Origin of the sequence: Pseudomonas syringae group sp. 247E2, assembly GCF_032587795.1 — a bacterium.
Lineage (GTDB): Bacteria > Pseudomonadota > Gammaproteobacteria > Pseudomonadales > Pseudomonadaceae > Aquipseudomonas > Aquipseudomonas amygdali.
Window position 1 is genome coordinate 226102 of sequence record NZ_JAWHPK010000001.1, and the last position, 458918, is coordinate 685019.

Sequence of the window (458918 nt, forward strand, 5' to 3'; positions counted from 1 at the left end):
CGGTTCAAAGACGCGTATTGAAGTGGGTACTGAGGGCGCTCTTACGCGTCGCTTGCAGGACGACCCAACCTTGGAGGGCGTAGGGCTGCTGATTTTTGATAAGTTTTATGTTACCAAGAGTGTGGCCAGTCCGGCGCTTCAATTGCCAGCATTGCTCTCAGCCATAATCTCAACGCAAACCTCGCTCAGACGATGGATTCGGTTATAAAAGCAGAAAAGCACAGCGCTGCAACCTGCATTCATTCCATTAACCATACGTTTGGCCGAAAAAAAATTGCACGCAGTATCATCAAATATATGCTTCGAAATTCGGCACTCGGGACGAATGACAGAAATCTTTCATTCGCCCGCTTTTTTTGTTTTTACTCCCCCGCTAGCGGGCTACTCACTCCCCCAGAATCCCCACTCGGTATACTCCCCGCATCTCTCAGGGAGCCCCCATGATCTCGTTACCCATCGATGCCGTCCTGCCAGCCCTGCGCCAGGCCCTGACCACGCGCCATGAAGCCGTACTCGAAGCCCCTCCCGGCGCGGGCAAGACCACGCGTGTGCCGCTCGCGCTGCTTGAGGAAACCTGGCTGGCCGGGCAGACCATTCTGATGCTGGAGCCTCGGCGACTGGCGGCAAGAGCGGCTGCCGAGCGGTTGGCCAGTGAGCTGGGTGAGAAGGTCGGCGAGACGGTGGGTTATCGGATTCGTCTGGAAAGCCGGGTCGGCCCGAAGACGCGTATTGAAGTGGTGACTGAGGGGATTCTCACGCGTCGCTTGCAGGACGACCCTGCGCTGGAAGGTGTGGGGCTGCTGATTTTCGATGAGTTTCATGAGCGCAGTCTGGATGCTGATCTGGCATTGGCCCTGAGCCTCAATGGTCGTGAGCTGTTTCGTGACGATCAGCCGCTGAAGATTCTGCTGATGTCGGCCACGCTGGAAGGCGAGCGGCTGGCGGCGTTGCTGGACGACGCGCCGGTAGTGCGCAGCGACGGGCGGATGTTTCCGGTGACGATGCAGTGGGGGCGTCCTTTTCAGCCCGGTGAATTCATCGAGCCGCGTGTCGTGCAGACGGTACTGGATGCGCTGGGCAGCGAGTCCGGCAGCCTGCTGGTATTTCTGCCGGGGCAGGCCGAGATTCGTCGGGTCAACCAGCAACTGGCAGAAGCGCTGGACGAACGCGCCGACATCCTGCTTTGCCCTTTGCATGGCGAGCTTGATCTGAATGCGCAGCGTGCGGCCATCGAGCCTGCCCCCAAAGGTACGCGCAAGGTCGTGCTGGCGACCAATATTGCGGAAACCAGCCTGACCATCGACGGCGTGCGTGTGGTGATCGATGCCGGGTTGGCGCGAGTGCCGCGTTTCGATCCGGGCAGCGGCATGACGCGTCTGGAAACACAGCGTATCTCCCGTGCCAGCGCCACCCAGCGCGCCGGGCGGGCAGGGCGGCTGGAGCCGGGTGTGTGTTATCGGCTGTGGTCAGAAGCGCAACACGATCAACTGGCCGCCTACGGCGCTGCAGAAATTCTTCAGGCGGATCTCGCCGGGCTTGCGCTGCAACTGGCGCGCTGGGGCGTCACGCCTGCGCAACTGGTCTGGCTTGATGTCCCGCCAGCGGCGGCTTATGCACAGGCGCAGGATTTGCTGGTGCGGCTTGAGGCGCTGAGCAATCAGCCGGGCCAACCGCCAGCGCTGACGCCACACGGTCAGGCGATGGCTGAGCTGCCTGCTCATCCGCGCATCGCGCATCTGCTGCTGTGCGGTCATGCATTGGGCTTGGGCGAACTGGCGTGTGACGTGGCCGCACTGTTGGGTGAGCGCGATATTCTGCGCGGCGGTGGGGCCGATCTGCACAGCCGTCTGACCTTGCTGGCGGGCACCGAGCGTGCTGCGCGTGGTGCACAGGGCGGTGTGCAGCGAGCTAAACAGCTGGCACGGCAATATCGCGGATACCTGCGCGGCACTGCGAAAAGCCCCGTCATCGATCCCGATCATTCACGCTGGCTGGGCGCTCTGCTGGCACTGGCCTACCCGGATCGCGTGGCACAACAACGTCGCCCCGGCGGTGCTGAATATCGATTGGCCAATGGTCGCGCGGCACTTTTTGCCGAGGCCGACGCACTGATGAAACAGCCTTGGCTGGTCATCGCAGATTTAGGCAGCCGTCAGGGGCAGCGTGAGGAACGCATCTACCTCGCTGCCGAATTCGATCCAGCGCTGTTCGACTCTGTGCTGGCCGAGCAAGTCATCACCGTGGACCAGATTGACTGGGATGAGCGCGAAGGCGTGTTCCGCGCAGAACGGCAGCGCAAGGCGGGCGAGCTTATTATCAGCCGCGGACCGCTGACCGGCCTCGATGACGCAGCCCGCAGCCAGGCATTGTTGGCGCTGGTGCGTCGCAAAGGCCTGGAACTGCTGCCGTGGACACCCGAACTGCGCCAGTGGCAGGCGCGTGTCGCGCTGCTACGCAACCTGGACATCGACAAAAGTGCAGCAAGCGAATGGCCCGACCTGAGTGACGCGCAACTGCTGGCGACACTCGAAAACTGGCTGATGCCCTACCTGGGCAAAGTCACCCGGCTCAGCCATTTCAGCCAACTCGACCTGTCCTCCATCCTGCGCAACCTCCTCCCGTGGCCAATGCCGCAACAACTGGAAGCGCAGGCTCCGCAGACCATCCAAGTGCCGTCTGGCTCGAATATCCGTATCGACTACAGTGAACAGCCGCCGATTCTGTCGGTGCGGCTGCAAGAGTTGTTTGGGTTATCTGATACCCCGCGCATTGCCAATGGGCGGCAGGTTTTGAAACTGCATTTGCTGTCTCCGGCGCGCCGTCCGGTGCAGGTGACGCAGGACTTGGCCAACTTTTGGCGGTCTACCTATATTGAGGTGAAGAAGGACCTGAAGGGGCGGTATCCGAAGCATTACTGGCCGGATGATCCGTTGGTGGCGGAGGCTACGGCGCGGGTCAAGCCGCGGGGGACTTGAGGTCGAGGAGCAACGGCTTGTAAATTAGTACTGCAAGAGGCTCAAGATATTATGGCCCCAGCCGTCAAACTCTGGTGAACGTTCACTTTGAACTGCTAGCTCTACTCCCTACAGTTTGGCGAACCGGCCTTGAAAGTAGAAGATTGGTAGGGTGAAGTGGTGATCTGATGTCTCGTAAAAACTGATCGAGATCTTGGTGCGGTGAGATAATTTGGCACGTGGTCAAGAACAGAAAAATCTAAAATTGAGTCGTCGGATAATTGACAGGAAGTTAACAATGCACGAAAGACTTTTCTTTTTATCATCAAAGTTGATGTCAGCTCAGATTGTTGATATTTTTGACTTTCTATGGCCCACATCCGTCGCTTTATGGAACCTTCGCTGGCAGGTTAAAGGCATAGTTTCTGAACGGCCTGAAATGACCGATGCTGAACTATTAGGTCGCTTTGTCGCAGGCAGCAACATCCATGGTGCTAATCTGCGGCGTTCTTGCATTGAAGTGAGCTGGGAAGCGCAGCAAGCACAGGTAGCTAAGTTTATGCTATCCGAAATTTGTGCGCTTTATGAAGCATGGTACTCTAGCTTTAATGATGAGCTAGGTGGGTTTGTAAAATCTGGCCAGCTTAAAGCATATGAAACACAAGATATAGTAGGTGAGATAGCTTCTATTGCGGAAGTGCCAGCTTTTGCAGGCAGCTACTATAAAATGCTCATAAAAGATAAGAAGTACAGTTTTGGTAAAATCAAGAACCTGATTATTTGTTATCGTTTCTTTAAAGAGCTGCGAAACGGTCAGATTCATAATGGCGGAATAGCAGGTCCGAAGCAAGTGAAGGCTTACAATCTCTATCATCCGCTCAGTGCTTCTGATTTGGGAGTGAAAGAGAAACCTGCTTATCCGGTAATTGTTCTTGGTGATAAATATTTAATAAGTCTTCGAGGGGTTGTTGGTTTTGGGGATATTGTTTTAAGGTTGATATGTTCTATAGATGCAGAGATCGCTAAAACTAATCTGGCTTTGCCCGCATTCATGGAAAAGTGGGCCTGCGCAATATCGCAGAAGCCTACTCTTCCATCATCTAAAGAATTGGCCAATTTTCGAGTTCAACAGTTTTTAAGGAAGATGAGGTTGAAGCCCCCAGCAGACTGTTCGGCCCTTCAGGGGTATCTTGTCAGTCAGAAATTAGTGAATTAGGTGAAGCGAGCAAGGAGGTCACGCGATATCTACCGTCCTGAAAGGCTGTTCAGCGGGCTCAAGGAGGCCACCGCTTTGCAAGCGCTATGACAAATCGGCCGGTAGCCGTAAGTCATGGTTCTACTGGCCTGCAACGAGAGATGCTGCGGGCAGACTTTCGGACAAACGCTAGGTCGTGTTGTTATACGTTGATTTGGACTCTGTAAACGACGCTAATGCTTTCAGCTCTCAAGTGATTGGCTGTCTTATATTCAGTTCATATATTTGAGTAGCCAAGGGTGCCTCCGAATCAGTTGATCAGTTGTCGGTTCGGCCCATTTTACGCGGGTAAGATGATGCGAATTTTGTTGACTTACAGGCTATTGCTGATGTTTTGTAATGGGGTTTCTATTGTGTTGCAGGCGTTTTGTTCTAGGTATTGATGGGTGTGCTTAAGGTATAAGGGGGTGTGAAGGTGAAGAACTCATTTTATAAGGAGCTGGCGGAGATGGCTCAGGAAGCCATTATTGCTCTTGATCAGTTCGAAAAGTTACGTGACAGTAAAGATGGTATTGTTTTTTCTATCATTAGAAAGGTAGGAGTACCTTGCCTGGATGGGACTGTCGTAAAAAAGGAAGTCTTAGAAGACATTCCTCTTCGTGCACAGATGGATTTCAGTAACTCGGTTTTTTCGATGGTGAACTTACAGTCATTGAGAGGTGGTGGGGGTAATGAAGCAATTAGGTCATCTATTTTATTTTTTAAACGTATAGTTACTGAGCTTTCTGTGCGAACAAAGCGCCACGGTACTCCTAGGATCTTCTATTCTTGGCAGTCGACCCTAGAGGGGAATGCAAATCGAAACTTTATTAGGAAATGTTTGAGTCAGGCTATTGATAGCTTGAATCAAGAACTGGAGGTTGAGGGGCGTGACGAGGCAATGCTGGACTCTGATACAGCAAACACTCCAGGTTCGCCAGATATAATAAGAACCATTTTGTCCAAGGTTGATGAGTCCACTATCTTTGTAGCAGATATTACCATGGTCAATGATAGTCAGCCCAATTCCAATGTGATGTTTGAGCTGGGCTATGCGCTGAAAGCACTTGGTGAGTCCAATATAGTGCTGTTGTTCAATGAGCACTATGGCAGCCCTAAAGACCTGCCTTTTGATTTGGGATTGAAACGCGCTATGCTCTATCGTTGCTCACCAGAAGAGGAAAACAAAGCTCCGATTCGTAAAGAATTGTCTGTCAGGTTGAAGGGAGCTATCGATATGATTTTAAAAGATCCTGGTGAATAATCTGCGGGTCTACTTAGGGTATCTTGCCAAACTAGGAAACCTTTTTCAAAGTTTCCCTCATGTCCTTGTTTTTAAAGGGTTAGAAGCTGTCAATTCATAGAGCGGTCAGTTGGTGCGAAGCATCACTGGCCGGATGACCGTTGGTGGCGGAGGCGACTACGCGGGTGAAGCCTACGGGGACGTAAGCAGGCTGTCGTTGGCTTGAGAGAAGGGACATTAATTCTATAGCTGCACAGCCTTGCGGTTAAACGCATCCGGTCTGGGCCACCTGATCAGATATTGGCCATCCAGAGCAACAGACCCAGAGAACACCAAGGCGCAACGCCCTGGCAGGCAGCAGGTGTCACTTTTTCTTTTTAGCCGGCTTTTCAGCCTTCTCTGACTTCTTGGCCTTTTCTGGCTTGCTATCAGCTTTCTTGGCAGATTTCTTTGGCTCGACGTCTTTTTTCTTGTCTTTCTTTTCGGAAGACTTGGAAAGCGTCGAGGCCGCTTCAGATTTCTTGGCCGGTGATGCTTTCTTGTCTTTCAGATCCTTGCTGGCTTTCGAGGCTTCGCCTTTACTTTTCTTGTCGTCTTTAGCCACGTTGATCACCCTTTGGGTATGCCGGTATTGGCACGTAGCCTGTGGGAGTATCCACAGGCTAATCATTAGGCGAGCGCGCTCAGAAACGGTTCAAACTCTTTTGACACTGTCGGCTGTGAGGACGCCATTCGAAAGTTTGGTGGCCAGCCAGAATATTGAAACCTGCATACCGTTTTCTACCTCAAGGCAAAACCGGCAACAAAAACCGCCCAATCACCGGCAGGTGATCAGATATCAACAACGTATCGTCCCGCCGCACCCGCGCACTGACCCGCTTCAAACTCGGGCTGTAAAACAGGTAATCCACCGTCCGGTCCGGCCCGTTGATGCGGCTGTCGTTGGGGAAGTGCGTGAGCCATTTGCCGCGGTCTATGCCGCTGGATTCGGCGTTGTCGGGGATCATCGGGTATTTTTCCCACAGCTCGTGCAGTTCGCTGTCGGCGGCGTAGCCAAGGCGCTGTTCTTCGGGGAGGCGCTGGTATTGGCCCAGCGGCAGCAGGTTGAAGTCGCCGCCGATCAGCCACGGTGTGCCGCCGCTTTCCAGTTTGTCCAACTGCTTTTCAGTGGCAGCGACCTGTTTTTGTGCGGTGTCGCCGGTGTGTCTGGCGGTGGTCAGGCTGGTGTTGATGACGGCCAGTTTGCCGCCGTCACGCAGGGGCAGGTAGCTGACCAGCAAGGCATCCTTGGGCTGGAACTGACGGCTGATGATATTGGCGTCTGGCACCGGCAGTTGCACGCGTTCGGCACTGTCGATGTGGAAGCGGCTGAGGGTCGCCAGTTTTCTGCCGACGCTGCCCCAGATATGCGGGTTGGGTACGAACTCTGCCTTCCAGTAGAACGCCTGCGTGCTGCACGGGTAGAGGTCCGCCACACGTTCTTTGATCAATGCCAGTTGGTCTTCGTAATCGGAGTTTTTGGCACCATCGTCGACCCCTTGCAGCAGTACGATATCCGGCTGTTCATCACGGATGACCCGCGCCGCCTCATCCAGGTTGTAGGCCAGGTCTTCATGCGTCGGGCGTTCGTCCGGGCCGCTGCCGTCGGCCATGTCGTACCAGAACACATAGCGCTTGCCCGCCAGGAACTGGATGTTCCAGGTCATGACTTTCAGGGCTTGCCCCGGCACCAGCTTCGGCGCCTGAACCGCAGGGTTGCAGATGGCCGGGAGTAACTCGCGAGCTGGAGGGCGCCACGTCAGTTGGTAAACCATTACCAGCAATACGGCGACCAGCAGCAGGCTGTACAGGGTCAGACGTAGCAGTAGACGTGGCATCGGCTCGACTTGGAGCGCCTGGCGCTCGGTGAGGGATTCGGTATTCAGCATACCGAATCGGTGCGTCTGGCGTCAGCTGTTGGTTCAGGCCCTGTGCGCGGGCTCGCTGATCAGCATGAACAGGCGGAAGGTCACAATGGTGGTGAACAGTTGCAGGAAGCTGCCGATGCTGTCGGTGATCACGGAAACCGCTGCGCTTTGCGGTTCTGGAAACAGGTACAGGCTGGCGCCCTCAAGCAGCCACAGCGGAATGTAGACGCTCAGTACGCATACCAGAATGCGGGTGAAGTGCCCGGTGGTCATCTGCATGCTTTCGCGCATGGCCATGAACGGCGTGAGTTTGCGCAGAACCAGCAGGTATTCGCTGAACGCCAGTTTGATCATCACCCAGATGCCGGGTACCACAAACAGTGAGAGGCCGAACATGATCAGCAGGGTGCTCATGGCCGACAGCACGGCGAAGGTCGGCCACAAGCGCACCGCCATGGCCAGTACATCGCGGGTGTGTACGTCCTCGCCACGGCTGCGTGCGTCGAGAAACAGGATCAGCGCGGCTGTATAAACAGGGTAGAAGAACAGCCCGATCACCAATGCATAGGCAGGCGAAGTGTCGGCGGACATGGCGCTGCCCAGCGCTTGTTTGGCCAGCACCTCGAGTATCACGACAGGCAGGCACAGCAGCGCGATGCTGCCCAGATTACGCCGAAAGAAATAAAGCGAATCCTGGATGACGGTCAACGGGTTCATGTAAATAGATCGCAGACTAAAAGCAGGCGCACACTTTAGCCCATGGCCCTTGCCGAACCAAGCGCAGTGGTGATGGGCTCAGCGCTTCTTATCTTTTTCTTCATGTCATTGAAGCGGGTGGATGAGGCCCCATTTTCTGAGCATGGTCCTGCCGGTGCGGCAGGAAAGAATTCCAGTGGCAACTCAGTGAGGTGGTCATGAACAGCGAAGAGCAAACCCTGATTGATGGTCTTTTCTCGAAACTGAAAGATGCCGAGACGGCATCCGCTCCGCGAGATGCTGCGGCCGAGGCGCGCATCAAGGAGCATCTGACTCGCCAGCCCGCTTCGCCGTATTACATGACGCAGGCGATTCTGGTGCAGGAAGCTGCGGTCAATCAGCTCAATCAGCAGGTGAAACAACGCGACGATCAGATTCAGCAGTTGCAGGCCGAGCTGCAGCAGGCCAGGGGGCAATCTTCGTCAGCACCGGCCAGCGGTGGGTTTCTGTCGAGTATTTTCGGCAGCAGCGCCTCGCGAGCGCCTCAGGCTCAGCCGGCCCAAGCTTCCGGTGGTGGCTGGCGCGACGGTGCCGGTTTCAATCCTGCCCCTGCACCTGCACCTGCAGCGCCGCAGGGTGGTTACGCCGCGCCTGCCCCGGCTGCGGGCAGTGGCTTTCTCGGCGGTGCGTTGAAGACCGCGGCCGGTGTGGCGGGCGGCGTGCTGTTGGCAGAAGGCATCAGCAGCATGTTCAGCCACCACAGCCAGCCGCAGGAGATCGTCGAGGTCATTCACGACGCGCCACAGGCTCAGGACACCGGCTCGTTCAATGATCAGGGCGGTTGGGGGCAGCCGGATCAGCAGTACACCGCCGATGACAACTTTGACGATGGCGGCGACATGTTTTCTGATGATGATTCGTTTGTTTGAGGACGCAGTGAGCGCCTCTCGCGCTCCAGAACAGACAATTATCGTTCCGCACGCTCCTGTGAGGGAATGCCCTGGGTGACGCTCCGCGTCACAGGTCTGCGCCGCGCCGCCCATTCAAGATCGGGCGTGGAGCATCCAGAAATGCGTGCGACGCGGAGCGTCGCACGATAGTTGAAGCTCAATTCCGTTCCCAAGCTGGCATACTGGGCACCGATTCACATTCCGGATCGCTGTAACCAGTGGGCGTGTTGCCCGCCATGAGGAATTGCGGTGAAGAAGATCGCGGTGTTCGCCGACGTGCAGAACCTGTATTACACCGTGCGCCAGGCGCATGGCTGTCATTTCAATTACGCCGCCTTGTGGGCGGATATCAGCAAGCGCGGCGAGATTGTTCACGCGTTTGCCTACGCCATCGATCGTGGCGACAGCAAACAACAGCAGTTCCAGCAGATCCTGCGCAATCTGGGGTTTACCGTCAGGCTCAAGCCGTACATCCAGCGCAGCGACGGTTCGGCGAAAGGGGACTGGGATGTCGGCATCACCATCGATATCATGGATTTCGCACCGCAAGTCGACGAAGTCGTGCTGGCGTCGGGTGATGGCGATTTCGACATGTTGCTCGAACGTGTGATCAGCAAACATGGTGTTGAGGCGGTGGCCTATGGCGTGCCGGGGCTGACCGCGAACTCGTTGATCCGCGCAGCCAGTCGTTATGTGCCTATCGAAGGCGCGTTGTTGCTGAAATGAATTTACAGGGTCAGGCCAGTGTTGGAACGTATTGCAGTCATCGACTTTGAAACCACCGGCATCTCCCCCGGCCATAGCTGCCGGGCAACCGAGATTGCCGTGGTGATCATGGAGCAGGGGCGTATCGTCGAGCGCTTTCAGAGCCTGATGAATGCCGGGGTGCGTATTCCTGCATTTATCGAAGGGTTGACGGGTATCAGCAACAACATGATTCGTACCGCCCCCAGCGCCGAGCGGGTGATGGGCGATGTGGCAGATTTCGTCGGCGCCACGCCGCTGGTCGCGCACAACGCCTCGTTCGACCAGAAGTTCTGGGACTACGAACTGTCGCGCATCCAGCGCAAGCGCGAACAGAGCTTTGCCTGTTCGATGCTGCTGGCCCGACGCCTGATGCCTGGCGCACCGAATCACAAGCTTGGCACGCTGACCAGCTACGCGCGCCTGCCCAATACCGGCAAGGCTCACCGGGCGATGGCGGATGCGGAAATGGCCGCTAACCTCACCGCGTATCTGACCAACGAACTGCGCAACACCCACGGTATCGCCGCAATCTCCCACCAGATGCTCTGCTCGCTGCAGAAAGTTCCCGCCGCCAAGATCGGCGAAACACTCAAGCGTCAGCGCGGCTTCTGATCTTCTAGTATTCCTGCTTGCCGTTGCTGGTCAGATAATCGGCCGGCAGGCTGCGTTCCACCGCTGTCGACAGCACGATTGACGTTTTGCTGAAGCCAAACCTGGCGATCCGATTGATCAGATCCTCCAGGTGCGGCATCGAATCGACCGCAGCTCTCATGATCACGCACGGGTCGCCCGTCACCCGGTAACACTGGATCAGTTCAGGGACCTGCCACAGCTCCTTGTACGCCTGTTGATTGCCGTGACTGCCCATGCGCAACTCGATCAGGCATTGAATCGGCAAACCGACCTTTGACAGATCGACCTTCGCCTCATAACCAGTGATCACGCCGCCGGCCTCAAGCTTGGCGACCCGCTCGGCCACGGCGGGCGCGGACAGGTTGACCAGTTTCGCCAGCTGCGCAAAAGACGCCCGGCCATTTTTCAGCAGCTCATCGAGCAGAATCCGATCGTATTTATCCAGCGTCATGACGTGCCTCGTGCTGTGCGATGGGTAATTTTAAAATAAAAGGAAAGCAGACCTTACAAGCATTGAATCGTAAGTTTCAGTGCGGTTTAAACAGGTTTGTCTGCTTAATATTCGCCTCTGGCCTTCATACAATAGGTCAACCATAACAATGATCCCAGGGCCTTGCCATGCCTCAGTCCGTTCGTGTTTCGCCGTTGCTCATTGGTGCCTTTCTGGCCTTGTACCTGATCTGGGGCTCTACCTATCTGGTCATCCGTATTGGCGTGGAGTCATGGCCGCCGCTGATGATGGCTGGCGTGCGTTTTCTGATTGCCGGGTGCCTGATGTACGGCTTCCTGCGTTATCGCGGCGTGCCAGCACCGACCTGGCGCGAGTGGAAGGCGGCGTTTGTGATTGGCTTCCTGCTATTGGCATGCGGTAACGGCGGTGTGACGCTGGCCGAGCACGCAGGCGTTGCATCAGGCGTCGCGGCGCTGGCGGTGGCGACCATGCCGCTGTTTACCTTGCTGTTCGGCCTGTTCTGGGGCAATCGCACGACTAATCTGGAGTGGGCGGGCATCGTGCTGGGCCTGATCGGTATCGGCCTGCTGAATCTCGGTTCCAATCTGCAAGCCAGCCCTTATGGCGCTGCGCTGGTGCTCTTTGCCGCTGCGTCGTGGGCGTTCGGCTCTGTATTAAGCAAGCATATGCCGTTGCCCAAAGGACCGATGGCCAGTGCGGCGGAAATGATCACTGCCGGAGCGACGCTGCTGATCGGCAGCGCTTTGAGCGGCGAGCGTCTTGCGCATATGCCGACTGCGGCGGGCTGGGGCGCGCTGCTGTATCTGGTGGTGTTTGGCTCTATCGTCGCGTTCAGCGCGTATATGTACCTGCTCAAGAACGTACGCCCGGCAGCCGCAACCAGCTATGCCTACGTCAACCCGGCAGTGGCGGTGATGCTTGGCGTGGTGTTTGCGGGAGAGACTATCGGTATTGAAGAGTGCCTGGCCATGGTGGTGATTATCAGCGCTGTCGTGCTGATTGGCCTGCCGCAATGGCGCAGGTCGGCGGTACGAAAGGTCGGATCGACACGCACAAGCTAACCGAGGCGGGCCGGACAGGTTAAACTGCGCGCCTTGCGTTGAATTTTTCCTACGGTATTTCCATGACATTCGCCTCTCTCGGCCTGATCGAACCCTTGCTGCGCGCTCTTGAAGCGCTCGGTTACCAGACTCCGACGCCTGTACAGACCCAGGCAATTCCTCCGGTACTGGCGGGCCGCGATCTGATGGCAGCTGCCCAGACCGGTACCGGCAAGACCGCAGGTTTTGCCTTGCCGCTGTTGCAGCGCCTGACCATGGAAGGGCCGAAAGTCGCGCCTAATTGCGTTCGCGCGCTGGTATTGGCCCCGACCCGCGAACTGGCCGATCAGGTTCACGAAAGCATTCGTCAGTATGCCGAGCACCTGCCGTTGAGCACTTACGCAGCCTACGGTGGCGTGAGCATCAACCCGCAAATGATGAAGCTGCGCAAGGGCGTGGACGTGCTGGTTGCGACACCGGGACGTCTGCTCGACCTGCATCGCCAGAATGCAGTCAAGTTCTCGCAGTTGCAGACTCTTATCCTTGATGAAGCCGACCGCATGCTTGATCTGGGCTTCGCCGAGGAATTGCGTGGCATCTACGCTGTATTGCCCAAGCAGCGCCAGACCTTGCTGTTCTCCGCGACCTTTTCCGACGAAATTCGTCTGCTGGCCGCGCAGATGCTGAATGACCCGCTGACCATCGAGGTCAGCCCGCGCAACGTGGCGGCGTCATCGGTCAAGCAATGGGTTGTGACCGTGGACAAGAAGCGCAAGGCTGATCTGTTCATCCACCTGATGAAAAAGCATCGCTGGGGCCAGGTGCTGGTGTTCGCCAAGACCCGGGTTGGCGTTGATCAACTGGTGGACCGTTTGCAGGGGCTGGGTCTGAACGCTGATGGCATTCACGGCGACAAGCCGCAGGCCACTCGCCAGCGTGCGCTGGATCGGTTCAAGAGCAATGAAGTGAAGATTCTGGTTGCCACCGACGTGGCGGCTCGTGGTCTGGATATCGATGATCTGCCGACGGTCGTCAATCTGGACCTGCCGATTGTGGCCGAGGATTACATCCACCGTATTGGCCGCACCGGCCGGGCGGGCCTGACGGGCGAGGCGATCTCACTGGTGTGTGCCGATGAAGTCGAACTGCTGTCGGCCATCGAAGTGCTGACCCGCCAGACGCTTGAGCGCAAGGAAGAACAGGACTTTGAGCCTGAGCACCGGGTGCCGACTACAGATGCCAGCGGCCAGATCCTGAAAAAACCCAAGAAACCGAAAAAGCCCAAGGTCTCGGGCAGCAAACGTAACCTGGGCAAATGGGTCGACAGCGGCGAATCAGAGCCTGCGCCAGCGGTCAAACCCGTACGTAAAGTGCCGGTCTTCAACACCGGCCCGCGCAAGAAGAAGCCTTGATATACGCATGTGGGCGCAAGCCGGGCGACGCTCCCACAGAAGGATTTATGTATAACGTGAGCAAGCTCCCACAGGTTATCCGTGGGCTTTGTGGGAGCGAACTTGTTCGCGAAGAGGACAGCGCAGTCGACGAATTTGCTGCGTTTGGAATATAGCCTTCGCGAACAAATTCCCACAGAAGGGTTTATGTATAACGCTGAGTGCAGAGCATACGCACAGGAATCACTGTGAGTTCAGCCACTCCACCATCCCCAGCCCCGCAGCGCGGCCGCTGGCGAAGCAGGCGGTCAGCAGGTAGCCGCCTGTAGGGGCTTCCCAGTCGAGCATTTCGCCTGCGCAGAACACGCCGGGCAATTGGCTGAGCATCAGACGCTCGTCCATGGCTTCGAAGGTCACGCCACCTGCGGTGCTGATGGCCTCATCGATGGGGCGTGGTTTGATCAGGGGCAGTGGCAACGCCTTGATGGCTTCACTCAACAACAGCGGATCGGCAAACGCTTCACGAGGCGCAAGCTCGCGTAAAAGCGCTGCCTTTGCGCCGTCCAGGCCCAATTGGCTGTGCAGGTGCTTGGACATCGAACGCGAGCCACGTGGTTTGCTCAGAGCTTTTTGAATGTCTGTCAGCGTTTTGCCGGGCAGCAGGTCAATGTCCACTGTCGCCGAGCCGCGAAGGTTGATCTGTTCACGAATTTGCGCCGACAGTGCATACACCAGACTGCCTTCCACGCCCGTCCCTGTCAGCACGCATTCGCCAAGGCGCAGGGCATGGTCATGCAGGCCCATGGCGATATTTTTCAATGGCGCACCGGCAAACTTGTCGCGCAGCAGGTCGCTCCAGGCGCTCACTTCGAAACCACAGTTGGCGGCCTGCAGAGGTGCAACCTCGACATGCCTTGCCTGCAGCCATGGCAGCCAGGCCCCGTCAGACCCCAGCCGGGCCCAACTGGCACCGCCCAGTGCCAACAACGTGGCCGCAGGGTTGAGCGCCTTTTCTCCATCAGAGCAGGCAATGCGCAGGCTGCCATCGGGATTCCATCCCAGCCAGCGGTGACGAGTATGGATCGTGACGCCCGCATCACGCAGCCGCTTGAGCCAGGCGCGTAGTAGCGGTGCGGCTTTCATGTCAGTGGGAAAAACACGGCCCGAGCTGCCGACAAACGTCTCGATACCCAGCGCATGAATCCACTGGCACAGCTGATCGGCACTAAAACTACGCAATAGCGGCGCGATCATCGGCGAACGTTCAGCGTGGCGTGACAAAAAAGCCGGGTAGGACTCAGAGTGCGTTATGTTCATGCCGCCAACCCCGGCCAGCAGAAACTTGCGCCCTACTGAAGGCATTGCGTCATACAGATCGACGTTCAGCCCTGCCTGGCTCAACACCTCTGCTGCCATCAACCCCGCAGGGCCGCCTCCGATGATGGCGACGGTTCGGGAAGCAGGAGAGGCGAGGTCGGTCATGGTCAGTGAAGTATCGATAGCAGAAGAGGCAGGCATTCTACCCGAGCGTTGTTTTCAGATGTGGTGCAACTCATTGGCTGCAATTGCGATGAGGCGCAACGCGCTGTCATAAGCCCATGTCGTCCCAGACCCGTTGCGCACTGTGATGCAGGATCCCGTGGCGTCTTGCCAGCGCCTGACGGTCCTTGCTGTAGCCGCCGCCGATCACGCCCATGACCGGAATGTCGCGGCTCAGGCAATGACGCAACACGGCTTCGTCGCGATTGGCCACGCCCTGATCGGTCAGTTGCAGATAGCCCAGCGCATCATCCTTGTGAACGTCCACTCCTGCGTCATACAGCACAAGATCCGGCTTGTAGAACGGCAACAGGTAGTTGAGCAGATCGTCGACCACGTTGAGGTAATCGGCGTCGCCCATCCCCATCGGCAGCGGGATATCCCAGTCGCTCTGCGCCTTGCGTGCCGGGAAATTCTTTTCGCAGTGCAGCGAGACGGTAATGGCGTCTTCGATATCGGCCAGAATACGTGCGGTACCGTCGCCTTGATGCACATCGCAGTCGAAGATCAGCACCTTGTCCACGCGGCCGCTTTGCAACAGGTACTGACTGATCACTGCCAGGTCGTTGAAAATGCAGAAACCGGCCGGGTAATCATAGTGCGCATGGTGTGTCCCGCCCGCCAAGTGGCAAGCCATACCGTGCTTCAAGGCCTGCTCGGCAGTCAGTAACGAACCACCCACGGCACGAACCGTGCGACGTGCCAGCGCCTCGCTCCAGGGCAGGCCCAGACGCCGCTGGTCTTCACGGGACAGGTCGCCATTAAGGTAGCGGCTGATGTAGGACGGGTCATGAGCCAGCGCCAGAATGTCCGCCGGGCATAACTCAGGACGCATTAATTGAACGTCACTGGTCAGGCCGCTGTCGACCAGGTAGTCACGTAACAGACGGAACTTGTCCATCGGGAAGCGGTGATCCGCCGGGAAGTCCGGGCTGTAGTCTTCATGGTAGATAAGCGGTAGGGACATTTTGCGTCCGTTGACAGGTCGAAGCCCGATAGTGCCAGCAAAGCGTGCGCACGCCCAGTTGTCTGGCGTAGTGGATAACTACACTGACGCCCACTCATGTCTCGTTACACGGGGGAATCGATGGAACCGATACTCAAGCTAGACAGCGCCCGGCTGCTGATGCGGCAGTGGCGCGACGATGACTTGCCAGCATTCGCCGAGATGTGCGCGGACTGCCGCGTCATGCGTTATTTCCCCGAACCCCTGAGCCGTCTTGAAAGCGCTGCCATGATCGGACGGTTACGTGGCCATTTTGCCGAACTGGGCTTCGGGTTTTGGGCGCTGGAGCGCAAGGATACCGGCGAATTCATCGGTTTTACCGGCCTGCATGTCGTAGGTTTCAAGGCACCTTTTACGCCGGCGGTGGAAATCGGCTGGCGGCTGGCTTACGACCACTGGGGTCTGGGTTTTGCCAGCGAGGCGGCATGGACCGCGCTGGGCTGTGGTTTCGAGCGCCTGAAGTTAAAGGAGATCGTGTCGTTTACCGCGGCCAATAATCAGCCGTCGCAAAAGGTGATGCAGGCAATTGGTATGCAGCAGGATGAGTCCGGCAACTTCGATCATCCCAATTTGCCTGACGGCCACCCGCTCAAGCCGCACGTGTTGTACCGGATCAGCCATGAGCAGTGGCGCAAGACGCTGAAGCCTTGATCAGGGTGTAGATTGAATTAAGCCAATCATCTTAAATCTGTATCATTCCATTCCAGTGGGATGGGCCAGAGGTCTGTCGGAAAATGCAGCGACTGCCGTTGCCGTACAAGTGCAGAGTCGATGTGCAAGAGGAGTGGGAATGAGCCAAGTGCTGGATGATCTGGTTGAGTTGCTGACGCTGGAAGCCATTGAAGAAAATCTTTTTCGCGGCCGCAGTCAGGACCTGGGTTTTCGCCAGCTGTTTGGCGGCCAGGTGCTGGGGCAGTCGTTGTCTGCCGCCAGTCAGACCGTCGAAGAGGACCGCCACGTTCACTCGCTGCACGGCTATTTCCTGCGCCCTGGCGACGCAGGCCTGCCGGTGGTCTACCAAGTGGACCGCGTGCGTGACGGCGGCAGTTTCAGCACGCGTCGCGTAACCGCCATTCAGAAGGGCAAGCCGATTTTCACGTGCAGCGCCTCTTTTCAGTACGACGAAGAGGGCTTTGAGCACCAGGCGTCGATGCCGCAGATTGTCGGTCCGGAAAACCTGCCGTCCGAGCTAGAGCTGCTGACGGGCCGAGCACACCTGACTCCCGAAGCGATGCACGACAAGTTTCTGCGTCCCAAACCGATTCAGTTCCGCCCGGTGACATCCGAAGACCCGTACGATCCCAAGCCAGGCGAGCCGGTGAAGTACGTGTGGTTTCGCGCCGATGGCAGCCTGTCGGACGTACAGGCGCTGCATCGTTACATGCTGGCTTATGCCTCCGACTTCAACCTGCTGACCACTTCGTTACGGCCGCATGGCAAGACGGTCTGGCAGCGCGATATGCAGGTCGCCAGCCTCGATCACTCGCTGTGGTTCCACAATGACCTGCGCACCGATGACTGGCTGCTCTATGCAATGGACAGTCCCTGGGCAGGCAACTCCCGCGGTTTCTCACGCGGCAGTATCTTCAACCGCGCCGGGCAACTGGTTGCATCGGTCAGCCAGGAAGGGCTGATCCGCCATCGCAAGGATTGGACATGACACTCGACGGCATACAGCACTGGGTGTTTGACATGGATGGCACCCTGACCATCCCGGTCCACGACTTTCCGGCAATCAAGCGTGAACTGGGCATCCCTCAGGACGACGACATTCTGGGTCATCTTGCCGCGTTGCCCGCTGAGGAATCGGCGGCCAAACACGCCTGGCTGCTTGAGCACGAGCGCGATTTGGCGCTGGCTTCGCAGCCTGCCGAGGGCGCGGTCGAGCTGGTTCGTGAGTTGTCGGCGCGCGGCTATCGGTTGGGAATACTGACCCGCAACGCTCAAGAGCTCGCGTACATCACCTTGAAAGCCATCGGCCTCGCTGACTGCTTTGCTGTCGAGGATGTACTGGGCCGAGACGAAGCGACCCCCAAGCCGGATCCGGCGGGTTTGCTGAAGCTGGCCGCTCGCTGGAGTGTCGAGCCGGAGAAGATGGTCATGATCGGCGACTATATGCATGACCTGAACTGCGGCCGTGCGGCGGGTGCCAAGACTGTTCTGGTCAATCTGAAAGACAACCCCTGGCCGGAGCTGACTGACTGGCATGCGGAGAATTGCACAGTGCTGCGCGGGATGCTGAGGTGATCTGAGCTGCCTACCGTGCCAATGCGGAGCGCTCACCGTTATCCACAAGTGTTTGTGGGAGCGACCGGGGCGGCGATCCGCATTGCTCGCGAAGACGGTATTTCAGTCGATGCATTTTCGACGATTATGTTGACCCTTTCGCGAACAAGTTCGCTCCCACGGCCTCCGGCCAGAATCAAAAGCGGACTTGTATGTGGCGCTGAACGCGGAGCGTGGGGACGATAGTTATATCCCTATCACTCAAAACGGCTTGAACAACACCGCCTGACCCTCAGGTGAGGTGAATATCCCGTCGCCGTTGTGGCCGACTTTCGGCACGATTACCAGGCGCTGGTTCAGCCCTTCAGGGTGGCGCTTCTTGAGGTAGTTGAAGTAGTTCTGGCCACGAATCAGGCGATATGCGCCTTGTGCTTCGGCCGCGCAGGTCTTGTCCAGAGCAGGGTGATTGCGATCGGTGTCCAGCTCGCCCATCAGGTAAGTGATGTCGCGCTTCACGTAATTCTTCTCGATGTCAGCCGGCTTTTCCTTTCCCGAATAGAACGGCATCTTGTTCAGACCGTATTTCCACTCGTCGAAATCAGGGCAGCTCTGCGCCGTTACCGGTTCAGGCCGCTCTGCGTCGAAATAGGCATAGGACGACGGGTTGGCAATCACATAACGCAGCTTCACGCCTTCCCGCTGCAGCAGCGCATCTTCCTTGCCGCCGATCATCGCGTAGCGCTGCACCACCTGGGCACCACCGGAATGCCCGGCAATAACCACTTCTTTGAGATTCGGGAACAGCTTGCTGTCGCTCAGACGCTTGAGGATATGGTCCAGGACCAGAAACGAACTGACGGGCTTGGGATTGGTGGCGGTTGCGCCTTCCATCCAGCTGTTCTGGCGCCAGCGCAGAATCGACTCCGGCAGGTGATGCGCGACAATGTCCTTCTCATCCAGAAATTGCGGGGCGATCAGCAAGGTCTTGCTGCGCTCTTTGGATTGATTGGCGGCACGTTCGATGCTGCGCAGGTAGGTTTGCGCATTGCGCAGGCGGCCGTGCAGCACGATCACCGCGCGCTCGATCTTCGGCTTGGGGTGTACCCATTCCTGGCTAAGCCCCAGTGTCGCCTCTGCACCATTGATGGCCAGGCGATCCGGACTGATAGACGTAACCGCTTGATCCTCGGCATGCGCCCCGAGGCTCGCGAAGGCAGTGCTCAACAACAGGACCAGAAGCGGTTTAATCATGTGTTCAGAGACTCTTGGCGGCGAATGTATCGCATTGATTGATTTGGCCTTGGGCAAAGCCTGCCTTGAACCAGCGTACACGCTGGGCAGACGTCCCATGAGTAAAGGAGTCCGGAGCGACTCGACCACTGCTTTGCTGTTGCAAGCGATCATCGCCGATAGCGTTGGCCGCATTCAATGCCTCTTCAATATCACCCGGCTCAAGCCAGTTCAAACGATTTTGTGCGTTGTACGCCCAAACACCTGCAAAGCAGTCCGCCTGAAGCTCCTGGCGGACCAGTAAACCGTTGGCACCTTCCATTTTTTGCCCGGCCTGACGAGCCTTGTCGACCTTGGCAGAAATGCCCAGCAGGGTCTGCACATGGTGCCCGATTTCGTGGGCAATCACGTAAGCCTGGGCGAAGTCTCCAGCGGCGGAAAAGCGTTGGGCCATTTCGCGGAAGAAGTCCATGTCCAGATAGACCTGCTGGTCAGCCGGGCAGTAGAACGGGCCGGTCGCCGAGGTGGCGCGACCGCAAGCCGAGTTGACCTGGCCGCTGAACAGCACCAGCGTCGGGTCCTTGTACTCGCGACCGTTCTGAGCAAACACAGCACGCCAGGTGTCTTCGGTATCGCCGAGGATGCTGCGCACGAATTCGGCTTGCTGGTCGTTGGCCGGTGGCGCCTGACGCGTTTGCGCGCTGGGTGGAGCGCTTTGCTCGGTGCCTTGCCCGGTCAGTTGCCCGAGAATCTGCATCGGGTCCTGACCGGTCAGCAGGCCGATGGCAACGATGATCACAATGCCGCCCAGGCCCAGCCCCTTGCCACCGATGCGCATGCCGCCGCCGCCACTGCTGCCGCCATCACGCGCATCGACTACGTTGTCGCTACGTCGGCCTTTTTTCCAGAGCATGTCGGATCCCTCTTCTTTTCGTGCAATGAGTGTCGCTGCTGATACAGGTCTGCGCCAGTCTGGCGGTCCGGCCAGCGTGTGCAGGATGCGAGGGTATAGAGGTGCGAGAGAGCCGATTGGTTCGGGAAGTCCGTGTCTAGCTTTTCACGGGCTGCGCCTGCAACACTTCAGGTGGCGACGCATCGGCAAAACGGTCGACCTGCCGCAGCGATTTGAAGCCCGTCATCCACGCGCCGACCACGCCCAGTGTGCAGACGCCGCCCATGATTGCCGCAGGTATCGCGCCGACCAGCGAGGCGCTGGTGCCTGCGCGAAATTCGCCCAGCTCGTTGGATGAGCCGATAAACAGCATATTCACGGCATTGACCCGGCCGCGCATGTTGTCCGGCGTCGAAAACTGCACCAGCGCCGAGCGAATGAACACGCTGACCATGTCCGCCGCGCCCGCGACCAGCAGAGCCAGGCACGAAAGCCAGAACAGTGTCGACAGTGCGAACACCAGATTCGCTACGCCGAACAGGCCGACGGCAATAAACATGGTCATGCCGACGTTGCGCTGCAGCGGGCGCATGCTCAGGTAAATACCGACGCCCAGCTCGCCCAGGCTCATCGACGCACGCAGCATGCCCAGCCCTTGGGGGCCCAGATGCAGCACTTCATGGGCGTAAATCGGCAGCAGCGCCACCACGCCGCCGAGCAGCACGGCGAACAGGTCCAGCGAAATGGTGCCGAGGATGATCGGTCGCGAGCGGATGAAGGCAATGCCCGCGGTGAACCGGCCCCAGGCGCTGGAGCCAAGTTCCACTGGCTTGCCGGCAAAGGGCGTCGCTACAGGGGCCAGAAACAGGATGCCAGCTATGAATGCTGCCACGCAGACTGAATACGTCAGTTCTGCGCCGCCCAGCCAATACAGATAGCCGCCGATCAGCGGGCCGCCAACGGTCGAACAGCGCATGATCACACTGTTGGTGGCAATGGCCGAAGGCAGTTGGTCACGCGGGACAATCTGTGGCAGCAGGCTTTGCAGGGCCGGGCCGGTGAAGGCGCGGGCGCAGCCGTAGAGCATCAGCGCGCCGTAGATCAGCCGCAGGTCTTGCAGTTTGAGGGCCGAAAACACAAACAGAATGGTGCCGCAGAACGCCTGCACGCCCCAACTGATCATCAGGATGACCTTGCGGTTGTAGCGGTCGATCAGGTCCCCGGCAGGCATCAACAGCAGCAACATGGGAATAAACTGAGCAAGGCCGACATACGCCAGTGCCATTGGCTCGCGGGTCATGTCATAGACCTGCCAGGCGACCACCACTGCCTGAATCTGCATGGCAAACACTGCCATCAGGCGCGAGAGGATAAAACTGACGAAACCGGGCTGGCTGGACAACTTGACCGGGGCAGGAGAGGCGGAAGACTCAGAGCTCAAGAAAGGGATCCCATCGAAGCGGCTAATTCACGTTTTCGGTTTATACCTTAGCGTATCGATAGGAAGCTAATAAATATTCTGACAGTTTCGCCGTGACGGGTATGAAAGAATCTGCTCCGCGCCGCATGTACAGGATAGGACGCGGAGCGTCCGGAACGGCATGCGACGCAGAGCGCCGCACGATAGTCGAGATTATCGTTCCTCACGCTCCAGCGTGGGAATGCCGTGGGTGACGCTCTGCGTCACAGATCTACGCCGCGCCGCCTGTTCAGGATAGGACGCGGAGCGTCCAGAAAGGCATGCGACGCAGAGCGCCGCACGATAGTCGAGATAATCGTTCCTCACGTTCCAGCGTGGGAATGCCTTGGGTGACGCTCTGCGTCACAGATCTACGCCGCGCCGCCTGTTCAGGATAGGACGCGGAGCGTCCGGAACGGCATGCGACGCAGAGCGCCGCACGATAGTCGAGATTATCGTTCCTCACGCTCCAGCGTGGGAATGCCGTGGGTGACGCTCTGCGTCACAGATCTACGCCGCGCCGCCTGTTCAGGATAGGACGCGGAGCGTCCGGAACGGCATGCGACGCAGAGCGCCGCACGATAGTCGAGATTATCGTTCCTCACGCTCCAGCGTGGGAATGCCGTGGGTGACGCTCTGCGTCACAGATCTACGCCGCGCCGCCTGTTCAGGATAGGACGCGGAGCGTCCAGAAAGGCATGCGACGCAGAGCGCCGCACGATAGTGATATGCCTCAACGGCGAACCAGCAGCACGCCCGATTCCATGTGGTGGGTGTACGGAAACTGGTCGAACAGGGCGCAGCGCTCGACCCGGTGGGTGTCGTGCAACTGGGCGATGTTGGCGGCCAGGGTTTCCGGGTTGCAGGAGATGTACAAAATGCGCTCGAAGCGCCGGGTCAGTTCGCAGGTGTCCGGGTCCATGCCGGCGCGTGGCGGGTCGACGAAGACGCTGCCGAAGTCGTAGCTCTTCAGGTCCACACCGTGCAGACGGCGGAACGGGCGAACCTCGTTCAGTGCTTCGGTCAGCTCTTCAGCCGACAAACGCACCAGCGTGACGTTGTCCACGCCGTTGTCATCCAGGTTGCTCAGCGCCGCGTTGACCGAGGTCTTGCTGATTTCGGTCGCCAGCACCTTGCGCACGCGGGTGGCCAGCGGCAGGGTGAAGTTGCCATTGCCGCAGTACAACTCCAGCAGATCGTCCTGCCGCTCGCCCAGCGCATCAAACGCCCAGTTGAGCATTTTGCCGTTCACCGTGCCGTTGGGCTGGGTGAACGCGCCTTCCGGTTGGCGGTAGCTGAAGGTGCGGCCAGCCACGTCGAGCTTCTCGGTCACGTAATCCTGGCCGATGATCAGCTTCTGGCCCTTGGAACGACCGATCAGGCTCACGTTCAGCTCAGCCGCCAATTGCTCGGCAGCGGCTTGCCATTCAGCGTCCAGCGGGCGGTGATAGCACATGGTGATCATCGCATCACCCGCCAGCGTGGTCAGGAAGTCCACCTGAAACAGCTTGTGATTCAACGTCGGGCTGGCTTCCCAGCGCTCGCGCAGCACCGGCATCAGCGCGTTGATGCGCTCGCTGGCGATCGGCAGGCCTTCCAGCAGGATCGGTGTCCTGTTGTCGCCCGGCGCGAACATCGCGTAATAACGCTTTTGGTCTTCGCGCCACAGGCGAAATTCGGCGCGCAGCCGATAGTGCTCGCGCGGTGAATCAAACACCTGCGGCTCAGGTGCATCGAACGGCGCGAGCAACTCGCGCAGGCGAACGGTTTTTTCTTCGAGCTGACGGTCGTAGCTCGCAGGGTCGAAAGGAACACTCATGCGTTGAACCAGCCCAGCTTGATCACGAACAGGATCGACAGGATCACCAGCGCGGAATTCAGCTCGCGCCAGCGTCCCGACAACAGCTTGATCGCTGTCCAGGAAATGAAACCAAAGGCGATGCCGTTGGCAATGGAGTAGGTGAACGGCATCGCCAGAGCGGTAATCACCACCGGCGCTGCGACGGTTATGTCGTCCCAGTCGATTTCAGCCATGCCGGACGCCATCAGCACGGCGACGAACAGCAGCGCCGGCGCGGTGGCAAAGGCGGGCACGCTGCCGGCCAGCGGGGCGAAGAACAGCGCCAGCAGGAACAGCACGGCGACCACTACGGCGGTAAGACCGGTGCGGCCACCCGCGCTGACGCCCGCAGCCGACTCGATGTAGCTGGTGGTGGTCGAGGTGCCCAGCAGGGAACCGGCCATCGCGGCAGTACTGTCGGCGATCAGCGCACGGCCCATTTTCGGCATGTGCCCGTCCTTGCCCATCAGCCCGGCGCGTTTGGCCACGCCGATCAGGGTGCCGGAGTTATCGAAGATATCGACGAACAGGAAGGCGAAGATGATGCTCACCAGACCAACGTCCAGCGCGCCCATGATGTCCAGCTGCATGAAGGTCGGTGCCAGCGAAGGCGGCATCGACACCACACCGCCAAACGGCGTGAAGCCCAGCACGATGGACACCAGGGTGACCGCGAGGATGCCGATCAGCACCGCGCCGCGCACTTTGAGGTGGTCCAGCGCCACGATCAGAAAGAAGCCCAGGGTAGCCAGCACCGGAGCAGGCTGCTTGAGGTCGCCCATGCCGATGATGGTGGCCGGGTTGCTGACCACGATTCCGGCGTTATGCAGGGCGATCAGTGCCAGAAACAGGCCGATACCAGCGGCAATGGCCGAACGCAGGGGCAGAGGGATGCTGTTGATGATCCATTCACGGATGCGAAAGATCGACAGAATGAAGAACATCACCGCCGAGATGAACACTGCACCCAGCGCGACCTGCCAGCTGTGACCCATGTGCAGGACCACGGTGTAGGTAAAGAAGGCGTTCAGGCCCATGCCCGGTGCGAGGGCGATCGGGTAGTTGGCGATCAGCCCCATCACCGTCGAGCCGATGGCGGCTGCCAGGCAGGTGGCGACGAATACCGCGCCCTTGTCCATGCCGGTTTCGCCGAGGATGCTCGGGTTGACGAACAGGATGTAGGCCATCGCCAGGAAAGTCGTGACGCCCGCGAGAATCTCGGTCCTCACGTTGGTGTTGTGTGCCTTGAGTTGAAACAGCCTTTCCAGCATGTCTGGCTCTCCGTGACGCGGCGCGCGTCGTGAATGATCGACTCCAACAGCAAAGCACAGACTGCGAGGCAGCCCGTTTGATTTCTGCGGGTCGGAAAAAGCCGCGCATCATACCAGCAGCGGGTCAGGATGGCTGCCTGTGGATAAGGGCCTTTCGATGACAAGTGCGCTCATCAAGAAAGCCTGAACGTTGCAAACCTCACGAAGTCCCACCCCTTAAGACGCATAAAAATGCGCTAAGCGAACGCCTACCGTGAGGTTTCCATGAGTGCAACGACCCCGAACCCGAAGGATTTCGCGACCCACGCGATTTCTCTTACCCTGAACGGGCAGCAGCGCCAGCTGGACGTGCTGCCCTGGACCACCCTGCTGGACCTGCTGCGTGATCAGCTTGATCTGGTCGGCACCAAGAAAGGCTGCGACCACGGCCAGTGTGGTGCATGTACCGTACTGCGTGACGGTACGCGCATCAATGCCTGCCTGACGTTGGCGATCATGTGCGACGGCGCCGAACTGACCACCATTGAAGGTCTTGCCGACGGCGATCAGTTGCATCCAATGCAGCAGGCGTTCATCAAGAACGATGCGTTTCAGTGCGGCTACTGCACGCCCGGGCAGATATGCTCGGCTGTCGGGCTGGCCAACGAGGGGCGCGCCAGCACGCGTGCCGAGATCCAGGAACTGATGAGCGGTAACCTGTGCCGCTGCGGTGCGTACAGCAATATTCTTGCGGCGGTCGAAGAGGCCTTGCCACAGTTTCACAATGCAGCGCCGAAGCCGGAGGTGAACGCATGAATCCGTTTACCTACAGCAAGCCGACCGACATCAGCGCAGCGGTCAACCTGAGCGGGCCTGCCACGCGTTTCATTGCTGGCGGCACCAACCTGCTCGATCTGATGAAAGAAAACGTCGCAACGCCTGAACACTTGATCGATATCACCGGCCTGCCATTAAGGGAGGTCAGCGAAACGGCTTCTGGCGGACTGATGATCGGCGCCCTGGTGAGTAATGCCGACCTGGCGTATCACCCGTTGATCGAGGCGCGGTACCCGTTGCTGAGCAAAGCCGTCCTGGCCGGTGCCTCGCCACAGTTGCGCAATATGGCCAGCACTGGCGGCAACCTGTTGCAACGGACCCGTTGCTATTACTTCTATGACACCGGTGTGCCGTGCAACAAGCGTGAACCGGGTAGCGGCTGCCCGGCGCGTGAAGGTCTGAACCGTATTCACGCAATCCTAGGTGCCAGTGACGAATGTGTCGCCACGCATCCATCCGACATGTGCGTGGCCCTCGCTGCGCTGGAGGCTGTGGTGCATGTCGAAGGGCGTGCCGGTCGCCGCACCATCGAGTTCGCGGATTTCCACCGCCTGCCGGGTGATGCGCCGCAACGCGACAACCAATTGGCCGATGATGAGTTGATCATCGCGGTCGAGCTGCCTGCACAGGGCTTTGCCAGTCACAACGCTTATCTGAAGATTCGTGATCGCGCATCCTATGCGTTTGCCCTGATATCGGTCGCTGCTGCCATCGATCTGGACGGTGACGTGGTACGCGACGTGCGTCTGGCGCTGGGTGGCGTCGCGCACAAGCCGTGGCGTGACAAAGCGGTCGAGGCATTGTTGATCGGTAAACCGGTCACTCGCGAGCACTTCGCCGCTGCGGCAGATGCCATGCTTGAAGATGCCAAGCCTCTGGAGCACAACGGTTTTAAAGTCAGGCTGGCCCGCCGCGCGATCATTCGCGCCTTGAGCGATGCCGCAACAGGAGGGAGCGCCCAATGAACCAGCCATTTTCGCCAATGGGCAAGCCGGTAGACCGCGTCGACGGCCGACTGAAAGTGACAGGCGGCGCGCGCTACGCCGGTGAATACCCTGAAGAAGGGCTGCTGTATGCCAGCGTGGTCTCCAGCACCATCGCCAACGGTCGCGTCGTCAGCATCGATACCAGCGAGGCGTTGAAAGTCGCGGGTGTCGTCGCCGTCATCGACCATACCAATCGTCCTTCAGTGGCCAGCTACGACGAAAACTACGAAGACGCTGACTCGGCCGACGGTTCGCCGTTTCGGCCTTTTTACAACGACAACGTTATGTACAGCGGCCAGCCGCTTGCGCTGGTCGTTGCCGATACGCTGGAGCTGGCACGGCACGCCGGTTCGCTGGTGCGTATCGAATATGAACAGCAGGCTCACGAGACCGATTTGCAGGTCATGCTCGACACTGCCCATGACGCGCCTGCCGAACTGCCGCCGCCGCGTGGCAACTTCGAGGGTGAGCTGGCCAGTTCTGCGCTCAGCGTTGATGTGACCTACAGCACGCCCAGCGAATACCACAACCCGATGGAACCGCATGCTTCCACCGTCCTGTACCAGGCTGACGGCAGCCTGCAGATTCACGACAAGACCCAGGGCACGCAGAACTGTCAGGACTACCTGCATAAGGTCTTCGGTCTGGAAAAGGACAAGATCCGCGTGCTGGCAGCCTTCGTCGGCGGTGCCTTCGGTTCAGGCCTGCGCCCGCAATATCAGCTGCCATTGGCGGTGATGGCGGCGTTGCATCTGAAGCGCTCGGTGCGCCTGACCCTGACCCGACAACAGATGTTCACCTTCGGCTATCGCCCGCGCACCGTGCAGCGCTTGCGTCTGGGGGCGGCTGCCAACGGTCGTCTGCTGGCCATTGGGCATGAAGCCATCGGCCAGACTTCGCGATTCGAGGACTTCAGCGAGCATGTTGTCGAGTGGAGCGGCATGCTCTATCACTGCGATAACGTGCAACTGACCTACAAACTGGTGCCGCTCGACGTGTTCACGCCGTTGGATATGCGTGCGCCGGGTGCTGCATTGGGCATGATCGGTCTGGAGTGCGCCATGGACGAGCTGGCCTGTGCGCTGGCCATCGACCCTGTGCGCCTGCGCTTGACCAATTACGCCGAACGCAACGGTAACGAAGACAAGCCTTACTCCAGCAAAGAGCTGCGCGAGTGCTATCGCCAGGGCGCCGAGCGTTTTGGTTGGGACAGCCGCAACCCCGAGCCGCGCAGTATGCGTCAAGGTCGCCAACTGGTCGGCTGGGGCATGGCGGGCGGTGTCTGGGAAGCCATGCAGATGAAAGCCAGCGCCAAGGCGCGTCTTGAGGCTGATGGCAGTTTAGTAGTCAGCAGTGCCACGACTGACATCGGTACGGGTACGTACACTGTGATGACGCAGATCGCTGCTGAAGCCTCGGGCATCGATGTGGAGAATGTCACCTTTCTACTGGGTGACTCTTCGTTGCCGACCGCGCCTTTGCAGGGCGGCTCGTTTACCGTGTCTTCAGTGGGTACAGCGGTGCAGCAGGCGTGTCAGGCCCTGCAGCGTCAGGTGCTGGAAGTTGCCAAAGGGCTTCATCCGCAGTTCGCATCTGCCACGCCGGATGAGGTGCGTTTCGAAGCGGGCAAGCTGTATGTGGGCGAGCAGGCGCTGTCGATGGCAGAGCTGGCTGCCTCTCAAGCCAGTGGTGCGATTGAAGTGCAAGTTGATGCCGAGCCGGACAAGAAGCGTGAAGCCTATGCGGCTGCAACGCACTCGGCGGTATTCGTCGAAGTGCTGGTCGACGAGGACCTGGGCACGATCAAGGTCAATCGCGTGGTCAGTGCCGTGGCAGCGGGCCGGGTAGTGAACCCGAAGATGGCGCGTAGCCAGATTCTGGGTGGTGTTGTCTGGGGCATGGGCATGGCGCTTCAGGAAGAGGCGATGCTTGATCACACTCTGGGCCGCCCGATGAACCACAGCCTGGCCGAGTACCACATCCCGGTTAATGCTGATATCGGCGATATTGACGTGCTGTTTGTCGAAGAACACGACGAGATCGTCAACGCGCTGGGTTCCAAAGGCGTCGGCGAGATCGGCATCGTGGGCGTACCGGCAGCGATTGCCAACGCGATCTACCACGCCACCGGCAAGCGGATCCGCGAGTTTCCGATCACGCTGGACAAGCTGTTGTAATCGCGCGCGCAAATCCAACTGCTTATCTTGCCAACGCTCTGCGTTGGCATGCGGTTCTGGACGCTCTGCGTCCTCTTGCGTAGGTGGTGCGGCGCAGGTGTGACGCGGAGCGCCACGAACGGCATTCTCACGCTAGGGCGTGAGGAACGGTGGGCGTCTGCAAGTGCTCTACCGGTGAGACAACTCGCCACGCGACAATAGACCACACGACTTTAGCGGCTGAACAGGACTACTCTTTCATGGTCGATTGATCTGCATCATTGCGTTCAGGCAGTGATCAGTGCTTCGGCCAGCGTTTTCGCCATTGGAAACGCCAGAATAAAGAAACATAAGCACTCATTACCGTGGGAGCAATCGTTGTTGGCTCACAGCCAGCAGCAGGTTTCATCTGAGAGAGGAACATATTATGTTCGGTTTAGAGGCTATAGATCTCGCCCGAATTCAGTTCGCATTCACCATTTCGTTTCACATCCTGTTTCCTGCCATCACTATTGGTCTGGCAAGTTACCTGGCTGTGCTCGAAGGTCTGTGGCTGAAGACCCGCGATAACGTCTACCGTGACCTGTACCACTTCTGGTCGAAGATCTTTGCCGTCAACTTCGGCATGGGCGTGGTCTCTGGGCTGGTCATGGCCTATCAATTCGGCACCAACTGGAGCCGCTTCTCCGATTTTGCAGGTGCTGTTACCGGCCCGCTGCTGACCTACGAAGTACTGACCGCCTTCTTCCTTGAAGCGGGTTTCCTCGGCGTCATGCTGTTCGGCTGGAACCGTGTCGGCCGTAAGCTGCATTTCTTTTCCACGGTGATGGTTGCCATTGGCACGCTGATCTCCACGTTCTGGATTCTGTCGTCCAACAGCTGGATGCAGACGCCGCAAGGTTTCGAGATCATCGACGGCCGTGTCATTCCGACCGACTGGTTCGCAGTGGTGTTCAACCCCTCGTTCCCGTACCGCCTGACGCACATGGCGATTGCCGCATTCGTGGCCACTGCGTTCTTCGTCGGCTCGTCGGCTGCCTGGCACCTGTTGCGCGGTCGCGACACACCCGCCGTACGAAAAATGCTTTCGATGGCCATGTGGATGGCCCTGCTGGTTGCGCCTATTCAGGCAGTGGTCGGTGACTTCCACGGTCTGAATACGCTCAAGCATCAGCCGGCGAAGATCGCCGCCATTGAAGGCCATTGGGAAAACGTCGGTGACGAACCGACCCCGCTGATTCTGTTCGGCATTCCCGACATGAAGGAAGAGCGTACCAAGTACGCGGTGGAAATTCCGTACCTGGGCAGCCTGATCCTGACCCACAGCCTCGACAAGCAGGTGCCGGCGCTCAAGGAGTTCAAGCCTGAGGATCGCCCTAATTCGACAATCGTATTCTGGTCGTTCCGGGTCATGGTTGCCCTCGGCATGCTGATGATTTTCACCGGCCTGTGGAGCCTGTGGCTGCGCAAGCGCGGCACGCTGTATAACTCGCGTCCGTTCCTGTACCTGGCGCTGTGGATGGGTCCGTCTGGCCTGATCGCGATTCTCGCCGGCTGGTTTACCACCGAGATCGGTCGTCAGCCGTGGGTCGTGTATGGCCTGATGCGCACCGCCGATGCATCGTCCGGCCACAGCGTGGCGCAGATGAGCATCACTCTGGTGCTGTTCGTGGTCGTGTATTTCGTGCTGTTCGGTGCAGGTCTTGGCTACATGATGCGCCTGGTTCGCAAGGGGCCAAAAGCCTATGTCGAACATGTGCCTCACGGTGGTCCCGGCCAACAACGCACTCCGGCCCGTCCGCTCTCCGCTGCTGTTGAAGGCGAAGAAGATGGCGACCATCCTGACCGTCTCGGCAAGGGGATTTAAGCCATGGGTATCGATCTTCCGCTGATCTGGGCCATCATCATCGTCTTCGGCATCATGATGTACGTGGTGATGGACGGCTTCGATCTGGGCATCGGGATTCTCTTCCCGTTCATGAAGGACAGTTCCGACCGTGACGTGATGATGAATACCGTCGCGCCGGTCTGGGACGGCAACGAGACCTGGCTGGTGCTGGGCGGTGCGGCACTGTTCGGTGCATTCCCGCTGGCCTACTCGGTGGTCTTGTCTGCGCTGTACCTGCCGCTGATGTTCATGCTCATGGGCCTGATCTTTCGCGGCGTGGCGTTCGAGTTTCGCTTCAAGGCGACCGAACAGAAACGCCACCTCTGGGACAAGGCGTTCATTGGCGGTTCGCTGGCTGCAACCTTCTTTCAGGGCGTGGCGCTGGGCACCTACATCGAAGGAATTCCGGTGGTCAATCGTCAGTTCGCTGGCGGTTCACTGGACTGGCTCGCGCCGTTTCCGATGTTCTGCGGCCTGGCCCTGATTGTCGCCTATGCGCTGCTGGGCTGTACCTGGCTGATCATGAAAACCGAAGGTTCGCTGCAGAAGGCGATGCATGATCTGGCCCGCCCTCTGGCACTGGCTGTGCTGGCGGTCATGGCGGTGGTCAGCCTGTGGACGCCGCTGGCTCACGCGGACATTGCCCATCGCTGGTTCAGCATGCCCAATCTACTGTGGTTCATGCCCGTGCCGGTTCTGGTGCTGGTGACCATGTACGGTTTGTTCAAGGCTGTCGCCCGCAATGCCCACTACACGCCGTTCCTGCTGACCCTGTTGCTGATATTTCTGGGTTACAGCGGGCTGGGCATCAGCCTGTGGCCAAACATCATTCCGCCTTCGGTATCGATCTGGGCAGCCGCCGCGCCGCCGCAGAGCCAGGGCTTTATGCTGGTCGGCACGCTGTTCATCATTCCGTTCATCCTGGGCTACACCTTCTGGAGCTACTACGTATTCCGCGGCAAGGTGACGGCTGCAGACGGTTATCACTAGTTCGAACCGAGGAGATTGACGATGTCTGGTAAGAATTCCATGCACGATCCTGATCCGGCACTGAGCAAACCGCTCTGGCAACGCTTGGCCTGGCTGGTCGGGATCTGGGCGGGCAGCGTATTTGCGCTGTTTATCGTAGCCAGCCTGATGCGCATGTTCATGAGCGCAGCGGGCCTGACGACACACTGATACTGAATTCCCGTTCGTGTCCACCGGACACGTTTTGCGACCCTCTTGCCACCCGCTGGCAAGAGGGTCTTTTTTTGCGCCGTGGATTACTTGCGTGCTTTCAGGATCACGAATTTCGGCGTGGCCGCCACTTGCTCGACACCGCGGAACAGGCGCGACAGCTTGGTGTGATAACCCAGGTGACGGTTGCCGACGATATACAGCGCGCCGCCGTTAACCAGTGCGGCACGCGCCTGGAGGAACATGCGCCAGGCAAGAAAATCTCCCACCACCTGTTGCTGATGGAAGGGCGGGTTGCACAGCACCACCTCCAGCGAGTCGGGCTCCTGAGTGTCCAGCCCGTCGGCTGCCCGAACTGCCACCGCACGTTCGCCCAGCGTTGCGCGCCAGTTCTCGGTGGCCGATTGCACGGCCATGAACGACTCGTCGACCAGCGTGTAGTGCGCCTGCGGGTTGTCCAGCGCGCTGGCAATAGCCAGCACGCCGTTGCCGCATCCCAAGTCGGCGACCCTTGCGGTGCCGAGGTTTTTCGGCAGATAAGGCAGGAATGCCCGGGTACCGATGTCCAGCCCGTCGCGGCAGAATACATTGGCGTGGTTGAGTAGTTCGATGGCCGGCTCGTCCAGACGGTAACGGGTCGGGTAGGGCGAAGTCCGCACTTCCATGGGCTGCGGCGTGGCGAACAGCAGCCGGGCTTTTTTCACCGCCAGTGAGGCCTGCACCGGCCCTACGTATTCCTCCAGCAGGTCGCCAGCCGAACGTGGCAAATGCTTGACCATGGCTGCCGCGACCACGCGAGCACCGGGTGCCAGTTGACCCTGCAGGCGTATCAGTTGTTCTTCCAGCAGCGCCAGAGTCTTCGGCACCCGGATCAGCACCCAGTCGAATGGCCCGTTCAACGGCTCGCTGGCGGGGACGTGCGGTACCGCGTCATAGCTCATGCCATTGCGTGCCAGGTTCTTTTCCAGACCTTGTGCAGCCAGGAAAGAGTCGGTGCTGCTGACCACCGTGGCATGAGACGCCAGACTGGCCGCCAGCGCGCCGAAACTGTCATTGAGCACCAGCACCCGGCTTTGCAGGCTCAGCCCGGTTTCTGCAACATGATTGAGCAGGTACTCGTCAGCAGCATCGAATGCCTGCAACGGCTCATCCTGTTGCTCGGGTTGGCGAATGAGATCAAGTTCAGCGAAAGGACTGATGAGCAGGGGCATTGGCGGGAGAACTCTGTGCAATCGAAAGTATGTCAGTGAGCCCGAAGACAGGTGGGCTCGCCGAGGCAGACGATTTTACGTATTTTTTCGTTTTCATACCTGTTTGATTGCGGTTCGGCTGCGGGCTTTATCAGAACATCCCGCTCAGTGCGGCCTGTACGGCAGCAGCCGTCTTGTTGCAAACGCCCATTTTCTGAATGGCGCTGGCAATGTGAAAGTGGATGGTGCGCTCCTTCAGGCAGAGAATCATTGCGATATCGCCAGCTGTCTTGCCTTCGGCGGACCACTTGAGGACTTCAATTTCTCTCTGAGTCAGGTTTTTTGCTGGCGAGGGCTGTGAAAATTTTATTTCCATTGTGTTCATGTAGCCTCCTTGCAGTACGTGTCCAGACCTTGCTGTTCGTTTATCCAGTCTAGGAACAAAAACACCGCAAACTGCGCCTGCGCGCATTACCCGGACGGATGGGCTGATGGCAATTGGCAGCGTGTTATCGGCCTTTTGGCTGGAACCCCTGTGCAAGAGAGGTCGCGGCAATTTGCCCTGTAAAGCTTCGGTCAGGCATTTGCGGACTCAAGAACCAAATACTCTAAGCCACAGCGCCGCTGACCGGGTAATTCACCACAAACAGCCGGTGTTTATCGGGCCCGCTTTGCGGGACACTGGGTTCTGCTTTTCATATTCAGGAGTTCAAAGCACACCATGACCGTCAGTGACGACAAATTCACCCGACAGACACTGCAGCGTGTCACGCCGCTGACCACCAACCTGTTCACCCTGCGCACCACGCGCGACCCTGGTTTTCGCTTTCGGGCAGGACAGTTTGCGCGCCTCGGTGTGACCAAGGCCGACGGCACCACCGTATGGCGTGCCTACTCGATGGTGTCGTCACCGCACGACGAGTTTCTGGAGTTTTTTTCCATCGTGGTGCCGGATGGCGAATTCACCAGCGAACTGAGCCGTCTGCGCGAAGGCGACGAATTGATGGTGGAAAAACTGGCGTTTGGTTATTTGACCCTGGACCGTTTTGTCGATGGCCGCGACCTCTGGCTGTTATCCACAGGTACAGGTGTCGCGCCGTTTCTATCGATCCTTCAGGATTTCGAGGTCTGGGAGAAGTTCGAGCGGGTGATTCTGGTGTACAGCGTTCGTGAGTCCCGCGAACTGGCCTATCAGCAGTTGATTGGCGAACTGATGCAGCGTGAATATCTGGCTGAATACGCAGACAAGTTCCTGTTCCTACCGACTGTGACCCGCGAACAGCATCCGGGCGCACTAAGTGGCCGCATTACGCAGTTGATTGAAAACGGCGAGCTTGAGCGCGCTGCAGGCATCGCACTGACACCTGAGCATTCCCGGGTAATGCTGTGCGGCAACCCGCAGATGATCGACGACACACGCGCACTGCTCAAACAGCGTGACATGCGCCTGAGCCTGTCACGCAAGCCGGGGCAGGTTGCGGTGGAGACGTATTGGTAAGTGGGGAAGGCAGAACGCTCTGCGTCATACCTCATTGATGCGGCACGATGTTATGTCTTGCACGTATTCAGTGCTTATAGACGCGCTTTTTTATCACGATGGCACTGACGATGCAGAGTGCGACGTTAGTGACGGCTGAGTCCTGGCGCTGATCCGGGGGTAGCCTGGCAGGACGCCAGGCTAGCCGCACCGGGCCATGGATGGCCCGTTGCGGCGACCCCCGGATCAGTGACAGGGCGAAGGAACCCGACGAAGTCGGGCCGGAAACAGGAGCGAGGGGCTTTGGTTACTTTGGCCCCATCAAAGTAACTCGCCGAGGGGCGAAAAGGTGACTCGAGTCGAGCCTGAATCTCACTGAATCGCAGATCGGTGTGACGCGGAGCGTCACGAAATGCATTACCACGCGGAGCGTGGGAACGAGAATCAAGGTCGCACTCTGCGTCGTCTGTGCCACCGCGGTTGAAAAGCACTGCGTGGGGACGATACATCTCCTTAAGCGCTCCGGGCGTCAAATCAAAGCGGACGCGTAGGGTCTACAGTGACTGGCGCGGCCGGTTTGTTCTGTTCCTTGAGCAGGTCACGAATCTCGCTCAGCAGCACTTCCTGCTTGGAAGGCGTTGGTGGCAGGGTCGGTGCCTTGGCTTCTTCGCGCTTGAGGCGGTTGATGGCCTTGACGCCCATGAAGATCGCGAACGCGACGATAATGAAGTCGATAACCGTCTGGATGAACTTGCCATAAGCCAGCAGCACTGCCGGTGCCGTACCTTGCGCAGGGCGCAGGGTGATGGCCAGGTCACTGAAGTCCACGCCGCCGATCAGCAAGCCTAACGGTGGCATGATCACATCGCCGACGAACGACGAAACGATCTTGCCGAATGCCGCGCCAATGATGATACCGACGGCCATATCGACCACGTTACCTTTGACCGCGAAGGCCTTGAATTCGCTAAGTACGCTCATGGGTAATTCCTTGTTACAGATAAAAGTGATCCGGGAGAGTGTAGTCCAGCCTTACAGTTGTCGTCCGTTCTACGTTCAATCGACCGGAGCGGCCTGTGTAAGTTTTATCCGGTTTTGAAAGTCATGGTTCGCTGCGCAGGTAACTGCTGGCGCAACCTGCGTTATCATGGGCGTTTTTTACGACTGGGGTTGTCATGGCCAAGGCCAAACGCTTGTACGGCTGCACTGAGTGCGGCGCGACATTTCCCAAGTGGGCGGGCCAGTGCAGCGAATGCGGCGCCTGGAACACACTGGTCGAAACGATGATTGAGAGTGGCGCTGCTGCGCCGCCCACCGGGCGCACCGGCTGGACCGGTTCACAGGCGCAAATCAGAACCCTGGCAGAAGTCAGTGTCGAAGAGATTCCGCGCTTCTCCACCAACTCCACCGAGCTCGACCGAGTGCTGGGCGGCGGGCTGGTTGACGGCTCGGTGGTGCTGATTGGCGGCGACCCCGGCATCGGCAAGTCGACAATTCTGTTGCAGACACTGTGCAATATCGCCCAGCGCATGCCCGCGCTGTATGTCACCGGCGAGGAATCCCAGCAGCAGGTGGCCATGCGTGCCCGACGCCTGGGGCTGCCGCAGGACAAGCTGCGCGTCATGACTGAAACCTGTATCGAAACCATCATTGCCACTGCCAAGGTCGAGAAGCCCAAGGTCATGGTGATCGATTCGATCCAGACGATTTTCACCGAACAGTTGCAGTCAGCACCGGGCGGCGTGTCGCAGGTTCGTGAAAGCGCGGCCTTGCTGGTGCGCTACGCCAAACAGAGCGGCACGGCGATCTTTCTGGTTGGTCACGTCACTAAAGAGGGCGCGCTTGCCGGCCCGCGTGTGCTTGAGCACATGGTCGACACCGTATTGTATTTCGAGGGCGAGTCGGATGGCCGTCTGCGTCTGCTGCGGGCGGTGAAGAATCGCTTCGGCGCGGTGAACGAACTGGGCGTGTTCGGCATGACCGACAAGGGCCTGAAAGAAGTCTCCAACCCGTCGGCGATTTTTCTCACCCGTGCTCAGGAAGAAGTGCCGGGCAGTGTGGTCATGGCCACCTGGGAAGGCACGCGGCCGATGCTGGTGGAGGTTCAGGCGCTGGTGGACGACAGCCACATGTCCAACCCGCGTCGTGTAACGCTGGGTCTGGACCAGAACCGTCTGGCCATGCTCCTGGCGGTCCTGCATCGACATGGCGGTATTCCGACTCACGATCAGGACGTGTTTCTCAACGTAGTGGGCGGTGTGAAAGTGCTGGAAACCGCATCCGACCTGGCCTTGATGGCTGCGGTGATGTCCAGCCTGCGCAATCGTCCGCTGCCGCATGACTTGCTGGTGTTTGGCGAAGTGGGACTGTCGGGTGAGGTCAGGCCGGTGCCCAGCGGCCAGGAGCGCCTCAAGGAAGCCGCCAAGCATGGCTTCAAGCGGGCCATCGTACCTAAAGGCAATGCGCCGAAGGAAGCGCCACCCGGTTTGCAGATCATTGCCGTCACGCGTCTGGAGCAGGCACTGGATGCGTTGTTCGAATAACCTCGCCCCGAGGATTATCCCTGCAGTTCGATCAAGGCTGCCAGTTCCCGATCCAGTTCCTCGGGGTCTCCTAGGTTCAATTCGACCAGCCGCTTCAGGTGGCTGATTGACTCCAGCCCTATGTGCCGGCAAACGAATCCCAATTGGCGGCTGTTGTCATGGGTGATCTTGACATCCATTTTCACGTGGGCGTCGTTGCTTAGAATGATGTCGACTTCAAAGGGCTGCGTCTGATCACCGTTCCACGGATCAGGCCGCTCGATGAGCAACCCTTTCAGGGAAAGATCGACCAGTTGAACCTTCCAGGTCTGATCGCCTTGCTTCAAATCGGTTTTGGCGTCGAAGGCAATGCGCTTGAAACGACGGCGATCTGCAGGTGAGTCGGTCATCGAATGAACTCTCTTGTTGACCGCCACTGGGGGGGCAGCGGGCAGGTCGTTATCTGATCAATTCTGTTGTTCCTGCACGATAGACCTGAAAGCCATTACAGAACAGTTCCGCATCACTGTTTTGTGATCCGGCAACCATCTGTCGAGGCCATTCCAGCCCTCTATGCCGGGTATCTGCCGCAATTGATCAAATTTCGCTCTAGACCATGGTTGGGGGTGGTCTTTCGCTGATCCGGCGCTAAACTCGGACTGCTTGCCTTCTAGTCAACTCTGCTGGAATAAAAAATGAAAAATAATAATAGTCTGATGCGCCATGTTCCCTGGCTCATCGTCGCAATTGTCGGGGCATGTGCCCTTGGGGTCGTGGCCTTGCGTCGCGGAGAAGCGATCAACGCTTTGTGGATAGTGGTCGCTGCGGTGGCTATCTATCTGGTTGCCTATCGTTACTACAGTCTGTTCATTGCCACCCATGTCATGCAGCTCGATCCGTTGCGCGCGACACCGGCGGTGGTCAACAACGATGGTCTGGACTACGTGCCGACCAACAAACACATCCTTTTCGGTCATCACTTTGCTGCCATCGCCGGTGCAGGCCCGCTGGTCGGCCCGGTACTGGCCGCGCAAATGGGTTATCTGCCCGGTACGCTCTGGCTGATCGCCGGTGTGGTGCTGGCCGGTGCGGTACAGGATTTCATGATCCTGTTTCTCTCTACGCGCCGTGACGGTCGCTCGCTGGGCGACATGGTTCGCGAGGAAATGGGCCGTATTCCCGGCACCATCGCCCTGTTCGGCTGTTTCCTGATCATGATCATCATCCTGGCGGTGCTGGCGCTGATCGTGGTCAAGGCCTTGGCCGAGAGTCCGTGGGGCATGTTCACGGTCATGGCGACGATCCCGATCGCGATGTTCATGGGCATCTATATGCGCTACATCCGCCCGGGTCGTATCGGTGAAATCTCCATTATCGGTGTCATTCTGCTACTCGGTTCGATCTGGGTCGGCGGCATGGTAGCGGCCGATCCGACCTGGGGGCCGATGTTCACCTTCACCGGCGTGCAGATCACCTGGATGTTGGTGGGCTATGGTTTTGTAGCAGCAATGCTGCCGGTCTGGCTGCTGCTTGCGCCACGTGACTACCTGTCGACCTTCCTGAAAATCGGCACCATTCTGGCACTGGCAATCGGCATCCTGATTCTGGCGCCCGAGCTGAAAATGCCGGCCCTGACCCAGTTCACCAACGGCACAGGCCCGGTCTGGAAGGGCGCACTGTTCCCGTTCCTGTTCATCACTATCGCTTGCGGTGCGGTATCGGGTTTCCACGCGCTGATCTCTTCGGGCACCACGCCCAAGCTGCTGGATAACGAAAAGAACGCTCGTTACATCGGTTACGGCGGCATGCTGATGGAGTCGTTCGTGGCCATCATGGCAATGGTTGCCGCCTCGGTGATCGAGCCAGGCGTGTACTTCGCCATGAACAGCCCGGCTGCGGTGGTTGGCAGTGACGTGGTGACTGTCGCGCAGACTGTCTCCAGCTGGGGCTTTGCCATCACGCCGGAGCAATTGACTGCTGTTGCGAAAGACATTGGTGAAAACACTGTACTGGCGCGTGCCGGTGGTGCGCCGACGCTGGCGGTTGGTATCGCGCAGATCCTCCATCAGGTGCTGCCGGGTGAAAACACCATGGCGTTCTGGTACCACTTCGCGATTCTGTTCGAGGCGCTGTTCATTCTGACCGCAGTCGACGCCGGTACACGAGCCGGACGCTTCATGCTGCAGGATCTGCTGGGCAGTTTCGTTCCAGCCCTGAAACGTACCGAGTCGTGGACGGCCAATGCCATCGGTACCGGTGGTTGCGTGGCGCTATGGGGCTATCTGCTGTACCAAGGCGTAATCGACCCGCTGGGCGGGATCAATACCCTGTGGCCGCTGTTCGGCATCTCCAACCAGATGCTCGCCGGTATTGCCCTGATGCTGGCCAGCGTCGTGCTGATCAAGATGAAGCGTCAGCGCTATGTGTGGGTGACCATGCTGCCTGCCACCTGGCTGCTGATCTGCACCGTGACCGCTGGCCTGATCAAGCTGTTCGACGCCAATCCTGCGGTGGGCTTTCTGGCCCTGGCCAAGAAATACAGCGCGGCGGCGGATGCCGGCCAGATCCTGGCCCCGGCCAAGACCATGGACCAGATGCAGCATGTGATCTTCAACGCTTACACCAATGCCGGGCTGACCGTGCTGTTCCTGTTCGTGGTGTTCAGCATTCTGTTCTACGCCCTTAAAGTAGGCCGTGCAGCCTGGACCACCAAGGCGCGTACCGACAAGGAAGCTCCTTATCAGGCCATGCCGCCAGCGTCGCAGGTGTGATGATGGTTACCCACAGAGGATTTGCCCATGTTCAATGACCTGAGTCGCCTCGGGAAATACCTCGGTCAGGCCGCGCGTCTGATGGTGGGCATGCCTGACTACGACACGTACGTAGAGCACATGCAGAACACCCACCCGGACAAGCCGATGATGACCTACGAGCAGTTCTTCCGGGAGCGGCAAGAGGCACGTTACGGCGGCAAGGGCGGTCCGAAGTGCTGCTGATCCTCTGAACTGCGTTATTGTTTGATCCGACGCGCCGCAGGCCATCACCTGTGGCGCGTTTTCATTTCAGCTGAATGCATCACGCCAGGAGCCTTATGACTGAGTTGCAACCCATCCCCGTGACCGTGCTGACCGGTTTTCTGGGGGCAGGCAAAACCACTTTGCTGCGCCACCTGCTCAAGGCCGAGCACGGCCTGAAAATCGCCGTGATTGAAAACGAATTCAGCGATGCAGGTATCGACAGCCAGTTGCTCGGCACTGATCCCGTACAGATCATGACCCTGTCCAATGGCTGCGTGTGCTGCACCATCCACACCGACCTGACCAAGGCGCTCTACCTGTTGCTGGAGCGCCTGGACAGTGGCGAAATCGCTTTCGACCGACTGGTGATCGAATGCACCGGCCTGGCCGATCCTGCGCCGGTCGCCCAGACCTTTTTCATCGATGAAGAGCTGCGCGAGCGCTATATCCTCGACGGCATCATCACTCTGGTCGATGCTGCCCACGCCGATACCCACCTGGCGCAAACCATCGCCCAGGCGCAAATCGGCTTTGCCGACCGATTGCTGGTGAGCAAGCGTGATCTGGTCGACGACGCAACCTTCGATGCCCTCAGCGCACGCCTGACCCGCATCAACCGCCGCGCCCCGATCCGCATCGTCGAACATGGCAACATCGACCTTGCCGAACTGCTCGATGTGCGCGGCTTCAACCTCAACGCCGATCTCGGCGGCGGCATGATCCTGCGCCCACTGGCCCCGGTCGGCAATTCAGGCGACCGCATCACCAGCCTCGTCCTGCGCAGCGAAAAACCGCTGAACCTGGACCGCCTCAGCGAGTTCATGAACGAACTGCTGGAAGACCACGGCAAGCAACTGCTGCGCTACAAGGGCGTGCTCAACATCGAAGACGAACCGCGCAAGATGGTGTTTCAGGGCGTGCTCAAGCTGTACGGCTTTGACTGGGACACCGAGTGGGCCGAAGGCGAAAAACGCGAGAGCGTGATCGTGTTCATTGCCGATGAATTGCCGGAGGAGAAGATCCGGGCGGGGTTCGAGAGGGTATGCGGCTGAGAGGTCAGGCAGCGGCTGAGCTTCTGCCCATAGAGTGATCTGCCCAACAAAAAGCCCCGGCTCTCACGAGCCGGGGCTTTTTGGTACTGCGTTTAAACCAGGCTTATCAAGCGCCGTAAACCGGCAGCTTCGCGCAGATGGCCTTGACCTTCTCGCGAACGGCGTCGATCACCGCTTCGTTGTTCAGGTCAGCCAGGATGTCGCAGATCCAGCCCGCCAGTTCCTTGCACTCAGCTTCCTTGAAGCCGCGAGTGGTCACTGCCGGGGTGCCGAAGCGCAGGCCGGAGGTGACGAACGGGGAGCGTGGGTCGTTCGGTACGGAGTTCTTGTTGACGGTGATGAAGGCGCGACCCAGGGCGGCGTCGGCGTCTTTACCGGAGATTTCCTGCTTGATCAGCGACAGCAGGAACAGGTGGTTTTCAGTACCACCGGAAACCACGTCGAAGCCGCGCTCGATGAACACACCGGCCATTGCCTTGGCGTTCTTGACCACTTGTTGCTGGTAGGTCTTGAACTCAGGCTGCAGCGCTTCCTTGAAGCACACGGCCTTGGCTGCGATGACGTGCTCCAGCGGACCGCCCTGGGAGCCAGGGAATACCGCGGAGTTCAGCTTCTTCTCGATTTCGGCGTTGGTGCGCGCCAGGATCAGGCCGCCACGTGGACCGCGCAGGGTCTTGTGTGTGGTGGTGGTCACGACGTCGGCGAATGGCACCGGGTTCGGGTAGACGCCTGCGGCGACCAGACCGGCTACGTGAGCCATGTCGACGAACAGGTAGGCACCGACCTTGTCAGCGATTGCACGGAAGCGCGGGAAGTCGAGGATCTGCGAGTAGGCAGAGAAACCGGCGACGATCATTTTTGGCTTGTGCTCGACAGCCAGGCGCTCGACTTCGTCGTAGTCGATCATGCCGTTGGCATCGATACCGTACTGAACGGCGTTGTACAGCTTGCCCGAGGACGAAACACTGGCGCCGTGGGTCAGGTGACCACCGTGAGCCAGGCTCATGCCCAGAATGGTGTCGCCGCCTTGCAGCAGGGCCAGGTAGACCGCCGAGTTGGCTTGCGAACCCGCATGTGGCTGGACGTTGGCGTAATCAGCGCCGAACAGCTCCTTGGCGCGGTCGATGGCCAGTTGTTCGATAACGTCGACGTACTCGCAACCACCGTAGTAGCGCTTGCCTGGATAGCCTTCGGCGTACTTGTTGGTCAGGGCCGAGCCCTGAGCTTCCATGACGGCCGGACTGGTGTAGTTTTCCGAGGCAATCAGCTCGATGTGTTCTTCCTGACGCAGAGCTTCTTGCTCCATGGCGGCAAACAGATCGGCGTCGTACTTGGCGATAGTCAAATCACGGCTGAACATGGCAGTCCTCAAGGGGGCATGGCGGAAAAGGCGGGTATTCTACCCCATCGGGTTTTATCTGGCATATGAAAGGCAGTCATCTTGACCAGTGACGCCGTTCACGCGGGTTTCGACAAGGCCTGAAATCATGGACGTGCCGCAGGCGCAAGGCTCGTTCTGTGGGGGGCTCACCCACATGAGAGGGTCGAGATTGGTTTAGTCATCGGCGGCGTGAACCGGGCACATCCACTCGAATTTTCAGCGATCACGCATCTATTTACCTTCAACTGCCGGAACCGTTCCGGGCCGGACGACACTCAGTCGGTCTGTTGCCCATATCCACCGACAGTAGGTAAAAACGCCATGATGCCCTCTCAGATCACGCGCTCCTCTCATTCCTCATTGCCGGAGGTTGCTCCTGCGTCCGGCGATGCAACCGGCGTTAGTGAGCCAACTCCGCAGCAGGCTCGTACCGTAGCGTTTTTTGCCTCCGGCGAGCTGGCCGTGGCATTTGGTCGCACCTCGGCTGCGCCAGCGCAGGACGCTGTGCGTCTGTTGTCTGCTCTTCAGCGTGAGCTGGATAAACAGCATCCGTCCTGGCACACCGTTGCTCAACTCTGTCAGAGCCTCGCCGAGGTCGGCACGACCGAGCAGGGCTGGCATCAACTGGCAAGCGAGGATCAGGTGCCGGCGCTGAGAGAACTGCTTGACCGTTGTACTCACCGGCTGGCCGATATGCCGGCTGCTCACGCATCTCACGACTCGCTGTCGCAGGCCTGTGAAGGGCTCAGGACGGCGCGGCTGCACCAATCCGTCGCTCGTTTGACTGCCCGACCGTCCGTCCTGGCCCGGGCGATTGCGGATCTGCTGACGTTGACTCATCTGGATCCCGAGACGCTGGGCGCAGAGCCCCCCGTTGTTTCGTCTTACACGCTCTTCAGTCATTTCGTTCGCACGGCCAAGCAGCGTACGGCGGATTTGAATGACAACCTTCAGCGTCAACCCGACGCGGTCGTCAGTCTGCTGCGCTCACATGCCGACACGCTCAATGATCTGGAGATGTTGCCGGGCGCATTGCAGGCATTGACCGAAAATTGCCAGGACGCGCCAGCCCGCAATGAATTGCGCGAGCTGGCGGAAGTAGCGGGGGCGCTGCTGCAGCTATTGCGCGAACACGATCTTTTGCCGAGGCTGGAGGAAATCTCCATCGAGCCAGGTGAAGCACCTGCACCTGGCCACGAGCCTGCGGAGCCCAGGCTGACCACACGCCAGGCATTGCTCAAGGTCGGCGGCAATCTGGTGCGCAAGTTTGATGCCTACGGGGCGCTCGCGCCGATGGATGACAAGGCGTTGCTGGCTTTGATGCGCACCCCGGCGCCACACCTGTCGCCCGATCAGATGCATGCCTTCCTGAACAAGCATGTGCTGCATCTCACGCAAGAACAACGCGATATCGTCAGCAATACCCCGCTGCCCTTCGCCCCTGAAGAAGACATTGAGGCCAGGTGCGGCATGGGTTTCGATGAAAAACTGCGGTTGGCGCTGGCCAACGGTTCGCTGGTGTTGAGCGAGGAGCAACTGGCCCGTCTTGGTGATTTGCCAAGTGCCGCTACCACGACGTCCGACGTTGTGCAGACGCTGCTTGAAAAGCCATCGTCTGCGCTGAGCGAAGCCGAGCGTGACATGTTGGGCGCAATCGTTCAGGCCAATGCTCAGGGGCAACTCGACGCCTGGCGCGCTCACAACGAACAGTTGCCAGCAGTGTTGAGCCGCTCGGGGCTGCCCTCTGATGTGAAAGACGAGTTGCTCAGCCTCAACAAAAGCATGAATGCCGAACTGGGCACGCTCAAAAACGGTGCCTCGCTCAAGAGTCGCGTCCTTGCAAGCCCGGCGATGCTGCTCGCGCTGGCACCCTTGCCACTGGCCGTGGCGTTCGTCAGCAAGGACAACTCCTACAGCTCATCGCTGGTTGCCCACTTCACCAAGAACGCGGTGTTCATGGCTGGCCTGATGATGAACGAGCTGACCAACGCGCGGACCAATGTCGATCACGGCCTGAACCGCTACTTCGTCACCGTGCTGGCCAACGCCATCGTGGCGCAGCCCACCTTTGCCAGGAACGAACACCTGCTGGAGCAGGTTGGCTTCGGTATCGCAACGGCCGTGGCATCGGGCGCAGCCACGCTGGGCGTATTCAACCGTGAATCGATCGTCGCTGCCTTCAAGCTCGCCAAGAGCAAGCTTTCCAGGCAAGACACCGGGAACGCCCGCATCCCGGAGGAAGACCATCTGGCCGTGGTCAACCATTTCGACGTCAGCGAGCATTTTGCCCAGCAGATGAAAGTGGCGACCGAATTGTACAAGCAAGACAAAAGCATCACCGACATCATGAACTCGAGCCTGACATACCTGGGCACCAAAAGCAGCGAGTTCCAGGCCAGGTTCGAAGTCGCCGATGCCCTGCGCGCAGGGCTGCAACTGGCCGAGGGGGAGCGCAAGGCGGACCCTGACTTCTACACCAAGCTGGGCCTGGTGGCCTTGACGGCGAGTATCGGTGCGGCGCTGGTGATGTTGATGAAAAGCATGGTCGGCAAAGCCGATTACGCGGCGGATGGCGTCTGGTGCGTATCGGAGATGCTCAAACTGGCCATGAACCCTGAAGTCGATATGCAAAAGGCGGTTCAGGTCTTCAAGGAAATCGTCGGTCTGAATCTGGTGATGACGGGGTTTCTGGGCGTCAACAAAGTCTGGAATTTTCTCGACAAGGGGATCAAAGGCTACGCCTCCGGTGCTGCGGTCCTGACCGCAGCCAACCTCACACTTCCCGGTATGGTTGGAGAAGTGGCTGGCGCAGCAGCCGGCAAGGGGTTGAGCTACCTGACTGACAAAGGCAAGGCGGCGCATCAGGCCGGCAGGGCGGCAGCGTCCTGGGCCGGAGATTACGTCAGCACCTCGCGTTTGGGGAGCGCGGTCGGCACCCTGCAAACGGCAATTCCGGGCAGGATTGCAGGCGGGCAGGTAGTGGCGGGTCTCTACGACCGCTTCCGGTACCTGACCTGGTCGCACCCGGCGCCTGCACCGCAAGCGGCTGGCGAGCCATAAGTCTGTAGCCGGTAGACCGCCGCCAGCAACGCAGGCGGTGGTCTTGCCTGGCTTACCACCATCAGCCAATAATCCCTTCCACCTTGTTCAAGGCTTCGACGACCTGACAGGAAACACTGTCCAGGGACGTTGTATCGCTGATCATGCTACCCCCTTGTGTTCTTTGTTATGGGAGAGCGCTCGCTGTCATAGACGCTGTGCGAGGCAGTGGCTCAAGTCTACTCATATTCAAGGGTTCGGCTATCGTTCAAATGGACGATGGCCGGGTCGCAAGGCTCGCCCTCAATCCAGCATGAACAGCGCATCATTGCTGAATTGCGCTTCGAACTGGCTTGCTGGCATCGGGCGGCCGAACAGGTAGCCCTGGACTTCGTCGCAGTCGTGTTCGCGAAGAAACTCCAGTTGCTCGTGGGTTTCTACGCCTTCGGCGATGACCGAGAGGTTCAGGCTGTGGGCCATGGCGATGATGGCGCGAGCGATCTGGGCGTCCTGTTCGCCCGACGGAAGGCCGTCGACGAAGGTGCGGTCGATCTTCAGTACGTCGATCGGGAACTGTTTGAGGTAATTCAGCGACGAGTAGCCTGTGCCGAAGTCATCGACAGCGATACTCAGGCCAAGGTTTTTGAGGCCGTCGAGGATCTGCATGGCTTCGTTGACCTCGCGCATCAGGATGCTTTCGGTCAGTTCCAGCTCCAGGCAGGCAGGTGACAGGCCGGTCTGCTCCAGGATGTTGGCGATGCGCTTGCCGAGCTGGCCGTCCGAGAACTGTCGCGCCGAGATGTTGACCGACACTTTCGGAACGCGAACCCGCGCCTGATGCCACTGTTTGAGCTGACGGCACGCTTCAGTGAGCACCCAGTCGCCGACTTCCACCACCAGCCCGAGCTCTTCGAGCACCGGGATGAAGTCGTTGGGCGGAACCAGCCCGCGGCGTGGATGGCGCCAGCGCAACAAGGCTTCCGCACCGGTCAGGCGCTTGCCGTCGCCGCTGAACTGCGGCTGGTAATAGAGGGTGAACTCCTGCTGTTCCAGGGCATGCCGCAAGTCGCTTTCCAGCTCCAGACGCTCCAGAGCGGTCGCGTTCATGTCCGCCTGATAGAACTGGAAGTTGTTCTTGCCACGTTCTTTGGCGTGGTACATCGCCGTGTCGGCGTTCTTCATCAACTGGCTCAGTTCCTTGCCGTCCTGCGGACTGAGTGCGATGCCGATGCTGGCAGTGACAAAGAACTCGCGGCCTTCAAGCACAAACGGCGTTACCAGACTGGTCAGAATCCGCTCGGCCACGTGAATGGCGCGAGTCAGTGCGGCTTCGCGCGAGGTGTCCGGCTGCAGCAACAGGGTGAACTCATCCCCGCCCATACGCGCCACGGTGTCATCGGAAGACACGCAGGCGAGTAGCCGCGTGGCCATTTCCTGAAGCATCCGGTCGCCAGCGGCATGGCCCAGAGAGTCATTGATCGGTTTGAAGCGGTCCAGGTCGAGAAACATCAGCACCACCCAGGCCTGTTGGCGCTCGGCGTGTTGCAGCGCCGAATGCAGGCGGTCCTGAAACAGGGTGCGATTGGGCAGGTGAGTCAGGGCGTCGTAGTAGGCCAGACGGTGGATACGGTCTTCACTGGCCTTGCGCTCGCTGATATCGCTGAAAAAGCACACATAACTCGCCAGATCGCCTTCATCGTCGAGCACTGCGGTAATGCCGACCCAGGCCGGGTAGTGTTCGCCGTTACGGCGCTTGAGCCTGATTTCACCTTCCCAGGTGCCTTGGCCGTTCAATTGTTTGAGGATGTAGCGCAAGTGGTTTTCCTGTTCCGATTCCACCGTGAGCATGCCCGGTAGCTGGTCGAGCACCTGGGCAACTTCATAGCCGCTGACGCGGGTGAACGCCTCGTTGGCCTGAACGATGTAGCCGGCAGGGTCGGTAATGAGGATCGCCGATGTCGAGTGTTCAAATACGGTGGCGGCCATGCGCAGGTCTTTTTCTGCCCGACGCTGCTGGCTGATGTCCCGGCCGACCCCGAAGATGCCCTCGAAATTGCCGTTTTCGTCCCACACCAGAACCACCCGCAATTCCACCGGGATTTTGCGACCGTCTGCACGCAGGCAGTCGAACAGAAACATTCTGGTCGTCACCTCTTCGCGCAATCTGGCGAGTTCCTGAGGTTTGTGCAGCACCTTGCCGATGCGGCTGATGAGCGCATCGAAACCGATCACTTGTTGAGGGTTGGCAATGACGGCGGACCAGCCGTTCTGGAGAATCCATTCGGCGCTGTACCCCAGCGCGCGTTCCACCGAGGGGCTGACGTAATTGACTGCCAACTGGCCATCCGTGGAAAAGATCACATCGCTGATGCTTTCAGCGAGCATCCGGTAACGCTGTTCGCTGTCACGCAGCGACTGGCTGGACGCGACCTGCTCGGTAATGTCCTTGGCGATGCCGATGATGCGGGTGACCAGGTTTTCTGCGTCCCAGGCCAGCGCCTGCTCGCGCACATCGAAGCAGCGCCAGTTGTTCTCGCGATCCCGAAAGCGCAGCACGCATTGCAATAACTCGTTATGGCCGTGATGGCGCTGGCGCAGGCGCATGTCCTGATAGCTTCTGGCGTCGTCGGGGTGCAGCAGGATTTCCCAGAAGAACTCGCCCATGGCGCGCAGCTCGGATTTGCTGTAGCCCAGCGTGTAGCCGAAATGGTGGTTGCTGTAGATCACTCGCTGGCTGAGTACGTCCTGAACGTACAGGTGGTCCGGCACGGTTCGCACCACGTCGGACCAAAAGCTCTCGCGGTCCAGCAAGGACAGCTCGATCTGTTTGCGGCTGGTGATATCGCCGATGCTGAGAATAACGGCATCGAAGTCGCTACGTGACTCGGGCAGGCGCATGACCAGCCATAGATGCTGGTCCTGGCCGCTCGCGCGTGTCAGGCATATTTCCAGTTCCAGCCTGGGCAGCCCGGCGAGAACAGCCTGAATAACCTGAACGCCGATGCCGGGGCGCGAGCGCGATTCGCCCTCGATCAACGGCTGCCACGCCTGTTCACTGTGTTCTATTTCCAGCAGGCCCAGAGCAACTTCGTTGAGTTCGTTGATTCGCAACTGCTGCAACAGTCTTTTCAGCGAGGCAGGCTGGCTTTTGAGCAGAAGTTCGAAGTCTTCGTCCGTTCTGACTTGGAGTGCTTCCAGTTGCTCTTGCAGACCCGACATGTCCATGACGCAGATCGCAACGCCCGCACCCTCGAAGATATCGCGATAGCGGCGGCGGCTTTGCAGCATCTGGCGCTGGCGTTTGCGCAGGCTCATCAGCGCGATCAGTGGCAGGATCGACAGCAGCAGGCCGATCAGACACTTGCCGATCAGAGGCGCAAGCAGCTCGCTGCGGGCCTTGTAGGCATCGAACAGGCCTCGCAGTTGCCAGTCGCTGTTACTCAGTGGCTGAAGCAGAACGGTATCGGAAAGACCGCTGTCCGCCTCGTTGGAGGGTGCCGGTTCACGGAGGAGAACCCGTTGGGTCTTGCGTTGCTCCAGGCGCCAGATATGTTGAAAGTCCTGAGCTGGCTGGCTTGCCAGGTCCTTCAAGGCGTCGGGTGCCATGCGTAGCGCCCAGTAATCGCCGCTAACGCCACCGCCTTGGCGAATCAGTATATAAATCTGTTTGACGTCTTCGGTGCCGGTGTAGAAATAGGGGTGGCCTTGGGCCTTTTTCATGGCCTGTCGGAGAAACTCTCCGTCGCGGGATGCCTCGGCGCTGTCACCGACAATGTCACCCGTCGGGTTTAGCCGCGCGGCGCTGCGCAGCGCGGGCAGGGCAGTACGCAGGCTTGCCAGTGCCGTCGGCTGCTCCAGCCGGTCTCCGGAGGATTGCGCCTCGTCCAGCAGGTTCATGGCGATTTGCGCCTTGAGTGCCATGTTCAGACTCATCCGGTCAGAAAGCTGGATGCTGTACTCCAGGCTGCGCTGACGCTGGCGTTCCTGAGTCTGATGAAACTGCTCGATCAATTGCCAGAACAGCAGTGCAAGCACCACCAACACCAGCGCGGCCAATATACCTTTCACTGAGCCGCGCAAAGGCCTGGTCGCACTGTCTGTAGCGACACTGGATGACGGCAGAGGCGTTGAAGTGGGCAAATCGTTGTTCCTGACTGCTGGACTGAAGCAGCGATGCTTTATGTAAAATGAGCAGGCCGCCCAAAGAGGGCGGCTAGCATGCCTTTACTTGTGGCAGAGTGCCAGCCCCATTGGGCCGGATCGTTTGCCCTGCACGCTGCATTCGGGTAGCTTTGCGCAACGCGTGGTATCCACCGACTCCTGCATGAGTGACTCCACTTTTTGCAATATCGACCAGGCTTTATATGTGTCAGCACGGCCCCGATCTGTTTCTGCCTGGGTTCATTCAAGGCTCGGAACGGTCTCGCGGCAAGTCTTGCGGACAAATAAAAGCTTTTTTCCGGCCGGAGCTTTAAGCTCGCGTTCTAAATCGGTCCTCATCACAGACGCTAGGTTTTCATTTCATGGCTCAATACGTCTACACCATGCATCGGCTGAGCAAAGTTGTGCCGCCGAAGCGTGAAATCCTGAAAAACATCTCTCTGTCTTTCTTCCCCGGCGCCAAGATCGGCGTGTTGGGTCTCAACGGTTCGGGCAAGTCCACGCTGTTGAAAATCATGGCTGGCGTCGACACCGAGTTTGACGGCGAAGCACGTCCGATGCCCGAGCTTAATGTGGGTTATCTGCCGCAAGAGCCACAACTTGACCCGAACAAGACGGTCCGTGAAGTGGTTGAAGAGGCGGTCAGCGTCATCAAGGACGCCCAGGCGCGTCTTGATCAGGTTTACGCCGAATATGCCGAGCCGGACGCTGATTTCGATAAGCTGGCAGCCGAGCAGGCCAAGCTTGAAGCGATCCTGCAGGCCAGCGACGGTCATAACCTGGAACGCCAGCTGGAAGTAGCCGCCGACGCACTGCGTCTGCCCGCCTGGGATGCGAAGGTTTCGGTCCTGTCAGGTGGTGAAAAACGCCGTGTTGCGCTGTGCCGCCTGTTGCTCTCTGCACCGGACATGCTGCTGCTCGACGAACCGACCAACCATCTGGATGCCGACTCTGTCGCCTGGCTGGAGCATTTCCTGCACGACTTCCCGGGCACCGTGGTTGCGATCACGCACGACCGTTACTTCCTGGATAACGTAGCCGGCTGGATTCTGGAACTCGACCGCGGTGCGGGTATTCCTTACGAGGGTAATTATTCCGGCTGGCTTGAAGCCAAGTCCGACCGTCTGGCTCAGGAGTCCAAGCAACAGACCGCCCACGAAAAGGCCATGAAAGACGAGCTGGAATGGGTCCGCAAGGGCGCCAAGGCGCGTCAGTCCAAATCCAAGGCGCGTCTGCAACGCTTCGAAGAAATGCAGTCGCAGGAATTCCAGAAGCGCAGTGAGACCAACGAGATCTATATCCCGGCCGGTCCGCGTCTGGGCGACAAGGTCATCGAGTTCAAGAACGTTACCAAGGGCTACGGCGACCGTGTGTTGATCGACAATCTGTCGTTCTCCATGCCTAAAGGCGCCATCGTTGGCGTGATCGGTGGTAACGGTGCCGGTAAATCGACCCTGTTCCGTATGCTGATGGGTAAGGAACAGCCGGATTCGGGCAGCATCGAAGTCGGTGAAACCGTACAGCTGGCCTGCGTGGACCAGAGCCGCGATGACCTGGACGGCAGCAAATCGGTGTTTCAGGCGGTGTCCGACGGTTCCGATGTGATCCGTATCGGCAACTATGAAATCCCGTCGCGCACCTACGTTGGCCGCTTCAACTTCAAGGGTGGCGATCAGCAGAAGTTCGTCAAGGACCTGTCTGGTGGTGAGCGTGGCCGTCTGCATCTGGCGCTGACCCTGAAAGAGGGCGGCAACGTGCTGCTGCTCGACGAACCGTCAAACGACCTTGACGTTGAAACCCTTCGTTCGCTGGAGGAAGCGCTGCTGGACTTCCCGGGCGCCGCCATTGTGATCTCCCACGATCGGTGGTTCCTTGACCGTGTGGCGACGCATATCCTGGCGTACGAAGACGATTCGCAAGCGATCTTCTTCGAGGGTAACTACACCGAGTATGAAGCGGATCGCAAGAAACGTCTGGGCGAAGCCGCTGCCCAGCCGCATCGTGTGCGTCACAAGAAGCTGGCCTGATCAGCGTTTAGGCACGCGCCGTTCCTGATCGGGAACGGCGCTGCCGTTATTGTTCATCAGCACGCTTTAAGCATCCGGCTCGATCAGCAGTATTTCAATCGACTGATTTCCCGCCGGCCGCTCCCACACCACTTCATCGCCTTTCTGCGCACCGATCAATGCACGTCCCAGCGGCGAGCCCCAGTTGATCAGCCCTTTGGCGGCATCCGCCTGATCCTCCCCGACCAGATGCACGCGCTGGCGGTTGTCTTCTTCATCCGCGAACGTGACCCAACTGCCAATTTGTACTTTTTCGGTCGACACGGCCGTCGTCACAACCTGCGCACTTTGCAGGCGCTGGGTGTAGTAACGCAGGTCGCGTTCAAGGTCAGCCTGGCGCTGTTTATCGGCGGCGTCTCCCAACGCAGTTTGCGCACTGTGCTGCGCCTGCAGGCTGCTGACGTGCTTCTTGAGCAACTTCAGGCCCTCGGCGGTGACGTAATTGGTCTGTGCGCTGACCAGCCGCTCTACCGGTTGCTCGGCATCGGCGGCAGCGTTGTCTTCGTTTACAAATGCGCGGCTCATGAGGTGTCCTCCCTAATGAGCTTTGGGCCACAAGAGGGCATCATTGGTTTCGTCGATCTTCCCGCGTGCGTCAGTTTGGGCGATAGGCCTTGGCTGCACTGCGGGTCTTTTCCCGCTCCCAGGCACGGTCACGATCGTTGAAGACCTGGCCGGGGTCGAGTCGGTCGCGGTTATCCTGCGAGGCCTGACACTGGCGAAAACCGTCAGTCCAGCCTTGGGCGTAGAGCTTGTCCTTCAGATAGCGGGGTACGTTTTTTCTGAATTGACCGGTGCTGGCACCTGCTGCGTCCCTGCCACTGCTGCAACCATCCTGATAACCGTCTGCAAAACCCGGCGGATAACCCTCGGCCAACATCTGGTCACGGGTGGACTGACAACCTGCCAGCACGATGGCCAGCGACAACAACACCCAATACCGCTTCATGGTGGTTCCCTCTACTTATGAGAGGAGTCTAGAAGGTAATTTGTGAGTTATTTGTAAAAGCGATGTAGGGAATAGGTGATGGCAGCGTGCCTTTTTTTTGAGGCAGCGCCGCCCGCAGTTTTTGCACTTATCCTGTCAGTAGTGATACCACTTCACCTCAAGCATCACTTCGTTCTGCGGCGAGCTCATCTGGCTGAACTCGCGTTGGGCACTCAGGCGCAAACCGAGATTGCGCGACAGCTCCCACTGCTGATTGAGGCTGACGCTGCGGCGTACTTCGCCGTTGGTGAAGTAGTCGCCCTTGGCTTCCAGGCTCAGGTTGCCCAGCGGGTTGCGCCACAGTAAGCCAGTGTTGAAACCAGCAGCGGGAGAGATGAATTCGGCGAAGTCGTTGTTGTGCTCGACCCTTACAGTGCCCAGCGCAAAGCCCAGCACTTCGTCGCCCAATTGCCAGGTACCGCCGCCACCACCGTTGACATGGCTGACAAGGTTTTCATCGCCATGTTTGCCAAGTACCCGTTCCAGCCCGCCGGTAACTTGCCATGACCAGGGTTTCAGCAGCTCGGTACGCGGGGTCAGGGAGCGAATGGTGGCCAGGTCCAACTGCTGAACTTGCCAGTCGTTACCTTCGTATTGGCGCACCTTGAGCTGAAGAATCTCGATCTGCGCACCCAGCGGAAAGCCGTAAGCGTTGTCGTTCAGGTCGTGATAGGCCATGCGCAGGCCATATTCGGCGAACGCTTTGTCACCGCGTGTGCCCGCACCCAGTTGCCAGGTACGTGATTCGTGGCCTTCTTCCGGCAGGCCGGGGCGCGGGATGTCCAGCTGTGGCGGCGGGTTCTGATTGATCGCCTGCAGCAACTCGAAACTGCGTTGCGAGCGCTGCGTGTCGCGTTCAAGCCCGTTGGCGCGGTAGCGCTCCAGACGGTAGGCCGCGTCCTGAATCAACGCGCGTCGTTCTTTCGGCTGGGCGAGGTACTCGCTGTTTTGCAGTTGTTTCTGATCGGCGCTGACTTTCAGCACCCACTGTTGTTCGTCGGCATCAAGGGGCTCGGCGCGGCTCAGCAATTCCCGCTCGCGAGAAGGGCGATAGTCGATCTTTTCCACAAGCCCTGCGGCCTTGATCGCCTTGACCGTATCGGTCGGGATCGCAGTCAGGCCGAATTGCTCGGTGAGATTCAGCCCGGGTCGTGCGACCTGCAGCAATTCCAGCAGACGGTACGAGCAGTTTTCGTCGAAGAAGAAATAGCTGAAGCGAATCTGTTTCAATTCCCAGACATGTTCAACCATGCGCCCGGTTTCTTCCGGGGTAAGGTTCAGACGGTATTCCCACAGGTCACGGTTTTCCAGGCTGCGGTATTCCGAGAGCTTTTCCTGATAGGGCACCAGTGCGAACAAGCCCGGATAGCCGCCAGCCAAGCCTTTCCAGGCATACAGAATGCTGTTGTCCATGCCTTCGATGTAGGCACCGAAGTTGATCGCATAGCTGAGTAACGTGGTGTTGTTGGTTTTCGCGCTGGCCGGATCGATGCGCAGTAACGTGTGGCCGAACATCGACGAGGGGCTGTTGAGGTACGCGGCCGGAAAAATCAGCACGGTGCTGTCTGGTGCCACATCCTTGTACCAGGCCTTGAACTCTTTGCAGTCCGGCGTGGGCAGGTCAGTCAGTTGCAACTGGTCGCGCAGCCAGCGGGTGCGTGCCGGGTACACGCACTGGGCGTGGGTCTGTTCGTTGGTTACGGGGGCGTATATGGCGTCAAGTGTCGCGCTCAATTCCGCCTTCGGGTCGTGTGCACCGTCCGCAGCGAGAAAGAATTTCGGGTCTGTCACATAGCTGCGCCAACCGCCGAGCTTGCCTGCCTCGTAGTGACCCAGTGAAATCCAGAACGGCTCATTGGCCAATTGCTGCAAACGGTCAGCGGTAGCATGAGGTGCCGCAGACAAGGGGGCACAGACAAACAGCGCCAGCGAGACAAGACGTTTGAGCATAGAGGGCAACTAGTCAAGAGAAGTCAGGAAAGGTGATCCCGCCTTTTGCGATGAAAAGGCGGGCGAACGACTTTAAGCCTGGGTAGCGTACTTGGCCAGAGTCGGATCGTTTTTCAGAACGTTGACGGTGTTGGTGTGAACGTCTTCAGCGGTGGCGTCGGCCTTGCTGAAAATTTGCGAGAAGTGCTCGTGAGTGACCGCAGCGAAGTGCTCACGATCTTCTGGTGCAACGCCCAATACCACAGCGTAGGTAGTCAGTGCTTCGCCCTGACCCATCGCCATGTCCTTGGAAAGTTCATCCATCATGCCGTTCATGGCAAGCCAGGATTTACCGCCGTAAGTCAGTGCGCTGTTGGTCGAGCAGCCGTTGGTACCGGAGGTCATGCCGAAGGTGGCGTTACCCGAGGTGCCGTTGGTGGTTGAGGCCAGGAAGTGAGCTGGAGTGCCGCGTTGACCTTCAAACAGCATGTTGCCCCAGCCGCAGTCCGGACCGCCTGGCGCTTGAGCCATAGCGTTGATGGATACAGCGGCGAAGAGCGTTCCAAGAAGAATCCGTTTCATAGCTTTTTCTCTTTTTAGTTCAGCCAAGGGTCGAGTTTCTTGAGTAGTCACATCAAGACAGACGGCCAACCAGCAACCACCTGTGCAGTTTGGAGCTTAGGCGGGTTCCAAGGGTTCCGTGAGCTATTACAGATTATTGCCGAAAATAGAAATTTTCCGGGCAGCGGGCTATGGCTTTAAGGCTGTAAGTGCCTTTCGGTTTTTCCTGCCTTGCAAGTCTTGTACGGCGAGCGCCAGAATGCCGACATCTGCCCCGCCTGATGTAAGGATTACTGATGCCCGATTCTGTCGCAGCCAACCTACGCCTGGCGCCACATGCGCTGACCCGTCCGTTTTCCGCTGAGCAGTTCAGCTTTGCGACCACTAACGAGCTTGAACCCTTTCGCGGTGTGCTAGGCCAGGAGCGTGCCGTAGAGGCCTTGCAGTTCGGCGTTGCCATGCCGCGCCCTGGTTACAACGTATTTGTCATGGGTGAACCCGGCACTGGCCGCTTTTCGTTCGTCAAACGCTACCTCAAGGCCGAAGGCAAGCGGATGAAGACGCCTTCGGACTGGGTTTACGTCAATAATTTCGATGAGCCCCGCGAGCCCAAGGCGCTGGAACTGCCACCGGGCACTGCGCATGAATTCACGGCCGACATCGGTGGCCTGATCGATAACCTGTTGGTGACCTTTCCGGCGGTATTCGAGCACCCGTCCTATCAGCAGAAGAAAAGCTCGATCGACCGTGCGTTCAATCAGCGCTACGACCGCGCACTGGATGTGATCGAGCGCCTGTCGCTGGAAAAGGACATCGCGCTGTATCGCGACAGCTCCAACATCGCCTTCACGCCGATGGCCGATGGCAAGGCGCTGGACGAGGCCGAGTTTTCGCAGTTGCCCGAGGCTGATCGCGAGCGTTTTCACGAAGATATCTCCGCCCTTGAGGAGCGCCTCAACGAAGAGCTGGCCAGCCTGCCGCAGTGGAAGCGTGAGTCGAACAACCAGCTTCGTCAGTTGAACGAAGAAACCATCACGCTGACCTTGCAGCCTTTGTTGGCGCCGCTCTCGGAAAAGTACGCCGAGAACGCTGCGGTCTGTGCGTACCTGCAAGCGATGCAGGTGTACCTGCTCAAGACCTTGGTCGAGCAACTGGTCGACGATGCCAAGACCGACGCTCAGGCACGCAAGTTACTGGAAGAGCAGTACAGCCCGAGCCTGGTGGTCGGCAATACCCGTGACGGCGGCGCACCGGTGGTTTTCGAGCAGCATCCTACGTATGACAACCTGTTCGGGCGTATCGAATACAGCACTGATCAGGGCGCGCTGTACACCACGTATCGCCAGTTGCGGCCCGGTGCGCTGCATCGCGCCAATGGAGGCTTTCTGATTCTGGAAGCCGAAAAAATGCTCGGCGAGCCGTTCGTCTGGGACGCGCTGAAGCGCACCCTGCAGTCGCGCAAGCTGAAGATGGAATCACCGCTGGGCGAGCTGGGGCGCGTGGCAACCGTGAGCCTGACGCCGCAGGTTATTCCGTGGAACGTCAAGATCATCATCATTGGTTCGCGCTCGCTGTATTACACCCTGCAAGACCTCGATCCTGACTTTCAGGAGATGTTTCGGGTACTGGTCGATTTCGACGAAGAAATTCCGATGGTCGATGAAACGCTCGAGCAATTCGCTCAGTTGCTGAAAACCCGAACGTCAGAAGAGGGCATGGCACCTTTGACCGCCGATGCGGTGGCGCGACTGGCAACCTACAGCGCTCGACTGGCTGAACACCAGGGGCGTTTGTCGGCGCGTATCGGCGATCTGTTCCAGTTGGTCAGCGAGGCAGACTTCATCCGCCAGCTGGCCAGTGACGACAAGACCGACGCCGGGCATATCGAGCGTGCGCTGAAGGCCAAGGCCACGCGCACCGGGCGGGTTTCCGCGCGGATTCTCGATGACATGATGGCGGGTGTGATCCTCATCGACACTGACGGTGCCGCGGTCGGCAAATGCAATGGCCTGACGGTTCTGGAGGTCGGTGATTCGGCGTTTGGCGTGCCGGCGCGTATTTCCGCCACGGTCTATCCGGGTGGCAGCGGGATTGTCGACATCGAGCGCGAGGTCAATCTTGGCCAGCCGATTCACTCCAAGGGCGTGATGATCCTTACCGGCTACCTGGGTAGTCGTTACGCTCAGGAATTCCCGCTGGCGATATCCGCGAGTATCGCGCTTGAGCAATCCTACGGTTACGTGGACGGCGACAGTGCGTCGCTGGGCGAGGCCTGTACGCTGATTTCAGCGTTGTCGCGCACACCGCTCAAGCAGTGCTTCGCAATCACCGGTTCCATCAACCAGTTCGGCGAAGTGCAGGCGGTGGGCGGGGTCAACGAAAAAATCGAAGGCTTCTTCCGTCTTTGTGAGGCTCGCGGGCTGACGGGCGAGCAGGGCGCTATCATTCCGCACGCCAACGTCACCACGCTGATGCTGGATGAGCGTGTGGTTCAGGCCGTGCGTGACGGGCAATTCCATATCTATGCGGTACGTCAGGCCGATGAGGCCTTGAGCCTGCTGGTCGGCGAGCCTGCCGGTGCGCCTGACGAGAATGGCGAGTTTCCGGAAGGCAGCGTGAATGCACGTGTGGTCGAGCGCTTGCGCGACATCGCGGAAATGCTCAGCGACGAAGACCTCAAGGAAGAGCTGGAGAAGGAGCCAGCCCAGTTACAACCTGAACTGAAGGTCTGACAACGGCGCTAGCCGGGCGGTGCTGAAACCGTCCGGTATTGCGTTCACCAGCGATCCGTTCATCAGGGATATTTTCTGCGGGACGGTTTTCTTCTAATCTTGATCATGACCGCAGTGGCCAATCGGATTGGCGCACATCCTGCTTTGCCAGACGGATGAATACTGTTGCTGATCAGGAGCGCATCATGCAGCGTAGCCTTTGCCTTACCCGAGAATGCATGGGGCTGATGACCCGCATCGAATGTGTCATTCGGCCTCTTCCCCACGATGGTGGACAATGGATGGTGCTCTTCGCAGCCGGCATGGCTGAAGAACAGCCCTCCGCGATCAAATCCCAAGGACCGTTCAACGGCCTGCCAGCGGCGCAGGCGGTATTGACGAGCATTATCGAGAGCCTGTCGCTGCATGGTTATCAATGCGCCGATGATGTACCGATATGGACCTTGCATATTCAAGCTGAACTGCGACGTATCAACAGTGGCATGGTGGTGTGTGAGCGCTCATCGCTTTTCTAGCCAGTCTGCGCTATGCATGCCGGTCTCCTGACAGTGCGTATATGCGCGCTGTGCGATATTTTGTCGCATCTCCAGAGCAGCGCGTTACCGCTGATATACTCGCCCGCTCCTTCAAAACACCTTGCGAGTATCAATGGAACGTTTTTTTGAAAATGCCATGTACGCATCGCGCTGGCTGCTGGCGCCGATCTATTTCGGTCTTTCCCTTGGGCTGCTGGCGTTGTGTCTGAAATTCTTCCAGGAAATCTTTCACGTCATCCCCAATATCTTCTCGCTGGCCGAAGCTGATCTGATTCTGGTGCTGCTGTCGCTGATCGACATGGCGCTGGTGGGTGGTTTGCTGGTGATGGTGATGATTTCCGGCTACGAGAACTTCGTATCGCAGCTGGACATCGATGAGGACAAGGAAAAGCTCAACTGGCTGGGCACCATGGATTCGTCTTCGCTGAAGATGAAAGTGGCGGCCTCCATTGTGGCAATTTCCTCCATCCACCTGCTGCGGGTGTTCATGGATGCCACCAACATCAAGCCTGAATACCTGATGTGGTACGTGATTATCCACATGACCTTCGTGATATCCGCGTTTGCGATGGGCTATCTGGACAAGGTCACCAAGCACTAAGGCGACACGCGATGAAAGGGGCGGGCGTTATCGTTTCTGGTATGTCGGCGCTGTGTGTTGTAAAACGTCCGTTCCGATGCATCAGGCATTTGCGCAGGAGGTTCGATCATGAATTATCAGGAATTTATCGAACACGCCCAGGCCGGGCGGGTCGATGAGCTGAACCTGATCTCCATCGAAGGCGGCATCTATCTGCTGGATGTGCGCATGAATGGCACTTCGATGATGCTCAAGGACCCGGCAGGCAAGACCTTGCATCTTCGCTCGGTGGAGCATGCGCGGGATTTGCTCAAGGACATACCGGTGGTGCCTTTTTACCTGGTCCATTGTGTGGTGCATGACGAGCTGTGCGGCATGCCGGTCAATGACCGTTCCGAGATGCGCATGCCGATCTCGTTTCATTCCTCCTGGTCCTGATCGCCAGCCGCGTATTGCTGCTGCGGTAGGGGCTGTAGCGGCAATTGTGCTAGGCTGCTCGCCCTTTTGGTTCGGGGCGCATCAGGGTATAGCGTGATTGCCGTTCAGGTATTGCGTGATTGCCGACTGCGTGCCCCTCTGCGGAGCAGTGTCATGTCCGAAGTCAATCTGTCCACCGATGAAACCCGCGTCAGCTACGGCATTGGCCGTCAGTTGGGCGACCAGTTGCGCGACAACCCGCCACCGGGTGTCGACCTGGAAGCCATCGTGGCAGGCCTGCGTGATGCATTTGGCGGTCAGCCAAGCCGTGTGGGTCAGGAAGAAATGTCCGCCAGCTTCAAGGTCATCCGTGAAATCATGCAGGCCGAAGCGGCCGCCAAGGCTGAACAGGCTGCGGGTGCCGGCAAGGCTTACCTGGCTGAAAATGCCAAACGCGAAGGCGTGACCACGCTGGCCTCGGGTCTGCAATTCGAAGTGCTGACCGCTGGCGCTGGCGCCAAGCCAACCCGTGAAGATCAGGTGCGCGTGCACTATCACGGTACGCTGATCGACGGTAACGTCTTTGACAGCTCCTACGATCGTGGCGAGCCTGCGGAATTTCCGGTCAGCGGCGTGATTGCTGGCTGGACCGAGGCGCTGCAACTGATGAACGCTGGCAGCAAATGGCGTCTGCACGTACCGAGCGAGCTGGCTTACGGCGCTCAGGGCGTGGGCAGCATCGCACCGCACAGCGTGCTGGTGTTCGACGTGGAACTGCTCGACGTTCTGTAATCGACCCGGTCGATCCAGAGGGTCGCTGAACGAATCGCGCTGATTCGTTCAGCGGCGGGGTTGTGCTGATGCTCCATGCTCAGTGCAACTCACCCATCGGGCGTAACGCCCGCGCATAGCAGAACAGAAACAGGTTTCTCACCAGCTCCTTGAGCACCAATGGTTCGCTGGAACTCAAGCTGCACACATCCAGATCGCCCTGATCACGTAACTCCTCCAGCGCTTCCTCTTCCAGCACCGCACACACTTCGCCCGTCTCGCGATGAAGAATTCTCAGGTAAGGGTGGGGCCGGTCCAGCCATGCATCGATCAAATAGGTCATGTCTCATCTCCTGTGCAAGTAAGATGAGAATAATTCTTATCGGGATAATAGCAAGGCACTATTGAGATTAATTCTCATTTTGCGCTGAATGGTTGATCCAGGTCAGTGGATGTTCAGGAAGGGTTGGACGCAGAGCGTCCAGAACGGCATGCGACGCAGAGCGTCGCACGATAGTCGCCATTGAGCTTATCGTTCCTCACGCTCCAGCGTGGGAATGCCGTTCACGACGCTCTGCGTCGCACGATAGTCTGGGTTATCAATGGTGCTCGCGGGTGGCGCGGAATTTCACGTCGGGCCAGCGTTCTTCCATCAGTGCCAGGTTCACGCGGGTAGGGGCGAGGTAGGTCAGGTGACCGCCGCCGTCCACTGCCAGGTTTTCCACAGCCTTGTTCTCAAACTCTTCAAGCTTCTTCTTGTCGGCGCAGTCGATCCAGCGGGCTGACCAGACGGTGATTGGCTCGTAGGCGCACTCGACCTTGTATTCTTCCTTCAGGCGGCTGGCGACCACATCGAACTGCAGCACACCGACGGCGCCGAGGATGATGTCGTTGCTGCGCTGCGGAAAGAACACCTGCGTGGCGCCTTCTTCGGCCAGTTGCTGCAAGCCCTGACGCAGTTGCTTGGACTTGAGCGGGTCCTTCAGGCGCACGCGGCGGAACAACTCCGGGGCAAAGTGCGGAATGCCGGTAAAGCCCAGCGCTTCGCCTTCGGTGAAGGTGTCGCCGATCTGGATGGTGCCGTGGTTGTGCAAACCGATGATGTCACCGGCGTAGGCTTCTTCCAGTTGTTCGCGCTCCGACGAGAAGAACGTCAGCGCGTCGCCGATCCGTACGTCCTTGCCCAGACGCACATGGCGCATTTTCATGCCCTTGTCGTAACGGCCCGAGCAGATCCGCATGAAGGCGATGCGGTCGCGGTGCTTGGGGTCCATGTTTGCCTGGATCTTGAACACGAAACCGCTGAATTTCTCTTCGGCCGGTTCGACGGTGCGCTCGTTGGCCACGCGTGCCAGTGGCTTGGGAGCCCAGTTCACCACGGCATCGAGTACATGGTCGACGCCGAAGTTGCCCAGCGCGGTGCCGAAAAACACCGGGGTCAATTGGCCGTCGATGAATTCCTGCTGGTTGAACTCGTGGCAGGCACCCTGCACCAGTTCCAGTTGCTCGACAAAGCGGTCGTACTCGTCACCCAGATGGGCGCGGGCTTCGTCCGAATCGAGCTTCTCGATGATTTTGGTTTCGGTACGCTCGTGGCCGTGACCTGCGGTGTAGACAATGATGTAGTCGTCGGCCAGGTGGTAGACACCCTTGAAGTCCCGGTAGCAACCAATCGGCCAGGTGATCGGCGCAGCCTTGATCTTGAGGACGGCTTCGATTTCATCAAGCAGCTCGATAGGGTCGCGGATGTCGCGGTCGAGCTTGTTGATGAAACTGACGATAGGCGTGTCGCGCAGGCGGCAGACATCCATCAGCGCAATGGTGCGTGGCTCGACGCCTTTACCGCCGTCGAGGACCATCAGCGCGGAGTCGACTGCCGTCAGGGTGCGGTAGGTGTCTTCGGAGAAGTCTTCGTGACCCGGTGTGTCGAGCAGGTTGATCATGTGCTCGCGATACGGAAACTGCATCACGGATGTGGTGATGGAAATACCGCGTTGTTTCTCCATTTCCATCCAGTCGGATGTGGCATGACGGTCGGATTTACGCGACTTGACCGTACCGGCGATAGAAATGGCCTTGCCCATCAGCAGGAGTTTTTCCGTGATGGTGGTTTTACCCGCATCCGGGTGGGAAATAATGGCGAAAGTGCGGCGTTTCGCGACTTCGGCGGCCTGTTGGGTCATGGGAAATCGCCTGAGACGGTATTGAAAAAGGGCGCAGATTATAGCTCAACTCGCGGCAATAACCGAACCGTTCAGACAATAAACGATGGCCAGATAATGTCTCGTGTGGGAACCTTTCAGGTCGTGGAGACGTCCACTCCCCCGTCAAGGCTCGCAACGAAGCCAACGCAAGGGGCTGATTCATCAGCATGTTGGCTTGACGAAGCTGCGCTTATGGCTTGTGTTTTCGCCGAGGTTAAACCCTTACCGGCGACCCACCCGCTGCTCTTCGCGAACGTTATTGCCGGTGTCCTTTGCGGACGCCCTAGTCAACGCGTTCGCCGACTGAAATAAGGAGTCCGCCTGTGGCTAATCGCTATGGCAAGGGGCTATTGGGAGGTGCGGTTGTGATCGCACTCCTGGCCCTGCTGATCCACTGGATCGGCATCAGTACTATCAAGCAATACCAGGATGACCTGTTGTTCTACCTTCAGGCTCACCTGATTCTGGTTCTGGTTTCAATGTTGGCGGCCCTGGTGGTCGGTATCCCGGCAGGCATCGCCCTCAGTCGACCGAGTATGGTTGGCCGCGCCGAACGCTTCATGCAGATATTCAACATTGGTAACACTGTTCCGCCTCTCGCCGTTCTGGCCATTGCCCTCGGGATACTCGGGATCGGCAGCGGGCCTGCGATCTTCGCGCTGTTCCTCGCCTCTTTGCTGCCCATCGTGCGTAACACCTATGAAGGCCTGAAAAACGTTCAGGGTTCACTCAAAGAAGCTGCGGTCGGCATCGGCATGACCCCGCGTCAGGTGCTGTGGCGTGTCGAGTTGCCTAACGCCGTGCCGATCATCATCGGTGGTGTGCGTGTCGCGCTGGCGATCAATGTCGGGACCGCGCCGCTGGCGTTTCTCATCGGTGCCAATAGCCTGGGCAGCCTGATTTTCCCCGGCATCGCCTTGAACAACCAGCCGCAATTGGTGCTGGGTGCGGCGTGTACCGCTCTGCTGGCGCTGCTGCTTGACGGGCTGGTGGTACTGGCCAGTCGTCTCTGGCTGGAACGCGGTCTGGCTCGCTGAGCGAAGGAATTATCATGAAAAGAATATGTTTGTTTTTAGGTTTGGCCTTGCTGTTTCCGGCATTTGCCCAAGCGGCGGATAAACCCCTTTTACGGGTCGGCGCACGGGTGTTCACTGAACAGACCATGCTTGCCGAGCTGACTGCGCAATACCTGCGAACCAAGAACTACGATGTGCAGATTACCGGCGGTCTTGGCAGCAACCTGGCGCGTAGCGCACAGGAAAGCGGTCAGTTGGATCTGCTCTGGGAATACACCGGTGTGTCGCTGGTTGCCTACAACCACATCGATGAAAAACTCGACAGCGCACAGACTTACGCGCGAGTGAAGGAAGTCGATGCCAAGAAAGGCCTGGTCTGGCTTTCGCCGTCGAAATTCAACAACACCTACGCGTTGGCACTGCCGCAAAAAGTGGCTGACAAGTACCCGCAGGTCAACACCATGACCGACCTGACCAAAGTGCTCAAGGACGAAGCCAAAGAGGGTCATGTCGTAGCGCTGGACACCGAGTTTGCCAACCGTTCCGACGGCCTGATCGGTATGGTCAAGCACTACGACATGAATCTCGGTCGTGAAAACACCCGGCAGATGGACGCCGGGCTGGTCTACACCGCGTTGCGCAACGGTCAGGTTTTCGCCGGTCTGGTGTACACCACCGACGGACGTCTCAATGCGTTCAAACTGAAAGTGCTGGAAGACGACAAGCACTACTTCCCTGACTACACCGCAGCGCCGGTGATCCGTCAGGAATATCTGGACAAGCATCCGGACATCGCCACGCTGCTCAAGCCGCTGGCTGACCTGCTGGACAACCAGACCATGATCGACCTCAACGCTCGCGTCGACGTCGGCCATGAAAGCCCCTCCACGGTTGCTGCAGACTTTCTGCGCCAGCACCCATTGAATTAAGGAAGGAGACGATATGAGTTTCTTGAGCGCCTTCTCCCATCTGGACTGGGCACAGGTTCTGCAACTGACCTGGCAGCACATTACGCTGGTGGGCATCGCTGTGACCCTGGCGATTCTCGTCGGCGTGCCGCTGGGCGTGCTGATGACGCGTTTTCCAGCATTGGCAGGCCCGCTGCAAGCCAGCGCCACGGTGCTGCTGACTGTACCGTCGATTGCCCTGTTCGGCCTGTTGCTGCCGTTCTACTCCAAATTCGGCCAGGGCCTTGGCCCGATGCCGGCGATTACCGCAGTGTTTCTCTATTCGCTGCTGCCGATCATGCGTAACACCTACCTGGCCCTGACTGGCGTAGAGCCGGGTATCCGCGAGGCCGCCAAAGGCATCGGCATGACCTTCGGCCAGCGCCTGCGCATGGTTGAACTGCCTATCGCCGTACCCGTAATCCTCGCCGGTGTGCGCACCGCCGTGGTGATGAATATTGGTGTCATGACCATCGCCGCGACCATCGGTGCCGGTGGTCTGGGTGTACTCATTCTCGCTTCAATCAGCCGCAGCGATATGTCGATGCTGATCGTCGGCGCGGTACTGGTCAGCATTCTGGCCATCATCGCCGACCTTCTCCTGCAATGGCTGCAACGCACGCTGACTCCAAAAGGATTACTGAAATGATCGAACTCCAGAACCTCTCCAAGACTTTCCAGAGCAACGGCAAAGAAGTGAAGGCTGTCGATTCGGTCAGCCTCACGGTCAACGAAGGCGAAATCTGCGTCTTCCTTGGCCCTTCGGGCTGCGGCAAGAGCACCACGCTGAAAATGATCAACCGCCTGATCATGCCGACCTCCGGCAAAGTGCTGATCAATGGTGAAGACACCACTGATCTGGACGAAGTGACCCTGCGTCGCAACATTGGCTATGTGATTCAGCAGATCGGTCTGTTCCCGAACATGACCATCGAAGAGAACATCGTGGTCGTGCCCAAGCTGCTCGGCTGGGACAAACAGCGTTGCCATGACCGTGCTCGCGAACTGATGAGCATGATCAAGCTGGAGCCCAAGCAGTACCTGCATCGCTACCCGCGTGAACTGTCAGGTGGTCAGCAACAACGTATCGGCGTGATCCGTGCCCTGGCAGCCGACGCGCCCTTGCTGTTGATGGACGAACCGTTCGGTGCGGTCGACCCGATCAACCGCGAGATGATCCAGAACGAGTTCTTCGAGATGCAGCGCGCGCTGAACAAGACCGTGATCATGGTCAGCCACGACATTGATGAAGCCATCAAGCTGGGCGACAAGATTGCCATCTTCCGTGGCGGCAAACTGCTGCAGATCGATCACCCTGACACCTTGCTCGCGCATCCGGCGGACGACTTCGTCAGCAGCTTCGTCGGCCAGGACAGCACCCTCAAGCGCCTGCTGCTGGTCAAGGCCGAAGATGCAGCCGACAACGCGCCATCGGTCAGCCCGGAAACCCCGGTGGCCGATGCGCTGGACGTGATGGACGAAAATGACCGTCGCTACATCGTTGTCACCGACAGCGAGAACAAGGCAATGGGCTACGTACGTCGCCGTGACCTGCATCGCCAGCAGGGCACGTGCGCGCAGTTCCTGCGTGAGTTCAACGCAACCGCCGCTTACGACGAGCACTTGCGCATCCTGCTGTCGCGCATGTACGAGTTCAACCGCGCCTGGCTACCGGTGCTGGATGCCGAGAACGTGTTCCTGGGTGAAGTGACGCAGGAGTCCATTGCGGCTTACCTGAGCTCGGGTCGTTCGCGTGGTATGAAGACCAGTATTGTTTCGCCTGCGGATCAGGTTGCTTCCTGATTTTTGGCATTACCGCCAGTCTTCGTGACTGGCGGTAGCCGTTGCCATCCGTTTCTCCACGTTGCAGTGGCCGTCTTCATCAAATTTCTTGCTACTGATCCTGCCTCCCCGTTTGTTCAAGCTGGAAGCGCACGCCTTACCGTCAGTGATCCCGGATGAATGGAGGTCGTTGACGTAAAGTTCGTGCTGCTCTCGCTGCGTTTCTGCCTGTGCAGGCTACTGGCATTTCTGTCAGTAGCACTTTGGGCAGCGGTTGATTTAGTTTCTTCTGACCGAAGCGCAGCGAGGTACTGATGATGAACGAGCTTTGTCGATACAGGTATGACCCTTTGGATCGCCTTGCGAGTCTGACTCCTCTGGCTCAGGCGATGAGGCAGCGGTTCTATGGCGGCCAGCAGTTGACAACCGAAGTGCTTGATGGCGAGCAGCGCACACTTTTTCGCGTGAGAGGAATGCCTCTGGCGCAGCAGACCCTTGCCAATGGAAAGCGCACTGTTGTTTTGGATGCTGCAGATCAGCAACAAAATGTATTGCATGCGGGCGGTGTCGAGCAGAGAACGGCTATTGCCTACACACCTTATGGTTACAGCGAAAAAGCTGCGAGGAACCCAGAGGTACCGGGCTTCAATGGAGAGCAGATTGACACAGTTACCGGTCACTACCTGCTTGGCAACGGTTACCGGGCCTACAATCCGGTCTTGATGCGCTTCAACAGCCCCGATAGCTTCAGCCCTTTTGGCGAAGGCGGGCTTAATGCCTATGGCTATTGTGCGGGTGATCCGGTGAACCGGAGCGACCCTGGCGGGCATATTTTTCGCGCTATTGGCACACTATTCCAAGGGGTATCAAGGAATGCGCGGCTGATGAGAGACGCTGCGGAACAATGGTTACGCGGTTCCAGAGGGCGCGGATTGCCTGCGATCAAAAATAAGCTGTCCGAGGGCATTTTTCGCAAACCAGAGGCCGTTCTTGCCGACATGGCGCCGCACATAAAAGAAATGATTGCGGGTAATTTGTCTGGTCTTGATGCCGCAAGTCTGGCACGCACTTCCAAGGACTTCGAAAGCGTGGTGATGGCTGCATCAGCGCGTCAGTTCAATGCACTGAATATCCCCGACCTTGCTTTTCAACCGTGGTTGAAAAAGCTCGACGAAATCCATCACGGTGAGGTGACGGGTATTGCGCCGATGTTCCCACGTCGCGAAGGTATTCCGTTTTCCTATGTGCAGGCCAAACTGATAAGAGAGCCTCGATTACGATTGCAGCTCGGTCGACTCTTGCGCCTGCAATCGCCCGTTCGGATAACCCACTATCAAACGTCCGCCATGGGTGCTGACGCTGAGGCTCTGGTTCATGAGCAGCGACTTTATATGATGCATAACAGACGTCCAGATTGGCTTTTTTGATTTCTCAACGGATCCTTGCCAACCGGACGCGTTTGTCGGTTTATCAGGCACTGAGGAACATCTGCCTGTCATGCAGGTCGGTTAAACAGGTCCTTGGGAAGGCAACTCAAGCGCTCTGTGCAAAAACGCGACATTTTTTGTTGATATCCGGCCCCTCAGGTCCTAAAGTTCGCGCCGAACGTCCATGCTGGAAACGATCCATCCGGCTCAAGTACTGACGACGAGACAGCAAGGCCAGGAAGGCAGCCCTTCAGGGCCTTTTTGCTTTCGGCGACATGCCTTGGGAAGTAGGCGAACCAAAGTGGGGATACGGAGGGCGTTCATTTGCACCCATTTACCAATACCGCTTGCCATCAGGAGTTCCAGCAGCATGTCGATCAATGTCGAAGACTACTATTCAGCCGAAACCTTCAAGAAAATGAAGACGTTCGCTGACAAGCAAGAAACTCCGTTCGTGGTCATTGATACCGCCATCATCAGCAAAGCCTACGACGACCTGCGTGCGGGCTTCGAGTTTGCCAAGGTCTATTACGCTGTCAAAGCCAACCCGGCCGTCGAAGTCATCAATCTGCTCAAGGACAAGGGTTCCAGTTTCGACATCGCGTCGATCTACGAGCTGGACAAGGTCATGAGCTGTGGCGTTGGTCCGGAGCGCATCAGCTACGGCAACACCATCAAGAAATCCAAGGACATTCGCTATTTCTACGAGAAGGGCGTGCGTCTGTTTGCCACCGACTCGGAAGCGGATCTGCGCAACATTGCCAAGGCTGCGCCGGGTGCGAAAGTCTACGTGCGTATTCTGACCGAAGGCTCGACCACCGCCGACTGGCCGCTGTCGCGCAAGTTCGGCTGCCAGACCGACATGGCCATGGACCTGCTGATTCTTGCCCGTGATCTGGGTCTGGTGCCTTACGGCATCTCGTTCCACGTCGGCTCGCAGCAGCGCGACATCAGCGTCTGGGATGCTGCCATCGCCAAGGTCAAAGTGATCTTCGAGCGTCTGAAAGAAGAAGACGGCATCGTTCTCAAGCTGATCAACATGGGCGGCGGCTTCCCGGCCAACTACATCACCCGCACCAACAGCCTGGAAACCTACGCTGAAGAGATCATCCGCTTCCTGAAGGAAGACTTCGGCGATGACCTGCCGGAAATCATTCTCGAGCCAGGCCGTTCGCTGATCTCCAACGCCGGTATTCTGGTCAGCGAAGTGGTACTGGTCGCCCGTAAGTCGCGTACTGCGGTCGAGCGTTGGGTATACACCGACGTGGGCAAGTTCTCCGGTCTGATCGAAACCATGGACGAAGCCATCAAGTTTCCGATCTGGACCGAGAAGAAAGGCGAAATGGAAGAAGTGGTCATTGCAGGCCCGACCTGCGACAGCGCCGACATCATGTACGAGAACTACAAGTACGGTCTGCCACTCAACCTGGCCATCGGTGACCGTATGTACTGGTTGTCGACCGGTGCCTACACCACCAGCTACAGCGCAGTGGAATTCAACGGCTTTCCGCCATTGAAGTCGTTCTATCTGTAAGCGTTGTCCTGATATGAAAACCCGCGAGTGATCGCGGGTTTTTTTTGCGTTTCATCCGGGGTTCAGACAGTCAGATCCTGTCCAGTGTCGAACGCTTCTGAAAGACGCTGAATTTCCCGCACGTTGAATTGATAGCTGTTTGGCTGCCGTTTAACGGCAGCTGCATAAACGCAGGTTGCAAGGGCGTACAGGCCGTTACCCTTGCAACGTGGGCTTCGGTGGCGTCAGCGAATGCGGTTCAAGTAGCCGATCAACTGTTGGCCCGAGTTGATCAGGCGCATGCTGCGTTGCTTGCTATCGGATGCGCTTGTGGTGTTGACGACCAGAAAGCTGTCCAGAGTGTTTTTGATTTTCTGGTATTGCTCGACATAAGCGGCGCGCTGTTCGTCAAAAGCGTTGAAGCATTCAATCAGCTCAATGCGCTGTGCGAGCGCCATTTTTTCCTTGTCCATGCCTGCCAGTTGCTGGGACAGGGCATTGATGCGCTCGCGAAAACCATCACGGCGTTTGATCATCGCGATGAGGTTGATTCCCGCCTCACCCTTTTCCAGGGTCGCCTTCATTTGCTCGAGCGCCAGCATGATCACTGCGAGTTCAGGGGGCTGCATTCCCAGGCTGAGCACCTTGTCTGCAGTGATCAACGTGTCCTTGGCAATACTCGTCGCGCCCTTGCTTTCCAGGGCGTCAATAGCGGTGCTCAGCACTTGACGCTCTTCGTTCAACTTCGCCAGGGTGGTGTGTAAAACGTCGAGTCTGGTGCCTGCGTTTGCCATGTCACCTTGCAGACTCTGCCCAAACTCAGCGGTCTGCTGTCGATCAATACCTTGTGTCATGCCACTCAGAGCACTGGCCAGTTGCTGGGCTATGGCAGTGGCGTTGTTCACGAGGCGCTGACACTGAACGTTGATATCTTCTAGCTCCTCGGCATCGATGGGAGTGGCGGAGGGTTGAGCGTACTGCCTCAGCAGGGCGGTCTTCGACTCGATATCGATGATCAGCCGTTCAGCGTGTTCTCCGAGGTACTGTTGTTCAGTGACAGCCAGGATGTTCAGGCGTGTGAGCTTTTCATAAAGGTTGGGCAGGTAGTGGGTCTTGGCAAACAGAAGGTCTGCCGTTACCAGACTGTTACGCATGAGGTGAAGACTGCGAGTCATGATGTCGCGGTCGGGTACTTGACCAGTGAGGGCTGTGTCATTGGGCGTGAACGTATTTTTCATTGTCGAGTTATCCATAAATCCGTTTATATTCTTCATCCGCTTCCTTAAACACATTAAGCAAGGCGTCCGAGTCGACTTCGATGGTCTTCCAGGGGTGAACGACTTGTCTGAAGTGATTCATAAACTGCCGTAAGGACAAGGCGTCGTTTATCTCAGGCGCCGATACCGCAGACGCTTCAATAAACAAAAACAGCTTGTTCCATACGGTAATCAGGTTTTTAGTCGCCACGTCGGCATCGACCACAATCGTTGCCAGATTCTGCAAGTTAAACTTTACCCTGCTCAATGAGCCCAGAATAGTGTTCTTGTCTTGCAAGGTGTCTATGTCGGCGGTTTGTTGCGCCATTAATTCATTGCGTGCGGCCCTGACATTTTCAGCTTCTACGCCGAAATAAATGCCCAATGCCAAGCCCACAATGTTCAAGCTACTGACCGAATTCAACGATTGTTGCACCACCGCCTTGTATTCCTTGTTCTTTTCATCAATGTCCTTTGCGCGCTGTTCGATATCCAGGCTCAGCTTCGCCACGTCGGCCGGCAGTGAACTGTTGTCGATGGCAACCATTTTGCGCTGTATCTCGGGCCCGACATGCAGCGACAGGTCCAGGCCAAACTGATCCAGTTCCTTCTTGATGGTTTGGGCATCGGCCAGATTGGCTGCAATCAAGTCCAGTATGTCGGTGAGGTGGGAGCCGATTTCCTGGGTGATCTCCTTATCGTTTTCATCCAGCTCGATGCCCGGGAAGTCCTTGCCCAGTTCAAGACTCAAGCGTGTTACATCCTCCAGTGTCTTGATCTGATGATGGTCAACGATTTTCCCGGCCCTGACGTCGCCGTTGATCTCCTCCATGCTCTGGCCGTACACCAGCATCTTGCCTGCGAAGACCTTCAGTTTGCTGCCGATGCCCAGAAGGTCGGTGCGCAGAGGACTCCAGCGACGCGCATGCCGGTGGATAAGGTTGAAACTTTTCAGGAAGTCTTCAGGTTCAAGCCCTGCACCGGCGCCTTTTGAATAGCCGAGATAAACAATGACGTCCTCCAGCTCAACGGGCAGGGCGAGGCCCGCCAATTCATATTTCTTGAGGTTGATAATCTGCTCTTTGGTCAGAATCAAACCGGGTGCACGGGTGACGTGCTTATCATTGGCAGACGACATCGTACTGAACAGTTCGGCCGTTTTTATCGCCTCATCTGCCTTGAGGTCTGCGGATAAAGGTAACGCCTGCATGACGTTGTAAAACATTGGGTTCATGGGTATGTCCTTATTTCCACTGGGAGAACAGATGTTGATCTCCTCAACACGTTAATGTTCTCGTGTTGAAAAAGGTTAGTGTTTTAAGGGTGAGGGCGTCAAAGCATAAACATGGATTAAAGATGTAAGATAACTGACTCTTTACAGTCAGTCTGCCGTGGGCGAACGCCATTTTTAACAGAGGTGGTACATGTATAAATTCAACGCTTTTAATAAATAGGTTTTGTTCCCGTCAGCAGCGCGAATGAACAGGAAAACCCGCGCTGCCTCAATTTAAAGATGAGAATGTGTCGCGGTTGGAGCATACTGCGCGCCGCAGCCTGTAGAGGGGAGAGCGTCGGCGTTGAAGAAAGTCTTGTTCCAACTGCACTGGTTCTTCGGGATCACGGCAGGTCTGGTACTGACCCTCATGGGGATTACCGGCGCGCTGTATTCGTTCGAAGACGAAATTCTTGATGTTCTGAACCCAGACGTTCTGCTCGTGCAGGAGCGTACGGCTACCTTGCCACCGATTGAGCTTGTTCACAGGCTGGAGGCAGCGACCGGGCTGACCGTCGCTATTCTGCGTGTCGATACGCTGGGCAATCGTGCCGCTCAGGTGTATTTCACCCCGGAGCCGGGCGAACGGCGCGGTCCCAAACGCAATTTCGATCCCTATACAGGCGAGCTGAAAGGCGACGCGATGGGTGAGGGCTTTTTCGACTTTGTCCTGCAACTGCATCGTTATCTGGCTGCCGGTGAGGTGGGTAAGCAGATCACTGCAGCCTGCACGCTGGTTCTGGTGTTCTTCTGCCTGTCCGGGCTCTACCTGCGTTGGCCTCGCAACGCGCTGAACTGGCGTGTCTGGCTGACGATGGACTGGGCTAAAAAGGGCCGCAGTTTCAACTGGGACCTGCATTCGGTGTTTGGTACCTGGTGCCTGTTGTTCTACCTGCTGTTCGCGATCACGGGCCTTAACTGGTCTTATGACTGGGTGAGCAATGGTCTGAACAGGCTGCTGGGAGATTCGCTGCCTGTACAGCGCAAAGCCCCTGTGACCCCTTCCAGCCAATCCGCGCCGTTGCTGGTTGATTATGCTGCCATCTGGGACAGTGTGCAGAAAACCGCCGGGCCTGAACTACGTGCTTATAACTTGCGTTTGCCTGCTTCTGGCGGCCAACCGGCCACGGTGTTCTACCTGCTCAAGGACTCACCTCATCCACGGGCCTTGAACAGCATCACGCTTGACCCGGCCAACGGTCAGGTCAGCTCGGTTTCACGCTATGCAGAGCGCAGTTTCGGCGCGCAATTGCTGGCCAGCAACTATGCGCTGCACGTTGGTAGCTATTTCGGCCTCTTCGGTCGGCTCATCATGACGGCTGCATCGTTGATGATGCCGCTGTTCTTTATCACGGGCTGGTTGTTGTACCTGGATCGACGTCGCAAGCAGCGCGCTGTCAGAAGTGCGCGCGGCGAGGTTCAGAGTGAAGGAGCAGATGATGCTTCCTGGCTGATAGGTTTCGCCAGCCAGAGCGGTTTTGCCGAGCAGTTGGCCTGGCAGGCTGCTGGCCAGTTGCAGGCTTCAGGAGTGTCTGTGCGCGTGAAGCGGCTGGGCGATTTGACCGAAGAGGATTTCAGTCAGAGTCGTAAGGCGCTGTTCGTCGTCAGCACCTTTGGTGAGGGCGAGGCGCCCGATAGCGCGCGAGGTTTCGAGCGTAAGTTGCTGGGCCGTCCGTTGGAACTGAAGCAGCTCGAATACGCCGTTCTGGCCCTGGGCGATCGTCAATACCCGCATTTCTGCGGTTTTGCCCATCGTTTGCATGGCTGGTTGGCTGAGCGTGGCGGGCGCACGCTGTTCCCGCCTGTTGAAGTGGACAGCGCTGATCCAGCAGCCCTGCAACACTGGCAGCAGCAGCTGGGACAATTGACTGGCTCCGTGCCTTCAACGCACTGGCAGGCACCGGTGTTCGAGAACTGGACGCTGGCGCGGCGCGAGCATTTGAACCCGGGCAGCAGTGGTTCGAAGGTTTACCTGCTGGACCTGACAGCGTCGACGTCAGCGAGCTGGCAGGCGGGGGATCTGGTCGAGGTGATGCCGCGCAATGCGGCGCAGGTCATTGAACCCTTTCTCGCCGGGCTGGGTGTCGATCCTGCCACGCCGGTAACCGTGGATGGCTTGCAGGAGCCGCTCAGTCAGGCGCTGGCAACCCGCCAACTGCCGCACAATCGTGCGCATCTGGTGGGCCTGCACGCGCAGGCGCTGATCGACGCGCTGGCGCCGGTATCTGCTCGTGAATATTCGATCGCTTCGATTCCGGAAGACGGACGTCTGCAACTCATCGTGCGTCAGGAAGTTCATCCTGACGGCAGTCTGGGGCTGGGCTCCGGCTGGCTGACCACCCATGCCGACCTCGACGGCGCGATCAGTCTGCGTTTGCGCCGCAACAGCAGTTTTCATTTGCCTGTCGATTCCGTCCCGCTGATCCTGCTGGGCAATGGTACGGGGCTGGCCGGTTTGCGCAGTCTGCTCAAGTCTCGCATCGCTCAAGGGCAGATGCGCAACTGGCTGCTATTCGGCGAACGTAACCGCGCCCACGATTTTCATTGTGGTAACGAACTGGAGGACTGGCTGGAGGCTGGTCATCTGAATCGACTGGATCTTGCCTTCTCACGTGACCAGGCTGAGAAAATCTACGTGCAGGATCGCTTGCGTGATGCGGCTGATGAACTGCGAAAATGGCTGGACGACGGTGCCGCGATCTATATTTGTGGCAGCCTGCTCGGTATGGCGGCGGGGGTGGATCAGGTGTTGAAGGATGTGCTGGGAGAGCAGAGAGTCAGTGAGCTGATCGAGCAAGGACGTTATCGGCGGGATGTGTATTGATCGGCGTGCCGATACGAAAGTCTTTGAGAAAGATTGGACGCGGAGCGTCCAGAACTGCGTGCCCACGCTGGAGCGTGGGCACGATAGTCTTCTAGCTTCTAGCTTCTAGCTTCTAGCTTCTAGCTTCTAGCTTCTAGCTTCTAGCTTCAGCCTATGCCGCTACAAATTGCTCGGCATAGTGGCAGGCCACCTGGCGGTTATCCACCAGGCGCAGTTCCGGTACGTCTGTTGCGCAACGTTCGGTCGCGTAAGGGCAGCGCTTGTGGAAAGCGCAGCCGCTTGGCGGGTTGAGCGGGTTGGGCAGCTCGCCGACGATCTTGATCTTCGGTTTGAGCGGGTCCGGGTGGATGGTCGGGGTCGCTGACAACAGTGCCTGAGTGTAAGGGTGCAGCGGACGGTTATAGATCTCTTCCTTGGGACCCATTTCCGCTGGCCGCCCCAGGTACATCACCAAGACCGTATCGGCGACATGACGCACCACCGAAAGGTTGTGGGAGATGAACACGTAGGCGGTATTGAATTCCTGCTGCAAATCCATGAACAGGTTCAGCACCTGTGCCTGAATCGACACGTCCAGCGCCGAAGTCGGTTCGTCCGCGACCAGCACTTTGGGCTGTAGCATCATCGCCCGGGCCAGCGCGATACGCTGACGCTGACCGCCGGAAAACATATGCGGGTAGCGCTGATAGTGCTCGGGGCGCAAACCGACCTGAGCCATCATCGCCTGCACTTTTTCCCGACGTTCTGCTGCCGACAGTTTGGTGTTGATCAACAGCGGCTCGCCGAGCTGGTCACCGACTTTCTGGCGTGGGTTGAGCGACGCGTAAGGGCTCTGGAATACCATCTGTACGTCTTTGCGCAACTGCTTGCGCTCGGACTTGCTGGCACCGGTCACTTCCTGGCCAGCGATTTTCAGCGAACCCGATGAAGGTTCTTCAATCAGTGTCAGCGCGCGGGCCAGCGTCGACTTGCCACAGCCGGACTCGCCGACCACAGCCAGGGTCTTGCCGGCTTCCAGTTCGAAGGACACACCGTTAAGCGCGCGCACCAGCGCTGTGCCTTTGAACAGGCCTCGGGAGACTTCGTAGTGACGGGTAAGGTCGCGGGCGGTAAGTACGACGCTCATTACGCCACCTCCTGATTCAAGGGATAGAAGCAGCGCGCCAGGCTATGGGCCTTGGGGTCCAGGCCAGGACGTTCGGTCCGGCAGTTGTCGCGCACATACGGGCAGCGCGGTGAAAGCAGGCAACCCTGTGGCCGGTCATAGCGACCCGGAACCATGCCCGGCAGCGTGGCGAGGCGTTCGGCGCCCATGCTGTGCTCGGGAATAGCAGCCAGCAAGGCTTCGCTGTACGGGTGGGCAGGGACCTCGAACAGACCGGGCACCTGACCGACTTCCACGGCCTGACCGGCATACATCACACAGACGCGCTGTGCGGTTTCAGCCACTACCGCCAGGTCGTGAGTGATCAGCACCAGCGCCATGTCCTGCTCTTTTTGCAGGCTCAGCAACAGCTCCATGATCTGCGCCTGAATGGTCACGTCCAGCGCGGTGGTCGGTTCGTCGGCGATCAGCAGCTTGGGTTCGCCGGCGATGGCCATGGCAATTGCTACACGCTGACTCATGCCGCCCGACAGTTGATGCGGGTAGGCATTCAGGCGCGCAGCCGCGCCAGGGATTTCGACCTTTTCCAGCAGTTCCAGCGCGCGCTGGCGTGCCGCCTTGCCCGACATGTTCAGGTGCTGGCGCAGCACTTCCTCGATCTGGAAGCCCACGGTGTAACTGGGGTTCAGCGCGGTCATCGGGTCCTGGAAAACCATCGCCAGGTCTTTGCCGATGATGCGACGACGCTGCCGTGCGTTCAGCTTGAGTAGGTCCTTGCCGTCGAAGTTGAGCGCGTCGGCGGTGATGATGCCGGGTGAATCGATCAGCCCCATCAGCGCCATCATGGTCACGGATTTACCGGACCCCGATTCGCCAACAATGGCCAATACTTCGCCTTTTTCGACGCTCAGGGACAGGCCGTCCACAACAGGTACGGCTTTGGCGTCGCCGAAGCGGACGTTGAGATTCTTGATTTCAAGAAGTGACATGCGAATCTCCTCAGGCGGCGTTCTTGAGTTTCGGGTCCAGCGCATCGCGCAGACCGTCGCCCATCAGGTTGATTGCCAGCACGCTGAGCAAAATGGTCAGACCGGGCAGGCTGACGACCCACCAGGCACGTTCGATGTAGTCGCGCGCCGAGGCGAGCATGGTGCCCCACTCAGGCGTCGGTGGCTGTACGCCAAGGCCCAGAAAGCCCAGCGCTGCGGCGTCGAGAATGGCCGAGGAAAAACTCAGCGTTGCCTGAACGATCAGCGGTGCCATGCAGTTGGGCAGCACGGTGATGAACATCAGGCGTGGCAGGGTGGCACCGGCCAGACGCGCAGCCGTCACGTAGTCACGGTTCAGCTCGCCCATTACCGCTGCGCGGGTCAGACGTACGTAGGACGGCAGCGACACGATGGCGATGGCGATCACGGTGTTGATCAGGCCAGGGCCGAGAATTGCCACGATGGCTACAGCCAGCAGCAGCGATGGCAGGGCCAGCATGATGTCCATCAGGCGCATGACCGAAGGGCCCAGCACGCGCGGGAAGAAGCCCGCCAGCAAGCCCAGCAGGATGCCCGGGATCAGCGACATGACCACCGATGCCAGACCGATCAGCAGCGACAGGCGCGAACCCTGGATCAGACGCGACAGCAGATCGCGGCCCAGTTCGTCGGTGCCGAGGATGAATTGCCATTGACCGCCTTCAAGCCACACCGGAGGTGTCAGCAGGAAGTCACGGTATTGCTCGCTCGGGTCATGTGGCGCAACCCACGGGGCGAACAGGGCGCAGAACACGATCAGAATCATGAACAGCAGGCCGGCAACCGCGCCTTTGTTTTTCGAGAACGCTTGCCAGAATTCTTTGTACGGGGATGGGTAAAGCAGGCTTTGATCGACTGCTACCGCAGGAGTAGGGGTGCTCATATCGATGATCTCAGCGCTGATGACGGATGCGTGGGTTGGCAAAGCCGTAGAGGATATCCACCACGAAGTTGACCAGGATCACCAGACAGGCGATCAGCAGAATGCCGTTTTGCACGACCGGATAATCCCGGGCACCGATGGCTTCGATCAGCCACTTGCCGATACCGGGCCACGAGAAGATCGTTTCGGTCAGTACCGCACCGGCCAGCAATGTGCCGATTTGCAGGCCGAATACGGTCAGCACTGGAATCAGCGCATTGCGCAGGCCGTGAACGAATACCACGCGCGCTGGCGACAGGCCTTTGGCCCGTGCAGTACGCACGTAGTCTTCACGCAGTACTTCGAGCATCGAAGAGCGGGTCATCCGGGCGATTACCGCCAGCGGGATGGTGCCCAGCACGATGGCCGGAAGAATCAGGTGATGCAAAGCATCGAGAAACGCGCCTTGTTCGTCACTGAGCAAGGTGTCGATCAGCATGAAGCCGGTGACCGGCGGAATGTCGTACAGCAGGTCGATCCGCCCGGATACCGGCGTCCAGCCCAGTGATACCGAGAAGAACATGATAAGGATCAGGCCCCACCAGAAGATCGGCATGGAGTAGCCCGCCAGGGAAATCCCCATGACCCCATGGTCGAACAGGGACCCTCGCTTGAGTGCGGCGATGACCCCGGCCAGCAAGCCGAGAATACCCGCAAAAATCAGTGCCGCCAGCGACAACTCCAGGGTTGCCGGGAACAGCGAGGTGAATTCGCTCCAGACACTGGTGCGCGTACGCAGCGATTCACCGAGGTCGCCGTGGGCGAGCTTGCCGATGTAATCGATGTACTGGGCATACAGTGGCTTATTCAGACCAAGACGTTCCATGGCCTGAGCGTGCATTTCCGGATCGACCCGGCGCTCACCCATCATGACTTCGACCGGGTCGCCCGGAATCAGGCGAATCAAGGCGAAGGTCAATAAGGTGATGCCGAAGAAAGTGGGTATCAGCAACCCCACTCGGCGGGCGATAAAACTAAACATCTTGGTGTGTACCTCATCAGCCGGTTAGGCGTGCTCCGGCGAGTCTCGGGTTATGAGCTCGCCGGATTATTTTTCTACTTCACCTGGGTAGTGGCGAAGTTGTTGGTTGTGAGCGGGCTGATTTGGTAGCCCTCCACATTTTTACGCATGGCCGTGAACATTCTGGTGTGAGCCATACTGATCCACGGCTGGTCCTTGTTGAATATTGCCTGAGCTTGCTCATAGAGCGTCGCACGCTCCTGCGGGTTCACTGTTTCGCGGGCCTTGTCGATCAGCGTCTGGAATTCGGCATTGCACCAGCGTGCATAGTTCTCGCCGTTTTTCGCCGCTTCACAACTAAGCATCGGGGTCAGGAAGTTGTCCGGGTCACCATTGTCGCCTGCCCAGCCGGCAGACACCATGTCATGCTCGCCATTCTTGGCGCGTTTGAGCATTTCGCCCCATTCCATGACGCGAATGTCGATCTTGATGCCGATCTTTGCCAGGTCGGACTGCATCATTTGCGCGCCGAGCATCGGGTTAGGGTTGGTCGGGCCACCGCCGTTGCGGGTGAACAGGGTAAACGTGGTGCCTTCCGGCACGCCTGCTTCCTTCAGCAAGGCGCGTGCCTTGTCGAGGTCGACCGGCGGATTCTTCAGGCTGTTGTTGTAACCCAGCAGGGTCGGCGGATACGGGTTGACTGCTACCAGCGCATTACCCTTGCCGAACACCGCGTTGACATAAGCGTTCTTGTCGAACGTCATGTCAATGGCTTTGCGTACCCGCACATCGCTCAAATATTTGTGCGTGGTATTGATCGCAATATAGCCGGTGGTCATGGCCTCCATTTCATCGATTTTCAGATTCGGGTCTTTCTTGATGCTCGGCACGTCGTCCGGCTTTGGGTACAGCGCGATCTGACATTCGTTGGCCTTGAGTTTCTGCAGGCGCACGTTGTTGTCGGTGGCGATGGCCAGAATCAGTGCTTCGGCAGGCGGCTTGCCGCGGAAGTAATCCGGGTTGGCCTTGAAGCGTACCTGCGCATCCTTGGCATAGCGCTGGAAGATGAACGGGCCGGTGCCGATTGGCTTGCTGTTTAGATCGTTGGTCTTGTCGGCTTTCAACAACTGGTCGGCATATTCCGCCGGGTAGATAGAGGCGAACGCCATGGCCAGGTCGGCCAGGAATGGCGCTTCGCGACGGGTCAGGGTGAACTTGACGGTGTAGTCGTCAGTTTTCTCGACGCTTTTCAGCAGCTCTTTGAAGCCCATGCTTTCAAAGTAGGGGAAGCCGACGCTCGACTTGTCATGCCACGGGTGTTTCGGGTCCAGCTGACGCTGAAAACTCCAGAGCACATCGTCGGCATTCATGTCGCGGGTCGGTTTGAAGTAGTCGGTGGTGTGGAACTTGACGCCTTTGCGCAGGTGGAAAGTGTAGGTCAGACCGTCTTCGCTGATGTCCCAGGATTCAGCCAGCGCTGGAATAACTTCCGTGGTGCCGGGTTTGAAATCTGCCAGGCGATTGAATACGGTTTCAGCCACGGCGTCGGCCGTCACGGCTGTTGTGTATTGCACCATGTCGAAGCCTTCGGGGCTGGCTTCGGTGCAGACCACCAGGGGTTTTGCCGAAACACTGACGGCGACGCTGAGCAGGGCCAGGGCGATCGAGTTGCGTAGCGATAACAGTTTCATTGTGAACCCTCCATAGAGTTGACGCCGATGGTGATGTTCTGGCGCAAGGCTGTTGCCTTGCACCAGAACGGTTTTCAGCGAATCAAAGAATGTTGAACGGAACGGTGGTCACCAGACGGAATTCGTTGATGTTGCCATCAGCCTGATTCTCGCTGGCGCGGTGAGTGGTGTACGTGGCGCGGATGGCAGTGGCCTTGAGCGGGCCGGACTGCACGGAGTACGACGTACCGATACCGTATTCGTAGTGAGTCTCGCCGTCCATTGCCAGTACGTCGGTGTAACCGGTACCTCTGTAGTGCGTACCGTCGATGTCCCAGCCACGTGCCTGGTAGATGTTGAATTTCAAACCCGGCACGCCATATTCGGCCATGTTCAGTACGTAAGCGACCTGCAGGGACTTCTCGTTCGGGCCGTTGAAGTCCGAGAGCAGGGAGTTGGCCAGGAAGATTGCGTTGGTGTCGTGGGCGTAGTCGAAATACTCGTTACCGTTAACTTCCTGGTACGCAACGCTGATGCTGTGCGCGTTATGCGTACCGGTGAAGGACAGGCTGTAGGTATCGTTGTCGATTGCGCCCAGCTTGCTCTGACCAGCATCCTTGGTTTTGTAGTAGTTCAGGTTGGTGCTCAACGCGAAGGTCTTGCTATCGCCCAGTTCGTGGGTGAAGGCGAAGTAGTACTGGTGCCAGAAGTCTTCCAGGTTGGACGCGTAGAAGCTGGCAGTCAGGCTGTCGGTCGGCTTGTAGTCAGCGCCGAACATGTCCAGGCGGTCGGCGGTCTTGCTGCGATCACCGTACTCGGAGCGGAACTTGTCCAGACTCTGCTCCATACGTGGCGATACGCGGTCGAAGCTACCGGCTTGAAACGACAGGTTGTTGAGCTCGTCGCTCTGTACGGCGAAACCCTGGAAGCTGGAAGGCAGTGCGCGGTTGCCAATGAAGGCGATGACCGGGGTGTTCACCGATTGGCGACCCATGGTCAGGACGGTGTTGGAAACCCGCGCCTTGACGTTGCCCAGGCCCATTTTGCTCCACTGACCGACTGCATCGCCGTCACGGTGGGCCAGGGTCCGGTTGGAACTGCCTGCAAAGTCATCGGTGTCACGGTCCAGCGCAATGGCGTTGTACAGTGCCAGCTCGGTGGCGAAACCTACAACGCCCTGCGTGTAGCCAGAGGTGTAGTTGACGATGGTGCCCTGCTGCCAGTTAATACGACGCGAGGTCTGCTCAGCGATGCCGTTGTCGTTGTAGCGGAAAACCTCGCCACGACGCTTTAGTTCGTTGGCGTACCAGTTGCGGGTCGTGCCGGTCAGGTGTTGATCTTCGATAAAGCCATTGGCGTCGGCCTGTGCATTCTTCGAACTCAGCTCGGTCGGTATGAACGTCTGGCTCGCTGGTTCTGCCTGAACCAATGCGCCGAACGACGAGAGAGATAAGGCCAATAACGCAGTACTTGTTGTTTTCACGATGTGCAGCTCCCTTTATCACTTTTTTATATGCCAGTTCTTAAGCCTGGCTTTTGGTGGTGCAGGGCTTTGGGCCCTGCGTTGTTATCGGTATAAACGCGCAAGTGCTGGCTCTCGCCGTGACACAAGACGGCGAGGGCATGCGTGGTTGCTGATCAGTCGGCGATGCTGACGCCTGAAAAGTTGTTGCGACCAAACGGGCTGACGTGGAAGTCCCTGACCTCGGCGCGCAACGGCTGATTGACAGTCGAGTGGGCAATCGGGGTGATCGGCACCTGTTCCTTGAGGTAGCGTTGCGCCTGTTTGTACAGGTCGGTGCGCTGCTCGCGGTCGGTGACAGCGACGGCGGCCTTGACCAGCTGGTCGTATTTTTCGTCGCACCACATCGAGTAGTTGTTACCGCCAATGGCGGCGCAGCTGTACAGCGTGCCCAGCCAGTTGTCCGGGTCACCGTTGTCGCCGGTCCAGCCGATCAGCGAGATATCGTGCTCGCCATTCTTGGTGCGCTTGAGGTATTCACCCCATTCGTAACTGACGATCCGGACTTTGATGCCGACCTTGGCCCAGTCGGCCTGCAGCATCTCGGCCATCAGCTTGGCGTTGGGGTTGTAAGGACGCTGGACCGGCATGGCCCAGAGGGTCAGTTCGGTGCCTTCCTTGACGCCAGCCGCGCGCAGCAGGGTTTTGGCTTTTTCCGGGTCATAAGGCGCGTCCTTGATGCTGTCATCGTAGGACCACTGGGTTGGCGGCATGGCATTGACTGCCAGCTGTCCTGCGCCCTGATAAACCGCGTTGATGATTGCCTTCTTGTTGACGGCCATGTCCAGCGCCTGGCGCACTTCCAGCTTGCCGAGCGGCTCGTGGCGCACGTTGTAGGAGATGTAGCCGAGGTTGAAGCCTGGCTTCTCGATGATCTGCAGGCTTTTGTCTTCCTTGAGGCTGGCGAGGTCTGCCGGACGCGGGTTCACCGAGACCTGGCACTCGTTGGCCTTGAGCTTCTGCATGCGGGCAGAGGCGTCGGTCACGATGGCGAAAATCAACTGGTCGATCTTCACCCGGCTCGGATCCCAGAACTCCTTGTTGCCCTTGTAACGAACCTGCGAGTCTTTCTGATAGCGCTGGAACACGAAAGGCCCCGTGCCAATCGGTTGCTGGTTGATGTCGCGTACATCACCCTTGGCCATCAGTTGTTCGGCGTATTCGGCGGACAGGATCCCGGCGAAGTTCATCGCGATGTTCTGGATGAACGCTGCATCGACCGTATTGAGGGTGAACACCACGGTCAGCGGGTCGGTCTTGTCGATGGATTTGATCTTTTTGTTCAGGCCCATACTGGTGAAGTAGGGGAACTCGGTCGGGTAGGCTTTGCGAAACGGATGGTCGGGGTTGAGCATGCGGTTGAAGGTGAACAGCACGTCGTCGGCATTGAAATCACGGCTGGGCTTGAAGTTCTTGTTGCTGTGAAACTTCACGCCTTCGCGCAGATGAAACGTGTAGGTCAGACCGTCTTGCGAAACATCCCATGAAGTAGCCAGCCCCGGAACCACGCTGGTATCGCCCTGCTTGAACTCGGTCAGACGGTTGTAGATCGGCTCTGATGCATCGTTATCCGTGGATGAGGTGTATTGAGCACCGTCGAAGCCAGCCGGACTTGCTTCGGAGCAGAACACCAGATTGCTTGCCGCCTGGGCAAACGGGGCAAGTGCAAACAGCCCCAGGCACGACGTCATCGCAAGAGTTTTACGCATGATGATCCCTATCCTTCAAAGGACGAGCCGAGGCTCGAATGTCTAACTGGCCCGAAGGCGCTGACCCGAAAAAGATTTCCGAACAACCTGTCCGCACACATTGGGTTACAACGGCCACGAAGCGGCTGGCTTCCTGCCAGTTGCCGCGACCTCAGGACGGTAATTCGCCAAAGACGCGCGGTATATAGGCTCGCAGGCAGCAAAGTGCGTAGGAAATATCTTAGTGATAGTCGAAGAGTGCCAGTATCGACACTTTTTCAACCAACTGCTCGGGGCTCATGTTCAGGTAGAACGGCAGGCTGCGCCGGTTGGGCGGCGCAGCCTGCCGCCGTTTTTATTTCCCGGTTACGCTCACGCCGTAGAAGGAATTCAAGCCAAACGGGCTGATCTTGAAGTCCTGTACGCTAGTGCGCATGGGCTGGTAGACAGTCGAGTGCGCAATAGGCGTCATCGGCACTGCGTCTTTCAGGAGGTGTTGCGCCTGTTTGTACAGCTCGGTGCGCTTGGCCTGATCGGACGTTTCCTTGGCCTGATGGATCAGCGTGTCGAACGGCTTGTCACACCATTTGGCAAAGTTGTTGCCGTTCAGGGCGTCACAGCCGAACAGGGTGCCGAGCCAGTTGTCCGGGTCACCGTTGTCGCCGCTCCAGCCAATCAGCATGGCGCCGTTCTCGCCATTCTTGGCGCGCTTGATGTACTCGCCCCATTCATAGCTGACGATCTTGGCGTTGATACCGATCTTCTTCCAGTCGTTCTGGAGCATTTCGGCCATCAGTTTGGCGTTGGGGTTGTAAGGACGCTGAACCGGCATCGCCCACAGGGTGATTTCGGTGCCTTCCTTGATGCCCGCTTCCTTGAGCAGCTCGCGAGCTTTCTCGGGATCGTACTTGGCATCCTTGATGGTGGTGTCATAGGACCACTGGGTCGGCGGCATGGCGTTGACCGCCAATTGACCTGCACCCTGGTAAACCGAGTCGATGATCTGCTGCTTGTTGACCGCCATGTCCAGCGCTTGGCGCACTTTCAACTGAGCCAGGGGATTTGGATGGTCCTCGCCCTTGATCTCAGGCATCACGTTGTAGGCGATGTAACCCAGGTTGAAGCCAGCCTGATCAGGCATCTTCAGGTTTTTGTCGGCCTTGAGTGGCTCAAGGTCGGCAGGACGTGGGTAAGCGGTGATCTGGCATTCGTTTTTCTTGAGCTTCTGCATGCGCACCGAGGCGTCGGTGGTGATGGCGAAGATCAGGTTGTCGACCTTGACGTCTTCAGGCTTCCAATAGTCCTTGTTGCCGGTGTAACGAATATTGGAGTCTTTCTGGTAGCTCTTGAACACAAACGGACCGGTGCCGATAGGCTGCTGGTTGATCAGCTCCGGCTTGCCTTCCTTGAGCAGCTTGGCGGCGTACTCTGCGGACTGGATGGACGCGAAGCTCATGGCCATGTTCTGGATGAACGCAGCGTCGACTTTGCCAAGAGTGAACTTGACGGTGTGGTCGTCGACTTTTTCGATCTTGGTGATGTTGGTGTCCATACCCATATCAGTGAAGTACGGGAATTCGGTCGGATACGCTTTGCGGTAAGGCATGTCCTTGTCGATCATGCGATTGAACGTGAACAGCACGTCATCGGCATTGAATTCACGGGTCGGCTTGAAGTAGGGCGTGGTATGGAACTTGACGCCTTCGCGAAGGTGGAAGGTGTACGTCAGGCCATCATCAGAGATGTCCCACTTGGTTGCCAGACCGGGCACCACGGCGGTGCCGCCGCGTTCAAACTGGCTCAGGCGGTTGAAAATGGTCTCTGCTGCGGCGTCGAAGTCAGTACCGGTGGTGTATTGACCCGGATCGAATCCGGCAGGGCTGCCCTCGGAGCAGAACACCAGATTCGAAGCTGCGTGAGCGAAAGGAGCACTGGCGAGCAGGCTGGCGCCGACCAGAAACGGAATGACCGCGTGTTTGAGCATGGTTGCCTCAGTTGTTGTCATTTTGATTAGAGGGAACGACCTCGTGAGCCGATCCATCCGATACTTATGCAGGGGCCATACCCAAAGCAAGACAGTGACGCCAAAGAAGCGACAAAGAGTGGCACGATCGTACAGGAATGTCGCGAAAGTGTAATTTTCGACCCTGTTGATCGTTTGCGTGTCGTTTTTTGAAACGTTTCACGCACCGTTAAGGCGCAACCGGGTGAGAAAAATGCACCCGGTTGGAGCCATGTTGTTACTTCACTGTTCCCAGGCTGACACCATAGAAGGGTGTCAGACCGAATGGGCTGATCTTGAAGTCCTGCACTTCCTGGCGCATCGGCTGAAACACCTTCGAGTTGGCAATAGGTGTGATCGGTACCTGCTGCTTGAGAATGTGCTGGGCCTGCTGATAGAGCTTGATGCGCTCGTCGCGGTTACTGGTCAGCTTGGCCTGCTGCACCAGCTTGTCGTAGGCCGGGTCGCACCACTTGGCGTAGTTGCTGCCTTTGACGGCTGCACAGCTGTACAGCACACCTAGCCAGTTGTCAGGGTCGCCGTTGTCACCCGTCCAGCCGTAGATCATCGCGTCATGCTCGCCTGCCTTGGCGCGCTTGATGTATTCGCCCCACTCGTAGCTGACGATGTTGGCCTTGATGCCGATCTTTTCCCAGTCGGACTGAATCATCTGTGCAGACATGCGCGCATTGGGGTTCGAGGCGCGCTGTACGGTCATGGCCCACAGGTCGATTTTCGTGCCCGGTGCCACGCCTGCTTCCTTGAGCAGTTGCTTTGCCTTGGTCAGATCGTGAGGGGCATCCTTGATCGTCGGGTCATAGCTCCACTGACCCGGCGGCAAGGCGTTTTCGGCCAGTTGACCGGCACTCTGGTAAACCGCTTTGATAATCGCCGGTTTATCGATAGCCATGTCCAGCGCCTGGCGCACCTTGAGCTGATCAAGCGGCGCATGGGTGACGTTGTAGGCGAGGAACCCCAGGTTGAAGCCCGGCTGGCTGAGGACCTTGAGTTTCGGGTCCTTTTTCATTTCTTCGATGTCCTGCGGACGCGGATAGCCGCTGACCTGACATTCGCCAGCCTTGAGCTTCTGCATGCGCACTGCGGCATCGCTGCTGATCGAGAAGATCAGATTGTCGATCTTCACGTCCTCGGGCTTCCAGTACTCGGTGTTGCCCGCGTAACGGATCTGCGAGTCTTTCTGGTAGCGTTTGAAGACGAACGGGCCAGTGCCGATCGGCTTCTGGTTCAAGTCCTCGGCCTTGCCTTCCTTGAGCAACTGGTCGGCGTATTCGGCAGACTGGATGGACGCGAAGCTCATGGCCAGGTTCTGCACGAACGCAGCGTCAATGTTGTTCAGGGTGAACTTGACGGTCAGCGGGTCGACTTTCTCGACGCTCTTGATCGTTGTGTTCAGGCCCATGTCAGTGAAGTAGGGAGACTCGGACGGGTAGGCCTTGCGGAACGGATGGTTGGCGTCGAGCAGGCGGTTGAACGTGAACAGCACGTCGTCCGCGTTGAATGCGCGAGTAGGAGTGAAATAGTCCGTGGTGTGGAACTTCACGCCGTCGCGCAGATGAAACGTGTAGGTCAGGCCATCCGGCGAGACGTCCCAGCGAGTAGCCAGGCCTGGCTCCACTTCCGTGCCGCCACGCTTGAATTGGGTCAGGCGGTTGAAGACGGTTTCGGCCGAGGCATCGAAGTCGGTGCCGCTGGTGTACTGACTGGGGTCGAAACCGGCTGGGCTGGCTTCCGAGCAATACACCAGTGTGCTGGCCGCCTGGGCCAGAGGTGCGCAGGCCAGCAGGGCGGAGGTCAGCAGCAGCGGTTTGAAGAGTTTGTGTCCCATGGATCCCTCGCGTAGTGCTGCGTTCTCAATATCGGACGCAGAGCGTCGGTAACTGCATTCCCACGCAGAGCATGGGAGCGATAGTTGTGCTGATTGAGCTCCGGTTTCCGGGCTCGGAATAAATGATGACCGTTTCTCAGGGGATCGCGACTTCAATCACGCCATCGGCTGCAACGCTGACCTGGCTGGTGCCCGCTTCGACATCGGGTGTTGGCGCTGAGTCTTCCCGCGAGGATTTTGCCATCATCATCACCGGTGCGCGCAGATACGGCTGCGGGTAGCCCGAGGTGTTCAGGTTCAGGTTAACCAGCTTGTAACCCGTGCCGCCCAAGGCTTCTGTGACCAGTTGCGCTCGGGCCTTGAACGCAGTCACGGCGTCCTTGAGCAGGGCGTCTTCGCTGGCCTTGCGGGTCGATGGCGAGATCGAGAAGTCCATGCCGCCCATTTTCAGATCCGTCAGCAGCTCGCCGGTCAGCTTCGAAAGTACCGCAAAGTCTGCACTTTCCAGACGCAGCTCGGCGCGTTCACGCCAGCCGGTGATCTTCTGCCCTTTGTCGTCGTAAACCGGATAGCTGTTGCGGCTGCCCTGACGGATCTTCACATCCTTGACCTGCCGCGCCTGGCCCAGAGCCTTGTTCAGGGTTTCAGTGATCTGAGCTGCCAGTTTGGCCGGGTCGCTGTCCTGTGCTTCGGTATAAAGGGTAACCAGCATCAGGTCGCGCTGGACTTCCTGGTTGACCTCGGCGCGCAAGGAAATCTGGTTGTAGCGGGCTTCTTCAGCCAGGGCCGGCAGGCTGGACAGGGCGGCGGCCAGCGCGACGAGCGTGGCAGCAGGGCGAAGATTGAACATGAGAGCTCCTTGTTATCAAACGGCCTGCGACACGTGTCGCTCGGCGCAAAGTGTTCTGACTGTAGCGCTTTGGCCCGGTTCCTGCGATGCCGGACTGCTCTGGTGTGCGGTGCGTTGACGCACTTTTCCAGTTTTACCTCTCGCTTGGTTATACTCGCTGTGATCCGCCTGGAGCACTCATCAGGAGAGCTCATGCTCGCCCCCGTTCAAATGCTTTCAGCCACACGTCAAAACCTGTGGCGCCTGACATTCATCCGTATTCTGGTGCTGGCCGCGCAAGCCGGCTCGGTAGGTATGGCCTGGCTGTTCGACTTTCTGCCACTGCCGTGGCTGCAACTGTCGATCACCCTGGGCTGCTCGCTGGTGCTGTGCGGGCTGACAGTCATTCGTCTGCGCACCTCGCTGCCGCTCACCGAGCTCGAATATGCGCTGCAACTGGCGCTGGACCTGCTGATTCACAGCGCGCTGCTGTATTACTCGGGCGGCTCGGCCAACCCGTTCGTGTCTTATTATCTGGTGCCGCTGACCATTGCCGCCGCCACGCTGCCATGGCGTTACTCGCTGATTCTGTCCGGCTTTGCGCTGAGCATGTACACCTTGCTGATGGTGCGTTCCTACCCGCTGGAAACCGACTCCATTGCCCGGGAAAACATGCAGGTCTACGGCATGTGGCTGAGTTTTGCGCTGGCGGCTTCCGTCATTACCTTTTTCGCGGCAAAGATGGCCGAAGAGCTGCGTCGCCAGGAGCAGTTGCGCGCAGAGCGCCGGGAGGAGGGCTTGCGCGATCAACAGCTGCTTGCCGTCGCGACCCAGGCCGCAGGCGCGGCCCATGAACTGGGCACTCCACTGGCGACCATGAGCGTGCTGCTCAAGGAAATGCGCCAGGACCACGGTGACCCTGCTTTGCAGGACGACCTGTCGGTGTTGCAGGAGCAGGTCAAGCAGTGCAAACAGACCCTTCAGCAACTGGTGCGTGCCGCCGAAGCCAACCGGCGCATGGCCGTTGAGCAGCAGCCTGCCACCCGCTGGCTGGACGAATCCCTCAACCGTTGGCATTTGATGCGCCCGGAAGTGAGCTACCGCTTTTACCAGCTGGGCAAGGGCGAGGTGCCGATGCTGGCCCCGCCACCGGACCTTACCCAGGCGCTGCTCAACCTGCTCAACAACGCGGCCGACGCCTGCCCCGATGGCCTTGAAGTCAACCTGGACTGGGACAGCACAGAAGTCTGTATCAGTATTCGCGACCACGGCGCAGGTGTGCCGCTGGCGATTGCCGAACAGATCGGCAAGCCGTTCTTTACTACCAAGGGCAAAGGTTTCGGCCTGGGTCTGTTTCTGAGCAAGGCCAGCGTCACCCGTGCGGGTGGCTCGGTAAAGCTCTACAGTCATGAAGAAGGCGGTACGCTCACCGAGCTGCGCCTGCCCCGAGATACGCGAGGAGAAGAAGCATGAGTGACGAAGACATCCAGGTCGAAGGCGAAGAGCTGCCGCACCTGTTGCTGGTCGATGACGACGCGACGTTCACCCGTGTAATGGCGAGGGCCATGAGCCGTCGTGGTTTTCGCGTGAGCACCGCAGGTTCAGCCGAGGAAGGCCTGGCGCTGGCGCAGCAGGACATTCCTGAATACGCCGCGCTGGACCTGAAAATGGATGGCGATTCAGGTTTGGTGCTGCTGCCCAAGCTGCTGGAAATGGACCCGGACATGCGTGTGGTGATCCTCACCGGTTATTCGAGCATTGCCACGGCGGTCGAAGCCATCAAGCGCGGCGCGTGCAATTACCTGTGCAAACCGGCTGATGCCGATGATGTGCTGGCGGCTCTGCTGTCCGAACACGCCAACCTCGACACGCTGGTCCCCGAGAATCCGATGTCGGTGGATCGCTTGCAGTGGGAGCACATCCAGCGCGTGCTGACCGAGCACGAGGGCAATATTTCCGCCACAGCCCGGGCGCTGGGCATGCACCGCCGGACCTTGCAACGCAAGTTGCAGAAGCGCCCCGTGCGGCGTTAATGAAGGTTTTTTCATAGTGGTCGTGTAGGCGTTTTTTTGCTTCATTGTGATCAGGCATCGTACTTTCAAAGAGAGCGAGCCTGACCTACATGAATCGCAATGCTGAATATTCTGCCGTCAACGACACTGTGAAAGGGGCGTTTCTACGCCGCGTCTGGAAGCTGATAACGCCGTATTGGCGCAGTGAGGAAAAGGTCACCGCCTGGCTGTTGCTGGTTTCGGTGATTGCGCTGTCGCTGTTCAGCGTACAAGTGTCGGTCTTCTTCAACAGCTGGTATCGGGATTTTTACAACGCGCTGCAGAATAAGGACCTGGCTGCCTTCACCCACCTGATCCTGTACTTCAGCGGTATCGCCGCGATCGCCATTCTGGCAGCGGTCTATCGTCTGTACCTGACCCAGTTGCTGACCATTCGCTGGCGTCGCTGGCTGACTGAACAGCACTTCGCCCGCTGGCTAGCAGACAAGAACTACTACCACCTGGAGCAGGGCGGATATACCGACAACCCCGACCAGCGTCTGTCCGAAGACCTCAACGAGTTCACCACCAGCACCCTCAGTCTGGGGCTTGGCTTGATGAGTGCGGTCGTCAGTCTTGTCTCGTTCTCGGTTATTCTCTGGGGCGTGTCGGGCAGCATCGAACTGTTCGGGGTCACCATACCCGGCTATATGTTCTGGGCGGCCCTGCTTTATGCGCTTATCGGCAGCCTGTTGACGCACTGGATCGGCAAGCGGCTGATCCCGTTGAACAACCAACAGGAGCGCTTTGAGGCGGACCTGCGTTTTGCTCTGGTGCGTGTACGGGAAAACGCCGAAAGTATTGCCTTGTCCGAGGGCGAGCGTAATGAAAACCAGCGCCTCAGCGGGCGCTTCATGATGATCTGGAATAACTTCCGGGCATCCATGAAAGTCCAGAAGCGACTGACGTTCTTCACATCGGGTTATTCGCAGATTGCCCTGATCTTTCCTTTCATCGTGGCTGCGCCGCGGTATTTTTCGGGCAAGATCGAGTTGGGTGATCTGATGCAGATCAATTCGGCATTCGGTAATGTGCAGGAGAACTTCAGTTGGTTCATCAGCGCCTACAGCACGCTGGCCTCATGGCGCGCCACCTGTGACCGCCTGCTGAGCTTCCGTCAGGCCATGACTGATCATGAAGCGCAGCAACCGGCCATTGAAAGGGTTCACGCTAACGACACACTGGACCTGCGTGGCCTGGAATTGAGCCTCGCAGGGGGGCGTCAACTGTTGAGCGATGCCAATCTGCATATCGGTCCGGGAGAGCGAGTGATGCTCAGTGGTCGCTCGGGCAGTGGCAAAAGCTCGTTGCTGAAGGCTTTCGGTGGTCTATGGCCGCACGGTTCGGGCCAGATTTGCGTGCCCACAGGGACGGCGCTGTTCCTGCCGCAGCGGCCTTATCTGCCCATCGGCACCTTGCGTGAGGCAATGAGTTATCCACAACCTGCGCAACGCTACCCGGCAGAACGCTTTGCAGAGGTGCTGAACCAGTGTCGTCTGGAGCACCTGATACCGCGACTGGACGAAAGCAATCACTGGCAACGCTTTCTGTCGCCCGGCGAGCAGCAGCGAGTGGCGTTTGCTCGCGCCTTGCTGGTCGCGCCAAGCTGGCTGTATATGGATGAGGCCACCTCGGCCATGGATGAGGATGACGAGGCTGCCATGCACCGCGCAATCATTGATGGCCTGCCCGGTCTGACGCTGGTCAGTATCGGACATCGCAGCAGCCTCAAACGCTTTCATGGTCGGCATGTGCGTATCGAGGGCGCAAAACTGCTCGAGCAACCGACACCAGCAGCGGTTTGAGGTTAGTGCTGTTGGGCGGGTGGCGCTTTTGAGGGTGTGATCATACAACCGCTGAGCTATGATTAGCCCATGTTTAGCAGTCCAGAGATCGATGTTGGATGGAAAATCAAAGCGCTCCGCCCCGCGCCCGTAGAAAACACCGCAGCCTCGCGCAGGAGTTGGTGACTGAGCTGTCCGAGCGAATTCGCAGCGGTCAGCTCAAGCGTGGCGACAAACTGCCTACCGAATCCGCAATCATGGAAGAGCAGGGCGTTAGCCGCACCGTGGTGCGCGAGGCGATTTCGCGCCTGCAAGCGTCCGGTCTGGTCGAGACCCGCCACGGCATCGGCACCTTCGTTCTCGATACGCCAAGCCCCAGTGGGTTCCGTATCGATCCGGCCACCATTGTCACTCTGCGTGATGTGCTGGCTATTCTCGAATTGCGTATCAGCCTGGAAGTCGAGTCGGCCGGGCTGGCAGCCCAGCGGCGCAGTGACGAGCAGTTGGCGGCGATGCGTTCGGCGCTGGACGCGCTCAATGAAAGTGCCGCACACGCCACGGATGCGGTGGCGTCTGACTTCCAGTTCCACCTGCAGATTGCGCTATCGACCGGCAATCGCTACTTCACGGACATCATGACCCACTTGGGCACCAGCATCATCCCGCGCACACGGTTGAACTCTGCGCGTCTGGCCCATGATGATCAGCAGCACTACATGGACCGCCTGAGCCGCGAGCACGAAGAAATTTTCGACGCCATCGCCCGTCAGGACTCCGATGCGGCCCGCGCCGCCATGCGCCTGCACCTGACCAACAGCCGTGAACGCCTGCGCCACGCCCACGAAGAAGCCGAGTCGCAGCGGGCCTGACGGTTAAAGAGGACGCAGAGCGTCCAGGACGGCATGCGACGCGGAGCGTCGCACGATAGGTTAGGTGGATTGAGGTTAAATAGTCAGGCCTATCGTTCCTCACGCTCCAGCGTGGGAATGCCTGTCGTGACGCTCTGCGTCACAAATCTAAGCGGCATCGCGTGAGCCAAAAACGGCCCCGGTCCTCTCCCTCTGAAAAAACCCGAAAATCCCTGTTGAGTGATTTTATTATCAGTTGTACGATGACTTACGACATCGGCACTGACCCGGTGATCTTCTAACAATTATGTCCTCCAGGGTGTTCGAATAATGAATCCACAAGAACTGAAGTCCATCCTCTCATCCGGTCTGCTGTCTTTCCCGGTTACCGATTTCAACGCTCAGGGCGACTTCCATCGCGCGGGCTATATCAAACGTCTCGAGTGGCTGGCTCCGTACGGCGCCAGTGCTCTGTTCGCCGCAGGTGGCACAGGTGAGTTCTTCTCCCTGGCCGCCAGCGAATACTCCGAAATCATCAAGACTGCCGTCGACACCTGCGCCACCAGCGTGCCAATCCTGGCCGGTGTAGGCGGTCCGACCCGTCAGGCCATCGAGTACGCTCAGGAAGCCGAGCGTCTGGGCGCCAAAGGTCTGTTGCTGCTGCCGCATTACCTGACCGAAGCCAGCCAGGACGGCGTTGCCGCCCACGTTGAAGCGGTGTGCAAGTCGGTCAAGATCGGTGTGGTTGTCTACAACCGTAACGTCTGCCGCCTGACGCCAACCCTGCTGGAACAACTGGCCGAGCGTTGCCCGAACCTGATCGGTTACAAGGATGGCCTGGGTGATATCGAGCTGATGGTTTCGATCCGCCGCCGTCTCGGCGACCGCTTCTCGTACCTGGGCGGCCTGCCGACCGCTGAAGTCTATGCCGCTGCCTACAAGGCGCTGGGCGTGCCGGTCTACTCGTCTGCTGTGTTCAACTTCGTACCGAAACTGGCGATGGACTTCTACCACGCCATTGCCCGTGACGATCACGAGGCGGTCGGTAAATACATCGACGATTTCTTCCTGCCTTACCTGGAAATCCGCAACCGCAAGGCCGGTTACGCCGTGAGTATCGTCAAGGCAGGCGCGAAGATCGCCGGCTACGACGCAGGCCCGGTGCGCGCGCCATTGACCGACCTGACCCCGGACGAGTGCGACATGCTCGCCGCGCTGATGGACAAGCAAGGCAAGCAGTAACACCCCCAGGACAAAACCGCTGAGCGATCAGCGGTTTTGTCGTTGGAATGCATGACCCTTACAGGTGGTAGCTGTCGTCGCCGCGACACTGCCAAGGGGCCTGTAATGCAACACCCAAAAACAGCTTTACCCGCGTAAAAAAATAATCAGTGGGAGCTCTACCATGCAAAAGTCCAAGCCGACGCACGTCCGCTATTTGATTCTGTTGATGCTGTTTCTGGTCACCACGATCAACTACGCCGACCGTGCCACCATCGCTATCGCTGGTTCCAGCATCCAGAAAGACCTTGGCATTACTCCGGTCACTCTGGGCTATATCTTCTCCGCATTTGGCTGGGCCTACGTGGCCGGTCAGATCCCCGGTGGCTGGCTGCTCGACCGTTTCGGGTCGAAGAAAGTCTACGCCATGAGCATTTTCACCTGGTCGCTATTCACCCTGCTGCAAGGCTATGTGGGTGAGTTCGGCATTTCCACCGCCATCGTCGCGCTGTTCATGCTGCGCTTTCTGGTCGGGCTGGCTGAAGCGCCTTCCTTCCCGGGCAACGCCCGCATCGTCGCCGCCTGGTTCCCGACCGCCGAGCGCGGCACGGCCTCGGCGATCTTCAACTCGGCGCAATACTTCGCCACCGTTCTGTTCGCCCCGCTGATGGGCTGGATTGTCTACACCTACGGCTGGCAGCACGTATTCGTGGTCATGGGCGCAGTCGGTATCCTGTTCTCGATGATCTGGATGAAGGTCATCTACGGCCCGCGCAACCACCCGATGATCAACGAGGCCGAACTGGAGCACATTTCCAGCAATGGCGCGCTGGTCGATCTGGATCAGGACAAGGGTAAAGGCGCGCAAAAAACAGCCAGCAGCGGCCCCAAGTGGGATTACATTCGCCAGTTGCTGACCAACCGCATGATGCTGGGTATCTACCTCAGCCAATACTGCATCAACGGCATCACCTACTTCTTCCTGACCTGGTTCCCGGTGTACCTGGTTCAGGAGCGCGGCATGACCATCCTCAAGGCGGGCATCATTGCCTCGTTGCCGGCTATCTGCGGCTTCATCGGCGGGGTATTGGGCGGAATCATCTCCGACTACCTGCTGCGCAAGGGCCACTCGCTGACCTTTGCCCGCAAGGCGCCGATCATTGGTGGCCTGCTGCTGTCCACCTCGATCGTGACCTGCAACTACGTTGACATCGAATGGGTGGTGGTGGGTTTCATGGCCCTGGCATTCTTCGGCAAAGGCGTCGGTGCACTGGGCTGGGCTGTCATGTCCGATGTTTCACCCAAGCAGATTGCCGGTTTGAGCGGTGGTCTGTTCAACACCTTCGGTAACATTGCATCGATCACCACTCCGATCGTGATTGGTTACATCATCAGCAGCACCGGCTCGTTCAAATGGGCACTGGTGTTCGTGGGCGCCAACGCGCTGCTGGCGGTGATCAGTTACATTTTCATCGTGGGTGAAATCAAGCGTGTGGAATTGAAAGAGCCGCCTGCCAAGGGGCCATTGCTGAACGACTCGGTCAGCGACCTTTCCGAAGCGAAATCCTGAGGAAACCGTGATGAACCTGATTCAACATGCCGATTCGCCGCGCTATATCCGGCTGCATCCGCTGGATAACGTCGTGGTCGTGGTCAACGACCAGGGCGTGCCGGCCGGAACCGAATTCGACAACGGCCTGGTGACTGTCGATAACGTCCCGCAGAGCCACAAGGTCAGTACTGTTGACCTCGCCGTGGGCGAGGCCGTGATTCGTTACGGCCACACCATTGGCTATGCGCTGCAACCGATACCGCGTGGCAGCTGGGTCAGGGAAGACCAACTGCGCATGCCCTCGGCACCTGCGCTCGACAGCCTGCCGATGTCCGACGCGGTGCCCGAGAAACAGGCCCCGCTGGAGGGTTATACCTTCGAAGGCTATCGCAACGCTGACGGCACCGTGGGTACCCGTAACATTCTGGGTATCACCACCACCGTGCAGTGCGTGACCGGTGTGCTGGACCACGCGGTCAAGCGCATCCGCGACGAGCTGTTGCCCAAGTACCCGAACGTCGATGACGTCGTGGCCCTGACTCACAGCTACGGCTGCGGCGTGGCAATCACTGCCACCGATGCCTATATTCCGATTCGTACTGTGCGCAATCTGGCACGCAACCCGAACCTGGGTGGCGAGGCGCTGGTGATCAGCCTGGGCTGCGAGAAGTTGCAGGCCGGGCAGGTCATGCATGAGGGCGACAGCTCGGTGGACCTCAGCGAGCCTTGGCTGTATCGCTTGCAGGATTCCAGTCATGGCTTCAATGAAATGATCGAACAGATCATGGAACTGGCCGAAACACGTTTGAAAAAGCTGGATCTGCGGCGTCGTGAAACGGTTCCGGCGTCGGAGTTGATCCTTGGCATGCAGTGCGGCGGCAGTGATGCGTTTTCCGGCATCACCGCCAACCCGGCGCTGGGCTACGCCTCGGATCTGTTACTGCGTGCCGGTGCGACGGTGATGTTTTCCGAAGTGACCGAAGTGCGCGACGCCATCTATCTGCTGACATCACGCGCGCAGGACCAGGAGGTCGCGCAGGCTCTGGTGCGGGAAATGGACTGGTACGACCGTTACCTGGCCAAAGGCGAGGCTGATCGCAGCGCCAACACCACGCCTGGCAACAAGAAGGGCGGGTTGTCGAACATTGTCGAGAAGTCTCTAGGGTCTATCGTCAAGTCAGGCAGCAGCGCCATCAATGGCGTGCTCGGCCCTGGTGAGCGGGTCAATGGCAAGGGGCTGATCTTCTGCGCTACGCCTGCCAGTGACTTCGTCTGCGGTACGTTGCAATTGGCGGCCGGTATGAACCTGCATGTGTTCACTACCGGACGCGGTACGCCGTATGGTCTGGCGATGGCACCGGTGGTGAAGGTCTCGACCCGCACCGAACTGGCTCAGCGCTGGCCTGACTTGATCGACATAGACGCCGGACGCATTGCCACAGGACGCGCAAGCATCGAGGACCTGGGCTGGGAGCTTTTCCACTTCTATCTGGATGTGGCCAGCGGCAAGAAAAAGACCTGGACCGAGCACTACCGGCTGCACAACGACATCACGCTGTTCAACCCGGCACCGATTACCTGACGGGAGTGTGACGCGGAGCGTCACGAACGGCATTCCCACGCTGGAACGTGAGGAACGATGTGCAGAGGAATACGCCTATCGTGCTCATGCTCTGCTTGTGTGTGCCGTTCTGAACGCTCTTGCCTCTGGGCTGAGCACCCGGTCACAATCCGAAAGATTCTCTGAACTTTAGGCCGCTTTCCAGCATCTTCTACAGTAGGGCAGCCGGTCTGGCTGCCTTCGTTGATGGTGCAGGAGATTTCAAATGGGTTGGATATCGGAAAATCATTTGTGGCTGTTTGCAGCGCTGACTGCTCTGATCGTGATTTCGGACATTTGGGCAGTCATGCGTATTCGCAAGAGCAAGACACAATCCAGCAACAAGCTGATGTGGATCATCGTTGTTGTTGCCGTGCCGATTGCTGGCGTATTGGCCCTGCTGGTCGCTGGTCCGCGCCATGTGGACACGCCTGCCAGGCCTGAGCAACAAAGCACCAAGTACTGACCCCGCCTTCCGGAAATACCCCGCTCATGAGTGTGGGTATTTCTCCTGCAGACCGCTCATTCCTGTTTCAAAAACCTTCTTTTCACAAAGATGCGCTTGTGGCTGGCAAAAATAAAAATCTCTGCAATTCTTCTGTCATGGTGAGGTGTTTACATGCTCGCCATCCAGACCCGAACAAGGAGAGAGCACATGTCGATCATTACCAAGTGGGCGTTGCAGGCGGTTGCATTGTTTGTGTTGGGCTGGGTGGCAACGACGACAGCGAATTGGAGCAACAACACGGCCAACGGTACAGGCAATGATCGCTTGGCGGAGCTGAGCGCTGGTGTCCTGAGCAGTCCGGTCCTGACTGCTTCTTCGTCGCAAACAGTGCGAAGCGAATAAACCGGCCTGATCCATGGAGGAGTGCTGGTACTTTTTTACAGGCAAAAAAATGGCCCACAACGGGGTGGGCCAAATGGGATTCATCAAAGGAGTAGGGTCAATTTACGCAGCCGGACGTGAAGAGGATGTGAAACGGATGTCATGGAAACGAGAAGTGGTTCGATAATTCAAGCGGCGTGGTGACGGGGTGAAACAGCGTCGCCGGTTGCGTGGCAACGCTGTGTCGAGTGATTCGCAGGGATGGAGTCGGTCTAGCGGGCGGCCGCCTGAACGCTTATTTCGGCGGCTGCGCGGCGTGTCATGTGCGGCAGCGAATGAGGCGCGTCGATTCTGGATTTCATGCGGTCGGCAAATTCTCTGGCTTCCTGCCAGCTCCGGCATTTGACCGGATAGTCGTCCAGTATTACAACCCAAGCGTCGCCATATACACCTTCTTCAATTCGGATGAGCATTGTTGGCATCTCCTTTCAGTGAGGGTAAGTCTGTGCCGGGTCATCGGCGCTGAAGCTGACGCACGAAATCCTGCGCCGAAAATCGGTGTCTCGCTACAAAAAATTACAATTCCCGATGAGTGCGCACGGCCTGCAGGCAAACCGGCTCTGCGGCTTTCGAGACTGTGTTCGTGGGCAAGCCTGACTCAGAAATGTGACAGGCTGATGGATAGGCGCCGATCAGAACACCAGCTTGAAGCCGATCATGCCCAGCATGATGGCCAGGAAAGGCCGCAGCAGGTCGTCGGAAACGCGGCCCGCCATGTGGCTGCCCAGGTAAATGCCCGGCAATGAACCCATCAGCAGCCAGCCCAGCAATTCCCAGTTCATGTTACCCATGCTCGCGTGGCCCAGACCTGCAACCAGCGTAAGAGGGACGGCGTGGGCGATTTCCGTGCCTACCAGACGCCGGGTCGGTAGCAGAGGGTAGAGGATGAACAACGCAACGGTACCCAGCGCGCCCGCACCAATGGACGTCAGTGCGACCATGGTGCCGAGGATCAAGCCGGTGATGACGGTCAATACTGTCAGGCTCGTACCGCTGAAAAACGAATGTCCATCCCCGCGACCATGAGCGAAGGCCAGCAGCTTTTTCTTGAACAGAACGGCCAGGGCAGTCAACAGCAGTACAAAGCCCAGCGCCTGCTTGATGATCGCGTTCAGGGCCTCAGGTGCGGTATGCAGTGTGCTCAGGAACCACAGCGTCAGCAGCACGGCAGGGACGCTGCCCAGGGTCAGCAGCCCGGTGACTTTCCAGTCGATGTTGTCATTCTTGCGATGTACCAGAACCCCGCCGGATTTGGTAATCGCTGCATATAGCAGGTCCGTGCCGACCGCCGTGGCCGGGTTGATGCCGAACCACAACAGAATAGGCGTCATCAGCGAGCCGCCGCCGACTCCGGTCATGCCAACGATAAAACCGACTACCAACCCTGCAACTACAAACCCCAGACCACCCGCTTCCATAACCAACCTATTCAAGCAAACGCATCAGGCAAAAAGTGGCGGGCAGCATAACGGCTTGTGTTGCAAACGGTTATGAAGAAGTGTTCTAAGGTTATAACCGTTTGTCGCGGATGACAGCGGCTTCGGCGGCTTCAGTGACCGTTTGCAGGCGGCGGTCCGGGCCTAGCCAGTTGAGTACGGCGTCGGCTTCCATAGGCTTGGAAATCAGATAGCCCTGCCCCTCATCACAGCCCCATTGCTTGACCAGGCGGCGAATTTCGTCTGTCTCGATGCCTTCGGCCACCACGCAATAACCCAGCTTCTTGGCAAGGCCGATCAGTGCCTTGACCAGACGCTGATCGGTCTTGTCAGACGCCAGATTGCGAATCAGCGACTGATCGAGCTTGACGGTGGTCGCGGGCAATTGCCGCAGGTAGTTCCAGTTGCTGTAGCCCGTACCAAAGTCATCGATCGCCACATCCATGCCCATCTGACGCATGCGTTCCAGTTGGTGACGCACTTCGGCCGGGTTGTGCATCAACGCGCCCTCGGTGAACTCCAGCTCAAAGCGTGTGGGGTCGATCTTGTGCTGGCCCAGCAGGCGAATCATCCGGTCAGTGAAAGCCGGGCCGGTAAGGTCTTCCGGGGTAACGTTGATCGCAATACGGAAATCGAAGCCTTGTTGCTGCCAGCGGGCGGCCTGCTCGATTGCGCTTGTCAGCACCCACAGACTCAGCGGACGCATGAGTGCGGTTTTCTCGGCCAGCGGTACGAATTCGGCAGGTCCGATGGGACCGAGCGTCGGGTGGTTCCAGCGCAGCAAGGCTTCTACCGAGGTGCACACACCAGAGGCGAGGTCGATGCGCGGCTGGTAGACCAGGCGCAGTTGATCATGCGAGTGGACTGCGCTGGTCAACGAACTGAGCAGTTTGAAAGCACGTTGCTGGGCGGCATCGAAGTGCGGCTCATACATCGCCCAGCCCAGATTCCGGTCGCGGGCATCATCGGCAGCGCTGATGACCATGCGCATCCAGTCCGGCTCTTCGGTCGGGTCGCGGTTCAGGGTGACAACCCCCAGACCCACCTGCATTTGCACCGGGATGCCCCGGCATTCTACCGGTGTCTCGAAGTCTTCGAGAATGGTACGAAACAGATGATCAGGCGCTCTTTCTCCGGGCAGCAGAAAGCCGAAGCGGGTAGGGCTGACCTTGTACAGCGAACAGGTTGGCGGCAGCAGATGCTCCAGGCGGCTCTTGATTTCTGTCACCAGATCCTGAGAGAAGCTGTAGCCCAGAGCCTTGACGATATCGTTCAGGAACGCAGAGGTGATCATGTCCACCACGACCAACTGATAATCAACGCTCGATAGCAGTGCCTGATGGATGTCTTCCTGCAGGCGTGACCGGTTGTACAGGCCGGTCGGCTGGTCAATGAAGCAACTGAGGCGCAAGCTGACTATGCGCTTCATGACCAGTGAGGCGAAACGCTTGAGCATCTGCATCTGATGCTCGCTCATCGGTTCACGCGGCTTGGTGTCGATCACGCACAGGCTGCCCAGAGCGATGCCGTCATCGGTAATCAGCGGGGCACCCGCGTAGTAGCGAATATCGGGGTGGCCGGTCACCAGGCTATTGTTCATGAACCGGTCGTCGAGGGTCGCATCCGGAATTTCAAACAGCGAGTCGGAAAGGATCGTGTAAGCACAGAAGGAGACGTTGCGTGGCGTTTCCTGGGCATTCAAACCCACTCTGGCGCGAAACCACTGACGGTGTTCATCGACAATCGAGATCAACGCAATCGGCGCCTGGAAGAAATCGGCGGTCATCGCCACGATTTCATCGAACACGTCGTCAGAGGTGTTTTCAAGTACGCACAGCTCCCTGATGCGCAACAGACGTTGCGTTTCATTCAGCGGAATGGGGGCACTGGCGTTCATAAAATTCTCGATGGGTGTTCGGTGATGACTATATGACATCACGGAGCCGACTTTAACAGATGAAAAAAATTCAATTACAGGCGAGGTACAGGTTGATCGGCCGCAGACGGCTACTTTTTAAGCGCTATCGGTCGCGCAGCCCCATAAGATAAAGGGCCTGCTCGTTTGTATGCAGAGTGTTACAAAAAATGCCATTCGTCGTTTGGTTACACATCAGCAAAACGGTCATGGCTCGGTATCAACGAAGCCGGCTTTCACTGTGCTCTTCATGTGCGGTTTATCTGCCCAGGTACGAAAAATGGACATCAAGGTTCGACCCGCACGGAGAGCAGACGCTGACGCCATCAGTCGAGTGGTGCTGGCTGCCTTGCGCACCAGCAATGCCAGGGATTACCCAGTCAGTGTGATCGAGCGCGTGCAATTGAGTTTCAGCCCGTCTGCCATTGAGCGGCTCATGCAGCAACGTCGGATGTTTGTGGCGGTGGCGGTGGCGGTGGCGGGGGAGGTGGTTGTCGGAACTGACAGCCTGGAGGGTCAGGTTGTGCGCTCGGTGTTTGTCGACCCTGACTGGCATCGTCGGGGCGTCGGGCGTTTGTTGATGGCAAAGCTGGAACGTGTCGCCCTGGAGACTGATATAGGGCTGCTGATTGTGCCGTCATCCTTGACTGCGCAGGAGTTTTACAAGGCGCTGGGTTTCAGGTTGGTACGAGAGCATCAGGAAGGGGAGGAGCGCACATTGATCATGGAACGGCAATTGCGCACCTGAGGCATTCCATGCCTTAAGCAGTGACTTCCTGCATTTCCTGCAGTTGGTAGTGCGCGTACAGCGTGCTGGCGATCAACGTGCAGAAGACTTTCAGGGTATCGAGCGTATCGGCATCGTCAAGTGGCGTCGGCAGGTTGTCCAGACCGCACAGCGTGCCGAAAAAGTCTCCGTTGGGGAAAATGATCGGCAACGAGAAATAGCTCTGAAAACCGTAGAGTTTCGGGATGGGGTGCTCTGCGTAGACCGCATCCGTGGCAACTTCGTTGATCACTATAGGACGCTTGTGCTGGCGTAACTCATTGCACAGCGTGGTTTCCAGTTTGAGCTCGTGACCGGCCTCCAGTCCGAACTTGATCTCGTCGTACACAGCACATGCCGTCCAGCTGGTTTCGGTTACTTTGGCAATTGCCGCGAATCTCAGGCCGGTTAGCCGGGTCACCAGCCTTAACAGGCTGGAAGTGGCCTCGATCTCACTGATGACTGCCAGCTCTGCTGAAGTCAATTTGTTGTTCAAAATGCGTCACCCTGGTCATAAAAGCACTGATGCAGCCTTGGCAGTACGCCTGACGCTGCCGATCTTGTGCAGGAAGTGATCGTGCCATACCTGATCGTGGCTTACATAAAATATTGTGTTCCTCGCCTCCAACTATTTAACGAGTTTAATGCCCTTGTCAACGTTAAGGACTTACCCAAGAGGTGTGTACTAGTACATGTGTACTATAGGGATCCTATTTTTGCGTTGATAAAATCGCAGGTTTGCCAGCGCATGGAATGCCTGAAAACACTTTGCAGGTGTATGCAGGCAGTTTCCCCTTCAAACGGGTTGACCGGACCCCCTTTACTGCGAGCATTGAACACCATGCACAAGACGACCCTGGGCTTCACGGTTGCCATGATTTCCACGCACTTGTATGCAGGCGGCTTTGCGCTTAACGAGCAAGGTATAAGTGGCATGGGCACAGCGTTTGCGGGCCGGGCCTCTGCCGCCGAAGATGCCGGCACGGTATACGGCAACCCTGCAGGCATGGCGCGTCTGGCCGGCCAGCAGGTCACCGGTGGCGCTACCTTTATCGATGCATCGACGGATATCAGCCAGGCGAGTGGACGTTCGAGCGGCAGCAACGATGGCGACATGGTGCCATTCAAGGCCATCCCGTTCGGTTTTTATACTCGCAGGCTGAATGAACACTGGGCCATCGGCCTTGGCGCGTACGTGCCGTTCGGTCTGGCGACGGATTACGAACGCGGTTTTCAAGGGCGCGCCTTTGCCAGCAAGAGCGATGCAAAAGTTCTGACCCTGCAACCGACATTGAGTTATGCCTTCAATGACAGGGTATCGGTGGGCTTCGGGCCGACCATCAATCAGTTTGCCGGCTCGCTGGAGTCGGACCTGACGCTTAACCCGGCCATCGCCGACAGTAATGTGAAGGTGAAGGGCAAGGATGTCGCGCTGGGCTTCAATATCGGCGTTCTGGCCAGCCTGACTGATACCACGCAGGCTGGTTTGACCTACCACTCCAAAGTGCGCTACGACCTGGATTGCCACACCGAGGTTGCCACAGGTGCCGGTACGCCAGCCCAGTTGCTGAGCAGCAATCGCTATGACTGCTCGCTACAGGTCGATACTCCTGAATCCTACGAATTGTCAGTCACCCAGAAGCTCACCGATGCCTGGACACTTTATGCGGGGACGACCTGGACGCGCTGGAGCCGCATGAAGGACCTGAGTTTCAGCACCGAGAACATCAGCCCTGCGCGTGGAGGGATACTTGCTGCGTCCTTGTCTGGCGCTATCGCTGGCGGGCTGGACTGGCACGATACCTGGGCCTATGCGCTCGGCACATCGTATCGACTGGATTCACACTGGTCGTTGCGTACCGGCATCCGTCTGGATCAGTCACCGACCAGCAATACCAATCGCTCGCCACGCACACCGACCGGCGACCGTACGATCTTCAGTGTGGGGGCGGGTTATGACGTCAGCAAAGAACTGACCCTTGATGTTGCCTACGCCTATCTTAAAGAAGAAAGCGTTGATGTCAGCCGTGCCAATGCGCTGGCCAGTTACAGCGCGCGCTATCAGAACCGCGCCAGCTTTTTGGGCGTGGGGGCGACTTACCGTTTCTGAGAAAGTTGTCAGTCTGCAGAAGCAGTACATCCTTACTGTTACTAGTACATCCGTACTATGGCTGGCCCTGGTTCGGCAACTTAAGCTAATGCGCTGAATAACACCCTGACTTGTTGATGGCAGACGACGTTTTTATAACGTCGCCGGCCGCGCGTGCGCGACCGTAACAGGTCTTGCAGTGGTGTAAACGGATCACTCACAACAGACTTTGTTTTCAGAGGGAACGCGCATGGGTATTTCTCGCCATTTGGCAAACATAAGGGGGTTGGCGGCGATTACGCTGGTCACAGTAACCATGACGGCCTGTTCGACCGGTGGCGGCAACCCGCTCGATACCCTGACCGGTGATTACAAATATGCGCCTGACTATATAAAAGCCAACATCATTGCCCGCAAGTCGACCAAGGAACAGATTCGCCAGGCGTTTGGTGCGCCTTATTCGGCACAGGACAATGTTTCCGATAACAGCTCTGAGTGGTACTACGACCGTAACGAATCAGGTCTTAACTCATTGACCAAAATGGCGGTCAAGTACTCCAACCGATACGGTTCCGGAGACGCGGCATCCACCTTGCTTCAAGGGCAATCGCGTATGGGCGATGCGCAGGAAATGATAGGCGACGCAAGCACACTGAGCGGCACGCAAGCTACCGGAAGAAAAGCGTCGATTACGCGCATTTTCATCAAGTTCAAGGGCAATGTGGTTGAGCGCTTCACAACTGATTGACCACAGCTCGCTGCCCAACGTCTGCAAGCAACACATTCCAACGACTGTCAGTACACCGCCGAACCGGCCTTGAAACTCAGCAACAGCGAGCGCAGTTCGACCGGCCTTACCGGTTTTGATAGAACGGGGATATCCGGATCGTTCAGCGTCTGCCGGACGTGCTGAAGCTCATGGCCGGTAATCACGATGGCGGGTATGCGCCTTCCCTGCAGCCCGCTCAGGTAGGCAATGCAGTCGGCGCCCGAGGCCGTACGATCCAGATCGAAGTCAGTGACTACCAGATCACAGTCGACACTGATCTCGGGGATGCTGCTGAAGGTCTGTACCTCGCAGCCCCATCTGCGCAGCAACATGGCGGTGGCTTCAAGCACGTTGCGATTGTCTTCGATCAGCATGACGCGCAGGCCGGAAAGCAGGCGGGTATTCCAGTTGATTTCGATGTTGTTCACCGGCTGGCTGGCGGCCACGGCTTTCAGGCCGCTGACGGTTACCGCAGTGCCGCGCTCGGGCACTGAACTGATATTGACCCGCAGATTCATGAGCCTGGCGATACGGCTGACGATACTCAGCCCCAGGCCAACACCTTCAATGTCGCGGTCACGCTTCTCGCGGACGCGATAGAACTCGTTGCACAAGTGCGGCAAGTGCTCGGCGGGTATGCCGCGGCCCCGATCATAAACACCAATGCTGACTGTGCCTTTTTGCCGGCGACAGCCAATCAGAATCGGTTTGCCCGGCGCGTATTTGAAAGCATTGGAGACAAGGTTCTGCAACAGCGTGCGCAACAATGCCGGGTCGGTCCAGACGTGATGGTTGCCGCTGTGTACGCGAATGTCCACGCCAGCCCAGGTGGCAGCCTCGCTGTTCTGAGCGGCCAGCCCGTTGAGCAGTGCATCCAGGTCGACTGATTCGGGGCGCGGTGCGACTTCGCCCTGATTGAGGGTGTAGATGTCCAGCAACGAACGAAACAGTTGTTCTACCGCACTCAATGCCCGGTCGATGTTATTTACCAGACGTTGTTCGTTATCGCCCAAAGCCGCATCGCGCAGGCAGGCAGTAAACAGGCTGATGGAGTGGATCGGCTGGCGCAGGTCATGACTGGCCTGTGCCAGAAACCTTGACTTGGCCTGATTGGCCGCCTGGGTTTCTTCAAGGGCCATGTGCAGTCGGCCAAGCAGAAAATAGACAAACAGTGGCAGGACCAGCATGGTCAGGATCATCATGACGGCCACAGCATGGTGTTCACGCAGAAACGGCGTGAGCACGATGATGATCATCAACGAAATCATGGAAAAGCCGGTTGCCAGCAGCAGGTAGTTGCGACCGTAGCGCATACCGTAGCCGACCGTCATGCTCAGCATTACCGAGTACACCGGCAACATGGCCTCGCCGCCAACCGAGATCGTTACGATTCCCGCCAGATTATCGGTCACCAGGGCAAACAGACGTCGTCTGCCGGAGGCACCCGGGCGCTGGGCAATGCGTATGATCAGCCCCACCGTGACGACGCCGAAGCCCATGCAATAAGCCAGGATCACAAACAGCTTGTTCTCTGACATTTCACCCATCCCATACGCGATCAGTGCGTAAAGGATCGATGTGGCAATGACCGCCATGCGCAGCAGCGCCTGAGTCATTTCCAGATCTATTCGTTGGGGCAGTAGTGACATGACGGCTACCGTCTCAGTGCTGTTTGCCGGCCAGGCTGGAAAACTGTGCAGCGGCGGCCGATCGGGTGGGCACACCAAGCGCCTTGAGCAGGCTGGAGACATGAATACGCACGGTAAAGGGTGAAATACCCAGATCCCTGGCGATTTCCTTGTTGGTTTTTCCCGACGCCACAAGCCCCAGTACTTCTCTTTGACGTACGGTCAGATGGCTGATTGCGCCAGAGTCCAGATCGCTCAGTAACGAACCTTCGGGCTTGTACTTGACCACCACTTCGCCATCGCGGATGGCGATGATGGATTCGGCAATTTCCAGGGGGTCTATATTTTTGCCGATGAAGCCATCCGCACCCTGAGACATGACCTGTGAAATGGTGTCCAGATCATCGACCATCGAGACGACAATGATTGAAGTGCGTTTGAACTCGCTGCGCAGGCTGCCGATGGTCTGCATCGAAGTGAGCCCCGGAAAGCGCAGGTCTAGCACCAGTGTGTCGACCTCATCACCCCGGCGTGCGAGGGTGAGTACTTCATCCAGATTGCCTGCTTCTTCAATAATCGCTTCGGGTATCAGCCGCTCGATAGTACGCAGCATGCCCTCACGAAACAGCGGGTGGTCGTCGGCCACAATGATTCTGCACGGCATACCTCATACTTCCCGTATTCAAGTAGCGCGCATCATACCTGATAGCAGGTATTTGTATCGTTAATGAAACACATGAAATGCAACTTTAATGACAGCCGAGTGCTGGCATTTTGTTATTTTTTTTTGCCAGAAATGGCACTAGCGCTATGAAAAGGTGCAGCAGACGAATCCGCTGCCCTGCCGCCATGCCTGATAGTTATGGATCCCGTTTCGCATTATGTCTTGAAGCGCAGTACAAGATCATTCAAGTTGACTGCCAACTGCGAAAGTTCGGTACTGGCAATCAGTGTTTGCCGGGTGCCTTCGCTGCTCTGTACGGCCAGATCACGGATGCTGATCAGACTTCTGTCAACATCACGTGCTACATGCGCCTGTTGTTCCGATGCCGCAGCGATCTGCAGGTTACGGTTATTGATTTCCAGTACCGAGTCGGTGATCTGGCGCAGCGATTGTCCGGCGTCTTCTGCCGTCTTGCGAGTGCTGTGGACTTCCTGAGTGCTCTTCTGCATGGACTCGACTGTGGCCGAAGAACCGGCCTGAATCGCCGAGATCATCTGTTCGACTTCCTGAGTGGACGTTTGTGTGCGATGTGCCAGCGCGCGTACTTCATCAGCCACCACGGCAAACCCCCGGCCTTGTTCACCGGCACGCGCGGCTTCGATGGCTGCGTTCAATGCCAGCAGGTTGGTCTGCTCGGCAATTCCGCGAATCACGCCCAACACTTTGCTGATGTCCTGTGCCTGGCCGGCCAGGGCCGTGACTTGTGCAGAGGAGCCCTCGACCAGGCCGGTCAGGTTGTGCATGGCGGTCAGGGTTTCGGTCACGCGCTGGTTGCCCAGGTCGGCAGAGAGGCTGGATTGTTGGGCGGCCTGGGAGGTAGACGTAGCATTACGAGCGACTTCTTCTACGGCAGCACTCATTTCGTTTACAGCAGTGGCGGCCTGTTCGATTTCGCTGTTCTGTTGTTGCAGTGTACGGTCGGCGCTTTCGGTGATTGACGTCATCTCGACGGCAGCGGTACTTAATTGGGCGGATGCGCCGGAAATCTCATGAATGGTGGTACGCAGGTTCCCCGACATGGTGTTGAGGGCCGTCATCAAGCGTGATGCTTCGTCGCTGCCGGTAATGCCCAGTTGCCGGGTCAGGTCGCCTGCGGCGATGTCTTCTGCCAGTTTGAGGGAAGCGTTGAGCGGATCGACAATACTGCGTGTCAGGGTAATCGCCAGAACCACAGTCAGAAGGGACGCTGCAATAACAACGGTCAGCAATACATTGACGCTGTGGTTGTACACGTCGGTGGCATCTTTTCCGGAGCTCACGGCTTCTTCAGCGTTGTGCCCACGCAGGGTGGTGAGTTTTTCCTGATAGGCATTGGCGCGCTGAACCTGTTCTGCGTTAGCAAAGGAAACAGCTTTTTCATGATCGGAACTGTCCAGGGCGATGATCTGTTTCACGCCGTCGATGTAGGCCCCCATCTTGCTGTTGGCGTCTTCGAATTGCGCACGGTCGGCTTCGCCCGAAATCAGATTTTTCCGATAAAACTCGCTGTTCGACCTGAGCGCCTCTATCGCTTCCCGGGCTTTGGCTTCTGCTGTGCTGTGCACGGCAGGGTCGGTACTGGCGAGCATCCTGATGCTTTCCAGACGAGCGTGAAGCAGGGCGATCTGAATGTCGTCGACGACCTGAATGCTGGGCAACGAGTTTTCTTCGATGTTCTGCTCGGCCGTGCGCAGATGGTCGATCTGCACGTAGGAGAATCCTCCGAGGCCAATCAGCAGCAAGGTAATAACGCCAAAAAACAGGGATGCCCTGCGTGAAATATTCAGCGATCTGATGTTCATGGTTGCCTCCAGCGGCAAAACAGGCGGAAGGGCAATGCGTTCCTTTCCGATATCTGTTTTTCTGCTGACGCCTGAGGAGCTTTAATTAATCGCGATGAAAGTTATTTCATGATGGACATAATGCCATGTGGGTTCTGTTAAGCATCAGGCGCTAAAAGTCCCCGTCACAAAGTAAATAATGTTAACGGTTTACGCAGCTCACTATTTCTAAAGTATTAACTCTAGTTGTAGGGGGTTCGAGGTCTGTGTTCAGTCGGGACTGCAGGACTAAGCCGCTGACACGGTAGCGGCCACAGATAACTTATCCAGAAAACCTGCTACGCAGCCCATGCAGGCCATTCTTTCTTCCACATGGGGCATGTGGCTGGACTCTCTGAACACCGACCAGCGAACGTCAGGGATGTTTTCCACGTAGGGTTTCACCACGAGTGGAGTGGCTTCGTCGTAAAACCCCGAAATCACCAATGTCGGGACCTTGATGTTTTCCAGCCTGTCGACAATGGTCCAGTTCTTCAGGGTGCCGATAACGTGAAACTCGGTAGGGCCATTCATGGCGTGATACACGGTCGGGTCCGCGTCGATCTGGTCGAAGGTGCGTTTCACCTCGTCCGGCCAGGGTGTGATGCGGCATACATGACGGTCATAAAATGCCCGCGATGCTTCAAGGTACTCAGGGTCAGTCAACGTTCCTGCCTGTTCGTGCTTGAGCAACGCAGCTTGCACAGCTTCAGGCAAGTCCTCGCGCAGTCGGTTGGCCTCGCTTACCCAGGTCTGCATATCTGCCGGGGAGTTGGCGACAATCAGCGCTTTCAGCCCTTTGGGCTGGAGCACCGAATGCTCCGAAGCCAGCATGCCGCCCCACGACTGGCCCAATAACGCGTAATTACCTTCGATGCCCAAGTGGGCAAGCAGGTTGTTCAGCTCTCTCAGGAACAGATCGACTGTCCAGAATTCGCGACTCTCATGGGGCAGGCGAGTCGACTTTCCGTTACCCAACTGGTCGTAATGGATCACCGCCTGACTGGTACTGGCGAGGTCCTTGAACGAGTCCACGTAATCATGGGTACAGCCGGGGCCGCCGTGCAGAATGACCAACGGTGTACGCGGGCCTTGCAAGTTGCCGGTGACGCGATACCACGTCTGATAGTCGCCGAACGGCGCAAAACCTTCCTTGATCGTCATGTCTGCCATGTCGCCGGTCCCTGCTGGATAGTTCGGGGCACCATAGCGCTGCGCGTGGCATCTTAAAACTATAGAAAATGATAGGTTTTGGCTGATGAACCGGTCATTGGTCGAGTAAACGGTAGTGAACGGCACGCACGACTGCCTGCACACGGTTTTTGGCTCCCAGTTTCTGCATGGCCGAATTCAGATGCAGCGTCACCGTGGCGACCGAACGGTTGAGCTGATCGGCGATTTCCCTGGCCGTCAGCCCTTCGGCAGACCAGCTCAGGCATTCACGCTCGCGGCGGGTGAGCTTGATCGCATTACAGGAGCGCATCTTCTGGTCAAACAGCGGGTAGGCGACTTCCTGAAAGGCATGAGCCAGCAGACCGAACTCGGCCAGGCTCTGCCGGGCATCTTCCAGTGCAGCGTCGCTGCTGTCGGAACACAGGCCTGTCAGGGTGGCGAAACCGCCCTTGGGCATGTGGATAGGCACCGTCACGCCACACGTCATGTGTGAGTCATGCAGGTAGCGCACCACCGGCTTGTGCATGTCGGTGATAAAGGTTTGCAGCACCGTTTCAGCCTTGGGCTGGTATGACCATACAAAAGGCGAAACGCTGGCCACCGCCAGGTGTTGCACCGGGTCGATCTGGTAGTACCCCTGGCTGCACCAGAGTGCGTGCCAATCGGCCGGGGTGTTGCGCAATGAAAGCAACGAAGGTGTGATCAGTGCTCCATCATGGGACACAGGCACCGGGCTGTAATCGTAAATCACTGCATCGAATCCAAGCTCCGATGCCAGTAACAGTGCGCAATCCATTTGCTGATCCACTGTAGATGCCGATTGCAGACGCGAATTGAAATCCGACAACCTGATATGCATGGCTTGACCTCCTTTGTCATAGAGCCGGTGTAGGGGGCTTAATATAGCAATTAGCAAGGACAGTGCCACGCCTGCGTCCAACCGGCTGTCAGTCGTGTAAAACCTATAAGAATTGCTAGCTGTTTGCCATGGCGCTGCGCGATAGGGTTGAGGCCATGAGCGACGTCCGCAAAGGTGAGGTGCGATGGGGTATGCGAGCAAGGCGGATGAGCGCAAAACAATCAAAGTCGACGGATGGTCAATGTTCGACTACAACTTCGCTCTGCCCTTTTGCGTGAAAGGGGTGGCGGCGTACTTTCCGGTCCTGCTGAATTCTCTGTCACAGCATCGGGGCGTCTGATGAATCTGGGTCGTTATCGTTTTATTCTCCAGCGTCCGTTGCAGTTGCTGCCGGTGCTGTTCGGCATCAGTCTGGTGACCTTCATTCTGGTGCGCTCGATCCCCGGTGACCCGGCGCGCATCCTGCTGGGCGCCCGTTCCACACCGCAGGCACTGGCCAACATCCGCGCCCAGTACGGGCTGGATGAACCCTTGTGGACGCAGTATGTGTACTTCATGAAAAACCTCTTGCAGGGCGATATGGGTAAATCGCTGCTGTACAAGATCGATGTGCTCAAACTGATCGTTACCCGGCTGGAGCCTACCGTATTTCTGGTGTGTGGCAGCGTGCTGCTGGCTCTGTTGATCGCCGTGTCTTTGGCCACGGTCGCTGCACGCAACAAGGGCAGTTGGGGCGATAACCTGATTCGTGTCTTCACCACCACGGGGTTGGGCATGCCGGCATTCTGGCTGGGCATCATGCTGATTCTGCTGTTCAGTGTGCAGCTTGGCTGGTTTCCGGTGTCAGGTTACGGCAGTGACTGGCTGGACAAGGCCCACCACATGGTGCTGCCATGCCTGACCATTGCCCTGGCTCTGTCCGCGGTGCTGATTCGCAACCTGCGCGCCAGCATGCTCATGGAGCTGCAGGCTGATCATGTCACTGCGGCGCGGGCACGTGGCGTCAGTGAAGGCGCAGTGTTTCGTCGTCACGTACTGCCCAACTCGCTGGTGCCGTCAATCAACCTGCTGGCAGTGAACATCGGCTGGCTGATCAGCGGCACTGTCGTTATCGAAAGCCTGTTTGCCATCCCCGGCATCGGCCAGCTGCTGGTGCGCGGCATCTTCAGTCGCGATTACATGGTGGTGCAGGGGGTAGCCATGGTGCTCGCCTGTGCCACGGTAATCGTCAACTTTCTCGCTGATGTGGCCACTGTCGCGATAGACCCGCGGGTGAACATCAAATGACCATCGCCCACGCCCCTCTGCGCCCACACTGGCGTTCGCGGCTTCGCCTGCGCTTGCGCAACGGCCGACTGGCGATGCTGCTGGGTGCCTCATTGCTTGGCGTGTGGCTGCTGCTGGCACTCTTCGCGCCGTGGCTGGCACCTTATGACCCGATTTACCAGAACACCGAACTGCGCATGCTTGCACCGCACCTCGCACATCCGTTCGGCACCGACAATTTTGGTCGCGACATTCTGTCCAGAGTCATCTGGGCGGCACGCATCGACCTGCAGATCTGTGTGCTCGGGGTGGTTTTCCCGTTCATCATCGGCACGTTTGTCGGCGCATTGTCGGGCTATATAGGCGGTCGCTTCGACAACCTGTGCATGCGCGTGATCGACATCGTTCTGGCCTTTCCGTTTCTGGTGCTGATGCTGGCGATCATTGCGATTCTCGGCCCTGGCCTGAGCAGTTTCTACATCGCCATGGCGCTGGTGGGCTGGGTGTCTTACGCGCGGCTGATCCGTTCACAGATTCTGGTCCTCAAGGAAAGCGATTTCGCCCTGGCGGCCAAGAGCCTGGGCTTTGGTCACCTGCGTATTCTGTTTCGCCATCTGCTGCCCAATGCGATGTTCGGCTCGATTGTGTTTTCCATGTCCGATGCGGTGCTGGTGTTGCTCAGTGGCGCGTCGGTCAGCTACCTGGGCCTGGGCGTGCAACCGCCGTTGGCCGAGTGGGGCACGATGGTCGCCGAGGGGCAGGCGTTTCTGACGTCTGCGTGGTGGATCTGCACCTTTCCGGGGCTGGCCATCGTGACGCTGGCCATGGGTTTCAGCCTGCTGGCGGACGGCGTTGCCGAAACCCTCGGAGAGCGGCAATGAGTACGCCAGTGCTGAAAGTCAGCGAGATGAGCGTGATTGCGAACAGTCGGGGGCGCGAGGTAACGCTGGTCGACCGGTTGTCGTTCGATCTGCAGCAGGGCGAGATTCTCGGGCTGGTCGGCGAAAGTGGATCTGGCAAGACCATGGCTTGCCGGGCATTGATGCAACTGATGCCATCGCCGGACCTGCACGTGCGCGGTGGTTCGGTGCTGCTCAATGATGTCGACCTGTTAACGCTGGATGCAGCCGGCATGCGTGCCATGCGCGGGCGGCGGATCGGCATGATCTTCCAGAACCCCAGCAGTCATCTGGACCCGCTGATGCGTATCGGCGAGCAGATTGCCGAAGGCTTTCGTCTGCACCAAGGCGCTTCGAAACGTGAGGCACGGGCGCAGGCGATTGATCTGCTGCGTCAGGTCGGCATTCCCGACCCGGCTTCGCGTGTGGATAACTTTCCCCATGAGTTTTCCGGCGGCATGCGCCAGCGCGCCATGATTGCCGTGGCGCTGGGCTGCGGGCCGCAGGTGCTGATCGCCGACGAACCGACCACCGCGCTGGACGTGACGGTGCAGGCGCAAATCCTGCGGCTGTTACTGGACCTGCGTGACCGTCACGGGCTGTCGTTGATCATGATTACCCACGACCTGGGCGTTGTAGCGCAAACCTGCGACTCCATCGCGGTGATGTACGCCGGTCGCTTGTGTGAACACGGCAGCAAGCGCGACGTGCTGGCCCGCGCCCGTCATCCTTACACCCGCGGCCTGATCGACTGCCAGCCCGCCAGCAGCACGGGCAGTGGCCTGCTGCGCACCATTCCCGGACAGCCGCCATTGCTCGATGCGCTGCCCGCTGGCTGCCGTTTTCATGCGCGCTGCGGTCATGCGGGCGCAGGCTGCGTCGAGACACTACCCCTGATGCGGTCGATGGGGGTTGCCCATGAAGCGGCCTGTCACTATCCGCTGGCAGATTCCCGAGGGGCCGTATCATGAGCGGCTACAGGCTGTTGAACGTCAACGATCTGGTGGTGCGCTTCCCGGCCCCCGGATCAGGTTTCATGGGTCTTAACAAGCGTTGGGTGCATGCCGTCAACGGTGTGTCGCTGAGCATTTGTGCGGGTGAAACGCTGGGCCTGGTGGGCGAGTCTGGCAGCGGCAAGAGCACGCTGGGGCGCGCCATTCTGCGTCTGAACGACATTACTTCCGGGCAGATCGTCTTCGATAATGTCGACATGGCCCAGGGCAGCGGTATCAGTCTGCAGCGTTTGCGCAGTGAAACAGCAATGATCTTTCAGGACCCGTCCTCCTCGCTCAACCCGCGCATGACTGTCGGTGCCACGCTGGCCGAGGTGCTGAAAGTGCAACGCAAGGTCAGCGCATCCGAGATTCCGGCGCGGGTCATCGAGTTGCTCGACATGGTCGGTCTGCGACCCGAATTTGCCGAACGCAAACCGGGTGCCTTGAGCGGCGGGCAATGTCAGCGTGTCGGCATTGCCCGCGCACTGGCCATCGAGCCGCGGCTGATCATCGCCGACGAGTGCGTGGCGGCGCTGGACGTGTCGATTCAGGGGCAGATCATCAACCTGCTGCTGGAACTACGCCAGCGCATGAACCTGGCAATTCTGTTCATTGCCCACGATCTCGCCATCGTGCGCCGCCTGTGTGACCGGGTGGCGGTGATGTACCTGGGCAAAATCGTTGAAGAGGGCCCGGTCGAAGAGGTCTTTCTCAAGCCGCGTCATCCCTATACCGCGGCGCTGATCCAGGCTATTCCGGAGATTGATCCGGATCGTCCGCTGCCCGGTGAACCCTTGCAGGGCGAGCCACCCAGCCCCCTGAGTTTGCCCGCTGGCTGCGCCTTTCATCCGCGTTGCCGGTTCGCCAGACCGACCTGTTCCAGCGTCGCGCCACCCACCCGGCATGTCGGCGAGCAGCGCTACGACTGTGTACTTGATGAACCCGTTTTTTGATCCAGACCTACAACAAACATCTGTCCCGACACCGGCAAGGAGTTCATTTGTATGAAAGCTCGACCAATGAAAATGCTGACCGTCGCCATGCTGGCGGCCTGTTCCCTGGCAGCGGGAGTGGCGGAAGCCGCGGGCGTGCTGACCATCGGCCGTCGTGAGGACGGCACCACCTTCGACCCGATCAAAAGCGCGCAAAACATCGACAACTGGGTATTTTCCAACGTCTACGATGTGCTGATCCGGGTTGACGACAAGGGCACAAAGCTGGTGCCAGGACTGGCCGAAAGCTGGTCGATTTCCCCCGACGGGCTGACCTATACACTCAAGATACGCCCGGCCAAATTCTCTGATGGCTCGGAGCTGACCGCCAGCGACGCTGTATTCAGCCTGCTGCGAATTCGCGACGACAAGGGCTCACTGTGGAGCGATTCCTACAAGATTATCGACAAAGCCGTCGCAACAGATCCGCGTACGCTGGTCATCACCCTGAAGAATCCATCGGCCTCGTTCCTCTCGCAACTGGCGCTGCCCAACGTGTCGATTCTCTCCGAGAAGGCCATGAAGACCCTGGGCGAAGAGGCTTACGCCGAAAAACCTGTCGGTTCGGGAGCCTTCACAGTGAAAGAATGGCGGCGCGGTGATCGGGTGATCCTGGCGAAAAACCCCGACTTCTGGGAAGCGCCGAGCGTCAGCCTGGATGGTGTCGAGTGGATCTCGGTGCCGGATGACAACACCCGTATGCTGATGGTCCAGAAGGGCGAACTGGATGCAGCGATCTATGTGCCGTTCTCCCGTGTCGAAAACCTGAAGAAGAACCCTGATCTGGTGGTTCACTTGGACCCGTCCACCCGTGAAGATCATTTGTTGCTCAACCATGAGCACGGCGCGTTGGTCAAGCCTGAGGTACGCCAGGCACTGGACATGGCTATCGACAAGAAATCGCTGGTCGAAGCCGCCACCTTCGGGCTGGGCACAGTAGCCAATTCCTACATTCCCAAGGGCGCGCTGTATCACTACGCCGATAACCTGCAACGCCCGTATGACCCGGTCAAGGCCAAACAGATGCTGGCGGATGCCGGTGCGTCAGACCTGAAGCTCAACTATGTGGTCAATGCTGGCAACGAAGTCGACGAGCAAATTGCGGTCATGCTGCAACAGCAGCTGGCCAAGGTTGGCGTAACCACCACGCTACAGAAAGTCGACCCGAGCCAGAGCTGGGACATGCTGATTGCCGGTGACTACGACATCTCCGTGATGTACTGGACCAACGACATCCTCGACCCGGATCAGAAAACCACCTTCGTGCTTGGCCATGACACCAACAATAACTACATGACCCGTTACAAGAACGAGAAGGTCAAGGAGCTGGTTGCTGCTGCACGGGTTGAAATGGACCCCAAGAAGCGCGAGCAGATGTACATCGATCTGCAGAAAATGGCCAAAGCCGACGTCAACTGGATCGACCTGTACTACAGCCCTTACATCAGTGTTTCACGCAAGAACATCGAGCACTTCGGCCAGAACCCGTTGGGCCGGTTCACGCTTGAAGAAACCGTCAAGAAGTGAAGCGGGCAGGGCTGTTGTCTGGCAGACAGAAGCCCTGATTCCTCAAGCTATGATGGGCATGCGCGTTAATTTGTATCCTCAGGTTTACCTGCGCTGTGGCAGGCTCTGCGAGTGGTAAGGTTGCGGCCTTTTTGCGCTGTACCCTGCGGAGCCCTGCATGCACAACCCCACCCCCCGTACCGAAACCCCGAGCGCGCTGGCGTTCATCAAGCGCTTTTTCGCCGCTGAGGCCGCTGGCGGTCTGATCCTGATGGCGGCTGCGCTTGCAGCCCTGATCGTCGCCAACTCGCCGCTGGCCGACAGCTACTTTGCAGCGCTGCATACCGTGCTCGCCGGGATGTCGGTAGCGCACTGGATCAACGATGGCCTGATGGCAATCTTCTTCATGCTGGTGGGCCTGGAGATCAAGCGCGAAATGCTGGCCGGCCAGCTGGCGTCCTGGAGCCAGCGCGCCTTGCCGGGCTTCGCGGCGCTGGGCGGCATGGTGGTTCCGGCGTTGATCTACGTGGCATTCAATTGGGGGCAGCCAGACACCATTGGCGGCTGGGCCATTCCGGCAGCGACCGACATCGCATTCGCCCTGGGCGTGCTGTCATTACTGGGCAAGCGTGTGCCGTTGTCGCTGAAGATATTCCTGTCGGCACTGGCAATTCTCGATGACCTCGGCGCTGTGCTGATCATCGCGCTGTTCTACACCAGCGATCTGTCCATTCCCATGCTGCTGGCCGCACTTGGCTCCATCGCCGTGCTCGTCGCGCTGAACCGCTTGGGCGTTAAAAAGCTGCTGCCTTACCTGATTGTCGGCGCGCTGTTGTGGTTCTTCATGCTCCAGTCCGGTATTCACGCCACCTTGGCGGGCGTAGCGCTGGCACTGTGCATTCCGCTCGGCAAACCCGATGAAGAAGCCAGCTCGCCGCTGCTGCATCTGGAAGAAAAACTGCACCCGTGGGTCGCCTTTGCCGTCGTACCGGTCTTTGGATTCGCCAATGCCGGCGTTTCACTGTCAGGCATCACTGTCGACAAACTGCTGGACCCAGTTCCGTTGGGCGTCGCGCTGGGGCTGCTGATCGGCAAACAGGTCGGCATCTTCGCCCTCGCTGCACTGGCCATCCGCGCCGGCCTGGCCCGCTTGCCGGACGGCAGCAACTGGGGCCAGCTTTATGGCGTTGCGGCGCTGTGCGGTATTGGTTTCACCATGAGCCTGTTCATTGGCGCACTGGCCTTCCCGGGCGCACCGGAGCTGGTGGATGAGGTCAAGGTGGGCGTACTGATCGGGTCGGTGTTATCGGCGTTGCTTGGGGTTGTGGTGTTGCGCAGGTTTGGAGCGAGGGGGTGAGCGTAGGGGACGATAATCTCAACTATCGTGCGACGCTCCGCGTCGGCATGCCGGTCTGGACGCTCTGCGTCCTCTTCGCGACGTAAACCGTCGCGAACTGCATTCCCGAAGTAATGGACGTCACAGTCAATCATATAGCCAGGAGTAGATTGAGAAATGTTGAAGCTGATCAGTCAGCGCAATTGCGCGCCTTCGCTTGAGGACCCGAAACACGATGTGTACCTATTCAGTGTCGACACATCCGGAGCCGATAAACCGTTCTGTTTTGAACAGTCAATTACCGGCGGGCATGCTGAGCGGGGTGGCTGCATATTTCTGAACCTGGCCGGGCTTGAGAACTGGCCCGGTGATTGGCGAGTTCATCTGGAGAAGTCCGGTTGCGGCTGGGTAGCGGAGTTGATGGCTGGGGCGCAAACCGATCAGCAAGCCGTGAAGTTGATTCTGGAACAAGTGACCATTACCTGATCGCAATCTGACGATTCAGAAACCGCACGGCATGTCGATAAAGAAGTGACATGCCAGGGACTCGGCAAATCTGACTTTATTTTGAGAGCCCTGTGTATGTTTCACTTATTCCGACCACGTCGTGACAGAAAAGCCCTTCAACAACTTATTTCCTCTCTCAAGGGGGCTGGCGAGCCGGTGGTAAGAGGCTGCGCTGAAGAGAGCAGCGTACTTGAGTGCTGGAGTTCGCTGAGTACCCAGCGTCGTCTTGACGAGCAACGTATCGCCGATCTTGAGCAGGAACTGGAAACCGCCCGCCACCTTCTGGGTGAAGCCTCTGCCTCGGCCGCCGCTTATGAGACCCGCTTTGATCTGGTCAACCGTGCGTCGAGCGAGGGCCTTTGGGATATGGAGGTCGTAGCAGGCGATCCGGTCAACCCGAACAATCGATTCTGGTGGTCGCAGCAACTTCGCACGCTTCTCGGTTTTAACGACGAGCGAGACTTCCCTAACGTACTGGCGAGCTGGGCAGACCGGCTTCATCCGCAGGATAAACAAGCCACGCTCGACGCATTTGCCAAGCATCTGAATGATCGCTCGGGTAACACGCCGTACCGGGTCAAGAATCGTCTGGCGATGAAGAACGGCACTTATCGCTGGTTCTATGCCCAAGGCGAAACGTTAAGAGACGCACGCGGAACGCCGCTGCGTGTCGCCGGCTCGCTTCGTGATATTCACGATGAGCTTGAACGTGATCTGGAACACGATGTGATCATTACCCGATTCGAACTGGCCCGGGAGATGCTCTCCGACGGGCTCTGGGACATGGAGGTCATTGCTGGCGACCCGGTCAATGCGAGAAACCCGTTCTGGTGGTCTCCACAGTTCAGGCGGCTTTTGGGTTTCGAAACAGTCGAAGAGTTTCCTGACGTACTGGATAGCTGGGCATCACGGCTGCACCCTGACGACAAGGAGCGCAGTCTGACGGCATTCGGTGCGCATTTGAATGACCGGACTGGCAAGACGCCGTTCGATATCGAGTACCGCCTGAAGATGAAAACCGGCGAGTACCGCTGGTTCCGTGCACGCGGCCAGACTCGTCGCAATCCCGAAGGTGTTCCGCTGAGGGTGGTCGGTGCGTTGGTGGATGTGCATTTGAAGCATGAGCAGGATGCTCTTCGCGACACCGAAGCACAGCATCAGAAAAACCTGGAAGAGAACATCACTCAACTGACCCAGATAGTCGGCACTATCCAGAGCATTGCCAGCCAAACCAACCTTCTGGCGCTCAATGCCGCGATTGAGGCTGCACGCGCCGGGGAAGCTGGGCGGGGCTTTGCGGTGGTAGCTGACGAAGTGCGCAAGCTGGCGACTCGAACGACTGAAGCGACGGAGCAGGCGGCAAGCATGATGAGTCGCTGATAAAACCAGCCTTCGCTTTTTGATAGCCGTAAAAAAAACGCCTCCGCAAGGGAGGCGTTTTTTCAGCTCAGCACATCAAACACATCAAGCCAGGTCGAAGCGGTCCAGGTTCATCACCTTGGTCCATGCGGCCACGAAGTCTTTGACGAACTTCTCGTTAGCGTCCGAACTGCCGTACACCTCGGAAATCGCACGCAGTTGAGCATGGGAGCCAAATACCAGATCGACACGGGTGCCGGTCCATTTGACTGCGCCGGTTTTGCGGTCACGTGCTTCAAAGGTGTCGTTGCCACCTGAAGTCGCTCTCCACTCAACGCCCATGTCCAGCAGGTTCTTGAAGAAGTCGTTGCTCAGGGTTTCCGGCTTGTCGGTGAAGACGCCGTGCTTGCTCTGTCCGACGTTAATATTCAAGACCCGCAGGCCGCCCAACAGCACAGCCATTTCCGGTGCAGTGAGGGTCAGCAGTTGCGCCTTGTCGACCAGCAGCGATTCTGCCGAGACCTTGTAGTGCGCCTTCTGATAGTTGCGGAAGCCATCGGCGATCGGCTCAAGGAAGCTGAACGACTCGACATCCGTCTGCTCCTGCGATGCATCGGCACGGCCTGGTGTGAACGGCACCGTGACGTGATGACCAGCGTTCTTCGCAGCCTGCTCGACGCCTGCACTACCGGCCAGGACGATCAGGTCAGCAATGGAAACCTGCTTGCCACTCGACTGAGCGGCATTGAACTCGCTCTGAATCCCCTCAAGCGTCTTCAGTACGCCCGCCAGTTGTGCAGGCTGGTTAACCGCCCAGTCCTTTTGCGGAGCAAGACGCAGACGACCGCCATTGGCACCGCCGCGCTTGTCAGAGCCACGGAAAGTAGAAGCGGCTGCCCATGCGGTTGAAACCAGCTGCGAGACAGAAAGCCCCGAAGCCAGAATCTTGCCTTTGAGCGCGGCAACATCCTGATCATCCACCAACGCATGATCAACATTCGGAATAGGGTCTTGCCACAGCAGCTCTTCGGCCGGTGTTTCCGGGCCGAGGTAGCGCGCGAGCGGGCCCATGTCACGGTGAGTCAGCTTGAACCAGGCGCGGGCGAACGCGTCGGCCAGTTGCTCAGGGTTGTTCAGGAAGCGACGGGAGATCTGCTCGTAAGCTGGATCGAAGCGCAGCGCCAGGTCAGAGGTCAGCATACTTGGCGCATGACGTTTGGATGGATCGTGGGCATCCGGAATCTTGCCCGCGCCTGCGCCGTTCTTCGGCGTCCACTGATGCGCGCCTGCCGGGCTCTTGGTCAGCTCCCACTCGAAGCCAAAGAGGTTTTCCAGGTACTCGTTGCTCCATTTGGTCGGAGTCGAAGTCCAGGTTACTTCCAGGCCGCTGGTGATGGTGTCGCCACCCTTGCCGCTGCCGAATTTGTTTCTCCAGCCAAGCCCCTGCTCTTCAAGACCGGCTGCCTCCGGCTCTGGACCGACGTTGTCGGCAGGGCCTGCGCCATGAGTCTTGCCGAAGGCGTGACCACCGGCGATCAGTGCTACGGTTTCTTCATCGTTCATCGCCATGCGACCGAAGGTTTCACGGATATCCTTCGCCGAAGCGACCGGGTCCGGCACACCTTCAGGCCCTTCCGGGTTCACGTAGATCAAGCCCATCTGCACAGCGGCAAGCGGGTTTTCCAGATTGCGCTCACCGCTCGCGGTGCGGCTTTCTTCGTTAGCGTGATTCTCCGGCTCGGCGACCAGCGTGCCGTCGCCCGGCTGCTGCATTTTCTTCTGTGCGCCGTAGCGTTCTTCGCCACCCAGCCAGGTGGTCTCGGAGCCCCAGTACACATCCTCTTCCGGTTCCCAGACATCCGGGCGACCACCGGAAAAACCGAACGTCTTGAAGCCCATCGACTCCAGCGCGACGTTGCCGGTAAGCACAATCAGGTCGGCCCAGGAGATCTTGCGGCCATACTTCTGCTTGACTGGCCAGATCAGGCGACGTGCCTTGTCCAGGCTGACGTTGTCAGGCCAGCTGTTGAGCGGCGCAAAACGTTGCTGGCCAGCACCTGCTCCGCCACGGCCATCGCCTGTACGGTAAGTACCGGCGCTGTGCCAGGCCATGCGAACGAATAGCGGACCATAATGGCCAAAGTCGGCCGGCCACCAGTCCTGCGACCGGGTCATGACGTCGCGCAGGTCTTGTTTGACCGCTTCGAAGTCAAGGCTCTTGAACTCCTTGGCATAATCAAAGCTCTCGCCCATCGGGTCGGAGAGTGAGGAATGCTGATGCAGAATCTTCAGATTCAGCTGCTTGGGCCACCAGTCACGGTTGGTGGTGCCGCCGCCAGCAGCGTGGTTGAAGGGGCATTTCGATTCAGTTGACATGCTTGATACACCTTTTTGTCATTTGCATCCGGCCATCCAGCCCACTCGCGGGGCTTCAGACAGTGATGACGGAACTCCATAGCACTGGGTTCGTACCGGCCGCTCGATCAACGATCAGGCCAGTAGCGATCATTGGATTGCTGCGATACGAGACCACAACGTGCACAGAAAACTTGAGCTCATTCTTATCTCCTTATCAGGGTAAAACCGCACGGCCTTCGCCGATGCTCTTGCAGATTAGCCTTCTTTGTGGATATTTCTAATAGAAAGAACGTTATGGGTTGATAGGCAAACTCTGGCAGCGCTGTCATCTGATCAGCAAAATGCCCTGTTAATCTGCTCCGCCATTGGAATAACAGGCCGGGCATAGCCAGTGATCACGATTCGCAGCATGACAATCAAGGATTACGAATCGGTCATCGAACTGATGCGCAACACACCGGGCATCTCTCTGCGCGATGCCGATTCGCGTGAATCGACAGCACGCTACCTCGACAGAAACCCCGATATGAGCTTCGTCGCCGAGGCGGAGGGGGCTGTGTGCGGCTGTGTCATGTGTGGGCATGACGGCCGCCGGGGTTATCTACACCATTTGATTGTGCTGCCGGAGTATCGTCGACAGGGGATAGCTCACGAGTTGGTCGAGCGCTGCCTTCAGTGTCTGGAAGCGCTGGGAATTTATAAGTGTCATCTGGATGTGCTGAAGGTTAACGAGGCGGCTGGCCGATATTGGTCGGGGCAGGGGTGGACATTGCGAGAAGATATTGACCGCTATTCGATGGTTCGGCAGGGCGGCGAGAATGCTTGAGAGGACCGAGCGCTATGCATGGGTATTAACCGATTTCACCCCCTTGGTTCTGCTTTTCCACACTTCCAGCGGTCGCGGAAACTATCTTGCCTTCAAAGGCAATACATTGTCTGCCGCTCCGTTTGGCGAGATACAAATTTTCATCGGCTTCTTTCAACAGGTCATTGACGTTTTTTGCCCGAGCCAAACTCGCAATACCTGCACTGAATGAATAGGGCATTTTCGCTGTTTGGTCTTTTTGGGCGTGCATCAATAAATGATCCATTGCCGCTATGGCGTCTGCTGCGTTTGCTGCGGATAACATCACGCCAAACTCTTCTCCCCCCAGGCGACCAAAGCTGACCAGCCCCGTTGTGTTTTTTATGAGTGTTGCGAAACATATAAGGACATTGTCACCCACGTCGTGGCCATGGTTGTCGTTGATGCTTTTAAAGTTATCCAGATCAAGCATTGCGAACCACAGCGAGGACTTATCATCTGACCTCAGTGCGTTATCCAGGCTGGCGACCAGTGCGCGGCGATTTGGGGCGTTCGTCAGCGTGTCGGTTTCGGACAGCTTCCGGTAGCGATCACTCGCCGCCATGGTCTGCATGACCAGGCTCAGGAAGGTTGCATTCAGGGAGCCGCCCAACAAGGTCGAGCTGATCAGGAAAACATAAAACAAAGGCGCATGGTCGACGCCGACCGCCGTAAGGTCCGTTTGCCACATGATCAACCAGATCAGAGCAGCCGCAGCGACGTAGTCAATAAACTTGACGAAGAATACGCTCATTCCCGTGATGAGCAGGGAAGTGACAACCAATCCCCACATCGACGCCTCTACGCCCATGCGTTCGATCTGTACCTTGAACAGAACGGTAAGTGAGGTCATGTAGATAATGCCGAACAGGCGCCACGTCGTCATGCTTCTGCTGTTGGAAGTGACAATGATTGACAGCGTCGCCCCCGCCAGAGCGCAATAAATAAATATATCCAGTGATTGCTCAATAGACGGATTCACACACCAGCTGATAATCCAACTGAAAAGGCCGATCAGCTGAGACAGCTTCAAGGGTATGAAAATAGAGTCTTTCAGGTTTCTTCTTTGTGGCATGTGCTGTTTTCCATACTTATGCCAGCTGAAGCGTAATCGACGGCACATACCTTGGTCGAGATGCGTGATGATATATTGCCAGTATACGTGATCAGTACTCGAGAGCGATGGCCGCTTGTCTTGCTGTGACAGCGAGTGGGCCTACACCATGACTCAACGGGACGCTTTATATTTGAAGCGAGTATAGTTTTTATGAAGCTTGAAAGCAGTTTGGTAGCTTCGCTGTATTAATCACCCAAACTCCTTGCTGCCGGAATGAAACTTGCCTTCACTTAGCCGAATGACCTTGAGACGTATTAAGGGGCAAGGCCGATGAGTAGTCGTTATGTGGAGACAAACAAGGCTTCGATTGACGCGGCACCGCCACCTCACCTGCGGCGTTTTCAAACCTGTGACATCGACGAGCACGGTCGCAACCTCAGCGGCTGGCAGGTTCGTTACGATCAAGTAACGCCCGGAGGCTTTGAAGGCGAGCTGACGGAATTCCGCTCGGACTGGCTGCAACTGGTCCGCGACCGCTCTAATCAGGCCCTGGTCAAGAGTGGTATAGCCTGGAAGGGGGCGATTATTTTCGCCTTGCCGTTGAGTGCCAACGGTCCGGCGTTCTGTGCCGGGCACACGCTTCCGGAGTCGAGCATGATCGTCGCGCACGGCGAGAATCTTCCGGAATTGAGTACGCCGCTGCAATTGGATGCACTGGGCATTGCGATTGAAGAGAGTGCCCTGGCTTACGCACTGGAACGTCAGGGCAGCCGTTTTGAAATTACCGATCTTCCCAAGTGTTACCGTTTGACCGATCCAACGGTTCGCACGAGGTTCACTGCGCTCTTCGATAACCTGTTGAATGGAGAGCAGGCGTGCCTGCAGAAGCTTGAGTACGAGTCGATCCGGCGTGGCATTCGGGATGCCGTAATGTTGCAGGTGCTGGAACTGGTGGCACCTGATCAGGCACCGCCGCTAAATCCCACGGCGCGCAAGAGAATGGTGGATCGGGCCCGCGATTATGCCTTGGCGCATCTGGATGAACCGCTGTCGATTCTGGATGTGTGCAACCACATTGGCACCAGTCGCCGCAAACTTCAGTACTGTTTTCAGGAGACGCTGGGCATCAACCCGGTGGCTTTTCTGCGCACGTTGCGCCTCAACGCAGCGCGGCGCGAGTTGCGCGAAAGCAGCCGGATCGAACTCGTGCAGACGGTCGCCGCGCGCTGGGGTTTCTGGCACTTGAGCCGGTTTTCCAGTGACTACCGGACACTGTTCGGGGAAACACCCTCGCAGACCTTGCAACGCAAACATCTTTGCTGAAATCGGATAACGGCATAAAGCATGACTCAATAGCATGACCCCACCACCTTCGTGGTCAGGGGCATGCGATGAGTCATAACAATAATTCCAATATCAGACGCTTCACTTTCTTGACGCTCGGCTTGATGAGCCTTGCTGCCACGGTTCAGGCAACTGAAAACGGAGCACCGACTACCTCCTTCGGTGTTTACGATTTCGGTGCAGGCATCCTGCCTCCGTCGACCCCCGTGGGTACGCTTGGAATGCGCGTGGCGTTCTATTCGACCAATGTGCAGAAAGACCGCCACGGTCGCTCGCTGGACAACAATTTTTCCCTGGACGTTCTGTCCATCGGCGTTGCGTACTTTCGCATGACCGATTACAGAATACTGGGCGCGCGCTATGGCTACAGCGTGGCGGTGCCTTTCTTCCAGATGGATGCCTCGTTCCGGGTCCAGACGCCTGGCGGCCCGCTGGACCTGAAGGCGGATCCGTTCAGGATGGCCGACATTTCGGTGTCGCCGCTCATACTGCAATGGGACCTTTCCCCCAACCTGTTCGTGAACGCACAGATGCAGATTCAGACACCTACCGGCGACTACGACAAGAATCGTCCTATTTCGCCGGGGCTGAATCACTGGACGTTTTCTCCCACCGTCAACGCTACCTACATCAGCGACAGCGGTTTTGAAGTGTCCAGCAGCTTTCAGACTGACATCAACACCCGCAACCCTGCGACCGACTACAAGAACGGTGTCGAATACCGTCACGAGTTTGCCGTGGGCCAGCATGTAGGTCCTTTCACGCTGGGGCTGGGCGGGTTCTATTATCGGCAATTCTCCGATGACGATGCGCCAGGGCTGGACACCGGCAACCGCGCCCGAGTGGTCGCAGCCGGCCCAGCGATCAGCTACTTTACGCCCGGCATGCCTGCGGCGTGGTTTCACATCTACAAGGAATTCGGCGCACGCAACCGCACCGAGGGTTACACCGTGGCGTTACGGGTAGGTCACAGTTTCTAAAAACGGTTGCAAGCTCGGCGATCTTGTTTCCATTCGAATTCAGGCCATCAGGAACCTTCCCATGAAAGACATTCAAACGTTGTTGAACGATGAAGACGCCACCGGCCTGGCCGAGTGGGTCAGGCGCGGCGAGGTTCAGCCGATCGATTTGCTGGAGGGGGTGATTCAACGCATCGAGCACGTTGAGCCGGAACTCAACGCCGTCGCCGAGCGACTGTATGACTCAGCGCGCAGCGCGGCACTGGACGCTGCAAAAAGCCAAGGCGTTTTCGCGGGCGTACCGACGCTGATCAAGGACCTGTTTACCCCGGTCAATGGCGCGCGGATGAGCAATGGCTCCCTGGCCATGGGCGAGTTCCGTGCCCCCTTTGAAGCCGAAGTTGTCAGCCGCCTGAGGCGTGCCGGTTGCGTGCTTGCCGGGACGACCACTGCACCGGAATTCGGCACGTCCTATTCCACCGAATCCACACGCTTCGGCGCGACCCGCAACCCGTGGAGCCTCGAGCACAGCGCCGGTGGCTCAAGTGGCGGGGCTGCCGCACTCGTGGCCGCACGGGTAGTGCCCTTTGCCCACGGTAACGACGGCGGCGGTTCGTTGAGAGTGCCTGCATCCTGCTGCGGCGTATTCGGCTTCAAACCCAGCCGCGGCCTCATGCCTTCCGGCCCGATGGTCGGCGAGGGCTGGGCAGGCCTGAGCACCGCGCACGCCATCACCCTGACCGTACGCGACAGCGCAGCCTTGCTCGACGCCACAGCAGGCATGGACCTCGGTGCGCCTTACGCAGGCCCTGTTCAGAGCCTGCCTTACGTCAGCGCCGTCCAACGCGACCCCGGCACCCTGCGCATCGCGCTCATCGAACAATCAGGCACCTGGCCAACCTCCGCCGAGAGCCTGGCCGCCGTGCGAGACGTCGCGCAATTGTGCGAGTCACTCGGGCACCGCATCGAACCCGTCAGCCTGCCAGTGGTATTGCCGGAATTCCTCGACCACGTCTTCACCATCATCGGCGCGAACACCCGCAACCACGTCGATATGTTAGGCCGCATGCGTGGCTTTGACGTGCAAGACCCCGAGCTGGAAGCCCGCACACGCATCATCCTGCGCGACAAAGGCGGCGTCAGCGGCGCGCAATACGCCGCCGCCGTCGAATGGATTCACGCCCTGGGCCGCCAACTGGCGACATTCATGCAGGATTACGACGTGATTCTCTCGCCAGTGCTGACACGCGAGCCGGCGCGCATTGGTGAGCTTGTGGTGCCAGATGTGAACCTGAGTCTTGAGGACATGATCGAGCGGTCGCATCGGTATTCGCCCTTTGCAGCGTTGTTTAATGCGAGTGGCCAACCGGCGATGTCGGTGCCGTTGTCCTGGAGTACGGCGGGGCTGCCGATGGGAGCGCATTTTGCTGGGCGGTTTGGGGAGGAGGGGGTGTTGTTGGGGTTGGCAGGGCAGTTGGAGCGGGTGAGGCCTTGGCGGGGGCGGGTGCCGGGGGTTAGTGGGTGGGGGGGGTGAGGGGGGGATCTGCCCGTTCAACGCGGGGTTGGTTGCGTCGGTAGGCAAGCGGAGGCGAAAAAGACGCTTTAGGGCTCCCTCACCCTGTATTTCATCGCTTTCGCCGTGTTTCAGGTGAAATGCAATCCAAACACCCAGTACTATGTGTTTACAAACGCCAAATTAACTCAAGGAAGAGAGGTTCCTGCTTATGCATATCAAGTCCATTGGCTTCAAGTCCATTCGCCAACTCAACGCTACTGTGCGGGATTGCTATTCTGACTTTACCCAGGCCGCCCAGCATCTGCCTCTGCTTGAATTCAAAAAAATCAACCTGCTGATCGGCGAAAATGGCGCCGGTAAATCAACGGTCATCGATATGATCCGGTCTTTGCGCTGGCCGGATGTTTTGCCTAGCCTCGCACGGGACAACCCGGAGTATGGCTGCACGCCGGAGTTCTGTATCGAACTAAATGATGACCGCGCTTACTTATATAGATTCACTCTTTCCCCTACGGACGACACGTTTCAGAAAGTCATTTGCAAAATGGGTTACAGGGCTGCTGGTGGACAGTTTGAGAAAATCGCTCAAAAATTACTAAATCGATTTACCGAGCATCCTGTAGACGGAAAAATTCCTCCAGCCGAAGGAGTTAAGATCGAATATCTTAATTGTGGCGGCCCATCCCTGAACGTGGACGCCCAAGCACTGGAGCACCTCAACGCTCATGCCGAACTGCTCACAGGAATGATTAATTGGAAGGACTATGCCGATCCCATTCGTATACCTATGGATGGCAACGTCATCAACGCTATAGAGAATGGCGTTGCTTCCTCTTGGCTCAGTAACCGAGACGACTTGGGGCAATCCTTAATGGACATGCCCAATAATGTCAAGGCGAGCTGTTATCCATCCGGTTGGAAAGCTTGTGCAGCAATACTCCACTGGCTCAGTAACGTGCAAGATGACAGCATCTGTCTGCTCGAAGAGCCTGAAGTGCACATGCACCCTAAACTTCAAAGGCGCATGTTCGAGCTGGTTTTGCAGATTGCCGAGAAGAAGGCCCTTCAATTGGTGATCAGTACCCATTCGGCTGCCCTGATCAACGCCGCCGCTAGCCGCGACATCAAGATCTTCCAGGCGCAGGGCCAGAAGATTGCGGAGGCTAATATTGCCGAGGTACTTGACCGTCTGGGCTACCAAGCCGCAGATCTGTTGCAGGCTAACTGCGTGATCTGGGTTGAGGGCCCATCGGACAGGATGTACCTCAACAGTTGGTTGCATGCACAAAATCCTACTCTAAAGGAAGGCCAGCATTATTCGATCATGTTCTATGGGGGGCGGTTGTTCAGCCATCTTACTGCCAGTGAAACAGCGTTGAACGACCTGATTTCACTACGCCGCTTGAATCGCAACTCTGCCATTGTGTTTGACAGTGACAAAGCCGGGCCGGACGACGTGCTGACAGAAACCAAGCAGCGTTTGCAGGCTGAGTTTAATTCAGGCAACGGGTTGGCTTGGGTAACTGAAGGCCGCGAAATTGAAAACTATCTGAATGAAACCGCGCTCAGATTGAGCTTGAAAAAAGTTCACCCATCAATGGTGCGCTCGGTGGGAAGCGGGATTTGGGCAAACCTGTTGAAGTATGAAGTGGATGCCGAACTATCCAAAGCAAAAAATCCAGATCCGGAGCGCACAGGCAACAAAGTAGACGTAGCTAGCCACTATTTGAAGCACAATCAGGTAGATCTCAAGGTCCTTGACCTGATGCAGCGGCTTGACGAATTATGCTCCTTCATCAGCGCCTGCAACACTTGACGCTCAGCGGGCCATTCATAGACAAAATCGGCGTTGTTCCTGGTAGTGGAGGCATTGTTTGATGATTCAGATCTGCCTTGGCACATTTCGAGCTGTTCGCTGACTTCCTCGCCAATCGAATGCGTGAGCCAAAGCTAGAAGCCATTGCGCTACGAGTACAAGATGTTCACTTGGTTTCGATGGCGATTAAGAAAAATAAAAAGCACGGGGTCTAACATCGCTACTTTTATGTCCAGTTCGACCTATGCGGAAAGGCCATAGATGGATTTTCGAAAGTCGACGGGCTTGGGGTAGAGATAGACTTTTTCGACTTTGGCGCCGGGTCGCATCATAACGTGCTGGTTCTGAAAAAAAATCGGGAGCACAGCAGCATCGGGGATCAGTTGGACGTTTTGAATATTGGGTTCATGGAGCGGTTGCGGTAATGGTTGTTGGAGTTGGCTGGGTAGTTGGAGTAGGTGCGGTCTTGGCGGTGGGTATTGCTATGGCGTATTTGCTTTGCAAGTCCTGATGCTCAGAGGATGGGCTGGAATAAATATCCCCGTTATTTATTCCAGTATTTTCTGGTTTTCCGGTGCCGAGGTTGTTATAACGCTGTCATTGCTGAAATGAGTTACGCATAGTTCTATAAGATTGCCGAACAGCGCTAGACAGTTTTGGAGGTCAAAAACAAATCTTTCAAAATTATCTGATGAGACCACTGCGTTATCTGCATGTGCTAGGGTGTTCCTAAGATTCTTCCAGCTTTGAACGTGTGCTTTATCTATCTCTTTGGACGAGCTCATGTCTGTGAGAATAGCTGATACCGTCTTTTTTTTTTTGGCTCCCTAAAAAACTCAAGATGGCATTTGCTCCGGTTTTAGGAATGTTGGATTCTGAAGATTTAATAAAATTCCGAGTGTCAGAAATCTCCTTCAGAGTTGTCTCATCCAAATCTGTACTTATCGAAAAGTAGTTTTTTACCATGCCTTCTATGTTTACGCAGAGCACTAGTGCTGCTGCTTCAGTATTTGCCTTGGATATGTCCTTAAGCCGGTGCCAGTAATTAACCAAATGATTAAGGCCTTTGGGTCTCGCTTTCATGTATAGCTGCAAAAAATCACTTAATTCGGCTTCTCTTCTTGGGGTGATCTCAACAATAGCGTCAGCCAATGTATACGTGTTTTCGGTCACGCTCCCTTGAATGTAAGCCTCGTAGGTGTTCCCATTTCTTAAAACTATGAAAGAAGCCTCTAGAAGCTGGCCGATGGCAATACTGATCCCCTCCAGTAAATAAAACAATGAATTTAGCTCTACTGGATGTAGGCTGTCTACAATGCTGATCTCTAGCCTGTTGTCCTTTTGGACGATTTCGACAGTTTTTGTTCCTTGTGGAAGTCTCAGTTTTGCAAGCTCTTTCGACCCTTTACCATTATCGATAAACTCGTTGAACGGCATTCGATAGTTGCCATTTACCGTTATTAGTGCGCTGGCTCCGATGGTTGAATGGCTAAGCTGTAAAAGCGATCGGACGTTAGTAAGTATTAGCTCTAATACTGAGCCTGAGGGATATATATCGACTCCCCGCTGCACTAGGACGCGTGTATTTTTCCAGGTTTTGCCATGGGCATCTTCCGCTTCTAGCTCGAAGTATCTTTCTTCAGGTATCAGGCCTATATGGTCGCTCCAGAAAAAACTCGTCACTTCAATCGATTCTGAAGTTGTCGAGGTGGAGTAAAGTTTTACTTTTAAATTCTTGCTTTCATCAAAAAACAAGCAGCCTGGGCCACTAAAAATCAGTGGAAAATTTAGGGTGTTCTGGGTCAGAGTGATATTAAAGCATTCGATGGTGGCGTCACGCTCTGCTATGGCATCAATTTTCTTCTGGTCAAACATTATCAGTCCTTCGATAGTCTTATATTGGGGGTACTTAGCTTTGCATTAAAATTGGAGGACTTGTCTGTCTTGTGCACCCACCTTCTGTACGCTCCTGCAATTTAAAAGCTGCTGTACCTCATCTGCCTCGCTATCCACTCGTAACCCATGTTTCATAACTCTTCAAGAATTAGATCATCTCCAAAATTTATCAGCTCGGGGCTTTTATTGTCGGTATCATGTTCCAAGTTATAATCTCAACGACAAGCATAAATTGATTCCAGCTGTAATAGGAGGGATCATAACCTGATTTGGAAATTCAATCTTCAATTATGTAGTCGCCTATTTTTGGACTTGTAAGTGGTTTGGTTCGCTCTATTCCTGCTGTTATTAACTCAGTCGTCGCGTAGTTAGATCCAAACAGGGATGCTTGAAAGGCACCGTGATTCGATCGCTTTATCTGCCTTGTATCTGGATCTCGCTGGATGTCTGTAGATGTCAATGTTGATATCTTTTGCTGAATATGTACAACTGCAACCCTGCCTCGAACTAGTTCAAGCTGCTCTAGAGTTTCGCCCGTATCTGGATCGTTGATTTTTTCTCCTAGTCCAACCACTAGGTAAGTTTGGCCAACTCGAATGCCATGTTCCGCTCCTATGTTGATGACCACGGTCGTATCATCAACAACGCTGACTACTTTGGCGACATAACGATCATTCATCTCAGGTTTCCTAGCTTGTGAGCTTTTGTAATGCAGCGAAGGGTATAACCGGGCGAATCTCCAGCATTTTCAGTTCATCTGGACCAACTGGTATAGTGGTTAGAATTTGTAAGTCAAGCTGAATTCTGATTTGAATAAGTGTCGTTTGAACATGCTCAACCACACCGATATATGCGAGGCGCTCTAACCCGTCATGTTGTGAATAGCAAGCAACCAAAATATTAGTCAAAAAATGCTCGTTCCTCCTGATAACGAATACACCGTGTTCGGATGAGTACTTAATGGGATTCTCGAACGGCGGTGAGGGGCGTCCTCGTTCAATGGCGTCGTAGGTGACCTTCAGCAGAATGATGATGGCGTATAAAGTCAAGGTAGTAATAAATATTAACCATCTGATAGAGACATCGAGCGTGGTATCGATAAAATTTGTCACAATGGATGAAAGGAATCCGAGCACTGCAACGGCGGTAGCTGTGCCATTCCAGCTGAACACTGCCTTCTTGACTTCCCTAAGCACAGATATCTCTTCCTTTGTCAGACGCTAATTTTTGCAAGGTTCTCCGCTATTTTAAGCTTGTATCACTGAGTTTAGCCAATCCCAAAAACAAAAAAGGCACTTGTAAAAAACGCCAAGCTCTGGATACTAGCATAGGCGGCTGAACTGACCATCACCAAGCCAACCAGCGGTACGGTCACTGCGATTTTATATCGTCGCACGGACAGGTATCCGTAACCGTCCATTCGGTCTGCCAGCTTCTCGGGCCAACTGGAGAATGTAGCGCGGGCCATTGATTTCAGTGAAGCTGTAATCACCTCGTGCATGGGCCCCTACTTTAATAATGGTGTGGTGCAGACTCGACGGTAAGGATGCTCAGCTTGGTATTCCTAATTTTTAAATTTTTAGGCTGAGCATGAGTTGATCCCTAGAAAAGAACCGATTCACTCGAATATTCACCTAGTTATCTCCCGGTATGAAAGTCATCGTGTTTTTATACTAAACCCATCAATAGGGATTTCTTCGGTTTTATTATAAATTGGCAAGCTACTAAAGCTTGCTTTCTCAAGAATGTTGCAGTTCCATGATTTCATCTGGGCTGCTTCATATAGCATGCCTAACGTCATTACTGTCTTTGCACGCCGATCTTTAGACCTGAAAAACACGAAAATATCAGTCCCTTCGGGCTTGAAATAACGATAGTGGTCGTAGTCGCCGCGGTCGACGCCAAAGTGTTCGAAAAAATCTTCCATGAAGTCACTGGCATCGTCACCGTCAAGCCCTAGATCCCAACTGACTCTGGTGGCGAGGCTGAGAGTTTCAAATGCTTTTTTGCCGAATCCAACATAAAAGTAGATTCTCTCTATGAGATAAATAAGGATGTCATGATTCAGACCGTTTTTATCCATCTTAAAAAACCTGATCTTGTTCATCTACGATAGAGTTGTAGGTGTTCACCGTTACGTATCCTATCTTACCCAGTTCGTATGCAGTATAAGACCATCCAATAACGGGTGTTGCCCGTGCGATGAAACCGCCAATGCTTCGTGTCCATCGGAGGTGCGGCGGAAACCATCCTGTAAGAGAGGGTGCTCTGAAGCTTCCGGGAAACTTGCGGTTGTTTAGAGTGCGTCGCATAACTATGGACATGATGGAGGTATTATTAATCGCTCCGCCAGGCTTTGTTCTAGTTGGTATTATATTGGCACCTAAGACGATGGCTAATGCAGCCCCCGCATCGTCCAATCCAAATTCATCCATTGCCACCTCTGTAGCAATTACAAATAGCAGCTCATTTGCAGTTAATCCGCAGTCGCCGTCGTAACAATATATTCTAGCCACTTAAACTATCCTTATGCGTAAGTGCTATTTTTTACTTGATCCCAGCCACCGGAGATCTGTCCAATTATCAAACCTGTGGTTCGGCTTTGCTGTGAATACTGCATGCTGATCTTGGCGTAATTAAATCTAACTACCTCCTCAGGAAAGTTTGAGGGTGATCGCTCAAATAGATTGCCGGATACAACGCCACTTATTATGACTTCGTCAAATACGTACTCCAGATATTTTTGCTTGTCGCCGCCCGCACGACGTACATACAGCTTCATCTGCTTGATATGTCGGCCTGCGCAACATGCTTCGAGGATTTTTGGAGTCGCACTGTCAGCGAGTTTTACAATACTGAAATCGCTTAAGTAGACTTTGGCTACGGTAGCCCCGCCTGCCGAGCTTGCAGTCCTTGACACTGATTGAGAGGCTGATAGGCAAAACGTATTAATCTCAATCCAGTTTTTGCAGTCAGAGTCCATAGACTCTCCGCTAATGCCATCAATCCAAAGATATGCATCAATACTCATTCCAGCTCCTTGGAATATCTCTTAATCTAGTTCATTGACGTCGTACGATAGCAAAACTCATACATTTGAGATTCGTAGTCAAGCACCTTTTTCCTGTGCGGGTTGACGTCCCGTGACGTGACCACCTCAAATCGCAGAGCCAGGCCCTTACGGTGCGCGAGCTATGCTCTTTACGAAAAGCAGCTGCACATCGGTGATGCTGCATTGAAGGCAGGCGTGTGTGCAAGCCCACCGAATCCCACCCACAAAAAAAGACGCCCTAGGGCGTCTTCATTTGCAATTTGGTGGGCCGGGGTAATCTGAACCAGGAATTTAAGTCGTTGTTTTTGTTCGTACTTTTCCGTTGAATAAATATCTTGGAATGCTTTTTGGAATACCGGCGTCGCGTGCATGATCTCGAAGGGGGGTATCGGCTTATGAAGGGTGATACGGCATTAGTAAGAGTAAGCCGTCTCCGACGCGATGGGAGCTGTGAGTCGACGAGTGACTCAGCCCGCCAACCGTCCAGAGCTAATGACTAACCGCCCAAGTTTCGCAGGAATAGCCCTTCTGATACGGTGGCACATCTGCCCCTTTTATCCTCACTCCGGAGAGAGACCTGTGAGAAAAGACTTTGCTCTGCTCCAGTGGCTTAACCTTGATCAAGCCCTAGAATGCCTTCGAGAAATGACCAAGCTTCCCACAGCAGCGGCTGACTTAATCAGGCTCTGCGATGAGGGACAATGCGGAGCTTACATTCGAATAAGCCCTTCCACAGGTAAGTGCCACGAACCTATACAGGACAGTGTAGGTGAATGGACGTATGAGGTAATTGGAGTGGGATATCAGCACGTTGCTACTCCAGAGCTTTTGATAGCTCAGCGGAAAAGTAAGGCTGTGCTTGTGCGCCTGACCGGGAGCGTTCGTACGGAACCAAACGTGGAGTCTCCTGAGATCGAAAATATCGGTTGGGATGCTTCGGTTGACCCAGATCAGCCGTTTTTTTTCAAAGCGTCGGAGATCCGTGACCTTGCAAACCAAATAAATGGTGCGGACGTTCTGGATCCACGTGAACGAAAAAGCATCAATCAACTGATCGAGACGCTAGCGGAAATGGCTGGCCTGGACCTCGTTCACCCAGCCGCGGACATGATTACTATTCAAACAGCGACCCAGCTGAGCGGTCATAAAGCCCTCAACAAAGACACGATTATCAAATATTTGAAGCTGGCGAAGGGGTCTAGACCTATTACCTCACCATCAACCTAATAGCGTCTAACAGACTTAAGCCTTTTGCTATTAGAACATCCTCACTCCTCTGCTTTGTACCTTGCTCATCAACCACACAGCGCCACCGAGCGCCAAGGAGCAAGGTAATGGAAACTGGTTTCAATCACACCACAACGCAACGCCGGATTCTTCGACTGCCTGAAGTACAGGTAAGGATAGGATTCAAGCGGGCTCACATCTATAGCTTGATGAGCCAAGGACTATTCCCGCGCTCAGTGCCTCTTGGGCCAAGGGCTGTGGGCTGGGACTCGCTCGCAGTCGAACAATGGATTGAGGATCGTATTTACGGCGGCTCCAGCGGTTCCGATGTGAAAGGAGAACGTTTGTGAGAATGCTCTCCTATTTCCTCATTGGCGCTGATGGTCAAGAAACCCTGCCTAAGTTGGGAGCTATTGAGCTCGCGCACGATGCCGTTCATTGGTTCGGAGATATGGAGGCCGTCGGATTGATCCGAGCGTTAGAGCGCCCCGGGTTCGGTGAGCTCCACCAGTTTGCAAGGAAGGGCGACATTTTGGTTATTCCGTCACTTGATTGTTTGGGGGCAAGTGCCGTCGAGTTACTTGCGATTTTCCAAGCGTTCAGAAAAAAAGGGGTAGGGGTGATCTCGGTATGTGAAGGCCTTTATCTGCTCGCTTCTGGCGGGGTTGCAGTCGAGGCGCTGTTGGCTGAAGCCCTAACGGGTAAAAAGGGGGCGTATTTCTTACGACTAGGTTGACGGTCGCGGTCGTGCCGTTCGCTGGCTCAAAGAGTGTACTTTTTGAGCCAGCGAATCAGTCTTCTCCTATAGGCGCAAATACTGCTTCAGTAGATGGCTCAAATTTGTTGTTTTAATCTGAGCTACCATGTATATTCTGAGCCATACTTTTGAGCCGATAAGTGATGCGCACCAATGACAGTCCTAGCCTATGTCCGAGTCAGTACCGAAGACCAAAGCACTGACGCACAGCGTCACTCAATTGCTGAATTGCACAATGTAGAACATTGGTACGCTGACGAGGCCACCAGTGGGGCGACCAAAGCTTTAAATCGCCCCGGCTTTGCAGAGCTTTTCAAGTTCTCTCGCAAGGGCGATACCTTGGTCGTATCTGCAATTGATCGACTGGGGAGAGACACGATTGATTTGCTTGAAACCGTCGAAGCTCTTAAGGCCAAAGGTGTAGCGGTCGTCTCAATGCGTGAAGGCTTTGACCTCTCATCTCCGATTGGAAAGGCGATGCTTACGATGCTGGCAGCCGTTGCTGAGTTGGAAAGATCCAACATCAAGGCGCGTCAGATGGCCGGTATCGCTCGTGCTCGAGCGACCGGGCAAAAGCTCGGAGCCCCTAAAAAGATTGATGACGCCGCTGTAAGTGATTGGCGTAGAGCAAGCAAGGCGACCATTCAGGAGACAGCCAACCAATTCGGGATTTCAATTGCCGCAGTCAAACGAGCCTGCGCCAGCAATGCCATTAGCACTGTGGAGGGGGAGTGATCATGTCAGGTAAACAGAAAACCCCAGATCAAGCCGCGCAGGCAGTGATACTCAGGGAGGCAGGTTGGACGATCTCGGCCATTGCTGGTCAATTGGGAATCAGCATCAGCACCGCCCAACGGTTGTTGAAAAAGCACGGCGCAGTATCAGGTGCCAGCACCCAGGCACTAATAGAAAAAGCCAGAGAGGGAATGCTAGATATGGCTTTCTCGTTGGAGAACGTTCAGCAGAAAGCGGCCTCACTCGTTCTCGACGATCTGGCACTGAGTGAGAAGATCCGGACAAAGCTCGCGTCTGCTTTAGACGTTCTCGATGTGAGTAATCCCATTGTCTTCCGATCTCTAGCTGCAAGCGCCACAACACTCAAGTTGACGCAGGACATCACTCGTCGGGCATTACCTCTAGACAAGCTTGATCAGTCGCTCGAAAGAGAGGAGCTCCCAGTACTCCAGATACACATTATGAATGAGCATGATGTGGCCGAGATGCGAGCGCAGCAGCGCCGAGAAGATGCGGAAATTAACGGCGACAGTGAGGGTGTCGACGATGCTGTTGAGACGCTGAACTGGTTGGCAGAGAGACGACTGGCCCAAGCACAGCAGTTAGACAATGACATCGTCAGTGAAGAGTGAACACATCTTGACCTTAGGTTGAACGGGCAAAGTGTCAAACCCTTAGAACCATATAAAAGTGCCGAACACCCTGGCGACAACCAGGGGACCACGAAAATGAAAATCTGCCCCGGATCTATTCCGGCATTGAGACCGCCATGACCATCAGACATCAGAGCCCATTCAAGGAGGGGGAGGTTTTCCAGATCCAAAAGCGCCTGCTCGATAGTGCTCGTACCCGCCACGCAGAAAATATGGTGAAGCGAGAAGCCTATAGAGCTCTTTTTGGAGATGAATGGTTTGAGGGGGAAACGGTTGATACAGACTTAGGCTGTGACCAATTATCAGCGGATCTGGATGCGCTACTCGACGAGTCTCCGGTGGCGAGGTCAGCGATAACAGCCGGTGAGCCTGGAAAATTTCCGGCTATTGAACCTGGGCTCTTTGCTGGCGCACCTTCATATCATATTGCTACTTCAACTGTGCCTCTTCAGGAGCCAGGACAGGTAATCCTATCTCTCGATGAGCAGCGCATCCCGCGTCCGGCGATTCTTGCCGAGCTTGGAGTAAATGCAAAAAGCAGCCGCTCAGATCGCCGAGGGCAGGCCCTCTCAACTTCAGGCAGAGCAGGGCTTGTAGCTAGTCTCAGCCTGAGTCACGCGGCGCACGTTGTAGCTATTAAGAAACTACACCCAGACGTTGATCATGATCAGCTAGAGACGCTACTCAGAAGAGATGCCTTCATACAAAAGCTGGTGCGTGATTATCAGGGAGCGGGAGAGCTGCCAGAGTGGGAAAAATTTGTCAGTCCAGAAATCAAACAGTTTTTCCGTATCTTCCATCTGTGCGGGAAGCCTGACTCAAAAACCCTCACCATCCGGCTCGATCACAAAACGGCTGAGGCTGCTCTGGTCGCTCCACGTGGCCCGGCAAACTACCTCGCTGCGATCATAAAGCGAACCTTGGCGAAGCTGGGTATTGAAACTGATCTGACCTTCAATCTTGAATTCAATCACACCGGTCGCACGGAAAATCACCCCGCACATATTCACGGCACTCTATGTATTCCGGACGACAGAGTAAATGAGGTTACAGAGGCGCTCAGGAATGCCCTGGCTGAGGGCTACAGGCAGCGGTACAAGAACCTTGCAGTTCATATCGAACAGCCTCGGAGCGCTCACTGGTGGGCTGCTTACTGTGTGAAAGAATACGATACCACTGCTATCAAGCTGACGACTGATCGTGGACGAAAAACCCGCCCGGAATACTCGACTCGAGAGCTGACTAAGGACGCGAAAGCTTTCTATGAAACCATCAGCGCTTGGCTTGGGGAGTAGCTGCCAGCGACAGGCGAATTGTGCGCCTATCGCCGCAACGCATGCTTGACCTACATAAAGCGAGGGTCACCGAGCCGTGCTTGCGCATGATTGTCAGGCAGCGGTACATCAATGAGAACTTGCCTTAGCTCGCGCCAAGGGTTGCTGCCAGTCTGCCCTGCTGTACACCCAGGCAGATGCGTAAAGGCACGACCTGCATCATCAACAGATTGCGCATTTAGGCACTGACAACACAGAACAAAACTTCCAAATAGCGACCATCTCCCGGTCCACCCGATCACCCTGGCGCTGAGCAATTCGCTTTTGCTGAGCTCCTGGCAGTACGTATTCACATCAAATACTTCATACATCACACACCTCCTTATGCGAGGCAAGGAACATCCAAATTCCCCGCTCATCCATGTATAGCTCACGTCGTGAAAGAGGCTCTGATCGATTGGCTATTGCTTGACTCGACACGGGTAAAAAAGCTCATAAGCACGCAGCCCCAAATCAAAAGCTTCTGTGAACTCGGAGTCACCTGCGAACACTTTTGAGAACTGCCTGCTCCCCCGATAGCCCCCATCCAAGACCGGTATGTTACTGGCACGAACCTGTTTTTAAAAAAGTAGCGATCTCGTCTACAAAGTCAGTCTGGGGTGTGTAGCTCTGATCCCGTATCGTCACCTTGACTGTATCACCATCCTGCTTTCCGTAAGCACCGTCCCAAATATAGCTGTGGCCAATGAAGTTCTCGCCAAAATAAACCACGAAACCGTCTCCATTGCCGTAAAGCTTACTTGAATGAATCGGAGGGCAACCTGGCCCCTGCATCTCCTGAGCGAGCGACTGGTAAACCTGACGGGCTGAGCTCTTTACTGTGACTGTCCTACTTTCTGGCGAATTGTCGATGCCTTTTTGAGTAAGACCATAGCTGCATCCAGTGACCATAGCGGCAATAGTGATCAGCAACGCAATACATCCTAGAGACGCGTCAAATGAAAATCCTCTCGCTCTGCGTAGGCTCATCAATTCACGCACTTCGCAACCGTCAGGTGTTTTATGCCCAGTTGAATCAGCGATCATGCGGCGGCCCCTTTACCCAAACCCCTAGCTACCCAAGCGATGCTCCATCCCAAGAGATAGAGCAACGAACATAAAACGATCCAAGCTCCAGCGAGCTGGGCCACAGTAACCGGCCGCTGCTTGCTCACGTTTGCCATGAACTCAGCATGCTGGGCATTGCTCTCTTCGATTTGGGCGAGACGTACAGAAGCCGGGATATGCATCAGAGCATCACGAACCAGGCGGTTCGAGCCGTGCACTGGTTCCTCAATAGTCTTGATATCCGCTAGCTGCTCCTCAATACGTTTCTGATGATCCCGATTCAACTTTTCATCGCTAGGAATGTACGTACGGTAGACATACACCGGCGCCAAAATCAGTACGACGCAACACACCGCCCAGGCTCGCTGCCACCCGTTCATAACGCATCACCAGAGGTATTTTCGCCTGACTCATTTGACAGGCTGGGATGAGGGGTAAAACGGATGACTATTGGTTCAGCGGTTAGCACATGCAGCTCCTTGCAGGCGACGGGTCTGTATTACGCGACGAGCATCAAGCAAACGCCCTGAGATGCTAATCATAGTATGTCGACCCATAGTATGCAAAAAGCCAAATTTGGCCTATGCCTATCTCACCAAAGCAATGCCCACTCGTCGCCACCTTCGCCTTCAATGTACGCATGAAAAGGCTGGAGCTTGGGCTGTCGCAGGAAGAATTAGCGGAGCTCGCCGGGGTTCACCGGACCTACATCGGGATGCTTGAGAGGAGTGAGAAAAATGTCACGATTTACAACATATGGCGGCTGGCAAGTGCTCTTCAGGTTGAGGCTGCGGACCTATTAGCTGGAGAGAGATGATTCAAGTGCTGCACTTGCTCACATCGAGAGCGGTTCAGACCATCGCGGCTAACCAACTGACACGCTGAATTTGCTCGGGTTCGGGGATCACTGATTGGCCAATTGATGGTCAACTGCACGTGGGCACAAAATCATTTCAGGTGAGCGGAGGTAGCGGCTTTTCATGGCTTGGCCACGTATCGTTTCTATGGCGCGACGGTAGCTCTTCTTGTTGCGGTTCCAGAGTCTTCTCCAAAGAAGTTTCCTTGCCGTTCATCGCCAAGCGCCAGCTTGGACTAATTAACCTTTTGACCCTAGCCCCTCGGCTTAAGTGCCAGGTCTTGTGGCCAGCAGCACCTACGTCTGCAGCTCTCATGATTGGGTCAGCCCCACTTTCTTTAGGAGAATGGAAGTTAGCAGATACTTGACGATTTATCGGCGATAGCTGGCAGATACAGGCTCTGGTGTCAGTGGGCTTGCAGAAACTTCCAATCCCAATACCAATCACCGCGATTTCATCACGCTTTAGGCTATGATCAGCGCTGAATCTCTGCTTTGCTCTCCCGAGATTGGAAACTGAATGGAATCCGCGATCCATGAATGATATGGCTGGAGTACCAACGACATCAGAAGCGGTAGCGCTTGCATCAATACTTGAGTGGTCTGCCAAAGGCCCTTGCTGGCAAAGAGATGCCTTGCGCAGAATTTATCTGCAAGAAACCCTAGAGCAGACTGATCTTGACGAGCTTTACGAAATCAGCAAGGGATTTACGGAGGGCATACCCTTAGAAGCTACCCATTTAAAGGACCCCAGTGCTGGTGACGCAGTTGTGACCCTCCGCCGTCTCCATGGTCTGAAGAACGTTAATGCTCTAGCGGAGGGCGAGGTCTTAGCATTTTCTAAAAAGGGGATGACAGTCGTATATGGCGACAACGGGGCGGGGAAGTCCGGATACGCCCGAGTACTGAAACACCTCTGCCGAGCCCGTAAAGCGCAGCGCGATATCATTCTTCCTAACGTGTATCTTACCTCGACCCAAAAGCCTTCGGCTTGTGTCGACTTCGCTGTGGGGCAGCAGCAACAAAAAAGCCAGTGGGTCTTCGGGACCCCTGCCGATGCCCGGTTATCGGCGGTCAGCGTGTTCGATAGCAGTACTGCCAACATCCATGTGGATGGTGCGAACAACCTTGCGTACACCCCTGTTGCACTTGGAATCCTCGCCGCCCTTGCTGATACATGCAAGGTTCTGAGCGTTCGCTATCAGCAGGAAATATCGACCATTCGGTCTCAGACACCAGCCTTTATACGGTCCCCCAGTTGCAAGCCAGGAACGGCCGTTGGGTCATTATTTCGCACATTGAGTCACAAGACGGATAAGTCGGAAATAGTATCGTTATCTACTTTGACGCCTCTAGAAGTCGCACGACTTGACAGTTTGGCGAAGGAGCTCGCCGAGGACCCTCAAACCATACATAAACAGTTGATGGGGCGAAAACGCAGGATTGAGAAGGGCTTAAAAGTACTCACTGATCTAGACGACGCGATATCGGAAGATTCTTATCTGAGCTTGATGGATGAGCTGAAAATGCTCAAAGATGCTAGACAGGTCGCGACTATAGCTTCGACCAAGCTTTTTTCTAATCAACCGCTTCCGGATGTTGGCTCGGATGTATGGCGCACTCTATGGGCTGCAGCACGCGATTATTCAGTAAAACATGCATATCGCCGTAGTACCTTTCCCAATGTGGAAGACGGTGCGCATTGTCCCCTATGTCAGCAGGTCTTGTCGGACGAAGCAAAAAATCGGTTTGAGTCCTTCGAGGCCTTCGTCAAAGGGGAAAGTGAGCGACAGGAAGCGCTTGCTCTGCAGACTTACGGTCTATCCTTGCGGGCGTTGAAAAACGCTCGACCAGATATTAAAAGGGTCCCGGATAGCATAGCGTGGTACCGGGATGACCTAGACCAGGCAGAGCTAGCGCAGAAACTCAGAAAAGCGTTTGTACAGGCCTCGTGGAGGCTTCGCGCAATCATTCGCCGTCGAGATCCTGAGGACGCGAGCGAGCTACCTCCACTTCCTGTCATGCCCATTGATGATCTTTCTGGCCTAATTACCTCGATTGATACCATCATTCGTGCACTGACCGCTGAGAGCGATTCAATTGAGCGCAGAACTTTAGTCAACGAACGTGATGAGCTAGCCGACAGAAAATGGCTCAGCATAGTCGTTACTGAAGTAATGCAGCAGATTGATCGTCTGAAACAAATCAGTGCTCTAGAGCAGCTAGCCAAACAAACAGCTACGAATCGTATTAGTGCCCATACGACAACACTGGCCCGCTCACATGTGACGGACCACCTGGCAGCCTGCTTCGATGATGAAATCGCTCAGCTGGGGTTGTCGATGCCGGGAATTGCGCTACAACAAGTAAGAAGTGTAGGTGGTGTGCCACAATTTCAAGTGCGTCTTAAGGTTGAAACTAAGCACACAGTTGGCCAAGTCCTTAGCGAAGGAGAACATCGCTGTGTAGCCCTAGCCGCATTTCTCGCAGAGCTCGCTACCACTAACACGCGCTCAGCGATTGTGTTTGATGATCCGGTGTCATCACTAGATCACATTCATCGGGAAGCAGTTGCGCGGCGGCTGGCTAAGGAGTCAATGCATCGTCAAGTGATCATACTTACTCATGATGTTGCATTCCTGCTTCTGCTCGAAGAGGCATGTAAGGAGCTAAAAAACCCGATTGCTTACCGCCTAATCAGTAGAGGTTCTCAACTGCCTGGTTATTGTAACGAAGCCCCACCGAATGATGTGCTGCCAATCGATCAGGTCTTGTTTTCATTGGCTAAACACCTGGCAAATGTTGCAAATCTACATGAGCGAGGGGACTCTGCTCGCTGGCGTTCAGAGGTCAATAACTTTGATGTAGAGCTCCGCATCGCCTGGGAGCGTGCAGTTGAAGAAGTCGTTAAACCCGTACTCAGACGATTAGCAAGAAAGGTATCTACGGGCGGCCTTCTACAATTAACTGTGCTGACAGAAGGCGATCACAAGGAGATGCGACAGGCCTATGGCCGTCTATCAATGCTGCTTCATAACCAGCCAAATGGGTTGAGCGAGAAGCTACCTTCACCGGACAAAATACAATACGAAATAGACACCCTTTCCAGTTGGGTTAATTCTATTCGTGATCGACAACAAGCCATTGCGGTGTGATGCTTGTAGCTTGTGAGTGCCTGACACCATCGCCTGCGTGATGGTGTCAAGCAAGTGTACTTTTAACGAAGCTTAGTTTCCGATGTCCTAAATGGATTAAAAAAATGCCGCGATTTTATTAAGTCACGGGTGTCAGATAATCCCTTGCAGGTCGGGTTGAGAGCCATTCTGTTAGCCCTGGGGCGTCAGCTCGCATCTCAATGAGAGCTTCTGCGGCTTGCGCTCGCCACACCAAGTCGCCTGGCTCAGTGAAAGTTCGGCGCAGCTTGCGTATACCGCTTATGGCTATTTCAGACCAGGTCAAAAAATCTCGAAGCCCCCAATGAGCTACGCGGCTAAGATGCGGGATAGCACCTTTCTTAGCCTTTGTGGCTGGCGTCAGTAATACCGCGCACACTGATGCTGTGGATGCGCCCGGCACATGCTCTCGCAGCCAGTCGGGATGCGAGGCTGCCTGCCTAGCCTTAGTTGCATCAATTGTGCTGTCTTCGCCTTTTGCATTAGCATGATCTTCAAAAACGATAGCGATGTTGCCTATCATCCACCATGGATCAGGTGAGGCATCCAACTCTTTCTTACCCGCGATGAACCCTAAGTGTTGTCCGAGGAGTACCTGAGCTTGCTCAAAAGTTCCTGCTGCTTGCAGACCCTCTCTTATTCGCTTCTCAAAGGCAGTGAATGTTCTATTGTGAAGAGTTCCAAGCTTTGCAAGGTGTGCTTCTAATTGCTCGACTTGTGCCTGTACTACCGCGTGGTTTGCATCCGCAACGGAGAGCTCTGTTTTAACTCCGCGCGCTAGTGAAATGAGCCACGGAATGCCTGCTGCGGACTCTTTGGCTTTTTTGAACTGCTGTTTCGCATTAACATCGAAGCCGCGCTCACCTTCCGAGAAGGCGCGCTCTGCAGCGCTGCCAGCCAAATAATGCCACAGAGCACGGTATCCTCGAAGGCCCGTGTCACTTAAGCCACCGAGAACCTCTCGTGCAGCTTCGTATGCAATTACATAATCTTCGTTCCACATAGCTGCTTGCCATGCGATCTCGTTTGGAACCGCGTCCGCAAGTTGGTCCATAGCTGGAAATGCCAACTGGGAAACGTTCTCGCGCGTTTCAAGTATGCCTTCGTTAGCATCCTCCCACTCTTCCTCATGTTCGAGAAAAATGGAGAAGTTTTCTAGGATTTCGTCTGCCGTGACGCTAGAAGACTGATCTATCCCAAACTCAAGCTCTGCCTGTAGCTCTGGATGCAGATAGCTACGGCGTTTGCGGTCCGTTAGATAGGCAGGAAGATCCTCTCCGGTCACAACGACGGCCGAATAGTCGTTAAGCCCTCTAGTGCAGCGTCCGATTGCCTGGAGCACTCTAGTTTGAATGCGCTCGTTAAAAAGAAGGTTTGCCCCCATTCGATTCATAAGGAAGCGTTCTTGTAGATTCGTAGCGCGTGGAAGGCCTTCCACAAAAAGAAGCCGACAGTCTTCATCTGGAAAGTCAATTCCATCAAATCTATTAGCTACTACCGCAACGGCTGGGCTACTGTTGGTAAACGCCGTCTTACTATCTTCCAAATCATTGGCACGAAACACCTTGAAGCGAAGAGATGATTTCACGTCTTCAGCAATATCATCTGCAGTAGCACCACTGGGAGTCAGCACTAGGCTGCGGCCAGCCTGCTTCATCAGCTTATGTCGGAGATTTATGCTGGCACTCTCATCCAGTGACATTTCCGGAAAGACGAAGAACCGACGCCCGATACCTTGCCGATCCCAGCCGTCCGGAATCTGCAGACGCTTGATCTTACTGCGTCCTGTTAACCGCTCTAGATCTCCTCCCGCCCCTAATGTAGCGGACATGAATATACGCTGTGTTGCGTCTGAAAATGGCTTATGCGCCCAAGTAGGAGGTATCAATGGGCGGAGCAACATCTCTGTGGCGGACAGGTACAATTGGCATCCTGACAGGCGGCCCCCAAGCATTCGCCACACGTATTTTTGATCGCCATCACCAACATTTTCAGAGATCGCAGCGCGCAGCTCGTTAGCGATTTCATCTATTTGATGAGTGGGGATTTTATCGACCCAAGTGAGGTCATCAACGCTGCTCCAGTTGCCGCTAAGGCGCGCATAGCTTTGATCAGAAATCACGCACCTCAGAACGCTAACCACTGCCTGGAATAGCGTCGCATCTTCAGAGCGTTGAATGCGCATCGTCCACTGGCTAGCAATGTAGTTCTCCGCTGCGTGCGCATCATCAATGATGATGATGTCTGGCGCTTCAAAAAATGGATTCACATTGAAGAGGCTGTTGTATGTAGTTACCGCTATGCGCTGGCCGCTGAGATAGGCAGCTTTCGCATCTGGGGTGTAACGTTTGACCTTCCCAGTGAAAGCCTCAACAGATAGGCCGTACTTCGTTGACGCCTCCTCGACAACCTGATTTACCAGTTGTCGAGTGGGGCACAGGTAGACGACCCGTTCCTTGAACTTGCGACGCCGCCATTCAGCAAGCAGGAGCCCGACAAGCGTTTTCCCGCTGCCGGTCGGTAGTTGCAGTGCAACGTCGCTAACATTGAGTGCGTCCGAAACGTATGTTCTAAGTATCTGGCCTTGATGGTCGTATAAGCTTGGATGTTTGCGACGAGGCAGATCACGAAACAGTCGGTCCGGGCTCTCAGGAACAGGTGTTTGAGTTGGGGGTTTTTTGAACGCCATGATATTCGGCCCTAATGCAGCTGTGAGCGTCGCCTATGAGAACAGCGCTGAATACACCAGAAAGGGCTCGTGCTTATGGGCAAAGTACTTGGATCGCAGTACTGATGGAGCGCATCCGGGCGCAAACAGCTGGTCCTTCGGCCTGCGCTGTCCTGCTTAGCGCCAGCGTCCGGGTACCATTGCCGTTAGTAATGGCTCGACGCTACCAAATAGCCGGTGGTCTGTCACTTATAAGGCGCAATTTAATCAGCAGAGCTGGGCTACTCAACGCAGTTTGTATCTTCTTTTCTGGGTAGGCTCAAACGGTTCGATGGGTATGGGCTGAAGTATGGGCTAAGCTAAAGAATTCAGCCGTATGGCCTTTATTTGTAGGGTCATAAGGCATTAAAAAGCCGGCTTGTGGCCGGTTTTTATCGGGTCAGCACGCAAGGCAGTCGGGCTGCGAAGGCATCCGCTTTGTACGCGCGCTAGGCACTCGCCTATACGGCAAGCTATTAAGGATCACTCGCGTCACGGTAAAGAGTGAGTGCTCACTTCCCCGCGCCAATGATTGCCGACATAGAGAGACTTCCGGTAGCTGCTGTCTGGATGTGCTCGCTCCACCATTTCATCATTGGACGCCTACGCTCGATGTAGTCAGCCCGGTTATAGGCGCTCCGTACCTCGTCCTTGTCGACGTGCGCGAGTGCGACCTCAATCAACTCCGGATCCCATCCATGTTCGTTCAGTATGGTGCTCGCCATTGAGCGCATGCCGTGGCTCACTAAACGCCCCTCGAACCCCATCCGTTTGAGCGCCATATTCGCAGTCTGGCTATTGCAATGGGTACGCGGATTTCGATCTGCTGGAAACACATACTCACGGTGCCCGCTGAGAGGCTTTATAGCCTCCAAAAGTTCAATAGCTTGTTGGGTGAGCGGAATAACATGCGTGCGACGTTTTTTCATCCGTTCCGGAGGGATTGTCCATACCTTTCTCTCAAGGTCCAAGTCTGCCCAGCGGGTCGTAGCCGCTTCCGCTGGACGAGTCATGGTATGGAGTTGCCACTCAATCAAGCAGCGTGTTGTTCTCTTTATGCTGGCATTGGCGATAGCTAGCATCAGTTCTTTAAGCTCATCGGGCGCGAGCGCTAGCATGTTTTGTTTCTTCGGCTTCTTGAAGACGGAGCGGATGCCACTGAGCGGATTCGAGAAAATGAGCCCCGCATTCACCCCATAAGTCATGATCTCGTTGAGACGTTGGCTAAGCCGCTTAACAGTCTCCAAACTGCCCTTTGTCTCTAGAGGTCTCAGCAATTTGATAACCGCTGGCGCGGTGACTGCTGAAATCGGCGTCAGCGCCAGATCGGGAAAGACGTGGAGCGTTAAAGAGCGCCAGATGTCTTCAGCATAAGCAGTAGTCACTGAGTCTTTCTTGAGATCAAACCACGCAGTGGCTACGTTCCTAAATGTGTGTTCCGTGGTCGCCTTCAACGTCTGCCGATCTGCGTCACGCTTTTCCTTAGGATCGAGGCCCTGGGCAACTAACTCTCTGGCACCGACGGTCCGTGTCCGTGCTTGAGCCAGGCTTACCTCTGGAAAGGTACCCAAGCCCATGTTGATCCGTTTCTTGGTCGCCGGATGGATGTAATTGAAGTTCCAAAGCTTCGAGCCGTTGGCTCTAACTCTCATCTGAAGGCCGTCACCATCGGTGAGGATGTAGTCCTTCTCCTTTGGCTTGGCGGCCCTGACTTTGATGTCTGAAAGACGCGCCGCTCGAGCTCCCATGATGTATTCCAAGCTGTTTATGTATTCCAAAATCTAACAGGTGAAGGCTTGGAATACCACTTGGAATACACGAGCTACCAGATGTCCACAGACGCAAAAAGACGGCTGTGGAGCTTAACCCTCTGTATTTACTGGATTTTAGGCACAAAAAAAGACGTCCGTGGACGTCTTTAGATGTTGAGGTGGTGGAGCCGGGGGGATTTGAACCCCCGTCCGCCAGTACTCCGCTGTCGGTACTACATGCGTAGCCGTGTCTATTAAGTTAACCCTCAGCGACCCGACGGGCAGGGTGCTTTGGGCGAGCTGTGTAAGTTTTAGCCGATTCGTCCACAGCGTACTGCACGGCGATTCTGTTCTATATGACAATCATTTTGGGTTTACAGACATCCCCTGATGATTGCTGGAGCCGAAGCTACCAGAAGTGCGGCTAGGCTGCTTACGCAGCTAGTTGAGCACCGTAGTTTTCGTCATTGGCAACTATAGAAAGTTGCAACAGTGGATTTACGAGTTCTGTTACCAACTCGGCATGCACCTAAAGTTTCATCACCGGCGTCGAATCCAAATCGGCCCCGAGACTGCTTTCGCAGTCGCTGGGGCGCAGTGTACGCCGATTGGCGTGTCACGTCGACCCGTTTGCTGCAATCGATCAGGCTAACCGGGTGGCGGGCCTGATCGAAGGGGTTACTTGGTGCCTTCGCTGCCTGAGCCGGTGTTTTTCAGCGAGGTGATCACCTTGGTGGTGATTTCGACGCATTTTTTCTCGTCGTTCTGAGCTTGAGCCGCTTTGGCGTTTTTCTCAGTGGTTTCTAGCATTGTCTTGGTTTCCGGGCTCAGGTTGGTGCCGGAAGAAACCTGAGCATTTTCGATCGTTTTGATGTTTGCAGCGCACAAATCATCGGCGGCAAAAACCGGCGAAGCCAACAGGGCGGCGCTGAGGAACAATCCAGTGAGGGCGGTACGCATCATGTGTCTCTCCTTATAACCTGTGGACTCGGTATGGCCGGTCATTGAGGCCGTCGCCCGAGGGTTTGAAAAGCCCGTTTAACAGTTGGGCTTAAAGGATTGACTGTGCTGTAACGCAGGCGTTCTATTTTATTTTCAGACAGATGCGAAAAAGCCACATTGGGCGGTTAAGGCACCAAAGTGGGGCGATCTTCGCGTTGAGGTTGTGATTGTGCGGGGTGGAATAAGGGGCAGATGGATTGAAAGTGCGCGGCGCCAAATGCCCGTTACAGGCATTCGGCACCGGCAAGGAGTTAGTCGTCCTTGCCCTTGGAGCGCACGGCACGCTGTAGCTCACGGTCCGAGTCGCGTTCACGCTCGGTGTGGCGCTTGTCGTATTCCTTCTTGCCTTTACCCAGCGCGATTTCGCACTTGATCAAGTGCTCCTTCCAGTAAACGGAAAGGGCCACGCAGGCATAGCCTTTCTGTTGAACCGAGCTGGTGAGCTTTTCGAGCTCGCGCTTGTTCAGCAGCAGTTTTCGGGTGCGTGTCGGGTCAGCGATGACGTGCGTGCTGGCAGTCTTGAGAGGCGTGATGTGGCAACCCATCAGCCAGGCCTCGCCATCCTTGAGCAGCACGTAACTGTCGACCAGCTGTACCTTGGTGGCACGCAGGCTTTTTACTTCCCAGCCAGCCAGGACCAGACCGGCCTCGAACTTGTGTTCGATGAAGTAATCGTGACGCGCCTTTTTATTTTGCGCGATGGTCCCTGTAGGGTTTTTCTTGAGCTTAGCCATAGGGGGCGCATTATAGGGAGTTGCATCAATGTCGGCTATGGGAAAGCGCGTGCTTGAGCACAAAGGTTGAATCCCGGACAATGCGCGATCTTTTTTGGCTGGGCGTTTCGATAATGTCGACGGACAAGGTTTCAGTCCACGGTAGCTGGGCAAGCCGCTGGGTGTTCATCCTGGCTGCCACAGGTTCTGCCGTGGGGCTGGGCAGCATATGGAAATTTCCGTACATGGTCGGTGCCTATGGCGGCGGTGCATTTGTACTGGTGTTTCTGGCGTGCATCGCGCTGATCGGCATTCCGGTGATGATCGCCGAGACGCTGATTGGCCGTCGTTCCCGACTCAGTCCGGCGAATGCGCTCAAGACGCTGGCGCTGGAGGCGGGGCATTCGGCGCGATGGTCATGGGGCGCTTTTGCCGGAATGATCACGGCTTTGCTGATTCTCTCCTTTTATAGTGTGGTGGGCGGCTGGTCGCTGGATTACATCATCGACATGGGGCGCGGCGATTTTCAGGGTGTTTCGCCGGATCAGGTCGGTGCCTATTTCGGCGCGGTGATTGCAGACCCTTGGCGTCTGATTTTGTGGCACACCATTTTCATGCTGCTGTCGGCGGTGGTGATCGGCAAGGGTGTCGAGGCCGGTCTGGAGAAGAGCCTGCGGATCATGATGCCTATGCTGTTCCTGCTGATGCTGGCACTTTTGGGCTATAGCCTGACCACCGGGCATTTCATGGAAGGCGTGCATTTCATGTTCGACTTCAATCCCGACAAGGTCTTGGACGGCTTGCTGCCCGCGATGGGGCATGCGTTCTTTTCCCTGAGCGTCGGTGTCGGCTCGATCATGGTCTACGGCGCTTACATGACCAAGGGCGCGTCTATCAGCACCACGGTCGTCGGCATCGCGTTGCTCGACACCTTTGTTTCGCTGCTGGCGGGCCTTGCGCTGTTCCCTATCGTTTTTGCTGCAGGCCTGAACCCGAGCGAGGGGCCGGGCCTGATGTTTGTAACGTTGCCATACGCGTTCGGCAACGTGGCATTCGGGCAGTTGATGGGTGTTGTGTTCTTCGTGCTGGTGGCTGTAGCGGCCTGGAGCTCGGCGATTTCGCTGCTTGAACCCATGGTTGCCTATCTGGTTGAGCGCACCCGTATTCGCCGCGCCTGGGTGACGTTCTGGCTGGCATTTACCTGCTGGTTTGTGGGGCTGGGAACGGTGTTCTCGTTCAATATCTGGCAAAAAGCCAAGTTTTTCGTGAACGATGGAGGTGTATTCCACCTCTACCAGTGGGGCGCATCGACTGGCCTGGACTTCTTTGGAGTCATTGATTTCTTCACTTCGCGGATCATGTTGCCGCTGGGTGGGTTGTGTTTTGTGGTATTCGCTGGTTGGGTGATGAGCCGTGAGACGGTGCGTGACGAGTTGTCGATTCGCAGTCCATTGCTCTTCAACCTGACGTTCTTTTTGATGCGCTACGTGGCGCCGCTCGGCATTCTTGTGGTGTTTGCCGCTCAGCTCTGGAAATGACGCTCACATGACTACGCATATACAACGCTCTGCTTTACTGCCGTACCCGGCCGGGTTCCTTTATGACCTGGTCAATGATGTGGCTCGTTATCCCGAGTTTCTGCCGTGGTGCTCTTCCGCTACCGTGCTGGAGTCCAGCGAAGCGCAGATGCGCGCCAGCCTGGAAATTGCCAAGGGCGGTCTGAGCCAGAAGTTCATGACGCGCAACACGCTTACCCCAGGCGAATCGATCGTGATGGACCTGGTTGAGGGGCCATTCGAGCAGTTTCATGGCGTCTGGACATTCAAGCCGCTGGGCGAGAAGGCCTGCAAGATCAGCCTGGATCTGTCCTTCGATTATGCCGGCTCTATCGTTCGCGCCACCCTCGGGCCACTGTTCAATCAGGCGGCCAATACGCTGGTGGATGCGTTCTGTCAGCGAGCGAAAGAGCTGCATGGCTGAGGCAGTGATTCAGATTGAGGTGGTGTACGCCTCTGTGCAGCGTCAGGTGTTAATGACGCTGGATGTTCCGGCAGGCTCTTCGGTGCGTCAGGCACTGGCTCTCAGTGGCATGGACAGGGAGTTTCCCGAGCTGGATCTGGCGCAGTGTGCCGTAGGTATCTTCGGCAAGGTGGTGGCTGATCCTTCCACGCGGGTGCTGGAGGCGGGTGAGCGAATAGAGATCTATCGTCCGCTATTGGCCGATCCCATGGAGATCAGGCGTCTGCGTGCCGCCAGGGCAAGGGAGAAACGGACGCTTCCCGGCTGAACGCTGACTGAACGAAAGGCACAAAAAAGCCCGGCATGCCGGGCTTTTTGTTGAGAGCTGCGGACTAACGAGAGTTGGTGTCCAGAGGCTCTTGGGTCGGGACAGGTACGGTCTCGACGCTGTCCACGTCTTTCTGGATCTTGTCCAACAACGAACCTGGCTTGGCCGGCTCTTCAGGCTTCTGCACCGGCTGATTCTCTGCCGGGACAGTGGTATCGCTGCCTTTGCCGAGAATGGCTTCATCGCGGCTGACACCGGGCATGAAGTCGCCAGACAGGCTTACAAGCTGGTCATTGCCGTTGAATATAAGGCTGACACGCTCCTGCTGGCGTTCACCGCCACCTGGCTGCAGGCTGTACAGGTAATCCCACCGATCGGAGTGGAAAGTGTCGGTCAACAGGGGGTTGCCCATGATAAACCGTACTTGCCGTCGGGTCATTCCGGGGCGTAACTGGTCTATCATGTCCTGCGTGACGACATTACCCTGCTGGATGTCGATTTTGTAAACCCCGGGGAATGAACAACCGGCGAGTGCGAGCAGTCCCACGAAGGTGAAACTGGTTAGCAAGAGCTTGGTGTTTTGCATCGGTGGGCGACTTCCACTATCTTGGCTGGGACAACGTAAACCCCGATCATACCTGCATTAAGAGAAGCTGCGAAGCAGCGTCTGCGAGAAAGCTGACCATGGTTGAAAATAGCGAACTACGTAAAGCAGGACTAAAGGTAACCCTACCAAGGGTTAAAATACTCCAAATGCTCGATTCTGCCGAGCAGCGCCACATGAGTGCCGAGGATGTCTACAAGGCGCTTATGGAGGCAAGCGAGGACGTCGGCCTGGCCACGGTTTACCGTGTTCTGACCCAGTTTGAAGCCGCTGGATTAGTGGTGCGCCACAATTTCGACGGCGGTCATGCTGTGTTTGAGCTGGCTGATGGCGGCCATCACGACCACATGGTCAACGTGGAGTCAGGTGAGGTAATCGAGTTCTTCGACGAAGAAATCGAGAAGCTTCAAAAGGCTATTGTCGAAAGACACGGCTTCGACCTGGTGGACCACAATCTGGTGCTCTACGTCCGCAACAAGAAGGCGTAAGCCAGACGGCGTAAAAACCAGCACCAAAGGCGACCCTGGGTCGCCTTTGTGCTTTCTGCGGTTCAGCTTTTAGCGGTAACGACCATCTTTTTAGCGTGCGCCAGAGATTCCTTGGTCAGGTCGATGCCCCCCAGCATTCGGGCCACTTCTTCTATGCGCTCGGTCTTGCTGAGTTTGGAAACCGCCGTACGCGTGGCGTCGTTGTCGCGGACCTTGTGCACAAACAGATGCTGATGGCCCTGCGCGGCAACCTGCGGCAGGTGGGTGACGGTCATGACTTGCCCGCGCTCGCCCAGGCGACGCAGCAATTGCCCCACGATCTCGGCGGTCGGCCCGCCAATGCCCACATCGACTTCGTCGAATACCAGCGTCGGCACCCGCGAGGTTTGTGCAGTAATGACCTGAATCGCAAGGCTGATGCGCGACAGCTCGCCACCCGACGCTACTTTCGCCAGCGCTTTCAGCGGTTGGCCGGGGTTGGCGCTGACCAGTAGCTCTACCTGCTCAAGACCGTGAGGCGACGGTTCTACGCTGGCATTGGCTTTAAGGTCGATCTGGAAACGACCGCCGGGCATGCCCAGTCGATGAATTTCCTGCTCTACAGCGCTGGCCAGTGTCGTTGCCGAATTGCGGCGCAGGTCGCTCAGTTCGCGGGCCTTCTCTTGGTAATGCCGGGCAAATGCCTGTACTTCGTGCTCCAGGCGTTCGATGGATTCGTCGTTGGCATTCAGTGTTTCTATTTCATCCAGCAGCTTTTGTTGCAGCGTGGCCACTTCACCTGGCTGGATGCGGTGCTTGCGCGCCAGTGTATAGATGGCATCAAGACGCTCTTCAAGCTGTTGCAGTCTGGCCGGGTCGGCGTCGAAGTGATCCAGAAAACGGTTCAGTTCGCCTACCGCTTCTTCTACCTGTATCTGCGCGCTGGACAGCAAGCCGGTGGCCTCGCTCAGGGCGGACGGCGAATGGTCGATGCTGCCGAGCCGATGCAGGCTGGCGGTCAGGGCGTTGAGCACGTTGCCGGAATCGCTTTCGCTGCACTGCTCGACCACTTGTCGGCAAATGCTCAGCAGGCTTTCGGCGTTGGTCAGGTCTTTGTGTTCCTGCTCCAGCTGCTCAAGCTCGTTTTCGCCCAGGCTCAGGCTTTCCAGCTCTTCGAGTTGATAGCTGAGCAGTTGATGGCGTGCGCGCTGCTCGTCTCCTGAATTGGAAAGGCGCTCCAGCTCTTGTCGCGTCTGCCGCCAGCGTTGCGCAGCGAGATGGACCTGACGGGCCAGGTCGGTAGCGCCAGCGTATTCGTCCAGCAGGCGTCGGTGGGTATCGGTCTTGAGCAGCGACTGGTGCTCATGCTGGCTGTGGATATCAATGAGCAGTTCACCCAGTGCCTTCAAATCTCCCTGAGGGCAGGGCGAGCCATTGATGTAGGAGCGTGACCGACCTTCGGCGGTAATGACCCGGCGCAGGATGCAGGGGCCGTCGTTGTCCAGGTCGCGCTCTTTGAGCCAGGTCTGTGCCTCGGGAATGTCGCCCAGGTCGAATGTGGCCAGGATATCGGCCTTGTCGGCACCCGGCCGGACCACGCCGCTGTCGGCACGGTCGCCCAGCGTAAGGCCCAGGGCGTCGAGCATGATCGACTTGCCAGCGCCGGTTTCGCCGGTGATGACGCTCATGCCTCGATCCAGTTCGAGGTCAAGGTGTTCGACAATGGCGTAGTTGTGTACGGAAAGGTGCACCAGCATTGAGCGGCTCCCGGGCTGTTTGTCTGGTTATTTATACAGTGTTTTATTTGTTGCTGACAATGCCTTCGCTTAGCTCGATTTGATCGGTTTGCAGTGGTTTTTAGTCGCTCTTGTTTCGGTCCGCAATTTTTCGCTCGTCCGGAATCCGCATTATTTGTCAGGGAATGCGTATCTCGATTGCATGAAACCCTTGAAGCCGGAAATTCCGATCCCATATAGGTGGACAGAAGCGCGAATCGGGATCGCGGACGTTTTTAGAGGAGAACATGTATGGCTGACGAACAGAATCTGGATGCGCAGGCTCAGGATCAGGCTGCCGAGGCGGGCGCGGGTGAAGAACTGACAACCCGTGTGCAGGTGCTCGAAGAGCAACTGGCTGCTGCGCAGGACCAATCCCTTCGCGTGGCTGCGGATCTGCAGAATGTCCGCCGCCGTGCTGAGCAGGATGTTGAAAAGGCGCACAAGTTTGCGCTGGAAAAATTTGCCGGTGATCTGTTGCCGATCATCGACAGTCTGGAGCGAGGCCTTGATCTGTCCAATCCGGACGATGAAAGCATTCGCCCGATGCGTGAAGGCATCGAGCTGACCTTGAAGATGTTTCAGGACACCCTCAAGCGTTATCAGTTGGAAGCCATTGATCCACATGGTCAACCGTTCAGTGCCGACCAGCACCAGGCGATGGCCATGCAGGAAAGTGCCGACGTCGAGCCTAATACTGTGCTCAAGGTATTCCAGAAGGGTTATCAGCTTAATGGTCGCCTGTTGCGCCCGGCCATGGTCGTGGTCAGCAAGGCACCGTCGCCTGCAACGCCGTCAATCAACGAGCAGGCTTGAAATCAGCTGTAAGGCCCCCATTTAAAGGTCAAGCGTTTAAGAGCTACCGCACGGTGTAAACGCACTGGCGGCAACCAAATCCAAGTTTTGCAAGTTTCGGGAGAGTCAAGATGGGCAGAATTATCGGTATCGACCTGGGGACTACCAACTCCTGCGTCTCCATTCTGGAAAACGGTAACGTCAAGGTTATCGAGAACGCAGAAGGTACTCGTACTACACCTTCGATCATTGCTTATGCCAATGACGGTGAGATCCTGGTGGGGCAGTCCGCCAAGCGTCAGGCCGTTACCAATCCGCACAACACGCTGTATGCGGTAAAGCGTCTGATTGGTCGTAAGTTCGAAGAGGATGTCGTTCAGAAAGACATCCAGATGGTCCCTTACAAGATCGTCAAGGCTGACAACGGTGATGCCTGGGTTGAAGTGAATGGCCAGAAAATGGCGCCTCCTCAGATTTCCGCTGAAATCCTGAAGAAAATGAAAAAGACCGCCGAAGACTACCTCGGTGAAGCGGTTACCGAAGCGGTCATCACCGTTCCGGCCTACTTCAACGACAGTCAGCGTCAGGCAACCAAGGATGCTGGCCGTATCGCCGGTCTGGACGTCAAGCGCATCATCAACGAACCAACCGCGGCCGCTCTGGCTTACGGTATGGACAAGGCCAAGGGCGATCACACTGTCATCGTTTATGACCTGGGTGGCGGTACGTTCGACGTCTCGGTCATCGAGATTGCCGAAGTTGATGGCGAGCACCAGTTCGAAGTGTTGGCCACCAACGGCGACACGTTCCTGGGCGGTGAAGACTTTGACATTCGTCTGATCGACTACTTCGTCGACGAATTCAAGAAAGAAAGCGGCATGAACCTCAAGGGTGACCCGCTGGCCATGCAGCGTCTGAAAGAAGCTGCCGAGAAAGCCAAGATCGAGCTTTCTTCCAGCACGCAGACCGAAGTCAACCTGCCGTACATCACTGCAGATGCAACCGGTCCAAAGCACCTGGTCGTGAAAATTTCGCGCTCCAAGCTGGAATCGCTGGTTGAAGACCTGGTTCAGCGCACCATCGCTCCTTGCGAAATGGCGCTTAAAGATGCTGGCATCGACAGAAGCAAGATCAACGACGTGATTCTGGTCGGTGGTCAGACCCGTATGCCGCTGGTGCAGAAGCTGGTAACCGAGTTCTTCGGTAAAGAAGCACGTAAAGACGTCAACCCTGACGAAGCCGTTGCAATGGGTGCTGCCATCCAGGGCGCTGTATTGGCCGGTGATGTCAAAGACGTTCTGCTGCTCGACGTCAGCCCGCTGACTCTGGGTATCGAAACCATGGGCGGCGTGATGACTGCGCTGATCGAGAAAAACACCACGATTCCTACCAAGAAATCCCAGGTGTTCTCGACTGCCGATGACAACCAGAACGCGGTAACCATCCACGTACTGCAGGGTGAGCGCAAGCAAGCCGGTCAGAACAAGTCCTTGGGCAAGTTCGACCTGGCCGAGATTCCACCTGCTCCACGTGGCGTGCCACAGATCGAAGTAACCTTCGACATCGACGCAAACGGCATTCTGCATGTTGGCGCGAAAGACAAGGCGACCGGCAAGCAGCAGTCCATCGTGATCAAGGCCAACTCCGGTCTGTCCGAGGAAGAAATTCAGCAAATGGTCCGTGATGCTGAGGTCAACTCCGAAGAAGATCGCAAGTTCGAAGAGCTGGCCTCTGCCCGTAATCAGGGTGATGCGCTGGTCCACTCGACTCGCAAGATGATCGCTGACGCGGGCGACAAGGTCACCGCTGAAGAGAAGACTGCGGTAGAAGCTGCACTGGTTGCTCTGGAAGCCGCTATCAAAGGCGACGACAAGGCTGCCATCGAAGCGAAGGTTGAAGAGCTGTCGAAGGTTTCCGCGCCAATCGCTCAGAAGATGTACGCCGAGCAGGCCGAAAACCCTGAAGCAGCGGCCAAGCCTGCTGAAGAAAATGCCAAGGCTGATGACGTTGTCGATGCCGAGTTCGAAGAAGTGAAAGACCACAAGTAAGCGCAGGCTCACTTGAACGCCGGTTGACCTCTTTCGAGCGCTGACTGGTAGGATGTCGCCGCGCGGGAGCTTGCTCCCGCGTTGGCGTGTCTGGAACAAGCAAAATTTCGGCGTGCGGATTTGCTCCGCAAGCCATGTGGCAAGATCGCTACGCTCCTGCGTAGCGAATCATTCTGCCGCTTTCTCGGCCAGACCTATCTGGTTGTTGAACGAAGACCAGGATCGTTGAATTGACGTGAGTTGGGTCCAGGGCCTGTATGGGGCTCAACGAGTTTGGCAGGGTTCAGGAGGGTCTTGCCGAACGTCCTCAAGAGTGCGGAAGAACTATGGCAAAGCGTGATTATTACGAAGTGTTGGGAGTGGAGCGAGGCTCCAGCGAGGCGGACCTGAAAAAGGCTTATCGTCGTCTGGCGATGAAGCATCACCCCGACCGTAACCCTGATGACAAAGCCTCGGAAGAGCTGTTCAAAGAGGCCAACGAGGCCTACGAAGTGCTGTCCGATGCCAGCAAGCGCGCTGCGTACGATCAGTATGGCCATGCCGGTGTCGACCCGAGCATGGGTGGCGGCGGCGGTTTTGGTGGTGGTGCCGGTGGTGCCAATTTCTCCGACATCTTCGGTGATGTGTTCAGTGATTTCTTTGGCGGTGGCCGCGGCGGTGGCGGCGGTGGTCGTGGCGGTGCCCAGCGCGGCAGCGATCTGCGCTATACGCTGGAGCTGAATCTGGAAGAAGCGGTTCGCGGTACTAACGTGAATATCCGCGTTCCGACACTGGTCAACTGCAAGCCGTGCGATGGCAGCGGTGCCAAGAAAGGCTCGTCGCCCGTTACCTGCCCTACCTGCGGTGGTATCGGTCAGGTTCGCATGCAGCAGGGTTTCTTCTCTGTGCAGCAAACCTGCCCACGCTGCCATGGCCACGGCAAGATTATTTCCGACCCGTGCGATTCTTGCCACGGTGAAGGTCGTGTCGAAGAGTCCAAGACGCTTTCGGTCAAGGTGCCGCCAGGTGTCGATACCGGTGACCGCATTCGTCTGTCTGGCGAAGGCGAAGCGGGTACTCAGGGTGGGCCGACCGGCGACCTGTATGTCGTGATCAATGTGCGCGAACACGCGATCTTCCAGCGTGACGGCAAGCACCTGTTCTGCGAAGTGCCGATCAGCTTTACCGATGCCGCGCTGGGCGGCGAGCTTGAAGTACCGACCCTTGATGGTCGCGTCAAACTGAAAATCCCCGAAGGTACCCAGACCGGCAAGCAGTTCCGCTTGCGTGGCAAGGGTGTCGCTCCGGTACGTGGCGGCGGTGCTGGTGACTTGATGTGCCGTGTAGCAGTCGAGACCCCGGTCAACCTGAGCAAGCGTCAGCGCGAGCTGCTTGAAGAGTTCCGCACTTCGCTTGAAAACGACGAGTCCCACTCTCCCAAGGCCAGTGGCTGGTTCGAGGGTGTGAAGCGTTTCTTCGGCGATCTGTAAGGCTTATCAACGGGAGCAGGGCATGCGACGTATTGCTGTAGTGGGCGCCGCCGGGCGCATGGGCAAGACTTTGATCGAGGCGGTTCAGCAGGCACCGGGTGCCGGGTTGACCGCCGCTATCGATCGTCCTGACAGCACGCTGGTGGGTGCGGATGCGGGCGAGCTGGCTGCGCTGGGTCGTATCGGTGTGCCGTTGTCGGGCGACCTGGCAAAAGTGGCGGATGAGTTCGACGTGTTGATCGACTTCACCCACCCTTCGGTAACGCTGAAAAATCTGGCGTTCTGCCGTAAGGCCGGCAAGGCCATGATTATCGGCACGACTGGCTTCAGTGCCGAAGAGAAGCAGCGTCTGGTCGAAGCGGGTAAAGACATCCCGATTGTTTTCGCTGCCAACTTCAGCATTGGTGTAAACCTTTGCTTGAAGTTGCTGGACACCGCCGCGCGTGTTCTGGGTGATGAGGTCGATATCGAAATCACCGAGGCGCACCACCGGCACAAGGTCGATGCGCCGTCCGGCACCGCCTTGCGCATGGGTGAAGTGGTTGCCAGTGCGCTGGGTCGCGACCTGGAAAAAGTCGCTGTCTACGGCCGTGAAGGCCAGACCGGCGCGCGTGATCGTCAGACCATCGGGTTTGCGACCATTCGTGCCGGTGACGTTGTCGGCGACCATACCGTGCTGTTCGCAGCAGACGGCGAGCGGGTCGAGATCACCCACAAGGCATCCAGTCGCATGACCTTTGCCAAGGGTGCCGTGCGGGCTGCAATGTGGCTCGACGGCAAGGCGCCAGGGCTTTACGACATGCAGGATGTACTGGGTCTGCATTGATTTCATACAGGGCCATTCGTGGCCCTGTCGCATTTTCCCGCATTTCAGGCTCATTGGTGGTAGACCAAAAAGGGCCTTTTCTGTAAGCTACAGCTTTAGTGTGTCCACTAAAAGCGCGCAGATGATTCCATAAGAAAGCGGGGTGACGTAACTACGTCATTCCGCTTTTTTGCAGCCTGCGATCGCCCTTTCAGGTTTTATTTACGGGAGGTCTTCTTGACTAAGCCAGCCATACTCGCCCTTGCTGATGGCAGCATTTTTCGCGGCGAAGCCATTGGAGCCGACGGTCAGACCGTTGGTGAGGTGGTGTTCAACACCGCAATGACAGGCTATCAGGAAATTCTTACCGATCCTTCCTACGCCCAGCAAATCGTTACCCTGACTTACCCGCACATCGGCAATACCGGTACCACGCCTGAAGACGCAGAGTCCGATCGTGTCTGGTCCGCTGGCCTGGTCATCCGTGACCTGCCGCTGGTCGCCAGCAACTGGCGTAACAAGCTGTCCCTCGGTGATTACCTGAAAGCCAATAATGTCGTTGCCATCGCCGGCATCGATACGCGTCGCCTGACCCGCATCCTGCGTGAGAAAGGCGCCCAGAACGGCTGCATCATGGCTGGCGACAACATTTCCGAAGAAGCAGCCATCGCTGCTGCTCGCGGGTTCCCCGGCCTCAAGGGCATGGACCTGGCAAAGGAAGTCAGTACCAAGGACACCTACGAGTGGCGTTCCAGCGTCTGGAACCTGAAAACCGACAGCCACCCTGAAATCGCTGCTTCCGAGCTGCCCTATCATGTGGTCGCTTACGACTACGGCGTCAAGGTCAACATTCTGCGCATGCTGGTCGAGCGCGGTTGCCGGGTGACTGTGGTGCCTGCGCAAACGCCTGCCAGCGACGTGCTTGCCTACAAACCCGACGGTGTTTTCCTGTCCAACGGCCCTGGCGATCCCGAGCCGTGCGACTACGCCATCAAGGCGATCAGGGAAGTGCTGCAAACCGAAGTGCCGGTATTCGGTATCTGCCTGGGTCACCAGCTTCTGGCCTTGGCTGCCGGTGCCAAGACCGTGAAAATGGGCCATGGCCACCACGGTGCAAACCACCCTGTTCAGGATCTGGACACCGGTGTGGTCATGATCACCAGCCAGAACCACGGTTTTGCTGTTGATGAGGCCACGCTGCCGGGCAATGTTCGCGCCATTCACAAGTCGTTGTTCGACGGCACCCTTCAGGGTATCGAGCTGACCGACAAGAGCGCATTCAGCTTCCAGGGTCACCCTGAGGCGAGCCCGGGCCCGAATGACGTCGCGCCTCTGTTTGATCGCTTTATCGAAGCCATGGCCAAGCGACGCTGACCGGTTGCCTTGAGACTGTAATACGCAGGTGCCCTGGGCGGCCCCGGACTCAATGTCCGGTTGCTGCCGCCCAGGCCACCTCAAAGAAATGTTCAAGACGGCTTGCCGACTGACCTGCGGATTTGAGTGACAACCCATGCCAAAACGTACAGATATTAAAAGCATCCTGATTCTCGGCGCCGGCCCCATCGTGATCGGCCAGGCCTGTGAATTCGACTACTCCGGCGCCCAGGCCTGCAAGGCACTGCGCGAAGAGGGTTACCGCGTCATCCTGGTGAACTCCAACCCGGCCACCATCATGACCGACCCGGCCATGGCCGACGCCACCTACATCGAGCCGATCAAGTGGCAGACCGTTGCCAAGATCATCGAAAAAGAGCGTCCTGACGCACTGCTGCCGACCATGGGCGGCCAGACCGCTCTGAACTGCGCACTGGATCTGGAGCGCGAAGGCGTTCTGGAGAAGTTCGGCGTGGAGATGATCGGTGCCAACGCCGATACCATCGACAAGGCTGAAGACCGCTCGCGTTTCGATAAGGCCATGAAGTCTATCGGCCTGGCGTGCCCGCGTTCCGGTATCGCGCACAGCATGGAAGAAGCCAACGCGGTTCTCGAAAAGCTCGGCTTCCCGTGCATTATTCGTCCATCGTTCACCATGGGTGGCACGGGCGGCGGTATCGCGTACAACCGTGAAGAGTTCGAAGAAATCTGCGCTCGCGGTCTGGACCTGTCGCCGACCAAAGAGCTGCTGATCGACGAATCGCTGATCGGCTGGAAAGAGTACGAAATGGAAGTTGTCCGCGACAAAAAGGACAACTGCATCATCGTCTGCTCGATTGAAAACTTCGACCCGATGGGCGTGCACACCGGCGACTCCATCACCGTTGCTCCGGCACAGACCCTGACCGACAAGGAATACCAGATCCTGCGTAATGCCTCGCTGGCAGTGCTGCGCGAGATCGGCGTTGAGACCGGTGGTTCCAACGTTCAGTTCGGCATCTGCCCGGACACCGGCCGTATGGTCGTGATCGAGATGAACCCGCGCGTATCGCGTTCCTCGGCGCTGGCCTCCAAGGCGACCGGCTTCCCGATTGCACGCGTTGCCGCCAAGCTGGCAGTGGGTTACACCCTTGACGAGCTGTCGAACGAAATCACCGGCGGCAAGACCCCGGCTTCGTTCGAACCGTCGATCGACTACGTCGTCACCAAGCTGCCGCGCTTTGCCTTCGAGAAGTTCGCCAAGGCGGATGCGCGTCTGACCACTCAGATGAAGTCGGTCGGTGAAGTCATGGCTATCGGCCGCACCTTCCAGGAGTCCCTGCAGAAAGCCTTGCGCGGCCTGGAAGTCGGCGTTTGCGGCCTCGATCCGAAGCTGGACCTGAGCCACCCTGAAAGCATGAGCACGCTCAAGCGCGAGCTGACTGTGCCGGGTGCCGAGCGAATCTGGTACGTCGCCGACGCCTTCCGCGCAGGCATGACGGTTGAAGAAATCTTCGCCATGAACATGATTGACCCTTGGTTCCTGGTACAGATCGAAGATCTGGTAAAGGACGAAGAGAAGGTCAAGACGCTGGGCCTGTCGGCAATCGATCGTGACCTGATGTTCCGCCTCAAGCGCAAGGGCTTCTCCGATGCGCGTCTGGCCAAGCTGGTCGGCGTCACCGAAAAGAACCTGCGTACGCATCGTCACAAGCTGGACGTGTTCCCGGTCTACAAGCGCGTCGACACCTGCGCCGCCGAGTTCGCAACCGACACCGCGTACCTGTACTCGACGTACGAAGAAGAGTGCGAAGCCAACCCTTCGACGCGCGACAAGATCATGATCCTCGGCGGTGGCCCTAACCGTATCGGCCAGGGTATCGAGTTCGACTACTGCTGTGTACACGCGGCCTTGGCGCTGCGTGAAGACGGGTACGAGACCATCATGGTCAACTGCAACCCGGAAACCGTTTCCACCGATTACGACACCTCTGACCGCCTGTACTTCGAGCCTGTCACCCTGGAAGACGTGCTGGAAATCGTGCGGGTCGAGAAGCCGAAAGGTGTGATCGTCCAGTACGGTGGCCAGACGCCGCTGAAACTGGCACGTGCCCTTGAAGCAGCCGGTGTGCCGATCATCGGCACCAGCCCTGACGCCATTGACCGTGCCGAAGACCGTGAGCGCTTCCAGCAAATGGTCGAGCGCCTCAACCTGCGTCAGCCGCCAAACGCCACTGTGCGTAGCGAAGACGAAGCCATTCGTGCTGCGGCGAAGATCGGTTATCCGCTGGTGGTGCGCCCGTCCTATGTGCTGGGCGGCCGCGCGATGGAAATCGTTTATCAGGAAGACGAGCTCAAGCGTTACCTGCGTGAAGCGGTTCAAGTGTCCAACGACAGCCCGGTGCTGCTGGACCACTTCCTGAACTGTGCCATCGAGATGGACGTCGATGCGGTCTGCGACGGGACTGACGTGGTGATTGGCGCGATCATGCAGCACATCGAGCAGGCGGGCGTTCACTCCGGTGACTCCGCATGCTCGCTGCCGCCGTACTCGCTGCCTGCACACATCCAGGACGAGATGCGCGAACAGGTCAAGAAAATGGCTCTGGAGCTGGGCGTTGTCGGCCTGATGAACGTACAGCTGGCACTTCAGGGCGAAGATATCTACGTCATTGAAGTCAACCCGCGTGCATCGCGTACCGTGCCGTTCGTTTCCAAGTGCATCGGTGTTTCTCTGGCCATGATCGCGGCTCGCGTGATGGCAGGTAAAACCCTGAAAGAGCTGAACTTCACCAAGGAAATTATCCCGAACTTCTACAGCGTGAAGGAGGCAGTGTTCCCGTTTGCCAAATTCCCTGGCGTTGACCCGATCCTCGGCCCGGAAATGAAATCGACCGGCGAAGTGATGGGCGTGGGCGATACCTTCGGTGAAGCGTTCGCCAAGGCTCAGATGGGCGCGAGCGAAGTGCTGCCAACTGGCGGTACTGCTTTCATCAGTGTGCGTGACGATGACAAGCCTCTGGTTGAAGCCGTCGCCCGTGACCTGATCAATCTGGGTTTCGAAATCGTTGCTACCGCAGGTACTGCCAAGCTGATCGAAGCGGCAGGCCTGAAAGTACGTCGCGTGAACAAGGTGACCGAAGGGCGCCCACACGTGGTCGACATGATCAAGAATGACGAAGTCACCCTGATCATCAACACCACCGAAGGTCGTCAGTCGATCGCAGATTCCTACTCCATCCGTCGCAACGCCTTGCAGCACAAGATCTACTGCACCACTACCATTGCAGCAGGCGAAGCGATCTGTGAAGCGCTCAAATTCGGTCCCGAGAAGACCGTACGTCGCTTGCAGGATCTCCATGCAGGATTGAAGGCATGATCAAATACCCAATGACTGTTCAGGGCGCTCGCGCCCTGGAAGAAGAGCTGACTCACCTGACCAAGGTGATCCGTCCCAAGTTGAGCCAGGACATCGGTACTGCGCGCGAACTGGGCGACCTCAAGGAAAACGCTGAATACCACGCTGCCCGCGAGCAGCAGGGTATGGTCGAGGCGCGTATTCGTGATATTGAAGGCCGCATGCAGAACGCTGTGGTGATCGACGTTACGACTATTCCGCACACTGGCAAGGTGATTTTCGGCACGACAGTCGAAATCGCCAACGTCGAAACCGACGAAAGCGTTGTCTACCAGATCGTTGGTGAGGACGAGGCGGATATCAAGAAGGGCAAGATTTCAGTGGGTTCGCCCATTGCTCGCGCCTTGATTGCCAAGGAAGAGGGTGATGTCGTTGTTGTGAAAACGCCTAGCGGCGTTATCGAATACGAAATCATCGAAGTGCGTCACATCTGATGCCTGTCGCCCGCTTTGGCGGGCGCAGTCAGCAGCAAAAAAGAGTCAGGGCACGCCTTTTGGCGGCCCTGACTTCTGTTTTTATCCGTGCGCGCGGTGGACGTTGGAGAGCTGCTTGTTTACCTTTGGGTTCTTGCGGTAGATCAGCGCCATTTTGCCGATGACCTGTACAAGATCCGCCGAACCTGCCTTGCACAGTTCTGCAACGGCGCCCAGGCGGCTCTCGCGATCAAGGATGTTGAACTTGATCTTGATCAGCTCGTGATCGCTCAATGCGCGTTCAAGCTCTGCAAGTACACCTTCAGTCAAACCATTGTCAGCCACGATCAACACCGGTTTCAGATGGTGGCCAATGGATTTGTATTGTTTCTTCTGCTCTGGAGTGAGCGGCATAATCTGACCTCTGCGTCTGATCTTTTAAAAGCGGCGGCCAGTTTACCCGAGCGAGTCCGGGACCGCCCAGTTAATCACGACTCGTTTATTTTTGAGGTGCCCCGTGGCCCGTTCCAAGACAAGCCATAACTGGCTCAAAGAACACTTCGACGACAAGTACGTCAAAATGGCGCAGAAGGACGGCTACCGTTCGCGTGCCAGCTACAAGCTGCTCGAGATTCAGGAAAAGGACAAACTCATCCGTCCGGGCATGACCGTTATCGACCTCGGTGCTGCGCCCGGAGGCTGGTCGCAGGTGACCAGTCGTCTGATCGGCGGTCAAGGTCGTCTGATTGCTTCCGACATCCTTGAAATGGACAGCATCCCTGATGTGACCTTCATTCAGGGGGATTTTACCGAGGACAAGATTCTCGAACAGATCCTTGAGGCAGTCGGTAATACGCAGGTAGACCTTGTGATTTCCGATATGGCCCCCAATATGAGTGGATTGAGCGCTGTAGATATGCCGCGTGCGATGTTTCTCTGTGAATTGGCGCTCGATCTGGCCGGTCGGGTACTACGTCCCGGTGGCGATTTTCTGATCAAGGTCTTCCAGGGTGAAGGCTTCGATGTCTACCACAAGGATATTCGCAAGCTGTTTGACAAGGTGCAGATGCGCAAGCCTTCGTCATCCCGCGACAGGTCACGCGAGCAATACCTGCTGGCTCGCGGCTTTCGTGGAATCGACGGGGCAGCCAGCATCGAGCGTTTTTGAAGGGGCACGATAGCTTTTTTCAAATGGCGTTACCGATGCAGCATGACTGAACATTGTGTTGTCAAAGTTTCACAAAGGGTTACAGACGGTGTCTGCCGTATCTGTAGGTTCTGTAGTAAGTTAGGCCGGTGAATATCATGCGAGGCACGCTTGCTGCGTGGAGCTTGCTTCAGAGGGTAGCTAATTGAACGATATGGCAAAGAATTTGATCCTGTGGTTGATCATCGCGGCTGTCCTGGTGACGGTGATGAACAACTTCTCCAGCCCTAACGAGCCGCAGAACCTCAACTATTCCGAGTTCATCCAGCAGGTCAAGGATGGCAAGGTCGAGAAGGTTTCCGTCGACGGCTATGTCATTACGGGCAAGCGCAGTGATGGCGACACCTTCAAGACCATCCGCCCGAACATACCGGACAACGGTCTGATCGGTGATCTGGTCAGCAACAACGTCGTGATCGAAGGCAAGCAGCCTGAGCAGCAGAGTATCTGGACTCAGTTACTGGTGGCCAGCTTCCCTATCCTGGTGATCATTGCGGTGTTCATGTTCTTCATGCGCCAGATGCAGGGCGGGGCGGGCGGCAAGGGCGGCCCGATGAGCTTTGGCAAAAGCAAGGCGCGTCTGTTGTCCGAAGATCAGGTCAAGACCACCCTGGCCGATGTTGCCGGTTGTGACGAAGCCAAGGAAGAAGTCGGCGAGCTTGTCGAGTTCCTCCGTGATCCGGGCAAGTTCCAGCGTCTCGGCGGCCGTATCCCGCGTGGCGTTCTGATGGTCGGTCCTCCGGGTACTGGTAAGACGCTGATCGCCAAGGCCATTGCCGGCGAGGCGAAAGTGCCGTTCTTCACCATTTCCGGTTCTGATTTCGTCGAGATGTTCGTGGGCGTCGGTGCAAGCCGTGTCCGTGACATGTTCGAGCAGGCCAAAAAACATGCTCCTTGCATCATCTTCATCGACGAAATCGATGCGGTCGGTCGCCATCGTGGCGCTGGCATGGGTGGTGGTCACGACGAGCGTGAGCAGACTCTCAACCAGTTGCTGGTCGAGATGGACGGTTTTGAAATGAATGACGGCATCATCGTCATTGCCGCTACCAACCGTCCTGACGTGCTCGACCCGGCGTTGCTGCGTCCGGGCCGCTTCGACCGTCAGGTGGTTGTAGGTCTGCCGGACATTCGTGGCCGCGAGCAGATCCTCAAGGTTCACATGCGCAAGGTTCCAATGGGCGAAGACGTCAATGCAGGCGTTATCGCTCGCGGTACACCGGGCTTCTCCGGTGCCGATCTGGCTAACCTGGTCAACGAAGCGTCGCTGTTCGCTGCTCGCTCCGGCAAGCGCGTCGTAGAGATGAAAGAGTTCGAACTGGCCAAGGACAAGATCATGATGGGCGCCGAGCGCAAATCGATGGTCATGTCCGAAAAGGAAAAGCGCAACACGGCCTACCACGAAGCGGGTCACGCTATCGTAGGGCGTCTGGTGCCTGAGCATGATCCGGTCTACAAGGTCTCGATCATTCCTCGCGGTCGCGCGCTGGGTGTAACCATGTTTCTTCCTGAAGAAGACCGTTACAGCCTGTCCAAGCGCGCGCTGATCAGTCAGATCTGCTCGCTTTACGGTGGCCGTATTGCTGAAGAAATGACCCTTGGCTTCGATGGCGTCACGACAGGTGCATCCAATGACATCATGCGTGCCAGTCAGATTGCCCGGAACATGGTCACCAAATGGGGCTTGTCTGAAAAGCTCGGCCCGCTGATGTATTCGGAAGACGAAGATGCAGGTTACCTGGGTCGCGGCAGCAGCCAGAACTCCAGTGTTTCCGGCGATACTGCCAAGCTTATCGATTCCGAAGTGCGCAGCATCATCGATCACTGCTACGGCACTGCCAAGCAGTTGCTCACGGACAATCGTGACAAGCTTGAAGCGATGGCCGATGCGCTGATGAAGTATGAAACCATTGATGCCGATCAGATCGACGACATCATGACCGGTCGCGTGCCTCGTGAACCGCGTGACTGGGGCGGTGGTTCGGGTACCAACGGTACTCCGATCACACCTGACCCTCGTCCGGAAACTCCGATTGGCGGCCCTGCTGCCGAGCACTAAGGTCTGACATGACATCTGCGCTGTACCCAACCCGGTTGCCTTGCGGCAACCGGGTTCTTGATTTGGCCCATACACATGTGATGGGTATCCTCAACGCAACCCCGGACTCCTTTTCCGATGGCGGCCGCTACAGCCAGCTTGATGCTGCCTTGCGTCATGCCGAGGCAATGGTGCAGGCCGGTGCCACACTGATCGACGTTGGCGGCGAGTCGACGCGCCCGGGTGCGCGTCCGGTGTCTGCGTCAGAAGAGGTCGAGCGTGTGGCGCCGGTGGTTGAGGTCATCGCGCGCGAGCTGGATGTGATCATCTCCGTGGATACGTCGACACCTGAGGTCATGCTGGCGACAGCTGGCCTGGGTGCCGGGCTTATCAATGACGTCCGCTCGCTTCAGCGGCCAGGCGCGCTTGAGGCGGCTGCAAGCACTGGTTTGCCGGTGTGTCTCATGCACATGCTGGGTGAGCCCGGAACCATGCAGGATGATCCGTATTACGACGACCTAGTGGGCGAAGTGGGCGCTTTCCTGCTCGAGCGCATCAATCAGTGTGCTGCAGCGGGAATCGATCAGCAAAAGATCATTCTTGATCCGGGCTTTGGTTTTGCCAAGACACTGGAGCACAATCTGAGCCTGTTCAAGCACATGGAAGCGCTGCATGCGCTCGGTCAACCTTTGCTGGTTGGCGTTTCGCGCAAGAGTATGATCGGTGCTGTGCTGGGACGACCTGTCGATCAGCGTCTGTCCGGTGGGCTGGCCCTGGCTGCTTTGGCTATGACCAAGGGGGCCCGAATTCTACGTGTGCACGATGTCGCCGAAACGGCTGACGTGGTGCGCATGATCGCAGCTGTCCAGGCAGCTGAATAACAACAGTGGGGCATCCATGACTACCAGAAAATATTTCGGAACCGACGGCATTCGCGGTCGTGTAGGGCAATTTCCGATTACGCCCGAGTTCATGCTGAAACTGGGTTGGGCTGCAGGCATGGCCTTTCGCAAGATGGGCGCCTGCCGGATTCTCGTCGGCAAGGACACGCGCATCTCTGGCTACATGTTCGAATCCGCCCTTGAGGCCGGGCTCTCTGCGGCCGGTGCTGACGTGCTCCTGCTGGGGCCTATGCCGACACCTGCCATTGCCTACCTGACGCGTACGTTTCATGCCGAAGCAGGCATCGTGATCAGTGCTTCGCATAATCCGCACTATGACAACGGCATCAAGTTCTTCTCCGGTCAGGGCACCAAACTGCCTGACGAGATCGAAATGATGATCGAAGAGCTGCTCGATGCGCCGATGACCGTGGCGGAGTCCGAGAATCTTGGCAAGGTTTCGCGAATTAACGATGCCGCAGGGCGTTATATCGAATTCTGCAAAAGCAGCGTGCCGACCAGCACCGATTTCGCCGGCCTCAAGGTGGTTATCGACTGCGCGCATGGTGCGACCTACAAGGTAGCGCCCAACGTCTTTCGTGAGCTCGGAGCGCAGGTTGTCGTACTTTCTGCGCAGCCTGACGGGCTCAATATCAACAAGAATTGCGGCTCCACTCACATGGAGGCATTGCAGGCGGCAGTGGTCGCAGAGCATGCCGACATGGGCATTGGCTTCGACGGTGACGGCGATCGCGTGTTGATGGTTGACCATACCGGGACCATCGTCGATGGCGACGAGCTGCTTTACATCATTGCCCGTGATCTGCATGAACGTGGACGCTTGCAGGGTGGTGTCGTCGGCACGTTGATGAGTAATCTCGGGCTTGAACTGGCCTTGGCCGAACAGAACATCCCGTTTGTTCGCGCCAACGTCGGTGACCGTTATGTGATCGCCGAGTTGCTTGAGCGCAACTGGCAGATCGGCGGTGAAAACTCCGGCCATATCGTGTGCTTCCAGCACGCTACCACCGGTGATGCGATCATTGCTTCGTTGCAGGTAATACTGGCCCTGCGTCGCAGCGGCATCAGCCTCGCCGAAGCGCGCTTGAAGCTGCGCAAATGCCCGCAGATACTGATCAATGTGCGCTTTGCAGGTTCAGGTGTAGATCCCGTTTCGCACCCGTCGGTCCAGCAAGCCTGTGCGCGTGTTACCGAGCAGATGGCCGGACGGGGCAGGGTACTGCTGCGCAAGTCGGGCACAGAGCCTTTGGTGCGCGTGATGGTCGAAGGTGAGGATGAAACCCAGGTCAGATCGTACGCCGAAGAGCTCGCAAAACTGGTTGCTGAAGTTTGCGCCTGATTTCGGCTTGCCAGTGTCGGAAGTGTTGGGTAACATCTGCGCCCACTTTGACCCACGAGGTGTAGCATGCGTCGCCCAATGGTAGCTGGTAACTGGAAAATGCACGGTACCCGCGCCAGCGTCGCTGAGCTGATCGAGGGTTTGGGCAAGCAGGTGTTGCCAGGCAGCGTCGATATCGCCGTAATGCCTGCAAGTCTGTTTACCAATCAGGTGATCGAAGGGCTTCAGGCAACGTCGATCATTGTCGGTGCGCAGGATGCAGCCATTCAGGCTGAGCAGGGCGCGCTGACCGGTGAGATCGCGTCGAGTCAGCTGGCTGATGCAGGTTGCAAACTGGTACTTGTCGGGCACTCCGAACGTCGTCAGCTGATTGGCGAGCAGGATGATGTGCTTAACAAGAAGTTTGCGGCGATCCAGGCAAGCGGGCTGACACCTGTGCTTTGCATAGGCGAAACGCTTGAAGAGCGCAAGGCAGGGCAGACGCTTGAAGTTGTCGGGCGTCAGCTGGACAGTGTCATCGCCGAGTTTGGCGTCAGCGCACTGATCAATGCCGTAATTGCCTACGAGCCGGTCTGGGCCATTGGCACCGGATTGACTGCTTCGCCTCAAGAGGCGCAGGAAGTGCACGCAGCAATCCGTGCGCAGCTGGCAAAAGAGAATGCCGAAGTCGCACAAGGCGTGCGACTTCTCTATGGCGGCAGCGTGAAGGCGGCCAATGCGGTCGAGCTCTTCAGCATGCCGGATATCGATGGGGGGCTCATTGGTGGAGCTTCCCTGAATGCAGATGAGTTCGGTGCGATCTGTCGCGCCGCGGGAAACTGAAAAAATGCTGGAAACAGTCGTAATCGTTTTTCACCTGTTGGGCGCTCTGGGCGTTGTTGCTCTGGTATTGCTGCAACAGGGTAAAGGTGCTGACGCCGGTGCGTCGTTCGGAGCAGGTGCATCAAATACTGTCTTCGGAGGTCAAGGAACCTCTACCTTTCTCAGTAAGTTTACTGCTATACTTGCAGCATGTTTTTTCATAACCAGCTTGGGGTTAGGTTACTTTGCTAAAGAGAAAGCTCAACAGCTGACTCAGGTAGGTTTGCCAGATCCCGCAGTGCTGGAAGTGAAGCAAAAGCCGGCAGCAGATGATGTACCGGTTCTCGAAGGGCAAAAGCCAGCCGTTGTTCCAGCTGACGTACCTCAAGCCCCAGAGAAGAAGTAAAAAAGAATTCGGCGATGTTTCGTGAGGTCGCCAAAGAGTTGTAATGCCGAGGTGGTGGAATTGGTAGACACGCAACCTTGAGGTGGTTGTGCCCAATGGGTGTAGGGGTTCGAGTCCCCTTCTCGGTACCAATTAACAAGGGAGCCCGCATTAGCGGGCTTTCTTGTAGGTGGATGTTGGATTGACCCAGCAATGGATCGGTCGTATACTTCCGCCCCAGCTTTGTCGCGGGGTGGAGCAGTTTGGTAGCTCGTCGGGCTCATAACCCGAAGGTCGTTGGTTCAAATCCAGCCCCCGCAACCAGTTTTAGCGGAGCCCCTTTTAAGGGGCTTTTTGTTAGCTGGACAGTACATGACGTCGATGTTCAGCGGCGTTTTCAGGGATGGGCTTTTGCCCATTTTTTTATTTCTAAAGCATGCACGAGGGGGTTCAGGTGTCGAGCAAGCTAGAACAGTTGCAGGACTTGTTGGCCCCGGTGGTCGTGGCCCTTGGCTATCAATGCTGGGGGATCGATTTCAGTTCCCAGGGCAAGCATTCGGTGCTGCGCATTTATATTGACAAGGAAGGTGGTGTGCTGGTCGACGACTGCGCAATCGTAAGTCGCCAGATCAGCGGTGTATTGGACGTAGAAGATCCGATCAGCACTGAATACACCCTTGAAGTATCGTCTCCTGGCATGGAGCGCCCGCTGTTCACTATTGAGCAGTTTGCTTCGTACGCCGGGGAACAAGTGAAAATAAAGCTGCGTTCACCTTTCGAAGGTCGACGCAACTTTCAAGGCCTTCTCCGCGGGGTGGAGGAGCAGGATGTCGTGGTGCAGGTTGAAGACCATGAATTCCTGTTGCCGATCGACATGATCGACAAGGCCAACATTATTCCCACGTTTGACTGAGACGTGCCGGTTACTGCGGATCCCGCGGATCCAATGGCTTGCGAAAGGCGAGGCGTACGATGAGCAAAGAAGTACTGCTGGTTGTTGAGTCGGTGTCCAATGAAAAGGGCGTTCCGGCAAGTGTAATTTTTGAAGCGCTGGAGCTGGCTCTTGCCACCGCTACCAAGAAACGTTTTGAAGATGAAGTAGAACTGCGTGTAGAGATCAATCGCCAGACAGGCAACTACGAGACTTTCCGTCGCTGGACGGTTGTCGAAGACGAAGATCTGGACGATCCTGCGTACGAATTGGCCGTAGACCAGGCTCAAGTCAAGAAGCCAGGTGCCGTTGCGGGCGACCTGATCGAAGAGAAAATCGATTCCATCGAATTCGGTCGTATCGCCGCACAGACCGCCAAGCAAGTCATTGTGCAGAAAGTTCGTGAAGCCGAGCGTGCTCAGGTAGTCGATGCCTACCGTGAGCGTCTGGGTGAAATCATTTCTGGTACTGTTAAAAAGGTTACACGTGACAATGTCATCGTTGACCTGGGTAACAATGCCGAAGCCTTGCTGGCTCGTGAAGACATCATTTCCCGGGAAACTTTCCGGGTCGGTGTTCGCGTCCGTGCTTTGCTGAAGGAAATTCGTACCGAAAACCGTGGTCCTCAGCTGATCCTGTCGCGTACTGCGCCAGAAATGCTGATCGAGCTTTTCCGCATTGAAGTGCCGGAAATTGCCGAAGGTCTCATCGAGGTGATGGCTGCCTCCCGTGACCCGGGTTCTCGTGCGAAAATCGCTGTTCGCTCCAAGGATAAACGAATCGATCCGCAAGGTGCCTGTATCGGCATGCGCGGTTCGCGAGTTCAGGCTGTTTCCGGCGAGCTGGGTGGCGAGCGTGTGGATATCGTTCTTTGGGACGATAACCCGGCGCAGTTCGTGATCAATGCAATGTCTCCTGCAGAAGTAGCGGCAATCATCGTAGATGAAGACGCGCATGCAATGGATATCGCAGTGGGAGCGGACAACCTGGCCCAGGCTATTGGTCGTGGCGGTCAGAACGTGCGTCTGGCAAGTCAGCTGACTGGCTGGACCCTGAACGTAATGACCGAATCGGACATCCAGGCCAAGCAGCAAGCTGAAACCGGTGACATCCTGCGCAATTTCATCGAAGAACTCGAAGTCGATGAAGAATTGGCACAGGTGCTGGTTGATGAAGGCTTCACCAGCCTGGAAGAGATTGCCTACGTACCGTTGGAAGAAATGCTCAACATCGACGGCTTTGACGAAGAAATCGTCAACGAGCTTCGCGCTCGTGCCAAGGATCGTTTGTTGACTAAAGCCATCGCTACAGAGGAAAAGCTGGCAGACGCCCATCCGGCCGAAGACCTGCTCTCGCTTGAGGGTATGGACAAGGATTTGGCGATGGAACTGGCGGTGCGCGGCGTAATTACCCGCGAAGACCTGGCCGAGCAGTCTATAGATGACCTGCTCGACATCGACGGCATTGACGATGATCGTGCCGGCAAGTTGATCATGGCCGCCCGAGCCCACTGGTTCGAGTAATTGGGCGCGGCCTGAGGAGAGAAGTGCATGACGCAAGTCACGGTGAAAGAACTGGCCAAAGTGGTCGACACACCGGTAGAGCGCCTGTTACAGCAGATGCGTGAGGCAGGTCTGCCGCACACCGCCGCCGAGCAAGTTGTGACCGATAACGAAAAACAAGCCTTGTTGACGCACCTGAAAAGCGGTCACAAGGCCAAGGTGGAAGAGCCTCGCAAGATTACCTTGCAGCGCAAGACCACCAGCACCCTGCGCGTTGCTGGCAGCAAGAGCATCAGCGTTGAAGTGCGCAAGAAGAAAGTCTTTGTGCAGCGTAGCCCGGAAGAGATCGAAGCCGAGCGCAAGCGCGAGATGGACGAACGCCGTGCGGTAGAAAATGCCGCTCGTCAAAAGGCTGAAGAAGAAGCCAAGCGTCGCGCTGAAGAAGATGCGCGCAATCAGCCTGCCGCCGGCCAGCCTGCTTCGGCACCTGAGCAACCTGTTGCTGCAGCCGAGCCCGTGCGTGAAGCGCCAGCACCAGCAGCGGCTGCTCCGGCACCTGCCAGCGCAGCGCCGTCTGCTGACGCTCGCAAGCGTGACGAACAGCGTCGCCCTGACAAGCCTCGTGCTGACGACCGCAATGCCCGCGGCGGCGACGGGGAGCGTAAAAACGCTCCGCATCGCGCTTCGGTCAAGGAGAAGGCTCCGGCCCCTCGCGTTGCTCCTCGTACTACCGACGAAGAAAGCGACAGCTTCCGTCGTGGTGGTCGCGGCAAGTCCAAGCTGAAGAAGCGCAATGCACATGGTTTCCAGAGCCCTACCGGCCCTGTGATCCGTGACGTTGCCATCGGCGAGACCATCACTGTCGGCGAATTGTCGGCACAGATGTCGGTCAAGGCTGCTGAAGTCATCAAGTTCATGTTCAAGATGGGCACTCCGGTGACCATCAACCAGGTACTGGATCAGGAAACTGCCCAGTTGATCGCCGAAGAGCTGGGCCACAAGGTCACGCTGGTCAGCGACAACGCCCTGGAAGATTCCCTGGCCGAATCGCTGAAGTTCGAAGGTGAGTCGTTCTCCCGTGCACCGGTTGTGACCGTAATGGGCCACGTCGACCACGGTAAGACCTCGCTGCTCGACTACATTCGTCGTGCCAAGGTTGCAGCTGGCGAAGCCGGCGGCATCACCCAGCACATCGGTGCCTACCACGTTGAAACCGAACGCGGCATGGTCACGTTCCTCGACACCCCTGGTCACGCTGCGTTTACCGCGATGCGTGCCCGTGGTGCCAAGGCAACGGATATCGTGATTCTGGTGGTTGCAGCTGACGACGGTGTGATGCCGCAGACCATCGAAGCTGTTCAGCACGCTGTTGCGGCTGGCGTTCCGCTGGTTGTAGCGGTGAACAAGATCGACAAGCCTGGTGCTGACCTCGATCGTATCCGCAGCGAGCTGTCGGTCCATGGCGTGACGTCCGAAGAGTGGGGCGGTGATACGCCTTTCGTTTCGGTATCCGCGAAAATGGGTACTGGCGTTGACGAGCTGCTGGAAGCTGTTCTGCTGCAAGCCGAAGTTCTGGAACTCAAGGCAACCCCGTCGGCCCCGGGTCGTGGTGTTGTTGTCGAGTCCCGTCTGGACAAGGGCCGTGGTCCGGTCGCTACTGTTCTGGTTCAGGACGGTACGCTGCGTCAGGGCGACATGGTTCTGGTCGGTTCGAACTTCGGCCGCATCCGCGCCATGCTCGACGAGAACGGCAAGCCGGTCAAAGAAGCAGGTCCTTCGATCCCGGTCGAAATCCTGGGTCTTGACGGTACTCCGGATGCTGGCGACGAGATGTCGGTGCTGGCTGACGAGAAGAAAGCCCGCGAAGTCGCGCTGTTCCGCCAGGGCAAGTTCCGCGAGGTCAAACTGGCTCGCGCTCATGCCGGCAAGCTGGAGAACATCTTCGAGAACATGGGGCAGGAAGAGAAGAAGACGCTTAACATCGTCCTCAAATCCGACGTCCGCGGTTCTCTGGAAGCATTGCAGGGCGCCCTCGGCGGCCTGGGTAACGACGAAGTGCAAGTGCGCGTAGTCGGTGGCGGTGTCGGTGGTATCACCGAGAGCGACGCCAACCTGGCACTGGCCTCCAACGCTGTACTGTTTGGCTTCAACGTGCGTGCCGATGCTGGCGCGCGCAAGATTGTCGAGCAGGAAGGTCTGGATATGCGTTACTACAACGTGATCTACGACATCATCGAAGACGTCAAGAAAGCCCTTACCGGTATGCTTGGCAGCGACGTCCGGGAGAATATCCTGGGTATTGCCGAAGTCCGCGATGTGTTCCGTTCGCCGAAATTCGGCGCGATCGCAGGCTGTATGGTTCTGGAAGGCACTGTCTACCGTAACCGTCCGATTCGTGTTCTGCGCGAAGACATCGTTATCTTTGAAGGCGAGCTGGAATCCCTGCGCCGCTTCAAGGACGACGCTGCCGAAGTACGTGCAGGCATGGAATGCGGTATCGGCGTCAAGAGCTACAACGACGTCAAGGTCGGTGACAAGATCGAAGTCTTCGAGAAGGTCCAAGTGGCTCGCAGCCTCTAAATCGCGAGCTTCAGGAGTCATGGTGGGAGCTTCGCATGCAAATGCCCTGCTTCTCCCATGGGCTCTAAACGCAACGCCCGGTCTGGCAATTGTCAGGCCGGGCGTTTGCCGCTTTCAGACTGTCAGGGTTTGGTCCCGGATCAGTAACAGGTAACAAGCATGGCAAAAGAATACAGCCGTACCCAACGTATTGGCGATCAGATGCAGCGCGAACTGGCGCAACTGATCCGTCGCGAAATCAAGGACCCACGCGTGGGTCTGGTCACTATCACCGCCGTAGACGTCAGCCGTGACGTGGGTCATGCGAAGATTTTCATGACCGTCATGGGCCAGGACAGCGCGGAAGAGATCGCACAGACCATCAAGGTGCTCAACTCTGCCGCAGGCTTCCTGCGCATGCAGCTGGCACGCGAAATGAAGCTGCGCAGCGTGCCTCAACTGCATTTCCATTACGACGAAAGCGTCGTGCGTGGTGCGCATCTCTCGGCACTGATCGAGCGTGCAGTGGCACAGGACGGTCAGCATCAGGAAGGCTCGGCATCGCCAGATGCAAAGCCTGAAAGTACCGAGGAATAAAGAGTGGCTCAGGTCAAGCGTATACGCCGCAACGTCAGCGGGATCATCCTGCTCGACAAGCCACTGGGTTTCACTTCCAACGCCGCTTTGCAAAAGGTTCGCTGGCTGCTCAATGCCGAGAAAGCCGGGCATACGGGCAGTCTTGATCCTCTGGCAACGGGTGTTTTGCCGTTGTGCTTTGGCGAAGCGACCAAGTTTTCCCAATACCTGCTCGATTCGGACAAGTCCTACGAGACTCTGGCGCAGTTGGGCAAAACCACCACGACCGCCGACTCTGAGGGCGAGGTTTTGCTCACGCGTCCGGTGACCGTTGGTCGCGACGATATTGAAGCGGTGTTGCCGCATTTTCGTGGGCAAATCAGCCAGATACCTCCCATGTACTCGGCCCTCAAGCGTGATGGCCAGCCACTTTACAAGCTGGCACGTGCAGGGGAAGTAGTGGAGCGCGAGCCCCGTTCTGTTACTATTGCGCGCCTGGAATTACTTGCTTGCGAAGGCGTCACAGCACGTCTGTCCGTCGATTGCAGCAAAGGCACCTATATCCGTACGCTGGTCGAGGATATTGGTGAAAAGCTCGGTTGTGGTGCTTACGTCGCAGAGCTGCGCCGTACTCAGGCGGGGCCTTTCACGCTGGCTCAGACGGTTACGCTGGAAGAGCTGGAGCAAGTGCATGCCGACGGCGGCAATGAGGCGGTTGACCGCTTCCTGATGCCATCGGACAGCGGTCTGCTGGACTGGCCGCTGCTGAAGTTTTCGGAGCACAGCTCGTTTTACTGGTTGCACGGGCAGCCAGTGCGCGCGCCGGACGCACCGAAATTCGGTATGGTTCGTGTGCAGGATCACGAAGGTCGCTTCATCGGTATCGGTGAAGTCGGCGAAGACGGGCGTATTGCGCCGCGTCGATTGATTCGGTCAGAGTGACCGGAACCAGTCCGTCCGCAGGCTAGCCTGCGAGCGGGGTGGAACGAGGATGGCTGTCAACAGGCACGGTCATACCTCCTTTTTTAATACGAGGATCTGTCCTCGGCCTGTTGGAAACGTTTCTCCGGAAGCGCTTCCTTGAACAAAAGGATTGCCCACATGGCACTCAGCGTTGAAGAAAAAGCTCAGATCGTAACCGACTACCAGCAAGCTGTTGGTGATACTGGTTCGCCAGAAGTGCAAGTTGCACTGCTGACCGCCAACATCAACAAACTGCAAGGCCACTTCAAGGCCAACGGTAAGGACCACCACTCGCGTCGTGGTCTGATCCGTATGGTAAACCAGCGTCGCAAGCTGCTGGATTACCTGAAAGGTAAGGACGTTAGCCGTTACAGCGCCCTGATCGGTCGTCTGGGTCTGCGTCGCTAATAACGACGTTGCTAGAGGTTGGTTGTCTGTCACGATCCGTCGGGTTTTCCCGGTGGTTCTGGCAGGCTCCCAGCCTCAAGTTTTATCTGGACTGTGGAAGGGGCCGATTCCCCACGCTGCCCAAGAATTCGCAAGAAACCAGTTCCCCAAGAGCCACAAAGAAAGGTAGGAAACCGTGAACCCGGTAATCAAAAAGTTTCAGTTCGGTCAATCGACCGTAACCCTCGAGACAGGCCGTATCGCCCGTCAAGCCTCTGGCGCAGTATTGGTCACCGTTGACGACGACGTCAGCGTACTCGTGACTGTGGTCGGCGCCAAACAGGCTGACGCTGGCAAAGGCTTCTTCCCTCTGTCCGTGCACTATCAGGAAAAAACCTACGCTGCCGGCAAGATTCCTGGTGGTTTCTTCAAGCGTGAAGGCCGCCCTTCCGAGAAAGAAACCCTGACCTCGCGCCTGATCGACCGTCCGATCCGCCCGTTGTTTCCAGAAGGCTTCATGAACGAAGTGCAGGTTGTCTGCACCGTCGTCTCCACCAGCAAGAAAATCGATCCGGACATCGCTGCGATGATCGGTACTTCGGCTGCACTGGCCATCTCCGGTATTCCGTTCGACGGTCCGGTCGGTGCTGCGCGCGTTGCTTTCCACGAAAGCACCGGCTACCTGCTGAACCCGACTTACGAGCAACTGCAGGCTTCGAGCCTGGACATGGTCGTAGCCGGTACTTCCGAAGCCGTTCTGATGGTTGAATCCGAAGCCAAAGAGCTGACCGAAGACCAGATGCTGGGCGCTGTGCTGTTCGCCCATGACGAATTCCAGGTGGTGATCAACGCCATCAAGGAACTGGCTGCAGAAGCCGCCAAGCCTGTCTGGGACTGGCAGCCAAAGCCTGAAGCCACCGCACTGCTGGGCGCTATCCGTGCCGAGTTCGGCGACGCGATCTCCCAGGCTTACACCATCACTGTCAAAGCCGACCGCTATGCGCGTCTGGGCGAGCTGAAAGATCAGGTCGTTGCCAAGCTGGCTGTTGAAGAAGGCAGCCCGTCTGCCAGCGAAGTCAAAGCTGCTTTCGGTGAAATCGAATACCGCACCGTTCGCGAAAACATCGTCAACGGCAAGCCGCGTATCGATGGTCGCGACACTCGCACCGTTCGCCCTCTGAATATCGAAGTCGGCGTTCTGCCGAAGACTCACGGTTCGGCACTGTTCACCCGTGGCGAAACTCAGGCGCTGGTTGTTGCAACGCTGGGTACCGCGCGCGACGCACAGCTGCTCGACACCCTTGAAGGCGAGAAAAAAGACCCCTTCATGCTGCACTACAACTTCCCTCCGTTCTCGGTGGGCGAGTGTGGTCGCATGGGCGGCGCGGGCCGTCGTGAAATCGGCCACGGCCGTCTGGCCCGTCGCAGCGTTCAGGCCATGCTGCCAGGCGCCGACGTGTTCCCGTACACCATCCGTGTCGTGTCGGAAATCACCGAGTCCAACGGTTCCAGCTCCATGGCTTCGGTCTGCGGCGCTTCCCTGGCACTGATGGACGCTGGTGTTCCGATGAAGGCACCGGTTGCCGGTATCGCCATGGGTCTGGTCAAGGAAGGCGAGAAGTTCGCCATTCTGACCGACATCCTGGGTGACGAAGATCACCTGGGCGACATGGACTTCAAGGTAGCAGGTACCTCCAAAGGTGTTACCGCGCTGCAGATGGACATCAAGATCAAAGGCATCACCGAAGAAATCATGGAGATCGCCCTGGGTCAGGCCCTGGAAGCTCGCCTGAACATCCTCGGTCAGATGAACCAGATCATCGGTCAGTCGCGTAACGAACTGTCGGCCAACGCTCCGACCATGATCGCGATGAAGATCGACACCGACAAGATCCGTGACGTGATCGGCAAGGGTGGTGCAACCATCCGTGCTATCTGCGAAGAGACCAAGGCTTCGATCGACATCGAAGACGACGGCTCGATCAAGATCTTCGGCGAGTCCAAGGAAGCGGCTGAGGCAGCACGTCAGCGCGTTCTGGGCATTACCGCAGAAGCCGAGATCGGCAAGATCTACGTCGGTAAGGTTGAGCGCATCGTCGATTTCGGCGCGTTCGTCAACATCCTGCCGGGCAAGGACGGTCTGGTTCACATCTCGATGCTGAGCGATGCTCGCGTAGAGAAAGTGACCGATATCCTCAAGGAAGGTCAGGAAGTCGAAGTGCTGGTACTGGACGTGGACAACCGCGGTCGTATCAAGCTGTCGATCAAAGACGTAGCGGCAGCGAAGGCGTCGGGCGTCTGATTGATCTGAGCGGCATGTGAAAAAGGACTCTTCGGAGTCCTTTTTTTATGAGCGCAATTAGAGGGTTACAAACGGGGCATGCAAACTGCTCGGTGCAAACATGCATCTTGCAAGCCCGATTAGTGACGAACGGGCAAACTGCACGACCCGGTTAAAAATGAAAAAACTCAACTATATGATTTTAAAGGATTTTTAGTATATTTGGTTTTTGGCACACCGCTTGCGATATACCTGTTAACCCTGCCACCACACGCTGGTGCAGATTTTGAGAAAAACAGGAGTTATCGTATGAAGAAGTTCGCTATTGCCGCTGCTACCGCTACTGCCCTGACTCTGACCATGGCCAACGCTGCTTTCGCACAGACCTCGGCTCAAGCGCCAATGGTTCTGGCAGCTAACACCACTACTCAAGAAGTCAAAGAAGATACTTCGGACACCTGGATCACCACCAAAGTCAAAGCTGACCTGCTGACCGAGAAAGGCATCCCAGGTTCGGACATCAAGGTTGAGACCAACAAAGGTGTGGTTTCCCTGTCCTCCATGGTAAAAGTTACCGAAGCTCAGAAAAACACCGCCGTCGCTATCACCAAGAAAATCAAAGGTGTTAAAGACGTATCGGCTGCTGGCCTGAAAGCCGAGTAATCGAATACTGCCCATGAACAGCCGCAGTCATTGATTGATGGAAAGTTCATGCGAGGCTACAAGGATGTAGCCATTAAAGGCCCCGACTGAAGAGTCGGGGCCTTTTCTATGACGGTGACAAACAGACGCTTGGGAGAGTCAGGTGCGACGCTTGCTTTCAATCCTCACCAGGCGACCCCCTTCGAAGCGCAGGTACTGATACATGCCGTTATCAGGTCCGTAGATCCATTCCTCGATTCTCACGGCTTCGGACCTTCGGTAGTTACTATTGAAGGTCTCCTGAGTGCCCAGCACTTCCTGGCTTACAGGCTCTCCGCATTTCTGCTGCACTTCGAATGCCCGGTCCCCCGTGCTGACCAGCTGGTTACCACAGCGCAGGGTTGACGTGGCATATGACGAGGTGGCAACTGACCCGGCCAGGGTGGCGAGGGTCAGGTTGATCAGCAGTTTGATTCGGGTACGTGCCAAGGCTTCATTCACTGTCGAGGTGGAGGGGGCTGATGACTTTACCATCTGGCTGGGCCTGACCCAGGTGGGCGTCGACGAAGTACACACGGGCGTCTTCCAGTTTGCCCTTGTCTACCAGGTAGTCCTTGATGCTGCTGGCTCTGCCCTGGCCCAGCTCACGCAGCAATACTTCATTGCTGCTCCAGAACTTGAGCACGGCGGCACGCATCTGGCTTGCACGTTGTTCCTTGCCCAGGTTTGCCCATTCGGCAGGCGGTTGCTGTTTCAGGCGTGTGCGGTAGATACCTTCAAGCATAGGAGCTTTTTCATCTTCCGGGACTTGTATCAACCCGGCCCTGGCCGGAACCTTGTCGCCGCGTCGCTGGAGGATCTTGTAATAGGTGTACTGGTATTCCCGCTCCAGCCGCTGTTGGGCGATCAGAGGACCGTCACTGCTGGCAGCGCTAGTGCCTTCGATCTCCAGCTTCAGGTCCGGGCGCTCCTTGAGCGCCACCGAGAGCTTGTCCAGGGCGCTTTGCGCCTCGGCCGACAAATCACTGGAGCCCGGCGCGAAACTCACGCTGCCGAGATCCTCGGAGCTTCCACCGGCGACCAGCCCGCCGAGCATCTTGAACGGAGCCTGCGCAGCACGCAGCACAAGATTGCGCAGGGTTTGCCAGACAATTGGCATCACGCTGAACTGCGGGTTGTTCAGGTCGCCCTCGATCGGCAGCTCCAGAGAAATTCGTCCCTGCGTATCCTTGAGCAGCGCGACCGCCAGACGGATAGGCAGGTCCAGCGCATCCGGGCTGTCGACACGCTCACCCAGTTGCAACTGCTCAACCAGCACCTTGTTCTGCGCCTTGAGCTGACCTTTGGTGATCAGGTAGTGCAGGTCGAGATTGAGCCTGCCCTTGCGGATCCTGAAACCGGCGAACTTGCCGGAGTAGGGAGTCAGGTTGGTCAGCTCGACACGCTTGAAGCTGGTAGTGATATCCAGGCTGGCCATCGGGTCGAACGGGTTGAGGCTGCCTTTGATGGTCACAGGCGCGTAGCGATCGACCTTGCCCTGGATGTCCACGGGTGCCGGTGTCGCCTTGCGGTTGTCGATGGTGCCGATACGACCATTGAGCTGCTGCACGGCGGTGGCAAAGTTGGGGGTCAGGGTCATGTCGGCAAAGTTTGCCGAGCCATCCTTGATATTCACTTCGCCGACGTAGATCGCCAGAGGGTTATCTGCCTTGGCCTTGGGCTGTGTTCTGGCTGTTTTTGGCTGCGATGCGGTCTTGTCATCAGGCTGCGGAATCAGCAGATCGTCGACATTGGTGGTCCGGTCTTCATTGATCATGAAGCGTGCGTAAGGCTGATCCATGTTGACTTTGGCAATCGAAAGGCCCGTGCCGTGCTGGTAGTCCAGCCCTTCGAGTTGCAGTTGCTGCCACTTCAGGAAGTCGCGCTGTTTGAGCGTGTCGAGTGTGTGAAGCTGATTGACCTGCGCTTTGCCGGTAACGCTGAACGCCAGCGGTTCGGTGCTTTTCAGGTTGACCGCCAGATCGCTGCCCAGCATGCCGCTGCGCATTTCCAGACGAATGAACGGGCTGATGTAGGCTTGGGCGAGGCGCAGGTCGATGTCGCGGGTAGTTACGTTAAGTTGTGCACTGACTGGGTTGAGGTTCACATCGCCGGCTGCAGTGAGGTTGCCCTGTTTGCCCAGCCCGGTATCAAGCTTGAGCGTGAAGGGGGATTTGTTCAGGCTGTCGAAATTCTGGATGTCCAGATTCAGCGGGCCAACATCCAGAGCAACAGGCTCTTTAGGTACGCGATCTGCCAGGTGGACCATGTAATTGCGCAGCTGCACATCTCGCAGCAGCACCTGCCATGGCGTGCTTTGCGTGGCGGGCTTGGCGCTGGCTTTGGCAGAGGCGTCGGTCGTGGGTGCCGGTTCAGCCGCCTTGTCGTCCACGGCCGGTGTTTGCGCTGCCGCTGGCTTGCCCGGTTGGCTGGCGAATAGTTTCTGCCAGTCGAGTTGCCCGTCGGCTTCGCGCGCTGCCCAGGTTTCCAGTTTCTGGCTGCGGATCTTGCCTACGGTCACCAGCTGCTTTGCCAGATCGACTGATGTTTCGCTCACGTCCAGGCGTTGCAGGCGTACCAGAGGGCGACCGTCTGGCGTGTTCAACGCGAAGGGCGCGACACTGGCCGACACATTGGTCAGCTTCAGCTCGGTTTCCTTGGCCAGATTCAGTGTGTAGGCCGTGCTGAAATTCAGTACGCCATCCTCAAGCGCCAGCGGCAACGCATCACGCACGTAAGGCCACCACAGCTTCATCTTGCTGTCGGTGACTTTCAGCGTCCCTTCTGAAGTGATCGGTATCAGGCTGATACGGCCGACCCAGTCGATCTGCCCGCCATCCGGACCTGCCGCGACCAGCGTCATGTCGGCATTGTCTTCGGGTAATGTGCTGAGGTTCTTGAGTTCGAAATTGAGTGTGTCGTAGAGAAATTCGATGGGCTGGCTTGGGCGCATATCCTGAAAGTGAACATAGCCATCGGCCAGTTTTATTTCGTCGATACGCAGCGGGAACGGCTTGCCGGGTGGTTCGTCCTTGGCAGGTTCGCTGGCTGGCAGCTTGAACAGTTGCGCCAGATTGAGCTTGCCTTGCTTGTCGAACAACAGCTCGGTCTTGGGTTTGATCAGCTCGATGCGTTGCAGGTGCAGGGCCCGTGTCCACAGGCTGTTGATTTGCAGGTTGGCATAAAGCTTTTCAAACGCGACCTGTTCCTTGCCCGGCGTGCCGATGTTCAGGCCCCAGAGCGTCAGCTCCAGCGTGTAGGGATTGAATTCCAGGCGTTCAAGCTTCGCCGGCACGGTGGCGTAATTGGCCAATTGCTGATTGGCGATCCGCAGAGCGACACCGGGAAGAATGAAGAACCCCAGCAAGCTGTAGAGCACGATCACAGTCAGCAAGGAGCCAAGTGTGCGTTTCAATCCTCTGGACATGGGCAGCGGCGTCTCTCTCTTTTGGAAGCCCTTGGAGTATGGCATGCCTGTTCGGTTCCCAAGGCACTGCCGTCGCCGCTCGTAGGAACTTTCCGATAGTGCTTTGCGATACCAGCCGCCGGATCAGAGTTGCAGGATCAGCGTTTTCAGGGGTGGCTGATTATCCAGAGACGGGAAGTCCTTGGCAGGAAGCATCTCCTGGCAGTCGCGTACCGGGCGTCCAGCCTTGGTGGCACAGCGTAATACCTGCTCACGCCAGTCCTGCATGCTGACCTTCGCAAGATTGTTGCAGCAGACCAGCACGCCGCCGTCTGCCGTCGTCAACAGCGCCGGCTTGAGCAGGCTTTGATAGTCGCGCAACAGGTCAACGGTGCCGAACGCACTTTTGGCCCAGGCAGGTGGGTCAAGCAGGACCAGATCATACTGGCGCTGTTGCAGTTTTACGTAGCTGGGCAATTGCTGGCTGCGGCGTGCGGCAATGGGCAGCCCGGCCAACTGACGGATTGCCGGAAAATAATCCGACTGGATGAATTGCATCGGCGGCAGTTGCGGATTGAGCGCGCCATTCTCGCGACCCACCGCCAGATTGCCTTCGGCGAAGTCCAGATTGCACACTTCACTCGCGCCACCGGCCGCAGCACTGAGACCGACGCCGCAGGTATAGGCGAACAGGTTTAGCACGCTTTTGCCGGCGCTGTGCTGTTTGACCCAGCCACGCGTGTTGCGCAGGTCCAGAAACAACAACGGGTCTTGGCCCGCATGTCGGCCACGGACCCGATAGTTGAGCCCCCACTCATGCCCGATATGGTCGGCCAGCGCCGCTTCGTCAGCCTTGTAGACCGTATCCTGGCGATCCACGCGTGAGTTGCCTTGCGAGCGATCGTTATAGACCAGCAGCGTTTCCATGCCCAGTCGTGTGTTGACTTGCTCGTGCAGCGCAAGCAATGCATCGCGATCCAGGCGGGTGTGGAAGCTTTGTACCAGCAACTGCGGGCCGTAGCGGTCGATGGTCAGCCCGCTGGCGCCTTCCTGACTGCCGTGAAACAGCCGATAGCAGTCCGTGCCCTGCTGATGCAGTTCGTCCAGCAACGATTGACGATTATCGAGGGCGACGCTGAGCGCCTGATTCAAGGAAGACATGCTAAGCGCCTCGGACTGGAATAAGGCGCGGGAGTTTAACAGCTAGCGAGCGCTGAAGGTTTTTGGCGTCAGGTGCGTTATTCCGGCCCTGTGTTGTCATACAGCGCCAACATTCCCCTGCTACGGTACTTTTTTGCCTGTCAGCGAGGGGATAACCGTGAGCCAGTTCGATCTCAAGCGTCGCCGTGTCATCCAGGCCGTGGGGGCCGGTTTGCTGTTGCCGGGGCTTGCGCCTGCGGTGATCGCTTCGGTGCAGGACCGCCCGAAAATGGTCGATGGTGTGCAGTCCGGAGATGTGCTCGGCGACAAGGCCATGGTCTGGAGCCGCAGCGACCGGCCTTCGCGGATGGTGGTCGAATGGGACACACGCAGTATGTTTACTCAGCCACGGCGCGTGGTCTCGGCGCTCGCCGATCCGCGTACCGACTTCACCGCGCGGGTCGAGTTGAGCGGGCTGCCGGTCGATCAGGCGATTTTCTACCGCGTCTCGTTCGAGGATGCCCAGAGCGGTGTCGCCAGCGAGCCCTGGTTCGGCCATCTGCGCAGCACGCCCCAACAGCGTCGTGACATCCGCTTCGTCTGGAGTGGCGACACGGTGGGGCAGGGCTTCGGCATCAACCCTGACATTGGTGGCATGCGTATCTATGAGGCGATGCGCTTGCGCTTGCCGGACTTTTTTATCCACAGCGGTGACACCATTTACGCCGACGGGCCAGTGCCCGAGCAGATCACCACGGAAGGCGGGCGGATCTGGCGCAACCTGACCACCGAGGCGAAAAGCAAGGTGGCGGAGACCCTCGACGAGTACCGAGGCAATTACCGCTATAACCTGATGGATGAAAATCTGCGCCGCTTCAACGCAGAAGTGCCGCAGATCTGGCAATGGGATGACCACGAAGTCACCAACAACTGGTCGCCCAGCAAGCAGCTTGATGAGCGTTACAAGGTCAAGGATATCCAGCTGCTGTCCTCGCGTGCCCGCCAGGCTTATCTGGAGTACGCGCCGCTGCGCTTGCAGCAAGCCGACAATGGCGGACGCATTTATCGCAAGATTCCCTACGGTCCGATGCTCGACGTTTTTGTCCTCGATATGCGCAGCTACCGCGATGGCAATGATGCCAATCTGGCCGAAAAACCGGGCCCTACCACTGCATTTCTTGGCCGTGAGCAACTTGACTGGCTCAAGCGTGAACTCAATGCGTCGCGCGCGCAATGGAAGGTCATTGCTGCTGACATGCCCATCGGCCTTGGCGTACCGGATGGCGAGGTGAGCCCCGGTGTGGCGCGCTGGGAAGCCATCGCCAACGGCAATGACGGACCGGCGCTTGGCCGCGAGCTGGAGGTTGCCGAATTGCTGGCGTACCTGCGCGCGCAGAAGATTCGCGACTGTGTCTGGTTGACGGCCGATGTCCATTACTGCGCCGCGCATCATTACCAGCCGGATCGTGCCGTGTTTCAGGACTTCGACCCGTTCTGGGAATTCGTCGCCGGGCCACTGAATGCGGGCAGCTTCGGTCCCAATGTACTGGACAAGACGTTCGGTCCGGAACTGGTGTTCCAGAAGGCGCCCCCTGCACAGAACACCTCGCCTTTTGCGGGTTATCAGTTCTTTGGCGAAGTGAACATCGACGGGCAGACCGGCGAGATGTCTGTTGCCCTGCGCGATCTTGATGGCGTTTCAGTGTTCGAGCGCAAATTGCAGCCGACCGTGGAGGTTAGCCGCATTGTCTGACAGAGAATTGGGGTTGTTCAGGTAAGCCTTTCGGAAATTCCTTGCAACATGCTCGTCGTGTGTGGCCTATCATGAGCTACCTAACGACGGGACCGGGTGTGTTGCATGCTGGCTATTTTTCTCCAAACCCTGAACATCACCGCCCCGGTGTTTGCCATGCTGTTTCTGGGCGTATTGCTCAAACGCATCGGTGCTATCAACGACGGATTTATCGTCGCGGCTTCCGGGCTGGTGTTCAACGTCACGATGCCTGCGCTGCTGTTTCTGGGCATCATTCACGCTGATTTGCGCGCGGCTCTGCAACCCAGACTGCTCATCTTTTTCAGTGTCGCGACGCTGCTGAGTTTCGCATTCGCCTGGGGCTGGGCGATCTGGCGCTGCCCGCAAGAAGAGCGTGGCGTTTACGTTCAGGGCGCGTTCCGTGGCAACAACGGGGTAATCGGCCTGGCGCTGGCGGCAAGCATGTACGGCCCTTATGGCATTTCGTTGGGGGCGATTCTGGCCGCGCTGGTCATCGTCTTCTACAACACGTTGTCGACAATTGTGCTGGCGGTTTACAGCCCGGTGATCAAGTCTGACCCCTGGAGCGTGTTCAAAAGTGTGCTGGCCAACCCGCTGATCATCAGCGTCATCATCGCATCGCCTTTCGCTTACTTCAGCATAGGCCTGCCCAGGTGGCTGGAGACGTCCGGCAGTTATCTGGCGCAGATGACCCTGCCGCTGGCGCTGACCTGCATCGGCGGCACGCTGTCGCTGGCCTCGCTGCGTAAAAGTGGCAGTCTGGCGATCAGTGCCAGCGTCATGAAAATGATCACGCTGCCGCTGCTCTGCACGCTGGCCGCCTGGCTGGTCGGTTTTCGCGGCGCGGAACTGGGCATTCTGTTCCTGTACTTCGCGAGCCCGACGGCCGCTGCCAGCTACATCATGGCGCGCACCGCCAACGGCAACTACGAACTGGCCGCCGCGATCATCGTCATCACCACACTGGCCGCAGCGGTCACCACCAACGTGGGAATTTTCATTCTGCAATGGGGCGGCTGGATCTAGTCCGGCTTTACGTAGCTGTCGATGACTTCCTGTGCTGCACGGAACGCGTCGATGGCTGCTGGCACGCCTGCATAGACCGCGCAGTGCAGCAGCGCCTCGCGAATTTCCTCAACCGTGCAACCGTTGTTCAGTGCTCCACGAACATGGCCCTTTAGCTCTTGCGGGCATTTCAGGGCGGTGAGGGTGGCCAGGGTGATCAGGCTGCGGGTTTTCAGCGGCAAACCCTCACGACTCCAGACGCTGCCCCAGGCGTGTTCGTTGACGAAGTCCTGCAGCGGCTGGCTGAACTCGGTTGCGTTACCCAGCGCACGGTCGACGTAGACATCGCCCATTACCTGACGACGGATCTGCTCGCCTTCGCTGATTGTCTTGTCTGTCATGGCATTCCCCTTGTATCGATGCGGATTGAAGTCAGTGCTGGCGTCTCCAGGCGCGGATCGTGCCCCAGGCAACAATAGCGCCGAGCACAGGCAGAACCAGAGTAAGCATTTTTGTCTCGAGCCTTTCGGCCAGTGCCATTCCAGTGCTGATCGCCAGAATATGCAGCCCGTACGTCAGGTACAGCGACAGCAGAAATACCCCTTCCATGCGGTCTATCCGGTAGCCGGAATAGAACAGCGGCACACAAAGCAGCGAAACACCGAGCATGATCGGCAGGTCGAACACCATTGCATTCGGCGAGACCGTCAGCGGCACCGGGGCGAACAGTGCAGTCACTCCCAATACCCCCAGCAGGTTGAACAGATTGCTGCCGATCACATTCCCCACTGCAATATCGCGTTCGCCACGAAACGCCGCGATCAGCGAGGTCATCAGGGCGGGCAATGAGGTGCCGATGGCGATGATGGTCAGGCCGACAATGCGCTCGGAAAGCCCCAGATGGATGGCGATCACGACCGACGCGTCAACCAGCAAGTGCCCGCCAGCGGTCAGCAGCAGCAAGCCTGCGGCAAGCATGAGGATGCGCGTGAAGGTGCGTGGTTTCTCTGTTGTTTCGGCATGGCCGTGGCGCGGCGTGTGACCGCCCTGGCGGATGATGACAATCAGGCAGACCAGCAAACCTGCAAGCAGCAGTGCACCGTCAAATTTGCTGAATTCGCCGTTCCATGACAGGCCGATGGCCAGCAGGCAGGCACCGATCATCAGCGGAATATCGATGTGCAGCACCTGGCGGGCAACGCGTAACGGGATGATCAGCGCGCATAGGCCAAGAATCACCAGGACATTGAAGATGTTGCCACCGATCACGCTGCCTACGGCGATGTCGGTGTTATCGGCAAACGCCGCTTGCAGGCTTACCGCCATTTGCGGCGCGCTGGTGCCCATCGCCACAACGGTCAGGCCAATGAGCAATGGCCTGACCTTGAAAATCGCCGCCAGATGCACTGCCGCACGCACTGAAAGTTCTGCCCCGATCAGCAGCAATAGCAGGCCGCTGAGCATTTGAATGAGCGCGGGGGCGGGCAGGGCCGATAGCTGGAGAATACGAGTGTCCTTGTTGGTGTTGATGGGGGTTAAGGCTAATCGAGGGCCTGAACACGCACTGGCGCGGTGCCGCTACGCAGCATACCCAGTTGTTCGGCTGCTTCGCGAGAGACATCGATCAAACGACCACGCGTGTGAGGGCCGCGATCATTGATGCGTACGACCACTGACCTGTCGTTGTCCAGGTTAGTGACCTTGACGCGCGTGCCGAATGGCAACTGCCTGTGGGCGGCAGTCAGGGCGTTCTGATTGAAGGGTTCGCCACTGGCCGTGCGATTGCCATGATGGCGGGCACCGTAATAAGCGGCTGTGCCGGTCTCGTCATAACCGTGAGGGTCGATGATGTGATTGGCGCAGCCTGCCAGTAACGTCAGCAGGCTGCAGGCAAAAATAAGGCGGCGCATGGGTTGGGTTCCTGAGTGCCGGAGTAGGTGTGGTTGACTCTCATGCCAAGGCTCCATGCAGGCATGCATTTCCTGACGCTCCGCGTCGCAACTCGGTGTCGCAGCGCGCACGCAACAGCGGACGCAGAGCGTCCAGAACTGCATTCCCACGCGGAGCGTGAGGAACGATAGGTGCGCGTGTTGCACCGCGTACCCAACAGTGGACGCAGAGCTTCCAGAACGGCGCCCCCACGCTGGAGGGTGAAGAACGATAGGTGCGCGCGAGGACACCTATCGTGCCAATGCTCCGCGTTGGCATGCATTTCATGACGCTCCGCGTCATAACACGGTGCTTCACCGTGTACTCGGCATTGGAGCGATCAGCCTTCCAGCTTGGCCTTCAGCAGCTCGTTGACCTGCTGCGGGTTGGCCTTGCCTTTGGAGGCTTTCATTGCCTGACCGACGAAGAAACCGAACATCTTGCCGCGCTTGGCTTCATCAGCGGCGCGATATTGTTCGACCTGCTCCGCGTTGGCAGCCAGCATCTCGTCGAGCATCGATTCGATGGCACCGCTGTCGGTTACCTGCTTCAGGCCGCGCTTGTCGATGACTTCATCGGCACTGCCTTCGCCATTGGCCATCGCCTCGAAAACCATTTTCGCGATCTTGCCGGAAATGGTGTTGTCGGTGATGCGCTTGAGCATGCCACCCAGTTGCTCGGCACTGACCGGCGACTGTTCGATTTCCAGGCCCTGTTTGTTCAGCAGGCTGCCCAGTTCGACCATGACCCAGTTGGCGGCCAGCTTGGCGTCACCGCTGATGCTGACCACCTGCTCGAAGTAGTCGGCCTGCTCGCGGCTGGAGGCCAGCACACTGGCATCGTAGGTCGACAGGCCGAACTGGCTCTGGAAACGTTCGCGCTTCTGCGGCGGCAGTTCCGGCAATGTGGCGCGGGTTTCTTCGAGGAACGAATCCTCGATGATCACCGGCAACAGGTCCGGGTCGGGGAAGTAACGGTAGTCGTTGGCTTCCTCCTTGCTGCGCATGGCGCGGGTTTCGTTGGTGTTCGGATCGTACAGGCGGGTCTGCTGGATAACCTTGCCGCCGTCTTCGATCAGATCGATCTGGCGCTGGATCTCGCTGTTGATCGCCTTCTCGATGAAGCGGAACGAGTTGACGTTCTTGATCTCGCAACGTGTGCCGAACTCGACCTGGCCCTTCGGGCGAATCGACACGTTGCAGTCGCAACGCAACGAGCCTTCGGCCATGTTGCCGTCACAGATGCCCAGATAACGGACAATCGCATGAATGGCTTTTACATAGGCCACGGCTTCCTTGGCACTGCGCATGTCCGGCTCGGAAACGATTTCCAGCAGCGGCGTGCCGGCACGGTTCAGGTCGATACCGGTCATGCCCTGGAAGTCTTCGTGCAGGCTTTTGCCTGCATCTTCCTCAAGGTGCGCGCGGGTGATGCCGATGCGCTTGACTGTGCCGTCTTCCAGAGTGATGTCCAGGTGGCCCTTGCCGACAATCGGCAGCTCCATCTGGCTGATCTGGTAGCCCTTGGGCAGGTCGGGGTAGAAGTAGTTCTTGCGGGCAAACACGTTGTGCTGGCCGATTTCGGCATCCACCGCCAGGCCGAACTTGACGGCCATGCGCACGGCTTCCTTGTTCAGCACCGGCAGAACGCCGGGCATGCCCAGATCAACGAGGCTGGCCTGGGTGTTGGGCTCGGAGCCGAACGTGGTGGCGCTACCGGAAAAAATCTTTGATTGGGTCGAAAGCTGGGTATGAATCTCCAGCCCGATGACGACTTCCCATTGCATGTGTTTCTCCTCAGAAGCCTTCAGGTGCGCGAGTGTGCCAGTCGGTGACTTGCTGATACTGATGCGCCACATTCAAGAGACGGCCTTCCTGGAAATACGGAGCGAGCAACTGCACGCCGACCGGCAGGCCATCGACAAAGCCTGCGGGCATGGACAAGCCGGGCAGGCCCGCCAGGTTGGCGGTGATGGTGTAGAAGTCTTCCAGGTATTCGGCAATCGGATCGTTGGTCTTCGCGCCGATTTTCCAGGCCGGGTTGGGCGTGGTCGGGCCGAGGATTACGTCGACTTCGGCAAATGCACTCATGAAATCGTTCTTGATCAGGCGACGGATCTTCTGCGCTTGCAGGTAATAAGCGTCGTAGTAGCCCGCCGACAGCGCATAGGCGCCCACCATGATGCGGCGCTGGACTTCCGGGCCAAAGCCTTCAGCGCGGGAACGCTTGTACAGGTCGGTCAGGTCTTTCGGGTCTTCGCAGCGGTAGCCGAAACGCACGCCGTCGAAGCGCGACAGGTTGGACGAGGCCTCAGCCGGCGCGATGACGTAGTAGGCCGGGATTGCGTGTTGCAGGTTTGGCAGGCTGACTTCCTTGACGACCGCACCGAGTTTTTCCAGCTCCTTGACGCTTTCATGCACCAATTGCGCGATACGCGGGTCCAGGCCTGCGCTGAAATACTCTTTCGGTACGCCAATACGCAGGCCCTTGAGCGAGGTATTGAGGCTGGCGGAGTAGTCCGGAACCGGCTCGTCGATGCTGGTCGAGTCCTGCGGGTCGAAGCCGGCCATGCCTTGCAGCAGCAGTGCGCAATCTTCGGCGGTGCGCGCCATTGGCCCTGCCTGATCGAGGCTTGAAGCGTAGGCAATCATGCCCCAGCGCGACACACGACCGTAGGTAGGCTTGAGGCCGGTGAGGTTGGTCAGTGCCGCTGGCTGGCGAATCGAGCCGCCGGTGTCGGTGCCGGTTGCCGCAGGCAGCAGGCGTGCAGCAACCGCCGCTGCCGAACCACCGGAAGAGCCACCGGGTACGCATTGCAGATTCCACGGGTTTTTCACCGCGCCGTAATGGCTGGACTCGTTGGCCGAACCCATGGCGAATTCGTCCATGTTGGTCTTGCCCAGCGTTACCGTGCCTGCTGAAGCCAGTTTCGACACAACCGTGGCGTCGTATGGCGCCTTGAAGTTGTCGAGCATCCGGGAGCCGCAACTGGTACGAATTCCCTGAGTGCAGAACAGGTCCTTGTGCGCCAGCGGGGCGCCGAGCAGCGGGCCGTTCTCACCGGCGGCGCGCCGAGCGTCTGCCGCCTGGGCCTGAGTGATGGCCAGGTCTTCGGTGAGGCTGATGAAGCTGTTGAGTTGCGGGTCGAGCGTCGCGATACGCGACAGCAGAACGCGGGTCAGCTCTTCAGAAGAAAACTTTTTTTCGGCGAGTCCGCGAGCGATCTCGGCCAGAGTCATTTGATGCATGCAGGCGCTTTCCCTTACTCGATGACTTTCGGAACCAGATAGAGGCCGTCTTGGACCGCTGGTGCGATGGCTTGGTAAGTGTCACGACGATTTCGCTCGGTGACGGCGTCTTCGCGCAGGCGCTGGGTGGCTTCCAGCGGGTGGGCCAGAGGTTCGATGCCAGTGGTGTCGACCGCTTGCATCTGATCGACCAGCCCGAGAATGCTGTTAAGTGCTTCGGTGGTACGCGGGATATCGGCGTCATTGAGACCCAGTCGGGCCAGATGAGCGATCTTTTCCACGTCGGAGCGTTCAAGCGCCATGGGGTATCTCCAGTGGAATGCTTATGGATTTGCTTTGTTGCCAATTGCGGAACACTATCGCGTTATTACTGTCTCAAGCCGCTAACGTCGAGGGTCATGTTCGGAAAACCGCCAATTTAGCATATTGGCTCCTTGCCCAAAATCCCTGTCGTTGTTAGAGTTTGCCGCACTTTTTTTACCACGCGTTCCCTAGGGTCCCTTTCCCATGTTCAAGAAACTGCGTGGCATGTTTTCCAGTGATCTATCCATCGACCTGGGCACTGCCAACACCCTTATCTACGTGCGTGAGCGCGGTATCGTTCTGAATGAACCCTCTGTCGTTGCCATTCGTACTCACGGCAACCAGAAGAGTGTCGTGGCCGTCGGTACCGAAGCCAAGCGCATGCTGGGCCGTACTCCAGGCAACATCGCAGCCATTCGTCCAATGAAAGACGGCGTTATCGCCGACTTCAGCGTCTGCGAAAAAATGTTGCAGTACTTCATCAACAAGGTCCACGAAAACAGCTTTCTGCAGCCCAGCCCTCGTGTGCTGATCTGCGTTCCGTGCAAATCCACCCAGGTTGAGCGTCGTGCCATTCGCGAATCTGCCCTGGGTGCAGGTGCACGCGAAGTATTCCTGATCGAAGAGCCAATGGCCGCTGCAATCGGTGCCGGTCTGCCGGTGGAAGAAGCTCGCGGTTCGATGGTTGTCGACATCGGCGGCGGCACCACCGAGATCGCGCTGATTTCCCTGAACGGTGTGGTGTATGCCGAATCCGTACGTGTAGGCGGCGACCGTTTCGATGAAGCGATCATCACTTATGTGCGTCGTAACTACGGCAGCCTGATCGGCGAATCCACCGCCGAGCGCATCAAGCAGGAAATCGGTACGGCCTACCCGGGCGGTGAAGTGCGTGAAGTCGACGTTCGCGGCCGCAACCTGGCTGAAGGCGTGCCACGTGCGTTCACCCTGAACTCCAACGAAGTGCTTGAAGCGCTTCAGGAGTCATTGGCGACCATCGTTCAGGCGGTCAAGAGCGCTCTGGAGCAGTCGCCTCCGGAACTGGCCTCGGACATCGCCGAGCGTGGTCTGGTCCTGACCGGTGGCGGTGCATTGCTGCGTGATCTGGACAAATTGCTGGCTCAGGAAACAGGTCTGCCGGTGATCGTTGCCGAAGACCCGCTGACCTGCGTAGCCCGCGGCGGTGGCCGTGCGCTGGAAATGATGGATAAGCACACCATGGATCTGCTCTCCAGCGAGTAATTCGCCGGAGTGCCTTTCACGGAGTCTTTTGTATGCAGGTGGCGTATGTGCTACCTGTATGCATCGTGCTGACACCGAAACAGGGTGCCTATCTCTTTCATTTGTCCAGGCCGGTTACATACCGCATGAATAATTGCCAATCGAAGTTCGATCCAACGATCGCATGCCCCGGAGGAGCGGCCTATTAAACCGCTTTTCGCAAAAGGCCCTTCGCTGGGCGTACGTCTGCTGGTGCTGGCCGTTCTGTCGGTTGCGTTGATGGTTGTCGACGCCCGCTTTACGATCCTCAAGCCCGTGCGCAGCCAGATGTCGATGGTGCTCATGCAGTCCTACTGGATCGTTGATCTGCCACAACGTTTGTATCAAGGCGTTGCCAGTCAGTTCGGCAGCCGCACAGAGCTGATCGCCGAAAACGAAAAACTCAAGACCGAAGCGTTGCTCCTGCAAGGTCGCCTGCAAAAGCTGGCGGCACTGACCGAGCAGAACGTTCGTTTGCGTGAGTTGCTGAACTCTTCTGCGCTGGTCAACGAAAAGGTCGAGGTCGCCGAGTTGATCGGCATGGACCCGAACCCCTTCACCCATCGCATCATCATCAACAAGGGCGAGCGCGACGGCGTTGTGCTGGGCCAGCCGGTGCTCGATGCGCGTGGCCTGATGGGCCAGGTTGTCGAGCTGATGCCGTACACCTCGCGGGTCCTGCTGCTGACTGATACGACCCACAGCATTCCGGTGCAGGTGAATCGCAACGGCCTGCGTGCTATCGCCAGCGGCACCGGCAACCCTGAACGGCTTGAGCTTCGGCATGTGGCAGATACTGCCGACATCAAAGAGGGTGATCTGCTGGTCAGTTCCGGCCTGGGGCAGCGCTTCCCGGCTGGCTACCCGGTGGCTACGGTCAAGGAAGTGATTCACGACTCCGGCCAGCCGTTCGCAATCGTGCGTGCCGTGCCAACCGCCGCATTGAATCGCAGCCGTTATCTGCTGCTGGTGTTCTCGGACGGCCGTTCGCCGGAAGAGCGGGCTGCCGACGCGGCGCAAGCGCAGGAATCCATCGACAAGGGTATCGAGCCTTCAGTGATGGCGACCCTGCCGCCGCCGACACCTGCTTTCCCGATGTGGCCGCAAGCAACTGTTCCGGTATTCCCGGGCAGCACTGCAACGCACAAGCCTGCTGCGCAATCGACAACGCCTGCGCCGGCTGCAGCGCCTGTGACACCGTCAAGGCCTGCCGCCCGGCCTGCTGCTTCACAGCCGCCTGCTTCAAGACCTTCCACTGCTCGGGAGCCTATCGATGGTTAGTCATGTTTCCGGGCGCAATGGCTGGGTGGTCTGGCTGACGTTTGCGATCGGTCTGTTGCTGAGCGTATCGCCGCTGCCGCAATTCATGGAAATCTTCCGGCCCTTGTGGCTGGCCCTGTTGCTGACCTTCTGGGTTCTGGCGCTGCCGCACAAATACGGTATGACCACTGCGTGGATACTGGGGCTGATGGAAGATGTGCTGTATGGCACATTGCTTGGCCAGAATGCGCTGATCCTCAGCCTGATCACGTTTCTGGTGATGTCCCTGCAGCAGCGTCTGCGTATGTTCCCCATGTGGCAGCAATGTCTGGTGCTGTTGGTCGTATTCGGTCTGGCGCAGCTTGCGCAGCTCTGGCTGAGTGCATTGACCGGCAACCGTCAGCCTACGCTGGCGCTGGTTCTACCCGCGCTGGTCAGTGCCCTGTTGTGGCCCTGGATCAGCTATGGCCTGCGTGGATTGCGCAAACGTTTGAAAATCAATTAAGCGCAAGGTGAGCGCGACGCCCCGCTGCGTCCCTGGCGCTCACCCGAACAGACACGGAGATGTCCTTATGCCCTCGCTTTATCTGGCTTCTGGCTCGCCGCGCCGCCGCGAACTTCTGACTCAGATCGGTGTGTCCTTTACCGTACTGAACGCTCAGATTGACGAAACTCCCTTCGACCACGAAACCCCGGCTGCCTATGTCGAGCGTCTTGCGCTCGGCAAGGCCCAGGCCGGGCTGTCTGTGCTGGCGGCCGAACAACAGGCCTGCGTGATGGGCGCTGACACGGCGGTGGTGCTTGATGGGCGCATTCTCGGCAAGCCGGCCGATGAGGCGGATGCTCTGGCCATGCTGACGGCCCTGTCCGGGCGCGAGCACGAAGTGATGACCGCCGTCGCGCTGAGTGATCGGCATCGCAGTGAAACCCGTATTGTGACCAGTCGCGTGCGCTTTCGCCCGATTCAACCCCACGAAGCCCAAGCCTACTGGGCCAGTGGCGAGCCTGCCGACAAGGCCGGAGGCTATGCCATTCAAGGGCTGGCGGCGATTTTCGTCGAGGGCCTGCAAGGCAGCTATTCTGGGGTGGTTGGTCTGCCTCTGTGTGAAACCGCAGAACTGCTTGGCCATTTCGGCATACCCTGCTGGCAATGCCTGGAAGGTGACGAGTCATGAGTGAAGAGATCCTGATCAACATCACCCCGATGGAATCACGGGTGGCAGTGGTAGAAAACGGTGTTCTGCAAGAGGTGCACGTCGAGCGTACCCAGCGCCGCGGCATCGTCGGCAATATCTACAAAGGCAAGGTAGTGCGGGTGCTTCCCGGCATGCAGGCGGCGTTCATCGATATCGGTCTGGACCGCGCTGCATTCATTCATGCCTCGGAAATATCCATGCGTGAAGGGCCTGCCGTCGAGAGCATTGCGTCGCTGGTGCATGACGGCCAGAGCCTTGTGGTGCAAGTCACCAAGGACCCCATCGGCAGCAAAGGCGCGCGGCTGACTACCCAGCTCTCCATTCCGTCACGGTATCTGGTGTACATGCCGCGCACTGCGCATGTAGGCATTTCCCTGAAAATCGAGGACGAGGCAGAGCGTGAACGACTGAAAAAAGTTGTCAGCGATTGTGTCGCCCTGGAAGGTATCAAAGAGGCCGGAGGCTTTATTCTGCGTACCGCGGCCGAAGGTGCCGGTGCTGATGAAATCCTCATGGATATCCGCTATCTGCGCAGGCTCTGGGATCAGATCGGTGAGCAGATCAAGACCGTCAGCCCGCCTACGGTGATTTATGAGGACCTGGGCCTGGCCCTGCGTACCTTGCGTGACCTGGTGAGCCCGCGTATCGAAAAAATCCGCATCGACTCGCGGGAAACCTTTCAGAAGACCACCCAGTTCGTGGCCGAATTGATGCCGGAGATTGCCGACAGGCTGGAGCATTATCCGGGCGAACGGCCGATCTTCGACCTCTATGGGGTCGAGGATGAAATCCAGAAAGCTCTCGAACGCAAGGTGCCGCTCAAGTCCGGTGGTTATCTGGTGGTCGATCCGGCCGAGGCGATGAGCACCATCGACGTCAATACCGGCGCGTTTGTGGGGCATCGCAACCTTGAAGAAACCATCTTCAAGACCAACCTGGAAGCCGCGACAGCCATTGCCCGGCAGCTGCGCCTGCGCAATCTGGGCGGCATCATCATTATCGATTTCATCGACATGGAAGACGGTGAGCACCAGCGTCAGGTGTTACGCACGCTGGAGAAGCAGCTGGAGCGCGATCACGCCAAGACCAATATCATCGGTATCACCGAGCTTGGCCTGGTGCAGATGACCCGCAAGCGCACCCGTGAAAGTCTTGAGCAAGTGCTCTGCGAGCCCTGCCATTGCTGCGCGGGTCGGGGCAAGCTGAAAACCCCCGAGACTATTTGCTATGAAATCTTTCGCGAGATCCTGCGAGAAGCCCGAGCCTATCAGGCGGTGGGTTATCGGGTTCTGGCCAATCAGCGCGTGGTCGATCGCTTGCTCGACGAGGAGTCGGGCAATGTGGCTGAACTGGAGAGCTTCATTGGCCGGACCATCCGTTTTCAGGTAGAAACCATGTACTCGCAGGAACAATACGACGTGGTGCTGCTCTGAGGGTGCTGATCGTTTGAAATATGATGACAAGTGCCCTTCGGGTTTCTGGCAGGTATGCCGTTTTATCGAGAATGATGCGTGGGAAATGAGCAAAACCTGTACCTGAACGCACCTGCACACCTGAGCCGGAATCGATTCGCCGATTCCGCTGCTTGTATCCCGCAGCGGAGGGCATCCTGAGATGGGTCGTCTTCCTCGCCTTGTTGCAACCCTGACTCGTTGGGGTCTGAGCCTGTGCGCACTGGTTTTGGTGCTCGCGGCGTTGTACGTAAGCCTCGGGCGTCAGCTCACGCCGCTGGTTGCCGAATACCGTGTGGATGTGGAAACCAGGGCCAGCAGCGCGCTTGGCATGCCGTTGAGCATTGGCAGTCTGGAAGGCAGCTGGAGCCGGTTTGCCCCGGTTTTTCTGGCTCACGACGTCATGGTCGGAGAGGGTTCCAGTGCTGTGCGTCTTGATCGTGTAAGGGTTGTTCCCGACCTCTGGGAAAGCCTGCTGGCGCGTCAAGTGCGCATTGCTCATCTCGAGGTGGACGGCCTGCAGTTCATGCTCAGGCAGGACAAGGAGGGCAACTGGTCGGTACAGGGCTTGCCAGTGCGCAACGACAGCCCGTTCGACCCCGGGCAAGTGCTTGAGCGGATGCAGATGGTCTCGCACTTGTCGCTGCTCGACAGCCAGGTCACTGTGCAACCGTTTGACGCCGCGCCGCTGACCCTGACCTATGTAAACCTCAGTCTGGCCACAGGCAGTTATCACCAGCGCCTTGATGCACGCCTGACGCTGCCGGATGGTCAGCCGTTTGCCCTGAATGTGCGTTCACGTATTCAGGCCAGTCAATGGAAGGACGGCGAGGCAGATGTCTACGCCAGCCTGCCGCAAAGCGACTGGGCCAAGTGGTTGCCAAAAAGCCTCACCCGGGAATGGACACTGTCGAAGCTGCAGGCCGGTGGCGAGCTGTGGATGAGCTGGGGCAAGGGCACTGTGCAAAGCGCGACTGCGCGGCTTAATGCGCCGCATGTCAAAGGCGTTTATGCCGGTCGCAAACCCTCGACTGTCGACAACCTCGCGCTCAACGCCTGGTTTGCGCGCACTGACACAGGTTTCGACCTGAACCTCGATTCACTGGCGATGAGCCTGGGCGACAAGCGCTGGGAAAGCCGCCTGCAACTCACGCAAACCGCTGCGACGCCCGACAGCGAAGAACTCTGGCATGTGCAGGCCGATCGCTTGGACCTGACGCCGCTCACGCCGCTTATTGATTCCCTCGCGCCGTTGCCGGAGAAAGCCATGGCAGTGGTCGACGGTCTCAAGGTGACAGGCGGGCTGCGTAACGTGTTGCTGGATTACCGGCCACAGGCAACCGGCGACAAGCGCCTGAGCTTTGCCGCCAATCTGGACAAGGTGGGGTTCAACGCCTATCGCGGGGCCCCGGCGGCCGGAAATGTCACCGGTGCCATCAGCGGCGATCTGGGCCAGGGCGAACTGCGGCTCGACACCAATGACTTTATGCTTCATCTGGACCCTATCTTCGCCAAGCCCTGGCGCTACCAGAAGGCCAATGCCCGTCTGACCTGGAAGCTCGATGATCAGGCATTCACCCTGATCGCGCCGTATATCAAGGTGCTCGGCGACGAAGGCAAGATCGCGGCAGACTTTCTGATCAGGATTCATCTCAGCCATGAGCAGGAAGACTACATGGACCTGCGGGTCGGCATGGTCGACGGCGATGGTCGTTACACCAGCAAGTATCTGCCTACAGCCCTCAGTCCCGAGCTTGATCACTGGCTGCGCACCGCCGTGGTGAGTGGTGCGGTCAAGCAGGGTTTCTTTCAGTATCAAGGGTCGCTGAACAAGAGTTCGCCCGACACCGCGCGCGTTATCAGCCTGTTTTTCGATGTCAGCAACGCAACGCTGGCTTTCCAGCCGGGCTGGCCTTCGTTGACCGGAGTCGACGGCAAGGTTTACGTCGAAAACAGCGGCGTGCGAGTCAAGGCAAGCAAAGGGCAGTTGCTCGATACCAAAGTAAGCAACGTGCTGGTCAATATTCCCCACGTCCCGGCAGGTCAGGACAGCCACCTGCTGGTCGATGGCAGCTTCTCCGGCAATCTGATCGATGGCCTGAAGATTCTCCAGCAAGCGCCCATCGGCACGGCCAGCACGTTTGCCGGCTGGACCGGCGAAGGTCCGCTGGATGGCAAGCTGAAGCTGGATATTCCGCTGGCCAAGGGCGTCGAGCCAAAGGTTGTAGTGGATTTCAGTACCGACAATGCGCGTTTGAAACTGGCTGACCCGGTGCTGGAATTGACTCGCCTCAAGGGCGATTTCCGCTTTGACAGCGCCAAAGGGCTGAGCGGCAAGGGCATCAAGGCGCAGGCATTTGATCGTCCCGTGACCGCAGAAATCGCTGCCGAAGGCAAGCCAGGCGACAACGTGACACGCATTGTGGCAAACGGGCAGATCACCGTGAAGCGGCTGACCGACTGGCTGAGCGTTACCCAGCCACTGCCGGTGTCGGGTGACTTGCCGTATCAGCTGCAATTGACTCTGGACAGCAAGGACAGCCCACTGGTGATCAACTCCACGCTCAAGGGCGTGGCAATCGATCTGCCTGCACCGTTTGGCAAGACTGCCGAGGAGGAGCGTCCCAGCGAGTTCCGCATGACCCTGCAAGGCGCGGAGCGCAGGCTTGGCGCGGCGTATAACGATCAGGCCAACTTTGCTTTTGCCGCACCGAATGGCAAGTTTGCCGACGGTCGCGGCGAGCTATATCTGGGGCGCGGCGGGGCGATAGTGCCGGACGCCAAAGGGCTGCGGATTCGTGGCGAATTGTCTGAGCTGGACGTAGCGCCCTGGCAGGAGCTGGCTGGACGATATACCGGCAATGATCCGGGCGGCAGCGCAAAACAACTGCTCAACAGCGTCGACCTGCAGATCGGCAAGCTGACGGCGATGGGCACCACGCTGGATAACGTACGTGTTCAATTGCAGCGCAATGCTGCGGCCTGGGCCTTGTCGCTGGACAGCGCGCTGGCCAAGGGCACTGCCGTGCTGCCCGACGCGAAGTCCACGCCGATCGGTATCAACATGCTCTACGTGCGACTGCCTGCCTCTGATCCGAATGCGGCGGTCGTCGAGAACGCGCCTGACCCTCTGGCGGATATCGACCCGCACAATATTCCTGCGCTGGACGTGAAGATTGCCCAGCTGTTTCAGGGTGACCAGTTACTGGGTGCCTGGTCGCTGAAAACCCGCCCGACGGCGACCGGTATGCGCATGTCCGACCTGAGTCTGGGGCTCAAAGGTATTTTGCTCGAGGGCGATGGTGCCTGGGAGGGCACTCCGGGCTCCAGCAGCAGCTCGTTCAAGGGGCGTGTGGCAGGCAAGAATCTGGCCGACGTGCTCAAGGCCTGGAACTTCGCGCCGACGGTCACCAGTGAAAGTTTCGAAATGAATGTCGACGGACGCTGGCCGGGTTCGCCTGCCTGGGTGGGCCTCAAGCGCTATTCCGGCAGCCTGGATGCGACGTTGAACAGAGGCCAGTTTGTCGAGGTAGAAGGCGGTGCTCAGGCGCTGCGGGTGTTTGGATTGTTGAATTTCAACTCCATCGGCCGTCGCCTGCGTTTGGACTTCTCCGACCTGCTGGGCAAAGGGCTCAGTTACGACCGGGTCAAAGGGCTGCTGGTCGCCAGTGACGGTGTTTATGTGACGCGCAACCCGATTACCCTGACCGGGCCGTCGAGTAATCTTGAGCTCAACGGTACGCTGGACATGGTCCGCGACCGCGTTGATGCGAAGCTGCTGGTGACCTTGCCGGTGACCAACAACCTGCCGATCGCGGCACTAATTGTCGGTGCGCCAGCCATTGGCGGCGCGCTGTTCCTGGTCGACAAGCTGCTGGGCGACAGGGTTGCCCGCTTCGCCAGCGTGCAATACAAGGTCGAAGGGCCTTGGAAAGAGCCGAAGATCACGTTCGACAAGCCATTTGAAAAGCCCCAATAGCGCCGCATGGAGTACAGTGGTGGCCAGGTCATCAAGGAGCGGGTCGCCATGTCCTTTGCTGTGATTCAGATGGTCAGCCAAAGCGATGTCCAGGCTAATCTGGTCAGCGCTCGCCGCTTGCTGGAGCAGGCAGCCGAAGGTGGCGCGCGGCTCGCGGTGCTGCCCGAAAACTTTGTTGCCATGGGGCGGCGTGACGTGGCCGACATCGGTCGTGCCGAAGCTCATGGGCATGGGCCGATCCTGCCATGGTTGAAACTGGCCGCTCGCGACCTCAAGTTATGGATTGTTGCCGGAACCTTGCCACTGCCGCCGGATGAGCGACCCGATGGCAAGGTGACGGCGTGTTCGTTGCTGATCGATGAACACGGTGAGCAGGTGGCCCGGTATGACAAGCTGCATCTGTTTGATGTGGATGTTGCTGACAAGCGGGGCCGCTACCGTGAATCCGATGACTATGCTCACGGAAACAATGTGGTGGTGGCCGATACACCTGTAGGGCGCGTGGGGCTGACAGTCTGTTATGACTTGCGCTTCCCCGAGCTGTACACCGCGCTGCGGGAGGCCGGTGCTGAACTGATTACCGCGCCGTCAGCTTTTACTGCGGTAACGGGTGCTGCGCACTGGGACATTCTGATCCGGGCGCGCGCCATCGAAACCCAGTGTTACGTGCTGGCGGCGGCACAGGGCGGGGTCCATCCGGGGCCTCGCGAGACTTACGGGCACGCGGCCATCGTTGATCCATGGGGCCGCGTACTGGCCGAGCAGGCACAGGGTGAAGCCGTGCTGCTGGCCAAGCGCGACAGTGAAGAACAGGCGTCCATACGGGCGCGGATGCCGGTGTCCAGTCACCGGCGCTTTTTTTCGCAGGACGCCATGCGGCCTGCTTCGGAGTGAATATGAGTGATCTGTCCTCAGTCAGCGAACATCTTCTGGCCCCTGGTGGCCTGAGCCTCGACAGCCTGCAATCGGTGCTCGGAGAGCTTGCCGGGCCGGGTATCGACGCGGCTGATCTGTATTTTCAGGGCATGATCTCCGAGTCCTGGTCGCTCGAAGACGGCATCGTCAAGGAAGGCAGTTTCAATCTCGATCAAGGCGTGGGCGTGCGCGCTCAATCGGGCGAAAAGACTGGTTTCGCTTACAGCAACGCTATCACTGAGGACGCACTGCGCACCGCTGCCCGTGCTGCCCGTTCCATCTCCCGCGCTGGGCAGAATGGCCGGGTGCAGGCTTTTACCTCGCAGGATGTGGCCCAGTTGTACGCCCCGGATAATCCTCTGGAAGTGCTGAGCCGCGCCGAGAAGGTCGAACTGCTCAAACGCATTGACGTCGCGACGCGCGCGCTGGACTCGCGTATCCAGCAGGTGTCGGTGAGCATGGCCGGTGTCTGGGAGCGCATTCTGGTGGCCGCAGCCGATGGCAGCCTGGCCGCCGATGTGCGCCCGCTGGTGCGGTTTAACGTCAGTGTCATCGTCGAGCAGAACGGCCGCCGCGAGCGGGGCGGGCATGGCGGTGGCGGGCGTACGGACTACCGTTATTTCCTGACCGATGATCGTGCCATGGGCTACGCGCGTGAAGCGCTGCGTCAGGCGCTGGTCAACCTGGAAGCTATTCCTGCTCCGGCAGGCACATTGCCGGTGGTGCTGGGTTCCGGCTGGTCAGGCGTGCTGCTGCACGAGGCGGTTGGTCACGGCCTTGAAGGTGACTTCAATCGCAAGGGCAGTTCGGCTTACAGCGGGCGCATGGGCGAGATGGTTGCATCGAAACTTTGCACGATTGTTGACGACGGTACCCTTGCAGGGCGTCGCGGCTCGCTGAGTGTCGATGACGAAGGCACACCGACCGAGTGCACCACACTGATTGAGAACGGCGTGCTCAAGGGCTACATGCAGGACAAGCTCAATGCTCGCTTGATGGGTGTCGCACGCACTGGTAACGGTCGTCGCGAGTCCTACGCTCACCTGCCGATGCCACGTATGACCAATACCTACATGCTGGGCGGGCAGAGCGACCCGCAGGAAATCATCGCCTCGGTGAAGCGCGGTATTTACTGCGCCAATCTGGGTGGCGGTCAGGTGGATATCACCAGCGGCAAATTCGTGTTTTCGACCAGCGAGGCTTATTTAATCGAGGACGGCAAAATCACTGCGCCGGTCAAGGGTGCGACCTTGATCGGTAACGGGCCGGAAGCCATGAGCAGGGTATCGATGGTGGGCAACGACCTGTCGCTCGATAGCGGCGTGGGGACGTGCGGGAAGGACGGCCAGTCTCTGCCGGTCGGTGTGGGTCAGCCCACGCTGAAAATCGATGCGATCACGGTAGGTGGTACGGGTAGCTGAAGGTGAGTCGGGGCTGGCCGCTTGCTGCTGCCGGCCCCGCGGTTGAAATCAACGCAGACCGCGTTGAAGTTCGTCCAGCTCACGGATGTATTTGAAGATTTTGCGGCTGGTGGCCGGCGGTTTGTTACGTGCAACTTCGTGTTGCGCCTGACGAATCAGCGAGCGCAGCTGCTGACGGTCGGCATCGGGGTATTCGACAACGAATTTCTCGAGGTCGGCGTCATCACCCGCGATCAGGCGATCACGCCAGCGCTCCAGATTGTGAAAACGTTCGTTGTATTGGCGAGTGGAGGCATCGAGTTGGTCCAGCAACACCAGAATGGCTTCTTGGTCCTGATCGCGCATCAGCTTGCCAATGAACAGAATATGCCGCTTTCGCGCGATGTTCGCCGTGTGCTTGGGCGCTTCGGCCAGGGCCTTGCGCAAAGCGTCGGTCAGCGGCAGCTTGGCCAGCACATCGGCTTTGAGTGTTGTCAGTCGCTCGCCGAGGTCGACCAGAGCATGCAGCTCTCGTTTGACCTGGGTTTTGCTTTTCTCCCCGTCGAGGGAGTCGTCGTAAGAATCAACCATGGGGGCAGTCCGCAAAGAAACGCCGCCATGATAACCAGTCGTGGGCCGCTTGTCCGGCCCGGTCGGTATTCGGCCTGTGCTGAAAGAAGAATTTGATGGAGAAAGTCATGAGTGCAACCCAAAGCGTCGGTCCGCAAGCCTTGCCCGAACTGCAGGAACAGGTCGAGCAGATTATCGCCGAAGCCCGGCGTCAGGGCGCCAGCGCCTGCGAAGTCGCAGTGTCGGTGGATCAGGGGCTGTCGACATCGGTCCGTCAGCGTGAAGTTGAAACCGTAGAGTTCAACCGCGACCAGGGTTTCGGTATCACCCTGTATGTCGGGCAGCGTAAAGGCTCTGCCAGCACCTCGGCCACGGGGGCCGATGCCATTCGTGAAACCGTCGCCGCTGCATTGGCGATTGCCGAGCACACCTCCGAAGACGAAAGCTCCGGGCTGGCTGATGCTGCGCTGATGGCCAAAGAGGTCATGGATTTCGATCTTTATCATACCTGGGATATAACGCCCGAGCAGGCCATCGAGAAAGCGCTGACCTGCGAAGCCGCGGCCTTCGACGCCGACAGCCGGATCAAGAACGCCGATGGCACCACGCTCAATACCCATCAGGGCTGCCGTGTGTATGGCAACAGTAATGGCTTCGTCGGTGGTTATGCATCAACGCGGCACAGCCTCAGTTGCGTGATGATCGCCGAGGGCGAAGGCCAGATGCAGCGTGATTACTGGTACGACGTCAATCGCCAGGGTGAGTTGCTGGCCGATGCCCAGAGCATTGGTCGCAAGGCTGCGTTGCGTGCGGCGAGCCGTCTGGGTGCGCGTCCTGTGCCGACCTGTGAAGTGCCGGTGCTGTTTGCCGCAGAACTGGCAGGTGGCCTGTTCGGCAGCTTTCTCGGTGCCATTTCCGGTGGCAACCTGTACCGTAAATCGTCATTTCTGGAGGGTGCCCTGGGTCAGCGGCTGTTCCCGGAGTGGATGACCATTGATGAGCGTCCGCACTTGAAGCACGCAATGGGCAGTTCGGCGTTCGACAGCGACGGTCTGGCGACGTTTGCCAAACCGTTCGTGGAAGGCGGCGATCTGGTTTCCTATGTGCTGAGCACTTATTCCGGCCGCAAGCTGGGCATGCCGAGCACTGCCAATGCGGGCGGGGTGCATAACCTGTTCGTCACCCATGGTTCGGAAGATCAGGCCGCGCTGATTCGACGTATGGGCCGTGGCTTGCTGGTAACCGAATTGATGGGCAGCGGCCTGAACATGGTTACCGGTGACTATTCGCGGGGCGCAGCAGGTTTCTGGGTCGAGAACGGGGAAATACAATTTCCGGTTCAGGAAGTGACGATTGCCGGCAACATGCGTGACATGTTCAAGCAGATCGTCGCCGTTGGCAGCGATCTTGAACTGCGCAGCAACATCCGAACCGGCTCGGTGCTGATCGAGCGTATGACCGTAGCGGGTAGCTGAGCCTAGCGACGCTTCGCTGGTCCGCGATATCCAGCTTTTGTAGGAGCGGACTCGTCCTTGAACTGCCGGGAACCGGCAGCAAAACCAAGCGCCTCGGTGCACCAGATACAGCCAAGGTGGCCTGTTTTAGGGCCGCTTTGCAGCCCATCGCGGACAAGTCCGCTCCCACGCCCTCCGGGCCGAAGCAGCCCTACGCTTGTCCGCAATATCCAGGTTTTGTAGGAGCGGACTCGTCCGCGAACTGCCGGGAACCGGCAGCAAAACCAAGCGCCTCGGTGCACCAGATACAGCCAAGGTGGCCTGTTTTAAAGCCGCTTTGCAGCCCATCGCGGACAAGTCCCCTCCCACGCCCTCCGGGCCGAAGCTGCCCTAGGCTTGTCCGCGATATCCAGGTTTTGTAGGAACGGACTCGTCCGCGAACTGTCGGGAACCGGCAGCAAAACCAAGCGCCTCGGTGCACCAGATACAGCCAAGGTGGCCTGTTTTAGGGCCGCTTTGCATCCCATCGCGGACAAGTCCGCTCCCACGCCCTCCGGGCCGAAGCAGCCCTACGCTGGTCCGCGATATCCAGGTTTTGTAGGAGCGGACTCGTCCGCGAACTGCCGGGAACCGGCAGCAAAACCAAGCGCCTCGGTGCACCAGATACAGCCAAGGTGGCCTGTTTTAGGGCCGCTTTGCATCCCATCGCGGACAAGTCCGCTCCCACGCCCTCCGGGCCGAAGCAGCCCTACGCTGGTCCGCGATATCCAGGTTTTGTAGGAGCGGTCCGGGCCGAAGCAGCCCTACGCTGGTCCGCAATATCCAGGTTTTGTAGGAGCGGACTCGTCCGCGAACTGCCGGGAACCGGCAGCAAAACCAAGCGCCTCGGTGCACCAGATACAGCCAAGGTGGCCTGTTTTAAAGCCGCTTTGCAGCCCATCGCGGACAAGTCCCCTCCCACGCCCTCCGGGCCGAAGCTGCCCTAGGCTTGTCCGCGATATCCAGGTTTTGTAGGAACGGACTCGTCCGCGAACTGTCGGGAACCGGCAGCAAAACCAAGCGCCTCGGTGCACCAGATACAGCCAAGGTGGCCTGTTTTAAAGCCGCTTTGCAGCCCATCGCGGACAAGTCCCCTCCCACGCCCTCCGGGCCGAAGCTGCCCTAGGCTTGTCCGCGATATCCAGGTTTTGTAGGAACGGACTCGTCCGCGAACTGTCGGGAACCGGCAGCAAAACCAAGCGCCTCGGTGCACCAGATACAGCCAAGGTGGCCTGTTTTAGGGCCGCTTTGCATCCCATCGCGGACAAGTCCGCTCCCACGCCCTCCGGGCCGAAGCAGCCCTACGCTGGTCCGCGATATCCAGGTTTTGTAGGAGCGGACTCGTCCGCGAACTGCCGGGAACCGGCAGCAAAACCAAGCGCCTCGGTGCACCAGATACAGCCAAGGTGGCCTGTTTTAGGGCCGCTTTGCATCCCATCGCGGACAAGTCCGCTCCCACGCCCTCCGGGCCGAAGCAGCCCTACGCTGGTCCGCGATATCCAGGTTTTGTAGGAGCGGGCTCGTCCGCGAACTGCCGGGAACCGGCAACAAAGCGGGCATCTCAGCACCTGTGTATGACGCACTCGCTCAAGATCGCCCTTGTAATGATTCTTTATATTATTTAATAATGAATATCATTTCTAAAATAGGCTGCGGTCATGGGGTCTGTTCTGCACGAGCTGTCTTATCTGGAAAACTGGCGTGGATTGAGTCTGCGGATTCGTTGCGCCCTTGAGCCCGACGAGCCTCGGCTGATCGAGCATTACCTCGCCGAAGGGCGCTATCTGGCGCGTTTTACCGCCACGCCCCAGCCGATGATTGCCGAAACCACTTTCCGTCTTTTGATAGACACCGCACGCGATACGGCATTGCCGTGGCACTGGCGCTGCCTGTGTCTGGATCAGGCCTGGCGTCCGCTGCGTGATTTACAGGCAATCGCCTCCACGCCTGCGCGGCGTCAGCGCTGGCAAGCCTGTGTTCATCAACTGGCGACCTGCGTGCTACAGCCCTCGATTTCCCTCTCTGAACTGGTGCAAGGACATTGCGATGAGTAATACCCGTATCGAACGCGACAGCATGGGCCAGCTACAGGTCCCGGCCGAGGCCCTTTACGGCGCGCAGACTCAGCGTGCGGTGGAAAACTTTCCGATCAGTCATCAACGTATGCCGCGGCAATTCATTCGTGCCCTGTTGCTGGCCAAGGCGGCTGCAGCGCAGGCGAACCTGGAGCTGGAGCAGATCAGCGAAGGGCAGAGCAGGGCGATTGTCAGTGCCGTGAAAGACCTGCTGGCCAGTGACTACATGGCGCATTTTCCGGTCGATATCTTTCAGACCGGTTCCGGCACCAGTACCAACATGAACGCCAACGAGGTGATCGCCACGCTGGCCACGCGTGTGCTGGGCGAAGAGGTCAACCCCAATGACCACGTCAACTGCGGGCAGAGCAGCAACGACATCATCCCGACCACGATTCATGTGAGCGCTGCACTGGCTCTGCACGAACAACTGCTGCCTGCGCTGGCCCATCTGGTGCAAGTGACCGAACACAAAGCCGAGCAGGTCCATGCCTTCGTCAAGACTGGTCGTACGCATCTGATGGACGCCATGCCCGTGCGCATGAGCCAGGTGCTCAACGGCTGGTCACAGCAGATTCGCGCCAACGTCGAGCATCTGCAAGGTCTCCAGCCGAGCCTTCAGTCACTGGCACAGGGCGGCACCGCAGTCGGTACCGGGATCAACGCGCATCCTGAGTTTTCGGCTCGTTTCAGTCGTCAGTTGAGCACGTTGACCGGTGTGCAATTCGCACCTGGCAAGAACCTGTTCGCGTTGATCGGTTCGCAGGACACCGCGGTCGCGGTATCCGGCCAGCTCAAAGCCACGGCGGTGTCGCTGATGAAAATAGCCAACGACCTGCGCTGGATGAATTCGGGGCCACTGGCAGGGCTGGGTGAGATCGAGCTGGAGGCTTTGCAGCCGGGCTCATCGATCATGCCGGGCAAGGTCAACCCGGTCATTCCGGAAGCCACCGCCATGGTTGCCGCGCAGGTGATTGGCAACGACGCGACGATTACCGTGGCGGGGCAGTCTGGCAACTTCGAACTTAACGTGATGCTGCCGATCATCGCCCAGAACCTGCTCAGCAGCATCGAGCTGCTGGCCAATTCCAGTCGGCTGCTGGCTGACAAAGCGATTGCGAGCTTCAAGGTCAATGAATCCAAGCTCAAGGAAGCGCTGTCGCGTAATCCGATTCTGGTGACGGCCCTCAACCCGATCATTGGCTATCAGAAAGCCGCCGAAATTGCCAAGACCGCTTACAAGCAGGGCCGTCCGGTCATTGACGTCGCCCTTGAGCACACTGATTTGCAACGTAGCGAACTGGAAGTGTTGCTCAACCCTGAAAAACTCACCGCTGGCGGTATTTGATTCCAGCCAGCCAACGTCCCCTGGAGGTATGACCATGCAGCATTGGAAACGCACTATCGAGCAGGCCAATCGCTGTTTCAATCTGGGCGAGTGGGTGGAAGCCCGCGAGCTTTACCTTCAGGCGCTGGCGTTGGCGCAAGTGCTGTTCGAGCGTTGGGCGGATGTCGACGAGGCCGTCGCGGCCTGTGTGATTTCTCACCACAACCTGGCGGACCTGCACCTGAGCCTCGGTCAGCCTGAGGAAAGCGCTGAATACCTGTGTGCCATTCATCAACATCTTTTGCGGACCATGCAGGATCAGCGTCTTCCTCCGGCGCTCCGTGAGGCAGCCTTGCGCCACAGCAGCAAAACCTACGCCGAGTTGCTGAGCTTTATCAGTGAACACGGCGAATACCCGCGCACTCATCGGTTGTTGAACAGCAGCAGCGAGCACACGCGCTCATCGTTGCAGCGCCACTCGGCAGCCACTTCCGGACTTTTCTACGGAGCACATTGAAATGCCTTATACCTTGCCTGCACTGCCTTACGCATACGATGCCCTGGAGCCGCACATCGATGCGCAAACCATGGAGATCCATTACACCAAGCATCACCAGACCTACATCAACAACCTTAATGCTGCGATCGAAGGCACCGAGTTTGCTGACTGGTCCGTCGAGAAGCTGGTGGCCAGCATCAAGCAGTTGCCTGAAAACCTGCGTCCGGCGGTCATCAACCAGGGTGGCGGTCACGCGAATCATTCGTTGTTCTGGGAGGTGATGGTGCCAGGCGGAGGCGGTTTGCCCAAAGGCGCTGTCGCTTTGGCCATCGACGAGCAGCTGGGTGGCTATGACAGCTTCAAGGAAGCGTTTACCAAAGCCGCATTGACCCGTTTCGGCAGCGGCTGGGCATGGCTGAGCGTCACCCCTGGCAAAAAGCTGGTGGTTGAAAGCAGCGGTAATCAGGACAGCCCGTTGATGAATGGCAATACGCCGATTCTGGGTCTGGATGTATGGGAGCACGCTTACTACCTGCGCTATCAGAACCGTCGCCCCGAATACATCAACGCGTTCTACAACGTGATCAATTGGGATGAAGTGTCTCGACGTTATCAGGCCGCTCTGGCCTGACTCCCGTAACCGGGCTCAAGGCAGCTTATGCGCTCAGGAATATTCGCTCTCAGCGGTGTGCGGTTGTTGCGGCTCGTCGTAGGCACCGGGCTGCTGTTGGCAGGTATGGCGTTACTGATTGCTCACGGTTTGAGCTGGTTGCGGATGCACTGCTGGTGACCTTGGAAGGGGCGTATTTGAGGGCTTACTCGCCCTCATCAAACTTGTTGTTGATCAGTTCAACCAGGCCATCGAGCGCTTCCTGCTCGAATTCGCCTTCGGTTTTCAGATGGATTTCGGTACCTTTGCCTGCCGCCAGCATCATCACGGCCATGATGCTTTTACCATCGACCATGGTCTGCTCAGAGCGGCCAACCCTGATCGTGCAAGGGAACTTGCCTGCGACGCCGACGAATTTGGCGGCAGCGCGGGCATGCAGGCCCAATTTGTTGATGATGGTGATTTGACGAGCGGGCATCGCAGTGAAAATCCTTTCAGCTAAGGTCGCGGTGGCGAACCTGAACGTTCTTGAGTGATTGTTGCAAGACCTGGCCGAGCCGTTCGGTCAGGTAGACGGAGCGGTGATGTCCGCCGGTGCAGCCGATGGCAATGGTAACGTAAGAACGGTTGCTGGCTGCAAACCGGGGCAACCATTTGTTCAGATAAGCGAAGATGTCCTGAAACATCTCTTCAACATCGGGTTGCACCGACAGGTAGTCGATAACCGGTTGTTCAAGCCCGGAATGGTCGCGCAGTTCAGGCTTCCAGTACGGGTTGGGCAGGCAGCGCACATCGAATACCAGATCTGCGTCGACGGGCATGCCACGCTTGAAACCAAAGGATTCGATCAGAAACGCAGTGCCTGGCTCGGGCTTGTTCAGCAGGCGAAGCTTGAGTGCGTCGCGCAACTGATAGAGGTTCAGGTGGGTGGTGTTGATTTTCAGGTCGGCCAGATCGATGATCGGGCCCAGCAGCGTTGTCTCGTCGCGTATCGCCTCGGCCAGCGAACGATCTGCCGTGCTCAAAGGATGACGACGCCTGGTTTCCGAGAAGCGTTTGAGAAGGGTTGCTTCATCCGCATCCAGGTAAAGCACGTCGCACTGGATGTTGCGTGAGCGGACTTCATCCAGCATTTGCGGAAAGCGGGTCAGGTGACTGGGCAGGTTTCGCGCATCGATGGACACCGCCAGCAAGGGCTCGGCCAGTTCAGTATTGATCAGCGCTCGCTCGGCCAGTTCCGGCAGCAGTCCGGCAGGCAGGTTGTCGACACAGTAAAAACCGTTGTCTTCCAGCACGTCGAGGGCTGTACTTTTACCCGAGCCGGAACGGCCGCTGACGATGATCATGCGCATGTTCAGTTTCCGTTCTGCACGTCCAGCACCACTTGATAAAGCGCTTCAGCACTTTCGGCACTGCGCAGGCGCTTACGCACATCTTTGTCATCAAGCATGCTGGCGATCTGGCGCAGTAACTCCAGGTGCTCATCGGTAGCAGCCTGCGGGACCAGCAATACAAACAGCAGGTCAACCGGCGCGCCATCAATGGCGTCGAAATCCACGGGGGTAGCGAGGTGCATGACTGCACTGACAGGCTCGCTGCAGTCAGCAAGGCGGCAATGAGGGATGGCAATGCCGTTGCCGAAACCGGTCGAACCCAGTTTTTCGCGGGCAACAAGACTTGCGAATACTGTGTCCCGAACCATGCCCGGTACTTCACGACCGATCAGGTTGGCAATTTCTTCGAGTACGCGCTTTTTACTGCCACCCGGCACGTTCACAAGGGAGCGGCCGGGGGTCAGGATATTTTCGATTCGGATCATTTAAATGGGCGTTAGCGAGCGGCCGCACCTTTGAGGATGCTTTGCTGCTTTTCCTTATGCTTGAGCAATTGTCGGTCTAGCTTGTCAGTGAGCAGGTCGATGGCAGCATACATATCGTCATGTTCAGCATTGGCAACGACCTCTCCACCATGGATGTGCAACGTGGCTTCGATCTTCTGCTTGAGCTTTTCGACCGTCATCGTGACCTGCACGTTGGTAATCTTGTCAAAATGCCCCTCGAGCTTTTTGAGCTTGAGCTCAACGTATTCACGAAGGGGTTTGGTCACTTCCAGTTGGTGTCCACTGATGTTGACTTGCATACAGCTTTCTCCTTTGCCAGTGCATAAAGAGACAGGCATGGCGCCTGTCTCTGGGACGCTGTGGCTGGGCCTGCATCACATCAGCCGCTTACGCTCACTGGAAGGCGCTATCCCGAGTGACTCGCGGTACTTGGCGACTGTGCGACGGGCTACTTGAATGCCTTGTGCCTCCAGTAAACCAGCGATCTTGCTATCACTCAACGGCTTTTTCTGATTTTCCGCCGCAACCAGTTTTTTGATGATTGCGCGAATTGCCGTGGACGAGCATTCACCGCCCTCGGAAGTGCTCACATGGCTCGAGAAGAAGTATTTCAGCTCGTAAATGCCGCGTGGCGTGTGCATGAACTTCTGGGTGGTCACGCGCGAGATGGTCGATTCATGCATGCCCACTGCCTCGGCAATGTCGTGCAGGACAAGCGGCTTCATCGCCTCGTCGCCGTATTCAAGAAAGCCGCGCTGATGTTCGACGATCTGGGTGGCGACCTTCATCAGTGTCTCGTTGCGGCTTTGCAGGCTCTTGATGAACCAGCGCGCCTCTTGCAACTGATTGCGCATGAAGGTGTTGTCCGCGCTGGTATCGGCCCGGCGTACAAAACCTGCGTATTGCGGATTGACGCGCAGGCGCGGTACGGACTCCTGATTGAGCTCGACCAGCCAGCGCTCGTTGTCCTTGCGCACGATTACATCGGGAATGACGTACTCGGCTTCTGTGGATTCGATTTGTGAGCCAGGGCGCGGGTTGAGGCTCTGGACCAGCTCGATGACCTGGCGCAGCTCGTCTTCCTTGAGCTTCATGCGGCGCATCAACTGGCCGTAATCGCGACTTCCCAGCAGGTCGATGTAGTCGGTGACCAACCGTTGCGCTTCCATCAGCCAAGGTGTTTTGGCTGGCAACTGGCGAAGCTGCAGGAGCAGGCATTCGCTCAGGTTTCGGGCGCCGATGCCTGCCGGCTCAAACTGCTGGATGCGGTGCAGTACGGCTTCGATTTCGTCGAGTTCGATGTCCAGCTCGGGATCGAAAGACTCGAGAATCTCATCGAGCGTTTCGTCCAGATAGCCCTGGTTGTTGATGCAGTCGATCAGCGTAACCGCCACCAGACGGTCCTTGTCGGACATCGGGGCGACGTTCAATTGCCACAGCAGGTGGCTTTGCAGGCTTTCGCCTGCAGATGTGCGTGTGGTGAAGTCCCACTCGTCATCATCGTTGCTTGGCAGGCTGCTGGCGCTGGTCTGGTAGATGTCTTCCCATGCGGTATCGACGGGCAGTTCGTTGGGAATGCGCTCGTTCCATTCGCCGTCGTCAAGATTATCCACGGTAGGCGCGGATTCCTGATAGGTCGGTTCCTGAACGTCGGGGTTGGGCTTTTGTTCGATGTTGTCGGCAAGCGGGTCGGAGTTGTCGAAGTCGTCGCCTTCTTCCTGCCGTTCCAGCATGGGGTTCGATTCCAGCGCCTCCTGGATCTCCTGCTGGAGGTCCAGTGTGGAAAGCTGGAGTAAGCGGATTGCCTGTTGCAGCTGCGGTGTCATCGTCAGCTGCTGGCCCATTCTCAAGACTAGCGATGGTTTCATGGCAGGGGCTAAACACCTTATTCGCCGGCGCTCATGCGCCATCTACTACAGGCACCGGAGCGCCAACTTAAGCAAATTATATGCCTGAAACCTGTACCTTTGCCTAGAGTGATATGACAAATAAAATATTGTCAACACACTGCACTGGCATCAATCGGCCGCTAAGCGCAAAGCGCAGTCGATTAAAGGCGGAATTCGTGGCCGAGGTAGACCTCTTTCACCAGTTGATTCGCCAGAATGGTCTCGGAATCGCCTTCTGCGATCAGCTGTCCATCGTTGACGATGTAGGCAGTTTCGCAGATGTCCAGCGTTTCACGGACGTTGTGGTCAGTGATCAGCACGCCGATACCCTTGGCCTTGAGGTGGTGAATGATCTGCTTGATATCACCTACCGAAATAGGGTCTACGCCTGCGAAAGGTTCATCCAGCAGGATGAATTTCGGCGCAGTGGCCAGCGCGCGGGCAATTTCCACACGGCGGCGCTCGCCGCCCGACAGGCTCATGCCCAGGTTGTCGCGAATGTGGGTGATGTGAAACTCCTGCAAGAGGCTTTCGAGCTCCTTGCGGCGTGCTCCGGCATCGAGTTCCTTGCGGGTCTCGAGAATCGCCATGATGTTGTCGGACACTGACAGCTTGCGGAAAATCGAGGCTTCCTGCGGCAGGTAACCGATGCCGGCGCGGGCGCGGCCGTGCATGGGTTGATGGCTGACATCCAGATCGTCAATCAGCACGCGACCCTGATCAGCCTGGACCAGACCTACGATCATGTAGAAGCAGGTGGTCTTGCCGGCACCGTTGGGGCCCAGCAGGCCGACGATCTGGCCGCTGTCGATGGAAATGCTCACATCGCGCACGACCTGCCGGCTTTTGTAGCTTTTAGCCAGATGCTGGGCTTTGAGCGTCGCCATTTACTGGGCCTTCTGAGGTTGGTCGGTTTTCTTTTTCGGCTGGATGACCATGTCGATACGCGGACGTGGTGTGGTCACCTTGGCACCGCCATTGGCCCGACCGGCGCTGACGACCTGTCTGACCGTGTCATAAACGATTTTCTCGCCTTCGGAAGTATTGCCATCATTTATGACCTTGGCCTTGTCAATGAGGACGATACGGTCCTGCCCGGCGTAGTACTGAATAGTGACGGCATAGGCCTGCACAATCGGTTTGTCTACGGCAGGCTTCTGCTCGTAATAGGCCAGATTGCCGACAGAGGTGAACACATCCACTTCGCCCTGGGCATTACGCGTGATCGTCACAGTGTTACCGGTGATCTTCATCGAGCCCTGGGTGATGATGACGTTGCCCTTGTAGGTTGCTACGCCTTTCTTGTCATCGAGCTGAGCATCGTCAGACTGGATGTGGATCGGCTGATCGCGGTCGGTTGGCAGGGACCAGGCGCTCGCGCTTCCCAGTGCTGCGCCCAGGCCGAGCAATAAAGGAAGAGTTTTAACGAGCCTCATACTGTCCTCTTACGTTGGACAGCAGGTCCATCCTGCTGTCTTTCAAATATGCTTTCATTCCCTTGGCCGTAGTCACACCGCCGGCGCCGTCGATTCTAACGTCTTGCTCGGTCTGCGCATATTGCTTCTGAGGGAATACGGTCATTCGACTGGTAGTGATAATAGTCGTACGTTGTTTTTCATCGGTACGCTCGACACGAACGGAATCGATCAGCTCGACCTGATCGCCGCCGGACGAAACTTCGCCTTTCTTGCTCTGTACGTGCCATGGAAACTCGCCACCGCGGTACATGTGCAGGTCGGGCGTGGTCAACAGGGTCACGTCAGTGGCTTTCACATGCTCCACCTTGTCGGAGGTCATGTCGTACTGAAGCGTGCCGTCGGGCAGGTACTGAACGCTGTGGGCGTTGATTGCATAGTAGTCGATGACCGTGTCGTCGACCGTCGACACCGGCTGATCCATAAAACTTTCCGGGCTGATGTTCCAGTAACCGACCGCTGCCAGCAGCAGCGCCAGTACCCCGAGCAGCAGGAACTTGCGAATTTTTTTAGTGAACATAATGGCTTCTATAAATAGACGGAGTGAGCCGCTTCAAGGTTGCCTTGCGCACTCAGAATCAGTTCGCAGAATTCGCGTGCCGCACCTTCGCCGCCCCGCGCTCTGGTTATTCCGTGTGCATGCTCGCGTACAAAACTCGCGGCATTGGCAACCGCCATGCCCAGACCGACGCGCCTGATGACTGGCAAGTCTGGCAGATCATCACCCAGATAGGCGACTTGTTCGTAACCAAGCTGGAGTTCTGCGAGCAGTTTGTCCAGTACTACCAACTTGTCTTCACGTCCCTGAAACAGGTGTTCAATGCCCAGGCTCTTTGCCCGGCGCTCGACTATCGCAGTCTTGCGGCCGCTGATAATGGCTGTTGTGACGCCTGAGGCTATCAGCATTTTTATGCCTTGGCCGTCGAGAGTGTTGAATGTCTTGATCTCGCTGCCATCTTCCATGAAGTAAAGGCGGCCGTCGGTCAGTACGCCATCGACGTCGAAAACGGCCAGCTTGATAGCCTTGCCGCGTTGCATGAGGTCCTGGGTCATCGTTTCGGTTTCCATTACATGACGCCTGCGCGCAAAAGATCCTGCAAGTTGAACGCGCCAACCGGCCGGTCGTACTGGTCTACGACAACAAGCGCACTGATTTTGTTATCCTCCATGATTTTCAGCGCTTCGGCGGCCAGCATTTCTGCATGGGCCGTCTTGCCGTGAAGGGTCATGACCTCATCAATGATGGTCTGGCGAATATCGACGGGGCGGTCCAGCGTTCTGCGCAAATCGCCGTCGGTGAAGATGCCGGCCAGTGTGCCGTCAGCTTCGACAATCGCGGTCATGCCCAGGCCCTTGCGGGTCATTTCCAGCAGCGCATCCCTGAGCAGCGTGCCGCGTTGAACGCTGGGCAGTGCGTCGCCGGAGTGCATGACATTCTCAACCTTGAGCAGCAGGCGACGACCCAGCGCGCCGCCTGGATGGGAGAATGCAAAATCTTCAGCGGTGAAACCCCGTGCGTCCAGCAGCGCCACGGCCAGCGCGTCGCCCATGACCAGTGCCGCGGTGGTCGAAGAGGTCGGTGCCAGATTGAGCGGGCAGGCCTCATGCACGACGTGGGCGTTGAGATTGATATCGGCAGCCTTGGCCAGAATGGACTCGGGGTCGCCGGTCAGGCTGATCATCTTTATGCCCAGGCGCTTGATCAGCGGCAGCAGGGTCACGATCTCGTGGGTGCTGCCGGAGTTCGACAGGGCCAGGATGATGTCATCGCGGGTGATCATGCCCATGTCGCCATGACTGGCTTCAGCTGGATGCACGAAAAAAGAGGTAGTGCCCGTGCTCGCCAGTGTGGCGGCAATCTTGTTGCCGATGTGTCCGGACTTGCCCATGCCGACCACAACAACTCGGCCTTTGCTGGCGAGGATCATTTCGCACGCGCGCACAAAATCGCCGTCAAGACGTTCAAGCAAGCCTTGTATGGCTTCTATCTCAAGGCGAATGGTGCGTTGCGCCGATTGGATCAGGTCACTGGATTGGTTCATGTCTGGAAAGGGTCAGCCTGCTGAAAGGCGGCGATTATAGCGGTAATGAACGATTCCCTCACGTCTGATCGTCGTTGTGTTGTTTTTAAACGAATTTCCTACGCACTTGAGGGTCTGTATCCACGCCTGATGCCATAACATTGTGGTACAGAATAATTCAACGATTACCTGAACCGCTCGGTTCTCTTCTTGGGGGCGGGTGGCGGCGGTGGTATAGTTCGCGGCCTGTTCGGCGCGCCTGGACAGCTGGTCGGCCTCCAAGAACCGACGGCTGAGGGCGGAGGCTGTATCGCAAGGAGTTTAGATGAGTCCTGATGACGCCTATGCGGTCGAGTTGAAAGGTGTGTCTTTCAAACGCGGTACGCGCAGCATTTTCAATAACGTTGATATTCGTATTCCGCGGGGCAAGGTCACCGGGATCATGGGGCCGTCCGGTTGTGGCAAGACTACCTTGCTGCGCTTGATGGGGGCTCAGTTGCGTCCAAGCGAAGGGCAGGTGTGGGTCAATGGTCAGAACCTGCCTGAGCTGTCGCGCAGTGATCTGTTCGATGCTCGCAAGCAGATGGGCGTGTTGTTTCAGAGCGGAGCACTGTTTACCGATCTGGACGTTTTCGAAAACGTCGCTTTTCCCTTGCGCGTGCACACCGAACTGCCGGAAGAAATGATCCGTGACATCGTGCTGCTCAAGCTCCAGGCAGTGGGCCTGCGTGGTGCGGTCGAACTGATGCCCGACGAACTGTCGGGTGGTATGAAGCGTCGTGTCGCGCTGGCCCGGGCCATCGCTCTCGATCCGCAGATTCTCATGTATGACGAGCCCTTCGTAGGGCAGGACCCGATTGCGATGGGCGTGCTGGTACGCCTGATCCGCTTGCTCAACGACGCATTGGGCATCACCAGTATCGTGGTGTCTCATGACCTCAGCGAGACAGCGAGCATTGCCGACTATCTCTATGTAGTGGGCGACGGCCAGGTGCTGGGGCAGGGCACGCCCGAGGAACTGATGTCCTCGGACAACCCACGCATTCGTCAATTCATGACCGGCGAGCCTGATGGCCCTGTACCGTTCCACTATCCGGCGCCGGATTTTCGCGAAGATCTATTGGGGAAGCGCTGATGCGCAATAAGTCACTGATGGACCGGGTACGCCTGTTGGGGCGTTCGGCCATTGATATTGTTACTGTTCTGGGTCGTTCCGGTCTGTTTCTGGTAAACGCCCTGCTTGGCCGCGGCGGTGCGGGCAGCAGTTTTCAACTGCTGGTGAGGCAGCTGTATTCGGTCGGTGTCATGTCGCTGGTCATCATCGTGGTGTCCGGCATGTTCATCGGCATGGTGCTGGCGCTGCAGGGCTTCAGCATTCTGACCAAGTACGGCTCCGAGCAGGCCGTTGGCCAGATGGTCGCACTGACCCTGCTGCGTGAGCTGGGGCCTGTGGTTACAGCCCTGCTGTTCGCCGGGCGTGCAGGTTCTGCGCTGACCGCCGAGATCGGCAACATGAAATCCACCGAGCAGCTGTCGAGCCTTGAGATGATCGGTGTCGATCCACTCAAGTACATCGTTGCGCCACGCCTGTGGGCAGGTTTCATCTCGATGCCGATTCTGGCGATGATTTTCAGTGTGGTCGGTATCTGGGGCGCTTCCTGGGTAGCGATCGATTGGCTGGGTGTCTATGACGGTTCTTTCTGGTCAAACATGCAGAACAGCGTTTCTTTCACGAACGATGTGCTCAATGGGGTGATCAAAAGCGTCGTATTTGCCTTCGTGGTGACATGGATTGCCGTTTTCCAGGGTTACGATTGCGAGCCTACTTCCGAGGGGATCAGTCGCGCGACGACCAGAACCGTCGTATACGCCTCGTTGGCCGTGCTGGGACTGGACTTTATTTTGACCGCTTTGATGTTTGGAGATTTCTGATGCAAAACCGTGCCATCGAAACCGGAGTCGGTCTGTTCCTGCTGGCGGGGATACTGGCTCTGCTCCTGCTGGCCCTGCGAGTCAGTGGTCTGAGCACGAGCGCGAGCACCGACACTTATAAACTTTATGCCTACTTCGACAATATTGCCGGTTTGACTGTCAGAGCCAAGGTAAGCATGGCTGGCGTCACGATCGGCAAGGTGACGGCGATCGATCTGGATCGCGATACCTTTACCGGTCGCGTCACGCTAGAGATTCAGAAGAAGGTCGATAACCTGCCTTCGGACTCGACTGCGTCGATTCTGACTGCCGGTTTGCTGGGTGAAAAATACATCGGTCTCAGCGTCGGTGGCGATGACAAGCTGCTCAAGGATGGCGGGACTATCCATGACACGCAGTCGTCGCTGGTGCTGGAAGACCTGATCGGAAAATTCCTGCTCAATACTGTTAGTAAAGACGCCAAGTGAGGAGCTTCAAATGATCTCTATTCTGCGCCGTGGCCTGCTGGTATTGCTGGCCGCTCTGCCAATGCTGGCGAATGCCGCGGCGACCCCGTCGGCTCATGACCTGGTGGAGCGCACCACCAAGGAACTGTTGAGTGACCTGGCGACCAATCGCGAGCAGTACAAAGCCAACCCAAGCGCGTTCTATGATGCACTGAACCGCATTGTCGGTCCTGTCGTGGATGCCGATGGCATTTCCAAAAGCATCATGACCGTGAAGTACTCCCGCAAGGCGAGCCCTGAACAGGTGAAGCGTTTCGAGGAAAACTTCAAGCGCAGCCTGATGCAGTTCTACGGCAATGCCTTGCTTGAATTCAACAACCAGGGCATCACCGTCGCACCTGCCAAGGACGAAGGTGATGACCGCACCAGCGTTGACATGCAGGTCAAGGGCAATAACGGCGCGATCTATCCGGTTTCCTACACGCTGGTCAAGCTGAACGGCGAGTGGAAAGTGCGTAACGTTGTCATCAACGGTATCAATATCGGCAAGCTATTCCGTGATCAGTTCGCCGATGCCATGCAGCGCAACGGCAACAACCTGGACACCACCATCAACAACTGGGCTGGCGAAGTGGCCAAGACCAAGTCCACCGTAGACGCTGCGCAGAAGCCTGCACAATGACAGAGTCCGCCGTCCGCCTCGTCGGGCCTGGCGAGCTCAGGCTGATTGGTGTGCTGGATTACCGCACCGGGCCACAGCTGCGCAAGCAGGGTGCGGCGCTGATCAAGTCGGGTGATCTGGCCGATCTGACACTTGATTGCTCGGGCGTCGAGAAATCCAGCAGCGTAGGCCTCGCCTTGCTGCTGGCTTTCATGCGTGATGCACAGGAGGCAGGCAAGTCGATCACTGTCCGCTCGCTGCCTGAAGACATGCGTCAGATAGCCCGTGTATCAGGTCTGACCGAGCTACTGGACACCCACTGACAGGCGTCATCGAAAAAGCCCTTTATCCGGGACCTGCTTGTCGGGCTTCGCATAACATGGGCTTTTTTGTATGATGGCCGACCCGCGCGCGTACAGCGCCGATCGAGGTTAAGCATGCAGGCCGTAGAAGTTAAAAGCTTCCTTGAAGGAAAGCTGCCGGAAATCAAAGTGGAAGTCGAAGGCGAAGGCTGCAACTTCCAGCTGAATATTATCAGCGACGAGTTGGCCGGCCTGAGTCCGGTCAAGCGTCAGCAACAGATTTATACCCATCTGAACCCCTGGATTGCCGATGGCAGCATCCACGCGGTGACCATGAAATTTTTCAGCCGCGCTGCATGGGCCGAGCGTTCCTGAGCCAATTGGTGTCGAGACTCTAATGGATAAATTGATTATTACCGGCGGCGTTCGTCTTGATGGCGAAATTCGCATCTCCGGGGCAAAGAACTCTGCCTTGCCGATCCTTGCCGCCACATTGCTGGCTGACGGGCCGGTTACTGTTCAGAACCTGCCCCACCTGCACGACATCACCACCATGATCGAGCTGTTCGGTCGCATGGGCATCGAGCCTGTGATCGATGAAAAGCTCAGCGTCGAGATCGACCCGCGCACCATCAAGACTCTGGTCGCCCCGTACGAACTGGTGAAAACCATGCGTGCGTCGATTCTGGTATTGGGCCCGATGGTCGCTCGCTTCGGCGAGGCCGAAGTGGCGCTGCCAGGCGGCTGCGCCATTGGTTCGCGTCCGGTTGATCTGCATATTCGTGGTCTTGAGGCCATGGGCGCGATCATCGATGTCGAGGGTGGCTACATCAAGGCCAAGGCACCCGAGGGTGGCTTGCGTGGTGCCAACTTCTTCTTCGATACCGTGAGTGTGACCGGTACTGAAAACATCATGATGGCCGCCAGCCTCGCCAACGGCCGCAGCGTTCTGCAGAACGCTGCTCGCGAGCCCGAGGTTGTCGATCTGGCCAACTTCCTGATCGCGATGGGCGCAAAAATTCACGGCGCAGGCACCGACACCATCACTATCGATGGAGTCAAGCGTCTGGGCCCGGCCACCTACAAGGTCATGCCTGACCGTATCGAGACCGGCACCTATCTGGTAGCCGCTGCTGTTACCGGTGGTCGCGTCAAGGTCAAGGACACTGATCCGACCATCCTTGAAGCGGTGCTGCTCAAGCTTCAGGAAGCCGGTGCCGAAGTCACGACCGGTGAAGACTGGATCGAGCTGAACATGCACGGCAAGCGTCCAAAGGCTGTCAACGTGCGTACCGCGCCGTATCCAGCGTTTCCGACCGACATGCAGGCGCAGTTCATCTCGCTCAATGCGATTGCCGAAGGTACGGGTGCGGTCATCGAGACCATCTTTGAAAACCGCTTCATGCACGTGTATGAAATGCACCGCATGGGCGCTCAGATCCAGGTTGAAGGCAACACTGCCATTGTCACCGGCACCGAAGTGCTCAAGGGCGCGCCAGTCATGGCGACCGACCTGCGTGCATCGGCCAGTCTGGTGATCTCTGCGCTGGTTGCCCAGGGCGACACGCTGATCGACCGCATCTACCACATCGACCGTGGTTACGAGTGCATCGAAGAGAAGCTGCAAATGCTGGGCGCCAAGATCCGCCGCGTTCCGGGCTAGTAGCGCGCGGCCCTGATGCCATTGGCATCGGGGCCGCCTGTTCTGTCGCGGGTGTGATTTCTGATTCGTTTCACTTCAGGCCGAACACGCTTGAGGGTTGTCATGCGCCGCTTGCGTCGTGACAAAAGTTTCCTGATAAGGACTTACGTTTCCCATGTTGACCATCGCACTGTCCAAGGGCCGCATTCTTGACGACACCCTGCCGCTTCTCGCTGAAGCGGGCATCGTGCCGACCGAGAATCCGGACAAGAGCCGCAAGCTCATCATCCCCACGACCCAGGCTGACGTACGCCTGCTGATCGTGCGTGCCACCGATGTGCCGACCTATGTCGAGCATGGTGCCGCCGATCTGGGCGTCGCGGGCAAGGATGTGTTGATGGAATATACCGGCCAGGGCCTTTACGAGCCTCTGGACCTGCAAATTGCCAAGTGCAAGCTGATGACTGCCGGTGCCATCGGTGCGGTCGAGCCCAAGGGCCGTCTGCGCGTGGCGACCAAGTTCGTCAACGTTGCCAAGCGTTACTACGCCGAGCAGGGTCGTCAGGTCGATATCATCAAGCTGTACGGCTCCATGGAGCTGGCACCGCTGATTGGTCTGGCAGACAAGATCATCGACGTGGTCGACACCGGTAATACCTTGCGAGCCAATGGCCTTGAGCCTCAGGAACTGATCGCTACCATCAGCTCGCGTCTGGTAGTCAACAAGGCTTCCATGAAGATGCAGCACGCACGCATTCAGGCCCTCATCGACACCCTGCGCAAGGCAGTGGAGTCGCGACACCGTAGCTGATTCATTCACGCAACGTTGAGTTGCGTCCAGCTATCCGTGTCATAGCCAAATTTCTCAGGTGCCTGCGCGGATAGCTTGGTAGCTTTAGGCTCCTGAGCATCCGCCAATTATTGAGGCCCCCGCTATGACCACGCCCACTGCAATTCGCCGACTCGACGCTGCTGACCCGGATTTCGCACGACATCTGGATCACCTGCTGAGCTGGGAAAGCGTGTCTGACGACTCGGTCAACCAGCGCGTGCTCGACATCATCAAGGCGGTACGTGAGCGCGGCGACGAGGCGTTGGTCGAGTTCACCCAGAAGTTTGACGGGCTGCAGGTCGCGTCGATGGCCGACCTGATTCTGCCTCGCGAGCGCTTGGAACTGGCATTGACCCGCATCACGCCGGTCCAGCGCGAGGCGCTGGAAAAAGCCGCCGAGCGTGTGCGCAGCTACCACGAGAAACAGAAACAGGATTCCTGGAGCTATACCGAGGCCGATGGCACGGTGCTGGGCCAGAAGGTTACGCCGCTGGACCGCGCAGGCCTGTATGTGCCCGGTGGCAAAGCCTCGTACCCGTCTTCGGTATTGATGAATGCCATTCCGGCCAAAGTGGCGGGCGTGACCGAGGTGGTCATGGTCGTGCCGACACCGCGTGGTGAAATCAACGAACTGGTGCTGGCCGCTGCGTGCATTGCGGGTGTCGACCGGGTCTTCACCATCGGCGGTGCGCAAGCTGTGGCAGCGCTGGCGTACGGCACTGAAAGCGTGCCAAAGGTCGATAAGGTTGTCGGCCCCGGGAATATTTATGTGGCTACCGCCAAGCGCCACGTATTCGGTCAGGTCGGGATCGACATGATCGCCGGTCCTTCCGAGATTCTTGTGGTGTGTGACGGCCAGACCGATCCTGACTGGATTGCCATGGACCTGTTCTCCCAGGCCGAGCACGATGAAGATGCCCAGGCCATTCTGGTCAGTCCGGACGCCGATTTTCTCGACAAGGTTGCCGCCAGTATCACGCGTCTGCTGCCAACCATGGAGCGCGCGGCTATCGTCGAAACGTCGATCAACGGTCGCGGCGCATTGATAAAAGTGGCAGACATGGCGCAAGCCATCGAAGTTGCCAATCGCATTGCGCCTGAGCACCTTGAGCTGTCGGTTGAAGACCCGGAGGCCTGGCTGCCGCAGATCCGCCATGCGGGTGCGATTTTCATGGGGCGCCACACCTCCGAAGCACTGGGCGACTATTGCGCAGGTCCCAACCACGTACTGCCGACCTCCGGCACGGCGCGTTTTTCCTCGCCGCTGGGCGTGTACGATTTTCAGAAGCGCTCGTCTATCATCTACTGCTCGCCGCAGGGTGCGTCCGAGCTGGGCAAGACAGCGTCGGTGCTGGCTCGTGGCGAATCCCTGAGCGGCCATGCCCGCAGTGCTGAATATCGAATTACTGATCCCGACTGGAAAGCAGGCAATACAGAGGACGGCAAATAATGAGCAAATTCTGGAGTCCTTTCGTCAGCGATCTGGTGCCTTATGTGCCGGGCGAGCAGCCGAAGCTGACCCGGCTGGTCAAGCTCAATACCAATGAAAACCCGTATGGCCCGTCGCCCAAGGCTGTCGAGGCCATGCGTGCCGCGCTGACCGACGACTTGCGTCTGTACCCGGACCCCAACAGCGACCTGCTCAAGCACGCTGTCGCCGATTACTACAAGGTGCACCCCAATCAGGTGTTCCTGGGCAATGGCTCGGATGAAGTGCTGGCGCACATTTTCCACGCTTTGTTTCAGCACGATGCTCCGCTGCTGTTTCCGGACATCAGCTACAGCTTCTATCCGGTCTACTGCGGTCTGTACGGGATCGATTACGAAATGATCGCGCTGGATAATCAGTTCCAGATTCGTGCCGAAGACTACGCCAGACCCAATGCCGGGATCATTTTCCCTAACCCGAATGCACCGACCGGTTGCCTGCTCGGTCTGGACAAGGTTGAGCAGATCATCAAGGCCAGCCCGGATTCAGTGGTCGTCGTTGACGAAGCGTACATCGACTTTGGTGGCGAGACCGCGATAACGCTGGTTGATCGCTACCCGAACCTGCTGGTCACTCAGACCTTGTCAAAGTCGCGCTCGCTGGCCGGTCTGCGTGTCGGCCTGGCGGTGGGGCATTCTGATCTGATCGAAGCGCTGGAGCGGGTCAAGAATAGCTTCAACTCCTACCCGCTGGACCGCATGGCCAACGTGGGAGGGGCAGCAGCTTTCGAGGATCGCGAGCACTTCGAGACGACCCGCAACAAGGTCATCGAAAGCCGCGAGGCGCTGGTCGAACAGTTGCAGGGCAAAGGCTTCGAAGTGCTGCCTTCGGCAGCGAACTTCATCTTCGCCCGCCACCCGCAACACGATGCTGCAGCCCTGGCTGCGAAACTGCGCGAGCAGGGCGTCATCGTCCGTCACTTCAAACAGCAGCGTATCGCCCAGTTCCTGCGCATCAGCATCGGCACGCCAGAGCAGCATCAGGCGTTGCTGGAAGGGTTGAGCGATATCTAAGACGCAGATCGGTCAGCCCGAAAACGGGCTGACCTTGCGCTGCCACAGGATCATTGATGCCGCAGAGCATCCGCATGGCCTGGAAACACCGCCGACCTATGTGAGTAATCCACATGGCTCGAAAACATTCCGGGTCCGTGGGAGCGAGCTTGCTCGCGAAGAAGCCCGTGCAGCCGCTGAAACTCCATTGATCAGGCAATCCGCCTTCGCGAGCAAGCTCGCTCCCACAAGATCATCGCTGCCGCAGAGCATCCACATGGCTTGAAACAGCCCGGACCTGTGTGAGTGTCTCGCATGGCTTGAAACACTCCGGAACTGTGTGAGTGTCTCGCATGGCTTGAAAGCACTCCGGACCTGTGGGAGCGAGCTTGCTCGCGAAAGGGCCTGCACTAGCGCCGAAAATGCATCGATTGAAACACTTTCTTCGCGAGCAAGCTCGCCCCCCACGCCCTTCGGGCAGAAGCCCGGATGCCCTTTATTCCCGGCGTCACAGATCTGTGCTGTACCGCACTTTCAGGTAATGGCGCATCACTCGGGCGCTGCGGCAGGTGTCGGTGCAGGTGGCGGGCGCAGGCCGACCTCGGCGCTCAAGCGCATTTCCTTGCCGTTGCGCATCACGTCGATGGCAATCTTGTCCTTGGGCTTGGTACGCGCCACTTGATTCATCGAGCGACGACCGTCGCCAGCGGGTTCGCCATTGATGCTCAGAATCACATCACCCAGTTGCAGCCCGGCTTTCTGCGCCGGTCCATCGCGGAAGATACCCGCCACAACGATTCCGGGACGATCCTTCAGCCCGAATGACTCGGCCAGTTCCTGGGTCAGCGGTTGAACTTCGATACCCAGCCAGCCACGAATGACCTGACCGTGTTCGATGATCGACTTCATAACGTCCATCGCCAGCTTGGTCGGAATGGCAAAGCCGATGCCCTGCGAGCCGCCGGACTTGGAAAAGATCGCGGTATTGATACCGATCAGATTGCCGCTGGCGTCTACCAGTGCACCGCCCGAGTTGCCGGGGTTGATGGCCGCGTCGGTCTGGATGAAGTCTTCATAGGTATTGAGGCCCAATTGATTGCGCCCGGTGGCACTGATAATGCCCATGGTCACGGTCTGACCGACCCCGAACGGGTTGCCGATGGCCAGTGCAACGTCGCCGATGCGAATGCTGTCAGAGCGCGCGATGGTAATCGCGGGCAGGTTTTTCAAATCGATCTTGAGCACCGCCAGGTCGGTTTCCGGATCATTGCCGATGACCCGGGCAATGGTTTCGCGGCCGTCTTTTAGCGCTACCACGATCTGGTCCGCGCCAGTGGTGACGTGGTTGTTGGTCAGTATGTAGCCTTCAGGGCTCATCATCACGCCAGAACCCAGGCTCGATTCCATGCGCTTCTGCTTGGGCGTGTTGTCGCCGAAGAAGCGCCGGAACTGCGGGTCTTCGAAAAGCGGGTTGTTGCCCTTGTTGACCATCTTGGTGGTGTAGAGGTTGACCACCGCGGGCGCTGCGGCAATGACCGCATCGGCATAGGACGACGGACCTTGCATGACGTTGGTGGTCTGCGGAGCCTGTTGCAGATTGACATCCAGGCTCGGCAGGCCGACCCACTGCGGATAGCGCTGAATAATCAGCATGGCGATAAGCACGCCAGCCAGCAATGGCCAGCCGAAAAAACGCAGTGCCTTGAACATTTAACAAGTCCTGATGGTTGCGGGCGCAGAAAGTTTTGCCACGGGTGCGCCATAATGGCGGGCATTATACGAGTACAACGCAGCTCTGAACTGCATATTTAGGAGTCTTTTATGGCTGTTGCCCTGAGCACCCTGGTCGAAGAAGCCGACCGCTATCTGAACAGTGCCCGGATTCAGGATTATTGCCCTAATGGCCTTCAGGTCGAGGGTCGGCCTCAAGTGATGCGCATCGTCAGCGGCGTGACGGCCAGCCAGGCATTGCTGGACGCTGCCGTAGAGGCTCAGGCTGATCTGATTCTGGTCCATCACGGTTATTTCTGGAAAGGCGAAAACCCCTGTGTTGTCGGCATGAAGCAGCGTCGCCTGAAAACTCTGCTCAAGCACGACATCAGCCTGCTTGCCTACCACCTGCCGCTGGACGTGCACCCTGAAGTGGGCAATAACGTGCAGCTGGCACGTCAGTTGGACATCACTGTCGAAGGCCCGCTGGACCCCGAAAATTCGCGAGTGGTCGGCTTGATCGGTTCGTTGTCCGAACCCATGACGCCGCGGGATTTTGCCCGTCGCGTGCAGGATGCGCTGGGGCGTGAGCCATTGCTCATCGAAGGCAGTCAGATGATTCGCCGTGTCGGCTGGTGCACGGGCGGTGGTCAGAACTACATTGATCAGGCAGTGCTGGAAGGCGTCGATCTGTTCCTGAGTGGCGAAGCGTCGGAGCAGACATTCCACAGCGCACGGGAGAACGACATCAGCTTCATCGCGGCCGGTCATCACGCCACCGAGCGATATGGCGTTCAGGCCCTGGGTGATTACCTGGCCCGACGCTTTGCACTCGAGCATATCTTCATCGACTGCCCGAACCCAATTTGAACGATCAAACAGCAGGGCATATGCATAGATCGTTTCGATCTAGCTGCATCGCTGATTAGCGATATCACGCATGTTAAAGTGCTCGGCTCGAATACGGCCCGCAGGCCGCCCCGGGGTTTCCCGGTCCATAACGAACGCAATCCGTGAGTAGCCATGGTTGACAAACTGACGCATCTGAAACAGCTGGAGGCGGAAAGCATCCACATTATCCGCGAGGTCGCCGCCGAGTTCGATAACCCGGTGATGCTGTACTCGATCGGCAAGGATTCGGCCGTGATGCTGCACCTGGCGCGCAAGGCATTCTTCCCCGGTAAATTGCCATTTCCGGTCATGCACGTCGATACTCGCTGGAAATTCCAGGAGATGTATCGTTTTCGCGACAAGATGGTCGAGGAAATGGGCCTGGACCTGATCACTCACATCAACCCCGATGGTGTGGCGCAGGGCATCAACCCCTTCACCCACGGCAGCGCCAAACATACCGACATCATGAAGACCGAGGGCCTGAAGCAGGCGCTCGACAAGCATGGTTTCGATGCCGCTTTCGGCGGTGCCCGGCGCGACGAAGAAAAGTCCCGGGCCAAGGAACGCGTCTATTCGTTCCGCGACAGCAAACATCGCTGGGACCCTAAAAACCAGCGCCCCGAGCTGTGGAATGTCTATAACGGCAACGTCAACAAAGGCGAGTCTATCCGGGTGTTCCCGCTCTCCAACTGGACCGAGCTGGACATCTGGCAGTACATCTACCTTGAAGGCATCCCTATCGTGCCGCTGTACTTCGCCGCCGAGCGCGACGTGATCGAGAAGAACGGTACGCTGATCATGATCGACGACGAGCGCATCCTCGAGCATCTCACCGATGAAGAGAAGTCGCGCATCGTCAAGAAAAAGGTCCGTTTCCGCACGCTGGGTTGCTACCCGCTGACCGGTGCTGTCGAGTCCGAAGCGACCAGCCTGACCGACATCATTCAGGAAATGCTGCTGACACGAACTTCCGAACGCCAGGGCCGGGTCATTGACCATGACGGTGCCGGCTCGATGGAAGAAAAGAAACGTCAGGGTTATTTCTAAGGGGTGTCACATGTCGCATCAATCTGATTTGATCAGCGAGGACATCCTCGCCTATCTGGGCCAGCACGAACGCAAGGAAATGCTGCGCTTTCTTACCTGTGGCAACGTCGATGACGGCAAGAGCACGCTGATCGGGCGTCTGCTGCATGACTCGAAGATGATCTATGAAGATCATCTTGAAGCCATCACCCGGGACTCGAAGAAGTCCGGCACCACCGGCGATGACGTCGATCTGGCGTTGCTGGTGGATGGTCTGCAGGCCGAGCGGGAGCAGGGCATCACTATCGATGTTGCCTATCGCTATTTCTCCACGGCCAAGCGCAAGTTCATCATTGCCGATACGCCGGGCCATGAGCAGTACACCCGTAACATGGCCACCGGCGCTTCGACCTGTGACCTGGCGATCATTCTGGTGGACGCGCGCTATGGCGTACAGACCCAGACCCGTCGTCACAGCTATATCGCCTCTCTGCTGGGCATCAAGCACATCGTCGTCGCCATCAACAAGATGGACCTCAACGGCTTCGATGAGGGCGTGTTCGAGTCGATCAAGGCCGATTACCTGAAGTTCGCCGAGGGTATCGCGTTCAAGCCGACCACCATGGCGTTTGTTCCAATGTCGGCGCTCAAGGGCGACAACGTGGTGAACAAGAGCGAGCGTTCGCCCTGGTACACCGGCCAGTCGCTGATGGAAATTCTCGAGACCGTCGAAATTGCCAGCGACCGCAACTATGCGGACCTGCGATTCCCGGTGCAGTACGTCAACCGTCCAAACCTGAACTTCCGCGGTTTCGCCGGTACGCTGGCCAGCGGTATCGTGCACAAGGGCGACGAGATCGTCGTGCTGCCGTCGGGCAAGAGCAGCCGTGTGAAGTCCATCGTCACTTTTGAAGGCGAACTGGAGCAGGCCGGTCCGGGGCAGGCCGTGACGCTGACCATGGAAGACGAGATCGACATTTCCCGCGGTGATCTGCTGGTGCATGCCGACAACGTCCCACAGGTCAGCGATGCGTTCGACGCGATGCTGGTGTGGATGGCCGAAGAGCCCATGCTGCCGGGCAAGAAGTACGACATCAAGCGCGCTACCAGCTATGTGCCGGGCTCTATTGCCAGCATTACTCATCGGGTCGATGTGAACACGCTGCAGGAAGGCCCTGCCAGCTCGTTGCAGTTGAACGAGATCGGACGCGTCAAAGTCAGCCTCGATGCGCCCATCGCGCTGGACGGCTATGACAGAAACCCCACCACTGGCTCGTTCATCGTCATCGATCGTCTGACCAATGGCACTGTGGCAGCGGGCATGATTATTGCCAAGCCGGTTTCAGGCGGTGGCTCGCAGCATCATGGCGAGCTGGCCCACGTCTCTACTGAAGAGCGTGCGCAGCGTTTCGGTCAGCAGCCGGCTACCGTATTGTTCAGCGGCCTGTCCGGCGCAGGCAAAAGTACGTTGGCGTATGCGGTCGAGCGTAAGTTGTTCGACATGGGCCGTGCGGTCTATGTGCTGGACGGTCAGAACCTGCGTCATGACCTGAACAAGGGCTTGCCACAGGACCGTGCCGGGCGTACCGAGAACTGGAGCCGTGCCGCCCACGTGGCGCGCCAGTTCAACGAAGCTGGCCTGCTGACCCTGGCTGCCTTTGTGGCGCCGGATGCCGAGGGCCGTGAGCGCGCCAAGGCGCTGATCGGCAAGGATCGTCTGCTGACCGTCTATGTTCAGGCGTCGCCAGCAGTATGTCGCGAGCGTGACCCGCAAGGCCTGTATGCCGCTGATGGCGACAATATTCCTGGCGAGTCCTTTCCGTATGACGTGCCGCTGAATGCCGATCTGGTGATCGACACGCAGACACTCAACCTGGAAGAAAGCGTTAAACAGGTGCTTGATCTGCTGCGCAGCCGCGGCGCGATCTGATACGCATGCAGGCGTGAAAGCCCAATGGTTTTCAGCGCCTGCATTGGCCTCTTCGCGAGCAAGCTCGCTCCCACAATGGTGCGCACGCACGATCTTGTGGGAGCGACCGGCGTGGCAATCCGCATTGCTCGCGAAGGGGTAGGGCACAAAAAAGCCCGCTGCAGATGTTCTCTGTAGCGGGCTTTTGTGTGGCTGTGAATCCTTACCTTTTCAGGCCGTAATGCTCATCCAGCATTCCAGGCGTGTTGGGCGACTTGGGGGCGTAGTCCTTGGGTGTCTCGGTGTCGCGCGGAGGGGTCAGGCGGTCGCGATGATCGCGGTGCGCATGATTGGCCTCAGGGTGCAGGGCGGCCAGCAAGCGTTGGCGGGTCAGCTCGTCGAGAGCCAGACGGTTGGCGCCCTCGGCAAGGTGTTCCTGAACATCCTGATAGCTCTGCGAAAGCTTCTGTACCAGATTGGCCGTGCTGTTGAAGTGCGTGACTACCTCGTTCTGATAGGTGTCGAAGCGCTCCTGAATGTTGTCCAGCTGGCGCTGGGTGCTGTTCGGAACGGTGTTGGGCAGCAGGCGCGCTACCAGAAAACCAATGACGACACCGGCCACCAGGGCGAGCGTCGGCAACAACCAGACTAAGAGCGAGTGTTCCACGAGTCCTTCCTCTATAAACGGCTTTGCTTTACGTTAACGGCTGGAACCTGCGCTGTATACCCGCGACGTATCGTTGATATGCAAGCCGCAGACAATCAGCTAGACGAGTCGACCCATTTCGAGGTCACGGAGTTCTGTTTTGCTCATGCGTGAAACCCCATTATTTATCGATGGCCCAGAAGGCCAGCTCGAAGCGCTGTATCAGGATGTACCCGACGCCCGAGGCGTTGCACTGATCTGCCATCCTAACCCGATACAGGGTGGAACGATGCTCAATAAAGTCGTCTCGACGTTGCAGCGTACCGCAAGGGATCAAGGTCTGATCACCTTACGCTTCAATTATCGCGGTGTCGGTGCCAGTGCCGGTACGTCGGTCGCAGGGCCAGGTGAGATCGATGATGCCCAGGCTGCCGCCAAGTGGCTGCGTGCGCAACATCCTGATCTGCCCATGACTCTGTTCGGTTTTTCTTTCGGTGGCTACGTTGCCGCCAACCTGGGCGGTCGTCTTGAGGGGCAGGGTGAAAAACTGACGCATTTGTTTCTGATTGCTGCAGCGGCCTCGCGGCTCAAGGATCAAAGCGTCTTGCCGCAAGCCTGCCCGCTGACGATCATTCAGCCAGAAGACGATGAAGTGATCGATCCTGAAACGGTGTATGCGTGGTCGGCCGCGCTGCAACGCCCCCATGAGCTGCTGAAAGTGGCAGAATGCGGACACTTTTTTCACGGCAAGCTGACCGATCTGAAAGATCTGCTTCTGCCGCGACTTTCCAACTGATTGCAGCCCGTATTGCATCCTTTAGATAAGCGACCTGCCATGACCACTCGTATCCTGACCGGTATCACGACCACCGGCACTCCCCATCTGGGTAACTACGCGGGCGCGATTCGCCCGGCCATTGTCGCCAGCCGTCAGAGCGATTTCGACTCGTTCTACTTTCTGGCCGACTACCACGCGTTGATCAAATGCGATGACCCGCTGCGCATTCAGCGCTCGCGTCTGGAAATCGCTGCGACCTGGCTGGCGGCTGGCCTTGATGTTGATCGTGTGACCTTCTATCGCCAGTCGGACATTCCAGAGATCCCGGAACTGACCTGGCTGCTTACCTGCGTGGCGGCCAAGGGCCTGCTTAATCGCGCGCACGCCTACAAGGCATCAGTGGACAAGAACGTCGAAGGTGGCGAGGACCCGGATGCAGGCATCACCATGGGACTGTACAGCTATCCGGTACTGATGGCCGCTGACATTCTGATGTTCAATGCGCATCAGGTTCCGGTGGGGCGCGACCAGATCCAGCACGTTGAAATGGCCCGCGACATCGGCCAGCGGTTCAATCACCTGTTTGGCAATGGCAAGGAATTCTTTGTCATGCCCGAGGCCTTGATCGAAGAGAGCGTCGCCACGCTACCCGGTCTGGACGGGCGCAAGATGTCGAAAAGCTACGACAACACCATTCCGTTGTTCAGCAGCGCCAAGGAGATGAAAAGCGCCATATCGCGCATCGTCACCGACTCGCGCGCGCCGGGTGAAGCGAAGGATCCGGACACCTCGCACCTGTTCACCCTGTATCAAGCGTTTTCGACGGCAGAGCAGTGCGCTGAATTCCGTTCCGATCTATTGCAGGGGCTGGGCTGGGGCGAAGCGAAGAATCGTCTGTTCACCTTGCTGGATGCGCAATTGAGCGAGCCCCGTGAAAAATATCTGAGGCTGATCGAGCGTCCTGCCGATCTCGAAGATATCCTGCTCGCCGGCGCGCAGAAGGCACGCCGGGTTGCCACTCCGTTTCTGGAGGAGCTGCGTGAGGCGGTGGGCCTGCGCTCGTTCCGCGCCACGGTGCAAAACGCCGATACCGGCAAGAAAAAGGCTACCAAGGGCGCTCGTTTCGTCAGCTTCCGTGAAGACGACGGCAGCTTCCGTTTCCGCCTGCTGGCCGCCGATGGCGAGCAGCTGCTGTTGTCGCGCAATTTTGCCGACGGCAAGGCGGCCGGCATCGCCAGCAAGCAGTTGCAGCAGGGCGGTGAGCTGGATCTGCGCAGTGAAGCCAATGGTTTCACGCTGTGGCTGGACGGCGAGTGTGTAGCCGATAGCCCGGAGTTCGCCGATGCCATTGCGCGCGACAACGCGATTCAAACCCTTAAGCTGGCACTTGCTCCTCAACAGGACTGATTGCCAATCCCCGGGGTCGTCGCTACAGTGACGACCCGTTTTTGTTGCCTTGCTAACGAATTATGACGCCCCTAGAACGATATCAATCTGATCTGAAACGCCCGGACTTCTTTCACGATGCCGCGCAGGAAAACGCTGTGCGCCATTTGCAGCGCCTGTATGACGATCTGGTTGCCGCTCACGACAGCAAGCCCGGCCTGTTCGGCAAGCTGTTTGGCAAGAAAGAGCCGACTCTGGTCAAGGGTTTGTACTTCTGGGGGGGCGTGGGCCGTGGCAAGACCTACCTGGTCGACACGTTCTTTGACGCGCTGCCGTTTCAGGACAAGGTCCGTACGCACTTCCACCGCTTCATGAAGCGCGTGCACGAAGAGATGAAGACCCTCAAGGGCGAGCGAAATCCGCTGACGATCATCGCCAAGCGTTTTTCCGACGAGGCACGGGTTATCTGTTTCGACGAGTTCTTTGTTTCCGACATCACCGATGCCATGATTCTGGGCACGCTGATGGAAGAACTGTTCAAAAATGGCGTAACGCTGGTGGCAACCTCCAATATCGTTCCGGACGGTTTGTACAAGGACGGCCTGCAACGCGCGCGTTTCCTGCCTGCAATTGCGCTGATCAAACAGAACACCGACATCGTCAACGTCGACAGCGGCGTCGATTACCGTCTGCGTCACCTGGAGCAGGCTGAGCTGTTTCACTTCCCGCTCAACGAAGTTGCGCAGGAAAGCCTGCGCAAAAGCTTCAAGGCCCTGACCCCGGATTGCGCCGAAACCATCGAAAACGATGTGTTGATGATCGAAAACCGCGAGATCCGTGCCCTGCGTACGTGTGATGATGTGGCCTGGTTCGACTTCCGCGAGCTGTGCGACGGGCCACGTAGCCAGAACGACTACATCGAGCTGGGCAAGATATTTCATGCTGTGCTGATCAGTGGCGTCGAGCAGATGGACGTTTCTACCGATGACATCGCCCGACGTTTTATCAACATGGTCGACGAGTTCTACGATCGCAACGTCAAGCTGATCATTTCAGCCGAGGTTGAGTTGAAGGACCTGTACACCGGTGGCCGGTTGATGTTCGAGTTTCAACGCACCCTGAGCCGTCTGCTGGAAATGCAATCCCACGAATTCCTCTCGCGGGCGCATAAGCCCTAGCAGCGACTGCAAGCGGCAAGTTTCAAGCTGCACGCTTGAAGCTCGCCCATGCTGCAGCTCACAGCTTTTCCTTCTGGCTCTCGAACTGCTGCCGGTACTGGTTAGGTGACAGCTCGGTGTGTTGGCGAAACAGCCGGGCGAAGAAGCTGGCGTCGTCATAGCCCACCTCGTAGCTGATGGTCTTGATGCTTTTGCGAGACCCTGACAGCAATCCCTTTGCCGTTTCGATCCTCAGCCGTTGCAGGTAATGCAGCGGCTTGTCACCGGTTGCGGTCTGAAAGCGGCGCATGAAATTGCGAATGCTCATACCGTGCTCTCGGGCCACATCTTCAAAGCGGAACTTGTCGGCAAAGTGCTCTTCCAGCCAGTGCTGAATCTGCAGAATCACCACGTCCTGATGCAGTTTCTGCCCGCCAAAGCCTATGCGGCCCGGTGAGTAGGTGCGGCGTACCTCGTAAAGAATATCGCGGGCCACGGCCTGCGCGACGTTGGCACCGCAGAACCGCTCGATCAGGTAGATGTAGAGGTCGCACGCTGACGTCGTGCCCCCTGCGCAGTACACGTTATCGGCGTCAGTCAGGTGCTTTTCCTGGTTGAGCAGCACCTTGGGGTAGCGTTCGGCAAATGCACCGAAGAAGCGCCAGTAGGTAGTCGCTTCCTTGCCGTCGAGCAATCCTGCCTCGGCAAGCCAGTAGACCCCGGTGGCTTCGGCGCAGAGTACGGCACCGTTGGCGTGTTGCTCACGCAGCCAGGGCAGGATCTGAGGGTAGCGTTCGCGCAGGGTTTCAAAATCATCCCAAAAGGCCGGGATAACGATGATGTCGCTTTGGCACAGCGCGCCGTCGACTGGCAATGTGACGTCGCTGAAGCTGCTGACGGAGAGTCCGTCCGGGCTGACGAGGCGGGTTTCGAAAGCGGGCACCAGGCCCTGGCCCAGTTGTTTGCTGTAGCGCAGGCTGGCTAAGTGGAAGAAGTCTTTGGCCTGCATGACCGTCGAGGCAAACATCTTGTCGGTGGTTAGAATGCTTACGCGGCGCAGCAGAGTGGCGTGTTGGATCGGCATAATCGTTATTCTTATATGGGTAAATGGTCAAGCAACGGCTGGATCGTCTTATTTTTTGTCGGGTGTGTCCAGCCTCCTCATGGCAGGATCTCTGCGAGAGGTGCGCATGATGGCTTTGTGCTAAGCGGGTAAATATCCGCCAATCCACGCCTCGCAGGCAATAAACAGAATGTGAACAAAAAATCCGGTTGAGGTTATTTTTACAGTCTGTATAATCCGCCAGCTCTTTGCAGTGGAAGTGATGCGCCGTCTGCCGAAGAATCTTGCCGTATAACGGACGCGCTGACCCGAGCCCCCGATAGCGTCTGTTTCCGGCTGCCTTTGACTTGTCAAAGTACGCACTATTCAGTAAGATCCGCCGTCTAATTTTCAGGGCGGCCCCTGAGGCTATAAAGAATGAAAACTTTTACTGCTAAACCGGAAACAGTTAAGCGCGACTGGTTCGTCGTCGACGCTGCTGGTCAGACCCTGGGTCGTCTGGCCACCGAAATCGCGAGCCGTCTGCGTGGCAAGCACAAACCGGAATACACTCCGCACGTTGATACCGGCGACTACATCGTCGTGATCAATGCCGAGCAGATCCGCGTTACTGGTGCCAAAACCACCGACAAGATCTACTACTCACACTCCGGTTTTCCGGGCGGGATCAAGTCGATCAACTTCGAAAAGCTGATCGCCAAAGCTCCTGAGCGCGTGATCGAGACCGCGGTCAAAGGCATGCTGCCTAAGAACCCGCTGGGTCGCGACATGTATCGTAAGCTGAAAGTCTATGCGGGCGCTGTACACCCTCATACTGCTCAGCAGCCCCAAGAACTGAAGTTTTAACGGAATAGTTCATTATGTCGGCGACTCAAAATTACGGCACTGGCCGTCGCAAGACCGCAACCGCTCGCGTTTTCCTGCGTCCGGGTACTGGTAACATCTCGATCAACAACCGCTCCCTGGACAATTTCTTCGGTCGCGAAACTGCCCGCATGGTAGTTCGTCAGCCGCTGGAACTGACCGAGACAGTTGAAAAGTTCGACATCTACGTCACCGTTATCGGTGGCGGTGTAAGTGGTCAGGCTGGCGCAATCCGCCACGGTATCACTCGCGCTCTGATGCAATACGACGAGACTCTGCGTGGCGCTCTGCGTAAAGCAGGCTTCGTGACTCGCGATGCTCGTGAAGTTGAACGTAAGAAAGTCGGTCTGCGTAAAGCGCGTAAGCGTCCGCAGTACTCGAAGCGTTAATTCGTTCTTCGTTCAAAGAAAGAACGTCCATCCCCTCGCGGGGCTGGGCGTTTTTTTATGGGTGTGATTTTTGCGGTCGAGGTGTTTTCAAGCTGGGCGTGTCACGTCGATATTGCGAGATTTATAAGCCTGTCGGCGAAGATTACAGAATTTACATCGCGTAAATGAGCTATCTTGTGGCCCGCGACGAACACCTGTCCTGTTGCGTTCATTATCGGATGCGCCCTTAAGGCGTATTCGTTCGTCTGTCCGATAAATTTTAACAAGCGAGGAGGATCGCCATGGGCGTGACCAACCGGTTGGCCTGCTACTCCGACCCCGCCGACCACTATTCTCATCGTGTGCGTATTGTGCTCGCCGAGAAGGGTGTCAGCGCCGAAATCATTGAGGTTGTGGCAGGTCGTCATCCGCCGCAGCTGATTGAAGTAAATCCGTATGGCAGCTTGCCGACTCTTGTTGATCGTGACCTGGCGTTGTACGAGTCGACGGTGGTGATGGAATACCTGGATGAGCGCTATCCGCATCCGCCCTTGCTGCCTGTCTATCCCGTGGCTCGCGCCAACAGCCGTCTGCTGATCCATCGCATCCAGCGAGACTGGTGTGGCCTTGTGGACCTGATCCTTGATACGCGCAGCAAAGAGCCTGCTCGTGTTCAGGCGCGCAAGGAGCTTCGTGAAAGTCTGACTGGGGTTTCACCGTTGTTCGCGGAAAAAGCTTTTTTCATGAGCGACGAGCTAAGTCTTGTTGACTGCTGTCTACTCCCCATACTCTGGCGTTTGCCAATTTTGGGTATTGAATTGCCGCGGCCTGCCAAGCCGTTGCTTGATTACATGGAGCGCCAATTTGCGCGTGAGGCTTTTCAGGCGAGTCTGTCTGCTGCCGAACGTGAAATGCGCTAAGGCTTAAGGAGCCGTTAATGAACTCCAGTCGCCCTTATCTTGTTCGCGCTCTCTATGAGTGGATCGTCGATAACGATTGCACCCCGCACGTGCTGGTCAATGCGGATTACCCCTCGGTACAGGTCCCGCAAGGGTTTGCCAATGACGGGCAGATTGTCCTGAATGTTTCGCCAAGTGCGGTGCGTCATCTGCATATGGATAACGAGGCCGTCAGCTTCGAAGGCCGCTTCGGCGGTGTGCCACACACGCTTTATGTGCCTGTAGCTGCCATCCTGGGCATTTATGCCCGTGAGAACGGTCAGGGTATGGTTTTCGATCTGGAGCCTTCCATGGATGAGGGTGAGGAAATCGAGATCGAAGATGATACTCCGCCCGACAGCGAGCCACCGCGCCCGAGCGGTCGGCCGAGTCTGAAGGTCGTGAAGTAAAAAATGCGCAATAAAAAAGGCGATCTCCGGATCGCCTTTTTTTCGCCTGCCAGTTACCCGTCAGTCGATGTACTCAAACAGTTTGACGATCTTCTGCACGCCGGAAACGCCCTGTACCAGGTTGGTGGCGCGATTGGCTTCATCCTGAGTCACCAGGCCCAGCAGGAACACAATACCGTTCTCGGTCACCACCTTGATGCGCGAGCCGGGGATGGATGCGTCGGCAATCATCTGGCTTTTGATCTTGGTGGTCAGCCAGGCATCGTTGTTACGCGCCAGCAGCGAAGAGGGCGCCATGACCTGTAGCTCGTTGTTGACCTTCTTGACTCGCTGGACCGAGCTGGCGGCCTGTTCGGCAATTGCCTTGAGGTCGGCGCGGGGTGTCTGGCCAGCCAGCAGCACGATGCCGTTGAAGCTGGTCACAACGATGTGCGAGCCTTCTGCGAGATCAGGGTTGGCTTTGGAAATGTTGACGGCTGCCTTGGTCTCGATCAGCGAGTCATCGATCTTGCTGCCGAAGGTGCGGGTGCCGCGATCATCTTCGATCGGCTTGTCGCGAGTGGCCGTGATCACCGAGCTGCATCCGGTGACACTCAGGCACAGTGTCAGAACCAATAGGCTGAGACGATTAGGGGTCATTCTTCACTCCCGAACAGTTGGCTGTCGATCAAATCGCAAAGGCAATGGATCGCCAGCAGATGGACTTCTTGTATGCGTGCCGTGACATTGGCAGGTACGCGGATCTCCACGTCCTCGGGCAATAGCAGGGAAGCCATGCCGCCACCGTCGCGTCCCGTCAATGCTACGACAATCATTTCGCGATCATGTGCGGCCTGGATGGCCTGAATAATATTTGCCGAGTTACCGCTGGTAGAAATAGCCAGCAACACATCGCCTGGCTGGCCCAGTGCGCGGATCTGCTTGGAAAAGATTTCGTTGTAGCTGTAATCGTTGGCGATCGAGGTGATCGTCGAGCTGTCGGTTGTCAGGGCTATGGCTGGCAGGCTCGGCCGCTCGCGCTCGAAACGGTTGAGCAGTTCCGAGGAAAAGTGCTGTGCATCGCCAGCCGACCCGCCGTTGCCGCACGCGAGCATCTTGCCCTCGTTGAGCAGGGCATTGACCATGACCTGACTGGCTTGCTCGATATAGGGTGCAAGGACTTCCATCGACTGTTGCTTGGTTTCGATGCTGGCCTGGAACAGCCGGCGAATTCGGGATTGCATGTCCATCAATGTGACCTTAATTAGAGCGTACGGCGGCGGGACGGATGCGCCGGGTTCTCCCGGGAGCTATCCGGCACACAAGGTGTGCAGCCGGCAAAACAAATAGCGAAATCGGTGAGCGTAGAAGCTATTGCAGATCATCAGCACGGCGGAGCTGCTTTGCTCGAGCGCAAGGTCAGCTGTCAAAAGCACTCTTGATCCAGTTCAGCGGTGCAGCGCTGCCAGGCTGGCCTTCAATGGCGATCACGTCGAAACGGCAGGGGTGACTGGCCCAGTCTGTTGCTTGCTGCAGAAAAAGCTGTGCGGCGGTGACAAGTTTTGCCTGCTTGCGAAAATCAACGCTTTCCGTAGCGCCACCCCAGCCTGAATGGCGCCGGTAGCGAACTTCGACGAATACTACTGTATCGCCGTCAAGCATGACTAGATCAAGCTCGCCGCGTTTGCATAACCAGTTTTGTTCAATCAGGTGCAGCCCCTGTTGTTGCAAAAACTGCAGGGCGAAGGCTTCAGCCTCGCGCCCTGCTTGTTGGCGGCTGCTGCGTGGCATCAAGGCGCTGTGTCCGGCAGGCGTTGGATCTTGCCGTCGACGAACTCCGCCCATGGCAGCTGGCGCTCGACGCGACGGCCAGGGTTGATGCTCAGGCTGCCCGACAGGCCATCGATACGGCTGTCAGGCATCGCCTTGAGTTGCGCAAGGCGTGGGGCCAGGCGGTAGGCGTCGATGCCCATTGCGTACAGGCGGCCAAGGCTGCCAGCAGCTTGTGGCCATTGCGCGGTGACTTGCTGGCGCAGTGGGTCTTCAGCGTTCAACAGCCATGGCGTCTCGCAGAAGCGCACACCGTTGAGGTCCATGTACTGCGCATGATCGTTGCTGTTGGTGAACAGGTGCGAGGTGGCGTAGACCGGAACATCGCCTGCGTACTGGAAAACCATGGTTGGCTTGATCTGCTGCGCTTGTTGCGGCGTCGCGGCGAGGAACATGAAGTCAATGTCCTGGCGACGGCTTGGCTGCGCGGCTACCTGAGTGCCGGCAGTGCTCTGCAGGCGCTGGGCGCGGCCTTCACTGTTACGCAACTGGAACAGATCGGCGACCTGTTGTGCCAGCTCTACGGGCTGGTCAACGTGCTCGGCTGCGATCAGCGTACCGCCCTTGGCCTGCCAGCTCTTGCGGAAGGCATCCAGTACGCGGTCGCCCCATTCGCCTTTCGGCACCATTGCTACAGCGCTGCGCTTGCCATCGGCCCAGGCGCGACGTGCAACTTCGCGGGCTTCGTCTTCGGCAGCGAGACCAAACTGATACAGCTGAGCGGGGCCTTCGTTGCTGGTGTCGCTGTAGTTCAGCGCCAGGGTAGTGATCGGAAGCTGCTGGCGGCTGTTCAACTGTTTGACGAGGTTCTTCTCCAGCGGACCTACGACCAGCTGTACGCCAGCGGCCTGTGCCTGACGATAGAACTCATCCATCGAGGTAACGCGCAAGCTGTCGAACACCTGGATGGCGGGTGGATTCTGTCCTGCTTGTTGTGCCTGGAAGTGCGCGGCCATGAAACCTTCGCGCAACGCTTTGGCAACGGCGGCCAGTTGACCGTCCTGCGGCAGCAGCAGAGCGATTTTGGTAATAGGCTCGCTGGTCAGGGCGCGCAGTTGGGCGAGGGCGGTAGGCAGTTGCAGCGCTGCCGGGTGTTTCGGGTTCTGGGCTTTCCAGTTGTCGATGGCCGCCTGTTGCTGCTCAAGTGTGCCTGCGCCTTTGATCGAGCGGGCCAGATTCAGCCAGCCGCCCATATCGCCGCTGGCGGTACTTTGCAACTGCTCGGCCGGCAGAGCGGAGACCAGCGTCCAGATTGCATCATTGTTGGCGCTGGCCTCTGCGCCTTGCAGCAGAGGGCCGGCGAATACTCGCTCATTGACGGCCGCCAGGGCCTGGCCATCGGCCTCCAGGGCGCGCGCCTTGACCATATGGGTGCGAACTTGCTGCTCGACCGACAGTTCGCCCAGGCGTTGCATGCTCGGGTGGTTCAGTGCGGTCAGTGCTGCCTTGGGCTGATTGCGGCCCATCGCCAGCTCTGCGGACAATGTGCTGGCGAAAACCTGCAGTCCGGGTTTGAGTTGATCGATTTGCACCTGTCCGAGGATCTGCGCAGCGCGTCCTGCGTCATTCTGGCGGGCGGCCAGGTCGGCTGCACTCAAGCGCAGCGTTGCAGCCTGCTCGGGTGTTTTGGCTGTGGCGGCCTGATCAAGCAACTGCTCGATGCTGGCGTCAGGGGTTCGAGGCAGCTCGCCAAGGCTGGACGAGGGCGAGCTGGCACAGGCTGCGAGAAGGGCAGCGAGGCAGAGGGCAGAGAGCAGCCGCAGACAAGCGATCATTGGTATGTTCCTGAAACTCGAGCGAATTAACGGGGAATTGTACCCAAGCGCTGGCCGGGGTGCGATGTCGAAGGTGTTTAAAGCCGTGATATTGGTCGCGTTAGGGTCATCTGGCGGCCAAATCGTTCAATTCGAGAAGGCAGCGTTGTGTTGTGTCCGGCCTTGATCATGTATTTATTCCTTTTTTATCGGCATCCCTGATGCGCGAACCGCTCGGCCGTGCTTCAGCCTGTACAATGCATTCTTTCCAAGTATCAGCTTTAACCTGTGAGGTTTGCGTTTTGACTGTTCCGGTTGTTTCGAATTCCACTCCGGGCTCGCTTTATGTAGTGGCGACTCCTATCGGCAATCTGGACGACATGAGCGTGCGGGCATTGAAGGTGTTGCGTGAGGTCGCGCTGATTGCGGCTGAAGACACGCGCCATTCTGCACGGCTGATGCAGCACTTCGGGATATCCACTCCGCTGGCCGCCTGTCACGAGCATAACGAACGTGATGAGGGTAGTCGGTTCATAACGCGTCTGCTGGCTGGCGATGATGTGGCGCTGATTTCCGACGCGGGCACGCCGCTGATCTCTGATCCCGGTTATCACCTGGTACGTCAGGCGCGTGCTGTAGGTGTACCGGTTGTGCCCGTGCCGGGCGCTTGCGCCCTGATCGCCGCTCTTTCTGCGGCCGGGCTGCCTTCGGACCGATTCATTTTCGAGGGCTTTCTTCCTGCCAAGGCTGCAGGGCGCAAGGCAAAGCTTGAGCGAGTAAAGGAAGAGCCGCGCACGCTTATTTATTATGAAGCTCCGCACCGGATTCTTGAGTGTCTGCAAGACATGGAGCAAGTCTTCGGTGCCGACCGTCAGGCCTTGCTGGCACGTGAAATAACCAAAACTTTTGAAACGCTCAAGGGTCTGCCTTTGGGTGAGCTGCGGGCTTTTGTCGAGGCTGACAGTAATCAGCAGCGTGGCGAATGCGTGGTGCTGATAGCTGGCTGGACGCCACCCGAGGACGAGGATGTCATTGGTGAGGAGGCGCGCCGCATACTGGATTTACTGCTTGCAGAGATGCCTCTCAAGCGCGCCGCAGCCTTGGCAGCCGAAATAACCGGCGTGCGCAAGAACCTGCTTTATCAGGTGGCGCTGGAGAAACAGAAGGAATGATGGGTTGCCTTTAAAGGGGTGGATAACGGGGACAAGTGCGCCCCACGTGCTATTAAAGCTTGTTCTTGAAGGCATGTGCCGCTAACCTTGGCGGCGGAGAGTCGATTGGACAGTCGCTGCCTCTTGTTGTTCCGCAACAGGGGGGGGAGGAAAGTCCGGGCTCCATAGGGCGGAGTGCCAGGTAACGCCTGGGAGGCGTGAGCCTACGGAAAGTGCCACAGAAAATAACCGCCTAAGCACTTCGGTGCCGGTAAGGGTGAAAAGGTGCGGTAAGAGCGCACCGCACGTCTGGTAACAGTTCGTGGCAAGGTAAACCCCACTCGGAGCAAGACCAAATAGGGTTCCTAGGCGTGGCCCGCGCTGGAACCGGGTAGGTTGCTAAAGACGTCCAGTGATGGCCGTCGTAGAGGAATGACTGTTCTCGACAGAACCCGGCTTACAGATCGACTCTCCACCTTTTTTCTCACCCTTCGTTTCAAGCAGCAAAACCCTCTCGTAATACCAAAAAAATCTTACAGCTCATAAATCACATTAACTTTGAATCGCAACGATTTGAGTTGTGTGGGATTTATCTGTCAGATCGTTCGTAAAATTACCCTTTTATACCCAATACCTCTCCTAAATCTCCGAAATGTAAGGGTTTTCCTTAAGACCGTGCCTTGACGGTGTGGTGGGCGCGTTCCTATAGTGTGCACAAGTGGCAGAAAGTGGCACGAAGTGGGTTTTTTCAGCGCAAAAAGCTAAAATTCGGAGAATGCGCCTGTGTTCCGTGGTGCCAACGCGATCAATCTCGATGCCAAGGGCCGTCTCGCTATGCCGAGCCGGTACCGTGACGAGTTGGATTCGCGTAGTGCCGGGCAACTTATCGTGACCATTGATGCCGTTGATCCCTGTCTTTGCCTGTACCCGCTTTCCGAATGGGAGCTGATAGAGGCAAAACTTCGTGATCTGGCGACGTTTCGTGAAGAGAACCGTCGTCTGCAAAGGCTTTTGATTGGTAATGCTGTCGATCTGGAACTCGATGGCAGCGGGCGTTTTCTGGTGCCGCCACGCTTGCGCGAATACGCCAGGCTGGACAAGCGCGTAATGCTGGTGGGCCAGCTCAACAAGTTTCAACTGTGGGACGAGGACGCCTGGAACGCTCTTGCTGATGCTGACCTGGCTGCCATTCAAAAACCTGGCGCTATGCCCGACGAATTACGTGATTTGATCCTGTGACTATGAACAGCGGCTTTACCCACATCACCGTGCTGCTTGAAGAAGCCGTGGAGGCTCTCGCGGTGCGTGCCGATGGCTGCTATCTGGACGGCACGTTCGGACGTGGCGGGCATAGTCGTCTGATATTGAGCCAGCTTGGCCCTGATGGTCGGCTTCTTGGGTTCGACAAGGACCCTCAAGCGATTGCCACAGGGCAAGCGCTAGCGGCCGAAGACGGCCGCTTTGTCATTGTGCAGCGCAGCTTTGCCGAATTGGGATCCGAGGCTCAGGAACGCGGTTTGGCGGGCAAGGTCAGCGGTATTCTGCTGGATCTGGGCGTTTCGTCCCCGCAGCTGGATGACCCCGAGCGCGGCTTCAGCTTCATGAACGACGGCCCGCTGGACATGCGCATGGACCCAACCCGTGGCGTGAGCGCTGCCGAGTTCATCGCGACTGCACCCGCTGAAGAAATTGCCCGCGTATTCAAGGAATACGGCGAAGAGCGGTTTGCCAAGCGCATGGCTAATGCCGTCGTCGCGCGCCGTGAAGTCCAGCCTTTCGAGCGTACCGCTGATCTGGCAGAAGTGCTCAAGGTCGCCAACCCTGCCTGGGAGAAGGGCAAGAATCCTGCAACGCGAGCCTTTCAAGGGCTGCGTATTCACGTGAACAACGAGCTGGGTGATCTGGAAGCCGGTCTTGAAGCTGCACTGGATGCCCTTGAAGTCGGTGGTCGCCTCGTCGTCATCAGTTTTCACTCGCTGGAAGACCGTATCGTCAAATTGTTCATGCGCAAGCTCGCCAAGGGCGAAGCCGACAACATGCCACGCAATCTTCCGATCCAGTTCAAACCGTTCGAACCGAAAATCAAAATTCACGGCAAGGCTCAATTCGCCTCGGATACCGAAACCAAAGCCAACCCGCGTTCGCGCAGCGCTGTCATGCGCGTAGCGGAGAAGCTCAGGTGAGCCGTCTGTTTCTGAAACCTTTGCCCGGCGGCAGCTTCATTATGCTGCTGCTGTTCATTGCTGTCCTGATTTCAGCGATTGGCGTTTCCTATAGCGCACATTGGAATCGTCAACTGCTCAACTCGCTGTACTCGGAAATGAGCGTGCGCGACAAGGCGCAGGCAGAGTGGGGCCGGCTGATCCTTGAACAGAGCACCTGGACTGCACACAGCCGCATCGAGAATCTGGCCACCGAACAGCTGAAAATGCGCATTCCAAGCGCTGCCGAAGTGCGGATGGTGGCGCCATGATGAAACTTGAAGGCGCGCTTTATCCGTGGCGTTTTCGCGTGGTCGTGGGGCTGCTGGTGTCCCTTGTGCTCGCCATTTGCTGGCGCATCGTTGACCTGCAGGTTATCGACCACACCTTTCTCAAGGAGCAGGGCGATGCCCGCAGCCTGCGGCATATTCCGATTCCGGCTCACCGTGGCCTGATCACCGACCGCAACGGCGAGCCGCTTGCCGTGAGTACTCCGGTGACGACGCTGTGGGCCAATCCGCGCGAAATGCAGCAGGACAAGTCCAAGTGGCCGATGCTCGCAGCGGCTACCGGGCAGGATCTGAAAGCGTTGACTGATCGCCTGGAATCGCAATCCACCAAGGAATTTATCTACCTTGTTCGTGGCATGACGCCGGAGCAGGGCCAGGCAGCACTGGATCTGAAAGTCCCTGGCGTTTACGGCATCGAAGAGTTCCGCCGTTTCTACCCGGCAGGGGATGTTACCGCGCACATGGTTGGTTTTACCGACCTTGATGACCACGGTCGCGAAGGTGTCGAGTTGGCTTATGACGACTGGCTTGCGGGAGTGCCCGGCAAGCGTCAGGTTATCAAGGACCGGCGCGGCCGACTGATCAAGGATGTTCAGGTGACCAAGAATGCCAAGGCCGGAAAGACCTTGGCTTTGTCTATTGACCTGCGTCTGCAATACCTGGCAACCCGTGAACTGCGCAACGCCATCGTGGAAAACGAGGCCAAGGCAGGCAGCATGGTGATCATGGACGTCAAGACCGGTGAAGTTCTGGCGATGGTCAATCAGCCGACCTATAACCCGAACAATCGCCGCACCATGGTGCCTGCTGCCATGCGCAACCGGGCAATCATTGACGTGTTCGAGCCGGGCTCGACCATGAAACCGATCTCCATGACTGCAGCGCTGGACAGTGGCCGCTGGAAGCCCACCGATAAGGTCGAGGTTTATCCAGGCACACTGCAGATCGGTAAGTACACGATTCGTGACGTGACCAAGACCGAGGGCCCGATCCTCGATCTGACCGGCATCCTGATCAACTCCAGTAACGTTGGCATGAGCAAGGTCGCGTTCGATGTGGGCGGCGAAGCGATCTTCCGTGCCATGCAACGCGTTGGTTTCGGTCAGTACACCGGCCTCGGCTTCCCTGGCGAGCGCGTTGGCAACCTGCCCAACTATCGCGAGTGGCGCAAGGCCGAGACCGCCACGCTGTCCTATGGCTACGGTCTGTCAGTTACCGCTTTGCAATTGGTACACGCCTATGGCGCGCTGGCCAATAACGGCCGCATCGTGCCACTGACCATTCTGAAAACAGATAAAGAACCGGAATCGACCCAGGCCATTCCCGAGAAAACCGCCAAGACGCTGCAGGGCATGTTGCAGCAGGTTATCGAAGACCCGCGCGGCGTTTATCGCGCCCGTGTGCCGTCCTATCATGTCGGCGGCAAGAGCGGTACGGCGCGTAAGACGTCCATCGGCACCAAGGGCTATGCGGAGAACTCCTACCGCTCCCTGTTCGCCGGTTTCGGCCCGATGAGTAACCCGCGTTATGCCATCGTCGTGGTCATCGACGAGCCGAGCAAGGGCGGTTACTACGGTGGTCTGGTTTCGGCTCCGGTATTCAGCAAGGTCATGTCCGGTACGTTGCGTCTGATGAACGTCACGCCTGACAACCTTGCCCCACCGGAACAAGTCAATGCAGCACCGGCAGCCAAAGGAGGGCGTGGTTGATGGCCTTTAATCTGAGCAAGATTTTCGCTCACACCGACCGCGACCCCTTGATTCGCGAGTTGACTCTCGACAGCCGCAATGTCCGTCCGGGTGATCTGTTTCTGGCCGTTCCGGGTATCAAGGTCGATGGCCGTGCGCATATTGCCGACGCGCTCAAGCGTGGCGCTGCGGCTGTGGCTTACGAAGTAGAAGGCTCGACCGTTCTGCCGATCACTGACGTGCCGCTGATCCCGGTCAAGGGGCTCGCCGCGCAGTTGTCCGATATTGCCGGCCGCTTCTACGGCGATCCGAGCCGCAGCCTGAATCTGGTAGGCGTTACCGGCACCAACGGCAAGACCAGCGTCACTCAATTGGTTGCCCAGGCGCTTGATGCACTGGGTCAGCACTGCGGCATCGTCGGCACGCTGGGCACAGGCTTCTACGGCGCGTTGCAAAGCGGCCGTCATACCACGCCCGACCCGATAGCCGTTCAGGCGACGCTGACCGACCTGAAAAAGGCCGGTGCGCGCGCAGTGGCAATGGAAGTGTCGTCTCATGGGCTGGATCAAGGGCGGGCGACGGCGCTGGCGTTTGATGTGGCGGTGCTGACCAATCTGTCCCGTGATCACCTGGATTATCACGGCACCATGGAAGCGTACGCTGCCGCCAAGGCCAAGCTGTTTGCGTGGTCCAACCTGAAATGCCGGGTAATCAATCTGGATGATGCTTTCGGTCGTGAACTGGCCGGTATCAAGCAAGAGTCGCGGTTGATCACCTATAGCCAGCTGGACAGCTCGGCCTACCTGTATTGCCGCGATGCGAAATTCGATGACGATGGCGTGCGCGCTACGCTGGTCACGCCTCAGGGCGAGCACTTCCTGCGCAGCAGCCTGCTGGGTCGCTTCAACCTGAGCAACGTGCTGTCTGCGGTCGGCGCTTTGCTGGGCCTGGATTACGCGCTGGACGAAATTCTCAAGGTGTTGCCGAAACTCGAAGGCCCGGTCGGGCGCATGCAGCGTCTGGGCGGTGCCGACAAGCCGCTGGTGGTTGTCGACTATGCGCATACTCCGGATGCGCTGGAAAAAGTCCTCGAAGCACTGCGCCCGCACGCCAAAGGTCGCCTGTTGTGCCTGTTCGGCTGTGGCGGTGATCGTGATCGCGGCAAGCGTCCGCTGATGGCTGAAGTGGTCGAACGCCTGGCCGACGGTGTGTGGGTCACCGACGACAACCCGCGCTCCGAATCGCCAGCCAGTATTTTTGACGATATCCGCCCTGGCTTCGCTGCTGCTGACAAGGTGCGCTTCATCGAAGGTCGCGGCCAGGCCATTGCCCAGTTGATTGCCAGCGCCAATGCCGATGATGTCGTAGTCCTGGCCGGTAAAGGGCATGAGGATTATCAGGAGATCGACGGTCAGCGCCATCCGTTCTCTGACCTGCAAGAAGCTGCCAAGGCGCTTGCTGCGTGGGGGGCCTGCGAATGATTAAGTCAATGACATTCAGCGAACTGGTCGTGCCGCTTGACGCCCGTCTGGTCGCTGGCGACTGCAGCTTTGACGGTGTGAGCACCGACAGCCGTGGTATCCAGCCGGGCCAGCTGTTTGTGGCCCTGACCGGGCCGCGCTTCGACGGCCATGAGTACCTTGAGCAGGTGGCTGCCAAAGGTGCGGTCGGTGCTCTGGTCGAGCGCGAAGTGCAGGGCGCAAGCCTGCCGCAACTGGTCGTGCTCGATACCCGCAAGGCGCTCGCGCAATTGGGCGCAATGAACCGCAATGCGTTCATCGACAAGCCGGTTGCAGCGATGACCGGTTCCAGCGGCAAGACCACGGTCAAGGAAATGCTCGCGAGCATCCTGCGTACGCGCGGCACTGTGCTGGCCACTCGTGGCAATCTGAACAACGAGCTGGGCGTGCCATTGACGTTACTGGAGCTGGCTCCCGAGCACAGTGCGGCGGTCATCGAACTGGGTGCATCGCGGGTGGGCGAAATTGCCTTCACCGTGAGCCTGACCAAGCCACACGTTGCCATCATTACCAACGCTGGAACCGCCCACGTCGGCGAGTTTGGCGGACCGGACAAAATTGTCGAGGCCAAGGGCGAGATTCTGGAAGGACTCAATGCCAGCGGCACCGCGGTGCTGAATCTGGAGGACAAGGCTTTCCCCGTCTGGCGCAAGCGTGCCGGCAATCGCAACATTCTGACCTTCGCACTGGCTGACCCTGCGGCGGATCTGCACGCCAGCGACCTTAGTAATGATGCCCGCGGCTGCCCGGGCTTCACCATCAACAGCCCGCTCGGCGTCGCCCAGGTTCAGTTGAATCTGTTGGGCGCGCATAACGTGACCAACGCCCTGGCGGCCGCGGCTGCAGCCTGCGCACTGGGCGTGACGCTGGAAGGCATTGTCGCGGGCCTGAACAACGTGCAGCCGGTCAAGGGCCGTGCGGTTGTGCAAATCGCCAGCAACGGCACGCGCGTCATTGATGACACCTACAACGCCAACCCTGCCTCGATCAACGCCGCCGTCGACATCCTTACCGGTTTTAGCGGTCGTACCGTGCTGGTGCTGGGCGATATCGGCGAGCTGGGCGAGTGGGCCGAACAAGGCCATCGCGACGTAGGGGCCTATGCCGCTGGCAAGGTCTCGGCGCTGTATGCCGTCGGCCCGTTGATGACTCATGCCGTCAGCGCCTTTGGTGAACATGCGTACCACTTTGCCAGTCAGGCAGAGCTGATCGCGGCGCTGGGCGCCGAGCAGGACCCTAATACCACTTTACTGATCAAGGGCTCGCGTAGCGCTGCGATGGAAAACGTCGTGGCTGCCTTGTGCGGTTCTAGCCTGGAGAAACATTAATGCTGCTGCTGTTGGCCGAGTTCTTACAACAGTTCTACAAAGGCTTCGCGGTCTTTCAGTACCTGTCCTTGCGCGGGATCCTTGGTGTGCTCACTGCGCTGACACTGTCGCTGTGCCTGGGCCCCTGGATGATTCGTACCTTGCAGATGCGCCAGATCGGCCAGTCTGTCCGCAACGACGGTCCGCAGTCGCATTTGTCCAAATCGGGTACGCCGACCATGGGCGGCGCGCTGATCCTCTCGTCCATCGGTATCAGTACGCTGTTGTGGGCTGACCTGAGCAACCGTTACGTTTGGGTTGTGTTACTGGTGACACTGTTGTTTGGCGCCATCGGCTGGGTCGATGACTACCGCAAGGTGATCGAAAAGAATTCGCGTGGCCTGCCGAGCCGCTGGAAGTATTTCTGGCAGTCGGTATTCGGCCTCTGTGCAGCGATCTTCCTTTATACAACTGCACCATCGGCTACCGAAACCACGCTGATCGTGCCGATGCTCAAGGATGTGCGCATTCCGTTGGGTATCGGTTTCATCGTGCTGACCTATTTTGTGATCGTCGGCTCCAGTAACGCAGTCAACCTGACCGACGGCCTGGACGGTCTGGCGATCATGCCGACGGTGATGGTCGGCGGTGCGCTGGGCATATTTTGCTACCTGTCGGGTAACGTGAAGTTTGCTGAATACCTGCTGATTCCCTACGTACCGGGGGCAGGTGAGCTGATTGTCTTCTCTGGTGCACTGATTGGCGCGGGACTCGGGTTTCTCTGGTTCAACACCTATCCGGCTCAGGTGTTCATGGGTGACGTCGGTGCGCTGGCGCTGGGCGCTGCGCTGGGCACCATGGCTGTGATCGTGCGTCAGGAAATTGTTCTGTTCATCATGGGCGGCGTGTTCGTGATGGAAACCCTTTCAGTGGTCATTCAGGTTGCGTCTTTCAAACTCACCGGTCGCCGCGTGTTCCGCATGGCGCCGATTCACCACCACTTTGAACTCAAAGGCTGGCCTGAGCCGCGCGTGATCGTCCGTTTCTGGATCATCACCGTGATTCTGGTGCTCATTGGCCTTGCCACACTGAAACTGAGGTAGAACGAGTGTCCCTGATCGTTTCCGACCGCTTCCGCATTGTTGTGGGGCTTGGCAAAAGTGGCATGTCCCTGGTTCGCTTCCTGGCGAACCGGGGCGTGTCCTTTGCCGTGGCCGACACGCGGGAGAATCCTCCTGAGCTGGCGACCTTGCGTCGTGACTATCCGCAGGTGGAAGTGCGTTGTGGCGAGCTGGACGTGGATTTCCTCTGCCGTGCCGACGAGTTGTACGTCAGCCCCGGTCTGGCGCTTGCCACACCGGCCTTGCAGCAGGCGCACGCGCGCGGCGTCAAGCTGTCCGGTGACATCGAGCTGTTCGCGCGTTACGCGAAGGCGCCGGTCATTGCCATTACCGGTTCGAATGCGAAAAGCACGGTGACAACGCTGGTGGGAGAAATGGCCGTCGCTGCCGGAAAACGCGTTGCGGTTGGGGGCAACCTTGGTACTCCGGCGCTGGACCTGCTCAGCGACGATGTCGAACTGTACGTAATGGAGCTGTCCAGCTTTCAGCTCGAAACCACCGACCAGCTCAACGCTGAAGTGGCAACCGTGCTGAACATCAGCGAAGACCATATGGACCGCTACAGCGGCCTGCCGGCTTATCACCTGGCCAAGCACCGGATTTTCCGTGGCGCGCGGCAAGTGGTGGTCAATCGTCAGGATGCGCTGTCCCGTCCGCTGATCGGTGAAGGCCTGCCTTGCTGGACGTTTGGTCTCAACAAGCCTGATTTCCACGGCTTTGGTCTGCGTGAAGAAAACGGCGAAAAATACCTGGCGTTTCAGTTCGAAAACCTGATGCCGGTACGTGAGCTGAAAGTTCGTGGTGCTCACAATCAGGCCAACGCCCTTGCTGCATTGGCGCTTGGGCATGCGGTCGGCCTGCCGTTCGATGCGATGCTCGCCAGCCTGCGCGAATTCACCGGGCTGGAGCATCGCTGCCAGTGGCTGCGTGAGCATGACGGCGTTCATTACTACAACGACTCCAAGGCCACCAACGTTGGTGCCGCACTGGCTGCCATCGAAGGCCTGGGTTCGGATATCGACGGCAAGCTGGTGCTGATCGCTGGTGGCGATGGCAAAGGCGCTGACTTCAACGCATTGCGTGCGCCAGTCGCTGAGCATTGCCGCGCTGCGGTGTTACTGGGCCGCGACGCCGAGCTGATTGCTCAGGCATTGGGCGACGCCGTTACGCTGGTTCGTGTCGATACCGTGCAGGCCGCTGTCGAGCAAAGTGCCCGACTGGCTCAGCGTGGCGATGCGGTACTGCTTTCGCCTGCATGCGCCAGTTTGGACATGTTCAAGAATTATGAAGAGCGCGGACGTGTGTTCGCGCAGGCAGTGGAGTGCTTGTCATGATCTTCGGTGTGATCAAGCCTTATCCATCGCCACTGATCAGCGGGCGCGGCATTGACCTCGACTTCCCGATGCTGGTCGGCTGCCTGGCGTTGCTGGGCCTTGGGCTGGTAATGATTACTTCCGCCTCGTCGGAAGTTGCTGCAGTTCAGTCGGGCAACACGCTGTACATGATGACCCGCCACCTGGTTTATCTGCTGATAGGCCTAGGTGCCTGCGGCGTGACCATGATGATTCCGGTCGCCACCTGGCAACGCCTGGGCTGGATGATGCTGCTTGGCGCGTTCGGCCTGTTGCTGCTGGTACTGGTGCCGGGAATCGGGCGCGAGGTAAACGGTTCGATGCGCTGGATCGGTTTCGGCGCGTTCAACGTGCAGCCGTCGGAAATCGCCAAGGTGTTTGTGGTGATCTTCCTTGCGGGCTATCTGATTCGTCAGCAGCAGGAAGTTCGCGAAAGCTGGATGGGCTTTTTCAAGCCGTTCATCGTGCTGTTGCCGATGGCAGGTCTGCTGTTGATGGAGCCTGATTTCGGTGCGACCGTGGTAATGATGGGCTCGGCCGCAGCCATGCTGTTTCTCGGTGGTGTCGGTCTGTTCCGCTTCTCGCTGATGGTGGTTCTGGCTGTGGCGTCGGTCGTTGTCCTGGTCCAGGCCCAGCCTTACCGGATGGCGCGTCTGACCAACTTTACCGACCCGTGGGCCGACCAGTTCGGTTCCGGTTATCAATTGACCCAGGCGCTGATCGCCTTCGGTCGTGGCGAATGGTTCGGCGTCGGGCTGGGCAACAGTGTGCAGAAGCAGTTCTATCTGCCGGAAGCGCACACCGACTTCGTGTTCTCGGTGCTTGCAGAAGAGCTGGGCGTCGTCGGTTCGCTGATCACCGTCGCACTGTTTCTGTTTGTCAGTATTCGCGGCATGTACATAGGCATGTGGGCCGAACGTGCCAAGCAGTTCTTCGGTGCCTATGTGGCCTACGGTCTGTCGTTCCTGTGGATCGGCCAGTTCCTGATCAATATCGGTGTGAACGTCGGTCTGCTGCCAACCAAGGGACTGACTCTGCCGTTCCTCAGCTACGGCGGCAGCTCGTTGGTGATCTGCTGCGCGAGTCTTGGCCTGCTGCTGCGCATCGAGTGGGAATCGCGCAACAACATGGGCAGTGAAGAAGCCGAGTTCAAGGAAAGCGACTTCGCCGAGGAGACGCCCCATGGACGCTAATGTGCTGATCATGGCTGGCGGCACCGGCGGGCATGTATTCCCGGCGCTGGCTTGTGCACGCGAGTTTCAGGCTCGTGGCTATAAGGTCCACTGGCTGGGCACGCCACGCGGAATCGAAAACGAACTGGTCCCGCAGGCCGGGCTGACGCTGCACCTTATCAATGTCACCGGGCTGCGTGGCAAAGGCCGGCTGTCGCTGCTCAAGGCGCCTTTCATGTTGCTCAAGGCCCTGATGCAGGCGCGCAAGGTTGTGCGTCAGGTGAAACCGGTCTGCGTGGTTGGCTTTGGTGGCTATGTCACCGGCCCTGGCGGTCTGGCGGCGAAGCTGGCAGGCGTACCTTTGATCATTCACGAGCAGAACGCCGTTGCCGGTACAGCCAATCGCAGCCTGGCGTCGTTCGCCAGCCGCGTGTGCGAGGCGTTCCCGAACACCTTTGTGGCCTCGTCCAAACGCCGCACCACCGGCAATCCGGTGCGTGTCGAGCTGTTTCTGGAAACACCGCGTCAGGCGCTGGCCGGACGCAAGGCGCGTCTGCTGGTACTGGGCGGCAGCCTGGGCGCGGAGCCATTGAACAAATTGCTGCCCGAGGCGCTGGCCCGGTTGCCTCAGGATATCCAGCCCGAAGTGTTTCATCAGTCGGGCAAGAATCACGACGCAGTCACCGCCGAGCGTTATCGCAACGTGGGCGTCGAGGCGCAGGTTGCGCCGTTCATCCAGAACATGGCCCAAGCCTATAGCTGGGCCGATCTGGTGGTCTGCCGCGCAGGCGCATTGACCATCAGCGAACTGGCCGCCGCCGGTCTGCCGTCGTTGCTGATACCGCTGCCCCACGCGATTGATGACCATCAGTCACGTAACGCTGACTATCTGGCTCGCGAAGGCGCAGCCTTCGTCATGCCGCAAGCGACAACTGGCGCCGCCGAGATGGCAGCACGCCTGAAAGAGGTTTTGATGCAACCCGAACAATTGAACAGCATGGCCCGCACTGCACGTAGCCTGGCCAAGCCTGATGCAACCAACACCGTCGTCAACGTCTGCGTGGAGGTGGCCCATGGTTGAGAATCAACGCGCCATGCCACAACCTGAAATGCGCCGTATCCGTCGCATCCACTTCGTCGGTATCGGCGGCGTCGGTATGTGCGGGATTGCCGAAGTATTGTTGAACCTGGGCTACGAAGTCTCGGGCTCCGACCTCAAGGGCTCGGCCGTGACCGAGCGTCTGGAATCGTTCGGCGCGCAGATTTTTGTCGGCCATCGTGCCGAGAACACTGTGGGTGCCGACGTACTGGTGGTGTCCAGCGCTGTGAATACTTCCAACCCGGAAGTCGCTACCGCGCTGGAACGCCGTATTCCAGTCGTGCCTCGTGCCGAGATGCTCGCCGAACTGATGCGCTATCGCCACGGCATCGCTGTCGCCGGTACGCATGGCAAGACCACCACCACCAGCCTGATCGCTTCGGTGTTCGCTGCTGGTGGCCTGGACCCTACCTTTGTGATTGGCGGCCGTTTGAACGCCGCGGGCACCAACGCCCAGCTGGGCACCAGCCGTTACCTGATCGCCGAAGCCGATGAAAGCGACGCCAGCTTCCTGCACCTTCAGCCTCTTGTGGCGGTGGTCACCAATATCGACGCCGATCACATGGCGACCTACGAAGGCGACTTCAACAAACTGAAGAAGACCTTTGTCGAGTTCCTGCATAACCTGCCGTTCTATGGCCTGGCGGTCATGTGCATCGACGATCCGGTGGTGCGTGAAATTCTCCCGCAGGTCAAGCGCCCGACGTTGACCTACGGCTTCAGCGAGTCTGCCGACATACGTGCGATCAACGTGCGTCAGGACGGCATGCTGACATTCTTTACCGTACTGCGCCGCGACCGCGAGCCGCTGGATGTGTCGGTGAACATGCCCGGCAATCACAACGTACTCAACTCGCTGGCGACCATCGCTATCGCTACCGACGAAGGTGTCAGCGATGAGGCGATCGTGCAGGGCCTTTCGGGGTTCCAGGGCGTCGGTCGTCGCTTCCAGGTGTACGGCGAGCTGCCGGTCGAAGGCGGTAATGTGATGCTGGTCGATGACTACGGTCACCATCCGCGTGAAGTGGCTGCTGTGATCAGCGCCGTACGTGGCGGCTGGCCGGATCGTCGTCTGGTGATGGTCTACCAGCCGCACCGCTTCAGCCGCACCCGTGACCTGTACGACGATTTCGTACAGGTTCTGGCCGACGCCAATGTGTTGCTGCTGATGGAAGTCTACCCGGCGGGTGAAGAGCCTATTCCCGGCGCCGACAGCCGCAATCTGTGCCACAGCATTCGTCAGCGCGGTCAGCTGGACCCGATCTACATCGAGCGCGGCGTCGAGCTGGCACCGCTGGTCAAGCCGCTGCTGCGCGCTGGCGACATTCTGCTGTGCCAGGGCGCTGGCGATATCGGCGGTCTTGCTCCACAACTACTGAAAAGCCCGCTGTTCGCTGGCGCAAAAGCGGCGCCTACCGAAGGGAAGCTGAAATGACAGCCGTCACCCTGTCTTCCCTGCGCTCGACACTCGAGCCGAAAAGCTTCGGTCGTGTCGCCGTGCTCTTTGGTGGCAAGAGTGCCGAGCGTGCAGTCTCCCTGAACTCGGGTAATGCCGTGCTCAAGGCACTGCTCGATGCTGGCGTGGATGCGTTCGGCATTGATGTGGGCGATGACTTCCTGCAGCGACTGGTCAGTGAAAAGATCGACCGTGCCTTCATTGTTCTGCACGGGCGAGGCGGCGAAGACGGCACCATGCAAGGCCTGTTGGAATGCCTGGAAATCCCTTATACCGGTAGTGGTGTACTGGCTTCCGCGCTGGCGATGGACAAGTTGCGCACCAAGCAGGTCTGGCAGAGTCTCGGCCTTGCAACGCCCTTGCATGCTGTTCTTGGAAACGAGAGCGATTGTATTTGCGCAGCGACGGAACTGGGCTTCCCTTTGATCGTCAAACCGGCCCATGAAGGTTCAAGTATCGGTATGGCAAAGGTGAACAGCGTCGATGAATTGATCGCCGCCTGGAAAGCCGCCAGTACCTACGATTCGCAAGTATTAGTCGAACAGTGGATTCAGGGACCTGAGTTCACTGTGGCGTCTCTGCGTGGCCAGGTGTTGCCTCCCATTGGCCTGGGCACTCCTCACAGTTTTTATGATTACGATGCCAAGTACCTGGCGTCCGATACTCAGTACCGGATCCCTTGCGGGCTTGGCGATGCGCAGGAACAGGAACTCAAACAACTTGCAGCTCGCGCTTGCGACGCCATCGGTATTGCAGGGTGGGCGCGCACGGATGTCATGCAGGACGCACAAGGCAAGTTCTGGTTACTGGAAGTGAATACCGTGCCCGGCATGACCGATCACAGTCTGGTGCCAATGGCTGCGCGTGCTGCAGGTCTGGATTTTCAACAACTGGTGTTGGCGATTCTGGCCGACAGTGTTCAGGCGAGAGGGTAAGGCATGTACGGCGCGTCGGCACGTCCTCAGCCACCTGCACCCGGCCGCAACAAGCCGGTGCCGCGTGGCGCCAGCCGAATGGTGGCCAAGGAGCCTCTGTCGGCGCGCCTGCCCAAGGCTAACTTCAGTGTTCTGAAGCGTCTGCTCTGGCCTGTGTTGCTGGTGGTTCTGGGCTTCGGCACTTATGAGGCAGCGCAACGTCTGCTGCCGTACGCCGACCGCCCGATTACCCGCATCAATGTGCAGGGCGATTTGAGTTACATCAGCCAGCAGGCTGTGCAACAGCGGATTGCGCCTTATGTGGCGTCGAGCTTTTTCAAGATCGATCTGACCGGCATGCGCACCGAGCTTGAGCAGATGCCCTGGATCGCCCACGCCGAAGTTCGTCGTGTATGGCCGGATCAGGTTGTGATTCGTCTTGAAGAGCAGTTGCCGGTTGCCCGTTGGGGTGATGAAGCGCTGTTGAATAACCAGGGGCAGGCTTTCACGCCGCGTGAACTGTCCAATTACGAACATCTTCCCCAGTTGTTCGGCCCGCAGCGGGCCCAGCAGCAGGTGATGCAGCAGTACCAGGTGTTGAGTCAGATGTTGCGCCCGCTGGGCTTCTCCATCGTGCGCCTGGAGCTGCGCGAGCGCGGCAGCTGGTTCCTGACGACAGGCGCCGGTAGTGCTGGCCCGGGAATCGAATTGTTGCTTGGACGCGACCACCTCGTCGAAAAAATGCGCCGTTTCATCGCGATTTACGACAAAACGCTGAAAGAACAAATCACGAATATCGCGCGCGTCGACTTGCGTTACTCCAACGGCCTTGCGGTCGGTTGGCGCGAACAGGCAGCGGCAACGACGGATAAACCCGCCGTCGCGAAGAATTGATAAGAGGCAGGACCATGGCAAACGTGCAAAGCGGCAAAATGATCGTCGGGCTGGATATCGGTACCTCCAAGGTGGTGGCACTGGTAGGCGAAGTCGCGGCCGATGGCTCGCTGGAAATCGTGGGTATCGGTACCCATCCCTCCCGCGGCCTGAAGAAGGGCGTGGTAGTGAATATCGAGTCGACTGTGCAGTCGATCCAGCGTGCAATCGAAGAAGCGCAGCTGATGGCGGGTTGCCGTATTCACTCGGCATTTGTTGGCGTTGCAGGCAGCCACATTCGCAGCCTGAATTCGCACGGCATCGTGGCGATTCGTGATCGCGAAGTCAGTTCTGCGGACCTGGAGCGTGTGCTCGATGCTGCTCAGGCGGTGGCCATTCCTGCCGACCAGCGCGTGCTGCACACCCTTCCTCAGGATTACGTGATCGATAACCAGGAAGGCGTGCGTGAGCCTTTGGGCATGTCCGGTGTACGTCTGGAAGCCAAAGTTCACGTCGTGACCTGCGCAGTGAATGCCGCGCAGAACATCGAGAAGTGCGTGCGTCGCTGCGGTCTGGAAGTCGATGACATCATTCTGGAACAACTGGCGTCGGCGTATTCCGTACTAACCGATGACGAAAAAGAGCTGGGCGTGTGCCTGGTGGATATCGGTGGCGGTACGACCGACATCGCGATCTTCACCGAAGGCGCCATTCGTCACACGGCGGTTATCCCGATTGCGGGCGATCAGGTCACCAACGACATCGCCATGGCGTTGCGTACCCCGACCCAGTACGCCGAAGAAATCAAGATTCGCTACGCATGCGCCCTGGCCAAACTGGCCGGTGCCGGTGAAACCATCAAAGTACCGAGTGTGGGCGACCGTCCACCTCGCGAGCTGTCGCGTCAGGCCCTGGCCGAAGTGGTAGAGCCTCGTTATGACGAGCTGTTCACCCTGATCCAGGCCGAGCTGCGCCGCAGCGGTTACGAAGACCTGATCCCGGCTGGCATCGTGCTGACCGGGGGCACAGCGAAAATGGAAGGTGCGGTCGAACTGGCCGAGGAAATCTTCCACATGCCGGTGCGCCTTGGCGTGCCGCACAGCGTCAAAGGGCTCGCTGATGTCGTGCGCAACCCTATCTACTCGACCGGCGTAGGCCTGTTGATGTACGGGCTGCAAAAACAGTCGGACGGCATTTCACTGTCCGGGATGGTCGGCAACAGCAGTTACAGCGACGAAACCAAGGCACCGGTGCTTGAGCGTATCAAGCGTTGGGTGCAGGGCAATTTCTAAGTTTCAACGTTTAAAAGTTTCACAGCTTCAGATTCAGGGCTTCAAAAGCAATATCGGCAGGCAGTAGGCAAAACTAACTAGAAAGCGGAAGGAGAGAGAAATGTTCGAACTCGTAGACAACGTCCCGCAAAGCCCGGTTATCAAAGTTATCGGTGTAGGCGGTGGTGGCGGAAACGCTGTCAATCACATGGTCAAGAGCAACATCGAAGGCGTGGAATTCATCTGCGCCAACACAGATGCTCAAGCGCTGAAAAACATTGGCGCGCGGACCATTCTGCAACTGGGCACCGGCGTGACCAAAGGCCTTGGCGCTGGCGCCAACCCTGAAGTCGGTCGTCAGGCCGCACTGGAAGATCGTGAGCGCATTGCAGAAGTTCTGCAGGGCACCAACATGGTTTTCATCACCACTGGCATGGGCGGCGGTACCGGTACCGGTGCAGCACCGATCATTGCTGAAGTGGCCAAGGAAATGGGCATTCTGACGGTCGCAGTCGTGACCCGTCCGTTCCCGTTCGAAGGTCGCAAGCGTATGCAGATCGCCGATGAAGGCATCCGCATGCTGTCCGAAAGCGTCGACTCGTTGATCACCATCCCCAACGAGAAGCTGCTGACCATCCTGGGCAAGGACGCCAGCCTGCTGTCGGCTTTCGCCAAGGCTGACGATGTACTGGCCGGTGCCGTTCGCGGTATCTCCGACATCATCAAGCGTCCGGGCATGATCAACGTCGACTTCGCCGACGTCCGTACCGTGATGAGCGAAATGGGCATGGCGATGATGGGTACTGGCTGCGCCAGCGGTCCTAACCGTGCGCGTGAAGCCACCGAAGCGGCCATTCGCAACCCGTTGCTCGAAGACGTCAACCTGCAGGGCGCTCGCGGCATCCTGGTCAACATCACTGCCGGTCCTGACCTGTCGCTGGGTGAGTACTCGGACGTGGGTAGCATCATCGAAGCGTTCGCTTCCGAGCACGCGATGGTCAAGGTCGGTACGGTTATCGATCCGGACATGCGTGACGAGTTGCACGTGACTGTGGTTGCCACCGGCCTGGGCGCGAAAATCGAGAAGCCGGTCAAGGTCATCGACAACACGCTGCAGACCACCCAGCAGGCTCCTGCCCAGCAGGCGTCGCGCCAGGAAGCACCTTCGGTCAACTACCGCGATCTGGACCGTCCTACCGTGATGCGCAATCAGGCACACGCAGGCGCTACGGCAGCGGCGAAGATGAACCCTAACGATGATCTGGATTACCTGGATATCCCGGCTTTCCTGCGTCGTCAGGCCGATTGATGAAATGTATCAGGGGTATTAGGGTGATTGGTGTTCAGCAAAGGCATGGTCTGCTATCATCGCCAGCCTTTGTTGATACCAGTTCGCAACTTGCGCTGAAGCGGCCCATGCCATGATTAAACAACGCACCCTGAAAAATATTATCCGTGCCACAGGTGTAGGCCTGCACTCCGGGGAGAAGGTTTACCTGACCCTCAAGCCCGCACCTGTGAATACCGGCATTGTGTTTTGCCGAGCTGACCTTGACCCCGTCGTGCAGATCCCTGCGCGTGCGGAAAACGTCGGCGACACCACTCTGTCGACCACTCTGGTCAATGGTGATGTCAAAGTTGACACGGTAGAACACCTGCTCTCGGCCATGGCTGGCCTTGGCATCGATAACGCCTACGTCGAGCTCTCTGCCTCCGAAGTTCCTATCATGGACGGCAGCGCAGGCCCTTTCGTATTCCTGATTCAATCGGCTGGCCTGGAAGAACAGGACGCGCCGAAGAAATTCATCCGCATCCTGCGTGAAGTCACAGTGGAGGAGGGCGGTAAACGCGCTACTTTCGTGCCTTTCGAAGGGTTCAAGGTCAGTTTCGAGATCGATTTCGATCACCCCGTCTTCCGTGATCGCACCCAGAGTGCAAGCGTGGACTTTTCCAGCACTTCCTTCGTGAAGGAAGTCAGCCGTGCCCGGACCTTCGGGTTCATGAGTGACATCGAGTACCTGCGCAAGCACAACCTCGCACTCGGCGGCAGTGTGGAAAACGCCATCGTGGTCGACAAGGACGGCGTACTGAACGAAGACGGCCTGCGTTACGAGGACGAATTCGTCAAACACAAAATCCTCGACGCCATCGGTGACCTTTACCTGCTAGGCAATAGCCTGATCGGTGAGTTCCGTGGCTTCAAATCGGGGCATGCACTGAACAATCGTCTCCTGCGCACGTTGATCGAGCAGAAAGACGCTTGGGAAGTGGTGACTTTCGAGGATGCCAGTACGGCACCTATTTCCTACATGCGCCCTGTCGCGGCCGTGTAGGCAAGCTTTACTCTCTTTCCTTTTGTTCTTTAAAGGCTGCCCTCGGGTGGCCTTTTTTTATCCGCTTCATTGGGCAAAGCCAGTTGCGCAGAGGATCGGGCGAAAATCACTCAGACGTTATTTCTTGTCCTTGGCATGGCTGGCCAGCCGCTCAAGCGCTGCCCGCAGCTTGGGATCAGTGATGCCCTCGGCGGTGGCCTGAATGTTCTCGGCGGCAATCGAAGACAGGTCGATGGTGTGCGTGGCCGCTCCGCGCGGGGCTTCAGGTGGCTGCACCCTGAAGACAATGCGCATCAGGTTGATGAATTCGTCGAAGGCCATCAGTTGCCGGTGCAGGCGCTTCTGCTGATAGCGCAGGCGCGTGGCCCAGTGACCATCCGTCACGATCAGCAACAAGGTGCCTTCGCGCCACGAGGCCACACGACAATGCTCGCGCGCGGCTGGTTGCAGCTGACTTTCGAGCAGGCGCTGCAAATGGCTAAGGCGTTCGGCGTGACGAAAGATAGCCTTCAGAGGCTTGGCTTCACGCAGCAGAACCGCGGGCGGGCGGGCGTTCAGAGGACGAAAGGCCATGGTGGAGTGCCTGGTAACAAGATGAACATCTTAACAGAAAGCGTTCTAACGGCTGCTTTTCAGGGCATTTCCGTGCTTTCATATGCAAATCAATGAGTAACTTCCCCGGATTATGGGTTGAAGTGCTTGAAATTGGCCCCATTGTAAACCTGCCCCATAACAGCGCTGTGCCAGCATCGTGGAATAACGCCACTTTCCTCACCATCGTTTCCGGGTAGAATGCTCGTTCGCATGCGGCCATCTGGGCTGCACGGGCGACTCACGGGGCCGCCCTCCATTCCTATGTGTGGAAGATCCTGTCGATATGTTTGCGCCTTTGTTGAAAAAACTTTTTGGAAGCAAGAACGAGCGTGAAGTAAAACGCATGCTCAAGACGGTACAGATCGTCAATGCCTTCGAAGAGCAAATGGTGGCCCTTTCGGACGAGCAATTGCGCGCCAAGACCGAAGAGTTCAAGGCCCGCATAGCCAAAGGCGAGACCCTCGATCAATTACTGCCGGAAGCCTTTGCTGTCGCTCGTGAAGCGGGCAAGCGCGTCATGGGCATGCGCCACTTCGACGTTCAGTTGATCGGCGGTATGACCCTGCACGAAGGTCAGATCGCGGAAATGCGTACCGGTGAAGGTAAAACCCTGGTCGGTACGTTGGCTGTGTACCTCAATGCGCTTTCCGGCAAGGGCGTTCACGTAGTCACCGTGAACGACTATCTCGCTCGCCGAGATGCCAACTGGATGCGTCCGTTGTACGAATTCCTCGGTCTGACCGTAGGCATCGTCACACCATTCCAGCCGCCGGAAGAAAAACGCGCTGCTTATGCTGCCGACATCACCTACGGCACCAATAACGAATACGGCTTCGATTACCTGCGCGACAACATGGCGTTCAGCATGGACGACAAGTTCCAGCGCGAACTCAATTTCGCCGTAATCGACGAAGTCGACTCGATTCTGATCGACGAAGCGCGTACGCCGCTGATCATCTCCGGTCAGGCCGAAGACAGCTCCAAGCTGTACACCGAAATCAACCGCCTGATCCCCAAGCTCGAGCAGCATATCGAGGAAGTGGAAGGCGAAGTCACCAAACCTGGCCACTTCACCGTTGACGAGAAAACCCGTCAGGTTGAGCTGAACGAAGCCGGTCACCAGTTCATCGAGGAAATGCTCACCGAAGTCGGCTTGCTGGCTGAAGGCGAGAGCCTGTACTCGGCTCACAACCTGGGCCTGCTGACTCACGTTTATGCCGGTCTGCGTGCGCACAAACTGTTCAACCGCAACGTCGAGTACATCGTTGCAGACGGCCAGGTTCTGCTGGTCGACGAGCATACCGGCCGCACCATGCCGGGCCGTCGCTTGTCCGAGGGCCTGCATCAGGCCATCGAAGCCAAGGAAAACCTGAACATTCAGGCCGAAAGCCAGACCCTGGCATCGACCACGTTCCAGAACTACTTCCGTCTGTACAACAAACTGTCCGGCATGACCGGTACGGCTGACACCGAAGCGTTCGAATTCCACCAGATCTACAACCTGGCCGTCATGGTCATCCCGCCGAACAAGCCGTTGGCGCGTAAAGACTTCAACGACCTCGTCTATCTGACGGCGGAAGAGAAGTACGCAGCCATCGTTACCGACATCAAGGCCTGCATTGCAGAGAACCGTCCGGTGCTGGTAGGTACGGCGACCATCGAAACCTCCGAACACATGTCCAACCTGCTCAAGCAGGAAGGCATTGATCACAAGGTTCTGAACGCCAAGTTCCACGAAAAAGAAGCAGAAATCATCGCGCAGGCCGGTCGTCCGGGTGCTTTGACCATTGCTACCAACATGGCGGGTCGCGGTACAGACATCCTGTTGGGCGGTAACTGGGAAGTAGAGGTCGCCAATCTGGAAGATCCGACCCCTGAGCAGATCGCACAGATCAAGGCTGACTGGCAGAAACGCCATCAGCAGGTGATCGAAGCGGGTGGCTTGCACGTTATTGCCTCCGAGCGCCACGAATCGCGCCGTATCGACAACCAGCTGCGTGGCCGTGCCGGCCGCCAGGGTGACACCGGTTCCAGCCGTTTCTACCTGTCGCTCGAAGACAGCCTGATGCGTATCTTCGCCTCGGACCGCGTGAAGAATTTCATGAAGGCGCTGGGCATGCAGTCCGGTGAGGCTATCGAGCACCGCATGGTGACCAACGCCATCGAAAAAGCGCAGCGCAAAGTGGAAGGTCGCAACTTCGACATCCGCAAGCAATTGCTCGAGTTCGATGACGTGGCCAACGAGCAGCGCAAAGTGATCTATCACATGCGTAACACGCTGCTGGCTGCCGAGAACATTGGTGAGACCATCGCTGACTTCCGTGAGGAAGTGCTCAACAATCTCATCAGTCAGCATATTCCGCCGCAATCCCTGCCGGAGCAGTGGAACGTTGCCGGTCTGGAAGCCGCGCTGAACACCGACTTTGCCGTCAAACTGCCCGTCCAGCAGTGGCTGGACGAAGACGACAACCTGCACGAAGACAGCCTGCGCGAAAAAATCATGGCGCAGTTGTTGGTGGCGTACAACGAGAAGGAAGACCAGGCCAGCGCCGAAGCCCTGCGTTCCTTCGAGAAGCAGATCCTCCTGCGCGTGCTGGACGACCTGTGGAAAGATCACCTGTCGACCATGGACCACCTGCGTCACGGTATCCACCTGCGCGGCTACGCTCAGAAGAACCCGAAGCAGGAATACAAGCGCGAGTCCTTCACGCTGTTCCAGGAGCTGCTGGATTCGATCAAGCGCGACACCATCCGTGTACTTTCGCATGTTCAGGTTCGTCGCGAAGATCCAGAGGAAGAAGAGGCGCGCCTGCGTCAGGAAGCCGAAGAACTGGCCAGTCGTATGCAGTTCGAACACGCTCCTGCGCCGGGCATCGACCAGCCGCTGCCGGATGAAGAGGGGGGCGAAGCGCCTGTAGCCGTCGCATCCGAGCCGGTCCGCAACGACCAGAAACTGGGTCGCAACGAGCTGTGCTGGTGTGGTTCGGGCAAGAAATTCAAACACTGTCACGGCCAGATCAACTAAGCCTTTGACTGTGTAATACCTGCGCCGCGACCGGCTTGCCCGTCGCGGCGTTTTTTCATTGATCGCCGTACCGATGCGGACGGCGCCATACTCCTTGAGGAGCACCCCGATGGCTGTTGGTCTTGGTCCTTTGCCTGCGTTGCACCCGGTTCCCGGTTTTGAACTTGGCATTTCTTCTGCCGGCATCAAACGCCCGGGGCGCAAGGATGTTGTGGTCATGCGCTGTGCCGAAGGCTCCAGCGTTGCCGGTGTATTCACCTTGAATGCGTTCTGCGCCGCGCCGGTCATTCTGGCCAAACAGCGTGTTCAGGGGACGGTGCGTTATTTGCTGACCAACACCGGCAATGCCAACGCGGGCACGGGCGAACCAGGTCTGGTTGCTGCGCGACGTACTTGCGAAAAGCTGGCGCAACTGACCGGCGTCGATGCATCAGCAGTGCTGCCTTACTCAACGGGCGTGATCGGCGAGCCGTTGCCTGTGGAAAAGATCGAAGGCGCGCTGCAAGCCGCGCTTGATGATCTGTCTGTGGATAACTGGGCCGCTGCGGCGACCGGCATCATGACCACCGACACCCTGCCCAAAGGCGCGAGCCGTCAGTTCACCCACGATGGCGTGACCATCACCGTGACCGGCATCAGCAAAGGCGCAGGCATGATTCGCCCGAACATGGCGACCATGCTTGGCTACATCGCCACCGACGCCAAAGTGTCGCAGAGCGTACTGCAGGACCTGATTCGCGACGGTGCCAACAAGTCCTTTAATCGCATCACTATCGATGGCGATACCTCTACCAACGACTGCTGCATGCTGATTGCCACCGGTCAGGCTGATTTGCCCGAGATCACCGAGGCCAAGGGCCCGCTGTTCGACGCGTTGAAGAAAGCCGTGTTCGACGTGTGCATGGATGTCGCTCAGGCCATCGTGCGTGATGGCGAAGGTGCGACCAAGTTCGTGACGGTAGAAGTCAACGGTGGCGGCAATCATCAGGAGTGCCTGGACGTCGGTTATGCCGTGGCCCACTCGCCGCTGATCAAGACCGCGCTGTTCGCCTCCGATCCGAACTGGGGGCGTATTCTGGCGGCTGTCGGCCGCGCTGGCGTGCCGGACCTGGACGTGAGCAAGATCGACGTATTCCTGGGCGGCGTATGCATTGCCAGCCAGGGCTGCCGCGCCACGACCTACACCGAAGAGCAGGGCTCGGCGGTAATGGCCGAAGAAGAAATCACCATTCGTATCGAGCTGGGTCGCGGTGATTGCAGCGAAACCATCTGGACCACCGACCTTTCTCACGAATACGTGAAGATCAACGCGGAATATCGCACCTGATTCAATGCCCGGCGCGCGGGCATCCTGCTCTCGCGCCGGGCTCAATGGAGCTGAACCATGAGCCTGCATCTGATTATCGGCGACAAACGCTATTCCTCCTGGTCGCTGCGTCCCTGGCTGGTGCTGGAAATGACCGGTGCTGCGTTCACCGATCAAGTCATCCGCCTGAACCTGCCGGACACCCGCGAGAATATTCTCAAGTATTCGCCGACCGGCAAGGTGCCTGCGCTTCAGTGTGAGCACGGCACGATCATCGATTCGCTGGCGATCTGTGAATATCTGGTCGAGCGCTTCCCGGACGTCGAGCTGTGGCCGCGTGATATCGCTGCCCGTGCCCAGGCCCGTTCGGCGTGTGCGCAGATGCACAGCGGTTTCGTCAATCTGCGCTCGAACATGCCAATGGACCTGCGTCAGGATAAGGCGCTGGAAGTGATCACCGTCGATACCCAGAACGATATCGACCGTATAGTCGAGCTGTGGGCCGAATGTCGCGCTGCTGCTGCCGAAAGTGGTCCTTTTCTGTTTGGCAAGCCGAGCATTGCTGATGCGTTCTTCGCACCGGTGGCTATTCGTCTGCGCGGCTATCACGTCCAGTTGCCGGCAGAGGCACTGGCGTATATCGAAACCATCTACCAGTGGCCCGCCTTCAAGCGCTGGCAGCAGGCAGGCCTGCAGGAGTCCTGATCGTGAAACGAGTTCATGTGGCTGCCGCAGTCATTCGTGGCGCTGACGGCAGTATATTGATTGCCCGACGTGCCGACACTCAGCATCAAGGTGGCCTCTGGGAGTTTCCCGGTGGCAAGGTCGAAGAGGGTGAGACCGTTCAGGCCGCACTCGCACGTGAACTGCAGGAAGAGCTGGGCATCCTGGTGACGGCGGCACGTCCGCTGATCAAGGTTTGTCACGACTATCCGGACAAGCAGGTGCTGCTGGACGTCTGGGAAGTCTCGGCATTTACCGGCGAGCCGCATGGTGCAGAAGGGCAGCCACTGGTCTGGGCGGCTCCGCGAGAGCTGCCTGACTACGACTTTCCGGCCGCCAACCAGCCGATTGTCGCTGCGGCACGTTTGCCCGGCGAGTATCTGATCACGCCTGACGGGCTGGACAATATCGAGCTGTTGCGCGGTATGCAGAAAGCCATCGCAGGCGGTATCAAGCTGGTCCAGTTGCGGGCCCCGGGTGGCTATGACCCGAAGTATCGCGATCTGGCCGTGGATGCGGCCGGGCTGTGTGCGGGCAAGGCGCAGCTTATGCTCAAAGGGCCTCTGGAGTGGCTGGGCGACTTTCCGTCCGCCGGTTGGCACCTGACGGCGGAGCAACTGCGCAAGTACGCCAGTCGTGGACGTCCGTTCCCTGAGAACCGCTGGCTGGCGGCGTCGTGCCATAACGCCGAAGAGCTGGCCCTGGCAGAGCAGATGGGCGTGGATTTCGTCACCCTGTCACCGGTTCAGCCCACCCTGACTCATCCCGATGCACAGCCGCTGGGCTGGCAGCAGGCGGCGCAACTGATTGCAGGCTTTAACAAACCGGTTTTTCTGCTGGGCGGCGTTGGCCCTTCCGAGCGTCAGCAGGCCTGGGAAAGCGGCGCACAGGGCGTGGCCGGGATCCGCGCGTTCTGGCCTGACGAAATCGTCTGAGTCGCACAGCTGACCCAGAGCACTCATCGTTATACACGTCCGCTTTTGACTATGGCCGAAGGCCGTGGGAGCGGACTTGTCCGCGAAGCGTCGCCCGGTCCGCTCCCCACAAATGCCCCTACGCTTCAACGTGAAAACGCTCCGCGTCACAAATCTGCGCCGCGCAGCCATTCGGATGCTCATCAAACCGGCTTGGGCGCGGGCTGCCAGAGTATTTCCGCAATGCCCTGTCTTCTGGCGATCAATCGAGCAGCGACGAACAGCAAATCCGACAACCTGTTGATGTACGCCAGCCCGGCGCCTTCCAGTGGCTCGACCGCATTCAGATGCTGGCAACGGCGTTCGGCACTGCGCGCCAGGCTGCGGCAGATGTGCGCTTGAGCGATAAGCGATGAGCCGCCTGGCAAGATGAAATTTTCCAACGGCCCCAGCTCTTCATTCCACACATCGATTGCCGCTTCCAGCCGCTCGACCTCAGCGTCTTTCAGCGCTTTGTAAGTTGGCATCGCCAGTTCACCGCCCAGATCGAACAGCCGATGCTGGCAAGGCGCGAGCACCTCGATCACTTCGTTGAGAGCCGGCACGCTTTTGGCCTCATCAATCAGTCCGGCCAGCAACAGGCCGAGCTGGCTGTTGAGCGTATCGACCTCACCAATGGCCTCGACGCGCGGATGATCCTTGGACACCCGTCGACCGTCGCCCAGACCGGTCTCTCCGGCATCACCGGTGCGTGTGTAAATCTTCGACAAACGAAAGCCCATTGCTGCGATTCCTGATCAAGACTTGGAAATAACCTGCTGCTGAACGCTTACCTGGTTGGCCACCAACGGTAGACGCAGCGTAAAGCAGGTGCCTGTGCCGAGAGAGGAATGCACCTCCATCTGGCCTTTATGATTATTGGTAACAATGAAATACGACACCGACAGACCCAGCCCGGTGCCCTGGCCGATTTCCTTGGTGGTAAAGAACGGTTCGAAAGTACGTTTTCGGACGTTTTCGGACATGCCGATGCCGTTGTCCTCCACCTGAATTTCGGCCCAGGGCGGGTTGAGACGGGTACGCAGGATGATGCGTCCAGGCTCCTCGCTCTCCGGGCGCTGGTGAATGGCCTGGGCGGCGTTCTTCAGCAGGTTCAGCAGCACCTGCTCCAGTTCGTTGGCGATGCACGGTACCGGACCCAGTTCCGGGTCGAACTGACGGATGATGTGCTGGCCCTTGAAGTCGAAACCGACTGTCAGGTCAAAATCGTTGCTGGCAATTTCCACTGCCTGATCGATCAATGCCGGTAAGTCGCAGGCTGACAGCTGACGACTGCTCAAGCGGCTGAAATTGAGCATGTGGCTGACAATCTTTGCTGCCCTGGCACCCGCTTGCTGGATGCCATCGAGCAGTTTTGGTACTTCGCGGCTTTCCAGATAATGATTGACCTGCGCCAGATCGATACCGTCGGCTTCGGCCTGCTCAATGTTCTTCGGCAGTTCCGGGGACAGACGCCGCCTGATGTTCTGCACATTGTGCAGAATGGCGCCCAACGGGTTGTTGATCTCGTGGGCCATGCCCGCTGCCAGACCGCCGACAGACAACATCTTCTCCGACTGCACCATCATTTCTTCCAGCGATATACGCTGGGTGATGTCATCGATACGGATCACCACGCCACGCCCGGCATCGCCGGTCAGCGGGTAGAACGTCAGCGCATAGTGGCGCGACTCGTCGTTTTTGATCCAGGTCACGCGCTCGATCTTGGTCACGCTGTGGCGCTCGACGGTGTGCTTGATTTGCGGCAGAAACGAGCGCATCGGCTCGAAGGCCAGAAAGATCGGCTGGTTCAACGCTTCGTCCAGCGTGGTTCCGGACAGCGCTGTCGCCTCCTGATTCCACTGGGTGACGTACAGCTGCTCGTCCAGCGCGATCATCGCCGAGGGCATCGAATCAATGATGCTGTTGAGGTAGTTCTGAAAGCCGGTGAGCTTCTTCTCGATCTTGCTGCGCACCTGGACTTCCAGTTCCAGTTTGCGGTTGGTGTGGCGGGTTTCCTCGGCCAGCCCCTGTGCTTGATCGTAAGCTTCCTGGGAGTCATCTCGAGCGCGCTTGAGTTGTTGCTCACGCGCTTCGATACGCGACAGCATGGTATTGAATGCCTCGGCCAGACTGCCGATTTCATCCTCGTTGCCAGGCTCTGCGCGCAGTGCGTAGTTTTCTTCGCGGGTGACCTGCCGCGACAGTTCTTCCAACTGATAAATGGGCTCTGTGATCAAGCGCCGGATCTGCCGGGCCACCACCAGCCACAGCAATACGCTGAACACCAGAATGCCCAGACTCGCGGTCAGTGTGCCGGTGTAGAACGCGGGAGGCAGCTCGCTGCTGGCAACCAGTAACATGTGCCCGGGCGGTTCGTCGCCTTTCGGTACGGTAATGACCTGCGTGCTGCGAAATTCAGTAAGCCGCCAGCTTTCGAGGTCCTTGTAGTGTCTGGGCAGTTGCAGGCCCTCGCCCTGTTGCATCTGCTCAAGTCGCTCTCCGTCGTTGTCGTATATGGCCGCTGCACGTAGCGGGCCGTAGCTTTTGAGTTCCTTGAGCAAGGCACGCGCATCGGCAGGCGAGTTCAAGGCGCGCTCGTTGAGATTGGCGCTGCTGATCAGACGGCCAATGGTCTGCAGGGCCTGCGGGGCCATCGCTTCCTGAGAGATGTAATAAGCCGCGCTGATGAAGGTCAGGTTCGCAACCAGCAGCACGGTGGTCATCAGGACCAGCAGGGCGGCCAGCAGTTTCTGACCTACCGGCAGGTTTTCCAGGCGTTGGCGCAAAGGCATTGGGAAGGTCGCAGTGACATGTGATGCGAGCAGGGTAGCGCGCGCTAGTCAGTACGCAAACCCTTGTGTGCCAGATGGGCTGTCAGACGTGTCTGCAATTGCTGCAGGTGTGCTGCCGGACAGCGATGACGCACGGCTGCCGCACACGCGTAACCCAGCAGGTAGCTGATTTCGGTGCGTCGCCCGTGAAGCACATCCTGATACATGGATGAGTAATTGGCTGCCGTTGCATGAATGACCCGCAGCACTTCAGCATGCAAGTCATGCGCTGCCGCTGGCTGGCCGCAGCGGCCCAGCAAATCGCTCAGCTCGGCGCACAGTGTTGCGACCTCGCAGGCGTGCTCGAGCAGGCCACCATTACGGCAGTCGTGCAGGACCGTCAGCGGGTTGATCGCGCAGTTCAGGGCCAGCTTGCGCCACAGCCGCGTCAGGATGTCCGGTGTCCATTCGTGGGGAATGCCACTGGCGTGCAAGTCCTGCAGAAGTGCGGGTGCCGTCGGGTTCGATACATCGCCAAGCCAGTTGAAACCGTGGCCAGCTAACCTGACACGCCAGTCCGACTCCAGAAACGCGCCTTCAGTGCTGGAGGCGAACACGCAGCGGATGTGGGGGATTCTTGCAGCCACAGCGTCCTGACTGCCCAGGCCGTTTTGTAGCAGGATGACGTCGGCATGTGCCGCCAGACGCGGTGCCAACTGCGCAACAGCCTGCTCAGCGTCGTAGGCCTTGCAGGCGACCAGCAGCCGCTCGATGGGTTGGTGATGTTCGGCGGTCTGTGCTTCGACCGAGTACGTGTGGGCGATATCGTTTTCGACCAGTGTCACGCAACCGCCACTGGTGTTATAAGCCGCCAGCCGTTCAGCATTGCGAAGAATCAGCCGCACCGGCAGACCTGCGCGCGCCAGTCGCGCCGCCCACAGAGTGCCCAGACTTCCCGCGCCGAGAACATGCCATGTCACCGCCATCAGTGAGGCACGTTAAGGCGTTGAAGCGGTCTGCTGAAGGTGAAAACAAGGATGTGCATGAAAGGCTCACAGTGAATGCAGGAAAAGTCTCGTTATAATGAGCGTTCTTTCAAACCGTCAAGTCACGCGTGCCCGAATCGTGCGCACGCCGTTTATCTGGAGAACATACATGCCCTCGTTCGACGTAGTGTCCGAATTGGATAAACACGAAGTCACGAATGCCGTCGACAATGCCATCAAAGAGCTGGACCGTCGCTATGACCTCAAAGGCAAAGGCACGTTCGAGTTCAAGGAACTGACTGTCACGCTGACCGCAGAAGCAGACTTTCAGCTGGAGGCCATGATCGAAATCCTCAAGCTGGCGCTGGTCAAACGCAAGATCGATGCAAAATGCCTCGAGATCAAGGATGCCTACGCTTCGGGCAAACTGATGAAGCAGGAAGTCACCCTGCGCGAAGGCATCGACAAGGAACTGGCGAAAAAAATCGTCGCCCATATCAAAGAGGGCAAACTCAAGGTCCAGGCCGCCATTCAGGGCGAGCAGGTGCGGGTTACCGGCAAGAAACGCGACGACCTGCAAGAAGCGATCGCAGCGCTGCGTGCCTATGATTCGGGCATGCCGCTGCAATTCAACAACTTCCGCGACTAATATTTTATTTGCACTGAAAGCCGGGGAACCCTGCGTCCCCCGGCCAGTCCGAATCGCCTTGAGCATTGAAATGACGGCAGGCCGCCGTGGTTTCGATGGCAGTTCATGGCGGGTAAGGAGATAACGATGGATTTAAACGCAGAAGTCGGTCATCTGTGGCAAGCGTCGCAGGCCTGGATTCCGATGATCATGGAGTACGGCAGCCGCTTGCTGCTGGCAGTCGTAACGCTGTGTGTGGGCTGGTGGCTGATCAACCGGCTGACCGGAAAACTGGGCGCGTTGCTGGCCTTGCGACACGCCGACCTGGCCTTGCAGGGCTTCGTCAGCAACCTGGCGAACATCATTCTGAAAATCCTGCTGGTGGTCAGCGTCGCGTCGATGATCGGCGTCGAAACTACCTCGTTCGTGGCCGCTATCGGTGCTGCCGGCCTGGCGATTGGTCTGGCATTACAAGGCAGCCTGGCGAACTTTGCGGGTGGTGTGCTGATTCTGTTGTTCCGTCCGTTCCGTATCGGTGACTGGATCGAAGCCCAGGGTGTGTCGGGAACTGTCGACAACATCCAGATCTTCCACACCGTGCTGCGCACCGGCGACAACCGTACGGTGATCATTCCCAACGGCAACCTGTCCAACGGCATCATCACCAACACCAACCGTCAGCCAACCCGCAAGATCACCTTCGATATCGGCGTCAGCCACGATGCGGATTTGAGGAAAGCATTGCAGGTCCTGCTGGACATGGCAGACGACCCACGCGTACTAAAGGACCCGGCCCCACAGGCCGTGGTGGCAGCGCTGGGGGAGAACGCAATTACCTTGTCCCTGCGTGTCTGGACCAGCAGTGGCGACATGGGCGACGTGACGTCGATGTTCAACATCGAAGCACGCGACCGCTTGAAGGACGCAGGCATCGAGATTCCATTGCCGCAACGGATTGTGCGGGTGGTTCAGGAATAGTGGTTTGTGCGGTATGAAAAAGCCTTGGCTTGTGAGAGTCGGGGCTTTTTTGTATGCGTTCGTTAAAGGTTAGTCTTTTGTGGCGAGTGTCGCGTTTATAGCCGACTCATCATCGGCTTCTTGAATATTGCGTCTACACAGATCAGTCATTTTTTTTGGGTGTGACTTTTGGGACTCATTGTAGCTTTATGATCAAAAAGCATATAAAGGCTGAAAATGCAGTCAGGCCTGCTGCCAACGCATGTATGAAAAAAACTGTTCGGATTTTTCTGGAGCATCTCCACGGTTTCTTCAAATATGCGTATATAAGCAACAGGCCAGTTGCGACAAACTCTATGCACAGGAGTGAAAATATCGTTCCGACGACAGTCAGCGCTCCCATGCCTAAATTGCTGGCTGTTTGAAGCACGTATATACAAAGGGCTATACCGCTAATGGGCAGCCAGATTCCCAAGCCAATGAGCGTGAGGAAAAAATAGTGGCCGATATGATTTTTAGCTTCGGTAGTCATTGTTCTGTCCCTGTTTTCCTATCCAGTTGGCGTGTAGGTTTTTTCTTCGATAGTAAAATGTCACACCTCCCGCACGGCTCGTACTTACGGTGAGCCGTAGGTAAACGGGTCTGCGCCGCGGTTCTGAGTGTTCTTCACTTTGCGGGCTTCATCGGGCGGGCGGACCATTTGTACGGTCAGGCTGCCATCGGTGCCTGCGTAGACCACCGCACTGACGCCGCCGTCCTTGTAACTGGCGATGGTCGCCAGATTGATCTCGACCAGGGCACCACTGACCCCGGTATTGCCCAGACGACGACCGATGTCGTAGCCCTCTTCGACATTGCCCAGCTCAAGACCGTGGCCGTCCTTGTTCAGGTCGTGGAAGGCGTTGTTCAGAGCGATTTCCGCTTCCGGGTTGTTGGTGCTGTCGTAGAACACCCGTACAGGTTTCTGACCGTCGGGCAAGGTATCCAGCGCGTGCACCCAGGCGGCTTGCAAGGCTTTGGCTTGCAAAGCAGGTTTCAAGCGCTTGCCGTTTTCATCCTGCATGGGCGCCTTGATCGGGCGGTGCAAATAGCCGAGTACCGGCGCAGCGTCGAACTCCTTGACCTGATGCTGACCCCAGCGGATGGGCAGCCACGGGGAGGGCTCGAAGTTGCCAGGGCCTCGGTTGCTAATGGTTTTCCAGAGGGTGGGGAGTTGGGATTGCCAGTAGGCGGTGGACATGGTTCCGGGGGCGTAGGGGGTTTCAACGCCTTTCGCTTTCTCGGCAGTTTCGTACCAGTCCATAAATGCTTTGTCCCGATCCCAGTAGAAAGCCCAAAGCTTGCCTAGATCGGTATCTTTGCTCTGGTTGTCCTCGGGCTCGTTTGTCGCATAGGGACGAATATATCGATCTACCCTGTCAGAGCGGGTGACCAGCAGGCCTGTCATGCTTTCAAATACCGTTGGTACTACTTGAGTATTTTTCTGCAGGCCAAGAGTGCCACGTTTGCGATATATGTTCCGCGTGACGTCCCCGTCCTCGCTTGCGATCAGTGCTTGCGGAACTTTAGGATTAGCCTCAAAAAACTGAAACAGGCGCTCGATCGTGTTTTGTGCGTAGTTGGTGCTCTCATCGTTTTGCCAGAGAAGCTGGGTGACACCTAAGGTCGCTGCATTCCGGCCAGAGTTGATCAGGTTCGCTGCACGGTAGGGCTTTTCGTAAGGGTTCGGAGGGCCTAAAGCAAAGGCTGGAATTGGCCAATAGGCTACTGACTCTCCTGCGGAATGCTGAAAAGCCACCCGAGTATTAATATCCGCTGTAGTTTCTCGCGAGCTCAATGATGGGTTATAGGCTTTAGAGTCCGACGGAAATATCGATGAGAAATTGTTGCTTTTTTTAGCAATTTCTCGCCAGACAGACGATTGATGCCAGTCATTGACTGCAAGGCCTACGCCTCGTATTTCTAGTGAGTATGTTCGTGCTTGCGCAACCTGTTGTTCTGTATTTTTAGCAATAATCTCGGATTTATAAGCCGCCAGTTCGCGCTTTTCATTAGCAATAGCTTTGCCCCACCAATGCCCGCTGTAGCTGAGCAGAACCGCACCTAGAATTCCTGCAATACTCCAGCGCATTACCGAATGTATGTCACGCAATTCCATATCGTTTTCCTGTGCTTCCCTTGCATGGTCTGATCACAAATAAAACCCCTAGACCACTCGCACATTCATGGCGTGGCTGGCCACACCCTGGCAGCCGCACGCCAGTCGGTGGCCGTGCAGGACCACCGGTATGCCGTTCAGTTTTCGGGTGGGGTGGCCTTCGATAAAGGCGAATTCTCCTGAATGAAGCGGGCAGGTGGCTTTGTCGCCCAGCACGGCCGGAGGCTTGCCGTTGAGGGTGTGAGTGCCTGCCAGTTGGCAGGACACCACTCGGCCACCACTGCTGGTGGCGTCGCCCAGGCAGACGGGGTAACTCACTCTGCAGGTGCCCCGCCGGTTGGCGAGCCGAAGGTAAACGGGTCTGCGCCGCGGTTCTGGCTGTTCTTCGCTTTACGGGCTTCATCGGGCGGGCGGACCATTTGTACGGTCAGGCTGCCATCGGTGCCGGCGTAGACCACGGCGCTGACGCCGCCATCCTTGTAACTGGCGATGGTAGCCAGATTGATCTCGACCAGCGCACCGCTGACCCCGGTATTACCCAGACGGCGACCGATGTCGTAACCCTCTTCGACATTGCCCAGCTCAAGACCGTGGCCGTCCTTGTTCAGGTCGTGCAGGGCGTTGTTCAGGGCAATTTCGGCTTCCGGGTTGTTGGTGCTGTCATAGAACACCCGTACAGGTTTCTGCCCTTCGGGCAAAGTATCCAGCGCCTGTACCCAGGCGGCTTGCAAGGCTTTGGCTTGCAATGCAGGTTTCAGGCGCTTGCCGTTTTCATCCTGCATGGGCACCTTGATCGGGCGGTGCAAATAGCCGAGTACCGGCGCAGCGTCGAACTCCTTGACCTGATGCTGACCCCAGCGAATAGGTAACCAAGGGGAGGGCTCGAAATTGCCGGGGCCGCGATTGCTGATGGTTTTCCAGAGGGTGGGGAGCTGGGATTGCCAGTAGGCGGTGGACATGGTGCTCGGGGCATCTGGTACCTTGGGATTATAGGTGCCTGCACCCGCTTCATACAGATTCTTGTCGCGCTCCCAGTAAAAACTCCATAGCTTGCCCAGATCGCTGTTCTTGTTTTGATTGTCCTCTGATTCATTAGTCGCGTACTGACGGATGTAGCGATCTACCCGATCCGAGCGAGTGACCAGTAGGCCTGTCATGCTTTCGAACACTGTTGGTACGACTTGAGCATTTTGCAGTCCGGGAGTACCCGCCACACGCAAGCCGTTTCGCGTGACGTCACCATCTTCACTTACGATTAGCGCCTGAGGCACTTGGGGATTATCGTCAAAAAGACGGAATAAGCGTTCAAGCATTTTTTGAGCATGGGTGGTGTTTTCAGCGTCTTGCCACAAAAACAGTGTCACACCTAAAGTAGCAGCGTTGCGCCCATTTAAAATATTGTCAGCAGCACCCGTATCCGCAGGTTGTTTGGGGGGGGCAATTGCAAACGTTGGGATGGGCCAATATGCGACCGCCTCGCCTGCTGAGTGCTTGAATGCAGCACGGATATTAATGCTCTGGGTATTCTCTCGAGAGAGTAAGGAATCCGTATAATCTTCGGGGTTTTGCGAATATATTGATGTAAAATTATTTTTCTTTTCTTTGATTTTTCGCCATACAGATGATTGATGCCATCCCCCTACGGCTAGTCCGATTCCGCGCATTTCTAAAGCGTAGGTCCGTTTTTGCAGCGCCTGCTGTTCGGAAACTTGTGCTGCTACGTTAGATTTATACGCGGCTAGTTCAACCTTCTCATGAGCAACGGCTTTACCCCACCAGTGGCCGCTGTAGATCAGCAGTAAAGTGCCCAAAATGGCTGCAATGCCCCAGCGTGTTACCGAGTGTATGTCACGAAGTTCCATGTTGTTTTCCTGTGCTTTAAAGTAGGCAAGTAGGACGAACCCTATCCAGAGAAAAAGTAGTATTCCAGTTATCCAGATATACGCCTTCAGCTTGGGGCGTAGTGAGATTTTCGGTTGATGGAGCTTCACTTTTCACCACTTTTTTCAAGTGGGGCGGTTACTAAAGACGGCGGCGTTAGTGATACCAGCCCAGAGGGCGGAAATATGCCTCGTTGGTAATACGCATGACTGGCTTTCACCAATGTCTGAGCTTCGACGCTAATTTTTGCCCATCCCGGTAATCTTTCAATGATTCCGAATGTAGTTTTATCTATCCTCCAATTCGCAATCGCCACCAACACCTCACGCATCTCAGGATCGTCCAGGCATTTCGCCTGCCCAATCGCAATGTCCATCGCCGTGACCCAGCGCTGATTTTCCGGGCTGCGCAACACCGCCGAGTGATAGCTGTTCGGGTCCAACTCCGGAGCCTCGGCCAGCCTTGCCCGAATTTCATTGGGGGTTTCCTCTCGCTCCAGAGCGTACCTGTCCGAGGGTTTAGGGGCGCCTTCTCCGGTCAGTCGCCGACTTTGCATGGCGCTAGTTTGATCACCGGATGCTTTGCCTTTATTCCAGCGGTCGCGCTCTTGCTCCAAATCTATCCGGCCTGAATAGGTCCTGATATTAATCCAGTTGAACTTGGCGCTAGGATTGCCCAGTGCGGCGTTGATGCTCACATCATCGGGCTTGTCTAAGCCTGCTTTGGTGGCAGTGCCTGATTCAAACTCACCACCAAACATCTGTGGCTCATGTGGAGGGCTCAAGGGTTCGGCATTTATCAGGCACAACTGGCCCATCTCTACCGGGGCTTGCGAGATGACACCTGCCACTGTCCAGCCTCCAGGGTAGCGTGGCTCATTGTCCGCACGCAGCAGCTCATGACCTGCCGGCTTTCCGACCAGTACCGGAGCGTTGTCACGATGGCGCTTGGTCCACATGCGTTGGTAGAAACGCAACGGTTGTAATTCATTCATGGGTTGCCGGCCGTTTTTCTTGCCCAGCGTATCCCAAACGCCATACGTGCCGATGCCCTTGACGTCATCCAGAGCAACGGTGGTGTCGTCCGGGCAGAAGTACAAGTACACCTTGCCGCGATTATCGCGCTCCGGAAAAATCGCCAGATTACCGACCTTGTCCTTGCGTACACCCTGCGCCGGACTCCATTTCGGGCCGCTTCGCCCGCAATAGGTTGCAGGGTTACGCAGGTCCGACAGCGGCGGCTGGGTGTGAGGTGCCTGAGTGACTTCAGTGACAATACGCGTCAGCGTGGACAGCGTGTCGTGGCCCTTGGGTGTGACATTAGGGAACAGGCTGTAAGGCGAGTCCACCATGATCAGCGTATCCGCGCATCGCTGACCTTCATCCACCAGCAAGGCTTGCGCCAGCAACGTGATCAAGGTGCCTTGGCTGTGGCCCATGATGGTGATGGTTTCGTCCGGGGATACGCGGCGTATCTCGCGTACCAGCATGGCCAGCCGGGTAGCCGCCAGAACAAAATAACGGCGATGCGGGCCTTCGCCCATGTACAGCGTATTGGGTAGCCTTGCCTGCACCGCCTTATGAAGAAGTGTTTTATCCAAACCCTTGTCGTACATCTGCGACAGGTTGTTGGTGGCGTTGGCAAAAAAACCTCCACCTTTGCCAAAGTGCCTGTCCAGACGATTGCCGCGCACGTCCTGATACTGGTCGCGGAGCTTGGTTGGGTCGTCGTTTTTGTCCCGTTTCACCTCGCCAGGCTCGGCCCGATATCCCCAATAAAAGGGAATCATCAGGCTACGGGTTTTCGGATTCTTGGTGTCGCGTTGATAAAGATAGGTGTCGGGATCGTCCAGAATGCCCTTCTGATCGTCTTGCACATCTTCAGATGGTAGCTTTCTTAACTTTTCGTATTCAGCCCCGTACCGCCCCGCCACCAGATCCGGCCGGTCCAGTCGCTCATTCACCCCCTGACACAACCCGCTCTCCACCATGCTGTACGACGCCCCCGGGTCATTCACACCGTGCAGAAAGATCACTACGCCTGGCAAATCGCCGGGCACTTCCATTTTGCAGGTGGTGTTGAGGTTGGGGATCAGGCGCGTATTGCCTTGGGCAACGGCGTATTCATCGACGCCGTTCATTGCGCACCTCCTTTCGGTGTGCCGCTGCGTAGTGCCGATACTTGCGCCTGATGCATCATTTCGCGTTCCACGCGCTCCGTCAGTCCGTCTGCGTTCGTCATTCCTTTCACCAGGCTGCCATCTTCCAGTTTGATTTCATACGAGTGATCCGCTGCTGCCCGCGGGCTTTGTTCGCTGTGGCCGGGGTAGTGGAAGGTGACCTGCTGGGCGGCGGGGTCGCGGCCGAAAGAGGGGATCGCAGCGCTGTCGGTCTTGGGGCCGATCCAGTCGTGCTCGCTGGCGTGCACAGTGACTTTGCCTTGCGAGCCGATCTCGACGCCGCCGCCAATCTTGATGTAACTGCCGTCATCGGCGACCAGGCGAATGGTCGGCGCGGTGATGACCACTTCGCCTTCGACGGCCGAGACGTGCAGGTTTTTCTGGGCATTGAGGGCGATGTCGTCTTCCTGGGCCTGCACCAGCACTTTGCCGCGGTTGGCGATGGCGCTGATCCCCGCGTCCTGGGCGAAGGCTGACAGCCCTTTGCCCGCTTGCAGGTGCATGGCCGCGCCGCTGGTCAATTGCAGGTTGTTCTGCGCGGTGGTGTCGTGGTGTTCACCGGCATAGTGAACCTGCGAGCGCGGCGTGGCGCTGGCAATACCTGCTGCTGCGGTCATGGCCAGTACCGGGTCGCCCAAGCCGTTGCTGTCCGGCGCGGGCCATTGATTCAGCGACTGACGCAAGGCGTCGATGCCTTGAGCATCCACTGCCTGACCGCCGCGCGCGGCGGCGGTTTCGCCGAGGGATTTGAACAGCTCGCCGCACTCGGCCAGCAGTTTGAGCAGCTCTTCGCGATCCAGCTGTGAGCCTTTTGCGTCGGTACGCGCATAGGTGGTGAGCAACATGCCCTGCGCGGCACGCAGGGCGATGGCGGCATCGGTGCGCAGTTCTGCGCCGTTGCCGCGTGGCTGGGCGGTGCCGTCAGTGCGCGGGTCGGTCAGTTTGCCCAGGTTGAGGGCGGTGGCCTGATGGGTCGTGCCCATGCGCGCGCAGCGAGCCTGGCGTGTCATCGAACAGCAGTTCGTTGAAGCCGCTGCCTTTGTGTTCCTGGGTGCGGATCCCCGACAGCGTGCGGTTGCCGGGCAGCCCCGAGGCCTTGCTGAAGCGTGGCGGCAGATTAATGTTGTTGTAGAGCACCGACGTCACCAGAGGCCGGTCGATATCGCCCGCCAGAAAGGTCACCAGCACTTCCTGGCCGATGCGTGGCATGAACTGATGCCCGAAGCCGCTACCGGCACTGGGCATCGCCACCCTTAACCAGGTGGTGCCTTGCGGCAGGCTGTCGCCGCGCTGCCAGTGGAACCTGACCTGTATCCGCGCCAGCTCGTCAGTGAACACTTCCTCACCTTCCGGCCCGACCACGATGGCGCTCAGAGGGCCCGGAATGCTCGGGCGCGGGACGGTGATCGGATGACGGTAGGGGATTTCGTGGCGAATGCACACGAACTCGTTTGTGTAGCCCGCGCCTTCGTCCGACAGGTAATTGTTGCTGCCCTCATGCTTGACCGTTATCAGCAGAAAACTGCGATCTTCAGCAGAGCCGCGGTCATGATCAAAATGCTGGGTCAGCTCAAAGGTGTGGCCAGGGTACATGGCGCGGCAGGTACTGTTGCCGGTGAATGTCTTGCCCTGTACTTCAATGGCTTCCAGGCGCTGACGCACCAGGCGTTCACCGTCTTTGAAGGTGCCATGGCTATAGTGATCGAGCACGTCATACACTTCATACGCGTCGACGTTGCCCTGCTCATTGAGGCTCGGCATGCCGACAGGCAACTGATTACGGGGCTGCTTGTAGTCAAATGTCTGAATGGACATGCGCCCCGATTGCAGGCGTCGATGGCTGCGCCATTCGGTAATCGAGTCCGCTGTCTCGGTAACGGATGCGCTGTGATAACGAATGCTTGGCTGTTGCGGCAGGGGCGAGAGGTCACGCGAGTGATCAAGAATGATCAGCGTGTGCTTTTCCTGATTGTGATCGAAATAGAAGAACAGGCCTTCGTGTTCCAGCAACCTCAATACAAAGGTCAGATCGCTTTCACGGTATTGGGTGATGTAACTGTGCGTCTTGAGTGGCTGGCTGAGTTGAAACTCGAAGTCGGGCAATGCGCCGTAGGCCGCAAATACCGTTCGGATAACGGCTTCGATGGTCTGTTCCTGAAATATGCGCGAGTCGACGCGTCGCGAGAGCATCCATAGCCAAGGGCTTAGTGTGGCGCTGTAGCGGGCCAGGCCGCCGTCGCTGCCTTCCAGGCTGAAGGCACTGATATAACCATTGATGTAGCGCGATTCGCCGGTGGCGAGTTCTATTGCCAATTGTGCAGGCTGGCCGATCTGCGATTTGAGTTCCAGGCCGGCATCGCGGCTGATCATCGACAACTCGAAACTGAACAGCTCGGACAGGCTTTCAGTACCGGAAAAACGTTCCAGCAGGAGTTCCTGTTCGTCACGGGCAACGGTCGTCAGCTTGATCAAGCGACGGTTTTGTGGCGCAAATAGCGCCGTTAGATCCTTTAACATTGTTGCTCCGTTATATAAAACCAGCCGCTCGTTCCGCTAGAGAGTGCTGATATAGAGAGGGGCGTGAGTCTATAGACTTCTTTCCGGGGGCACACACTTAAATTGCAATGGGCCATCACCGGGCAACATTACTCCTCACGGCGCGCTGAGGTAGTGGGGAATGGCTAACGATTTCGTCGTCCAATTCATAAGAAGCTGTAGTGCGTTTCTTACGGCGTAATGAGCACGGCCATGCAGGCTGCAAGGCTTTGCTTTTAGTAGAGAGGGCTGGAGGAGTGTGATATGAAAAGCCCTGGCTCACGAGCATCAGGGCTTTTTAGTTGGCGATTACTGCAGGCTTATATTGGCCAGCGTGACGATAATGCCGAGGCCTGCGACAGTGGCGGCTACTGCGTTGATGGAGAACACTGTGCGTATCTTTCTGGACAGTCTCCATGGCTTTACGGCGAACGCATAAATCAGCAGAAAGATGATCGCGAAGATTTCCACCTGCGCGAGCAGCACTACCGCACTGCCCAAGGCCATTGATCCGGACAGGCCATCAGCGTCTCGCGACAGATAATATGTCAGCAGGGTGCCGATGATGGGTAGCCAGATCCCCAGGCTGATAAGAATCAGTGGGATGGGGTTGAAAGGGCGTGTTTGGTTTTCGGTGTCCACTTTTTTTCCTTGATGAGTGATCCAGCGATCAGGATTTCTCGATCTCTGAAACTTCTGTCGGCGCCTCGGCCTTCGCGGTGCGTATCTCGCGGCTCCATTGCAGAATGATCATCACCAGCGTTGGAATGCCCAGTAAAGCGGTGATCAGGAAGAAATTGTGATAACCGAATTTCTCCACCACCACGCCGGAATAACCGCCCAGCAAACGCGGCAACAACAGCATGATGGAACTGAGCAGTGCGTATTGAGTGGCGGAAAACTTAAGGTTGGTGAGGCTCGACAGGTAGGCGACAAACGCTGATGTCGCCAGCCCTGAGCTGAAGTTGTCCAGTGAGATGGTCAGGATCAGCATCTTCACGTTCGGCCCCATGTCCGCCAGCAACAGGAACAGGATGTTGGTCGCTGCCGAGGTGAAGCCGCCGATGAACAGGATCGGCATGATGCCGAAGCGTACGATCAGCAGACCACCGGCACCAGCGCCCAGCAGCGTCATGATCAGGCCGAAGATCTTGCTGACACTGGCGATCTGGTCCTTGGTGAAGCCCTGGTCGATGTAGAACACGTTGGCCATGACGCCCATCACCGTGTCCGACATTCGATAGGTTGCAATCAGGCCCAGTAACAGCAGGGCCTGCCAGCGATAACGCATGATGAAGTCGTTGATCGGCGTAAGCACCGGTGCCAGCCCGCGACGACCCATTGACGACAGGCAGGCGAAGGTCAGAAGCGTATAGAGAATGGCGCGCAGGAAAGCCCGGTCTTCCAGCAGCAGGTCCATCCAGCTGGTGCCGTTGAACAGCACGCTGGCGAAGTCGGTGTTGTAAAGCTGGGTAAACATTGCTGGTACTGAAACCAGCAGCACAATGAGCACGAACACCGAGGCCAACTGGTGGGTAAAACCATAGCGCGCTGCCGACAGTTGGGTGCGCAACGGTACGGGTGGCTCGCGCATGATCAGTGTAGTGACCAGCGCTGGCAGCATCAGCAGGCCAAACAGCACATAGGTGCCGGTCCACGCCGAATGCTTGTAGGCAAAGCCTGTTGAGCCGAAACCTTCAGCGAAGTACAGCGCGCCCGCGGTCGCCAACAGTGCGGCCACCCGATAGCCGGACATATAGCTGGCGGCGAGGGCGGCCTGCTGGGTGTCCTGAGCGATTTCAAGGCGATAGGCGTCGATGGCGATGTCTTGGGTTGCGGAGGCGAAGGCCACCACCACGGCAATTGCGATCAGCCAGGATAAATGCTTCTGCGGATCGCAGAAGCCCATCCCGATCAGGCCGAGAATCACCAGACTCTGTGCCAGCACCAGCCAGGAGCGCCGCCGCCCCAGCTTGCCCAGAAACGGCAGGCGCCATTGGTCGAGTAAGGGCGACCAGACCCATTTAAAGGCGTAGGCAAGACCGATCAGGCTCGCATAACCGATGGTCTCGCGAGCAACACCGGCTTCGCGTAACCACACGGATAATGTCGAAAAGACCAGCATATAAGGCATGCCCGCAGCGAATCCGAGCAGCAGTAACACTAATGTCGACGGGCTGGCATATGCGGCGAGCGCGGCGCGCCAGGTTTTACGGGGCATGGGCTGGAATCTGCCTCAGGTTACGAAAACAAAGGGCGCACTCTAACCGCTGTGCTATAGGGGACGCCAGCCATGGCGCTGCATATCCACCCGATTATTCAGAATGGTAACGCCCTCGGCGCGCAAACGGGCCCGCTGTTCGTCACCGGACACACTGCTAACGGGCAGACTGAGCCGACCGCCGGCCCCCAGCACCCGATGCCAGGGCAGGGAGGAGCCGTCCGGCAACTGACTCAATGTACGGCCCACCCAGCGCGCAGCTTTGCCCAGCCCTGCCAGTTCAGCCAGTTGACCGTAGGCGACCACCTTGCCCTCCGGTATTTGCGCCATCGTCAGGTAGAGGGCCGTACGTCGCATTTCGGCAGCTGACGGCTCGCCAGGGTAAAGAAGTGTCAAGTCCGGGTCGGTCACGCGTTTATCCTGTATAAAACGATATTGATTGTCGTTCGCGGAACTTTGGTCGATCGCTGCTGTCTGTTACCACCGTGTCCGGCGGTCCATGGATTGAGATCGCCTTGATGTTTTTCTGCAGGATGATGCCCGCCTTCCCGCCAAACAGAGCCTGATTACCGCTTATGTTGTCCAGAACCCTGCTGTGCCTCGCAATTACTACTGTTTCCACTCCATTGCTTGCCGACACTGTCTGGTTGAAGAACGGTGATAGGCTGACTGGCACAATCAAAGTGTTCGACGGTGGCAAGCTGCTATTGCAGACCGAATACGGCGGCGCTATTCCGTTGGACTGGAAGCAGGTCAAAACCCTGCAAAGCGATCAGCCACTGTTGGTCAAGCAGGATGAGCACACAGGCGAAGTCTCCAAGTCGTTGCAGGCTTCGGACGACGGCAAGGTCGTACTGGCTAATGGCGATGCACCCAAGACCGTCGAACTGGCAAGCATTCATCAGATCATCAAGCCCAAGCCGGTTATCACTGATCTTGTCTGGAAAGGCAATATCGATGCGGCGCTGGATTTCCAGCAGGCAGAAAACGATACCAATGACTACAACATTGCCTTCAAGACTTCGGCGCGTCACGGCCAATGGCGCCATAACGCCAAAGGCGATTACAACCGCGAAACGACCGATGATGTGGTGGGCACCGACAACTGGAGCGCCGAATACTCGCTGGACCGCTTCCTGACCGAGAAATTCTTCTGGGATGCTCGTGTGACCTACAAGCGCGACAAGATCGAAGACCTGTCGCGCCAGCGTGTTGTCGGTACAGGTCCTGGTTACCAGTTGTGGGATGACGAGCTGGGAGCCTTCAAGGTCGGTGCGCTGCTCAACCGTACAGATTTCGAATTCTCCAATGGCCAGAAGGAAAACTTCTATTCCGTTGCCGGCACCTGGGATTACAACCGCTACCTGATCGGCAAGAAGTTCGAGTTCTTCAGCAACGGCGAACTGGGCAAGCCGTTGAGTGGCGTTGCCGATTACTCGATGGATGTCGAAGCCGGGCTGCGCTACAAGGTTACCGACTGGGCGTCGCTTAACCTGAAGGCCGAGAAAAACATCATCAGTGGCTCGGATAACGGCGACGTGGACAAGACCCGCTACACCGCCGGTTTCGGTGTGAGCTGGTAAACAATGTGACGAGCGATGCACACCGTGTGCATCGCTCTGCCGCTATGCGCTGACTAGATTCTCATCGCGCCGTCCAGCTCCAGTATGCGGCCGCTGAAATAATCGTTTTCAAGAATGTAAGCCACCGAGTGGGCGATTTCGTCGGGTTTGCCCATTCGCTTGAGCGGGATGGCCGAGGTCATCTTCTCCAGTGCTTCGGGGCGCATGCTGCCGGTCATTTCGGTTTCAATGAACCCAGGTGCCACGCCCGCCACGCGGATTCCGTAGCGTGCCAGTTCGCGTGCCCAGGTAACCGTAGCGGCGGCAACACCGGCCTTGGCTGCCGAATAGTTGGTTTGTCCGATATTCCCTGCCCGTGAAATCGACGAGATATTGATGATCGCGCCCTGACTCTTCTGCTCGATCATCTTCGCTGCTACCTCGCGCGTGCAGAGGAATACGCCGGTCAGATTGACGTCAATCACCGATTGCCATTGCGCCAGGCTCAGTTTGGTCATCAAGCCATCCTTGACCTTGACCAGCAGGCCGTCACGCAAAATACCGGCGTTGTTGACCAGGCCATGAATGGCCCCGAAATCCTCGGCGACCTTATTGACCGTGTCGGCGACCTGTTCTTCATTGGCGACATTGCATAGATAGGCGCGAGCCTTGACCCCGAGCGCCTCACAGGCTACGACGGCCTGATCAAGTTTGTCCTGATTCAGGTCCAGCAGTGCCAGGTTCGCGCCCTTGCCAGCCAGATATTCGGCCATGGCTCTGCCTAGCCCCTGGCATCCGCCGGTGATAATTATCAGCTTGTCTTTCAATTCCATGTGCGTGCCCAATCACAGTTGATCGTTTCCATGGCATCACTGGCTTGATGCGAGTGCTTATGCCATAGCCAGAGCACGTTATAGGCTGTTTTCGCCCGTTCGTCTCGCCTCTGCCACCCAGCCCTGAAATACACCGATACACGTTTGTGAAGCCCAGGTTCAGCTGACTTATGCGCATAATTAAGCTGTTACCCAAGCGCAGGGAGCTTGAATTAACGACCTTCTGACATCACATACGGTCTACTCGGAAGGCATTCTTCCCTTGAGGAACTCATTTGATGCGTGTTTTTTTGCTGCTGTTTCTATTATTCCCGGTACTTGAGCTGTTTCTGCTGGTTCGTGTCGGGATGTCCATCGGCTTTCTCTGGACCTTCCTGCTGGTCGTCGCGACGTCGATGCTGGGCTTGTTCGTCATGCGGGTAGCCGGTTTTGCAACGGCGCTGCGTGCGCGCGAAAGTCTGGCGCGTGGCGAGTTGCCTGCCCAGGAAATGCTCGAAGGCCTGATGGTCGCCGTCGGTGGCGGTCTACTGCTGTTGCCCGGCTTCATCAGTGACATTCTGGGTGTGATCTGTCTGCTGCCGATTACTCGTCGTCTGCTGATCAACAAGGTTCGTCGCCGTGCAGAGGATCAGGCTATGCGTCAGCGCGCCTTCGCCGATGATCTGCAGACTCAGGCCAATCAGGGACCTGCCAGCCATCGCCCGAATGCCATTCACCAGCCGACCCGCGAGCCGGATGTGATCGAAGGCGAGTTCGAACATCGCGACAAGTAGCCGTTACACCCCCGGCAGCGCGGCACCTTCGGGTGCCGCGCTCGTTTTGGCGTGGCAATTGGGCTGTAAAATTTTTTTGCTCAAGACTTGTAATCACTTTGCTCGCCCTTATGTATGGGTCACCGCAAGGTTTCTGGCATGAAGGCCAGACCGTATTCTGCGGTTCGCGCGTCGAACCGTAACCGGCAAGTCCGGATTTAAACCGGCCGGTGCACTCACCGGACGATCAAACAAACATAATCAGGAGATCGACAATGAAGCTTCGTCCTCTGCATGACCGCGTCGTAATCCGTCGCAGTGAAGAAGAAACGAAAACTGCCGGCGGTATCGTTCTGCCAGGTTCGGCTGCTGAAAAGCCTAACCGTGGCGAGATCGTTGCTGTGGGTACCGGCCGCGTGCTGGACAACGGTGAAGTGCGTGCGCTGGCTGTGAAAGTGGGTGACAAGGTTGTGTTCGGCCCTTATTCCGGCAGCAACACAGTGAAAGTAGACGGCGAAGACCTGCTGGTGATGAGCGAGAACGAGATTCTTGCTGTCGTCGAAGGCTGAGTGCTCCCGCTGATTTCCGTTACTACAAAGTATTCAAGGAATAATGATCATGGCTGCTAAAGAAGTTAAATTCGGCGATTCTGGCCGCAAAAAAATGCTCGCCGGTGTAAACGTCCTGGCTGACGCAGTTAAAGCGACCCTGGGCCCTAAAGGCCGTAACGTTATCATCGAGAAAAGCTTTGGCGCTCCGCTGATCACCAAAGACGGTGTGTCGGTTGCCAAGGAAATCGAGCTTAAAGACCGTTTTGAAAACATGGGCGCGCAGCTGGTCAAAGACGTTGCCTCCCGTGCCAACGATGACGCCGGTGACGGTACTACTACCGCTACCGTTCTGGCTCAGGCTATCGTCAACGAAGGCCTGAAGGCTGTCGCTGCCGGCATGAACCCGATGGACCTCAAGCGCGGCATCGACAAGGCGACCATCGCCATCGTTGCAGAGCTGAAAAAACTGTCCAAGCCTTGCACCGACACCAAGGCAATTGCCCAGGTGGGTACCATTTCGGCCAACTCTGATCACTCCATCGGCGACATCATTGCCGAAGCCATGGAAAAAGTGACCAAAGACGGCGTTATCACCGTTGAAGAAGGTTCGGGTCTGGAAAACGAGCTGTCTGTTGTAGAAGGCATGCAGTTTGACCGCGGTTACCTGTCTCCGTACTTCATCAACAAGCCAGACACCATGGTTGCCGAGCTGGACAGCCCGCTGCTGTTGCTGGTCGACAAGAAGATCTCCAACATTCGCGAAATGCTGCCGGTTCTGGAAGCAGTCGCCAAGGCTGGCCGTCCTCTGCTGATCGTCGCTGAAGACGTTGAAGGCGAAGCGCTGGCAACTCTGGTTGTCAACAACATGCGCGGTATCGTGAAAGTTGCAGCCGTCAAGGCTCCAGGTTTCGGCGATCGTCGCAAGGCTATGCTGCAGGACATCGCTGTTCTGACCGGCGGTACCGTTATCTCCGAAGAGATCGGCCTGAGCCTGGAAACCACTACCCTGGAACACCTGGGTAATGCCAAGCGCGTTATCCTGAACAAAGAAAACACCACCATCATTGATGGTGCTGGCGTTAAAACCGATATCGACTCGCGCATCTCCCAGATCCGTCAGCAAATCGGCGACACCAGCTCGGACTACGACAAGGAAAAACTGCAAGAGCGTCTGGCCAAGCTGTCTGGCGGCGTTGCAGTGATCAAGGTCGGTGCCGGTTCCGAAGTTGAAATGAAAGAGAAGAAAGCCCGCGTTGAAGACGCCCTGCACGCAACCCGCGCAGCCGTCGAAGAAGGCGTGGTACCTGGCGGTGGCGTAGCACTGGTTCGCTCCCTGCAAGCTATCGAAGGTCTGAAAGGCGACAATGCTGATCAGGACGTCGGTATTGCTCTGCTGCGTCGCGCCGTTGAAGCACCTCTGCGCCAGATCGTTGCCAACTCCGGTGACGAGCCAAGCGTTGTTGTCGACAAGGTCAAGCAGGGTTCGGGTAACTTCGGTTACAACGCTGCTTCCGGCGAATACGGCGACATGATTGAAATGGGTATCCTGGACCCGGCCAAAGTGACTCGTTCTGCTCTGCAGGCGGCGTCCTCCATCGCCAGCTTGATGATCACCACCGAAGCGATGATCGCTGACGTGCCTGAAGACAAGCCAGCAGGCGGCGGCATGCCGGACATGGGCGGCATGGGTGGTATGGGCGGCATGATGTAAGCCGGCTTTACCCCGAAAAGCTACACCCATAAAGAACCCCGCCTTGTGCGGGGTTTTTTTGTCTTGCTGTTCCGGATCAATCAGTGCGTCGGTTGTACTTTGCTGTTATCGAGGCCCTTGGGTTCGGGGCGGTAAAGTACAAAGTAGTAAACCCCCAGACAGATCAACCAGCAAAACACTGCAGTCCAGATGTTATGGGAAAAGAAGTGCGCGCCTTGCAGCATTCGGCCGATAGAGAACACTGTTCCCAAACCGAAGGCCAGGGCCAGCCCCATTTTCGCCATTCTCGGGCGGCGGTCGCGCAAGGCGAAGAACAGGGCAAACAGGGTAAAACCGGTGGCCGCATGACCTCCCGGCCAGCAGCGACCTGGCTTGTCGGTGGCGGGGCGCGGGCTCAACAGTTCACTGTAGGTTTCCTGGCCGCCGAACTCGGTCAGGCTCCAGGGGCATTGCACCGAGGTCACCACTTTTACTGGAGTCACGAATGCGGTTGAAAGCGCCATGGACAACACCAGACAACCCAGTTCTCTGCGCCACGGGATCAGGCGTTCTACCTTGAATGACGCGGCAAAGCCGATCATCGCCAGTACGCCGAAAACCATCACCAGTTGTTTGGCGCGGTCGTGAAGGACGTCTTCCAGAAAATAGCTATGCCTGCCAATGAATTGCCCACTGACGGGATCGAAGGCAAGCCTGGCGATGTCCATGTCCAGCGAAGTCAGCTCAAGGAGTACGAGGATCAGCGCGACAACAGCGGGGATACCCAGATAAATCCACGGATTTATTGAGCGAGAATAGGGTGGGGCGACGGTTTTCGACATATCGAATCCAGATCGGTGAAAGGCATGCCGCGATCATTGTGTGCGACGGTTTGTCTCAAAGTGTGTCATGTGCTTTGTAAATCATAGGTGAAAAAATCGTCATGCCATATCGGCGCTGGCCCTGACGCTCACTTCGTCTTAAGCTGCGCCAGCCCAAACTGCATATGAGAGTGCGTTATGCGAATTCTTCTGGTTGAAGACAACCGCGACATCCTGGCGAACATGGCCGATTACCTGGGCATGAAAGGCTATACCGTCGACTGCGCTCAGGATGGCCTCTCAGGACTGCACCTGGCAGCCACCGAGCATTACGACCTGATTGTCCTCGACATCATGCTGCCGGGCATCGACGGCTACACGCTGTGCAAGCGTCTGCGCGAAGATGCCCGTCGCGATACCCCGGTCATCATGCTGACCGCACGTGACCAGCTGGACGACCGTCTGCAAGGCTTCCGCTCCGGCGCTGATGACTACCTGCTCAAGCCGTTCGCCCTGTCCGAACTGGCCGCGCGCATCGAAGCGGTGTTGCGCCGTGCCCAGGGCGGCGGACGGCGTACCTTGCAGGTGGCCGATCTGGTCTATGACCTCGACACCCTTGAGGTGACGCGTGAAGGCCGGATGCTCAAGCTCAACCCGGTCGGGCTCAAACTGCTCGCCGTCCTGATGCAGAAAAGCCCGCATGTATTGCGCCGCGAGATTCTGGAAGAGGCTCTGTGGGGCGACGACTGCCCGGACAGCGACAGCCTGCGCAGTCATGTGCATCAGTTGCGTCAGGTGATCGACAAACCGTTCGGCAAACCGCTGTTGCAGACCGTGCACGGTGTGGGCTATCGCTTGGCCGAGGGCCGGGATGGAGTTTAAACAGAGTCTTGCCCAACGGATCATCATTGCCTTTGCATTGATGAGTGCACTGGTCGCCGGGTCTTTCGCCATCGGCATTATTTCCACTGTCCATCTGGTCGAAGAAAAACTGATTTCTGCCGGTCTTGGCGGCGACCTTAATCGCCTGATGCTGATGGACAGTGTCAGTGACTGGAGCCACCGGCCCAAGCCCGATCAGTTGTTCTATTTCAGCAACGGTCCGGGCGATTTCGATCTGCCCAAAGACCTTCGGCACCTTGAACCCGGTTTTCATGAGGTCTTCCGTGGGCCACTGTCGTACCACGCCATGATCGAGGTGGTAGACGGTCGGCATTACGCCCTGCTTCAGGACCAAAGCGATTTTGAAGAGCGTGAGCGGGTTTTGTTCGCTGTCGTGCTGGTCGGTTTTGTTCTGGCGTTGGCGCTGGCGGTATTTCTCGGCTGGGTATTGGCCCGTCGAGTGATGGCACCGGTAGTGCGTCTGGCCAGACAGGTTCGTCACCGTGACCAGTTGCTGGGGCTGGCACCGCCACTGGCACCTGACTACGCCGCTGATGAGGTCGGCGAGCTAGCGGTGGCGTTCGATGCAACGCTGGGGCGTCTGAGGCAAGCGTTGATTCGTGAGCGCATGTTCACCAGTGACGTGAGTCACGAGCTGCGCACCCCATTGATGGTACTGGCCAGCTCCTGCGAGCTGCTGCTGGAAAACCCTGCGCTCGACCTGCGAGGGCGTCGTCAGGTCGAGCGCATTGGCCGCGCCTGCGAAGAGATGCGTGATCTGGTGCAAACGTTCCTCATGCTCGCCCGCACCCAGCGTGAAGACCCGGCCATGACGCCCAAGGCCACGCTGGTCGGAGTGGCCGAGCAGTTGATCTCTCAATGGCGTGATCCGATAGAAGGCAAGGGGCTGCAACTGACCTACACGCCACCTGCCGATGACCAGCTTTCCGAAATTCGTTACAACGCGACCTTCCTCCATGCCGTGATGGGTAACTTGCTGCGCAACGCGCTGCACTACACTGATTACGGATTCATTGCGCTGACCCTGCACGCCGAAAGTTTCACCGTGGAAGACAGTGGCGTCGGTATTCCCGAGGAAAAACGCGAGGCCATGTTCGAGCCATTTGTACGTGGTAACGAGCAGCGCGGGGAAGGCCTGGGCCTTGGTTTGTCACTGGTGCAGCGCATCTGCGCCAACCAGGGATGGAGCGTCGATCTCACGCCCATGGAGCCACACGGTTGCCGGTTCGAAGTGACATTGAACCTGAACAAAACCTGACGTTCATTTTCGAGCAGATCCACCTCAGTGTGTGACGGTAAATCGACTGCACTTCGTCGATAAGTCACACACGGCGTCTAACTCTCTGTAAAATCTAGAAACATCTGAAGTATAGAGGTAACAATATTTTCACATTCAGATGACCTGACAGTGACAGCGGTGCCTTTAGTTTGGCCCGCATCAACGTCAGGAGCAGCTCTCATGAGCGACCGCATAGAACTCGAGTTTTCCCGCAAGTACGACAAGTCGCATGCTCGTCAGTACCTTGAAAAGCATCAGGACGGTCTTTGGCGCAAGTTGTCGCATCATCGCGATGAACAACTGGCGAGAAAGGCGCTTCACCTGGCCGGTGACCCTGGCCTGGTGCTGGATCTGCCTTGCGGCGCGGGGCGTTTCTGGCCATTGTTGGCCGAGAAACCGAACCGCTCGATCATCGGGGCTGACAACTCCGCAGACATGCTCAGCACCGCTTGTGCGTCACAGCCTGCAGAAGTTGTGAAAAGGGTACAACCTTTGCAGACATCTGCCTTTGACATCGACCTGCCTGATAACGCAGTAGATAGCATCTTCTGCATGCGCCTGCTGCACCACGTCGGTCAGTCAAGCGACCGGATGGCTCTATTGCGTGAGTTCCAGCGCGTAACCCGGGACAGTGTGATTGTCTCATTATGGGTCGACGGCAATTTCAAAGCATGGAAGCGTGCACGTCTGGAGAAACAGCGTCTCCAGAAAAACGGGCAGGAAAGTTACCAGAATCGTTTTGTGTTACCGGTTGCTACCGCAGAATCCGAATTTGAACAGGCAGGATTTCGTATCCAGAACCGAATGGATTTTCTGCCGATGTACGCCATGTGGCGTGTCTACGTCTTACGTAAAAGGTAAACAGATGGGTTTGCAGTCCTTGAAAGAGCCAGTTGTGAACTCGGTGCAGGATGAGTTCAACCATTTCTGGAGTCAGCACGGCGAATGGGTTGAAGAACCCAATTCCCGTCGAGGTGGAGAAAGTGGTGTACAGCGGCTCACGATGGACAACGGGCAAACGCTTTATGCCAAGCGTCAGACAGGGCATATATACCGCAGTTTGCTGCACCCTTTGGGGCGACCGACTGTATTGCGTGAGCGTGAAGCGCTTGAAGGTCTGCGCAAGCTTGGCGTAGTCGTGCCGGAAGTGGTGTTTTGTGGTGCCGAGCGCGGCGAGGACAATGCCTGGCGGGCATTGCTGGTCACGGTTGCGCTGGAAGGTTTCGAAGAGATAGAAAAGTGGCAGGCTGGCGGAGGACGCGAGCGGCATGGCGAGCTGTTCTATGAGCTCGTGCTCAAGGAAGTGGCGGCCACCCTGGCCCGCATGCACCTTGGCCGCTGGCAGCATAGCTGCCTGTATATCAAGCACATATTTGTACGTGTGACCGGTGAGGGGCCGGATGCCAAAGTCGAGGTTGCCTTGCTGGACCTCGAAAAAGGCCGGCGCCGCCTGACAGCGCAAGGGGCGGCCCAGCATGATATGAAACAGCTACGACGCCATTCGTCATTCAGCGCTGCAGACTGGCAAAAGTTGATCTACTTTTATCAGGCAGCGTTTGGCAGCTCTATCAAAGGTTTAGAGTCATGAAGCTAGAAATGGCAAGAGGTCTGTTTATCTTCGGTGCATTGGCAATTGCCACCGTTGCAGTGGCAGCGCTTGAACAACCGTCTACCCAGATACTCACGACACAGCACGGCGAGGGATATTGCCCGTTGCCGCGTGTGGCCAAGAGTCTGGTGAGCGTGCAGCCTGATCATGACCTGTTGCTGTTCATGTACAGCCTGGCGCAAGGGGCTGGGGTCAGGAACTGAGGCGCTTTGCTGCCTGACTTCTGACTATCCTGCTTGAGCCAGATGAAGGTGGTTGTCCCACAGCCCTGCTGGCAGGTCCAACGGTTTGGCCAGCAGTTGCGCTTTGCGACAATCATAGAAGCGGCAACGCCCTTGGCCCGAAGTCACGACAAACCCATCAGCTACCGCACCCACGCCTGCGCAGTCTGGTAGCGGCGCATCCAGCTTCAATGCACCGCTGTCCAGATCCCAGATAAAGAACCGGTTGCCACGCGGCGCTGTCAGGGCTACCAGGCGCAGATCACTGTGCACTGCAACGCTTGCAGTGTAATGAGCCATCGCCCGCAGTTGTTCTTCTGCCACCGGAAAGGCCTGAAAGGGCTGCCCCGGCCGTTTGATTGCCAGCAACTCGGCTACTTCGTGGCTGTCGCCCATGAACTGCTGGCCTGCCACGATGGTGCCGTCGCTGGCGATGCCCATGTGACGCACACTGTTCATCTGCTGGGAAAGAGTCTCCTTGCTCAGCAATATACCGTCACGCTGCATGATCACCAGGCTGGGCTGCATGGCATTCAGGTTCATCTCTACCCGGCTTTCCGCTTCGGTGCGAATACCGCCGTTCGCGACTACCAGCGTTTCGCCATCCGGCATCCACGAAACCTGATGCGGACCGATACCGTGCGTAGGAATTTCAGCCGAGTGCACCAGTCGCTGATCAACGAATCGATAGACGCCCAGTAGCCCTCGGCCTGGGTCAAGGGTGTCGTTTTCCGTCGCATATAGCCATTCGCCGTCGCGGTGAATCACCGCATGACCATAGAAGTGTCGGTTCGGCTGCGAAGCGATGGTTTGCAGCAAGCGGCCATCGCGCAAATCGATCAGATAGCTTTCAGTACCTGGACGACGTGCGATGAACACCGCAATCGGCAGGTCGGGATGATTGATGATGTCGTGGCAGCGCTGGCCCACCTGGGTGGCAAATACCTGCGTTCCGTCGAGCCGGAAACCCACCGCGTAGTGTTTGCCTTCGCCATCGTCGCGAGCGGAGAGCAGCAGAGGGGGTGCGTCTTTTTGCCTGAACAGCGTCCAGCCGCCCAGCGTGAAAGCGCTGAGCAAGAGACTGCCGAGGGCCATGGCCTGACGTCGCAACATCACGTGTACCTCTTGATCAATCGCCGTCGTTGGCGTTGAAGCCCAACTGAATGCCCAATGCCTTGGCCAGCTCGCCTTCATGCAGGCGGTGCACCGCATTGAGGCTGTCGTAGAACGCATTGAGCTGCTGACGTCCTGCTTCGGTGGCCAGCAGGTCGGCGAGCGGCGGCTTGAGTTCCGACAGTAATTTGCGGCTGGTAGCGTAGGCCGCATCGATTTTGTCAGCCAGCGGTTTCTGCTCGGCGGGCAGCAAGCTGCGCAGGCCCTTGTTGTCGACACCGGTCCAGACCGTTTCGGCGCTGATCAGGCTGGCTTCCAGGCTGCTGAGCGACGATTTGCTGCGCCATGCATCTGCCTGGAAGGGTTGCGGCTGGCCCTTGCTCTGGCGACCCAGTGGCGTGCCCAGTTTCTTCTTCAGACTGTCGAGGGCCGTGACCTGAACCCGCAGCAGTTCGGCGATGGCTTCATGAGAATCTGCGTAGCGCTGGTTGGGGAATTTGCTCAGTTGCGCAAGCATGCCGTCGGTACTGTTCCAGCTGCTGAGGATTTCCTCGGCAAGCTGCTTTTGACGCTCGCCGATTGCCATCAGCAGCGGGCAGTAGCGGGCTTTCTGTTCGGCGTTGGCCATGTCGATTTCCGCGTCGAACAGAATGTATTCGTAAGCGGACAAACCTTGCACCACGACGCTGGCCTTGGACAGCTCCTGAGCAGTGATCTGCGGCTGTGCCGTCACCAGTTGCTCGACCTGCCGGCCAACCAGGTTCTTCTTGTCTGGCCAGAACTGTATTTGCCAGGCGCGATTGCCCTCGGCCAGAGGGCCGATCAGCAGCGGTTGCAGCTCGGCCCAGGTCTTCTGCGCCTTGAGAAAGTCGGCGCGTGCTGTGGCCAGATCAGTCTTGCCCTGACAGAACGCCAGTGCGCTGGTTGCCAACTGACGATCAGCATCGACCCAACGGCTGTAGGTCGGCAGGATTACCTGTTTGGCAATGGCTGCGGACGTGACCGCCTGAGGGTCGGATGGCGAGCAGGCACCCAATGCAAGCGCCGCAAGGCTGGTCAGCAACAACTTGGGTCGGAACATGTCCGGCTCCTTATTTTATTTTCGAAAGATGATTTTGAAAAAATAATGTTGAACGAGACGATTCTGGAATGGGAGCAATCATAACGAATTCAGAAACGCCAACAGCGCTTCACGCTGTTGCGCGTCAAATGCAAGAACCTGCCGCTGCGCTGCCTGGGCTTCGCCGCCATGCCACAGTATCGCCTCAAGTACATTGCGGGCGCGACCATCGTGCAACAGTTGGGTGTGCCCGCTCACCGTGCCGGTCAGGCCAAGCCCCCACAGTGGGGGCGTGCGCCACTCGCGGCCAGTGGCCTGGAACTCGGTACGGTTGTCGGCCAGCCCTTCGCCCATGTCGTGCAGCAGCAAATCGCTGTACGGGCGAATCTCCTGATTGGCCAGCTCAGGCTCGGCGGCGTCGCTACGGGTCTTGAACGAGGGCGTGTGGCATTGCTGACAGCCCGCCTCAAAAAACAGATTCTTGCCCGCCAGCACTTGCGGGTCATCGACCTTGCGGCGTGCCGGAACCCCCAGGTTGCGTGTGTAGAACTCCACCAGACGCAGGATGTTGTCGCTGACCTCCGGCTCGCCGTTCGGGCCATTACCGTTGGGCGCTGCCAGGCAGTCGGTCTGGGCTGGCGTGCAGTCATCAAAGCGGCGCAGGCTGGTGGTCAGCCCCATGTCGCCGGAAAAAGCGTGCACGTTCTGCTGATTCAGGTTGGGTTGCCCGGCTTTCCAGCCGAATCGGCCCATGACGACTTTTTGCTGTGCATCGTCCCAGACCCAGTTTGGGCGTCCCGATATGCCATCGGCGTTCTTGTCATCCGGGTCGGCATTGGCAAGAATTGCTTCATCGGCAATCGCCTCAAGCAACCCCAGCCCGATCATCGGCGGGGCTATGCGCGCCGAGATGTGGGTATCGGGGTGCATCGGTCCGTAACCCAACTGGGTGATTCGGAGGGTCGGCTGGCGCAGCTCGACTGAGGTGCCATCGCGAAACTCGACCGCCAGCGCATCGTACTCGACCCGCACCTTGCCCTCGGGGGCCACGCCGGGGTTCGACATGTCCTGCAACTGCCCACCGTAAGTCGGCTCAGGCAGCACGCCATTGCGCTGCACAAGATCGGCGTAGGCCGGGTCATCAGGAATCGACAGCCTGACCAGCATCGACACGGCGTTGCTGTCGCCAGTTTCTGGCGGATGACCACGACCGTCCTTGATGTGGCAGTTCTGGCAAGCGTTGGTGTTGAACAACGGCCCAAGCCCGTCGCGAGCGGTCGTGGTCGATGGCGCAATCACCCACGGACTGCGGAAAAAACTGTTGCCGACACTGAAGTCCAGCCGCCGCACGGGCGACAAGTTGGCCGAGGGCATGGAAAAGGCATTCTGATCGCTCTTCCTGACCGTCGCACTGCCTCCGGACAAGGCTTCTCCCGGCTCGGCATGAGTGAAACGCGGGGCGTCATCGCATGCACTCACGGCCAGAGTCGTAAGCAAGGCGAGGGATAGACGGAGCCGCGTACTCATACACATCCTGCAACGAGGCGAAAATCGGGGCGTGCAAGCTTATCAGCCTCGTGCGGTTTGAATAAGAGGGATTATCGTTTGCCCGCTCTGACGTAATGCGTTGTTACGAATCTCTGAGGCTGGTCCGGTCCCGGCATTTTTGCCTATGCTGCACATGTCGAAGCTGACAGCACACACAGACAACATGCCCAGCAGAGGCCACATCAATGGATAACCCGGAAAACAGCGCGCTCGTGACCACAATCGAGACGCTGGAAGCGCTCTATGGCCCGATTGCTCCTCCTTCCATGATCAAGGAAGTTGACCATATTCACGCGGTCTACCGGCCCTTCATCGAGTCGGCACCCTTTGTTGTGCTGGCCTCTGCCGGGTCTGATGGCCTTGATGCGTCTCCGCGTGGCGATCAGGCGGGCTTCGTGTATATCGAGGACAGCAAGACGCTTTATCTGCCTGACCGGCGCGGCAACAACCGCATCGATACCCTGCGCAATATCATCAGCGACCCACGCGTCGCGTTGCTGTTCCTCATCCCTGGCGTGGGCGAGACCTTGCGGGTCAACGGAACAGCGCAGATATCGGTTCAGCCCGAACTGTTGTCGCGTTTTGAGGTGAACGGCCAACTGCCCAGGTCAGTGCTGCGCATCTCCGTGACCAGCGTGTACTTCCAATGCAGCAGGGCAACCATCAGGTCCGGTTTATGGGATGCAACCCGGCACATCGAACGCAGCACGCTGCCGACTGCCGGGCAAATACTAAAAGCGGTTTCGGCCGAGCAGATCGACGGTGACGCCTATGACAAGGCTTTGCCGGGACGCATCGCGGATACGTTGTATTGAAGCTCCGGGAACTCGCTTCTGTAATGGTCAGCGCTCAGCAGTTGAAAGCAACGCATATCGGTCAGGCATAAAAATGCCGGTCAGCGAACTGACCGGCATTGGTTGTTACCGCAAACAGTATCTGTCAGAACTCGTGATCAGCGTTGTCCGGGTTCAGGTCGGTGATGCCGAGCTTGCCAGCGGCCTGTTCGATAGCCCCCGTCTGTTTGACCAGCGCAGCAATGGCGTCACGCACCACTTGATTGCCTGCCGTGTTGCCGGCAGCGATCAACTGGTCGAAGTGCTCACCCTTGTTGGCGTGATCAACGATGACCTGTAGCTTGGCCTGGGTGTCGTCCAGATCGGCGCGCAAGGTGGCGTCGGTGGCAGGGTCTACCTTGGCAACCAGAGACGAAAGGCTCGGGCCGCTGACTTTGCTGCCATCGGTGCGCGTGTATTCGCCCAGGTAAACGTTGCGAATACCCTTGCCGTTGTAGAAGTGCGAGTTGTGCGTGTTGTCGCTGAAGCAGTCGTGTTCGTCTTCGCTGGAGTTGGCTTCCAGCGCGACTTTCATACGCTCGCCCGCCAGTTCACCCAGCGACAGGCTGCCCATGCCGAAGAGCATTTTGCGCAGACCGCTTTCGCCGGATTCGGCTTCCAGCGTGGCGCGGTAGTTGTCGGCAACGCCGGCCTTCCAGTTGCCAGACATTTCTTCCAGATCGCTGACCAGCAGATCGGTAACAGCTTTGAGGTAGGCGCGGCGGCGGTCGTTGTGGCCGCCGGTCGCACCGGCGCCTTCAAGGTAGTCACTGGCTGGACGAGCCCCGGCACCAGGGCCGGTGCCGTTCAGGTCCTGGCCCCACAGCAGAAATTCAATGGCGTGGTAGCCGGTAGCAACGTTCGCTTCGGAACCGCCCAGCTCGTTCAGGCTGGCGAGTTTTTCGGAGGTGATCTCCTTCACGTCGACCTTGTCTTCGCCGACCTGAATTTCGGTGTTGGCGATGATATTGGCAGTCGCGCCCGGGTTGCCCAGCGCGTGCTGGTAATCCTTGGCGACATAGTCGATCAGGCCTTCGTCCAGGGGCCAGGCGTTAACCTGTCCTTCCCAGTCGTCGATGATGGTGTTGCCGAAGCGGAAAACCTCGCTCTGCATGTAAGGCACACGCGCAGCTACCCACGCATCCCGTGCGGCTTTCAAAGTTTCATCGTTGGGTTTTGCCAGGAATGCGTCGACGACGGTGCTCAGTTTTTTCGCACCAGTTTCGGCGTCGTCGAACACCGCAGACACCATGTTGGCGTAATTCGCGACCACAGCCTTGGCCGCCGCGTCGTCAGTCTGGGCGGCTGCGGCCGGAGCAGGGGCAGCAGGCGTCGCCGCGGGAGTCGCAGGAGCAGCGGCTGGCGCGGGTGCCGGGGCGGCAGCCTTGTCCTTGCCTTCGCCACAACCGGCGAGAGAGATAGCGATGGCCAACAGACTAGCGGTTGCCAGAGGCATACGAATCATGACGGAATCCTGCGTCGATAAAGTTGATGGCGGGGTGCGCCCAGAAAATCTGCGACATGATGCGAAAGATTTGCATTCGATGTAAAGGCAAAACGCCTTTGCGGTCGTGTTCAGGTATTCAGCAGGTTGTAACAGTCGGTTTCAAGATGGCTCGAAAGAGCACTGCCGTTCAAAGGCTGGCGGCGTTACGCTCTCTCGACTGTTTCAGGTAGGCCAGCAATTCCCGACCGGGCAGCGGCTTGCTGTACAGGTAGCCCTGGCCTTCGTGACAGCCCTGAGTGACGATATAGGCTTCCTGCTCTAGCGTCTCCACACCCTCGGCGATGACCTGCATGCCAAGGCTTTTACCCAGCTGGATAATGGCCCGCACGATGGTGGCGTCATCGTCGTCGTCAATCAGGTCCTGAACGAAACTCCGGTCGATCTTGATCTTGTCCAGCGGCAGGCTTTTCAGGTAACTCAGCGACGAGTAACCGGTACCGAAATCATCAATGGCGATCAAGGCGCCGGAGCGTCGCAGGCTCAGCAGGTGCTGGGCGGCGGTGTTGATATCTTCCATCAGGCCGGTTTCGGTCACTTCCAGTTCCAGGCTGCGCGGTGGCAGGCGGTAGATCTGCAACAGGTTGTTGACCACGCGCGGCAGTTCCGCGTGATGCAGTTGTACGGTCGACAGGTTGACCGCCATGCGCAAGTCGGTGAAGCCCTGATCAAGCCATTCGCGTAACTGGCGGCAGGCCTGATCAAGCACCCATTCGCCGATGGCGATGATGGTGCCATTCTGCTCGGCCAACGGGATGAATACATCCGGCGGCACCAGACCATGCTCTGGATGTTGCCAGCGGATCAGGGCTTCCACGCCAACGATGCGGTGATCGCGATAGCTGATCTGCGGCTGATAGACCAGGTACAACTGATTGCCCGGCAAGGCTTCGCGCAGATCTTTTTCGAGTTCACGACGGCGGCGCATTTCGCTGTCGACGCTGGCGATGTAGAACTGATACCGGTTACGCGAGCGGGCTTTGGCCAGCGTCATGGTCTGTTCAGCTTTTTGCAGCAGTTTCTCGGTGTTGTCGCCGTCTTCGGGAAATAGCGTGATGCCAATGGTCGCTCGTAAGCGGATCTGCTGTTCACCGACTATAAACGGGGCCTCCAGCTCATCCAGAATATTCTGCGCCAGCTCTGCTGCCTCATAGGGTTGCTCGATTTTGGCCTGCACCAGTGCAAACTGATCGCCGCCCAATCGCGCCAGAGCGCCGAGTCGCCCGCTGTGGGCGCGCAGCCGGTCAGCCAGCGCGAGTAACAGTTGATCGCCTGCCTGATAGCTGAACTGTTCGTTAATACCTTTGAAGTCATCCAGGCCAACGCAGAGAATCGCGACCCGGTGCTGCTGACGCCCCGCATCTTCGAGAATTCTGTCCAGACCGATCTGCAACTGAAGCCGGTTGGGCAGGCCGGTCAGGAAATCGTATTGCGCCATGCGCTGCAGATTGTTCTCCGCCTCGTGGCGCAGATAAGTGTGGCGCTCGATGGAGGCCAGCAGCTGGTTGGCGGTATTGACCCAAATCCCCAGTTCGTTTTTCTCGTGGCCTTTGAGCAATGGCAATTGGTGTTCGCTGGGGCGGTCGGGGTTGATCGCGATCAGATGTTCGATGATTTTCGACAGTGGCCTGGTCAGCAACCAGTGATAGACCAAGTACAACACCAGCCCCATTGCCAATGCACGCAATACACCAGCGATGAAGATGATTGCGGCATTGACCAGAAAGCTTTCGCCGTAATTGGCAGTGTCCAGCGTGATACGCAGGTCGCCGTAATACTCGCTGTAGGGGCTGCGACCGACCAGTTGCGTGGTGAAGCTGCGCTCCTGGCCGAGGATAAGGTCTGTCAGCCAGCGGGTTGGAGAGCTTTTCAGCGGGCGGTCTTTTTCTGCGAGCAGGCTTTCGTTGGGGTGTCCTATCGATGCCCTGCGTACCGCGTCGTCCTGAAACAGGCCTTCGATGACCTGCATGCCCATTTCGCGGTCCAGGCTGTAAACGGCCTGCGTGGAGGGATCGCGGAACATTCCGAGAATTCGTTCGGCATCGTTCGCCACGGCCTGACGCGTCTTGTAGGCGTCGAAAACGATTTGCGCACAGCTTAGTACGACGCCTACCAGCAGCGCCGAAAGCAGTACGACGCGCAGCAACTTTACCGAAAGGCTATTCTTGAGTTCCAGCTTCAATGGCCGTTCCTTAGTTCGTGTCGGAGGACATATCGCCCTATGACCCTCGAAAAGCCAGATCCGACCGTCGTGACGTGGTCAGAAACGGTGCGTCTGGCTGATCTTCGCGTTCCTTGCACCTACTGGCCCAAGCCACCTGAGTGTGTCGGGTGGCCAGGTGGGTAACTTGAGCAGAACACTGTAAAGAATTACGTCGTGATGCGAGTCAGCTAGCGTTTTCTGACAATACACAAAGTAACAGCGACAGGCGAAAAAACATTTGCTGTTCACCTGACTGGCAGGTCGAAGTCTGACGCCGTTTATTAAACACGAATCTGGAAAGACTACAGGTATAAACCTGGAGCATAAAAAACCCGGCGCGAGGCCGGGTTTTTCGATGAGGCTGGAATCAGGCTGCGAATTGCTTGGCCACGAAGTCCCAGTTCACCAGGTTCCAGAACGCTTCTACGTACTTAGGACGCAGATTGCGGTAGTCGATGTAGTAGGCGTGTTCCCACACATCGCAGGTCAGCAGCGGGGTGTCGCCGCTGGTCAGCGGGTTGCCGGCACCGATGGTGCTGGCCAGAGCCAGAGAGCCATCAGCCTTCTTCACCAGCCAGCCCCAGCCGGAGCCGAAAGTGCCGATGGAAGTCTTGCTGAACTCTTCCTTGAACTTGTCGAAGGAACCGAACGCCTTGTTGATGGCTTCGGCCAGAGCGCCGGTAGGCTCGCCGCCAGCGTTAGGGGCCAGGCAGTTCCAGTAGAACGTGTGGTTCCAGACCTGAGCGGCGTTGTTGAAGATACCGCCCGAGGAGGTCTTGATGATTTCTTCCAGGGTCTTACCTTCGAACTCGGTGCCTGGCACCAGGTTGTTCAGGTTCACGACGTAGGTGTTGTGGTGCTTGTCGTGGTGATATTCCAGAGTCTCCGCAGAAATGTGCGGCACCAGAGCGTCTTTGGCGTAGGGCAGTGGCGGCAATTCAAAAGCCATGGTTTATCTCCTTTCAGGTCAATTGCGGTAATCGCACGGCCGATCACGGGCGGCCAGATACAGCATGCACCGGGAGTTTTACTCTTTTGCGGCGCAGACCCCGGATCATAGCACCGGGTCTGCGGCTTAACCACGCAACAACTGTGTGGGATAGAGGTTCCAACGCGTTTGACCTGGAGGTCATGAAACCCGTCAGGCTGAGCGGATCAACTGAAAGGCCACGCTGAACATCATCACGGCGATCATCACGTCCAGCATGCGCCATGTGGCGGGGCGGGCCAGCCAGGGCGCGAGCCATGCCGCACCTAGTGCCAGGCTTGAGAACCACAGCAGCGAGGCGCTGGCAGCACCGGCCACGTACGCCCCCGGCACGTCCTGTTGTGCCCCGAGCGAGCCAATCAGCAGTACGGTGTCCAGATACACGTGCGGGTTCAGCAAGGTAACGGCCAGCGCACTAAGCAACACCGTGCGCAGCGATCTTTTGCCAACGGCTGCGCTGTGTTCAAGGCTTTGCCGCGAGCACGCGCGCCGCAGTGCCTGCAGGCCATACCAGCTCAGGAATATCACACCGCCCCAACGCGCTACCGCCAGCAATGTCGGGTTTTGTGTGAGCACATTGGCCAGTCCGAAGACGCCTGCCGCTACCAGAATGGCGTCGCACACAATGCACAGCAACGCCACGGGCACGTGATGTTCACGGCGCAGGCCCTGAGCGAGTACAAAAGCGTTCTGAGTACCGATAGCCATGATCAGGCCTGCCGCGATCAGCAGGCCATTAAGGTAGCTTTGCCACATAAAGACGTTCCATTGAGCAGATTCAGATGGCGATTCTTATGCGTTGAGCGCTATAAGGAAAACAAATAATACTCATCGCTCATTAGGAAAACTGATGTTCGACTACAAATTGTTATCTGCATTGGCGGCTGTGATCGAGCAAGCCGGTTTCGAGCGTGCCGCTCAGGTGCTGGGGCTGTCTCAATCTGCGGTTTCGCAGCGCATCAAATTGCTGGAGGCACGCATTGGTCTGCCGGTGCTGGTGCGCGCGACGCCACCGAGCCCGACCGACATCGGACGCCGCCTGCTCAATCATGTACAGCAGGTCCGTTTGCTGGAGCGCGACTTGCAGAGTCAGGTGCCGGCGCTGGATGAAGAGGGCATGCCCGAGCGTCTGCGAATCGCCTTGAATGCCGACAGTCTGGCGACCTGGTGGGCACCGGCCATCGGCGCGTTTTGCACGCAACACCGGCTGTTGCTGGATCTGGTTGTCGAAGATCAGGACGTAGGGCTCAAGCGCATGCGTGCAGGCGAGGTCGCGGCCTGCCTGTGTGGCAGCGAGCGTCCGGTGGCCGGGGCGCGCAGCCAGTTGCTGGGGGCCATGCGCTATCGGGCGCTGGCCAGTCCCGCGTTCATCGCCCGCCATTTTCCGGACGGTGTCAGCCCGGCAAATCTGGCCAGATCGGCAGCACTGGTGTACGGGCCGGACGACCTTCTGCAGCATCGTTATCTGGCACTTCTTGGCGTTCAGGACGGCTTCGAGCATCATTTGTGCCCGTCGTCCGAAGGTTTCATACGTATGATCGAGGCCGGGATGGGCTGGGGCCTGGCGCCCGAGTTGCAGGTGCGCGACCAGTTGCGCAGCGGCACTCTGCTTGAATTGCTGCCGGAGCGCTGCATCGATGTGCCGTTGTACTGGCACCATTGGCGCAATGGCGGACAGCTCTTGACGCAGCTTACCGAACATCTTGCGCAACATTCGGCCGATTGGCTGGTGCCGCTGAGCGAGGAATGATCGTCAACATGATCATGTGTAATCCATGCAGGCAGGGTTTTCCCTTTTCTGCAGATGCGTTAACGGAGCGGTAAATGAAGATTCTGGTCACCGGCGCGAGCGGCTTCATCGGCGGACGCTTTGCGCGTTTTGCCCTTGAGCAGGGCATGAGCGTGCGGATCAATGGCCGTCGTGCCGAAGGTGTCGAGCACCTGGTCAGGCGTGGCGCCGAGTTCATCCAGGGCGACCTCGCTGACCCTTATCTGGTGCGGGCGCTGTGCGATGACGTGGAAGCGGTGGTGCACTGCGCAGGCTCCGTCGGCCTGTGGGGACGCCGCCAGGATTTCATGCAGGGCAACGTGCAGCTTACCGAAAACATCGTCGAGGGCTGCCTGAAACAAAGGGTGCGAAGGTTGGTTCATCTTTCGTCGCCCTCGATCTACTTTGATGGCAAATCGCACCGCGGCATCAAGGAAGAGCAGGTGCCCAAGCGTTTCCATAATCACTATGCGGCGACCAAATACCTGGCCGAGCAAAAGGTCTTTGGTGCCGAAGAGTTCGGTCTGGAAGTGATCGCCCTGCGGCCGCGCTTCGTCACTGGCGCGGGCGACAACAGTATTTTCCCGCGTTTGCTGCACATGCAGCGCAAGAAGCGTCTGTCGATTGTCGGCAACGGTTTGAACGTGGTGGATTTCACCAGCATGCACAACCTCAACGAAGCCATGCTGAGCAGCTTGCTGGCAACCGGCTCGGCGCTGGGCAAGGCCTACAACATCAGCAACGGCACGCCGGTCCCGCTGTGGGACGCAATCAATTATGTTATGCGCCAGATGCATCTGCCTCAAGTCACCCGTTATCGTTCATACGGACTGGCCTACAGTGCCGCAGCAATCAACGAGGGTGCCTGCCTGCTGTGGCCGGGCCGACCTGAACCTACCCTGTCAAGAATGGGCATGCAGGTCATGAACAGGGATTTTACGCTTGATATCAGCCGCGCCAGGCATTATCTGGATTATCAGCCTCAGGTCAGCCTGTGGACAGCGCTGGATGAATTCTGTGGCTGGTGGCAGGCACAGCACGCAATCTGAATGCGGTAGTGGCACAGTGAGATTGGTTACGCGCTGTTGTTATACTGCCCGACTTTGGTTTAACAGCTTCCTGAAGGGTTATTCATGCGCAACGATCCATACGACGACGTCGATGACGTTCCCAGCCTGAGCGCCAAGGACGACGATGACGACTTCGCGCCGGGCAATGGTGCACGCGAACGCACCACGGTCTATTCGCGTACCACACCGGTGGTCAAGGTAAAGGGCCCGAGCACCGGACCGCTATGGGCGTTGGTCGGCGCGCTGTTCATTGCCTTTTGCGGTCTGGGCTGGTGGAGCTTTCAGCAGGTCTCCCTCATGGAACAGCAATTGGTGGCCACTCAGGAGAGCTTTGCGCGCATCAGCGAAGAAGCGGCGGGACGCCTGCAGGATATTTCCGGCAAAGTCGTTGCGACCGAGGCGCTGTCCAGCGATGGCGAGGCGCTCAAGCAGCGCATCAAGCTGCTGGAAGCGCAACTGGAAGATCAGGACAAACAGCGCGAGGGCGTTGAAGGCCAGCAGGGCAGTCTCGACAAGCGCCTGGAGCAGATGGCCGCGCAAACCGCCCAGCAGCACAGTGAAAGCGCGCAGTTGCAGGAGCAGCTCAAAAGCGTCGTCGCTGAGCTGACCACGCTGAAAGCCGCGCTGCCCGATCTGAAAACCGCACAGGCCGATCAGGGCAAGCTGGATGCGCAAATCAAAAGCGTGGCAGCCGATGTTGCGACATTGAAGAAACAGGGCAACCCGTCGGCCGCTGTCGAGCGCCTGGAGCAGGACCTGATGGTCCTCAAAAGCGAACAGGAAAACCGCCCGGCCCCTTCAGCAGAGGCCAATACTGCGGAGTTCGACGCGTTTCGTGCTCAGGTCACCCGCAATATCAATACCCTCACCAGCCAGATCCAGAATCTGTCGCAACAGCTCAACGCGCGTCGTTGAAGGCAAGACTTGCCGGCGGCTGTCCATAGCAGATAGCCGCTGGCAAATTTCCTGACATTTTTTTGTACTCGTTAAATAGATATGTACTTGCCAATAGAAGGAAGGCTTACGCTTGCCTGGCTGTTAACTAAATTGGAGTTTCAACAATGAATGGAATCAATGAGATGTACACCGATGCCCCGCAAGAAACGACCGAAAATTACATCCCGGCTGAAGACTCAGACCAGGGAGTAGACGAAGTTTCCAGGACGCCGTTGCCCACTTACGCCGACGTACCGGATTATCCGGAAGATTTGGTACGCCAGCAGGTCAAGCCACCGGTGAAGTTCAAACCGCCTGTAAAGCCACCTGTCAAACCGCCTGTAAAGCCGCCTGTAAAACCTCCGGTCAAGGGGGCGGGTCCGGTGAAGCCGCCCGTGAGACCGCCCGTGAAATCCCCGGTCAAGGTGAAAAAGCCAGTGAGGCCACCTGTCAAGCCGCCCGTCAAACCTGTTATCAAACCACCCGTTGCGCAAAAGTTAACGCCGGCCCCTGAGGCACCTTCGCGCCTGGACAAGCTGCTGGCAGTCATAAGCACGGTCACCGGTGTTTTACAACTGGTCCACCCGCTAAACAGTGTCTTCAACCCCGATGGTACGGTCAGTTATCCGAATGGAAGTGTTGCGGCGGCAGATGGCCAGTCCTTGAAGCACACGGATGGCACTGTTCAACACCTGGATGGCACCACCGTGCATGCCGACGGTTCGGTCGAGCACCCCGGCGGCGATGTTCAACACAAGGACGGGACCTGGGTTATGGCAGATGGCTCTGTCAGCTACCCCGACGGTCGCTGGAAGTTACCGGACGGAACTATCACTGATGCCGAAGGCAATGTGCTAGGTACAGTCGGGCCTGAGGCTAAGCTGTAACAGTAATAAGTACGGGCGATAAAAAACCCCGGCTCTTGCGAGTCAGGGTTTTTTGCTGTTGCAGCGCCGTGTTACAGGCGTGGGTAGTCGATATAGCCGACCGGCCCTTTGCCGTAGAACGTTTCGGGATGCGCTTCATTCAGAGGCGCATCGCTGGCCAGACGCTCAGGCAGGTCCGGGTTGGCAATATAAGGCACACCAAATGCGATAGCGTCGGCCTTGCCTTCTGCCAGCCAGGTATTTGCGGTGTCCTTGGTGAATTTTTCATTGGCGATGTAGATGCCGCCGAAATCCTTCTTCAACTGCGGGCCGAGGCTGTCTTCGGCGTCACGCTCACGGGCACAGATGAACGCGATACCGCGCTTGCCAAGCTCTTTGGCCACGTAGCTGAAGGTTTCAGTGCGGTTAGCATCGCTCATGTCGTGCATGTCGAAGCGAGGCGAAAGGTGTACGCCTACGCGACCAGCGCCCCACACCTCAATGACCGCATCAGTCACTTCCAGCAGCAGACGAGCACGGTTTTCTACCGAACCGCCGTACTCGTCAGTGCGCTGGTTGGAGCCGGTCAGCAGGAACTGTTCCAGCAGGTAGCCGTTGGCACCGTGTACTTCCACGCCGTCGAAGCCCGCAGCCTTGGCGTTTTCCGCACCGACGCGATAGGCCTCGACGATGTCACCGATTTCTGCCAGTTCCAGCGCGCGCGGGGTCGGTAGCGGGGTGATCGGGCGCATCAGGCTGACGTGGCCTTCAGCTGCGATAGCGCTAGGGGCCACCGGAGTTTCGCCGTTCAGGTACGCCGGGTGGGAGATGCGGCCAACGTGCCACAGCTGCAGCACAATCCGGCCACCAGCGGTATGCACGGCCTTGGTGATGTTGCTCCAGCCGCGTACTTGGTCGTTGGACCAGATGCCGGGTGTGTCCGGGTAACCAACACCCATCGGCGTGACCGATGTGGCTTCAGTCAGGATCAGGCCTGCAGAAGCACGCTGCACGTAATACTCGGACATCAATGCATTGGGTACGCGACCTTCGTCGGCGCGGCAGCGCGTCAGTGGCGCCATGATGATGCGGTTTGGCAGTTGCAGATCGCCAATGGTGATCGGGTCAAAGATAGTCGTCATGTGTCGAATCCTCGTGATTGATCAATGTGTAGCAGGTGCCAGATCGGGGTTGCCGGTCTGACGAAAAGTAATCAGTGTGATCAGCAGCGCGAGCACTGCCAGCATGGCAGCGGCCAGCGGTACGCTGGTCAGGCCCAGGCCGTGGGCGATGACGCTGCCACCGACCCAGGCACCAAGCGCGTTGCCCACGTTGAAAGCGCCGATGTTCAGGGTTGAAACCAGGTTGGGCGCGGCTTTGCCGAAGGTCACCACGTTGATCTGCAGAGCCGGGACGGCGGCAAAGGCAGCGACCGCCCAGAGGAACAGGGTGATTTCAGTCGGGATCAGCGCGGCGCTGGTCCAGCTGAGAGCGGTTGAGATCACCGCCATCGAGACGAACACGGCAATCAGCGTGGATGACACACGGCGGTCGGCCATCTTGCCGCCAATCACGTTACCTGCGGTCAGGCCCAGGCCTATCAACAGCAGGGTCCAGGTCACGCCCTTGGGCGATACGCCGGTGACTTCGCCGAGCAGCGGGGCAATGTAGGTGAACAGGGTGAACATGGACGCTGAAAACAGCGCGGTCATGGTCAGCGACAGCCAGATACCGGCACCTTTCAGTGCGGCCAGTTCGGCGCGCATGTCGAGTTTTTCTTCATTGCGGTTGGTCGGCAGAAAGCGGATCAGGCCGATCAGTGCAATCACGCCGATGACTGTTACCGCCCAGAAGGTCGAGCGCCAGCCTGCGTATTGACCCAATGCAGTACCCAAAGGCACGCCCAGCACGTTGGCCAGGGTCAGACCGGTGAACATCAACGCTACTGCCGAAGCGCGGCGATTGGCAGGCACCAGCCCTGCAGCAACTACCGAACCGATGCCGAAGAACGCACCATGACACAGCGCTGTAACCACGCGGGCGAACATCAATACGTTGTAGTCACTGGCCAGTGCGCAGAGCAGGTTGCCGATGATGAAAATGCCCATCAACGTGACCAGCGCAGCCTTGCGCGGCAGTTTTGCCGTGGCCATGGCCATGAACGGCGCGCCGACGGCCACGCCCAGCGCATAGCCGGTGACCAGCCAGCCTGCGCCGGGGATAGATACACCAAGGTCAGCCGCCACATCGGGCAGCAGGCCCATGATGACGAATTCGGTGGTGCCGATGGCAAAGGCGCTCAGGGCCAGAATAAGTAGCGAAAGAGGCACGGGGCAGCTCCTGGTAAACGTTGGAAAATCAGGTCGGGTTGTTCAGCTCTTCAACCAGCGCCTGAACGAATGCCTGTATGACTTCTTCGTTGCGTCTGAAGAAATGCCATTGGCCAACCTTCTTGCTGCTGATCAGGCCAGCGCGTTGCAAGGTCGCCAGATGGGCCGAGACAGTGGATTGGGACAATCCTGCACGCTGATCGATCTGTCCGGCGCACACGCCGTGTTCAATCGAGTATTGCTGAGCAGGAAAGCTCGCGCGGGGGTCCTTCAACCAGGTCAGGATTTCTCGGCGGACCGGATGGGCCAGGGCTTTTATTATGTCGTCGAGGTCGATAGGCATGTCGTTCTCACAGGCGGTGTAGCGATATATCGCGATAGGACGAACCTTATATCTGTATTTCGCGATATACAAATATGATTTTGTGCTTAGGACTGGCAAAATCGCTATATCGGGTTATATCGATATATAGACCTCGGCCTTGAAAGCGGCGTAGGCTTGCAGGCATGAACTATCTGGCACATCTTCATCTTGGCGGGCATCGGCCTGCTCAATTGCTTGGCAGCCTGTATGGCGACTTCGTCAAAGGTCCGCTGTCGGGACGTTTTCCTGCAGAGCTTGAAGCGGCCATTCGGCTGCATCGCAGCATTGACGCTTTCACTGACAGCCACCCGCTGATCAAGGCTTCCATTGCCCGCTTTCCATCCCAGCGGCGACGCTATGCAGGCATTATGCTCGACGTCTTTTTCGATCATTGTCTGGCTCGCGACTGGCATCGCTATGCCGATCTGCCGCTGGACGTATTCACTGGCAAAGTCTATGGCACGCTGGCCGCCGAGCCGCAATTGCCCGAGCGGCTCGCATTGATCGCGCCGCGCATGGCCGCGCAGGACTGGCTGGGTTCGTATCGGGATTTCGAGGTGCTGGGGCAGGTGCTGAGCGGGATATCGCGACGCTTGTCACGGCCCGAAGGGCTGGCAGGCGGCATGCAGGAACTGCAGGCGCTTTACCAGCCCTTGAGTGCGGATTTCGCCGAGTTCTATCCGCTATTGGAGGATTTTGCTCAGGCTGCCCTGGCCGAGCGCGAAGCCACTTCGCTCGGCTGAGCAGGCTCGCCGGATACTTGTTTACCGATCACTGACTCCCCCGTGACAGGTTCACCGAACAGCGCCACCTGAACGGCTTGCTGGGCCTTGAACGCCAGTGCAGCGCGTTCCTGATCCGCCGTCGGAATCGGGGTCAGCAGGTGAATGTGCACATCGCTCTGCTCATTGGCGAACAACCGGCGCAAATGGGACAGCAAATCGTCGTCGCCAATGAACGGGGCAATCGGGTCCGGTTTGCCGTCGCGCGAGTAACCGATGGCCACTGGCTGGATCGGCACGCCGGCTTCAATGGCACTGGACAGCAGACGGCCGTGGAAGGTGCGCAGGCTTCTGCCATCGGTGGTGGTGCCTTCCGGGAAGATCAGCAGTGCGTTGCCTTGTTGCAGGTGATTGCACATCTGCTTTTGAATCAGACGGCTGTCGCCCGACCCGCGACGAATGAACAGCGTACCAGCCTTCAGTGCCAGCCAGCCCGCTACCGGCCAGGTCCGGACTTCGGCCTTCGACAGAAACGACAGCGGTGCCAGCATGCCCAGCAGTGCAATGTCGGTCCACGACACATGGTTACTGACCCACAGCATTGGCTGGGTTGGCAACTGACCTGTCACGGTGACGCGAAACGGCAGGGCATTGGTCAGGCGCGCCATGAACCAACGGCTCCAGCGCTGCCTGCGCTCCATCGACCCACCGATTCTGGTGCGTTCCAGAACCGCGAACGTTCCGGCAATCGTCAAGCCGAGCGCCACGACCAGCAGCACCCGGACTACGCGGGCATAGCCGCGTGCCCGGCTCATCACACGGCCGCCTTGAAGTGGCGGGCGTAACGCGGGCACAAGTCGTCGCGCTTGAGCAGGATGAAGACGTCGGCCACCTGGAAATCTTCGTCCCAGCAAGGTTCGCCGCAGATCTTGGCGCCCAGGCGCATGTAAGCCTTGAGCAGTGGCGGCATCTCGCAGATCACATTGCTCGGGATATCGAGCGTCGGCAGCGGGTTTTTCGGCTCGGCGCGCAAGTGCTCGTTGCACAGGTAGCGTTCGCGCAGGCGTTGCATGATCGCGTGCGCCTGAATGCCGCCGTCGTGCATCGGGATGCTCGCGCAGCCCATCAGGTAGCTGTAGCCGCCTTCGTTCAGCACCTCGGCCAGCTCGCTCCACAACACCGCGATGGTGCCACCGTTGCGGTAGGCCGGGTCTACGCAGGTACGTCCCAGTTCAAGAATCGGACCCTGCAGATGAACCAGACCGTGCAGGCTGAATTCTTCTTCACTGTAGAAACGCCCCAGCGTGCTGGCAGCCTTGTGGTCGAGCAGCCGGGTAGTGGCAACCAGACGCCCGGTGTTCAGGTCACGCACACCAATGTGCGAGCAATGAACATCGTAATCGTCGATATCCAGGCCTTGTTCAGCGCCGTTGAGACGGGCGTTGAACTCTTCGCTGAACACACTGAAACGCAACGCCTGTGCTTCCTGCAGGGCGCGCGCTCCAATCAGGCGCTCGGCCTGAAGACGACGTTCAGAAGTGTTGTCACGAATGCGGGCGATCTGGGTCATACGAATCTCCATGAGCCAGCCATGCAGAGTTTGGCTGGTTGACTGATTTGTCCAGGCGCTTTGCCGTACTTGCAGGCTAGGGAGATGGCGTGTCATGCCTGTGAAACTTTGGTGATGGTTGTGTGACGGGCAACGCTGTGGGCATTTCCAGGCTGGTGGAGCGGGAGGAGCGAGCGGCGTACGAAGGACCACTATCGTGCCCATGCTCCGCGTGGGTATGCCGTTCTGGACGCTCTGCGTCCTGTCCCGGGGTAATGGCTGACTGTCACGAAGCCCTGATACGGTATGCGGATTACTCTGTAGAGGCTCTGTCATGCCGCGTAGATCTTTCCGCCTGTGTCTGGTTTTGATCCTGGGCTTCAGTGCCCAGGGCGTCGTTGCTCAAACATGGCCGACAGAGCAATGGTCATCTCAGCCTGCGCCGCGATCTGCGGCAATCGAAGAACTCGAGGCCTACGCCTTCCCGCCCCGTGACGACGCCACACGCAAGGGCATTCGCACCGATGCGCTGCTGGTGATTCGTGATGGCGAAGTTGTGTATGAGCGCTACGGCGGTGTGACCACAGCGCAAACCGCGCACCTGACCTGGTCGATCAGCAAGAGCGTGATGGCGACAGTGCTGGGCGTGGCGTTTACCGACGGGCGCTTTCAACTCAATGATCCAGTGGCGAAGTTCTACCCGCCGTTCAAGGCGCACCCCGATATCGCCATCAAAGACCTGATGCACTGGGCTTCGGGGCTGAATTGGCAGGAAGATTACGAATATGCACCGCTTAACTCTTCCGTAGTCGCCATGCTCTACACCCGTGGGCGTGACGACATGGCGCGCTTCACCGCCGAGCACCGCGCAGCCAAATCCCCCGGCAAGGCGTACCTGTATTCCAGCGGCGACAGCACGGTTCTGGCTGCTGCGTTGAAAAATATCGTCGGGCCACAGGCGTATGCGGATTATCCGTGGACCGCACTGTTTGACCCGCTTGGCATCCGCAGTGCCGTCTGGGAAACCGATGGCGTGGGTACATTTGTAGGGTCGTCCTATGCCTACATGACCGCCCGCGACCTGGCACGCATCGGCTTGCTGATGCAGCGCGGCGGGCAATGGCAGGCTCGGCAGTTGCTCAACAAGGAATGGATGAACTTCGTGCTGACGCCGTTTGCAGGCGAGCAGATAGATGCCAACGTCGAAGTCCCTGGCGGCCAATGGTGGCTCAATCGAACTGCCGATGGCGGCAGGGGGCCGTGGCCCGATGCGCCCCCTGATACCTTTTCCGCACTGGGCCATTGGGGGCAGGCGCTGTACGTGATCCCCGACCGGAAGCTGGTGATCGTGCGCTATGCCGATGACCGCGACGGTACTTACGACCACAATCAGATGATCAAGCGCATACAGGCAGCCTTTGGCAAGGAGGGTGGGCAATGAGCAGTCGCCGAATGTTCATCCTGCGTCGACCCTTCAGCAGCCTGCTGTTGCTGATCCTTGCTGCGCTCGCGGTACTTGCCTGGCAGTACCGCGTGAACCTGCAGGCATTCCCCACCATCATCAGTGCCTACACCGCCAAGGAATACTGCTCGTGCAGGTACGTCATGAACAACCCCGAGGCGTATTGCCTGGGCTACGTCAAACAGTACGTGCCCAGCGCGCTGATCGACGACAGCAGCCAGAAAAAGGTCATTGCCAACGGGCTTGGACGAACCAGCAGTGCGTCGTGGCAGGGTGAGCGACAAGGCTGCCGACTGTTGCCATCCGAGCCTTGATGGATTACTGCCGAACGTCGTGGTTTGCCAGAGGTCAGACAGGCGGATAAGGTGGCCCTCAATTGCACGTCTGGAGTCTGCATGCTCACTATGAATCGCCTGCTGCTGGTCATGCTGGCCGCAGTGGCGTTACCTGCCCATGCGAACTGGTATCTGGATAACGAGTCGTCGCGGCTCTCGTTCACGTCAACCAAAAATGCCGATATTGCCGAGGTGCATCGCTTCCTCGTGCTGCATGGCAAGGTCGACCCCAAAGGGCTGGCTGAGGTGGAAGTCGAAACGGAGTCCATTAGCACCGGTATTCCCCTGCGTGACGAGCGCCTGCGGGAGCAGGTGTTTCAGGTACACAAGTTTCCCGTTGCGCAGATCAATGCCCAGCTCGACATGCGCCCCATCAATAACCTTGCCCCCGGCGCGCAACTGGAATTGCGTTTACCACTGACCGTCAGCCTGCGCGGCAAGAGTCACAGCTATAACGCCGAACTGCTGGCGACGCGCCTCGACGAGCGCCGCTTTCAGGTTGTGACGCTCGAACCGCTGGTGATTCATGCTCAGGACTTCGATATGGTTTCGGACTTCAATGCCCTGCGCAACGCGGCAGGCTTGTCGGCGGTCAGTCTGTCAGTCCCGGTCGGGGCTGTCCTGATCTTCACGGCGCGCTGATATGAACGGTGCGATTTTCCCGTGGCGTGAAAACAACCGCTTTCAATTGCTGATTGACGGTCCTGCGTTCTTCCCGCGCATGATTGCAGCCATTGACCGGGCCGAGCAGCAGGTTGACCTGGAGCTGTATCTGGTCGAAGCCGGGGCCTGCGCCGATGCCATCGTGCGGGCGCTGGTCGAGGCGGGCAGGCGTGGTGTGATCGTGCGCTGCCTGTTCGACGACTTCGGTTCTAAAGCCTTCGACGCCGGCCTGCGCAAGCAACTGACCGATGCCGGTGTGATTCTGCGTTTCTACAACCCTATTCACTGGCGACGCGGCGTGCGCAACTTCTACCGCGACCATCGCAAATTGCTGGTGGTCGACAAGACGCTGGCGGTGGTCGGCGGTACGGGTGTAACCGATGAATTCTGGGAGCCAGACAAGGATGTCAGCCAATGGCACGAAGTGATGGTGGAAATCACCGGGCCGCTGGTTCTTGACTGGCAAGCGTTGTTCAACCGGCAGTTTCACGCCAATGCCCGACGTTTCGCCTGGCGCCCGAAAGAAAACTTTGGTCTGGATCATCTGCCCACCGCTCCGGTAGCCGGTGAAGGCCTTGGCCGTGTGGCGTACGCCGACTCTCGCCAGCACCGCGACATTCTGCAATCGCTGGTGCGCACGCTGAACACCGGGCAAAAGCGCATCTGGCTGGCAACCCCCTACTTTCTACCCACCTGGAAAGTTCGCCGCGCCTTGCGCAGGGCAGCCTCGCGCGGCGTCGATGTACGTTTGCTGCTGACCGGGCCACGCACCGATCACCCGTCCGTACGCTACGCCGGTCACCGTTACTACCCGCGCTTGCTGCGGGCCGGGGTCAAGGTCTTCGAATACCAGCCGTGTTTTCTGCACTTGAAAATGGTCCTGATCGACGACTGGGTGAGCATCGGCTCGTGCAACTTCGACCACTGGAACCTGCGCTTCAACCTTGAAGCCAACCTCGAAGCCCTCGACCCAGGGCTGACCCGCGATGTGGTCGCCAGCTTCGAAAAAGACTTCGCCCTGAGCGCCGAAACCACACTGGCAGACTGGAAGGCCAGACCACTGTGGCGACGCGTCAAACAGCGCTTGTGGGGGTGGATCGACCGGCTGGTGGTGAACCTGCTGGATCAGCGTAATTGAGGTGTACGCGGGGCCGAGCGTGGCCCCGGGTTGTCATCTGGTCAAACGATGCATTCCAGTGAGCGGTCAACCATGGCTTTGGCCATCTCGGCCATGTGCAATACCGAAAACGCCAGATCACGGCTGGTGCCCTGAGTGCTGTCGCCGGACTCATAGGCCGTCGTGATGATGCAGCGCAGCAGATCCGAAGCGTAGTTGAGCGCTTCTTCCTGGCTGACGGATGCGTTGACGGTGAACAGGGCGGTGGGCGGGTCGGGGACGATTTTATGGGGCATGTTTGCAACTCCAGCAGAACTTGGGGGGAGCCGTCACTAATCGCTACCAAACGATAAGGTGGCGGCCGTGTGCAAGTTGGTAGACCGGCTGCTGGCACCCGGTGCATCCGAAGACGCCATGCGCACGGCCACCATAAAGACGAGACGAAAAGGATCGCCTCGCAGAGGTGGCACATTGCGCCAGCAAAAGCAGGTCTACCAAACCTGATCGCTGATTGGGCAGCGACCGTTGAAGGCTAGAGACCTGAACAGCCAAGCGCAAGAGGCCGGGATTTTCTCGGAAATTTCCTTCAAATGGAAGGGAGGTGTCCTGCGGTTAATTCTTACAAGAGTTATCGAAAAAGTTTTTCTGAGGATGTTCGCCGTATAGGCGGGGAAGTGACTGGCGCTGTTTATCAGTATTTCAGCAAGCAGTACATCACCGAGGGGAGACGTTAAAAAGCTATCGGATTACATTGAGTCAGCATGATGTGTCTCCGCCCTACAGATAATGTGCGGCGTAGAGTGCTTGCAATGAAAATAGCCTGTGCAGCGTTTGCCGGACAGGCTTGTTGCATGAAGAGAGTAGTTAAGGCTTTTTGATATTCTGCATGTAGGTCTGATTCGGGTGAGTCACGACCTTTTTCGTCAACGCGTCCAGTTCCTTGCTGTGATACATGTCCAGGCATTTCAGCAGGTCGAATTTTATTCCCTTTATCTGGGATTCGGCCAAAGGGTTTGTGTAGTCTCTGGCGAGGTATTTTTCAACCAATGCCTTGACCGCAAGGGGGCTTTTTTCCATGTCATAGTAGGTCCAGTCACGCATCGCGCTGACACTACTGCCCGCGTCAATGCCGACGTTCACATCATATTTATAAGCGGTGGTTATGCAGGTGGCGAGTGCCATGTCCTTGTAGTTTTTTTCAAAGGTTCTGTACATTCCTTCAGGCGATGAGGTGGGGGTGTAGGCGAAGCTGTTGGATGTTGTTAAGACCAGAGATGCTGTTAGGGCCGTAAGACATGATTTCATTCTACGAACCTCCCTGTGAATATGGATGTTATTTGTAGTCCTGCATGTAGGTGTGTGTTGGATTTACGACAGTTTTTTTTGTCAAGGCATTCAGCTCCTTGCTGTGGTAAAGGTCCAAGCACTTTAAAAGGTCAAATTTCACACCCTTTATCTCGGACTCGGTTAAGGGGTTCGTATAATCTCTGGCCAGATACTTGCTTACGAGCGCTCGAATTCCATCGGGTCCTACTTCCCAGTCGTAATTTGCCCAGTCCTCAATGGCGGTGACGCTACTTCCAGCATCAATTCCGACCTTTACGTCAGAGGCGTAAGCGTTTGCTATACAGGTAGCAAGGACCAGGTCCTTGAAGTTTTGTTCATAGCTTCGGTGCATGCCCTCTGGTGATGAGGATTTTGTATGTGCGAAGCTCTCGGTTGCCAAGAGTGCGAGACAGACTGTGATGGCTGTGACAATGAGCTTCATTAAACTAAGCTCCAGAAATTTGCCATATCCGTACGGTAGTTAACGTCGGGCTCGTTAAAGTAGCAATGGTCATAGCAAATGTCACCGTCAAATAACGTTGCATGGCCTTTTGCGTCTGTCCAACCCGATATTTCAAATAATATAACTCCTTTTTTTCTTGCAAGCGCTCCGCCGTCAGAGGGCGGGTATTTGACGACCTCAGGCTTGCCCCAGTGCGTTTCCAAAAAGCTTTTCAGGTTCGATACACGGAAAAAGTACTGATGCTGATCTGCGCCGGAGACTGTCTGTTTAGCTATCTTAGGTATTTTCAATCCTGAGTAGTTCAGGATGTAACTTAATCGCACAGCACAGGTGTTCCTCCACTTTGTCGAAGGATCAGGATTATTTATATCCTTCGCCACAAGCCCCCCAATCACCTCTGCCACTCGTTTTTCCGGTGCCACCGGATCATAAATATGTTGCGAAGCCGCCCACGCAGCAGTAAAAAATGGCCGTGCCATAGTCTTTCCCTGATCGTTCTGTAAGGTTCAATGCATGAGCGTTTAAAAAATCAGGAATAGACCTTGTTGTTGATACGGTTCCAGCCACCCGAGACATTTCCTCCACCGGCACCATCCGATCTTTTTTGCTGTGTGTAGGTGGTTTTTATTTTCCCGTAATTCAAGCTGATCGTTTCACTGGGTATGCCATCGTTGGCATGCTGGGTGTAGTTGGAAATGATGACTTCTTCCAGCAGCACTTCAAAGTATTTGACCTTTTCTCCGCCTGCACGATGCAGTGACAAAACAACTTCTTTCAGGTGTCTGCCCGCGCACAAGGTTTCCATGAGCTTGCAGCTCGATTTGTCCAGTGATTTGGTGAACGAGAAATCACTCAAGGAAGTCCTTCCGGACGATGCACCACCGGAAGAACTCGCCGTGGCGGAAGTACTTTGATGCATGCCGAAGCCATACCCGGTGATCTCGATACAGTCCTTGTAGCGGTCATCCAGCGCTTCGCCTGGAATGCCTTCTATCTTGATATAGGCGTCAAAAGCCATTTTGAAATCTCCCTGTTTATCAGGCGGTATGCCTGAGAAGTACATTTATTTTTCATGCGCTCACTGGTTTACAGCCAGCAGAAGAATAATCTGTCTTTCAGGGAGAGAAAGGGGTATTGAACCTCTGGGGAGTAGCGAACTGTCTCGGTTTATTGTCTGAAATGTATTACGGACTGATCGCAGGGTGCGATGTATATTACCAGTGAGTCGTATTGTTTATCGGGGATAAGTTGCCTTGTTATATTGGCCACAGGCTGAACGGTCTATTCCGGATTGCACTGGAAGATCGCAGGGACAGTAAGTTAATCCGCATAAAAAACCCGGCTTGCGCCGGGTTTTTATTGTCTTGCAGATCAGAATTTACTGCACTTCCACCGCCAGACTGTCGCTGATCTTCTTCTGCCAGATCTGCGGGCCTGTGATGTGCACGGATTCGCCGGTGCTGTCTACGGCAACGGTAACCGGCATGTCCTTGACCTCGAACTCGTAGATCGCTTCCATACCCAGCTCGGCAAAAGCCACGACTCGGGATTTCTTGATCGCCTGAGCCACGAGGTATGCAGCGCCGCCGACGGCCATCAGGTACACGGCCTTGTGGTCACGGATCGCTTCGATGGCGGTCGGGCCGCGTTCGGATTTGCCGATCATGCCCAGCAGGCCGGTCTGGTCGAGGATCTGACGGGTGAACTTGTCCATCCGCGTGGCCGTGGTTGGGCCTGCCGGGCCAACGACTTCTTCGCGTACCGGATCAACCGGGCCGACGTAGTAGATGAAACGACCCTTGAGATCGACCGGCAGGCTTTCGCCCTTGTTGAGCATTTCGACCATGCGCTTGTGCGCGGCGTCGCGGCCGGTAAGCATCTTGCCGTTGAGCAGCACGGTTTCGCCCGGCTTCCAGCTTTGCACTTCTTCCGGGGTCAGGGTGTCGAGGTTGACTCGGCGGGCCGATGGGCCAGCTTCCCAGACGATTTCCGGGTAGGCGTCCAGCGACGGCGCTTCCAGCGAGGCAGGGCCGCTGCCGTCGAGTACGAAGTGCGCGTGGCGGGTGGCCGCGCAGTTAGGGATCATGCACACCGGCAGCGACGCAGCATGGGTCGGGTAGTCCATGATCTTGACGTCGAGCACGGTGGTCAGACCACCCAGGCCCTGAGCGCCGATGCCCAGCTGGTTGACCTTTTCGAACAGCTCCAGACGCATCTCTTCGATGCGGTTCTGCGGGCCACGGGCCTTCAGCTCATGAATGTCGATGGACTCCATCAACACTTCCTTGGCCATGACCGCTGCCTTTTCCGCGGTGCCGCCGATGCCGATGCCGAGCATGCCCGGTGGGCACCAGCCTGCGCCCATGGTCGGAACGGTTTTCAGGACCCAGTCGACGATCGAATCGGACGGGTTGAGCATCGCCATCTTCGATTTGTTTTCCGAACCGCCGCCTTTCGCCGCGACGTCCACTTCCACGGTATTACCTGGAACGATGGAGTAGTGGATAACAGCCGGGGTGTTGTCCTTGGTGTTTTTGCGAGCGCCTGCCGGATCGGCAAGGATCGAGGCCCGCAGCACGTTCTCAGGCAGGTTGTAAGCGCGACGCACGCCTTCGTTGATCATGTCGTCCAGGCCCATGGTGGCGCCGTCCCAGCGAACATCCATCCCCACGCGCACAAAAACCGTGACGATGCCGGTGTCCTGGCAGATCGGGCGGTGACCGGTCGCGCACATGCGCGAGTTGATCAGGATCTGGGCGATGGAGTCACGAGCGGCAGGCGACTCTTCACGCAGATACGCCTCGTGCATGGCCTGGATGAAATCCACGGGGTGGTAGTAGGAAATGAACTGCAGTGCGTCTGCAACGCTCTGAATCAGGTCGTCTTGCTTGATCACGGTCATGCGGCGCGCTCCTCTGTAAGGACGGGAACATTCAATTACGCTATCGGCGGCAGTCTGGAACTGCGGCTTGAACCAGAGCTGTCAGGTTAGCCGTAGCGGGCGCAAAAAGGCGCGGCAGTATAACCCGCCCGACAGGCCAGTCTGTACAATCGCCGTTATTTTCTGCACAGGCCGCCTGAATGCCTCAATTGCATGTTGGTGAGCGTAGCTGGTCGGTGGCATCGGCCAGCAATCTGCTCGACGCCCTGAACCATGCCGGTGTGCCGGTTCCCTATAGCTGTCGTGCCGGCAGTTGCCATGCGTGCCTGGTGCGCTGTGTCAAAGGCGAGCCTGAGGACGCGTTGCCCGACGCCTTGCCCGCTGAAAAGCGCCAGCAGGGTTGGCGGCTCGCCTGCCAGTGCCGAGTGGTCGGTGACCTGGCTGTCGAGGTGTTTGACCCGCAGCGTGACGGCCTGCCTGCGACAGTAGTGGGCTGCGACTGGCTCTGCCCGACCGTGCTGCGTTTGCGTCTGGAGCCTGCGCGACCTCTGCGCTATAGCGCCGGGCAACACCAGGTGTTGTGGACTGACAGCGGTGTCGCCCGGCCTTATTCGCTGGCGAGCCTTCCGGGCGAGGACCCGTTTCTGGAAGTTCATATCGACTGCCACCAGTCCGGGGCCTTCCGCGACGTCGCCCGACAGCTGCGGGTCGGTGACACGTTGAGGCTCGGCGAACTGCGCGGAGGGGCGCTGCGCTATGACCCTGACTGGCAGGAAAAACCTCTGCTCTTGCTGGCTGCCGGTACCGGGCTGGGCCCGTTGTGGGGCGTATTGCGTGAGGCGTTGCGTCAGGAGCATCAGGGCACCATCCGCTTGATTCATCTGGCCCATGACAGCCAGCAGCACTATCTGGCCAATGAGCTGCAAGCCCTGGCTGAGCGTTATCCACAGTTGCTTGTTCAACTGATTACCGTGCAGACGCTGGAGACGACCCTGGCCGAGCTGCGCCTGTTGTCGCGGCATGCGATGGCGTTGTTGTGTGGCAGTGCCGAGAGCGTGGAGATATTTGCCAAGCGGCTGTATCTGGCAGGTCTGCCGCGTAATCAATTGCTGGCGGATGTGTTTGTGGCGCGGGAATAAGGTGCATGTTAGTCACAGCTCTCGTTCGGCACGATTAATCACAAAGATTCGTCAGGCATACACAATGCAAAAGGCCCCGACTCTTGCGAGACGGGGCCTTGGCTTGCAGCGTTCTGCTATCAGACCAATGGGTCGCCGACGTGCAGAATCTTCATGCCGTTGGTGCCACCGATGGTGTGGTAGCTGTCGCCCTTGGTGAGGATGACCCAGTCACCTTGCTCGACCAGACCACGCTTGAGCAGTTCGTCGACTGCGGCCTGGCTGACCTGACCCGGTGGCAGGGCTGCCGGGTCGAACGGCACGGTGTAGACGCCACGGAACATCGCTGCACGCGCTTGAGTACCACGGTGCGGAGAGAACGCGTAGATCGGCACCGAGGAGCGGATGCGCGACATGATCAGCGGGGTATAGCCGCTTTCGGTCAGTGCGATGATCGCCTTCACACCCGGGAAGTGGTTGGCGGTGTACATGGCCGCCAGCGCGATGCTTTCGTCACAACGGGTGAACGAGTGGCCGATACGGTGGCTGGAAGTCTTGCCGGTCGGGTGCTTTTCAGCGCCGATGCAGATACGCGCCATCGCCTGAACCGCTTCGATCGGGTAGGAGCCTGCAGCACTTTCCGCCGACAGCATGACGGCGTCGGTGTAGTCGAGCACGGCGTTGGCCACGTCGGACACTTCGGCACGCGTCGGCATCGGGCTTGAGATCATCGACTCCATCATCTGCGTGGCGACGATCACCGCCTTGTTGTGGCGACGTGCGTGCAGGATGATGCGTTTCTGTACGCCAACCAGCTCGGCATCACCGATTTCAACGCCCAGGTCGCCACGCGCAACCATGACAGCGTCACTGGCGCGAATCAGCTCATCGAGCACTTCGTCGTTGGCAACGGCTTCGGCGCGTTCGATCTTGGCGACCAGCCAGGCTGTACCGCCGGATTCGTCGCGCAACTGGCGAGCGTATTCCATGTCGGCGGCATCGCGCGGGAAGGAAACGGCCAGGTAATCCAGGTCCATTTCGGCAGCGAGCTTGATGTCCTGCTTGTCTTTCTCGGTCAGTGCCGGAGCCGTCAGGCCACCGCCGCGACGGTTGATGCCCTTGTGATCGGACAGCGGACCGCCGATCAGCACGGTGCAATGCAGTTCGTCAGCCGTCTGGGTGTCGACGCGCATCACTACGCGACCGTCGTCGAGCAGCAGCTCGTCGCCTACGCCGCAATCCTTGACCAGATCCGGGTAGTCGATACCCACGATTTGCTGGTTGCCACTGGTCAGCGGATGAGCGGTGGAGAAGGTGAACTTGTCACCGACCTTCAGCTCGATTCGCTTGTCGGTGAACTTTGCGATACGGATTTTAGGACCCTGCAGGTCGCCCAGCAGAGCGACGAAGCGCCCGTGTCTGGCGGCGATTTCGCGGATCAGTTTGGCGCGTGCCTTGTGCTCATCCGGAGTACCGTGAGAGAAGTTCAGACGAGCAACGTCCAGACCCGAAAGGATCAGTTGTTCGATGACTTCCGGCGAGTTGCTGGCAGGGCCAAGTGTGGCGACGATTTTGGTGCGGCGAACGGTCATGCACAAACTCCTTAATTGAAGCGCAGCGAGAGGCTACTCCTGTCTGGGTCTTTAGTCATTGTTCCTTTGCACTACCGTGTTGCTCTCAGGGAGGGCAATCGGCTGACGGTCGGTGTGCGATTTACTTGAAGAAACAGGCTGTGACGCCGATACAGGGCAGAGAACAGGAGAGTCCCATGCGTATTGTAACGATTGTTGTATTACTGACTGCGCTCAGCGGTTGCACCCGCTGGGCGATGAATTCCAACCTCGATCACGCTTACCGTGCCTATCAGGAAGGTGATTGTGACCGGGTCATGCTGGATCTTTCCAAGGTCGAGCGTCAAAGCCGTTCGCGCCGTTATGTTCAGCCGGAAGTGTCGATGCTGCGTGGCCAGTGCCTGGAGCGGCAGAAACTGTATGTCGACGCTGCGCAGACCTATCAATTCCTGATGACTCAGTATCCAGAGAGCGAATACGCGTTCCGTGCACGGGCCAGGCTCGATACGCTCGCACAAACGGGTCTCTACCCCAAGGCTCAGCCTGCCAGGCCGATCCCTGCACCTGTTCGAAACGCTCCCGTATCAAAATAGTTACCCTCATTTGAATGGCAGGCGCCGTGTTCGGGTGGATTTTGAAAAATTCTGAGCTAGGCTGTGATCACATAGTGGACGAGCTGCAGAGCTCTAGGCCGAGGCGGTTATCGCGCAGTGCCTCGTTTTTGAAGTCCGCAGCCAGCGAACGGTGTTACGTGATCGCAACAGTGGTCTTAGAAGGCAGCCTGCCATGTATAAAGAGCGGAAAATAGAACGGCACCAATTGCAGGATTACCTGCAGGTCTTCAATCGTCATACTGGCAAGCTGATGGGGTGTTTGGGGAATGTGTCCGGGGAAGGGCTGATGCTGATCAGCGAACTGCCCGTTCTGGTAGGGGCCAGGTTCGATCTGTGTCTGAAAATGCCGAATGGCAATATCGGGCAATCAATAGATCTTAGCGCCAAGTGCCTCTGGAGCCACGAAGACGAGACGCCAGGGAGCTACGACTCCGGTTTCGAGTTGTCTCAGGTCTCGACAGAATACCTGGCGTTCGTCCAGCTCTTGCGGGAGTATTTCTGTTTCTACCCCTTTTATGAAGCCTCAGCCTGAGGCTGCTGGCTGACCCGCAAGGTTTCGCTTATAGCGTACCTGCCTTTTTCAAGCTCAGATAACGGCTGACCAGCTGCGGCCCCAGCTCCCTTGGTCGAGCATCCATTATTGCAATGCCTTGAGCGCTCAAGCGGTCGTGCAGCGAAGCGCGAGCGTTGAGGAAATTCAGGGTTCCGCAATAATCCAGCGCTTGATCATAGGTTTGTACGGGGGCCTGACGCAGACTGTCGAGCACTTCCTCCCTGAGGCTGGCAATCAGCACCCGGTGCTGCTTGCCAAGCTGTCTTGCAGCAGCCACCAGTTCCTCATCGTCTTCATCGCGCAGGTTGGTGATCAGTACCACCAGTGAACGTCTTTTATGGCGCACCATCAATTGGCGAACGGCGGCGCTGTAGTCAGCAGGGCGCCGGGTGGTCTGCAGGTCATAGACCGAGTTGAGCAACAGGTTGAGCTGCCCCGGCCCTTTTAGGGGGGCCAGATAGCGGTCCTGCTCACCCGCAAACGTCGCAAGGCCAACCGAGTCACCCTGACGCAGTGCGACATAACTCAATAGCAGGCAGGCATTGAGCGCGTGATCGAAGTGAGACAAATCACCGTCCTGGCTGCGCATTCGACGTCCGCAATCGAGCATGAAAACGATCTGTTGATCCCGCTCGTCCTGATACTCGCGAGCAATGGGGGAGCGCTGGCGGGCGGTAGCTTTCCAGTCTATCTGGCGCAAGCTGTCGCCTTCACGAAACTCGCGCAACTGATTGAATTCCATTCCTGCCCCGCGACGTTGCAACTGGCGCACCCCCAGTTGGCTCAGCCAGTTGTCCACCGCCAGCAGTTGCCCACCGTAAAGTCGGGCGAAGTCCGGGTAGACGCGGGTCGTGCTGTGTACCGGAAGATAGCGGCGTGCCGTCCACAGGCCCAAAGGCCCCGGCAGGCTGATTTCGCACTGCTCGAAGATGAAATGACCACGGCTCGAGGGGCGCAGACGGTAACCGATGCTGCCTTTGCCGCGCGCAGGCAGGATGATGGACTGCGGCAGGTTTTCATGTTCCAGGCCATGCGGCACATGATCGAACACCTGCATGGTGACTGGCTTGGCACCGTTGTGTTGCAGGTCGAGCCGCGCCTCGTTCCAGCGGTCCAGCGCCAGGCTGCCCGCAAGCTCGCGCTGCACGCGTGGCGAGGGACGCCTGAACAGCCAGAATGCATCAAGCAGGCTGACACCCGCGAATGCCAGCAACGCTGCCCAATAAAACTCGTCGATTTTTGCCGGATACTCGATGCCCAGCGCATGGAGCGTTCCTGTCAGTAATGCAACGCACATGAACCCACCGAGCCAGCGCAGCATCGGAACCGACGGTTTCAGAACCTGATTCACAGGCGCGGTGCCGAGACCTGATCAAGGATCTGCCGAAGCACCTGATCCACTGAAAGGCCCTCGATGTCCAGCTCCGGTGACAGCCTGACCCTGTGTCGCAACACAGCCAGCGCGCAGCCCTTGATATCGTCCGGAGTAACGAACTCACCGCCGCGCAACAATGCTCTGGCCCGCCCGCCACGCACCAGTGCAATTGAAGCGCGCGGCCCTGCGCCCTGGCTAAGACCTGGCCAGGTGCGCGTACTGCGCGCCACGCGTACTGCGTAGTCCAGCACCTGTTCATCAATGGGCAGCTCGCTGGCAATGCGTTGCAGCGCCTGAACCTCTCGAGCCTGCATGATGACCCGCAGCGGTCGCACATCCAGCATGTCGGCACGGGTCGAGCGGGTGACCTGGCGCACCATGTTCAGCTCTTCCAGCGCTTCGGGATAGTCCATGCGCAGCTTGAGCATGAAACGATCCAGTTCGGCTTCCGGCAGTGGGTAAGTGCCTTCCTGTTCGATAGGGTTCTGGGTTGCCAACACCATGAACGGCTGCGGGATGGGCAGCGCCCTACCTTCGAGGGTTACTTGCCGCTCCTGCATGGCTTCGAGCAGCGCGGCCTGCGTCTTGGCCGGTGCCCTGTTTATTTCGTCGGCCAGCAGCAGGTTGGTGAACAGCGGCCCCTTGCGCAGCTTGAACTGCTCGGTCTGCATGTCGTACACAGCATGGCCGGTGACATCGCTGGGCATCAGGTCCGGCGTAAATTGAATGCGCGCGAACTCACAGCCTATGCAACTGGCAAGCGCCCGGACCAGCAACGTCTTACCCAGCCCCGGTACGCCTTCCAGCAGCACATGCCCGCCGCCGATCAGGGCGGTCAGCACGTCCTCGATCACCGCGTTTTGGCCAATCACAGCCTTTTGCAACTCGTTACGCAACGCCTGAGCCAGCTGGCTGGCGCGTTGCCGCTGCTGCAACTGAGTGCTCGCGGCGCTCGTCGGGCTGGCCGGTTCGATGGAAGGCTCGATAAAGGGCCCGGTGCTGCCTGATGTTTCGGGCGTTTGATCGCTCGCGACTTCTGGAGCGTCACTAACTTTTATATTAGATTTATCGTCCATAAATCAATTACTTACCTGATTTGGCTTTTTCGTAATTTTTGTGCGCAGCGACTGAATGTTTTTTCTCTTGCCGAGCATTATTTCCATGGTAACCGCTCAGGGCATGCGGCGTATTGGTGCATGCCATTCAATTGCACTGACATAGCTGCCGTCTGCACCAAAGATAGATATCTGCGCAAGGATGCCTTTTCTGTCTGAAAGGCAGGTGCGTTTGCGTGCCTGTTAGGTAAAGACAGCAATCGACCAGGATCGGGCACTCACAGGCAGTGCCCCTCCGGCTTTATTCAGGAGTAGCGCCGTTCCACAAAGTGTTCACCGCTCAACAGGCTCAAGCCTGTAAACCGCGCCTGGCAGCGTTTGAGTTCATGCTCGATAGCCTTGGCTGCGCACCTGAAGATGTGCTGCACGTATCTTCAAGCTTCCGTTATGACTTGATGTCGGCCCATGACATGAAAATCAAGCACAAAGCCTTCGTCGCCCGCGGCCATGAGCAGCCGGCGGATGTCGCCTTCGGCTACCACCAGATCCCTGACATTGGCGGATTGCCAGAATTGGTCGGTCTTTAAGCCCCGGCGCGGGTCACTTGATTGCCGATATTGTCAGCGTCGCACCCCCGATCGTTGATCCGCGACCGTATCACCCGGGCCGATTCCGGAAATCAGCCTGGAGTAAAGTGGCGGACTTCTGATCGACTGCATTGCTCCGCAGATTAGCTGGCGTCCCTGAACACAGCTTGCATCTGCCCTCTGTCTGCAGTTACGACCTGATCTTGCTTATGAAAGAAGATCAGTCTTGACAAGTTTTTGTCATTGGGGAAATACTTTGCTGCGATTCATATATATGACTATATAACAAGGCGAATAGGTCAATGAATGCTCTGTCCAACGATGCCCGTTTGCCGCTGTACCAACGTCTTCATGACCCGTTGGCCCAGCAGATTGCAACCAATCACTGGCACCCTGGCCCGTGACTACGCCGACACCCCGCTAGAGTGGCGTCGCTCTCATGCCTATTTCCATGTTGACCTCCTGACTGAACTACCTGACAGCAGTGACATGGCAGCAGGTCGCGAAGTGTTTGCCTTTCCTGAAACGGGTGTTGCACGTGAAGGCACCCATACGCTGTCTGGTTTTTTGCGTGCTCCGTCGAGCGTTACGTCTCGAACCGGTTTTTCAAATGCTGAGTGCAGCCTCAGCGCCAGCCCAACTGAGATATTTTCATGACTACCTTAGATATACAGCTTCTAATGACCGCGCTTGTCAGCGTCGTGGTATTGGTGGCACTGATCGTGTCGCGCCTCAAGATGCACCCGCTTTTGGCCCTGATGGTAGTTTCTGTGGGTGTGGGCTTTGCTACCCAAATGCAGCCAGAAAGTATCGTCGCTCACTTGATCGCCGGTGCCGGAAAGACACTAGGGGCCGTTGGGATTGTGATCGCGCTTGGCGCGATGCTAGGCAAAATCCTGGCTGATGCTGGCGTCACGGAGCAGCTGGCCGAGGTCATCCTCAAGCGCACCCCGGATCGCCTGATACCTTGGGCAATGATGATGGTTGCGTTTGTCGTTGGCATACCCATGTTTTTCGAGGTGGGTTTGGTGATTATGCTGCCGCTGATATTCAGTGTGGCGCGAAAGCTGGAAAGCCAGGCTCGCTTCAAAGGCTCGGCGTATGTGTATGTGGGTGTTCCAGTGATTTCGGCGCTCGCCGCTATGCATGGCATGGTACCGCCGCACCCTGGCCCGTTGACGGCCATCGCTGCACTCAAAACCTCAGTGGGGCCCACAATGCTCTACGGCTTTCTCGCGGCTATTCCAGCAATGATTTTGGGCGGTCCACTTTATGGCGCGTTCATTTCGAAGCGCATGAGCACCAGGCCTGATCAGGCATTACTTGATCAGTTCACTCTGGCCGAAAAAACCGACAATCAACCCCGTCCCGGCGTTTTGCTCGGCGTACTGGCAGCCTTGCTACCGGCGATCCTGATGCTGATCAATGCCGTCGCCGAGATGGTGCTACCAAAGGGCAATGCGATCCTGCAAATGGCCAGTTTCGTGGGCAACCCTTTGATATCCATGCTATTAGGCGTGCTTTTCGCCGGCGCAAGCCTGGTACTGGCGCGCGGTGGCGACGCCGAAAAGGTGCGTGATTCACTGGGTAAAAGCCTCAAGCCTATCGCCTCCATCATCATGATCATCGCAGGAGGCGGGGCATTTCAGGAGATGCTAACCAGTGCCAAGGTAGGCGATGCTATCGTGCACCTGACCCAGCAGTCTGCCTTCCCTCCGTTAATCCTGGGTTGGCTGATTGCGATGTTACTCTCGGTCTCTACTGGCTCCGCAACTGTGGGTATCGTAGGGGCTGCAGGCCTGTTGGCACCGCTTGCGGGTGCTGATCCCACCCTCAACTTGCCCTTGCTGGCATTGTCAATCGGCTGCGGTTCGCTGTTTTTCAACTATGCGAATCATGCAGGCTTCTGGATGGTGAAGGAGTCCTTTGGCATGACAATGGGGGAGGCGACGAAGACTATCTCGGTGGTTCAATCCATTGTGGCGGTGGTCGGATTGGTTGTGGTGTTGATCTTGAATGCGGTTATTACAGTAAGTTGAGTCGGGATTCATTCGCAGCGCCGAAGCCTGCCCAAATGAGGTATCCAACACTACGTACCCATGAGCTTCTAAAGGTTTGATTTCAATATCGCAGATATCCAACGATTCGCCAGTGCAGGATCATAGGGCATTCCTGAGCGTTTGCAGGTGGGCTACCTGACGGGTGAATTCGCTGTGTGAGACGCGTTGCGGCGGGCGAGGGCGCAGGGCGTCGCTGATGGCGCTGGTGGGCTGTCGGGTCAGGCGCGAAAGCACCTGCCATTGTTCTGCGACAGCCAGCCGCTCGAAGCCTGGATGAAGCTGGCGGGCGCGGCGCAGGATGTCTTGTTGCAGGCTCTTTATCAGCGTTTGTTGCCCGCTGCGTCTGCGCAGGAATTCGGCGCTGGCACGCAGGTGCTCGGTCAGTTGGCGACGTGCAAGGGGGGCGGGCCGTCGCATCGGGCCTTCGCGCAAGCCGATGTGCCAGAGGCCCAGGCCAATCAGCAACGCCAGCGTCAGCAGTGCCTGAGGGTAGTTGCGCAGCAGCAGGGTCAGCAGGTTGTCGTGTTCGGTTTGCAGCACGAGGGTCACTTCACTGCCCTGGGTCAGATACCAGAGCAGCCAGGCATTGTCATAGTTGCCGATCGAGCGGGTTTTCCACAGGTTGGCGTCAGTCACAATCGTGATCAATCCGTTACCACGGTTTATTTGCAGCAGGTGTGTGGCATCGGCGCTGTTGGCCCACGACTGTGCATGGTCTTGCGGGTCTTCCAGATGGAACGCAGGATCGAAGCTCATGTATGCCGGGGCACTTTCGTTTTCCAGATACAGGCGGGTCAGTTCCGGCCAAGGCTCTTTTTTGCGTTTTGGCGAGGGGGTTATCAACGGGATGGGCAGCGGCGGCTGAGCGTCGCTCAGCTGTTGTTCCTGCGCATTGATGGCCGTGGTGAGGTACTGATGAACCTGCAACCTGTCCAGCAACAGATCGCCGCTGCGACCTTTTTTCTCATTCCAGAGTTGCTCGGCCACCAATAGCAGGTGCCCGCCCGCTTCGGCCCAGTTCAGCAGCCGTTCGGTTTGTGCAGGTGTCATTTCTTCCCGGTCATTGAGCAATAGCAGCGTCTGGGTACTTTGACTCGGGTCGGGAAGTCGGGCCAGCGTGTCAGTGGTGTTTACCGGGATAGAGAGGCCACGCAGGAAGTATTCGGCCGCAAGCCAGGGATTGGCCTTTGCCTGTGGCGAGGGGCCCTGATCCACGGTTTTCTCGTAGCGCTCCAGGTGACGGCTCAGGTAAAGCCCTGCGCCTGCCAGCAGTAAAAGGGCCAGTAGCCCGATCAGTATTCCGCTACGGCGGCTCATGCCTGCACCGACGAGTTGAACAGGCGACGCCAGCCATCGCAGAGTTGCTGCCGGGCATGGGCCGGTGGCAGTCGATGTCCGTAGGCAAGGTTCTGCCAGTGCATGGTCAGGTCATGACTGAATTCACTGAGCAGCGGCTGGTTCAGCGCAGCGATGTGCGCCAATACCTGAGCTTCGGTATCGGCGCTTTTCAACGGCAGTCGATAGTCGTTCAGCAAGCGACTGAGCAGTGCGCGGTACAACAGGCTGAGGGCTTCACGAGGCTGACTGCTCCAGAGCTGTTCGGCCCGGCCAGCGACATCGTCAGGCAGGCTTTCGGCATTCACTTGCAGGCCCAGTAGCTGCCGGGGAGCCGGGCGGGCGGTTTTTGTTCTGCCGGGCGCCCTGCTTGCAAAGGTCTTGAGCCAGTCTCTGTAATACCAGAGCACCAGCCCGGTCAGGCCGATAACCACGCCCCAGAGCAGCAATTCAATCAGGCTGGCCAAGGCGCTTGCGGCCCGAAGAAGCCCATTGAGCCAGGTAATCAGCCAGCCCTGATCGTGCGTGTCCCGAACCACTGACTGGCTTTTCTGTTGTTCAGGGAAGTGCCAGCCTGTCTCAATTTTGGGGTTCTTGAAGGGCGGCTGTTGCAGGATGCTGTGTATTTCGCTACGTGCCGCTTCGCTGGTCAGTGTCTGGCGGGTCAGGCGCGGCGTGTCCGGTGCAGCTAGGGAGGTGGGCGGTTCTGTCGCGCTGCTATCGGGCAGCGGGCAGCTGTAGCTCTGTTGTTCGGCCCAGACCGTGGCCGGTGCCGTCGAAAGCACCAGTCCGACACCGATCAACACTACATAGGCGCTGCCGATCAGGCGCTGACGCAGGCGTCTGAAAACCAGCTCTATATCCCACGCCTCAAGGACCGTACGGCGATTGAGGTACAGGGTGAAGCCGCACGCAACGTAGATGGGTTCCCAGAGTACCAACGCCAGTGCATAGAAGAGGTTGGTCAGGTGGTCGATCCATAGCCACTGGTTTTCAACTTCGAGCAGACTCATCCAGTGCCAGTCGATCTGGATCTGCTGCGGAATAAACGCGTAAAGCAGGATCAGCAGACCTATCCACAATGAGTATTCCAGGTGTGCGCCGACGATGGTAAGCAGCCGTGCGGCGCGCAGGTCTTTCTGGCTGAGCAGGCTGATACGCAGGTCGCGTTCCGTGCCTGCCAGATGCTCCAGTTGCTGCACCGGTAACTGAAAGCTGCGACTCAGGCTGAGTCTTCGCCATAACAGGCTTGGCAACAGCTGGCTTTTCAAAGTGGCGGGCCACGCCTTGAGGGCTTGCCCGGGCGTCGGCGTTGCCCCGAACAGTGACTGCGACAGGATGAGCAGCGGCAAGCGTTCGAACGCAGGCTTGAGCCACCAGAACAGCAGAATGGCGGCCGTGGGATAGTCCCATAGCAGTGCGCTGAGCAGGCAGAAAACGGGCAGGGTGACGATTGCCCAACTGCTCATCAGCAGACCGCGGTGACGACCCGCGAGCAGCACGCCCAGGTCGATGGCTTCCCAAGGAGATCGAGGACGTATGGCGACGTTTGACTCAGTCAGGCGCATGGGGGGTACGTCCTGCGAGGGTCAGATACGCGGCGACCAGCAACCATAGGGCGGCACCTGCAAGGTACTTGAGCAGCGGTCCGGGCCAGGTCATCGATGACCAGTAAGCCTCAATGAATGCCGCAATAAGCAGGAACAGAATGACCCCGCCGATCAGTTGCACACTGGTCCTGGCCGCAACACGCAGCGCGGTACTGCGCGTCAGTCTTCCTGGGGCCAGCAAAGCCCATCCCAGCTTCAGACCCGCCGCCCCGGCCAGGGCGATGGCGGTCAGCTCGAAAGCACCGTGACCGATGACGAATGTCCAGAATGTCTGCCCAAAGCCTATGTCGGTCAGATGACCGGCAATTGCGCCTGTCATCAACCCATTGAACAGCAGAAAAAACAGGCTGCCCAGCCCGAACAGCAAACCGCTGGCGTAGGTTTGAAAGGCAATACCGATATTGTTCATGATGTAGTAGCCGAACATCATCCAGTCTGCGTCGGAGGCTCTTTCGGCGGGTTGTCCGATCCGGCTGGCCGATGGGTCATACATGCTCTGCATGTCGGCCAGTTGCTCAGGACTGACGATGCTGTAGATCAGTTGCGGAAAACCGTAGACCAACAACCCCATGCCGATCAGGCTGCCGAAGAACAACAGGCTGGCGACCAGGACGAAACGCCACTCGGCGCGCACCAGTCGCGGAAAACCTCCGAGTACAAAGCCCAGCAGACGAGCGCCCATCGCGCTGCGGTGGCGGTAAAGTTGTTGGTGGCCGCGCATGGCCAGTTGATGCAGGGGGTCGACCAGGTGGCTGCTGTAGCCACGCTCCTGTGCCAGCGCCAGGTGGTGGCAGACGCGTCGATAATCACCGGGGAATGTTTCGCAGGCATTGACATCGGCCTTGCCGTTTTCCAGCGCATCAAGGCGCTGACCAAAACGTTGCCACTCATCTTTATGGCGGGTTTCAAAGAGGCTCTGCTTCATTTCGGCCCCAGCAGGTTGCGGGCGATGCCGTTTACATGAGCGACCGCCTGATCAGCGGGGATGTGCAAGGGTTCAGCAAGAATTGCGGCCAGCTCCCGGGTGCGGGCAATGGACAGTTCACCTTGTCGTTCCGCCAGACCGAGCACTGCCCGTTGTTCGTCCAGATGCAGGGCGAACGGCACAATCACCGGTTCTGCCTCTGGCAGGGTGGGGCGCGTTACAGGCTGGTCGCTATAGATAACCAGCGTCCCGGCTGCGAGATCACCCAGCCGTTTGAACAATGGATGGCTCAGACAACTGATTGCACCTAGCCCGTAGCCCAGCGGGAGCATGTCGACGAAACGCAGCAGGTTGCGTATCAACGACGCGGACCAGTCTATCGGTGTGCCGTCATCGTGCACCACCCGCAGGCCGAGGACCCGCTTTCCGGGAGTGCGCCCCTGACTCAGCACTTCAAACAGCACCATGTACCACCAGTTGACCAGAAAAAACACGATGGCGGCCAGGCCCATGCCGAGCTTGTCAAACCACTGCAAGAGTAAAAAGAACACGCCGATAACGGCTGCGCGAATGGCGAAGTCGATTCCGAACGCCAATGCGCGGGAAACAAGTCCGGCAGGGCGAAGAACCATATCGATGCCTTCCGGCGTCTCGATTTCAATGCGGGTGTCCAGTGGCGTGGGCAGCGCTGCATTCCTTGGCGAAGCGGGAAGGGATGACATTGTCGGAGGACGCGCCTGAAAACGAAAACTGATGCTAGCTATCGCAGCGGAGCTAAGCAACCGACCATTCAAGACGCGGGCTGTAAGAAAACATTTCCCGGTACGCCGGATATTACCCGATTAGGCAATGACACCTGTCACGCCCTACACTTCGCGGGTCTTTTGTTCAGGATCAGCCCGTGACTTCCAGCATTTTCTGGTACGACTACGAAACCACCGGCATCAACCCGCGCAATGACCGTGCGCTGCAGATGGCCGGCATCCGCACCGATACCGAACTCAATGAAATCGCGCCGCCGGTCAATCTTCATTGCCAGCTAAGTGACGACATTCTGCCCCATCCCGTTGCCTGTATGATTACCGGAATAACGCCGGCCACGCTGGCGGAAAAAGGCTTGTGCGAGGCGGATTTCATGACCCGCGTACATGCCGAACTATCTGCGCCAGGGACATGTGGTGCGGGTTACAACACCTTGCGTTTTGACGATGAAGTCACGCGTTACAGTTTTTACCGCAACTTCTTCGACCCTTATGCACGCGAGTGGCAGGGCGGTAACAGCCGCTGGGATCTGATTGATGTCGTGCGCGCGGCCTATGCATTACGCCCCGACGGCATTGTCTGGCCCGAACAGGACGGTCGCGTCACACTCAAGCTGGAACGACTGACTGCTGCCAACGGTATTGATCATGGACAGGCGCATGATGCGTTATCCGACGTGCGTGCAACTATTGCCCTGGCGCGCCTGATTCGTGAAAAACAGCCGAAGCTTTATGACTACCTGTTCGCATTACGCAGTAAACAGAAAGTCCAGGAGCAGGTTCGTCTGATGCAGCCACTGGTGCATATATCGGGACGTTTTTCTGCGGCACGCAATTACCTTGGCGTGGTGCTTCCGCTGGCATGGCACCCGCATAACCGCAACGCGCTGATCGTCTGTGACCTGCACCTTGACCCTTCACCGTTGTTGCAAGACGACGCTGAAATACTCAAGCAGCGTTTATATACCCGGCATGAAGCGCTGGGGGAAGGCGAATTGCCGGTGCCGCTCAAATTACTGCATATAAACCGTTGCCCGGTGATAGCCCCCCTGGGGGTGCTACGCAGCGAAGATCAGCAGCGGCTGCAACTGGACATGGCGGGCTACCAGGCACGCGCAACGCAGTTGAGTGAAAGCCGGGAAGTTTGGCAGGATAAACTGAGCGTCCTTTATGGCAAGGAAGATTTTGCTGCAAGTGAGGATCCAGAACAGCAGTTATATGACGGTTTTATTGGTGACCGTGATCGTCGACTGTGCGAGCAAGTTCGGCAAGCCGAGCCCGAACAACTGGCACGTGACGCGTGGCCGTTTGATGACGCCCGCTTGCCTGAATTGTTATTCAGGTACCGCGCTCGTAACTTTCCTGACACCTTGAGCAGTGAAGAGCAACAGCGGTGGCAGGACTTCTGTCAGCAGCGGCTGAGCGACCCGGAACGGGGGGCGCCCAATACCCTGAAGGACTTTGCGACTGCGCTGGCTGAATGCTCTCTTAGTGCCGCGCCAGAGCAGTTGGAGGTATTGCGCCAATGGCAGGATTACGCGCAGGCGCTGAGTAAACGTCTGGGTGTATAAATAACGGACAATAAAAAACGCCAGCAGGCTGGCGTTTTTGCAATCGCAATGAAGCGCGACCGTTTGAAGCTTAGCCCAGCAGAGTGGCCCAGCTTTCGACGTCGTCGCTGCCCCACTTGGCTTTCCACTCTTTCAATGTCTTGTGGTTGCCACCTTTGGTTTCGATGACTTCACCGTTGTGCGGGTTCTTGTATTGCTTGACCTTGCGGGCGCGTTTGGTACCGGCAGGTTTAACAGCGCCGCCACGGGGGGCTTTGTTTACCTTGGCATCCGGATCCAGCAGGGCAATGATGTCACGCAGCGACTTTTGATATTCGCCCATCAGCGTACGCAGCTTGCCTTCGAATTCCAGCTCGGTTTGCAGTTTGTCGTCTTGCGACAGGTTCTTCAAACGGGCTTGCAGTTCTTTGATGGCTTCTTCTGTGGCGCGGTATTCGTTGATCAGGGACATGAGGAGACCTTATGTTGTGTAGGTTGCAGGGATACAGTGGGGCAATAATAGTCACTGTAAATGAGCAAGTAAACATTAAATAAAAGTTTTATTTGAATTATTTAGCAATATACACGCGTCCTACAGACGTCTGAACTAGGCAAGCGCCGAGCCCCCTTCAAAAGATCCTCGCTATAAAGCCCTTCTTTATATAGGTCTTGTTAGGCGTCGCGGGTGGTAAAAGTCGATACTGGCACGGTGCAATCTTTTGCCTGGGCGGTGTCCTTTTCTGCCTGCACATTCAGGCAGCAAAGATACTGCAGTTTTGCTGCGCAGCCGCTAGAATAGCGGCTTTGCGAAGTTCTGGAGTTTCCCCCAATGCGCACTTTTCGTCTGGTGATTGCTTGCCCGGACCGTGTAGGCATCGTTGCCAAAGTCAGTAACTTTCTGGCGTCCCATAACGGCTGGATCACCGAAGCGAGTCATCATTCGGACAATCTCAGCGGCTGGTTTTTCATGCGTCACGAGATACGTGCCGACACCCTGCCTTTTGACCTGGACGGGTTCCGTGAAGCGTTCACGCCGATCGCGGAAGAGTTTTCGATGGACTGGCGCATCACCGACTCGGCGCAGAAGAAGCGCGTCGTGCTCATGGCAAGCCGCGAATCGCACTGTCTGGCCGACCTGCTGCACCGTTGGCACAGCGACGAACTCGACTGTGACATAGCCTGTGTGATTTCAAACCATCAGGACCTGCGCAGCATGGTCGAGTGGCATGACATTCCTTATTACCATGTCCCGGTGGACCCGAAAGACAAGGAGCCTGCATTTGCCGAAGTTTCGCGTCTTGTCGGGCATCATCAGGCGGACGTTGTGGTCCTTGCGCGTTACATGCAAATTCTGCCGCCACAGCTGTGCCGTGAATATGCCCATCAGGTGATCAACATTCACCACAGCTTCCTGCCATCCTTCGTCGGCGCCAAGCCTTATCATCAGGCGTCGTTGCGTGGCGTCAAGCTGATTGGCGCGACCTGTCACTATGTGACCGAAGAGCTCGATGCCGGCCCGATCATCGAGCAGGATGTGGTGCGCGTCAGCCATCGCGACAGCATCGAAAACATGGTGCGCTTCGGTCGCGACGTGGAAAAGATGGTATTGGCCCGCGGCCTGCGCGCTCATCTGGAAGACCGTGTTCTGGTACACGACAACAAGACAGTCGTCTTCGACTGATCTATCTTTTCGGGAGTGCGCCTGTCGCGCTCCCGACCTGGCTCGTCGGCAATGGTGCAACGCTCAGGGTGACAGCCAATGACCGATCCTTTCGAAAAAGCCACATCCACCGCTCCCGCCACGCTTGGCGAGGGCTGTCTCAGCCGCTATGACCCCGCTGCCCTGACTCCGGAAAACGGTGCCGATTTCGACGGTGCAGCAGCGCTATGGCGTGAGTTGCAGCAATCGGAAATGCCCGCTGAAAGGCTTGTCGAGAAAGGTGCGGAGGGAGAGGGGTGAATCAAGCCCTTCAGGCAGTGCAAGGCTGCACCACCTGAAGGGCTCTGAGTCAGGACAGTGCCTTGGAGGCCAGCCAGAACAGCGCTGCGGACAAGGCGACCGTTGCAGGCAGGGTCAGCACCCAGGCCAGCAGGATGGTGCGAACCGTTCCGCCTTGCAGGCCGCTCTTGTTGGCGACCATGGTCCCGGCAACGCCTGATGACAGGATGTGGGTGGTGGAAACCGGCAGACTGAACACGTTAGCCAGGCCGATTGCGCAGGCGGTGGTGATTTGCGCCGACATGCCCTGTGCGTAAGTCATGCCTTGCTTGCCGATCTTCTCGCCGATCGTCAGTACTACGCGTTTCCAGCCAACCATGGTACCGATGCCCAGTGCCAGTGCGACCGCCAGAATTACCCAGAACGGTGCGTATTCTGTGGTGGTGGTCAGGTCTTTGCGAAGTTTCTCCAGATCGGACTTTTCACGCGCTGACAGGTCTGGAAGTTTGCCGACCTTGCGGGCCGTGTCGTCCAGGCACAAGAGATAGCGGCGCACTTCGATACGGCTTTCAGGGGCCAGCGAGTGGTAGTCGGAAACGCCTTTGAGGCGGTCGAGCAACGCGTCGATGGTGGGTTCGGTCTGCTTCGGATTACAGGCAGAGCTGGACGGCAAGTCGCCTTTTTCAGCCTTGCCCATGGCCAGATATTCGCCCAGCGTGCTGCTGTTGCGTTGATAAAACTGGCTCAGATGCTGGGTCGCATCGCGGGTACGTTCGATCTGGTAGGTCGTGCTGGTCAGGTCCAGTACAAACTGGCTGGGCACGATGCCGATCAACACCAGCATGATCAGGCCGATGCCTTTCTGGCCGTCGTTCGAACCATGTACGAAGCTGACCGCCATTGCGGAAATGACCAGCACCAGGCGGTTCCAGAATGGCGGGTGCTTTTTGTCGTCCAGCTTGCGACGCTGGTCCGGGGTTTTATGCATCTTCGACTGCGGGCGCCACCATTTCAGCGCAACCAGCACCAGGCCTGCAACGATGAAGCCGGCCAGCGGCGAGAACACCAGCGAAGCGCCAATGTCGATCGCTTTCTGCCAGTTGACGCCGTCGGCCAACGGAATGCCGTTGATCAGTGCATTGGCCAGACCGACACCGAGTATCGAACCGATCAAGGTGTGCGAGCTGGAGGCCGGGATGCCGAAGTACCAGGTACCGAGGTTCCAGGTAATGGCCGCCGCCAGCAGCGAGAACACCATGGCCAGGCCATGTCCGGTGTTGACGTTGATGAGCAGTTCGACCGGCAGCAGATGGACGATTGCGTAGGCAACACCCACACCGCCCAGCAGCACGCCGAGGAAGTTGAATACACCAGAGAAGAACACGGCCAGATGAGGCGGCATGGCTTTGGTGTAAATGACTGTCGCCACCGCGTTGGCGGTGTCATGAAAGCCGTTGATGAACTCGAAGGTGAGGACAAAAGCCAGGGCGAGCAAAAGGCTCACAAGCACCCAGGCATCAAGCCCGCTGAATAAATCGATCATGTAGGTTTTCTGACCGGGTCTGAAGGGGGCGCGATTATGACAGAAAAAATACCGAACGACTTGTCGTCACTGCGAGGTGTCGCCTCAAACCAAAAAAAAGACGCATGAGCGCCGCCCCGTTGAATACTCAATGAGGCTGTGAGGCGTTTAGTTCCGGGGGCTGGAAGGCAGAGATGAGCGGTCGGGGATCATGAGACCCGCGATGTCACGGCTCTTCTTTCAGGCCTTCTTCCATTTTTTGCAATTCTTGCTTGAACGCCTGGTCCAGCAGGCTGGCTCTTTTGCGCCAAGGCTTGCGTTCCGGTTCCGGTTGCGCGGCGTAGGTGGTGATTTCACCGCCGTAGACATCCTTGTAACGTTGTTCCTGGCGCTCAAGTTCCGCGCGCAGTTCATCTTTAGTCACTGTAATACCTGATCGAGTCGATTGAGTTCTGGTGATGACGCAAAACAATGCAAGTATGTTCACGCCATTCGGACTGTATACCAGATACAGCCAGCGACCTGCTCGGGCCATTACCCGAAAAGGTTGCGGAACATCCTGTTATTGCCTGCGGCTACGTACACCAGAGAAACAGCTGTCGTAGCGACATGTGTGTGATTTCAAGCGCAAGGCTTGCGCTGGCAGGCTTCCCTTTGATCGCGCGGCGATGGTGCACCGTGACAGCGCTTCGACGGGATAATCGAGGCAGAAATCGGGTGAACGGATCAATCGTTTGCGAGGGTGTTGCCGACCCACTGATGGATACTATCTCCAAGAAGTTCTGTTACGTCAACAACAGAGGTTGAATAAGTTCACAGGTCTGGTTTTTTTGTACGATTGTTCCGAAGTTTTAGTGAGCCATTTATATGACGGAACTTTTATAAAACAAATTTTACACACCAGGTGACAAAACCCTGACGATGGAATTCAGAGAGTTTTATATGCACGATATCTGGAGTTGTGATGCGGGGGTTCAGCAGGCGGGGCGTGTTCATGCGCAGCAGGCGCTGCCGCAATGAAAACGGCCTTGCTTGGTGAGCAAGGCCGCTGCCTTGGACTTCTCAGTGGGTACCTGACCAGTAATTTCCAAGAAGTCACTTCGTGGCAGAGGTAAAGGTATAAGTATATTTACGGCGGGTCAATTGCGATTATCGGCCACCTGTTCGATAATCGCACAAGCAGAGGCTGTCTTCACTGCTTCCAATAGACCTGAAACCTGCGCTCCACAGGGGCTGAAGGGAGTTACAGAGGGTGTGTCAATGAACGATGAACTGCGTAAATCTTTTGCCTCATTGGCACCGCCCATCGTGGCGTCACCCGCAAAGCGCATTCAGGCGCTGACCGGAGACCCGGATTTCATGACTTCGCTGGCGCGCGGGCTTGCCGTTATTCATGCATTTCAGGAGCGCAAGCGGCACCTGACCATTGCACAGATCAGCCACCGGACGGAAATTCCCCGGGCGGCAGTGCGCCGCTGTCTGCATACGTTGATCAAACTGGGTTACGCGACCACCGATGGTCGTACGTACTCGCTGCTGCCCAAAGTGCTGACCCTGGGCCACGCCTATCTGTCATCGACGCCTCTGGCGACCTCTTCGCAGCCGTATCTGGACCGTATGAGCGATCAGTTGCACGAGGCATGCAACATGGCCACGCTGGAAGGTGACGACATCCTTTATATAGCGCGCTCGGCGACCACGCAGCGATTGATCTCGGTCGACCTCTCGGTGGGCGGCCGCCTTCCGGCATATTGCACGTCCATGGGCCGAATTCTGCTGGCCGCGCTGGATGATGTGTCGTTGCATGAATACCTTGATCATGTCGATCTGCAGCCCAAGACCAGTCGTACCATTCGCACGCCGGAAGCGCTGCTCGAGTGTCTGCAACTGGTTCGTCAACAAGGCTGGTGTATTGTTGATCAGGAACTGGAGCAGGGGCTGCGCTCGATTGCCGTGCCGGTCTATGATGCGTCGGGCCAGGTGCTGGCTGCGCTGAATGTCAGTACCAGCGCCGGGCGTGTGGCACGCAGCGAGCTGGAACAGCGCTTTCTGCCGATCATGCTCGATGCCAGCCGCGACCTGAGTACGCAGCTGTTTACCTGACCTTGTTTGCCTGGGTATGGTTAAACGGGCTTGGTTATCCGAGCTCGTGAGCGATCGTTAGTTAGCTGAATTTGTTCGGTTACCGAACGGTTAGTCGATTATCGGATTGTTTGCCCGTCTGCTCAGGCATAACCTCATTTTCATTCCGGCGCAGGTCTTCGCGCTGTTCATTGAACGTGATGTTGGGTTCGGAGCACCTCATGGCAGACATTCTTTCTCTACGCGATGCGGTGAAGCAACTGGTCAACGATGGCGACATCGTTGCGTTGGAAGGCTTCACGCATTTGATCCCCACGGCCGCTGGTCATGAAATTATCCGTCAGGGTAAAAAAGACCTGACCCTTGTGCGCATGACGCCCGACCTGATCTACGACCAGTTGATCGGTGCCGGTTGTGCGAAGCGTCTGATTTTTTCGTGGGGCGGCAACCCCGGCGTCGGTTCTCTACACCGTCTGCGTGATGCGGTTGAAAAGCAATGGCCGCGCGCGATGGAAATCGAAGAGCACAGCCATGCCGACCTCGCCAACGCCTACGTGGCTGGTGCGTCGGGCCTGCCGTTCGCAGTGCTGCGCGCCTACGCCGGGTCCGACCTGCCCAAGGTCAACCCGCTGATCAAGACGGTAACCTGCCCGTTTACCGGTGAGGTGCTGGCGGCTGTGCCATCGGTACGCCCGGATGTGACTGTTATCCATGCGCAGAAAGCCGACCGCAAAGGCAACGTATTGCTGTGGGGGATTCTCGGCGCGCAGAAAGAGGCCGCGCTGGCTGCGAAGCGATGCATTGTGACGGTGGAAGAAATTGTCGATGACCTGCAAGCGCCGATGAATTCCTGTGTACTGCCGACTTGGGCATTGAGCGCCGTGTGTCTGGTGCCCGGTGGTGCTCACCCCTCCTATGCGCACGGCTATTACGAGCGTGACAACCCGTTCTACCAGGCCTGGGACCCGATTGCCCGGGACCGTGAAACCTTCACCGCGTGGATTGACGAATATATCCACGGCACCGCAGATTTCAGTGAATTCCAGAGCAAGCTGGCTCGCGCTTCGGAGGCCAAATAATGACTTACTCCACCAGTGAAATGATGACCGTTGCAGCAGCCCGTCGTCTGCGTAATGGCTCGGTGTGCTTCGTTGGCATCGGTCTGCCCTCCAAGGCTGCGAACCTGGCGCGTCTGACATCAGCACCCGACGTGGTGCTGATCTACGAGTCCGGCCCGATTGGTGCCAAACCTACCGTGTTGCCGCTGTCGATTGGCGATGGCGAGTTGGCGGAAACCGCCGACACGGTGGTATCCACCAGCGAAATCTTTCGTTACTGGCTGCAGGGCGGGCGCGTCGACGTCGGCTTTCTCGGCGCAGCGCAGGTGGACCGTTTCGGCAACATCAACACCACCGTTGTCGGTGATTATCATCATCCCAAAGTGCGCTTGCCGGGTGCCGGTGGCGCGCCGGAAATCGCCGGTTCGGCCAAGTCAGTGCTGATCATTCTCAAGCAGTCGGCGCGTTCGTTCGTCAACAAGCTGGACTTCATTACCTCGGTCGGCCACGGCGAGGGCGGCGATTCGCGCAAGCGCCTGGGGCTGCCCGGTGCCGGCCCGGTGGGGATCATTACCGACCTGTGCATCATGGAGCCGGAAGCAGGCACCAACGAGTTCGTTGTGACCACGCTGCACCCTGGCGTGACCCGCGAGCAGGTGATTGCTGCCACGGGCTGGGAGATCCGCTTTGCCGACACAGTGGTCGTTTCCGAAGAGCCTACCGAGGTCGAGCTGACGGCGCTGCGTGATCTGGAAGCCCGGACTGCCGCCGCTCATGGTCAGGTTGCAGGAGAAGCGTGATGCGTGAAGTATTTATTTGCGATGCGATTCGCACACCCATCGGTCGCTTTGGCGGGGGGCTGTCTTCGGTGCGTGCCGACGACCTGGCCGCTGTGCCGATCAAGGCACTGATGGAGCGCAACCCATCGGTCAACTGGCAGGAGATCGACGAAGTGTTCTTCGGCTGTGCCAACCAGGCCGGTGAGGACAACCGCAACGTTGCGCGCATGGCTGCGCTGTTGGCGGGGCTGCCGGAGAGCGTGCCGGGGGTGACTCTCAATCGCCTGTGTGCTTCCGGGATGGACGCCATCGGCACCGCGTTCCGTGCCATCGCTTCCGGCGAGATCGAGCTGGCGATTGCCGGTGGCGTCGAATCGATGTCCCGTGCACCGTTCGTGATGGGCAAGGCTGATGCAGCGTTCTCGCGCAACATGAAGCTGGAAGACACCACCATCGGCTGGCGCTTCATCAATCCGGCGATGAAAGCACAGTACGGCGTGGACTCAATGCCCGAGACAGGCGACAACGTTGCAACCGACTTCAGGATTTCTCGAGCCGATCAGGACGCTTTCGCCCTGCGCAGCCAGCAGCGCACTGCCGTTGCCCAGGCTGCGGGCTTTTTCGAGGAAGAGATTGTGCCGGTACGGGTTGCGCACAAAAAAGGCGAAACCATCGTCGACAAGGATGAGCATCCGCGCAGTGATACCAGCCTGGAAACCCTGAGCAAACTCAAGCCGGTCAACGGCGCGGACAAAACTGTCACCGCAGGTAATGCCTCCGGGGTCAACGACGGGGCTGCTGCATTGATTCTGGCTTCGGCCGACGCTGTCAAAAAGCACGGCCTGACGCCACGCGCCCGTGTGTTGGGCATGGCCAGCGCGGCGGTTGCGCCTCGGGTGATGGGCATCGGCCCGGTGCCTGCGGTACGCAAGCTGGTCGAGCGGCTGGGTCTGGCGGTGACTGATTTCGACGTCATCGAGCTCAACGAAGCCTTCGCCAGCCAGGGTCTGGCAGTTCTGCGCGAACTGGGCCTGGCGGACGACGCACCGCAGGTCAACCCCAACGGCGGGGCCATTGCGCTCGGTCATCCGCTGGGTATGAGCGGCGCGCGCCTGGTGCTGACGGCGTTGCACCACCTGGAAAAAACCGGGGGGCGCAAAGGCCTGGCAACCATGTGCGTCGGCGTAGGGCAGGGCCTTGCGCTGGCCATCGAGCGGTAAGCGCTCCCGTTTCAACCTGTTGTCCAGCAACCCGGATCGTTTGTCTGCCTCCACGAAAAGGCGGGCCGATGATCCGGGTTGTTGTTCGTCCGGGCACTGGATATTCAACCCTGCCGATTTTTCCTGGTGGCTGAATTGCTCTGACTTATTGTGCTCGATTAAAGACGGTGTTACAGATTGTTTCTTATGGACAGTTCTGCTTGGGGAAAATAATGACTACAACATCAAAAGCACCGCATTACACCGGCGAGGAGCGAAGCAAAAGAATTTTCGCCATTGTCGGTGCTTCATCCGGCAACCTGGTCGAATGGTTCGACTTTTATATCTACGCCTTCTGCGCGATTTATTTCGCACCGGCTTTCTTTCCTTCCGATGATCCGACCGTTCAGTTGCTCAACACCGCAGGTGTGTTTGCCGCTGGCTTTCTGATGCGTCCGATTGGCGGCTGGCTGTTTGGTCGTGTCGCAGACAAACATGGCCGCAAGAACTCCATGCTGATTTCGGTCACCATGATGTGCGCGGGATCGCTGATCATTGCCTGCCTGCCGACCTACGCGTCGATCGGTGCCTGGGCGCCGGCCTTGCTGCTCATGGCGCGCTTGCTTCAAGGCCTGTCGGTGGGCGGTGAATATGGCACCACGGCCACTTACATGAGTGAAGTGGCCTTACGCGGGCAGCGCGGTTTTTATGCCTCGTTCCAGTACGTCACCCTGATCGGCGGCCAGTTGCTTGCCGTGTTGACAGTGGTCATCCTTCAGCAATTCCTGACCACCGAAGAACTGCGTGACTACGGCTGGCGTATCCCGTTCGTGATCGGTGCGGCCGCCGCTGTCATTGCCTTGCTGCTGCGTCGCACACTCAATGAAACCACCACCGCCGAAAGCCGTCAGGACAAGGACGCCGGCAGTATTGCCGCACTGTTCAAGCATCATGCCGCAGCCTTCATCACAGTGCTGGGTTACACCGCCGGTGGCTCGCTGATTTTCTACACCTTCACGACCTACATGCAGAAATACCTGGTCAACACCGGAAGCATGGAAGCCAAGACCGCCAGCTACATCATGACCGGCGCGCTGTTTCTGTACATGTGCATGCAGCCGTTTTTCGGCATGCTGGCGGACCGCATCGGTCGTCGTAATTCGATGTTGTGGTTCGGCGCGCTGGGTACACTGTGCACGGTGCCGATTCTGATGACCCTGAAAACCACCACCAACCCGTTCATTGCCTTTGTGCTGATTACCCTGGCGTTGGCAATTGTCAGCTTTTACACCTCGATAAGCGGGCTGGTCAAAGCCGAGATGTTTCCGCCTCAGGTCCGCGCACTGGGTGTCGGGCTGGCTTATGCGGTTGCCAACACAGTGTTCGGCGGTTCTGCCGAATTTGTCGCACTGAAACTCAAAAGTGCCGGGATGGAAAACAGCTTCTACTGGTACGTGACGGTAATGATGGCTGTGGCCTTTCTGTTCAGTCTGCGCCTGCCCAAAGAGCCCAAGTACCTGCATCAGGACCATTGATCGCAGGCTTGTTTCGGCCACAAAAAAACCACCTGATCAGGTGGTTTTTTTGTGTGCCGCTTTAAATCAGAACAGCTGAACCGAAGGCTTCTCTTTGGAGATGGTTTCGGTCTGCCCGGTTCTTTCGTACCAGCCGCCGCCGAGGGCCTTGTACAGGTTGACCTCGCTGGTCAGCTGCGACAGACGATCGGTGATCAGCGTTTGTTGCGCGCTGAACAACGAGCGCTGGGCGTCGAGGAAGGTCAGGTTGCTGTCGATACCGATCCGGTAGCGACGCTCGGCCAGACGGTAGTAGTCCTGGTTGGCCGCGACGAAGTCACGTTGCGCCTGGAGCTGCTCGTCGTAGGTCTTGCGTGAAGCCAGGCCGTCAGACACTTCCTGGAAGGCGGTTTGAATCGCTTTCTCGTAGTTGGCGACGCTGATTTCTTTCTGGATTTTCGAGTAGTCCAGGCTGGCGCGCAGGTTGCCGGCGTTGAAGATCGGGATGTTGATGCTTGGCTGGAACAGCCATGCGCCCGATCCGCCCTTGAACAGGCCGGACAGCTCGCTGCTGCTGGTTCCGGCACTGGCCGTCAGGCTGATGCTGGGGAAGAACGCTGCGCGTGCTGCGCCAATGTTGGCGTTGGCTGCCTTGAGCGTATGCTCGGCCTCCAGAATGTCCGGACGACGCTGCAGCAGGTCGGACGGCAGGCCAGCCGGCATTTCGGTCAGCATGTCGGAATCCAGCAAGTGGCTGGCCGGCAGGTTGTCAGGCAGGCTGGTGCCGAGCAGCAGCACCAGACTGTTCTGATCCTGTGCAACCAGACGCTCGTACTGAGCCAGTTTGGCACGCGCGCTTTCGACGGCGGTGCGTGACTGGCTCAGGTCCAGGGCCGAGGAAACACCGACTTCATTGCTGCGCGAGGTCAGGCGATAGCTTTCTTCGTAGGTCTTGAGGGTGTCCTGCGTCAGCTTGAGCAGTTCCTTGTCGGCCTGCCAGGTCATGTAGGCATTGGCGACGCTGGCCACCAGGCTGATCTGGGTGCTGCGACGCGCTTCTTCGCTGGAGAAGTAGGTCTCCAGCGCCTGCTCGCTGAGGCTGCGGACCCGGCCAAAGAGGTCCAGCTCGTACGAGCTGACACCCAGCGTTGCCGAATAGCTGCTGGTGATGCCTGCCTGACCGGTTTGCGACTGGTCGGCTGGCACGCGTTGACGAGTACCGCTACCTGTCGCCGAAACAGCAGGGAACAGGTCCGAGCGCTGAATACGGTACTGGGCACGGTAAGCGTCAATGTTCAGGGCCGCGACCCGCAGGTCGCGGTTGTTGAGCAGTGCAGTCTGAATCAGCTGTTGCAGCGCCGGATCATTGAAGAAGTGCCGCCAGCCTTGCTCCGCGGCAGCCATTTTGGCGCCTTCGACCGGCGAGTACGCCGGCCCTTGCGGATATTGAGCGGCGACCGGTGCTTCCGGCTGCTTGTACTCGGGGATCAAAGAGCAGCCGCCGAGAATGAACGCGGTAACTGCAAGAGAGATCAATGACTTGCTCATTGGCCAGCCTCATCGTGTGAAATATGTTTCTTCTTGCTCTTGAAGAGCCCTGAAACCGAGACAAAGAACAGGGGCACCCAGAAGATCGCCAGGATAACGGCGGTGATCATACCGCCAATTACACCAGTACCGATCGAATGTTGACTACCTGAACCTGCGCCCGTGGAGATTGCCAGCGGCACAACGCCGAGGATAAACGCCATGGACGTCATGATAATTGGGCGCAGACGCATGCGGCACGCCTCGATTGCCGAGTCGACCAGGCTCTTGCCCTGTTCGTGCAGCTCTTTGGCGAACTCGACGATCAGAATGGCGTTCTTCGCCGCCAGACCCACCGTCACCAGCAAGCCCACCTGGAAGAACACGTCGTTGGACAGGCCACGCAGGCTGGTTGCCATCAGTGCACCGATAACCCCCAGCGGCACCACGAGGATGACCGCGATCGGGATCGACCAGCTTTCATACAGCGCCGCCAGACACAGGAACACCACCAGCAACGACAGCGCGTAGAGGGCAGGGGCCTGCGAGCCGGACAAACGTTCCTCGTAGGACAGACCGGTCCACGAAATGCCGATACCTTGCGGCAGTTTCTTGGCCAGGGCTTCTACCTCGGCCATCGCCTCGCCGCTGCTGTAACCCGGGGCAGGAGTACCGAGCACTTCCTCTGCTGCCACGCCGTTGTAGCGCGACAGTTTCGGTGAGCCGTAGGTCCATTTGCCGCTGGCGAAGGCCGAGAACGGCACCATTTCACCCGAGCTGTTGCGCACGTACCACTTCTTGAGGTCTTCAGGCGTCATACGGGCACCTGCATCGCCCTGGATGTACACCTTCTTCACACGGCCACGGTCGATGAAGTCATTGACGTAGCTGCCGCCCAACGCGATGGAAAGTGTGTTGTTGATGTCCGACAGGGTAATGCCCAGCGCACTGGCGCGTTCGTCGTCGATGATCAACTGGTATTGCGGTTCGTCATTCAGCCCGTTCGGACGCACGCCTGCGAGAATCTTGCTCTGCGCTGCCATGCCGAGGAACTGGTTACGCGCTTCCATCAGTTTGTCGTGACCCACGCCGCCCTGATCCTGCAGGTAAACGTCGAAACCTGTGGCGTTACCCAGCTCGAGAACAGACGGTGGAACGACCGCGAACACCATTGCGTCGCGCAGGCTGAAGAAATAGCCCTGAGCGCGCTTGGCCAGTTCGAAGACGCTGTTGTTGGAATCACGTTCTTCCCACGGCTTGAGCATGACGAACGCAATCGCCGAGCTTTGACCGCGGCCCGCAAAGTTGAAGCCGTTTACCGAGAACACCGACTTCACTGCACCGCTTTCCTTGGTCAGCAGGTATTCACGCATGTTGTCGATGACTTCCTGCGTACGCTCGGTAGAGGAGCCTGCCGGGGTCTGGATCTGGGCAAAGATGACGCCCTGATCTTCTTCCGGAAGGAACGCGGCCGGGATACGCATGAACATCCAGACCATGCCTGCGCAGATCAGGATATAGCCCAGATACGCCGGCCATTTGTGCTTGAGCATGTTGCCGACGCCACGTTCGTAGCTCAGAACGCTGCGGTCAAAGGTGCGGTTGAACCAGCCGAAGAAACCACGTTTTGGCTGGCCGTGCTTCTCGTGATCGATAGGCTTGAGCATGGTGGCGCACAGCGCCGGGGTGAAGATCAGGGCGACAACCACCGACAGGGCCATGGCCGAGACGATGGTGATCGAGAACTGTTTGTAGATCACCCCGGTAGAGCCGCCGAAGAACGCCATGGGCAGCAGAACCGCCGACAGCACCAGCGCAATACCGACCAGCGCACCCTGGATCTGGGTCATGGATTTGATCGTGGCGTCGCGCGGGGAGAGCTTTTCCTCCTCCATGACCCGCTCGACGTTTTCCACCACCACGATCGCATCGTCCACCAGCAAGCCGATGGCCAGCACCATACCGAACATGGTCAGGGTGTTGATGGTGAAGCCGAATGCCGCGAGGATGCCGAACGTACCCAGCAATACTACCGGTACGGTCATGGTCGTGATGACCGTGGCACGGAAGTTTTGCAGGAACAGGTACATCACCAGGAACACCAGCACGATCGCTTCGATCAGGGTGTGCACCACACCATTGATCGATTCGCTGACCACTGGCGTGGTGTCATACGGGTACACGACTTTCATGCCTGGCGGGAAGAACGGCTCCAGCGACGAAACGGTCGCGCGAATAGCCTTGGCGGTATCCAGTGCGTTGGCACCGGTCGCGAGTTTGATTGCCAGACCCGATGCCGGTTTACCGTCGAACTGCGAGTCGGTGCTGTAGTTCTCTGCGCCCAGGCCGACAGTCGCGACGTCCTTGAGGCGAACCTGCGAACCGTCGGTGTTGACCTTGAGGAAGATGTTGCCGAACTGCTCGGCGGTCTGCAGACGCGTCTTGCCGATGATCGTGGCGTTCAACTGCTGGCCGCTGATGGACGGCAGGCCACCCAGCTGGCCGGACGATACCTGGACGTTCTGCGCGGTGATCGCGTTTTTCACGTCCACCGGAGTCAGCTGGAAGTTGTTCAGCTTTGCCGGGTCCAGCCAGATACGCATGGCGTACTGCGAACCGAACACCTGGAAGTCACCCACACCGGAGGTCCGGGAAATCGGGTCCTGCATGTTCGACACGATGTAGTTGGCCAGGTCTTCCTTGCCCATGCTGCCGTCTTCGGACACCAGGCCGATAACCATCAGGAAGTTCTTCACTGCCTTGGTCACGCGGATACCCTGTTGCTGCACTTCCTGTGGCAACAGCGGGGTCGCGAGGTTGAGCTTGTTCTGCACCTGAACCTGCGCCGTATCAGGGTTGGTACCCTGATTGAAGGTCGCGGTAATGGTCATGCTGCCGTCGGAGTTACTTTCCGAGCTCACATAACGCAGGTTGTCGATACCGTTGAGCTGTTGCTCGATCACCTGCACCACAGTGTCCTGCACCGTCTGGGCAGAAGCGCCCGGATAGGTGACCTGGATACCGATGGCTGGTGGTGCGATGCTCGGGTACTGGTTGATCGGCAGGCTGGAAATCGACAGCGCACCGACCAGCATGATCACGAGGGCAATAACCCAGGCAAAAATGGGTCGATCAATAAAGAATTTCGACATGGGTTACTCCCCTTTGCTGCCTGCGGCTTTATCAGTGGCCGGGGCAGGTGCCGGGTTTGCTCCTTTGACGTTGGTCGCTTCGGCGACTTTCACTTCGGCGCCTGGTTTGACGTACTGCAAGCCTTCGGTAATGACCCGATCACCTTCTTTCAGGCCGTCTTCGATCAGCCAGTCGCTGCCCACGGTGCGGTTGGCCACCAGCGTACGCATTTCAACCTTGTTGTCCTGGTTGACGATCATGGCGGTCGGCGTGCCTTTCAGGTCGCGGGTCACGCCTTGTTGCGGTGCCAGAATGGCTTTCGCACTGACGCCAGCCTGCAATTGCGCGTGGACGAACATGCCAGGCAACAAGCGATGTTCCGGGTTCGGGAACACGGCGCGCAAGGTGACCGAGCCTGTAGTCTGATCAACCGATACTTCGGAGAATTCCAGCTTGCCTTCCTGGCCATAGACACTGTTGTCTTCCAGCGTCAGCTTGACCTTGGCCGCGTTGTCGCCGGCTTTCTGCAGCTTGCCGCTTTCCAGGTCATTGCGCAGCTTGAGCATGTCGGCAGACGACTGAACCACATCCACGTAGATCGGGTCGAGCTGCTGGATGGTTGCCATTGCTTCGGTCTGGGCGCTGCTGACCAGCGCGCCTTCGGTCACTGCGGAGCGGCCGATACGACCGGAAATAGGTGCCAGCACCTTGGTGTAGCGCAGGTTGATCTGGGCGGTCTGCAAGGCGGCCTGAGCTTCCTGCGTCGATGCCTGGGCGGTGTCGTATTCCTGACGGCTTACCGCTTGCTCGCTGACCAGTTGCTTGTAGCGATCAGACATCGACTTGGCAGACTGCAGAGTCGCCTTGGCGCTGTTGGCATTGGCCTCATAGACAGCCGGGTCGATCTGATAGAGCTGCTGACCGGCTTTGACGTCGCCACCTTCGGTAAACAGACGTTTGAGAATGATGCCGTTGACCTGAGGGCGTACCTCGGCGACGCGGAATGCGGTGGTCCGGCCTGGCAGCTCGGTGGTCAGGGTATAGGGCTGTGCTTTGAGGGTAACGACGCCGACCTGAGGGGTTTGCGCAGGCGGGGCCGCCTGTTCCTTCTTGCTACAGCCACTGAGCAGGGTTGCCAGGGCGACGGCAGTGACCAGAACGGTAACAGCTGGCTTGAATTGCATGAAGATCCTCGGGGCAGGAGCCTGTTGTCTCAACAGTACGTTGAAGTGTTAAAAAATATTTCGGCTAGATAAGTAGCATGCTAAGGAATATACTTACATTCGCGGCTGTTTGTAAACACCCGCTGTGCGCATTCGGCCACTATTCACAGTGCCGACAGCCAATTCGGGACAAGGCGAGACAAATGCCGCCCGGTCATATCTCCAGGTCTGCCGCCAGACGCATGCCTGAGGTAAATTTTTTGAGGTTTTATTGCCATGGTTCGTCGCACCAAAGAGGAAGCTCAGATCACTCGCAGCCAGATTCTGGAGGCTGCTGAGCAGGCTTTTTATGAGCGAGGCGTCGCCCGCACCACGCTGGCTGACATCGCAACCCTTGCTGGTGTGACGCGAGGAGCCATTTACTGGCACTTCAACAACAAGGCCGATCTGGTCCAGGCAATGCTCGACAGCCTTCAGGAACCACTCGATGAAATGGCGCAGGCCAGTCAGAGCGAAGAGGAAGAAGACCCACTGGGCTGTATGAGAAATCTTTTGATTCATTTGTTTCATGAGCTCGCACTGGACCCGAAAACCCGTCGCATCAATGAAATCCTGTTTCACAAGTGCGAGTTTACTGACGAGATGTGTGATTTTCGTCGTCAGCGCCAGGACAACGCCATACAGTGCCACGACCGGATCACCCTGGGGCTGAACAATGCCGTGCGCCAGGGGCAACTTCCCAAAGATCTCGATACGGCCCGGGCCGCAGTCGCCCTGTTTTCTTACGTAAACGGCATCATTTATCAATGGCTGCTGGTTCCAGACAGCTTTTCATTGCCGGCAGAGGCCGAGCAACTGGTTGATGTGTGTCTGGACATGCTGCGTTTCAGCCCTACGCTAAGAATCAGCAAGGCTTCCTGACGGAGATGACAGGTCGTAGCGCCTGCCGGTTCGGTCGGGCCGTTGTCTTTCCCACAAAGCCTAACTCCAATTCGTGCTTTTCATACAGTGTGTTTACTGACTGTGTACCCGTCCTCATCAATTGCCCCCGCCGGTTGCCGCCGATCAGACCTTGATCCGACAAAATATTGTAGGAGGCAGGTAGGACATTTCCTGATACATGTAGCTGATTTCCCAAAGTAATTTCCGAGTATTGCCCCGCGGGAAAACTCCCTTCACTCTTCGCTTCCGGAAAGATCAGAAGAGAGGAAGGTTGCATGTTTTTGCCGAATCTTGCGCCTATGTGCCTTGAAGTCATCGCCAGATCCGCTGAAGTGTACGAGCGTGGACAGGGCCGTGGCTTGCATGAGCGCAGGTCTGTGTCGGGCGTGATCGAAACATGCAAAGGGCATGCAGGCGTTAGCGTAAATCCGCGTCTCTCGATCAAAGGGAGGGCGGAGCATGTCGGACACTACAACTGATGCTGTGAGGCTACTGGCCGGAGTCGCGCAGCAATCCGAACGGGTTGCCATGGATTCTGAATTGGGGACGCCCGTCATTCGACTTGGGTTGATCACCACGCTGTATTTCCGCAATGGCCACACGCTGGAGATGAAGCGTCGGGTCGAAGCCTGCTTTTCGCGCTTCTATGGCGCGTTCAAGCCGAAACTCAAGTGGCAGCTGTTCAAGCGTATGCGTCGCTTGAGCGCATCGGGTTTTGCATCGACCCGGCGTCAGGTTGTCGAAAGCCTCCCGGACGAGCAGTTCATCTGGTCTATCGCCAGTGCGACCCAGGCCGAGGTCGCCATGTACAGCCTGTTTGTCATGAACACCCCGCAGGGGCAGGCCGATAATGATCGCTCTTGTCTGAAAATGGTATTGCCCTGGTCCTGCCTGACCGAGCCCGACGGTTTGAAGAACTACGAGGCCTGGATCCGCTATCTAAGCAGCGAAGTGCAGGCCGAGCATGGCTTTGGCGGGCTCGCCTGTGTACTGCCTTGCGATGGTCATCAGTATTTACCCTGGGAGTATCGACTGGCTCAGGACTACATAGGGTTGATGGTCGATCCCGGTCCGCACATTGAAAGCCTGCGTTTGCTGGACCGTATAAAGGGCGTCAGTTGGTACACGGTGCTGGGCGAAGGGTTTGTCAGACAGCTGGGAGGGAGCGACAGATTGCGGGGCGAGATGAGCGCGCACAGCGACATCGTGTTTCATAGCTATCGCAACGGGTTGATCATTCGGGCGGGTGCGGTGCCTGAATTGGGTGGTCGAGGCCTGCCACCGCCGCAACCCTATGTGACGGTCAACCGGATGATCAAACCGGTTCGCCTGCAGGACACCGGCAACCTTCATCCCTACCTTGCTCCCGGTATCGGCTTTACCGAGGAAACCACTGCGCAGTGGTACGCGCGATTTGATGAAAAACCGCTGCCGCCAGTTGATGCGGGGCAGGCATGCCCTCGATCAGGCTGCTGGTTCAGCAGCGCACAGTTTGGCTCGCGTCGACATTTCGACGAAGGTGAACTCATGCCGGCGTTCAACCATATAAAAAGCAAGAAAACCCAGTGGTTTTGGGCCGGCATGCCTTCCTGATTCAGCGCGTCGAGCTAATCCCGGCCTCGCAATAGCGTATTGGGCATTGCTACGGCTGCGGCAAGGCCGAGCAGCGAAATGGCCGCACTGGTGATCAGCAGGTTTCTGAAGGTCAGCGCCAGTTCGGCTCGCAGTGTTTCCAGTGCCGGTCCGGTTGCTGCATTAAGGCTGTCGAGCAGGACATTACCGGAGCTGCCTTCGCCACCCAGCGCTCCCGAGCCGGGCAGGCCGACACCGGTATGCTGCAACATAGCCAGTAGCAGCGCCGACATCAATGCCACGCCTACTGCACCCCCCAGCGAGCGGAACAGATTGGTTGTGCTGGTGGCCACGCCCATATCCCTTGGTTGAACCGAGTTCTGGGTGCCGACCAATGAGGTGGGGAACTGCATGCCGGTGGCGATGCCGGTAAGGACCATGAACAGGCTCATCGCTATCAGCGATTGGGGAGGCGTAAAGGCCATGCCCAGAATCGCGATGGGCATCAGCAACGCCCCGGTCAGAATAAGCGGTTTGTAGCGCCCGGTTTGCGCGGTGCGTCGCCCGGCGAAATAGGCACCCATCGGCATGCCGATCGCCAGCGGAAGCAGGTGCAGGGCGGCACTGTCTGCACCGCCACCGGTGACGGTCTGGTAACGCAACGGCATCAGGACAATCAGGGAAATAGCCTGAAAACTGGTAAAGAACACCGTGCACCAGCAAAGCACGGCACTTTTATTGGTGAACAGGTGCATGGGCAACAGGGGTTCGGCGGTGCGGCGTTCGTACCAGACGAAAATGCCCAGCGTCAGCAGGGCGGTGCCCAGTAACAACTGAACCTCGAAATCGCCCAGACCATGCCCCTGACCAATTTCGGTAATTCCCAACAGCAGCGCGGTCAGGCCGATGATCATCAGCACCGTACCCAGGTAGTCGATAATCGGTTTGCGCTGCGGCACTGGCAGGCCGACCAGGGTTCGATATGCGACGATCAGCGCGGCTGCCCCCAAGGGCAGATTAATCAGGAACACCCAGCGCCAGGACAGGTATTCGGTCATCAAGCCGCCCAAGACCGGGCCCGCGACGCTGGCCACGGCGTACATGCTGCTGAAGTAGCCTTGGTAGCGGCCCCGCTCACGAGGCGGAACAATGTCGGCGATGATTGCCTGGCTTACCGAAACCATACCGCCTGCACCGATGCCTTGAAGGACGCGCGCCAGCACCAGTTGTTCCATGCTCTGCGCCATGCCACAGAACAGCGAGGCGAGGGTGAAAAGCCCCAAGCCGAACAGCATCAGTTTACGCCGTCCGTAAAGATCGCCCAGCTTGCCGTAGATCGGCACTGCAACGGTCAGTGAAACCATATACGCGGAAATGACCCACGCCAGCAGATCGATGTCCCTGAACTGGGCGGAAATGGCAGGCATCGAAACAGCAACGATGGTCTGATCCAGAGCGCTGAGCAATACCGCCATCATCAACGCGAACAGAATGCTGCGAATGGCCGGAGGCGTTTGAGTAAGACTGGTCAAGGCAAAACCTGATGGCAGTGTTGACCCGCCGCAAGTGAGGCGGGAGAGTCTGACCAGTCTAATCCGATAGCTTGCTAATCGATAGCTGCCTTTGCTGAACGATGACGCAATTCACGCTACACAAGCGTCATCGCAAGGCGCTGAAGGTTGCGTCGGTCGGCACGCAATGGCCAAACGTGCAACTGGCGACCTGTGGGGCCTGACGAGCCAGCTCGTTACGATAGGCCCCTGCGGTGTATACCGCCAGGACCGCTATAGCACCGACGACAACCATGCATTTTCTTGTTCTGACTTTCATGACGCACTCCTTACCTCGGCTACAGAGCAGTTTGAAAGAACTGATTAAAGTGTAGGACAAGGTTGGAGTTTGCGTCGGTAGTCATCATCTGCGGTTGCTGCGTGACGAATGCCCTGGAAGACGCGTTAGAATTCGCGCTTTGATTTATGAGCAGGGTCCATACGCATGGCACGCAAGGAATACAACGGGTTTGAAGTGGTGTCGGCAGTCATGCCTGCCGAGCAGGGGTACAACGCGGCAATTGCCATCAAGGCGCTGGGTGCAGGCGGAGCGCCGCGCTTTCATGCGCTGCTGCCGGACCAGAAATTCAAGACCGCCGATGATGCCGACCTGGCCGCTGTGCAGGAGCTGCAGCGGCTGATCGACATTGATGCCGAGGGCGAGCCTGTATGGGGCGATTCCTGATCAGGCGCCTGGGCGAAACATCTTGAACAGCGCTTCCGGCCCAAGCTGGAAGTAATCTGCAGGACCGCCGCCACGCAGGATCGGCTCGGCGGCCGCGGTGTCATAAACACCGTCCTTGAGCAGGGATTTCTCGATGTGTACGGCTACCACTTCGCCCAGAATCAGCCAGCTGGGCACCAGTTCCTGGTCGGCGCGTTGCAATTGAATGATCTGCGTGACTTTGCATTCAAACGACACCGGCGTCTCAAGCACGCGTGGGACCGAGACGATATGAGAGGCCAGCGGCGTGAGGTTGGCCAGTTCGAACTCGCTGACATCCTGCGCTACCGGGGCACAGCTCTGGTTCATGGCTTCGGCCAGCGAGCGGGTCGCAAGATTCCAGACAAACTCACCGGTCTGCTCGATGTTATTCAGACTGTCCTTGCGACCAACGCTGCAGAACCCAATGATGGGGGGCACGTAGTTGAAGGCATTGAAGAAACTGTAGGGTGCCAGATTCAATTTGCCGTTGGCATCCTGCGATGAAATCCAGCCGATCGGGCGTGGGCCTACAATCGCGTTGAACGGGTCATGCGGCAGGCCGTGGCCCTTGGACGGCTCGTAGGAGTGAATAGCGTCTGACATGCTTGATTCCTGATGGGCTCTATAGGGTGCGGACATAGTGCTGCGCATTTGCAGAGGATGCCAGAGTAGCGTGTATTTCAGCCTGGGCCAGACATGAAGAAGCCCGACATCGGCCGGGCTTGGGGTGTTGCGTGGGCTATCAGCCCAGACGATTGGCACCGACGTGGTCTGCGCCATCAGCGGCCAGGCGGTTGGCACCGACGTGGTCTGCACCATCGGCGGCCTGACGGTTTGCACCGACACGGTCCGCGCCATCAGAGGCCAGACGGTTGGCACCGACGTGGTCTGCACCATCGGCAGCCTGACGATTTGGACCGACACGGTCTGCGCCATCAGCAGCTACGCGAATTGAACCGACGTTAGTGTGTTTGGTGCCGCCTTCAGCAACGATGGTCGAGCGGGACATATCGCTTTGAACAGTTGTGACTGGAAGTGCAAAGGCGCTTGAAGCCAGAACAGAGAAAGCCAGGCCGAAGATCAATTTAGTGGTTTTCATGATGATGTCTCCAATGAGTGTCGGGTGAGTTGTCATCCCGGTATGGAGGCAATGCTACGCGCCAGCGGATTATTAAGAAGTTAATCGGATTGCTAGCGACCATCGCTGAAAATGATAGTTGGCTGTGATGCTCTGATTTCGGGCCTTGTGGGCGATATTGCGTTATTGAAGTGCATATTTTGAAAAATCTTGTAATAAAGCCTCTTGACAATCTGGAAGTATAATTTTTTCAATGTCTTATCGCTGGTTGATCTCGAAAGTGTGCACTGTATTGAAACACTTTGTAGCAAGTGCTCATGTCGCTCCAGGGGGCATTCATGGCGGTTGTATCGATGTAACCGATATTGATGCTCCTCACACGGGTGTGGAAACGGCACGCCAACTCAGGCGTTGGCATGCCATTCAAGCGGGTTAATGAAGGGTGATCAATCTGTCTCGATCCGCGAATGTTTGCGCGTGTCTTTCATGAAGACATACACCAGCAGCGAACAGGCGATGCAAGCGGTTACGTACCAGTAGTAGCCGGTTTCCATACCGATGCTCTTGAACCACAGTGCGATGTATTCCGCAGTACCACCGAAAATCGACACCGTCAGTGCGTATGGCAGGCCGACACCCAGCGCACGGATCTCGGTCGGAAACAGCTCGGCCTTGACCACTGCGTTGATCGAGGTGTAACCGCTGACGATGATCAGCGCCGCCATGATCAGGAAGAAAGCGCCCCACCAGGTTTGAATGGTATGCAGCGTGGTCAGGATCGGTACGGTACACAGCGTTCCCAGTACGCCAAACGCAATCAGGATCGGACGCCGCCCGACCTTGTCGGACAGGGCGCCAATCACCGGCTGCAACAGCATGAACAGAAACAGCGTCGCGGCTGATATCGAGGTCGAGTCGGTGATGCTCATGCCGACGGTGTTGACCAGATACTTCTGCATGTACGTGGTGTAGGTATAGAAAGCCAGGGTCCCGCCCATCGTCAGGCCGACTACGGTCATCAGTTCCTTGGGATGACGCATCAATGTGCGCATCAGGCTTTCCTTGGCCTTTTCCTTTTTCTTGCGGGTGAACGACTCGGTTTCTTCCATGCCACGACGCAGAAACAGCGCGACGACTGCACACAGGGCACCGATGACAAACGGGATGCGCCAGCCCCAGGCATACAGTTGCTCGGTGGTCAGCGTCTGCTGCAGCACGATCAACACGCCCAGCGCGATGAGTTGGCCGGAAATCAGCGTGACGTACTGGAAGCTGGAAAAGAAGCCGCGACGTTCCTTGGTGGCCATTTCGCTGAGATAGGTGGCCGAGGTGCCGTATTCACCCCCGACAGACAGGCCCTGCAGTAGTCGGGCGAACACCAGCAGGATCGGGGCACCGACGCCGATGCTCTCATAGCCCGGGGTCAGGGCAATGATCAGCGAGCCGAAACACATCAGCAGCACCGATGCCATCAGCGCAGCCTTGCGCCCCTTGTAGTCAGCGTAAAGCCCCATCAGCCAGCCACCGATAGGCCGCATCAGAAAGCCGACGGCAAAAATCGCGGCCGTGTTGAGCAACTGTGCGGTGGTGTCGCCCTTGGGGAAGAACGCTTTGGCGAAGTACAGCGAGAAAGCGGCGTAGACGTACCAGTCGTACCACTCGACCATGTTGCCGACCGAGCCGCTGAAAATGGATTTTAAACGGCTGGAAGTGGTTTTTTGGCCGGCAGCAGTAGCAGCCGACCCACGGGAGGCGGGATTGGAAGTTTCCATGGTGTTCCTTGTTTTTCATTATTTTTGGAAGGAGGCATTAGCTGCCCTGCCTGTGACGTAGCAGGAGCTGTGCCACACCATGAGAGCTTGTTCTAGAGCGGTTGCGATATTTTGATGAGCAAGAATCCGCTTATCTGTACAAAATAGATAAGCGGATTCTTGCCGATGGGTGCTCAAGCGAGGTTAGTGACCGCGTGCCGGCCCGAACACAATCACGCCCACGACGAAAGCGAGCATCAGACCCAGAACGATCATGATTGCCTTGAAGGTATTTCTGACGCAGAAGGCTTTTACGCTATCCCAGCCTCCGGTCCTGACGGAAATGGCATCCTGAAAACCTGAAATCCGGTAGGGCGACAGCACGATCCATAGCAGCAGGACAGCGCCATACAGCGCTGCCAGTACGGGCCCTTTCTGTACACAGATATAGCCTAGCGTGACGATCGGAATACCGTGGCGCAGCGCCAGCGCCTGATAACCGGGCCAGCTCAGGTAATCGGGCAGCAAGCGCGCACTCCAGCGCGTATCCACCGGCTTGATACGCTCAGCGAAAGGGCGCCAGAACGACATGAATATATGGATGACAAGCAAGAGGAAAATCGGCGCGGTAAGCGCAAGGCCAGCTATTTCGTACCAGGTGGCGTTGCTGCCGGAAGGGTCCAGTGATGCCGTCGTGAAGATCGTCAATACGCCGAAAAAATAGGCCCTGAGATTGAAATTGGATGACACCTGCTCAGGCAATTTACGCCAGGATTGTACGTCGGCGTCCGGGAATTCTTGTATGGCATCCGGGAATCGGTGAGTGAGGTCGGACGCCAGTTTTTCGCAGGCTTGCCACAGCTCTTGATTACCGTGCCTTGCCAGTCGCAGCCTTTCATCCAGGGGGGGTGGTTGCAGAAGAAGACGCGCAGCCGTGGCCTCGGGACTGTCTTGTGAGGCTTCGAGCAGTTTCTGCTGACGTGCGACGAATGCCTTCTTTTCACAACGCTGGACCAGATTCATCCACAGGGAAAGCGGCCCTGCATACACGTCATGTTTCTGATCCCAGGCAAAAAGGCTGCTCACGCGTTCGAACAGGGCAGGGGACCAGTCATGGTTGTTGAGCAGCAGTGTCATGGTCCACTGTTCAAGTTGCTCCTGGCGATCAAATGATGTCAGCCATGGCTGCTGCCGGAGTGCCTTGAGCGTATCGAGAAAGGCACGTTCCTCGTTGTTTTCGAGCATGGCATGAAATGACTCAAGCGAGCTGTCCAGCAGTGCCTGAGTCAGCCGATGCGCCTGATGAGTCCTGAGCTGTACTTTTTGCCAGGGTGTCAGCCAATGCAACTGTTCGACGGCGGCCTTGATCAGCGCCTGATTGTCCTCCGGGTCCAGCAGGCAACGCCGGGCCAGATGTTGCTGGAAGAGCTCATCGCAGCCTTGATCCTGGGCTATCTGACGTTGTGAGTGCAGGTTTTCCGGTGTGGTCTGACTGGCTTGCTCATACCAGCTCAACTCTACTGCCGGGCGTGCAGGAGGCTCGGCCATGTCGAATGCCGGGTGTACCTGTCGATGGTCCGGTCGGACTACCAGCACAGGCTCATCAAGGGGCAGCGATTCGAGGGGCTGGCCAGCAGTTGACCAGACTTCACTGCCCTCATCATCGTCTTCGGCACGATTTCTTGCCCAGTCCAGCGCCTGCTCGTAAGCATCGCGCAGCGCCTGAAAGGCAGCCGGGTCGTCGTCGGGACGCGTGGTTTTCAACAGCCTGGCGTATTGGCGCTTGATGCTGCGCTCGTCGGCATCATGGCCCAGATCCAGTACGCTCCAGCAATCCATTGCCGTCACCATTCACCTCGTTCGAAACGGTCTGCTTCCTGTTCAAGCTGTTTGCGCAGTTCATTGATCTGCCGGTCATCCTGGGTTTCCAGCACGCGCTGGAATTGTGCAGCCCAGACTCCGATGGTTTCACGTGCCTCGCCCAGATACTCCTGATAGAGCCGTTCCAGACGTGCTGTCAGGTGAGTGTTGACCTGTTGTTCGCGAGGATGAACCTTGAGTGCTTCCAGCACCTTGAGTCGTTCACGGATTTCGGCGGGTGTCATGACTCCGGGGTTGTTCTCGATAACCAGCTTGTGATTTTCGCCGGTCATCTGGATCCGCACGTCGGCCTCCAGCAGGCCGTTGTTGTCGTATGTGAAACGCACGTCCAGTTCGACCTCGCCAGCCTTGGCTTTCGGCACGGGAATATTCAGCTCGCCCAGCGCGATGTTGTCTTTGACCAGGCGGCTTTCACCTTGAAAGATCCGCAGCAGAACGTGCTCCTGATTATCGGCAACCGTGTTTACGGTACGCACCCGGCTGACCGGTACCACGCTGTTGCGCTCGATGATCGGAAGGTAATGCCCGGACTGATAGCCGTTGAACACGTATTGTGTGGTTTCGATACCCAGGGTGTAGGGGCACACGTCGGTCAAAACGACTTCTTCCAGCGCCGCATCGCGCTGCTTGAGTGCTGCCTGAATTGCAGCACCCTGCGCGACAACCTCATCCGGGTTGAGTGTGATGGCCGGAAAACGGCCGAACATCCCCGCGGCCAGTTTGCGGATCAGCGGCATACGTGTAGTGCCGCCCACCAGCAGGATTTCGTCCAGATCTGCGACGCGAATTTTCGCATCGCGCAAGGCTCGCTCGATAGGCGCGCGCAGGCGGGCCAGCAGAGGCGCAAACAGATCATTCATCTGCTCTTGCGTGATTGTCTTGCGCCATTCGCGGTCGGCATGGCGCAGCACGAAATCGACACTGTTTTCCTGGCCCAGCGCCTTGCGCACGCGCTCGGCTTCACGTCGTAGCGAAGGCGTTACGAGTTGCTTGCCGGGGAAGTCCTGCTCATCTCGGTGCAGGGTCAGAAAGTGCTCGACCAGCAGGCGGTCAAAATCTTCACCCCCCAGAAAGTTGTCGCCCGCGCTGGCACGCACTTCCATCACGCCGTCGAAGAGTTCGAGGATCGAGATGTCGAACGTGCCGCCACCCAGGTCGAAGACCAGAAACGAGGTTTCGCCTTCCTTCTGATGAAGTCCATAGGCCAGGGCTGCTGCTGTCGGCTCGTTGATGAGCTTCTCGACCTTGAGGCCGGCCAGCTCACCGGCAATGCGCGTCGCTTTACGCTGAGCGTCACTGAAGTACGCCGGAACGCTGATCACCGCCTCGGTGACAGGCTCGCCAAACGCGCGCTCGACGTCGGCTTTAAGACTCTTGAGTACCAGCGAGGACAACTCTTCCGGACGATAGGTGGCAGATCCCAGGCGAATCTCCTGAGCGCTGCCCATATAACGTTTGAATAGCGCCGTGGTTTTTTCCGGGTGAGTTTGCAGACGTTCGCGCGCCGCCTTGCCGACCAGAATCTGCCCTTCGTCGTCCAGTCCGACAACGCTTGGAGTCAGCGTCTCTCCCAACGCATTGGTAACCAGCTCGCTGCTGCCGTCGCGCCAGACAGCCACCAGGCTGTTGGTGGTGCCCAGATCAATACCGACGATCATCTCAAAAATGCTCCCTGCTCAAGGATTGTTGCAATGTTTTGCGTGATTCTGAATCAAGGCAACCGGTGTTGTCTTCGTTTTATGCGTCGGGAATACCTGGTTGCGTCCTGCCTCAGGATGCCTTTGCGGGATTATTGTTCCCCGGTGCGGCTCACCGCCCTGTGCAAGATCGCCGCCAGATCTTCTCTGGCATAGGGCTTTTGCAACAGGTCGAAGCGGTGTGCCTCGTCCTTGGCGATCGTCGCAAATTCAGTGCTGTAACCGGTGGTGAGGACGACCGGCATCCAGGGGTAACGCGCCTCGATTTCGGCATACAGTTCCAGCCCGCTCATGCCGGGCATCGCGATATCCGAGAACACCACATGAAAGTTTTCCGGGTTACCGGACAATTCATGCAGCGCCTCGGCGGCACTTTTGACCCATAGCACCTGAAAGCCAAGCTGCTCAAGCATCGGTCGGGTAAAAGTGCCGATGTCCTGATTGTCCTCGACCATCAAAACGCACAGACCGGGCAACGCGATGGGCGCGCAATGCTTGTCTTGCGCGACGACTTCGTGATTTTTTGCACTCGGCAGGCACAGCGTGAAGCAGCTGCCTCTGCCCAGTTCGCTTTCAACCAGCACTTCGCCGCCCGATTGTTTGGCGAAGCCGAATACCTGCGACAACCCCAGCCCTGTACCCTGTCCCACGCTTTTGGTGGTGTAGAACGGTTCAAAGATCAGGCCCAGTTTTTCTTTGGCGATACCCGCGCCGGTATCGGTCAGCGACACCGTCACATAATCGCCATCGCTGAGTGAGGCGGGCTGATCGGCAGTGGGGCAGGCAGCGCATTCAACTTTTATGCTGAGTCGGCCTGCGCCCGACATTGCATCGCGGGCGTTAACCACCATGTTGACCAGCGCAGTGTCGAACTGGCTGCCATCGGCGAAGATAAAGCACGGCTCGGCAGGCAGGTCGATGTTCACCTGAATGCGTGCGCCGGTGAGCGTATCCATCATCTCGCCAATACGCGCTACGCTCTTGCAGACATCGAACACTTCCGGCTGCAAGGCCTGACGGCGGGCAAAGGCCAGCAACTGACCGGTCAAGCGAGCCGCCCGGTCTACCGTACTGGAAATCGCCTCGACGTACTTCACACGGCGATGCTCTTCAAGGTTAGGTGCCTTCAACAGGTCGCTGCAGGAGCGGATCACCGTCAACAGGTTATTGAAGTCGTGCGCCACACCGCCAGTGAGTTGGCCGATAGCCTCCAGTTTCTGCGCTTGATGCAAGGCGTCCTGGGACAGCCGCAACGCTTCATTGGCTTCTTCTTCGGCCTGAATGTCACGGCCGACGGCATGGATGAATTGTTTGTCCGGTACGGCAGTCCACGAGATGGTCCGGTACGAACCATCCAGATGGCGATAGCGATTCTTGAAGTGAGGAATGGTCTGGCCGTTTTCCAGTCCGCTCATGGCGGCCAGCGTACTGTCCACGTCTTCGGGGTGCACCAGCCCCAGGAACTGGCTGTCGAGCAGTTGTTCTGCCGACCAGCCGAGAGCTTGAGTCCAGGCCGGATTGACTGCCGAGATAATGCCGTCGAACTGCGCCACCAGCATCAGGTCAGTCGACAGGCGCCAGATGCGATCACGGTCACGGGTGCGCTCAATCACGCGCTGCTCGAGCGTTTCGTTGAGAGACATCAGCGCTTGTTCAGCGTCTCGGAGCTGGGTCATGTCACGGGACACACACAGGATTTTCTCCGGCTTGCCGTCCTTGCCGAAAATCGGGCTGACTTGCACATGCCACCACTTGGCTGTGCCCGTCAGAGTTTTCGCCGATCCCATGAAACTGGCGTTCTGACCCGCGCGGGCCGCTTCGACAGCCGCGATGGCGTCCAGATTGCCTTGGTCCTGCCAGAAATCGGGCCAGGGGCAGCCGCGAATCGCATTGAAATCGCTGACTTCCATGATCTGCTGGCCGCCTTCGCTCATGAAGGTCAGGCGCGAATCGAGGTCCAGCACCTTGATGCAATCATTGATGCTCGACAGAACACGGTCGGTAAACGCTTCGTTTTCATTTTGCCGGACCTGGGCAATGACTTGGGAGGTGGTTTCATTGACCCGGCAGAACACGCCCTCGATCAGGCCGTTATCGCCGTAGAGCGGCGAATAGGAAAGCGACCACCAGGTTTGCTCGGGCCTGCCGTTGCGCACGATGGTGCGCTGAATATCGTCAGACCGGCGGCTGTTTCCACCAAGCGCCTGCTCAGCCAGCGGGCGCACGGCCTCCCAGGCATCACCCCACACCGAGGCAATGGGTTGTCCTTGTGCCTGCTCTGCTGCAACGGGCAAAACCTGGGAATAGGCGTCATTGAAGAACAGGACAAAGTCCGCCCCCCAAAGCAGGTACATGCTGTCAGGGCAACTGAGCATCAGGTTCATTGATGACAGTAACGCTGCAGGCCATGCTTGCTTTGGTCCCAGTGCAGACGTCGACCAGTCTGTCTCTCGGATAAGCCGGCCCATATCGCCGCCTCCCAGTGGGAGGTCGAGGGGAGTATTCACGGTAGAAAATGCCCCAACTTTCGGACTGCCAATGTGAGCTTGAATAGCCAGGCGGGAATGATGTCATTATGCCTTAAAACTATCCAGCCATCACGGCCTTACATAGCCGGGACAGTATGCAGACCCGGCAGCGTGGGAAATGTTCGGTTATCGCCAGAAGAAGCCATACCGGATGTCCGTAGCCACTAGCTCAGGAACATTTCCCGTACCAGAGCATGGCGCTGCATTTTCTCGTTCAGCGTCCGTCGCGGCAGTTGCAGCTCGTTGAGCACAGCCTTGATATCACCTTTGTGACGGGCCAGCGAAGCGCGCAGGCATTGTGCTTCGAAGGCTTCCTGGCGTGCTGCCAGAGAGTGTCCCTGCAATTGAGTATCGGGCTGCGGCGAGGTGAGTTCCAGGCCCAGCGCCTGCCGCTCAGCCGCATTGGCCAGCTCGCGTACGTTGCCAGGCCAGTCATGGCTGAGCAACTGACTCAGGCGTGCGGCGCTCAGGGCAGGCGATTCGCGGCCCATACGCTCGGCGGCGGCTCGGGCGAAGTGGCTGAACAGTTGCGCGATGTCTTCAAGGCGTTCGCGCAACGGCGGCAGGCGCAGCTCGGCAACGTTCAGGCGATAGGCCAGATCTTCACGGAAGCGCCCGGCGCGGGCCTCTTCAAGCAGGTCCGGTTTGGTCGCAGCAACGATCCGCAAGTTGACGTCGATACTCTGATTCGAGCCCAACCGTTCAAGGCGCTTGTCTTGCAGAACGCGTAGCAGCTTGACCTGTTGCGCCATGGGCATGCTCTCTATTTCGTCAAGAAACACGGTGCCGCCGTCGGCATACTCCAGTCTGCCGATACGTTTGCCCTGTGCACCGGTAAACGCGCCGCTTTCGTGCCCGAACAACTCGGCTTCGAACAGATGTTCCGGGATGGCCGCGCAATTAAGCGCGACAAAAGGTTTGCCGGCGCGCGGCCCGAAGTCGTGCAGGCAGCGAGCGACCAGTTCCTTACCGCTGCCGGTTTCCCCCCGAATGATTACATTGACCGGCAGCTGCGCGAGCTCAAGCACCTGACGGCGTAAGGTCTGCAGGCTGGGCGACACGCCGAGCAGCGTGGCGTCCAGTCGGGTTCTGGCATCGGCCTGTTCATGCAGACGGCGGTTTTCCAGCACCAGTTGGCGTTTCTCCAGCGCGCGCCGCAGGTTGCTGATCAGCGTTTCAGGGCTGAAGGGCTTTTCCAGAAAATCATAGGCACCTTCGCGCATCGCCTCTACAGCCATTGGCACATCACCATGGCCGGTCAGCAGGATGACCGGCAGGTCCGGGTCCATGCCTTGCAGGCGGCTTAGCAGTTCCAGACCACTCATGCCCGGCATGCGTACGTCGGTCAGCACCACACCGGGGAAATGTTCCGGCAGTTGTGCCAGGCATTCCTCGGCACGGGCGAAGACTTGCACCTCAAACCCCGACAGCGTCAGCCATTGCTCGACGGCTTGCCGAATGGGAGCCTCGTCGTCTACCACGATGACCGCGTTCAACATGTCGGGTCAGGTCTCCAGAAAGTCATTGGGCAGGCTGAACCAGAACACAGCACCTTCGGCATGATTTTGCGCCGTCAGTTGCCCGCCCAGTTCGTGAATGATGGCGTAGGACACGGCCAGACCAAGGCCCAGACCATCGCCCACAGGTTTGGTGGTAAAAAACGGATCGAAAATACTGGCCAGGTTTTCTTCGGCGATCCCCGTTCCGTTGTCTTTGACGCTGAGCCGCCATTGTTTGTCGATGGCGTCGATACGCACTTCAAGGCGTCTGGACGGGCACTCGCGCATGGCATCGAGCGCATTGCGCAGCAGATTTATCAGCACCTGCTCCAGACGTATGGCATCGCCACGCACCCAGGCGGGACGTGACAGATGCAGCACGCAGTCGATGTGTTCCTCGCGCAGGCGCGGGTCGAGCAACAGCAAGGCCTGATCGACCACCGTGGCCAGGTCCAGTCTTTCGCGCAAACCGCTGGGGCTCTTGCGGGCAAAGGTCTTCAGGTGGCTGGTCAAGGCGGCCATACGTGTCAGCTGTTGATCGACTGGAACCAGCGCTTTGCAGGCTTCATCGATTCGGCCCTGATCCAGCAGCAGTCGCACGGTCGCCAGTTGCATGCGCTGGGCAGTCAGGGGCTGGTTGATTTCGTGGGCCAGCGCTGCCGACATCTGCCCCAGTGCCGCCAGTTTGGCCGACTGCACCAGACCGTCCTGCGCGGTTTGCAGATCACGGGTGCGCTCTTGCACCAGACGCTCCAGTTCGTCCCGGTTGCGCTCCCGTAATCGCGCCAGTCGCCAGCGCTGATAGAGAAACAGCCCCAGAAATACCAGTGCCAGCCAGATACCCGCTGCGGCGAGGCCCGCATTGCGAATGTCCTCGCTGGACGTAGGTGGCTTGCGCAACAGGTGCAAGGTCCAGTTTTCATCGGGCAGCGGCAGCGACTGCCAGAGATAATCCGTGGTGCCATCCGGGCCTTCTACACGGCTCAAATGACTGTTTTCGCCGAAGCTGTCCATGACCCGACTGCGCAGCGGGGAAAGTACCTTCTTGTCGTATTGGCGAGTGCGCAGCAGGTCGGCACGGTCCTCTACAGAAATAGGCAGCAGTTCCCGATAGCGCCAGCCCGATTGATTGGCAATGAAAACGATGCCTTTTTCGTCGCTGACCAATAGCAGGTCGTCACCTTGGCCCCACTCCTGCTCAAGGTCTGGAAACTCCAGCTTCACGACCATCGCACCGATGAAGGCACCCGTATCGTTCACCACCGCACTGGACAAGAAGTACCCAGGGATTCCGGTGGTCACACCGACCGCGTAAAAGCGCCCGGTCCCCTGAGCCCGTGTTTGCAGAAAGTAGGGGCGAAAGCCGTAGTTGTGGCCGACATAGCTGTTGGGTGCGCGCCAATTGCTCGCGCTGATTGCCAGACCGTGCAGGTCGAGCAATTCAAGCGTCGATGAATGCGCCGTATTGTTGATTTTTTCCAGCTTGAGATTGAGCGCGTTCTGCACGTCAGCGGCTACCGGACCGCTCAACGCCGCACGTATCTCCGGGTCCAGTGCCAGAACAGAGGGCAGGGCGCGATAACGTTCGATCAGGGTATGCAGGGTATTGGCATACAGTGCCAGTTGCCCTTCGGCACGCACCGCATCTTCTGATAGCGCGTGACGCTGGGCCTGATGCATCGCAAGCCCGGCGCACAGCACCGCACCGGCCATAATCAGCAGCATGTACAGGGTAATGCGCCAGTAACGATGCTTTAGCGTCATGTTGCGGCCTGATCGGACTCCGCTGGCGCGTTTGCAGATCAATGCCTGCGAACGCGCCATGGACGAGCGTTACAACAGATTGAAGGACGCTTCTTTCACGGTCTGCGAGTCCAGGCCGATCATGACCTTGAATTCACCAGGTTCCGCAGCGTATTTGAGCTCGCTATTGTAGAACTTGAGGTCGTTTTCACTGAGCGTGAAGTTAACGACTTTTTCCTCGCCAGGCTCAAGCATCACTTTTTCGAAGTTCTTCAGTTCTTTCACCGGGCGACTGATCGACGCAGCCACATCATGCATATACAACTGCACCACGGTCGCGCCTGCAACCTTGCCGGTGTTTTTCACGGTTACGCTGGCAGTGAGCTTGCCTTTGCGCGTCATGCTGGCGTCAGAAAGCTTGATGTCCGAGACGTCGAACTGCGTATAGCTCAGACCGTAACCGAACGGAAACAGCGGGCCATTGGGCTCCTCGAAATAGTGCGAGGTATAGTTGCCCGGCTTGTCTTCATGATACGGACGGCCGGTATTCAAGTGTGCATAGTAGACCGGCAGTTGACCGATCGAGCGCGGGAACGACATGGCCAGCTTGCCCGACGGGTTGTAGTCGCCGAACAGTACATCCGCCACCGCGTTACCACCTTCGGTGCCCGGGAACCAGGTTTCGAGCATGGCATCGGCCTGTTCCTGCTCGTCGACCAGTACCAGGGGACGGCCATTCATCAACACCAGCACTAGTGGTTTACCCGTGGCCTTGAGTGCCTTGATCAGGTCACGCTGCTTGCCCGGAATGTTCAGGCTGCTGCGGCTGGCCGACTCGTGGGACATACCGCGCGACTCGCCTACCACGGCAACAATCACATCAGCCTGCTCGGCGACCTTGACCGCTTCGTCGATCATTTCCTGCGCGGGACGCGGGTCGACCTCGACTTCCTTCTCGATGAAGTTCAGATAGTTGAGGATGTGCTCGTTGTCACTGACGTTGGCACCACGGGCGTAAACCAGTTTGGCCTTGTCGCCGACCGCGTTGGCCAGCCCTTCATAGACAGTGACCGACTGATTGGCACGGCCCGCTGCCGACCAGCTGCCGAGCATGTCGAGGTGGCTTTGAGCCAATCCACCAATAACCGCGATGGTACCTTGTTTCTTCAACGGCAGCGTGTCGTTCTGGTTCTTCAGCAGCACCAGTGTCTTGCGCGCAACATCGCGAGCCTCGGCACGGTGCAGGCGGTCATCGGAATAGGTGTCTGCCGGGTCATCGGCAGCGACGCCGATTCGGCCGTAAGGAGCGGCGAACAGGCCCATGTCGTACTTGGCCCCCAGTACTTCACGCACGGCGCTGTCGATTTCCTTCATGGAAACCTCGCCGTCCTTGACCAGTCCGGGCAACTGCTCGCCATAGGCCATGTCGTTCATGCTCAGATCGACACCAGCCTTGATCGCCAGCTTGGCGGCCTCGCGAAAGTCCTTGGCCACGCCGTGGTCGATCAGCTCCTTGATCGCGCCATGGTCGCTGATGGTCACGCCCTTGAAGCCCCAGTCCTTGCGCAGCAGATCCTGCATCAGCCATTTGTTGGCGGTCGACGGGACACCATTGATCGAGTTGAGCGCAACCATCACGCCGCCAGCCCCTGCATCGATGCCAGCCTTGTAGGGCGGCAGGTAGTCCTGATACATGCGCGTCATGCTCATGTCCACGGTGTTGTAGTCGCGTCCGCCTTCGACCGCGCCATACAGAGCGAAGTGCTTGACGGCGGCCATGATGCTGTCATTGGCTGCGATGTTCTTGCCCTGGAAAGACCGGACCATCACATCGGAAATGCGTGACACCAGGTAGGTGTCCTCGCCAAAGCCTTCGGAGCTGCGGCCCCAGCGTGGATCGCGGGAAATATCGACCATGGGCGCGAATGTCATGTCGATACTGTCAGCACTTGCCTCTTTGGCCGAGACCCGGCCCATCAGTGCGACGGCGTCCATGTCCCAGCTGGCGGCCATGCCCAGGCTGATCGGGAAAATCGTACGATGACCGTGAACCACGTCGTAGGCAAAAAACATCGGAATTTTCAGACGGCTTTTGGCAACAGCAGCTTCCTGCAGCGGACGATTTTCCGAACGGGTAATAGAGTTGAACGTGCCGCCGATTCTTCCGGCAGCAATTTCCTTGAGAATTTGCGGCTGTGGCATGTCGGCGCTGATGCTGATCAAACGCAACTGGCCGATCTTTTCGTCCAGGGTCATTTGTTTCATGAGTTTGCCGATGAAGGCATTCTTGGCTTGAAGCGTTGTATTGTCCGTGACGGCGGCGCTTTGGGCCATCACCGACTGACTGGCCATCCCGACCAGCAAACCTAATAAACACAGCTTATTCATGAATGATTTCTCAAGGCTTTTGTCAGCAACTCGCGTTTAATATCCGACAGCCAGTTTTTGGGTTATGGACCTTTGGCGTTATGGTTCGTACAGGGCGCAAGGATAGTTGCCATCCGCTTCACTGTACGAAGTCCCCCAAGGTGTGTACGAAAATGGTGGTTTGATTGATTTTTGTACAAACCCTGTTCGATCAGCTATTGACCGCATCAGGCGTTGGCGATGGATTATGCCGGGGAACTTGTGTTTTGGCTAAGGCGTGTCGTTTCAATAGATTCAAAAAAGCACCGGAGGTCTGATTTTGAAGTCTGTTTCACAATGGATGTTGTACGTGGTGATGCTATTGGGAGGTGGGTTGCGTGCCGAGGCTGAGCCAGCCGCGCTGGTTTTTCCGCCAATGACCGGCAGTGTGGTCGATGCTGCACAAATGCTCGACAGCCAGACCACAGTTCGTCTGGCCAGACTTCTGCGTGCCCACGAGCAAGCCACCGGCGAGCGCGTTGTAGTGGTGACCCTGGCCGATCTGCAAGGCACGAGCATCGAAGAGTTCGGAGCCCGACTCGGTGATGCCTGGAGCCTTGGGCCGCACGGCGAAGACGACAGCGTTCTGCTGGTGGTTTACCGTGACAAGCGCAAAGTATTCATGGAAGTCGGTGCTGCCCTGAAGGATCGTTTCAATGAAGCCCAGGCCTCCTTGATCATCGATATGTTGATGACGCCCGAGTTTGACGACAATCGTTTTGCGGTCGGCATCGAGCGCGGTACGCGGGCGGTTATCGCGGCTTTGGGCGGTCAGATACCGGATTATCCCGAACCGACGAGACAGATGTCCGAATATGAAGAGCAGGCCAGTGACGATCAGGTCTGGCTGATCGCGATTGTTCTGACCCTCATCGTGCTGGGCATCGTGATCATCAGTATCAAACGCGGGGCCGTTGCCCGGCCTGCACGTGACAGGGCCGCTGACCGCAATGGCGGTCGCTTTGGCGGTGGCGGGGCTTCGGGCAACTGGTAGCGGATCGATTGGTTAATGAGGGAAGCATGGCGTTATTGAACAGAGATGAACAGCGGCAGGTCGCCGAAGCGATTGATCGCGTCGAGCAGCGCACCGATGCCGAACTGGTTACGGTACTGGCTGCTCGTGCCGACGACTACGCGTACATGCCGCTGATCTGGGCCGGGTTGATCGGCCTGCTGCTGCCGGGCACGGTCAATTACTGCGTTCAGTGGTTGAGCGCGGACGAACTGATGCTGGCGCAAATGAGTACGTTCATTGTTGTGGCGCTGGTCTGCCGCGTGTCGAACGTGTCGGCCTTGCTGGTGCCGCTTTCGGTTCGGCGCTGGAGAGCCGGAAATCTGGCACGTCGGCAGTTTCTTGAACAAAACCTGCACAAGACCCATGACGGAACCGGCATTCTGGTTTTTGTCAGTGAGGCCGAACGGTATGTCGAAATTCTGGTTGACCATGGCATTGCCAGTCGTCTGCATGACGATACCTGGAAGGCGATGGTCGACGTATTTACCCAGCAGGTCAGAGACGGGCAGACCTTGCAGGGGTTTCTCGGCTGTATCCATGCCTGTGGCGAGTTGCTTGCCGATCACGTTCCAGTGACGCACGGCAGGAATGAGCTGCCGAATCGGCTGGTGGTGTTGGGGTAACGGCAAAAGGCAGATGTCGATTTTATCGACATCTGCCTTGCTTGAAAATCGTCCGGGTCAGACGATACGTTTTACGTCATAAAACGATTTTATGTAGGTCTTCAGTTGTTCGACATGCTGGCTGATCAACGTCGATGCATCACCTGGCGATGTTATTTGATCCAGAAAATGATAGAGCGATTGACAAACCTTTTTCGCTTCTTGTACCCAAAGTGCTTTGCTCTGAGCGACGCCAGCGAGCCCTGTCAACTCGTCGAGTTTTTCCTTGATTACCTTTGTTTCCTGGGTAGACATGCGGGAGTCGTCGAGCAGGGCGTTATAGCGCGACCTCAGCCTGTCGCGTTCTCGAGTAAGATCAAGGTAAGTCAGGGCGCTGCTGATCTTGTCGAGTAGTTTTTCGAGTCTGGCAATCCCTGCGGAGACCAGCGCAAGTTCTGGCGATGGTGTGATGATGAGCTGTAGCTCCTCCGGGGTAGGCAGTAGTTCCTTGAACAGGTCGGCAATGTTGTACTTTTCAAGCGTACTGATCGTTGCGTCAAGCAGGCGTCGGTCTTCAGCGATTAAAGCCATTGCGCTTTCTAACGTGGCTGATCGTTGGGTGATGCTGTCGATCTGTTGCTGGAGTGTTTCCAGCAAACGATTGCTTTCCAGCGCGAGGTTTATCTGCGCCATATTGTCGCTGTGCTCGGCAATGGCCGCCGCGCTGCGGCGTACCGCTGCTGTGATATTCGATACCTGCCGAATGCGCTGCCCGTTCAGCAGGTTGATCGCTTGTTGTTTCTGTTTGTCGCTGAGCGTTGCGTCGGCCTCAATCAGTTGTTGTTTCTGATCGATCGGTTTCAGGTTTACAGTATTCAACTGCACGGTGATATTGGCCAGTTCCTGGCGATAGACCTTGTCTGCGCTAATCAATGCGTCTTGAAGCGGCAGCATTTTTTCTTTCATGGCCGGCAGAAAGTTCAGCTTCAAACTGCTCACCTGCGCAAGAATATTCTGGCGGGCGGCTGTCATGACTTCATTGTCAGGAGGGGTGAGGACCAACGGCTCACTCAGGGTTTCAGTGCTCATGATCATTGTCCTCTCTTGCCGGATTGCTGTTCGCGTTGAAACTGATCCAGTGCACTATCAAATATCTTGAGTAGCTGATTCGCCATGCCTCTTATTTCCCGCCAAGGTGTGACTACGCCTTGAAACTGCATAGCGAAAATCATCAGCGCCTGATCAGTCGTGATCGCTGAAAGTTCACTGGCAGAACGGTCGATATACGCCGCCAGCATGGTCCAGAGGTCTTTCAAATGGGTGGCGCTCTGGTGAGCGTCCATCATACGAATATTCATGTCTTCAAACAGTATTTGCAGGCTGCGAACGGCGGCTGCCAAAGGAGATTTTTCTTCGAGTTTTTGAACTTTCTCGTTCTTGGAAGCCACCATTCGATTTTTTTCTTTTCGGATTTCCTCTGCTTGGGCACCAAAAATGCCCCCCGTGATAGCGACCCCGATGGGCCCGCCGAAAAGACCCCAGGCAATATTATATAGAGCGGTTTTATACTCGTTGTTTTTCTGCTCGATTTCCGTCGTCAGTTGTTCAATATCTTTTTCCAGATCCTGGATCTGCTGGTCCAGATCAGAACAATTTGCCAGTTTCACCTTGTCATTGATGCCGGGAATGAGCTGGACGCTCAGGACGGTGCTGAACGTATCGATGTGGTCCGCCAGGGTTTGCGCAGCGTGCTGATGGTTTTTTATTTGTGACGCCGTTTTCTTCAGAAACTCTGCCAGCGTGATACACACCCTCTGATCGGTTTCACCCAGTGGTACCGGCGCAGTGTTACGGACCTCTTCGATGTTTAAATCGGCAACGGTCATGTCCAGTTGTCTGGCAAAATCCATTTTTTCGATGTAGTTGATGATCTGTTCGCCCTGTCTCGAGAATTGGGTGGCAAACAATTCAATGGCGAACCCGCTGCGTTTGATGCCATCCTCGATACTGAGCCAGCTCTTGCCATGATTATTGATTGCCTGGTAAGTCACTAGCATATCTTTAGGCTCAAGCCCGGGAATGTAACTTCTTGTAAAACCCAATTGCTGTTCGACACGAGTAAGCGAGGTGGGAATGTTCAGGGCGTGACGCTCGTAACGCTTAAGACTGAGGATGTCTTCCCTGGTCAGAATAAGTGCCGCGCTCCGGCCTCCGCTTTTTTCATCATCGAGTATGACGCTCAAGTACTCTACGGGTTTTAAAGTAACCCGTGCGATATCTTCGTTTTCCAAGAGTGCTGCTTGACTCAACATACTGCACGTTCCTTGTACAAGTTATTCTGTTAGAGCAAAAAGCTCCAGGAGTGAGATCTGATTGTCTGTCATCAGTGAGGGCGACTATAAAGGTGTTTTTGCGCGGTACAAGTAATGGCTCGTGAATTTCGTCGTGATTGTTTTACAGGTTATGTGTGTTTCGCTTTGGTGTGTAGGTTCGTGCAAACAGTGTGTGTAGTCTTTGAAAAATAGAGGTGCCCTTGACGCGTCGACGCGCCTAAAATGCCGGTCTGATTTTTCGAGTCCCGGCCGGGACGTTTGAGGCACATTTTCAATGTCAGTCATTACCCCCACGTCATCCAACACTGCGACCGATCACCGCGCGCAGTTTCTCGGCCTGCTGGACACCAGCCTGTCGCAAAACTCGCTGATCAAGCTGGTGCTGGCCAAATACGTGGGCAGCGAGGCCGAATTACAGCGGGTCATCATTAAACCGCTGACCGTCAAGGAACAGCCATGCCTTACCTTTGTGTATCGCTACAAGACCCGCGATATCACCAAGAATTTTCCGCTTGCAGAAGCGGTGGGCGCTATTGCCAGCCTGATACCTGAATCGTTCAAGAACGCGCACCTGCTGTCGCTGACCGACGAGGTGCAGCTGGAGTTCAGCAAGAAGGGCAAGAGCACGCTGTTCAAAAGCAAGGCTCAGCAGGAGCGTGAAGCTCCTTCGGCCGGGCATGATCGTGAGAAAAAGCGCTATCTGGAGCTGAGCCGCCCGTTCCTGGCCGACTTGGGTGTCACCAATCGGCAGCATGAACTGATCCCTGCGATGTCGCGCAAGTGGAAGCAGATCAACAAGTTCATCGAAGTGTTTTCCCATGCCTTGAGTTCATCGCCACTCAAGCTAGATCAGCCGATCAAGGTGGCAGACTTCGGCTCAGGCAAGGGCTACCTGACCTTCGCGATCCATGACTACCTGTGCAATACCTTGCAGGCGCAAGGGCAGGTGACCGGTGTCGAGCTGCGTGAGGACATGGTCACCTTGTGCAACAACGCTGCGGCGGGTCTTGAACACCCCGGCCTGACGTTCCAGCACGGCGATGTGCGTACTGTCGCGCCCAGCGCGCTGGATGTGATGATCGCGCTGCATGCCTGTGACATCGCAACCGACTACGCCATTCACATGGGCATTCGCTCCGGCGCCTCGATCATCATGTGCTCGCCGTGCTGCCACAAACAGATTCGCCTGCAAATCCAGAGCCCGGCCTTGCTGAAACCGATGTTGCAATACGGCCTGCATATGGGCCAGCAGGCAGAAATGGTCACGGACAGCCTGCGTGCCTTGTTGCTGGAGGCGTGCGGTTACGAAACCAAGGTCTTTGAGTTCATCTCTCTGGAGCACACCAACAAGAACAAGATGATCCTGGCGGTCAAGCGCGCCGAGCCGGTCAACCCGGACCTGTTGATCGCGCGTATCCAGGAGCTGAAGACGTTTTACGGCATCAGCGAGCAGTGCCTTGAAACGCTGCTGAGGGCGGACGGCTTCATCGGCTGAAACAGCCACCCTGCACACGTAGACCGAAGAGTCTTCGACCAACGGTCTGCTATCAGGCTGCTTCATTGCGCCAGGTCAATGGTTGTACCTCGCACACGGCGGATGCTTGGGCTATCACCCAAGCATCCGAGCTACCCACGAGGGTCCGTCATGATCAGCACCTTTTTCATCCCCGCAGTGAACATCATCGGCACTGGCTGCATTGATGAAGCCATGCTCGCCATTCGCAAATACGGATTTCTCAAGGCGCTGATCGTGACCGACGCAGGGTTGGCCAAGGCCGGTGTGGCCAGTCAGGTCGCGGGGCTGTTGGTGGAGCAGGGCATCGACTCGGTGGTATATGACGGTGCCAAACCCAACCCGACCATCGCCAACGTCGAGAACGGTCTGGCCTTGCTGCGGGAACGCCAGTGCGATTTCGTGATTTCTCTGGGCGGCGGTTCACCTCACGACTGCGCCAAGGGCATTGCCCTGTGCGCCAGTAACGGTGGGCATATCAGCGACTATGAAGGCGTCGACCGTTCGGCAAAACCGCAGTTGCCGCTGATCGCGATCAACACCACCGCCGGAACCGCCAGCGAAATGACCCGCTTCTGCATCATTACCGATGAAGCGCGCCACGTAAAAATGGCCATCATTGACCGTAACGTGACGCCACTGTTATCCGTAAACGACCCGAACATGATGATTGCCATGCCCAAGTCACTGACCGCTGCCACCGGTATGGATGCCTTGACTCACGCGATAGAGGCCTATGTCTCGACGGCTGCCAATCCGATCACGGATGCCTGCGCGTTGCAGGCCATGGCACTGATTGCCAACAATCTGCGCGACGCCTTCACCAATGGAGCGAACATTACTGCACGCGAGAACATGGCCTACGCACAGTTTCTGGCCGGCATGGCGTTCAACAACGCATCATTGGGCTATGTACACGCCATGGCGCATCAACTGGGCGGCTTCTATGATTTGCCGCACGGTGTGTGCAACGCCGTATTGCTGCCTCATGTTCAGCGTTTCAACGCCAGCGTCAGCGCTGCGCGCCTGACTGATGTTGCGCATGCGATGGGCTGCAATATTCGTGGTCTTTCTCCGCAAGAAGGTGCTCAGGCGGCAATCGAGGCCATTCGCGCACTGTCGGCTGCCGTGGAAATCCCGGCGGGGCTGGCGGTGCTTGGCGTCAAGGAAGAGGATTTCCCGATCCTGGCCACCAATGCCCTGAAAGATGCGTGCGGTCTGACCAATCCGCGTCGTGCCGATCTTGAGCAGATTCAGGAGATATTTCGTCAGGCAATGTGATTAACCGCAACGGACAGGCTAAAAATGGCAACGCTCTTACCCTACACACTTTCGGCCCGGAATATCTGTCTGGATATCTTCGACAGCAACGTACCGCGTTACTTTGATCCTGCGGAGCGCGAGCAATTTGCCAGCTTCCTGATGGCACCGTTGGGTCAGTACTTCGTTGTCGAGCGTGATGGCGATGTTCTGGCTTGCGGGGGATACCTCGTGCTGTCAGACTCGTCAGTGGCCGAGCTTACATGGGGCATGGTCCACAGTGAGCAACACGGTAGCGGCCTGGGCAGGTTTCTGACCCAGGCGAGACTTGATGTCGTAAGGTCATTACCGGGCGTCACCCGTTCCCACATCGATACCAGCCAGCACGTTCAGGGCTTCTACTTGAATCTGGGGTTTGTCGTGACCTCTGTCGAAGTGGACGGGCATGGTCCTGGAATCGACAGTATCAGAATGGAGCTGGCGTTTTCGTGAGGGATGCTCGCGGCTGAACAGAGCCTGACCAAGTCTACAGAATACGAGTAAGGCAGGCCGCTCTGCGTTTAGCATTCAGACTGTTTTCGCGTCCCTTCGCGAATAGGACTGGAAGTTCAACAAATGAGGCTTTTGGGTGCTCTTTTGCAATGCGTTTCTGCTTTGTTCCTGATGCTGTCGGGTGCGCAATACCTGGAGGCAGCGGACTTGCCGGAAGGTTTTGCCAAAGGGGTTACGGGTGGCGGAGCCGCCGCGGCAGTACACCCTTCAACGCTTGACCAGCTTCGGTCTGCACTGTGCGCGTCTTACGACTCGCGCGGTGCCTGTACCGATGAAACCCCGCGGGTCATTGTGCTGGAGCACCTGTTCGACTTTCGCGGGAGTCTCGTTGCCAAAGGCAGCGCCGAAACCACCGAACCGGGCTGCATGGTCAAGCAGTGTCCGCATGGCGGCGAGCAGCTTGCTCTCAATGGTCCCAACAACTTCTGCCAATCCAGGCCACCGGTCATGGTGACCTACGACAATGCAGGGCTGAAGCCACTGAAAGTCGGATCGAACAAGACCCTGATAGGCGTGGGCAAAAAGGCCGGTATCCAAGGTGCAGGACTGTTCATCGGTGACGGCGCGCATAACGTGATTGTCCGTAACCTGACGCTTTCAGACATCAACCCGAGTGTCGTATGGGGCGGAGATGCGCTCACTCTGAACAAAGCCGATGGCGTGTGGATTGACCACAACACCTTCGCCCGTATCGGCAGACAAATGATCGTGACAGGTTGGGGCACTGCTTCACACGTCACCATTTCCAGCAATGAGTTCGATGGTCGCACGCCTTACTCGTCGACCTGCGATGGCCATCATTACTGGGTCTGGCTGTTCCTCGGCAGTCAGGACACGCTGACGCTGTCAAAAAACTACATACACGACGCCTCGGGAAGAGCGCCGCACTCCGGCGGCATGAATAATGCGCAAGTCCGCGCTCAACTGGTCAATAACGTCTTTCAGCGCATGACTTACCAAGGCGCAATCATGTCGCGGACTTCATCCTCACAGTTGCTGGTGGAAGGGAATGATTTTGAAAACGTAGCTCATCCACTGTTCAACGATACGGATCAGCCGGGTACAGCGTTTGCTTTGTTTGGTCCGGGTTCAACTGGCGCAAACGATGTGTGTATGAGTGTTATTGGAAGATCGTGTGTGGCGAATCAGCAACAGATGAGTGGCGATGACTATCGTCCTCAGGACACATCTGTGCTGGAGGCTTTCAGGGATTATCGGCAGTTTCTAGTGGTGCCGGTTTCGGCGCAAGAGGCCAGAGGGCAGGTGATGCGTGACGCGGGAGTGGGGAAGGTGGATGTTGGTTCATGGGAATCACGATAGCTTCGTGACGTATCGTGATTCCTTGGTTGCCCGCGCAATGGCCTGGCACTGTTAGCCGATGAAGTACGTGAGGTCCTTATCATCAGTTTGGGTGCGTTTCAGCCTCTGGGTGCAGTAAGGCTGGGCATACGCAACGCGATATCAGCGCGAGGGGATGGCTTTGATATCGTCGACAATGAAGCGAGGCAGTACACGAATATAAAATTTTTCTACGTCGGAATTACCTTTGTTGGTAATAGCTCCGGCCATCGTCCTCATGTTTTCCCAATTGCCCATCACTCCGGCAGGCTGAAGCGAATCCCGGTACTGGCCAAAGTGGAGTAGCTCCTTCTCCGCTTTTTTTACCGAGACCTGATAGCTGAAGTCCACGCTGCCCATCACCGTATTGTCATCGACGATAAACGATATGAATCCGCCTTTTGAGTTACCGATACGTCGTTTGTACAAGCCCGTAATGTCCAGCAGGTAATCGGCACTCTCTTTTGTCGTTGCATAACGATGGGCCTGCTTCAGCTGATTGATCAATTCCAGTTCAAGACCCTCTTCTAACTGGGCCCTTGAAAGAAAGCGATCGTTCTCACCTTCCAGGGCTATCTTGAAAGATTCAACCCAGTAAGTGGCGGTGGCGGAAATGTGGACCGGGGTGGGCGATACGTAGTAATCGGGCTTGGATGCACAGCCTGTAACGCAGGCAATGATCAGCATCAGAATGGCAGCACGCATTTTTCGTCCTTGAGAGTTTAATAAGGCGCACGATGAAAGCACAAGATGGGGTTAGGGTGAAGCATGGGTTGGATCAGCGACGGGGTGCAATGCCACCACCGCCGATCTCCTCTATACCGCCCACCCCAGCGTGATCGCTGTCAGCGTCAAATAGCGTAGAGCTTTTGCAAAAGTGACAACCAGCAGAAAGCTCCAAAGCGGCTCACGCAGGACACCGGCGATCATGGTGATCGGGTCACCGATGATAGGCACCCAACTTAGCAACAATGCCCAGCGTCCATGGCGTCTGTAAATGATTTGAGCTTTGTCGAGGTGTCGCTCGCTGATGGGGAACCAGCGCTTGTGCCGAAAGCGTTCAACCGAGCGCCCCAGATACCAGTTCACGACCGACCCCAGAACATTGCCCGTCGTTGCAGTCAGCAACAGAAGTGTCGTCACGTAATGTTGCGAAATGAGCATGCCAGCCAACACCGCTTCAGATTGCAGCGGCAGAAGCGTTGCGGCACCAAATGCCACGGCAAAGAGGCCCAGATAGCTGGTCAGCTCGAACACGATGTCATCTCACGAATACAATCCGTTCCAGCCGTGGACACCCACGTACACGCCGACGCAAATGATCAACACGCTGGAAAGATACGGGGCCCGTCGGGCAGCTGCATTGAGCCAGGGAAAACGGTTTGATGCTTTGCGAGCGCCGATAGCGGCAGCGGCTCCGACAGTCATCAAAGTGATTGCCAAACCAATGCTGAAACAAAGCACCATCGCGGCCCCTAGCGTGACTTGCTTCACTTGCAGGCACAGTAGCAAAACAGTGATCGCGGCTGGGCAAGGGATGAGCCCACCGGTCAAACCGAACATCAGGATCTGACCGTTGCTGACCTCACGATAGGTGAACCGCTTGCGAATGTCTTCGGCATGGGCCTTCTCATGAGCATCCTGATAACCCTCGGCAGCCAGCGTGAATCGGTGCGGATTGCTGTGATCATGGCTAAGGCCGTGGTGGTGTTCCTGGTCATGGTCATGGCTGTAATGGTGTATTTCGTGGTCGTGGTGATCGCTGTGGCCACCGTTTTCTTCTTTGAATTTAAACAGCTGCTCGCCGCGCCATGTGCGCCACAACATCCACAGCGCGATGGCGATGATCAGCGCTGAGGACGCAAGCTGAAAGTAGGGCTCGGTCGTTTCGGCATCCAGGCCCTGACCCAGATACATGCCGCCGATAGCGACCAACCAGACAACAGCAGTATGGGATAGCGTTGCCGCCAGCGCGAGCATGACAGCCTGCTTCACCGATCCCCGAATGGCCACGATGAATGCCGCCATCATGGTTTTGGAGTGCCCCGGCTCCAGGCCGTGCAATGCCCCTAAAAGGACGGCGCTGGGGAAGTATAGCCAGGCGTTGGCACCGCCTCGCTGCAATAAATCGGCAAAGTCGGGCATGTGAGGCCTTACAGGTATTTAGTGATTTGCTTGAAGGCTTCAAGTGGCGCTCGCTCGCCTTTGGCAAGAGCCCCCATGGTGTTTTCAAGGCAGTGATCGATATGATCCTGGATCAGCGTGCGTTTCGCCTGACATATCGCTTTCTCGACGGCATGAAGCTGTTGAGCAATGTCCACGCATTCGCGGCCGTCTTCGATCATGGTGATGATGCTTCGCAAGTGGCCGTCTGCACGCTTGAGACGTTTGATGATCGCCTCGTGTGACTGGTGCGTATGGTCATACGGATGTTCGTGCTCACTCATCGCTTGAGCCTGTTGGGTGAATGATCCAGGCTGACACCTTATCCTCCCCGGGGGGATAAGGTCAAAGGTGTTGCGCCTGACGTTGCTATTTGGTTGATTGAGGATGGGACTGGCGGGATGTTGGTTACCCTCAGGCCCCTCTGAACTTGATGGCTTGGGTGCAACGGATAGTGGCCTGTTAACGTTCGCAGGCCATCTTCAAAAAACAGTCAGGTAGTTGATTTCAGTTTCCAGGGTTCTGAAGCTTGAGCTGGCACGAGCACGTGCTTCCTGCCAAGTCGTTAGCATGTACCCAAGCTTGGTAAGTCGTCATTCCAGACGCTGCGTACTATCGCTTTTTCGGCGGTCAGGTGGCTGGAATGCGTTGATGTATGGATATCAGTCTGACTGAAGATAGACGCGATACCGAACATGAGCAGCTATGCGAAGGAGCGTAGATCCCGCTCGGACAGCGGTAGAGGTTGTCACGCTACGTGCCATTCGGAGATTTGAGGAGAATTAACGTGTCAGGAGAGAAATGGAGCGGGTAGAGGGAATCGAACCATTATCGGACAGAATTATTCGGATCTGTGTATGTGTGTAGGTATTGCTCCGAGGCAGCGCTGGGAAAGCGTGTAGTTGTGTGTTCTGAGGTGGCTGCTTTGCTGGGGCTCGTCTCTACGGTAGTGGAAATACCCTTCAAATCTTGACTTGCTCACATGTGAGGGAAAGCCTGAGATTCGGATACCTGGAGCATCGATTTCGTCCTAACCTCACCGGATCGCATTATCCGTTTCCCAGGCTGTATCCCGCGCACATTGACGCGGGATTCGATTCGTGAGAGATCAAGCTCGGTAACCATTCCTCATCGGTCTGTCCATCAACCACATATCGACACTTGATGTCGAAAATATTACTTGCCCATTATTTTCCGCTGCAAGTGTTCTCAGCGCTTGGGCATAAGCGTTGAGGTGTTCATTTGGAATATCTTGCTGCTTTGGTGTACCCAAGATGAGCAGTCTGAACGGGAATGACGGATCGCTTAGGTAGATTTCGAACAAAGCAGCATGGTAAGCCAGCACTGTTCTGGCTTTAGAACTACCTTTGAAAATATCCAGCCTTTCGTCCCCCATGGTTGGCTAAAAGGGACAAGTTTCTATAGCGATTTCTCCTGCATCGTGAAAGGGCCTGCGGGTTCGAGCCCGTGTTGAGCAAGGAGGTGCCGACGAGGCTCAGCAAAATGCCAGCTCATTCCAGCCCGGTATTGTGATGGCCCCAGATCAGGCCGAACAACAACGTGAACAGCGGCGCCACAGCATCATCCAGCCCAGCCAATTTTTGTACACAGCCAGCGATGCAGCCTAGCCACAATGCTTCCTCCAGCCTCTTCCGGCTGTATTTCATCGACCTCAAGGAAAAACCGCCTTAAGTCGCAAGAAAGCATGCCGACAACCTCATCAGCAATAGGTTGACGGCCTTCGACCGCGTCCTGGCGTACCTTCTCGAAGAGCAACACGATCGTCAAGATCAAGGCGGAGCAAACGCGTGAAGGTCATGACGCCAGTTTTCAAAACCGGCTCGGCGGCTTGAACTCGTCACCGATCTATACCCGATTCTTGCGTCATTCACCTGGCCAGGCATGCCTTGCCCCGGAGTTTCTACATGTGTTCAATGTGTGACGCGCTCACCCAACTTTGGGCCGAAGGAGCGACCGGCCAGGGTGCGGCCAAACAGACAGTCACCAGCCAAGCGATGCTTGAGCACCTGACGCTTGACCAGCAAGCCAACTACCTTACTGATGGCTATTGGCACGACGCTTATGGCGATTCCCAGCACCATTTTGACGTGCACGCCGGAGGGTCGCTCACTGTCAACCTGGCAAGTTTGAGCGCAAGCGCTCAGGCTGTTGCTCGGTATGCGCTGCAAACCTGGACTAATGTCAGCGGCCTAAACTTTGTGGAAACCACTGCTGCCGCTGCGATCAATTTCAGCGAACAAAAAAGCGGTGCGTACAGCAACTCCAATTATGCAGGCAGCATCATCTCGAACAGCAGCGTCAACATCGCTTCCGATTGGGTGAAATACGGTTTGTATTATCAGCAAACCTACATTCATGAAATCGGCCACGCGCTGGGGTTGGGCCATGCGGGCAATTACAACGGGAGCGCGACCTTCCCCAACAATGCCTTCTATCAAGAGGACAGCTGGAAATACTCGGTGATGTCCTACTTCAGTCAGGACGAGAATACGTATTCCAACGCCTCTTTCGGCTATGTCGCTACCCCCATGCTGGCAGACATCGTAGCCATCCAGTCACTGTACGGCACCGCCGTTACCCGCACAGGTGACAATACCTACAGTTTCAACAAGACTTCCATCAACACCGGAACCGACTTCGTGCCCGGCCTGGTGGCCACGATCTATGATTCGGGCGGCAACGACACGATCAACGTCAGCACCTATGTCGGTGCTCAGACAGTCGATCTGAGAAGTGAAGCTTTTTCCAGCCTATACGGCGGTCTATCGAATATTGCAATCGCGCGCGGTACGGTTATCGAGAACGCCATAACTGGTGCGGGCGCAGATACGCTGATAGGCAACGCCAGTGACAACTTTCTAAATGCAAACGCGGGCAATGACCAGTTGCAAGGCGGCGATGGCAATGATCGGCTGATGGGGGGGGCGGGTTCGGACGTGCTCAATGGTGGCAACGGCATCGACACCGCCTTGTATACCGAGGCAGGTGCTCGCTACTTTGCAACCTACGATGCTGCGCTGGTGAGGAATGCCACCCTCAGCGTTCATGATGCGCAAACGTCCGACGTGGACACACTTTCAAGCGTCGAAAAGCTGGCTTTCAGCGATCGCAATGCCAATCTTGACGAACTGCTCATGGCTTTTCGCAGCCGGTATGGCGCCTTCAACGCCGATAGTGACGCCACTGTTTCGTTGAGTTTTAGCATGGATATTCATCACATCGCGCTCACCGAGGATCAGGCTGACGTTGCCAGGCTCTACTCACTGTTCGGTCGGACGCCCGATTATCAGGGTTTGAATCACTGGCTGACGCAGCAGGCGATGGGCAGTTCGGATGTAGAGATGCGCGATGCCTTTCTGAATTCCACTGAAGCGATGCAGCACTACAGCGGGCTTGGTGATCGGGACTTTGTCCTTAATCTCTATCAGACCGTATTGCATCGCACAGGCGAAGAATCCGGTGTGTCGTTCTGGAGTACTCTGCTGCAGGCGGGCGGGAGTCGAGCAACGGTCGCTGATGGCTTCCTGAATTCGCGCGAGAGCCGTGACCTCTCGGAAGGCGAGACGGGGTTCATCAGGATCGTGGCTCATAACGCCTGGAACAATCTGGATGTGGTGGTGGGCAAGGGCGTGGCCACCGGCACGGCTGGTGATGATCAGATCAGTGAGCAGGAAGTCAGCCTTGACAGCAATGCGGTTTCGCATCTGGCCGGCAAGGCCGGTATAGACACCTTTATTTTCAACGACGCTGCATCCTCCTACACGATCAGCGCGCTCGATACCGACACTCTATCAGTCAGTCGTTCCACGGGAGCTGCGGCGAAATTCGAACTGAGTGGCTTCAATGTGCTCGATTTCGCAGATCGCGAACTGTTCGTTCTCGACTCGGCGCAGGCAAGCATTGGTCGTCTGTATACCATTTTGGGTCGTGCTCCCGATATCGAAGGCCTGAAGTCCTGGCTGTCCCAGGGCGCCGCAGGCGAAACCGGTGCCCAGGTTGCGGGTGGTTTTGTGCAATCTGCCGAATTTTCCCAAAGCCTGCCCGACGCCAGCAATGCAGTCTTTGTCGAAAAGCTGTATCACAATGTCCTGGGCAGAGGCAGCGACGCTGACGGCCTTGCCCATTGGGTCCACTCGCTGGACGTAGGCACAAGCCGTGGACAGGTCGCATTCAATATCGCCAACTCCGCGGAGTCTGCTGCACTGACTCAAGGCGATGCCGGCTTCATTCACTTGGTAGGGCATGCTGATTGGGTTTGACTTCGCGATGCCTGCAAACCTTCCGTTCGCCGGGATTGCAGGCCACTTGGGGATTTCTCTCTCCGCTTCTAAACGCGTCGAGCTGAGCGAGGCATTGGAGAAGGAGATTTCGTCGATTGAGTTGTACCCTGACGTTGTCCGGGCGATCGTTGAGCTTCAAAACTCAGACATCCTGGCAGGGGGGTATTGAGTGATCGAAGGGGAAACGCGGGTCAGACAGGACGCCGTCTCGAGGGAGTCGACGGTGCATCAAATTTTGGGGATTCCGGAAGAAATAAGGTGGGGCGGCGAGAAGGTATTGATTGCCTTAGGCACTAGGGCGAAATTGCCTGAAATGCCTGGAATCATTAACTGAAAGATGGAGCGGGTAGAGGGAATCGAACCCTTATTGGACAGAAATTCCCTGAAGTGTGTAAGTGTGTAAACCATGTGTATCCCAAACCCCTGTACAGCAAAGGGGGGCGCTAGCAAAATCAGCGGACGGCCTACGCTCACCTAGTGAGTATTGACCCTTTGTAACACTTCTCTGGTGTAACGCGGCGGTACATCATGACCCCTAGGCCGGTCTGGGCCCATCAGTCCGATTATGCCCTCAATTGTTCAGCGACCTTGCCCATGTCGAGGGGAGAAATGCTTCATGACGCTAACTGATCGAAGTGAAACGGAGATTTTTGCCGACCTCATGGAGCTCACTGCTCAGCCAGGCTATGCCCACGCAATCGCATACATATGCCACAGGGACAATCTCGTCGCCTACAAAGGTGAGTGGAAAGCCTCCGACATGAGTCACCTGTTTGACCCTAACCGCCTCATTCGAACGGAAATCACCACTTTGTTGGGTCTGATGGTGCGTCAGCCCCTTGAGCTGACCCTACCGGACATTCAAATAATTGAAATCTACGTATCTCGCAGCGACGAGCTGATGGCCGAGCTCCATGGAGCGTTAAATCGTCCGAGTATTGAGCATCTTCTAACGAACGCTCTTGCAGGGGGGGCACCGACAGAAATTTGGTCGGGCTCAATGATGAGGGAGCCTATTTTCTATGCGACAGAGTCCGCATACAGCTTCCAATATCGGGATTTTCTCGTCAAAAAGCATGCTGCTGATGACGGCTGGCTGGAGGCAAATAAAGGTTTCACGAGCGTTCAAGCCCAACGAGTTGCCCATTCGATGTGTCTGCTCATGGATGAGCGGGCAACAGCTACCGCCTCCTCGATGGGAGGAATTCGGGGTGGTTTGCCCCCTAAATCGCTGTTGGATCACTTCGAATTTGACCCCGCCGACGTTTCGGCCCGGAGTGGTCTGGATGTAGAGGTAGTCGGCGCAGTGTTCGATGCCCTAACGCTCAAAACAGGCAATGCCCAGTTCAATGAGTTGGGTGACTTTAACGCCGTGGCCGCCACGCCCTTGATACCGACTGGTCGGGGAACAGTTCTACTTTTCCTGCACTACTCGATTTATGAGGCACTCTACGAGTCTCCGTTCTTCTGGATGATTAGAGACAAAAGCTACCGGGAGCAGGCATCCGACAACCGTGGTGCTTTTGCTGAAAATTTTGCGCACGAACGGTTGGTAGCGGTCTTTGGCGCCGCGAACGTTCATCTGAATGTGAATATCTTTGACGGCAAGGACATTGTTGGCGAGGCCGATGTACTGGTCGTCTTCGGCGATAGGATAATCATCGTCCAGGCCAAGGCCAAAAAGCTTACGTTGGAGGCTCGCAAGGGCAATGATGGGCAGCTCAAAAACGATTTTTCAGCTGCGATACAAAAGGCATCCGACCAAGCCTGGGAGTGCGGCAATGCTCTATTGTCGGGCATTTGCCGTTTAGAGACTGACAAAGGTTATGAGGTAGTTCTGCCGGAGTTTATTAGAGAAATATACCCGTTTTGCGTGGTGTCCGACCACTATCCCGCCTTGGCATTCCAGGCGAGCCAGTTCCTCCAGTTTCAATCCACGGAGATTATCCGTCAGCCTTTCGTGATGGACGTTTTTCTGCTCGATGTCCTGTCCGAAATGCTCGATTCTCCGCTTCGCCTTCTAAGCTATGTCCGGTTGCGTTTAGCGGTCACCGACAAAATAATGGTTAGTCACGAGCTCACCACGCTGGGGTACCACTTACGACGTAACCTCTGGCTCACCGATGAGTTTCAAATGATGATGTTGGACGACTCGATCGCGAGTGATCTAGATGCCGCGATGATGGTTCGAAGGGAGGGATTCCGGGGCAAGCGGGTGCCGCCCGGAATCTTAACCGTCATGACGGGCACTCTCTACGAACGCTTGATCGAGCAGATTGAGCGACGTGCTGACCCAGCAATATTGGAGCTGGGGTTCCAGCTTTTATCCATGGGTGAAGATTCTTGTCTGGGGATCCATCGTGGGCTGACCGGGATCATCGAGCTTGCCAAGCTAGATCGGCGACGTCACGACTTTACCGTAGGCGTAGGCGCCGGCGCCGGCGAGAGCGGTATCTGCTTCCACTGCAACCCCTTACCTACCACTGCGGATATCAACGCTTTGCGCTCGCACTGTGAGCGGCGCAAATATGCGCTGCGAGCAGACGTCTGGTTTGGTGTTTCAGTCGGTTTGAGCGGCGACTTGCAATTCGGTGTGACACTCGATTCGCCTTGGGAGAAGTCTGCAACGATGGACGCTTTGACCAAGGACATGAAGGCGCCTGCTCCCGTTAATTCCTTGCTTAAGAGTTTGGAGAAAGGCTTAAGGCCCATAAAATATGGGCGCAACGATCCATGTCCCTGCGGCAGCGGCAGGAAGTACAAAAAGTGTTGTATCTCTTGAGATCAATTGGGGGGAACTGCGCTGGACACTGAAAGCAGGCGAACGTCGAGCACAATGCCCGCTGCTAGCGATTTTGAAGTCACCGAAGCTTTGATTTTAGGCGAGCGTCACCTTCCCGATTGAGGATGTGATAGGCCTATAGCGTTCAAGATGAAACTGTGTCGGTGTGCCTTCACTGGCATGATGACGGAGGGATGAGTTAGGCGTCTTTTCGATGCCAATGTCGTCTCACCGTCGATTCCGCCATTTGCAAAAGCCCCGCTATCTCCGCCTGACTGTGTCCGGATTTTTTCAGCTCATGGACGGCCCGCCTTGCTTTCGCAGCGCTGGAAACACGGGGGTGAGGATGATCTTCTGGCGCTGCTTCGAATCGCTGTTCCAACAGGCCCAGCTCCGTGATGTTAGCTTGGGCCCGCTCAAGTACCTCTGCAGGCGTGAGCTGTTCATAAGCGGAATAGACCAATGTCATGAACGCAACGGGGTGCATTCCTAGCGAGCTACACATGGCATCCAGGGTATCGGTACTCACCGACGTCTCACCAGCCTCTAAGAGGCTGATGTGCGATTGAGTGACAGTGCCCACGAAGTCCGCTTGAGACATGCCTCGCTCACGGCGGAGTCGCTGTAGGACTGAAGCTAGGGCTGAACGTAAGGACATTTTTCCCATCCGTTTAAATCGGAAGGGTATGCCGCGATTGCTTGGCGCCACTCAAACCTATATATTCGTTCTCGTGGCGGTTGGCGCCGAGTATGATATGCGAACGCTTCCTGCTTCAACGTAAGCGCACGTTGTTGTGGTGGTAGGGGGCTAGGTGTACCGGGCTCTTCAGCAATATACCCCTAAAGCGACTTCCTCATCTGCGTCCTTCGTTATGACTGCATCTGTTTGGAAAGTCCGCCGCTCCTCCTGGTGTCTTTCCAATCACTGCAGATTTGACAACTAAGCCTTCGGGTCGACCGGATGGAGATTGAGGTGGCCATGCCCGGATCATCTACGATTCATCACTGAAGCGATGCGCTAGCGCAGAAGCGAATTGCAGCAATCAGCGCGCTGGAGACATCGATGAAAATTCTGATCTACTCGGATTTGCATAACGAGTTCGACCGTTTTGCCCCGCCTCCGGCCAATGTCGATTTAGTAGTTCTTGCCGGAGATATTGATTTACTCGCACGCGGTGTGAAGTGGGCAAACGAGACGTTCGAAACTGACGTGATTTATTGCAGTGGTAACCACGAATTCTATAAAGGCCACATCGATCGCACCATGGAAAAAATGAAGGCTGCTGCTGCCGCCAACGTCCACGTACTCGATAATGAAGTCTGGACGTTCGGTAGCGTACGCTTTCTTGTAGGCACCGGATGGACGGACTTTGGGAGCACCGGCGATGTGGTTGCGGCCTCCAGCGTGTGTGCCAGTAGGATGAACGATTTCCGGATGATTCGAGCTGGCAGTGGGTACCGTCGACTTAGGCCTGCGGACGTCATTGAGAAAAATCGAGTCGCGACCGAGTTCTTCACCCAAGAGTTGGCGAAGCCCTTCAGCGGCAAGACTGTGGTTGTGAGCCATCATTGTCCATTTTTAGAAGCGGCAGGGGATGAACACGTCGGACATATCAGCGCTGCGTATTACAACCGCTGGTACAGACTTGCTGAGCTGGCAGATTGCTGGATTTTCGGACACACCCATCAAGCTATCGACAGCCTGTATGGACGTTGTCGGCTGATTTCAAATCCTCGTGGTTATCCACAGGAGCAAACTGGCTTCAACCCCTACAAGATTTTGGAGATTTGATGTGCCGAACATTTGTCGTCCCCCAACGCTGGGAGGAGCAGCTCTCCCATCAGAAGTCGTTGTGGCTAGTAAGATCTATTGGGGAGTGCTGATTGACGCTTACCTGACCAGTGCGGCGATCGTGGGAGACCGCTACGCGGCCATCGCCTACCTAGACCGTTCTGGCTCAATTTCCGATGGATCAACTGTGGCGACCCCACCAGTCATGACCGTAGAGCAGCGCGAGCATTTCGTGCTGCTGCGGTCTTTGTGTGGTCAAGACCACTACGTGATTGCTTCATGGCAGTCGATTGGTGAAATGCCATGACTGAGCACTGTGCCCGTCCACCGTCTTTAGCTCAAGCAGCCCTAGTCGAATTCGATATCTTAATCACGGCTTTTCTCTATCAGCCGGAGCTGGACGGCTTTAGCCTAGTAGGGAATATCTATTGTGACCGTCGAGAAAAGTTCGCAGATGGTCGGCTCATTCGAACTTCGACTGTCCTCGAATTCTTAGAATGCTCCGGCTACCACATTGCTTCTACCTTTTCAGGGAGCAGATACGTTTTACTATCTGCAGGTGGGGCAAATGTCTCTGATTTGCTGAGCAGGCGACTCGATGGCAATGCCCTTCATGGTTAAAGCGTTAGGCGTCACGGCCAGCACAGTTCGGAGTAAATGACCCCATGGGCAACTCAAAAGGTGGAGTCGCAGGACTATGTCCGATATTGATGTACAGCAAATGATTGGCCCGAGCACCGTAATGGTCGGATCGGAGCTTGCCTTAAACGATGCCATCAGGCTGACCAGCCACCGGTTTCCTGAGCGGAGCTTCTGTATCGTCAACGAATGGATTTGGATCGACTTCGACGCACCAGACCTAGTCATTACGGAGCTCGCGAATGCTGGAAAACAGCCTGCCATGCTTTTGATCTTCAACCTTCAGCATGACAGCTCATCAGGTGTTGGCTCCAATTGGTTTCGATCAACGCCTCTCACTGAGTTCGTAGATGACATGTTCTTCCTGACTGAACACAAAATTTATGTGCTGTTGGGCCATGGTCGTAGAACCTCTATGCCGCTTTCGGCGGTGGTGCGGCTTTTTTGACGGGCCAGCCAAGTAGCGATGAATTTTAACGGTTCGAACGAGGGGAGCAGCTATCGTGATCAACGGAGTCGTCTTCGATGCTTTTGGCACTACTATGCGCATTGCCCAACGCATGAACCCTTACCGCGATCTCATACGTGAGGGGCGGCGGCAAGGCGTTGCTCTGACGTCGATGACGACCCACATTGTGATGACTAGCAACCTTTCGCTGGACGAGATCGCATCAAAGTTGGGCATTTCGCTCACTTCAGCGAAGCGGGCAAAATTGATTCATGCGTTGGAGATGGAGCTTTCCTCAATTGAGCCTTATCCCGATGCGCTTGAAGCCATATCAATGCTGCAATCCGCTGGGGTGAAGGTCGGGATCTGCTCTAATCTCGCCAGCCCATATGGCCCTGTCGTTCGAAACCTATTTCGGACAATCGATGGGCACGCCTTCAGCTTTGAGTTGGGGATCATGAAGCCAGACCCCGATATCTACAACGCGATTTGTCTTCAAATGGATGTCGTTCCTGGGCACTGTTTCAGTGAAAAAACAGGCCGCGTATTAATGATTGGAGATTCGCCTCGATGCGACCGGGATGGCCCCCGCGCTGTGGGAATTCTGGGCTTTCACTTGGATCGGAGCGACCAGTGCAATATTCATGACCTCGTTCAATTTGCCGAGCTAGTGCTCCATCGAAACTACTCGCACTGAGGATCTGAACATGACCCGCGATGAAGCATCAGAAATGCTTAAAATTGGGCCTGGTGAACGTGATCTCGGTTCAGGCAAACCCAAGGCATTTATGCCAGGCTGGAGGCTCAATGGAGCAGCGTGACCTCCCCATCCGACTCACTGACCAAGAGTTCGATGCAATGATGGGAGAATTTGATGACGCTGGCGGCTGGATGCTCCAACAGATAAGACAGAAGGGTGTCATGCCGCCTACGGATACTTCATGGGACGGCCATGGCAGGGATATGACGTTCGAGGATCGGAACACTTGTATGAAGGAGTAATAGCTAAAAGTGTTCGGATCAGATCAGCAAGGTTTGTCTGCAGCCAAGCTGGGTAATTGCGCGCTACCTGGCCACTCATTTGCATTGACTTAACCAGTCGTTTACATCGGATTTGACCAGCATACTGGGTGGCCCTGCTTGGCAGAAATCGACCCGAAGCTGAAACTCAGCAATGTCCAGGAAGCCCGGTGCGATTCAGAAAGGATGAAAGCTGAGACGCTTGGAGCGATAAGCAAAACCCGACGGGGCTACCAAACCACTCCAAGAAATGGGATACCCAAAATTTCAATATTAGTCCGCAAGACCTAGCTTGCGACTAAACCAGTAGTATTGGGTGTAATCGAACTCAGCACCAAACAATTCATCAATGCGCGCCTTTATGGTGACGTAATCGTGGCGAGCCTTATTTCTATCGTGACACTGACTATTCTGTTCAATTTTTTCAGCGAGGTATTTAATGGCAGCCTTGTTAAATAATTTAATATACTGAGGTATTGCCACTTGGAAACGAGAGTCTGCTTGGTCGTAGCTGCCACTTACACCATAGTAGCTAGCGACTATATTGCAAAACTTTTCTTGCCACTCATCACTATCAGAAATCTGCAATATGTAGTCGAATTGAGATGGGCTAATGACCGGTGAATCATTTTTGATCCACTCCTCTAAATCATCGCCATGCTTGATGACGCTTTCTTTAATAAACCATCCTATGACTCTTCCGACGTCATCCTCAGCAATACAATGCTCAACCTTCAGGCGAGCCGCCTCACTCAAGACGGGGAACAGCTCCGGGTTGTTAGAGATAAAGTATGTCAAATATTGCAGTGGAAGTTCTGAGCTGGCGACATTACTATAATAATCAGAATCACCTTTGATCGTATCAGCAAGAGCAGCTTTGTTACGAGCTGCCACTACCTCTAGAACATACAGATTGATTAGTCGGTTCTTGATGCAGTTTTCATCCTCAAGCCTGAAGACAAATTTCCACAGCTGACGAAAAATACTCAATTCAACTGACGGAGTTGCTCGTTCAAGGTAGCGACTGACGACGTACTTCTTCACCTTCGCCCTGTCACTCAGCATTTCACTAGACTCAGCAACATCCATAAGGAGTTCCTTGAGAATATGCTGAGTGTAAAATGGAGGCTTTGTTAATACATCAGTCAAGGTATTGCGAAGCAGAGATCTGACGGTTTCCTTGTTAGGCGAATGCAGTTCTCGTTCTCTATTAAGAACAGGATGAGCGGAGAGGTGCCTTTGCTTTTGAAGGTACCTTAAGTTTTCATACTCCGAGCTGTCCAAAAGGTGCGTTTTATCATGCACGTCATCAATCAGCCTCACTTCCCATGCCGCAGATTTTTGGTCATCTTGCTGGATTTTGCTCATCTCTGCCAATATTGATTTGGCGGAGGCGTCATCATATAAATCAATCAGACTTTGCAGTTTATACACGAGATCACATACAGCCACCGACCAGAGCATTACAACTGCCGATCTATGGTTCCCATTATGATATGAAGACAAGACTTCTTTAAAGTAATCCTTGGTCTTACCATAATGAATGCGATCCGACATCTTCTCTAATGCAAACTCATCCATAAGACACCCGCTTAGCTAAAGGAAATGCAAGTTTTAAAAGCTATAAAAGTGCAGTTTTATGATCTAGCCAACGCTATCCATCACGCTTTCTCCGCCGTTAGAAAAATTTTGGATTGGTGCAGTCCAATGTGCTGCCTTACCGTGCTCGGCGCCTACCGTTGAGGTAGTGCCAGGTGACATCATCAGCGAGCTTTACATCGTAGGAAGCAATGAAAATGTCTTTGGGTAGAGACCTAGGTAAGTCCATAGCTGTGGTGCAATGACCTGAGCTCATCAAGGCCCCTGGCTAGCATATGATGGCATCCCTCCCGATCAGTAATAAACTTGGAGGAAAGGCTATGCCCAAGCCATTGCTCAAAACCGTCCTGACCTACACTTGCTAACGCCATACCCATGGATCGCACATCCTCGAAGCGACCGTACTGTTGGCTGTCGATGGAGAGGTCATCGTACACATACGTCGTCGTGTCGTTCAAAGCTCCCCATCGTTTGAACGAGGCACGCCGCACTTGGCAAGGCACACAGCGCCCGCAATGCTTGTATCCGAACCTCTGGAATCTTCCACAGCTGGTGGACGCAACGGCGTGCTCGGCAAGGACAGTCTGGTTCCTGCAGTTCACGAGCATCTCCCCTTTGGTCGTTAGCGCATAAGGATTTTCGATGCTGACATTGATGTCGGCTGCATCGAATATCTTCTGAAGCCTCCCGAGATATTCTGGATGGGCCGTACGGGTGCTCAAGCTCCCAAGCCGAGTGACGGTCAGAGGTGGATTAATGGCGATGAATCCGTTTTCGCAGATGTAAAGCGGGACGGTATTGCCCTGGTGGTAGCGATCAAGTGATGTCGCTACTGCGAGTCCGAATGCCAGGAAAATGATCGAACGTGCACGCTGGGATGGCTCCTGAGAGCCCGGGGATTTTGTGACGTGATTCAGGCCGATTCTGGACAGCCCGAGGCTACGGGCAAATACATCCTGCTTCTCTCCGTCACCTCGTACAATTTGGCTGACGGCATAAGGCTTAACGCCCAGTTCGACTAGGTCGATTGCTCCGATCAGGCTGTCTAATCCACCTGAGAGAAGCACCACTGAGTCTTCCTTGGGATGCAATGCTTGCAATTGTGCTGGTGGGCCAAACCCACCGTGATGAAACGAAAGCGTCCACTTGTCCGTGGTAAGAAACCGTAATGCACCCTCCAGCGCATGCGCCTGTGTGTTCCAAAAAGTCGGATCCTGCACCGCGATTTCAAGTGTGATCACTCGCGTCCAGCCATCAGGACTCTTTGCTCGCAAATCTGTGAAGTCTGCAGCGACTACGGACAGCGCAATGCTCAGAAAATCCCAAGCTCGGGGGCTGATCTCTAGATGCGCGCGTTCAAGGAGCTCGCGGGCATAGCCACCCACACTGACCTGTCCCTTCTCAGCTTTCCCGTAGACCACTACCTGCATGGCGTCGTTGATGCCAGGCACCCGGAACCCTGATGGGCCGCAAATATATTTCATTCTACATACCCCTCAAACACGTCGAAGGTGTCGCGCAAAGCCTGCGTTACTACTTGAGTGATCCGGCCTGACGTCAAGCGTGCGCCAGAAGAGGCGATCTTACGAAACGATGCCGAGACACACTCTTTGATGTAGTCCTTGATTTCCTTGAGACGGCGCATGGCGATTGTTGCTGATTTGGCCTTGTCTTGAACGGTCTTTCCAAGATCGAGCTCATACCGATGGAACACATCCATGGCAGTGAAACGCTCAATTGCAAACGCCCGTTGCTCAGTCGACAGATTCAGCAGGTCAGCATCTGGAAAACGTACCAGCACATCAGACAGGGAGCCTCGGATCGATGCGCGCTCGGCCTCTGCATCCTGGGTGCCGTCGACTGGTCGAACTGCCTCGACCAGCGCATCCATGACTTCGGAAGCGGATCGGCCACTCCAAAGAGCAGGGTCTAAAGAGTTAGCAGCAAGTTGATTGCCTTCGGCTGCAGCTTCGAGGGCGCTACCTAACATGCCCGCTACTGCTGCTGTACCCCCGAAGCGGGCTGTCGTAGTTTTGGCACCGCCGTACCCGTGCCGAACATACTCGCGCAAGCTTTTCCGAAGGCTGTTTCGATCACCATTGCCCGCATATTCACCCAGCCCTCGTCGCGCACCACCGAACCGGCCCGGTGGTGCTATCGGAGCAGGGGCGTTAGGTACCGCTTTTGGATCTCGCTCATTGGAATCGTCATCCTCGGGCCTGACATCGTCTGAATCGGGCAGGCCGTCGTCAGAAGGCTCGTTTACAGGTGGAAAAGGGGGCTCCGGCAGCTGAGGAGGCTGAGGCGGTACCGGGGGTGGAGGGACTGGTGGAAGTGGCGGTGTCCAAGGAGGCACAATCGGCACGCCCTTACCAGGCCCATCGCTATTTTGTGACGTTCCCATTCAACTTCCTTATTGCGGCTTTGACGGGCATACCGACATCGGCACTTGCCCAGTGCTCGTACACCGACTTTGACCATGCCTCATCAGTCAGCTTGGGCACGATGCCTGCCTGTATCTGGGCAGGTGGACGGTCTTTGAGAAATGCGGCTAGACGAACGCCTTGCTGCGCATCAAGACTTGCCACTACGAGCATCGCGTCGAGAATGGCAGGCACACCCCATTCCTGTTCGCTACCTGCCTTATCTAGCAGGCGATCCATCAACACGTTAATTTCGACAGGTGCTATCGCAGCCAATCGTGCTTTGAGCTGCGGCGCCATTTCTGGCATTTCCAGTAGTGCTGCCAGAAGCTCAGTAGCCTCTGAGGAAAGACGATCCTCGTCAGTGATGATCGGGGCATGCTCCCGACTAACGTAGATGGCTCCACGCAAGTCTTTATCAGCCAAGGCTGGCGGCAGTGCCAACCATTCCTTCACAAATGGTTGATCCCAAGGTTGAGCAAGGTTGAGAGCCTTGCCTTTCTTGATGTCTGCTTCCCATTCACCAAGCATGAGAGGCTTGCCATTCTTATCGGTAGCGACTGCCTTCATCAGCTCTTCGTATGCCTTGGGGTTACCACTGCGTTCAAACAGCATCAGTTTGACGAGTACAGCCTCGTCGACCCCCACACCTTGGGCGCGTGAGATGGTCATGCGAATGGCTAGCGCGTTAAGGAAACGCTTGATTAGGCGCGGGTTGCCTTGAATTCCTGACGCCGATGTCATGACGGCGGCCAAGCGCTCAGCAGTGTCGAATTTCCCGACTAATTCTGGCGGGTAGTCTTCGTAAAGTCCTTGCATGAAAGCCCTGTCAACGCGGTTACCTTGCCAAGTTGTACGAAGCTGCCCACGTACTTTGATCCGGATATCTTCTAGGACGGACTTGGGAAGCGCGCTGTTTTCCAGAAAAAGCATCATCATGTACGCCCTGACTTCTTGAGTGCCAAGAGGGGGGACTCGAATGGGCACTTGGATCAGCTTGTCGAAATAGCTGGTCACCAGAACATCGTCAGGCACACCGCTGAAGTGCCTGCGCACGGCGTGTTTGATCATCTCATTGTCAGCGGCAATGACGAATGCAGTATTGCGTAGGAACAGGAAAAGCCTAATGGCTTCCAAGGTCGATATGGTCGTTTCAGGCAAGCAGCGATCCAGATCATCAATCAGGACGACTAACGTCACTCCAAGGTCGTCTAGGATAGATTCAAATCCATCTCGTAGGGCCTGGATCTCTTTGGGAGGAGATTTCTTTGCCGGCGCACTGCGCCATAGCTTCTTGGCCTCATCTTTTGCCTGCACAGCTGTGTCGTGCATCCCATCGATCGTTTCCTGGTTCACCTCTCCAGAGCGGAGTCGATCGACAATGCCAACAATTTCTCCGAGCAGCCCAGGTGTAGGTGTTCCTGTGGCCACTGAAAAGGCGGTGTTGCCGACGAGCTTGGCTGCGCGCAACCAATCCACGCGGGCAGCAAGCTCTGCGACTTTTTCGAGCCCTTTTTTTCGAGTTTGAGCTTCAGCCTCCAAACGTGTAGCAATGACATCCATGAGCGCCGCACGAGCGTCATCGTAGCCTTGGTAAAGCCAGGCGTTGAATTCAACGAACACGAAGTCCTTGGCGGGCTTCTCATCCGACACTGGGGGATCTTGTAGAGACGCCTGGATGAGCTTGATCATCGAGGACTTACCGGCACCCCAAGCTCCAGATACGCCAATTGAGATCGGTCGACCGTCAGCTGAGTAGATGATCTCAGCCACGGTATCTGCGACACCGGAAAAATTGAGGAAGTCTTTCTCAGTCTCGTTGTCGACCCACATAGCTTTCCTCCCTGAATGCCCTGACATCGCTCGACGTGGCGACGAAACTCTATAGTAGCGGATCCCGCGCTGAGCGGGACAATTAGCAGAAGCTCAACTGGCGTGGGAAGGGGAGGCGTGTGGGCAAGCCCATCAGTGCTGATACAATCGACGGCTAATTGCAGCTGAGGATAACTTAAGGATCGTTGTCATTGCATCGCATCGCATCGAGTCATGGCCCGTCCGTTTGAAGGGGCTATGCGTTTGGATACAGCGACTGGAATAGCCCAAAAGGCTGCTATCTCAGCGCTGTAGGCGTTTAACATGGGAGAGGTAGGTCAGCCCTCTACTACAGGAACTACTCGCTGGCCAGAAGGAATGACGGCGTTTCCAGATGGGCGTGGTAGACAATAGTGTTCAAGTATCTCGGTGCCTGAGTCCTCCAGATACGTCACCACGCTGTGATGGCGACTAGTAAAGAGTACGCCCTGATTTAGGCCGATGCGTGCAGCATCGCGGACGTCGATTGCATATGCGGTAGACGTTCGGCAACGGTCAACGAACTCGTTGGTTAGCAGCATCACCGCTCCGGCGACATTCACCATCACGCCCTTGTCTGACGTAGAAATGATCGTCCCGATGAAGGAGTCGAAGTGACGTGCTCCCCGTGGATGAAATAGTACAGGTTCTTTTTTGTAGTAGCTGCCATGAGCTGTGACCAATTTCGGAGGCCCGGCGCTCTTTGGACGATCATTGATCCTTTCTATCGTATCAATGTCATCGGATATGATCGTGCGACCTTGAATAATCGCCTCATCGATGAAGGCATTCTTCGCCGCTGGCCGGTGCTTGAGCGTGGCCGCGCTGCTGCCGAGCATTAAATGCTGGAAATAGCCCTGTAGCTGCGCGAAATGGAATTCCCGGCTGTTGATATAGGACTCAATATCGCTGTGGCAGATTAGAATTACTTGGTCGTCTCTACCGACTTGGTCGAGCAAAACAACTAGATCGCTGACGGCAAATAGGTCGAAATCAATCACAATCTGGCTTCGGCTAGTCTGACCACTAGGTACCGACGAACTGTAGAAGGGGCCGATTTCTTCATATGGCAGGAGGCGAGACAAGGCGGGAATATTTTTCGCCGAGTAAGTTACGATTTGTGGTGGTTCCCAGTGCAAGGTCTGCACCAAGGCGGAATACTGTTCGATAAGGCTACTGACCTCCGACATTGTGCTGTAGGTGAGCAACACGACTCGCTGATTTATAAGTTGCGAGAACATAGGTAGAAAATCAATATCTACTCTTCCGGATGAAAGACCTGCGAGCCGGGAGTACGCAAACTCCATTTCGTGATAGCTGTAGGTCGGAAAGAATTTATTTGTCAATGCCTCCAGCTGCTTTCTCAATCTCGATTGCAGCAGGGCATGTGACTTCAGTTGTATCTTGATTTCGTCTGCTTCGACCCAGTTGTTGTCAATACAGGTTTCTAGCACAGCAGTAAACGTAAGCGGAATTGCATCTCGATCATATAGGGTCTGACCTTGATCAGCGCGTTTTTGTAGCCAAAAGAGAACGCCAAGGGGAGCGATAGCTGAATGATCCGCATCGCTTGTACGAGGTTTTAATATCAAAGCGGTGTGGTTCACGAAGGGCAATGCTGACAAGGGCATGGCCATCAGCTTTGATATGGCAGTATCCCCGTAGCTCATAAGGTAGCGCTCTGCCTGCTGCTGGTTTAAACCGACGCTGATCAGCTCAGTCAAGATTTGCTGATCATGGTGCCGATCCCTTGTCTCAAGCCACAGTTGAGACGCATAAGGCTCTTGAATTGGAGCCTGGAGGTCGCAGATGTCTGGATGGTTCAGCCACGTTGACATGGCATTCGAGTCTTTATGAATCAGCTTTTTGATAGCCTTTGGCAATCGAAGCTCTCCCCCAATTACGCCACACTGTGTGGCCAGCTTTAGGCTTTGGGACGTGAGGCTCACAGCGCGCGCGTATACAAGCTGAGGGCGGCCAGTGCGGTAGCTCAACTTAACTTCGTATGCAAGGCCAGTAACGAAGGAGCAAACTATCTCGTCTGTATCAATTATGACCCGTTCTACCCGATTTCGTGTGATTTCCACCATAGAAACGACAGTACGGCGATCGAGTCGATGGAGAACATTTTGAACAAGGTACTGTTTCATTAATACACCAGTGGTCTGCCCGAATGAACCAGGTCATGCAGCACATTGATCCGGCAAAGTTCTGCGCGAAGCGCCCGCGACTTACGATGTTGGCTCGCGAGCGCTGCGCGTAGGCCAGAAACGCTGTCATCCGATTTGCGTGCGAAGCCGGTTTGCAGGGTGGGGGCGGATTTCGCGTAGATTCCTAGTGCTGAGATCAGTTCTTGGAGGTCAACTGGGCCCCGCCCAGGATAAAATTTCTGACGAGGCACGCCGCTTTCAGCTGCTGCCCAGGAAAGCTGCAGACTGCCTGCCCGCATGACCAGTGGGGCGCTTTCACTGAGGTATGCTACGGCCCATTTTTGAAAGTTGACTGCATCCTCACTCACTGCCACCAGGCTGGAAAAGCTTTCGAGAAAATGTTCCCGTTCCTGATTGCCACTCAACGAACGGTTTGCATGCTTTGACTTCGCTGATGAGGATTCTGTCGCCAACGAGAGGTGCGGTGTCATAAAGCTCTCCTTCTATAATCTCTAGGCCAGTGTTGGGGTGGTTCAATACTTTCTGAAGTACGAGACACGTTTGCTCAAATTCATAAAAAAAGTTGCTTTGGACGGTAGGTGTGTTTATTGGAGTTGAGCTTAGGCTTTTTCTCCTGAGGCCAGCTCTGTAGGCATCCTCAATCATCTGAAGATCTTTTTTGGTGTCCTTTAGCTGTTTTTCCAAAAGCTCATAAGAGATCTTCTGTTCACCCTCGACAAGCTGCGACGCCCATTTATCGATGACCAGTCGATGTCTTCCATGGTTGAGCGGTTTTCCGGGATGGGGTTTGGCTAAGAAAAGAGATCTGTCATAACCAAGTGCTTTGGCGAGATGTGTGGCCAAACTTGAAATGGATTTGTACCGCCTCGGGCCTGAAGCCCATTCGCGCAGTGTTTCCTCCATGCGGTTTAGAGTGGCGTCGAGCTGCTCGGCATGAAATTTCTGGAGGCTGGATTTTTCTGTAGTCACGTCGCCGAACCTATAGCGAGTAAACTATGCTCACGCATGTGGTTGGCAAGCTCTGGAATGGTGATCCCGGTGTTATCTAGCATGAAGATTATTTGATTCGCGATGATTTGACGCTCATCAGGGCTGGATAAGGCAATGGACAGTAGCTGCGGCTGGGAAGCTATTTTCTTAAGTCGGATTAAGTAATTATTAGCAGCAAAAGCAGGAAATTCTCGGCCATCGATGATGTTGGCCAAGAAACGTTGAGCTGGATCCTCGTTGTCAAATTCAAGGCAGCGGTCGCGTAAGTCGCCATGGCGGGAAATGTATTTATGTCGATAGTCATTGCTCTCGGTATGCAGGTTCAAGATTTGACGAACTTGCTCAAAGCCCGCTAGTTCAAGTTTACTTACCGTCAGCTGATGATGGAGCTCTTCCATTGCCTGCGAGCCCGTATGGACGATGGCGGTCGCGGTTATTTGCTCCTGTAGCATTTCGCAATCGTCAATCAATGAGCGCATTTTCGCGTTGATCGCTGGTAGATGGTTTACGCCAAAGACTGCATGGGGGCACATGCCACAGGTTTTGGCGCTTGTGGTGAACTTCAGGAGCTCCCAAGGACATTTTCCGTTCGCCATACACGCGCATACTTGGTACCAGCCAATTTCAGTTATATCCTTTAATTTGAGTAAGCTCAGTCCTGCAGATTCTATGTCAACGACAGGAGAGTTTAGGCTGACTAGTCCGAATGTTTTCGCGGCTTCATTAGGATCATCACGCCAAGCGGTCATTAAACTATTTTGGCCTTTTGGCGCAGCATGGGCATTCCAAAGAGAATCCCAGCTTGCTTGGTGAGCTTTAGATTCAGCAGCGCGAATATGTTCTTCAGTCTGTTGAGTGGGGGGAGCATTATAGTAAATGCTGGACTTGATGTTCGCGTGCGCTACCTGTTGCCCTAATATGGCTTGTGGTAGGTGGCCATAAATACTCATGTAAGTAATCCAAGTGGCACGCAAGGCATGAGGCGTATGTACTGCTAACGACACACCTGCCTTATTGGTTTTTGTAAAGCTGTGTTGCCTTTCTTTGGGGACTAGGGAGTTATAGATCGCGTCTATTCCATTGAGAATTTTGACCCATCGCTGGCTATACGCAGTATCTGAAAATGGAAGTCCGACCTTGCTGAAAGGACTTCTAAATAACGGGTGGATGGGGTCATATTTATTGTCATTGGGGTTGTTTTCGTAGTAAATAGGGCCTACAGGGCGTCTCGTCCAAGAGTTTTGAAATTCACGCTCCTTCAGCAGGCGCTCAAAGACTTCCGTGGGGAGCGATACAGGCCGACTATCCCCGTTTTTATCAGTGTTTACATAGAGTGTGGTATACCCGAGTACAGTTCTTTCGGGATGGTAAAAATTGTTAAAGCTCCGAATGTCGAGCCATTGGCAATTTTGTAGCCTGAGGCCGCCGTACATAGCAACAGTTAACATCCGCAGAGCAGAAAGCCATGGCACCCACGCTAAGCCGTTGTCGTACCTCCCGTGATGCCAGTGATAGGCATTTGTGATTCTTTTGAGGGGTATTTCCAGTTGAAGCTCATTGGTGTGGGGATTAAAGAGTTTGATGCTGTATGAAATACCTAGCTCGGTCAGGTCGATCCAGTCCGCCTTCCTTATTTTGTCTTGCATCTCTATAGAAACTTCACCATTCAATACTTTTTGTTGTATCGAAGTGCCAATAATGTCGATGGCTAGCATGTATTCTTTTGCAATGGGTACAGAGGCTAATGGAAGAACTACCTTGTCAGTCTTAGTGCGGCCACCACTTCCAGGCGAATCAAGCTTCGGGAAAACTGGATTTGTGAGGGAGCCACCGTTCAGTCTTTCGCGATCAATATAGAGATCTTTCCCCTGTGCAATCGCCAGTTCAAACAGCAGGTGGATCGTAGAAATGAACGATGCTGCAGTTTTTTTGCTATAGCACAAAAGATAGAATTCAATGACCGTGATTGGCAAGCCTGACCCGTTGGAAGAGGGTGGCAAGATAGAGGCGGTGATCATGTCTGTATCGACATAGTCATTGTTCCAGAATAGAGTTCTATAGAACTCTGTAAGTGTGCAGGGTATGCTTATCAAGCTGTTGCTATTCATCTGTTGCCAGATGGGTAAATAGCAAAATATGTAATCCATCAGTAGGCTGACTTCTCTGAAGTAGTTGCTTCGAGCTCGACCATGTATCTTGTTTATATCCAGGTGATTGGTCAAAAGAGCAATGGCTGCACGCCAGTGACTGCTAAGCTTTTTGAGATCAAGATGTTCAAGTCCCGGATATGCGCTATCGGTCAGCCATGCCAAGTCGCTAAGGGTGCGACCGATGCTATTTCTGGTAATGACCGCAAGTTCTTCAGGTGTAGAGTTCTTATGAGCCTCGGCGACCATCGCTCGTTTGGCCTCCATGCCCCTCGCCTTGTGTGCCTGCTTATAAGTGGTGTGTAACTCAGAGGTACGGTTCTGGTAGCGATAGTGCTCGCGCTCCTTAGGGGTCATAAACTTCCAAGCCTCGGAGTCGACACCCCACATTTCCTTGAATGACTCAAAGCTTTGGGTGTTCTCTAAAGCGGTAGTTTTTTTTGGTTTTTGTTGTAAATGCTGATGATACTTCTCCAGATGGAAGTACTGGTCAGGGGAAATGATCCCAGGGTGTTGTTTTGAGACGATATTTAAGAACGAAAGATAGCTGAAATCGGCACTCTTCATGTTCCCAGAGTTTTTGATATCCTTTTGGGCATCTACCACCCGGGGCGCAGCTTCCCATAGTTCCGAGAATGAGATGTCCGCAAGATTATGCCAGGTGGTGCGGTACTGAAAAGCGCGCCCTGCTCTCGCTATCGAGGGCGAAGACTTTGTCATGTTGTAAACAAAGCCCTGACTTACCTCCATTAACTCGGGGTATTTTTGCCATGCGCCATCCATGCAGAATGTATGAGGAAGGGTAAGGATGCCCTCTGACCAGAGAATTGCGAACCACGCACGGAGAGGAGAGCGAAGACCCTCCACATCTTCTATAAATTTTGGATAGGTTCCCGTTATTCTTTCATAGAGTTGTTTTAGATAGATGTTGTCTGTTTTTGAGGTCGTGGTGATGGTGTACAGTAAGTTGAAGTCGGATTTTTGCAGGCGCTGTATATCGGTCTTTTGCAGAAAAATACACAAAGCTATGCGTGTTCGCGTTTGTGGGCAGGTGATTTCATCGACTGGTTTGCCGTTATATTTTGCCTGTGAAGATGTTAGGTGTTCGAGATCTTTCAATGCGGCGATAGCACGATTGGTAGTTCCCTTACCTGTCCATATGATTACGTCGGATGTATTGATCATCACGCGGCCCTTGCCAGTAGCTCATCTGCGAGCCTCGCATACGTCTGACCTCTCACCAAGTCAGCACTATAAGCGGTGCTCCAGCCGTGAACTAGTTGGTTCGCAGCAGCTATTTCCACCGCTATGTTTATTTCATCCAGTTGTGCATAGCGTTCAGTCGACTTAATATCCTTGTGACCCATCAAAAGCTGAATTTCTGAAAGTTCGAGCCCGATACGGTTGCGTCCAGGAATATGTACGCAATTTCGTGCCCAATTGCCATAGAAATGCCGAAGGCTATGGGAGGTGAATATCTTTTGACCTTCGGCGGCCATTCCAATCACTGATTGGGCCTTGCTAAGTTCGAAGTTGTATTTTTTGGTTGTGGTATTGAAAATCTCAGATAGGATAATAGGTTCTCCATAGGAAGATTTCTCTTCTGATACAAATAGGAAGTCACTTGCAGAGGTTGGACGCTCGGTTTCGTACTGCGTTAAGGCCTCAAAAAATATGCTTTTGTAGGGTTCGAACATGACAACTGAGGTTGTTTGCCTTCCTTTGTAAGCTAGTTTGCGATCGGGTTTTTTCGAAGGGTCGCGAACATTGTCCGGGTCTTCGATCCGAAGTGTCCGGTTCTGAATGTTGACCTCACTTCGCCTCATCAGGAAAACTTCTGATATTCGTAGCCCTCCGCCGGCTTGCAAGGCCCAAAGGCAACGATAGAACGCTGAAGGAGCGTTATTTAGAAGGCTGAGGATGTGGCAGGTTGGAAAATCGCGCTTTGCTTTGATTCTCTTAACTTTAGGGCTAGGGATTCCACCCCTCGTAAATGCAAAGTCTGATCGAGGGGTGCCATATTGGAGGGTTTCTTCCAGGATTCTGCTTCGCTCGGCCTGGCTCCTTCGTCTCGGGGCAATTACATCAGGCACTGGGTATTCGGGGGGCTGCTTGCTGGACAGAATGCTGAGGTGGGAGCTAGTGTCCTGAGCGACCCTGGTGCTGTTATGGAGGAAGTGATTGACTGCTGCGATTTTACGCGCCGCAAAGGCGGGGCTCAGGGAGCGTTGATCGAGGGCCTTGGCCGCCCTTCGGATCACAAAGTCTTTACTGTCGGGGCCATCCATCAGGAAAATGCGGTATTGGCACATAGTGGTATAGGCCGCCTCAGGCGTGAGGCATCGGGGGCCTAAGACCCCCGTTTCGTAGCAGTAATCGATGAATTCTGCAACGTCGGGGCAGTATAGGTTGGGCGTACTTGCCCCGCTTGAGTGGTACAGGTTATTGAATAGAAGATGTGAGTAAGAATTGAATGCCTCGATAGGTTTCCCGCTCTCGGTCTCATAAAGGCGTGGGATTCCACGGTGAATCAAACGCACGTGCTTCATGAAATGATTCCAACAGCGCTATCGGTTCGGCTGCTTGAAGTCGGCAGCCCCGCTCGTGGCGTGCGGACGGGCAGGAGCGTTTGAGTGATCGTCAGCGAAGACGTCCTACACCTACGCACAGGCCGTCGGTTCCTGCATCCGGGTCGGAGCTTGGTGCTGCGAAAGCCATGAGCTTTGGCTCCGATGAAAAAAAAATCAAAAGACGATTTAGGCATTTATTGACAAGCGACCTGTGATGATGTATAAATTCGAGCCGAATTCTACATATCATACGTTGCGCTTGCAATGCGCGTTGGCGCGCGTGTCAGGTTCGACTGCTATAGCTGGTCTTTTAGGCCCCGTGGGCCAGTGAGTTGTGTGGTTAGGCGCTCTCAGCTGTGGTGCTAACCGATGATGCCGATGCTGGCATCGTCAATCACATCGGGGCGACTGCACCTATGCCCTAACCCTACTCATTGTTGTCCACCTCGTGTCGTGGCAATTGCCGCGTCGACCCATGCTTTGTTTAAAGCGGTACCGCCACAGCCTCTGGCGGGAAGCTCGGCTGCCGTACTGGCTGCCCTGATCGCTGTGGAACAGCGCATTTTGAGGTCGGCCACGTTGTTCATAGGCCATGGCTCCCACACTTGCCGCCATCGTGTGAGGCACGCTTCGATCCAACAAACCTTTGATTACAACGAGCTGACCTCTTGGTAGAACGTCTCGAAGGCTGGGTCAGTTGTTCTTAGGAGCTGCACGTTGATGCCATCTATCGAATTGGCGAGCTGTGTCATCAGTCCCACGCGACGGCGCAGGCGTATCGTTTCTTCGACTGAGCATCCAAGCCAAGTCTCAATCGCAGGATCGACGACAATAGGCGTCCAGTTGTCGGACTCGATGATGTTCTTAAGCATCAGCTCAGAGCCTTGAATATCACCATCACTGTCCACCACAGCCAGTACCTTAACATCGGGGTTAGCTGCCAATACGCTGTTGGCAATATGTGGTACAGCCACTTTACCCAGCGCTGATATGAGCTGAATTTTCTTGGTGGCCCTCGCGCTCTTCAAAATCCGCTGCACCAGGCTGGCCAGCAGCTCACGGTCAAAGTCCCCTTCGCACACGATGACCAAATCTGGGGCGGTGGCAGGCCGATCTGCTGGGCTCAACAACGTTCCGGTCACTCGATCGTAATGCACTCGCTCAATGAGGACAGGCTCCGACGGGGAGGTTTTCACCTGTTCGGCAACAGTTGGGAAGAATGCCAAACCTTCCTCGGCAGCTTTGCGAAGCTTGTCCTTGAGGATTTTCTTGAACCCCAGCTGCTGGATGATCGCTGCATCCATGTCCTCTTTTGTGAAAAGGATCAGGTTGAGGGATTTGCCAGCGATGAGGGCGTCCACGGCGTCGTCGGAGTAGCCAGACATCGAGATGAAAATGCCGACGGTACCCACCAGTTTGCCATCCACTTTGCCTTTGAACTGATAAAGCGTAGAGGCAGGGATGGGCAGGGCATGCCATTTGGCTTCCATCAGGAGGAAGCTACCGTCTAGGTAAAATGAGCCGTCGATTTGCTCACCAACAGACTTGTAACTGGAGCGAGGTTCAAGTCCCTCAAACGCCAAAAGGCTCTTGAGAACCTTCTCGAAAGCGAACCCGCGAGCACGTTTTTCAGGGGCAGTAGCCTCCTGAGGGAGCTCAGAAAGTTCGACGTACCATTCACGGAAGTGTCGCTCCTGCGTCATATCGGAAGTCCTTTTAGATGAACATTATTTGTCCACGCTTGGCATGGAGGCGGTGCGGCCTAGAGCGGACTTCATACCATGAAGCAGGGCGCAGATCACGCTCTAGTGATGCTGTCTGCTAGTCAACGTTATGTCCCTGGCTTGTGAGGGGGTGCCTGGATAAATCACTCCATATGCCGACAAGAAACAGATTCTGCGCCACGGTAATGGGAATTGCCCCAGCTCTTGGCCTTCTCCCGATAGCCACTATCGAGCGCCGGGGGCTCAGGTTCCAAGCCAGGTAAAAAGCAGGCTCGCTCCCTTGCCTTATCTTATGCGCCGAGGAATCGGTTCTGGCTGCAGATGACGAGCCGTTTGGCACCCCGTGTCATTGCCACGTAGAGGTTCCTGGCGTTCATGTTCTCCGGCTCCAAAATGACCGCGACGTCCGCTTCCAACCCCTTCAACAGCAACGTGCTGCCAACCGCCCGCCGGGTCAAAGGCCGACCTTGGAGGCGGTTGCGCTCTCGGATCTGCACGGCTGCTTCAAGGAATGTGTGGGTTCGGGACGCGGCCATTCTCAGCGCTGCAATGCAACAGCGAAGAATTTCCGGGCGGTAAACGCGGCAGTTCTGCTGCTGAGAGAAGCGCTGCAAAAGATCGATCACCCTCAGAAAGGTCGGCTCGGCGAGGAAGCTCACGGCAACGGATTCTGCAACCGTAGGCGGGGTGCGGTGCCGGTTGTTTCGAATCGTCTCGACGCGTGTGAGGAACGGATTGATGCCGACGCCGGTCATCACAATCCCTGCGAAGTTCGCAATCTGGTTGAGGGCCCATGGCCCTGCAAGATCGAAATTCTGAGCGAAGGAGATGAGGTCTGGCAGGTCAACGGGTTCAACCGTGGTAGCGCCTGACAATTGGCTTGTCAGGCGTTGTCGGCCAACAGCGTTTCTTGAATCGCCGATGACGAGTGCGGTCTCCCCTTGGCGCAAAGGGGTCATGGCTGCGTTTCGCCGCTGCGTATCTGCGGTCGCGGCCTGGATCCGAATACACTGAACTTCGGGCGGGGCTGTAGTGAGGTCTAAATGCTGGCCAGCTTCCAGAAGTTGTCTGACTTGGAGAAGCCAGTTACCCAGGTTCTCGGCGCCGGCGAGTCGCCAGCGCCAAGGTGTGGTCAAAGCGCCAATGACGGGAAAGTCTCGGATCACCTCAGTGTGCCAATCGACCAACCTGTTTTGCGCGATGTCGAAAATGGACTGCATCGGATCGCCCAGCACGTACGTGGGCAAGGTCGCGGCCAGGCAGGTGACGATGGCGTGTTGCACCTGATTGCAGTCTTGGTACTCATCGACCAACACATGGGAATAGCTTGATCGCAGCACCTGATCAACATGCCGGGCCCTCAGTAGAGCCAGGGCTGCTGCGCGAATGGCCGGATAATCGTTTGCCCGGTTGGCGAGTTGCATGATTGCAGGGTCATGCCCACTCCTGGCAGGGAATCTGCCAATGAGCTTCATCGTGAAGCCATCCAGGGTGGCTACTCGGTACGAGCCTGAGGCCACCCGGGCACGGGCCATACGCGCGCGCAGAGCTGTGACCCCAGCATTGGTATGGGTGAGGATCAAAACGGGTTTTGGGCCGGTGTGCTGAGCCAACGTGTCCGCAATCAGCTGAGTTTTGCCACATCCAGCAGGAGCCGTTATGGAGCCTCCTGCGAATTCGAACAGCGCGATTTCAGGCGGCATGTACCCAACCCTTGATCCGGTTGATGGTTGCTTGTAGATCGGGGCCAGAGGCCTGGAGCTCAGGGCCGATGATCGTTCTTGCGATGAGCTCGTAGGTGGTGACCGACTTGAACCAGCCATTTTTACGAATGCGCGACGCGAGGCCCAATGACACCCGCGTGGGTGGTGCATAGGGCGTCCCTTGTGCGCGAAAGGCTTGAATTGACTCGAGGCTCAAAGCGTTTTGCGATCGGTCACGAATGTGGCTGTTTACCAGTTCACGATCGCGCGCGTCGATGGCTATAGTGATCAGCCTATCGATCGCAGCATCTGGCAAATTGATGAACAGTTCGTCCTCAAGGGTTCGACCCTGCCCCCAGGTTGCCGATTGTCCACCTGCCGCATGAAATGCAGCCTGGATTGCGGCAGTCGCGGGCTTGTCTGCGTCGACGATGACGAGCACTTGGTACCCAAGGCTTAGCAGTGCTGAGCCTCGCGTGTAACAGTTATCAGTTTCGCCGCCGTTGACGTTGACATAGGCGCCGCCGAGGGCCAGAAAGGAGGTGTGGCCCAAACCTCCCCAGTATTGATCCAGGCCACGCATGAGGCCGACCTCGCTGGCTCCCTCACACACCACGACGCGCTTGGCCAGAAAGGCCTCAGGGTCGGTTCGTAACGTGCTTTGTACGTCATTCGATATTCCGGCCTGACGTACTACGTGAAGGCCCTGCTGTGCTCGAACCACAAAGAGTTGATGACCTGACAGCTCTCGCAGCGCGACAGGCGAGTGCGTGGTCAAGAACACTTGCAGAGGCTCAGGGGAATTCTTGGCCCCCAAGGAGTCCATGAATCGAATCAACCGGTGCGGCTCCAGTCCGAACTCTACCTCGTCGACCAATGCGATTGATGCAGCTTGGGCTGCTTGGCGCTGAAGCCCGGCGATCAGCAGTCGAGAGGATCCGGTGCCCAATGATCGCAGTGGGATGCCTTGCTCGTTGTGCAGGGCAATGGCCCCGTCACCGATTGAGACGGCATGGGCATCGAGCAGGGCCTGTGCAAAAGCACCCACCGGTACGCCAAGCTGAATAGCCGTTTGCGTTACAATCTGGAGGGGTTGCTGGAGCTGCGCGCCGGCTTGCACCCCGAAGCCGTTGCGGGCGTCCCGTGCTGCCGCTGCCAACGCACCGCCCAAAGCTGGCCTCTCCTCTGTCAGTCTGTTGAGGATGGAGTTACGGCTCCACGAAAAGTTGGTGTTGGCATAGCTGCCGATGCGAGCTGGGGCAATCCGTGCTCGATCTTTCCAGGCGAGGTTTCGCTCGATGCCTTGTTGGAGTGCCCGTTCCGAGTGAAGCTGCCAAACCGGCTCAAGATCACTCTCGACTTTGAGCTGCAGGGTTAAGACCGTTTCAATGCCGAATCGCGGCTCGTCCTCCAGCGCTCCATTAGCGGGGTCATAGCCACGCAGGAAGTCACCATAGCTATCCAAGTTGATCAAGTCGTCAGGGAGGTCGCCCAAGGTCGCTGTAATCAGGATTGGGCGAGTGACATCTAGCCTGTAAAAGTCAGTGTCGCCGAACGGTGCACTACGCCGCGCACCCAGGCAAAGATCAATGGCATCGAGAATGCTGGATTTTCCGCTATCCCCAGGGCCAACCAAGCAATTGAAGCCCGGTGCGGGACACCAATCCAAGCGTTGGATGGAGCGGAAGTTCTCGATCTTAAGACGACGAATCCTTGCCATGCGCTTATTCCCTGCGTACTGATCGCACTAATACGTTGCGCTTTGATCATAGTCATTTTTCTGAAAAATGCGGGACTATGCTGCAGCTGCGAATCGACGAACTTAGGGCGTAGGTCGTAGGTGATAAACCGGTAGTGATGAGAGCATCCGTTGGCCACTCAGGTCATAATGGCACTATCTTAAATCTCGCTGCTTCACGCTGCCCTACCCAAGCGTGCAGCGCCGTCTATGCCATGTGAGCCGCCCCAATGACTATGAATCTGAGCGAAGAGGAAATGCGCAAAGCACTGTTTGGGAGCGCCGGCTCTGTTGCTTCGGCAGTCACCGAAGCACCTGCAGCGAAGCCTGCGCAGCGCAAATTATCGTCTCCGAGGCTTCGTGTAACGCTGAAGGTGACCAAGACGTTTGAAGGGGACGAAGAGATTTTTACGTACGACGCCAACACGCTCAGCTCTTTGATCGCAGAGCAAGAAGCGAAGAGCGCTGCCAAGAAGAAGTGGTACAAATACTTTGAGGTTGTCTCCATCGTGTCTGTGTGAGCATCGCTCCTGGATCGCTGTGATTGAATCGTGGCGACCGTCGATTCAGTAGTGTCTGAGACTCTGAACAGAGGAGGACGAGCTCCTGGCGCCGAGCCAACAGTGCCCCTTCGTCCTAGCTGGTAAACTCGTCTATCCCATCCGTGATGGATAATCGCGTGAAGCCTCGCCAAAAACCAATCTCTTGGGCTCTCCCTTTGGACTTTCCCTTGGACGACCTGATGGCCACGTCCGAATTGCTCAAGGAAGCAAATTTTCTGCTACCTGGATATTTGGCCCCGGAAGCGGGCATCTACCAGCCAGCAGTCTATTTCCACAATCGGGATCTCGGGATCAAGACCGTGATACTCCCGGATCGCAACGTCGCATCCCGGTTGGCAAAGGTTGTTCAGGGCGGTCGCACGATTGATAACGACCAATTGAGAGCGTGCGCGGGCCTGCTCGGATTTGCGCATCTATTGGACATTGAGTTCGAGCCGAGTATCGCCTATCACGAGCTCGCTCATGGCTGCGGCAACGAAAGTGCTGCGGAGGAGCTTGGCTGGTTCCGCACCGCGAATAATGCCTCTCCTCAGGACATGCTCAATGTGGCTTTGGGTTACTCCGACGGTGTCTCGCGCTCCTACGTTGCTCGACAGGCGCATATCGGTGATATGGCCGCACCTCTCAAACGTTGGAACCGAAATTACATCGTTGCATTGAAAGTGCTGGAGCTGGATTACGCCAAGCTGCCCGCCTTGGAAAAGGCCTTGCGGCTGGTGGACTGGATGGCGAATGAAGTGATCTTCGCCGGGCCCGCGATGATGCTCGCGGTCATCTATCTAGGGTCGAAGTCGCCAGGCCGTAAAAAGGTGTTCAAAAACAAGGGATCTGCCGACAGGCCTGCGGCAATCGACGGGGTGAAAAATGCCGCCTGGGATATCACTCATCTCAGTGATTTCGTACGGCGCATCAACGAATCGCTTTCTGAAAACAAGGTTCAGTACTTGTTCGCGACGTTTGATAATCACCTGAAACTCATGGCAACGCTACTGGCTGAAATCGGGACTCAGGGAGCTAGCAGAGCAGTCATGGCGCGAGGTTTGTCCCAGTGGTGGGCACCGAAGGAGGCAGAGCTGATTGCGCAAGTCCTCATGGAGCAGGTCGAGCGGATCAACAGTGCACATCATGTTCCCAAGACGTCTGACGATCCCGATTTCATTCTAAAGATGATCGCCAAAGGCGAGCGAGCCATTATTGACGCGCTATAGGGCCCACTGCCACGGGTGTCTTATGGAAAGATGACGTGGTCGAGTTCGAGCTTTCGGCAGATGCCTTTCAGCTGTTTGCCTTGTTTCTTGGCCCAATCTGCCTCGATGCTGAAGCCGTAGGCAATCTTCCCACTGACATGATTGATCAGCCCCTGGAGCGATTGAAACCCATGACGCTTGGCGTGGGTCATAGGGGCGATCTTGGGATGGGACAGGTAGTAGAGGTGATCACTCACGTACTTCTTATAGGACTTAGAGAGCCGGGGCTCTTCGCCGTCGACCAGCAGTCCCAGTACGATCTTGCGAGCTCCGGGCGGGACGATTTTCGTCTTCGCCTCGTTGAGCCAGAACCCCTCTTCTATCAAGCACTTGCCGATCAGCTTGATGTGTTGGATTGCCTCTTGCCGGTCGAACGTATTCTTCGATGAGAACACCAGATCGTCCGCGTACCGCGAGTACACCAGCTCATTGTCGCAGGCGTAGTCGTGCAGGCTTTCATCCAGAGACTGCATCACCAGGTTGGCAATCCTCGGAGACGTCGCGGCGCCTTGGGGAAGGTGGCCGATGCGGGGATCTGCGGGGTAAGGCAGGCCTCCAGGAAGCTCCCTGTTGCCGAACCTTCGATCAGGGTTACTGCTTGCTCGGACGCGGGTACAGAGCCGGGCAAGCTCGAATGCCACCAGTGGTTGGTACCCGAACGACCTGAAAAGCTCATAAACCCGAGGCTCCAGGATAGACTCGAAGAAGTTTGTGAGGTCGAGTTTTACCAGCCATTGAGCCCCGCAATGAAGCTCAGCTGCATCCAGCACACCGTGACGGTTGTCATAGGCGTAGCTGGCTTCGTGTGGTTCAACCTTGGACAGAATGTGCGTATTTATCCAACGCTGAACTCGGAGCAATTCTTCGCTCGGTGCACATATCCACCTGAAGCGATCCGCGCTATGGCCTACGTTTGGCTTTCTGAGCTTGAAGACGTTGTACGCCTCTGTTCTGTAGGTTCGGCTGACCATCCGATGCAGGAAGGAATGGGGAACGCCTGTCAGATGTGAGAGGTGATTCAGGGTGAGGATAGGCGGGCAGCCTTGCTTCACCTGCTTTGCCGTCTTCACGGCATCCTTGAGTACGTCCCCAGGCACGCCCGCTTTACGGCCTGCCTTTAAATAGGGCTGAGAGCTCCAGCGGCTCATCTACCTTTAAATTCCGCCCTGGCGGATGGCAGGCTTCTGGCGCCAGACTTCGATAGCGAACACCACGGAGCCTGCCGCCCTCCAGTAGGCGTGAGATCGTCCAACGGTAAGCATAGTTTGCTCCCAAAAACGCCCCGCACAATGTGCGGGATACTAGATTCCGCTACAGCGGAGCCCTCAGCTGCGTTGGATAATACGAAGCGAAGGGATCCGGGGCCACAAAATTCTTCCTCCCTTGACGACGGAGCAAGCGGATCGCTTTATGCCCAGCGAGGGTCAGCGCGCCCGATCGTGTGAGCCAGCCTCTGCTGACCGCGCGGTCTTTTGCACTGATGAGGATGTCCAACGACAATGGCAATACTCGACGAAGCTCTGCCAGTCGCCGTTTCCCTTGAGCATGGGCGAGCAGAATGATGAAGGCCGATTTGTTCTTGGTGTTTGATTTGCGAAAGCGGCGGGATTGTGAGATTTCTGGGAGGTTCAGCTCATCGAGGGCATGGGAGATGACCTTGCTCATGTCGACTTCGGCTGTTCCCCAGAGGTTTTCCGTAACGCGCTTGGGGAACAGCGGCGTCCATTTTTTTGAACCCCTGGATTTCCCTGAAACGAAAATCGCAGGCATGTTGTTCGGTGCCCCATGCTCGAATGCCAACAGCGCTGCGGTCTTTTTCCAGCCCAGTGGATCCTTGCTGAAGGAACCATACTTTTTACAGAGCTCGATCATTTCGTCCTTACCCTCCCCGAAACTGTTGAACAGGGTCGGGCACTCGTTGACGATATGAACATTGGGAGAAAACCGGTGGCTGCGGACGTTTTGCGCGCCTATGTCTGTGCCGCTGTAGGCCATGACCCAGAACTTGATAAATTTTCCTGAGTGCCAGCTTCGTATGGACGCAACGTTCCACATGGCATCGAGCAGCGTTCGTGCCCGGTCGCCACTTCCAATGAAATCGGTCAGAATGACAAAATTTCTGACTTTGGACTTTCTTACATTTTCGGCTGTAGGGTGAAGCAGGAATCGGCGGTCATTCTTGCGGCACAGCGTACTAGCGACATGCGCTGTGAGCGCTTCGCTCCCAATATCTTGAGACGTGTATCGGAGCGATTTTATGGCCTGAATTGCGGCCCCATACGCCCGTTTGTGCTTTTTCTTCGAAATTAGATTGAGAGTTTTTTTCTGTTTGTAGATGGGGGGTGGAAGCGTTGCTTTAGTGGACTGCAACTCTCGCTCTATGAAAAGTGCGGAAGGCTGCCTCAGTGGAAGCTTGGTTTTTATCAGTTTGATTAAATTGTTCTTAAATTCGCTCAGTGTGCAGTAGAGAATTGAATCGACGAGTTGTTCAGCCAGTTCCAAATCCTTTGCGCAGTGGTCGAACTGGCTAAGCCAGAGCTTCGTCTCCTCTTGTTCTTTCAACTGATACACGCTAGTAGTCCTTTAGGTCTGCCCCTAGGCAATGCATGTCTGAGGTTTCTCGCAACCCTTGCGGCATGATCGCCCTTGAGAGGGCTGGTAGCAACCAGTGCCCAGGGGGGATGGCCTCCATCTTTATCCCACAGACGTGTGCTGGCGTTCAGGCAGTATCAGGACATCAGGGAGCTCCTGGTGATTGTGAGGTCAGATGCCGACCGACACCAACGAGCTAGGCAGCATCGTCTGTAAACCTCCACCCTGGTTGCCAGCAGTCCAAATCGCATCTTAAAGTGACCGCCTTGTTCATCAAGGTCAGACACATGGAACAACCCACAAGGAGTTTGAACGAGCTTAAGATTGCGTTGGCAATCCTTCAACTGAGCTCGGAGATTGGGGCGTCTCGCTCCCGTGTAATTAGCTCGACTGCACTCATTTTCTGCTGGAGAAATTGCCCTCCTGACACCTTGGTCGAGGTGCTTCAGGCCCGCATCAAAGGGAAATATCCGCAGGCGATCTTTGAAGTGCTCACAGATCATGTGGATGAGATCGACCTCGACAATGGCGCCGTCGATGCCGAGGCATTTCTAAGTGCGCGCGTACCGTCCGTGGCTAGCGTACCGGCTACCATCAGACACCCTATGTTCAAGCGCGCGATCAGCGAGGCGGTTGGTTTTTCGGCCAAGATTGATCATTTGATCGAACGCCTCCAACGCCCAAAACCTGCACCTGACGGCAATGTCATTCAGTCTCGGAGTATCCGCTACAGCCGGGAAGTAGTACTGCGAAACTACACGACTTATTCGATTTTCTATGGCACAGATCGGCTGCTTGAGCCTGGACGCACCGTGAGATTCGGCGGGTTTCGCAGCGATGACGTCCTCTCGTTCGGTATCGCCAATGTGTCCATTCCCCATATCCACAAAGAGGGGAGGCTTGAGCGACCTTGGCTCTGGCCTACCCAATCTAAGGGAAGCCCCAATAAGCACATCGTTGTTCATGACAATGACGTCATGGCTCTGGAGGCGTGGCTAGCAAGCGCGAAGAGGTATCTGAGCAAACTGGAGCTGGGTCATGATCCGTCCAGAAAAGAAGGGTTGCTGTTCATCCACGGGTACAACGTCAGCTTCGACGCCGCACTATGGCGAGCCGCGCAGCTCTGTCACGACCTCAAATTCCCGGGGATGATGCTTTGCTTCTCCTGGGCATCACTTGGTACGCCTGGCGCGTATCCAGCGGATGAGGCAACGGTAGAGTTGTCAGCAGGAAATCTCAGGCAGTACCTGAAGCATGTGACGGAGGAGCTGGGTTTGTCAGCCTTGCATATCGTTGCCCACAGCATGGGCAATAGAGCGCTTTTGTCAGTGCTTGAGGGCTGGACGTACACACCCGGGACTACGCCCATCCACCAGGTCGTCCTGGCGGCTCCAGACGTGGACAGCAGCCGCCTGAAGCAGCTTGGGAAAGTCTTCGATACCTACGAGCAAGTGACGCTTTACGCCTCCAGGCATGACAGAGCGATCGCTGTGTCCAGACTTGCGCACCGCTATCCTCGGGCGGGCGATGCCAACCCTCCTTTGGTCATGCGCTACTTATCCACCGTAGACGTGTCCGCTGTCGGTAAAGACATGTTTGGCCTTGGCCATAGCTACATGGCTAATGTCTCCAAGGTATTTCGGGATCTGTTCTACATCGTCAGGCACCGCCATAAACCGGATCAGCGCGCCGGCATCCGCAAGAGGGAGGAGGGTTACTGGGAGCTCACCTAGCGCGAGCGTTGATCGTCTCAGAGCGCATTGCCTGCCCGATCAACCACAGCATCATCTCCGCTTGATGCCAGCATCGGGGTTCACAGGCTGCCAGGCCCTGATTGACCACGCTCGTAATTACCGGGACTGGTTTGATCCATCGGAAGCCTGCTGAATCTGGGAGTTGTCCATCCGTTCGATATTGATGGTGTGATACGTGATCGACTGGGCAAGCTGCTCCTCAGCTTTGCTGAATCGGATTCCTTCACCCAGTATCCCGCGAGTTTCCAGATCCAGCGCGAAGTCGAGGATCTTTGTCTTGGTGACATCGACAATGCGCACGAGTTGGTGCACGGGGATGTGCAGGACGGGTTCGATATCCCACTTGATCATGCGCATGACTCGCATGCTCACCTCTTGAGGAAATTTGACTGTTACGCTGCCGGTTTTAGACCGCTCGATCAGATCGATGATTTGGCTCACCGAATCGTAGAGGGGCGTTTCACTGATCAGGTTGTTGATCTCGTCCCCGAGCATCATCGGTATCCAACCTCTATGCGGGTGAAACCCTTTAATCTCACCAGTGAGGATCCGATAGCTCGGTACCGACTTGCCGTCGTACCCATTCAGTTCGGCACTTAGCCATTCTTCAATGTCGGCGATCTTAAGCTTTCGTGAAACCAGGAGGGCCTTACGTAACAAGTCAGTGATGTGGATCGAGCGGTCAAGAACGTCACGCTGCAGGTCAAGTACCAGGCTCTCCATCTCTCACATGCTCCCAATTAGAGCAATGACGTTGGGAAGATAGGTTGCCAGGACATTGCCAGCTGCCCCTTCCAACACTGTTTTGATCGATCCCAGGCACTCCTTGATGATGCCCTTCTTCGGGGAGGGCGATTGGCTCTGGAGGCGAATGGTCTCAACGTCCACGCGCAGCGCTTCGGCGGTGGGCTGATCTGTGACTTTGGCGATGTCCTTACTGAAGGCCTCCAGGAATGCCGGGAGGTCGATCAGCGACGTGCTTTGATCGAAGTGCTGATTGGAGTGCTGGGCGTCTTGCTGGAGCTGGGAGTTTTGCATTGTGCCAATCGAGATCTGATTATGCTTACTCATGTCTTGGTCTCCTTGGAGCCTATAAAACACCATGGTGGCGTTGCGCCTTGCCAGTGGCAACCACTTGATACGAGAGGAAGAGGTTGAAGGTAGCCGGTGAATCGAACGCCTAGCTTCCACTTGAGGCTATATCAGTGCCACGTCTGGTGTTCACGTTCTGCCGGGGTTCTGGTTTTTCTGGGCGCAAAAACTGGCGAGCAGAGAGGCAATGCTGGGCTGCTGTATTCAAGGCTTGGTCGGAGCAACAGGGTGAAATTTGTTGGCAGTGCTGCTGCGGTGTGATCTAGGGGCGGCGGTCTTTTCTCTGAAGCAGGCCAGGAATAGGATACGTCCATATTGCCTCAGGCAGCTAAGGACAGCGACGTGATCAAGACTCTGATACTGCGCGGCGTTTCGAGTTACTCGCATGCGCTCAATTCCCAGATCGGCCCGCTCACGAAAGTGAACATGTTCTATGGGCACAATGGCACGGGTAAAACCACCATTGCTAACTACCTCCAAGACCCGTCTGATCTGATGTATCACCAATGCCAGACCCAGCCTGCGTCGGTGGATCGTGAGATCCTGGTGTACAACCACACATTCACGGACGCCAATTTTCAGGCTAGCTCGCAACCCGGCATCTTCACGCTTAACGAAGGGAATATTGAAGCTGCGAAAGAGCTTGAGGCTGCTGAGCTCGCCCTCAAACAGCTTCTGGCTGAACATCAGACCGAGGTAATGGCGGGTAACGCGATTGGCGAATCTCAGAAGGCCAATAAAGCAAAATTGCTGGATCAGCTATGGGCCCTCAAAAAGCCATTCGAGACTGGCCCTCTTCGGTATTGCCTCGCTGGCCCCAATACCAAGGAACGTCTTGGAGACAAACTACTGGCCCTTGAGCTTGTGCCCTCGACTGATAATTTCGCTGGGTTGGCGGCTGAAGCTGAGCAATTACAGTCGGCAGGGGATGCTGAGCTTCCTGCGATACCTGCGTTCAGATTTGCAGAGGGTGAGGTTGAAACAAGCCCCTTGCTCTCTGAAGTCATTTGCGGGTCAGCCGATTCTTACCTGTCGGCGTTGATCACTGACCTGGGCAACTCGGACTGGGTCAAGCACGCCCTGAAGTTTCACGAACGGGAGCAGTGCCCGTTTTGTCAGCAAACGTTACCGGCTGGTTTCTACGATGAAATCCGAAAGGTCTTCGACAAAACATACGAGCAGCGCATCTCCCATCTGAACGCCCTAAGAAGTCGGTATGAGAGCGGTGTTGCTCGATTGAAAAGCCAGTTTCAGCGTGCAGAGTACCGAGCGCCTGAGTATCAGGCACTCCTTGCAAGGCTGGACGTATTGTTCACTCAGAACATGCAGGGGCTAGCTACCAAATCGGCCAGCCCATCCATGGTCATCACGCTGGAGTCGACTGAGGCGCAGCTTGGCGAAATCAATGCCTTGATCGCAGAAGATCAGAAGAAAATCGATGTGTTCAACCTCAAGGTGAAAGACAAGAAAACCCACCTGGAAAACATCAAGAAGCGATTCTGGAATTGCGTTCGCACAGACAGCGATACGCTGATTACGTCCGCGAAGAAGGTACACGGCGAGCTTGGTGTCAAAAGAGATGAGAAGAGAAAGCTGGCTGAGGAGATCCGTGGCAAGGCTCAGATCCACCAAGATGCCATCGCACTGAGCAAAGCTAAGATCACGAACATCGACCAGGCTATCGACAGCATCAACACGTCGCTGAGTGTGCTTGGGCTCAAGGGCTTTCTGGTTGTTAGGGAGGAGGGGGAGCTACCTCGTTACAGGCTGCAAAGGCCTGACCAGCCGGTCGGTGTGTTCAAGACGCTCAGTGAGGGAGAGAAGACTCTGATCTCTTTTCTGTACTTCCTTGAGGCTTGTAATGGCGAGCTCGATGAAAAAGGTGGCAAGCTGAAGAGTGAGCGAATCATCGTGATCGACGACCCGATCTCTAGCCTGTCCCATAACTACATATATGACATCGCTTCCATGATCCATAGGCGAGTGCTAAGCCCGAAAGAGCGTTTCAAGCAGGTTTTCATCCTGACGCACAACCTGTTCTTCTTTCATGAAATGCTCAAACATCTCAAGAAGTCAGATGAGTACTCCCTGTTCCGAATCACCAAGGCTGAACACAGCGTCATCACACCGATGAAGGCCAATGACGTGCAGAATGACTACCAATCATTTTGGCAGGCCATCAAGGATGCCCAAGCAGGACGTACCTCTGCGACCGTCATCCCGAACATGATGCGAAACATCCTGGAGTACTACTTCACGTTTGTGCACCGTCAGGAGGTGCTTCAGGAGGCGCTCGTCGCATTGGCCGATGAGGATGCAGACTTCAAAGCACTGTATCGTTACGTCAACCGCGAGTCCCATGCCGACGCGGTCAACCTCACGGATTTTGGCGAGATCGAGCCCGCGCACTATGTGGAGCGGTTCAGGCAAGTGTTCGTGAAGACTGGGTTTGCGGAGCACTATGACAAGATGATGGGAATGGCAGGGTAGTGAGCTATGCCGCCAACGCTGTTTGTTACTCAGGCGTGGCCGGCTTCCTGGGATTGGATAACCAAAAATAACTGTGACCGATCGGGAACGCCCAGCGCTTGAGGCGTCTGAGCTGTCTGATAGCTCTGATTGACCACTACGCACGCTCGCGCTGGTGAGGGCGATTAAGGGAGCCGGTCAATCGCGGATCCATGGTCAACGTCGATGATATTCCCTGATACCAGCACTGCTCAAGATGATGTTTGAACGTACCGCTGACGATGCGAAACTCGCGCACTTCCTCGATCTGGCTGGTGGTTGACCAGATTGGTTTGAGCTTTTCTACAGCCTTGGGATGGACGATCACCCCTGGTGAGAACTTCATCAAGAAGGCGCTGAGTCTCGTCTTGAGCTCGAATCGGGACTCGTATGTGTAAGGGCCGAGAAAAATGGGGCCGTCACCAATCATCTGGTTCGAGTCCAGTTTAGGCTTCTACCGAACCGCCTGGATGTCTTGGTGTTCCTTCCAGCGATTCCAGACGACGTAAAGGAAGCTGCAGGGGAGGGCGATTGAACACCTTTACTCACCACATTGGTAGGTATTAGGTCGAAGTCGTGGATGCATAGCAGGCTTGTCAGCTGATGCGGCCTGGGGCACAGAAAGGCGAGGCATCAACGATGCAAGGAGGCCTTGAGGCCAGGTAGTACGGTGCTTTGAAGGGTGAGAGAGATGGAGCGGGTAGAGGGAATCGAACCCTCATCTAAAGCTTGGGAAGCTTTCGTTCTACCACTAAACTATACCCGCATCACTGAACGTCTTTACTCACCACAGCGGCCAGTCCAATAAGAACCCTCAACTAAAGCTTGGGAAGCTTTCGTTTTACCACTAAACTATACCCGCTCTGGGAGCTGCTCTGAGCGGCTGACTTTGTACCAGAACCCTGCCTTGATTTGAAGCGCTAATTTCACCGCGCAGCGATTTCCCTCCTGATCACACCCCCCGCCAGCTGCACATGCGTGTGGGCTGACGGAGAGGCGCTCACGGGTTTCAGAAGGCGAAAGCATGGTGACCCTGAACCCGGTTGTAGAAGCTGGATGACGCGTGTGCCGGTTGCAGAAAGTTCATGAGCGCCTGTTTCGAGTCGCGGCAGGCGGCCTTGTGTTCCATGTCCAGGAAGTGGCCTGTGGCTTCGATGGTGTTGAAGCTGCAGTTCTGCAGGTATCGGGAGAACTGCGCGGCGTCGTTCGCGGAGGTGTACTCGTCCCAGGCGCCATTGATGAACAGCACCGGCACCTTGATGCGCTGCCCTGCTGTCAGGTAGTTGTCCGGGTCAAGCTCCAGTACCTGACTGAAGTGATAGTGCATCTGGTCATATTCATGACCGTCCAGGCTGCTGACGTGGCGATAGTTGACGCGCTTGAACAGCGCCGGCAGGTGCTTGCCGATAGTGTTGTTGATCAAATGCCCCATGTCGTAACGGCTATGTGCGCCGAGGTAGTCGAGGCCTTTGTCCAGGTACTCGCGCATTGGGCCGTTGATGACCGGTGAGAACGAGCTGATGACCGCGCTTTCGATGCGTCTAGGTTGATGCGCCAGTGCAACCAGCGTAGCTGCGCCGCCCCAGGAGAAGGACAGAACGTGCTCGGCGTTGAAATGGTCGATTAGTTCCAGCAACAGCTGACCTTCCTCTTCCCGGGTCAGCGGTGCGCCGTGCACGTTGTGTGGCTTGGACCTGCCCGAATAAGGCTGGTCATAGAGCACCACGTTGAATGTGGGGTAAAGGTTGCGGACGGTCTGAGCAAATGACGCGGTGGTGGCCAGTGAGCCGTTGACCAGAATGATGGTCTTTGCGGCGGCATCGGTGTGATAGAACTCGGTATAAACCCGAAACTGTCCTTGTATGTCCAGCACTGCTTTTTCTGGCGACATAGGTGTAACTCCTGGCGTAAACAGGTAGACGTGCACATGACGTTGCACGAGTTTCGTGACAGGCAGGCGATAGCCGATTAAAGGCCCATGTCGATCCGATAAGCTGTTCGACAGGTATTGTTATTGGCGGGCAATGTGTCGCGAACCAGCGGCTCGATACGACAAAGTGTTTCTTGGAATAATGGATTGACTCATCAGTCGCATAAGGACTGACAATCCCAGTCAAGCAGTCGATCCGTTAACCCGCAAGTGTCATTCGTACCTTGTTTGCGTAATCCGCCAAACGGTTGTGACTTTTCAGAACAGGCTGATTTCCGCAGCGTGCAACGCCCGGTAGCCGCCGGGTGCCAGGGCAGGGTCCAGCGCCAGCGCGCCAATATTCTCCCGGTGCAGGCGCAGCACTTTGTTATTGAAGTGACCGAACATCCGTTTCACCTGGTGATAACGACCTTCGACAATAGTCAGGCGTGCGCTACGTGGCCCCAGCAGGGTTAATTGCGCCGGTTGCGTGGTGATGTTCTCAAATGAAAAGTACATACCGGCAGCGAATGTGGCTGCGTAGCGTTCGTCGATCGGTTGTTCGGTCTCGACGTAATACACTTTGGGCATTTTGGTCTGCGGCTGGGTGAGGCGTCGTGACCATTGACCATCGTTGGTAATCAGCATCAGGCCAGTGCTGTTGAAGTCCAGCCGCCCGGCGATATGCAGCTCGTGTCTGTCAGGCTCGTCCAGCAAGTCGAGGACTGTCGGGTGCTGTGTATCAACTGTCGCGCTGACGCAGCCTTCAGGTTTGTGCAGCATGAAATAGCGGGCAGCTTTGCCGGCTTGCAGTATTTCCCCGTCGAGCGCTACGCGACTGAAGTCGCGCACTTCGTGGTGCGGGTCGCTGGTTGTTTGCCCGTCCACCTGCACCCGCCCGCTGGCCAGCGCCAGGCGCACGCTTTTGCGATTGAGGCTTGGCAGGTTACTGAGGAAGCGATCAAGACGCATGGCGACAGCGGCTGATAGGGGATGGGGGGCGCATCTTACTTGTTGATCCGGTCGGCAGACTGGCCGGATGCGGCCTCCTGGATCCCGGCGCAACGCGGACACAGACACGCCTTGTCGCGGATGTCCGCAGGCAGGGCTTCAAGCAAAGCCGGGTCGATGCTTTCCGAAAAGCACCAGCAGGCCTGATCTGCCGTAAGCGGGTCAGCCAGGCTGCACTGGTTGTTGAAGCCGCACAGAGGGCAAAGGCGGGTGTCGTTCATGGCGATTGTCTTGCTCGATGATCGGGGCAGTTGGTGCAGGCGCTCCCGCCAATTGGCTATGTTACAGGGGGATGATAAACCGGTGTGCGCCGCAACAGTGCAGATATTGCTCCGCATCGGCAGTGCACCAGCAGCACCCTGTCGTAATGGATGCCCTGTGTCGACAGGCTGTTGAACAGGTCGCTCAACGACGGTGGCGTCTTGCCGAAGCGGTTGCGTACCGTCAGTACATCCATTGGCGTTGGCGGTAACCAGCCCTTGAGGGGCGATGCGTTCGAGTTGCCTACCACCCGTGCAATATCGTCATAGGTTTCGTAACTGGTTGTCTGGAACTTGGACAGGCTGTAGTTCTTAAGCCTGCCGGGCAGTGAAGTGCCCGCGATTAATTTGTCCGTCATCAGCAATGGCTCATGCGCGGCTACTGGATACATCAGGATATTTTCCTTTGTATTGGAAATGGCAAACGGCCGGGCATTCTTGTTGACGATACGGTGCAATTTGGGGTCGACCAATTCATAACCATGCGGCGCATAGGTGCGGATCTCCGTGCCGTTAGGGATCTTCACCGTCGCAGTCCACGGGGTGTAGTACCCGTGGGTGCTGACCACCAGTGTCCGCGCCTGACCTCTGTCCGACGTCCAGAGCAGGAAACGGCGGCCCAGCTTCCAGGCATGCACCGGCAACAAACCGGGCGACACTCTGCTGGTGATGGTCCAGCGTTTTAGCAGGGCGTCGGTATGAAAGAATTTTTCCAGTCGTGTATGGCGCGGTTTTAATGGCCGTGCGCTTAAATGGCTGGAGCCTCGTGAGCCACCGGATAACACTAAAGACGCCCCCGCTGTATGACCGGCAGGTTTGACGATTTTGGTCAGTGTGCGCAGTAGTCTCGGTGTCTGCGGCCCAAGCTGTAACAAGCCCAGCGATAATGTTGCCAGCAACGCCTGATTCTTTTCTGCGTAACGACTGCCCGGCAAATTCGCGGAGGCAATACTCAGTGCAGTAAGTCCGACATCCGCTGCAAGCGACGTTAAAAACGCCGGTGTCAGCAATAGAGACATGGGCACCAGCAAACGCTGTAAGTGGTGTAGGCGGTCTGTCCAGTACGTCAGCGAAACCTGTGCGGAGGTCACGATCTGCTCTTCTGCATCAGCCAGCGAATTCTGTTTCAGGAGTTGATGCAGATAACCGAACGGCGAGCCCTCCAGTTTTTTTTCCACACAATGAGTGGTGCAGGGCTTTTCGAGCGTCTGGGTTGTACAGCGCATCCGTCCACGGACGCAGGATGGAGACGGGCGGACCGGGTGCCTGAACGCCGCCCCATAGCTTGAACAGGTAGTCCAGACGTTGGTGATGGCGCACGGGAACGTAGCGCATCACGGCTTCACGCCAGTCCGGTTGGGCGGTCTTCAGGTTCAGATAGCGTTCAAGTGCATCGCCGTCTGTAAACTCGATAAAGGCTTCGGGATACCCAGGCTGATAGAGCACCTTCGGTTTACCGGGTTGCTCAAGTATCAACAGCCCGGTGTATTGATGTTCCATGCCGTCGATCAGCGAGCCCTGAACGAAGAAGCCAAGTATCAGCCAGTGATTGGGCGCAGAAGGGGCGAGCGCTTCAACGACTTGATCGAAACCGCTGCGTTTGAGGCTGCCGCGCTTCAGGCTGATCAGCGCCTGATGGATGAAGGCTGATTTGAGTGCCTGTTCGATGGCTTCTTTTTGCTGCCCCCAGAATTCTTGGATACGTTTGGTCATCCAGTTCAGAAAATCGAATGCCTTGATATAGTCTTCAAGTGCCTGCGGCGTGATCGCCAAACTCTGGCCCTGAGCGCGTACGCCCTGGCCGGTGGTGTCGAGAAAGACCTCTGTAATACCATCTTGATCAATGTAGCCCTGAGGAGCATCCACCCGGTAGTTGATCACCAGCGCTTCGCTCAGGCTGATCGGTTTTTCATCGGGTGTGTGAACATGCGTGGGTGGATTGCGGGCTCCACCCAGCGGGCTGATAGAGTTACCGGATTGATAGGCGATGAACACGTGGTCAGGGTTGAGCGTCAGACCGTGATGGTCCAGCAGATAACTCTCCATGACCTGCGCAGCCATTCTGGAGGCCGAGGGGATGTGTTCCAGAAGAGCAGGGTTGGTCTGCCAGAGGTCTACCGCCCCGGCCAGCTTGAGGCTGCGCGATACCGTCTTGAGCAGGTCGATGTTCTGGCTGTTGAGCTGTGTCTCGGCGAATGATGCCTGGGTCAGTTCGTTAAAAACGTCTTCTGCGAGCAGCGGCGCGCTGGCAACTATGCCTGCGTCCTGATCAAGCGCATGCAACGTGTAGCCATAGAGCTTCGAGGCATTCAGGGCCGCCAGCAGCCTGTTGGTCATCTGGTCCGGATCATCGCTGATGTATTCGATGACGTTGCCCTTGGCACTCAGTATGTGAATGAAACAGTGGGAGGTGGTTTTCGACCTGACCTGAAAAATTCCCGGCACCGTTTCGCCGTTGAGTGACAAGATTCGAACCTCGGATTTCTCACCGCGGCCGCTCTTTTCCAGTGTCGCTACGTCGGCAGGGAAATCACTGAGCCCCAGAGCGTCCAGCGTCAGGAAATAGCCGTCGCGGCTGATGTGCCCGTGGAAGAACCGGTGAGCCAGCGCATCCAGAAAACCCAACCGCGACAAGGCACGGCAGGTGACTGTGTGTCGTGTCCTGAAAGCCTCCAGAGCAATGCTGTAGTCGCGATCCAGCGGTGTCTCGCTGAGCCACTTGAGCACCTGCCTTGCGCTCAGTGACGGGGCTTCCTCGGACAAGGGCGTGTCGATGATTTCACTGCGATACAGGGCCACGAACTGTTCTGGATCGAAGACCGCCAGTGCTACGTTGGTCAGCGACATGTCAATGCTGTAACGCTCATGCCCCTCGTCGTTCAGGGCGGGCAGGGTCTGCGTGCTGAACGTGATCCGCAGCGTGTCCGGGTCCAGCGTCTTGCCGGTCTTTTGTTCGAGCAGCATGACGAGTTGTTGGTGGACATAGTGTTTTCGAGTCGGCGGGAAGTCCATATCCAGCTGGCACGCTTCAAGGAGCAACGCCGAGTTGGCGATCAGCTGGAAACCCGGGCTTTTGCGCAGTGCTTCGAGCGTGCGTTCGATGCGTGCGGTCTTATCTTGCGTAGCGGGCTTTTCGGCCAGCGGTGGCAGTGGTTGTTCACGGGGTGGAAACCGGAGCGCAGGCAGGGCCAAGGGCGTCCAGGCATTGAGCGTATCGTGTCGGCTGTTGCTGTGCTCGGGCAGCAGAACGCTTGGCTGTTCCAGCAGAAACGATGAGGCGTGAAAGAGGGTGTCCTGGCGAAGCGGACTCCAGATGTGGTTCATGACGGCTGGTCGAAGTGAGTGGATGCGTACTATGTCGGCAAGACCGTCCGAACATGACATAACTATGTAGTAGTGGCAGAGCCTTTGGAGTAACAGAGCTGTTTCAGAAAGGGCGGCACGTCAGAGCATGCCGCCTTTTCGCTTACATCTGTTGCACGTGGGCACGCCAGCCGCCGAGATGGCTGATGTCGCGAGCACCTGTCAGGCCGTAGGCTTCACAGATAAACCCGGTCTCCCAGCGGCCATCGGCCAGTTGCACCTTCCCCAGGCCCAGCGGTGCAGGAATGCCGGTCAGAAACGAACCCAGCTCGACACTGGGCAACTCCCAGACTTCCACCTCAATGGCCACGCCGTCTTCGGCCACCCTTACCATGCCTGGACGAAAGGGCGGGCCACCGGCCAGCGCGAACAATTTATAGTCGGCTGAGCTGTGTGTGCACTCCAGCAAACGGGCACCGCGTCGCTTGAGCTGCCAGTTCAACGCCAGTCCGTTCAGGTGCGCGCCGCAGACCACCAGCCGGGCCATATCGTTACCTGCTAAGGTCTTCGGCGCGGGCAATCGAGGTGCTTCACCGCTGATCAAAGACAGGTCGGTGTGCCGCTGGAAAGCATCGGCCAGACTGAGCAGGTACTGATCGGTGAATGCCCGTCCGAACAACGTAATGCCCCACGGCAGACCGTTGCTCATGAAGGCACTGTGTACGGCGATGGCGGCGTAGTCGAGCAGGTTGACGAAGTTCGTGTAATAGCCCAGCTCCGAATTGCGCAGCACTGGCTCGGCGGCCAGTTCTGCTGAAGTTACCGGGCGGCCGATGCTCGGCGTTACCACACAATCCAGCCCTTCAAGCGCCCGATCGCAAATCACCTTGAGCGCCTGTAGACGGTATTGCGCCCGAAACGTATCGACCCCGCTGATCTGGGGTGCCTTGGCCAGCACGTCGCGGATCACCGGCAATACCGCGTCAGGGTGTTCTTCCATTAACTGCCCGGCGACGCTGTAGCGTTCGGCCACCCACGACCCCTCGTACAACAACCGCGCCGCTTCGAGAAACGGTGACAGGTCTACCGTGACAGCTTCGCCGCCCAGCGCAGTGAGATGGGCGATGGCCGCGCTGAACAGCCTCGGTCCTTCGTTACAGCCAAAGAATTCCAGGTCTTCAGCGCGTGGTACGCCGAAGCGAAACGGTCGAGGTGCGCCGAATGCCGAAAGGTCATTCCACTGCGGGTTGCGTCGGCTGTATTCATCGTGCGGATCAAGCGTGGCAACCAGCCCCAGCAACTGGCTGGCTTCCCTTGCTGTGGCAGTAAAGATCGACACGCAATCCTGCGTACGGCAAGCGGGTACGACACCAGCGGTGGAAATAAGCCCCTTGCTGGCTTTCAGCCCCACCAGATTGTTCAACGCTGCGGGCACACGGCCCGAACCCGCCGTGTCAGTGCCCAGCGAGAAGCTACTGACCTCCAGCGCGACGGCCAGTGACGAACCAGAGCTTGAGCCGCCGGACGGGTACTCTTTCAAGACACTGTTGGGGCAGGCGCCATAGGGCGAGCGGCTGCCATTCAGGCCGGTGGCGAACTGGTCCAGATTGGTCTTGCCCATGGGCACCGCCCCCAGCGCGATCAATTGCTCGACGATGGTCGCCGAGCGCGCTGGCGTGTAGGCGTACGCCGGGCAGGCAGCGGTGGTCGCAATGGCGGCCAGATCAATGTTGTCCTTGATCGCGAAGGGCACGCCATACAGTGGCAGGCTTTGAATATCGTGATTTTCCAGCGCGGCCAGATAGGGCTCCAGTTCAGCCGGGCTTAGCAGGTGAATGAACAGGTGGTAATCCGCGTTGAGCGTTACGGCTTTTTCCCGTAGCGCCAGAATCAGCTGGCGTGGGGAAATCTGGCCGGACAGGTAAGCAGTGCGTACGGTATCCAGGCGCAGGTCGTTGGGCAGTGCTGAGTCGTTCATGACGCAATTCCATTGAAAGTGAAAAGTTGATCGGTTCAGTCTGCTGCCAGCACCACCACCCGCTGCCCTGCGCGTACTGCCGAGCCGGGTTGCACCCTGACCTCCTGCACCACACCTGCGACTGGCGCGAGCAGGGGGATTTCCATTTTCATGGACTCCAGAATCACCAGCACATCACCCGCTTCGACACGCTCGCCGGGTTGCACCTGGACCTGCCAGAGATTGCCAGCGATGTGGCTGTCGACGCCTTGTTGGCCCGTTTGCAGTGGCAACTCTTCGGTGTTTGGGGCGACGCCTTCATCGCTCTGAAAGTCGGCCTGGCCGTTGGCGATCCAGCGTTCGCGTTCGGCGTTGAACGCGGACTGTTGCTGAGCACGGAATGCCGTGATGCCTTCGGCTTCGCGGGTCAGGAAGGCCTGGTAGTCAGCCATGTTCAAGGTGCTGTGTTCGATGTTCAGATCGAACCGGCCCAGCGGGAAATCGCGACGGATGCGTAGCAATTCGTCGGCGCTGACCGGGTAGAAGCGGATCTGGTCGAAAAAGCGCAGCAGCCATGGCTTGCCCTCGAAGGCGGCAACGTCACGGTAGCGATTCCACATCTGCAGCGTGCGGCCGACGAATTGATAGCCGCCGGGGCCTTCCATGCCGTACACGCACATGTAGGCACCGCCGATGCCGACCGAATTCTCGGCGGTCCAGGTGCGCGCCGGATTGTACTTGGTGGTCACTAATCGATGACGCGGGTCCAGAGGCGTGGCGACCGGTGCGCCGAGGTACACATCGCCCAGCCCCATGACCAGATAACTGGCGTCGAACACCGTACGCTGCACCTCGTCAAGATTGGGCAGGTCGTTGATGCGCCGGATAAATTCCAGATTGCTCGGGCACCACGGTGCGTCCTTGCGCACGGTGGTCATGTACTTCTCGATGGCCAGCTGACAGGCCGGATCATCCCAGGACAACGGCAGATGAACGATGCGCGACGCCACTTGCAGGTCTTTCGCTGCGCACACGGCGTCCCATTCTCCAGCGACGATGTCGAGCAGTTGTCGGAGGGGCAGTTGTTCGGGGCGGTAATGGACTTGCAGCGAGCGAATACCTGGCGTCAGGTCAATCACGCCCTCCAGTTGCTTGGCCTCCAGCGCCAGCATCAAGGCATGGCCGCGCAGACGCAGCACCAGATCCAGCTCTGGCGCACCGATTTCCAGCAGCAGGTGGGTATCGCCGGACAGGCGTGCGACCAGGCGTTTATCGTCCTGACCTATGTCGAGAATGACCGGGGAGGGCAAATCCTCTATGCGCACAGCTTCGCTCCCACGGGAGTTCGCGGTGCTTTGAGGGCGCGCGATGCCCTGTAGGAGCGGACTTGTCCGCGAAGAGGGCGGTACAGTCGATTGATCTGCTGCGTCTGGAATATAGCCTTCGCGAACAAGTTCGCTCCCACATCGTTCTGCATGACATGCCTCGACACTCACCGGATAAAACCGGACCTTGTCACCAGCCTTCAACTGCCCCAGCTGCCACAAGTCCGCTTCGATAATGGTCACCGGGCATACGAACCCACCCAGGCTAGGTCCATCCGGGCCCAGGATTACGGGCATATCGCCGGTGAAATCCACTGCGCCGATCGCATAGGGGTTATCGTGAATATTGGACGGGTGTAGACCTGCCTCGCCACCGTCAGCGCGCACCCATTCGGGTTTCGGGCCGATCAGGCGCACGCCGGTACGGCTGGAGTTGAAATGCACTTCCCAGTCGGTTGCAAAAAACGTCTCTATGTACGCTTCGGTAAAGTATTCCGGCGCAGCATGGGGGCCGTAAATGACCCTCATCCGGCGGATATCTGTCAGCGCTTCAAGGGCTTCATCGGCAATCCGCTGTCCCGCGCTACGATCCACCAATGGCGCAATGTGCAACACATCACCGGCCCGCAACGCCCGCCCGCCATGCCCGCCGAACTGGCCGAGGGTAAAGGTGCTTTTGCTGCCCAGATAATCCGGCACGTCCAGCCCGCCACGTACGCACAGATAGCTGCGCACGCCGGCACCTGCAATGGTGCCCAGCGCAAGGGTCGAGCCTGCGCACACCAGCAGCGCGGTGTTCATGGCGCGGGGTTCGCCATCGAGCGTGATCGGGATCTGCGCACCGGTCACGGCAATCACGGCATCGGTATTAAAGCGCAGCAACGGCCCGCTCATGGTGATTTCCAGCGCAGCGCATCCTTCGGCATTGCCCAGCAGGCCATTGCCCTGGCGCAACGCGCGGCTGTCCATCGGCCCGGATGGCGGTACACCGACCGCCCAGTAACCCAGCCGCCCCGGATAATCCTGAACGCTGGTCTGCGTGCCGCCGCTCAACACTTCGAAGGTGTCAGCGTGATACACCAGACCTTCCAGGCAGCGGGTCCACGGCTGGCCGCTGGCGAACGGCGTGTCGGCAATGATCTGGCGCAGGTAGTCGCGATTGGTCTCGACCCCGTACAGGCGCGTTTCGTTCAGCGCATCGATCAGCCCGGTGCTGGCCCGCTCGCGGGTCGGCGCCCAACTGATCAGCTTGGCAATCATCGGGTCAAAGTACGGCGGTATCTCGCAGCCCGCTTCAACCCAGGTGTCGATGCGCAGTGCATGGCCATCGGCAGGCGGAAAATTCACCGCCGTCAGCAGGCCGGGGCAGGGCTGGAAGTCACGGCCCGGATCTTCCGCGTACAGCCGTGCCTGAATGGCATGGCCGGACGGTTTCAGGCCGGCCTGCAATTGCTCCAGTGGCGGCAGGTCTCCGGCAGCAAGTTGTACCATCCAGCTGACCAGATCTACCCCCCACACCTGCTCGGTGACGCCGTGTTCGACCTGCAGACGAGTATTTACTTCCAGAAAATAGAAGCGCTGATCCTCACTGTCGAAGACGAATTCGACGGTGCCTGCGCTGCGGTAATTGACCGCTCTGGCGAGTTTGATGGCTGCCGCGCAAAGTTCATCGGCCATGCCGTCGGGCAGGTTGGGGGCCGGGGTTTCTTCCAGCACTTTCTGGTTGCGGCGTTGCACCGAGCAGTCACGTACGCCGAGCGCCAGCACCTCGCCCTGACCGTCACCAAACACCTGCACTTCCAGATGGCGGGCACGCTGAATGTATTTCTCGATGAACACACCCGCGTCGCTGAAATTGTTCTGGCCGAGGCGCTTTACCGCCTCGAACGAATCTGCCAGCTCCTCAGCGCTGCGGCACACTCGCATGCCGATGCCGCCACCGCCTGCAGTGCTCTTGAGCATGACCGGATAGCCGATATCACGCGCCGCTGCGATGGCTGATTCCACGCTGTCGAGCAGTTCGGTACCTTCCAGCATGGGCACGCCGTGCTGTCTGGCCAGTGCGCGAGCAGTGTGCTTGAGGCCGAATACGCGCAGTTGCTCGGGCGTTGGCCCGACGAAGGCGATACCGGCGTCTTCGCAGGCTTGAGCGAACGCGGCGTTTTCGGAGAGGAACCCGTAGCCGGGATGAATGGCCTTGGCGCCGCTGGCTTTGGCAATGGCGAGGATCTTGTCCACCGCCAGATAGGTTCCGGCTGCGCCACCTTCGCCCAGGCTGTGGGCTTCGTCGGCCTGCATCAGGTGCAGGCTGGCAGCGTCGGCTTCGGAATACACCACCACGCCCTTGACCTGCAAGGTACGCAGGGTCCGCAGGATGCGGCAGGCAATGGCGCCACGGTTGGCGATCAGCAGTTTGTCGAACATGGCATAACCCCGGAAACCCAGTCGCGCTCGGTTTCGTGATGGGAAGCGGGCCGTCCCGCTATTGATCAATCTACGCAACGGTCGTCCGTTGCTGAGGGCTGGTGCCGGGTCAGTCGCGAATCAGCAACTGCGCAGGCGTCGGGTTGTAGCCGTTGCAGGGGTTGTTGAGCTGCGGACAGTTGGAAATCAGCACGATCACGTCCATCTCGGCGCGCAGTTCAACGTACTTGCCGGGCGCGGAAATACCGTCTTCGAAGGTCAGGCCGCCTTCGGCTGTCACCGGCACGTTCATGAAGAAATTGATGTTCGGACCGATGTCGGCCTTGGTCAGACGCCCGTCGTGCAGGCAGGCGCGCAGGTAGTTGTCGCGGCAGCTGTGCATGTAGCGTTTTTCCAGGGCGTAGCGCACGGTGTTGCTCTCTTGCGCGCATGCGCCACCGAGCGTGTCGTGGCGACCGCAGGTGTCATCGACAATGGTCAGCATCGGCTGACCGAGGTTGGAAAACAGCACGCTGCCGGTGGTCAGATACACGCTGTTCTGGCGGCGCAAGGTGCGTTGTACGTCGTAGCGTTCACGCGGGTTGGCGAGGCTGAAAAACAGCGTGTCGACCGCCTGGTTGCCTTGCAGATCGAGGATGCGCACGGTCTGCCCGGCCTTGACTTCGGCCAGGAACGGCTCGCCTGCCGGTATGGTTGCGTCGCAGCAAATGTGAGTGTGTGAATTCATGAAAGGGCTCCTCAGGCGAACAGGCGGTCGGTGTTGATGAAGCCGCGCTCGTTTTCCGGGCGCGAGGTGCGGCAGTGCTCGGCAACGCTGGCGTCGGCCTTCATCCAGCTGAGTCTGAGCGGTTGTGGGGCGTATTGCGGGTTGGGGTCCATCGGATGTTGCAAGGCGGTCAGCACCACCAGCGTGTCCATCGGTGCGTACAGCTCGATGTAGTCACCGGCTTTCGAGTTGTTCGCGGCGAAGTGCAGGATTCCTTTCTCGTCGACATCGACTCGGCTGAACAGGTTGAGGGTCATCAACAGGTCGGACAGCCCCAGCCCCCATTTGCCCAGCTCGACCAGCAGGTTGTCGACGCCATTGCGAAAGAAGCCGTTGCGCAGTTCCTGATAGCGGCCCTGACCGTATTTTTCAGCGACTTCCTGAGCATTGAGCACGCCGCCAATGCTGTCGCTCCAGCCACAGGTGTCGGTGACGATGGCCGCCAGCACGCGGCCCATGTCCGAATACAGGCAATGGCCGTTGCTCAACCTGGCGGTGTGCTGGCATTTGAGGCTGTCGGGCAGGTTCAGCCGCTCGTTTTTTTCGTGAGCGTTGAGCAGAGTCAGGCTGACGTTGGCGTTGCCGTGCAGGTCGGTCAGGCGCAGCAGTTCGCCGCGCTTGAGGATGAACGAACGATGGCCGCCACCGGGCAGCATCTCTTCGGCGAAAACCGGGTACAGCGTGGTTGAGTCAGTCATTGAACGGGCTCCTCTGAAACGTTGAGCAGCGAATCGATGGCGGCGCGTTCGGCGCGGCGTTCGCTGTTGAGGGGAATGTCGTAAGTGATGCGCGCGCCATAGGCGCCGGGTTCGTGCGGGTCGTGGCGGACCTTGTCGAACACCAGCAGGCGGGTGCCGAGGTTGAAACCTTCGGACAGGTCGTGAGTGACCATGAACACGGTCAGCTTCGTTTCCCGCCACAGGTTCAGCAGCAAGTGGTGCATGTCTTTGCGAATGCCGGGGTCGAGCGCGCCGAAGGGCTCGTCCAGCAGCAGCACGCGGGGTTTCATGATCAGCGCCTGAGCAATGGCCAGACGCTGCTGCATGCCGCCGGACAATTGCGTGGGGTACTTATCCAGCGCATGCCCCAGGCCAACCTTGCCAAGCAGTTGCGCGGCGTGCTCGCGTGCCTCGCTTTTTGCCTGGCCGAACAGTCGGCCCAGCCACGCCGAGCGGGGCAGTTCCAGACCCAGCGCCACGTTGTCCAGCACCGACAGGTGCGGGAACACTGAATAGCGCTGAAACACCACGCCACGGCTGGCGTCTGGCTCATTGCGCAGGGCCTTGCCGTCCAGCGTGATCAGTCCACGGCTCGGAGTTTCCTGACCCAGCAGCAGGCGCAGAAAAGTCGACTTGCCGCAGCCCGATGCGCCGACCAGCGTGCAGAACTCACCTTCGGCCACGTCCAGATTCAGGCCTTCAAGCACCACCTGATCATCGTATTGTTGCCAGACATTGCGCACACTGATAAAGCTCATGTCCGCGCCCCTTCGTACCAGGGAAAGGCGCGTCGGGTCAGGGCTTTGAGGCCCCAGTCCATCAGCCAGGCAAGCAGGGTGATCCACACTACATACGGCAGAATCACGTCCATCGCCAGGTAGCGGCGGACCAGAAAGATCCGGTAACCCAGACCGTCAGTCGAGGCGATGGCCTCGGCGGCGATCAGGAACAGCCACGCCGAACCCAGCACCAGGCGCAGGGCAATCAGCAGACGCGGCAGCAACTGCGGCAGGACCACCCGCAGGATCAGCGTCCAGGTCGAGGCGCCGAGGGTCTGCGCCTTGATCAGCAGCTCGACCGGAATTTCCCGGGCACGCTGTTCCAGATCGCGGGCCAGAATCGGCGTGATGCCGATCACGATCAGCATCACTTTCGACAGCTCGCCCAGGCCGAAGACGATGAACAGAATCGGCAGGATCGCCAGCGGCGGCACCATCGACATTACCGTCAGCAAGGGCGACAGTGGCGCACCGAACAGCGGCAGGATGCCCGCCGCAATGCCCAGGCACAGGCCCAACAGCGCGCTGATCCCCAGGCCGATGGCCAGACGTTGCAGACTCGATGCCGTGTCCTGCCACAGCAGGTAGTCGCCGCTGCGGGTATCGGCAACAAACGCCATGCGTTTGACCGCATCGGCCATCTGCACCGCGCTGGGCAGCAGTTTGTCGGTGGGGTTTTCCGCAAGCCGGGTGGCCGAGCCCATGAAGTAGGCGAACAGCAACAGGGCGAACGGCAGGATCACCAGAATCAGGCGACCGGCACGATCCGGATGGCGGTTTATCAAACGCATGGCAATGACCTTTTTACTGAGCGTGATTTACAGCTTGCCGTCGACGGCCATCTGCACGTAGCTGGGGTCAAAGTGCAGCTTGACGTTGGCCTTGTCGCCGAGGTTCACGCCATTGGCGAACGACATGCCGACCGCGTTGGCATCGCGTGCGCCTTCACCGAGCAAACCGTGGGCGAACGAGAAGTCGGCCACCTTGCGCTGGGTGTCCGGTAGTTGTTTGCTGGTGGCGAACTCAAGGGCTTCCTTGGGCGTGGCAAACAGCTTGGTGGTGTCCAGTTGCGCCTGGAAGCCGGCCAGATCGGTGCCCGATGCCTTGGCCATATGCTCCAGCGCCGCCTTGCTCTGGGCGTTTTTGGCGTTCATCAGCGCGACCACTTCAAACCAGGCACCGGTCAGGGCTTTGCCCAGCGCCGGGTTGTCCTTCAGGGTCTGAGTGTTGACGACCATCATGTCCATGATCTCGCCAGGAATCTGACTGGAGTTGAAGACTTCGGTCACGCCGGGTTTGGCTTTGATGTCCGACAGCATCGGGTTCCAGGTGGTAACTGCCTGCACATCATCGGTATTGAAGGCTGCCGAGATATCGGCATCCGAGGTGTTGACCACCTTGAGGTCTTTTTCGCTGAGCTTGACGCTGTCCAGCGCACGGGCCAGCAGGTAGTGAGACACCGACAGCTCGACCAGATTGACATCCATACCTTTCAGGTCAGCGACTTTCTTGCCTTCGCCCTTGAGCACGATGCCGTCATTGCCATTGGAGAAATCGCTGACGATCAGTGCCGTGCTTTCCACCCCGCCTGCAGCCGGAATGGTCAGTGCGTCCATGTTGGTCATGGTACAGCCATCGAACTGGCCGGCGGTGTACTGGTTGATGGATTCGACGTAGTCATTGAGCTGGGTGACATCGATCTTGATGCCGTATTTTTTCGCCCACTTGTCGACGATGCCCTGGCTACCTGCGTATTCCCACGGCATCCAGCCTGCGTAGATGGTCCAGCAGACATTGAAGTGATCTTTTTGGGCGGCATTCGCCGAGAAGCTCAACGCAGCAAGCAGGCCTGCCGTGAGCAGACCGAAGAGACGAGACTTTTGCATGTTGAGAAATCTCCAGTAGTGAAAAAAGGCGGCCAGGAGCAACGTGACACCACTGGTGTCCCTGTCTCCCGGGCTTTTGTCCCGCCGTGTAACCTCTACTGGAGGTCGCCAACTCTCGGACCAGCCACTTGCCTGTCGGCAAGCCGGAACCCTAGTCGGCTATTGCAAATTGTGGTGCCGCGAACCTGTGTTGACTCCTGCACGCCATTCATCAAGCGAGACTTGTGCCAACTCGCCAAGGCCTTTGTTTTTCAAGGCCTGCCCGGACCATCGCAGGTCAGCCCTAAGGGAAACTGCCTTGTGCTGGTGCGTAACCGCACTGTGTTGATGCATGGGTGTTTTGAAATGTTTTGTAGCATCTTTGCAGGAAGTCGAAACATGCCTGCATGCCCCGGCTTTAGAGCCCTTGAGTGAAGGATGGCCATCATCTTTCGTAGGGTTTACACGCTGCGCCAACGCACTAGATTCCCTTTTCGGTGTCTGAACTTCTGTCCGTCAACCGCTTTGGCGGACGCCGATCAGCGTCGCTGATTCGTGCCCAATCGCGGTCCAGGAGGCCGCCATGTATCGAAGACCCTTGCTTATCACGTTGCTGACCCTTTTCCTTGCCGGTTGCTACGCAGGCCCTGGTTACTACGAATCCGATGTGTACACGCAGCCGACAACCGTCGTCGGTGGCGCTTACGCGTACGACAATGGCTACCGCTCCACCTACTATCAGGAGCAGCGCATCTATGTAGCGCCTCAGCCACGCTATTACACCCAACCACGCTACTACGCCCCGGCACCGCGTTATTACGCGCCGCCGCCAGTGCCACGCTACTACCAGCCGGGACGCCCACCGGGTTATGGCTGGAGAAACGACGGCTTTCGCGGCAATGGCGGTTTTGGGCGTAATGACGGCTTTCGAGGCAATGGTGGTTTCGGACGCAATGACGGCTTCCGCGGCGACCGAGGCAACCGCGGCTGGGAGGACCATGGCGGTCGAGGCGGACGCGATGGCCGTGATCATGGACGAGGCGGGCGCGGTGATGGTCGGGGCGGGCATCGGTAGCTGAAACCTGCGCTCAGTGCAATGCCAGAGCGGTGAACTGGCTGCTGCGAACTGACTATCGTGTCGACGCTCCGCGTCGGCACTTCTTTCTGGACGCTCTGCGTCCGATCGTAAAGGCGCATGTAGAAACCGGCATTGACTTTGCTGCCGGGCTTTTCTAGTGTCCGCGCATTGTTTTTACCGGATGTAACCATGACTAGCGACGACCGCATCAAGCTTGAGCCCAGCTGGAAGGAAGCGCTGCGCGATGAATTCGAGCAGCCCTATATGGCGCAGTTGCGCGAGTTTCTGCGCCAGGAGCATGCCGCGGGTAAAGAGATCTATCCGCCTGGGCCGCTTATTTTCAATGCGCTGAATTCGACGCCGCTCAACAATGTGAAAGTGGTGATCCTCGGTCAGGACCCGTATCACGGTCCGAATCAGGCTCACGGTCTGTGTTTCTCGGTGCAGCCAGGCGTGCCGACGCCGCCGTCACTGGTCAATATCTATAAAGAACTCAAACGCGACCTGAATATCGACATTCCCAATCACGGCTGCCTGCAATCATGGGCTGATCAGGGCGTGCTGTTGCTTAACACGACTCTTACCGTCGAGCGCGCCAACGCAGCTTCGCATGCGGGAAAAGGCTGGCAGCACTTCACGGACCGGATCATTCAAGTGGTCAGCGAGCATCAGCCGCATCTGGTGTTCCTGCTGTGGGGCGCTCATGCGCAGAGCAAGCAGAAACTGGTCGATGCGACCAAGCACCTGGTGCTGACCTCCGTCCATCCTTCGCCGTTGTCAGCCTACAAAGGCTTCCTGGGTAACGGGCATTTCGGGCGGGCCAACAAGTACCTTGAGCAAAACGGCATCGAGCCAATCGACTGGCGCTTGCCCGTTCTCTGATCAAAGTGCTTCTGATTGGGCTCAGTCAGCGAACCGCTTGTTCCAGCGCCGGTACAGCGGCTCGGCAAGAAACAGCACGAACAGAAGGCGCATGACCTGCATGGCCGTCACCAGGGGGACCGACAGTTGCAGCACTTCTGCGGTCAGGCTCATTTCGGCAATGCCACCGGGCATCATGCCCAGCGTCAGTGAGCGCAGGTCCAGGTGGGTGAGGGCGCTCAGCCCCAGCGCAGCCAGTGCGGCAATCAACATGGTCAGCGCAGTGCCCAACAGCGTACGCGCCAGAAACGATGGCGCACGCCGAAAGAATGCCCGATTGAAATGACAACCCAGCCCGCTGCCGATCAGTAGCTGACCCAGCTGGCTGGCACCGTTGGGCAAGCCGATTTTCAGGTCCCAGACCACGCTCACTACGGCACTGAGCAACAGAGGGCCGAACAGCCACGGGTTGGGTTGCTTGAGACGTTGCCACAGCCAGGCCAGAGCTGCGCCGACCGGCAGCAGGAATGCCAGCCAGCGCCAATCGACCGCTGTGGCATGCAGCGAAGGCGTACCGTCACCCAGCAGGTATTTGAAGATCGCCGGCACGCACAATACTACTGCCAGCACCCGAAGACTTTGCGCGGCTGCGACGCTGCTTAGCGTTGCACCGTTACGTGCGCCAAGGTTGACCATCTCCCCGGAACCGCCCGGCATGCTCGAAAAGAACGCCGTAGGGCGATCTTCTCCGGTGCTCAGCATCAGCCAGACGCCAACCAGACACGACAGACTGGTGACCAGCGCGCCGATGAAAATCAGCCCGAAATGCGCGAGCACCTGCTCGATAACCACTGGCGTGAAATGCAGACCGATGCCGATACCGATGATCAGTTGCCCGCATTTACGACCACCCGGAATCTGCGTCAGTTGCCAGGGTGTCAGGCAGCGCACCAGGATGATTGCCAGCAACGAGCCAACCATCCACGGCAGCGGCCAGCCAACCTGGCTGGCGAGGTAGCCGCCAAGCAGACCGACCAGCGGCGTTGCCCACCATTGACGCAGTGACGAATCAGCCATGCGTTGCGGCAGCCTGCTGTTTTGCGCGCTTGCGCCAGATACGGATCAGCGGAAACAGCAGCATGAACACGGTCACCACCCAGACCCCGAGGGTGATCGGGCTGGCCCAGAGAATCCCCAGTTCGCCGTTGGAGATCGACAGGGCGCGTCGCAGGTTCTGCTCCATCAGACCACCGAGGATGAAACCGAGCAGAATCGGCGACAGCGGGAAATCCAGCTTGCGCAGGATGTAACCGAAGATGCCGATGCCGACCATCAGGAACAGGTCGAAGGTGGTGGCGTGCACTGCATACACGCCGATGCCGGTGATGATCGCAATCACCGGGACCAGCGCCCAGTTCGGCACGGCGAGGATGCGCGTGAAGATACGGATCATCGGGATGTTGAGGATCACCAGCATGATGTTGGCGATGAACAACGAAGCGATCAGGCCCCATACGATGTCCGGTTGCTGTTGAAACAGCATCGGACCGGGCGTGATGTTGTACAGCGACAACGCGCCGATCATCACCGCCGTGGTGCCCGAGCCCGGAACACCCAGCGTCAGCATCGGCACCAATGCGCCGCAAGCGGTTGCCCCGATGGCGGTCTCGGGAGCTGCCAGACCGCGCATGTCGCCCTGGCCAAACTTGCCGCCAGGGCCGGCGATGCGTTTTTCCGTCATGTAAGCGACTGCGCTGGCCAGTGTCGCACCGGCACCCGGCAGTACGCCAAGAATGAAGCCCAGCAGACCGCAGCGAATGTTTACCACGAACACGGCAGCGGCTTCCTTGACGTTGAACATCATGCGCCCAGTGGCCTTGACCGCCTCTTGGCCGCGATGGGTCTTTTCCAGCAGCAACAGGATTTCACTGATTGAAAACAGACCCAGGACCAGCACCACGAACTGAATGCCGTCGGTCAGATGAATGTTGTCGCCCGTAAAACGGTACACCCCGCTGTTGGCATCAATGCCTACCGCAGACAGGAAAAGCCCGATCAGCGCGGCAATGAATGTCTTCAATGGCCTGTCACCGGCCATGCCACCCAGGCAGACGATGGCGAACACCATCAGTACGAAATATTCCGCCGGACCGAAGGCAATCGCCCACTTGGCGAGCAACGGCGCGAACAGCACCATGCCGCAAGTGGCGATGAATGCACCGATGAACGAACTCCATGCTGACAGCGACAGAGCGACGCCGGCCAGCCCCTGGCGTGCCATTGGATAGCCGTCCAGCGTGGTCATGACGGTGGACGCTTCGCCCGGAATGTTCAGCAGGATCGAACTGATACGTCCGCCGTATTCACAGCCCAGGTACACGGCCGCTAACAGAATCAGTGCCGATTCAGGCGGCAGGCCCAGCGCAAAGGCAATGGGTATCAGCAGCGCCACCCCGTTGATAGGCCCAAGCCCCGGCAGCAGGCCGACGACGGTACCAATCAATGTGCCGGACAGTGCGGTAATCAGGTTGTAAGGGGTGAGGGCGACGCCGAACCCCTGGCCCAGGTAGCTGAAAGTATCCATGTCAGTTCTCCAGAACGCTGAGCAGGCCTAAAGGCAAGGGAACGTCCATGGCCTTGTCGAATAACAGGTAAAGGCCGACGCTCATCAGAATCACCACCACCACGCTCGGGAGCCAGCGTCCGCCATACAGGCGTGCCATGGGAATGCCGATCAGGATGCTGCTGAGGATGAAGCCCAGGGGTTCGAACAGCCCGGCGAATATCAGCAGCAGAATGATGCATGCGCCAATCTTGATCAGGGTTTCACGGTCCAGTGCCGGTTCTTCCTCGGTGTGGACAATGGGTGTGGGCCGAATCAGCAGGTACAGCAGGGCGGCCCCCATCAACCCGAGCATCAGCAGCGGGAAAGCGCGTGGTCCGACCGGTTCATAGGAGAACGGCGCTTGATAAGGCCAGGCCATAAGGGCCAGACCTGCGCATGCCAGTAGCAGTACGGCAGCAAAAATGCGTTGTATGACCATGAGAAGCTCCTGAGCCGCGCCCGCTGTGCGGGCGCAACTTAACGTCAGTCAATTGAGTTCAATTACTGAATCAGGCCGAATTCCTTGGCCATCAGTTTGTAGTCGGCAACCTGCTTCTTGACGTAGGTGTCCAGCTCCGCGCCGGTCATGGCGAAGGGGAACAGCTCGCGCTGATCACGCAGTTTGGCGAAGTCTTCAGAGGCCAGGATCTTGTCGAACGAGGCTTTCCACCAGTTGTAGTCTTCGTCGCTGACCTTCGGCCCGAGGTAGAAGCCACGCACCACAGGCCAGACGATGTCGTAGCCCTGCTCCTTGGCGGTGGGGATGTCTTTCATTTCGGGTTCGTCGATGCGCTTCTCGGCGAATACGGCGAGCAGGCGCATGTCGCCACTCAAAATGTGCGGCATGGAGTCGGAGATGTCGGTACTGCCCACCTGAATGTGGCCGCCAAGCAGGGCAGTAGCGATTTCCCCACCGCCCTCCAGCGCGACATAACGCAAGGCGCGCGGGTTGATGTCTGCAGCCTTGGCGATCAATGCGGTCTGCATCCAGTCCTGGCTGCCTACGGTGCCGCCTGAGCCGATGACTACCTTGCTCGGGTCGGCCTTGAGCGCTTTGACCAGATCGTCGAGGTTCTTGTATGGCGAGTCGCTCTTCACTGCAATGGCGCCATAACTTGTGCCCACGGCGGCGAGCCAGCGTACTGCGTTTTCATCGAAACGGCCGAATTTGCCCTGCGCCAGATTGAGCAGCGAACCGCTGGACCACGCGACCAGCGTGCCAGCATCTGCGGGGCGCTGAGCTACAACTGCGTTGTAGGCCACTGCGCCGACGCCCCCAGGCATGTAGGTCACGCGCATGGGCGAGGTCAGAATCTTTTCGTTGATCAGCGCGCTTTGCACCAGCTTGCAGGTCAAGTCGAATCCGCCACCCGGTGAGGCGGGTGCAATGCATTCCGGACGCTTTGGCTCGGCAGCAAACAACTGGCTGGCAACCAGCATGCAGGCGGCGGTGGCGGCTATCTGACGCAGAGGGAATTTCATGTTCAGTCTCCAGAGATATTTTTGTTTTTGGAAGAGAGAAGCTGTTCAGCAGATGCTTTTGTCTCGCGCACCACGAGACCTGTTGGCTGACACGCAAGTGCCATTGGTACAGCGGTGGGCGCTGATGTTTTGCAGGAAGGTGGAGCAGGAGCGCGACGGGTGCGGGGAAAACCGCGACGGGCTGTGCTCAATGGACTGGCAAGCCTGGGCTGGCATAGACATGACGTGACTCCGTTTAGCGATTTATTGTTTTTATTGTCCAGACGCATCCGGGCGCCTGTTTTGTACGTACCCTTTTGCCGGGTCGTCTGGCGATGCTAAATGACGAACCTTTCGCAAACCTTTCAGCTACCTTTCATGTCGCAATTGAAGGGCCGCGAATCGTTTCTGTCCTTCACAGGCGGCGGCCTGCCTGTAAACTCCACCGCCACAAGCCTCGATGCCCAGATCGATAACAACAGTGACAATCAGGAGACGGCGATGCGTGTTCTTCTTGTGGAAGATCATCTGCAATTGGCTGAAAGTGTCGCGCAGGCGCTCAAAAGCGCAGGTTTGACCGTTGATGTACTGCATGATGGCGTTGCCGCCGACCTGGCGTTGAGCAGCGAGGAATACGCCGTCGCCATTCTCGACGTCGGCTTGCCGCGTATGGACGGCTTTGAAGTGCTGGCGCGTCTGCGGGCGCGCAGCAAAAACCTTCCGGTGTTGATGCTGACCGCGCGCAGCGACGTCAAGGATCGCGTCCATGGCCTGAACCTGGGGGCCGATGACTACCTGGCCAAGCCTTTCGAGCTCTCCGAGTTGGAAGCCAGGGTCAAGGCATTGCTGCGGCGTAGCGTGCTGGGTGGCGAGCGGCAACAGCGCTGCGGCGTACTGGCCTATGACCTGGACACGCGGCGTTTCACGCTCGGCGAGGAACTGCTGGCCCTGACGTCTCGCGAACAGGCGGTGCTGGAAGCGCTTATCGCCAGGCCAGGTCGGGTGATGAGCAAGGAGCAACTGGCCGCGCAGGTTTTCGGCCTCGACGAGGAGGCCAGCCCTGACGCCATCGAAATCTACGTCCATCGCCTGCGCAAGAAGCTCGACGGGCATTCTGTGGCCATCGTGACCTTTCGGGGTCTGGGGTATCTGCTTGAAAGCCGCGATGATTAACGACAGCCTGCGCTGGCGGTTATTGTGGAACCTGGCGTTGCTGCTGGTGGTGTTGATGCTGGCCAGCGGCATGAGCGCTTACTGGAATGGCCGCGAAGTGGCCGATACCGCTTACGACCGCACGTTGCTGGCTTCAGCGCGGACCATCGCTGCTGGTCTGACCCAGCGTGATGGCACGCTGAGCGCCGACATTCCCTACGTGGCGCTGGATACCTTTGCCTACGACAGCGAAGGACGAATCTATTATCAGGTCAATGACATCCATCAGAAGCTGATTTCCGGTTATGAAAATCTGCCTTCGCCGCCACCGGGCACCTTGCGTACCGATGATTACCCTGCGCTGGCGAAGTTTTATAACGGGATTTATCAAGGGCAGGATGTACGTGTGGTCAGCCTGCTCAAGCCAGTGACTGATCCGGGCATGAACGGCACTGCTGAAATTCGTGTTGCCGAAACCCAAGAGGCGCGCAAGGGCATGGCGCGCAGCCTGATGGCCGACACCTTGTTGCGTCTGGGCATGCTCGGTGGTGGCGCACTGCTGCTGGTCTGGTTCACGGTCAGTGCGGCACTGCGACCGCTGGAGCGCTTGCGCACCGCAGTCGAAGAGCGTCAGCCGGATGATCTGCGCTCGCTGCCAATGGTTGAGGTGCAGCATGAACTGCGTCCGCTGGTAGGGGCGCTGAACCACTTTACCGAGCGGCTGCGCCTGCAGTTCGAGCGCCAGGCGCAGTTCATCGCCGATGCTGCCCATGAGCTGCGCACGCCGCTGGCCGCGCTCAAGGCGCGGGTTGAACTGGGCCTGCGCGAGCGCGACCCCCAACACTGGCGCAGTACGCTGGAATCAGCCGCACTTGGCACGGATCGGCTCACGCATCTGGCCAATCAGTTGCTGTCACTGGCGCGGATTGAAAACGGCGCGCGGGCCATTGCCGAAGGCGGCGCGCAACAACTGGACCTCAGCCAGCTGGCAAGAGAGCTGGGCATGGCCATGGCGCCGTTGGCTCATTCACGCGGCGTCGCGCTGGCGCTGGAGGCTGACGAGCCGGTCTGGCTGCGTGGCGAGCCGACGTTGCTGAACGAACTGTTGAGCAACCTGATCGACAATGCGCTGGCTCACACTTCACCGGGCGGTAACGTGGTGTTGCGGGTGTATGCGCCGGGTGTTCTGGAGGTCGAGGATGATGGCCCTGGCATTCCAGCAGATGAGCGGGAGCGGGTTTTTGAGCGTTTCTACCGTCGCAGTCAGCAGGGCAGCGGTGCCGGGCTCGGTCTGGCTATTGTGGGAGAGATATGCCGTGCGCATCTGGCCAGAATCACCTTGCACGATGGTGCCGAGCGGGGTTTGAAGGTTCGGGTCAGTTTCAGTGCGCCGTGATCCTAGTAGAGCATGCTCTTCGCTTCGTCCATCTGGGCGCTTAGCATGCCTTCAGCCCTGGCAAGCCTCAGTTGGCTGAACGCAGGCAGGTCGACCATCTCGATGAGGCTGAAGGGGTGGTCGGTGTTCCTGTGGATATGCACTGTGGCGATCTGCACCAGATCTGTGTAGTCCGGACTTTTCGATACGCGCGCGAAGTTCTGGAACTGAATCGGCACGCAGGCCAGCGGCTCGGGAAAGTCCCATGAGCGCAGCAGGCGTTCGCCAATGACCGGGTGAATGCTGTCGATCACGTGGTTGAGGCTGATCGGATCGGCCAGCAGCTCGTAATGGTCTTCGGCATACGTCAGGATCGGCAGAATCCCGATCAAGTGGATCAGCCCGGCGAGCGTGGCCTGGTCGGGTTTGAGATTCGTGTAGTTCTGACACAGGGTGTAACTGATGCCGGCAACCTGCAGGCTCTGCTTCCAGATATCGCGCATCTTCTGCTCGATGACGGGAGACTTCGCGTGGAACATCTGCTCGACCACCAGGCCGATAGCCAAGTTACAGGTGTAATTGACGCCCAGGCGCCGAACCGCGGTGGTGACGTCGCTGACTTCAAAATTCGGGCGCAGCAGAGGGCTGTTCGCGACCTTTATCAGGCGTGCGGAAAGGGCTGTATCGCTACCGATGACCTTGCTCAGGGCCGAAATGCTGATTTCGGTGTCTTCGGCGGCAAGGCGAATTCTCAGTGCTACTTCCGGCAGGGTAGGCAGAAACAAGGCATCTCTGTCGATGGCCTTGATCAAGTTTCTCTGCACCTCGTCAGCCATGTTGCTCATGTTGCATCTCGCAGCCGTTGGGGGTGTCCAGAGTTTTCCGCGCGCTCCGCAGAGCGCCAGCATGTGCACTGGAACGCTCTAAAGACACTAGGAACCTGAATGTGTTCGTCTGGCTTAGCGCTGAGTTTCGAGTTTGCTGTCCAGTATGTAGGGCAGATCACTCATTTGCAGCGCTGCGCTTCCTGGCGAGCCAAGATTTATATGGCCATTTTCTGCCGCATCGCCCTGCAATACGGCGAGCAGTTCAACATTCTGGCCGGACTGTGCGGCGATGACCACGTTGCCCACCGCGCTGGTGTGTACCGGCGAAAACAGTGCCGTACCCGGCTCGGGGATTTCTTCGCTGCTCAGCGTCAGGCGGTAGAGCCTGCGTTTGAGTTTGCCCAGGTATTGCATGCGCGCAACGATTTCCTGGCCGGTGTAGCAGCCCTTCTTGAAGCTGACGCCGCCGACCGCCTGCAGGTTGATCATCTGCGGGATGAACTCCTCGCGGGTGCTGCCAAATACCTGGCCGATGCCGGCCCGTATCTGACCCAGCAACCAGTCATTGAGCGGACCTTCGCTCAACTGCGAAGCCAGCTGCGATTTGACGCTGTCTACCTGCCCGGCGCGTACCCAGAGTTCGGCGCGGCCCGGGGAGACTCGGATTGCGATGAGCTCATTGGCTCGTACCACCGCATCGGTTTCCTGCGCCAGGTCCAGGCCCAGGCCGACCAGGGCACTGTCGCCATCCTGCAGGCCGAAGCGCACCCATTCTGCGCTTTCGTCAGTCAGTTTCGATTTGGAGAACACTGCGTATTTACGCAGGTCCAGCAGTTGCGGCTCGATCAGCTCGCTGGCCATCGCCAGCAGGCAACCGTCGCCTTCGAAAACGATGCGAAAACTCGACTGCATCCGGCCCTTCTGCGTGCAGCGGGCACCGAGGCTGGACTTGTCTTCATTCAGATAATTGAGGTTGCACGTCAGCTGACCCTGAAGAAACTTGCTGGCATCCACGCCGCGAACGGCGAGAACGCCCTCATGGGATAGCGTGCAGAAAAAAGCTTTTTGGGTCATGGTCATCGCAGATTGGGAAAAAAGTCCGGGGGCACATCATAGTGCCGAGTCGAGGTTATGCATACGGGGTACGTGAAAACTGCTGCGACCATTGCAAGATTCGCGTGCCCGGCTCACGGCTGTATACTTGCCGCCTACTTTGAGGAGCGCTCCATGGTCGAAGACGTCGAACTCAACCGCCTTTACTGGCACAGCCGCCGTGGCATGCTTGAACTGGACGTGCTGCTGGTGCCGTTTGTCCGGGAGGTCTATCCGCATTTGAATGACGTGGACCGCGATCTGTATCGCCGTTTGCTCACTTGTGAAGATCAGGACATGTTCGGCTGGTTCATGCAGCGCGCCGAGTCCGAGGATGCTGAATTGCAACGTATGGTTCGCATGATTCTGGATCGTGTCCAGCCCAAGTGATCGATTTGAATGTCACTGGCAGGCCTCGCGCCTGCTATTGACGGCGTATCTCGCCGTTCAGCTGCTGGCGCTGATCGCGTTGTTCTGGCTGAACATCGCTTCGTTGGCGTTGGCACTGGGTGTGCTGTTCTGCCTGATGCATGCTGCCTGGACGTTGCCGCGCTCGATCCTGCTCAGTCATCCGGCAGCCTTCACCGCGCTGAAGCGCGATCATCAAGGCTGGCAATTGTGGAATCAACGCGACGGCTGGCAGCCCGTGCAGTTATGTCCGGACAGCCTCGCGTTACCGTTGGTCGTGATTCTGCGTTTTCGCCCGATTGTCGCAGGCCGGCCGGGCCGCTCGATAAAAAGCTGCTGCATTCCGCTTGATGCGCTCACGCTGGACACGCACCGGCGTCTGCGTGTGCGCCTGAAGTTCAGCCGACGTAAGTGGGCGGTACCAGAATAGTGTCCAGCGCCTCCGGCAGCATGTCGGGATAGTCCAGCGTGTAATGCAGGCCACGGCTTTCCTTGCGCTGCATGGCGGAACAGATCATCAGTTCCGCCACCTGCGCCAGGTTGCGCAACTCGATCAGGTCACGGCTGACCTTGTAGTTGCTGTAGAACTCGTCGATCTCATCCAGTAACAAACGCACACGGTGCTGAGCGCGTTGCAGGCGCTTGTTGGTACGCACAATGCCGACGTAGTCCCACATGAATCGTCTCAGTTCATCCCAGTTGTGCGCGATGATCACGTCTTCGTCCGAATCAGTGACCTGGCTGGCGTCCCACGCCGGAAGGTCGGTGGGCATCTGTACGTCGGCCAGTTGCTGCTCGATGTCTGCCGCTGCCGAGCGGGCATACACGAAGCATTCCAGCAGTGAGTTGCTGGCCATGCGGTTGGCACCGTGCAGGCCGGTGAAGCTGGTCTCGCCGATGGCGTACAGGCCAGGCACGTCGGTGTGGCCCTTGCTGTCTACCATGACACCACCACAGGTGTAATGCGCCGCCGGGACCACCGGAATCGGCTGACGAGTGATGTCGATGGAGAATTCCAGGCAGCGCTCGTAGACGGTTGGAAAGTGGGTCTTGATGAAGGCTTCCGGTTTGTGGCTGATGTCCAGATAAACGCAGTCGATACCCAGTCGCTTCATTTCGTGGTCTATCGCACGGGCAACAATATCGCGAGGGGCCAGTTCTGCCCGTTCGTCGAACCGTGGCATAAAACGTTCGCCGCTGGGCAACTTGAGGTAAGCGCCTTCACCGCGAAGTGCTTCGGTGATCAGAAAACTCTTGGCCTGGGGGTGATACAGGCAGGTGGGGTGAAATTGGTTGAATTCCAGATTCGCCACCCGGCAACCGGAACGCCAGGCCATGGCGATGCCATCGCCGCAGGCACCGTCGGGGTTGCTGGTGTACAGATAAACCTTGGCAGCGCCACCTGACGCGAGGATGGTAAAGCGCGCGCCGTAGGTGTCCACTTCACCGCTGTTGCGATTGAGTACATAAGCGCCCAGGCAGCGCTGGCCTTCCAGCCCGAGACGGCGTTCGGTGATCAGGTCGATGGCGGCGCGCTGTTCGAGCAGTTCGATATTCGGCCGTTTACGGGCTTGTTCAAGCAGGGTACGAAAGATCGCTGCGCCTGTGGCATCGGCGGCGTGGATGATCCGCCTGTGGCTGTGGCCGCCTTCGCGTGTCAGGTGGAATTGAAAGCCGCTTTCGTCGGTATCTGCGTCATCGCCCCGAGTGAAAGGCACGCCCTGATCGATCAGCCACTGAATGGCCTCGCGGCTGTGCTCGACGGTGAAACGCACTGCTTCTTCGTTGCAAAGGCCGCCGCCGGCATTCAGCGTGTCTTCAACATGAGACTGTACGGTATCGGTGTCATCCAGTACTGCTGCCACACCGCCCTGGGCCCAGAATGTCGAGCCATTGGCCAGATCGCCTTTGCTCAGCACTGCGATGCTCAGGTGTCCGGGAAGCGTCAGTGCCAGGCTCAATCCGGCAGCGCCACTGCCAATTACCAGTACGTCATGCTGAAAATGTTGACTCATCTGCGAATTCTGCCCTTGGCGACCACTAGTATAAGTATTGGGGTAACGGCACAATAGCCACGCCTACATGGCAATGTGAGACCACAGCGGGTATGGATTGTGCTCCAGTCCCGGATGTCATGCATATTGTTTTCCCTGTTATCTGTTACTGGAAATGCTCCAGTGCACTGATTTCAAAGAACTTTGTGCAGTCTGCGGCTCACGCCTGTGATTGTGCCAATGGAACTTTTTGCCAGGATCCATGCTCAATAGCAGGTTGCCTACACAGGAACAGCGTCGTTTTCGCAGGGTTAGATAAGTGATCATCAACTGCGAAACCGGCGACAAGACTATTCACGCAGCCGACCGTGTCGCGCTGCGTTTTTCGTGCAGGCTTTACGATGGCCCGCAGGAAACTTGCTTGAAGGGGGAGAACTTTTGCGAAAAGCCCGAGTCTATGTTTGCGAGCCTGAACAATGTCAGTTGCAGCACTCCTTCATGCTTAACGAGGAGTGTTCATGCTAACCCAGGAAGAGGATCAGCAGCTTGTCGAGCGCGTACAGCGTGGCGATACGCGAGCATTTGATCTGTTGGTGCTGAAGTATCAGCACAAAATTCTAGGGTTGATCGTGCGATTCGTGCACGACACCCATGAGGCTCAGGACGTTGCACAGGAAGCCTTTATCAAGGCTTACCGTGCTCTCGGAAACTTTCGCGGTGACAGTGCTTTTTATACCTGGCTGTATCGCATCGCCATTAACACGGCGAAAAACTATTTGGTGTCGCGAGGTCGGCGTCCACCGGATAGCGATGTAAGGTCTGAAGACGCGGAGTTCTACGACGGCGATCATGGCCTCAAGGACATCGAGTCGCCGGAACGTGCATTGTTGAGAGATGAGATCGAGGGCACCGTCCATCGGACCATCCAGCTTCTCCCAGAAGATTTACGTACGGCGCTAACTTTACGTGAATTCGATGGTCTGAGTTATGAAGACATTGCGAGCGTCATGCAGTGTCCTGTTGGTACCGTGCGCTCTCGGATCTTCCGCGCTCGGGAAGCCATCGATAAAGCCCTGCAGCCGTTGTTGCAGGAATCCTGAGACAGCGGCGATAGCCCAAGAGAGGAACCCGCCATGAGTCGTGAAGCCCTGCAGGAATCGCTGTCCGCGGTACTGGATAACGAAGCGGACGAACTGGAATTACGTCGGGTATTGAATGCCATTGACGATGCCGATACTCGCGCTACCTGGTCGCGTTACCAAGTTGCTCGTGCAGCTATGCACAAAGAGCTGCTGATCCCGCATCTGGATATTTCGGCTGCTGTATCTGCCGCAATCGCCGATGAAGTCAGCCCGCTCAAAGCAGCACGTGGGCCTTGGCGCACGCTGGGTCGTCTGGCTGTTGCAGCGTCGGTTACCGTAGCCGTTCTGGCCGGTGTCCGCCTGTACAACCAGGACGATATCGCCGGTGCACAACTGGCACAGCAGACCCAACAGCCTGCCAACCTGACTGTTCCACAAGTGAAAGGCCCTGCCGTACTGGCTGGCTACACTGAAAGTACCGAGCAGGCGCCTGGCCCTATGGCCAACGGCGTGTTGCAGGGTGCTGGTCAAGGTGATCAACGTCTGCCTGGCTACCTGCGTCAGCACGCCCAGGAAGCAGCGTTGAAAGGTACTGAAAGCGCGCTGCCTTACGCACGTGCTGCGAGTCTGGAAAACCGTTAAGGAGGATCATGCGAGCCGTCCCTCTACTGCCATTACTGCTTGGTGGATGGCTTGCCCTCCCGGTACAGGCTGATGATGCGCAAGACGCAATCAATCGTCTTGCCAAGGTTGATCAGCAGCAGAGCTATCAAGGCACTTTTGTATACGAACGCAATGGTAGTTTTTCCACCCATCGAATCTGGCACCGCATAGCGGATGGGCATGTTCAGGAGCGTTTGTTGCAGCTTGATGGCTCTGCTCAGGAAGTTCTGCGTGTTGACGGGCTTACACAGTGCGTCAGCGGCACGCTTGAAGCGGGTGTGGCCAATCCGGCCGACTCATCTGCCCGCGCATTCGATGTCAAAAGACTTTCCGCCTGGTACGACATAAAAATTGTCGGAAAATCCAGAGTGGCCGGTCGTCAGGCTACTATCGTTGCGCTGTCCCCCAAGGACCAGCATCGATACGGCCTTGAACTTCACCTGGATAACGAAACCGGTCTTGTGCTCAAGTCGCTTCTGTTGAGCGAGAAGGGGCAACTGCTCGAACGTTTCCAGTTTACCGATCTTGATACCGCCGGCGTTCTGTCCGAGCAAATGCTCAAGACTAGCGCCGACTGCAAGCCCGTGTCTGTGTTGAAAGCCAAGCCTGAGCCGTCCATAAGTTCTGTGGCATGGCATTCTGATTGGCTGCCGCCTGGTTTCGACGTCAGCAGCAGTGGTGTGCGCAAGGACTCCTCCACGCAATCCTCCGTTACCCATCTGATGTATGGCGACGGTCTGGCGCGTTTTTCAGTGTTCATCGAGGCAGTGAAAGGCGGCGCATCTTCTGATATTCGCACTCAGCTAGGCCCGACAGTGGCGGTCTCGCGTCGTCTCACAACACCGCAGGGCGACATGATGGTGACGGTCGTCGGAGAAATACCGATGGGCACCGCCGAGCGTATAGCCTTGTCGATGCGTAACGACGAATCTTCAGCCAAAAAATAAACATTTGAAGTCACGAATTCCAGGATGTAAAAATTTTCATCCTGGGTTTCAAGAGTCGCCAGGGCGCATTCAACCTGGCCTGGGCGCAGGTACTGAAATGTTTGGTGAGGTTTGCACGTTGCAAAAACTCTGGTTTTTTTCTATAGGTCACAGCCTCGCAGCTTTGGCCTTTTGTCGTTTCCAGAGGCCATGTCGCTGATCCAGAGATGAGCATCGCTGCTTGAGGTCTTTGAGTCAGTTGCTTGTACTGCTTAATTTTTTGCTCGTTACCAACGGGAGCTATATGTCGATACCACGCATGAAGTCCTACTTTTCACTGATTGCCGCTGTGCTCATGCTCGGCCAGGTTGCTACGGCTCAAGCCGAGAACCTGCCGGATTTTACCGGGCTGGTCGAGCAGGCCTCGCCAGCAGTGGTGAATATCAGTACGCGCCAGAAACTGCCT

396 protein-coding genes, 3 tRNA genes, 2 other RNA genes, 11 pseudogenes and 1 riboswitch (2 of these 413 only partly in view) are annotated in these 458918 nt (G+C 57.3%); of the genes and pseudogenes, 219 read left to right on the top strand and 193 right to left on the bottom strand.

Translation table 11 applies throughout. The annotated features are described in order from the left end of the window. The 4 genes and pseudogenes from RYC18_RS26280 to RYC18_RS01150 form a co-directional block, all read left to right on the top strand. Positions 1 to 208: pseudogene (locus tag RYC18_RS26280) on the top strand (ATP-dependent helicase) (it extends 205 nt beyond the left edge of the window). Between the two features lie 232 nt (positions 209 to 440). Continuing rightward, a complete protein-coding gene (gene hrpB / locus RYC18_RS01140) occupies positions 441 to 2975 on the top strand; it encodes an ATP-dependent helicase HrpB (protein ID WP_316882063.1) in 2535 nt (844 codons plus the stop codon). Positions 2976 to 3252: 277 nt separating this feature from the next. Beyond that, positions 3253 to 4170 carry a hypothetical protein gene (locus RYC18_RS01145; RefSeq protein ID WP_316882064.1) on the top strand — a complete coding sequence of 306 codons (918 nt, stop codon included), beginning with the start codon at positions 3253 to 3255 and terminating at the stop codon, positions 4168 to 4170. Positions 4171 to 4657: 487 nt separating this feature from the next. Further along, positions 4658 to 5452, top strand: a complete 795-nt coding sequence (locus RYC18_RS01150; RefSeq protein WP_316882065.1) for a TIR domain-containing protein — start codon at positions 4658 to 4660, stop codon at positions 5450 to 5452. 343 nt (positions 5453 to 5795) lie between these two features. On the opposite strand, the gene RYC18_RS01155 is transcribed toward RYC18_RS01150, so the two are convergent. From RYC18_RS01155 to RYC18_RS01165, 3 genes are all read right to left on the bottom strand, one after another. Continuing rightward, positions 5796 to 6044 (bottom strand): hypothetical protein, encoded by a 249-nt coding sequence (locus RYC18_RS01155; protein ID WP_316882066.1) that lies wholly within the window; start codon positions 6042 to 6044, stop codon positions 5796 to 5798. Between the two features lie 172 nt (positions 6045 to 6216). Further along, positions 6217 to 7359 carry an endonuclease/exonuclease/phosphatase family protein gene (locus RYC18_RS01160; RefSeq protein WP_316882067.1) on the bottom strand — a complete coding sequence of 381 codons (1143 nt, stop codon included), beginning with the start codon at positions 7357 to 7359 and terminating at the stop codon, positions 6217 to 6219. 33 nt (positions 7360 to 7392) lie between these two features. After that, a complete protein-coding gene (locus RYC18_RS01165; RefSeq protein WP_005745437.1) occupies positions 7393 to 8055 on the bottom strand; it encodes a YciC family protein in 663 nt (220 codons plus the stop codon). A gap of 197 nt (positions 8056 to 8252) precedes the next feature. On the opposite strand from RYC18_RS01165, the gene RYC18_RS01170 reads away from it, so the two are divergent. The 3 genes from RYC18_RS01170 to RYC18_RS01180 all read left to right on the top strand — a co-directional run bounded on the left by RYC18_RS01170 (position 8253) and on the right by RYC18_RS01180 (position 10343). After that, positions 8253 to 8963, top strand: coding sequence for a DUF2076 domain-containing protein (locus RYC18_RS01170; RefSeq protein WP_316882068.1), 711 nt, complete (start codon positions 8253 to 8255; stop codon positions 8961 to 8963). A gap of 270 nt (positions 8964 to 9233) precedes the next feature. Then, on the top strand, positions 9234 to 9710 hold the full coding sequence (locus RYC18_RS01175; protein ID WP_002555259.1) for an NYN domain-containing protein: 477 nt from the start codon (positions 9234 to 9236) through the stop codon (positions 9708 to 9710). Positions 9711 to 9731: 21 nt separating this feature from the next. Further along, entirely contained in the window at positions 9732 to 10343 is a 612-nt protein-coding gene (locus RYC18_RS01180) for a PolC-type DNA polymerase III (RefSeq protein WP_005745439.1), read from the top strand. Positions 10344 to 10347: 4 nt separating this feature from the next. Here RYC18_RS01180 and RYC18_RS01185 read toward each other — a convergent pair whose 3' ends face one another. Next, positions 10348 to 10815: an Lrp/AsnC family transcriptional regulator gene (locus RYC18_RS01185; protein ID WP_316882069.1), complete on the bottom strand. Its 468-nt coding sequence runs from the start codon at positions 10813 to 10815 to the stop codon at positions 10348 to 10350. Between the two features lie 167 nt (positions 10816 to 10982). Here RYC18_RS01185 and yedA point away from each other — a divergent pair, with 167 nt between their 5' ends. Then, positions 10983 to 11897, top strand: coding sequence for a drug/metabolite exporter YedA (yedA, locus tag RYC18_RS01190; RefSeq protein WP_031596701.1), 915 nt, complete (start codon positions 10983 to 10985; stop codon positions 11895 to 11897). Between the two features lie 62 nt (positions 11898 to 11959). Beyond that, complete coding sequence (locus RYC18_RS01195; protein WP_010193188.1) at positions 11960 to 13288, top strand: DEAD/DEAH box helicase; 1329 nt, start codon at positions 11960 to 11962, stop codon at positions 13286 to 13288. 222 nt (positions 13289 to 13510) lie between these two features. Here the strand turns inward: RYC18_RS01195 and RYC18_RS01200 are convergent, their stop codons facing one another. Beyond that, positions 13511 to 14749: a TIGR03862 family flavoprotein gene (locus RYC18_RS01200; protein WP_316884133.1), complete on the bottom strand. Its 1239-nt coding sequence runs from the start codon at positions 14747 to 14749 to the stop codon at positions 13511 to 13513. A gap of 106 nt (positions 14750 to 14855) precedes the next feature. Continuing rightward, entirely contained in the window at positions 14856 to 15773 is a 918-nt protein-coding gene (locus RYC18_RS01205; protein ID WP_057404524.1) for a histone deacetylase, read from the bottom strand. Positions 15774 to 15893: 120 nt separating this feature from the next. Between RYC18_RS01205 and RYC18_RS01210 the strand changes: the two genes are divergently transcribed. The 3 genes from RYC18_RS01210 to RYC18_RS01220 all read left to right on the top strand — a co-directional run bounded on the left by RYC18_RS01210 (position 15894) and on the right by RYC18_RS01220 (position 18059). Beyond that, positions 15894 to 16463 carry a GNAT family N-acetyltransferase gene (locus RYC18_RS01210; RefSeq protein ID WP_316884135.1) on the top strand — a complete coding sequence of 190 codons (570 nt, stop codon included), beginning with the start codon at positions 15894 to 15896 and terminating at the stop codon, positions 16461 to 16463. A gap of 139 nt (positions 16464 to 16602) precedes the next feature. Then, on the top strand, positions 16603 to 17472 hold the full coding sequence (gene tesB, locus RYC18_RS01215) for an acyl-CoA thioesterase II (protein WP_316882070.1): 870 nt from the start codon (positions 16603 to 16605) through the stop codon (positions 17470 to 17472). Continuing rightward, a complete protein-coding gene (locus RYC18_RS01220; protein WP_316882071.1) occupies positions 17469 to 18059 on the top strand; it encodes an HAD family hydrolase in 591 nt (196 codons plus the stop codon). The genes tesB and RYC18_RS01220 overlap by 4 nt, the downstream gene beginning before the upstream one ends. 240 nt (positions 18060 to 18299) lie before the next feature. Here the strand turns inward: RYC18_RS01220 and RYC18_RS01225 are convergent, their stop codons facing one another. From RYC18_RS01225 to RYC18_RS01245, 5 genes are all read right to left on the bottom strand, one after another. Beyond that, positions 18300 to 19289 (bottom strand): hypothetical protein, encoded by a 990-nt coding sequence (locus tag RYC18_RS01225; RefSeq protein ID WP_004655548.1) that lies wholly within the window; start codon positions 19287 to 19289, stop codon positions 18300 to 18302. A 4-nt stretch (positions 19290 to 19293) separates the two neighbouring features. Next, a complete protein-coding gene (locus RYC18_RS01230) occupies positions 19294 to 20181 on the bottom strand; it encodes a neutral zinc metallopeptidase (RefSeq protein WP_055007718.1) in 888 nt (295 codons plus the stop codon). A gap of 136 nt (positions 20182 to 20317) precedes the next feature. Continuing rightward, positions 20318 to 21601: an MFS transporter gene (locus RYC18_RS01235; RefSeq protein ID WP_005780805.1), complete on the bottom strand. Its 1284-nt coding sequence runs from the start codon at positions 21599 to 21601 to the stop codon at positions 20318 to 20320. A gap of 751 nt (positions 21602 to 22352) precedes the next feature. Further along, on the bottom strand, positions 22353 to 23438 hold the full coding sequence (gene trmA, locus RYC18_RS01240) for a tRNA (uridine(54)-C5)-methyltransferase TrmA (RefSeq protein WP_004666256.1): 1086 nt from the start codon (positions 23436 to 23438) through the stop codon (positions 22353 to 22355). Beyond that, positions 23435 to 24730 carry an NCS2 family permease gene (locus RYC18_RS01245; protein WP_004666255.1) on the bottom strand — a complete coding sequence of 432 codons (1296 nt, stop codon included), beginning with the start codon at positions 24728 to 24730 and terminating at the stop codon, positions 23435 to 23437. The genes trmA and RYC18_RS01245 overlap by 4 nt, the downstream gene beginning before the upstream one ends. 264 nt (positions 24731 to 24994) lie before the next feature. Between RYC18_RS01245 and RYC18_RS01250 the strand changes: the two genes are divergently transcribed. From RYC18_RS01250 to RYC18_RS01275, 6 genes are all read left to right on the top strand, one after another. After that, positions 24995 to 25525, top strand: coding sequence for a (2Fe-2S)-binding protein (locus RYC18_RS01250; protein WP_002555244.1), 531 nt, complete (start codon positions 24995 to 24997; stop codon positions 25523 to 25525). Continuing rightward, the gene (locus RYC18_RS01255; RefSeq protein ID WP_005745358.1) at positions 25522 to 26511 is read left to right on the top strand and encodes an FAD binding domain-containing protein; all 990 of its coding nucleotides are present in this window, start codon (positions 25522 to 25524) and stop codon (positions 26509 to 26511) included. Before RYC18_RS01250 ends, RYC18_RS01255 begins: the two co-directional genes overlap by 4 nt. Next, positions 26508 to 28709 (top strand): xanthine dehydrogenase family protein molybdopterin-binding subunit, encoded by a 2202-nt coding sequence (locus RYC18_RS01260; protein WP_316882103.1) that lies wholly within the window; start codon positions 26508 to 26510, stop codon positions 28707 to 28709. The genes RYC18_RS01255 and RYC18_RS01260 overlap by 4 nt, the downstream gene beginning before the upstream one ends. A gap of 406 nt (positions 28710 to 29115) precedes the next feature. Further along, positions 29116 to 30555 carry a cytochrome ubiquinol oxidase subunit I gene (locus tag RYC18_RS01265; protein ID WP_316882105.1) on the top strand — a complete coding sequence of 480 codons (1440 nt, stop codon included), beginning with the start codon at positions 29116 to 29118 and terminating at the stop codon, positions 30553 to 30555. A 3-nt stretch (positions 30556 to 30558) separates the two neighbouring features. After that, entirely contained in the window at positions 30559 to 31566 is a 1008-nt protein-coding gene (cydB, locus tag RYC18_RS01270; RefSeq protein ID WP_316882107.1) for a cytochrome d ubiquinol oxidase subunit II, read from the top strand. Positions 31567 to 31587: 21 nt separating this feature from the next. Further along, positions 31588 to 31755 carry a DUF2474 domain-containing protein gene (locus tag RYC18_RS01275; RefSeq protein WP_002555239.1) on the top strand — a complete coding sequence of 56 codons (168 nt, stop codon included), beginning with the start codon at positions 31588 to 31590 and terminating at the stop codon, positions 31753 to 31755. 86 nt (positions 31756 to 31841) lie between these two features. Here the strand turns inward: RYC18_RS01275 and RYC18_RS01280 are convergent, their stop codons facing one another. Both RYC18_RS01280 and RYC18_RS01285 read right to left on the bottom strand, forming a co-directional pair. Further along, entirely contained in the window at positions 31842 to 32966 is a 1125-nt protein-coding gene (locus tag RYC18_RS01280; RefSeq protein ID WP_016981837.1) for a methyltransferase, read from the bottom strand. A 130-nt stretch (positions 32967 to 33096) separates the two neighbouring features. Further along, the gene (locus RYC18_RS01285) at positions 33097 to 33330 is read right to left on the bottom strand and encodes a helix-turn-helix domain-containing protein (RefSeq protein ID WP_005745352.1); all 234 of its coding nucleotides are present in this window, start codon (positions 33328 to 33330) and stop codon (positions 33097 to 33099) included. Between the two features lie 336 nt (positions 33331 to 33666). On the opposite strand from RYC18_RS01285, the gene RYC18_RS01290 reads away from it, so the two are divergent. After that, entirely contained in the window at positions 33667 to 34443 is a 777-nt protein-coding gene (locus RYC18_RS01290) for a ferredoxin--NADP reductase (protein WP_004655524.1), read from the top strand. 513 nt (positions 34444 to 34956) lie between these two features. Here RYC18_RS01290 and mscL read toward each other — a convergent pair. Then, positions 34957 to 35403 (bottom strand): large-conductance mechanosensitive channel protein MscL, encoded by a 447-nt coding sequence (mscL, locus tag RYC18_RS01295; RefSeq protein ID WP_002555236.1) that lies wholly within the window; start codon positions 35401 to 35403, stop codon positions 34957 to 34959. Positions 35404 to 35597: 194 nt separating this feature from the next. On the opposite strand from mscL, the gene radA reads away from it, so the two are divergent. Further along, a complete protein-coding gene (gene radA / locus RYC18_RS01300; RefSeq protein WP_002555235.1) occupies positions 35598 to 36965 on the top strand; it encodes a DNA repair protein RadA in 1368 nt (455 codons plus the stop codon). 14 nt (positions 36966 to 36979) lie between these two features. Here the strand turns inward: radA and RYC18_RS01305 are convergent, their stop codons facing one another. Continuing rightward, complete coding sequence (locus tag RYC18_RS01305) at positions 36980 to 37354, bottom strand: PilZ domain-containing protein (protein WP_005745351.1); 375 nt, start codon at positions 37352 to 37354, stop codon at positions 36980 to 36982. Positions 37355 to 37639: 285 nt separating this feature from the next. Between RYC18_RS01305 and RYC18_RS01310 the strand changes: the two genes are divergently transcribed. The 3 genes from RYC18_RS01310 (at position 37640) to yjiA (ending at position 41013) form a co-directional block, all read left to right on the top strand. Then, a complete protein-coding gene (locus RYC18_RS01310) occupies positions 37640 to 39715 on the top strand; it encodes a carbon starvation CstA family protein (RefSeq protein ID WP_316882154.1) in 2076 nt (691 codons plus the stop codon). 27 nt (positions 39716 to 39742) lie between these two features. Further along, positions 39743 to 39940, top strand: coding sequence for a YbdD/YjiX family protein (locus RYC18_RS01315; protein WP_002555232.1), 198 nt, complete (start codon positions 39743 to 39745; stop codon positions 39938 to 39940). Positions 39941 to 40035: 95 nt separating this feature from the next. Next, positions 40036 to 41013 carry a GTPase gene (gene yjiA, locus RYC18_RS01320; RefSeq protein ID WP_044321032.1) on the top strand — a complete coding sequence of 326 codons (978 nt, stop codon included), beginning with the start codon at positions 40036 to 40038 and terminating at the stop codon, positions 41011 to 41013. Between the two features lie 106 nt (positions 41014 to 41119). Here the strand turns inward: yjiA and glyA are convergent, their stop codons facing one another. Further along, a complete protein-coding gene (gene glyA / locus RYC18_RS01325) occupies positions 41120 to 42373 on the bottom strand; it encodes a serine hydroxymethyltransferase (RefSeq protein ID WP_316882211.1) in 1254 nt (417 codons plus the stop codon). A 342-nt stretch (positions 42374 to 42715) separates the two neighbouring features. Between glyA and RYC18_RS01330 the strand changes: the two genes are divergently transcribed. Then, the gene (locus RYC18_RS01330; RefSeq protein ID WP_316882214.1) at positions 42716 to 45454 is read left to right on the top strand and encodes a HopW family type III effector protein; all 2739 of its coding nucleotides are present in this window, start codon (positions 42716 to 42718) and stop codon (positions 45452 to 45454) included. Between the two features lie 282 nt (positions 45455 to 45736). Here the strand turns inward: RYC18_RS01330 and RYC18_RS01335 are convergent. Further along, a pseudogene (locus RYC18_RS01335) lies at positions 45737 to 48715 on the bottom strand (EAL domain-containing protein); the annotation flags it as partial. Positions 48716 to 49956: 1241 nt separating this feature from the next. On the opposite strand from RYC18_RS01335, the gene ettA reads away from it, so the two are divergent. Then, positions 49957 to 51621, top strand: a complete 1665-nt coding sequence (ettA, locus tag RYC18_RS01340) for an energy-dependent translational throttle protein EttA (RefSeq protein ID WP_003368689.1) — start codon at positions 49957 to 49959, stop codon at positions 51619 to 51621. 66 nt (positions 51622 to 51687) lie between these two features. On the opposite strand, the gene RYC18_RS01345 is transcribed toward ettA, so the two are convergent. The 4 genes from RYC18_RS01345 to RYC18_RS01360 form a co-directional block, all read right to left on the bottom strand. After that, on the bottom strand, positions 51688 to 52185 hold the full coding sequence (locus RYC18_RS01345; protein WP_004655509.1) for a GreA/GreB family elongation factor: 498 nt from the start codon (positions 52183 to 52185) through the stop codon (positions 51688 to 51690). Positions 52186 to 52255: 70 nt separating this feature from the next. Then, a complete protein-coding gene (locus tag RYC18_RS01350) occupies positions 52256 to 52609 on the bottom strand; it encodes a hypothetical protein (RefSeq protein WP_002555223.1) in 354 nt (117 codons plus the stop codon). Positions 52610 to 52744: 135 nt separating this feature from the next. Next, positions 52745 to 54598: a DUF4105 domain-containing protein gene (locus RYC18_RS01355; protein WP_005745344.1), complete on the bottom strand. Its 1854-nt coding sequence runs from the start codon at positions 54596 to 54598 to the stop codon at positions 52745 to 52747. Between the two features lie 72 nt (positions 54599 to 54670). Further along, positions 54671 to 55159 (bottom strand): DUF3015 domain-containing protein, encoded by a 489-nt coding sequence (locus RYC18_RS01360; protein WP_003379721.1) that lies wholly within the window; start codon positions 55157 to 55159, stop codon positions 54671 to 54673. 275 nt (positions 55160 to 55434) lie between these two features. On the opposite strand from RYC18_RS01360, the gene RYC18_RS01365 reads away from it, so the two are divergent. The 5 genes from RYC18_RS01365 (at position 55435) to RYC18_RS01385 (ending at position 60195) form a co-directional block, all read left to right on the top strand. Further along, positions 55435 to 57870, top strand: coding sequence for a Lon protease family protein (locus RYC18_RS01365; protein ID WP_005733673.1), 2436 nt, complete (start codon positions 55435 to 55437; stop codon positions 57868 to 57870). Between the two features lie 185 nt (positions 57871 to 58055). Continuing rightward, positions 58056 to 58385, top strand: coding sequence for a hypothetical protein (locus tag RYC18_RS01370; protein ID WP_011169498.1), 330 nt, complete (start codon positions 58056 to 58058; stop codon positions 58383 to 58385). A gap of 133 nt (positions 58386 to 58518) precedes the next feature. Then, positions 58519 to 59007, top strand: coding sequence for a TIGR00645 family protein (locus RYC18_RS01375; RefSeq protein WP_003313787.1), 489 nt, complete (start codon positions 58519 to 58521; stop codon positions 59005 to 59007). 108 nt (positions 59008 to 59115) lie between these two features. Beyond that, positions 59116 to 59424, top strand: coding sequence for a DUF6482 family protein (locus RYC18_RS01380; RefSeq protein ID WP_016982587.1), 309 nt, complete (start codon positions 59116 to 59118; stop codon positions 59422 to 59424). Between the two features lie 153 nt (positions 59425 to 59577). Further along, positions 59578 to 60195 carry an FKBP-type peptidyl-prolyl cis-trans isomerase gene (locus RYC18_RS01385; RefSeq protein ID WP_004655498.1) on the top strand — a complete coding sequence of 206 codons (618 nt, stop codon included), beginning with the start codon at positions 59578 to 59580 and terminating at the stop codon, positions 60193 to 60195. A gap of 79 nt (positions 60196 to 60274) precedes the next feature. On the opposite strand, the gene RYC18_RS01390 is transcribed toward RYC18_RS01385, so the two are convergent. Beyond that, positions 60275 to 60517, bottom strand: coding sequence for a hypothetical protein (locus RYC18_RS01390; protein ID WP_002555214.1), 243 nt, complete (start codon positions 60515 to 60517; stop codon positions 60275 to 60277). 256 nt (positions 60518 to 60773) lie between these two features. Next, positions 60774 to 62357, bottom strand: coding sequence for a peptide chain release factor 3 (locus RYC18_RS01395; RefSeq protein WP_002555213.1), 1584 nt, complete (start codon positions 62355 to 62357; stop codon positions 60774 to 60776). Positions 62358 to 62701: 344 nt separating this feature from the next. Between RYC18_RS01395 and RYC18_RS01400 the strand changes: the two genes are divergently transcribed. From RYC18_RS01400 to RYC18_RS01425, 6 genes are all read left to right on the top strand, one after another. Next, positions 62702 to 63415: an ABC transporter permease gene (locus tag RYC18_RS01400; RefSeq protein ID WP_005745342.1), complete on the top strand. Its 714-nt coding sequence runs from the start codon at positions 62702 to 62704 to the stop codon at positions 63413 to 63415. 14 nt (positions 63416 to 63429) lie between these two features. Beyond that, entirely contained in the window at positions 63430 to 64323 is an 894-nt protein-coding gene (locus RYC18_RS01405) for a glycine betaine ABC transporter substrate-binding protein (protein WP_005745340.1), read from the top strand. A 13-nt stretch (positions 64324 to 64336) separates the two neighbouring features. Beyond that, positions 64337 to 64990 carry an ABC transporter permease gene (locus RYC18_RS01410; protein WP_005745339.1) on the top strand — a complete coding sequence of 218 codons (654 nt, stop codon included), beginning with the start codon at positions 64337 to 64339 and terminating at the stop codon, positions 64988 to 64990. Next, a complete protein-coding gene (locus RYC18_RS01415) occupies positions 64987 to 66144 on the top strand; it encodes a betaine/proline/choline family ABC transporter ATP-binding protein (protein ID WP_005745338.1) in 1158 nt (385 codons plus the stop codon). The genes RYC18_RS01410 and RYC18_RS01415 overlap by 4 nt, the downstream gene beginning before the upstream one ends. 296 nt (positions 66145 to 66440) lie before the next feature. After that, positions 66441 to 67550 (top strand): RHS repeat-associated core domain-containing protein, encoded by a 1110-nt coding sequence (locus RYC18_RS01420; protein WP_316884137.1) that lies wholly within the window; start codon positions 66441 to 66443, stop codon positions 67548 to 67550. 370 nt (positions 67551 to 67920) lie between these two features. Next, complete coding sequence (locus tag RYC18_RS01425; protein ID WP_005745335.1) at positions 67921 to 69084, top strand: type III PLP-dependent enzyme; 1164 nt, start codon at positions 67921 to 67923, stop codon at positions 69082 to 69084. Positions 69085 to 69308: 224 nt separating this feature from the next. On the opposite strand, the gene RYC18_RS01430 is transcribed toward RYC18_RS01425, so the two are convergent. Then, positions 69309 to 70301, bottom strand: coding sequence for an alpha-xenorhabdolysin family binary toxin subunit B (locus RYC18_RS01430; RefSeq protein ID WP_316882292.1), 993 nt, complete (start codon positions 70299 to 70301; stop codon positions 69309 to 69311). A 7-nt stretch (positions 70302 to 70308) separates the two neighbouring features. Further along, positions 70309 to 71553, bottom strand: coding sequence for an alpha-xenorhabdolysin family binary toxin subunit A (locus tag RYC18_RS01435; protein WP_316882294.1), 1245 nt, complete (start codon positions 71551 to 71553; stop codon positions 70309 to 70311). Positions 71554 to 71896: 343 nt separating this feature from the next. Between RYC18_RS01435 and RYC18_RS01440 the strand changes: the two genes are divergently transcribed. Further along, a complete protein-coding gene (locus RYC18_RS01440) occupies positions 71897 to 74416 on the top strand; it encodes a sulfite reductase flavoprotein subunit alpha (RefSeq protein ID WP_316882296.1) in 2520 nt (839 codons plus the stop codon). Between the two features lie 151 nt (positions 74417 to 74567). Here RYC18_RS01440 and RYC18_RS01445 read toward each other — a convergent pair whose 3' ends face one another. From RYC18_RS01445 to RYC18_RS01490, 10 genes are all read right to left on the bottom strand, one after another. Further along, positions 74568 to 75542 (bottom strand): peptide ABC transporter ATP-binding protein, encoded by a 975-nt coding sequence (locus RYC18_RS01445; protein WP_003379694.1) that lies wholly within the window; start codon positions 75540 to 75542, stop codon positions 74568 to 74570. Beyond that, a complete protein-coding gene (locus tag RYC18_RS01450) occupies positions 75542 to 76510 on the bottom strand; it encodes an ABC transporter ATP-binding protein (protein WP_002555195.1) in 969 nt (322 codons plus the stop codon). Before RYC18_RS01450 ends, RYC18_RS01445 begins: the two co-directional genes overlap by 1 nt. 10 nt (positions 76511 to 76520) lie before the next feature. Then, positions 76521 to 77432 (bottom strand): ABC transporter permease subunit, encoded by a 912-nt coding sequence (locus RYC18_RS01455; RefSeq protein WP_002555194.1) that lies wholly within the window; start codon positions 77430 to 77432, stop codon positions 76521 to 76523. 10 nt (positions 77433 to 77442) lie between these two features. Further along, on the bottom strand, positions 77443 to 78453 hold the full coding sequence (locus RYC18_RS01460) for an ABC transporter permease subunit (RefSeq protein ID WP_002555193.1): 1011 nt from the start codon (positions 78451 to 78453) through the stop codon (positions 77443 to 77445). 74 nt (positions 78454 to 78527) lie between these two features. Next, the gene (locus tag RYC18_RS01465) at positions 78528 to 80123 is read right to left on the bottom strand and encodes an ABC transporter substrate-binding protein (protein WP_005745330.1); all 1596 of its coding nucleotides are present in this window, start codon (positions 80121 to 80123) and stop codon (positions 78528 to 78530) included. Between the two features lie 82 nt (positions 80124 to 80205). After that, a complete protein-coding gene (locus tag RYC18_RS01470) occupies positions 80206 to 81585 on the bottom strand; it encodes an OprD family porin (RefSeq protein WP_316882327.1) in 1380 nt (459 codons plus the stop codon). Positions 81586 to 81740: 155 nt separating this feature from the next. Further along, positions 81741 to 83333 (bottom strand): ABC transporter substrate-binding protein, encoded by a 1593-nt coding sequence (locus tag RYC18_RS01475; RefSeq protein ID WP_316882329.1) that lies wholly within the window; start codon positions 83331 to 83333, stop codon positions 81741 to 81743. Positions 83334 to 83667: 334 nt separating this feature from the next. Continuing rightward, a complete protein-coding gene (locus RYC18_RS01480) occupies positions 83668 to 85296 on the bottom strand; it encodes an ABC transporter substrate-binding protein (RefSeq protein WP_005780851.1) in 1629 nt (542 codons plus the stop codon). A 256-nt stretch (positions 85297 to 85552) separates the two neighbouring features. Continuing rightward, positions 85553 to 87160, bottom strand: coding sequence for an ABC transporter substrate-binding protein (locus RYC18_RS01485; RefSeq protein ID WP_316882334.1), 1608 nt, complete (start codon positions 87158 to 87160; stop codon positions 85553 to 85555). A gap of 136 nt (positions 87161 to 87296) precedes the next feature. Then, positions 87297 to 88010 carry an SIMPL domain-containing protein gene (locus RYC18_RS01490; RefSeq protein ID WP_005745322.1) on the bottom strand — a complete coding sequence of 238 codons (714 nt, stop codon included), beginning with the start codon at positions 88008 to 88010 and terminating at the stop codon, positions 87297 to 87299. Positions 88011 to 88202: 192 nt separating this feature from the next. Here RYC18_RS01490 and RYC18_RS01495 point away from each other — a divergent pair, with 192 nt between their 5' ends. The 9 genes from RYC18_RS01495 to RYC18_RS01535 all read left to right on the top strand — a co-directional run bounded on the left by RYC18_RS01495 (position 88203) and on the right by RYC18_RS01535 (position 97895). Then, positions 88203 to 89462: an ATP-binding protein gene (locus RYC18_RS01495; protein WP_005745321.1), complete on the top strand. Its 1260-nt coding sequence runs from the start codon at positions 88203 to 88205 to the stop codon at positions 89460 to 89462. Further along, positions 89459 to 90022 carry a response regulator transcription factor gene (locus RYC18_RS01500; protein WP_002555185.1) on the top strand — a complete coding sequence of 188 codons (564 nt, stop codon included), beginning with the start codon at positions 89459 to 89461 and terminating at the stop codon, positions 90020 to 90022. Before RYC18_RS01495 ends, RYC18_RS01500 begins: the two co-directional genes overlap by 4 nt. 89 nt (positions 90023 to 90111) lie before the next feature. Continuing rightward, entirely contained in the window at positions 90112 to 91845 is a 1734-nt protein-coding gene (locus tag RYC18_RS01505) for an ABC transporter ATP-binding protein/permease (RefSeq protein WP_005745320.1), read from the top strand. Between the two features lie 98 nt (positions 91846 to 91943). Beyond that, a complete protein-coding gene (locus RYC18_RS01510) occupies positions 91944 to 92693 on the top strand; it encodes a FadR/GntR family transcriptional regulator (protein WP_002555183.1) in 750 nt (249 codons plus the stop codon). A gap of 309 nt (positions 92694 to 93002) precedes the next feature. Next, on the top strand, positions 93003 to 93914 hold the full coding sequence (kdgD, locus tag RYC18_RS01515) for a 5-dehydro-4-deoxyglucarate dehydratase (protein ID WP_005745319.1): 912 nt from the start codon (positions 93003 to 93005) through the stop codon (positions 93912 to 93914). Between the two features lie 163 nt (positions 93915 to 94077). Next, complete coding sequence (locus tag RYC18_RS01520) at positions 94078 to 95463, top strand: MFS transporter (RefSeq protein WP_002555181.1); 1386 nt, start codon at positions 94078 to 94080, stop codon at positions 95461 to 95463. A 10-nt stretch (positions 95464 to 95473) separates the two neighbouring features. Continuing rightward, a complete protein-coding gene (gene garD, locus RYC18_RS01525) occupies positions 95474 to 97027 on the top strand; it encodes a galactarate dehydratase (RefSeq protein WP_316882354.1) in 1554 nt (517 codons plus the stop codon). A 244-nt stretch (positions 97028 to 97271) separates the two neighbouring features. Further along, positions 97272 to 97511, top strand: a complete 240-nt coding sequence (locus RYC18_RS01530) for a PLD nuclease N-terminal domain-containing protein (RefSeq protein WP_002555179.1) — start codon at positions 97272 to 97274, stop codon at positions 97509 to 97511. A 189-nt stretch (positions 97512 to 97700) separates the two neighbouring features. Beyond that, entirely contained in the window at positions 97701 to 97895 is a 195-nt protein-coding gene (locus tag RYC18_RS01535) for a hypothetical protein (protein ID WP_005745315.1), read from the top strand. A gap of 251 nt (positions 97896 to 98146) precedes the next feature. On the opposite strand, the gene RYC18_RS01540 is transcribed toward RYC18_RS01535, so the two are convergent. From RYC18_RS01540 to RYC18_RS01550, 3 genes are all read right to left on the bottom strand, one after another. Further along, the gene (locus RYC18_RS01540; protein WP_002555178.1) at positions 98147 to 98347 is read right to left on the bottom strand and encodes a hypothetical protein; all 201 of its coding nucleotides are present in this window, start codon (positions 98345 to 98347) and stop codon (positions 98147 to 98149) included. A 219-nt stretch (positions 98348 to 98566) separates the two neighbouring features. Then, a complete protein-coding gene (locus tag RYC18_RS01545; RefSeq protein ID WP_004666230.1) occupies positions 98567 to 99352 on the bottom strand; it encodes a sulfite exporter TauE/SafE family protein in 786 nt (261 codons plus the stop codon). Positions 99353 to 99443: 91 nt separating this feature from the next. Beyond that, positions 99444 to 101267: an EAL domain-containing protein gene (locus tag RYC18_RS01550; RefSeq protein ID WP_316882367.1), complete on the bottom strand. Its 1824-nt coding sequence runs from the start codon at positions 101265 to 101267 to the stop codon at positions 99444 to 99446. Positions 101268 to 101565: 298 nt separating this feature from the next. Between RYC18_RS01550 and RYC18_RS01555 the strand changes: the two genes are divergently transcribed. Beyond that, positions 101566 to 102033: a GNAT family N-acetyltransferase gene (locus RYC18_RS01555; RefSeq protein WP_316882369.1), complete on the top strand. Its 468-nt coding sequence runs from the start codon at positions 101566 to 101568 to the stop codon at positions 102031 to 102033. Between the two features lie 13 nt (positions 102034 to 102046). Here RYC18_RS01555 and RYC18_RS01560 read toward each other — a convergent pair whose 3' ends face one another. Next, complete coding sequence (locus RYC18_RS01560; protein WP_002555174.1) at positions 102047 to 102547, bottom strand: GAF domain-containing protein; 501 nt, start codon at positions 102545 to 102547, stop codon at positions 102047 to 102049. 345 nt (positions 102548 to 102892) lie between these two features. On the opposite strand from RYC18_RS01560, the gene RYC18_RS01565 reads away from it, so the two are divergent. Together RYC18_RS01565 and RYC18_RS01570 are read left to right on the top strand one after the other, a co-directional pair. After that, on the top strand, positions 102893 to 104161 hold the full coding sequence (locus RYC18_RS01565; RefSeq protein WP_004656740.1) for an OmpP1/FadL family transporter: 1269 nt from the start codon (positions 102893 to 102895) through the stop codon (positions 104159 to 104161). A gap of 229 nt (positions 104162 to 104390) precedes the next feature. Further along, on the top strand, positions 104391 to 104888 hold the full coding sequence (locus tag RYC18_RS01570) for a hypothetical protein (RefSeq protein ID WP_039847271.1): 498 nt from the start codon (positions 104391 to 104393) through the stop codon (positions 104886 to 104888). A gap of 47 nt (positions 104889 to 104935) precedes the next feature. Here the strand turns inward: RYC18_RS01570 and RYC18_RS01575 are convergent, their stop codons facing one another. The 6 genes and pseudogenes from RYC18_RS01575 to RYC18_RS01595 all read right to left on the bottom strand — a co-directional run bounded on the left by RYC18_RS01575 (position 104936) and on the right by RYC18_RS01595 (position 111092). Further along, positions 104936 to 106525 carry a hybrid sensor histidine kinase/response regulator gene (locus RYC18_RS01575; RefSeq protein WP_004666227.1) on the bottom strand — a complete coding sequence of 530 codons (1590 nt, stop codon included), beginning with the start codon at positions 106523 to 106525 and terminating at the stop codon, positions 104936 to 104938. A gap of 46 nt (positions 106526 to 106571) precedes the next feature. Beyond that, a complete protein-coding gene (locus tag RYC18_RS01580) occupies positions 106572 to 107201 on the bottom strand; it encodes a response regulator (RefSeq protein WP_005780871.1) in 630 nt (209 codons plus the stop codon). A 215-nt stretch (positions 107202 to 107416) separates the two neighbouring features. Continuing rightward, the gene (locus tag RYC18_RS26285) at positions 107417 to 108298 is read right to left on the bottom strand and encodes a methyl-accepting chemotaxis protein (RefSeq protein ID WP_369812046.1); all 882 of its coding nucleotides are present in this window, start codon (positions 108296 to 108298) and stop codon (positions 107417 to 107419) included. Continuing rightward, positions 108275 to 109042: pseudogene (locus RYC18_RS26290) on the bottom strand (MCP four helix bundle domain-containing protein); the annotation flags it as partial. The pseudogene RYC18_RS26290 and the gene RYC18_RS26285, both read right to left, overlap by 24 nt. 267 nt (positions 109043 to 109309) lie before the next feature. Next, complete coding sequence (locus tag RYC18_RS01590) at positions 109310 to 110233, bottom strand: proline iminopeptidase-family hydrolase (RefSeq protein WP_005745306.1); 924 nt, start codon at positions 110231 to 110233, stop codon at positions 109310 to 109312. Positions 110234 to 110327: 94 nt separating this feature from the next. Then, on the bottom strand, positions 110328 to 111092 hold the full coding sequence (locus RYC18_RS01595; RefSeq protein ID WP_004656728.1) for a LuxR family transcriptional regulator: 765 nt from the start codon (positions 111090 to 111092) through the stop codon (positions 110328 to 110330). 339 nt (positions 111093 to 111431) lie between these two features. Here RYC18_RS01595 and RYC18_RS01600 point away from each other — a divergent pair, with 339 nt between their 5' ends. The 9 genes and pseudogenes from RYC18_RS01600 to RYC18_RS26300 all read left to right on the top strand — a co-directional run. Beyond that, positions 111432 to 112379: an ABC transporter permease gene (locus RYC18_RS01600; protein ID WP_316882384.1), complete on the top strand. Its 948-nt coding sequence runs from the start codon at positions 111432 to 111434 to the stop codon at positions 112377 to 112379. Further along, positions 112376 to 113239, top strand: a complete 864-nt coding sequence (locus RYC18_RS01605; RefSeq protein WP_044345103.1) for an ABC transporter permease — start codon at positions 112376 to 112378, stop codon at positions 113237 to 113239. Before RYC18_RS01600 ends, RYC18_RS01605 begins: the two co-directional genes overlap by 4 nt. Continuing rightward, positions 113236 to 114228 carry an ABC transporter ATP-binding protein gene (locus RYC18_RS01610; RefSeq protein WP_316882389.1) on the top strand — a complete coding sequence of 331 codons (993 nt, stop codon included), beginning with the start codon at positions 113236 to 113238 and terminating at the stop codon, positions 114226 to 114228. The genes RYC18_RS01605 and RYC18_RS01610 overlap by 4 nt, the downstream gene beginning before the upstream one ends. After that, positions 114225 to 115205: an ABC transporter ATP-binding protein gene (locus tag RYC18_RS01615; RefSeq protein ID WP_016982264.1), complete on the top strand. Its 981-nt coding sequence runs from the start codon at positions 114225 to 114227 to the stop codon at positions 115203 to 115205. The genes RYC18_RS01610 and RYC18_RS01615 overlap by 4 nt, the downstream gene beginning before the upstream one ends. A 51-nt stretch (positions 115206 to 115256) precedes the next feature. After that, the gene (locus RYC18_RS01620) at positions 115257 to 116771 is read left to right on the top strand and encodes an ABC transporter substrate-binding protein (protein WP_316882397.1); all 1515 of its coding nucleotides are present in this window, start codon (positions 115257 to 115259) and stop codon (positions 116769 to 116771) included. A 157-nt stretch (positions 116772 to 116928) separates the two neighbouring features. Next, complete coding sequence (gene nhaA / locus RYC18_RS01625) at positions 116929 to 118107, top strand: Na+/H+ antiporter NhaA (protein ID WP_316882400.1); 1179 nt, start codon at positions 116929 to 116931, stop codon at positions 118105 to 118107. Between the two features lie 156 nt (positions 118108 to 118263). After that, positions 118264 to 118572, top strand: a complete 309-nt coding sequence (locus tag RYC18_RS01630; RefSeq protein WP_005733007.1) for a hypothetical protein — start codon at positions 118264 to 118266, stop codon at positions 118570 to 118572. A 387-nt stretch (positions 118573 to 118959) separates the two neighbouring features. Beyond that, positions 118960 to 119679, top strand: a pseudogene (locus RYC18_RS26295) (PAS domain-containing protein); the annotation flags it as partial. A 21-nt stretch (positions 119680 to 119700) separates the two neighbouring features. After that, positions 119701 to 119967: pseudogene (locus RYC18_RS26300) on the top strand (methyl-accepting chemotaxis protein); the annotation flags it as partial. 90 nt (positions 119968 to 120057) lie between these two features. Here RYC18_RS26300 and katG read toward each other — a convergent pair. After that, positions 120058 to 122328, bottom strand: coding sequence for a catalase/peroxidase HPI (katG, locus tag RYC18_RS01640; protein WP_316882408.1), 2271 nt, complete (start codon positions 122326 to 122328; stop codon positions 120058 to 120060). 373 nt (positions 122329 to 122701) lie between these two features. On the opposite strand from katG, the gene RYC18_RS01645 reads away from it, so the two are divergent. Beyond that, positions 122702 to 123136, top strand: a complete 435-nt coding sequence (locus RYC18_RS01645; RefSeq protein WP_044322950.1) for a GNAT family N-acetyltransferase — start codon at positions 122702 to 122704, stop codon at positions 123134 to 123136. A gap of 25 nt (positions 123137 to 123161) precedes the next feature. On the opposite strand, the gene RYC18_RS01650 is transcribed toward RYC18_RS01645, so the two are convergent. Then, a complete protein-coding gene (locus RYC18_RS01650; protein WP_316882412.1) occupies positions 123162 to 124229 on the bottom strand; it encodes a GGDEF domain-containing protein in 1068 nt (355 codons plus the stop codon). Between the two features lie 312 nt (positions 124230 to 124541). Here RYC18_RS01650 and RYC18_RS01655 point away from each other — a divergent pair, with 312 nt between their 5' ends. The 4 genes from RYC18_RS01655 to RYC18_RS01670 all read left to right on the top strand — a co-directional run bounded on the left by RYC18_RS01655 (position 124542) and on the right by RYC18_RS01670 (position 129846). After that, complete coding sequence (locus RYC18_RS01655) at positions 124542 to 125534, top strand: helix-turn-helix domain-containing protein (protein WP_005745291.1); 993 nt, start codon at positions 124542 to 124544, stop codon at positions 125532 to 125534. A gap of 68 nt (positions 125535 to 125602) precedes the next feature. Beyond that, a complete protein-coding gene (locus RYC18_RS01660) occupies positions 125603 to 126535 on the top strand; it encodes a transporter (RefSeq protein WP_005745289.1) in 933 nt (310 codons plus the stop codon). 61 nt (positions 126536 to 126596) lie between these two features. After that, on the top strand, positions 126597 to 128048 hold the full coding sequence (locus tag RYC18_RS01665) for an amidase (RefSeq protein WP_316882417.1): 1452 nt from the start codon (positions 126597 to 126599) through the stop codon (positions 128046 to 128048). 190 nt (positions 128049 to 128238) lie between these two features. Then, entirely contained in the window at positions 128239 to 129846 is a 1608-nt protein-coding gene (locus tag RYC18_RS01670) for an ATP-dependent nuclease (protein WP_016982259.1), read from the top strand. A gap of 759 nt (positions 129847 to 130605) precedes the next feature. Here RYC18_RS01670 and RYC18_RS01675 read toward each other — a convergent pair. From RYC18_RS01675 to RYC18_RS01700, 7 genes are all read right to left on the bottom strand, one after another. Continuing rightward, complete coding sequence (locus RYC18_RS01675; protein ID WP_316882420.1) at positions 130606 to 131721, bottom strand: hypothetical protein; 1116 nt, start codon at positions 131719 to 131721, stop codon at positions 130606 to 130608. A gap of 298 nt (positions 131722 to 132019) precedes the next feature. Then, positions 132020 to 132421: a FlgT C-terminal domain-containing protein gene (locus tag RYC18_RS01680; protein WP_016982254.1), complete on the bottom strand. Its 402-nt coding sequence runs from the start codon at positions 132419 to 132421 to the stop codon at positions 132020 to 132022. 10 nt (positions 132422 to 132431) lie between these two features. Continuing rightward, a complete protein-coding gene (locus RYC18_RS01685) occupies positions 132432 to 132938 on the bottom strand; it encodes a hypothetical protein (RefSeq protein WP_016982251.1) in 507 nt (168 codons plus the stop codon). A 71-nt stretch (positions 132939 to 133009) separates the two neighbouring features. Further along, positions 133010 to 133243: a hypothetical protein gene (locus RYC18_RS01690; protein ID WP_016982250.1), complete on the bottom strand. Its 234-nt coding sequence runs from the start codon at positions 133241 to 133243 to the stop codon at positions 133010 to 133012. A 156-nt stretch (positions 133244 to 133399) separates the two neighbouring features. Then, entirely contained in the window at positions 133400 to 133849 is a 450-nt protein-coding gene (locus tag RYC18_RS01695) for a DUF1493 family protein (RefSeq protein WP_057413614.1), read from the bottom strand. Then, positions 133827 to 134258: an STM2901 family protein gene (locus RYC18_RS26305; RefSeq protein ID WP_080900569.1), complete on the bottom strand. Its 432-nt coding sequence runs from the start codon at positions 134256 to 134258 to the stop codon at positions 133827 to 133829. The genes RYC18_RS01695 and RYC18_RS26305 overlap by 23 nt, the downstream gene beginning before the upstream one ends. Positions 134259 to 134269: 11 nt before the next feature. Beyond that, a complete protein-coding gene (locus tag RYC18_RS01700) occupies positions 134270 to 134773 on the bottom strand; it encodes an Hcp family type VI secretion system effector (protein WP_057413613.1) in 504 nt (167 codons plus the stop codon). A gap of 600 nt (positions 134774 to 135373) precedes the next feature. Here RYC18_RS01700 and RYC18_RS01705 point away from each other — a divergent pair. The 6 genes from RYC18_RS01705 (at position 135374) to RYC18_RS01730 (ending at position 139461) form a co-directional block, all read left to right on the top strand. Beyond that, entirely contained in the window at positions 135374 to 136021 is a 648-nt protein-coding gene (locus RYC18_RS01705) for a hypothetical protein (protein ID WP_316882431.1), read from the top strand. 107 nt (positions 136022 to 136128) lie between these two features. Next, entirely contained in the window at positions 136129 to 136371 is a 243-nt protein-coding gene (locus RYC18_RS01710) for an AlpA family transcriptional regulator (RefSeq protein WP_316882433.1), read from the top strand. 2 nt (positions 136372 to 136373) lie between these two features. Further along, positions 136374 to 136757, top strand: a complete 384-nt coding sequence (locus RYC18_RS01715) for a recombinase family protein (RefSeq protein WP_057413612.1) — start codon at positions 136374 to 136376, stop codon at positions 136755 to 136757. A gap of 174 nt (positions 136758 to 136931) precedes the next feature. Beyond that, positions 136932 to 137513 carry a recombinase family protein gene (locus RYC18_RS01720; protein WP_316882435.1) on the top strand — a complete coding sequence of 194 codons (582 nt, stop codon included), beginning with the start codon at positions 136932 to 136934 and terminating at the stop codon, positions 137511 to 137513. 2 nt (positions 137514 to 137515) lie between these two features. After that, positions 137516 to 138145, top strand: coding sequence for a helix-turn-helix domain-containing protein (locus tag RYC18_RS01725; protein WP_316882437.1), 630 nt, complete (start codon positions 137516 to 137518; stop codon positions 138143 to 138145). A gap of 137 nt (positions 138146 to 138282) precedes the next feature. Beyond that, positions 138283 to 139461: a hypothetical protein gene (locus RYC18_RS01730; protein ID WP_316882439.1), complete on the top strand. Its 1179-nt coding sequence runs from the start codon at positions 138283 to 138285 to the stop codon at positions 139459 to 139461. Positions 139462 to 139511: 50 nt separating this feature from the next. Here RYC18_RS01730 and RYC18_RS01735 read toward each other — a convergent pair whose 3' ends face one another. The 3 genes from RYC18_RS01735 to RYC18_RS01745 form a co-directional block, all read right to left on the bottom strand. Further along, positions 139512 to 139811, bottom strand: a complete 300-nt coding sequence (locus tag RYC18_RS01735) for a hypothetical protein (protein ID WP_042932129.1) — start codon at positions 139809 to 139811, stop codon at positions 139512 to 139514. 229 nt (positions 139812 to 140040) lie between these two features. Further along, positions 140041 to 140526: a hypothetical protein gene (locus RYC18_RS01740; RefSeq protein WP_316882443.1), complete on the bottom strand. Its 486-nt coding sequence runs from the start codon at positions 140524 to 140526 to the stop codon at positions 140041 to 140043. Further along, entirely contained in the window at positions 140523 to 140927 is a 405-nt protein-coding gene (locus RYC18_RS01745; protein ID WP_316882446.1) for a hypothetical protein, read from the bottom strand. Before RYC18_RS01745 ends, RYC18_RS01740 begins: the two co-directional genes overlap by 4 nt. 260 nt (positions 140928 to 141187) lie before the next feature. Here RYC18_RS01745 and RYC18_RS01750 point away from each other — a divergent pair, with 260 nt between their 5' ends. Both RYC18_RS01750 and RYC18_RS01755 read left to right on the top strand, forming a co-directional pair. Continuing rightward, entirely contained in the window at positions 141188 to 141364 is a 177-nt protein-coding gene (locus tag RYC18_RS01750) for a helix-turn-helix domain-containing protein (protein WP_410478347.1), read from the top strand. 575 nt (positions 141365 to 141939) lie between these two features. After that, positions 141940 to 144558: an AAA family ATPase gene (locus RYC18_RS01755; RefSeq protein ID WP_316882450.1), complete on the top strand. Its 2619-nt coding sequence runs from the start codon at positions 141940 to 141942 to the stop codon at positions 144556 to 144558. Between the two features lie 118 nt (positions 144559 to 144676). Here RYC18_RS01755 and RYC18_RS01760 read toward each other — a convergent pair whose 3' ends face one another. The 5 genes from RYC18_RS01760 to smpB form a co-directional block, all read right to left on the bottom strand. After that, the gene (locus tag RYC18_RS01760; protein ID WP_316882452.1) at positions 144677 to 147265 is read right to left on the bottom strand and encodes a DEAD/DEAH box helicase; all 2589 of its coding nucleotides are present in this window, start codon (positions 147263 to 147265) and stop codon (positions 144677 to 144679) included. 530 nt (positions 147266 to 147795) lie between these two features. Next, entirely contained in the window at positions 147796 to 149031 is a 1236-nt protein-coding gene (locus RYC18_RS01765; protein ID WP_316884143.1) for an integrase domain-containing protein, read from the bottom strand. 183 nt (positions 149032 to 149214) lie between these two features. Next, positions 149215 to 149602, bottom strand: a transfer-messenger RNA (tmRNA) gene (gene ssrA / locus RYC18_RS01770). Between the two features lie 110 nt (positions 149603 to 149712). Continuing rightward, positions 149713 to 149997: a hypothetical protein gene (locus RYC18_RS01775; protein WP_016980429.1), complete on the bottom strand. Its 285-nt coding sequence runs from the start codon at positions 149995 to 149997 to the stop codon at positions 149713 to 149715. A 290-nt stretch (positions 149998 to 150287) separates the two neighbouring features. Beyond that, positions 150288 to 150770, bottom strand: a complete 483-nt coding sequence (gene smpB, locus RYC18_RS01780) for an SsrA-binding protein SmpB (protein WP_002555146.1) — start codon at positions 150768 to 150770, stop codon at positions 150288 to 150290. 113 nt (positions 150771 to 150883) lie between these two features. Here smpB and RYC18_RS01785 point away from each other — a divergent pair, with 113 nt between their 5' ends. From RYC18_RS01785 to RYC18_RS01795, 3 genes are read left to right on the top strand one after another with little or no spacing between them, the layout of a single operon-like run. Next, positions 150884 to 152287 (top strand): sodium-dependent transporter, encoded by a 1404-nt coding sequence (locus RYC18_RS01785; protein WP_029240803.1) that lies wholly within the window; start codon positions 150884 to 150886, stop codon positions 152285 to 152287. Positions 152288 to 152294: 7 nt separating this feature from the next. Next, on the top strand, positions 152295 to 152729 hold the full coding sequence (locus tag RYC18_RS01790; protein ID WP_004656689.1) for a type II toxin-antitoxin system RatA family toxin: 435 nt from the start codon (positions 152295 to 152297) through the stop codon (positions 152727 to 152729). After that, positions 152722 to 153036: an RnfH family protein gene (locus RYC18_RS01795; RefSeq protein ID WP_002555144.1), complete on the top strand. Its 315-nt coding sequence runs from the start codon at positions 152722 to 152724 to the stop codon at positions 153034 to 153036. The genes RYC18_RS01790 and RYC18_RS01795 overlap by 8 nt, the downstream gene beginning before the upstream one ends. Positions 153037 to 153100: 64 nt before the next feature. Here the strand turns inward: RYC18_RS01795 and RYC18_RS01800 are convergent, their stop codons facing one another. Continuing rightward, the gene (locus RYC18_RS01800; RefSeq protein ID WP_002555143.1) at positions 153101 to 153622 is read right to left on the bottom strand and encodes an outer membrane protein assembly factor BamE; all 522 of its coding nucleotides are present in this window, start codon (positions 153620 to 153622) and stop codon (positions 153101 to 153103) included. A 98-nt stretch (positions 153623 to 153720) separates the two neighbouring features. Between RYC18_RS01800 and fur the strand changes: the two genes are divergently transcribed. Further along, positions 153721 to 154128 (top strand): ferric iron uptake transcriptional regulator, encoded by a 408-nt coding sequence (fur, locus tag RYC18_RS01805; protein WP_002555142.1) that lies wholly within the window; start codon positions 153721 to 153723, stop codon positions 154126 to 154128. A gap of 62 nt (positions 154129 to 154190) precedes the next feature. Here the strand turns inward: fur and recN are convergent, their stop codons facing one another. Beyond that, positions 154191 to 155864 (bottom strand): DNA repair protein RecN, encoded by a 1674-nt coding sequence (gene recN, locus RYC18_RS01810; RefSeq protein ID WP_316882478.1) that lies wholly within the window; start codon positions 155862 to 155864, stop codon positions 154191 to 154193. 270 nt (positions 155865 to 156134) lie between these two features. Between recN and grpE the strand changes: the two genes are divergently transcribed. The 7 genes from grpE to greA all read left to right on the top strand — a co-directional run bounded on the left by grpE (position 156135) and on the right by greA (position 166204). After that, a complete protein-coding gene (grpE, locus tag RYC18_RS01815) occupies positions 156135 to 156698 on the top strand; it encodes a nucleotide exchange factor GrpE (protein ID WP_002555140.1) in 564 nt (187 codons plus the stop codon). A gap of 110 nt (positions 156699 to 156808) precedes the next feature. Continuing rightward, positions 156809 to 158725, top strand: coding sequence for a molecular chaperone DnaK (gene dnaK, locus RYC18_RS01820; RefSeq protein WP_005733029.1), 1917 nt, complete (start codon positions 156809 to 156811; stop codon positions 158723 to 158725). Positions 158726 to 159051: 326 nt separating this feature from the next. Then, positions 159052 to 160194 (top strand): molecular chaperone DnaJ, encoded by a 1143-nt coding sequence (gene dnaJ / locus RYC18_RS01825; RefSeq protein ID WP_002555138.1) that lies wholly within the window; start codon positions 159052 to 159054, stop codon positions 160192 to 160194. Positions 160195 to 160216: 22 nt separating this feature from the next. Beyond that, positions 160217 to 161020 (top strand): 4-hydroxy-tetrahydrodipicolinate reductase, encoded by an 804-nt coding sequence (dapB, locus tag RYC18_RS01830; protein WP_004656680.1) that lies wholly within the window; start codon positions 160217 to 160219, stop codon positions 161018 to 161020. A 216-nt stretch (positions 161021 to 161236) separates the two neighbouring features. After that, positions 161237 to 162373 carry a glutamine-hydrolyzing carbamoyl-phosphate synthase small subunit gene (carA, locus tag RYC18_RS01835; RefSeq protein WP_005733031.1) on the top strand — a complete coding sequence of 379 codons (1137 nt, stop codon included), beginning with the start codon at positions 161237 to 161239 and terminating at the stop codon, positions 162371 to 162373. Positions 162374 to 162509: 136 nt separating this feature from the next. Further along, the gene (carB, locus tag RYC18_RS01840; RefSeq protein ID WP_005733032.1) at positions 162510 to 165731 is read left to right on the top strand and encodes a carbamoyl-phosphate synthase large subunit; all 3222 of its coding nucleotides are present in this window, start codon (positions 162510 to 162512) and stop codon (positions 165729 to 165731) included. After that, a complete protein-coding gene (gene greA / locus RYC18_RS01845; protein WP_002555134.1) occupies positions 165728 to 166204 on the top strand; it encodes a transcription elongation factor GreA in 477 nt (158 codons plus the stop codon). Before carB ends, greA begins: the two co-directional genes overlap by 4 nt. 81 nt (positions 166205 to 166285) lie before the next feature. Here the strand turns inward: greA and RYC18_RS01850 are convergent, their stop codons facing one another. Continuing rightward, positions 166286 to 166597 carry a YhbY family RNA-binding protein gene (locus tag RYC18_RS01850; RefSeq protein WP_316882493.1) on the bottom strand — a complete coding sequence of 104 codons (312 nt, stop codon included), beginning with the start codon at positions 166595 to 166597 and terminating at the stop codon, positions 166286 to 166288. A 103-nt stretch (positions 166598 to 166700) separates the two neighbouring features. On the opposite strand from RYC18_RS01850, the gene rlmE reads away from it, so the two are divergent. From rlmE to RYC18_RS01930, 16 genes are all read left to right on the top strand, one after another. Beyond that, complete coding sequence (gene rlmE, locus RYC18_RS01855; RefSeq protein ID WP_004666214.1) at positions 166701 to 167351, top strand: 23S rRNA (uridine(2552)-2'-O)-methyltransferase RlmE; 651 nt, start codon at positions 166701 to 166703, stop codon at positions 167349 to 167351. 193 nt (positions 167352 to 167544) lie between these two features. Further along, positions 167545 to 169449, top strand: a complete 1905-nt coding sequence (ftsH, locus tag RYC18_RS01860) for an ATP-dependent zinc metalloprotease FtsH (protein ID WP_004667397.1) — start codon at positions 167545 to 167547, stop codon at positions 169447 to 169449. A gap of 8 nt (positions 169450 to 169457) precedes the next feature. Next, the gene (gene folP / locus RYC18_RS01865; RefSeq protein WP_005780924.1) at positions 169458 to 170309 is read left to right on the top strand and encodes a dihydropteroate synthase; all 852 of its coding nucleotides are present in this window, start codon (positions 169458 to 169460) and stop codon (positions 170307 to 170309) included. A gap of 16 nt (positions 170310 to 170325) precedes the next feature. Then, positions 170326 to 171669 (top strand): phosphoglucosamine mutase, encoded by a 1344-nt coding sequence (glmM, locus tag RYC18_RS01870; RefSeq protein WP_005744973.1) that lies wholly within the window; start codon positions 170326 to 170328, stop codon positions 171667 to 171669. Between the two features lie 66 nt (positions 171670 to 171735). Further along, positions 171736 to 172491, top strand: coding sequence for a triose-phosphate isomerase (tpiA, locus tag RYC18_RS01875; RefSeq protein ID WP_002555128.1), 756 nt, complete (start codon positions 171736 to 171738; stop codon positions 172489 to 172491). 4 nt (positions 172492 to 172495) lie between these two features. Next, complete coding sequence (secG, locus tag RYC18_RS01880) at positions 172496 to 172876, top strand: preprotein translocase subunit SecG (RefSeq protein WP_004656657.1); 381 nt, start codon at positions 172496 to 172498, stop codon at positions 172874 to 172876. Positions 172877 to 172921: 45 nt separating this feature from the next. Continuing rightward, positions 172922 to 173007 (top strand) — tRNA-Leu (locus RYC18_RS01885). A 95-nt stretch (positions 173008 to 173102) separates the two neighbouring features. Then, positions 173103 to 173179 (top strand) — tRNA-Met (locus tag RYC18_RS01890). Positions 173180 to 173309: 130 nt separating this feature from the next. Beyond that, a complete protein-coding gene (gene rimP / locus RYC18_RS01895) occupies positions 173310 to 173768 on the top strand; it encodes a ribosome maturation factor RimP (protein WP_002555126.1) in 459 nt (152 codons plus the stop codon). A gap of 59 nt (positions 173769 to 173827) precedes the next feature. Then, positions 173828 to 175309, top strand: a complete 1482-nt coding sequence (gene nusA, locus RYC18_RS01900; RefSeq protein ID WP_002555125.1) for a transcription termination factor NusA — start codon at positions 173828 to 173830, stop codon at positions 175307 to 175309. 27 nt (positions 175310 to 175336) lie between these two features. Next, a complete protein-coding gene (infB, locus tag RYC18_RS01905; protein ID WP_005744974.1) occupies positions 175337 to 177868 on the top strand; it encodes a translation initiation factor IF-2 in 2532 nt (843 codons plus the stop codon). Positions 177869 to 178027: 159 nt separating this feature from the next. Continuing rightward, the gene (rbfA, locus tag RYC18_RS01910) at positions 178028 to 178444 is read left to right on the top strand and encodes a 30S ribosome-binding factor RbfA (RefSeq protein ID WP_002555123.1); all 417 of its coding nucleotides are present in this window, start codon (positions 178028 to 178030) and stop codon (positions 178442 to 178444) included. A 3-nt stretch (positions 178445 to 178447) separates the two neighbouring features. Continuing rightward, a complete protein-coding gene (gene truB, locus RYC18_RS01915) occupies positions 178448 to 179365 on the top strand; it encodes a tRNA pseudouridine(55) synthase TruB (RefSeq protein ID WP_316882509.1) in 918 nt (305 codons plus the stop codon). A gap of 159 nt (positions 179366 to 179524) precedes the next feature. Beyond that, complete coding sequence (gene rpsO / locus RYC18_RS01920; protein ID WP_002555121.1) at positions 179525 to 179794, top strand: 30S ribosomal protein S15; 270 nt, start codon at positions 179525 to 179527, stop codon at positions 179792 to 179794. A gap of 175 nt (positions 179795 to 179969) precedes the next feature. After that, positions 179970 to 182075, top strand: coding sequence for a polyribonucleotide nucleotidyltransferase (pnp, locus tag RYC18_RS01925; RefSeq protein WP_005733040.1), 2106 nt, complete (start codon positions 179970 to 179972; stop codon positions 182073 to 182075). 288 nt (positions 182076 to 182363) lie between these two features. Then, entirely contained in the window at positions 182364 to 182717 is a 354-nt protein-coding gene (locus RYC18_RS01930; RefSeq protein ID WP_002555119.1) for a BON domain-containing protein, read from the top strand. A 138-nt stretch (positions 182718 to 182855) separates the two neighbouring features. Here RYC18_RS01930 and RYC18_RS01935 read toward each other — a convergent pair whose 3' ends face one another. The 3 genes from RYC18_RS01935 to RYC18_RS01945 all read right to left on the bottom strand — a co-directional run bounded on the left by RYC18_RS01935 (position 182856) and on the right by RYC18_RS01945 (position 187302). Next, positions 182856 to 183230: a DUF2845 domain-containing protein gene (locus RYC18_RS01935; RefSeq protein WP_316882515.1), complete on the bottom strand. Its 375-nt coding sequence runs from the start codon at positions 183228 to 183230 to the stop codon at positions 182856 to 182858. Further along, on the bottom strand, positions 183190 to 186162 hold the full coding sequence (locus RYC18_RS01940; protein ID WP_316882517.1) for a DUF748 domain-containing protein: 2973 nt from the start codon (positions 186160 to 186162) through the stop codon (positions 183190 to 183192). The genes RYC18_RS01935 and RYC18_RS01940 overlap by 41 nt, the downstream gene beginning before the upstream one ends. 123 nt (positions 186163 to 186285) lie before the next feature. Further along, complete coding sequence (locus RYC18_RS01945; protein ID WP_316882519.1) at positions 186286 to 187302, bottom strand: class I SAM-dependent rRNA methyltransferase; 1017 nt, start codon at positions 187300 to 187302, stop codon at positions 186286 to 186288. 157 nt (positions 187303 to 187459) lie between these two features. Between RYC18_RS01945 and RYC18_RS01950 the strand changes: the two genes are divergently transcribed. Together RYC18_RS01950 and RYC18_RS01955 are read left to right on the top strand one after the other, a co-directional pair. Then, positions 187460 to 189034: an alkaline phosphatase D family protein gene (locus RYC18_RS01950; protein WP_054076723.1), complete on the top strand. Its 1575-nt coding sequence runs from the start codon at positions 187460 to 187462 to the stop codon at positions 189032 to 189034. 105 nt (positions 189035 to 189139) lie between these two features. Beyond that, positions 189140 to 190081: an AEC family transporter gene (locus tag RYC18_RS01955; protein ID WP_316882522.1), complete on the top strand. Its 942-nt coding sequence runs from the start codon at positions 189140 to 189142 to the stop codon at positions 190079 to 190081. Here the strand turns inward: RYC18_RS01955 and RYC18_RS01960 are convergent. The 6 genes from RYC18_RS01960 to gatC all read right to left on the bottom strand — a co-directional run bounded on the left by RYC18_RS01960 (position 190078) and on the right by gatC (position 195539). Beyond that, a complete protein-coding gene (locus RYC18_RS01960; protein WP_005733046.1) occupies positions 190078 to 190461 on the bottom strand; it encodes a carboxymuconolactone decarboxylase family protein in 384 nt (127 codons plus the stop codon). The genes RYC18_RS01955 and RYC18_RS01960 overlap by 4 nt on opposite strands. 31 nt (positions 190462 to 190492) lie before the next feature. Then, the gene (locus tag RYC18_RS01965; RefSeq protein ID WP_316882526.1) at positions 190493 to 191524 is read right to left on the bottom strand and encodes a calcium/sodium antiporter; all 1032 of its coding nucleotides are present in this window, start codon (positions 191522 to 191524) and stop codon (positions 190493 to 190495) included. A 77-nt stretch (positions 191525 to 191601) separates the two neighbouring features. Continuing rightward, entirely contained in the window at positions 191602 to 191970 is a 369-nt protein-coding gene (locus RYC18_RS01970; RefSeq protein WP_002555111.1) for a septal ring lytic transglycosylase RlpA family protein, read from the bottom strand. A 359-nt stretch (positions 191971 to 192329) separates the two neighbouring features. Further along, positions 192330 to 193775: an Asp-tRNA(Asn)/Glu-tRNA(Gln) amidotransferase subunit GatB gene (gatB, locus tag RYC18_RS01975; protein ID WP_002555110.1), complete on the bottom strand. Its 1446-nt coding sequence runs from the start codon at positions 193773 to 193775 to the stop codon at positions 192330 to 192332. Between the two features lie 10 nt (positions 193776 to 193785). After that, entirely contained in the window at positions 193786 to 195237 is a 1452-nt protein-coding gene (gene gatA / locus RYC18_RS01980; RefSeq protein WP_004666201.1) for an Asp-tRNA(Asn)/Glu-tRNA(Gln) amidotransferase subunit GatA, read from the bottom strand. Between the two features lie 14 nt (positions 195238 to 195251). Beyond that, positions 195252 to 195539 (bottom strand): Asp-tRNA(Asn)/Glu-tRNA(Gln) amidotransferase subunit GatC, encoded by a 288-nt coding sequence (gene gatC / locus RYC18_RS01985; protein WP_002555109.1) that lies wholly within the window; start codon positions 195537 to 195539, stop codon positions 195252 to 195254. Between the two features lie 205 nt (positions 195540 to 195744). Here gatC and mreB point away from each other — a divergent pair, with 205 nt between their 5' ends. The 8 genes from mreB (at position 195745) to tldD (ending at position 207022) form a co-directional block, all read left to right on the top strand. Then, a complete protein-coding gene (gene mreB / locus RYC18_RS01990) occupies positions 195745 to 196782 on the top strand; it encodes a rod shape-determining protein MreB (protein WP_002555108.1) in 1038 nt (345 codons plus the stop codon). 231 nt (positions 196783 to 197013) lie between these two features. After that, positions 197014 to 198081, top strand: coding sequence for a rod shape-determining protein MreC (mreC, locus tag RYC18_RS01995; RefSeq protein ID WP_054076721.1), 1068 nt, complete (start codon positions 197014 to 197016; stop codon positions 198079 to 198081). Continuing rightward, a complete protein-coding gene (gene mreD / locus RYC18_RS02000) occupies positions 198074 to 198565 on the top strand; it encodes a rod shape-determining protein MreD (RefSeq protein ID WP_003364106.1) in 492 nt (163 codons plus the stop codon). The genes mreC and mreD overlap by 8 nt, the downstream gene beginning before the upstream one ends. A 67-nt stretch (positions 198566 to 198632) precedes the next feature. Beyond that, complete coding sequence (locus RYC18_RS02005; RefSeq protein ID WP_002555105.1) at positions 198633 to 199235, top strand: Maf family protein; 603 nt, start codon at positions 198633 to 198635, stop codon at positions 199233 to 199235. Next, complete coding sequence (gene rng, locus RYC18_RS02010) at positions 199232 to 200689, top strand: ribonuclease G (protein ID WP_004666200.1); 1458 nt, start codon at positions 199232 to 199234, stop codon at positions 200687 to 200689. Before RYC18_RS02005 ends, rng begins: the two co-directional genes overlap by 4 nt. 181 nt (positions 200690 to 200870) lie before the next feature. Further along, entirely contained in the window at positions 200871 to 204686 is a 3816-nt protein-coding gene (locus RYC18_RS02015; protein WP_316882542.1) for a YhdP family protein, read from the top strand. 48 nt (positions 204687 to 204734) lie between these two features. Continuing rightward, the gene (locus RYC18_RS02020; protein WP_316882544.1) at positions 204735 to 205580 is read left to right on the top strand and encodes a carbon-nitrogen hydrolase family protein; all 846 of its coding nucleotides are present in this window, start codon (positions 204735 to 204737) and stop codon (positions 205578 to 205580) included. Positions 205581 to 205582: 2 nt separating this feature from the next. Next, positions 205583 to 207022: a metalloprotease TldD gene (gene tldD / locus RYC18_RS02025; RefSeq protein ID WP_002555101.1), complete on the top strand. Its 1440-nt coding sequence runs from the start codon at positions 205583 to 205585 to the stop codon at positions 207020 to 207022. A gap of 48 nt (positions 207023 to 207070) precedes the next feature. Here the strand turns inward: tldD and yjgA are convergent, their stop codons facing one another. Beyond that, positions 207071 to 207592 (bottom strand): ribosome biogenesis factor YjgA, encoded by a 522-nt coding sequence (gene yjgA, locus RYC18_RS02030; protein ID WP_003364101.1) that lies wholly within the window; start codon positions 207590 to 207592, stop codon positions 207071 to 207073. 107 nt (positions 207593 to 207699) lie between these two features. On the opposite strand from yjgA, the gene pmbA reads away from it, so the two are divergent. The 5 genes from pmbA to RYC18_RS02055 all read left to right on the top strand — a co-directional run bounded on the left by pmbA (position 207700) and on the right by RYC18_RS02055 (position 213596). Then, complete coding sequence (gene pmbA / locus RYC18_RS02035) at positions 207700 to 209046, top strand: metalloprotease PmbA (RefSeq protein ID WP_005744984.1); 1347 nt, start codon at positions 207700 to 207702, stop codon at positions 209044 to 209046. A gap of 1676 nt (positions 209047 to 210722) precedes the next feature. Beyond that, positions 210723 to 211118: a hypothetical protein gene (locus RYC18_RS02040; RefSeq protein WP_005744985.1), complete on the top strand. Its 396-nt coding sequence runs from the start codon at positions 210723 to 210725 to the stop codon at positions 211116 to 211118. Then, positions 211111 to 212487, top strand: coding sequence for a class II fumarate hydratase (locus RYC18_RS02045; RefSeq protein WP_005744987.1), 1377 nt, complete (start codon positions 211111 to 211113; stop codon positions 212485 to 212487). Before RYC18_RS02040 ends, RYC18_RS02045 begins: the two co-directional genes overlap by 8 nt. 34 nt (positions 212488 to 212521) lie before the next feature. Further along, entirely contained in the window at positions 212522 to 212983 is a 462-nt protein-coding gene (locus RYC18_RS02050) for a tetratricopeptide repeat protein (RefSeq protein WP_005744988.1), read from the top strand. A 1-nt stretch (position 212984) separates the two neighbouring features. After that, the gene (locus RYC18_RS02055) at positions 212985 to 213596 is read left to right on the top strand and encodes a superoxide dismutase (RefSeq protein WP_005744989.1); all 612 of its coding nucleotides are present in this window, start codon (positions 212985 to 212987) and stop codon (positions 213594 to 213596) included. A gap of 184 nt (positions 213597 to 213780) precedes the next feature. On the opposite strand, the gene RYC18_RS02060 is transcribed toward RYC18_RS02055, so the two are convergent. The 10 genes from RYC18_RS02060 to RYC18_RS02105 form a co-directional block, all read right to left on the bottom strand. Then, positions 213781 to 214053 (bottom strand): HPr family phosphocarrier protein, encoded by a 273-nt coding sequence (locus RYC18_RS02060; protein ID WP_002555094.1) that lies wholly within the window; start codon positions 214051 to 214053, stop codon positions 213781 to 213783. A gap of 16 nt (positions 214054 to 214069) precedes the next feature. Then, positions 214070 to 214927, bottom strand: a complete 858-nt coding sequence (rapZ, locus tag RYC18_RS02065) for an RNase adapter RapZ (RefSeq protein WP_002555093.1) — start codon at positions 214925 to 214927, stop codon at positions 214070 to 214072. A 2-nt stretch (positions 214928 to 214929) separates the two neighbouring features. Beyond that, entirely contained in the window at positions 214930 to 215394 is a 465-nt protein-coding gene (gene ptsN, locus RYC18_RS02070) for a PTS IIA-like nitrogen regulatory protein PtsN (protein ID WP_005744990.1), read from the bottom strand. Positions 215395 to 215405: 11 nt separating this feature from the next. After that, positions 215406 to 215714 carry a ribosome hibernation-promoting factor, HPF/YfiA family gene (gene hpf / locus RYC18_RS02075; RefSeq protein WP_002555091.1) on the bottom strand — a complete coding sequence of 103 codons (309 nt, stop codon included), beginning with the start codon at positions 215712 to 215714 and terminating at the stop codon, positions 215406 to 215408. A 75-nt stretch (positions 215715 to 215789) separates the two neighbouring features. After that, positions 215790 to 217283, bottom strand: coding sequence for an RNA polymerase factor sigma-54 (locus RYC18_RS02080; RefSeq protein ID WP_005744993.1), 1494 nt, complete (start codon positions 217281 to 217283; stop codon positions 215790 to 215792). A gap of 182 nt (positions 217284 to 217465) precedes the next feature. Next, on the bottom strand, positions 217466 to 218191 hold the full coding sequence (lptB, locus tag RYC18_RS02085) for an LPS export ABC transporter ATP-binding protein (RefSeq protein ID WP_002555089.1): 726 nt from the start codon (positions 218189 to 218191) through the stop codon (positions 217466 to 217468). Continuing rightward, positions 218192 to 218740, bottom strand: coding sequence for a lipopolysaccharide transport periplasmic protein LptA (gene lptA, locus RYC18_RS02090; protein WP_002555088.1), 549 nt, complete (start codon positions 218738 to 218740; stop codon positions 218192 to 218194). It lies immediately after the preceding gene. Beyond that, a complete protein-coding gene (gene lptC, locus RYC18_RS02095; RefSeq protein ID WP_002555087.1) occupies positions 218727 to 219299 on the bottom strand; it encodes an LPS export ABC transporter periplasmic protein LptC in 573 nt (190 codons plus the stop codon). The genes lptA and lptC overlap by 14 nt, the downstream gene beginning before the upstream one ends. 8 nt (positions 219300 to 219307) lie before the next feature. Further along, positions 219308 to 219847, bottom strand: a complete 540-nt coding sequence (locus tag RYC18_RS02100) for a KdsC family phosphatase (RefSeq protein WP_004666191.1) — start codon at positions 219845 to 219847, stop codon at positions 219308 to 219310. Continuing rightward, positions 219847 to 220821 carry a KpsF/GutQ family sugar-phosphate isomerase gene (locus tag RYC18_RS02105; RefSeq protein WP_002555085.1) on the bottom strand — a complete coding sequence of 325 codons (975 nt, stop codon included), beginning with the start codon at positions 220819 to 220821 and terminating at the stop codon, positions 219847 to 219849. The genes RYC18_RS02100 and RYC18_RS02105 overlap by 1 nt, the downstream gene beginning before the upstream one ends. Positions 220822 to 221125: 304 nt before the next feature. On the opposite strand from RYC18_RS02105, the gene RYC18_RS02110 reads away from it, so the two are divergent. The 10 genes from RYC18_RS02110 (at position 221126) to hisC (ending at position 229117) form a co-directional block, all read left to right on the top strand. Next, positions 221126 to 221935 (top strand): ATP-binding cassette domain-containing protein, encoded by an 810-nt coding sequence (locus tag RYC18_RS02110; protein WP_004656592.1) that lies wholly within the window; start codon positions 221126 to 221128, stop codon positions 221933 to 221935. Beyond that, on the top strand, positions 221935 to 222732 hold the full coding sequence (mlaE, locus tag RYC18_RS02115) for a lipid asymmetry maintenance ABC transporter permease subunit MlaE (RefSeq protein ID WP_005734541.1): 798 nt from the start codon (positions 221935 to 221937) through the stop codon (positions 222730 to 222732). Before RYC18_RS02110 ends, mlaE begins: the two co-directional genes overlap by 1 nt. Further along, complete coding sequence (mlaD, locus tag RYC18_RS02120) at positions 222732 to 223199, top strand: outer membrane lipid asymmetry maintenance protein MlaD (RefSeq protein ID WP_003313587.1); 468 nt, start codon at positions 222732 to 222734, stop codon at positions 223197 to 223199. Before mlaE ends, mlaD begins: the two co-directional genes overlap by 1 nt. A 10-nt stretch (positions 223200 to 223209) precedes the next feature. Beyond that, entirely contained in the window at positions 223210 to 223860 is a 651-nt protein-coding gene (locus tag RYC18_RS02125; protein WP_005744994.1) for a phospholipid-binding protein MlaC, read from the top strand. After that, positions 223857 to 224162, top strand: coding sequence for a lipid asymmetry maintenance protein MlaB (locus tag RYC18_RS02130; protein ID WP_005744995.1), 306 nt, complete (start codon positions 223857 to 223859; stop codon positions 224160 to 224162). Before RYC18_RS02125 ends, RYC18_RS02130 begins: the two co-directional genes overlap by 4 nt. Before the next feature lie 114 nt (positions 224163 to 224276). After that, positions 224277 to 224516, top strand: a complete 240-nt coding sequence (locus RYC18_RS02135) for a BolA family protein (RefSeq protein WP_002555079.1) — start codon at positions 224277 to 224279, stop codon at positions 224514 to 224516. 22 nt (positions 224517 to 224538) lie between these two features. Then, complete coding sequence (murA, locus tag RYC18_RS02140) at positions 224539 to 225804, top strand: UDP-N-acetylglucosamine 1-carboxyvinyltransferase (RefSeq protein WP_002555078.1); 1266 nt, start codon at positions 224539 to 224541, stop codon at positions 225802 to 225804. A 154-nt stretch (positions 225805 to 225958) separates the two neighbouring features. Next, on the top strand, positions 225959 to 226594 hold the full coding sequence (gene hisG, locus RYC18_RS02145) for an ATP phosphoribosyltransferase (RefSeq protein WP_002555077.1): 636 nt from the start codon (positions 225959 to 225961) through the stop codon (positions 226592 to 226594). A gap of 124 nt (positions 226595 to 226718) precedes the next feature. Then, on the top strand, positions 226719 to 228065 hold the full coding sequence (hisD, locus tag RYC18_RS02150) for a histidinol dehydrogenase (RefSeq protein WP_117140063.1): 1347 nt from the start codon (positions 226719 to 226721) through the stop codon (positions 228063 to 228065). After that, complete coding sequence (gene hisC / locus RYC18_RS02155) at positions 228065 to 229117, top strand: histidinol-phosphate transaminase (RefSeq protein ID WP_316882598.1); 1053 nt, start codon at positions 228065 to 228067, stop codon at positions 229115 to 229117. Before hisD ends, hisC begins: the two co-directional genes overlap by 1 nt. 528 nt (positions 229118 to 229645) lie before the next feature. Here the strand turns inward: hisC and algW are convergent. Next, positions 229646 to 230806: a Do family serine endopeptidase AlgW gene (algW, locus tag RYC18_RS02160; protein WP_002555073.1), complete on the bottom strand. Its 1161-nt coding sequence runs from the start codon at positions 230804 to 230806 to the stop codon at positions 229646 to 229648. Positions 230807 to 230917: 111 nt separating this feature from the next. Between algW and RYC18_RS02165 the strand changes: the two genes are divergently transcribed. From RYC18_RS02165 to cysN, 3 genes are all read left to right on the top strand, one after another. Beyond that, on the top strand, positions 230918 to 231676 hold the full coding sequence (locus RYC18_RS02165; protein ID WP_002555072.1) for a Nif3-like dinuclear metal center hexameric protein: 759 nt from the start codon (positions 230918 to 230920) through the stop codon (positions 231674 to 231676). 153 nt (positions 231677 to 231829) lie between these two features. Then, positions 231830 to 232747, top strand: coding sequence for a sulfate adenylyltransferase subunit CysD (gene cysD, locus RYC18_RS02170; protein ID WP_002555071.1), 918 nt, complete (start codon positions 231830 to 231832; stop codon positions 232745 to 232747). Positions 232748 to 232757: 10 nt separating this feature from the next. After that, positions 232758 to 234656, top strand: a complete 1899-nt coding sequence (gene cysN, locus RYC18_RS02175; RefSeq protein ID WP_005744998.1) for a sulfate adenylyltransferase subunit CysN — start codon at positions 232758 to 232760, stop codon at positions 234654 to 234656. A 202-nt stretch (positions 234657 to 234858) separates the two neighbouring features. On the opposite strand, the gene RYC18_RS02180 is transcribed toward cysN, so the two are convergent. Beyond that, positions 234859 to 235302: a YhcB family protein gene (locus RYC18_RS02180; RefSeq protein ID WP_004656562.1), complete on the bottom strand. Its 444-nt coding sequence runs from the start codon at positions 235300 to 235302 to the stop codon at positions 234859 to 234861. A gap of 145 nt (positions 235303 to 235447) precedes the next feature. On the opposite strand from RYC18_RS02180, the gene RYC18_RS02185 reads away from it, so the two are divergent. From RYC18_RS02185 to zapE, 3 genes are all read left to right on the top strand, one after another. Then, positions 235448 to 236077, top strand: coding sequence for an alpha/beta hydrolase (locus RYC18_RS02185; RefSeq protein WP_316882612.1), 630 nt, complete (start codon positions 235448 to 235450; stop codon positions 236075 to 236077). Between the two features lie 39 nt (positions 236078 to 236116). Next, positions 236117 to 237466: a tryptophan--tRNA ligase gene (locus RYC18_RS02190; protein ID WP_002555067.1), complete on the top strand. Its 1350-nt coding sequence runs from the start codon at positions 236117 to 236119 to the stop codon at positions 237464 to 237466. A 62-nt stretch (positions 237467 to 237528) separates the two neighbouring features. Continuing rightward, positions 237529 to 238623 (top strand): cell division protein ZapE, encoded by a 1095-nt coding sequence (zapE, locus tag RYC18_RS02195; protein ID WP_002555066.1) that lies wholly within the window; start codon positions 237529 to 237531, stop codon positions 238621 to 238623. Positions 238624 to 238681: 58 nt separating this feature from the next. On the opposite strand, the gene RYC18_RS02200 is transcribed toward zapE, so the two are convergent. Then, positions 238682 to 239629 carry a GlxA family transcriptional regulator gene (locus RYC18_RS02200; RefSeq protein WP_316884149.1) on the bottom strand — a complete coding sequence of 316 codons (948 nt, stop codon included), beginning with the start codon at positions 239627 to 239629 and terminating at the stop codon, positions 238682 to 238684. 453 nt (positions 239630 to 240082) lie between these two features. Between RYC18_RS02200 and rplM the strand changes: the two genes are divergently transcribed. The 4 genes from rplM to RYC18_RS02220 all read left to right on the top strand — a co-directional run bounded on the left by rplM (position 240083) and on the right by RYC18_RS02220 (position 242245). Next, positions 240083 to 240511, top strand: a complete 429-nt coding sequence (gene rplM / locus RYC18_RS02205; RefSeq protein ID WP_002555065.1) for a 50S ribosomal protein L13 — start codon at positions 240083 to 240085, stop codon at positions 240509 to 240511. Positions 240512 to 240525: 14 nt separating this feature from the next. Further along, on the top strand, positions 240526 to 240918 hold the full coding sequence (gene rpsI / locus RYC18_RS02210) for a 30S ribosomal protein S9 (RefSeq protein WP_002555064.1): 393 nt from the start codon (positions 240526 to 240528) through the stop codon (positions 240916 to 240918). A gap of 281 nt (positions 240919 to 241199) precedes the next feature. Next, the gene (locus RYC18_RS02215; protein WP_004656548.1) at positions 241200 to 241817 is read left to right on the top strand and encodes a glutathione S-transferase N-terminal domain-containing protein; all 618 of its coding nucleotides are present in this window, start codon (positions 241200 to 241202) and stop codon (positions 241815 to 241817) included. Between the two features lie 17 nt (positions 241818 to 241834). Further along, positions 241835 to 242245, top strand: a complete 411-nt coding sequence (locus tag RYC18_RS02220) for a ClpXP protease specificity-enhancing factor (RefSeq protein WP_004656546.1) — start codon at positions 241835 to 241837, stop codon at positions 242243 to 242245. A 60-nt stretch (positions 242246 to 242305) separates the two neighbouring features. Here the strand turns inward: RYC18_RS02220 and RYC18_RS02225 are convergent, their stop codons facing one another. The 4 genes from RYC18_RS02225 to RYC18_RS02240 all read right to left on the bottom strand — a co-directional run bounded on the left by RYC18_RS02225 (position 242306) and on the right by RYC18_RS02240 (position 245829). Further along, positions 242306 to 242884, bottom strand: coding sequence for a BON domain-containing protein (locus tag RYC18_RS02225; RefSeq protein ID WP_002555060.1), 579 nt, complete (start codon positions 242882 to 242884; stop codon positions 242306 to 242308). Next, a complete protein-coding gene (locus RYC18_RS02230; RefSeq protein WP_002555059.1) occupies positions 242881 to 243474 on the bottom strand; it encodes a phosphoheptose isomerase in 594 nt (197 codons plus the stop codon). Before RYC18_RS02230 ends, RYC18_RS02225 begins: the two co-directional genes overlap by 4 nt. Positions 243475 to 243643: 169 nt before the next feature. Beyond that, positions 243644 to 244015, bottom strand: a complete 372-nt coding sequence (locus RYC18_RS02235; protein ID WP_316882629.1) for a YraN family protein — start codon at positions 244013 to 244015, stop codon at positions 243644 to 243646. Continuing rightward, complete coding sequence (locus RYC18_RS02240; protein WP_316882630.1) at positions 244015 to 245829, bottom strand: penicillin-binding protein activator; 1815 nt, start codon at positions 245827 to 245829, stop codon at positions 244015 to 244017. The genes RYC18_RS02235 and RYC18_RS02240 overlap by 1 nt, the downstream gene beginning before the upstream one ends. Positions 245830 to 246110: 281 nt before the next feature. Between RYC18_RS02240 and rsmI the strand changes: the two genes are divergently transcribed. The 18 genes from rsmI (at position 246111) to lpxC (ending at position 265556) form a co-directional block, all read left to right on the top strand. After that, positions 246111 to 246980: a 16S rRNA (cytidine(1402)-2'-O)-methyltransferase gene (gene rsmI, locus RYC18_RS02245; protein ID WP_029240916.1), complete on the top strand. Its 870-nt coding sequence runs from the start codon at positions 246111 to 246113 to the stop codon at positions 246978 to 246980. Positions 246981 to 247077: 97 nt separating this feature from the next. Continuing rightward, positions 247078 to 247435: RNase P RNA component class A (rnpB, locus tag RYC18_RS02250), an RNA gene on the top strand. A gap of 307 nt (positions 247436 to 247742) precedes the next feature. Then, positions 247743 to 248198: a division/cell wall cluster transcriptional repressor MraZ gene (gene mraZ, locus RYC18_RS02255; protein WP_002555055.1), complete on the top strand. Its 456-nt coding sequence runs from the start codon at positions 247743 to 247745 to the stop codon at positions 248196 to 248198. 2 nt (positions 248199 to 248200) lie between these two features. After that, positions 248201 to 249142 (top strand): 16S rRNA (cytosine(1402)-N(4))-methyltransferase RsmH, encoded by a 942-nt coding sequence (gene rsmH / locus RYC18_RS02260; RefSeq protein ID WP_002555054.1) that lies wholly within the window; start codon positions 248201 to 248203, stop codon positions 249140 to 249142. Then, a complete protein-coding gene (gene ftsL / locus RYC18_RS02265) occupies positions 249139 to 249432 on the top strand; it encodes a cell division protein FtsL (protein WP_002555053.1) in 294 nt (97 codons plus the stop codon). Before rsmH ends, ftsL begins: the two co-directional genes overlap by 4 nt. Further along, entirely contained in the window at positions 249432 to 251159 is a 1728-nt protein-coding gene (locus tag RYC18_RS02270; RefSeq protein ID WP_004666184.1) for a peptidoglycan D,D-transpeptidase FtsI family protein, read from the top strand. The genes ftsL and RYC18_RS02270 overlap by 1 nt, the downstream gene beginning before the upstream one ends. After that, positions 251159 to 252619: a UDP-N-acetylmuramoyl-L-alanyl-D-glutamate--2,6-diaminopimelate ligase gene (locus RYC18_RS02275; protein WP_005745004.1), complete on the top strand. Its 1461-nt coding sequence runs from the start codon at positions 251159 to 251161 to the stop codon at positions 252617 to 252619. The genes RYC18_RS02270 and RYC18_RS02275 overlap by 1 nt, the downstream gene beginning before the upstream one ends. Then, the gene (locus RYC18_RS02280; protein WP_005745005.1) at positions 252616 to 253986 is read left to right on the top strand and encodes a UDP-N-acetylmuramoyl-tripeptide--D-alanyl-D-alanine ligase; all 1371 of its coding nucleotides are present in this window, start codon (positions 252616 to 252618) and stop codon (positions 253984 to 253986) included. Before RYC18_RS02275 ends, RYC18_RS02280 begins: the two co-directional genes overlap by 4 nt. Then, positions 253986 to 255068, top strand: coding sequence for a phospho-N-acetylmuramoyl-pentapeptide-transferase (mraY, locus tag RYC18_RS02285; protein WP_002555049.1), 1083 nt, complete (start codon positions 253986 to 253988; stop codon positions 255066 to 255068). The genes RYC18_RS02280 and mraY overlap by 1 nt, the downstream gene beginning before the upstream one ends. A gap of 5 nt (positions 255069 to 255073) precedes the next feature. Then, entirely contained in the window at positions 255074 to 256420 is a 1347-nt protein-coding gene (gene murD / locus RYC18_RS02290) for a UDP-N-acetylmuramoyl-L-alanine--D-glutamate ligase (RefSeq protein WP_117140067.1), read from the top strand. Further along, entirely contained in the window at positions 256417 to 257631 is a 1215-nt protein-coding gene (ftsW, locus tag RYC18_RS02295; RefSeq protein ID WP_002555047.1) for a putative lipid II flippase FtsW, read from the top strand. Before murD ends, ftsW begins: the two co-directional genes overlap by 4 nt. Beyond that, positions 257621 to 258691, top strand: a complete 1071-nt coding sequence (gene murG / locus RYC18_RS02300; protein WP_316882638.1) for an undecaprenyldiphospho-muramoylpentapeptide beta-N-acetylglucosaminyltransferase — start codon at positions 257621 to 257623, stop codon at positions 258689 to 258691. The genes ftsW and murG overlap by 11 nt, the downstream gene beginning before the upstream one ends. After that, positions 258684 to 260144 carry a UDP-N-acetylmuramate--L-alanine ligase gene (gene murC / locus RYC18_RS02305; protein WP_005745009.1) on the top strand — a complete coding sequence of 487 codons (1461 nt, stop codon included), beginning with the start codon at positions 258684 to 258686 and terminating at the stop codon, positions 260142 to 260144. The genes murG and murC overlap by 8 nt, the downstream gene beginning before the upstream one ends. Continuing rightward, the gene (locus RYC18_RS02310) at positions 260141 to 261100 is read left to right on the top strand and encodes a D-alanine--D-alanine ligase (RefSeq protein ID WP_004666181.1); all 960 of its coding nucleotides are present in this window, start codon (positions 260141 to 260143) and stop codon (positions 261098 to 261100) included. The genes murC and RYC18_RS02310 overlap by 4 nt, the downstream gene beginning before the upstream one ends. 3 nt (positions 261101 to 261103) lie before the next feature. After that, the gene (locus RYC18_RS02315; protein WP_004666180.1) at positions 261104 to 261973 is read left to right on the top strand and encodes a cell division protein FtsQ/DivIB; all 870 of its coding nucleotides are present in this window, start codon (positions 261104 to 261106) and stop codon (positions 261971 to 261973) included. Between the two features lie 14 nt (positions 261974 to 261987). Continuing rightward, positions 261988 to 263244 (top strand): cell division protein FtsA, encoded by a 1257-nt coding sequence (ftsA, locus tag RYC18_RS02320; RefSeq protein WP_002555042.1) that lies wholly within the window; start codon positions 261988 to 261990, stop codon positions 263242 to 263244. Between the two features lie 100 nt (positions 263245 to 263344). After that, positions 263345 to 264532, top strand: a complete 1188-nt coding sequence (ftsZ, locus tag RYC18_RS02325) for a cell division protein FtsZ (RefSeq protein WP_002555041.1) — start codon at positions 263345 to 263347, stop codon at positions 264530 to 264532. Between the two features lie 112 nt (positions 264533 to 264644). Continuing rightward, a complete protein-coding gene (gene lpxC / locus RYC18_RS02330; RefSeq protein ID WP_002555040.1) occupies positions 264645 to 265556 on the top strand; it encodes a UDP-3-O-acyl-N-acetylglucosamine deacetylase in 912 nt (303 codons plus the stop codon). Positions 265557 to 265673: 117 nt separating this feature from the next. Here lpxC and RYC18_RS02335 read toward each other — a convergent pair whose 3' ends face one another. After that, positions 265674 to 266129: a DUF721 domain-containing protein gene (locus RYC18_RS02335; RefSeq protein WP_005745012.1), complete on the bottom strand. Its 456-nt coding sequence runs from the start codon at positions 266127 to 266129 to the stop codon at positions 265674 to 265676. A gap of 304 nt (positions 266130 to 266433) precedes the next feature. Between RYC18_RS02335 and secA the strand changes: the two genes are divergently transcribed. From secA to RYC18_RS02355, 4 genes are all read left to right on the top strand, one after another. Beyond that, positions 266434 to 269175 carry a preprotein translocase subunit SecA gene (secA, locus tag RYC18_RS02340; RefSeq protein ID WP_005733433.1) on the top strand — a complete coding sequence of 914 codons (2742 nt, stop codon included), beginning with the start codon at positions 266434 to 266436 and terminating at the stop codon, positions 269173 to 269175. Positions 269176 to 269284: 109 nt separating this feature from the next. Next, entirely contained in the window at positions 269285 to 270502 is a 1218-nt protein-coding gene (gene argJ / locus RYC18_RS02345) for a bifunctional glutamate N-acetyltransferase/amino-acid acetyltransferase ArgJ (protein WP_004666177.1), read from the top strand. A 57-nt stretch (positions 270503 to 270559) separates the two neighbouring features. Further along, entirely contained in the window at positions 270560 to 271186 is a 627-nt protein-coding gene (locus RYC18_RS02350; RefSeq protein ID WP_002555036.1) for a glutathione S-transferase family protein, read from the top strand. 2 nt (positions 271187 to 271188) lie between these two features. Next, a complete protein-coding gene (locus tag RYC18_RS02355) occupies positions 271189 to 272139 on the top strand; it encodes a Nudix family hydrolase (RefSeq protein ID WP_057405153.1) in 951 nt (316 codons plus the stop codon). A 182-nt stretch (positions 272140 to 272321) separates the two neighbouring features. Here the strand turns inward: RYC18_RS02355 and RYC18_RS02360 are convergent, their stop codons facing one another. From RYC18_RS02360 to RYC18_RS02370, 3 genes are read right to left on the bottom strand one after another with little or no spacing between them, the layout of a single operon-like run. Then, positions 272322 to 272900: a cob(I)yrinic acid a,c-diamide adenosyltransferase gene (locus tag RYC18_RS02360; RefSeq protein WP_002555034.1), complete on the bottom strand. Its 579-nt coding sequence runs from the start codon at positions 272898 to 272900 to the stop codon at positions 272322 to 272324. A 15-nt stretch (positions 272901 to 272915) separates the two neighbouring features. Then, a complete protein-coding gene (locus tag RYC18_RS02365; RefSeq protein ID WP_005780979.1) occupies positions 272916 to 274952 on the bottom strand; it encodes a sensor histidine kinase in 2037 nt (678 codons plus the stop codon). Positions 274953 to 274996: 44 nt separating this feature from the next. Further along, a complete protein-coding gene (locus RYC18_RS02370; RefSeq protein ID WP_005745019.1) occupies positions 274997 to 275917 on the bottom strand; it encodes a putative 2-dehydropantoate 2-reductase in 921 nt (306 codons plus the stop codon). Between the two features lie 169 nt (positions 275918 to 276086). On the opposite strand from RYC18_RS02370, the gene RYC18_RS02375 reads away from it, so the two are divergent. Next, the gene (locus tag RYC18_RS02375) at positions 276087 to 276566 is read left to right on the top strand and encodes a YajQ family cyclic di-GMP-binding protein (RefSeq protein WP_005745020.1); all 480 of its coding nucleotides are present in this window, start codon (positions 276087 to 276089) and stop codon (positions 276564 to 276566) included. Between the two features lie 126 nt (positions 276567 to 276692). Further along, on the top strand, positions 276693 to 277523 hold the full coding sequence (locus tag RYC18_RS02380) for a mechanosensitive ion channel family protein (protein WP_003363993.1): 831 nt from the start codon (positions 276693 to 276695) through the stop codon (positions 277521 to 277523). 175 nt (positions 277524 to 277698) lie between these two features. On the opposite strand, the gene RYC18_RS02385 is transcribed toward RYC18_RS02380, so the two are convergent. The 9 genes and pseudogenes from RYC18_RS02385 to RYC18_RS02425 all read right to left on the bottom strand — a co-directional run bounded on the left by RYC18_RS02385 (position 277699) and on the right by RYC18_RS02425 (position 288887). Further along, positions 277699 to 278034 (bottom strand): hypothetical protein, encoded by a 336-nt coding sequence (locus RYC18_RS02385; RefSeq protein ID WP_005745021.1) that lies wholly within the window; start codon positions 278032 to 278034, stop codon positions 277699 to 277701. Between the two features lie 84 nt (positions 278035 to 278118). Then, positions 278119 to 279660 carry a DUF2875 family protein gene (locus tag RYC18_RS02390; protein WP_046832764.1) on the bottom strand — a complete coding sequence of 514 codons (1542 nt, stop codon included), beginning with the start codon at positions 279658 to 279660 and terminating at the stop codon, positions 278119 to 278121. 48 nt (positions 279661 to 279708) lie between these two features. Further along, positions 279709 to 279978 (bottom strand): PAAR domain-containing protein, encoded by a 270-nt coding sequence (locus RYC18_RS02395; protein WP_003350919.1) that lies wholly within the window; start codon positions 279976 to 279978, stop codon positions 279709 to 279711. Then, complete coding sequence (locus RYC18_RS02400; RefSeq protein WP_162882963.1) at positions 279975 to 281651, bottom strand: DUF2875 family protein; 1677 nt, start codon at positions 281649 to 281651, stop codon at positions 279975 to 279977. Before RYC18_RS02400 ends, RYC18_RS02395 begins: the two co-directional genes overlap by 4 nt. Then, the gene (locus RYC18_RS02405) at positions 281648 to 283681 is read right to left on the bottom strand and encodes a DUF3274 domain-containing protein (protein ID WP_057405150.1); all 2034 of its coding nucleotides are present in this window, start codon (positions 283679 to 283681) and stop codon (positions 281648 to 281650) included. The genes RYC18_RS02400 and RYC18_RS02405 overlap by 4 nt, the downstream gene beginning before the upstream one ends. Next, positions 283678 to 286237 (bottom strand): annotated as a pseudogene (locus RYC18_RS02410) (type VI secretion system Vgr family protein). The gene RYC18_RS02405 and the pseudogene RYC18_RS02410 overlap by 4 nt, the downstream one beginning before the upstream one ends. Positions 286238 to 286564: 327 nt before the next feature. Further along, positions 286565 to 286897 carry a hypothetical protein gene (locus RYC18_RS02415; RefSeq protein ID WP_005779011.1) on the bottom strand — a complete coding sequence of 111 codons (333 nt, stop codon included), beginning with the start codon at positions 286895 to 286897 and terminating at the stop codon, positions 286565 to 286567. 28 nt (positions 286898 to 286925) lie between these two features. After that, positions 286926 to 288476, bottom strand: a complete 1551-nt coding sequence (locus tag RYC18_RS02420) for an AmpG family muropeptide MFS transporter (RefSeq protein WP_010200805.1) — start codon at positions 288474 to 288476, stop codon at positions 286926 to 286928. A gap of 54 nt (positions 288477 to 288530) precedes the next feature. Continuing rightward, on the bottom strand, positions 288531 to 288887 hold the full coding sequence (locus RYC18_RS02425; protein ID WP_410478343.1) for an MGMT family protein: 357 nt from the start codon (positions 288885 to 288887) through the stop codon (positions 288531 to 288533). A gap of 164 nt (positions 288888 to 289051) precedes the next feature. Between RYC18_RS02425 and RYC18_RS02430 the strand changes: the two genes are divergently transcribed. Continuing rightward, entirely contained in the window at positions 289052 to 290059 is a 1008-nt protein-coding gene (locus RYC18_RS02430; RefSeq protein WP_005733444.1) for a DUF481 domain-containing protein, read from the top strand. 53 nt (positions 290060 to 290112) lie between these two features. On the opposite strand, the gene RYC18_RS02435 is transcribed toward RYC18_RS02430, so the two are convergent. Then, positions 290113 to 290871: an SDR family oxidoreductase gene (locus RYC18_RS02435; RefSeq protein WP_316882698.1), complete on the bottom strand. Its 759-nt coding sequence runs from the start codon at positions 290869 to 290871 to the stop codon at positions 290113 to 290115. A gap of 278 nt (positions 290872 to 291149) precedes the next feature. Here RYC18_RS02435 and RYC18_RS02440 point away from each other — a divergent pair, with 278 nt between their 5' ends. From RYC18_RS02440 to groL, 3 genes are all read left to right on the top strand, one after another. Beyond that, positions 291150 to 291644 carry an FxsA family protein gene (locus RYC18_RS02440; protein ID WP_002555024.1) on the top strand — a complete coding sequence of 165 codons (495 nt, stop codon included), beginning with the start codon at positions 291150 to 291152 and terminating at the stop codon, positions 291642 to 291644. A gap of 254 nt (positions 291645 to 291898) precedes the next feature. Continuing rightward, the gene (locus RYC18_RS02445; RefSeq protein ID WP_003304675.1) at positions 291899 to 292192 is read left to right on the top strand and encodes a co-chaperone GroES; all 294 of its coding nucleotides are present in this window, start codon (positions 291899 to 291901) and stop codon (positions 292190 to 292192) included. A gap of 49 nt (positions 292193 to 292241) precedes the next feature. Continuing rightward, on the top strand, positions 292242 to 293885 hold the full coding sequence (groL, locus tag RYC18_RS02450) for a chaperonin GroEL (protein WP_002555022.1): 1644 nt from the start codon (positions 292242 to 292244) through the stop codon (positions 293883 to 293885). Between the two features lie 80 nt (positions 293886 to 293965). On the opposite strand, the gene RYC18_RS02455 is transcribed toward groL, so the two are convergent. Continuing rightward, positions 293966 to 294706 carry a phosphatase PAP2 family protein gene (locus RYC18_RS02455; RefSeq protein ID WP_004666171.1) on the bottom strand — a complete coding sequence of 247 codons (741 nt, stop codon included), beginning with the start codon at positions 294704 to 294706 and terminating at the stop codon, positions 293966 to 293968. 177 nt (positions 294707 to 294883) lie between these two features. Here RYC18_RS02455 and colR point away from each other — a divergent pair, with 177 nt between their 5' ends. From colR to RYC18_RS02480, 5 genes are all read left to right on the top strand, one after another. Beyond that, positions 294884 to 295567 carry a two-component system response regulator ColR gene (colR, locus tag RYC18_RS02460; protein WP_002555020.1) on the top strand — a complete coding sequence of 228 codons (684 nt, stop codon included), beginning with the start codon at positions 294884 to 294886 and terminating at the stop codon, positions 295565 to 295567. Beyond that, positions 295557 to 296846 carry a sensor histidine kinase gene (locus RYC18_RS02465; RefSeq protein WP_002555019.1) on the top strand — a complete coding sequence of 430 codons (1290 nt, stop codon included), beginning with the start codon at positions 295557 to 295559 and terminating at the stop codon, positions 296844 to 296846. Before colR ends, RYC18_RS02465 begins: the two co-directional genes overlap by 11 nt. Positions 296847 to 297047: 201 nt before the next feature. Beyond that, complete coding sequence (locus RYC18_RS02470; RefSeq protein ID WP_002555018.1) at positions 297048 to 297728, top strand: class I SAM-dependent methyltransferase; 681 nt, start codon at positions 297048 to 297050, stop codon at positions 297726 to 297728. 4 nt (positions 297729 to 297732) lie between these two features. Beyond that, a complete protein-coding gene (locus RYC18_RS02475; protein WP_002555017.1) occupies positions 297733 to 298455 on the top strand; it encodes a lipopolysaccharide kinase InaA family protein in 723 nt (240 codons plus the stop codon). Then, a complete protein-coding gene (locus tag RYC18_RS02480) occupies positions 298452 to 298679 on the top strand; it encodes a hypothetical protein (RefSeq protein WP_002555016.1) in 228 nt (75 codons plus the stop codon). The genes RYC18_RS02475 and RYC18_RS02480 overlap by 4 nt, the downstream gene beginning before the upstream one ends. 24 nt (positions 298680 to 298703) lie before the next feature. Here RYC18_RS02480 and RYC18_RS02485 read toward each other — a convergent pair whose 3' ends face one another. From RYC18_RS02485 to RYC18_RS02495, 3 genes are all read right to left on the bottom strand, one after another. Further along, the gene (locus tag RYC18_RS02485; RefSeq protein ID WP_010200807.1) at positions 298704 to 299810 is read right to left on the bottom strand and encodes a DUF1513 domain-containing protein; all 1107 of its coding nucleotides are present in this window, start codon (positions 299808 to 299810) and stop codon (positions 298704 to 298706) included. Between the two features lie 16 nt (positions 299811 to 299826). Beyond that, positions 299827 to 300891, bottom strand: coding sequence for an imelysin family protein (locus tag RYC18_RS02490; protein ID WP_005779024.1), 1065 nt, complete (start codon positions 300889 to 300891; stop codon positions 299827 to 299829). 78 nt (positions 300892 to 300969) lie between these two features. Next, complete coding sequence (locus tag RYC18_RS02495) at positions 300970 to 302397, bottom strand: di-heme oxidoredictase family protein (RefSeq protein ID WP_316882764.1); 1428 nt, start codon at positions 302395 to 302397, stop codon at positions 300970 to 300972. 206 nt (positions 302398 to 302603) lie between these two features. Between RYC18_RS02495 and RYC18_RS02500 the strand changes: the two genes are divergently transcribed. Further along, the gene (locus RYC18_RS02500; RefSeq protein WP_316882766.1) at positions 302604 to 303233 is read left to right on the top strand and encodes a pyridoxamine 5'-phosphate oxidase family protein; all 630 of its coding nucleotides are present in this window, start codon (positions 302604 to 302606) and stop codon (positions 303231 to 303233) included. Positions 303234 to 303357: 124 nt separating this feature from the next. Here the strand turns inward: RYC18_RS02500 and RYC18_RS02505 are convergent, their stop codons facing one another. From RYC18_RS02505 to RYC18_RS02520, 4 genes are all read right to left on the bottom strand, one after another. After that, positions 303358 to 304716, bottom strand: coding sequence for an imelysin family protein (locus RYC18_RS02505; protein ID WP_046832737.1), 1359 nt, complete (start codon positions 304714 to 304716; stop codon positions 303358 to 303360). A 169-nt stretch (positions 304717 to 304885) separates the two neighbouring features. Continuing rightward, the gene (locus RYC18_RS02510; RefSeq protein ID WP_117140073.1) at positions 304886 to 306937 is read right to left on the bottom strand and encodes a putative bifunctional diguanylate cyclase/phosphodiesterase; all 2052 of its coding nucleotides are present in this window, start codon (positions 306935 to 306937) and stop codon (positions 304886 to 304888) included. Between the two features lie 388 nt (positions 306938 to 307325). Continuing rightward, complete coding sequence (sodB, locus tag RYC18_RS02515; RefSeq protein WP_003313497.1) at positions 307326 to 307907, bottom strand: superoxide dismutase [Fe]; 582 nt, start codon at positions 307905 to 307907, stop codon at positions 307326 to 307328. Between the two features lie 192 nt (positions 307908 to 308099). After that, on the bottom strand, positions 308100 to 308702 hold the full coding sequence (locus tag RYC18_RS02520) for a LysE/ArgO family amino acid transporter (RefSeq protein ID WP_005779032.1): 603 nt from the start codon (positions 308700 to 308702) through the stop codon (positions 308100 to 308102). A gap of 94 nt (positions 308703 to 308796) precedes the next feature. Between RYC18_RS02520 and RYC18_RS02525 the strand changes: the two genes are divergently transcribed. The 4 genes from RYC18_RS02525 (at position 308797) to RYC18_RS02540 (ending at position 312607) form a co-directional block, all read left to right on the top strand. Then, complete coding sequence (locus RYC18_RS02525; protein WP_005779034.1) at positions 308797 to 309696, top strand: LysR family transcriptional regulator ArgP; 900 nt, start codon at positions 308797 to 308799, stop codon at positions 309694 to 309696. Positions 309697 to 309770: 74 nt separating this feature from the next. Further along, positions 309771 to 310763 carry an NAD-dependent epimerase/dehydratase family protein gene (locus tag RYC18_RS02530; protein WP_004656428.1) on the top strand — a complete coding sequence of 331 codons (993 nt, stop codon included), beginning with the start codon at positions 309771 to 309773 and terminating at the stop codon, positions 310761 to 310763. An 84-nt stretch (positions 310764 to 310847) separates the two neighbouring features. Continuing rightward, complete coding sequence (locus RYC18_RS02535; RefSeq protein WP_004656426.1) at positions 310848 to 311699, top strand: ATPase; 852 nt, start codon at positions 310848 to 310850, stop codon at positions 311697 to 311699. 164 nt (positions 311700 to 311863) lie between these two features. Further along, positions 311864 to 312607 (top strand): hypothetical protein, encoded by a 744-nt coding sequence (locus RYC18_RS02540; RefSeq protein WP_316884155.1) that lies wholly within the window; start codon positions 311864 to 311866, stop codon positions 312605 to 312607. A gap of 71 nt (positions 312608 to 312678) precedes the next feature. Here the strand turns inward: RYC18_RS02540 and RYC18_RS02545 are convergent, their stop codons facing one another. The 3 genes from RYC18_RS02545 to RYC18_RS02555 are packed head-to-tail and all read right to left on the bottom strand — an operon-like array spanning position 312679 to position 315259. Beyond that, a complete protein-coding gene (locus RYC18_RS02545; protein ID WP_225231533.1) occupies positions 312679 to 313728 on the bottom strand; it encodes an alkene reductase in 1050 nt (349 codons plus the stop codon). A 21-nt stretch (positions 313729 to 313749) separates the two neighbouring features. Next, positions 313750 to 314916, bottom strand: coding sequence for an MFS transporter (locus RYC18_RS02550; protein ID WP_005734688.1), 1167 nt, complete (start codon positions 314914 to 314916; stop codon positions 313750 to 313752). Between the two features lie 28 nt (positions 314917 to 314944). Continuing rightward, positions 314945 to 315259 (bottom strand): ArsR/SmtB family transcription factor, encoded by a 315-nt coding sequence (locus RYC18_RS02555; protein ID WP_002554999.1) that lies wholly within the window; start codon positions 315257 to 315259, stop codon positions 314945 to 314947. 164 nt (positions 315260 to 315423) lie between these two features. Between RYC18_RS02555 and RYC18_RS02560 the strand changes: the two genes are divergently transcribed. Further along, positions 315424 to 316023 (top strand): ACP phosphodiesterase, encoded by a 600-nt coding sequence (locus RYC18_RS02560; RefSeq protein ID WP_005741002.1) that lies wholly within the window; start codon positions 315424 to 315426, stop codon positions 316021 to 316023. Here the strand turns inward: RYC18_RS02560 and RYC18_RS02565 are convergent. Continuing rightward, positions 315981 to 316817, bottom strand: coding sequence for a lysophospholipid acyltransferase family protein (locus tag RYC18_RS02565; protein WP_004656418.1), 837 nt, complete (start codon positions 316815 to 316817; stop codon positions 315981 to 315983). The two genes, RYC18_RS02560 and RYC18_RS02565, sit on opposite strands and share 43 nt — an antisense overlap. Beyond that, positions 316817 to 317572, bottom strand: a complete 756-nt coding sequence (gene olsB / locus RYC18_RS02570; RefSeq protein ID WP_005741003.1) for an L-ornithine N(alpha)-acyltransferase — start codon at positions 317570 to 317572, stop codon at positions 316817 to 316819. Before olsB ends, RYC18_RS02565 begins: the two co-directional genes overlap by 1 nt. 313 nt (positions 317573 to 317885) lie before the next feature. On the opposite strand from olsB, the gene RYC18_RS02575 reads away from it, so the two are divergent. The 4 genes from RYC18_RS02575 to RYC18_RS02590 all read left to right on the top strand — a co-directional run bounded on the left by RYC18_RS02575 (position 317886) and on the right by RYC18_RS02590 (position 321149). Then, positions 317886 to 318992: a serine hydrolase gene (locus tag RYC18_RS02575; protein WP_316882785.1), complete on the top strand. Its 1107-nt coding sequence runs from the start codon at positions 317886 to 317888 to the stop codon at positions 318990 to 318992. Next, positions 318989 to 319327 (top strand): hypothetical protein, encoded by a 339-nt coding sequence (locus tag RYC18_RS02580; RefSeq protein WP_016981206.1) that lies wholly within the window; start codon positions 318989 to 318991, stop codon positions 319325 to 319327. The genes RYC18_RS02575 and RYC18_RS02580 overlap by 4 nt, the downstream gene beginning before the upstream one ends. Positions 319328 to 319408: 81 nt before the next feature. Next, entirely contained in the window at positions 319409 to 319990 is a 582-nt protein-coding gene (locus tag RYC18_RS02585) for a YceI family protein (protein ID WP_011169403.1), read from the top strand. 1 nt (position 319991) lies between these two features. Beyond that, complete coding sequence (locus RYC18_RS02590) at positions 319992 to 321149, top strand: phospholipase D-like domain-containing protein (RefSeq protein ID WP_005734681.1); 1158 nt, start codon at positions 319992 to 319994, stop codon at positions 321147 to 321149. Between the two features lie 41 nt (positions 321150 to 321190). Here RYC18_RS02590 and RYC18_RS02595 read toward each other — a convergent pair whose 3' ends face one another. From RYC18_RS02595 to RYC18_RS02620, 6 genes are all read right to left on the bottom strand, one after another. After that, positions 321191 to 321424 carry a DUF6124 family protein gene (locus RYC18_RS02595; RefSeq protein ID WP_002554991.1) on the bottom strand — a complete coding sequence of 78 codons (234 nt, stop codon included), beginning with the start codon at positions 321422 to 321424 and terminating at the stop codon, positions 321191 to 321193. A gap of 568 nt (positions 321425 to 321992) precedes the next feature. Then, positions 321993 to 322433 (bottom strand): type VI secretion system amidase immunity protein Tai4, encoded by a 441-nt coding sequence (locus RYC18_RS02600; protein ID WP_057404439.1) that lies wholly within the window; start codon positions 322431 to 322433, stop codon positions 321993 to 321995. 28 nt (positions 322434 to 322461) lie between these two features. Continuing rightward, on the bottom strand, positions 322462 to 322896 hold the full coding sequence (locus RYC18_RS02605) for a type VI secretion system amidase immunity protein Tai4 (protein ID WP_117140077.1): 435 nt from the start codon (positions 322894 to 322896) through the stop codon (positions 322462 to 322464). After that, positions 322896 to 323396: a type VI secretion system amidase effector protein Tae4 gene (locus tag RYC18_RS02610; RefSeq protein WP_316882796.1), complete on the bottom strand. Its 501-nt coding sequence runs from the start codon at positions 323394 to 323396 to the stop codon at positions 322896 to 322898. The genes RYC18_RS02605 and RYC18_RS02610 overlap by 1 nt, the downstream gene beginning before the upstream one ends. 50 nt (positions 323397 to 323446) lie before the next feature. Further along, positions 323447 to 323935, bottom strand: coding sequence for an Hcp family type VI secretion system effector (locus RYC18_RS02615; protein ID WP_002554988.1), 489 nt, complete (start codon positions 323933 to 323935; stop codon positions 323447 to 323449). Between the two features lie 360 nt (positions 323936 to 324295). Next, a complete protein-coding gene (locus tag RYC18_RS02620) occupies positions 324296 to 325819 on the bottom strand; it encodes a fumarate hydratase (protein WP_002554987.1) in 1524 nt (507 codons plus the stop codon). Positions 325820 to 325998: 179 nt separating this feature from the next. Between RYC18_RS02620 and RYC18_RS02625 the strand changes: the two genes are divergently transcribed. After that, positions 325999 to 326937 (top strand): iron-sulfur-binding ferredoxin reductase, encoded by a 939-nt coding sequence (locus RYC18_RS02625; RefSeq protein WP_316882804.1) that lies wholly within the window; start codon positions 325999 to 326001, stop codon positions 326935 to 326937. A 119-nt stretch (positions 326938 to 327056) separates the two neighbouring features. Here the strand turns inward: RYC18_RS02625 and pyk are convergent, their stop codons facing one another. Next, positions 327057 to 328508: a pyruvate kinase gene (gene pyk / locus RYC18_RS02630; protein WP_002554985.1), complete on the bottom strand. Its 1452-nt coding sequence runs from the start codon at positions 328506 to 328508 to the stop codon at positions 327057 to 327059. Positions 328509 to 328684: 176 nt separating this feature from the next. On the opposite strand from pyk, the gene RYC18_RS02635 reads away from it, so the two are divergent. Together RYC18_RS02635 and RYC18_RS02640 are read left to right on the top strand one after the other, a co-directional pair. Further along, the gene (locus tag RYC18_RS02635) at positions 328685 to 329080 is read left to right on the top strand and encodes a tetratricopeptide repeat protein (protein ID WP_002554984.1); all 396 of its coding nucleotides are present in this window, start codon (positions 328685 to 328687) and stop codon (positions 329078 to 329080) included. A 193-nt stretch (positions 329081 to 329273) separates the two neighbouring features. Then, entirely contained in the window at positions 329274 to 329633 is a 360-nt protein-coding gene (locus RYC18_RS02640) for a PilZ domain-containing protein (RefSeq protein ID WP_005745539.1), read from the top strand. 28 nt (positions 329634 to 329661) lie between these two features. On the opposite strand, the gene RYC18_RS02645 is transcribed toward RYC18_RS02640, so the two are convergent. Both RYC18_RS02645 and RYC18_RS02650 read right to left on the bottom strand, forming a co-directional pair. After that, the gene (locus tag RYC18_RS02645; RefSeq protein ID WP_316882818.1) at positions 329662 to 331005 is read right to left on the bottom strand and encodes a DUF58 domain-containing protein; all 1344 of its coding nucleotides are present in this window, start codon (positions 331003 to 331005) and stop codon (positions 329662 to 329664) included. After that, entirely contained in the window at positions 331002 to 332105 is a 1104-nt protein-coding gene (locus tag RYC18_RS02650; RefSeq protein WP_005779058.1) for an AAA family ATPase, read from the bottom strand. Before RYC18_RS02650 ends, RYC18_RS02645 begins: the two co-directional genes overlap by 4 nt. A 293-nt stretch (positions 332106 to 332398) precedes the next feature. Between RYC18_RS02650 and RYC18_RS02655 the strand changes: the two are divergent. The 3 genes and pseudogenes from RYC18_RS02655 to RYC18_RS02665 form a co-directional block, all read left to right on the top strand. Further along, positions 332399 to 332671 (top strand): annotated as a pseudogene (locus RYC18_RS02655) (haloacid dehalogenase); the annotation flags it as partial. Next, positions 332659 to 332793 (top strand): annotated as a pseudogene (locus RYC18_RS02660) (D-amino-acid oxidase); the annotation flags it as partial. The pseudogenes RYC18_RS02655 and RYC18_RS02660, both read left to right, overlap by 13 nt. A 531-nt stretch (positions 332794 to 333324) precedes the next feature. Next, the gene (locus RYC18_RS02665) at positions 333325 to 334710 is read left to right on the top strand and encodes a GntP family permease (RefSeq protein WP_002554979.1); all 1386 of its coding nucleotides are present in this window, start codon (positions 333325 to 333327) and stop codon (positions 334708 to 334710) included. A gap of 120 nt (positions 334711 to 334830) precedes the next feature. Here the strand turns inward: RYC18_RS02665 and RYC18_RS02670 are convergent, their stop codons facing one another. Genes RYC18_RS02670 through RYC18_RS02685 form a run of 4 tightly spaced genes read right to left on the bottom strand, consistent with a single transcriptional unit; the run spans position 334831 to position 339323 of the window. Next, positions 334831 to 336048 carry a DUF4350 domain-containing protein gene (locus RYC18_RS02670; RefSeq protein ID WP_005745550.1) on the bottom strand — a complete coding sequence of 406 codons (1218 nt, stop codon included), beginning with the start codon at positions 336046 to 336048 and terminating at the stop codon, positions 334831 to 334833. Beyond that, positions 336045 to 337634 carry a DUF4129 domain-containing protein gene (locus RYC18_RS02675; RefSeq protein WP_005745551.1) on the bottom strand — a complete coding sequence of 530 codons (1590 nt, stop codon included), beginning with the start codon at positions 337632 to 337634 and terminating at the stop codon, positions 336045 to 336047. The genes RYC18_RS02670 and RYC18_RS02675 overlap by 4 nt, the downstream gene beginning before the upstream one ends. Continuing rightward, positions 337621 to 338601, bottom strand: coding sequence for a stage II sporulation protein M (locus RYC18_RS02680; RefSeq protein ID WP_005745552.1), 981 nt, complete (start codon positions 338599 to 338601; stop codon positions 337621 to 337623). Before RYC18_RS02680 ends, RYC18_RS02675 begins: the two co-directional genes overlap by 14 nt. After that, positions 338598 to 339323, bottom strand: a complete 726-nt coding sequence (locus RYC18_RS02685; RefSeq protein WP_002554974.1) for an RDD family protein — start codon at positions 339321 to 339323, stop codon at positions 338598 to 338600. Before RYC18_RS02685 ends, RYC18_RS02680 begins: the two co-directional genes overlap by 4 nt. Positions 339324 to 339502: 179 nt before the next feature. On the opposite strand from RYC18_RS02685, the gene sbcB reads away from it, so the two are divergent. Further along, complete coding sequence (gene sbcB, locus RYC18_RS02690; RefSeq protein WP_004658864.1) at positions 339503 to 340933, top strand: exodeoxyribonuclease I; 1431 nt, start codon at positions 339503 to 339505, stop codon at positions 340931 to 340933. 70 nt (positions 340934 to 341003) lie between these two features. Here sbcB and mvaT read toward each other — a convergent pair whose 3' ends face one another. Beyond that, positions 341004 to 341384: a histone-like nucleoid-structuring protein MvaT gene (mvaT, locus tag RYC18_RS02695; RefSeq protein WP_002554971.1), complete on the bottom strand. Its 381-nt coding sequence runs from the start codon at positions 341382 to 341384 to the stop codon at positions 341004 to 341006. Positions 341385 to 341741: 357 nt separating this feature from the next. Here mvaT and purU point away from each other — a divergent pair, with 357 nt between their 5' ends. Next, on the top strand, positions 341742 to 342593 hold the full coding sequence (gene purU / locus RYC18_RS02700; protein WP_003363851.1) for a formyltetrahydrofolate deformylase: 852 nt from the start codon (positions 341742 to 341744) through the stop codon (positions 342591 to 342593). A gap of 78 nt (positions 342594 to 342671) precedes the next feature. Next, on the top strand, positions 342672 to 342872 hold the full coding sequence (locus RYC18_RS02705; RefSeq protein WP_005779067.1) for a hypothetical protein: 201 nt from the start codon (positions 342672 to 342674) through the stop codon (positions 342870 to 342872). Positions 342873 to 342921: 49 nt separating this feature from the next. On the opposite strand, the gene RYC18_RS02710 is transcribed toward RYC18_RS02705, so the two are convergent. Both RYC18_RS02710 and RYC18_RS02715 read right to left on the bottom strand, forming a co-directional pair. Then, entirely contained in the window at positions 342922 to 344394 is a 1473-nt protein-coding gene (locus RYC18_RS02710; protein WP_002554968.1) for an inorganic phosphate transporter, read from the bottom strand. A 205-nt stretch (positions 344395 to 344599) separates the two neighbouring features. After that, a complete protein-coding gene (locus tag RYC18_RS02715) occupies positions 344600 to 344797 on the bottom strand; it encodes a hypothetical protein (RefSeq protein WP_002554967.1) in 198 nt (65 codons plus the stop codon). A gap of 836 nt (positions 344798 to 345633) precedes the next feature. On the opposite strand from RYC18_RS02715, the gene pcaR reads away from it, so the two are divergent. The 5 genes from pcaR (at position 345634) to RYC18_RS02740 (ending at position 351026) form a co-directional block, all read left to right on the top strand. After that, positions 345634 to 346476, top strand: a complete 843-nt coding sequence (pcaR, locus tag RYC18_RS02720) for a pca regulon transcriptional regulator PcaR (RefSeq protein WP_003363842.1) — start codon at positions 345634 to 345636, stop codon at positions 346474 to 346476. Positions 346477 to 346676: 200 nt separating this feature from the next. Further along, on the top strand, positions 346677 to 347534 hold the full coding sequence (locus RYC18_RS02725) for a CoA transferase subunit A (protein WP_002554965.1): 858 nt from the start codon (positions 346677 to 346679) through the stop codon (positions 347532 to 347534). Continuing rightward, complete coding sequence (locus tag RYC18_RS02730; protein ID WP_172681010.1) at positions 347531 to 348313, top strand: CoA-transferase subunit beta; 783 nt, start codon at positions 347531 to 347533, stop codon at positions 348311 to 348313. Before RYC18_RS02725 ends, RYC18_RS02730 begins: the two co-directional genes overlap by 4 nt. Continuing rightward, complete coding sequence (gene pcaF, locus RYC18_RS02735; RefSeq protein ID WP_316882911.1) at positions 348310 to 349512, top strand: 3-oxoadipyl-CoA thiolase; 1203 nt, start codon at positions 348310 to 348312, stop codon at positions 349510 to 349512. Before RYC18_RS02730 ends, pcaF begins: the two co-directional genes overlap by 4 nt. Positions 349513 to 349724: 212 nt before the next feature. Beyond that, complete coding sequence (locus tag RYC18_RS02740) at positions 349725 to 351026, top strand: MFS family transporter (protein WP_316882913.1); 1302 nt, start codon at positions 349725 to 349727, stop codon at positions 351024 to 351026. Positions 351027 to 351092: 66 nt separating this feature from the next. On the opposite strand, the gene RYC18_RS02745 is transcribed toward RYC18_RS02740, so the two are convergent. From RYC18_RS02745 to RYC18_RS02755, 3 genes are read right to left on the bottom strand one after another with little or no spacing between them, the layout of a single operon-like run. Next, positions 351093 to 352553 (bottom strand): AdeC/AdeK/OprM family multidrug efflux complex outer membrane factor, encoded by a 1461-nt coding sequence (locus RYC18_RS02745; protein WP_005733475.1) that lies wholly within the window; start codon positions 352551 to 352553, stop codon positions 351093 to 351095. After that, positions 352550 to 355684 (bottom strand): efflux RND transporter permease subunit, encoded by a 3135-nt coding sequence (locus tag RYC18_RS02750; protein ID WP_005745558.1) that lies wholly within the window; start codon positions 355682 to 355684, stop codon positions 352550 to 352552. The genes RYC18_RS02745 and RYC18_RS02750 overlap by 4 nt, the downstream gene beginning before the upstream one ends. Before the next feature lie 3 nt (positions 355685 to 355687). Beyond that, positions 355688 to 356848: an efflux RND transporter periplasmic adaptor subunit gene (locus RYC18_RS02755; RefSeq protein ID WP_002554959.1), complete on the bottom strand. Its 1161-nt coding sequence runs from the start codon at positions 356846 to 356848 to the stop codon at positions 355688 to 355690. Between the two features lie 255 nt (positions 356849 to 357103). Here RYC18_RS02755 and RYC18_RS02760 point away from each other — a divergent pair, with 255 nt between their 5' ends. Next, positions 357104 to 357748, top strand: coding sequence for a TetR family transcriptional regulator (locus RYC18_RS02760; RefSeq protein WP_002554958.1), 645 nt, complete (start codon positions 357104 to 357106; stop codon positions 357746 to 357748). 480 nt (positions 357749 to 358228) lie between these two features. After that, positions 358229 to 359362, top strand: a complete 1134-nt coding sequence (locus RYC18_RS02765; RefSeq protein ID WP_117140151.1) for a DUF3396 domain-containing protein — start codon at positions 358229 to 358231, stop codon at positions 359360 to 359362. A gap of 14 nt (positions 359363 to 359376) precedes the next feature. Here RYC18_RS02765 and RYC18_RS02770 read toward each other — a convergent pair whose 3' ends face one another. Together RYC18_RS02770 and RYC18_RS02775 are read right to left on the bottom strand one after the other, a co-directional pair. After that, complete coding sequence (locus tag RYC18_RS02770; RefSeq protein ID WP_005753843.1) at positions 359377 to 360873, bottom strand: MDR family MFS transporter; 1497 nt, start codon at positions 360871 to 360873, stop codon at positions 359377 to 359379. A gap of 127 nt (positions 360874 to 361000) precedes the next feature. Beyond that, positions 361001 to 361171, bottom strand: coding sequence for a hypothetical protein (locus RYC18_RS02775; protein ID WP_162882962.1), 171 nt, complete (start codon positions 361169 to 361171; stop codon positions 361001 to 361003). Positions 361172 to 361336: 165 nt separating this feature from the next. Between RYC18_RS02775 and RYC18_RS02780 the strand changes: the two genes are divergently transcribed. Beyond that, the gene (locus RYC18_RS02780) at positions 361337 to 361576 is read left to right on the top strand and encodes a hypothetical protein (RefSeq protein ID WP_005745561.1); all 240 of its coding nucleotides are present in this window, start codon (positions 361337 to 361339) and stop codon (positions 361574 to 361576) included. Here RYC18_RS02780 and RYC18_RS02785 read toward each other — a convergent pair whose 3' ends face one another. The 9 genes from RYC18_RS02785 to bglX all read right to left on the bottom strand — a co-directional run bounded on the left by RYC18_RS02785 (position 361577) and on the right by bglX (position 376162). Continuing rightward, positions 361577 to 362200 (bottom strand): flavin reductase family protein, encoded by a 624-nt coding sequence (locus tag RYC18_RS02785; RefSeq protein ID WP_117140152.1) that lies wholly within the window; start codon positions 362198 to 362200, stop codon positions 361577 to 361579. It abuts the gene before it with no gap. Between the two features lie 139 nt (positions 362201 to 362339). Beyond that, a complete protein-coding gene (locus RYC18_RS02790) occupies positions 362340 to 362696 on the bottom strand; it encodes a hypothetical protein (RefSeq protein WP_005733483.1) in 357 nt (118 codons plus the stop codon). A 425-nt stretch (positions 362697 to 363121) separates the two neighbouring features. Beyond that, complete coding sequence (locus RYC18_RS02795; protein ID WP_002554952.1) at positions 363122 to 364447, bottom strand: MFS transporter; 1326 nt, start codon at positions 364445 to 364447, stop codon at positions 363122 to 363124. A gap of 183 nt (positions 364448 to 364630) precedes the next feature. Continuing rightward, entirely contained in the window at positions 364631 to 366265 is a 1635-nt protein-coding gene (locus RYC18_RS02800; RefSeq protein ID WP_162882961.1) for a J domain-containing protein, read from the bottom strand. Positions 366266 to 366270: 5 nt separating this feature from the next. Then, positions 366271 to 367965, bottom strand: a complete 1695-nt coding sequence (locus RYC18_RS02805; RefSeq protein WP_005779084.1) for a molecular chaperone HscC — start codon at positions 367963 to 367965, stop codon at positions 366271 to 366273. A 131-nt stretch (positions 367966 to 368096) separates the two neighbouring features. After that, on the bottom strand, positions 368097 to 370472 hold the full coding sequence (locus RYC18_RS02810) for a PAS domain-containing protein (protein ID WP_316882933.1): 2376 nt from the start codon (positions 370470 to 370472) through the stop codon (positions 368097 to 368099). Between the two features lie 224 nt (positions 370473 to 370696). After that, positions 370697 to 372031 carry a sigma-54-dependent transcriptional regulator gene (locus RYC18_RS02815; RefSeq protein ID WP_057402913.1) on the bottom strand — a complete coding sequence of 445 codons (1335 nt, stop codon included), beginning with the start codon at positions 372029 to 372031 and terminating at the stop codon, positions 370697 to 370699. 6 nt (positions 372032 to 372037) lie between these two features. After that, positions 372038 to 373795: an ATP-binding protein gene (locus RYC18_RS02820; protein ID WP_005745572.1), complete on the bottom strand. Its 1758-nt coding sequence runs from the start codon at positions 373793 to 373795 to the stop codon at positions 372038 to 372040. A 69-nt stretch (positions 373796 to 373864) separates the two neighbouring features. After that, complete coding sequence (gene bglX / locus RYC18_RS02825) at positions 373865 to 376162, bottom strand: beta-glucosidase BglX (protein ID WP_316882935.1); 2298 nt, start codon at positions 376160 to 376162, stop codon at positions 373865 to 373867. 319 nt (positions 376163 to 376481) lie between these two features. On the opposite strand from bglX, the gene RYC18_RS02830 reads away from it, so the two are divergent. Together RYC18_RS02830 and RYC18_RS02835 are read left to right on the top strand one after the other, a co-directional pair. Next, positions 376482 to 377174, top strand: a complete 693-nt coding sequence (locus RYC18_RS02830; protein WP_316884161.1) for a TPM domain-containing protein — start codon at positions 376482 to 376484, stop codon at positions 377172 to 377174. A 26-nt stretch (positions 377175 to 377200) separates the two neighbouring features. Continuing rightward, positions 377201 to 377818, top strand: coding sequence for a TPM domain-containing protein (locus tag RYC18_RS02835; protein WP_004664032.1), 618 nt, complete (start codon positions 377201 to 377203; stop codon positions 377816 to 377818). Positions 377819 to 377875: 57 nt separating this feature from the next. Here RYC18_RS02835 and RYC18_RS02840 read toward each other — a convergent pair whose 3' ends face one another. After that, positions 377876 to 378892: an alpha-xenorhabdolysin family binary toxin subunit B gene (locus tag RYC18_RS02840; RefSeq protein ID WP_016981168.1), complete on the bottom strand. Its 1017-nt coding sequence runs from the start codon at positions 378890 to 378892 to the stop codon at positions 377876 to 377878. Beyond that, positions 378889 to 380109 (bottom strand): alpha-xenorhabdolysin family binary toxin subunit A, encoded by a 1221-nt coding sequence (locus tag RYC18_RS02845; RefSeq protein ID WP_016981169.1) that lies wholly within the window; start codon positions 380107 to 380109, stop codon positions 378889 to 378891. Before RYC18_RS02845 ends, RYC18_RS02840 begins: the two co-directional genes overlap by 4 nt. 295 nt (positions 380110 to 380404) lie before the next feature. Here RYC18_RS02845 and RYC18_RS02850 point away from each other — a divergent pair, with 295 nt between their 5' ends. From RYC18_RS02850 to RYC18_RS02865, 4 genes are all read left to right on the top strand, one after another. Further along, positions 380405 to 381625 (top strand): class I SAM-dependent methyltransferase, encoded by a 1221-nt coding sequence (locus tag RYC18_RS02850; RefSeq protein ID WP_005745577.1) that lies wholly within the window; start codon positions 380405 to 380407, stop codon positions 381623 to 381625. Positions 381626 to 381775: 150 nt separating this feature from the next. Beyond that, positions 381776 to 382924 carry an L-threonine dehydrogenase gene (gene yiaY, locus RYC18_RS02855; RefSeq protein WP_004658895.1) on the top strand — a complete coding sequence of 383 codons (1149 nt, stop codon included), beginning with the start codon at positions 381776 to 381778 and terminating at the stop codon, positions 382922 to 382924. A gap of 24 nt (positions 382925 to 382948) precedes the next feature. After that, entirely contained in the window at positions 382949 to 383395 is a 447-nt protein-coding gene (locus tag RYC18_RS02860; protein WP_316882948.1) for a GNAT family N-acetyltransferase, read from the top strand. Between the two features lie 123 nt (positions 383396 to 383518). Continuing rightward, complete coding sequence (locus RYC18_RS02865; protein ID WP_057402906.1) at positions 383519 to 384775, top strand: polysaccharide lyase family 1 protein; 1257 nt, start codon at positions 383519 to 383521, stop codon at positions 384773 to 384775. A gap of 141 nt (positions 384776 to 384916) precedes the next feature. On the opposite strand, the gene RYC18_RS02870 is transcribed toward RYC18_RS02865, so the two are convergent. From RYC18_RS02870 to RYC18_RS02890, 5 genes and pseudogenes are all read right to left on the bottom strand, one after another. Further along, entirely contained in the window at positions 384917 to 385498 is a 582-nt protein-coding gene (locus RYC18_RS02870) for a hypothetical protein (protein WP_016981450.1), read from the bottom strand. Between the two features lie 111 nt (positions 385499 to 385609). After that, the gene (locus RYC18_RS02875) at positions 385610 to 386050 is read right to left on the bottom strand and encodes a YqaA family protein (RefSeq protein WP_016981451.1); all 441 of its coding nucleotides are present in this window, start codon (positions 386048 to 386050) and stop codon (positions 385610 to 385612) included. Between the two features lie 9 nt (positions 386051 to 386059). Then, complete coding sequence (locus RYC18_RS02880) at positions 386060 to 386938, bottom strand: nickel/cobalt efflux protein RcnA (RefSeq protein ID WP_016981452.1); 879 nt, start codon at positions 386936 to 386938, stop codon at positions 386060 to 386062. Between the two features lie 8 nt (positions 386939 to 386946). Continuing rightward, positions 386947 to 387240 (bottom strand): metal-sensing transcriptional repressor, encoded by a 294-nt coding sequence (locus RYC18_RS02885; RefSeq protein WP_005745585.1) that lies wholly within the window; start codon positions 387238 to 387240, stop codon positions 386947 to 386949. Positions 387241 to 388404: 1164 nt separating this feature from the next. Continuing rightward, positions 388405 to 388536, bottom strand: a pseudogene (locus RYC18_RS02890) (drug/metabolite exporter YedA); the annotation flags it as partial. 345 nt (positions 388537 to 388881) lie between these two features. Between RYC18_RS02890 and RYC18_RS02895 the strand changes: the two are divergent. After that, entirely contained in the window at positions 388882 to 391236 is a 2355-nt protein-coding gene (locus RYC18_RS02895) for a DUF4214 domain-containing protein (RefSeq protein ID WP_057404450.1), read from the top strand. A 637-nt stretch (positions 391237 to 391873) separates the two neighbouring features. Beyond that, complete coding sequence (locus tag RYC18_RS02900; RefSeq protein WP_316882956.1) at positions 391874 to 394039, top strand: YecA family protein; 2166 nt, start codon at positions 391874 to 391876, stop codon at positions 394037 to 394039. A 199-nt stretch (positions 394040 to 394238) separates the two neighbouring features. On the opposite strand, the gene RYC18_RS02905 is transcribed toward RYC18_RS02900, so the two are convergent. Next, positions 394239 to 394706 carry a helix-turn-helix domain-containing protein gene (locus RYC18_RS02905; RefSeq protein WP_316882958.1) on the bottom strand — a complete coding sequence of 156 codons (468 nt, stop codon included), beginning with the start codon at positions 394704 to 394706 and terminating at the stop codon, positions 394239 to 394241. 396 nt (positions 394707 to 395102) lie between these two features. On the opposite strand from RYC18_RS02905, the gene RYC18_RS02910 reads away from it, so the two are divergent. The 4 genes from RYC18_RS02910 to RYC18_RS02925 all read left to right on the top strand — a co-directional run bounded on the left by RYC18_RS02910 (position 395103) and on the right by RYC18_RS02925 (position 397615). After that, complete coding sequence (locus RYC18_RS02910; RefSeq protein WP_316882960.1) at positions 395103 to 395831, top strand: metallophosphoesterase; 729 nt, start codon at positions 395103 to 395105, stop codon at positions 395829 to 395831. A gap of 61 nt (positions 395832 to 395892) precedes the next feature. Beyond that, on the top strand, positions 395893 to 396138 hold the full coding sequence (locus RYC18_RS02915; RefSeq protein WP_316882962.1) for a hypothetical protein: 246 nt from the start codon (positions 395893 to 395895) through the stop codon (positions 396136 to 396138). Positions 396139 to 396528: 390 nt separating this feature from the next. Next, positions 396529 to 396918: a DUF6957 family protein gene (locus RYC18_RS02920; protein ID WP_316882964.1), complete on the top strand. Its 390-nt coding sequence runs from the start codon at positions 396529 to 396531 to the stop codon at positions 396916 to 396918. Between the two features lie 55 nt (positions 396919 to 396973). Next, positions 396974 to 397615 (top strand): HAD family hydrolase, encoded by a 642-nt coding sequence (locus RYC18_RS02925; protein ID WP_316882966.1) that lies wholly within the window; start codon positions 396974 to 396976, stop codon positions 397613 to 397615. Between the two features lie 596 nt (positions 397616 to 398211). Here the strand turns inward: RYC18_RS02925 and RYC18_RS02930 are convergent. From RYC18_RS02930 to RYC18_RS02985, 12 genes and pseudogenes are all read right to left on the bottom strand, one after another. Then, the gene (locus RYC18_RS02930) at positions 398212 to 399519 is read right to left on the bottom strand and encodes a hypothetical protein (protein ID WP_316882968.1); all 1308 of its coding nucleotides are present in this window, start codon (positions 399517 to 399519) and stop codon (positions 398212 to 398214) included. Positions 399520 to 399752: 233 nt separating this feature from the next. After that, positions 399753 to 401021: a Qat anti-phage system QueC-like protein QatC gene (gene qatC / locus RYC18_RS02935; RefSeq protein WP_316882970.1), complete on the bottom strand. Its 1269-nt coding sequence runs from the start codon at positions 401019 to 401021 to the stop codon at positions 399753 to 399755. Then, on the bottom strand, positions 401018 to 401608 hold the full coding sequence (gene qatB / locus RYC18_RS02940; protein ID WP_316882973.1) for a Qat anti-phage system associated protein QatB: 591 nt from the start codon (positions 401606 to 401608) through the stop codon (positions 401018 to 401020). Before qatB ends, qatC begins: the two co-directional genes overlap by 4 nt. Before the next feature lie 313 nt (positions 401609 to 401921). Further along, positions 401922 to 403793: a P-loop NTPase fold protein gene (locus RYC18_RS02945; RefSeq protein ID WP_316882975.1), complete on the bottom strand. Its 1872-nt coding sequence runs from the start codon at positions 403791 to 403793 to the stop codon at positions 401922 to 401924. A gap of 317 nt (positions 403794 to 404110) precedes the next feature. Next, positions 404111 to 405961 carry a hypothetical protein gene (locus RYC18_RS02950; protein ID WP_316882977.1) on the bottom strand — a complete coding sequence of 617 codons (1851 nt, stop codon included), beginning with the start codon at positions 405959 to 405961 and terminating at the stop codon, positions 404111 to 404113. A 360-nt stretch (positions 405962 to 406321) separates the two neighbouring features. Further along, positions 406322 to 406951: a hypothetical protein gene (locus RYC18_RS02955; RefSeq protein WP_316882979.1), complete on the bottom strand. Its 630-nt coding sequence runs from the start codon at positions 406949 to 406951 to the stop codon at positions 406322 to 406324. After that, positions 406948 to 410304: a hypothetical protein gene (locus tag RYC18_RS02960; protein ID WP_316882981.1), complete on the bottom strand. Its 3357-nt coding sequence runs from the start codon at positions 410302 to 410304 to the stop codon at positions 406948 to 406950. The genes RYC18_RS02955 and RYC18_RS02960 overlap by 4 nt, the downstream gene beginning before the upstream one ends. Next, a complete protein-coding gene (locus RYC18_RS02965) occupies positions 410304 to 411668 on the bottom strand; it encodes a site-specific integrase (RefSeq protein ID WP_316882983.1) in 1365 nt (454 codons plus the stop codon). Before RYC18_RS02965 ends, RYC18_RS02960 begins: the two co-directional genes overlap by 1 nt. Before the next feature lie 471 nt (positions 411669 to 412139). Then, positions 412140 to 412283 (bottom strand): annotated as a pseudogene (locus tag RYC18_RS02970) (DDE-type integrase/transposase/recombinase); the annotation flags it as partial. Between the two features lie 56 nt (positions 412284 to 412339). Further along, positions 412340 to 413392 (bottom strand): restriction endonuclease, encoded by a 1053-nt coding sequence (locus RYC18_RS02975; protein ID WP_316882985.1) that lies wholly within the window; start codon positions 413390 to 413392, stop codon positions 412340 to 412342. A gap of 311 nt (positions 413393 to 413703) precedes the next feature. After that, positions 413704 to 415116, bottom strand: coding sequence for a UvrD-helicase domain-containing protein (locus RYC18_RS02980; protein WP_316882987.1), 1413 nt, complete (start codon positions 415114 to 415116; stop codon positions 413704 to 413706). After that, positions 415106 to 416836, bottom strand: coding sequence for an ATP-dependent nuclease (locus tag RYC18_RS02985; protein ID WP_316882989.1), 1731 nt, complete (start codon positions 416834 to 416836; stop codon positions 415106 to 415108). Before RYC18_RS02985 ends, RYC18_RS02980 begins: the two co-directional genes overlap by 11 nt. A gap of 248 nt (positions 416837 to 417084) precedes the next feature. On the opposite strand from RYC18_RS02985, the gene RYC18_RS02990 reads away from it, so the two are divergent. Together RYC18_RS02990 and RYC18_RS02995 are read left to right on the top strand one after the other, a co-directional pair. Beyond that, positions 417085 to 417375, top strand: a complete 291-nt coding sequence (locus RYC18_RS02990; protein WP_316882991.1) for a hypothetical protein — start codon at positions 417085 to 417087, stop codon at positions 417373 to 417375. Positions 417376 to 417584: 209 nt separating this feature from the next. Beyond that, a complete protein-coding gene (locus RYC18_RS02995) occupies positions 417585 to 418625 on the top strand; it encodes a hypothetical protein (protein WP_316882993.1) in 1041 nt (346 codons plus the stop codon). Between the two features lie 20 nt (positions 418626 to 418645). Here RYC18_RS02995 and RYC18_RS03000 read toward each other — a convergent pair whose 3' ends face one another. Together RYC18_RS03000 and RYC18_RS03005 are read right to left on the bottom strand one after the other, a co-directional pair. Further along, positions 418646 to 419812: a reverse transcriptase family protein gene (locus RYC18_RS03000; protein WP_316882995.1), complete on the bottom strand. Its 1167-nt coding sequence runs from the start codon at positions 419810 to 419812 to the stop codon at positions 418646 to 418648. Positions 419813 to 419975: 163 nt separating this feature from the next. Continuing rightward, positions 419976 to 421235: a hypothetical protein gene (locus RYC18_RS03005; protein WP_316882998.1), complete on the bottom strand. Its 1260-nt coding sequence runs from the start codon at positions 421233 to 421235 to the stop codon at positions 419976 to 419978. Positions 421236 to 421543: 308 nt separating this feature from the next. On the opposite strand from RYC18_RS03005, the gene RYC18_RS03010 reads away from it, so the two are divergent. Then, positions 421544 to 422989, top strand: coding sequence for an alpha/beta hydrolase (locus tag RYC18_RS03010; RefSeq protein WP_316882999.1), 1446 nt, complete (start codon positions 421544 to 421546; stop codon positions 422987 to 422989). Positions 422990 to 423106: 117 nt separating this feature from the next. Here the strand turns inward: RYC18_RS03010 and RYC18_RS03015 are convergent, their stop codons facing one another. Both RYC18_RS03015 and RYC18_RS03020 read right to left on the bottom strand, forming a co-directional pair. Then, positions 423107 to 423733, bottom strand: coding sequence for a hypothetical protein (locus RYC18_RS03015; RefSeq protein ID WP_316883002.1), 627 nt, complete (start codon positions 423731 to 423733; stop codon positions 423107 to 423109). A gap of 3 nt (positions 423734 to 423736) precedes the next feature. Further along, entirely contained in the window at positions 423737 to 424081 is a 345-nt protein-coding gene (locus RYC18_RS03020; RefSeq protein WP_316883004.1) for a hypothetical protein, read from the bottom strand. 363 nt (positions 424082 to 424444) lie between these two features. Here RYC18_RS03020 and RYC18_RS03025 point away from each other — a divergent pair, with 363 nt between their 5' ends. After that, complete coding sequence (locus RYC18_RS03025; protein ID WP_316883006.1) at positions 424445 to 426592, top strand: AAA family ATPase; 2148 nt, start codon at positions 424445 to 424447, stop codon at positions 426590 to 426592. Positions 426593 to 426728: 136 nt separating this feature from the next. Here the strand turns inward: RYC18_RS03025 and RYC18_RS03030 are convergent, their stop codons facing one another. The 13 genes and pseudogenes from RYC18_RS03030 to RYC18_RS03090 all read right to left on the bottom strand — a co-directional run bounded on the left by RYC18_RS03030 (position 426729) and on the right by RYC18_RS03090 (position 442949). Further along, positions 426729 to 427040: a hypothetical protein gene (locus RYC18_RS03030; protein WP_316883007.1), complete on the bottom strand. Its 312-nt coding sequence runs from the start codon at positions 427038 to 427040 to the stop codon at positions 426729 to 426731. A 262-nt stretch (positions 427041 to 427302) separates the two neighbouring features. Next, a tRNA-Gly gene (locus RYC18_RS03035) sits at positions 427303 to 427376 on the bottom strand. A gap of 243 nt (positions 427377 to 427619) precedes the next feature. Continuing rightward, entirely contained in the window at positions 427620 to 428501 is an 882-nt protein-coding gene (locus RYC18_RS03040) for an alpha/beta hydrolase (protein WP_316883009.1), read from the bottom strand. 297 nt (positions 428502 to 428798) lie between these two features. Then, a complete protein-coding gene (locus RYC18_RS03045) occupies positions 428799 to 429491 on the bottom strand; it encodes a pseudouridine synthase (RefSeq protein WP_057404452.1) in 693 nt (230 codons plus the stop codon). A 35-nt stretch (positions 429492 to 429526) separates the two neighbouring features. Further along, positions 429527 to 429751 carry a cysteine-rich CWC family protein gene (locus RYC18_RS03050; RefSeq protein WP_005755353.1) on the bottom strand — a complete coding sequence of 75 codons (225 nt, stop codon included), beginning with the start codon at positions 429749 to 429751 and terminating at the stop codon, positions 429527 to 429529. A gap of 56 nt (positions 429752 to 429807) precedes the next feature. Continuing rightward, positions 429808 to 433114 (bottom strand): annotated as a pseudogene (locus tag RYC18_RS03055) (dermonecrotic toxin domain-containing protein). A gap of 142 nt (positions 433115 to 433256) precedes the next feature. Continuing rightward, positions 433257 to 435071, bottom strand: a complete 1815-nt coding sequence (atzF, locus tag RYC18_RS03060) for an allophanate hydrolase (protein WP_316883016.1) — start codon at positions 435069 to 435071, stop codon at positions 433257 to 433259. Between the two features lie 35 nt (positions 435072 to 435106). After that, positions 435107 to 438799 (bottom strand): urea carboxylase, encoded by a 3693-nt coding sequence (gene uca, locus RYC18_RS03065; RefSeq protein ID WP_316883017.1) that lies wholly within the window; start codon positions 438797 to 438799, stop codon positions 435107 to 435109. Positions 438800 to 438908: 109 nt separating this feature from the next. Further along, positions 438909 to 439526: an urea amidolyase associated protein UAAP2 gene (locus RYC18_RS03070; RefSeq protein ID WP_005735135.1), complete on the bottom strand. Its 618-nt coding sequence runs from the start codon at positions 439524 to 439526 to the stop codon at positions 438909 to 438911. Between the two features lie 11 nt (positions 439527 to 439537). Further along, positions 439538 to 440263 carry an urea amidolyase associated protein UAAP1 gene (locus RYC18_RS03075; RefSeq protein WP_316883025.1) on the bottom strand — a complete coding sequence of 242 codons (726 nt, stop codon included), beginning with the start codon at positions 440261 to 440263 and terminating at the stop codon, positions 439538 to 439540. After that, a complete protein-coding gene (locus RYC18_RS03080; RefSeq protein WP_005779206.1) occupies positions 440260 to 441042 on the bottom strand; it encodes an ABC transporter ATP-binding protein in 783 nt (260 codons plus the stop codon). Before RYC18_RS03080 ends, RYC18_RS03075 begins: the two co-directional genes overlap by 4 nt. Beyond that, positions 441039 to 441854: an ABC transporter permease gene (locus tag RYC18_RS03085; protein WP_004642515.1), complete on the bottom strand. Its 816-nt coding sequence runs from the start codon at positions 441852 to 441854 to the stop codon at positions 441039 to 441041. The genes RYC18_RS03080 and RYC18_RS03085 overlap by 4 nt, the downstream gene beginning before the upstream one ends. A 27-nt stretch (positions 441855 to 441881) precedes the next feature. After that, positions 441882 to 442949, bottom strand: coding sequence for a putative urea ABC transporter substrate-binding protein (locus tag RYC18_RS03090; protein ID WP_005755365.1), 1068 nt, complete (start codon positions 442947 to 442949; stop codon positions 441882 to 441884). Between the two features lie 63 nt (positions 442950 to 443012). Continuing rightward, a riboswitch (guanidine-I (ykkC/yxkD leader) is annotated at positions 443013 to 443115 on the bottom strand. Positions 443116 to 443511: 396 nt separating this feature from the next. On the opposite strand from RYC18_RS03090, the gene RYC18_RS03095 reads away from it, so the two are divergent. Beyond that, positions 443512 to 444003, top strand: coding sequence for a hypothetical protein (locus tag RYC18_RS03095; protein ID WP_002554925.1), 492 nt, complete (start codon positions 443512 to 443514; stop codon positions 444001 to 444003). Between the two features lie 192 nt (positions 444004 to 444195). Next, a complete protein-coding gene (ung, locus tag RYC18_RS03100) occupies positions 444196 to 444888 on the top strand; it encodes a uracil-DNA glycosylase (protein ID WP_002554923.1) in 693 nt (230 codons plus the stop codon). 21 nt (positions 444889 to 444909) lie between these two features. On the opposite strand, the gene RYC18_RS03105 is transcribed toward ung, so the two are convergent. The 4 genes from RYC18_RS03105 to RYC18_RS03120 all read right to left on the bottom strand — a co-directional run bounded on the left by RYC18_RS03105 (position 444910) and on the right by RYC18_RS03120 (position 448954). After that, the gene (locus RYC18_RS03105; protein ID WP_316883037.1) at positions 444910 to 445944 is read right to left on the bottom strand and encodes an AbrB family transcriptional regulator; all 1035 of its coding nucleotides are present in this window, start codon (positions 445942 to 445944) and stop codon (positions 444910 to 444912) included. Beyond that, the gene (locus RYC18_RS03110; protein ID WP_002554921.1) at positions 445937 to 447451 is read right to left on the bottom strand and encodes a tripartite tricarboxylate transporter permease; all 1515 of its coding nucleotides are present in this window, start codon (positions 447449 to 447451) and stop codon (positions 445937 to 445939) included. Before RYC18_RS03110 ends, RYC18_RS03105 begins: the two co-directional genes overlap by 8 nt. 1 nt (position 447452) lies before the next feature. Next, on the bottom strand, positions 447453 to 447911 hold the full coding sequence (locus RYC18_RS03115; protein WP_005746607.1) for a tripartite tricarboxylate transporter TctB family protein: 459 nt from the start codon (positions 447909 to 447911) through the stop codon (positions 447453 to 447455). 62 nt (positions 447912 to 447973) lie between these two features. After that, positions 447974 to 448954, bottom strand: coding sequence for a Bug family tripartite tricarboxylate transporter substrate binding protein (locus RYC18_RS03120; protein ID WP_005746605.1), 981 nt, complete (start codon positions 448952 to 448954; stop codon positions 447974 to 447976). Between the two features lie 480 nt (positions 448955 to 449434). Here RYC18_RS03120 and RYC18_RS03125 point away from each other — a divergent pair, with 480 nt between their 5' ends. Continuing rightward, a complete protein-coding gene (locus RYC18_RS03125; RefSeq protein WP_002554918.1) occupies positions 449435 to 450106 on the top strand; it encodes a response regulator in 672 nt (223 codons plus the stop codon). After that, on the top strand, positions 450099 to 451481 hold the full coding sequence (locus tag RYC18_RS03130; protein WP_004664052.1) for a sensor histidine kinase: 1383 nt from the start codon (positions 450099 to 450101) through the stop codon (positions 451479 to 451481). The genes RYC18_RS03125 and RYC18_RS03130 overlap by 8 nt, the downstream gene beginning before the upstream one ends. A gap of 2 nt (positions 451482 to 451483) precedes the next feature. Here RYC18_RS03130 and RYC18_RS03135 read toward each other — a convergent pair whose 3' ends face one another. Beyond that, entirely contained in the window at positions 451484 to 452305 is an 822-nt protein-coding gene (locus RYC18_RS03135) for an HDOD domain-containing protein (RefSeq protein WP_005746602.1), read from the bottom strand. 114 nt (positions 452306 to 452419) lie between these two features. After that, positions 452420 to 453361, bottom strand: coding sequence for a folate-binding protein YgfZ (locus RYC18_RS03140; protein WP_316883052.1), 942 nt, complete (start codon positions 453359 to 453361; stop codon positions 452420 to 452422). Between the two features lie 153 nt (positions 453362 to 453514). Between RYC18_RS03140 and RYC18_RS03145 the strand changes: the two genes are divergently transcribed. Both RYC18_RS03145 and RYC18_RS03150 read left to right on the top strand, forming a co-directional pair. Next, positions 453515 to 453769, top strand: a complete 255-nt coding sequence (locus RYC18_RS03145; RefSeq protein ID WP_003378499.1) for a succinate dehydrogenase assembly factor 2 — start codon at positions 453515 to 453517, stop codon at positions 453767 to 453769. Further along, positions 453753 to 454217, top strand: coding sequence for a protein YgfX (locus RYC18_RS03150; protein WP_316883088.1), 465 nt, complete (start codon positions 453753 to 453755; stop codon positions 454215 to 454217). The genes RYC18_RS03145 and RYC18_RS03150 overlap by 17 nt, the downstream gene beginning before the upstream one ends. On the opposite strand, the gene nadB is transcribed toward RYC18_RS03150, so the two are convergent. Continuing rightward, on the bottom strand, positions 454186 to 455802 hold the full coding sequence (gene nadB, locus RYC18_RS03155) for an L-aspartate oxidase (RefSeq protein ID WP_316883090.1): 1617 nt from the start codon (positions 455800 to 455802) through the stop codon (positions 454186 to 454188). The genes RYC18_RS03150 and nadB overlap by 32 nt on opposite strands. A gap of 497 nt (positions 455803 to 456299) precedes the next feature. Here nadB and rpoE point away from each other — a divergent pair, with 497 nt between their 5' ends. The 4 genes from rpoE to RYC18_RS03175 all read left to right on the top strand — a co-directional run. After that, complete coding sequence (rpoE, locus tag RYC18_RS03160; protein ID WP_002554912.1) at positions 456300 to 456881, top strand: RNA polymerase sigma factor RpoE; 582 nt, start codon at positions 456300 to 456302, stop codon at positions 456879 to 456881. Positions 456882 to 456914: 33 nt separating this feature from the next. After that, positions 456915 to 457505, top strand: a complete 591-nt coding sequence (locus tag RYC18_RS03165) for an anti sigma-E factor RseA C-terminal domain-containing protein (protein ID WP_004658251.1) — start codon at positions 456915 to 456917, stop codon at positions 457503 to 457505. A gap of 8 nt (positions 457506 to 457513) precedes the next feature. Then, entirely contained in the window at positions 457514 to 458473 is a 960-nt protein-coding gene (locus RYC18_RS03170) for a MucB/RseB C-terminal domain-containing protein (protein ID WP_005779219.1), read from the top strand. Between the two features lie 298 nt (positions 458474 to 458771). Beyond that, positions 458772 to 458918 carry the beginning of a DegQ family serine endoprotease gene (locus tag RYC18_RS03175; RefSeq protein WP_223216152.1) on the top strand. It continues 1278 nt past the right edge of the window, so only the first 147 of its 1425 coding nucleotides appear in the window; the start codon lies at positions 458772 to 458774; its stop codon lies beyond the right edge, outside the window.

What these genes read in the sequence shown, in the direction of transcription:
- RYC18_RS01380 (WP_016982587.1), top strand. Translation starts at nt 59,116, where the DNA reads ATGAATTATCAGGAATTTATCGAACACGCCCAGGCCGGGCGGGTCGAT.
- RYC18_RS02105 (WP_002555085.1), bottom strand. Translation starts at nt 220,821, where the DNA reads ATGAACCAATCCAGTGACCTGATCCAATCGGCGCAACGCACCATTCGC.
- dapB (WP_004656680.1), top strand. Translation starts at nt 160,217, where the DNA reads ATGCGACGTATTGCTGTAGTGGGCGCCGCCGGGCGCATGGGCAAGACT.
- RYC18_RS01660 (WP_005745289.1), top strand. Translation starts at nt 125,603, where the DNA reads ATGAGTCATAACAATAATTCCAATATCAGACGCTTCACTTTCTTGACG.
- rpsI (WP_002555064.1), top strand. Translation starts at nt 240,526, where the DNA reads ATGTCGGCGACTCAAAATTACGGCACTGGCCGTCGCAAGACCGCAACC.
- RYC18_RS01565 (WP_004656740.1), top strand. Translation starts at nt 102,893, where the DNA reads ATGCACAAGACGACCCTGGGCTTCACGGTTGCCATGATTTCCACGCAC.
- RYC18_RS01795 (WP_002555144.1), top strand. Translation starts at nt 152,722, where the DNA reads ATGGCTGAGGCAGTGATTCAGATTGAGGTGGTGTACGCCTCTGTGCAG.
- RYC18_RS01800 (WP_002555143.1), bottom strand. Translation starts at nt 153,622, where the DNA reads ATGCAAAACACCAAGCTCTTGCTAACCAGTTTCACCTTCGTGGGACTG.
- RYC18_RS02050 (WP_005744988.1), top strand. Translation starts at nt 212,522, where the DNA reads ATGCAGCATTGGAAACGCACTATCGAGCAGGCCAATCGCTGTTTCAAT.
- RYC18_RS02845 (WP_016981169.1), bottom strand. Translation starts at nt 380,109, where the DNA reads ATGTTGAGTCAAGCAGCACTCTTGGAAAACGAAGATATCGCACGGGTT.
- RYC18_RS01390 (WP_002555214.1), bottom strand. Translation starts at nt 60,517, where the DNA reads ATGACCTATTTGATCGATGCATGGCTGGACCGGCCCCACCCTTACCTG.
- RYC18_RS01765 (WP_316884143.1), bottom strand. Translation starts at nt 149,031, where the DNA reads ATGGGAGCTCGAGCGGCGCGTCTTTCAGACATCAAAGTCAGGGCCGCC.
- RYC18_RS01605 (WP_044345103.1), top strand. Translation starts at nt 112,376, where the DNA reads ATGACCATCGCCCACGCCCCTCTGCGCCCACACTGGCGTTCGCGGCTT.
- RYC18_RS01385 (WP_004655498.1), top strand. Translation starts at nt 59,578, where the DNA reads ATGTCCGAAGTCAATCTGTCCACCGATGAAACCCGCGTCAGCTACGGC.
- RYC18_RS02360 (WP_002555034.1), bottom strand. Translation starts at nt 272,900, where the DNA reads ATGGGCTTTCGTTTGTCGAAGATTTACACACGCACCGGTGATGCCGGA.
- RYC18_RS03145 (WP_003378499.1), top strand. Translation starts at nt 453,515, where the DNA reads ATGGTCGAAGACGTCGAACTCAACCGCCTTTACTGGCACAGCCGCCGT.
- RYC18_RS01750 (WP_410478347.1), top strand. Translation starts at nt 141,188, where the DNA reads ATGAAAAGGCTGGAGCTTGGGCTGTCGCAGGAAGAATTAGCGGAGCTC.
- RYC18_RS03020 (WP_316883004.1), bottom strand. Translation starts at nt 424,081, where the DNA reads ATGAGTAAGCATAATCAGATCTCGATTGGCACAATGCAAAACTCCCAG.
- RYC18_RS01460 (WP_002555193.1), bottom strand. Translation starts at nt 78,453, where the DNA reads ATGTTTAGTTTTATCGCCCGCCGAGTGGGGTTGCTGATACCCACTTTC.
- RYC18_RS01500 (WP_002555185.1), top strand. Translation starts at nt 89,459, where the DNA reads ATGAGTGACGAAGACATCCAGGTCGAAGGCGAAGAGCTGCCGCACCTG.
- RYC18_RS02705 (WP_005779067.1), top strand. Translation starts at nt 342,672, where the DNA reads ATGACCGATCCTTTCGAAAAAGCCACATCCACCGCTCCCGCCACGCTT.
- RYC18_RS01505 (WP_005745320.1), top strand. Translation starts at nt 90,112, where the DNA reads ATGAATCGCAATGCTGAATATTCTGCCGTCAACGACACTGTGAAAGGG.
- RYC18_RS01430 (WP_316882292.1), bottom strand. Translation starts at nt 70,301, where the DNA reads ATGAAAAATACGTTCACGCCCAATGACACAGCCCTCACTGGTCAAGTA.
- RYC18_RS01680 (WP_016982254.1), bottom strand. Translation starts at nt 132,421, where the DNA reads ATGAATGATCGTTATGTCGCCAAAGTAGTCAGCGTTGTTGATGATACG.
- RYC18_RS01740 (WP_316882443.1), bottom strand. Translation starts at nt 140,526, where the DNA reads ATGATCGCTGATTCAACTGGGCATAAAACACCTGACGGTTGCGAAGTG.
- zapE (WP_002555066.1), top strand. Translation starts at nt 237,529, where the DNA reads ATGACGCCCCTAGAACGATATCAATCTGATCTGAAACGCCCGGACTTC.
- RYC18_RS01425 (WP_005745335.1), top strand. Translation starts at nt 67,921, where the DNA reads ATGTCGATCAATGTCGAAGACTACTATTCAGCCGAAACCTTCAAGAAA.
- gatC (WP_002555109.1), bottom strand. Translation starts at nt 195,539, where the DNA reads ATGGCGCTTGAACGCTCCGACGTGGAAAAGATCGCTCATCTGGCCCGA.
- RYC18_RS02835 (WP_004664032.1), top strand. Translation starts at nt 377,201, where the DNA reads ATGGCGTTATTGAACAGAGATGAACAGCGGCAGGTCGCCGAAGCGATT.
- RYC18_RS02815 (WP_057402913.1), bottom strand. Translation starts at nt 372,031, where the DNA reads ATGTTGAACGCGGTCATCGTGGTAGACGACGAGGCTCCCATTCGGCAA.
- RYC18_RS03135 (WP_005746602.1), bottom strand. Translation starts at nt 452,305, where the DNA reads ATGAGCAACATGGCTGACGAGGTGCAGAGAAACTTGATCAAGGCCATC.
- yiaY (WP_004658895.1), top strand. Translation starts at nt 381,776, where the DNA reads ATGATCAGCACCTTTTTCATCCCCGCAGTGAACATCATCGGCACTGGC.
- RYC18_RS01755 (WP_316882450.1), top strand. Translation starts at nt 141,940, where the DNA reads ATGAATGATATGGCTGGAGTACCAACGACATCAGAAGCGGTAGCGCTT.
- mraY (WP_002555049.1), top strand. Translation starts at nt 253,986, where the DNA reads ATGCTGCTGCTGTTGGCCGAGTTCTTACAACAGTTCTACAAAGGCTTC.
- tldD (WP_002555101.1), top strand. Translation starts at nt 205,583, where the DNA reads ATGAGTGATCTGTCCTCAGTCAGCGAACATCTTCTGGCCCCTGGTGGC.
- RYC18_RS01850 (WP_316882493.1), bottom strand. Translation starts at nt 166,597, where the DNA reads ATGCCGCTCACTCCAGAGCAGAAGAAACAATACAAATCCATTGGCCAC.
- ettA (WP_003368689.1), top strand. Translation starts at nt 49,957, where the DNA reads ATGGCTCAATACGTCTACACCATGCATCGGCTGAGCAAAGTTGTGCCG.
- RYC18_RS02525 (WP_005779034.1), top strand. Translation starts at nt 308,797, where the DNA reads ATGTTCGACTACAAATTGTTATCTGCATTGGCGGCTGTGATCGAGCAA.
- RYC18_RS02490 (WP_005779024.1), bottom strand. Translation starts at nt 300,891, where the DNA reads ATGTTCCGACCCAAGTTGTTGCTGACCAGCCTTGCGGCGCTTGCATTG.
- glmM (WP_005744973.1), top strand. Translation starts at nt 170,326, where the DNA reads ATGACTACCAGAAAATATTTCGGAACCGACGGCATTCGCGGTCGTGTA.
- RYC18_RS01520 (WP_002555181.1), top strand. Translation starts at nt 94,078, where the DNA reads ATGCAAAAGTCCAAGCCGACGCACGTCCGCTATTTGATTCTGTTGATG.
- RYC18_RS02930 (WP_316882968.1), bottom strand. Translation starts at nt 399,519, where the DNA reads ATGGATGAGTTTGCATTAGAGAAGATGTCGGATCGCATTCATTATGGT.
- RYC18_RS03130 (WP_004664052.1), top strand. Translation starts at nt 450,099, where the DNA reads ATGATTAACGACAGCCTGCGCTGGCGGTTATTGTGGAACCTGGCGTTG.
- murA (WP_002555078.1), top strand. Translation starts at nt 224,539, where the DNA reads ATGGATAAATTGATTATTACCGGCGGCGTTCGTCTTGATGGCGAAATT.
- RYC18_RS01730 (WP_316882439.1), top strand. Translation starts at nt 138,283, where the DNA reads ATGACCATCAGACATCAGAGCCCATTCAAGGAGGGGGAGGTTTTCCAG.
- RYC18_RS01330 (WP_316882214.1), top strand. Translation starts at nt 42,716, where the DNA reads ATGATGCCCTCTCAGATCACGCGCTCCTCTCATTCCTCATTGCCGGAG.
- RYC18_RS03070 (WP_005735135.1), bottom strand. Translation starts at nt 439,526, where the DNA reads ATGAATTCACACACTCACATTTGCTGCGACGCAACCATACCGGCAGGC.
- cysD (WP_002555071.1), top strand. Translation starts at nt 231,830, where the DNA reads ATGGTTGACAAACTGACGCATCTGAAACAGCTGGAGGCGGAAAGCATC.
- RYC18_RS02380 (WP_003363993.1), top strand. Translation starts at nt 276,693, where the DNA reads ATGGATTTAAACGCAGAAGTCGGTCATCTGTGGCAAGCGTCGCAGGCC.
- purU (WP_003363851.1), top strand. Translation starts at nt 341,742, where the DNA reads ATGCGCACTTTTCGTCTGGTGATTGCTTGCCCGGACCGTGTAGGCATC.
- rbfA (WP_002555123.1), top strand. Translation starts at nt 178,028, where the DNA reads ATGGCAAAAGAATACAGCCGTACCCAACGTATTGGCGATCAGATGCAG.
- rapZ (WP_002555093.1), bottom strand. Translation starts at nt 214,927, where the DNA reads ATGCGCATGATCATCGTCAGCGGCCGTTCCGGCTCGGGTAAAAGTACA.
- RYC18_RS02020 (WP_316882544.1), top strand. Translation starts at nt 204,735, where the DNA reads ATGTCCTTTGCTGTGATTCAGATGGTCAGCCAAAGCGATGTCCAGGCT.
- RYC18_RS02365 (WP_005780979.1), bottom strand. Translation starts at nt 274,952, where the DNA reads ATGCCTTTGCGCCAACGCCTGGAAAACCTGCCGGTAGGTCAGAAACTG.
- RYC18_RS02800 (WP_162882961.1), bottom strand. Translation starts at nt 366,265, where the DNA reads ATGGATTGCTGGAGCGTACTGGATCTGGGCCATGATGCCGACGAGCGC.
- nusA (WP_002555125.1), top strand. Translation starts at nt 173,828, where the DNA reads ATGAGCAAAGAAGTACTGCTGGTTGTTGAGTCGGTGTCCAATGAAAAG.
- RYC18_RS03095 (WP_002554925.1), top strand. Translation starts at nt 443,512, where the DNA reads ATGTATCGAAGACCCTTGCTTATCACGTTGCTGACCCTTTTCCTTGCC.
- RYC18_RS01595 (WP_004656728.1), bottom strand. Translation starts at nt 111,092, where the DNA reads ATGCATATCAGGTTGTCGGATTTCAATTCGCGTCTGCAATCGGCATCT.
- hrpB (WP_316882063.1), top strand. Translation starts at nt 441, where the DNA reads ATGATCTCGTTACCCATCGATGCCGTCCTGCCAGCCCTGCGCCAGGCC.
- RYC18_RS01775 (WP_016980429.1), bottom strand. Translation starts at nt 149,997, where the DNA reads ATGATGCGTACCGCCCTCACTGGATTGTTCCTCAGCGCCGCCCTGTTG.
- RYC18_RS02505 (WP_046832737.1), bottom strand. Translation starts at nt 304,716, where the DNA reads ATGATTCGTATGCCTCTGGCAACCGCTAGTCTGTTGGCCATCGCTATC.
- RYC18_RS02230 (WP_002555059.1), bottom strand. Translation starts at nt 243,474, where the DNA reads ATGGACATGCAATCCCGAATTCGCCGGCTGTTCCAGGCCAGCATCGAA.
- RYC18_RS02840 (WP_016981168.1), bottom strand. Translation starts at nt 378,892, where the DNA reads ATGATCATGAGCACTGAAACCCTGAGTGAGCCGTTGGTCCTCACCCCT.
- RYC18_RS01160 (WP_316882067.1), bottom strand. Translation starts at nt 7,359, where the DNA reads ATGCTGAATACCGAATCCCTCACCGAGCGCCAGGCGCTCCAAGTCGAG.
- RYC18_RS02910 (WP_316882960.1), top strand. Translation starts at nt 395,103, where the DNA reads ATGAAAATTCTGATCTACTCGGATTTGCATAACGAGTTCGACCGTTTT.
- RYC18_RS02920 (WP_316882964.1), top strand. Translation starts at nt 396,529, where the DNA reads ATGTCCGATATTGATGTACAGCAAATGATTGGCCCGAGCACCGTAATG.
- RYC18_RS03110 (WP_002554921.1), bottom strand. Translation starts at nt 447,451, where the DNA reads ATGGATACTTTCAGCTACCTGGGCCAGGGGTTCGGCGTCGCCCTCACC.
- RYC18_RS02565 (WP_004656418.1), bottom strand. Translation starts at nt 316,817, where the DNA reads ATGAGCCGGGCACGCGGCTATGCCCGCGTAGTCCGGGTGCTGCTGGTC.
- RYC18_RS02680 (WP_005745552.1), bottom strand. Translation starts at nt 338,601, where the DNA reads ATGAAGCAGAGCCTCTTTGAAACCCGCCATAAAGATGAGTGGCAACGT.
- RYC18_RS02965 (WP_316882983.1), bottom strand. Translation starts at nt 411,668, where the DNA reads ATGAAGCACGTGCGTTTGATTCACCGTGGAATCCCACGCCTTTATGAG.
- RYC18_RS02480 (WP_002555016.1), top strand. Translation starts at nt 298,452, where the DNA reads ATGAAGCTAGAAATGGCAAGAGGTCTGTTTATCTTCGGTGCATTGGCA.
- RYC18_RS02100 (WP_004666191.1), bottom strand. Translation starts at nt 219,847, where the DNA reads ATGGAAACCGAAACGATGACCCAGGACCTCATGCAACGCGGCAAGGCT.
- RYC18_RS01700 (WP_057413613.1), bottom strand. Translation starts at nt 134,773, where the DNA reads ATGAGTATTGATGCATATCTTTGGATTGATGGCATTAGCGGAGAGTCT.
- RYC18_RS02130 (WP_005744995.1), top strand. Translation starts at nt 223,857, where the DNA reads ATGACAGAGTCCGCCGTCCGCCTCGTCGGGCCTGGCGAGCTCAGGCTG.
- RYC18_RS02500 (WP_316882766.1), top strand. Translation starts at nt 302,604, where the DNA reads ATGGATAACCCGGAAAACAGCGCGCTCGTGACCACAATCGAGACGCTG.
- RYC18_RS02310 (WP_004666181.1), top strand. Translation starts at nt 260,141, where the DNA reads ATGACAGCCGTCACCCTGTCTTCCCTGCGCTCGACACTCGAGCCGAAA.
- RYC18_RS01405 (WP_005745340.1), top strand. Translation starts at nt 63,430, where the DNA reads ATGAAAAGAATATGTTTGTTTTTAGGTTTGGCCTTGCTGTTTCCGGCA.
- RYC18_RS01655 (WP_005745291.1), top strand. Translation starts at nt 124,542, where the DNA reads ATGAGTAGTCGTTATGTGGAGACAAACAAGGCTTCGATTGACGCGGCA.
- groL (WP_002555022.1), top strand. Translation starts at nt 292,242, where the DNA reads ATGGCTGCTAAAGAAGTTAAATTCGGCGATTCTGGCCGCAAAAAAATG.
- RYC18_RS02135 (WP_002555079.1), top strand. Translation starts at nt 224,277, where the DNA reads ATGCAGGCCGTAGAAGTTAAAAGCTTCCTTGAAGGAAAGCTGCCGGAA.
- RYC18_RS01620 (WP_316882397.1), top strand. Translation starts at nt 115,257, where the DNA reads ATGAAAGCTCGACCAATGAAAATGCTGACCGTCGCCATGCTGGCGGCC.
- cysN (WP_005744998.1), top strand. Translation starts at nt 232,758, where the DNA reads ATGTCGCATCAATCTGATTTGATCAGCGAGGACATCCTCGCCTATCTG.
- RYC18_RS01745 (WP_316882446.1), bottom strand. Translation starts at nt 140,927, where the DNA reads ATGAACGGGTGGCAGCGAGCCTGGGCGGTGTGTTGCGTCGTACTGATT.
- trmA (WP_004666256.1), bottom strand. Translation starts at nt 23,438, where the DNA reads ATGAGTGTTCCTTTCGACCCTGCGAGCTACGACCGTCAGCTCGAAGAA.
- radA (WP_002555235.1), top strand. Translation starts at nt 35,598, where the DNA reads ATGGCCAAGGCCAAACGCTTGTACGGCTGCACTGAGTGCGGCGCGACA.
- RYC18_RS02985 (WP_316882989.1), bottom strand. Translation starts at nt 416,836, where the DNA reads ATGGCAAGGATTCGTCGTCTTAAGATCGAGAACTTCCGCTCCATCCAA.
- RYC18_RS02610 (WP_316882796.1), bottom strand. Translation starts at nt 323,396, where the DNA reads ATGGCACGGCCATTTTTTACTGCTGCGTGGGCGGCTTCGCAACATATT.
- RYC18_RS26285 (WP_369812046.1), bottom strand. Translation starts at nt 108,298, where the DNA reads ATGACGGCCCTCAACACCATGTCGGGGAACCTGCGTACCACCATTCAT.
- RYC18_RS03165 (WP_004658251.1), top strand. Translation starts at nt 456,915, where the DNA reads ATGAGTCGTGAAGCCCTGCAGGAATCGCTGTCCGCGGTACTGGATAAC.
- RYC18_RS02015 (WP_316882542.1), top strand. Translation starts at nt 200,871, where the DNA reads ATGGGTCGTCTTCCTCGCCTTGTTGCAACCCTGACTCGTTGGGGTCTG.
- RYC18_RS01200 (WP_316884133.1), bottom strand. Translation starts at nt 14,749, where the DNA reads ATGACCGACCTCGCCTCTCCTGCTTCCCGAACCGTCGCCATCATCGGA.
- RYC18_RS03125 (WP_002554918.1), top strand. Translation starts at nt 449,435, where the DNA reads ATGCGTGTTCTTCTTGTGGAAGATCATCTGCAATTGGCTGAAAGTGTC.
- RYC18_RS01650 (WP_316882412.1), bottom strand. Translation starts at nt 124,229, where the DNA reads ATGCCACAAAGAAGAAACCTGAAAGACTCTATTTTCATACCCTTGAAG.
- RYC18_RS02280 (WP_005745005.1), top strand. Translation starts at nt 252,616, where the DNA reads ATGATTAAGTCAATGACATTCAGCGAACTGGTCGTGCCGCTTGACGCC.
- RYC18_RS01590 (WP_005745306.1), bottom strand. Translation starts at nt 110,233, where the DNA reads ATGGCAGACATGACGATCAAGGAAGGTTTTGCGCCGTTCGGCGACTAT.
- gatB (WP_002555110.1), bottom strand. Translation starts at nt 193,775, where the DNA reads ATGCAATGGGAAGTCGTCATCGGGCTGGAGATTCATACCCAGCTTTCG.
- RYC18_RS02980 (WP_316882987.1), bottom strand. Translation starts at nt 415,116, where the DNA reads ATGCCGCCTGAAATCGCGCTGTTCGAATTCGCAGGAGGCTCCATAACG.
- RYC18_RS02600 (WP_057404439.1), bottom strand. Translation starts at nt 322,433, where the DNA reads ATGAAATCATGTCTTACGGCCCTAACAGCATCTCTGGTCTTAACAACA.
- lptC (WP_002555087.1), bottom strand. Translation starts at nt 219,299, where the DNA reads ATGTTCACTAAAAAAATTCGCAAGTTCCTGCTGCTCGGGGTACTGGCG.
- RYC18_RS01210 (WP_316884135.1), top strand. Translation starts at nt 15,894, where the DNA reads ATGGAACCGATACTCAAGCTAGACAGCGCCCGGCTGCTGATGCGGCAG.
- RYC18_RS01250 (WP_002555244.1), top strand. Translation starts at nt 24,995, where the DNA reads ATGAGTGCAACGACCCCGAACCCGAAGGATTTCGCGACCCACGCGATT.
- RYC18_RS01275 (WP_002555239.1), top strand. Translation starts at nt 31,588, where the DNA reads ATGTCTGGTAAGAATTCCATGCACGATCCTGATCCGGCACTGAGCAAA.
- RYC18_RS01290 (WP_004655524.1), top strand. Translation starts at nt 33,667, where the DNA reads ATGACCGTCAGTGACGACAAATTCACCCGACAGACACTGCAGCGTGTC.
- carB (WP_005733032.1), top strand. Translation starts at nt 162,510, where the DNA reads ATGCCAAAACGTACAGATATTAAAAGCATCCTGATTCTCGGCGCCGGC.
- RYC18_RS02905 (WP_316882958.1), bottom strand. Translation starts at nt 394,706, where the DNA reads ATGGGAAAAATGTCCTTACGTTCAGCCCTAGCTTCAGTCCTACAGCGA.
- RYC18_RS02615 (WP_002554988.1), bottom strand. Translation starts at nt 323,935, where the DNA reads ATGGCTTTTGACGCCTATATCAAGATAGAAGGCATTCCAGGCGAAGCG.
- RYC18_RS01955 (WP_316882522.1), top strand. Translation starts at nt 189,140, where the DNA reads ATGCTGGCTATTTTTCTCCAAACCCTGAACATCACCGCCCCGGTGTTT.
- yjgA (WP_003364101.1), bottom strand. Translation starts at nt 207,592, where the DNA reads ATGGTTGATTCTTACGACGACTCCCTCGACGGGGAGAAAAGCAAAACC.
- RYC18_RS03120 (WP_005746605.1), bottom strand. Translation starts at nt 448,954, where the DNA reads ATGAAATTCCCTCTGCGTCAGATAGCCGCCACCGCCGCCTGCATGCTG.
- RYC18_RS03040 (WP_316883009.1), bottom strand. Translation starts at nt 428,501, where the DNA reads ATGTCGCCAGAAAAAGCAGTGCTGGACATACAAGGACAGTTTCGGGTT.
- RYC18_RS01315 (WP_002555232.1), top strand. Translation starts at nt 39,743, where the DNA reads ATGTTCAATGACCTGAGTCGCCTCGGGAAATACCTCGGTCAGGCCGCG.
- RYC18_RS01310 (WP_316882154.1), top strand. Translation starts at nt 37,640, where the DNA reads ATGAAAAATAATAATAGTCTGATGCGCCATGTTCCCTGGCTCATCGTC.
- RYC18_RS02870 (WP_016981450.1), bottom strand. Translation starts at nt 385,498, where the DNA reads ATGCGTGCTGCCATTCTGATGCTGATCATTGCCTGCGTTACAGGCTGT.
- RYC18_RS01195 (WP_010193188.1), top strand. Translation starts at nt 11,960, where the DNA reads ATGACATTCGCCTCTCTCGGCCTGATCGAACCCTTGCTGCGCGCTCTT.
- RYC18_RS02950 (WP_316882977.1), bottom strand. Translation starts at nt 405,961, where the DNA reads ATGAAACAGTACCTTGTTCAAAATGTTCTCCATCGACTCGATCGCCGT.
- RYC18_RS03085 (WP_004642515.1), bottom strand. Translation starts at nt 441,854, where the DNA reads ATGCGTTTGATAAACCGCCATCCGGATCGTGCCGGTCGCCTGATTCTG.
- yedA (WP_031596701.1), top strand. Translation starts at nt 10,983, where the DNA reads ATGCCTCAGTCCGTTCGTGTTTCGCCGTTGCTCATTGGTGCCTTTCTG.
- RYC18_RS01725 (WP_316882437.1), top strand. Translation starts at nt 137,516, where the DNA reads ATGTCAGGTAAACAGAAAACCCCAGATCAAGCCGCGCAGGCAGTGATA.
- RYC18_RS01260 (WP_316882103.1), top strand. Translation starts at nt 26,508, where the DNA reads ATGAACCAGCCATTTTCGCCAATGGGCAAGCCGGTAGACCGCGTCGAC.
- pcaR (WP_003363842.1), top strand. Translation starts at nt 345,634, where the DNA reads ATGAACGATGAACTGCGTAAATCTTTTGCCTCATTGGCACCGCCCATC.
- RYC18_RS02945 (WP_316882975.1), bottom strand. Translation starts at nt 403,793, where the DNA reads ATGTGGGTCGACAACGAGACTGAGAAAGACTTCCTCAATTTTTCCGGT.
- RYC18_RS02860 (WP_316882948.1), top strand. Translation starts at nt 382,949, where the DNA reads ATGGCAACGCTCTTACCCTACACACTTTCGGCCCGGAATATCTGTCTG.
- qatC (WP_316882970.1), bottom strand. Translation starts at nt 401,021, where the DNA reads ATGAAATATATTTGCGGCCCATCAGGGTTCCGGGTGCCTGGCATCAAC.
- lptA (WP_002555088.1), bottom strand. Translation starts at nt 218,740, where the DNA reads ATGAGGCTCGTTAAAACTCTTCCTTTATTGCTCGGCCTGGGCGCAGCA.
- RYC18_RS02535 (WP_004656426.1), top strand. Translation starts at nt 310,848, where the DNA reads ATGCGCAACGATCCATACGACGACGTCGATGACGTTCCCAGCCTGAGC.
- RYC18_RS01960 (WP_005733046.1), bottom strand. Translation starts at nt 190,461, where the DNA reads ATGACAGACAAGACAATCAGCGAAGGCGAGCAGATCCGTCGTCAGGTA.
- RYC18_RS02240 (WP_316882630.1), bottom strand. Translation starts at nt 245,829, where the DNA reads ATGATCGCTTGTCTGCGGCTGCTCTCTGCCCTCTGCCTCGCTGCCCTT.
- nadB (WP_316883090.1), bottom strand. Translation starts at nt 455,802, where the DNA reads ATGAGTCAACATTTTCAGCATGACGTACTGGTAATTGGCAGTGGCGCT.
- RYC18_RS02830 (WP_316884161.1), top strand. Translation starts at nt 376,482, where the DNA reads ATGTTGTACGTGGTGATGCTATTGGGAGGTGGGTTGCGTGCCGAGGCT.
- RYC18_RS02200 (WP_316884149.1), bottom strand. Translation starts at nt 239,629, where the DNA reads ATGTTTGCCTCGACGGTCATGCAGGCCAAAGACTTCTTCCACTTAGCC.
- algW (WP_002555073.1), bottom strand. Translation starts at nt 230,806, where the DNA reads ATGTTCAAGGCACTGCGTTTTTTCGGCTGGCCATTGCTGGCTGGCGTG.
- tpiA (WP_002555128.1), top strand. Translation starts at nt 171,736, where the DNA reads ATGCGTCGCCCAATGGTAGCTGGTAACTGGAAAATGCACGGTACCCGC.
- RYC18_RS02805 (WP_005779084.1), bottom strand. Translation starts at nt 367,965, where the DNA reads ATGATCGTCGGTATTGATCTGGGCACCACCAACAGCCTGGTGGCTGTC.
- rplM (WP_002555065.1), top strand. Translation starts at nt 240,083, where the DNA reads ATGAAAACTTTTACTGCTAAACCGGAAACAGTTAAGCGCGACTGGTTC.
- RYC18_RS02430 (WP_005733444.1), top strand. Translation starts at nt 289,052, where the DNA reads ATGTTGTCCAGAACCCTGCTGTGCCTCGCAATTACTACTGTTTCCACT.
- RYC18_RS01675 (WP_316882420.1), bottom strand. Translation starts at nt 131,721, where the DNA reads ATGTTTGACCAGAAGAAAATTGATGCCATAGCAGAGCGTGACGCCACC.
- RYC18_RS02675 (WP_005745551.1), bottom strand. Translation starts at nt 337,634, where the DNA reads ATGCGCCTGACTGAGTCAAACGTCGCCATACGTCCTCGATCTCCTTGG.
- RYC18_RS02685 (WP_002554974.1), bottom strand. Translation starts at nt 339,323, where the DNA reads ATGTCATCCCTTCCCGCTTCGCCAAGGAATGCAGCGCTGCCCACGCCA.
- RYC18_RS02555 (WP_002554999.1), bottom strand. Translation starts at nt 315,259, where the DNA reads ATGCCTATCGACCTCGACGACATAATAAAAGCCCTGGCCCATCCGGTC.
- RYC18_RS02710 (WP_002554968.1), bottom strand. Translation starts at nt 344,394, where the DNA reads ATGATCGATTTATTCAGCGGGCTTGATGCCTGGGTGCTTGTGAGCCTT.
- RYC18_RS02975 (WP_316882985.1), bottom strand. Translation starts at nt 413,392, where the DNA reads ATGACGCAGGAGCGACACTTCCGTGAATGGTACGTCGAACTTTCTGAG.
- lpxC (WP_002555040.1), top strand. Translation starts at nt 264,645, where the DNA reads ATGATTAAACAACGCACCCTGAAAAATATTATCCGTGCCACAGGTGTA.
- RYC18_RS01710 (WP_316882433.1), top strand. Translation starts at nt 136,129, where the DNA reads ATGGAAACTGGTTTCAATCACACCACAACGCAACGCCGGATTCTTCGA.
- RYC18_RS02960 (WP_316882981.1), bottom strand. Translation starts at nt 410,304, where the DNA reads ATGATCAATACATCCGACGTAATCATATGGACAGGTAAGGGAACTACC.
- RYC18_RS01535 (WP_005745315.1), top strand. Translation starts at nt 97,701, where the DNA reads ATGTCGATCATTACCAAGTGGGCGTTGCAGGCGGTTGCATTGTTTGTG.
- RYC18_RS02475 (WP_002555017.1), top strand. Translation starts at nt 297,733, where the DNA reads ATGGGTTTGCAGTCCTTGAAAGAGCCAGTTGTGAACTCGGTGCAGGAT.
- cydB (WP_316882107.1), top strand. Translation starts at nt 30,559, where the DNA reads ATGGGTATCGATCTTCCGCTGATCTGGGCCATCATCATCGTCTTCGGC.
- RYC18_RS01690 (WP_016982250.1), bottom strand. Translation starts at nt 133,243, where the DNA reads ATGCACGAGGTGATTACAGCTTCACTGAAATCAATGGCCCGCGCTACA.
- RYC18_RS01575 (WP_004666227.1), bottom strand. Translation starts at nt 106,525, where the DNA reads ATGACTCAGGCGCTGCTGCGCATGGCGGTCATTGCCACATCGATCCTT.
- RYC18_RS01145 (WP_316882064.1), top strand. Translation starts at nt 3,253, where the DNA reads ATGCACGAAAGACTTTTCTTTTTATCATCAAAGTTGATGTCAGCTCAG.
- rng (WP_004666200.1), top strand. Translation starts at nt 199,232, where the DNA reads ATGAGTGAAGAGATCCTGATCAACATCACCCCGATGGAATCACGGGTG.
- tesB (WP_316882070.1), top strand. Translation starts at nt 16,603, where the DNA reads ATGAGCCAAGTGCTGGATGATCTGGTTGAGTTGCTGACGCTGGAAGCC.
- RYC18_RS01415 (WP_005745338.1), top strand. Translation starts at nt 64,987, where the DNA reads ATGATCGAACTCCAGAACCTCTCCAAGACTTTCCAGAGCAACGGCAAA.
- RYC18_RS01945 (WP_316882519.1), bottom strand. Translation starts at nt 187,302, where the DNA reads ATGTCTTCCTTGAATCAGGCGCTCAGCGTCGCCCTCGATAATCGTCAA.
- olsB (WP_005741003.1), bottom strand. Translation starts at nt 317,572, where the DNA reads ATGACCCAGATCGCCCGCATTCGTGACAACACTTCTGAACGTCGTCTT.
- RYC18_RS01165 (WP_005745437.1), bottom strand. Translation starts at nt 8,055, where the DNA reads ATGAACCCGTTGACCGTCATCCAGGATTCGCTTTATTTCTTTCGGCGT.
- hpf (WP_002555091.1), bottom strand. Translation starts at nt 215,714, where the DNA reads ATGCAAGTCAACATCAGTGGACACCAACTGGAAGTGACCAAACCCCTT.
- RYC18_RS02585 (WP_011169403.1), top strand. Translation starts at nt 319,409, where the DNA reads ATGCTCACTATGAATCGCCTGCTGCTGGTCATGCTGGCCGCAGTGGCG.
- RYC18_RS02590 (WP_005734681.1), top strand. Translation starts at nt 319,992, where the DNA reads ATGAACGGTGCGATTTTCCCGTGGCGTGAAAACAACCGCTTTCAATTG.
- RYC18_RS02315 (WP_004666180.1), top strand. Translation starts at nt 261,104, where the DNA reads ATGTACGGCGCGTCGGCACGTCCTCAGCCACCTGCACCCGGCCGCAAC.
- RYC18_RS01485 (WP_316882334.1), bottom strand. Translation starts at nt 87,160, where the DNA reads ATGGGACACAAACTCTTCAAACCGCTGCTGCTGACCTCCGCCCTGCTG.
- ftsW (WP_002555047.1), top strand. Translation starts at nt 256,417, where the DNA reads ATGATCTTCGGTGTGATCAAGCCTTATCCATCGCCACTGATCAGCGGG.
- RYC18_RS02810 (WP_316882933.1), bottom strand. Translation starts at nt 370,472, where the DNA reads ATGGGCCGGCTTATCCGAGAGACAGACTGGTCGACGTCTGCACTGGGA.
- RYC18_RS01475 (WP_316882329.1), bottom strand. Translation starts at nt 83,333, where the DNA reads ATGCGTAAAACTCTTGCGATGACGTCGTGCCTGGGGCTGTTTGCACTT.
- RYC18_RS02620 (WP_002554987.1), bottom strand. Translation starts at nt 325,819, where the DNA reads ATGACCGTGATCAAGCAAGACGACCTGATTCAGAGCGTTGCAGACGCA.
- RYC18_RS02185 (WP_316882612.1), top strand. Translation starts at nt 235,448, where the DNA reads ATGCGTGAAACCCCATTATTTATCGATGGCCCAGAAGGCCAGCTCGAA.
- RYC18_RS02485 (WP_010200807.1), bottom strand. Translation starts at nt 299,810, where the DNA reads ATGTTGCGACGTCAGGCCATGGCCCTCGGCAGTCTCTTGCTCAGCGCT.
- RYC18_RS01630 (WP_005733007.1), top strand. Translation starts at nt 118,264, where the DNA reads ATGTTGAAGCTGATCAGTCAGCGCAATTGCGCGCCTTCGCTTGAGGAC.
- RYC18_RS01720 (WP_316882435.1), top strand. Translation starts at nt 136,932, where the DNA reads ATGACAGTCCTAGCCTATGTCCGAGTCAGTACCGAAGACCAAAGCACT.
- RYC18_RS02740 (WP_316882913.1), top strand. Translation starts at nt 349,725, where the DNA reads ATGACTACAACATCAAAAGCACCGCATTACACCGGCGAGGAGCGAAGC.
- RYC18_RS02750 (WP_005745558.1), bottom strand. Translation starts at nt 355,684, where the DNA reads ATGTCGAAATTCTTTATTGATCGACCCATTTTTGCCTGGGTTATTGCC.
- RYC18_RS01785 (WP_029240803.1), top strand. Translation starts at nt 150,884, where the DNA reads ATGTCGACGGACAAGGTTTCAGTCCACGGTAGCTGGGCAAGCCGCTGG.
- RYC18_RS02235 (WP_316882629.1), bottom strand. Translation starts at nt 244,015, where the DNA reads ATGCCACGCAGCAGCCGCCAACAAGCAGGGCGCGAGGCTGAAGCCTTC.
- greA (WP_002555134.1), top strand. Translation starts at nt 165,728, where the DNA reads ATGATCAAATACCCAATGACTGTTCAGGGCGCTCGCGCCCTGGAAGAA.
- RYC18_RS01970 (WP_002555111.1), bottom strand. Translation starts at nt 191,970, where the DNA reads ATGCGCCGCCTTATTTTTGCCTGCAGCCTGCTGACGTTACTGGCAGGC.
- RYC18_RS02560 (WP_005741002.1), top strand. Translation starts at nt 315,424, where the DNA reads ATGAACTATCTGGCACATCTTCATCTTGGCGGGCATCGGCCTGCTCAA.
- RYC18_RS02885 (WP_005745585.1), bottom strand. Translation starts at nt 387,240, where the DNA reads ATGAGTGAGCACGAACATCCGTATGACCATACGCACCAGTCACACGAG.
- argJ (WP_004666177.1), top strand. Translation starts at nt 269,285, where the DNA reads ATGGCTGTTGGTCTTGGTCCTTTGCCTGCGTTGCACCCGGTTCCCGGT.
- RYC18_RS02125 (WP_005744994.1), top strand. Translation starts at nt 223,210, where the DNA reads ATGATCTCTATTCTGCGCCGTGGCCTGCTGGTATTGCTGGCCGCTCTG.
- RYC18_RS02385 (WP_005745021.1), bottom strand. Translation starts at nt 278,034, where the DNA reads ATGACTACCGAAGCTAAAAATCATATCGGCCACTATTTTTTCCTCACG.
- rsmH (WP_002555054.1), top strand. Translation starts at nt 248,201, where the DNA reads ATGAACAGCGGCTTTACCCACATCACCGTGCTGCTTGAAGAAGCCGTG.
- yjiA (WP_044321032.1), top strand. Translation starts at nt 40,036, where the DNA reads ATGACTGAGTTGCAACCCATCCCCGTGACCGTGCTGACCGGTTTTCTG.
- RYC18_RS02990 (WP_316882991.1), top strand. Translation starts at nt 417,085, where the DNA reads ATGACTATGAATCTGAGCGAAGAGGAAATGCGCAAAGCACTGTTTGGG.
- RYC18_RS03170 (WP_005779219.1), top strand. Translation starts at nt 457,514, where the DNA reads ATGCGAGCCGTCCCTCTACTGCCATTACTGCTTGGTGGATGGCTTGCC.
- rpsO (WP_002555121.1), top strand. Translation starts at nt 179,525, where the DNA reads ATGGCACTCAGCGTTGAAGAAAAAGCTCAGATCGTAACCGACTACCAG.
- RYC18_RS02445 (WP_003304675.1), top strand. Translation starts at nt 291,899, where the DNA reads ATGAAGCTTCGTCCTCTGCATGACCGCGTCGTAATCCGTCGCAGTGAA.
- RYC18_RS02650 (WP_005779058.1), bottom strand. Translation starts at nt 332,105, where the DNA reads ATGGACGATAAATCTAATATAAAAGTTAGTGACGCTCCAGAAGTCGCG.
- RYC18_RS01550 (WP_316882367.1), bottom strand. Translation starts at nt 101,267, where the DNA reads ATGAACGCCAGTGCCCCCATTCCGCTGAATGAAACGCAACGTCTGTTG.
- hisC (WP_316882598.1), top strand. Translation starts at nt 228,065, where the DNA reads ATGAGCAAATTCTGGAGTCCTTTCGTCAGCGATCTGGTGCCTTATGTG.
- dnaJ (WP_002555138.1), top strand. Translation starts at nt 159,052, where the DNA reads ATGGCAAAGCGTGATTATTACGAAGTGTTGGGAGTGGAGCGAGGCTCC.
- RYC18_RS02225 (WP_002555060.1), bottom strand. Translation starts at nt 242,884, where the DNA reads ATGACCCCTAATCGTCTCAGCCTATTGGTTCTGACACTGTGCCTGAGT.
- ftsZ (WP_002555041.1), top strand. Translation starts at nt 263,345, where the DNA reads ATGTTCGAACTCGTAGACAACGTCCCGCAAAGCCCGGTTATCAAAGTT.
- RYC18_RS02745 (WP_005733475.1), bottom strand. Translation starts at nt 352,553, where the DNA reads ATGAGCAAGTCATTGATCTCTCTTGCAGTTACCGCGTTCATTCTCGGC.
- RYC18_RS02420 (WP_010200805.1), bottom strand. Translation starts at nt 288,476, where the DNA reads ATGCCCCGTAAAACCTGGCGCGCCGCGCTCGCCGCATATGCCAGCCCG.
- RYC18_RS02270 (WP_004666184.1), top strand. Translation starts at nt 249,432, where the DNA reads ATGAAACTTGAAGGCGCGCTTTATCCGTGGCGTTTTCGCGTGGTCGTG.
- RYC18_RS01360 (WP_003379721.1), bottom strand. Translation starts at nt 55,159, where the DNA reads ATGAAACGGATTCTTCTTGGAACGCTCTTCGCCGCTGTATCCATCAAC.
- RYC18_RS02850 (WP_005745577.1), top strand. Translation starts at nt 380,405, where the DNA reads ATGTCAGTCATTACCCCCACGTCATCCAACACTGCGACCGATCACCGC.
- dnaK (WP_005733029.1), top strand. Translation starts at nt 156,809, where the DNA reads ATGGGCAGAATTATCGGTATCGACCTGGGGACTACCAACTCCTGCGTC.
- kdgD (WP_005745319.1), top strand. Translation starts at nt 93,003, where the DNA reads ATGAATCCACAAGAACTGAAGTCCATCCTCTCATCCGGTCTGCTGTCT.
- uca (WP_316883017.1), bottom strand. Translation starts at nt 438,799, where the DNA reads ATGTTCGACAAACTGCTGATCGCCAACCGTGGCGCCATTGCCTGCCGC.
- mvaT (WP_002554971.1), bottom strand. Translation starts at nt 341,384, where the DNA reads ATGTCCCTGATCAACGAATACCGCGCCACAGAAGAAGCCATCAAAGAA.
- RYC18_RS03075 (WP_316883025.1), bottom strand. Translation starts at nt 440,263, where the DNA reads ATGACTGACTCAACCACGCTGTACCCGGTTTTCGCCGAAGAGATGCTG.
- RYC18_RS01965 (WP_316882526.1), bottom strand. Translation starts at nt 191,524, where the DNA reads ATGCTCAGCGGCCTGCTATTGCTGCTGATCGGGGCAGAACTTTCAGTG.
- RYC18_RS02790 (WP_005733483.1), bottom strand. Translation starts at nt 362,696, where the DNA reads ATGAAAACCACTAAATTGATCTTCGGCCTGGCTTTCTCTGTTCTGGCT.
- RYC18_RS02665 (WP_002554979.1), top strand. Translation starts at nt 333,325, where the DNA reads ATGACTACCTTAGATATACAGCTTCTAATGACCGCGCTTGTCAGCGTC.
- RYC18_RS01930 (WP_002555119.1), top strand. Translation starts at nt 182,364, where the DNA reads ATGAAGAAGTTCGCTATTGCCGCTGCTACCGCTACTGCCCTGACTCTG.
- murG (WP_316882638.1), top strand. Translation starts at nt 257,621, where the DNA reads ATGGACGCTAATGTGCTGATCATGGCTGGCGGCACCGGCGGGCATGTA.
- RYC18_RS02080 (WP_005744993.1), bottom strand. Translation starts at nt 217,283, where the DNA reads ATGAAACCATCGCTAGTCTTGAGAATGGGCCAGCAGCTGACGATGACA.
- RYC18_RS01350 (WP_002555223.1), bottom strand. Translation starts at nt 52,609, where the DNA reads ATGAAGCGGTATTGGGTGTTGTTGTCGCTGGCCATCGTGCTGGCAGGT.
- RYC18_RS01495 (WP_005745321.1), top strand. Translation starts at nt 88,203, where the DNA reads ATGCTCGCCCCCGTTCAAATGCTTTCAGCCACACGTCAAAACCTGTGG.
- RYC18_RS01670 (WP_016982259.1), top strand. Translation starts at nt 128,239, where the DNA reads ATGCATATCAAGTCCATTGGCTTCAAGTCCATTCGCCAACTCAACGCT.
- RYC18_RS02635 (WP_002554984.1), top strand. Translation starts at nt 328,685, where the DNA reads ATGCGTATTGTAACGATTGTTGTATTACTGACTGCGCTCAGCGGTTGC.
- RYC18_RS02605 (WP_117140077.1), bottom strand. Translation starts at nt 322,896, where the DNA reads ATGAAGCTCATTGTCACAGCCATCACAGTCTGTCTCGCACTCTTGGCA.
- RYC18_RS02165 (WP_002555072.1), top strand. Translation starts at nt 230,918, where the DNA reads ATGGCTGTTGCCCTGAGCACCCTGGTCGAAGAAGCCGACCGCTATCTG.
- RYC18_RS02780 (WP_005745561.1), top strand. Translation starts at nt 361,337, where the DNA reads ATGGCACGCAAGGAATACAACGGGTTTGAAGTGGTGTCGGCAGTCATG.
- infB (WP_005744974.1), top strand. Translation starts at nt 175,337, where the DNA reads ATGACGCAAGTCACGGTGAAAGAACTGGCCAAAGTGGTCGACACACCG.
- RYC18_RS02580 (WP_016981206.1), top strand. Translation starts at nt 318,989, where the DNA reads ATGAGCAGTCGCCGAATGTTCATCCTGCGTCGACCCTTCAGCAGCCTG.
- hisG (WP_002555077.1), top strand. Translation starts at nt 225,959, where the DNA reads ATGTTGACCATCGCACTGTCCAAGGGCCGCATTCTTGACGACACCCTG.
- RYC18_RS02760 (WP_002554958.1), top strand. Translation starts at nt 357,104, where the DNA reads ATGGTTCGTCGCACCAAAGAGGAAGCTCAGATCACTCGCAGCCAGATT.
- mscL (WP_002555236.1), bottom strand. Translation starts at nt 35,403, where the DNA reads ATGAGCGTACTTAGCGAATTCAAGGCCTTCGCGGTCAAAGGTAACGTG.
- RYC18_RS01760 (WP_316882452.1), bottom strand. Translation starts at nt 147,265, where the DNA reads ATGGCGTTCAAAAAACCCCCAACTCAAACACCTGTTCCTGAGAGCCCG.
- RYC18_RS01450 (WP_002555195.1), bottom strand. Translation starts at nt 76,510, where the DNA reads ATGTCACTTCTTGAAATCAAGAATCTCAACGTCCGCTTCGGCGACGCC.
- RYC18_RS01490 (WP_005745322.1), bottom strand. Translation starts at nt 88,010, where the DNA reads ATGTTCAATCTTCGCCCTGCTGCCACGCTCGTCGCGCTGGCCGCCGCC.
- RYC18_RS01220 (WP_316882071.1), top strand. Translation starts at nt 17,469, where the DNA reads ATGACACTCGACGGCATACAGCACTGGGTGTTTGACATGGATGGCACC.
- RYC18_RS02765 (WP_117140151.1), top strand. Translation starts at nt 358,229, where the DNA reads ATGTCGGACACTACAACTGATGCTGTGAGGCTACTGGCCGGAGTCGCG.
- smpB (WP_002555146.1), bottom strand. Translation starts at nt 150,770, where the DNA reads ATGGCTAAGCTCAAGAAAAACCCTACAGGGACCATCGCGCAAAATAAA.
- mlaE (WP_005734541.1), top strand. Translation starts at nt 221,935, where the DNA reads ATGCGCAATAAGTCACTGATGGACCGGGTACGCCTGTTGGGGCGTTCG.
- RYC18_RS02880 (WP_016981452.1), bottom strand. Translation starts at nt 386,938, where the DNA reads ATGCCCGACTTTGCCGATTTATTGCAGCGAGGCGGTGCCAACGCCTGG.
- RYC18_RS02625 (WP_316882804.1), top strand. Translation starts at nt 325,999, where the DNA reads ATGCCTCAATTGCATGTTGGTGAGCGTAGCTGGTCGGTGGCATCGGCC.
- ftsH (WP_004667397.1), top strand. Translation starts at nt 167,545, where the DNA reads ATGGCAAAGAATTTGATCCTGTGGTTGATCATCGCGGCTGTCCTGGTG.
- RYC18_RS02785 (WP_117140152.1), bottom strand. Translation starts at nt 362,200, where the DNA reads ATGTCAGACGCTATTCACTCCTACGAGCCGTCCAAGGGCCACGGCCTG.
- RYC18_RS01665 (WP_316882417.1), top strand. Translation starts at nt 126,597, where the DNA reads ATGAAAGACATTCAAACGTTGTTGAACGATGAAGACGCCACCGGCCTG.
- secG (WP_004656657.1), top strand. Translation starts at nt 172,496, where the DNA reads ATGCTGGAAACAGTCGTAATCGTTTTTCACCTGTTGGGCGCTCTGGGC.
- glyA (WP_316882211.1), bottom strand. Translation starts at nt 42,373, where the DNA reads ATGTTCAGCCGTGATTTGACTATCGCCAAGTACGACGCCGATCTGTTT.
- RYC18_RS03115 (WP_005746607.1), bottom strand. Translation starts at nt 447,911, where the DNA reads ATGGTCATACAACGCATTTTTGCTGCCGTACTGCTACTGGCATGCGCA.
- RYC18_RS02215 (WP_004656548.1), top strand. Translation starts at nt 241,200, where the DNA reads ATGGGCGTGACCAACCGGTTGGCCTGCTACTCCGACCCCGCCGACCAC.
- pyk (WP_002554985.1), bottom strand. Translation starts at nt 328,508, where the DNA reads ATGACCGTTCGCCGCACCAAAATCGTCGCCACACTTGGCCCTGCCAGC.
- RYC18_RS01420 (WP_316884137.1), top strand. Translation starts at nt 66,441, where the DNA reads ATGAACGAGCTTTGTCGATACAGGTATGACCCTTTGGATCGCCTTGCG.
- garD (WP_316882354.1), top strand. Translation starts at nt 95,474, where the DNA reads ATGAACCTGATTCAACATGCCGATTCGCCGCGCTATATCCGGCTGCAT.
- RYC18_RS01600 (WP_316882384.1), top strand. Translation starts at nt 111,432, where the DNA reads ATGAATCTGGGTCGTTATCGTTTTATTCTCCAGCGTCCGTTGCAGTTG.
- RYC18_RS02755 (WP_002554959.1), bottom strand. Translation starts at nt 356,848, where the DNA reads ATGCAATTCAAGCCAGCTGTTACCGTTCTGGTCACTGCCGTCGCCCTG.
- RYC18_RS01545 (WP_004666230.1), bottom strand. Translation starts at nt 99,352, where the DNA reads ATGGAAGCGGGTGGTCTGGGGTTTGTAGTTGCAGGGTTGGTAGTCGGT.
- RYC18_RS01715 (WP_057413612.1), top strand. Translation starts at nt 136,374, where the DNA reads ATGCTCTCCTATTTCCTCATTGGCGCTGATGGTCAAGAAACCCTGCCT.
- RYC18_RS01790 (WP_004656689.1), top strand. Translation starts at nt 152,295, where the DNA reads ATGACTACGCATATACAACGCTCTGCTTTACTGCCGTACCCGGCCGGG.
- RYC18_RS02405 (WP_057405150.1), bottom strand. Translation starts at nt 283,681, where the DNA reads ATGAACGGCGTCGATGAATACGCCGTTGCCCAAGGCAATACGCGCCTG.
- katG (WP_316882408.1), bottom strand. Translation starts at nt 122,328, where the DNA reads ATGTCAACTGAATCGAAATGCCCCTTCAACCACGCTGCTGGCGGCGGC.
- RYC18_RS01610 (WP_316882389.1), top strand. Translation starts at nt 113,236, where the DNA reads ATGAGTACGCCAGTGCTGAAAGTCAGCGAGATGAGCGTGATTGCGAAC.
- RYC18_RS02060 (WP_002555094.1), bottom strand. Translation starts at nt 214,053, where the DNA reads ATGCCCGCTCGTCAAATCACCATCATCAACAAATTGGGCCTGCATGCC.
- RYC18_RS01510 (WP_002555183.1), top strand. Translation starts at nt 91,944, where the DNA reads ATGGAAAATCAAAGCGCTCCGCCCCGCGCCCGTAGAAAACACCGCAGC.
- RYC18_RS01365 (WP_005733673.1), top strand. Translation starts at nt 55,435, where the DNA reads ATGCCCGATTCTGTCGCAGCCAACCTACGCCTGGCGCCACATGCGCTG.
- RYC18_RS01480 (WP_005780851.1), bottom strand. Translation starts at nt 85,296, where the DNA reads ATGCTCAAACACGCGGTCATTCCGTTTCTGGTCGGCGCCAGCCTGCTC.
- RYC18_RS02895 (WP_057404450.1), top strand. Translation starts at nt 388,882, where the DNA reads ATGTGTTCAATGTGTGACGCGCTCACCCAACTTTGGGCCGAAGGAGCG.
- RYC18_RS02795 (WP_002554952.1), bottom strand. Translation starts at nt 364,447, where the DNA reads ATGGAAACTTCCAATCCCGCCTCCCGTGGGTCGGCTGCTACTGCTGCC.
- RYC18_RS01205 (WP_057404524.1), bottom strand. Translation starts at nt 15,773, where the DNA reads ATGTCCCTACCGCTTATCTACCATGAAGACTACAGCCCGGACTTCCCG.
- RYC18_RS02540 (WP_316884155.1), top strand. Translation starts at nt 311,864, where the DNA reads ATGTACACCGATGCCCCGCAAGAAACGACCGAAAATTACATCCCGGCT.
- RYC18_RS03015 (WP_316883002.1), bottom strand. Translation starts at nt 423,733, where the DNA reads ATGGAGAGCCTGGTACTTGACCTGCAGCGTGACGTTCTTGACCGCTCG.
- RYC18_RS01280 (WP_016981837.1), bottom strand. Translation starts at nt 32,966, where the DNA reads ATGCCCCTGCTCATCAGTCCTTTCGCTGAACTTGATCTCATTCGCCAA.
- lptB (WP_002555089.1), bottom strand. Translation starts at nt 218,191, where the DNA reads ATGGCGACGCTCAAAGCCCAGCATCTGGCTAAAAGCTACAAAAGCCGG.
- RYC18_RS01225 (WP_004655548.1), bottom strand. Translation starts at nt 19,289, where the DNA reads ATGATTAAACCGCTTCTGGTCCTGTTGTTGAGCACTGCCTTCGCGAGC.
- RYC18_RS02005 (WP_002555105.1), top strand. Translation starts at nt 198,633, where the DNA reads ATGCCCTCGCTTTATCTGGCTTCTGGCTCGCCGCGCCGCCGCGAACTT.
- fur (WP_002555142.1), top strand. Translation starts at nt 153,721, where the DNA reads ATGGTTGAAAATAGCGAACTACGTAAAGCAGGACTAAAGGTAACCCTA.
- secA (WP_005733433.1), top strand. Translation starts at nt 266,434, where the DNA reads ATGTTTGCGCCTTTGTTGAAAAAACTTTTTGGAAGCAAGAACGAGCGT.
- RYC18_RS01355 (WP_005745344.1), bottom strand. Translation starts at nt 54,598, where the DNA reads ATGCTCAAACGTCTTGTCTCGCTGGCGCTGTTTGTCTGTGCCCCCTTG.
- RYC18_RS02370 (WP_005745019.1), bottom strand. Translation starts at nt 275,917, where the DNA reads ATGGCGGTGACATGGCATGTTCTCGGCGCGGGAAGTCTGGGCACTCTG.
- RYC18_RS03090 (WP_005755365.1), bottom strand. Translation starts at nt 442,949, where the DNA reads ATGCAAAAGTCTCGTCTCTTCGGTCTGCTCACGGCAGGCCTGCTTGCT.
- RYC18_RS02055 (WP_005744989.1), top strand. Translation starts at nt 212,985, where the DNA reads ATGCCTTATACCTTGCCTGCACTGCCTTACGCATACGATGCCCTGGAG.
- murC (WP_005745009.1), top strand. Translation starts at nt 258,684, where the DNA reads ATGGTTGAGAATCAACGCGCCATGCCACAACCTGAAATGCGCCGTATC.
- RYC18_RS03000 (WP_316882995.1), bottom strand. Translation starts at nt 419,812, where the DNA reads ATGAGCCGCTGGAGCTCTCAGCCCTATTTAAAGGCAGGCCGTAAAGCG.
- RYC18_RS01540 (WP_002555178.1), bottom strand. Translation starts at nt 98,347, where the DNA reads ATGCTCATCCGAATTGAAGAAGGTGTATATGGCGACGCTTGGGTTGTA.
- RYC18_RS03010 (WP_316882999.1), top strand. Translation starts at nt 421,544, where the DNA reads ATGGAACAACCCACAAGGAGTTTGAACGAGCTTAAGATTGCGTTGGCA.
- RYC18_RS02040 (WP_005744985.1), top strand. Translation starts at nt 210,723, where the DNA reads ATGGGGTCTGTTCTGCACGAGCTGTCTTATCTGGAAAACTGGCGTGGA.
- RYC18_RS01265 (WP_316882105.1), top strand. Translation starts at nt 29,116, where the DNA reads ATGTTCGGTTTAGAGGCTATAGATCTCGCCCGAATTCAGTTCGCATTC.
- RYC18_RS01570 (WP_039847271.1), top strand. Translation starts at nt 104,391, where the DNA reads ATGGGTATTTCTCGCCATTTGGCAAACATAAGGGGGTTGGCGGCGATT.
- RYC18_RS02470 (WP_002555018.1), top strand. Translation starts at nt 297,048, where the DNA reads ATGAGCGACCGCATAGAACTCGAGTTTTCCCGCAAGTACGACAAGTCG.
- RYC18_RS01255 (WP_005745358.1), top strand. Translation starts at nt 25,522, where the DNA reads ATGAATCCGTTTACCTACAGCAAGCCGACCGACATCAGCGCAGCGGTC.
- nhaA (WP_316882400.1), top strand. Translation starts at nt 116,929, where the DNA reads ATGCACAACCCCACCCCCCGTACCGAAACCCCGAGCGCGCTGGCGTTC.
- atzF (WP_316883016.1), bottom strand. Translation starts at nt 435,071, where the DNA reads ATGAACGACTCAGCACTGCCCAACGACCTGCGCCTGGATACCGTACGC.
- RYC18_RS03105 (WP_316883037.1), bottom strand. Translation starts at nt 445,944, where the DNA reads ATGGCTGATTCGTCACTGCGTCAATGGTGGGCAACGCCGCTGGTCGGT.
- ptsN (WP_005744990.1), bottom strand. Translation starts at nt 215,394, where the DNA reads ATGATCCGAATCGAAAATATCCTGACCCCCGGCCGCTCCCTTGTGAAC.
- RYC18_RS01150 (WP_316882065.1), top strand. Translation starts at nt 4,658, where the DNA reads ATGGCTCAGGAAGCCATTATTGCTCTTGATCAGTTCGAAAAGTTACGT.
- RYC18_RS01935 (WP_316882515.1), bottom strand. Translation starts at nt 183,230, where the DNA reads ATGGTAAAGTCATCAGCCCCCTCCACCTCGACAGTGAATGAAGCCTTG.
- RYC18_RS02725 (WP_002554965.1), top strand. Translation starts at nt 346,677, where the DNA reads ATGGCAGACATTCTTTCTCTACGCGATGCGGTGAAGCAACTGGTCAAC.
- RYC18_RS01410 (WP_005745339.1), top strand. Translation starts at nt 64,337, where the DNA reads ATGAGTTTCTTGAGCGCCTTCTCCCATCTGGACTGGGCACAGGTTCTG.
- hisD (WP_117140063.1), top strand. Translation starts at nt 226,719, where the DNA reads ATGACCACGCCCACTGCAATTCGCCGACTCGACGCTGCTGACCCGGAT.
- RYC18_RS02435 (WP_316882698.1), bottom strand. Translation starts at nt 290,871, where the DNA reads ATGGAATTGAAAGACAAGCTGATAATTATCACCGGCGGATGCCAGGGG.
- RYC18_RS01530 (WP_002555179.1), top strand. Translation starts at nt 97,272, where the DNA reads ATGGGTTGGATATCGGAAAATCATTTGTGGCTGTTTGCAGCGCTGACT.
- RYC18_RS01245 (WP_004666255.1), bottom strand. Translation starts at nt 24,730, where the DNA reads ATGCTGGAAAGGCTGTTTCAACTCAAGGCACACAACACCAACGTGAGG.
- RYC18_RS02110 (WP_004656592.1), top strand. Translation starts at nt 221,126, where the DNA reads ATGAGTCCTGATGACGCCTATGCGGTCGAGTTGAAAGGTGTGTCTTTC.
- RYC18_RS02045 (WP_005744987.1), top strand. Translation starts at nt 211,111, where the DNA reads ATGAGTAATACCCGTATCGAACGCGACAGCATGGGCCAGCTACAGGTC.
- recN (WP_316882478.1), bottom strand. Translation starts at nt 155,864, where the DNA reads ATGCTGGTGCACCTTTCCGTACACAACTACGCCATTGTCGAACACCTT.
- RYC18_RS02440 (WP_002555024.1), top strand. Translation starts at nt 291,150, where the DNA reads ATGCGTGTTTTTTTGCTGCTGTTTCTATTATTCCCGGTACTTGAGCTG.
- RYC18_RS02220 (WP_004656546.1), top strand. Translation starts at nt 241,835, where the DNA reads ATGAACTCCAGTCGCCCTTATCTTGTTCGCGCTCTCTATGAGTGGATC.
- RYC18_RS01370 (WP_011169498.1), top strand. Translation starts at nt 58,056, where the DNA reads ATGCAGCGTAGCCTTTGCCTTACCCGAGAATGCATGGGGCTGATGACC.
- RYC18_RS01555 (WP_316882369.1), top strand. Translation starts at nt 101,566, where the DNA reads ATGGACATCAAGGTTCGACCCGCACGGAGAGCAGACGCTGACGCCATC.
- RYC18_RS02335 (WP_005745012.1), bottom strand. Translation starts at nt 266,129, where the DNA reads ATGGCCTTTCGTCCTCTGAACGCCCGCCCGCCCGCGGTTCTGCTGCGT.
- RYC18_RS01445 (WP_003379694.1), bottom strand. Translation starts at nt 75,542, where the DNA reads ATGAGCGTCGTACTTACCGCCCGCGACCTTACCCGTCACTACGAAGTC.
- RYC18_RS01285 (WP_005745352.1), bottom strand. Translation starts at nt 33,330, where the DNA reads ATGAACACAATGGAAATAAAATTTTCACAGCCCTCGCCAGCAAAAAAC.
- RYC18_RS01435 (WP_316882294.1), bottom strand. Translation starts at nt 71,553, where the DNA reads ATGAACCCAATGTTTTACAACGTCATGCAGGCGTTACCTTTATCCGCA.
- RYC18_RS01230 (WP_055007718.1), bottom strand. Translation starts at nt 20,181, where the DNA reads ATGCTCTGGAAAAAAGGCCGACGTAGCGACAACGTAGTCGATGCGCGT.
- RYC18_RS01170 (WP_316882068.1), top strand. Translation starts at nt 8,253, where the DNA reads ATGAACAGCGAAGAGCAAACCCTGATTGATGGTCTTTTCTCGAAACTG.
- RYC18_RS02545 (WP_225231533.1), bottom strand. Translation starts at nt 313,728, where the DNA reads ATGACGACTATCTTTGACCCGATCACCATTGGCGATCTGCAACTGCCA.
- RYC18_RS01695 (WP_057413614.1), bottom strand. Translation starts at nt 133,849, where the DNA reads ATGAACAAGATCAGGTTTTTTAAGATGGATAAAAACGGTCTGAATCAT.
- RYC18_RS03080 (WP_005779206.1), bottom strand. Translation starts at nt 441,042, where the DNA reads ATGAGCTTTATCAGTGTGCGCAATGTCTGGCAACAATACGATGATCAG.
- RYC18_RS03050 (WP_005755353.1), bottom strand. Translation starts at nt 429,751, where the DNA reads ATGAACGACACCCGCCTTTGCCCTCTGTGCGGCTTCAACAACCAGTGC.
- RYC18_RS01580 (WP_005780871.1), bottom strand. Translation starts at nt 107,201, where the DNA reads ATGCCGTGCAGAATCATTGTGGCCGACGACCACCCGCTGTTTCGTGAG.
- RYC18_RS02775 (WP_162882962.1), bottom strand. Translation starts at nt 361,171, where the DNA reads ATGAAAGTCAGAACAAGAAAATGCATGGTTGTCGTCGGTGCTATAGCG.
- colR (WP_002555020.1), top strand. Translation starts at nt 294,884, where the DNA reads ATGCGAATTCTTCTGGTTGAAGACAACCGCGACATCCTGGCGAACATG.
- RYC18_RS02190 (WP_002555067.1), top strand. Translation starts at nt 236,117, where the DNA reads ATGACCACTCGTATCCTGACCGGTATCACGACCACCGGCACTCCCCAT.
- rpoE (WP_002554912.1), top strand. Translation starts at nt 456,300, where the DNA reads ATGCTAACCCAGGAAGAGGATCAGCAGCTTGTCGAGCGCGTACAGCGT.
- RYC18_RS02455 (WP_004666171.1), bottom strand. Translation starts at nt 294,706, where the DNA reads ATGTCGAAAACCGTCGCCCCACCCTATTCTCGCTCAATAAATCCGTGG.
- RYC18_RS02595 (WP_002554991.1), bottom strand. Translation starts at nt 321,424, where the DNA reads ATGCCCCATAAAATCGTCCCCGACCCGCCCACCGCCCTGTTCACCGTC.
- bglX (WP_316882935.1), bottom strand. Translation starts at nt 376,162, where the DNA reads ATGAATAAGCTGTGTTTATTAGGTTTGCTGGTCGGGATGGCCAGTCAG.
- RYC18_RS01305 (WP_005745351.1), bottom strand. Translation starts at nt 37,354, where the DNA reads ATGACCGACTCACCTGCAGATCGCCGTCGTTTCAAGCGCATTGCCTTC.
- RYC18_RS02865 (WP_057402906.1), top strand. Translation starts at nt 383,519, where the DNA reads ATGAGGCTTTTGGGTGCTCTTTTGCAATGCGTTTCTGCTTTGTTCCTG.
- RYC18_RS02390 (WP_046832764.1), bottom strand. Translation starts at nt 279,660, where the DNA reads ATGGAATTGCGTGACATACATTCGGTAATGCGCTGGAGTATTGCAGGA.
- RYC18_RS03140 (WP_316883052.1), bottom strand. Translation starts at nt 453,361, where the DNA reads ATGACCCAAAAAGCTTTTTTCTGCACGCTATCCCATGAGGGCGTTCTC.
- ftsA (WP_002555042.1), top strand. Translation starts at nt 261,988, where the DNA reads ATGGCAAACGTGCAAAGCGGCAAAATGATCGTCGGGCTGGATATCGGT.
- pmbA (WP_005744984.1), top strand. Translation starts at nt 207,700, where the DNA reads ATGAGTGCAACCCAAAGCGTCGGTCCGCAAGCCTTGCCCGAACTGCAG.
- ung (WP_002554923.1), top strand. Translation starts at nt 444,196, where the DNA reads ATGACTAGCGACGACCGCATCAAGCTTGAGCCCAGCTGGAAGGAAGCG.
- RYC18_RS02375 (WP_005745020.1), top strand. Translation starts at nt 276,087, where the DNA reads ATGCCCTCGTTCGACGTAGTGTCCGAATTGGATAAACACGAAGTCACG.
- RYC18_RS01395 (WP_002555213.1), bottom strand. Translation starts at nt 62,357, where the DNA reads ATGACCCAACAGGCCGCCGAAGTCGCGAAACGCCGCACTTTCGCCATT.
- sodB (WP_003313497.1), bottom strand. Translation starts at nt 307,907, where the DNA reads ATGGCTTTTGAATTGCCGCCACTGCCCTACGCCAAAGACGCTCTGGTG.
- RYC18_RS02350 (WP_002555036.1), top strand. Translation starts at nt 270,560, where the DNA reads ATGAGCCTGCATCTGATTATCGGCGACAAACGCTATTCCTCCTGGTCG.
- RYC18_RS01455 (WP_002555194.1), bottom strand. Translation starts at nt 77,432, where the DNA reads ATGAGCACCCCTACTCCTGCGGTAGCAGTCGATCAAAGCCTGCTTTAC.
- RYC18_RS02575 (WP_316882785.1), top strand. Translation starts at nt 317,886, where the DNA reads ATGCCGCGTAGATCTTTCCGCCTGTGTCTGGTTTTGATCCTGGGCTTC.
- RYC18_RS01615 (WP_016982264.1), top strand. Translation starts at nt 114,225, where the DNA reads ATGAGCGGCTACAGGCTGTTGAACGTCAACGATCTGGTGGTGCGCTTC.
- RYC18_RS02640 (WP_005745539.1), top strand. Translation starts at nt 329,274, where the DNA reads ATGTATAAAGAGCGGAAAATAGAACGGCACCAATTGCAGGATTACCTG.
- RYC18_RS01940 (WP_316882517.1), bottom strand. Translation starts at nt 186,162, where the DNA reads ATGTCCAGAGGATTGAAACGCACACTTGGCTCCTTGCTGACTGTGATC.
- RYC18_RS01345 (WP_004655509.1), bottom strand. Translation starts at nt 52,185, where the DNA reads ATGAGCCGCGCATTTGTAAACGAAGACAACGCTGCCGCCGATGCCGAG.
- RYC18_RS02465 (WP_002555019.1), top strand. Translation starts at nt 295,557, where the DNA reads ATGGAGTTTAAACAGAGTCTTGCCCAACGGATCATCATTGCCTTTGCA.
- RYC18_RS02530 (WP_004656428.1), top strand. Translation starts at nt 309,771, where the DNA reads ATGAAGATTCTGGTCACCGGCGCGAGCGGCTTCATCGGCGGACGCTTT.
- folP (WP_005780924.1), top strand. Translation starts at nt 169,458, where the DNA reads ATGACATCTGCGCTGTACCCAACCCGGTTGCCTTGCGGCAACCGGGTT.
- RYC18_RS01185 (WP_316882069.1), bottom strand. Translation starts at nt 10,815, where the DNA reads ATGACGCTGGATAAATACGATCGGATTCTGCTCGATGAGCTGCTGAAA.
- mlaD (WP_003313587.1), top strand. Translation starts at nt 222,732, where the DNA reads ATGCAAAACCGTGCCATCGAAACCGGAGTCGGTCTGTTCCTGCTGGCG.
- RYC18_RS02670 (WP_005745550.1), bottom strand. Translation starts at nt 336,048, where the DNA reads ATGAGCCGCCGTAGCGGAATACTGATCGGGCTACTGGCCCTTTTACTG.
- RYC18_RS03030 (WP_316883007.1), bottom strand. Translation starts at nt 427,040, where the DNA reads ATGATTGGTGACGGCCCCATTTTTCTCGGCCCTTACACATACGAGTCC.
- RYC18_RS02900 (WP_316882956.1), top strand. Translation starts at nt 391,874, where the DNA reads ATGACGCTAACTGATCGAAGTGAAACGGAGATTTTTGCCGACCTCATG.
- gatA (WP_004666201.1), bottom strand. Translation starts at nt 195,237, where the DNA reads ATGCATCAAATGACTCTGGCCGAGATCGCTCGCGGACTCGCCGAAAAA.
- RYC18_RS02275 (WP_005745004.1), top strand. Translation starts at nt 251,159, where the DNA reads ATGGCCTTTAATCTGAGCAAGATTTTCGCTCACACCGACCGCGACCCC.
- grpE (WP_002555140.1), top strand. Translation starts at nt 156,135, where the DNA reads ATGGCTGACGAACAGAATCTGGATGCGCAGGCTCAGGATCAGGCTGCC.
- RYC18_RS02495 (WP_316882764.1), bottom strand. Translation starts at nt 302,397, where the DNA reads ATGAGTACGCGGCTCCGTCTATCCCTCGCCTTGCTTACGACTCTGGCC.
- RYC18_RS01465 (WP_005745330.1), bottom strand. Translation starts at nt 80,123, where the DNA reads ATGAAACTGTTATCGCTACGCAACTCGATCGCCCTGGCCCTGCTCAGC.
- RYC18_RS03045 (WP_057404452.1), bottom strand. Translation starts at nt 429,491, where the DNA reads ATGCGTCTTGATCGCTTCCTCAGTAACCTGCCAAGCCTCAATCGCAAA.
- RYC18_RS01375 (WP_003313787.1), top strand. Translation starts at nt 58,519, where the DNA reads ATGGAACGTTTTTTTGAAAATGCCATGTACGCATCGCGCTGGCTGCTG.
- RYC18_RS02520 (WP_005779032.1), bottom strand. Translation starts at nt 308,702, where the DNA reads ATGTGGCAAAGCTACCTTAATGGCCTGCTGATCGCGGCAGGCCTGATC.
- RYC18_RS01735 (WP_042932129.1), bottom strand. Translation starts at nt 139,811, where the DNA reads ATGTATGAAGTATTTGATGTGAATACGTACTGCCAGGAGCTCAGCAAA.
- mreD (WP_003364106.1), top strand. Translation starts at nt 198,074, where the DNA reads ATGGTTAGTCATGTTTCCGGGCGCAATGGCTGGGTGGTCTGGCTGACG.
- RYC18_RS02820 (WP_005745572.1), bottom strand. Translation starts at nt 373,795, where the DNA reads ATGACGCTAAAGCATCGTTACTGGCGCATTACCCTGTACATGCTGCTG.
- mreB (WP_002555108.1), top strand. Translation starts at nt 195,745, where the DNA reads ATGTTCAAGAAACTGCGTGGCATGTTTTCCAGTGATCTATCCATCGAC.